The organism is Lignipirellula cremea (assembly GCF_056501455.1).
Window position 1 is genome coordinate 1,733,771 of the sequence record NZ_CM151415.1, and the last position, 461,373, is coordinate 2,195,143.

Here is a 461,373-nt window from a genome sequence, read left to right on the forward strand (position 1 = left end):
GCGAGCGACTCCACTTGCGCGGCAGCGCCAGAACCTGATCGACCTCTGGAACGCACGTCAGCAGTTGATCGCTCGGCGGCTCGGTCGTCCAGCCGATCGTCGCGCGCGGAAACGCGTCACGAAGCGCGACCGCCAGCGGGATCGTCAGCAGGCAGTCGCCGATATGGCTGAGCCGGACGATCAGGATGCGAAGTGACGTCCATTCATCGGACATGCTCGGTCCCTCCCTGGAACGAGACGCAATCACGATCAGGCCGGAATGGTTCCGGCAGCTGGTTCCGGTCTCATTCCCATTCGCCGAGCACGACCTTGCGCTCGAACCGCTCGCCGTTCCGGAGCACGCCGAACTTAACTTCATGACCGGGCAGGAACTCGCCCACGTGCGTGAGCACGGTTTCGAAGTCAGCGACCGGCTTCTCGTCGATCATGACCAGAATGTCCCCGGGCCGCATGCCGGCGTCCGACGCGGCGCTTCCTTCGACGACGTCCGTGATCAGCGCCCCCTCCTGGATCGACGCGCCGCGCACGCCCAGGAAGGCGCCGCGACGAATGTCGAGCGTTCCCTGACCGTTCGCCCCGAACGTCCGCTCCAGCCGGGCGATTCCTTCGTCGGTCAACTTCGTCCCGTACAGTCGCAGCGTCCCCAGCGACTTGAGCTTCTCCAGCGTCGGGATCGCCTCGTCTCCGGAACAATAAAAGATCTGGAACTCCGAGAGCGTTTCGATCGGTTCGAGTTTCGCGAGGCCCTCCCGCGTCAGCTTGATCTTCTTCAGCGTCAGCCTCTGCAGATCTTTCAACTCGGCGACGATCGCGACGGCCGAATCGTCGAACCGGTCGCCGATCAGGCGCACTTCGCTCGCGCTGCCGAGCCTACGCACCAGTTCCAGATCTTTGGGTTCGCCTCGCCATTCTTCTCCGATCGAGAGCAGGGCGACGTTCTCCCGAATGATTCCGGCGGCGCTGACCACCTCGATTTCGACCTTGGCGCCGAGATCCCGCAGGCGTGCGACCGTCTCGGCCAGGATGCGCCCGTTCAAATCGTCGAGCGCGACGTCCGCCTGACGACCGAGGGGAGTCTCCGGATCAGCGGCGAACGTTTCGAGCGTCTGCCGCGCGCGGCCGGCGATCGCTTCGTCCCGCGATAGCGACAGGCGACTGAGGACGTACATCCCGCGCACGATCATCTCGCGGCTGCCGCCCGGAAGGCGCGCGGTCAGCGGATCGATCGCGGCGGCTCCCGCTTCGGCCAATTGGGTCGTCGCCCGTTCGCGTTCGTCGTAGGCGTCGGCGTCCAGTTGCTGCACCAGAGCCGCTGCGTCGACGGTCGCCTCCGTCGTCGCCGGAGCGGGATTTCCTTGAGCGGAAATCGGCTGAAGCGAGGCGCCCAGGATCAACGTCGCCAGAATCGTCGTCGCCCACCGCCTGGCCTTCGGCAAAAACGTCGAGAGCGCGGGCGCCCCGAGGGAGGGCGTCGCGGCGAACGGCGACTGCGAGTATCTTCGAAGCTGCGACGATGCCATGACCGACCTGACCGGCCGCCGCGACTCCTGAACGGAATGCGGCGGCGGAACGAGACTATCCGCGCAAGTCCCTTCGTTTTAATCGATCAGCGGATGCCAGCGAAAGCGGAAAACGACGAGCGGGCGGGGTACGAGTTGCTCGACTTCGGGGAGGGCCGCAAGCTGGAACGGTTCGGCGACCTGACGCTCGACCGACCCTCGCCCGCCGCGGAGCCCTTTCCGCGTCGTCAGCCGAAGCTGTGGGAGCGGGCCGATTTCCGGTTTCGGAAGCTCGGCGGCGAAACCGGGGAGTGGAAGGCGAATCGCCGCGGGGTGCCGGCGGAATGGACCCTGCGGTGGGAGGGACTGACCTTCCGAGTTCGTCCCAACCCGAGCGGCAACGTGGGCCTGTTTCCGGAGGCGGCGAACGTCTGGCGATCGCTGGAATCGACGCATTCCGGTCCGAGTCGCCCGCCGCGGATGCTCAACCTGTTCGCGTACACCGGCGGCGCGACGCTCGCCGCGGCGGCGATCGGCGCGCACGTGGTGCATGTCGATTCGTCTGCTGCGTCGGTCACCGTCGCCCGAGAGAATGCGAGCCTGTCGGGACTGACTGAGGCGCCGATCCGCTGGATCGTCGAAGACGCCCGAAAGTTCGTGCAGCGCGAAGTCCGCCGCGAACAGTCGTATGATCTGGTCCTGCTCGACCCGCCGACCTGGGGTCATGGACCGAAGGGCCAGGCCTGGCGCTTCGAGGAGGATCTGAACGCTCTGCTGGACGACGTCGCGGCGCTCGTTCGGCCCGCGGCGGGCAAGATCGTGCTGACGGGACATGCGCCCGGGTGGGACGCGGAACGAGCCCGGCGCCATCTGCGTGATCGCTTCCGCTCCGTTCGCACGACCGGTCGCGAACTATCGATCGCGACCGCGGACGAGCGGAGCCTGCCGGCCGGATGGATGGCGACTGCGACCTTCGCCGATGACCACGACACCTCTTCCGACCGAAACGACGGATGACGCAGCGCATCGAGAGCGTACAAAACCCGCGACTGAAGCGGACGATTCGTCTGCGCGAGCGGAAGCATCGACGCGCCGAGCGACGGTTTCTTATCGACGGACTTCGCGAGATCGACCGCGCCGACGCCGCGGGCGTGCGATTCACGGAGATCTTCTACGACGAACGACTGTCACGCGACCGCGACGTCGCTGCCGTGAATCTGCTCGAACGGCTCGTCGAGAGCCAGCCGCGGGCTGAGCGCTTCGAGCTCGCCGCGAACGCGATGGACAAGCTCAGCTTCGGCGATCGCAACGAAGGAATCGTGGCGACCGCCGAGTCGCGCGAGACGCGGTTGCAGGATCTTCGCCTGCCTGAAGGGCCGGCGATCGTCGTCGTGCTCGACCAGGTCGAGAAGCCGGGAAATCTGGGGGCGGTCTGTCGTTCCGCCGACGCAGCGGGCGCCGTCGCCGTGTTCGCGACGGGTAGCGCGGCGGACTTCTATCACGCCAACGCCATCCGCGCGAGCCTCGGAACGGTTTTCTCGCTCGCGACCGCCGAGACCCAGGCGGCGGAGCTTGCCGACTGGCTGACGGAGCAGGGCTTTCGCATCGTCGTCGCGCGCGTCGAAGGGGCGAGCGAGTTCGTTCGCTATCGCTTCGCCGAACGAACGGCCATCGTGCTGGGCAGCGAAGCGGACGGAGTCGAGCCGCTCTGGAAGCAGGACCGCTTCGACGCCGTGCGTCTGCCCATGCTGGGAATCGCCGACAGCCTGAACGTCTCGACCACCGCCGCGGTTCTGCTGTACGAGGCGCTGCGGCAGCGGAGCGTCTGATCGAGCGTTCGGTCGACGCGAGCCTACGAAAAAAGGGCGGACCGTTGAGGTCCGCCCTTCTTCGTTTCGTCGATCCCGAGCGATCGCGTCGGTTAGTTCAGAGGCCGACCGACCGCCTTCTCTTCTTCTTCTTCCTGGATGATGATCCGCGGGGTGACCATCATCATCAGGCTCTGCGACGTGCGACCGATGCCGACGTTGCGGAAGAGACGGTTGACGTAGGGGATCTTGTTCAGCATTGGGACGCCGCGTTCGGTGCGACCTTCCGACAGACGCTTGATACCGCCGAGGAGGACCGTACCGCCGTCCGGCACGCTGACGGTGGTAGTGACCGTCGTGAAGGAGAAGGACGGCAACTGCACCGTCGTACCTTCCGTTTCAAGCTCTACCGCTTCGCCGATCAGACCCTCGAGCCCCGGGATGTCCCCGATCGCAGCTTCGCGACGGCGAATCTTCTGCTGGAAGGTGAACTCCCGCACTTCGCCGATCCGGCTGAAGTAGGGCACCAGCGTCAGTCGGACGAAGCGACGGTCGTTGGACACCACCGCCTGCACCGAGAGGGACGTTCCTTCGCTCAGGACGCAGACGACCGGCTGCTGAGCCGCGGCGAAGTCGCCGACGACCGGGATGATGCTCGTCACGAACGGGGTCTGCGTCTGATCGCTGACCGTCGCAAGCTGTCCGTTGAAGAGCGTCACCTTCGGGGCCTGGAGCACGTTCGACCGCGTATCGCCCTGGGCCGCCTGCAGGAGCAGGAAGACCTCGATGTCGGAGATGATCGCGAAGCCGAAGTTCGCCGCCGAGCCCAGAGCGTCCGCCGGAGCGAACGGAGGAACCGTCGAAGCGAAGCTGTTCTGGCTGAAGATCAGGTCCTGATCCGGAGTGACGCCCGCCGGGGTGAGGGGCGGCGTGAAGCCGGTGTTCGTCGGGTTCAGGCCGACGATGCCGGATCCGTTGTCGTCGCCGGGCAGTCCCGTCAGGTTGTCGTCGATCGAGAAGTCGAAGTCGACGCCGATCCGTTCGAAGAAGTCATCCTGCAGGGTGATGAAGCGGACTTCGATCGTGACCTGGAGGTCCTGCAGACGGCGAAGCTGTTGCAGCAGTTCCGCGATCCGTTCGTGGTTTTCCTGCGTCTGGCTGACGACCAGGGTCAGGTTCGTCGGGAAGCCGCGGATGCTGGCGCTTCCGGTGCCGCCGAATTCCGGCCACGACTCGGGGTCGATGGTGCTGGTGATCAGGTCGATCAGCGTGGCGAAGTCAGCCATCGATCCGCCGCCCGAACCGCCCGGGGCCTGCTTCCAGTTGCCCCCCTGAGAGTCTCCGGACGAAATCCCGGGGATCTGAGCCAGAGCGGACGAATTGCCCGTTCCCGCATCGGCGATCGCCATCGGTCCGCTTCCGCTGGTCGGCGGAACGAGGCCCTGGCGGGTCATGTTGTGAGCGTCGCGAAGAGCGCCCGGCAGACCGATGTAGCTGCTCGGCTGGAAGTTCGGGATCGGAATCACCAGGTCGCCGACCTCGTACACCCGCTCCTCGACCTTTCCGCGGCTGAGGCTGTCGCTGGTGATCTTGAGCACTTCGTCCTCGACGACGTAGTCCATGTTCATCGGGTCGAGGATCAGGTGCAGGGCGCTGTCGAGCGAGATCTCCTGCGGCAGGTTGAGCGTCACCGGCGTATCGCTGGTGGCGCCGACTTCGGCCAGACCCTTCGGATCGAGGTGGATGTTCACCCCGGCCAGGTCGCTCAGGATGCCCGTCACTTCGGCGAGAGGACGATCGATGAACTTGACGTTCACCTGACGGCGGAGCGCCTGGTGGATCATCATGTTCTGCGGCGAGTTCTGCTTGATGGTGTTGGCCATCATGCGACGTCGGTTCTCGGTCATTTCGACCCAGTCGCGGGCGGGGCCGAACTGGATCGGGTTTTCGGTGTCGAAGGGAATCGAGGCCTTGTCGACGCCGGTCATGGCGTCCATGAAGCCCTGTTCCTTGTCCGACTGGATCTGGCGGTTGTTCTCGATTCGGCGAACGAAGCGGGCCTGCCACATCATCTGCTGGGTGACGCCCTCTTCCGGAGCGATCTCGAACGCCTGCTTGGCGATGACTTCCGCCTCGGCGTAGCGCTGCTCGTCCATCAGGTTGTTGAAGTCGTCGTTCAGACTCGCGAGCTGCTGCTGCATCTCGATCGTCGCCTTGCGGGACGCGTCGACGTTGCCCTGGACTTGAGCGTTCCGCTCATCCATCTCGATCTGCGAGAGGTTCTCCTGGATATACGCCTGCTTTTCCTTGATTCCCCGGTCGACGATCGCGACCAGCCGGTCGCGGGTCGCCTGGTCGACTTCCGACTGCGAGACTCGCTGACGCAGGGCCTCGAGCCGGGCGACGGCGCCTCGCGGATCGGTGACCAGGAGCCGGTCCGCGGCAGCCTGTTCGTTAGTGATCTCGCGGAGAACCTTCTGCTGCATGGCTTCGCGACGGGCCGCTTCCGCATCGAGCGGGGCGGACGACGGCGCCGGAACCTGCATCTGGTTGATCTGATTCAGCTGATCCTGGAGCGCCTGACGCATCCTCGGATCGAGCTGGTCCCGAAGGGCCCATGCCTGCTGGAAGGAGGTGCGAGCGGCGTCGCGATTCCCTTCCGCGATGGCACGCATGCCCCCTTCGAAGAGCTGACGAGCGTCGCCGTTCGCCGCCGGGGCAGGTCCGCCCACAGCCGGAGTGGGAGCTCCGAGCGTCGGACCCTGGCCGGCGACTTGCCGGTTCATGGTGCGATCGGATTCCGGAACGTAGAGAGAGTTCTGCACTCCCCCTGCCGGAGCGGCTCCCGAACGAGCGACCGCCTGATCCACCTTCAGCCGAAGCTGCCAGGGGCGGGCTTCCGTCGGGGCGAAGGCCGTGTCGGCGACGCGGTACGATTCGGCTTCCGCGACCGCTCGCTGAGCCGAAGCGAGATCGCCCCGGTCGAGCGCGAGCTGCGCGGTCGCCATCGCCCGGCGAGTCGCCTGGAGAGCCTGGGCCGGATCCGACGTCGCCGCCGCGGCGGAAGGTCCGCCGGCCGGCAGTCGCCGAACGCCCCCCTCGCCCGCTCCCTTCGCAGGAACCGCGAGTGCGAGGTCGCGTTGCGCCTCGGCCAGCGTGTAGCCGCAGGCCTGTCGCAGGGCGTCCTCAGACGCGCCCGCTTGATTGACTTGAGCGAGCCAGTAGCGGGCGAGATCGACGTCGCCGATCGCCATCGCTTTTCTGGCATTTTGCAGCGCTTCGACCGCTTTCGCGGTCTGGGCGGCGTTCGCCGAAGAAGTCCCGGTCTGCGCGAAGAGGATGCCGCTTAGGCACCCGCCTGTGGCCAGGGTGTGCGTCCCGGCATTCGCTGCGCTTCCGGCGAAGACCAGGCAGGCCGCCGCGCACCCTTTCAGCCAAAAGTCCGTCGCCTTCAAAACCGCGTCTCCTTACTCAGAATTGTCCGCCCCCTTCCATGGGGACGGCAGCCGAACTTCTGCGATCCGCGACGAGTATCCGACCTTGCCGGCGGCGAAGCCCTTCGCGACGAGAACGCCGCGAACGACCGCCTGGGACAAGTTCGTTTCGACCGCCGCGAACCGAACGGCCCGAAGTTCGGGCGCATGTGCGGCGCGCTTGCGATCCATTACGACGGCGGCGTCGATCCGTCAAGAGAAGTCCGGCGTTCGCACGCCCGCTCGACTCGACCGTCGACTCCGTAATCACGCGGCTGCGCAGTGCAGGCTGCGAGACTACGGGCCATCATCCTTGAACTATTTCGACCGCCCGACGGCGGATCTCGAAACAATCTGTGACGTTCGTAACGAGATTCCGGAAAGCGCCGTACGCACGCCTGGCGCCGGTCGCTCCGATCCTGCCTGCCGAAGGAGTGGTAACGGCGGCGACGGGCGCCCGACGCATCACGCACGATCTCGCCCTGAAACGACGAAAGCCGGAACGCTTCGGCGCCCCGGCTTTCGCTATGTAATGTCGAGCGTGCGAATCCTGCCGCCGCTCGATCGTTCGAGAGACGCCCCGGCTCGTCGCCGCTGCGTCCTGCACGACCTTCCTCGGTCGCGTTCGGATCGGCCCCTCCGCCTTCACGGAAGGGCCTCTATGAAAACGCCACGCCAGAGCATGCCGACGCGCTCGTTCAGAAGCCGATGCGGAGCTGAAACCGGTCGTTCCCCAGGCTGATCCCGCCGCCGTGGTAGACCGGAGGAGGGGTCACGATGACCGGAGGACGATGCACGATCGGAGGCGGAAGGGGTCGCACCGGGGGACGATGCACGACGACGGGTCGCAACACTTCCCGGGCCGTCTGCAGATGCGACGAGGCCAGTTCCAGGTCCCGGTCGGCGTTGCTATGCAGGAACAGTTCGAGATGCTCGTAAGCGTCCGACATCTCCCGCCTCGAGACCGGATTCCGCACGACCGAGTAGGCCGAGGAAATCTGATTCATCGCCATCAGAACGTGCGAGCGGCGATGCGAGAACGCGAAGTCGTGGTAGGCCAGGTCGATCTCGCTGATGGCCCGCGCGATCTGCCGATCCCCGCTGACGCTATGCGAGGGGTGACCGTGGAAGTGCGACCCGTGATGCTGGGCCTGAGCCGGAGCCGAAAGAACCGCGGTGCCGATCGCGGCCACGGCGAGCACGACAGGGATCGAAAGCGAGCGGAACATGGCGGCAGTCCTTCGTCAGTCAGGAGTGGGATGCGTTGGGTGACGAACTCCTCTAATGCCAAACCCGTGCCATCCAGTCGATCCGCCAAGGACCGCATCGCTCAAGCAATTGTTATCAAAAGAGTTACGCACAATCCGCCAGTTGCAACTGCCCGGCTACGGCACCTACAAGCGTCATCAGTTCGACACTTCGTTTAGTCCGTTTGACTGCGCATTGCGTCGGTAGGCTGCAAGTTCGAGCCCGTGATCGTTTGGCTCCGGGACGGCCCGATACCTTGACGTAGAATAGACGAGCCTCGGTCTCTCGCTCCGTTCCGCTCCGGCCTGCTCGATCGGCGATGGGTTTCTCAGCCATTCCGCAGACCTACCGCAACGTCAAGCGCGCGGGCGAGATCTTCGGCGTTCTTGCACGGAACGGCTTCGATGACTGGCTCACCCGGGCCGGCGCCTACATCGATTCGAAGATCCCCCGCCGTCAGATCGATGCTTCCGTCGTCGGAATGACGTTCGAGGCTCGCGTCCGGAAGACGCTGGTCGAACTCGGTCCGACGTTCGTCAAACTCGGCCAGATCGCCAGCACGCGTCCCGACGTCTTCGGAGTCTCCCTCGCGGAGGAACTGCGCGGGCTGCAGTCGAACGTTCCCGCCGATCCGTTTCCTGCCGTTCGCGCGCTGATCGAGCGCGAGCTGGGAGAGCCGCTGGAAGACGTCTTCCTGGACTTCGACGAAGAGCCGATCGCCTCCGCGTCGATCGGACAGGTCCACCGCGCCCGGCTGATGTCCGGCCAGGAAGTGGTCGTCAAAGTTCAGCACGTCGATATCGAAGCGACGGTCAACGCCGACCTGGAGATCCTCGCGGCGCTCGCGCGGCTGGCCGAACGCCTGGAAGATTTCGCGGCTTATCGACCGGTCGCGACCGCGGCGGAGATCGCCCGAACGATCCGGCGGGAACTCGACTTCGGTCGCGAGGAGCGGCAGTTACAGCAGTTCGGCGTGCTGTACGACAAGCTGCCGACCGTGCGCATCCCGACGGTCTACAGCGAGCTCTGCACCGGACGCGTCGTCACGATGGAGCGGCTCGACGGCATCTCGATCGCCGAACGGGAGAAGCTGATCGTCGCCGGCGCCAATCTGGACGAGGTCGCCCGTCGCATCGGCGCCGTCTACGTCCAGATGATCTTTCGGCATGGGTACTACCACGCCGATCCCCACCCGGGAAACGTCCTCGTCCTGCCCGGCAACGTCATCGGACTGCTCGACTTCGGCATGGTGGGCCGGATCGAGGAGCGGCTTCGCGAAGACATCCAGGAGATGCTCCTCGCGATCGCGCATCGCGACGTGCCGCTTCTGACGTCGATCCTGCGCCGGATCGGCGAGGTGCCGTTCGACGTCGACGTGACGGCCTTCTCGATCGACGTCACCGACTTCGTCGACAGCTACTCGACGGTCTCGCTGTCAGAGTTCGACGTCGCGGCGGCGCTCTCCGACATGGTCGAAATCATCCGCCGGCACCGCATCACGCTTCCCTCGCAAGTCGGCCTGCTGATCAAGACGCTGGTGACGCTCGAAGGAACGGTGAAGGCGCTCAGCCCCCGCTTCAGCCTGATGGAAGCGCTGGAACCGATGCAGCGGTCGCTGATGCTCGACCGGCTCTCGCCGAGGCGCCATCTGCGAAAGATGCGTCGCTTCATGTACGAGGCGGAGCAACTCGCCGAGTACCTGCCGCAGCGAATCATGGACATCCTGGAGCAGATCCAGCTCGGTCGCTTCGACGTCCATCTCGATCATCGCCGACTCGGCCCGACGGCCAATCGACTGGTCCTGGCCATGCTGACCAGTTCGCTGATCCTGGCGGGGTCGATCCTGCTGAGTCAGCAGGTTCCGCCCGTCCTCTTCCCGACGAACACCTACGTCGGCGGGATGCACAAGGTGTCGTTGTGGGGTATCGCGGCGATGGTCCTTTCGATGCTGCTCGGCATCCGCCTGTTCGTCGCGATGAACCGCTCCGGCAACCTCGACGAAGACGAGCTTCGCGAGCGAAAGCGCCGCCGTCAGCGATAGCCCGTTTACCCTCGCGGACGCCGTCGCACGGCGTAGCCGTAGGAGATCGGCCAGGGCGGATCGACCTCCGACTCGGTCATCGCCCGCACCGCCCAGTACGGCTCGCGCAGCAATTGGCGACCGACGAAGATTAGATCGGCGTCTCCGCGGCAGATGATGTCGTTCGCTTCCGAAGGCTCCGTAATCAAGCCGACCGCGCCGGTGCGAATGCCGGTCTCGTGCTTGATCGCCTTCGCGAACGGCACCTGATAGCCCTTCGCCACGGGAATCGAGGCGACCGGCGCCGTGCCGCCTGACGAAACGTCGATCAGGTCGACGCCGCGGGCTTTCAGTTCGCGGGCGAGCGCGATCGAATCCTCCAGTTCCCATCCGCCCTCGACCCAGTCGGTCGCGGAGATGCGGACCAGCAGCGGCATCGAGTCCGGCAGGATCGAACGGACTTGCTCCGTCGACTCCAGCAGCAGCCGCATGCGGTTCGTGCGGCTCCCGCCGTACTCGTCCGTCCGCCGGTTCGACAGCGGCGAGAGGAACGAGTGGAACAGGTAACCATGCGCGGAGTGAATCTCGACCGAGTCGAAACCGGCTTGAAGCGCACGGCGCGTGGCGTCCGCGAAGGCCTGCACGACCCGACTCAGTCCTGCGGCGTCGAGGGGCTCCGGATCGGGTTCGTCCTCGCGAAAGGGAACCGCGCTGGGACCGATCACCGGCCAGCCCCCTTCCGCTTCGGTGAGTCGGCCGCCTCCGTTCCACGGAACGGCGCAGCTTCCTTTCCTTCCGGCGTGCGCAAGCTGGATCGCGATCTTCGAGCCCTGGCTGTGAACGAAATCGACGATCCGCGCGAGCGGGGCGATCTGTTCGTCCTTCCAGAGTCCGGTACACCCGGGCGTGATCCGCCCCTCGGGCGCGACCGCCGTCGCTTCGACGACGATCAGCCCCGTTCCGCCTGACGCCCGGCTGCCGAGATGGACGAGGTGCCAGTCGCTCGCGAAGCCGTCCTGCGCCACGTACTGGCACATGGGGCTCATCGCGATCCGATTAGGCAGCCGCAACCCGCGCAGTTCCAGCGGCGTGAAGAGATCGACCTCCGGCAGTTCCCGGTCGTGCGCCGACTTCGCGTCGCAGTCCCCATGCCGACCCGCCCGACCCGCTTCGTCTCGCTTCTCCACGTCGTGCCTCAAGTTCTTTGCGGGCTGTTCGCTCAGGAGGCTGATTGCCTCGCCTCTATTGTTCCGGTTTCCGCCCCTATCCGCTCGCCGAACCGCCCTTCCGCGCACGAAAAAACCCGTCGATGGTTTTCATCGACGGGTTTCGGGGAAAGCGGAGGGCAAGGGAATTGAGCCACCCGCTTTTCGCAACCTCTTCGCCGACAGCGACTTCGGACTCAACGCCAGCCGCAGCCAGCAGTTGGATGCGTCCGGTTGTCTCGGCCCTGTTCCGGTCATTTCGGGTCATTCCGGCACCCGACAGGGACAAAACAGGGACAACCTCGTTCCACCCGCCGCGATCGACTTCGTCGCGATCGCCTGTCTCGCCTTCCTGCTCTTCGGAATGGTCGTCGCCAACGGTGGCGAGGATCCGAAGTACGGCCCGCTGCCCCGCGCGCCTCGTCGTCGGAATCGGAAAAGTGCTGAAAAGGGCCTTCCTGATGACGAGGAGTTGAAACGACTCGCGCAGGCCTATCTGGAGACCATGCGACGGCTTTGGCCCGAAATGACGAAACGAGGACTGTTTCCTCAACCGTCCTCGTCCCTCTGTCAGGAGATGGCAGACGACTTCAAACGACGGCACCGCGGCGGACCGATCGAACTGCCGCCAGAGTTCAAAGAAGTCTCGAAGACTGTGCCATTGGCCGGTAACTACGACCGCTACTCGTGCGAAAACAGCAGTCCGCTGTCCATCGTCGATCAGATGGTCAAATGCCTGGAGAAGGCAAAATCGAACGGTCACCTGATTCCCTGGTCGTACGTCTTCGCTGACTACTCGACGTCCGGACGCAGCGCCGCCAGGCGGGGCTACCAGTCGTATAAGGCACTGCTGAAAAGCGAGAACCGGAAGGACAAACGACGGCAAGATCGAACGGAATCCGGGCACGTCAGCGTCACCTACATCGACGACTTCACACGGGCGAGCCGCGACGAACTCGAATGGTGGAAGTTGGCGTTTCTCTCTCGATCACTCGGAAAGGGCCTACTCGGTGCGAGTGACAACTTCGACCTGGCCGACGATGACTGGGATGTGAAGATCGGCCTTTACGGCCTCCTTTCTCGGCTCTTTCTGGCTGGGCTGAGTCAGAAGGTTCGACGCGGTATGAAAGGGGCTGCGTCGAGAGGACGAACTCTCGGCAAGATCGCTATCGGACACACGCGCCGGGTTCGCGTCGATGGGTCTGGCAACGCTGTTCACGACAGCGACGGAAGCTACGTGTATGACATCTGCATCGATCCGGTTACCCAGCCTCTCGTCGTGTGGATGTTCGAGCAATACGCGATCCACAAGCGGTCGCTCACCTGGATTGCGCGCGAATGTAACCGCCGCGCAGTCGACGACTGGGTCGGGTGGACTGCGGGCACCGTAAAAATCCGCCTGGCCAACCCTTCGGCCATCGGGGTGTTTATCTGGAATCGAACTCGGACCGAGTACGACCCAGAAACGCAGACTTCCGCTAAGGTCAGGAATCCTCGGTCGGCCTGGTGCGTGAACTACCGGCCCGAACTTGCACTGGTTCCGAAAGAGCTGTGGCGGGCTGCCCGTCGCCGGGCAGCCGAAGGACGCCGGGGACATGCATGCACCGGCAAGAGTAGACCTACAGGCAAGTCCACGCCGGTCACGCTCTTCAGCAACACGCTCCTCTGCAGGTGCGGGAAGAATCTCACGCTGAGCCGCTCAGCCGGAAAGTACAAGTGCATGCAGTGCGTCAATGGTGCCGCTGGCACCCACGGCTGCACGCTGAACACGTCGAAGAGCGTCAGAATCATCGAGTCCAGCCTATTGGACTACCTTCAAGAAACGATCCTTTCGCAGGGAGCAATCGACGAAACGATCGCATTGGCCAACAGGCTTCTGGCAGACTACGCGACTCGCCCGAAGATCGAGGTTGGGCCGATGGAGAAGAGTCTGAAGAAACTCACTTCGCAGATCGAAACGCTCTTCAAACGGCTCATGAAGCACGGCGACGAGACGCTGCGCGAAGCGTACGACGCTCAAATCCGAAAGCTGCAGGCGGAGAAGAGCGAGGTGTTGCTGAGCCTTCACGAAGCGAAGGCAGCCAACTGCGAACCGCCCCCGCCGATCGATCCGGCCTGGGCGAAGAGTCAGTTGTCTGACCTGCGGTCGCTTCTCGGTCACGAGACTCCTGCTGCTGCCGAAGCACTTCGAGCCCTTACCGGCCCGATAACCGTCCGACAGGAGAAGGACCCGTCGCGGAAGCGAGGTGCTCGGTGGATCGCAGAATTCGAAACGGATCTCATCCGATTCATGCGCCAGCTATCGAAAGACCGCCAGTATCCAGATGCGTGCGCACTGGAGTTCCTTTGTGCACGGAACTGGACAACTCCCAAGAATGCCTCCGTCATGATCGACGAGGAGCCGAAGTACGCTGCGCTGGCCGAGCAGGTCGCCGACGCGGTTCAACGGGGCGTGAGCTTGAACGCTGTCGCCGCTTCGCTCGGAATCACTTGGCAATACGCCAAGTTCATGCTGACCTACGCGACGACGGGCCAGCGTCCCAAGTGGCCGAGCAAGAAGCCAGCGAGCGGTAAGGGCAGCCCTCCGGAAAAATATCGTCGTATCGCGGCAGACGTGGCCCGGATGCGAGACACCCTTCAGCTGAGTTGGCCGGCGATCACCCGGTCGCTAAAGGCAAAGGGCATCGACGTCGCCGAGGGAACGGTCCGGCGAGCGTATAACTACGCTCACTCCGAGGCCATCAAAACTTCAATCGCGGCCGGAAAGGCTCTTCACCGCGGCACCTGGCGACAACTTTCGCCGGAGAAGGTTCGTGAGATGCAGACCCTGATCCGCAAGGGCGAGCTGTCGGTCAAGGAAATCGCGGAGCGGGTGGGGGTCGGCCAGAATACCGTCCGCCGCGAGCGGGCGAAGATGCAGCAGGGCTAATCCGGCAAATCAATCGGCAGCGGGATAGCCCCAGTTGACGCTTGCTCCAACGCGTGGAGCAGGCGATCTGTCATGGATCGGTCGCCGAAGTCGTACAGTCGGCCTTTCTTCTCAGCCGGAGTGACCGGACGTGTCACTCCGGCTTTCAACGCTGGCTCTCAACCTGCGCTCGTTCCGCAGCTTACCGATCTTTGGTAATCTCGCGAGCGAACGGACCGGCGTCACCGGCGTCGGAACCAACAGCCGCCCGCCTCTTGAGAGCCCGCGCTCGCCATGGACTCTTCTCAGCTCAACTGGATCGCCGGCTACATCTGGGGCATTGCCGACGACGTCCTGCGGGACCTCTACGTCCGCGGGAAGTACCGCGACGTCATCCTGCCGATGACAGTCCTACGACGGCTCGACGCGGTCCTGGAACCAACCAAAAAGGCTGTCTTGGACATGAAGGCAAGCCTCGATAAGGCGGGCATCGCGAATCAGGACGCCGCCCTGCGTCAGGCGAGCGGTCAGGCGTTCTACAACACGTCAAAGTTCACGCTTCGCGACCTTCGTGCGCGGGCCAGCCAGGCGCAGCTCAAGGCCGACTTCGAGGATTACCTCGACGGCTTCTCGTCCAGCGTTCAGGACATCCTGGAGAACTTCGAGTTCCGCAACCAGATTCCACGCCTGTCGAAAGCGGACGCTCTAGGCACCCTGATCGAAAAGTTGCTTTCGCCGGAGATCAACGTCAGCCCGAACCCGGTGCTCAACGGCGATGGCTCGATCAAGCATCCGGGCCTCGACAACCATGCGATGGGAACGATCTTTGAAGAACTGGTCCGTCGATTCAACGAAGAGAACAACGAGGAAGCCGGCGAACACTGGACGCCTCGCGATGCAGTCAAGCTGATGGCCAAGCTGATCTTCCTGCCGATCGCCGATCAGATCGAATCGGGCACCTACTTGCTGTACGACGGGGCCTGCGGAACGGGCGGAATGCTAACTGTCGCGGAAGAGACGCTGACGGAACTCGCCGCATCGCAAGGCAAGCAAGTCGCGACGCACCTTTACGGCCAGGAAATCAACGCCGAGACCTACGCCATCTGTAAGGCGGACCTGCTGCTCAAAGGCGACGGCGAGGCGGCAGACAACATTATGGGCGGGCCGGAATACTCTACCCTGTCAAACGACGCGTTCCGCTCGCGGGAGTTCGACTTCATGCTCTCCAATCCGCCCTACGGCAAGAGTTGGAAGAGCGACCAGGAACGGATGGGCGGGAAGGCGGGCATGAAGGACGCTCGGTTCGTCATCGAACATGCCGGCGATCCGGAGTTCTCGCTTGTCACCCGTTCCAGCGACGGACAGATGCTCTTCTTGGCCAATATGGTCTCGAAGATGAAGCACGACACTCCGATGGGCAGTCGCATTGCCGAGGTCCATAACGGCTCGTCTCTGTTCACGGGAGACGCCGGCCAGGGCGAAAGCAATATTCGCCGCTGGATCATCGAGAACGACTGGCTTGAGGCCATCGTCGCGCTGCCGCTGAACTTGTTCTACAACACCGGCATCGCGACCTACGTCTGGGTCCTGACCAACCGTAAGCCCGAACATCGACGCGGCAAGGTCCAGCTGATCGATGCGACGCAGTGGTTCAAGCCGCTCCGCAAGAATCTTGGCAAGAAGAACTGCGAACTGAACGACGGCGACCTCCGGTGCATCTGCGATGCATTCCTGGCGTTCGAGGAGACGGAACAGTCGAAGATCTTTCCGAACGAGGCGTTCGGCTACTGGAAGGTCACGGTCGAACGCCCCCTACGTCTCGCTGTCGACCTTTCGCCAGAACTGCGCAAGCAGTTCAGGCTCGCGTGCATAGACGCCAAGGAGGAGCCTCTTGCCGAACTCGCCGACCGCCTCGCCGAGTCGCTCGGACCGGGCCCGCATCGGAATTTTGGCACGTTCATGGGCGCCGTTGAGCAAGACGCGAACGAACATGGCCTTAAGCTGACCGCACACCGAAGAAAGCTGATTCAGAGCCAACTTGCTGAACGAACCGAGACCGCCGACCCAGTTGTGAGGAAGATCCATAAGAAGAGCAAGGCTAAGGTCGATCCGCTCCGCGGTCGCTTCGCCAACCCAGTCGTCGATCGCGATCTTGTGCTGGAGTACGAGCCGGACAGCGAGCTTCGCGATACAGAACAGGTTCCGCTGCTGGAGGAGGGTGGAATCGAGGCCTTCATTCGTCGCGAAGTCCTACCGCATGCAGAAGACGCCTGGATTGACGTTTCATCCATCCGCGTCGGCTACGAGATCAACTTCAATCGCCACTTCTACAGGCCCACGCCACTGCGGTCTCTGGAAGAGATTCGCGCTGACATTTTCGCTTTGGAGAGCGAAACAGAAGGGCTGCTCGTTGAGATCTTGGGAAAGCTAGATTGATCAACTAGCTTGCACGAAGACAAACTCGCACTGCTGTGGGTCCATACGATTCAAACCACTACCGAGGACTGAGAGATGCCGCTAACGCCTGACGTAATCAATGGAGCGATTGATCGATACTGGCGCGAGTTCGACCGCTACGCCAAGCTCTCGGAGTTCGTAGGTGAGGCTAGTCGTCAACTACTCGATCGGGATGTCATACGAGGCTCGGTCCAATGGAGAGCAAAGAACCCGGAGCGACTTCGTGGAAAGTTGGAGAAGTGGATGAAGAACGGGGAACACGCGGAGATCAGCTCCATCGATGACGTGTTCCATACCCTCAAAGACCTGGCCGGCGCGCGGATCACTACCTACGTCGAATCAGAACGCGAAAAAGTCGTCGCGAGTGTTAGCAAGCGCTTTGACGGGTTGGACGGAGGGTTGGTCGCTCCGGATGTGAAAGATACGGCTGGGGGGTTCTATCGCGCGACGCATTGTATCGTCACGCTCCAAGAAGAGGATCTGGTTGGTGGATATGCGAACCTACAGGGCGTGGGGTGCGAAGTTCAGGTATGCAGTCTGCTGGCTCACGTCTACAACGAGATTGAACATGACCTGCGCTACAAGCCGCTTTCGGGAGCATTGTCGAAAGACGAGCAAGGCTTGCTCGACGGCCTCGGGCATCTCGTGGCGTCCGGCGACCTGCTGGTCAATCAGACGTTGAATGCGGTCGCTACACGACAACGCAAGAACACAGACCGGTTCGAGGACGAGTACGACTTTGTTACACGGATGCGGGCACTTTTTCCGAAGGCATCGGATTTCGCGTCCAACGCAGGCCAGCTCTACGAGGCATGCGTCAAGCTCGAACTCGATTCGCCCGAGAAGATCAAGAAGGCAATTAAATACGACGAGAATGTCACGCCAGATGCAGCACAACAGGCAGCTGCTGACCTTGCAACGAAGGTTGCTGCTGGCGGCGGGCAGCTCGAAGTCGAGAGCGATAGCTCTGACCAACTCCTGATCTTCCTTCTTCAGGATCAGAATCTTGTTCAGAAGCTCAAAGAGCTTTATCCATCAGGGCGCGGAATCGGTCGGGCTCCTCGATTCCTTTCGATTGCAAAGCGAATGAACAAGGAGCCAGACGCGACGTGATCACCGAGCTGAAGTCTTACAGCGTGTACAAAGACTCGGAAGTTCCGTGGCTCGGGCGGATCCCTTCGCATTGGGACATTCGACGCAATGGCCGACTGTTTCAGCAACGCAACGAGACCGGCTTCCCCAACCTGCCGATTCTCGAAGTGTCGCTGAGAACGGGCGTTCGTGTCCGCGACTTCGACAACTCGAATCGCAAACAGGTGATTTTAGACCGCGACAAGTACAAGCGGGCTCGAAAGGGCGACATCGCCTACAACATGATGCGGATGTGGCAGGGTGCAGTCGGAGTGGCTCCAGTAGACGGACTGATCAGCCCAGCTTACGTCGTCGCAGGTCCGCTGCCGGAGACGCTTCCGGAATACTACGAATACGTCTTCCGACTCGGCACTTACAAGAACGAGATCAACAAGTTCTCCCGCGGCATCGTTTCTGATCGGAATCGGCTGTATTGGGTAGACTTCAAGCAGGTCCCCTCACCGTTCCCGCCCCCAGACGAGCAAGCTGTCATCGTCCGCTTTCTCGACCATTTCGATCGTCGCGTTGGGCGGCTCATTCGGGCGAAGCGGCAGCTCATTACGCTTCTAAACGAGCAGAAGCAGGCCGTCATTCATCGCGCCGTTACCCGCGGGCTCGACCCTAACGTCACGCTCAGGTCGTCCGGCGTTGAGTGGCTGGGAGAGATCCCTGAACACTGGAAGGTTCTGCCAGTACGACAGTTCGGACGGGTTCAGGGAGGGAAGTCCCTTGCGGCGACGGCCCCCGGTTCCCACCGGCCATATCTGCGTGTTGCCAACGTGTTCGATGGAAGCATCGATGCTTCGCAAGTCAACACGATGCCGTTTGAAAACGAAGAGTTCGATCGCTTCTTGCTCTACGAGGGAGATCTGCTCCTCAACGAAGGACAGAGTCTTGCGCTAATCGGACGAACCGCTATGTACCGTGGGGAGCCACCGGCGTGCGCATTTCAAAACTCGTTGATCCGGGTGCAGGCTGGTGAACGGGTTGATCCCCAGTACCTTGAGTTCCTGTTTCGCCAGGCGCAGCGCAACCGGATCTTCGCCATCATCGCCACGCAAACTACAAACATCGCTCACCTCGGGGTGTCGCGATTGGCCAATCTTCTCTTCGCGGTGCCTCCACTTGTTGAGCAGCAGAACATCGTCAGACATGTCAACGCGATCGTTCCAGAAATCGACATTTCGATCGATCGAACTTATCGAGCTATCGATCTGCTCCGGGAATATCGCGCCTGTATGATCGCCAACGTGATCACTGGCAAGGTCGACGTGCGCGATGCAGCGGCAAGCCTGGGGGACGAGCGCGACGAATCCGACGCTGCCCTCGACGTGCTTGCCGACGACGAGGAACTGACGGACGACGCGGAACCCGATTCAGAACTGGATGAGGTCGACGCGTGACGCCCGACGAATTCGCCGCTTTGGTGCGACGCCTGGCTGCGCTCGACCACGAAACGGAATGGGTCGAGTTCAAGACGAATAACGAAGCTCCCGAGACGCTCGGCGAGAACCTATCCGCCGTGTCAAACGGCGCGGCTCTGCGCGAGAAGCCCGTCGGCTACCTCGTCTGGGGCGTTCGAGACGACACGCACGAAATCGTCGGCACGACGTTTCAGCCGAAGAGGGCAAAGAAGGGAAACGAGGACCTGGAGGCCTGGCTGCAGCAGTCGCTCAATCCGAGGCTGGATATTCGTATTCATGAAGGCGAGGTCGACGGTAAGCGAGTCGTTCTGATCGAGATCCCAGCCGCTACCCAGCAGCCGACCAGCTTCTCCGGTCGCGAAAGCGTCCGCGTCGGCTCGTATACGAAGCCGCTCCGCGGGTATCCCGAGAAGGAAAGGGCCCTGTGGCGGCTGTTCGCCAGCGCTCCCTTCGAGAAGGGGACTGCGGCAAGAAGCCTGGCTCCTGAAGAGATTGCCGATCTTCTCGACCACGCCGCTTACTTCCGAACGCTAAATCTGCCGGTGCCGGCGGATCTCAAGGTGGCTTTCGACGCCATGAGCGCGGACGAGATGCTCGCTCCGACCGTCGACGGACGGTGGGACGTCACCAATCTCGGTGCCGCGTTGTTCGCGAAGGACCTGGGCAATTTTCCGACGCTTCGTCGCAAGAGGGTCCGGGTTGTCGTGTACGCCGGAAACGACAAGGTCCGGACGAAGCGAGAGCACGAAGAACCCCGCGGTTACGCTGCGGGGTTCGAGGACCTGATGCAGTTCGTCAACTCACAGTTGCCGTCGAACGAGGTGATCGAGACGGCCATCCGGAAGGTCGTGCCCGTCTTTCCGGAACTCGCCGTTCGCGAACTCGTCGCGAACGCGCTGATCCATCAAGACTTCTCCGTGACTGGAGCTGGTCCGATGCTGGAGATCTTCGACGACCGCATGGAGATCACGAATCCGGGTGCGCCATTGGTTAGCACGGAACGCTTTCTGGATTCCCCGCCTCGGTCCCGTAACGAGACCTTGGCCGCGTTCACGCGGCGAATCGGGGTCTGCGAGGAGCGGGGGAGCGGCATCGACAAGGTCGTCTTTCAGACCGAGGTCTACCAGCTGCCGCCGCCGGTGTTCGAGCAGATCGGCGAGAACACGCGGACGGTACTATTCGCTCCTCAGAAGCTGTCCCGGATGGACAAAGCGGACCGTGTCCGCGCTTGCTATCTGCACGCCTGCCTGAAGTACGTAAATCGCGGATTTTTGACGAATACGTCGGTCCGCGAGCGATTCGGCATCGATCAAAAGAACAGTGCCACGGCGTCGCGGATTATCGCTGACGCGGTCGCCGCGGGCAGAATTCGGTTGCACGACGAAGACGCGGCAAAGAAGCTCAGGAAGTACGTCCCGTTCTGGGCGTAGCCTTGGAGACTAGGAGTATTTGACGAGGAAGTTCCCGCGCCTCGGCAATGCCTCCCGAAACTCTTATCCTCTAAGACTTTGTGATTTCTTTGCGTATTTGATGGCCATTTGATTCGGCTAAAGGACAGGCATGGCGACGGACACGACCGAGGGGGGCCTGGAAACCCTGATCGTTAGCCAGCTGACGGCGTCGGGCTGGGTGCCGTCGAGAACGGCCGATTACGACCGTGCTTACGCAGTCGACACTGTCCAACTCCGTGCGTTCCTGGCCGCCACCCAGCCCCCCCTCCTGGAGGCCCTAAACCTCGACGCCGACGGGCCGTCCCGGCGAAAGTTCCTCGCCCGCCTACAGGGCGAGGTGACGAAGCGAGGCACCATTGACGTGCTCCGGCGAGGTATCCAGCACGGCCCGCACCATGTCGACCTGTTCTACGGGACGCCGACGCCGGGCAACGCGAAGGCTGCTGAGCGATTCGCCGCTAATCGCTTCAGCGTTACGCGTCAGCTGCGATACAGCCTCGACGAGACGAAACTCTCGCTCGACCTCTGTCTGTTCATCAACGGACTGCCGATCGCGACGTTCGAGCTGAAGAACAGCCTGACGAAGCAGACGGTCGAGGACGCCGTCTGGCAGTACAAGGGCGACCGCGACCCGCGGGAACTGCTGTTCGAGTTCGGACGATGCGTCGTTCACCTGGCGGTCGACGACCAAGAAGTGCGGTTCTGTTCCCACCTGAAGGGCAAGGCCTCCTGGTTCCTTCCGTTCAACAAAGGCTTCAACGACGGCGCGGGCAACCCGACGAACTCCGCGGGCTTAAAGACTGACTATCTGTGGAAACGGATCCTGACGCCCGCAGGTCTGACGAACATCCTGGAGAACTATGCCCAGGTCGTCGAGGAGAAGGACGAAAAAAGCGGGCGAAAGAAGCGGGTTCAGATCTGGCCTCGCTTCCATCAGCTTGACGTCGTGCGGAAGCTGCTTGCCGATGCAGGTTCGCACGGCGCAGGTCGGCGATACCTTATTCAGCACTCTGCAGGCAGCGGCAAGTCAAACTCGATCGCTTGGCTCGCTCATCAGCTCATCGGGCTCAAGAAGAACGACGCTGAGGTATTCGACTCGATCATCGTCGTTACCGACCGCCGCATCCTCGACCAGCAGATCCGGGACACGATCAAGCAGTTCGCCCAGGTGGGCTCGACGATCGGCCATGCAGTGCATTCGAGCGACCTTCGCCGATTCATCACGGGCGGCAAGAAGATCATCATCTCGACCGTTCAGATGTTTCCGTTCATCCTTGGCGAGATCGGCTCGGAGCACCGAAACCGAAGATTTGCGATCATCATCGACGAGGCGCATTCCAGCCAGAGCGGCCGGACCGCCGCGGCGATGAACGTCGCGCTCTCCGAAACGGGACACCCGGACGAGGAGGAGAGCGTCGAGGACAAAATCAATCGGGCGATCGAAGCGAAGAAGATGCTGCCGAACGCGAGCTACTTCGCGTTCACCGCCACGCCTAAGAACAAGACGCTAGAGATCTTCGGCGAGCCGTTCGAGGAAGACGGCGAGACGAAGCGACGCCCGTTTCATACCTACACGATGAAGCAGGCGATCCAGGAGGGCTTCATCCTCGATGTGCTGAAAAGCTACACGCCGATCCACAGCTACTACAAGCTCATCAAGGCTGTCGAGGACGACCCCCAGTACGACACGAAGAAGGCGAAGAAGAAGCTGCGCCGATACGTCGAGAGCAACGATCACGCGATCCGGCTCAAAGCCGAGATCATGGTCGACCACTTCATGGAGCAGGTGATAGCCCTGAAGAAGATCGGCGGCCAGGCACGGGCAATGGTCGTCACGAGCGGGATCGAGCGAGCGATTCAGTACTTCTTCGCGATTCGCGAGTACCTGGGGGAACGTAAAAGCCAGTTCAAGGCGATCGTCGCGTTCTCAGGAGAGTTCGAATACGGAGGCAAGAAGGAAACGGAAGCGTCGCTCAACGGGTTCCCCAGCGGCAAGATCGCCGACTACATCCAAGAGGACCCGTACCGGTTTCTGATCTGCGCCGACAAGTTCCAGACCGGATACGACGAACCCCTCCTGCACACGATGTACGTCGACAAGCCGCTGTCGAGCATTAAGGCGGTGCAGACGCTGTCGCGGCTGAACCGGGCGCACCCGCAGAAACATGACGTGTTCGTTCTTGATTTCATGAACGACACGGACACCATCCAGGAAGCGTTCGAGCGTTACTACCGCACGACGATCCTGAGCAAGGAAACCGATCCCGACAAACTACACGACCTGAAGAACTTGCTCGACGGCTACCAAGTCTATGGGCCCGAGCACGTCGACGGGCTAGTCGCCCTGTACCTGAACGGAGCGGAACGCGACCAGCTGGATCCTATCCTGGACGCATGCGTCGCGACGTACAACGCCAGCCTGGACGAGGACGATCAGGTCGCGTTCAAGGGGAATGCGAAAGCATTCTGCCGCACGTACGGCTTCCTCGGATCGATTCTTCCGGCGAGCTACAAAGTTCCTGCCTGGGAGAAGCTGTCGATCTTTCTCAACTTCCTGGTGCCGAAGCTGCCGGCACCGAAGGAAGAGGATCTCTCGAAGGGGATTCTCGAATCGATCGACATGGACAGCTACCGCGTCGAGAAGCGAGCGGCGATGCAAATTCAGCTCGCCGACGAAGACGCAGAAATTGACCCCGTACCGAATGGCGGTGGCGGACGGAAGCCGGAACCGGAACTCGACGCCCTCTCGAACATCCTTAAGGCGTTCAACGACCAGTTCGGAAACATTCCCTGGACCGATGCGGACAGGGTACACAAGCTGATCACCGAAGAGATCCCCGCGAAAGTCGCAGCAGACTCGGCGTATCAAAACGCCAAGAAGCAAGGCGACAAGGGGAAGGCCCGCATCGAACACGATGCCGCTCTCGTGCGGGTCATGGTCAGCCTGCTCAAGGACGACACCGAACTTTTTAAGCAGTTCAGCGACAACGCCGGATTCAAACGCTGGCTCGCGGATACTGTCTTCGGACTGACCTACGAAGACGCGGCGTAAGGGCTACCAAGGCGTCGATCAGCTCGACAGCTTTTCGTCCAGCCGGGCCGCGAATAACGTCAAATTCGTGCCCAAGGCTTCACAGATTTCGCGAAGCTCAAGCACGTCGACGCGTCGCTCGCCAGACTCGAACTTGCTAACGAAGGACTGGGGACGACCGAGACGCTGAGCGAGATCGTCCTGACGCAGGCCAGCTCGCTTGCGAGTAGCGCGCAGCAGATCGCAGAGGATCTGTTGCTTCTTCGAGAAGATGCTCTTTTCCATCCACCCGCACGCTCCGAGTGCGGGGGAAGGTAAATTCGATTCCGGAATATCCCAAAACAGGATATCCTGGAAGTGCCTTTGATGGCTTGCGCTGCGGGGATCAGCTGCGACTTCGCGGTACCGAACACAATCCGAAGGGGAACCCGATGCTCAGTCGACTACTGATCTTCAACGTAATCCTCTTGGGATTAGGGGGAGTTCTCGCCGCAGAAGAGCTGGATCTCTCCGGCGCATGGCACCTCCATACCGGTACCGTCTATGAGACCGGGAAGGAAGAGAAGATGCTTCCTCGTGTAGCGAGCAAGATGGCGATGCGGTGTCGCAGAACGGACGAGGGATACGAGGTAACTGTTTTCAACCTCGTGAAGGGTCCGACAACCGCGTCGCTCAGCGACATCAAGCCGCTCGGCCTAGGGACAGGACACCCTCGCTATACGGCAATGGTCGAAAGCGAAGGCAAGCGAATCCCGCTCTTGCTCGAAGCCGAAGGGGCGGAACTGCGCGTGGCGATGCTCGAAGCCGGGGGACCGCCGACGGACTTCGGTGCTGCAAAGGCCTCGGACAGTAACGGCGCGGATCTGACGTTTCGTCGGTCAGTCATCCCAGAGGACGACAAGCGGTTGTTGGGCGAATGGGACTGCACCGGGGTGATCGTCATCGCAAAGGCGGGAAACTCGCTATCTCCTTACAGCCCCCAGAAGAACACACCTCCGTTCCTAATCACTTCAAAGGACGGCTTCTACTTCCTCGACGTCAAGGATGATCAGAGTGGGCTATTCCCTTGCTACCTCTCTCTGTTCAAGCGTAGCGATCTAGATGGGCTAAAGGCTTACGAACTGCAAATCAGCGGGGCACCTGACTTTGCTTGGCACCTCCTTGTCGCAGTCGAGGAGAACAAGATCCTGGCGTGCACGGAGTTCGGCGCGTCTGAAGCTCCCGAACATTTCGACGCGCCCGAATCTGAAAACTCAGCTAAGTACGCGTTGGAACTGGTGAAGCGAATGCCGGCGACGATTGCCGTAACCGGCCCCCCAGGTGCGAAAGTTACGATCGGCGAACGAACCTACGAGCTTGGGTCGAAGCCAGTCGCTGCCTTGACCGATCCTTTTTCGGCGGGTGAGGAATCGCAGATCGACGTCCGCATCAGCGGATCGTCCGAAGGACGCGAGGTGCAGGACCGGGTACGGGTCTGGGCCAAGGCCGGCGATGAAGTGAAGGTTGACGTTCGTGATTTCTACGCCCCGGATCCGTCGGTACGCACGTTTCGCTACTGGACCTGTTGCGTCAAGCACTTCCACCAAGGAATGACGCTCGCGACCGACGCAGCGAAATCAACGCGAGAGAAGACGCTGAGCGACATGATCAACTCGATTCGTTCAGTTCCGGTCCGTGGTGTGGATGAGCAAGCAGTTCAACAGTGGGGCGAGATGGTTCTTCAACTCGAACGTGCGATACAAGTCCAAGACGCGGCGTTCGGCCTCGACTACCTCGTCGAATCGTTCGCTCGTGGAACTCAGGGAGATCCATTCGGGGCGGCGGCTGAGCGAACGAAGGCTGTCAAGAACGAGCAGACGGCATGGCGGGAGTCAATCGTGCGGCTCAAGAGCCTCGCAGCGGCGATGACCGCGAAATATGACACCGAGTTTCCCAATCCCTGATGCTCGGGAAGAACGAAGGCTCTCCAAAACGCGCCCCGTAGGGCAGAAGAATTGATCGCAGTCGATGCCGTCACCAATCCTGGTGGCGGCATTTTTCGTTGAGTAACGCCGCTAATCCTCTTCAATCACCCCGTGGCGATTCCCGCCGAGTGCCGGATCGCCGCCTTTCTCCTGCCGCGGCAGGTGTAGAGGTCTCGGCGTACCTCACATCCTCCTAAACCTTCGCAGGGGCTGTCGCACATCGCGACAGCCCTTTTTCGTTTCCTCGCTTCCGTAGGAGAACAGAATGTCCGATGACATCCCTTCCATCGCGCGTCAGATCGAGCGATTGCGCGACCTCAATATCGAGATCCGTCGCCAACTCGAACTGGCGGAGTCGCAGATCCCGCTCATCAACGCAACGCTCAATCGCCTGGAGCCGCTTCGGCTTTATCCCTGCAACGTCTTCATGGGACACATCATCCACACGCAGCCTTACGAAGACGACAACCGTCAGGACTCGTGTCTGGTCATTGTCGCGACCTTCGTCTATGGGCAGGGCTTCGGGGCGACGTTCTGGGACTCCGAGGAGTACCAGGAGTTTCGGTCCCGTCTCGTGCAGGCTCGTGGCGACGTGCTTCTCAAGTTCGCTCAGTTCGATGAACTCGAGCCGGGCATCAAGGCACTGCTGATGCCGCATGTCGGTGGGCTGCTCGCCCGGATCTGCAACGAGGTCATTCCGCGTCAGCTCTACGACCCGTCGAACGGCACGAACAGCTAATCAAAACCATCCGTCCCCTTCCTTGCCGGCCGCCGACTGGGCGGCCGGCCGATGGACGTTCCGACGAGGACCACATGCGACATCAACCTCGCTCCACGACCTCCACTACGGAAACCCAGCGTCGGGTGCAGGCCGTGAAGGATCTACAGACGCTACTGGCAAGGATTCTCGCACGTCGCTGGCAGGCTTCGGCGAATGAGTGCTCAAGGCGAAGCCCGGACAGTCGCCGCAGGTCCTGAGGGCGAGCAAGGTCGTTAAATCGTGTAGGCCTTAGGTAGACTGACGATTGAATCACCTCTTGTCGTTCGTCTCGCGGGGCCACACGAAAATGGCGGGAACACGAACCCCTCCACGATTGCCCAAGAGCCCCATCGTTCTTGGTGAACTCCTGAGATGCGCCCGCGAACTCACGGGGTTCTACGAACGAGGCTACCTGATGACGCAGGCCTGGATCGATGACGTTCGGCTTGTCGCTAGTAGCGGTGAGACCTCGTGCGCCGACTTGGCGAGCTTGACCGGGCGATGGATCGTCAGGCGACGTGATCAAGTGCTTGCTGATGCCCCCGCCGCATCGACCATAGGCAGCTTCCTCGATCGCGTCACGTTCGATCGGGAAACAACTGCATTGAACTCTGCGTTCGGGCATGTCCTAACGGCCCGAAGCATGTGCGAGCAAGTGTCGGCACTTGAACGCGCGGCATCGGCGCAGCTGACGCTGGTGCGATCATGCGAGATCCTCCAAATGCGGATCGTGACCGCCTTGGAAGAGGCCGAACAGCGGACTCGACCGGACACCAAACCGGACGCAAAGAAGAAAATTCGCAGATATCCCGAAGGCGACGCTGGTACTCTCGCGAGACGAATTTTGAACAACCCGAATGGACTCACGCGAACGCAGATCGCTCGGGAAATCGCCAATCAGGACGAGAAGAGGGCACAAAGCCTTCTTCGCCAGGTACGTAGATACCCGGAGCTCTTCAAAGACCTGTAACTACGGCGGACAACCGGACAGGTCGTTTTTCAGATATTGCGTTTTTTGCTCAGTTGGTCGCGGTCGTTCACCACACTTCCGCGGAGCCAACGATGCACGAAAAGCCCGTCCTCGCTCATTCCGTCCCGATCGGTCCGCTTTGCGGATCGAGAAGTCATAGGGGACAGGTCGAATGAGCACTGCTCGCCGAAAGCTCACGCAACGGGAGATCGACGCCGCATTTTCTGCGCGCGACCTCCCTCTCGCCATCTCTCCCGCCCAGTTCGCCAAGCTCCTGGGGAGGAGTCGCTCCACGATTTACGAGTGGATCGACAAGGGGCGGCTGGAGGGTGCTTATCGCAAACGCGGCAAGCACCTGCTGATCGAGCCCCGTCGCGCTTACGAAGCGATCTTCAACGGCGAGGAGTGGACGAGTTCCGACGGCTGATCTGATTTCGGTCATTCGCGACCGGTTTTCTCGGGAGAGTGTCTGCACTAGTTCAGGCACTCGCCGCTTCGTCGATACGGGCGTCAAAGCGGCATGCCGGCGTGGGTCGTAATTCCCTCGCCCGGCTAAAGCATGGTTTCCTCACTCGATATAGGGAATGCCGCAAGAGAAGAGCAACGGCGAGACCGTCCGGCAGGAAGTGGGCGGTGCCGTCAAGATTTACCAACGCGGGAAGAAGCGAATATGGACAGCTGATTTCCACCACCAGGGTCAACACCGTCGCAGGTCTTTGAAGACTCGCAACCGCCGATTGGCGGCCCAGAGAGCGGCGTTGATCGACGCAGATCTCACCAACGGCACCTACGCCGCTGTCGTGAGCGAGAACACGCGGAACGAATCGATCTCAGTCGCCGAAGCCTGGGAGGAGTTCGTCACATTTCTCAAAACCGAGAAGCGGGCAACTAAGACAATTAGCGGTTACCGCAGCAAGATGGACCGGTTTAGGGAATTCCTAACCGACGAAGGCAAGGGCGATCTCCATCAGGTGACTCTTCGACTCTACGAAAGGTACCGATCCGTCCGCAGCGCGGAGGTCGAAGACAAGACGCTCGCCGACGACGGAATCTTCATGAAGCGTTTCCTCGAATGGTGCTCCGACCAAGGGTTCATCCGCGAGAACCCGCTCGAACGACGGAAGTTCAAGAGGCCCGAACCGGAGGCGTGCGCTGGTCCAAGCCTTCAGCAAATCAATCAGATCCTTCGGATCGCAGACGCCTATCGTTTGCCGATCTACGCGATCCTCGCATTCACCGGAATGCGGAGCGGCGAAGCGAAACAACTCCGTCCTCAGGACGTCGACTTCAAGGGGAACTGGATCCACATCATCGACCGTCCGGATGCGCGAACGAAGACGCGAAAGAGCCGCAAGGTTCCGATTCACCCGAGGCTGCTGCGGATCCTGAAGAAGGTCCGCCCCGGCAAGACGTGGTTCTTTACAGCCCCGCCGAGCAATCGGTATCCCGACGGCGAGCACCACTACAACCCGAAGAAGTTGAACGAGGACTTCCTCGAACTGCTCAGGAGTTTGGGTATGGACGCCGGGCGCGGGGCTGACGGCTTTACCCTTCACAGCCTTCGGCACAGTTTCAAGACGATCTGCGTCAACGCCAAGATCCCGCGCGAGGCCGTCGACGCGTGGCAAGGGCACGTGCCGGATAAGCGAAACCCGAGCAACGTCTACTACAAGCTGACCGACGAGGACAGTCGACGTTTCATGCTCGAAGTTCCCTTCGGCGACGGACCGGAGTCCGACGCCTGATTCCTTAACGACTGGAGATCAGAACGATGAACGGTATCGGAACCGCCGTCGCCGCGATTGCGGCGACGGTCGCGTTCGGGCTCGCGAGCCCGGTCCCTCAGCAGAGGGCCGACGTCCCGGAGAGCAACCGGGACAAAAGCGGGACAACTCGGCTCGCCCCCGAAGGGGCCGCGCCGGAAGTCCTTCAGCAGAAGCCCGTTACGACGAGCTTCGTTTCGTTAGCGGAGGGCAAGGGACTCGAACCCTCAACCGGTTACCCGGCAACTGATTTCGAATCAGTCTCCTAGCCATTCGGATACCCTCCGGACGCCCGCGCTCGAATCGCTCCGAGCGCTCGCGAAATCATAAGTCAGGAGCGTCCGAACCGACAAGGCGTTCGCCTGATTTTTCCGCCGCGTCGCGAGGAGGGATACGACGACGGAAGCGCTTTCCTGTTCCGAACTTACCCGTTCTTGCGGACAGATCGGAGCGAGGTCAGACAAAGGTTCGGCCTTCCGCCGATTGCGAAACGGTCGAGGCGCACGCAGCGCCGGAGCAACTACGGAACCTGCGAATCGCCCAGATCCCGTTGCGCCGACGGCGCCGAAAGCGCGAAAAGAGCCGTGCGGGCTGGCTTTGCCGGTCGCGGAAGCTGCTCGATTTCCGTAAGGGATTCGATCCGCAGCCGACCGATCCTGTTTCTTACCGCGTGCTGCCTCCGCGTCGCATCGGGGAAGTTCGAGCGTACTCGAAGAAGCGAGCGCTCGTCCGTTCCTCCGAAGTATCCGATTTCCGCGTCGCTCGTCCGCCGGCCTCAGCGCCATGTCGAGCCGTCGAATCCGATCCTGCGCGGCGCCCTGCGCGAGCTGACTTCTGCGTCACGCCATCGCGGCGTTTTGCAGCAGCCTGCAACGGCTTGTCGCCCTATCCCGCCTGCCGGTCCGTTTCACCCGCCCAGGGGCAACGATTGTCCATGTCGAAGAAAGACACGTTTCGCGTTGTCGTCACCGTCGGCGAAGGCAACCTGATTTTGAAGGACTTCACGTCCGTCGATCCGCTGCTGCGCTTGTACGAGCAAATCGGCATCGACGATTGCAGCACGGACCTCAACCTGCGCGGGATGCCGGTCTTCCGCGGACTGGTCGGACCGATGCCGGAAGGAAAGACGACGGTGCGCTACGAGACGCCCGAGGTCTTCGAGCGGCTGACCAAGGAGTGGAGCCAGGCCAAGCCCAAGCGCCGTCGTCGCCGCACGGCGAAGCCGGAAGGGCTGGAGAACGCCCCGGTAGAGACGCCCGCGGTTCAGGCGTAAGCGTTCGCGCAGTCCTCAGCGCAGTCCGCCGGGGGCGCCGAGGCCGCCCGTCGGAAGGTCGCCGTCGATCTGTTGCAGTCCGCCCCATTGCGGGGTCGGGCCGACGGTCCCGGCCGTCCAGGGCGTAGGCGACGGGACCGGTTGCAGCGGCGTGACCCAGGGATTCGCGCCGAACGGCGAACTCGGGAACGCGCTCGACCCTCCGACGGGAAAAGGTCCCGCGGGCGGGAGCGGCGCCGGACTTTGTCCCGGCACGGCGCCTGGCGGAATCGTCGTGCTCGGGATGGTCGTGTTCGGCGCGGAGGCGACGCGGGGAGAGTCGGCGCCGGCGATGACGTTCGCGCCTGGGATCGGCTGCACGGGCGCGGATCGGGCGAGCGCTTTCGCGCCCGGCTCGAACGCCAGCATCCGGACCTCCTTCTGTACCGTTCGCGTCTCCGGCACGATGCGGGAAGTCGTGACCGGGGTGCGGACCTTCTCCTCCACCAGTTTCCATTCGACGGTCGGCACGTTCACCAGCCAGGGCGCGGTACCCGTCACCGGATGGGGCGCCGCGGGCAACTGCATCGACGTTATCTGTTTCGGCACGGCGACCCATCGCCGGACGGGCGTTTCGACCATCTCGGTCGACCACTCCTGGCGATAGACGGTTTCCTGCGTCTGCACGGTACGGACCGTCGACGTCGGCAGCCGATCGTCTTGCAGGTCCGTGAGATACGCCGCCGGCTGTGCGGTCGCGACGAGCGGCGACGAAATGATCAGCAGACAGAGAACGGCGTCGAGCCGAACAGACCGACATCGGACCAGAGTCCGCCCGATCGCCCGGAGCGATCTCAGTGACGTTAAGTTGACGGTCGAGGGCATCGCGAACGAACGCAGCGGGCGGCAGAAAGGGCACGGTCCGCCTGATCGTTTCGTCCGTCGCATCCCTATTCTTGAGCGAAGTCCGACGGTTTCTTACGATCGGGCTCCTGTCAGGCTCCTCGAACGCCCTGCGACCCACCGTGCCTTCACCCTGCGGAGCGGCGATGATTTCCGACGCATTTCTGCGACTGCTCCAATGTCCCGAGACGCGGACGCCCCTGACGAACGCTGACGAAGCGCTCGTGACCAGCCTGCGCGAGCGGATTCGCGAAGGATCGATTCAGTACGCTGACGGGGCGAAGCCGGAGAGCGAACTGGCCGAACGACTCGGCGGGGCGCTCGTGAACGAGGGGCGAACGCTCGCCTACGCCGTCGTGGACAACATCCCCAATCTGATCCGGGAAGAAGCGCTGCCGATCGAGCCGCCGGCCGGCTGAGTCCGAATCGGTCGGCGCCTGGGGACCGAAGCAAGCAAGTAAAGCGAAGGGGTCGACGTGGCAGGGAAGACGATATTTCAGCGGATCATCGACCGCGAGATCCCCGCACAGATCCTGTTCGAGGACGATCGGTCCCTCGCCTTCCGGGACGTCAGCCCGCAGGCGCCGACCCATATCCTGGTCATTCCGAAGAAGCCGATCGTGAGTTTGGCATCCGCCGAAGCGTCGGACGCCGAACTATTGGGCCACCTGCTGAACGTGGTCCGCCTCGTCGCCGCCCAGGAGGGACTCGACAGCGGATACCGCGTCGTCCTCAACAGCGGACCGGACGGCGGCCAGTCGGTGGATCACCTACACTTCCACCTGCTCGGCGGGCGAAGCCTCGCCTGGCCGCCCGGCTGAGTCGAACGCGTCGCGCGCTGCCCGACAAGTCCTACCTTTACCCGATCGGCGCGAACTCGCCGCGGCAGAGGTAGCGGTCGTGCGGGTCGTGACGAAGCTGACGGCGACGGGAGCGTTCTGCGCGTCCGAATCGCGATTCTCCGCTGGGGGGATGCGCGCAATTCCATGGAGGGGCGGACCAGGATTTAGACGGCGCTGAGGAGTGACCTAGGGTTAACCAGCGTGAACCCTCAGGCGCTTTGCAGTTCCGATGTCCGTCTTCGCTCCGAACCGACTTACGACGCTGACGCAGGCTGCCGCACCGGCAGTTCCTGACGAGCGGATCGTTCGCGCGCCCCGGGCCGTTCACTGGACCTGGAACGAACGGGTCGTGGCTCTGGCCTTTCTCGGCGTCGGCGCCGCGACCGGAGCGGTCGTCTACCGCGCCCTGACGGTCGAGCCCCCCCCGCTCTGGCAACTGATCGCGCTAGGAGGCGGGTGGGTCGTCGTCTCGGCCATGTCGCTCATCGTGTCCGTGAGCAGTCGCTTACGGGCGGGCCGACTTCTCGTCCAGGCGAACGAGGCGCTGGAGCGCTTCATTCGCGATCCGCATGAGGCCAATTGCGACCTGCTGCGGCAGTGGCGCCCCGACGAACCGGCGTGGCGGATGCACTTCGACCGCCTCGCCGACGCGCTCGACGCCTCGCAGCGACAACTTCTCGACGGCGAACGCCGCGCTACGGGTCAAAACGTGCGCGTGCATCAACTGGAAGAAGAAGTCGAGGAGTTCCGCGAGTTCCTGCAACGCCTCGACACGCCGCTCGCGGCGATCGACGCTTACGGCGAAGTCCGTTTCGCGAACGAAGCCTTCCGCGCGACGCTGCTGCCGACCGGGGATGCCGGACATACGCCGCGACTCGAATCGATCGCCAGCCCCGCGCTGATGCAGTTCCTCGCGGAGATCCTGCAGCATCACCGCGTGCAACATCGCACCCGCGAACTGCTCGTTCAGGGACCCGACGGCTCCGAACGCTGGTATCGCGTCTCCTGCCAGCGCCTGCGCGAGCGCAGCCCGGGCGGCGATTCGATCCTGCTGGTCGCCCTCGCCAGCATCGACGAGCAGAAGTCCGTTCATCGCCGCAACGCGGAGTTCGTCTCGAACGTCGCGCACGAAATGAAGACGCCGCTCGCCGGGATCAAGGCGTACGTCGAACTCCTCGGGGACGGCGACCTCGATATCGAGACGCGCGACAGCTTCCTGGAAACGATCGACGTCCAGACCGATCGCCTGAGGCGGCTGATCGACAACCTGCTCAATATGGCTCGCATCGAAGCGGGCGTCGTCCACGTCGCGAAGGAGCCGATCTCGCTCAACGCCTGCCTGGAAGAGGCCGTGCGGATCGTACGGCCCTCGGCGACGGCGAAGCGGATCGACTTCAAGATCGAACGGACCAGTCTCTACGTCAATCTCTACGCCGACCGCGACCTGCTGATGCAGGCCGCGCTGAACCTGCTATCGAACGCCGTGAAGTACACGCCCGACGGCGGCACCGTCACGCTCCGCAGCATGGGCGCCGAGGGCGAGGCGATCTTCGAAGTGATCGACACGGGCGTCGGTCTCGACGAGGTCGATCGCGAACGCGTGTTCGAGAAGTTCTACCGCGTTCGCAAAGACTCTCACATGGCGCCGGGCACCGGGCTGGGCCTCGCGCTGGTGAAGTTGATCGTCGAAGACGTACATGGCGGACGCCTGACCGTCGACAGCGAACTCGGCAAGGGGAGCGCCTTCCGCGCGACCTTCCGCACCGCCTGATCCTCCCTTCCGACTGATACGACCGAACATCCGCGCAGGGACTGACAGATGAGCGCCAGAATCGTGGTTTGCGACGACTCGCCGGTGATCCTCAAGCCGATCGAGTTCAAGCTCAAGGGAGCGGGCTACGAAGTCTTCGCCGCCGACGACGGCGAACAGGGCTGGGATTTCGTATCGCGCTATAGCCCCGACCTGGTCATCACCGATCTGCAGATGCCGCGGATGGACGGGCTCGACCTGACGCGACGCATCCGCGAGTCGGCGGAGCATGGCGACCTGCCGATCATGCTGCTCACCGCCAAGGGATTCGAACTCGATTGCGATCCGCGTTTCCAGCCGCGCGATTTCTCCGCGATCATCCGCAAGCCGTTCAGCCCGCGCGAAGTGCTCGCCGTCGTCGAGTCGACGCTCGCGGCGCGCATTCGCGCCCTGAGCGATACCGTTTCGCTGACGTAGAGTTGGCGTGATCGAGTTCCCGAGCCGACAGCGAGACGACGATGCAACTATCGACTGAGGTCTTCGGGGAAGTCGCCGTCGCGCATGCGCCGCAGGAGATCGGCGAAGCGCACGTCGACGCGCTGAAGCTGGCGTTTCAGGCGGTTCCCCGCGCGTCGATCGTGCTCGACCTGGAAGGGACCGAACTGCTCGACAGCGCCGGCCTGGAATTGCTCCTCGATCTGCAGGACGCCCTCCGCGATCGGGGCGGCGAACTGAAACTCGCCACCAGCAATCACGTCAACCGCAAGATTCTCGAGGTCACGCGACTCGATCGCGAGTTCGAGGTCTTCGACGCCGTCATCGACGCCGTCAAAAGTTTCCACCGCTAGTCCGCACGCTCGCACGCCGCGATTCCTCGCGCATCGCCTGCCCTCCCGCCTGGTCCTACCGTGTCCGTCATCGCCGCCACCCTGCCCCGCGTAGGCGACCTGCTCGTCTCGAAGGGCTATTGCTCCGGAGAAGATCTCGGGCACGCGCTGAAGGTCCAGAAGGACTCGCAGAACCAGCGGCTGCTCGGCGAGATCCTGGTCGATCTCGAAATCTGCACCGAAGAGCAGGTGATGGAGTGCCTGGCGATGAGCCACGGCATTCCCTACGCCAAGCTCGATCCCCGGCTGCACGATCCGCAGACGATCGACCTGCTGCCGCGCGAGATGATCGAGCGCGACCTGACGTTTCCGCTGTTCTGCGTTCGCAACACGCTGACGATCGCCGTGTGCGAACCGTCGAACCCGTTCCTCGTCGACGAGCTGCGAATCCGCTCGGGCAAGGAAGTGCAGATCGTCGCTTCGTCCGCCCGAGATATCCGGCGGATGATCACGACGCTGCCGGATTCGAACGCGTTCGTCATCGACGACATCATCGAGTCGGACGAACAGACCGAAGTCGCGCTCATCGAAGAGGCGACCGAGGATCTGGGCGACGTCGAAGACCTCGCGGGCAAGTCCCCGGTCATCCGACTGGTCAACTACATCATCTCGATGGCCGTCAAGGAAGGCGCCAGCGACGTCCACGTCGAACCGGGCGAGAAGTCGCTGCGGATCCGGCATCGCATCGACGGTCGGCTCTACCGCGCGCTGGAGGTGCCGCTGCACCTGCTGCCTGCCGTGTCGAGCCGCATCAAGATCATGGCCGGCATGGACATCAGCGAGCGCCGTCTGCCGCAGGACGGTCGCGTCAACGTCCTGCTCAACAAGCGGAAGGTCGATCTTCGCGTCAGCTCGTTCCCGGGCGCCCGCGGCGAGAAGACCGTCATCCGCGTCCTCGATACGCGGAGCGTCTCGCTCAACCTGCACGACCTGGGCTTCACCGAGCAGACGCTGACGAAGTTCCAGCGTCAGATCCACGCCCCGAACGGCATCGCCCTCGTCACCGGCCCCACGGGCAGCGGCAAGTCGACCACGTTGTACGCCGCGCTCAACGAGATCGCGACGATGCACAACAACGTCTGCACCGTCGAAGATCCGATCGAATACAACCTCCCCCTGATCAACCAGTTTCAGGTGCAGGAGAAGATCGGCATGACGTTCCCGAAGGCCCTGCGCACGCTGCTGCGTCAGGACCCGGACGTCATCATGGTCGGCGAAATCCGCGACGAGGAAACCGCCCGCACCGCGGTTCAGGCGGCGCTGACGGGGCATCTGGTGCTCTCGACGCTGCACACGAATGACGCGACGAGCGCGCTGACGCGACTGATGAACATGGGCATCGAGCCATATCTCATCAGCGCCGCGCTGAATATGGCGCTGGCCCAGCGGCTGGTCCGCCGGATCTGTCCGCGATGCAAAGGCGAATACGAGCCGCCGCGCGGGGTGAAGAAGACGCTCGAGACGCTGAAGATCAACCTCGACAAGCTGCACCGCGGCGCCGGCTGCCGGCAGTGTCGCAACACGGGGCATTCAGGACGGCTGGCAGTACACGAACTGTTCGTCATCAACGACGAAGTCCGCGACGCCGTGGTCCGCGGCGCGTCGATGATCGAAATCCGCAAGATGGCGATCGAAGCCGGAATGACGACGCTGTTGCAGGACGGATTCAAGAAGGTGGCCGAAGGGTTGACCACCGTCGAAGAGACGCTGCAACTCAGCGGCGAGTTCTTCGGCCTCTCCGACGACCCCGCCCGCTAAGCCGCCGATCGCGAGCGCTCGCTCGCCTGGTAAGAGACGACCGCGTCATGACCGTAAGCTCGAACTGGTGGGAACAGGCCGTCGCCGACGCCGGGATGCGGCGTACGGACGATCGCGCCTACGCCGCGGCGATGTCGCCAGGCGCGAAGGACGACTACTCGCTCGGTCGCGACGACGAAACTCCCGGCAGCGCGCCGAGCGACGATCCCGGGCTCTTTCCCCGGCGGGTCAAGAAGCGCGAGATCCTCGATCTCACGACGCAGCTTTCGCTGATGCTCGACACGGGGATCACGCTTTCGCACGCGCTCGAAGGGATCGCAGTGCAGTGCGAGAACCCGACGCTGCGGAAGATCCTCCACGAACTGAAGAACGTCGTACAGGGCGGCGATTCGTTCTCGGCAGGTCTCGCCAAGTTTCCCAAGCAGTTTCCCCCCACGTACATCGCCCTCGTTCAGTCCAGCGAACAAACCGGTACGCTGCCGGAGACGTTGCAACGACTGGCCGAATCGATGGGGCGGCAGATGGACCACGCGGCGAAGCTCAAGGCGGCGCTCGCGTACCCGGTCATCATGTCGGGACTCGCCTTCGGGGAGACGCTCTTCCTGCTGACGTATGTCCTGCCGCAGTTCAAGCCGCTGTTCGAACGCCGCGGTGACAAGCTTCCGATGGTGACGCGGATCCTGTCGGCGATGTCCGATTCGCTGATCAACTACTGGTGGGCGTGGCTGCTGGGCATCGTCGCGAGCGTCATTCTGTTCCTGTGGTGGCGCAAGACGCCGCACGGAACGCGGTCGCTCGCGTGGCTCGCGATCAACGGCCCCTTGTGGGGACCGATCTGCCGGAAGACCGTACTCAGTCGCTCGATCTCGACGCTCGGCACGATGCTGGCGAGCGGCTGTTCGATGCTCGACGCGCTCCGCATGACGAGCCAGGTCTCCGGCAACGCGCTCTTCGCCGAGGCATGGCTCGCGACGCTCGATCAGATCACGGGCGGCTCGTCCATGCAGCGGGCCATGCGGCGGGAGAAGCTCTTCCCTTCGACGCTGGTGCAGATGGTCGACGCGGGCGAAGAGACCGGCAAGCTGGACTCCGTGCTGCTCCGCGTCAGTCACGAATATGACAAGGACGTCGAACAGCAGCTCAAGGCGATCTCCTCCATCCTCGAGCCGCTCCTGATCACGGGGATGGGCATCGTCATCGGCGTCATCGCCATGGCCCTGATGCTCCCCATCTTCAGCCTGTCGCGCCCGAACTGAGCCAGCGATACGCTCAGTCGTACTCCTTCCCGAGCGACGTCTTCAACTCGTCGGGGCGATCGGTCGCACGCAGTAGCGCGCTCGCGATCGAGACCAGGAGTTGCAGCACGAGATAGGCGCCGACGATCCCGATGCCCCAGGGCATGAACTCGACGAACGCTGCGTCGTTCACGCGGGCGGGGCCCATCGGCTCGTCAGGAGCGCCCGCGAGATAGCGGACGTCGACCTTATCTCCGACGGCTCGCGTCATGTAGACGTCGGCCACGCCGAAGACGGTCTGATATTCCTTGCCGTCGACCTGATACGCGACGGTGATCTCGTCGGGAAAGGGATCGGGCGGCGGCGGCTGGACGGCCACGACTTCGCCTTCCGCGATCGGAGCCGCGGTCCATTTCCGCTGGTACTCGATGGCCATCCACACGACCCAGCCCAGCGAGACGACCATCGCGAGCGTCAAAAGCTGCTGCAACCGGTTGGGCGGCCGCTTCGGCGCCGAAGCTTCGTTCGTCAGACTCTCGAAGAGATCCGGCTTCGCCATCAGCGTCCGTTGAGCCGGCGTCAGCGGTCCGGCGCCATGTCGCGGTACGTCCGAGGGCGACCGCAGCCGCACGCAGAGGATCTCTCCCTGAAAGAGCTCGATTCCCAGGCCGAGCCGCGGGATCCAGAGCGTCCCGTCACTGATCAGTTCCTCGTCCGTCGGCTGTTCAACCGGGGCAGAATCGAGGTCTTCCTCGTCTTCAGGCTCGGGCGTCCAGAGCGTCTCCGCGTCGCTCACGCCGAGCCGGTCGACGACCTCGTGCAGGCGCGCGCCGATGACCGCATGGCCGGCCAGGAGCAGCCGCTCGCTCTCGGCCGAGATCTCGCATAGCCGCTGCGACTTGTCGAACTTCAGTTCGACTTCGAGATCGTCGACGATCAACAGATCGCCGTCGTCGGCTGCCGATTCGCTATGCACGCCGCGCTCCGCCAGCCGTCGGAGCACGTCTTCTCGAGCGGAGCCGAGTCGCAAATCGCCGAGGCCCTGACCAGGTTCGATCGCCCAGGGGTTCTGCATCGGTAAACGCCGTCTCCGGCCCCTACGCCGCCCGCGACTTCTTGTAGAGATAGGTCGCGATCGCGGCGAGCGCGCCGGCCGCGAGGCCTCCGCCGTGGGCCCACGTCCCGACGTTGGCGACCGAATCGCCGAACATCCGATCGTTGCCGGGCATCGACGTCAGGATATGCCAGCCGATGATCAGGAAGACGGCGAGTATCGACAGACGATAGCCGGCGTCCGGTTCTAGGATGGTCTTGAGCCAGACATACCCGAAGCACCCGTAGACGACGCCCGACATGCCGCCGAAGCCGATCCCCTCGTTCATGCTCGAGGGAGAGAGCGCCTGCGCGAGATTCCCGGCCAGGGCGAAGAACAGTACCAGCCCCACGTAGCGCAGAGGTCGTACGCGATCTTCGATCTGGCCGCCCAACTGGTAGAGCCAGAGCATGTTGAAGAGGATGTGCGCAATGCTGAAGTGGAAGAAGATCGGGGTGATCAGCCGCCAGACCTGTCCCTTCAGGATCTGCCCGAAGAGAAGTTCCGGCGGGACGCTTTCCGCCGGTGCGCCTTCGAGCAACGCCGCCGCCTGATACCTCGCGACGTCCGCCTCCGACCAGAACTGGCCCCACTGCCATGCCCAGTTGGTCGGGTCGGGATTGCTCGCCCCGATCAACACCGTGCAGACGATCGATGCGCCGATCAATGCCCAGGTAACGGTCAGTCGCCGCGAGGGAGGACCGCCGACCGACGTCCAGATATCCTTCCCCGTCACGACCCGGGCGCGGCGCTGCGCCCGCTCGGCCTGCTCCGACTTCGCGAGTTCCCGCGATTGCTTCTCCGCCGCGAGATACTTCGAGGCGGCGGGATCCTCGCGGAACTTCTCCATCTCCCCGCGAGCGCGCTCGACCGCATCCTCTTCGCGGACCCAGATCTGACGACCTGCCGCGGCGGCTTCTTCCGAAGACTCGATGCCGACGGTGTGCAGGTACGCGACGAAGCGTCGCGCCTGGGCCGTATCAGGAAGCGTTCCGATGAGTCGCATGCGGTCGGCGGCGCAAGTTCGGGCGGGAAAATCGAGGCGCCGCGGAAGCGGTTCCGGCGGCGACGCTTGCCCGTTTTAGTCCATTTCGCCGCAATCGGAAACGGCGCCGAGCCGCCGGCCGCAGGACCGTCCCGCGAACGCGGCGGCTTTTTCGCCCTTGCAGCGCCGGCGACGTTCTCGGTATCTACCGCCGCAAGGGTTTCCGAGTCCGACTGAAGGGTAAGAGCCATGCGCACGATCGCGGTTATCAATCAGAAGGGCGGCGTCGGGAAAACGACCACCGCCGTGAATCTGAGCGCGGCTTTGGCTCGACAGGGGAAAAAGGTCTGCATCATCGACCTCGACCCGCAGGCGCACGCCTCGCTGCACCTGGGCGTCACCGTCGGATCGAGCGAGAAGAGCGTCTACTCGGTGTTGACCGAAGAGACGCCGCTCTCCGAGGTTCGGCTTCAGGTGGGCGAGAATCTCTGGCTCGTCCCGGCTCACATCGATCTGGCCGCGGCGGAGATGGAACTCTCCGGCGAAGTCGGTCGGGAGATCATCCTTCGCGATCAGATGCAGGAAGACCTGTCCCGCCCGGACACGCCTGCGTTCGACTTCGTGATCATGGACTGCCCCCCCTCGCTGGGCGTGCTGACGCTGAACGCGCTGACCACGGCCCGCGAAGTCTTCCTGCCGCTGCAGCCCCACTTCCTGGCGCTGCACGGTCTGTCGAAGCTGCTCCGTACGATCCAGATGGTCGCCCGGCGACTGAACAAGCACCTTCGTCTGACCGGGGTCGTCCTCTGCATGTACGAGTCGGGGACGCGACTCGCCGCGGAAGTCAGCAGCGACGTCGAAGAATTCTTCACCGCCCAGAAGACGCCCGACAGCGTCTGGTCGGAGGCGCGCTGCTTCACGACGACGATCCGCCGGAACGTGCGGTTGGCCGAGGCGCCGAGCTTCGGACAGTCGATCTTCGAGTACTCGCCGTCGTCGAACGGCGCCGAAGATTACGCCCGGCTGGCCGTCGAACTCGTCGAGTCCGATCCCGCGGCCGCGAAGTCGCCGGTCGCGACCGCCGCAGCGGTCGTTCGCGCCGCGTAAGCGACGATTCGCAAAGCTGGCGAACCGACGTCAACTGTCGTACCCAGGTGTGCCATGCCCACGTCGCGATAGCAGCGTGGGCATGTTCCGTTCAACCGGCCTCCGACAAGCCCGACCGTCACGCCGGTGACCGCCTCCTCAGGCCGTGCGGATCGTTCCGACGCGTCCGGATTTAACGACGGCGGGAACGTTTCCTTGCGAGAAGTCGCTGCGGCCTCGCTTGACCGCGCCCTCGCAACTTTCGTTTGACTCGCGTGCGCCGCGTGCTATGTTGCGCCGCGCTGAAGCTCTCCTGCGACGCGCCGCTCGCCGTCGCTTCTCGCCCGCTTGCTGCGGTGCGGTAGTCCCTTTCGTAACGTTCGCGCCGATCGTTCGTGCTGCGCCCCGCCGCTTTCCGGGGGCCGGACATGCACGCGATGCGGGTTAATCCTGCGGCGCCGATTCGCTCTTCGAACTTGAGCGAAAAACCCTTGCGCGTCCTGAGTTCGGCGACGAAACCGAGCCTTCGCTCGTCGATCACTTAGGTGCCGCACGGATCGGCTCTGGGGACGACGGCAGACGCCGTTCGACCCTCGGCACGAGGAACGGATTCCCTCGAACGGGTTCGCACGCATTCGCGAGCGATCCCTACTTCGCCAAACCATGCTCGCGATCGGACCCGTCGCCTTCGACGGGCCGTGCCGAGCTTTTTCCGACAACGTCACCCCTGCCGTGGGCGCGTCACGCCGACACGTCGGGAACGGAGTCTTGCGTTCGAAAGGAGTTCGTACATGAAGACGTTCCTCTGGCGCGGCGTGTTCGCCTCGCTCATCGCTGCGGGAGCCGTTCCCGCTGCGGCACAACAGGGCAGCTACGGTTCGATGCTGCCGATGGCGAGCGCTCCCCAGCGCAGCGCCGCAACTCAGTACGGCGGCCACCCGCAGTACCTCGCGGCGCAGAACCAGGATCAGCTCATTCCGCCGGCGGAACCGCTCCCCGGTACGCAGGGCGTCGTGGGTACCGGCGCGATGCCTGCCGGCAACGGTCGCAGCGTGATGGAGCCGACCCCGGCCCGCAGCCCGAGCGACCTGGCCACGCCCGACTACTCGCGATTTCCTGCGCCTCCGGCCGGCGGCCAGGGGGGATACACGAGCGCCGGCGCCGACTGCTACGGTTCCGGAGCGAGCGCCGGATACGGGGCGGGCGGCGGCTACGCGTCCGGCAGCGGCTACGGCCAAGGCACCTTCGTCGACTCCAGCTCCGGATCCGGCTGGGGCGACGACGTCTACTGCGAACCCGCCTGCGGCCCGACGGTCTTCGCCGGCGCTTACGCGCTGATGCTGACCCGCGACCGCGCGAATCCGACCTGGCTCTCGTACCAGACGGACAACATCGCCAACCAGATGATGAAGACCGAAGACGCGTCGTTCGGATACGGCGGCGGCTTCGAAGTCTTCGCCGGCATCTGCTGCGGCGGCGGCTGGGCGATCGAAGGTCGTTACTGGGGCTGGTATCCCGGCATGGCCGAAGCGAACGCCTACGATCCGAGCGGCGTCCTCGCGGACGGCTCCGACCTCGGCGTCGTGATCCCGAACCTCGATATGCTCAACTACGACGACGGCGGCGGACCCTCCAGCGTCGACAGCTACTACCAGAACGCCGCTCGCCATCGCATCCGGATGGAGAACCAGCTGCACAACGTCGAGCTGAACCTGTTCAACTCGCCGATCTCGGGAGGCGGCTGCGACGCGGGCTGCTACGGCGCCGGCTACGCCTACGGCGGTTGCCAGGCTCCCACGGTCGCGATGAACATCCTCGGCGGAGCCCGGTATATCCGCTTCGACGAAGACTTCCTCTTCTCGACGGATCCGACGAACGGAACCTTCAACGGGGCCGCTGACGAGGTCAACTACCACATCGAGACTCAAAACAACCTGATCGGCTTGCAGATCGGCGGCAACGCGTCGTGGTTCGCGACGCAACGCTTCAGCGTCAACACTGGCGCCAAGGTCGGTCTGTTCGCCAACCAGATGAACTCCAACCAGTCGATCTACGGGTCCAACGGTTTCGCCACCGTCGGCGCCGTCGGTCCCTGGGCAGGCCAGGCCTACAACGTCTCGTCCAGCGACACCCGCATCAGCATGCTGGGCGAACTCGACATGGGCGCCTCGTACCAGGTCTGCAGCTGGATGAAGGTGACCGGCGGTTACCGCGTCGTCGCGGTCTCCGGCGTCGCTCTGACGGAGAACCAGATCCCGACCTACTTCGCCGGACTGGATGACGTCTCGGAGATCGACTCGAACGGCGACCTGCTCCTGCACGGCGCCTACGCCGGCGTCGAGTTCTGCTGGTAAGCGCTCGACGGCTGGTTACGAAGCAAGACCCTCGCGTGACGGAAACGGAAGGACCCGCAGGACGCCCTGCGGGTCTTTTCGTTTTTATGCGATGAGCTCGGGTCACGTTCTGTTCGCGGGCCGCGCCTCCCGCTTCGAAAGAAAGTCGAGAGTAGAAAGTAGACCGAGGAGAGCGGTCCGGCGCCCGTTCTCCACTTTCCGCTTTCTTCGCTCTCCTCTCTGCGATCAGCGAAGCTAATCGCTAGCCCATGCATCCGCGGGCGCAGGCCGACCGACCGCACGCTCCCGCGTCAGATTCTCCGACGCCGGCGCTATGGCTGCCCGACGGCGCCGCCGTCACGCTCAGGAGCTGCGACAGGTTCGCGCTTTCGCACTTCGGGCAGCGCGGGTGCTCGGCGCCGCGCACCAGGGCTTCGAACGTTTCGCCGCAGGCGCGGCAGGCGTACTCGTACAGGGGCATCGGCGGCGTCCTCAGAAATCCCAGGCCGATCGGACAGGATCGACTCGCGGTAGACTTGTCGCTGCGTTCGAACCAAAGCTTCGATCGAGCTCTTCGCACATTTTACGCGGACGATGCCATGCGCGAACTAACGCTCCCCTGCGAAAGAATTCGCGAGGCGGATCGGCTGGCCGTCGAGCGCTTCGCGATGCCCAGCCTGCTGCTGATGGAGAACGCCGCGCGGAACGCGGCGAACGTGCTGGAATCGTTCGGCGTTCCGGAACGCGTCGTCGTCTGCTGCGGACGGGGGGCCAACGGAGGCGACGGCTTCTGCATGGCGCGGCATCTGCAAAGAATGGGGAGCGAGACGTCGATCCTGCTCGCCGCCGACGAAGCGACCGTCCAGGGCGACGCGGCGATCAACCTCGCCATCGCGAAAGCCGCGGGAATTTCCGTTCTGGACGGGCGATCGGAAAGCGAACTGTCTCGTCTCGACCGACTCGCGAATTCTGACTGGATCGTCGATGCGCTGCTGGGAACCGGAACGAAGGGTTCGCCCCGCGCGCCCTACGACGCGATGATCCGCCGGATGAACGCTTCCTCCGCGAAGCGCCTGGCGGTCGATCTTCCCAGCGGTCTCGACGCGGACCTCGGCGTACCGGGAAACCCGACAATCCGGGCCGACGTCACGGTGACCTTCTTCGCGAAGAAACTCGGATTCGACCGTGATGAGGCGCTTGCCGTGCTCGGTCGACTGTTCGTCGTGGACATCGGCGAACCCGCTGCGCTTCGGGCGCTCTTCGAAGACGAAGGTTGAAGCGCCTCGCGGACGATGGCGCTACCCTCAGGATCGTCGTGACGCGAAGCCCTTCGCACGCATCGAAAGGAGTCGAGCCGGACGAAGCGTTCGGCTCCTGCTTCGAAACTCGACTCGCTTCTATAATGAAAACGCCGCGGAACACCGACGCGAACAGCGGAACGTCTCGGAGTCGTTTCGAACTCGACGAGAAAACGTTCATGAAAGAGCCCAACCACATCGACCGCATCCTGAGGAAGTGGTCCTACGACCCGGACAAGGTTCGCGTGCGCCTCGTGCGCGGCGACGACGGTCGGCAGGTCATTCAGATGCGCGTCGACCTCGGTCTGCTTCAACTCGAAACAACGGGTCGTCCCGACGGCCAGTCGTTCGAGGGGAAGCGCTCGTTCCTGGAATTCCTGCGTCACAAGTACGGCGAACTGCCGCCGGACTTGGAAGCCGAATCGCGTATCGACGAATTCGACGCCTCGCCCGTTCTTTCGGACGACGAAGCGGCGGACGTCGAAGCGATGGACGAGGACGAATGCGCCGAGACCGATCGCGAATTCATGCAGTTCTATCATCGACGGATCTGCTGGCTGCAGCTCCGCCAGTACGACAAGGCGGTGCGTGACGCCGACCATACGCTCGAACTGATGGACTTCTGCCGGGAGCATTCGCCCGACGAGCAGTGGACGCTGTCGCACGAACAGTACCGACCGTTCGTGCTCTACCAGCGGACGCAGGCCGCGGCGATGGCCCACCTCGAACAGGGCGAGCAGGGCGCCGAGGCGGCGATCATGCGGATCAACGAAGGTCTCGATTCCGTGCGAGACTTCTTCGAAGACTTCGACGTGGCCGAGCAGTACGACGAGAACGAGTTCGTCCAGCGGCTCACCGCACTTCGGGAAGAGCTGCGTCAGGAGTATAGCCTGGGGATGACCCTCCAGGAGCAGCTCGACCAGGCGGTGGCGTCGGAGGATTACGAACTCGCCGCCCAGCTTCGCGACGAAATCGCGAAGCGCCGGGAGTTTTCAGCCTGACGCATCGAAGCGACTTAGGCTATCTCTGCCAAGGCGTCACGCCCGGTACGGACGTTCTTTCAAAAGAATTGTCAAAGTTGCCGGGCGGAGGGGCCGAACAACCGCGGAAACTGAATCAAGCCTCGCGTCGCAGGACGCGGGGCTTTTTTCGTAAGCCTCTGTTCTGAAGGCAGTTGAATCGCATTCCGATGGCCTCGGCACGCCTGAGTCGGGGCTTGCTCAAGCGCTTTGGCACGGCCTTCGCATTTAAGTCTCTCCGTCGAAGTGAACGCCTCACGGATGTCGAAGCAGCCGACCAAAGGAGTGACTCATGCTCGTCCTGACTCGCAAAGCCCAGGAAGAGATTCTGATCGGGGACTCGATTCGGATTTCGATCGTTCGCATCAAGGGAAACACGGTTCGCCTGGGGATCGAGGCGCCGCGAGACGTTCGCGTCGTGCGAGCCGAGCTGCCTCCTCATGAGGGCGACGGCGCCGGCGTCGATCGCACGGAAATCTTCTTCACCGACGAGTCGGGAGAAGCGGGCGACGATGACGGGAGCGGCGAAGTCGAGCGCGCTCCGCGTTCGCAGGCGATGAAGAACCCCCGCGTTCAGGCCGTCCTGCGATCGATGATCGCGGGCAGCCGCCCCGCCTGAGAAATCATTCCCGAAAAATCTTCCGCCGCGAACGAACCGTCCGACCGCTTCTGCGTAAAGAGATGTGCGAGACGCCTGCACGCCTCGCACGATCCGATCTCCTGAAGACCGATTCGATCCCTCTCCGACGACGCGCGGCTCGCCGCCCCGAGCTTCGCGTTCCTTGCGAAAAAGACCGGTCGCTTCCGTAATCGCCGACGGAGGCGCCCGGTCTTTTTTCGTGTCGCGATCGCGCATGCATCAACCGTGCTTGCCGATCGTCCACCCGCTGCCGGCCAGGTGTTTTTCGGCCAGCGCCTTCGGTTCGCTTTCCAACTGCGTCGCGAACGTTTCGTTCCAGCGATTCAGAAAGCCGAAGAGCGCGATGACGGCCCCGAGTTCGACGATCTGTTCGTCCGTGAAATGCTGTTTGAGTTCGGCGAAGCTTTCGGGGGTCACCGCGTTCGGCGAACTCCCGGCAGCGATCGCGAACCTCAACGCGGCCTTCTCCGCCGGATCGAAGTGATCGCTCGATTCGAAATCCCACAAAGCTTCCACCTTGTCGGCCGGGACGCCCTGCAGCAGCGCTTCGCCGACGGTGTGCGCCTGACAGTATCGACACCCTGCGGCGGAGCTGGTCGCGTGAGCGACCAGACTCTTGAGCGACAGCGGAATCGACGGTTTCGCGCGCATTTTGCGAAGCGTCCAAAGGGCGTTTCGCACCGCCAGGCGAAGCCCCAGCCAGAGCGACGCGTCCGAACGTTCGCCCAACACGTTCGCGACCAGCAGCGTAAAGCTCGAAAGGATCGCTGGTTGCCGCGCCATCGTCCGCGTCGAATTGGGAACGTATCCCAAATGCCTTCGCATCATGCGAAAGACCAGCTCGCACTTGCCGGCCTCGACGTCCGAAAGGGGAGGCAGAGGCGCGGGCATGCGAAAGCGCTCCTTCTCGCGGGCTGCCGACGCGTTTCGCCGAACGACGCCGACGCCCGCTGCTGGTTCGATACGAGGCGCCCAGGCGGTCAGTCGAACCGCGTCACTTGCCGCAGTAGTCGATCGTGCGGGCGATCTCGGTCTTCAGCTTCGACCGATCGACGATGCGATCGATGAAGCCGTGCTGCAGCAGGAACTCGCTCGTCTGGAAGCCGGCAGGAAGTTCGATCCGGATCGTCGCCTTGATCGTGCGCGGACCTGCGAAGCCGATCAGCGCCTTCGGTTCGGCGAAAACGACGTCGCCCAGCGAGGCGAAGCTGGCCGCGACGCCGCCCATCGTCGGATTGGTGAGCACCGAGATGAACAGGCCGCCCGCCGAGTCGTAACGGGCGAGCGCAGCAGAGACCTTCGCCATCTGCATCAGCGACAGAATGCCCTCGTGCATCCGGGCGCCGCCGCCCGAACCGCTGACGACGATCAGCGGCAGTTCGGCCTTCGTCGCGTGCTCGATCAGACGCGTCAGCCGCTCGCCGACGACGGAGCCCATGCTCCCCATGATGAAGGCGCTGTCGGTCACGCCGAACGCGACGCGACGGGCGCGGATCATCCCGGTGCCGGTCAGAATCGCGTCACGCAGGCCGGTGTGACGCTGCGCTTCGACGATCTTCTCGACGTAGGTCTTGTTGTCCTTGAACGTGAATTCGAGGGGATCGCCGCTCGTCAGGTCGGCGTCGAGTTCCTCGAACGTCCCTTCGTCCAGGACCTGCTCGATGCGATCCCGGGCCGACAGGTAGAAGTGGTAGCTGCAGTTGTCGCAGACCCACAGCCGGCGGTGGAGTTCCTTCCGGAAGTGGGCCGTGTTGCAGTCCGGGCACCGGGTCCAGAGTCCTTCCGGAATGCTGCGACGGGAACGCTTGGCGATGCCGCCGTCGGCGCCCGTTCCGGGGCCGCTTTCGGCAGGAAGCTTCGCGCCGGCATCGGCGACCGTTTCGGGCGGCATATCAGGCTCCACAGGCCGAGCGTCTCGCGTGAAAGCGGACAGGGGCGAAGCGAAGGCGGCGACCGGCGTCATCCCCGGCCGAGAGCCGCAACGACGGGAAACGGTCCCGTTCGCCCCGTCAGACGATTCGGTCTACGGTATCCGCGACGGTTTTTCCGTGCAAGCCGAAGGAAGCGATCTAAGGCGAGCGGAGGGCGTCAGCCCTCCGTGTCTGAGCTGATCGATACTTCGAAAAGCACGGAGGGCTCACACCCTCCGCTCGCCTGGATCCTGCTTACACCCGGAACAACTCGGGCGAGATTTCGACGACCTCGAAGCGGCAGGCGTCGCATTCGGAGTTCCACAGATCGCGGAACGCTTTTCCTTCGAGGTAGCTGCGGACGATCGTCGCGAGCGGGTCCGAGGCGACGATCGCGACGTTCCCCGCATGGCGCTTCCGGACGACCTTGTTGATTCCGTCACGCACGCGCAGCAGCGCGTCGTCGACGGTCTCGCCGCCGGGGGCGCAGACGAGTTCCGGGTGTTCCTGCCCCAGCTTGTAGAGCGACGGGAACATCTGCCGGACCTCTTCGACGAGCTTCCCTTCCCACAGGCCCTGATCGAGATTCATCAGGGTCTGGAGGCAGACGGGCTTCAACTTTCGCGGCGTTGCGAGAGCCTTCCCGGTCTGTTTGGAGCTTTCGCCCGGGCCGGTGTAGATGGCGTCCAGCCGCTCGTTCGCCAGTTCGGCGACGACGCGATCGACCTGCTCCTGACCCTCGGCGGTCAGGGGCATGTCCATGCTTCCCTTGATTCGGCGTTCCTGATCCCAGCTCGTCGAACCGGGACGGACCACGAAGATGCGTAGCATCGGAGTTTACAGCTTATGCAGTCTCGGATCGGGCGAGAGCGTTGAGCTCGGCCACGACCGTCGGATAGTGAGGATGTCGAAAAATGGCGGAGCCGACGACCAGCCCGCCCGCGCCCGCCTGGGCACAGCGACCGATCGTTTCGCGGTTGATTCCGCCATCCATTTCGATGAACAGCCGATCGCCGTATTTCGCGTGCAGCGCGCGTGTCTTCTCCAGAGCCGCGGCGTCGAAGGCCTGGCCTCCGAAGCCGGCGGGAACGCTCATCACGAGCGCGACGTCGCAGGCGGACCAGTAGGGCGCGTCGACGTCAGTCGGCGACGCCGGATTGATCGCAAGCCCGGCCCAGACGCCAAGCTCTTGGATGCCAGAGAGCACGTCCAAAGGATCAGAAATCGCTTCCCGATGGACGGTCACCACGTCGGCGCCCGCCTCGACGAAGCGTTTGGCCCAGCTCTGCGGCTCTTCGACCATCAGGTGGACGTCGAGCGGGAGCTGCGTGACGCGGCGGAAGGCCTCCACGATCGGCAGGCCGTACGTCATGTTCGGGACGAACCGTCCGTCCATGACGTCCAGATGCAGGCCCAGAACGCCCGCCTCTTCCAGCCGGGCGACCTCGCCTTTGAGGTCGGAGAAGTCGCACAACAGCAACGACGGCAGAATCAGGGGGGCCTGGCGCTGCCACGTAGCGTGAAACTGCGGACGCTGCATTTCCGTCGAAGGGAATTCCCGCAGGCGCGGTCCGCCGAAGTTCGGCAGTCCTGCGTGATCTGCGAGAGGTGATCAGCGAACCCCGGAGAGACGACCGGGCCGCCCATGGCAGTCCGGCATCCGGCGGTTCGCCGATTCGCGACGCACTGCCATTGTAGTTCGCGGTTCTCCTAAGGACGGAGAAGCGAACGCAGTGACCGGTGCGTCGGACTCGTTTCCCGGTACGGACGGCGTGCCGGGAAGTTCTTCCTTCGGCGTCGACGTCCTACTTGAGGAAAGTTGAAGGTAAGTGTGTATTTCCAGGGAAGAACCTCGTCAAGAGCCGCCGGTCGAACGGAAGACGCAAGAGAGTCCGCCCGATCGAGAAAGACGCGACTCAAACGAAGTCGCTTGAGCAGGTTGCGACCGATTAGGAAATTCCCTGGCTGCTAGAGCCACTTGGAAAGAATGCCGCCGCCGGCAGCGATGGCATCCACGCGACTCGATACGTCCAGGTCCTCGACCAGCGGCGGAGCCTGTCGCGGCTTGAGCCGCGCGTCGATCACGAGCGGTCCGGAACAGCCCCAATGCTTCCGCTCGGAAAAGCCGCCGACGCCCAGGACATCCTGGGAAGGCTGGCTCCGCGTGAAGACGGTCCAGAGCCAGTTGTTCAGCGTCGCGGCGGCGAAGCGGCTGTCATCGACGAGCGTGACCAGCGCGATGGAAGACCCCGCGGCGCTGAACGACGATGCCTCGCAGAACCGTCGCAGGTCGGGGTCGTACTCCTCGCCCCGATGGTCGTGGACAGGAGGGGCCTGCACCGCCAGAACGCCCGGCAGCGCCAGGCGCGGCTCGCTGAATCCGTCCGGCAGCCGTAAGTCAGAGGGGACTTCAGTCGCGAGCTCTCTCCGCACCGGTCCCCGCGCGGCGATGATCAGCTTGGAGCCTTCGTTGACCGCGTCGCCGGTATAGTCGAGCGTGTCGATCGTGGTCCGCGTCTGGAAGTGCAGATCGCGAGACCAGTCGACGCGGGCGAGCAGATGTCGAAAGAAGCGCCCGATGTCGTGCAGGTCCAGTTCGGGGTCGTCGAAGCCGTTCACGATGAACAAATACTTCGCCAGCGACATCTGACCCTGACCCAGGATGGCGTTCGCCTGGGTGAGCAGTTCCGCCGGGCGGTTCGACGACCGATAGGGCACGTACCGCTCGCTTCCGATCGCGAGCAGCAGCGGATGGACGCCTGCCGCGTCGACGGCGTTCACCTCCTTCACGCCCGGGAGAACGGTCGGAATGATCGGGCCCGTCAGCTCGTGAATCAGTTGTCCGAACGTCGTATCTTCCTGGGGCGGTCGACCGACGACTGTGAAGGGCCAGATCGCGTCCTTCCGCGCGAAGACCTGCTCGACCCGCAGCACGGGATAAGGATGCTGCAGGCTGTAGTAGCCGAGGTGATCGCCGAAGGGCCCCTCCGGAAGTTCGCGATCCGGTTCGATCGTGCCGCAGATGCAGAAATCGGCGTCGGCGTAGAGCGCGGGCCTGCCGTCGCGTTCTCCGTCCACGACGCTCCCGTCGAGCAGCGGTATCCGATGACCCGCCAGCGCGCCGGCGAACGTCAGCTCCGACAGGCCCTCGGGCAACGGCATCACCGCCGCGAGCGTCATCGCGGGATGGCCGCCGACGAAGACGTTCACGCGAAGCGGCTTGCCCGCGCGCAGCGCCGCCTGATGATGGACGCCGATGCCGCGATGAATCTGGTAGTGCAGCCCGATCTCGCGGTCCTTCGCGTACTCGTTGCCGGCGAGCTGCACGCGGTACATGCCGAGGTTGCTCTTCCGCCAGCCGGGCGCATTCACGTCTTCCGTATAGACCTGCGGCAGCGTGATGAAGGGACCGCCGTCGAGGGGCCAACTCCGTAGCTGCGGCAGCTCGCTGAGTTTGATTCGCTCATGCAGGATCGGACCGCGACTGACTCGCCGCGGCTGCATGGCGAGCGCGGTGAAGGGCGCGCTCCAGTACCGCGTCGGCCGTCGGAAGAACGCCTGCGGATCGATCTTCAGTTCGATCGCCCGGCGGACGGATTCGTAGGTACCGCGGAAGACGTACCGCGCCCGATCGATCGTCCCGAACAGGTTCGCCAGCATCGGGAACCGGCAACCCTTCACGTTCGTGAACAGGACCGCCGGCGCCTGCGACAGGTAGAGCCGTCGCTGGATCTCGGCCAGTTCCAGATCGGGATCGACCGGCTCGTCGCAGACGAGCGCATGCCCCGCCCGACGAAGATCCTCCACGATCGATTTCAGACTCGGTCGACTCATACAGCGTTCGGTTTTCCTGGGGTGGCGCCGGTTGTCTCAACCGGCGCGGGCGCAGGCCGTCGGAGGCCTTGGCTCGCGCTCGGCGCCTGATCGTCGCGTGCTATCAGGAGTCGCCTCGATGGACAGCGGAACCTTTCGTTCCGAGGCGTTTCCGAGGCCTCCGATCCGCTTCGCGGACGCTGGTTGAGACAACCGGCGCCACCCAACTCAATGCCGCTTCGGCATCGTGCGACGACAGTCGCGATGCGGAATGGTAACCGCGAAGCGCGGCGAAACTTATCTGATACGCTGAAGCCTGCGACGACGAGTCCCCCTCCTCTGGAGCGAATCGTGCGAAGATCGGCGATCGTCGCGACCTCCCTGATGATCGTCTGCCTGGGCTGCAACGATGGTCAGGCAGAACTCGATCGGATGCGCGACGAGTGGATCGCCGACGAGAAGGCTCGCATCGACGCAGGCGAAAATCACGTCGCGTTCTATTCGAGCGTCAACACGAACGCGATGCTCGACGAGTTGTCCGGACACCCGAGAGTTCAGCGGATCAGCTTTCGGGAGACCCAGGATCTCGACGACAGCGGGTTCGAAGAACTCGCGAGATTCCCGAACCTGCGCGAGCTGACTTTCTCCTCCGAACCTTCTCTCGATTCGAGAACGATCGGTTTCGTCGCCGCTTGCAGCGGACTTGAGGAACTAACCGTCGACGTAACGAACCTCGACGGCGCCGGAGTGAAGACGATCGCGTCGATCGAATCGCTCAAAAGCCTGACCCTGCGTCCGAACGCCGTCGAGTCGTTCACGGACGAAGATGTCGCATCGCTTGCGGCTCTGGAGAATCTCGAATACCTGTACCTGGGAGGCGCGTCGCCCGAGGCGATCGAAGCGCTACGAGAGGCGCTTCCCGACTGCGAGATCGTCGACGCCGATGAATCGAATCGCACGACCGGAGAGAACAGGTTCTATGAACAGGAAGGCGTCAACCCATGAGCGATGCTTCGATCGCGGATGAGGCGAGGCGATCGCGCCTCGGCCTGCCGCTCGGCCTGCAGTTCTCGCTGGCGGAGTTGTTCGTCGTCGCGCTCTATCTCTGCGTCGCGGTTGCGGCGGCGAAAGCCGGCGGGCTGCTCGCCTGGCTGACGGCGGAAGCGACGCTTGTGCTCTTTTTCGCCTTCGTGGTCGCGGCGATCTTCGCCCGCGGCGTCGCACGGGCGTTCGCCGTCGGCTTCGTCATCGGCGCCACGGCGCACGGTCTCTGCCTGATCTACTTCGGCGAAAGCGAGTTCGATCCGGAAAAGGCGAAGCTTCCCTACTCGAAGATCGTCGGACCCTTATGGGCAGCTATGGAATCGACTTCGTTCATCTCGTATTCCACGGGCAAGGACGTAAGACCGGAGGACGTGCAGAGCGCGTGGCTGGATGGCCAACCGGGGGAGTTTTTCCTGATGCGGGACGGCACACAGGTCAAGCGCGTCGAACGACCGGCACGCGAGGACTTCATGCTGGTCGCGCACTCGCTCGGCGCCGCGGCGGCAGGTTACCTTCTGGGCAAGCTCGCAGCGCTTCTGTACCGGCGCCCTGAGCGGACGGAGCGCTCCGCCGCAGCCGCCTCCTGAGGAGTTTCGCTCGATGGAGACCGACCGACGCAATGAGACGCTTCGTGCGATTCGACGGCACGGCTTTCCGCTCGTCGTGCAGTTCTCGCTCTTCGAACTCCTCGCGATCCTGCTCTTCGCCGGCGTCGGCGCCGCGGCGCTGCGAGGCGGCGGAAACGTCGCCTTGATCCTCGTGCAGGCCGCGCTGTGGCTCTTCGTCGGCGTCGCCCTTCTGGCCCTGATCGCTCGCGGAGCCTGGCAGGCCTTCGCGATCGGCTTCGTGCTCGGCGTCGCGGGCTTTGGAATCCCGCCGCTCTACGTCGGCCAGTGCGAGCTCGACCCGTACGAGGCCAGGCTGCCGCTGTCGAAGGTTCTCAAGCCCGTGTGGGAAGCGCTCGCGGGAACCATTTACCGCGAGCCGCACACAGGCGAAGAATTCGAGGCGAGCGAAGTGACGCTGATGCAGGCAGACGGCACGGGGGACATCGCGCCCGCGTTCAGTCCCGCTGCTCAGAACATGGGCCCGTACGTTATGACGAGGTACGTGACCGCCGACGGTCGCGAGGTCGATCAGTACGAGAAGCCGCCCCGGCACGAGTTCATGCTCGTCGCGCACCTCCTGCTCGCCGTCGCGATCGGGTACGTCTTCGGCAAGTTAGCGACGGTCCTCTACTATCGACGCTCGATCCGACCGCACCAACCCGCAGCGAGCGAATCCTCCTGATTCGCCCGTTTCGCTCTCTCCCTGCGACGATTCATGGCGAAGCTTCCCTCGGGTCTGCAGTTCTCGCTCGTCGAGCTGTTCGCGCTGATCCTGGTCGCAGGGCTCGGCGCCGCCGCGCTGAAAACAGGCGGCGTCATGTTCGCCGTTCTATTGCAGTCGGCGTTCTGGCTGTTCGCAGGAGCCGCGGCGCTCGCGATCTTTTCGCGAGGGTCCGAGCGTGCGTTCGCGGTCGGCGCATTGATCGGCATGACGATCTACGTCGTCCCGGTTCTGTATGCGGGCGAGAGCGAGCTCGACCCGCACGAAACGAAGCTTCCGCTGACGCAACCGCTGCTCTCGCTGTTCGCCGCGATGAAGGCGGAGGCCTGGGTCTACGAACCTACCGGGGAGCGATTCAGCGTCTGGACGACCGAAGTGACGCAATCGACGGACCTTCTTGCTGGAGGTTTCTCGCAGACGCACACCATGCTGCCCGACGGGCGATTCGTGACGCTGATTGAGGATCCGCCGCGGTTAGAGTTCATGCTCTCCGCTCATTCCCTGCTGGCGATCGCCAGCGGGTACCTCTTCGGTAAGTTCGCGGCGGTCATCGATCGCCGGCGCCGCAGTTCTCGCGAAGAAGCTTCGACGGAACCTCAGCCGTAGCTTTGCGCTCAGGCTTCTTAGCGGTCGCTTCGACGGGCACGCTTGCGGGTGCGTGCCGACTTGGCGTTCGGAGCGGGGCGAGAGCGAGGCGGCTCGTGCGCGGGCGAAGCCGAGCGCTTCGTCCGCGGGATCTCCGCCGCTCGCGAATCGTCGCGTTGGATGCAGACCCCCGCGACGAGGTTCCGCGCGATCTCGCGGTAGTGGTCCGCCGCTTCGCGGATCCGCTGGGTCAGGGCCTCGTCGACCGGGCGGATCAGCTTCGCAGGCGAACCCCACACGAGCCAGCCGGGCGGAACGTCCATATCTTCCGGGACCAGCGACCCCGCGGCGACGAAGCTGCCCGAGCCGATCCGGGCGTGATTCAGCACGACCGCCCGCATCCCGATCAGCACGTCGTCCTCGACGATGGCGCCGTGAACGATGGCGCCGTGCCCGATCGTGACCCGGTCGCCCAGGCGGCAGGGAACGCCGGCGTTCGTGTGCAGCAGCGACAGATCCTGCACGTTGGTTCCGTCGCCGATCTCGATCAACTCCAGGTCGCCCCGCACGACCGCGCCGTACCAGATCGACGATTCCGTTCCGACGCGGACGCGACCGACGACGTCGGCGCTCGGCGCGATCCAGGCCTCGGGCGAGATCAGTTCCGGATGCGGAGAGAGATCGAACTCGAACACGGCAGCGCCTTCGTCCGCGAGGTTCTGATTCGTCTTGTAGGGCTGGCGCCCTCGCCTGCCATCGCAGCGGCAATCAGCCCTCCCGGCAGGCGAGGGCGCCCGCCCTACAGCCCAGGAGAATCGGAGCGTTCCGCCGACGCTCCGTCTCCTCATCTTCCGGCGCTCGCACGTCGGATGCGACCCAAAAATCGACGTCGCCGCTCGTCTTCCTGAAAAGCCCGGATGGGATTCGTCCGTCAGAACCGATCCGCTCGGCACAGAGCGCCCGACCCCGTCGCTTTTCCTGAACGTTCACGTTCGCTTTTCGCCACGTAGCCAGTACCCGGGTGCTAGGTTTGCCCCGGACGGCAGATTCTGCCTGGTCGCAAGCTTCGTCGATCGACGACGGAGCGTCACGACGCTTTTCAGGGACGACCGCGGAACGAGAAACCTTCCGCGCGTCGCAGGAACGGATCGATGGATCGCTCGTTCGCATTCAGACAGCTTCGCGGTCGGCTCGTCCGATTCGCTGCGCTGTCGGTCTGCGGACTCTTCTCGCTCGCCGGCTGCGCGAATCTCTCGGTGCCCCAGATCGATCCGTCGGGTCAGCGGATCTTCACGGGCAACAGCACTCCGCTCTCCGGCTGTCTTTTCCCGACGCCCAACCCCGCCTTTCAGCCCGCCCCGGAACTCCCCTACTGCCCCGACCCGAACGCGCCGATGGTCGCGACGACGACCATTCCGCCGGCGACCTCTTCGGGCCACGTCGATCCGCGTTCGAATCAGACCGTCCTCCTGGATCCGGCGCAGGTCGTCGCGCCGGTCGGTACCGAGGTCGTCCTGAAGGCCGGACTGTGCGGCGCGGACGGACGCCTGGCCAGTCGCGAACGACTGGAATGGATCCTCGAACCGACGAGCGTCGGGCACTTCGTCGAGGTCGGCGACGACGCGTGCGACGTGTTCGACTTCTTCTCGTCGGAACGGCGCAGCCGGAAGGTCGACGCGGACTACGCCTTGGGTCGCACGACCGGCGCCCAGGACGTGCTCACCCGCGGCACTGCCAACGTCGCCGACGACATCGCGCTCAAGAACGGCGAAGGCTGGATCAGCGTCAGTTCGCCGATCGAGGGCGTCAGCCGCGTAACCGTCCTCGCTCCCGAATCGGAGCAGATGGGCCAGCGTCAGCAGACGGCGTCGATCTACTGGGTCGATGCCGCCTGGACGTTTCCGTCTCCCGGCGGAAGCTCCGCGGGTCAGCCTTTTCCGCTCACCACGGCGCTGCGACGTGCGTCGACCGGGACGCCGCTGGCCGGATGGATCGTGCGGTACGAGGTGGTCGGCGGAGCGCCTGCCGGATTCGGCCCGCAGCGCCAGCAGGGCGCCCAGGTCATCAGCGACGCGAACGGCATCGCGACCGCGGAGCTTGTTCCGGCGGACGCGACGAGCGGCGCGACGCAGGTGCTGGTCTCGATCGTGCGGCCCCCCTCTCCGGACGGAACCGTCGCGGAGATCAGCGTCGCGCAGGCGGTTACCACCGTCTCGTGGTCGGCGCCCAATCTCACCATCGGCGTCACAGGTCCGGGGGAAGTGCAGGCCGGAGCGCCGTTCGATATGAACGTGACCGTCGGCAACCCGGGCGACGTGGCGGCGCGAGGCGTCTCGCTCGCTTACGCCATCCCCGCCGGCGTCGAGATCGTCAGCAGCGAACCTGCCGCGAGGCCGTTCGGCGAGCGTGCCGAGTGGGCGCTGGGCGACGTTCCCGCCGGCGGATCGCAGACGATTCGCGTCAGCGCCCGGGCGACCGTCGGCGGCGAACTCCGAAGCTGCTTCGTCGCGACCAGCCAGGACGGCCTGAGAGCCGAACAATGCCTCGCCACGCGGGTGCAGGTCCAGGCTCTTCAGGTGCGAATCACCAGCCCCGGATCGGTCGCGGTCGGCAGCGACGCGATCTTCCAGATCTCCGTCACCAACGCGTCCGATGCGCCGGTGCAGAACGTCGAACTGGTCGACCAGTTCGGCCCCGGCCTGCGAAACGAGCGGGGCACGCCCCTGCGAGCGTCGATCGGAACGTTAGAGCCGCGAGCGACGAAGCAGATCCCGCTGACGTTCACGGTCCTCGCGGAAGGCGAGCAGTGCCACGAAGTGCAGGTCTCCGGAGCCGGCGGCCAGTTCGCCTCCGCCCGAGGCTGCGTCGTGGGAACGCCTGCCCCGATCCAGGTCGCGCCGCGCATGTCGATCGACGTGGCGGGTCCCGCGACCGCCCGCGTCGGAGAGGACGCCGACTTTACCTTCGCCGTCTACAACACGGGCGGCGTGCCGCTGACCGACGTGAGGATCGTGGTCACGATCGATCCGTCGTTGCAGCCGACCGATGCGACGCCTGGCCAGCAACGGCTCGAGAGCGGCGCGGGCTACTACTGGATCATTCCGCGCATCGAACCGCAGGCGAACGCCGCCGTGGCCATCCGCTCCCGATGCGTCAGCGTCGATGCCGACGCCCGACAATCGGTCGAGGTAACGACCCGCGAAGGAACGTCCGACCGACGCGAACTCGTCACCGTCATCTCCCCGGCCGCCCCGGCGGCGCCCCCTGCATCGACCTTTCCGCTGCAACCACAGACCGGGGGACTCGTTCCCTCGGCCAATCAGGGGTCGGGCATCGCGGCGACGTTCACCGACCAGTCCGATCCGATCCGCGTCGGCGAGGTCCAGACCTTCCTGCTGACTCTGCGCAACGAAGGCAGCGTGGACGAGGAAGGGGTCGTCGTGCGAATCGAGTTTCCGCCTGGACTGCGTTACGAGCGGACCTCTTCGTCGCCCGTGCAGCCGACCGTCGTCGCGCAGAACGGGATCGAGTACGCGGCGTTCCGCATGCCTGCGGGAGACTCGCCTCCGCCGTTCCGCATCCAAGCGACCGCCGTCTCTTCCGGTATGCACGAAGTCCGCGTCACGGTCTTCACGCAGACCGATCGCGCCGGCAAGGTCTTCACCGAAACCACCACGGTCTCGCAATAGCGCGAACCTGCGGCTGGCAAGCGCTATCTTCTCCGTCGATGAGCGCTCGCCCGTCAGGTTGCCGGATCATCGATTCCTCGGCCGATCCCGAGGCCGGCGCGGCCCTCGTGAAGAAGTGGCTGCGCGAGTTCAACCTGACGGCGAACGGGCCGTTCATTGAGAAGATCGCCCAGCCGGAGTTCGCCGTGCAGGATCTGGCGCTGACCGCGCAGACAGGATCGGCGATCGTGGGCGGTCTGCTCGGCGAGACGCAACTCGCGTGGCTGCGGATCTCGATCATGGCCGTCGATCCCGGCTACCGATCCTGCGGCATCGGCTCGGCGTTGCTCGATCGGGCTGAGCGGGTCGCCGTCGAACGAGGGTGTCGCTATGCCTTCGTCGACACGATGGAGTATCAGGCGCCCGACTTCTACCGCCGCTGCGGATACTCCGTCGCGGGGCGGATCTCCGACTGGGACTCGCACGGGCACGCGAAGTTCTACTTCACGAAGCGGCTCGCCTCATCGGACGCGCTGCCCGCGGCCTGAACGATTCACTCGGGCCGTTCGAGCGCCTTCAGGAGATCCGCAACGTCTCCTTCGGGATCCTCTCCGGCCAACTCTTCGCCGTACAGATCGTCCCAGTCGATGCGGGCGAGCAGCTTCTGCGTAACGGGTTGATCGGCCTGAGGCGAACCGTCGCGAGCGAGAGGCTGCGTCAACCAGTAGAGGTCGAGCGAAAAAATCTGCTCCTCGTCGCCGTGCGTCTCGTTCCAGCGACGCGCCATCGCGAGAGCCGCCTCGGGAGCGTGCCTGTCGTCCGGCGGGTTGCCGATGTTATTGAAGAATTTCCGCCAGCGATCGGTCGGGAACATGCCGCGGAGATTCTCAGGGCGCGAGAAGTCAGGCGGCCCTTCGCGAAACAGGATGTTCCGCTTCTCCCCGTTCATCAGCGTGGCGTGCGCTGCGGCCCAACCTTCGTACCGCGGCCCGAACTGAAACATGTTCCAGCGCTGATGGAGCCCGAACAGAAAGCCGAAGCCGTCCAACTGCGAAGGCAGCACGACGGCGAAGCCTTCGTAGCCCCGTTCGTCCCTCACGTTGCGAACGTTCCACAGCAGCACGTAAACCAGGAACACCCCGGCCGCGACGCCGCGGATCGATTCGCTCACGACGAACGATCGAGTCCAGGGCGCGTTCGAAACGCTCGCCTTCAGCGCCGGAATGAGCTTCGCCGCACGCTCCCACGCCGCCGTCGGGAGCAGCGCGATGAGCCCGCTCCAGCAGATGTACGAAAAGTAGCCGATCCACATCAGGATCTCGATCGGAAGATGAAAGCCGGCGAACACGGCGACGATGCCGAAGCGCACGAGCGTCTGCACGGTCGGCAGAGACGCCGCCAGGCGCGACCTGATCCCGAACGCCCGCTCGCACGGCCACAGGAGCAGGCGAGCGACTCCCGGCGCGAACCAGAGGAGCGGCAGATACGTTTCGACGAGCGGCGTCGCCAGCGTGCCGGCCCAGGTGAGGCCCGTGAACCGGACGAACCATTCGCCGGCAGGTCGGTTATAGGTCTCGAGGCGCAACGCCCAGTCGAGCGCCTCGCCCGAGAGCCAGTCCTGGTTCCACTTGAAGAAGCCGGCGAAGAAGTACAGCACCAGCATCTGCAGGACGAGCGCCGCCGTCGCGGGCGAAACGACCGTCGTACGTCGGGGGGGAGACTTTCGCAGCTTCGCGTCGAGCGACCATGTCTCTCCGATAGGGAGAAACATGCTCCAGAACAGGAGCGAACGAATCAGCGCGTCGCCGCCGTTCAGCACCAGCGGTGCGCGGTTGTGCAGCGACAGCAGAAGGACCCAGACCAGGAAGGCGCTGGTCCGGGATCGATACCCGAAGATCAGCGTCGCAGTGACGAACAGATGCACGACCATCACGAAGGTCGCCCACTCGCTCGATCCGTCCAGGAAGTAGAGCGAATAGTTGACCGGCAAGCGGACCGACGTCCTCGCCGTCTCGCTGGAGAGCAGTCCGCCCCCGGCGTAGAAGACGGGGACGTCCTGGATCCGCCAGGCGATGTCGACGAAGTTGATCAGCCCCAGCCCGATCCGCAGCAGGGCGAGCGAACGAACGTCCAGGCCGAACCAACCCGTGAGGGTTTCGCTAAGCGCGCTGGCGAACGTCGGGACGCGAGAGTCCCGCGAGGACGTCGAGATCGAGATCGTCGTATCGGCCATGCTTCCAGCGTTCGATCGCGACGGCTCCCATCGCCGCGTTGTCCGTGCACCAGTCGGGCGGCGCGACCACGAGGTCGATGCCGCGCGTGGCGCACGCCTCCGTAAGGTTAGCACGCAGCTTACGATTCGCCGCGACTCCTCCGCCGACGCAAAGCCGCTTCAGTCCCGTCCTTTCCGTCGCCTGCACCGATTTCGCCACCAGGCAGTCGATCACCGCGGCCTCGAAACTGGCCGCGACGTCGGCCTTCCGCTGCTCGGGAATCACGAGTTGCCCGAAATCGACGTGACCCGGGCCGGCGATCTCGTAGCGAACCGCCGTCTTCACGCCGGAGAAGCTGAAATCGAGGCGTTCCTCGTGCAGGAACGACCGCGGAAAGCGGTAAGCCTTCGGATCGCCGGTCTCGGCAAGTCGCGACAGCGCCGGTCCGCCCGGGAACGGCAGGCCCAGCATGCTGGCGACCTTGTCGAACGCCTCCCCCGCGGCGTCGTCGATCGTTCCGCCCAGCGGGACGAAATTCAGCGGATCGTCGCAGCGGTACAGATGCGTATGTCCGCCCGAAACGACCAGTCCGACGCACGGAAAAACGTCGCGTCCCGCCGCCATGCGGCAGGCATAGATGTGGGCATGCAGATGATCGACGCCGATCAGCGGTACGCCCAGTCCGAGAGCGAGCCCCTTCGCCACCGACACGCCGACCAGCAGCGACCCGGCGAGTCCCGGTCCGTTCGCGACCGCCACAGCCGACAAGTCCCGCTTCTGGATCCCCGCGTTACGCAACGCTTCGTCGATGACCGGAAGCGCTCGCTCCAGATGGGCCCGCGCGGCGATCTCCGGGACGACCCCCTGAAACTTCGCGTGCAAGTCGGTCTGCGTCGCGACGACCGACGAAAGGACGCGCCGATCGGCGTCGATCACCGCCGCCGCGGTTTCGTCGCATGTCGATTCGATCGCGAGAAGGTAGGTCGTCATGCCGCCGCCGTTACGCACCGATGGGGAGCCGAGTTGCCGTCCGGATTGTACGCGTTAAGCAGAAACGCGGACGGATCGACGAAGGAGCGATCAGCGCACGAAAAAACCGGCGTCGAACAAGTCGATGCCGGTTTACAAGATCGAGTCGCGACAGGCTGCGTTCGAAGAACGCGGCCCGCATCGAAACTAGAGGGCCGGAGCTTCCGCGGGGGCTTCTTCAGCCGGGGCTTCGGGAGCGGCTTCCGGAGCCGGAGCGGGCGCATCCGAAGCTTCGGGGGCCGGGGCCGGAGCTTCCGGGGCGGCTTCAGGAGCCGGAGCCTCGGGAGCGGCTTCCGGGGCCGGAGCTTCCGGAGCGGCGGGCGCTTCCGGAGCGGCCGGGGGTTCCGGAGCGGCGGGCGCTTCCGGAGCGGGCGGCATCGGCTCGGTCGCGGGGACCGGAACTTCAGCCGGGGTCGGCTCCGTGCTGGCGGGCGGGGGAGGAACCGAATCGTCGCCGGCCGGGGTCGGCTCGGAAACGGCGGCGCCTTCCGAAACCACCGCGCCGCCGCTGCAGCTCGCGCAACCGGTCGAAACCGGAGCCGAATCGCAGCAACCCGTCGAGACGGGGGCCGAATCGCAGCAGCCGGCGGCAACCGGAGCCGAGTCGCAGCAACCGGTCACGACCGGAGCCGAATCGCAGCAGGACGAGGCGCGATGACCGTGGTGGCCGCCGAACAGGCCGCCGCCGTGATGGCTGCCGCAGCAGCTATGTCCGCGATGGCCGCCGAACAGGCCGTGACGAGCCTGCGCTTCTTGCTGCGGTCCGACCAGCAAGGCGACGGCAGCGAGCGCCGCGACGGCCAGGCCGCCACGAATCAGGGAAGTAACCATTACCGTCAATCTCCGAGACAGGACGAGAGCGATCGCTCCAACGTGGAAGATCGCTGACCAGAACGCGCAGTGCGCGAAACTAGGTAGAGTGTACCGGCTACGAAGCTCGTGGCAACTGCGTCGGATGCAAAGAAATTTCTCGCTTCCGGAGTGGCCGACGCCGCTCTCGCAACCGTGAAAAAGGATCGAAAAGTCCGGTTCCGCAGGCTTCGCCGCCTTGCAGTCTTCCGAACCATAGTCCGATTTCACCCCTTGGGCAGCCTCGGGACGGCATTTTTCCGCGCTTCCCCTCCTGCTGCGGGAGGCGGTCGCGGATGGCGCGAACGTAGAGGACGAACCTGTTTTGTCATTCGGGCTCCTCGGGTCGGTGTGCCATCCCCACATCTCCGAAGGAAGGGTGGGCATGCTTCAGGGCTGCCCGAACCTTGCATGGCCGCCCTGCTGGCGCGATGTGGGCATGGCACGCATGACAGCGGAGCCTGCTCGCACCAGTCGAAGCGCCGGCGTTGGATAAGCCCCGAACCAAATCGAAAAAGCCGCTCCGCCAAAAATTGGCTGAGCGGCTTTCGTCGTTTGAATGGCTCGTAGCGTCGCGCGAGTTCCGCTTAGCGAAGCGATCCGCCGACGGCGCCTGTTTCCGTCTGCGGGCCGGCGCCTGCGGGCGTCGACGAATCGAACTGCAGCGACGAACCGCCCAGTGCGTTGGCGGAGTCCGCCGGCGCCGTCGCCGGGGGGAGCGTCGCGCCGAAGTTCGCCGAAGCGCTGGCTCCCGCGGGAGCCGTGCCGGCGCCCGGAGCGGTTCCGTTCGCGGAAGCCATCGTCGCCTGCTGAGCCGAGACGGCCGCCTGGGCCAGCGCAGCTTCCGCTTCCGTGATCGTCTTGATCATCGCTTCGATGTCTTCGAAGCTCAGCATCAGATCGCTGTCGGCGCCGAACTCCGTGATCATTCCGCTGATCCGCCACTCGCCGGCGTCGGGCTTCAGCATCCAGATGATGTTGTACGTGGCCGCTTCCGTCTCGCTGACCGGTTCGGTCCAGTCGCTGGAGACGAACGCTTCGCCGTTCTGAAAGGCGGTCTCGACGATCGTGAACTTCGCGTTCGGCGATCCGGGCGGCTGGACCTTCCAGTCGTGAGCCGCCGTTTCCTTCCGCGACTTGTCGGTCAGCAGGGCCTCGGCGCCGGCGCTGTCGCCTGCCTGCAGGGCCTTGAGAAAGCGCTCGACCACGACGGTCGGCTCTTCCGCGTTCGCGGCCACCTTCCCCGTCGCAGCCGATCCAGAGCCGCCCGCGGCAGCGCCGCCGGTCGTGGAATCGCCTGCCGTGGTCGCAGCGGGCTGACCGCCGCAACCGATCGTTCCCGCGAGCACGCACACCGAAAGACCCAGCAGCCAACGCTTCATGATCGGGAACTCCCTTTCCGCGAATCTGATCTCGCGCGGGGGTCCCGGAACGGCTGCCGTGCCGTCGCGCTGCGAACGCCCGCGAATCGACGGGCAATGTCCCTGAAGCGGGGCGAACCGGTCAAGAGCGAATCGACCGTCTCCAGGCTCGGGAGCGCACCTTGCGTTTCGCGACCGGCATCGGCGGTCGCGAACAGTACAGAGTCATTTCACGACGCGTCGTCAGTTTCGGCGAACTGCATGACCCGGGTGGCCCGGGTTGCTCGTCAATCCGGGCCTTGCCGGTAGATTAGGGGCCAGCCGCAAGAGGCCGTCAGCGGCGGACGGAATCAAGCTCCGCGGCCGGCCTTGGATCCTCTTGTCGAACTTCGTTCGACCGGGATTGCAAGCAATCCGGGCCACCCAGACTCATGCGTGCAAACCGCATGGTGCGCTCCGGACTCGGCTTATCCGCCCACCGAAGGTCCGCTCCGCGGCGACGTCAGCCTGTCCGCCGCTCCGATCTCGCGCCCCGCCGTCCTCAGTACTTCGCGACGTCGATGTCGCCCAGGTCGTGTTCTTCCTTATCCGCCGGAATCGTCACGCGGATGGGCGAGGACCCCTTCGCGAACTTTCCTTTGAAGTACTCGGTGGTCTCCTCGCGTTTGAACAGGACGACCTCGTACTCGCCGGGAGCGATGCCCGACCCGGGACCGACGATCAGAAACTTTCCGTCGCCGGTCGCGGCCGTCGACTCGACGCTCCGACCCGCCGGATCGCCGACCGGATGCAGTTCCACCTCGACGATACCGACTCCGATATCCGCTCGCGGCGCCGGAATCGGCTCGCCGTTCTCGACGATCCGCCCCGTCACCATCGTGCCGGGAGGATCGGTCGGACCGCAGCCGACGAGCAGGGCAGAAATCGCGAGAACGACGGCGGAGAGCGTAACGTGGCGGAGAGTCATAGGAGTCGTGCGATAGGTCGGGCGACGGGAGGACGGACGAATCAGGGAATCGCTTCGCAGGTTGCGACGCTATTACGGCGCCTGGGCCGCGATCCCGTCGTTGCGTCCGCCGATCGCCTGGAACGTGGCCAGATCGATCACGAACGACACGGAACGGACGCTTCCGTCTCCGAACATGGCCTGAAAAATGCCCGGGTGCGAGGAGCCGAAACGCTGCTGTCCGTCGCCGGAGGGGGCCGAGTAATCGCGGGCCGGGATCGCGTTGCAATGGCGAATGACGTCGTGGTCCCAGCCGGAAGAGTAGCCTTCGTTGTCGTCGCTCTGGTACTGGCCGAGGTTCCTGATGTTCATGCGCTTCTCTCCGATGAACATCGTGTTCGACAGGCCGTCGATCACGCCCGCGAATCCGATGACGTTGCCCGTCTGGTCGTTGTTCGTCTGCACGATCGCGCCGTTCGAACCCGTCCCCTGGCAGGCGGCATAGTCCGTCTGGCCATGAGCGAACGTTCCGCTGATGCCGGCGTACCAGCTAGCCGTCGGGGCATGCGCCTTCGCGCCGCGACGGGACGGGCAATAGAGCCCGGGAATCGCCGCGGCGATGATGGCCCGCTGCTTGTCCGCGAGAACCGTCTGGCCTGCCCCCTCCCACACGGCGTTCTGTTCCATGAACGGCAGGATCTGATACCCCCAGCCGCAACGCTGCCGCGGAGCGATCTCGGGCGAGCCGCTGGCCGTGAAATCGGGCGGGAAGTCCCAGTGCGGTCCGCCGCTGGGAATGATCTTGAACGTGTCGTGGTGGTTGTGAACCGCGATCCCGATCTGCTTCAGATTGTTGGAGCAGCTCGAGCGATTCGCCGCTTCGCGTGCGGCCTGCACGGCGGGAAGCAGCAGGGCCACCAGCACGCCGATGATCGCGATGACCACCAGCAATTCCACGAGCGTGAATGCGGAGCGTTTCATGGGAGGAATCCGTGAAAAGAGGGCGGACGCGGACGTCGCCTGTCAAAAGGCGCGCGGCAGCGTCGGCGAAACGAAGAGTCGCGAGAAAATCAGATAAGTCAGAAGAGATCGTCGGCAGGATCGTAGTCCGACGGCGCGGATTCATGACCCGTCCCGCCGAAAATTTCGGGTTCTCCACGAGAAACGCCGCAACTTTCGGGCGAATGCAGAATCTGCCGCTCACCCCCTACTTTATCCCGATGAAGGGCGCCTGCGAAGATGCAATCTGCGGAAAGACGAGCCTGGCGATCGGAACGGTGGATGGATTCGAATCTTGCGGATTATCTTCAGGGGATCCTCACCGCCCGCGTCTATGACGTGGCCATCGAATCGCCGCTGGAACTGGCGCCGAAGCTCTCGGGCCGGCTGGGGAATCGCATCTGGCTCAAGCGCGAGGACGTGCAGCCCGTCTTCAGCTTCAAGCTTCGCGGCGCCTACAACCGGATGGCCCGCCTTCCGGCGGAGGTCCTCGCCCGCGGAGTGATCTGCGCCTCCGCTGGCAACCATGCCCAGGGGGTCGCCCTGGCCGCCGACCGCCTGGGATGCCGGGCCGTGATCGTGATGCCGGTCACGACGCCGCGCTTGAAGCTGGAGGCCGTGCGAGCGCGGGGGGGCGAGGTTCTGCTCCACGGCGAGAGCTATTCCGACGCTTACCAGCACGCGCTCGAACTGGCCCAGCGACACGGCTACGCGTTCGTCCACCCCTTCGACGATCCCGACGTGATCGCCGGCCAGGGGACCGTCGCCATGGAGATTCTTCGCCAGCGACAGCGTTCGATCGACGCGATCTTCGTCGCCGTCGGCGGCGGAGGTTTGATCTCCGGCGTGGCCGCGTACGTAAAAGCGGTGCGACCCGAGATCAAGATCGTCGGCGTGCAGATGACCGACTCCGACGCCATGCTGCGCTCCGTTCGCGCGGGCGAACGCATTCGCCTCGACGACGTCGGACTCTTCTCCGACGGCACCGCGGTCAAGCAGGTGGGCGAAGAGACGTTTCGCCTGGCGCAGAAGTACGTGGACGACTTCGTCGTGGTCGACGCCGACGCCGTCTGCGCCGCGATCAAGGACGTCTTCGAAGACACCCGCAGCATCCTCGAACCGGCCGGCGCGATGGGCGTCGCCGGACTGAAGGCCTATGCGAACGATCACGGAATCGAGGATCAGGATCTGATCGCGATCACGTGCGGCGCGAACATGAACTTCGACCGCCTGCGCTTCGTCGCCGAGCGGGCCGAAGTGGGCGAGGACCGCGAGGCGCTCTTCGCCGTCACGATCCCCGAAGAACGAGGCAGCTTCGTCCGCCTGTGCCAGCTCTTCGGCCAGCGGAGCGTGACCGAGTTCAGCTATCGCATCTCGGACGAACGCGATGCGCATGTCTTCGTCGGCCTGGCCGTCGCCGATCGCGGAGAAGCGAACGCCGTCCGCGACTCGCTGGCGGAGCGCGGCTTCGCCGCCGTCGATCTGGTCGACGACGAACTGTCGAAGCAGCACATCCGCTACATGGTCGGCGGAAGAACTCGCCTGGCCAGGGACGAGCGGCTCTACCGGTTCCAGTTTCCCGAACGGCCCGGCGCCCTGATGCGGTTCCTGTCTACCATGTCGCCGAGCTGGAACATCAGCCTGTTCCACTATCGCAATCAGGGCGCCGACTACGGCAGCATCCTCGTCGGTCTGCAGACGCCCGCGAGCGAGCGTCGCGCCTTTCAGGCGTTTCTCGACGCGCTCGCCTACCCCTACGTCGACGAGACGGAAAACCCTGTCTACCGGCTGTTCTTGAGATAGCGCCGGCCTGTACGTCGTAGGGCGGGTCAAGACCCACCCTACGGAGGAGATCACCGATACTCGAGCGTCGCCGTCGCGGTGCAGTCGGACTTCGGGATCAGTCGCACCCAGTAGGCCTGAAAACCTTTCGGGAACGCGTGCGTCGCTTCGGCGCCGGCGGGAACGGCGAGCGTCGCGTAAGTCTTCCATAGCCCCGTCCCCGCGATGTCGACCTGCACGTCGAACGCGACCGGCTGCGGCGAGTCGTGCGAGAGCGTCATCCGCTTCGAGTCGTAGCCCGCCATCAGATAGGGGTCGGACGGTTCGCCGGCTTTTACGGCCGAATTCGACCAGGGCCCGCCGACGCCGGTCGGCTGGCCGAGCTTCCACAGGTCGTCGATCGCGCCGAGCCAGACGGCCGCCTCGCCGTCGACGGAACGAACGAGGTGCGGGTCAGCGGTCGCGTCCTTCGCGACGTCGGAGCGCACGCCGGTCATCGCCAGCAATCCGCGCCAGGAGCAATAGTCCTGGATGAAGTACGGATGCGTCGCGATCGGCATGATCTTCGCCATGCCCCCGGCGTTCCGGGCCGGCAGCTCGAAGAATGTCCCCGCCGCCTGGAACAGGTCGCGTTCGGTCGTTGCCTCGCGGCTCGTCCGCTGCAGATCGAACAGTTTCGGATTCTTGCGATAGGCTTCGTTCCCGATCGGGAGGCGATAGCGCTTGCCGTCATCGTCGACGTACAGGACCGAGTTTCCGTCGATCGTCAGGACGTTCTGCGGGAAGGCGACCTTCTCCTCCATGAACTGTTTCTTCGCCTGCGAGTCGACGGCGACGAGATCGAGGTTCGGCTTCAGCTCGTAATAGCCCGTCGCTTCGCTGCCGTCCGCGGAAACTCGCGTCGCGAGAACCTGCATACCGGTCATCGGATCGCCGGCTCGCACGCGGCCGCCGACGGCGCGAAGGTCGCCGAGGGCGTGAAGCTCGTCGACCCGCGCCAGCGATCGGAACGCTTCGTCATCGGTCGCCTGATTCTCATCGCCGCGATACTCGAACCACGCCGTCGCCTGGCATGCGGCGTCGGACGTGACGCGGATCCACTCGCCTGGCTCGCTCGCATCGAACGCGACCCAGGCATAACCGGTCGCAGAGACCGTCTCTTCGCGAAGCGGCTTCCAGTTTCCGTCGCCCTGCGCGTCGATCTCGAAGCGGAACGTCACCGGCCGCTTCGCATCGTGCGAGAGATGCACGCCGCGTCGGTCGAAGCCGGCGAAGAGGTAGGCATCGGACGGATCGTTCGCCTCGACCGGTTCTTCGAGCCAGACGGCTCCGCGGCCACGGACCGGGCCGAGCGAATCGAGCTGCGCCGGCTTCAGGAACCAGAGGTTCGACTGCGAATTCGCGGGACCGGCGACTTCGCCCTTGGCTCGCCGGGTGTTGAGAAACTCCGCCTTCGCGGCGTCGTCGCAGCCGAGCACGATCCGGTCCTGCCAGCGGCAGAAGTCGCCCACGATCTTGAGATAGCTCGAACGCGGACGAATGCCGGCGGTCGAGCTTTCGCCGAAGCGCTTCGGAAAGCGCCAGAACTGGCCATGCATCGTCATCAGCAGGTCGTCCTCGCCGATGTCGCGAATGCGCGGCCACTCCGTGTTCCAGCCATGAGCGCCGTCGTACGAGTGACTGCTCTTGGGCAGACGCCGGCTCGTCCATTCGCCGTCGAGTAGCGTCATCAGAATCAGCGAACGGTGGTCCCAGCCGATCGACCAGATCGGGTCGTTCGACGGGTCGGGGTTCCCTTCGATCCCGCCCGGACCGGTCACTTCGGTGAACTGATTCCGGCGGACGACGGTCCAGGCGTCGGCTTCGCCGTCCCAGGTCGCGAGCGCTCCGCTCGGTACGTCGGGTCGCGACTGCGCGGCCGAACCATGCTCGCCGTTGTTCGCGTAGACGATGCGCCCCTGCCCGGAATAAAGCCCCTTCCCGTGGTAGCCGGGGAGGTTCGATTTGCGCCCTTCCGTCAGTTGTTCGTCGCGCCAGAGTTCCGTCGGGGCGAGCGTCTTCACGTCGATCTCGTACAGCCCCTCCTCCATCGTGGCGAGATAGATCTTGCCTGCCGGGTCGGTCAGATGCCGGGCGTTGCCGGTGGGACGACCGTACATCTTCGAATAGGGAATGACACGCACGACGCCGGCGTCATCGATCGCGTAAGGGCCGATGAAGAGCTGCTTCGACTCGGGATGAATCATCCGGTTGGCCGGCGTTCCGCCGACGCTCTCGGGGCGGATCGTCATCGTCAGGTCGTCGGCGATCTCGTAAAGCTTGTCGCTCGATCCCTTCGGCATGTGCGGCGCGTAGGTGACGACCCACAACCGCCCTGCCCACGGCACGACGGCGCCCGTGCCGCACTCGCCTTCGTTATTGAATGCCGCGAGATGCGGATAGATGCCGCTGATCTCCCGACTGCCGGAGGTCTCCGCCGGACGAAGGGGAACGATCGTCGGCGATGATTCCTGAGCGTTAAGTAAAGAGACCGCGCACGCCGCGGCGAGAAGCGAGAAGGCGAAGCGACGGGCGAGCGTGCGCATCGGCGAAGTTCCGGCGACGGAGGAATCGGGAACGGCGGGCGAAGACCCGCCATGATAGTCGCCGACTTCGTCATTCGGCGGTCAACTCGGTAGCGCGACGCCGCGGCATCGCCGCTTCGACGACCGTCGGGTTACTTCGCGGCGACGGCTCGGAATAAGATAACCGCGTGGAGAGACGTCCCTCGCGGAGCAGGTCGTGCGACGAACGCTGATCGGAATTCTGGGTCTTGTCGGCGTCGTCTTCGGACTCGCGACGGGGACGTTCGGCCTTGCCGGCGAATCCGTCGCCTTCTTCGGCAACTCCTGCCTGCGCGTCGGCGTCGTCCTGCTCTGCTGGTCTGCGGCATATCACCAGTTGCAGAGGATCGGCAATACGCTGCCCCTGTGGATCGGCGGCGGAATCGCGTTCCTGGTCTTCGTGCTGGCCGCGTTCAAGAACTCGGTCTACTTCGTGGCGCCGCTGATCGCCCTGCTGGCGGCGATCGGGTGCTTCTGGTGGATGGCCAAGGCGCCGTTCAAGAAGAGGAAGAAGAAGCCCCCCAAGACCGTGACGGGGAAGGTTACGGCACGCGCTGGGCGACGCGAGAAGGTCGCTCCCGACGAACCGGCGTCGTGAGGCGCCTTTCGTTCGCTCGAGCGCCTCGCGGTTTGCAGTCGGCGACGGTTTCCGGGTGGCGCCGGTTGGCTCAACCGGCGCGGGCGCAGCCCGTCGGAGGCCTAGGAGCGAATTCAGCGCAAGGTCGCCGGCCTGCTTCGAGAAGTCGCTTCGAAGGACCCCGGCGGCGAGGATTCCAAGGCGCGACTGAGGCCTCCGATCCGCTGCGCGGACGCCGGTTGAGACAACCAGCGCCACCCACTCGCGACGCAACTCTCAACACCTAGCCGCTCTCCACGGCGCACGAAAAAAGCCGGCGGGGTTTCCGCCGGCTTTCGTGATTCGCGTACTTAGCCGCGTTCGCCTCAGACAGGCTTGACGTTCTCGGCGCGAGCGCCCTTGGGTCCGCGACCCTCGGTGAAGCTCACCCGCTGACCTTCGCGGAGGTCCTCGTAGGCGCAGTCTTCGAGGTTCGAAGCGTGGAAGAAGATATCGCTACCCTTCCCCGTTTCGATGAATCCGAAGCCCTTGTCCGTCAAACGCTTGATCGTACCTTCAGCCATTCCAGCACTCTTCTTTGAAGCGAACGCGCTTCTCTCTTGCTTCGACCGGGAATTCGCTGCCCTACTCAAAAACTGTGCGGGCGGGGTCGACGCGTAGATCGCAATCTTAGCGCCATCGCCCCCCTGAGATAACGGCAAATCGATCGCTTCCTGAAAAAAGTTCGCTCGGCAGTTCCGGTTCGCCCTTCGAATCGCCTGGCGGAATCGGCGGATACGCGGGCCCACGCCTTCGCAGTTCGAACCTCCGCGATAGAATCGGACGGCCCGCCGGCCACTCCGTCCGGATCGCCCGCTGGACCTTCGCTCCCTCGTTTTCGCAGCATGATCGTCACGATCGACGGACCGGCAGGCGCCGGAAAAAGCACGGTCGCCAGGGCGCTCGCCCAGCGTCTCGACTTCGCCGTGCTCGATACGGGAGCGATGTACCGCGCCGTGACCCTGGCGGCGATCCGGCGACATATCGACTTCCTGCTGGCCGATCGGCTGCTCGAAGCGGCTCGCGAAGCGAACGTGGAACTGACGGGCGACCGAACTTTTCTCGACGGCGAAGACGTCAGCGACGCCATCCGCCTGCCGGAGATTTCGCGAGCGATCCGCTTCGTCGCGGACGAACCGCGCGTGCGGGCGATTCTGGTCGAGCGCCAGCGCCGCATCGCCGAAGCGGGCGATTACGTCGCCGAAGGACGTGACCAGGGAACCGTCGTCTTCCCGCACGCTCCCTGCAAAATCTTCCTGACTGCCGGCGTCGAGGAGCGGGCGCGACGCCGCTTCGAAGAACTACTCGCCCGGGGGCAGTCCCCTACGCTGGAGGAGACCGCGCACGAGGTCCGGCTGCGCGACGCCGCCGATCGTGCGCGTCCCCTGGGCGCTCTTCGGAAAGCGCCCGATGCCGTCGAGATCTGGACCGACGGCAAATCCCTGGAGGACGTCGTAGCCGAACTGGAGCGACTCGTCCGCTCGAAGGCGGCTTCATGAGCGATCCGAATACGAAGACCGCGGCGCCCGATTCCTACGAAGAGGGCCTTTCCCTCGAAGGAGCCGACGGCGATTCGTCGCCGGAGGACACGTCTCCGGAAGGCGCTCCCCGGCATCGCGGCAAGCGTGAACGGGCGAAGGAGGTTACGCGGTCGTTCGCCCAGCGGGTCGTCTACGACTCGTTCAAGCTGCTGATCCGCGTCATCGCCGGCGCCCTGTTTCAGTTTCGCGTCTTCGGCGCCGAACGGACGCCGCAGGGCATTCCGGTCGTCATCTGCTGCAACCACCAGAGCACCATCGACCCCACGCTGGTGGCGGCATCGATTCCGCGGCGACTCAGCTTTCTTGCGCGGAAGGAGCTCTTCGCGAGCTTCGCGACGCGAAAGTTCGTCGAGTTCTTCGACGCCATCCCGCTCGACCGGACCGGGTTCTCGCGCGAGGGCCTGACCGCGGCGATCGACCGCCTGAAGCAGGGTCGGGCGGTCCTGATCTTTCCCGAGGGTTCGCGATCGTCGGACGGCACGCTGCAACCGTTGCGGTCGGGCTTCCTGCTGCTCGCGCGGCGCTCCAAGGCGTCGCTCCTTCCGATCGCGATCGCCGGCACCTACGAAATGTGGCCGCGGCAGCGTCGCTTCCCCTGGCCGACGACCACGCATCTCTTCGTGGGGGAGCCGATCCCCTACGAAGTCTATTCGGGCTGGAAGGAAGAGAAGGCGCTGGCCGAACTGCAGCGTCAGATGCAGGCGCTCCTCGACGAGGCGACGGCGTCCCGGCGGCGAGCCCTGGGGTTCGATGACGACGGTCCGGCGACGGGCGACGAAGGCGCTTCGAAGGAAGCCCCGTCCGCAGAACGCAGAGATTAAGAGATCAAGGGAGAACGTGCGGTGCTGTCGACCTTCAGCGAACAGGGCTACTCCTTCGTCTATCCGGCGAACTGGGAACTGGTCGATCCGCAGTTCGAGGAGCTGCCCTACTCCGTCGGCGTGCAGTCGCCGGAGGGAGCCTTCTGGACGCTGACCGTCTATCCGGTGTCGCGCGACCCGGAGGCCCTCGTCGAAGAGGCGGTCGAAGCGATGCGCAGCGACTACGAACAGTTCGAATACGAACAGTTCGAACCTCGCCTGCCGCCCGATCTGGAGCCGGTCGGACGCGAGATGACGTTCATCTTTCTCGATTTCGTCATCACCAGCCAGGCGGTCGCGTTCCGCCGGGGACGCGCGACGGTCCTCGTCCAGGGCCAGGCCGAGTCGCGCGATTACGAACGACTCGACACGGTCTTCGAGGCCATGACCGCCAGCTTCCTCCGCGACGCCGACATGGACGACGTGGAATAAAGACTGGGCCAGTACCTCCCGTGTGCCATGGCTGGCTTGCCCAGCCGTGCAGGAAGCGGGAATTCATTCGTCCATGCAGAGTACGCATGCTAGCTTCGGGCGGCCCCTTGCATGCCCACCCTGCCTTCGGCGATGTGGGCATGGCACACAGAAGATTCGAAGCCTGACGTCGAACGATCGACCGTCCGCTACTCCGCTTTCTTCAGCCGCTCCGTGACGCGCGTGATGCGGCCGCTCTTGTCGATGACGAAGGCCTCGACGCCCTGGCTTTTCTTCTTTTCGTCGACGCGAACGTCGAGTTCGACTTCGACCGTCGCCTCGGCGCCCTGCAGCTCCTGGCCCTGGATGACGTTGCCGTTGATCGTATCGCAGAAGAGCATCGAAGCGAGCTCGCGATCGTCGGACATGATCGCCTTCACCGCGACCTTGCCGTTCTCGGCCGGCGACAGCGAAAGTTCGACTTTCGGAGCCGTGCGGTCCTCGCGATCCCAGTCGGGGTTGAGATGCCGCGACTGCTTCAGGAGCCGGGCGTTGTCGTCGGAGAAGCGCACGCGTCGCTCCAGCGGCAGCGACTCGTCCAGGTTCAATCGCAGGTTGCGAAAGCCGTTCCCCATGATGTAGCGATCGTCGCGGCGCTGATCGTGAGGCAGGCCGAGCGCGTGGCCGACTTCATGGATCACGGCGCCGAAGCCGTCCTCGATGAATTCGAACCGGGGAGAGTCGATCCGAGGGTGGCCATGCGCCTTGCGTCCCTCGATCGGCGTCGCGTCGGTCAGCAGCTTCAGTTGCTCCTCCCGGGACGTCGCGCAGAACTCGTCGCGAAGGATCCAGGCGGAGAAGGCGCCCATGCCGCCGTCGACGCCGCGCTGACCGCCGAGGGCCAGACCGCCCGGCCACTCGAAGGGAGCGTCGCCCGGGTCGTAGGTCTCCAGGAACGACACGACCAGTTGTCGCCGCTGGTCGCCGATTTTCGGCGGGATCTCGGACAGGCACCGATCAAGATGGCGATAGACGTCGTACTCCGGCGCCCCGTTGTACTCGACCGCCGTTCGATCGCCGCGAACGAGGTGAACGATCGGCGTCCCCTGTTCGTCGGTCTCGAAAACGAGGCCGCGATCGTTCCAGCCGCGTCGGCGGAAGTCGTCCTTGTAGAAGTCGTTCACGAACGTCATCAGCATGACGATCTTCTCCCGCCACTTCGCCGTAGGCTCGCGATCCTTCGGCACGAAGTAGACGAGCCGCACGCGATGATCGACCGGCGCCAGGTAAGCCCACTCCGGCAGATCCGTCGCGTCGATCCAGTCGCCGGCGAGCCAGTCGAACCAGTCCCGGTCGCCGATCTTCATCCGCGACCTCTCGGCGCCGAGACGGATGCGGATCGCGCGTCCCGCATCGAACAGCTCGACGTACTCGTCGTTCGCGTCCGACTGCTCGAAGGCGACCGATCCTCCGTTGGGCTTCAGTTCGAGCCAGCCGCCCGACGCCTGCTTGCGAAAGACGCTCCGATCGCCGGGCGAGGTGGAATTCCAGTCGACCCGTTCGGGCGGCTCCGCTCCGTCAGCCCCGAAACAGGCTCCTGCGAACGACGTCAGGAACACGAAACCGAGCAGCGCAATTCGATTCGTCATGCAGTCTTCGTCACGGGGTAAGCGTCGCGGCGGAGGGACCGGCCCGTCGATCCTGCTTCGAACGGGAGGGCAGGTCAATCTCCCCCGGAGGCGATCGGTCGACCGTCGGAGGGATCGCGCTTGAGAATTCCGAACGCGAAGGGGAAGTTCCAGTTTTCGTTGATCGCCAGGTGGATGTAGAGCATGGCCAGCGGTTCGAGATACCGCGCGCTCCGCAGCGGCCCGGCGTCGTGGGCCTCGAACCCCAGGTCGACGGCCAGCAGGTCGACGCGACCCTTGGCGCCGGCGTCGTCGCCGCAATAGAAGACGGAGGCCTTCCCTTCCGGGAACCGCGAATTCTCCATCGTCGCGACGCTGACCGTATTAAACGCCTTAACGACGAACGCTCGGGGCAGGCGCCGCGCGATGCGTTCGGCCGCGGAGTCGTCGTAGCCGAGCGCGAGCCCGTTGAACCGTTCGTTCAGCGGATTGCAGCAGTCGATGACGACCTTGCCGGACAACTCTCCCAGGCCTTCGGCGATCTCAACGCACGCGGGATAGGGGAGCGCGAGCACGATCGTTTCGGCGGCGCTCGCGGCGTCCGCGTACGACAGCGTCGGCAGTTCGATGCCCATCGCGTCCAGCTTCGCTTGCGCGGCGCCGGGGTCGCGGGAGCCGATCGCGACGCTGCGTCCCGCGCGGGACCAGCCGCGTGCGAGGGCCGTGCCGACTCGACCGGCACCGAGAACCGCAATCTCCATCCGTTCAGGCTTTCCGAAGTCGATAGTCCAGTTTGGCGGGAAGTCTGTTGTAAGGAGGCCCCGCCGTCGCGGAAAGATGAGGCGTCCCGCGAAGGAACCGCAAGCCGCTCGGAACGGTCACGACGGGACGCCCAGCCGGCGAATTGTTCTCGGCGCTCGCGCAGGCTATCGTGACGGTCGTTCGCCCCCGCGCGAATCCTCTCTTCTTTCGGCCTCGTTCGGAGTCCGCCCCGCCATGTCTCCCCTTCGCCGCGCACGCTCCGCGCTCGTCATCTGCCTCGGCGTCGCCGTCGCCTGGTCCTCGACCGCCGTCGGTCAGACGCGCGAAGAAAAGGTCCGCGCGGATAAACAGGCGTTCGAGAAGCTCGACTTCTGGATTTACGGCGACCTGGAAGCGGGCTACGCGAAAGCTCGCGAAACGGGCAAGCCGATGCTCGTCGTGCTCCGCTGCATCCCATGCGAAGAGTGCGTCAAGCTCGACGACGAACTGGTTCACCAAAACCCGACCATCCGGCGCCTGCTGGACGAGTTCGTTTGCGTCCGGATCGTTTCGACCAATGGCCTCGACCTGGCGACGTTTCAGTTCGACTACGACCAGTCGTTCGCGGCGTTCTTCCTGAACGCCGAGGGGGGCATCTACGGTCGATACGGCACGCGTTCGCACCGGACGTACTGGTCCGACGACGTCTCCGTGGAAGGAATGGCCGCGGCCATGGAGGGCGCTCTGAAGCTGCATCGCCAGTGGCCGAAGAACCGCGAAGCGCTGACTGCGAAACGCGGTCCCGCCCCGGCCTTCTCCACTCCGGAGCAGTTTCCGAAGTTCGACGGCAAGTACGGCGCGCAGATCGACTACCAGGGCGACGTCGTGAAAAGCTGCATCCACTGCCACCAGGTCGGCGACGCGATCAAGACGCTCGCCCGCGACTCAGAGGAACCCCTCTCGGAGAAGATCCTGTTCGGCTATCCCCATCCGAAGAGCCTGGGGCTGATCCTCGATCCGAAGACGCGTCCATTGGTGAAGGAGGTCGTGCCCGACTCTCCAGCGGCGAAGGCCGGGTTTCAGGAAGGCGACGAAATCCTGACGCTGGCGGGGCAGCCGCTCCTCTCGATCGCCGACGTGCAGTGGGTTCTGCATCAGACCGCGCCGGAGGGAGCCGACCTGACCGCGAGCGTGCGCCGGGACGGGGAACTGGCGACGGTCACTCTTCCGCTCGGAGAAGGCTGGCGGCGGGCGGACGATATCTCCTGGCGCGCCAGTTCCTGGGAACTCCGGCGGATGATCTTCGGCGGGTTCGTGCTCGAACCGCTGGAAGCTTCGGCCCGGGCCGATCTGAAACTGTCGGAAGACACGACGGCCCTGCGGGTCAAGCATGTCGGTCAGTACGGCAATCATGCGGTCGCGAAGCAGGCGGGCGTCCAGGTGGGCGACATTCTCGTCGCCATGAACGGACGCACCGATCTGCTCCGCGAAACGGACCTCCTCGCCTACGGCCTGGAACATCATCGCCCCGGCGATAACGTGGAGTTCGTCTTCCTCCGCGGCGGCAAGCGCGTCCCCATCGGGATCCGCCAGCAGGAATAGTTTCTTCTGCGGTCGGTTCGAATCGCGATTCGTTTCGCTCCGGAACCCTCCCACCCACGCGACTACCGCCCGTGACGCACGACCAACTTTTTTCCGTCCGTGATCAGGTCGTGCTCGTCTCGGGAGGGAGCCGGGGCATCGGGCGAGCCATCGCGCTCGGCTTCGCCAGCCGCGGCGCCGTCACGATCGCCACCGGGACGAACAGGGAGGCGCTGAGCGAGCTCGAAGGTCTCGCGAACGCTCCCGACCAGCGACTGGAAACCGCGGTTTGCGACGTACGAGACCTCAAAGCGATTCAGCGCATGGTCGCCGAAATTCTCGAACGGTACGGGCGGATCGATACGCTGATCAACGTCGCCGGAATCAATCGTCGCAAGTCGGCGCTCGAGGTGAGCGAAGAGGACTGGGACGCCGTCGTGGACGTCAACCTCAAGGGCGCGTTCTGGGTGGCGAAGACCGTCGGCCAGTCGATGGTCGAGCGCCGGAGCGGATCGCAGGTGCACGTGCTCTCGCTGAACGTCGACCGACCGCTTCGTAACGTCGGCCCCTACGCTGCCAGCAAAGCGGGTCTCGGGGCGCTGACGAAAGGGCTGGCCGAAGAGTGGGGACCGTTCGGCGTCCGCGTGAACGGCCTGGCGCCCGGCTTCATCCTGACCGATCTGACGCAGAAGCTCTGGTCCGACCGGACGATGGCCGACTGGGCGAAGGCGAACACGCCGCTCAAGCGACTCGGCGTTCCGGAAGACATGGTCGGCACGACGGTCTTCCTCGCCTCCCAGGCCGCCGCGTTCATGACCGGTCAGATCCTGTACGTCGACGGCGGCTTCACCAGCGCCTTCAGTTGGCCGATCCCCGGATTCCTCGAACCCGACGCGGGTCCGAACTAGGCTAAGTTCGCCTGGCGCAAGCGGCTTCTGCGGGCGCTCTAATGAGCGTCCTCGCCAGGTCGTTCCCCTTCCGCCTGCCTGCCTCCGGTTCCGCTATGCGCCTCGAAGCTCGACCGACCTCTGGTTCGAACTGGTTCCCGATCGCCGCCCTGCTTTTCGCGTTCGCGTCGCTGACGACGTCGTTGACTCCGTCGCTCAGAGCGGACGAGAACTGGCCGCAGTTCCGCGGTCCGACCGGCCAGGGGCACACGACTCTGACGCCGCTGCCCCTCGAGTGGAACGCCACGCCGGAAGAAGCGTCGAACGTCGTCTGGCGGACCGCGATCCCCGGCCTCGGCTGGTCGTCGCCCAGTTGGAAGGAGGGTCGCGTCTGGATCACCAGCGCGAACGCCGAGGACGCCACGCTGCATGTGTTCGCCGTCGATCTGGCGACGGGCGAACTTCAGCTCGACCGGACGGTCTTCGACAAGGAAACGCTCGGTCAGGTGCATGGCAAGAACAGTCACGCCTCGCCGAGCTGCGTTCTGGAGGACGACCGCGTTTACGTCCACTTCGGCGCCCACGGCACCGCCTGCCTGACCGATCAGGGCGAGGTCGTCTGGTCGAAGGTTCTGGAGCACGATCATTCGCACGGACCGGGCAACTCGCCCGTACTGTTCGAGGACCTGCTGATCGTCAACTGCGACGGTCGCGACGCCCAGTTTCTCGTCGGGCTCGATAAGTTGACTGGCGACGAACGCTGGCGGACGACCCGCAAGCATGTCGCCTCCGACCGGGGCAAGGAACGCATCGCCGGCATCGGCTTCTCCACCCCCCTGATCGCGACCATCGACGGCAAGCCGCAGGTCGTCAGCGTCGGCGCCGACCATGTCGCCGGCTACGACCCGCGGACGGGCGAAGAGATCTGGTGGGTCACGTACGACGGCTATTCCCTGGTCCCCCGTCCGGTCGTCGGCAACGGCCTGCTCTATATCGCGACCGGCTACAACGAACCGAAGATTCTCGCGATTCGACTCGGCGGGACGGGCGATCTGACGGAGCAGGTCGTCTGGACGATGGATCGCGACGCGCCCCTGAATCCTTCGCCGATCCTGGTCGACGACCTGCTCTACACGGTCAGCGACCGCGGCATCGCCAAGTGCGTCGATGCCGCGACCGGCGAAGAACTCTGGAAGGAACGCCTCGGCGGAGAGTTCTCCGCCTCGTTCGTGTACGGCGACGGCAAGCTGTTCGTCACCGACGAGAACGGCGTGACGTACGTCCTGAAGCCGGGCCGCGAGTTCCAACTGCTGGCGGAGAATCCGTCCGGCGCACGATCGCTCGCGACGCCTTCGCCCCTGCCGGGCGGCTGGCTCCTCCGCACCGAGACCGAACTGATCCGCGTCGGCGCGAAACCCTGATCTTCTCCGCGAGTCCGCCCGCCATGCCTGCGTATCGCCTCTCCCTCGCCGCCTGGCTCTTCGCCCTCGGCATCGCGTCCGGCGCCTTCCTCGCTGACGACGTCCGCGCGGAAGAAAGCGTCTCCGGCGGCGTCGATCGCCCGAACGTTCTCCTCGCGATCTCGGACGACCAGTCGTTCGCGCATACGACGATCGGCGGAACGGCCGCGGTGAAGACGCCCGCGTTCGACGCGGTGGCGAAGCGGGGCATGCTGTTTCGCCAGGCGTTCTGTCTGTCGCCCGGCTGCGCTCCGTCGCGGGCCGGCCTGCTGACGGGCCGCTACCCCTGGGAACTTCGCGAGGCGGGAACGCATGCCAGTTCCTTCCCCGCCGACCTCGTGGTCTTCCCCGACCTGCTCGACGAGGCGGGCTACTTCGTCGGCATGACGGGCAAGGGCTGGGGCCCCGGCAACTGGCAGATCACCGGACGAACGCGCAACCCCGCCGGCCCGGGCTGGAACGAAAAGAAGCATTCCGAGCGCATCCCGGGCGAAAGCGCCAACGACTACGCCGGCAACTTCGAAGCCTTCCTCTCCGAGAAGCCGGAAGGGAAGCCCTTCTTCTTCTGGTTCGGCGCGACCGAGCCGCACCGCGACTACGACGAAGGCGCCCATGAACGCCGCGGCATCGATCCGCAGGAAGTTACCGTTCCTCCCTTCCTGCCCGACTCGCCCGAGGTGCGGAAGGATCTCGCGAACTACCTGGCGGAAGTCGAACGGTTCGACGAGGAATTGGGGCGGATGCTCGACTTGCTCGCCGCACGGGGCGAACTCGAGCGGACGCTCGTGATCGTCACCGCGGACAACGGCATGCCGTTTCCCGGCGCCAAGGCGAACGGCTACGACTACGGCTTCCGCGTTCCCCTCGCGATCTCCTGGCCGCAGGCCATGCCCAAGCCGGACGATCAAGCATCGGCACGTGTCACCAACGTCGTCACCAGCCATATCGACTTCGCGCCGACGATCCTCGCCGCAGCCGGCGTCGAGATCCCGACCGCGATGCGGGGGAAGAGTCTTTTGCCGGTCCTGCATGCGGGCCGCGACGAACGCGACGCGGGCGAGGCCTACGCCTTCACGTCGCGGGAACGCCATTCGTCTTCGCGATACGAGAACTGGGGCTATCCCATGCGGGCGATCCGCGGCGAGCGCTACCTGCTGGTAAAGAACGATCATCCCGAGCGCTGGCCCGCAGGCGATCCGACGCTGCTCGTCTCGTCCGGCAAGCTCGGCCCCGAGCATGGCGCGTACACCGACATCGACGACGGGCCGACCAAGCGCTTCATGATCGCGCATCGCGACGAACCGGAAATGCAGGCCCTCTTTCAGGCGAGCTTCGGCAAACGGCCGCAGTGGGAACTGTTCGACGTCGCCGCCGATCCGGGCTGCCTGACGAACCGGTTCGAGGATCCCGATCTCTCGGAGGTTCAGTCGCAGCTGGTCGCAAAGCTGGAAGAGACGCTCGCCGCGACCGGCGATCCCCGCGCCAGCGCCGACGGAGGGGAGATTTTCGAAACGTATCCGCGATTCAGTCCGATCCGCTCGTTTCCGCCTCCCGCGGAATCTGCGGTCGATTCGCCGACTCGCTAGAAGGCGCTCCAGGGTCGACCATGCAGTTTTCGAGAAGATCGATCCGGCGCGGATCGCGAGCGGCGGCCGACCTTCTAGAATGGATCGTCGCGCCCTTCTTCTCTCGCTCGCGGAACGAAGTCCACGATGGGCCTGTTCGATCGCTTTAGCGCCCTCTTCGCCCGGGGCAAAGGCTCCGGCGCCGGCAAGGCCGCGGACTCCGGCAAGACGAAGAAGTTCAAGAAGCTCGACGTCGGCGCACGGTTCGAGTTCTCGAAGGAGGCTTCGACCGGCACGATGTCGAAGTTTCAGCGCGTGCGCGACATCACGAACGGCCAGACCGTCGGACTGAAGATTCTCGACCCCGAAAAGTACGAGGCCTTCGAGAGCCGCTGGCGTCCCATCGGGAAACCTTGGGAGGGCCAGATCGCGATGAAGTTCCACCATCCCCGGATCGTGGAAACGCTGGAGGCGGGCGACACGATCAAGGGCGAGCGGTATCTCCTGATGGAGTATCTCGACGGCCCCAACCTGAGTTCGCTGGTCAACAGCGACGATCCGCTGCTCGACGGCAACCGGGTCGAACTGATGCGGCAGATGACCGAGGCGGTCGCCGCCGTTCACAACGCGGGGTTCATCCATCGCGACGTTTGCCCGCGAAACTTCATCTGTTCGCCCGACGCGACGTCGCTGAAGCTGATCGACTTCGGCCTGACGCTGCCCGACCTGCCCCCCTACAAGCAGCCGGGGAACCGGACCGGCACGCCGCTCTACATGGCGCCCGAGATCGTGCGTCGTCGCACGACGGACCGGCGGGTCGACATCTTCGCGCTCGGCGTCAGCTTCTATCGCCTGTTTTCGCGGGCTTATCCCTGGGGCGGTCAGGACGCCACGGGCACCGGCGCGCTCGCGCACGACACGAACCCGGCGCAGCCGATCCTCGAACTTGCCCCCGATCTGCGCCCGGAACTGGCCGCGTTGATCATGAAGTGCATCGACCCCGATCCGGAGAAGCGTCCGCCCACGTGCGAGGCCATTCTGAACGCGATTCGGCCGCTGAAGGGCGACGGCAAGCGGGGGTGAAGAGCGACGAGATTCGCATCGTCGGCACGCCGGCTTTGAGCGCTCCGCCCGTGTGCCATGGCTGGCTTGTCCAGCCGTGCTTGCAGCGGGAATCGGTCGCCCGACGCGCCTCTAGCGTTTCCCGCTCGAACAGCGTCGCGCCAGACGTTTCGCGAGGGACGAGCGAAACGAGGGGCCGGCACGGCTGGACAAGCCAGCCATGGCACACGGATCGTACGTTGCGAGATCTTTCTCCTCACGTCCTTCTCCCCGACTTCGCGATTGTCCGATCCGCGGCCTGCCTGACATAATGCGGGGACGGTCCGAGGGCAGTCGGTCGCTGCCCTGCTCTCGCTCAGAGGAAGATCGACCCTCGTGAGCCGCCCCCTCCCCCGCGACGGCGTCGCGACGAACCCGCGCGAGCCCCTCCCGATGCGATTCAAGCTGATCGGCGCCGTCGTCATCCTCCTCGCGGCGATCCTCGTGACGTACGGGATCGGGACGTACGTCGCCAGCGGCGTGGACCGGACGCGCCCCGCCTACTACGTCGCGGAGATCATCAAGGAGTTTCCGCACGATCAGGCGTCGTTCACGCAGGGCCTGGAGTGGCTCGGCGACGGAACGTTCGTCGAAGGGACGGGTCAGGAAGGAAAGTCCAAGCTCCGCATCGTACGGCTGGAGGACGGCGTCGCGACGCAGGAGGTCGACCTGGACCCCCGACTGTTCGGGGAAGGAACGACCGTCTGGAAGGATCGCATCTACCAGCTCACGTGGCGAAACGAGACCGCGATCGTCTACGACCGCCAGACCCTGCAGGAGGTGAAGCGATTCGCCTACAAGGGCGAGGGCTGGGGCCTGACGCACGACGACAAACATCTGATCATGAGCGACGGCAGCTCGACGCTGCAGTTTCGCGATCCGGAGACGTTCGAGGTCGTCCGCACGCTGAAGGTCTTCGGCAACGGTCGCCGGATCGCCAAGCTGAACGAACTCGAATACGTCGCCGGCGAGATCTTCGCGAACGTCTGGGGGGAGGACGTGATCGTCCGCATCTCGCCCGAGAACGGCCAGGTGACCGGCTGGATCGATCTCTCCGGCCTGCCCCGGAACGTGCGACCCCACAACGAAGCGGTGCTGAACGGCATCGCTTACGACGCCGAAGGAGATCGGCTGTTCGTCACGGGGAAGAACTGGACGCGCCTGTACCAGATTCGCATCGCGCCCCGCCCGTCGCGGTGAGGCTCCTCGCCGATCGCCTCGGGAAACGAAACGAGCCCGCTGCCGACGATCGTCGTGGACAGCGGGCTCGACGAGGTTTTCGACGCTTCGCGCCTGCTTACGGCGCCGTAATCGTCGGCGTGACGCCTGCGGCGTTTTCGGTCATCCAGGCGACGACGTAGTCCTGATCGGCGACCGACAGATTGACGAGTGGCACTGCCGTCGCCGGCTTGTCGAACGTCTGGAGCTTCGCGACGGCACCGTTCGCCTGCGGAGCGGCGCTCACCAACTTCGCCTGAAACGTCGTTCCGTCGGCCATGGTCCAGGTCCGGCTCGTTTCGAGGAAGTTGCGGTAGCCGAGATAGGCGCCGCGCAGATCGCTGACGGCCTTTCTCGCTCCGACGGCGACGCGGTCGGCTTCCGGCTGACGATCGACGTAGACCAGGGCCGGTCGGTCGCCTGCGGGAATCGCGGAGACCAGCTCTCGCTCGATCGCGATTTCGCCGTTCACCCGCAGGAAGGCGAGTTGCCAGGCGCCGTCGGCGAACGCCCATTCGGCGCGAAACGGCACGATCTGAATCAGGCCCTGCGCGTCGCGCATCTCGACGACGTCGTCGAAGACGTAACGACTGACGGTCGCGTCGAACGTCCCGTCCCATTCCGCGGGAAAAGCCGCGTCGTTGGGGCGCGTCAGTTCCGCCGAGACGGCCTCGATGGTCTTCGTCTTCAGCGGAACTTCGGTCGGCACGACGACTGCCGTCTCCGCAGGCGACGCGGTCGCGGTCGCTGCCGGAAGTTCGTCGATCGCGGCCTGAAGCTCCGCCGACGTCACGACGTCCTTGTCCCACACCCCAATCGCCGGTTCGTACGCGGCGCGATCGTTCTCCGGCAGCAGGGCCGTCCGGTCGGTCGCGTCTTTCCAGTTCTTGCGAACCTGCAGCAACGCGCGCTGACGCAATTGCGTGGCATTCGGAGGAACGGGCGTCGACTCGTCGAGCGCTTCCACTTCCTGGGCCAGCCGGGCCAGTTCGACCAGCGTGGCGCGAATCTCCGTCCGCACCGTCGCGGGGTCGTCATTGGCCTTCGCTGCGTCCACAGGCGGTCCGGAAAAGACCCGGGGAAGCGGAACGGGCTGCGGTGCGGGGGCTTCGACGGCGGACGGAGCGGGAGGCGGGGGCGGAGCGTCCGAAGGCGGATCCTGTTGCCCCCACGCGCTCGCGACGAGCGAAAGCGAAAGTCCGGTCGAACTGGCGAGAGCGGTAAACGATCGGCGACGCATGGCGGTTAACTCCCGGGAGACTTGCGGGCTGCGGCGAGTTCAATGAACGCGCACGCAGCACGACATTCCCCCTGAAAGGAGCAAACGCCATGCCGGCTCTGGTTTAGAGGGAGCCGAACGTCGCTCACGCTCGCGCCAAGGTCAGCCGGCCTTTCGCACGGTCGGCCGCTCGCTCCCGACCCGGGAAATTGCCGGTCGCGGAACGGCGTGCGGTCCGGTCGGTCCGCCGAACTCGTCGCTCCAGCGATGATCCGCGATCGCGTCGAGGATCCGTTCCGCGGTCTCGACCGCCCGCAGTCCGTGTTCGCCGGTGACGCGCGGGTCGCGCTTCGACCGGATGCTGGTGACGAAATCCTGCTGCTCGTCCAGAATCGCGTTCACCGGCTCCAGGGTCAGCGCCTCCATCGGCAGCCAGTCCTGGAACAGCCGATCGCGGCAGGCGGCCTTCTCTTCCGCGGAGAAGGCATGGATGTCCACCTCCCGGCGGAGGAGCGTCTCGACCGGACGAACGAGCGTCGCGGCGGGAGCGGCGAAGTCGAGATTCGCGTAACCGCGTTCGCAGAAGCACTGCATGGTTCGCGCTGCGTGAAAGCTCGTGCGCGAGGCGCTCAGGTTGGCGACGCAGCCGTTCGCGAATTCGAGCCGCGCCTGCGCCATGTCCTCGTGCGGACCGAACAGGGCCATGCCGATCGCCTTGACGTCCACGACGGGCGAATCGGCCAGCGTCAGGACCAGGTCCAGATCGTGAATCATCAGGTCGTGCACGACGCCGACGTCGACCGACCGGAACGTGTACCCGCTCGACCTGAGCGACTCGATGTACCGCGGCTGCGACAGATGCGGCTCCGCGGCGGCGAACGCGGCGTTGAAGCGCTCGACGTGACCCACCTGCAGGACGCATTGCTGACGTCGCGCCAGGTCGACCAGATCGCGGGCTTCGCGGGAACTGAGCGTGATCGGCTTCTCGACGAAGACGTGAATCCCCTGCTTCAGCGCCTCGGACGCGATCTCGTGATGCGTCACCGTCGGCGTCGCGACGATCGCGGCATCGACGAGCGGCAGCACGTCTCGCCAGTTTTCGTACGTCGAAACGCCGTACTTCTCGGCGACTTCGCGACGGTTCGCCTCGCTCGGATCCGCGGCGGCGACGAGGGCGACGTCGTCGATCGAGCGCGCCAGGCGAACGTGAATCTTTCCCAGATGGCCCGTGCCGATCACGGCGAGACGTAGCGGCTTCACGCGGAATTCCTTTTCCGGCATCGGCGACGAGCGACGGCGCCTTCGTTCCATGACGGCGCGTACGGATTTGATACCGCCCCCCTCTCGATCGTGTCAACGCGGAATCGGAGGGGATCGGAACAGCGGAACAGGGTTTGCACCTCTCCCCCTCCGCAACGGGTGGTTCAGCGCCCTGAGTATCCCGACGCTGACGAACGCCGCCGATCTGTTACCGCGATAAACGAAAGGACTCTGACCATGACGCGTTTCGCTTCTTCCGACTTTCGCCGCCTGCTCGATGCATCCGCGGCGTCCGCCACGTCCGCCGGGGACTGCGTCTCGATCTACATGCCGACTGTACGAGCCGGTCGCGAGATCGATCAAAACCGAATTCGCCTTGCGAACGTCGTCGATGAGGCGGAGCGACGGCTGTCCGGTCTCGGTCGGTCGCCTGACGAAATCCGCCGCACCTTCGGCGGCAGCCTCCGCGAACGAGTGATCGCCGACAGTTCGTGGAGTCACCCCCAGGAAGGACTCGCGATCTTCGCCGCGAACGGGGAGGTGGAGGTCTTCAACTCTTCGCGTCCGTTCCAGGAACGCCTCGTCGTCGGCAAGCGTTTCCATCTGCGACCGATGCTGCAATCGACGGAACGCGAGGGACGCTTCTACATCCTCGCCGTGAGCATGAACTCCGTACGGCTGTTCGACGCCGACGAAGCCGAAGCACGGGAACTTCATCCCGAAGGCCTTCCGACGGATCTCGTCACCGCGCTGAACATCGACGAGTACCGCCAGCATCTGGACTTTCACCAGTCGCAATCGACAGGCCAGCGGGCCGGCATCTTCAACGGCCAGGGCGGGTCGGATCTCGACGTGCGGAAGGAAAACGAAATCGTGGAGTTCTTCCGCGAGATCGATCGCCGGCTGTCGGACTACTTCGGCGTCGAACGCTTTCCCCTCGTCTTCGCAGGGGTCGAATATCTCTTCCCGATCTTCAAGGAGACCTCCCACTACGCGGCTCTCGTGGGCGAATGCGTCCCCGGCAATCCAGACCTGCTGAACGCCAGCCAGTTGCACGCGGCGGCCTGGGAACTGGTCGAACCCATCTTCGACGAGGACCGACGCGCCGCGGGCGAACGGTATCTCGACCGCATCGCCACCGATCTCACGACGGACGATCCCGAGACGATGCTGGCGGCGGCGGAGCGAGGTCAGATCGACGTGCTGCTGCTGCGTGACGACGCAGAACGCTGGGGTCGCTTCGACGGCGAACGGTTCGAGGACTCGGCGCCCGACGATGCCCAGGCGGAAGATCTCTACGATTTGCTCGCGTCGCGAACGCTGCTCAACGGCGGTCGCGTCTTCACCGTCGACGGCGAGATTCTGGAGGACGACCGCCCTGCGGGAGCGCTGCTTCGCTACTCGCTGTCGAGCGTCATGGCGGGAGCGCCAGGTTCGGATCGCTCGCGCAAGAGTTGAACGTGCGAGCGAGCAGGCGGCGTTACGCCGAGAGACGAACGCCGCAGCGGCGCTCCTGCTGGACCGCGCTGGCACGCAGAAGTTCCGTCGCGAGCGCGGCGTTCAGACGGTGACCGCTGCGATAGGCGACGATCGAGCCGCAGATCGGACGACCGCACAGCGCCAGGTCGCCGATCAGGTCGAGCGTCTTGTGACGGACGCACTCGTCTTCGTAACGCAGACGGTTCTCGATCGGACCGTTCGGACCGTACACGAGCAGATCGCTCGTCGAGACGTGACGCGCGACCCCGGCGGCGTGCAGTTGCCGCGCCTCGTCTTCCGTCACGAACGTCCTTGCTGCGGCCAGACGCAAAGCGAACCGGTGCGGCGTCAGGCGGATGGAGAACGACTGGTCCGGGATGGGATGTCCTGGCTCGAACTCCAGCATGTAGTCGAGCGCGAACTGATCGTCGTCGCAGGGGCGGGCTTCGACCCACGCGTCGCCGTCGCCGACCCGAACCGTCTCTTGAACGACCAGCGGGCGAACGAACGATCGCTGCAGCGTCACGCCGGCGTCGAGGATCGCCTGGACGTAAGCTGCCGAAGAGCCGTCGAGTCCGGGAAGCTCCGCGGAGGTCGCTTCCACGCGGCAGTTGTCGATGCCGAGTCCCGCGAGCGCCGCGAGGACATGCTCCACCATCTGGATCTCGGCGCCGCCGAAGCGGAGGTTGCTTCGCCTGAGCGCTTCGATCCGGTGTTCCACGAGCGCCGGGATCTCCGGTCGACCAGGCAGGTCGGTCCGGACGAAGCGAATGCCGGTATTCTCGGCAGCGGGACACAGGGTCACGCGAACCGGCGCCCCGGTCCAGTAACCGACCCCCTCGACGCATGCGGGGGCGGCGATCGTCTGCTGTCTGCGAGGCGGATCAAGCACGGAAGTCCGCTTTCTGGCAAGCCGGAACCTGAATCGGACGTCGAACGCCAACCCGCTTGCGTTCCGACTTCGATGCGATCGACGAGAGCCCGCGGCGAGCGGGGGCGTCGTTCGGAGGAACGACTGCGATCGCACCAGGGACCCGGCATCGCTCAGCAAGCGACGCCGCGGTCCTAGTTCCTGTCAGGCGATCGGAAAGTCTCCGATCGCCGCCGAGAGCCGAAGGCTACTCGTTCAGCGAGGAACGCCGCCCGGAATGACGGTGCCCTGCGCGGTCGACGCCGGGGTCTGCGGGTTCAGCGTCTTGATCACGAAGTTCGTGATGTCGCAGGAACGCTGGAACACGATCGCGTTGTTGACGCCCTGCTGAATCGACTGGCGGTTCAGCGGATCGATCGGTTCGCTGTTGTACCGCAGCACCAGCGTGATGCCGTTGCGGGCAGCGAAATCGTCGATCGTGCGGAGGATGATCAGGTAGTGGGAGTAGTAGATCTGCGCCTCCTTCTCCATGAACTCCTTCCGCTTGGTGGTCGCTTCGACCGAGGTCTGCGACTGGATCTGCAGGATCTGCTGATCCTTCGCCTTGTACTCGTCCGAGTTCGCGGTGAACTTGCCCCGCTCCTCGACGAGGGCCTGCAGCTCGACCTGCTTGCCCTTGAGGTATTCCTCATAAGCGTCGACCTCGGCCTTCATCGACTCCATCTGGCCGTTGAACGCCTTGAACTCTTTGAAGACCTTGGCGATGTCGATGACGACGACCTGCTTCGGCGCGGCGGGCGCGGCAGCAGCCGTCGCCGGGGCCTGAGCGCTGGCGGTCGAGAGCCCGCCGAACGTCGCACAACAAGCGGCCGCGACGCAGAACCAACCGGTACGCGAGAACTTCACTTTCGCACTCCTTTGCGACGTTCGGAAAGAGATCCAGCTCCTTGCGGATCCCTGCATTTCTCTTGGCGTTGGCCGTCGAGAGAAGGCCCCGGGTGCGAACGTTCGTTCGTCCCCGATCCGCTTCTCCCCTGCCGAAACGACCGCTGCTTCAGCGAATCGTTTCGACCGGATTTCGCACGTCAGACGCATTCTGGCCCGCGTCCGGCGGCGGCGTAAAGATCAGTTTCTTGTCAGGGGTCCCCGCGCGAGCGGCGGAGCCTCGGATCTGGCCGCCGTGAGGCTGCCGATCGAGACGCGTACTTTCCTATCGGCTCTCGTCGTCCCCGCCTCGCGTCCGGAAGTAGCGATTCTTCCGATTTTTCCGGCGCGATCGAGGCAGCCTCGAACATCCCCAATCGAGCCTCTACGCGACGCGATGCAGGACGGTTCGGAAGAAGTTTTAGAAGAATCGGGCGCCCGGTTCGCCTGAGCGTCCGCGCGACGTCTTGCGGATATACTGACGGCGGTTCGCATCGGGACCCGCGATCATTGCGGTAAGCTCGGCCGATGCGATACGCGTTCGGAAAACGTGCCGCGAACGCGGGCGAGGCATCAAGGACGGAGAGATTCGGTGGGAACGGCGACGCTCTGGGTGGCGCGCGGCAACGACCAGGGAAAGATCTTCGAGCTTTCCCAAGACGTGACCACCATCGGTCGCGACGCGGGAAACCGCGTCCAGATCCACGACTCCGAAGTCTCCCGCCGACATGCGGAGGTCCGGCGTCAGGGAAGCGATTACGTCCTCGTCGACCTGGAAAGCGCGAACGGCTGCCTGGTCAATCAGAAGAAAACGACCAGGCGGGACCTGAAGAACGGCGATCACATCCAGCTCGGTCGCACGCTCCTGCTGTTCACGCATAACGTCGCCTCGGCCGGGCGAGCGCCTCTCCCCAAGGTCGACATCGTCGCCGCCGATCGCTCGAGCGCGGTCATCTCCGAACAAAGCGACGGCTCCCGCATCCTTCATTCGGTGACCCGCGACGAAGGCTCCCGCATCGTCTCCGCACGGGAAGTCGAAGCGTCGCGAAATCCGTTTCTCGCCCGACTGCGCGGCGACCTGCAGGTCATGTACCTCACCGCGATGGCGGTGAGTCACACGCTCGACGTCGACCAGTTGCTGGACAAGATCCTCGGACTGATCTTCGAATGGGTCGAATGCGACCGGGGCTGCATCCTGCTGCTCGATCCCGACGGCGAAGGGATCCGGCCCCGCGCCGTTCGCACCCGCCAGGGCGAAGGACGTCAGGACAAGTTCGAGATCAGTCGCACGATCCTCGATTACGTGCTCGAGAAGAAGGAGGGGATCCTCACCTCGGACGCGCAGGAAGATTCGCGCTGGGAGGCGGGGGCGAGCATCCTCCAGCAGGCCGTCCACGAGGCCATCTGCGTCCCCATGCAGGGGCGCTACGGCATCGTCGGCGTCATCTACATCGACACCTTCGTCTCGCCCGGGAAAATCCTCCAGCGCCCCTCGTCGAAGTTCTCCGAGGACCACCTGAAGCTGACCGTCGCGATCGGACATCAGGCCGCGCTCGCGGTCGAGGATTCCTCGTTCTACTCCGCGATGGTGCAGTCGGAGCGTCTCGCCGCGATCGGTCAGACCGTTGCCGTCCTGTCGCATCACGTCAAGAACATCCTCCAGGGAATCAGCGGCGGCAGCTACCTGATTCAGGAGGGCCTCAAGAGGCAGTCCTTCGACGAAATCCGCAAGGGCTGGGAGTTCGTCGAACGGAACCAGGATCGCATCTCCGGTCTCGTCCTCGACATGCTCTCCTACAGCAAGGAACGCGAGCCGGAACGGACCCCGGGCGACCTCAACCAGGCGGTCGCCGATGTCGTGGAGCTGATGCAGGCCCGGGCGAACGATTTCAACGTCGTCCTCACCTTCCAGCCCGCTCCCGGACTCGGAAAGCACCTCTTCGATGCCGAGGCCGTTCATCGGGCCATCCTGAACCTGGTCACCAACGCCATCGACGCCTGCCGCGAAAGCGACGGGGGTCGGGTCGATACGCTGGTCGAAAAGGTCGAAGACCCGCCGCGACTGCGCGTGATCGTGAAGGACGACGGCGAAGGCATCGCGCCCGAAGACATCAAGCGAATCTTCTCGATCTTCGAGTCGAACAAGGGCTCTCGCGGCACCGGGCTCGGCCTGCCGGTCAGCCAGAAGATCGCGCACGAGCATGGCGGGCGGATCGTCGTGCAGAGCGACGTCGGATCGGGCAGCTCCTTCATTTTCGAGATCCCCGCCGTCGTCGAAGCTCCCTCGACCTCGGGAGAGGTCGGAGAGACGCTCACCGGCCGGACGAACTGAACTGGCCTTGCGGGCCCGTTTTCAGTAGCTTTCCCATCAGCGCGCGGGATCGGTCGCGCCGATTGTTCCGATCGGATCGGGACAAGAACCGACCGGAATCGGGAACTCGGCTCAATTCGAGTCGCCGCCGAACGCGATAACGAAGAGAGCGGAGATGCCGCCGGCGCATGAAGCGTTCCGGCGCTCCCCACTTATCCGCGTGTGCCTTACGAAAGGAGTCCCAAGGCATGAAGGCGCTTTCATGCTATCGCTGGGCCGTCGTCGGTCTGGCTGCGTTCGGCTCGATCGCCGTCGCTCAGGAAAAGCTTCCCCGCACCGATCTGCAGGAGCCGGTCTTCCGGCTTTCCAAGTCGGATGCCGGCGCCGAAGCTCCGCCCGCGCATCCTCTCGATCCGGCGCTTCAGATCGCCTACGACGGTCTGAAGCAGGTCCGCGAGTCGATGAACGACTACACGGGCGTGATGGTCAAGCGGGAGCGCGTCGACGGCGCGCTCACCGAGCAGGAGTTCATGTCGTTCAAGATCCGCAATCGTCGGGTCCAGGAAGGCAAGATCACGACCCCCTTCAGCATCTACCTGAAGTTCCTGAAGCCTCAGGCAGTCGCCGGGCGGGAAGTGATCTACGTCGAGGGTCAGAACAACAACTACCTCGTCGCCCACGAAACCGGGTGGAAGGGCCTCGTGCGGGCCAACCTCGACCCGAACGGCTGGCTGGCGATGTCGGGCAACCGCTATCCCATCACCGACGCGGGCATCGAAAACCTGGTCGTCAAGCTGATCGAGAAGGGCGAACGCGACCGCAATCGCGACGAGTGCGAGGTCAAGTTCTTCAAGAACGCCAAGATCAACGACCGCGTCTGCACCGTTCTCCAGGTGACGCACCCAGTCGAGCGTCCTTACTTCGACTTCCACATCGCCCAGATCTTCATCGACGACGAGTATCGCGTCCCGATCCGGTACGCCGCCTATAGCTGGCCGAAGGAACAGGGCGGCAAGGCGCAGCTCGAAGAGGAGTACACCTACACCGATCTGAAGTTCAACGTCGGCCTCACCGACCAGGACTTCAATCCGGACAACGAGGCGTACGAGTACCCCTGAGCGAGTCTCCTCGCGGTACGACGGTCAGAAGAATTCGACAGCCGGCGCGTTACGACGCGACCGGCTGTTTTCGTATCTGCGCGAGCGTTTCGAACTTCCGCGGGACTACGTTCCCTGGCGAGCGGAGGGTGTCAGCCCTCCGTGTCCATCGGTCGACTTCGCCCAACGTCGAAGCGACACGCCCTATCTGTCGCAACCGGAGCGACGGGAAATGCGTGCGCCACACGATTTTGCGTCGCTCTTTTCGCACGTCGCGCGTTCGACGCGAGTTTCCTCGAATCGCCGTATCGGCGGTCGCTGTCGCTCCGTACTGGCTGGCGCTGGCGCCGATATCGAACGTCAGTGAGAGGTTGCCACCGCGTCGTTCAGCTTCGCGTGCCCGAAAAGAGTCGCCATGAAGATCCGCCTGAGGAAGTCCGCGTCCGTCGCGATTCTGACGCTCGCGTCGGCAGCGCCGCTGCTGGCTGACGGCGGACAGTGGTCGAATCGGTTCTGGGGCCTCGGCTGGGGAGACGGCTACCACGCTCCTCCGCGGACCGGCGGCCCGCATCTGCCCGGGTCGACCTCGCTCGGGTCGCAAGGCCATGGCGCGTCTGCACACGGACATCGCGGACACGCACTCGCACACGCCGGCGGACGGCCCGACGGGCTGATGCCGGGCGGCTATCCCGACCGGGGACAGTACGACGCGTCCTACGGCACGAATTCGCTTCCCGAATGGCTCTGGGATCCTTCCGACGAGACCGTCATCGTGGACACGGCTCAGCCGGCCCTGCCGGCGGATTCCGATCCTGTCCCGCCCCCGCCCCAGTCGTCGACGAAGAAGCCGGCGCGGGATCCTTCGCTGGGAATGCCGCCGGCGATCGAACCGACGGAACGGACCGATTCGCGAGCCATGATCCGCCGCGGTCCGATCCAGGCCCGCTCGGCCGGCTGGTCGCGCTGAAAGAGCCCCGTCGCCTGTCGAAGTCAGCCGTTTTCGCCCCCATCCCGGGTCCGGAATCGAATCGCCCGAACCTGTTCCGCTCCTGCCCTCTCCGAGTCTGGGCGGCTTTGCCCGGGGGCCGTCAGGGGGTATCCTTAACCGTTCGTCTGGAACTCGTCGGGCATGCCGCCATTCCGACAGGACGAGGGCCGGAACAGCGAGGGCGTAGCTCAGTCGGTAGAGCAACGGACTTTTAATCCGTGGGTCCCGGGTTCAAGCCCCGGCGCCCTCACTTGCGACGCGTTCCGATCCCCTTCCCCCCGGGCGATTCGGCTATTAAGATTTCGCTCCGCGAGCGACAGCTTCGCCTCCGTTTCCGCCTTCGGGCGCGACCCGTGGCGTGGCGAACCCCGTTCGCGAGCTGCCGTCGTTGCGCCGCTCCAAGAGCGTCGCGACCGCACGGTCAGGTAGCTCAGTTGGTAGAGCAATGGACTGAAAATCCATGTGTCGGCGGTTCGATCCCGCCCCTGACCACTTTCTGTAATTTCTGCTGAGAGCGTCGCTTACGCTCGACCGCGCCTCGCCGGCGCGGGATTGGAAAGAGTTCGGCATTCCGAACGGCCTGTCGCAGTTCGCCTGGGCCGAAATATCGCGGCTTCTTCCGTCGCGGCGATCGGCGGTCGCCCGCGATTGGCCATCGTCTGCGACAATGGGTCTTCCGCGGGACTCGGCGATCGAGAGAGTCTCCTCCTCTCTCCGACGCGACATCGTTCCATGAAAGACCCGCAACTCATCCCCCTGATGCAGGAGATGGCCGAAATGACGCGGCCCGAGTGCGGACGCTGCCGCGTCCCCTGGGCCTGCTGCCACTGGGAATACTGCGAGACGGCCCGGCACTACGCCAAGGAGGAATGGGGCGTCGACCTGGTCGACACGGGGCATGCGACGCTCCCCTTTCTGGGCGAGCATGGTTGCGTCGTCCCGCCCCATCTTCGTCCGCTCTGCACGCTCTACACGTGCCAGATCTACGGTATTGAGACCCCGGGCGTGAAATCAAGCGGCGACCCTGCCTGGGACAAGGCGTACCACGCCCTCCGTAATCGAATCGACGATATCGAGTTTCCGCACGAAGCGAAGACGCGAGACTAGGACCTGTGCGCGAGCGTCAACTTCGTAACTTACGCTCGGCCGAACAACGGTTGTGCGACTTTACTGGGCCGTGAACGCAATGGACGAATCGGACATCGAAATTATCGAAGCCGTCAACAGCGGCTTGTACGGACGTATCTATCGAGCACGTCAGAAGTCGGTAGACCGGATTGTCGCCGTCAAGATTATCAAACCGGACTGGCCGCGAGCCGCGGACGCCGTTGCTCATGCCAAAGCACTTGCTCGCGTAGCGGGGCATCCCAATATCGTGACGATCCATCTCGTCACGACCGTGTCCATAAAAGATGTCGGTGACAATCTTTCAGCAGCAGTGATGGAGTGGCTCGAAGGTGAGACGCTAGGCGCACGTATAGGCGGCGATCGGTTTAGCGAGCAAGAGGCGAGGCGGATCTGTGCCGGTGTTCTTGACGGACTCGAACACATGCACAAGAGAGGTCTAGCACATGGGGATCTACACGCCGGTAATATTATTCTCTTGTCGGATTGCACTCCGAAAATCATCGATATCGATGCAAACAAGGACGTCACCCTTGCGCGGCTCTCGACGATTTCGCGCGACGGCGCCATTAACAGCGACATCGACTTCTGTCGACGCGTGGCGGTTCTGGTGATGGGTCGCGCCGGACTGTCGGGCGTCCGGCTGAATTCAATGGACGCTTCGCTCCAAAACGCTGCTTCGCTCTCCGAAGTGCGGGAAATCGTCAGTGCCGCGTTGAATAGCCAATCGCCGCCACCTCTCGTCTCGTCGGCTGCTCGCCACGCTGACGTAGTGACTCCAGAGGCGATCGCTCAGGAAGTCCAGGACTACCTAGAGCAGTCGCGACCGGCGAGCTTGCGAAGTTTAGTCATGCGTCAGCTTCGCGGTGTTTGTGACGAGCTCCGCAGTGATCGCTTTCGCGTCCAAGGTCAGTTTACGGACGACGACTTCTTGAAGAGGGTGGCAGACTATGAAGAGACGATGACGCCAATCCTGCCTATGCTGTCTGTCTTGGGATTCTGGGGCACCGAGCAACAGCAGCAATTAATAAAAGAATGTATCGAGGGAATCTCGAACGTCTACGAGGAAGAAAAGAGCTGGAGCGGGAACAAGCTCTTCATCGACTTGCGTAACTATCCAAGCCTTCTCGCAATCTACTCGGTGGGAATCGCGGCATTTCACAACGCCGGATTCGTCACGCTGAGCACGCTTCTAAGGGATTGCGAGCGTACGGAAATGAATAATGCCTCGAGGCTCGCCAGCCATGTATATCGCTGGAAATCAAACAGCAGACAGGCCTGGAACAAATATGTAGTCGGTGGTGCAAGCGAGCGCTACACGCCTGTTTCTGATCGCGTGCTCGACGTCCTGACATCAAAGTTGACGGGGATTACACTGCTGCGGACTAGCTTTCAGAAGGAATTCGATCGCTTTGAATACTTCACTGGTCTTGTCGAAAGTTTTGGAGACGGTCGGCGAGAACGGGATCGAGCGTGGGGACCGGTAGGATCATTCATCTGGAGAGATCGCCAAGTCTCTGACGAAGAAGGCATTGGGAAGACTTTCCTTCGGTCGTTATCGCCTCACGTGATGGCGTCACTGACCGGCGCCGGTTTGTTCAATGGCCGAGACAGCGAGTTGCAACGGGCGGTCGAAGATTACGAACACTTCCTGGACTTAGTTCGGACTCAGTGGCACGTGTGGTAATCGGGCACCTGACCTCATCGCCGAAGAGTGCGCTGTCCTCAACAACCGCATGTACTCAGGCCGAAAGCAGTCCCGCGGCCTTTGAGTCGGTGTGCGATCGATAGATCAAGGGTAAAATCTCCGCTCTCGTCCGTTCCGACTGACAATCGGACCGGAGCGGGCGAAGCCTCGATTCGATGACGATCTCGCTCGGCGAAAGGACGCTGGCCTTGCGGAAGCCCCGACTGCTCAAGCCCCGCCGCGAACAGATTCCGGCCGGCGCCTGTCTGTGCGATTTCTGCACGGCCAAGTGCTGCCGGTACTTCGCGCTGCCGATCGATACGCCGGAGGAGCGGGGCGATTTCGACTATCTCCGCTGGTACCTGCTGCATGGCGAGACGACGCTCTTCGTCGACGACGGCGTCTGGTACCTGATGGTCCACACGGCCTGCAAGAAATTGCAATCCGACGGTCGCTGCGGCGTCTACGAGACGCGTCCGCAGATCTGCCGGGCGTACGCGACCGACGACTGCGAGTACGAAGACGACTGGACGTACGAGCAATACTTCGAGACCGCGGAGCAACTGGACGAGTTCGTCGACGCCCGCTTCTCGCTCGCCAGTTCCAACGCCATCCGCAGTCCGCGCCCGGTCGCGTTTCCGATTCTGAACTGACGCGAACGTTCGCAGCGCCGACGCGACGCGTACGCAAGAAGCGATGACGCGGACGGCTGACGCCCTCCGCTCGCCTGGAACTTCGAAGTTCGCAGAACCTACGACGGTTTTCTCCGCATGCTGATCGAACCGAGAACGCTCAAGGGCTTTCGCGACTTCCTGCCGGAGCAGATGATCCCGCGCGAGCGAATCATCGAAACGGCGAAGCGGGTCTATCGCTCGTTCGGCTTCGCCCCGATCGACACGCCGGCGCTGGAGTATCTGGAGATCCTGCAGGGCAAGGGGGGCGACGAATCCGATCGCCTGATGTACCGCTTTCAGGATCACGGCGGTCGCGACGTCGGCATGCGGTTCGACCTGACCGTACCCCTCGCGCGGTTCGCGGCCCAGCACATCGACGCGCTCGGGACGCCCTTCAAGCGCTACCACATGGCGACGGTCTGGAGGGGAGAAAACACCCACCGCGGACGTTATCGCGAGTTCATGCAGTGCGACTTCGACACGATCGGCACGAAAAGCGTCGCCGCCGACGCGGAGACCGTCGTCGTCATTCACGAACTGCTGCGTGCGATCGGCCTCGAACGATTCACGATCCGCATCAACCACCGCGGAGCCCTGAACGGCGTGCTGGCGAAGTTGGGCGTCGCCGACCGCGCGGCTGACGTCCTTCGCTGCATCGACAAGCTCGACAAGATGACCGTCGACGCCGTCGCGAACGAGCTTCAGGACAAGGTCGGCCTGTCGGGCGAGGACGCCGCGCGCGTCCTGCGGTTCTGCCTGCTGGAGAAGGCGGAACGCCTCGACGTCGAAAGTCGCCTGATGCTGGTCGCCAAAGAAGTCGCCGGCAGCGAAGTCGGCGAGGCGGGCGTCGCCAATCTGGAAGAGATCTTCAAGGTCGCACGGGCCGCCGGCGTCGCGCCGGAGCGGATGGAACTTGACGTCGCGATCGCCCGGGGACTCGACTACTACACCGGCGTGATCTTCGAAACTCGGCTCGACGACCTGCCGGCGATCGGCAGCATCTGCTCGGGCGGGCGCTACGACAATCTCGCCGAGCTCTACACCAAGCAGCAACTTCCCGGCATCGGCGCGTCGCTCGGTCTCGACCGACTGCTCGCGGCGCTGGAGGAACTCAAGCTCCTGGAGAAGGTCCAGACCACGGCGCCCGTGCTGATTACGCAGTTCGACGCCAGCCGGCTTTGCGATTACTTCGCGATGGCGACTGCCCTGCGGCATCACGGGGTCGGGTGCGAGGTCTATCCCGAGGCGAAAAAGGTCGGTCAGCAATTGAAATACGCCGACCGGAAGGGCTTCCGCTTGGCGCTGATCGCGGGCGGCAACGAATTCGCCGAAGGCGTCTGCCAAATCAAGGATCTGCTGACGGGCCAACAGGACAATGTCGCGTTCGGCGAGAATTACTCCGGCCTCGTCTCCGCGATCCTGACGGCGCTGCGGGAGACGTACGTCGCGTGATTTCTGTAGGGCAGGCGCCCTACAGGAACTTGCGAAATCATTGACCGATCGCAACCTCGCCGTCGGATGCTGCATCCAACGTAAAGCGCCGCAAGAGCCCCGGTAGGGGTACGCGGACGTAAGGAGGTTCTTCCATGGCTTTTCGCTTCGACAAACTGACGGAAAAGGCGCAGGCCGCCGTCGCGTCGGCACAGTCCGCCGCCCAGGACGCGGGCAATCCGCAGATCACGTCCGCTCACCTGCTGCTCGCCCTGCTCTCCGATTCGGAGGGCATCGCCCGGGCGATTCTCGACAAGCTGAACGTTCCCGCCGACAAGCTCAGGGCGCTGCTTGAAGGGGAGCTCGCGCGCCTGCCTAAGGCGTCCGGCGGGATCGGGTCGTCAGGCACGGCGCCGCAGCCCGACCGCGAGACGATGCAGATTCTCGAGCAGTCGGCCAAGGAGCTAGAACGCTTCAAGGACGAGTTCGTTTCGACGGAGCATCTGCTGCTCGCGCTCACCAAGATCGAGTCGCCCGCGAAACGCCTACTGGAAATGCACGGCGTCCGCGAGAATGACGTGCTCCAGACGCTGAAGACCATCCGCGGGAGTTCGCGTGTGACCGACCAGACCCCCGAAAACAAGCTTCAGGCGCTCGAGAAATTCGGCGTCGATCTGGTCGCCAAGGCCGAGAAGAAGAAGCTCGACCCGGTGATCGGCCGCGACGCCGAAATCCGCCGGGTCGTACAGGTGCTCTCGCGCAGGACCAAGAACAACCCCGTCCTCATCGGCGAACCGGGCGTCGGGAAGACGGCCATCGTCGAAGGGCTCGCCCAGCGGATCGTCCAGGGCGACGTGCCGCAGTCGCTGAAGAACAAGAAGGTGATCGCCCTCGACATGGGCGCCCTCATCGCCGGGACGAAGTTCCGCGGCGAGTTCGAGGAGCGCCTGAAGGCCGTGCTGCGCGAAGTGGAAGAGTCGAACGGCGGCATCATCCTGTTCATCGACGAGCTCCACACCGTCGTCGGCGCCGGCAAGACCGAGGGGAGCAGCGACGCGGCCCAGCTTCTCAAGCCCGCGCTCGCGCGTGGCGAGCTGCGCTGCATCGGGGCGACGACGCTCGACGAGTATCGCCAGCACATCGAGAAGGACGCCGCGCTCGAACGCCGCTTCCAGCCCGTCTTCGTCGGGGAACCGTCGGTCGAGGACACCGTCTCGATCCTCCGCGGGCTGAAGCCTCGCTACGAGGCCCACCACGGCGTGAAGATCAAGGATTCGGCGCTCGTCGCCGCCGCCGAGCTGTCGCATCGCTACATCGCCGACCGCTTCCTGCCCGACAAGGCGATCGACCTCGTCGACGAAGCGGCCAGCAAGATCGCGATGGAACGGGACAGCGTGCCCGAGGAAATCGACAAGGTTCAGCGGCGCCTGACGCAGCTTGAACTGGCCGCGCGGCAGCTGCGCGACGAGACGGAAGAGTCCGCCGTCGAGCGCCTGGAAGAAGTCCAGGACGAGATGGAGAAGCTCGAACGCGAGCTGGCTTCGCTGCGCGAGCAGTGGGATGCCGAGAAACTCGGCATGACCGACGTGCAGTCGCTGCGCAAAGACCTCGAAGCGGTCGTCGCCGACTACGAACGGCAGTACGACAAGATCCGCGAACGGGCTGCCTCGGGCGAGCGCGTCACGGAGTCGGAATACAGCCAGCTCTACGAACTCCAGCGGCAGCGCGAGGAAATCGAACAACGGATCGCTTCGTTCGAGAAGTCTTCCGAAGAGAAGGCTTCGCAGGACGGCGAGAAGAAGCGCCTGCTGTCCGAAGAAGTGACCGAGGACGAGATCGCCGAGGTCGTCAGCGCTTGGACCGGCATCCCGGTCTCGCGGATGCTCGAAACCGAACGGGCGAAGCTGCTCGTCATGGAGGAACGCCTGCACCAGCGTGTCGTCGGTCAGGACGAAGCGGTCGCCGCCGTCTCGAACGCGGTCCGTCGCAGTCGCAGCGGCCTGCAGGATCCGCACCGCCCGATGGGGTCGTTCCTGTTTCTGGGACCGACCGGCGTGGGCAAGACGGAGCTCTGCAAGGCGCTGGCCGAGGTCCTGTTCGACGACGATCAGGCGATGGTCCGCATCGACATGAGCGAGTACATGGAGCGCCACTCGGTCAGCCGGCTGATCGGCGCCCCGCCCGGCTACGTCGGGTACGAAGAAGGGGGTCGCCTGACCGAAGCGGTCCGTCGGCGCCCCTACTGCGTGATTCTGCTCGACGAGATGGAGAAGGCCCACCAGGATGTCTTCAACATCCTGCTGCAGGTTCTCGATGACGGTCGACTGACCGACAGTCAGGGCCGAACGGTCGACTTCTCCAACACGCTGGTCGTGATGACCAGCAACGTGGGAAGCCAGGCCATCCAGCAGGTGACCGAAGAGGGGGGCAGCGACGAAGAGATCCGGCAGGCTCTCCAGACGGCGCTCCGCGCACGGTTCCTGCCGGAGTTCCTGAACCGCATCGACGAGACGATCGTCTTCAAGCCTTTGAAGCGCGATCAGATCCGGCGGATCGTCGACCTGCAGATCGACAATCTGGCGAAGCGACTTCGAACCCAGGGCATCGACCTCATCGTGACGCCTGCCGCTCGCGACGCGATCGGACGCGAAGGGTACGACCCGACCTACGGCGCCCGGCCCCTCCGCCGGTCGATCCAGCAGCGGCTCGAAAACCCGCTCGCGACCGAACTCCTGCGTCAGCAGATGGACGCCGGCACGCGGCTGATCGTCGATCACGACGAGAGCGGGTTCACGTTCGAGCGGGAATCGGAAGTGTCGAGCGTACCGACGTGATCCGTAGCGAGGACGACAGCGAAATCCGCGAGTCGAATCCCTACGCCTCGTTCGGAAACGAACGAGGCAAGATCGATAGCGTCGGATCGCGTCCAGGAAGGGTCTTCGCCCCGCTCCTGATCAGCGCCGGATGGGGAGCGGCGTCGTTCGTCGCAATGTACCTGGCGTACCTCGGCGTCTTCATGGCGGTCGGAGCGCCATGGACCGAGGAAACGCCATGGATGGCAGGGGTGGCGGCGAGCGCTGTCGGAATCGCGTCGGCTCAGGCTGGCGTGCTGCGCGCGTGTTCGAACGGCGGCATCCGATGGATACGCTGCTGGATCGTCTCGGGCGTTTCGGTCCCTGTCGCGGCGTTCGCCGGAGCGTTTCTATCGAGGTCTCTGGTTCCGCCGCGAATGCGCTATGAACCTCCTGACCCGGCCGCGTGGAACACGTTCGTCATCGGAACGCTCGCGACGCAGTTGCTGCTCGGCGGCGCTCTCGCGTTCGCGTTCTGGCTCTACGTCCAGAGTCGGAAGCCCGCCGATGATACGGTACCGCTCGAATAGCGAATCCGTCCCGCGGAGGTACGGCGATTCCTGCGTCAGCGCGTCGGACCAGGAACTGCCGGCTCCCGGGGGTCGGTCGGAGCGCCGGGCGTCGCGGACGACGCGAGCAGAGCTCGGAGCTTTACGACCAGTTGCAGCGCGTTCTCGACGTCTTCGTCGGTCGGAAACGCTCGGCGCAGTTCGAGCGGAATGCGAACGACGTAGCGCGCCGTCGCCGGGTCGACGTGATGCTTGCCTCGTACGCCCGTCCCGAGAACGGCGTCGTCGTATTCGGGACGAAGATCGTCTTCGAGCGGTTCATTCATTTTCGTAGCGTCGTCTTTCACGGGGCGTCATCCGCCGCGCGCTGATGATCCGAATCGTTTCAGTTCGATGCACGTACGAGACGATCAGGTAGGCGCCCTGCGTCGAAGTTCCGAGTCGCAGAAAACGATCTTCGTCGCGCGAATGGTCCGGATCGTCGAACGTCACGGAAAGCGGATCGAAGAAGACGGTCGACGCTTCGTCGAACGTGACTCCATGCTTGGACGCGTTCGACGCCGCCTTACGTTCGTCCCACTCGAAATCCACTCGACGGTCTCCGCGCCGAAGCTTGTCGCTTCGTTCATTCTAACGCGGAGTGAATCGGATCTCGTCGATTTTCGTCGTCGTCAATAACGAGGGCGTTCCAGCAGCGAATCCGTCCCGCGAAAGAACGTCGATTCCTGCGACGCGACGGGCGATTCGAACTGCATTTCGGACTGCCGCTCCGCCGGCGGTTCGAGCGAGGCGTAAATCGCCGGCTTGCGCAGGGTGACGGTTTCCTGCGACTCGAACGAAACCGTTCCGAAGCGGGGGGCGTCGATCGACTTGACGTCGGCGCCGGAAAACAGCGTCATGGCCCAGATGAGTCCGCCCAGGCCCAGGCCCTCGGCAACGAGCGCTCGAAAGAGTCGAAGCATGCCTGCATTCCTCCTTGGCGGCACGTGATCGATCGGTATCGGAGGATCGAAGGTTCAGGCCTCCCCTGCTCTTCTCTACGCGGCTGTTCCCCGGTTGGATCGCGCGACGTCTTTTTCTGAGCGGGGGACGAAAGTCCCCCGGAGGTTCGGCGCGTTCGTTCGATTGACGCTCGGGGGACTCTCGCCCCCCGCTCAGGTGGGAGAACGACATCTACCGGGGCGCTCTCCCGGCAGCGCCGATAGAATCAGCGTTTCGCCGCTTTCGCCGCCGCCTGACCTGCTCATGTCCGATAAGCCTTCGCGAGGGGAAATCGCGCTCGAATACTTCGAGGCGCTCCCCTACGAGCCCTACCCCGTTCAGGAACGGGCGCTCCTCGAATGGTTCTCCGACAAGAACCAGGGCGTGCTCGTCACCGCGCCGACCGGCACGGGCAAGACCCTCATCGCCGAGGGGGCGATCTACGAGGCCCTTCGCCGCGGAACGAAGGCCTATTACACCACGCCGCTGATCGCGCTTACCGATCAGAAGTTCCGCGAACTGCGCGAGGCCGCCGTCCGCTGGGGCTTCTCCGAGGACAAGATCGGCCTGGTCACCGGCAACCGACGGATCAATCCCGACGCGCCGGTCCTGGTCGTCGTCGCGGAGATCCTGTTCAACCGCCTGTTGCATACCGAGGCCTTCGACTTCGCCGACGTCTCGTCCGTCGTGATGGACGAGTTCCACAGCTTCAACGATCTCGAACGGGGCATCGTCTGGGAACTGTCGCTGGGGCTGTTGCCCGCGCATGTGAGGACCATGCTGCTGTCGGCGACCGTCGGGAACAGCGCCGAGTTCGCCTACTGGCTCGACGCCCGGCAGGGTCGCAAGCTGACGCTGGTCGAGAGTACGGAGCGTCGCGTGCCGCTGACCTTCAAGTGGGTCGGCGACATGTACCTGTTCGAGTTGCTGGAGGAGATGGCGACCGGCGATGCCGCACTGCGGAAGACGCCCGCGCTGGTCTTCTGCTTCAACCGCGACATCTGCTGGAACGTCGCCGAACAGATGAAGGGGAAGGCCCTCCTCGCCCCCGGTCAGCAGGACCGCCTGATCGACGCCATCGAATCGCACGACTGGTCGCAGGGCGCCGGCCCCAAGATCAAGCAGATCCTCCTGCGCGGCGTCGGCATCCACCACGCCGGCGTGCTGCCGAAGTATCGCCTGATCGTGGAGGAACTGTTCCAGCAGAAGCTCCTCTCGGTCTGCATCTGTACGGAAACGCTGGCCGCGGGGATCAACCTGCCGGCGCGCAGCGTCGTGCTGCCGACGATCCTGCATGGACCGCCCGCGAAGAAGCGCCTGATCGAGCCGAGCCAGGCCCACCAGATGTTCGGCCGCGCGGGCAGACCGCAGTTCGACAAGGAAGGCTTCGTCTACGCGCTGGCCCACGAGGACGACGTCAAGATCCTCCGCTGGAGGGTGCAGTACGACCAGATCCCGGAGGATACCAAGGATCCCGGCCTGCTGAAGGCGAAGAAGGCGCTGAAGAAGAAGATGCCCAAGCGGCGCGAGGGCGAGGCGTACTGGAACGAGGACCAGTTCGCGAAGCTGGTCGCCGCGCCGGCCGCGTCGCTGGAGAGCAAGGGGCCGCTTCCCTGGAGGATGCTGGCGTACATGCTCGACGCGTCGCCCGAGCTCGACCGGATTCGCGAGTTCGTCTCGAAGCGCCTTCAACCCACGGGCAAGATCGAGCAGGGGCTCAAGGCGTTGCAGCGGATGCTGATGACGCTCTACCGCGCGGGTTACGTGACGCTGGAACCGCGACCTCCGCTGAAGGAGACGGCGGACGACGGAGAGAACGGCGAAGAGAACGCGCAGAAGAAGTCTGCCGAAGAAGCGGCGCCCGTTCTGACGTTCGGCAGCGCGAAGCAGCCGGCCTTTCTACCGCCAGCCGCGAAGGCCGCCGCGGAAAAGGCGAAGCAGAAGGAGGCCGCCGAACCCGCCTACAAGCCCGAGCGGGCGATCCCAACGGAGACGCTGTACGAGCTGTCGCGGCTGCGGGGCGTGAACCCGCTGTACGGTCGCTTCGTCATTCATCAGCTGGGGGGCGCCGACCGGGTCGAGCGGATTCAGGCACTCGAAAGCGTCCTTGAAATGCCGGGCAGCGTGGCGAAGTACGTCCGCGTTCCCTGGCCCGACGACATGCCGCCCGGGCCGCTGGCGACGAACCGGCTCGACCTGCTGCTACTGGATTACGGGATCGTCTCCGCCGAGCGGCTGGGGATGATGAACGCCGACAAGAAGGAAGAGGACCGCCGACCCGCCCCGGGCGAGGAACGCGTCTTCCCGCTCACCCTGGGCGAGAAGCTGCTGCTGTTGTTTCGGTACGAGTTCCCCGGCGTCGACGTCGCGGTCACGCCGGTCTGGTGCGCAGGCGAGTGCCTGGAGTTCAACGACTTCAACCGCTACATCGTCGCGAAGGGACTTCAGAAGCAGGAAGGCGTCATCTTCCGGCACCTGTTGCGTATGATCCTGATGTGCGACGAGTTCACGCAGATCGTTCCGCCCGAGGTCGCGGAGAACGAGTGGTACAGAGAACTCGACGAGATCGCCGATCGCCTGACCGTCATCTGCAACGCCGTCGATTCGACCAGCACGCAGGAGACGCTCGCCCAGATCGAGATGCGCCGGCAGGACGCGGCAGCGAAAGCGAAGTGAACCTTCTGTAGGTCAGGCATTGCCTGACGACGACACGCGGTCGGGCGGCGCTTTCTTGCCCTTCTGCGACCGAGATGTTGACCGCAACGAAGTAGCCGTCAGGCAATGCCTGACCTACGAAAGAAGCTGCTCGAAACCATGTCCCCCGTCACCTACGACTACGACGTTCTCGTCATCGGCGCCGGTCATGCCGGTACGGAAGCCGCGTCGGCGGCGGCACGCGCGGGCGCGAACGTGGCGCTGCTGACGGGCAATCTTGACACCGTCGGGCAGATGAGCTGCAACCCGGCGATCGGCGGCGTCGCGAAGGGGCATCTGGTTCGGGAGATCGACGCGCTCGGCGGCATCATGGGCCAGGCCATCGACGCGACCGGCATCCAGTTCCGGATGCTGAACCTGCGGAAGGGCCCGGCCATGCACAGTCCGCGCGCCCAAGCGGACAAGAAGCGCTACCAGTTCTGGGTCAAGCACTACCTCGAAGATCACGAGAACGTCACGCTGCGGCAGGAGACAGTCGAAGCTCTCGTGTGGGAAGGCGAGGGGGAAGAAAGACAGATCATCGGCGTGCGAGTTCGGGGCGACGCCGTCTATCGCGCGCCGCGGGTGGTGCTGACGACGGGGACGTTCCTCGCCGCGATCATGCATACGGGCGAGGCGAAGACCCCCGGCGGACGTGCGGGTGAAGGGACCACGACCGGCATCAGCGCGTCGCTGAAGGAACTCGGCTTCCGCGTCGATCGCTTCAAGACCGGGACTCCGCCGCGATTGAACGGGCGAACGATCGACTGGTCGCAAACCGCGATCCAGCCGGGCGACGACGTGCCGCAGCCCTTTTCGTTCCTGCACGACTCGCTCGACGTGGAACAGGTCCCCTGCTGGATCGCCCACACCAACGAGCAGGTCCACGATCTGATCCGCGCGAACCTCCACCGGGCGCCGATGTACTCGGGCCAGATCCAGTCGAGCGGGCCGCGGTACTGCCCCAGCATCGAGGACAAGGTGGTTCGCTTCGCGGAGAAGACCAGCCACCAGCTCTTCCTGGAACCGGAAGGTCGCGAGACGCGAGAGGTCTACGTCAACGGCGTCTCCACCAGCCTGCCCCGCGACGTGCAGGACGCCATGTTCAAGCTCATCCCCGGGCTGGAGCGGGCGTCGATCCTGCGGTACGGCTATGCGGTGGAATACGACTTCTGCCCGCCCGATCAGCTTCGCCCCACGCTCGAAACGAAGTCCGTTCACGGGCTCTACTTCGCCGGTCAGATCAACGGCACGACCGGCTACGAAGAGGCGGCGGGTCAGGGCCTGGTCGCCGGCGCGAACGCCGCGCTCTCGCTGGCGGGCAAGCCCGACCTGGTCGTCTCGCGGGAGCAGGCCTACCTCGGCGTGCTGATCGACGACCTGACGACGTGCAGCGTCGACGAGCCCTATCGCCTCTTCACCAGCCGGGCGGAGTATCGGCTGCTGCTGCGGCAGGATAACGCCGACCGCCGACTGACGCCGATCGGTCACGCGCTCGGGCTGGTCGACCAGCCGCGCATGGACCGGACGCTCGAAAAGGAACGCCAGATCGCGGAGGCGAAGGCGATCCTCGAAAGCGTCCGCATCGGAGCGCTGACGCTCACGAAGAAGTTTCACCAGCCCGACTTCGCCTGGGCGAACGCGGTCGAACTGGCTCCCGAGCTGGCGAAGTATCCGCCCCGGGTGATCGAGCAGGTGGAGAACGACGTCCGTTACGCGCCGTACGTCGAACGCCAGACGGACGATATCGCCCGGCAGAAGCGGATGGCCGACAAGCGAATTCCGGACCGCTTCGACTATGCCCGCATCGGGCAGCTACGCGCCGAAGCCCGGGAGAAGCTGACCCGCATTCGCCCGGTCAGCCTGGCCCAGGCGAGTCGCGTCCCCGGTATCACGCCGGCGGACATCGCCCTGCTCGCGATTCATCTCGAAGGACGCGGAAGCTGAAGAGGCAGCAGCCTGTCGTTCAGCCGGCGCTCCGCGCTGAGGCGGGTCGATCTTCCGCCTTGAGCGCGATGCCGGACTGCCGTTCGCGATCGAGCCATTCCTGTTGAATCTCCGCCGCGCGAGCGAGATCTCCGGCCGCGCAGAGGGCCGCGGTCAGCGTCTCGACGGCGTGCAGGTCGGAAGGATTCAGCTCGTAGGCGCGCTCGGCATGCAGGCACGCCCGATCGGGATCGCGATGCGCGGGGTTGTCCGGATTCAACAGGTAGTCGGCGTACTCGAGTTGGGCGACGTCATCCTGCGGACGCGCATCGGCGACGTACGAGTAGATCGCCGCGGCCCGCTCGGGGCGTCCGATCTCGCAGTAGAGCCGGGCAAGCTTCGACAGCGATTCGGCGATCACGTCGTTGAAATCGTCCGCCTGCGGATGCGTCGCGGGATAAAGGCGCGGCCACGTCGGTTCGGACGCTTCGGCGACGCTGAGCGAAACAGGGCCAGGCGAAACAGGGCCAGGCGAAAGGAGCGCGATCGGAGCGCCCGGAAGCGCGATCGTGTCGTCGCCCGGAACGCCGTCGAACGCGCTGCGGATGATCCGCACGCCTTCCGGGAAGTAAACCGTGCCGAGCGACGCCAGCGCTGCGGCGACGACGAGAGCGCCGGCGGCGCTTCCGAGCGAGACCGACGTTCGGGAGACGCGGCGCGAAAGCTCTTCCGGATCGAGGAATCGAAGTCGCGAAAGATCGAACCAACCGGCGCCCGACCGGCTCGATGCGAGTTGCACGTTCGCCGCCGCCGCTAGCGAGAGAGTCGCGACTGCATCCGCGGAAAATTGCGGCGCCGCCTCGGTCGGCTCCTCCGTCGGGATCGCGAACCGATTCTGCCATGCTTCGCGAAGCGGAGCCATCTCGCCCGAGCGGTTCAGTCGGTCCGTCCGGTCGGCGATCCGCTGGCTGGCGGCGGCGATCGAAGGCCGATCGAACGCGAGCTTTCCGCCGCCGAAACGGGATTCCGCATAGCTGCCCGCCAGAATCGCCAGATCCGCCGCCCAAGCAGGATCCAGTTCCGCGAGCGCCGAGAGGTAGGCGTCCGCGCTGAGCGAGCGTGGCCGGACGAAGCCTTCGGCTTCGAGCGCGGCAAGGCGCTGCAGGACCATCTCCGTCGCGGTTGGCGACGCCGATTCCGTTCGGACGTTCATCGAGAAATACGACTCGTTCACGGGACGCTCCAGGGACGGCGAACCTGCACCTGACGGTTCTGCCGGCTCCTATCAATTCGCCTGATTAAAGCCGATCTTGGATCTCTTCTCCAAGGCGTTATCCGCGAGCGCCCGTTCGCCGGGACCGCGACGCGTATAATCCCCGACTTTCGTCGCTCGCCGGCTTTCCGACTCGCTCGCCTGCCGACTCCGGCACGCCGGTTTTCGTTCCCGACGCGTCTCTTCGTCTCCAGAACATTCAGCGCCGGGCTTCTGTGCCTGTCGAAAAATCGCCGATGGGCGTTCTGCATCTCGAATCGCTGCCGCCCGATACGAATCGCAAGACGATCGTGCGTCTGCTCTTACAGGTCGGAAAGGTCGCCCGGCCGCAGATCGGAACGGTCGAAATCCTGGGCCGGAGCGCGCGCATCGAGCTGCCCGACGGAACGCTCGACCGCGTCGCCGCAGCCATCGACGGCAGCAAACTGGCCGACGCGAAGCTGCGAGCCTGGGGCATTAAACGCGAATCGGTCGACGAAGTTCCGCACGGAGGTCGACGTTTTGCTGAACGGGCGGTTCGTGATCACTTCGCCCGGCTGTCGCGCCTGCTCGATCTGGAAGGCGAAGCGGAGACGGCGCAGGTCCTCGCCCGCCGCACGGCCATGACCCGGGAAGATGCGGAGAAGACCGGTGCCTCGCTGGTCGGACTGCGATCGCTCGACGCGCAGATCGGGCTAGGTCAGCGCCTGCTCGTGATGCTCGCCAAGGGAGGCGCCAAGAACGCCTTCGTCGAGATTCCCAAGCTCCCTTGGAATCGCTTTTCCATCGGGTCTCCCGCGATCCTGTCGGCAGACGGACCCGACGATGGACGCGGCTGGCGCTGCGTCGTCAGCGCCCGCGACGAGAAGAGCGTGCAGGTCGCTCTGGACGAATACGAAGACGTCGACCTGTCGAAGGGTCGCTGGCGCATCGATCTGGCGGGCGACGAAACGGCGCGCCGGCGACAGCAGGTCGGTATGCGCACGATCGTCGAAGCGCAGGGGACGCGCGTCGCCGAACTCCGCGACCTGATGATCGTGGGGGGCGAGCCGCGCTTCGCCGAACCGATCGCGAACGGCTCCGCTCGCGAGAACGAACCGGTTCAACGCCCGATCCTTCCCTGGTCGAGGGAGAGCGGCGTGACCGGCGACGCGACCGCGCCCGTGCAAGTCACCGCGAGTCTGAACGAATCTCAGGAGGAGGCGATCGAGTTCGCGCTTCGCGCCCGGGACGTCGCGATCATCCATGGTCCGCCCGGCACGGGCAAAACGACGACGCTGGTCGAGCTGATCCGTCGTTCGATCGCACGAGGCGAGAAAGTTCTCGCCGTCGCGCCGAGCAACGTCGGCGCGGATAACCTGCTGGAAAAGTTGCTCGCCCGCGGGGTGCGTACGTTGCGGCTCGGCCACCCCGCGCGGGTGCTTCCGGAATTGCGCGGGGCGACGCTGGATCTCGCCATCGAGAAGCACCCGCTCATGCGCGACGCGCGGAAGTCGCTCGCCCGGGCGTCGCAACTTCGCGAGCGAGCCGGCCGCAAGGGAAACTGGGATCCGGCGTCGCGGCAGATGCGAGAAGAAGCGAAGGCGCTCTTCTATGACGCCCGGCAGTCGGAGCGCGACGCCGCGCGGCAGCTTCTTTCCGAAGCGGACGTCCTGTGCGCGACGCTGACCGGCATCGATCCCGAGATCCTGGGCGACCGGGCGTTCGATCTGGCCGTGGTCGACGAGGCCTGCCAGTCGACCGAGCCGGCGAGCTGGCTGGCGACGCTGCGGTGCAAGCGCATGGTCATGGCAGGCGATCCGTTTCAGCTTCCGCCGACCGTCCTGTCGAAGGACGCCGTGCGGGAGAACTTCCAGGTCAGCCTGTTGGAACGGCTGATGGAACGCTGGGGAACGAAAGCGGCGCGGCGCCTCGAAGTGCAGTACCGCATGCACGTCGACATCATGGACTTCTCGTCCGCGGAGTTCTACGAAGGGAGCCTGACGGCTGACCCCTCCGTCGCGTCGCATCTGCTGAGCGATCTGGAAGGCGTCATCGCCGATCCGCTGACGACGACCCCGGTCACGTTCTTCGACACTGCGGGCGCCGAGTTCCTCGAAGAGAAGGAGCCCGACGGGGAGAGCAAGCGCAATCCCCGCGAAGCCTTCGCGGCAGCCGAGATCGTCAGGCGATTGATCGAAGCGGGCGTGCCGGGCGAAGGGATCGCCGTGATCGCGCCCTACGCCGCGCAGGTCCGTCTGCTCCGCCGCTCGATTCCGTTCGAGGGGATCGAGATCGATACGGTCGACGGCTTCCAGGGTCGGGAGAAGGAGGCCGTCGTGCTGTCGCTCGTTCGGAGCAATCCGGAGGGAGAGATCGGCTTTCTCGGCGACGTCCGGCGGATGAACGTCGCGCTCACGCGAGCTCGCCGGAAGCTGATCGCGATCGGCGACAGCGCCACGCTGGGAGGCCATCCGTTCTACGCCCGCGCGCTGGCGTACTGGGAGAGCCGCGGCGCCTACCGCACGGTCTGGGACGAGGATCTCCTCGCGTATTGAACGCCGCCCGTCGGGGGTAGCGGCTCAGACCCCTGCCGGCGTTCCGAACATCTGGAACAGCAGGATCCGGACGATCATCGCCAGCACGAGCAGCAACAAGAGCCCGCCGATGACGCCGAGCGATCCAATGGCCCAGGTTCGCGCGGTACGAAGCTCGGTCGCGTAAGGCTCCTGCAGGTCTTCGCCGTACGTCAACAGGTCTTCGTTGACCATCTTGAGGGCGAACATAGAAATCGCGAAGGCGACGACCGACAGGAACGACCAGGCGCCGTTCATGATGAACGCCATCGCGACGGCGATGACGCCGACGCCGCCCCCTGCCGAAGCCACGGCCTGAATCAGCCGCGGGCGAAAGCCCTCGGGCGGTCCCTTGTGCAGGTCGACTCTCGCCTTCGCGGCCGGCGACTGGGCCTGCTCCTTGACCATGGGCTCGTCGGGCGACAATCCCATGCGGATGCGGTCGCGCTGCGAAAACTCGGAGTCCATCGTTCGACCCTCATCCGAGCTAAGTGACTGTCCGGAAATCGGCATCCTGCCTCTATCCGGACGCATCGACTTCACGATCTTCGATCTGCGAAGTCGTGACGACCCTCCATGGTCGTGTTCGAGGCTATCCGGAAAGCCTCGAAGATCTCGCGAAAGCGAAGTCAGTTCATCTCTTCGAGGATGGCCTGAAGAGCGGGGAGCCCGATCTGGAGTCCGCCGCAAAGGAACGCGAGCACGAAGGCGATCGCTCCTACGATGATACCTGCCAGGCCGAGACTCTTCGCCGTTTTCAGCTTGCTGAGCAGGACCGGATGGAGCTGGTGCGAAAACTGCGCCAAGTCGTGCTGAGCCATGTAAAACGCCGGGATCGCCAGGGCGAGCCCGATGATCCCGGGAATGCCGCACGTGCAGATGCCGGTCACCGCGCCGAGCACGGAGAGCACGAGCCCCGCGATCGCCAGGCCGTTGATCGTGTCGCCGCGCCAGCCGGGCGGCGGAACCATCGGTTGAAACGGCGACTCGACGTAGGTCGGCTTCTCGATCGTCGGAGGAACGTCGGCGAAGGGATTCGCTCCCCCCTGCCACGGCGTCGACGAGGGCTTCGGAGGATCCGCTTCCGGTTGATTCGGTTCGCTCATGAGGGCAGCAGGAAGGTGACGAGCCGTCGACGGCGCTTGCGAAAATAGGGCGAAGTCCTCGAAGCGGACCGGCGTTCGTTCAGGCGCCGTCCGTCAAACCGCAGTGTCGCAGAATCTGCGCGGCGTCGGCGCGATAGCTCGTATAGAAGGGGCCGAACTCCGCAAACTTCGCGCTCCCTTCGTCGAACCGCATCGCGTAGACGATCTCCTTCAGGAACTGCGGATTGCGGGCCCAGAGCGTGACGCCCCATTCCCAGTCGTCGAGCCCGATGGAGACGGTGATGAGCTGCATCACCTTGCCCGCGAACGCGCGACCCGACAGGGCGTGCTGCGCCATCATGCGATTGCGTTCGGAGTGGGGCGTCGTGAACCAGTTCGCCTGCGGGTGGCGAATCTTGTTCATCGGATAGAAGCAGCTCGCCGGCCACTCCGGAAAGTCGGGCGTCAGGCGCTGGCGGTTCATCATCGGCAGCCGGTCGGCGTACCCCTTCAGCTTCGCCTCGTAAGCGGGCGAGCCGGGGGCGTCTCCCTCCTGCGCCAGCTTCTCCCCGAACTGCTCGACGGTCGGCACGTACTCCGAGACCTCCGACACGGACACGAAGGAATATGTCGGCGTCAGCGCATGACCCAGCGGCGAGGCGAGCAGCCGTTGATGCACTCCGTCCAGCTTCAGCGGATCGGGGTCCATCATCATCAGCGAAAAATCGGCCTTATGCCCGGCGACGATGCCGAGTTGCAGACGCTCCGGCCATGAGCCCTGCTCCGCGTCGAAGATTTCCAGGAAGGCGTTCGTCGCCGCCTGACGTTCGCCCGGCGCCATCCGATGCAGGGTCGCGCGGTCGAAGGCGTAATAGAAATGATTGCAGTGCCAGCCCTGTTCGGGCGTGAGCGAAGCTTCTGGGGCGGAGGCCGTCGCGGCGGCAGGGTGAGCCATGAGGAGCGTTCTTTCGGCGAGGAAGGACCGGAGGAGCCGGCCGTCGATTCGCCTCATTATGGCCGTTCCGTCCCGGCTGTCAGCGGCGCCGGGCGATCTGACCGAACGACCGCGAACGCTGCGGACCAGGACTTTCTCCGGGACCCATCGGACGGGCGAGCGTTAATCCTTGACGCGTTTGCCGCCTATTCCCGACAGGTCGGGAGCGCCGGCTGATCGGAAGGTTTCGCGCCTGCGGCCGGCGACTGGTCGAAGAGAAGATAACGGCGGCTCGGGGCAGCGCCGGCGCTACTCGACGGAAGGGACGGGAACGAACGATGAAAAGTTTCTGGCGACTGGCGACGATCGTCGCTGCCCTGCATGCGTCCGTTTCGATCGCATCGGCCCAGGTTCCGCCCGGATATCGTTGGGACGCCCCGCCCGTTCCGCCGCCGTCGATGATGCACGCGAGGCCGACGACCCCGCCTCCGCGACAGACGCCGAGCGATCCGCCCCCCGTGCCGCGGGTCGAGTCGTCACGGCGCGACGCGGCGACGCGGCAGATCGATCGCCAGGCGCTCGTTCCGGCGAGCCCGACGCCCCCGGTCTCGGCGAACGTCGGCTCCGACGCTCCCGTCGCATCGCGACCGGGCGTTCCTGCTGGCCCTGATGTGCGCGTCGCCGAACGTCCCGCCGCCGTCGTACCGGTCGAACCGCGACGTCTCGACGCGAAGGCCTCTGCCGGGCTTCCGATCCTGGCGGTCGATGCCGTCGGCGACAGCGAAGCCGCGATCGGCCAGCGGACGACCTTTCGCATCGCCGTGCGTAACCTGGGGCAGAGCGTCGCACGGGACGTGACGGTCGACGTCGACGTTCCCGTGGGAATCGAAGTCGTCGCGACGCGTCCGGAACGTCGCACTTCGGGGGAAGGACGTCAATTCTTCGAAGCCGGATCGATCCCTGCCGGCGGCGAAACGGTCATCGAAATCGAGGCCATTCCCCAGCGGGCGGGCGCGTTCGACTTTCAACCCCGCGTGCGTTTCGCAGGGGGAACGAACGCGGCGAACGTCGCGGCGGCGCCCCTTCCCGCGGCCCTGACTCTCGAAGTTTACGCGCCCGATACCGCGGCGACCGGCGACCGCGTGACCTGCCGCATCGTCGTCCGAAATGCGGGCGGCACGCCGGCGCACGACGTCATGCTGCTCGCCGAATTCCCCTCGACGTTCGAGGCGGACGACCAGGGGAGAGGCGATCGAAAGTTGGGCGCGATCCCGCCGGGCGAGTCGCGCGAAGCGACGTTCACCGTCACCCCGCGAGATGCGGGCTCGATGCCCGTGACGTTTCGCACCGTCGCGGCGGACGACGTCGCTGCGGAGATCTCGGGAGAGATGAAGATCCTGCGCCGCGATCTGGAACTGGAGGTCGAAGGCCCCTCGGTCATGCACAGCGGGCATACGGGCGTCTATCGCGTCTCCGTCTCGAACGCGGGCGAGACGACGCTGCGGCAGGTCGTCGTGCGTTGCCAGATTCCGGAAGGCCTGGACATCCGCACGCTCGATCGCGCGGCCCGGTACGAGCCGCACGAACGCATCCTGACGCTGACGGTCCCGGAGATCGCGGTCGGAAAGACCGAGGTCCTGCAATTCGTCGCGGCGGCGGGTTCGGTCGGGGCGCAGTCGCTCGCGGCCTCGGCCCAGGCGGAGAGCCTGTCGGCGACGTCCGTCGTGCATGAGACCGAAATCGCCGCCTATGCGGACCTCGGGATGACCCTCGTCAACGAAGCCGGCGCCGTTTCGCTCGGCGAAGCGATGACGATCGCGGTCAAGCTTTCCAACCGCGGGAACGACGACGCGCGGAACGTGAAGATCCGCGTCCTGTTGCCGGAAGAGATCGACGCGGTCAGTTCCGCGGGCGAAACGTCGCAGGAAGTTCTGGTGCCCGCGTTCGACCTGGCAGCGGGCGAACAGCGAACCGTCCTCTTCACCGTTCAGGGCAAGACCGCGGGCGATCACCTGATCCAGGTGATCCTCAACAGCGAGACGCTCGACCGGGGCCTGCTGCAGGAGGCGAACGTTCACTTCTACGAAGCGCCTCGCAAGCGAGTCGCCTCTCGCCCCTGAAGGGGGCCGAGTGGCGCTAGCATGTGAGCAGCTAGCGCCGCACGGATAAGCGAGCCGAATCGAAGGCGAGGTCTGCGGACCTCGCCTCTTTTCGTTTCCTCGCGTCCCGCCGACGGGCGCCTCATCCGGCGGAAGCGGAAACGTGTCGGCATTTCAGGCGAAAGAATTCTGCGGCTAGGGCGTGCGCCGGCAGCAATCTCGCATTCCATGGCTCTTCTTGCATCGCTATTATCCGCGCAACGCTAAAGATCCTCGCAGTCGCTACCGATGTTCTGAAGAGATCGCACGAGATCCTCGTTCGGAAGCGACCGGCTTCTGAATAGATAACGGGCGACGGTTCAAGGAGTGAACCGTCCCGGCATCGCAGCGCGCACGGAAGCGAAGCTCCATGGCCGCCACGTCGAACCGAAATACGTCCGCGACAAAGCCGGCCGCCACGGCGACAGGCGGAACCGGCGCAAGCTTGACTCCGATCTGGATCCGCTTGCCGCGCCTCGGCGACGTCGATCTCGCGGACGATGAATCGCTCGACGGCGACGAAACGACTCGCTCGACGACGAAAAACCGCTCCGCCGGAACTGCCGATTCGTCCCGCGCGTCGGACAGCCGTCGCGAGCGTGGCGATTCGACCTCGAAAGGTTCTCGTACCGCGGCTCCGGAACTGGCCGAAGAAGACGAGTCGCTCGAAGAAGCGCCCGCCTATCTTCGCGAGATCGCCGAACGGCAACGGGCCGCAGCGTTCGAGTCGGACGAAGAACTCGAAGAAGACGCTCCGACGACGCGCTCGTCCAAAGAAAAGCGTCGAGGCGCCAGGCCCGAAGCGAAGTCCTCCGGAAACGCGAAGTCCTCCGGCAGCTTCGTCACCCACATCTTCCGGGCTCCCTACAACGTGCTGGCCGGCGTCGCGCTGGTCGCCGCCTTCGTGGGGCTCTATGCCTGCTTCAATCCTGGGTCGGATGCCGCCGACGACGTTCCCGATCTCGGCGCCGAGCCGTCGCTGACGCTCGACATGGGCGACCTGTCGTCGCCCTCCGAGCCGTACGTCTCCGCTCCGGAAGCCGTCGATCCGGCGACGCTTTACCCGGAACCGTCGCTCCCCAGCGACGGCGGATTCCAGCCTGCTTACGAAACTCCGTCGGTCTCGGGCATTGCCTCCGCCGACTACGGCTCGACCGCCGCGGCGATGCCGAACGACCCTGCAATGTCGCCCGCGCTCGGCGCCGCTGCTTCCGGAACGCCTGCGATCAACGCCTCCTCGTCCGCCAGCGTAAGCGTCGATCCGGCGCTTTCGGGGCTGCCGGTGGAGACCTATCCCGAAACCGATCCGGCGAAGTATCGCTATCCCGCTGACGCGAACTTCGACCTCCCGTCCAGCGCGATACGGACCGCCGAAGGCGCCTCCGCCGCTCCCCGCGCTGCCAGTCTGGGCGACACGCTCGAAAAGACCCCCGTTAGGTGATCAGGATGACTGCATTCGATCGAGCGCTGCGCAAGGCTTACCGCAGTCCGTCGGCGACGACGCAAGGCGGAGCTAATGCCACGTCCTCCGCTGCGGCGCAAGACGCCGAACGGGAATTCGCCTCCGGCGCCTGGTATCGCCTGGAAGGAGCGGCCGCCGTCGAAGAGCGCCCGGCGCCTTCGCTGCGACGCCGCGCCGTTTCCGCGAGACGACGCTCCTCCGTCGCCGAGCCGGTCGCTCCCACGACGTCGGACCTGCCGAACTCGGCCGCCTGGCGGACGCTCGAACGTCGCTCGCACGAGTTGCAGGGCGCGTACGACGAACTCTCGCGGCTGGAACAGCGCATCGCCGAGCGCGAGTCGGCGCTCGACGTCGCCGAAGCCGACCTGAATGCCACCTTCGCGCGTTATCAGGAGCGCGAAGAAGCCCTCGCGCAGCGCGAACGGCTGCTTCGCGATCGGGAAGGCTTTCTCTCCGCGAAGGAAGAAGAGCTCGCCCGGAGCTCGCATGAAGTCGCCGAACGGGCGTCGAAGCTGGAACGCGAGCGGACCGAACTGCAGACGCTGCAGACCGATCTGAAGCGACGGTCGGATGCGATCCGCGACGCTCAGGCGTCGATCGAAAGCGAACGCCTGTCGCTGAAGGCCCGTCAGGACGCGATCGCCGCCCAGCAGGCGACGCTCGAATCGCAGCGCGCCGAGCTCTCGCGCCAGAAGTCCGCCTTCGCCGAGCACGAACGCTCGATGGCGGATCATCAGCGCGGCCTGAACGACAGCCGCCTGCAGGTCGAACGCCAGCGTGCCGAACTGGCTTCGCAGAAGGAACTGCTCGATCGCCAGCAGGCCGAACTCGCGGCGAGCGTTCGCTCGTGGGAAGAGTCCGCGACCGAACGGAAGGATCGCGAGAAGCAGATCGTCGAGAAGGAGAACGGTCTCAAGACGCAGAAGGACGATCTCGCCGCGCAGCAGAGCCGCCTGAAGCAGCGCGAGGCCGAGCTCCGCCTGCGGCAGTCGGCGCTCTCCGATCGCGAAGCCGAACTGAAGTCCCAGGAAGCCCGGCTCCGGCTGCACCTCGAATCGTACAAGGATCACGAAGTCGCCTTCCGCGAAATGCGGGAACGCTTCGAAGAACAACAGGATCAACTCGTCGCACGGACCGAGGAACTGGCTCGGCGACAGGAACAGCTCGACCTCGAAACGGCGACGGTCGCGGCATCGACGCCGCACGCCGCCGCGACCGTCGATCCGCGAACCGCGCCCTCCCGCGGACCGGTCTTCGACGCCGGATCGGATATCGTCGAGAAGCTGCGAGCGACGGAGAGCCTCCGCGCTGCCGCGGCCCCGATCGCGCCGCCGCAGAAGCCTGCGGTCGGAACGTCTTATCGCATCGACGCGCCGTCGGCGAAGACGCTCCCCGGCCCGCATCTCGCCGCCAATGCAGATCCCTCGTTCGGCTCCGGCGGCGGAGCGGCGACGTACGACGGGCCTTCGACGTTCGCGTCGTCCCGTTCTTCGTTCGAGACCGAACTGCACGGAAGCCCGATCGCGCCGGCTCATGAGAGCCCGGTCGACGAGACGTTCCGTCCGATGTGGGAAGTCGACGAGTTCGACTGGCCGCCGATCTGCCGCGCCCTGATGCAAACGGAAGCCGATCAGTTCGCCGCGCTCGGTCAGGCGATCGTCGACTGCGCTCGCCAGGGCAAGAAGCTGTGGGGCGTGACCAGCCTCGTCGGCGGCGCGGGCAAGACGACGCTCTCGCTCTGCCTGGCCGCCTGGCTCGGACAGCAGCAGCACGACGTCCTGCTGATCGACGGCAACTTCACCCAGCCCGAGATCGCCGAACGCCTCGGGATCTCCGGTCAGACCTGCTGGCGCAAGACGGTCGACGGGACGCTCCCTTGGGGCGAAGTGACTGTCGCGTCGGTCAAGGATCATCTGGCGGTCGCCCCGCTCGCGCAGGAAGGGGGCGGTCCCGAAGTGACGCTCCTCGATCCGCGCGTGCAGCAAGTCCTGCAGGGCATCGCCGGCTCGTACGACGTCGTGCTGATCGATCTGCCCACCATGCCGACGCAGTCGCTGCGGCACCGCAAACTTCCCTTCGAGGCCTGCCTGATCGTCACGCAGGGGGACAAGACCCCCCGCGACGCGCTGCTGCGGGCCGCCGATCAACTGCGCAAGGCCGGCATCGACCCGGTCGCCGTCGCAGAGAACGGCTGAGCCGAACATGTACCTCGACTACTGGGCGCTTCAGGAACGACCGTTCGAGCCGAACGCCGGCCCCGATCGGTTCTTCGCCACCGAGTCGCTGCAAGGCGCCTCGCTGAAGCTCCGTTACGTGCTCGAGAATCGTCTGGGAGCCGCCGCGCTCGCGGGAGAGACCGGCGTCGGCAAGACGGCGTTGCTCGCCTCCGTTCTGGCCCAGCTTCCGCCGCAGTTCGACCCGATCGTACGGCTGCCCGTTCCGACGCTGTCGCCGACGGAACTGCTCTCGTTCCTCGTCGCCGAACTCTGCGGCGACGATCCGGCAGAAGCGCCGTCGAATTCGTTCGACCGCGATTTGCGGCGCCTGCGCAAGCGGCTCGCCGAACTGACGAGCGAGGGTCGCTCGGCGATCGTCGCCATCGACGACGCCCACCTGATCGACGACGGCCGGACGCTGGAACTGCTGCGATTGCTGCTGGGTTTCAACGAAGGGCCGCCCGCCCTGCAATGGATTCTGGCGGGGCAGACCGATCTGTTGTCGCGCCTGATCCGCATGCCCGATCTCGACCAGCGGCTGGGGGCGAAGTGCGTCATCCGGCCCTTCAATCCTGCCGAGACCGCGGACTACGTGCTATTTCGACTTTCCGCCGCCGGGGCGCGACGGGAGATCTTCACCGACGACGCGTTCCAGGCGCTCCCCGCGCTGACGGGCGGCGCGCCGCGGCGTATCGATCGCTTGTGCGACCTCGCGTTGCTCATCGGCTTCGCGGAGGAGCGAACGCTGGTCGACGCCGACCTGTTGCATGACGTCGCGGCAGAGCTGGCCCCCGTACCGGCCAGCGAAACGTTCCGCGACGCGGCGTAGCGTCGCTTGATACAAGCGATATCGTCTCTTCCGTGTGCCATGGTTGGCTTGTCCAGCCGTGCCGAATGGTGGACGTCGCGCTCACGGCTGAACAAGTCAGCCGTAGCACGCAATTGCCGCTCGCTGTTCCCGCTGCGTTACAGCCGCGGCGAATCGTCGATAAAATGCGGGTTCGGCGGAGAAGGTTCCGCCCTCTCGAACGGCGGCCCTGCTGCGTCGCCTGTCTGACCGATCGCCCGCCGTGAAGCCGCTCCCTGTCGCCGCCGATCGCCTGACGCAGCGGATTCGAGCGACCGGCGCCGCGCTCTTCTCGGTCGCCAGTCTTTGCCTGCTGCTTCAGGCGGACGACCCGCTCTGGCTGGACGAACTGCATACCGTCTGGACCGCCCGCGGCTCGTGGAGCCAGACGCTCGAACGGGGCGCGCTCGGCAATCAGTCGCCCCCCTTCTTTCTGATGGAAGCGCTGGTCGGACGAGCGTTCGGCTTCGATCCGCAAGCGATGCGGGCGCTCTCTGTCCTGGCGGGAGCCGCGGCGATCACGCTGATCTTTCGCTTCGTCGCGCGCGCGACCCGTTCGACGGCGACGGGACTCGCCCTGTCGGGCGCGCTGCTCTTCTGGCCGACGCTGGTCTTCTACTTCGTCGAGGCGCGTCCCTACGCACTGGTCTTCTTCGCGGCCATGATCGTGTGGACAAACCTCGCCGACGCGCTCTCGTTGACGGGAAGCGTCGAAGAAGAAGTTGTAACGCCACGACGAAGGTTCTTCCCAGCGAGAGCGTCATGGGTCGCGGGGCTCGCCGCCGCGGTCTGGCTCCATCCGACGGCGCTGCTGCTCGTCCCGGCGACGGCGCTCGCCCTGGCGATCAGCTCGCTGCGGACTCGCAGCCGGGAGCGATATTCCATCAAGGCCCGCCTTACGGACCTGGGCATCGTCGGGATTCTTTGCGTCGCGGGCGCTCCCTTCTGGATCGCGCTCTACGAGCGTCGCGGAGCGTGGAGCGCCTTCATTCGCAGTCCCGATCTCTGGAACTGGATCGTCGACTTCCAACTGCTCGCGTTCCTCGCCCTTCCCGCGGCCGCGCTGGCGCTCACCTTGCTTCTCGATCGTCTATCGAAGCGGGAGCCTGCGACCGCCGCGCGTGCATCGATCGCCGGCGCAGCCTTCTGCCTGCTCGCGTTCGCGATCCCGCTTCTGATTGCGAGCATCGGAACCTGGGCCGACCTGGCGCGCGTCTACCACTTCCGCTATCTCATCGGCGCGGTCGCCGCGCTGCCGCTCTTCGCCGCGACGACGGTCGCTGCCGCTTCACCCCCTTGGCTGCGCGGTACGACCGCGGCGCTCGTCGCGGGAACGCTGATCTGGTTCAGCGGCGGGGCGACGACGCTGCTGCAGACCGGACGCATCGCGCCCGCTTCCCGCAACGAAGACTGGGCGGGCCTGGCCGAGCGTCTGGACGAGTTGCCGGAAGGTCCGCTCGTCCTCGACGCCGACGTCATCGAATCGAAGCGCTGGTTCGATTCCGATGATCCGCGTCGCCGCGAGTATCTCGCCTTCCCGCTGCTCGCGTTTCCATCGATGCAGGATCGCACGATCCAGTCGATCTCGTACGACCGGCGGGACGAGATGACGCTCCGTCCCGAACTGCGTGCGGAAGCGCAAGCGTCGGGCAGGCTCTACGCGGTCGTTCGCGGCGGCGACGCGGCGCCGGAGAAGATGATCCGCCGACTCCGCGACCGGCTGCCCCCCGGCTTTAGCCAGCCGCGGACGATCGAATCGTTCGGACGCGTCTGGCTTCTCGTTTACGAGCGCGACGCCGTCGGTTCCTGATCGACCGATGCAGTCGCTGGCCCGGCGTTCTCAATCGTCGCTGCCGCCGTTCGCGTCGGAACCGGCGTCGCGATCGACGTTCGGAGGTTGGGGCGCGGGCGCATCGTCCGCCGGCAAGGGCGCCGGCGCCGCTTCGACCGGCGGCGCGGGAGGAAGTTCGGGCGCTTCGACGGGAAGATCCTTCGCCTGCAATTCCCGCTCGAGTTCGTCGATCTGTTCCTGAATCATCCGCTCCTGGCGGTGGACGTTGTCCAGCATCCGCTTGAGCATCTCGAGCCGCATCTCGTTCGCCGGCGCCGCGGCCGGCAACGGGAACGGCGGCGCCGCGGGCAGCGCGGGAGCGAATCCCGGAATGCCGCCCGGGAAACCGCCGGGAATCGCGTTGCCGACGACGATCTGCGCCTGCAGTCCGCCGTCGCCCGCGTACTTCTTGTAAAGCTCGTACGCCTTGGGCGAGTTCGCCTTGAGATCGGCTTCGTCCTTGGCCGCGAATTTCTCCGTCGCTTCCTTGCCCTCTTTCGTCTCGACGATCTCCACCTCGATCTTTCCGTCGGCGGTCTTCGCGATCCGCACCTTGCGATCGCCCTCCTCCGCTTCGATCGTCTCCTCGCCGTTGACGTTGCGGCGCTGGACTTTCAGACCGGCGTTTCGCACGACAATATTGCCGTTCGGCCCGATCGCCTGGATGCGAATGTTCGGACCCAGCCGAGCTTGCATCGGCAGAACCTGCACTCGCTGCGCAGCAGCGATCTGAGGAGCGTCCGCGCGTTCGACCGGCGGAGCGAGCGCCTCGGCCGCGCGCCGCGATGCGTAAGCGTCCGCCGACTTCGCCAGTCGTTCCAGCGCGGCCTTCGCGGCGCCCTTCGACTCGGCTTCGCCCTTCGACTCGGCTTCGCCCTTCGACTCGGCTTCGCCCTCTGTCTTGGCCTGGCCCTCGGCTTTCGCCTGGCCGATCAGCAGATCGATCGCCCGGGACTTCGCCTCCCGGGTCCCTTCGGTCGCCAGTTTCTCGAGCAGGGGCGTCGCTTCCGCGCCGCGCTTCGAGAGCGCCTCCGACGCGGCCTGACGTTCGTCGAACGAATCAGCGTCGAGCCGTCGGGCCAGTTCTTCCAGCGGCACTTCGGCAAGATCCAGCGTCGCCGCAGCTTCCGCGACGGCCGATTCCGCCTGAAGCGAATTCGGCTCATCCGCCGTCACCGGCGAAATCGCTGCGATCGCGGAAGCGACGACGCAGAACGTCGTCCTGCATAGGGTTCTAATTGAGCGGGACATCTCAGTTCTCTCGTTCGCGAGGCGCTCGGGCCCTGGAAGGCGAGGGCTGCGGCCGAAGCCGCTTCGCTCTCAACTATACCCGACGCCGACGCCTGGTCGAAAATGGTCTTTACGCCGCTGGCGGGACCGAGGTTCGCAGGGGCCGTGCGACGGACGCGGCCTGCGGATCTGCCGACTCGATGGGGCGACCGACGATGCGCAGCGCGACGATCAGCGCCGTCGCGAACGGATCGACCGGGGATAACCCTGGCAGGACGATCATCACGGCGAACGCCGCCAGACAGATCGCGACGCTCGCGAGAACGCGTCCGAGGACGACTTCGAGCAGGATCAGCGCCGCGTACGGGAGGAGCGCATGCTGAACGGCCAGTTCCGGAAGGCGCATCGACGGAGCGTTCCAGAAACCGGCGGCGTGCTGGCCGATCGCGACGTACGCCGAGAACGCGAAGAGCGCCGCGATCAGATCGCCCGTGCCGAGGGATCGTCGCTCTCCTTTCGCTCGGTCTCGCCCGAACATGGATAGTCCGGCGACAGCCGCTCCGCCGACGAACGCCGCCGTACTGACGAAGAACAGGCCGGACGTCGGGGCATCTATATTTCCCGACCCCAGCCACTGCTGGAGCGTCCAGAGCGAGCCGAGGTGGACGGCGACCCGCACGAGGAGCGGAAGCTTCGTTCCGCCGAGGATCGCGGAAAGCCCGGCGATCGCCGCGATCGTCGCCGGCCCGATGGCTCCCTCGCCAGCGATACGACCGGCGGCCCAGTCCTGAGCGCAGATCGCGAGCGTCGCCGTCGCCGCGGCCGCCAGCAACGGCGAAGCGACGGCCAACGCGGGGGAATCGTCCGTTTCGTTGGTTGCAGTCATGAACGATCGACCAGCGGGAGCGGTCGCTCTTCGGCCGCTTGCTTCTCATGCTAAACCCGATCTCCGCCGATTCGAGCGTCAGATGGTTCGACCTGAGCCGACTTTCCGGGTCGCGGCGGCACGACTGGAGACTTCGGCAGGATCGTCCGATTCCGTACGAAGCTTCCTATTCCAGAGCCCCTTCTTCCCGGTCAGCTACGTATGGCGGGCGGTCCCAGTTCTCTTCGCAAGGCGGCGATCGTCCTGGCCTCGATGCCGGCCGAAGACGCGGGCCGCATCATGAAGAAGCTGTCGGCGGGCGAAGTGCGGGCAGTCTCGCTCGAAATCGCGAGGCTCGGATCGCTCCGCACCGAGGAGCAGCAGTCGGCCCTGGCCGATTTCTTCGCCTCCGATCCCCACCGGCTCGGCGGTCCGCTGGGCGGGCTCGACCTGGCGAAGAACCTGATCGAACTCGCGCTCGGCGACGGGGCGAAGTCGACGCTGCAGCAGATCGAACATTCGATCGAGGCGACGCCGTTCAACTTTCTGAAGCAGGTCGATCCGCGGAACCTGCTGACCTACGTCTCCGACGAGCATCCGCAGACGCTGGCGCTGATCCTGTCGTATTTAGCTCCGCAGTACGCGGCGGAAATCCTGGCCGGCCTCGCTCCGGAGAAGCAGCTCTCGGTGATCCGCCGGATCGCCCGGATGGAACAGACGGCGCCGGAAACGGTCTCCGACGTGGAACGCGCGCTGCAGCATCGGATCGCCGCGGTGCTCGATCAGTCTCTCAAGCAGGCGGGCGGCGTCTCGTCGGCGGCGGAGATCCTGAACGTCATCGATCGCGCCGCGGGCCGCATCATCCTCGATTCGCTGGCGCACGAGGACGAGGAACTGGTCGAACAGATCCGCCGCCTGATGTTCGTCTTCGACGACATCGTCAAACTGGGCGACAAGGACATCCAGACGCTGCTCAAGCACATCGAAGCGTCGCAGTGGGCACTGGCCCTGAAGGGCTGCCGGCCCGAACTGAAGCAGAAGGTGCTCGGCAACATGTCGAAGCGGGCGTCCGAGATGCTGGCCGAGGAAATGGACATGCTCGGGCCCGTACGCAGTTCCGAAGTCGAACTGGCTCAGCAGACCATCGTCGACATGGTCCGCACCTGCGAGGACAACGGCGAGATCAGCACGCGCAGCGAATCGAACGGCGACGCCCTGATCGAGTAAGCGGCTTCGGCGTCAGTCGACGCGGCCAAACAGTCTGTGTGCCATGCCCACATCGCCGAAGGCAGGGTGGGCATGCAAAGGGCCGCTCGAACCCAACATGCCCACGCTGCTTCGCGACGTGGGCATGGCACCCATATCTGACATCGAGCGATAGACCAACCATTACCCGACTGTAGGCGTCAGCCGTCGACAGGTCGCTTGTTGGAAGGCCCTCGCGAAAGATCGTCGGTCGACGCTTTCCCGGCGTCGAACAGGTCGAGCGATTCGATCGACGCGGCGAGGTCGTCGCTCTGCCGCAAGGAGTCCAGACGACTGCGGTCGGCATCGTCCGTCGTCGAATCCTCGAACGTCGGCGAGCGCGGCTGCGTCGGCGTCGCCCGGACGGACGGAGTCGCGGCGCCCGCTGCCGCCAGGTCGGCCTCGCGCGCGGGAACGACGATCAACTGCCGCATCCGCACGGCGACGATCTTGATCCGATCGCCCTTCTCGATGGGCATCCCCTCCGAAACCGCGTCGTAGTAGACGCCGCCGATCGAGACGGTGCCGCTCGGCCGCATGGGGCTCTTCGCGACGCCGACGGTTCCGACAAGCGAGCGAAGCGCTACGGCCTCCGCGGGCAGAACATCGTCGGGCTTCTTGGGCAACTCGATCAGCAGCAGGCGTCCGAACGCTGAACGGGGCCACCATTCGACGGTCGCCCGCATCGTGACCGGCACGGCGACGAGAGCGACGAGCAGGACCACGCTCGCCCGCCACCAGCTCCCCTCTTCCGCGAAGAACGGAACGACCAGCGCGGCGACGATGCAGGCCGCGGAGGCGACAGCCAGCGCCCCGCCGGAGGGAAGAAAGAACTCGGCGATCAGAAGCACGATGCCGGCGGCGAGCAGCAGCAATCCCCACAGCAACGGATCCATCGGGCTCCTTGTCGCTTAAGCGTACTGGTCTTCGTCGAGAAACGATTCGTCGACCGTTTCGACGGAGATGCGCGAACCGGAGACTTGCGTCACCCGAACGGCGGCGCCCGCCTCGACGTAGCCGTCCCGCGAAACGACGGAGAACTCTCGCCCGCCGAAATCAGCTTTGCCCGACGGCACGAGCGGCGAGAGCGTCACGCCCGTTTCGCCGACGAGAAAAGCGAAGCGGGAGGCGCCGACCTCGCCGCCCTGCTCCGACCCGAAATCAGGCGGCACGAGGACCAGTCGGCGGAAGAAGGGCGTGTAGGGCAGAAAGAAGCGAAACGCCACGACGGCGGCCACGAGTCCCAGCATGCCGGAACCGAGGTACGACAGCGACTCCGGCACGCGTCCCCACTGGTACTCGTTGCCGGGGAGTACGAAGGTCTGGCTCGCCAGGATGATGGAGGCGACGGTCATGATGCCCCCTCCGATGCCGAACAACCCGACCCCGGGCGTCACGAATATCTCCACCAGGATGAAACTGACGCCTGCTCCGAACAGGAGCGCCTCGAGCCAGCCGGCCGTCCCGTTAAGGAACTGGCTCCAGAAGAAAGCGAGAAAACAGAGCGCCGACAGAAAAGCGGGCGCGCCCAGGCCCGGCGACGACAGTTCCGACATCAGCGCCATGAAGCCGATGAACAGAAGCAGGCGCGTGACCCACGGCGTGGAGAGAAATCGGGCGAAGCGTTCGACTCCCGTATGGGCCCAGTTCGGACGCAGGTCGAGCGGCTTGCCCGCGATGCCGTAACGGTCGGCGACGGCGGCGAAATCGACCGCTTCGCCCGAGATCCAGCCTCGCTCGATCCCTTCGGCCAGGGTCAATCCTTCGGTCAGAACCACCCGCTCGCCCGCCTGCCACAGGTCGGAGTCTTCCAGTTCGGCGTGCGCGGCATCCGTCAGATAACGGACGGCGGCAGTCCGGGAGTTCGTGAATCGTTTCAGTTCGACCTGCCCGTCGAGCAGCGCCTGCGCGACGCTCGGTTCGCGACCCTTCTTGGCCGCGAGTTCCCCGGCGGTCAGCAGAATCTGATCGCGGCGTCGTGGCGAGAGCGATTCGGCGCCCGGGCCTCCCAGCCTGGCCTCGGGATGCATCAGGATCTCGTCGCAGGCGAGCGCGATCAGCGCCGCGTCGCCGAGCGCTTCTTCGCGAACCCACGCGACGGTTCGCGTCTTCGCCGGATCGAGGGCGGCGAGCGTCTCGGCGATCTGCTGACTCATCGTGGCGTCGCCGCCGGGCGTGTCGAACTCCACCACGACCACGCGGAGCGACTCTCCCCCCGGCGCCGAGGCGAGAGCGGCGGCGACCCAGCCGGCCGATCGGGCGTGAATCGGACCCTCGATGACGACCCTCGCATCGACGCCCGTTTCGGGAGGACCCGCCGCTTCGAGGAACGCCTCGGGACTCACTTCCAGAGATGCGGCCAGCGACGCCAGATCGTCCGCCGGACTCGCTGCCAGGCCGTCGCGTCGCTGCAATTCGATCCCGCGCAATTCGACGACCGAGCCGGGCGCGGCCAGCAGTTCGCGACGCTCGACGAAGACCTCCTGCGCGCGACGATCGGCGTCGGCGACCGAGAGATGTTCCACGCCGTCCGCCAGTTCCAGTCGCACGAGACCGGGCGCCGGGTCGAGCATCGACCTCAGCATGGCCTCGGGGACCATCCGCCGGCGTTCGTTGATCCGGCGGTAGTTCTCCCAGATGAGCGGATCGAAGGGCTCTTCACCGGCTGCGGCCCGACCGATCGACGCCTCGTTTCCGAAGCGCCAGGTTTCGCAGGCGAGCGCGGGCAGGACAGCATGTCCGGAGACGCCCTGCGGCATCCATCCGACGATCCGCACCGAGCCGTAGCGAGGCGAAAGCAGCTCCCGTGCGATCGCCATGGAGCGCTCGAATTCCGAAAGCGCCGCCTCCTCGCCTTCGACCGGCTCGAACTTCAGCACGATGATCGGTCGGGCGACGCCGGACGTCTCCTCCAGATCCTCGACCGCGCGGGTCAAACTGCGGAGAACCTGAGCGTCCCGCTGATCCCGCAGCGGCAGGGGCACGCGAACGAGACGAACCGCAGCGGGCGCCTCCTCCGCGACGCGATCGCCTTCCGCGCCGGAGACCCGCGGCGTAGTCCCGAACGCCCCGCCGATCGCGAGGCAGAGAACGAGCCAGGGGCCGATCGCCGCGGAGAAAGCGTACCGCTTCCCATCGCACGTCGTCGCCGTCGAACGCGGTCGAGCGCTAAGAAGGGTCATGCGTCTCGTCCCGGACCGTCAGTCGATCCGTCCGCCAGGAGCCGAAAGGCTCGCCTGCGAACGATCCGAAGAATCGCGAACACGCCACTGCCGCTTACCGCGAACCGCGACGCAGGCTCCCCGACCGCTTCGGCCAGGGAAGCGCTGCGGGAACCGACGCGATCGCGATTCGCCCGGTCATTATAGGACCGTCAGGTAGGGGGACAAATTAATGCTTGACGGCGCGGCCTGCCCCGTTTGCGCCCGATGATCCGCCGCAATGACCGCGAGCGCCCGTCGCATACTGCCGGAACTCCGCAGGGCTTACTCCGCCGACAGAGCGCGAAGATTGTCGGGGAAAGCAGCGCGGCGCTATCGCGTAGGGGGCATCGCCCGGCAATGATCGTAATCCATTCGCGACCCGTTCGACCGACGACGCCTCGCGTTTCGCTACGCCCCCCTTTCGCCCCGGCGCTGCATGTCCAGGTTCTCCGAATTCCTGCGTCGAACGCTCCGCTGGGCGGAAAGTCACTGGAAGAGCTTCTCGTTCGTGGGGCTCGTGCTCGGGACGCTTTTCTTCGCGGGGTCGCTGACACCCACGCTGCTGCCGCGGCATTACGCCGTGCAGGGGGTTCTGTCCGGAATCGCGCTGGGGGTCGGCTATGCGCTCGGCGTCTGCTTCGTGCTGTTCTGGAAGTACCTGGAGATTCCCGACTTCGGACCGCGCGTCCAGCGGGTCGGCAAAGCGATTTCCAGCGTTGGGGTCGCCGTCGTCGCCGTCGTTTTCCTGTGGTACGCCGTCGTCTGGCAGAACTCCATCCGCACGCTGATGGATATGGAGCCGGTCGCGTCGGCCGATCCCTTTCGCGTCCTGCTGATCGCGATCGTCGTCGCGACGATCCTGGTGGGCGTCGCTCGGCTGCTGCGATACGTCTGGGAGGTCATCGATCGACAGATCCGAAAAGTCGCTCCCCGACGGGTTTCAACCGCGCTCAGCTTCGCGATCCTCGCGATCTGCCTGTTTCTACTGACCAATGACGTGGTCCTGAGGCTTGCGCTGGACGTCGCGGACGCGACGTTCCTGCAACTCGACGAAGCGGTCGAAGACGGAATCGAGCAGCCGAGCGACGCCGATTCGACCGGCAGCGCCGAGAGCGACGTCGAGTGGGACAGCATCGGCAGGCAAGGCAAAATCTTCCTCGCCGCCGGGCCCACCCAGGCCCAGATCGAGGCGTTCACCGGCGCCCCGGCCAAGAAGCCGCTACGCGTTTACGTCGGACTCCGCACGGAAGAGGACCTTCAGAAGCGGGCCAAACTCGCGCTCCAGGAACTGATACGCGTCGGCGGATTCGACCGCTCGGTCCTGATCGTCGCCACGCCGACGGGCACCGGCTGGCTCGACCCAGGCGCCGTCGACACGGTCGAGTACCTGCACGGCGGCGACACGGCGATCGTGAGCATGCAGTACTCCTACCTGCCGAGCTGGATCACGATCCTGATCGACCCGCCGCGCTCGCGCGAGTCGGCGCACGCGCTCTTCCAGGAGATCTACGGTCACTGGACCAAAATGGAGAAGGAGACCCGCCCGAAGCTCTACGTTCACGGCCTGAGCCTGGGGTCGCTCGGTTCGGAGTCGAGCGCCGACATCTTCACGATCTTCGAAGATCCGATCGACGGCGGACTCTGGAGCGGCCCCCCCTTTCCGAGTCCCCTCTGGAACGCGGCGACGCAGCGGCGGGATCCCGGTTCGCCGATGTGGCTACCGCGGGTCGGCGACGGTTCGATGTTGCGATTCACCGGCCAGAAGAACGCGCTCGATCTGGACGGCGCGCGCTGGGGCTCGATGCGATTCGTCTACCTGCAACACGCCAGCGACCCGATGGTCTTTTTCTCGCCCGAGCTCGCCTACCGCGAGCCCGAGTGGCTCGAAGGGGGGCGCGGCCCGGACGTTTCGCCCTATTTTCGCTGGTATCCGCTGGTGACGTTCCTGCAGACGGGATTCGACATCCCGATGGCGACCGCGGTGCCGACCGGCTACGGGCACAACTACGCGCCGGCGAACTATATCGACGGCTGGGTCGCGGTCACCGATCCGCCCGACTGGGACGACGAGCGAACCGAGCGGCTGAAAACGCTGTTCACGCCGCCGAAGAAACCTTGACCTCGACGCTCATTCGGCGGGAGCGTCGGGACCTGCCGCTTTCGGCGCCGCCTTCTCGTAGGGCGCCGGCTCGACTCGGCGTTCCCATCCGGGCGGAGTCGCAGGATCGAAGGCGGTTTCCCAAGGGCCGTCCTTCTTCGGTTCGACCAGCCAGTTCGCGGAGCGGTTCGTGAACTCGTAGATCGTCTCGACGCCGTTCCGCTCGTAGATCTTGATCGAGCTCAGGAGAAAGTCGCCGCCGGCGATGACGAGTTCGATCTTGCTGTGATTGACCGCGTCGTGGCTGAACTTCGGATAGGCCTCGAAACAGTACTCGCCCTTTTTCTGCGCTTGATTGTTTCCCGCGGCGCGGAGCCAGTACCGGGACTGGATCGTCTCCTTGTTCGCGCCGAAGACGAACAGCAGCGGACCGGAGTCCATCGGCAACAGGCCGTAGGCGATCGGCTCGCCGTCTTTCTCGCGGGGAAGCTGACGCTTCACGAGTATCTTGTGAACGTAGTTGAACTCGAAAAGCGCGCTGCCGTTCCAGACCCACTGTTCCTTGCCCGCGTCGCCCATGTCAGGGTAGGTCGGATTGCCGCCTGCAGCGTCAGGCGGCGCCCATTGCCCTGTGGCGTCGACGCGGAACAGGCCCTTGTTCGGCAAGTCGTAGCGAAGCTCGCCCGTGCTGAAGGTCTTGAACGTGTCGGCCGGTCCGAAGACGGGATCGATGACCCAGCGGCTGATATCCGAGCGGTAGCTCTGGATCTTGTCCGACTGCTGTTCCCAGTAGGTCAGAACCTGCTCGATATAGACGAGTTCCTTTTCCGACTGCGGCGGAAAGGGCTGCCGCAGCGCCCGGGGCGTGCCGAGCTTCGGCGCCCAGTCCAGCCACACGCCGAAGAAGCGCGACGTTTGAGCCGGGAAAAGACGCGGGTCGACCGCAGGTTTTTCCGGAGCGTCCGCTGCCGGCGGATCGTTCCCGCATCGACATCGCTCGAAACGGCTGGCCCGTCGGGGGCGCCATCGCCCTGAGCGAAGGCCGCATCCGACAAAGCCAGGCCCGCGGAGGCGAGCCCGAACAGCAGCGCCGAGCGAAAGATGAGCGTCGTGATCATCGCGACCGACCTCGTTCCCGCGAAGGAGATAGCCAGGCGACGACCGGACTTCTCGGCGACCCTATCGCGGCGAAGCGCCCGGGCGCTGGGCCATCGGACCCGCCGACGGATCGCCGGGAGCCGCTTCGACCATGCGTTCCCACCCGGCAGGCGTCGCGGGGTTGAAGGCGCTCCGCCAGAGACCGACCTTCTCCAGGGTGGAGTTCCAGTTCGACGAGCGGTTCGTGAACTGGTAGATGGTCTCGACGTTGTTCCGTTCGTAGATCTTGATCGCGCTGGGCAGGAAGTCGGCGCCGGCGATGATGATCTCGATCTTGGTGTAGTTGACCGCGTCGTCGCGGGACTTGGGATAGGCTTCGAGCCAGTACTCGCCCTTCTCCTGCGCTTCCTTGTTCGTCGTCACGCGGAGCCAGTAGCGGGACTGGATCGTCTCCTTCTTGGCGCCGAAGACGAAGGGGAGCGGACCGTCGGCGATCGCCTTGCCGTGCATCTCGGGAGGCAACTGGCGCTCGACGAGCTTCTTCTGGGCGTAGTTGAATTCGAACAGCGACTTGCCGTCGCAGATCCACTGCTCCTTGCCCGCGTCGCCCATGTCGGGATACGTCGGCTTGCCGCCTGCCTCGGCGGCGGGGGTCCACTGGCCGGTCATGTCGACGCGGAACAGGCCCTTGTCGGGCGATTCGTAGCGGATCTCGCCCTTGCTGAAGGTCTTGAACGTTTCCGCCGGTCCGAACACGGGGTCGGTCACCCAGCGGCTGAACTCGGTGCGATAGCGCTGGATCTTGCCCGACTGCTGCTCCCAGAAGGTCAGCAACTGTTCGATGTAGGCCAGTTCCTTGTCCGTCTGCGGCGGAAAGGGCTGGGGCAGCGTCAGCGGCATCCCGGGTTGAGGGCCGCCAGGCCCGAAGGCGTTCGGCGCGGCGCCGGGAAGTTGTGCGGGAGGAAGCCGCTGATCGACTGCCGGTCCGCCCTGCCGCAGCGGATCGATGCCGGCGTCGATGCCGCCGACCGGAGCGCCGCCGGCGGGTCCCGCTCCGACAGGAGCGAAGTCGCCCTGGGCGAAACCGACATGCACGACGAGGCCCGCCGAGGCGAAACTCAGCCACAGCGCCGTTCGAAGGACGCGCGTCGTCAACATCGCGATCAGCCTCATTCCGTTGAGGGAGCCGTCCGAAAAAATGCGATCGCCGGGTGGGGCTCTTCGCCGTCGCCCTCCGTTCCGTCGGAAGGGGCGCAGAGAATAGCGAACGCGAACGTAAGTAAAACAGACTTCGCGTTCGTCAGTAAATAGAGGTTTCGCACGGACGAACGCCGTTCGCGCGACCACGACTCGGCGACTGTCTCGGCGATGCGCCCGAAACTTGGTGGCGCCGACAGCTGGGTGGCCGCGATTGCTGTGCAATCGGGGCGGCGTCAGCCGCAAGAGGAATGCGGCCGGACGTCGCTGACGTCACGTTCACTTGATCGTCGCGTCGTTTCCTCTCGTCGCCTTCGGCGACCCCGATTGCGAAGCAATCGCGGAAAACCGGAGAAGGCTCGCCCGTCGCAAGGTGCGCTCGCGGGCCGGCCGAATCGAGGCGCGTCTGTCACAACTCAGTTCAAGGTCACGATCTCGTTCGGGTGGTCGAAAAAGGCCGACGTCGGCTGGCGGGGGGCGCAATAGGGATAACGGTCGTCGTGGGCAAGTCGAGGGTCGAGTATCTAGAATTTCGACCGCGACACCTGGGCCGGCGCTTATCCCCGCCAACTGAACGATACGCGCTGTCCAGCTCAGAAGGCGACACTTTTCTTACGCGGCGAACTCCTGAGCGGGGGGCGTCAGCCCTCCGAGTCCGAAGCGCCGGCGATCGATCCGGAGACTAAAGGCTTACGCCGCCCGCTCGCCAGGAAGAAGCGCCAGCGGTCGAGTTCGACGACTCCGTAGTCTCATCAGGCCGGCGATCGTCCACGCGACGGTCGCGCCGACGGTCGCGCCGGCGGCGTCCGCGTACCAGTCCATAAGGTCGGCGGTCCGTCCCGGCACGAAGCCCTGAATGACCTCGTCGATCACGCCGTACAGGCAGGCCGCTCCGACGGCCGCCAGCAGACCGAAAACGCTTCGGCGCCAGACGCTCGGCATGACGCAGATCATTCCGGCGCCGAGTCCCGCGTACGCGAGAAAGTGGACGACCTTGTCGAAATGCTGCGCAGGACTCCGGACCGGGACCGGCACGTGCATCAGCACGAACAGCGTCGCCCAGTACAGAGCGAACAGGAGGAGCGCGCCGCGGACGATTCGTCGCATCGAAGTCGGTACGCGCGGCGGCGGGCGGTAGGAGGAAGGCGCGAGGGCGGAGCGAACGGCGCGGCGGTTCCGGTCGCGGAGCGGCGCTTGCCGGCGAGAGCTCAAGGTCCCTCGATCACTATACCCGCGCGCTCGGCGCGGACCGGCTTGCGTTCGCGCTTCGACCGATCGGACGACGTTCGGAATGCGGATCGGGCGTGCGGGATCGATTATAGTGATCGCGACGCCCGCCCCCTCCTGAATCGAGGACCGACGCATGCCCCGCCTCGCGTTCGTTTCGTTCGCCCTGCTCCTTGCGATTCCATTCTTCGCACATGTATCGCCCCGTTCGTTCGCCGAAGAAAAGGCGCCGGCGGAAGCGGGATGGAAGTCGCTCTTCGACGGCAAGGCGCTGGGCGACTGGAAGAGCGTCGAATTCGGCGGCGAAGGCGAAGTCGTCGTCAAAGAGGGAGCGATCCAGTTGCCGGCGGGCAACGACCTGACCGGCGTCGTCTGGACGAAGGAGTTCCCCAAGACGAACTACGAACTGCGCTGGGAGGCGACGAAGATCAGCGGCACCGACTTCTTCGCCGCGGCGACGTTCCCGGTCGCCGAGAAGCATTGCACGTTCGTCAACGGCGGATGGGGCGGCGCGCTGATCGGCCTGTCCAGCATCGACGGGTTCGACGCGTCGGAGAATCAGACCAGCGAAGTCTTCAGCTTCGAGAAGGGGAAGACTTATCGCTTCCGCGTCCGGGTCACGCCCGACCGCATCGGGGTCTGGATCGACGACAAGCAGGTCATCGACGAAGACATCGCTGGCAAGGCGATCGGCGTCCGGTGGGAGATGGAAGCCTGCCGTCCCCTCGGCTTCGCCTCCTACGCCACGCACGGCGCCGTGAAGAAGATCGAGTACCGGGAGGTAATGCCGAACGCTGAAGCGGAGAAAGCGGCGGAGAAGTAGGGGACGCAAGCTGTCGGACCGAGTCTCAGACGACTCCACGTCGCTACAGAACTGTGTGCCACGGCTGGCTTGTCCAGCCGTGCCGCCCCTCATACAGGTTCGCCATCGACGACTTTTCGCGGAGAAGCTACCGACTCCTGGCAGACGCGCGCGTCTGGACGACCGATATCAAGCTCTCCGCACGGCTGGGCAAGCCAGCCGTGGCACACGAGCCGACCTGCACTGTCGACCTCGTTCTTGACGTCGAGGAACACGCTTGAACGACGAACCAGACCCCTCGACCGACGAACGCTGGATGCGGCGGGCGTTGCAGCTTGCCGAGAAGGCGGTCGCGGCGGACGAGGCCCCGATCGGTTGCGTGATCGTGCAGGGCGACCGCCTGATCGGCGAAGGCTACAACCTGCGCGAGGGCCTGAAGGATCCGACGGCGCATGCCGAGATGATCGCGATCACGCAGGCGGCCCAGTCGCTGGAGGACTGGCGACTGGAGGATTGCACGCTCTACGTCACGCTGGAACCCTGCCCCATGTGCGCCGGCGCCATCCTGCAGGCTCGCGTGCCGCGCGTCGTCTTCGGCGCGAGTGATCCCAAGGCGGGCGCCGTGGAGTCGATGTTTCGCCTGCTCTCCGACCCGCGGCTGAACCACCGCTGCCGGATCGTCGCCGGCGTGCTGGCCGAGCCCTGCGGCGCGATCCTGACCGAGTTCTTCGCCTCGAAGCGCCGGCTGGGGAAGAAGTAAGCGGCCAACGAAAAAGCCCGCGTCGGAGCGACGCGGGCTGCAGGATCGATTCGCGGCACGCTGCCGGGATCAGTTGATGTCTTCCCAGGGGATCGGCGTGTTGCCGGTGCCCGACGGCATGTTCGAATTTCCGCCGTCCGGCGTCATGAGCTGCTGGTAGACGAGGTAGTCGATGTTCGCCGGCATGAACTGCACGTGGCCGTCGACGAAGCCCATGTTCACGCCGCCGGCATGCTGGCTCGACGGGCGAGCCGCTTCCTGAGGCGGATAGGCCGTCATGTCGGGATTCGTCGCCAGGACGGGATTCTTGAAGTCGCCGTTGATCTTCGCCCGGTTCAACTGCGCCGGCGTGGGCGCGGGATACCACTGGAATCCGGCGGCCAGGCGGAAGCGTTCTTCATCGGCGAGCGTCGTCGGATCGTACGCGGCGGGAAGTCCGTAGGTCACCGCCTGAAGATTCTCGGAGAACGCGACCGTCTGGCCGGCGCCGTCCTTGATGCCTGAAAGGCTAAGCGTGATCTTCGGCAGAATGACGTTCGCCGGCAGGGGCCCGGTCCGCTTCTCTTCGGCGTTCTGAAAGACCCCGTTCGCCTTGTAGGCCGGCTGAACGGCGGCGGTCGGATCGCGGTTCGCGACGAACATGCCGACGTTGGCGACGTAGCTCATCTGCGCGCCCGACTGGCTTCCCTTTTCGCCGTCGGCAGCGCAGACGAACGTGGGAACGAACACGCCGCTCGTGCCCGAGGCTCCGATCGCCTGGGCGAGCGTGGCGCTGCGGAACTGATCGTAGAGCTGCTGTTGTTCCATGTAGGGCATCAGCGCGACGGGCCACGGCATCCGCTTCGGAACCGTGTTGGAACCGATGGTCATCGTCCCGACCGGCTCGGCGTAACCCGGCAGGCGCATCTGCTTCGCCGACGACCAGTTGGTCATGGCGGTCGTCAGTTGCTTGATGTTGTTGGAACACTCCGCCTTCCACATCGCCGCCCGGGCTGCGTTGACCGCGGGAAGGAGCAACGCCATGAGCACGCCGATGATCGAGATGACCACCAGCAACTCGACGAGCGTGAACGCGGACGGCCGAAGCGCACGCGTCTGCCGAACGACCATGAGCGGAACCCCTTGCGATCGAATGAAAAGCGGTCCGAGAGAGATCCTCTCGAAGCGGATGAGCCTCTGTATCATCCCACACCGGGCCCCGGGGGTAAAGAATTCGCCGCGGGTTTTCATACGAGAGAAACGGCGAGCGGAGGGTGTCAGCCCTCCGTGCTTTCGGCGCAATCCAGAGATTCGGACACGGAGGGCTAACACCCTCCGCTCGCCGGGAAGCTGCAAAGCGTCGCCTCCCCTCGCGAAGGCGGCGGCCGCGTGGGAAAACGTCGCAGACGCATTCTTGCGACCGGTTCCTCCCGCGATCAGTCCTCCGCCGATGCGCAGAGTCTACCTCGACTTCAATTCGACCTCGCCGCTCGATTCCCGCGTGCTGGAGGCGATGATGCCCTTCCACACGGAGTTTTTCGCCCTCCCCTCCAGCGTTTCGGCCTGGGGTCGCGCGTGCGAGGAAGCGGTCGAGGACGCCCGGGGACTCGTCGCGCAGCTTCTGCAGGCGGAATCGGACGAGATCGTCTTCACCTCGGGCGGGACTGAAAGCTGCAACCTGGCCCTGTTCGGCGCGACGCTGGGGCGGTTCGCTTCGTTCCCGACCGAAGGGCACATCGTGCTGACGGCGATGGAACACGCCGCCGTCTGGGAGGCGGCGACCCTGCTGCAGAAGATGGGAACCCAGGCGACGGTCGTCCCCGCCGACCGGAACGGCCTGGTCGATCCGGATGCCGTTCGCCGGGCGATCCGGCCCGATACGTTCCTGGTCAGCGTCACCCATGCCAGTCACGAGACGGGAACGCTGCAACCGGTCCGGGAGATCGGCCAGATCTGCCGGGAGCGGGACCTGCTCTTTCACATCGACGCCTGCCAGACCGTCGGTCGCCTGGCGACGCACGTCGAAACGCTGGAGGTCGATCTGCTGTCGCTTTCCGGGCACAAGATTCACGGACCCAAGGGAATCGGCGCGCTCTTCATCCGCCGAGGCGTTCCGATGAACCCCTGGATCTGCGGCTCGCCGACGGAATCGGGCGTCCGCCCCGGGATGGAGAACGTCCCCGGCATCATCGGCCTGGGCCAGGCGGCGGCGATCGCGACCCACGAACGGGAACGCATCGGCGCCTACCAGCAGGAGCTTCGCGGACGGCTCGAGAACGAGTTGCTGCGCTCCCTCGGCGAAGACCTGACGATCTACGGCGCCGACGTCGATCGCATCCCGAATACGTCCTATCTGACGTTCGGCTCGGTGCGGGCGATGGATTTCGTGCAGCGTCTGCCGGAGGTCGCGATGGCGACCGGCCTGGGCTGCGGGGTGATGCAGGACGGACTCACCATTGCGCAGAAGGCGCTCGGCATGGATCGCGAACAGGCGAAGTGCGCGATCCGCCTCTCCGTCGGCCCCGATACGACGTCCGAGGAGATCGATTTCGCCGTCGAGCGACTGCTCGGAGCGTTCGAAAGCCTGCGCCGCTGACGCCGGCGCTGGTCAGCGAAGGAGCGATTCGTGAAAATGGGTTGCAAGTAGCCGATCTTGTAGCTCGTCGTTCCTGTAGGGTGGGTCATTGACCCACGTCCCTCAGGGATTCAGTTGCAGCACGAGAGTCGTGGTTTGACCCGCGTTCACCTTGGCGAAGTCTTCCAGGGGAAGGTGGGTCAATGACCCGCCCTACGAGAAGGGCTCGTTCGCGCGAGCGACGTCTGCCGTTCGAAGAACAGAGGGCCGGAATGGCCGCGATGCTGTCGCTGGAGAATCTGAAGAAGGCGTACCGCCATCCGACGGGCGAGCCGCTGCCGATCCTCGACGTCCCGTCGTTTCAGGCGGAGAAGGGGGAGCAGGTCGCCCTCATCGGCGCGAGCGGCTGCGGGAAGACGACGCTGCTGCATTGCATCGCCGGCATCACGAAGCCTGACTCGGGACGGGTCGTCATCGACGGCATCGACATCGCCCCGCGCAGCGAGCCGTGGCGCGATCGGTTCCGGGCTCGCAACGTCGGGTACGTCTTCCAGACGTTCCACCTGATGCAGGCCTTCTCGGCGTTGGAGAACGTCCGCCTGGGGATGATCTTCGCGGGCCGAGGCGACGGGACGGCCCGTGCGAAGGAACTGCTCGATCGCGTCGGACTGGCTCACCGTGCGGGGAACAAGCCCCGGCAACTCTCCGTCGGCGAACAGCAGCGCGTCGCCGTCGCGCGGGCCCTGGCGAACCGGCCCAAGATCCTCCTGGCGGACGAACCGACCGCGAACGTCGACCCGGCCAACCAGCAGGCGATCATCGACCTGATCCGGGAACAGTGCCGGATCGAGAACGTCACCCTCCTGATCGTCACGCACGCGATGGAGGTCGCCCAGCAGTTTCCCCGCACGGTGCGACTGCCCGAGATCAACCTCGTCGCCGCGGATCGTCGTGCGGCAGCGGTTTAGTCCTGTACGTAAGAAGCGAACCGACGACAGCACGTAGATACCGTCCGGACGCGGAGCCTCATGTCGATCCTGTACTACTTCTACATCGCCTGGACGAACCTCCGCGACCGGACGGTGGCGAGCGTCCTGACGTCGCTGTCGATCGCGCTCGGCGTAATGTTGATCGTGGTGGTGCTCTGCATTCAGGGCGTCTTCACCGAATCGATGAAGCGGGGGCAGTCGCTCGGCTTCAACATGATCGCCGGCGCCAAGGGAGACAAACTGCAGCTCACGCTCAACACGGTCTTCTATCTGAGCCAGCCGGTCGAGAACGTCCCGTACCGCTATTACCTCCAGATGAAGCCGAAAGGGGTCCGCGAAGAGGAGTGGAAGAACTCGCTGGAGTACGAAGCGTTTCAACTCGAAAAGCTGGGGGCCAGCGCCCTGCTGGGCGGAGCGGGCGGGGGCGGCAGCGTCGCTGCGGCGCTCGCGCCGGTCGGGCGGGACGCGGCGTTCGACACGGTAGAGTCCTTTCGTCCCTGGCGGACGCCCAGCCGGCTGGAGCCCTATATCGAACTCGCGGTACCGGTCTTCCTGGGGGACTACTTCAAGACCTACCGCGTGGTCGGCACGACGCCTGAGTTCTTCGACACGATGCAGCGGTACGAGGGCGAGCCCCTCCCGTTCGCCCAGGGGAGAAACTTCGTTCATCGCGACGAAGAACATGGCTTCTACGAAGCGGTCGTCGGGGGAATCGTCGCGCGCGAAGAGAATATCAAGCTCGGGGACAAGCTGGCGCTCGCGCACGGCAACCCGGACGGTCGCGGCCACAACGAGCTCTACACGGTCGTCGGCATCGTCGATCTGACGGGAACGCCGGTCGACCGGGCGGTCTTCGTCAACGCCGAAGGCTTCCTGCTGATGGACAATCACGCGAAGCCGATCCTGCCCCCCGCAGCGTTCGACGAAGAGAGCCAGGCGCTGCCCGAGTTCGGCGAAACCTTCGTGCCGTTGAACGACGCCGCCGAGGTTCTCGACGATCCGGCGGTCGGGCGACCTCTGCCGATCGAACAGCGGGAAACGACGGCCGTGCTGCTGCGCACCGATCCGTTCGGACCCGAGGCCGTGCGCGTTCAGATCAATGAGGGCGCCTTCGCCCAGGCGGTCTATCCGCTGCTGGAGGTGACGCTCCTGATGGAGAACTTCGTCAATCCGTTTCGTGTGATCCTGCTGGGGCTGTCGCTGCTGATCTGCCTGGTCTCGGGCATGAGCGTGATCGTCAGCATCTATAACTCGATGAACGATCGGAAGCGGGATATCGCCATCCTGAGAGCGCTGGGCGCACGGCGGGTGACGGTCCTCGCGCTGATCCTGATCGAAACGACCTACATCGCGCTCGCGGGCGGAGCGGTCGGGTGGGTCGCCGGCCATGCGATCAACGCGGCGGCCTCGCCGATCGTCGAACGAAGAGTCGGGGTCGAAATCGGCTTTTTCGACCTGGCGCCGCCGGTGAAGGCGTTCGGATTCGTCGAGGAGAGCCTGCAATCGCTCGACGGCCTGCTCTCCGGCACCGGAGAGTCCAACCCGGCGATCGCCTTTCTGATCGAGCAGGTTTCGGTCGCCGAAGACGACGATTTCTCCATTTATCCGGAACTTGCGCTCATTCCGGGGCTGCTGATTCTGGCCATCCTGACCGGGATTATCCCGGCGATCGCCGCCTATCGAGTCGACGTCTCGCGAATCCTGAACGCCTGAAGCGGTTAGGGGGTTCTCGCGTCGCAAGAACGCGGGAAATTGCGGTGGCGGGCGTTGCCGGCAATGGTATAACTTGCGAAGAATTCGCCGGAGGTCGTGGATTCGACTCAAGTTCCGGCGATTTCACGAACTCCGCGTCCGTTTTCCGCGTTCAAGGAAAACGAGAAGCTGTCGCAGGAGTGCGACCGTTCGTTGGCCGTTTCCCGCGAAGACGCATCGAGGCGTCGTTCGTCAGGCGATCCATGCTTAAGATCATTCGCACGAAGCTTTTCGCGACGAAACTTTACGCGATGCTCTGCATCGCCGGGCTGAGCCTGCTGGCCGGTCGACCTGCCCTGGCGTGCCCCTTCTGCACCGCCGTTTCGCAGACGCTGACCGAGCAGTTCGCCTCGGTCGACGCCGCCGTGATCGTGCGACTGGAGAAGTTGCCCGATCCGGAACTCGCGCAGGATCCGAACGGCGATCTGCCGCTGGCGACGTTCTCCCTGGTGACGCCCCTCACGGGCGAAGAGTACTTCCAGAGAGAGGCCGCCAAGCAGCCGATCGAGGCCATCTTCTTCGGCGACGGCAAGATCGGCGACAAGTACCTGCTGACGGGCGTCGAGCCGGTTCGCTGGAACTGGTCCAGCCCGGTGAAGATCACCGAGATCGGCGAGAGCTACCTGAAGACCGTCGGCAATGCGGCGGAGAAGGGACCCGAGCGGGTCGCGTTCTTCCTGCCGTACCTGAATCACGCCGACCCGATGCTCGCCCAGGACGCTTACGAAGAATTCGCCCGGGCGCCTTACGAAGACATCGTCGGCATTAAGGAGAAGCTGGAACCCGAGAAGCTCGTCGGCTGGATCGAGTCGCCCGAAGTGACCTCTTCGGGGCGGCGGCTCTATCTGACGCTGCTCGGCGTCTGCGGCGGCGAGAAGCAGTTCGATCTGCTCAAGCGTCTGATGACTACCGAGGATCGCAAGCTTCGCGCGGCGCTCGATGCGGCGATCGCCTGCTGGCTCACGCTTCGCGGGCCCGAAGGCTGCGACCTGGTGGACGAGCTGTTCATCGAGAACCAGAAGTCCGAATACGCCGACACCTACTCGGCGATCATGGCGCTGCGGTTCCATGGAACCGAGTCGGACATCGTTCCGCGGGAGCGGATCCTGGTGTCGTTTCGCAAGATGCTCGATCGTCCCCCGCTAGCCGATCTGGTGATCCCGGATCTGGCGCGTTGGAAGGACTGGTCGGTCAAGGAGAAGCTGGTCGACGTCTATCGCAAGGCCGACAGCGAATCGAAGAACGTCTGGGTCCGCATGCCGATCGTCGCCTACTTCCGGGCGTGTCCGGACGCAGACGCGAAAGACGTTCTGAAGGAACTCGAAAAGATCGATCCGGACGCCATTCGCCGCGCCAACGCGACCTACTTCATTCCGGAACCGGCGGCGGAAACGCCCGCCGCGGCGGATGCGGCTCCGAAGGAAGACGTCCAGCCGGACGACGCCAGCTACTTTCCGGGCTCTGGAAGCCGAGTCGGCGGCGAGGTGATTCTGGCGAAGGCGCCGGCGGAGTTCGTCTCCACCGTCAGCCAGGCCTCCGCGACGGAGCCTGTTTCTCCGACCGTCGTTCCCGCCCCTGCCGCGACCTCCTCCGACGCCCCCTTGGCGAAGGCTGCGACGCCCCGATCGGACATGGCGTTCAACGCCTCGGACCTGTCTCGCGACGACGGCCCCGCTTCCCCGGCGCCTCGATGGTGGATGGCGCTCGGCGCGTTCGCTCTCGCGATTTCGGTTTGCGGCGCCGTGCAGTGGTCGCTCCTTCGCGGCTGATCCGCAGAATCGTCGCCGACGATGCGCGAGTCGCCCCTTGAAGGGCCGACTCGCGAAGAAGAACCGCGCAGGATCTGGAATCTGGAGGCGAGACGCGTAGAATAAGGAAGCGTTCTGCAATACGATTGCAATCCGCTTTCATCGATTCGCCGTTCCAGTTCTGGTTGAACTCCCATGTCGACTCTCTCTGCCGAACGACCGCTCGCGAGCGCTTCCGTGTCCGACGCAGCGATCGACGAACTGCAGCAGTACCGCCGGGTGAGCCTCGCCGCGATGGCGAGCGTCGGCCTGGGCCTGGTCGGACTGTTCGCGTTCATCCTTCCCGGGATGCTGATCTTCCCGGCGATCGGGCTGCTCTGCGCGATCATGGCCTTCGTGAACATTCGACGTTACGAAGGCGAACTGAGCGGCACGGGCCTGGCCGCAGTGGGCGCCGTCGCGAGCCTGCTCGTATTGGTCGGCGGGACGTCCTACCACGCGTACGTCTACGCGACCGAGGTGCCGGACGGGTACCAGCGGATCACCTTCTACGAGTTCGAGCCCCCCTCGGATGCGGCCCCCAAGCAACTGATTTCGGACGCCGCGATCGCGCTGGACGGGAAGAAGGTCTTCATCAAGGGCTACGTCCACCCCAGCGTCGACAGTCACGATCGGGTGAAGCGCTTCGTCCTCGTCCCCGACATGGGGACCTGCTGCTTCGGCGGTCAGCCGAAGCTGACCGACATGGTCGCCGTCGAATTGGCCGAGGGCGAATCGACGAAGTACAACATGCGCCTCCGCAAGCTCGCCGGGACGTTCCACGTCAATCCGGTGATCGAACCGGTGCCGGGGATCACCGAAATCGGTCCCGGCGTCGCGTTCGAACTCTCTACCGCCGAGTTGAAATAAGCCGATGGATCGGTCGATCGCGAAGTACGTCGTCGCCGCGTCGCTGGCCTTTTCGCTCGCGGCAGCGCCGGCGGTCTTCGCGGCCGACAAGCCGAAGGTCGTCTCCTTCGACGATCTCGCGTTCGATATGGAGAAAGGCGGCAAGTTCGAGCGTTCGATGCTCCCGCCGAAGATCGAAGCGCTCGACGGCGAACGGATCTCGATTCAGGGCTACATGCTTCCGTCGTTCCAGGAAGACGGAATCAAGAACTTCATCTTCGTGCGGGACAACCTGGAGTGCTGCTACGGTCCCGGCGCGGCGCTGTTCGACTGCACGCTCGTCCGGATGCAAGGCGACGCTACGGCGAAGTTCTCGATTCGACCGATGACCGTCGAGGGCGTCTTCCGGATCGACGAGTACCTCGGTCCTGACGGGGTGCATCTCGCCATCTTCCGCATCGACGCCGACAAGGCGAAGTAAGCGTCCGTGGCGAGCGGCCTTCGCTTCTTCTGTCGCGGGGTCGCAGCGAACGGAGCCCTCTGGGCGCTCGGCTCGGGTCTCGCCAGCGGGACGGTCGTCAACTACCTGGCGATGGACTACGGCGCAGCAGGGCTCGCGCTGGCGCTGGCCATCGCCGCGCCGAAGCTGACGAGCTTGGTGCAACTCGTTCAGCCATGGTTCGTGGGGCGGATCGCTTCGCGAAAGACGATCTGCGTCACGTCGCTGCTGGTCAGCGCGCTCGTCCTGACGACGTTGCCCGTCGCGGTCGAACTCGGCGCGGCCGAAGGAGATTTCGGCGCGCTCGTCGCGCTGATCGCCGGCTGGTCGCTCTACCACCTGCTGGAGTACGTCGGCGCCGCGGCCCTGTGGTCCTGGATGCGCGACGAAGTTCCCGGTCGCGTTCGCGGTCGCGTCTGGGGCGTACGCGAAAGCCGCATGGCGATCGGTCGCTGGATCGGTCTGTTCGTCGGGGTCGGACTGGCCGAAGCGGCACAGGTCGACTGGAGCTTCGCCGCCGACTCGTCATGGCTCGCGAGCGTGCTTCAGGATCGGACGTTCCTGGGGCGTCATCTGCTGCTCGCGATCGGCGGCGCGATTCTCTGCGCCTCGGTCGTTCCCCTGTTCTGGCTTCGCGATCGACGGACCGCGCCCGAACCGTTTCCCGCCGCCCAGTATGCGGCAGCGTTTCGTTCGAGCGAGTTCTGGAAGCTGATCGCGTTCGCCATTCTGCTCGCCGCGGCGAACGGATTCGCGCAGGCGCCGCAGGGACTGTTTCCTTACCGCATCCTGGGCCTGTCGCTGACGACGATGCTCGTCCTGCGGGGGATCCTGTTCGCCGGTCAGGGAGCGGTCGCGACCTGGTTCGGCAGGCGTTTCGACGAGGGCCGTCATCGCCAGTGGATGCTGATCTGCCAGTTCGTCGTCGCTGCCGGAGGTGCGCTCTTTCTCTTCGCGACGCCCGAGTTCCCCTGGCCGTTCCATGCGGCGTGGATCCTGTGGATCGCCTACGCCGGTCTCAACGTGGCGATTCCCGACCTCACCGTCCGCTTCGCGCCGCAGGGATCCGCCGGACCCTGGATCGGGCTGTCGTTCAGTCTGGCTGCGGTCTCGTTCGGCGTCGCCACCGTCGCGGGCGGATGGGCTTTCGACCATCTTCCGGTCGCGAATTGGCTCGGCTTCGCGAGCTCGGGCCGAAGTCAGTACGACGCCTTCTTCGTGATCGCGACCGCGCTGCGTCTGCTCGCGGCGGGATGCCTGTTTCTGCTTCCCGGGTCGCTGGCGAATAAGAAACCTGCTACGACGTGAAAGAAGTGCGGCCAGCACGGTTCTCTCACGCTTCGACACTGGCGGAGCCAGTGCCACCCGAGGGAGTGAAGCAGAAGAGTCTTGGTTGAGGCGTTCAGGACCTGCTTGATCCGCCGTCAGGCCGCACGCCGCAGCGGCGGCTGCTCGCGCGCGTCGACGAGATCTCGCTCAGCCATCAGCGTCCGCGGCGAGTAGGCTCGCAGCCAGTCGCCGGCGGCGCGCTCGGCGCCGGGGCCGACATGCTTACGCCAGATGCTGGCGAGTTCGAGCGCCGCTTTGCCGAAGTCGCCCGATTTCAGCTTCGACCCCGCGACCTCGTGCCAGGCGTCGAGCGGCTGTTCGAAGATTCGCTCCTCGATCGGCGACTCGCCCAGGAACGTTCGCAACTGGCGCCACCGCGCGACGATCTCCACGTCGAAGATCCAGCGGGCGAGGAAGGGTCTTTCAAGGACGTGATAGAGTTCGCCCGACGCGCGGAAGAGCTTCGCCCCGCATTGCGTGTCGACGAAACGTCCGCCCAGGCAGAGCGACGCCGCGCAGGAAAAGACGCCGCCGAGCATTTGCCGGATTTTGCGCCGGCGGATTTGGCGCCCCTTGAGAGGCAATCGGGCGCCGAAGACGGCCTCGACGTCGGCTCTTCGATCGAGCGTTCGCTCGAATTCTTCGATCTCGCCCAGCGGCGTCGCCAGATCGGCGTCCCAGAAGCCGACGAATTCGACCTCGGGTCGCGCACAGGCGTGACGCATCCCCTGTCGCACGGCTTCAGCCTTGCCGCCGTTGCGTTCGAGGTGCAGGGCCTCGGCACGGACATGACGCCGTGCGATGCCGTTCAAGATTGCGGCCGTGGCGTCGCGACTGCCGTCGTTGACGAACAGAAACGTCAGGTCGGGTCGCCGGTCGAGTTCGGCCTCGAACGCCGCCGCAGCGAGGCGATCCGCCTCGTTATAGCAAGGGACGACGATCCAGGTCCGTGACATGAGGGGCGTCCGCGCGATCCTTCGCTCAGCCGATCGATCCGTCGGATCGAAGGCCGGCCGAGTTCGATCTGTTCGATCCAGGCGGGATCGTACGCGAGCGTTCCCCCGAAGGGGTAGGGCAGTTCGCTCGACCGCTTTAGGCGCCCCGTTTTCAGCGCTGGATAGTCAGCGCCGCATTATCAGGTTCTGGCGGCGGCGGCGTAGCATCGAAACGCCGTCACGACGTCGAACAGGTCGGGCGAGACCTCGACCGACTCGTCGCCGAAGTCTTCCGCCCAGGCCAGACCGCGGCGCTCGGCTTCCTGAAAAACCGCCAGGAGCGTGCGAAGCGAGACGGTGCGGTCGTCGAGGCGCAGTTCGCCGACGAGTTCTTCGAACGAAAGCGAGGTTCCGAACGTGGCGCTCACGCGGACTTCCTTGTCGGCGGGAATCGAACAGTACGAGCCGGAGGTCGCGGCACGACTTCTTCGGCGAAGGCCCCTATCGGTCGCCGGCGCCTCTCCCTTGAGCCCTTTCGCTCGCAGTTCGTGATTTGTTCAGCGATCGAATTTCGCCTGCGCGAGCGAACGGACCCTGGGCGTCCCGATTGCGACCGAAATTGAACGCCGGTAAGATGTTCCCTCTCCGTAGCGACCGACTGCCCGTCGGCCGCTCGATCGCTTCGCGCGGCGCCTGCCCCGCCGTCAGCCCATCGGACCCGTTCGTCATGGCAGATCCTGCCGGCGTCGAATCGCTTGCGCGCACGCTTCGTCTCGCTCCTGAACAAGTCGCTGCGTTTCTCGACGCCTTGAAGTCGGGCAAGTCGCCTTACTACGTGCAACGGTACGAGAAGGCGAGCGTCGGCGTCATCGACGACGAACAGGTCGCGGCGCTGCTGCGCGCCTGGCGGGAAGAGAACCGCCTCGCCGAGCGCAAGGCGCAGCACCTGAAGAGCCTTCCGACCGAAGGCGAAGAAGGCGCCGACCTGCGGCGTCAGATCGAGGAGGCGCCCGATTACGCGTCGCTCGAAAGCGTCGTCGCGCCGTTCAAGTCCCGCCGGCATACTCCCTTCTCCCGGCAGCAGGGCGAGCGTCTGAAACCGATCGCCGACGCCGTCGCGAACGGCTCGATCGATCAGGCGGAACTCGCCTCGCAGCTCGCTGCCGTGAAGAGCGAACTGGGCGTCGAGTCGGACGACGATGCCCGCCGGCTGCTCGTCGAGGTACTGGCGCAGCGAATCGGGGCCGACCGTCGCGTGCGCGGAGCGGTCCTGCAGGTCATGCGTCGGACCGGCGGTCTGCACTCTCGCCTGCTCGACGAAGCCGAAGAGATCCTGCATCCGGAGCGCCCGGACGCTCGCGTCGGAGCCGAGGCTCGCAGCGAACAAGATGCCGCCGGCTCCGTTTCGGAAGAGACGTCGGAACCCTCCGACGCCGCGAACTCGAACGTAGACTCCGCCGAAGCTTCGGACGAAGCGACCGACTATCGCGGCATGCCGATCACGCCGGCAGTCGACGAAGAAGCGCCGAAGCCGATCGTGCTTCCTCTCGAATCGTCCGCCGCGGTTCCTTCGGCTGACGCGACGTCGTCCGCTGACGAGACTTCGCCGGCCGCCGCGCCTGATGACGCGATCCGCGGGGCGAACTCCGATCCGCCGAGCCAGGAGACGCTGCCCGAGTCGACGACGATGACCGGAGTCGCTGCCAGCGTCGGCGCGGATGACGCCTTCGTTCCGCCGGAAGCGATCTCCGACCCGAACGTCTCCCATACCCAGGGAAGCGAATCGGGTCCGGTCGGCGCCGGCGAGCAAGAGCCGCGCACTCCGTCCGCCGGCAAGCCGAACGCCGAGGAAGCGCGCGCCGCGCTGCTGAAGGGAACCGCTCGCTCGACGCCTGCACCTGGCGCGGGAAAGAAGAAGCCGACCGAAGCGGAGAATCAGGCGACGCTCGCGGAGCGCCGCAAGCAGGGGCGACGCCTCCGCCGTCAACGGGCGATCGAATCGTACCGCCCCTTCTTCGAGTTCCGCGAACGGCTCGACCGGCTCAGCGACTTCCGCGTGCTCGCGCTCAACCGCGGCCACCGCGCGAACGTTCTGCAGGTCGATCTGGAATTCGATCGCGAACGGGCCGTCGGCGAAGCTTCGGCCGCGTACATGGCTTCCGGCGGTCCGCACGAGGGACTCCTGGCCGAAGCGCTTCGCATCGCGGTCGAACGCTACGCCGCGCCGGAGGCGGAGAAGGAACTGCGCCGCGAGATGGGCGAACGGGCCGAGCGCTATGCCCTCGCCTTTCAAACCGCGTCGCTCCGCGAGTACCTGCTCGAAAAGCCGAGGACGAACGTTCGCGTGCTGGCGCTCGAACCTGGCTTCCGCGCCGGGTGGAAGGCTGCCGCGCTCGATGAAAAGGGACGCGTGCTGGAAGCGACGCTGGTCCACATGATCGGTCGCGAGGATCAGGTTCGGCAGAGCAAGACGAAGCTGCGCGAGATGCTGGAGAAGCATCGCCTCGACACGGTCGTCCTCGGCAAGGGCCACGCCTGGCGCGAGTGCGAGCGGGCCGTGCAGTCCCTGCTGCGGCACGAATGGAAGAGCCTCAATCTCTCGACCCTCTTCGTTCATCCGGCAGGTATCGCCGAGTACGGCGGCGGAGCGATCGCACGCGACGAACTTTCGCAGGTCGACCGCGACTATCGCAGCGTCGTCGCGCTCGGTCGCCGCGCGCAGCGACCCCTCGAAGAGTGGGTCAAGGTCGGCGCCGATCAGGTCGCCGTGGGCCTTCACTTCGACGATCTGGCTGCCAGCCCGCTTCGTAGCGAGTTGAACGAAGAGCCGGTGCGCTGCGTTCACCATGTCGGGCTCGAACTGAACAGCGCGTCGCCCCAGGCGCTGCGGCTGGTCGCGGGACTCGATCAGATTCTGGCCCGGCGGATCGCCGAGCGTCGCGAATCGACCGGGCCGTTTCGGTCGCGTGAGGAGCTGCGTCAGATCCCCGGCTTGTCCGAGGAAGCCTGGAAGCAGGCGGTCGGCTTCCTGCGGATCGAAGGGTCCGACCAGCCCTTCGACCGGACGCGGATCCATCCGAAGGATTACGAACTGGCGCGACAGCTGCTGGCCGAAGCGGAGATTCCGCTGGAGCAGTGGGCCCCGCCGGTTCGGGCGCCGCAGCAGGAGAAGCGGTCGTTCGCCCAGGAGCTTCTGAGCGAAGGCGATTCTTCCGCGACGCCTGCCGAGGTCGATGCGCCTGCGACGGCGGAGGTTTCCGCGGCGGCGGATGCTCCTGCAGACGCGACCCCCTCGGAAATCACGGACGTCGAAACGCCCGTCGTCGAATCGTCGACGGAGGTCGTCGCGGCAGTCGAAGCCGCCGCCGCCGCGCCCGTCGATGCGGTCGAACCGGTCGTCGCGACTCCGGTCGCCGAAGAAGCGCCCGTCGCGGGACCGGATCGGGCGGAGATGGCTCGCAAGCTGGCGAAGCTCGATCTGCCGGCTCTGGCCGAGCGACTGGGCGTCGACTACGCGACGCTGGACGACATCGTCGAAGAGCTGATCGAGCCGGGCCGCGATCCGCGGGTGCGGGAATCGTTCGCCTTCCGCGGCGGATCGAGCGACGTCGCCAAGGCGCCTCCGGGGACGATGTTCACCGCGACGGTGCAGCGCGTCGCCGATTTCGGCGTCTTCGCTGATGTCGGTTTCGAGCAGCGAGGCCTGGTCCACGTCAGCAAGCTTTCCGCCGGGTACGTCGAGAACCCGCACGAGGTCCTCTCGGGCGGCGCCGTCTTCCCGGTCTGGATGCTGAAGAAAGACGAAGGGGGCGGACGCTTCTCGCTGAGCGCGATTCCCCCTTCGCTGTTCATTCCGCCCCCCGTGCTCGCCGACGCTCCGCCGCGACGCGAAGAGAGTCCTCGACCTGCTCGCGGCCCCGCCCGGCAGGGGGGCGGTCCGCGCCCCGTCGCTCCGCAGCGCGGAGGCCAGGGAGGCGGCCAGGGAACGCCCTCCGGATCGCGACCCGCGCGGGGGGGACGTCCTCCCTCCCACGGCAGCGGACCTCCGCAGCGGAAGGGCGCGGCCCGCGTTCACGAACGACCGTCGTCCCGCCCTGCCCCGCCGCCGATCAGCCAGGACATGGTCGAAGGGAAGCAGCCGCTCCGGTCGTTCTCGGACCTGAAGCAGCTCTTCGAGCAAAAGAAAGACGACAAGAAGAAAAAGCCCTGAACCGTCGTGAAGTCAGCGCCGTACTCCTGAAGCGGCGCTATCCGTCTGCCGAAACTGGGCAGACGGGCGACTCTGCGGTAAATATTGACAGTCGGGGCTGGGTAAGCCACACTCATACCGTTCGGTCGAAGCGGAATCAGTCGTCGGAGCGTCGGAAAAGTCCGCCCGTCGGCTCCCCTTCGAGCGAGCTAAATGCGGTCGATCGGGCCGCCGGATCGGTCGCCTCCCGGCGCCGGACCGGCGCACGAACCGCTTCCTGCCGAAGATCGCCCACCCATCGTCCCTCGGCGGCTTACCGCGTTGCCGCTCGGCGGCTTTTCGAATTCGATCCCTACAGCTCTCGGAGTTTTCGTCGCATGAAGAAGACGTTCTGGACGCTCGCCTGCGGCGCCGTCGCGCTGGCGCTGACCGCCGCCCCGGCGTTCGCCCTGCCCGATTTCAAGAAGATCTTCGACGAAGAGGTCGTCAAGAAGAACGAGAAGCTCGTCGAGCCGATGAAGACGGAAGAGGGGGGCTGCAACGCCTGCCACGTTCCGAAGGAAAAGAAGGACGTCAACAACGCCTTCGGCCAGCAGCTCGATGCCCTGATCGAGGGCGAAGCCGCCGCTCGCATCAAGGATGCCCCTGCCGCCGAGAAGCCGGCCGTCAAGGAAAAGATCAACGAGGAATTCAAGGAAGCGCTGAAGAAGGTCCTGGAAATGAAGCCCGAAGGGGGCGACAAGACCTACCAGCAGATGTTCGAAGAGGGCACGCTGCCGGGCAGCGGCAAGTGATCCGACGTCGAACCTGAGACGATCCCGAAGCCCCGGCCGAACCAGCCGGGGCTTTTTTCGTAGACGCTCGGCAGCCCGCCTATGAGCCCGCTCTAGGCGGGGTTCGTCCGGCGCGCCAGCCGCACGTTCGGATCGACGCCGAGCCAGCAGAGCCCGCACAGGAACAGGCTCACGGCGCTGATGGCGAAGACGACGCCCCAGGCGCGGGACTCGGCGAGGTAGCCGATCTGCCAGACGCAGGCCGCGGCTCCGAGGTTGCCGCACATGTTGACCCACCCCAGCATCGAGGCGGTCAGCTTTCCTCCGACGTCCTGATACGTGGCCCAGAGCGCGCCGACGGAGAGGTCCGCCAGGAAGTAAACCAGCGCCATCGCCGCCACGAAAACGAGCGGCGTCCCGATGAACGGGGCGAGGGCATACAGCCCTGCGGCTCCGATCGCCGAACAGAGACCGGGCAGGCGACGTGCCCAGACGGTTCCCAGTCGCGGCAGCAGGAAGTCGGCCAGGAACCCGCCTCCCAGATTGCCCGCCATGCCGGCGATCGCCGTGAACGCGGTCAGCGCTCCGGACGCGACGTCGCGGGAGCCGAACGTCCCGACCAGTTCGTCCGGGAAGCGGTCGTTGAGATACGTCGGCATCCAGGTGACCAGAAAGATCCACCCGACGTTCAGCAGGAAGTTGATCGCCGCGAGCAGCCAGATGTTTCGATTGGTCAGCAGAGCGACCCACGTGATACGCGAGGTCTGCGCTTCGTCGCGGCCCGCCAGGATTCGCTTCGCTTCCGCCGGTCCGCAGAAGGGATGCCGCTCCGGCGAGTCGCGATACCACAGCATGAACGCGATCGCCCAGAAGATCCCGAGCACGGCGTAGAGCGCGAAGGCGATCCGCCAGCCGCCCAGCAGCGCCATCAGGACCGGCGTGAGCGCCAGCGCGATGAGTCCCCCCGCGCGGCCGCCCGTCGCGACGGAAGAGTTCGCCCGCGCGCGTTCTTCCTTCGGAAACCAGCGGCCGATCGCGGCCGCCGCGGCGGGATAGGCTCCGGCTTGCGTGACGCCCAGCGCGATGCGGCAGAGGACGATGCCCGTGAGCCCGTCGACGAGCGTCATCAGTCCCGTCGCGATCGACCAGCCCAGGACGAAGATCGCGAGCGGCCAGCGCACGCTCCAGAAGTCGAGCAGCAGCCCCGCCGGGATCTGCAGCAGTGCATAGGCGAAAAAGAACGACGCGATCGCTCTGCCGAATTGTTCCCGCGTGACGCCCAGGTCCTGCGTCATCTGATCGGTCGCCGGACTCGGCGCGAAACGCGTCAGATAGAGCAGGACCGCCATCCCGACCAGCAGTCCCAGCGTCACCAGCCGGCTGTACGTGCGCCCGCTCTCGGCTTTCAACGGCGGCGGTTCGTACGGCGAGGGGACGTCGGACATGGGGTCGTCAGCGCTCGAAGAGTTGAAGCGTTTCTGTAGGGCTGGCGCCCTCGCCTGCCACGAGGCGTGTATCCGCTTCAATGGCAGGCGAGGGCGCCAGCCCTACGAAGGGAGAAGCCCTAACTCGACAGGAACTGCCGCATCTTCCTCAGCCAGTTGCCGTGGAAGTAGGCGGCGACGTCGTCGTCGGAGAAGCCGCGCCGCGACAGCAGATCGGCCAGTCGATGAAGATCGCCGTAGGAGCGAAGCTCCCGGGCAGTCTGTTCGTTGCCGTATCCGCCGTCGAGATCGGAGCCCAGGCCGACATGCCTCGCGTCGCCGGCGAGCTGGCAGACGTGATCGACATGGTCGACCGCCGCAGAGAGCGACAGTTCGGACGGGTTCGTGACCTGGCGGATCCACTTGGGATGCAGCATCCAGGCGTCCATCGCGGTTCCGATCACGGCGTCGCGGTCGAGAAGCTTGCGGATCTGCGCGTCGGTCAGTTGCCGGTCCGCCGGCACGAGTGCGCGGCAGTTGTGATGCGAGGCCCAGATCGTGCCGCCGAAGGTCGCGAACGCCTGCGCCATCGCCGCGTCGGCGAGATGCGTGACGTCGAGCGCGATCTGCTGCTCCTCCATCGCGGCGAGGAGTTCGATTCCCGCCGGCGTCAGGCCGCCGTCGACGCCCGTTCCGGCGGCGTAATGACTATGGCCGTAATGAGCGGGTCCGATCGCCCGCAGCCCCTGCTCCCGCCACCACGCCAGATCAGCGGGCGAATGGACGGCGTCGGCGCCCTCCATCGTCAGGATTACTCCGATCGGCAGACGTGCATGGTCGCTGGTAGCGGCCCACCGCGACCAGTGAGCGTCAAGCTGCTCGGCGGTCGTCAGGATCGTCAGCTCGCCGCGACGCTCCATCAGGCGGTACCACGCGAGCTGCGCCATGCAACTGCAGTAGGCGCCGTCGCGAGTGGGATAGTCCAGATCGAACCGGCGATACGACGGCTGGCGCTTGTGCGCCGGACCGCTCCGCGCGAGCAGCGTCGCCAGGCAGACCGCCGCGCCCGCGCGACGTAGTTCCGGCAGCGACAGCGTGGCTCTTCCGCGGAAGGGAAGATCGGTCAGGCCCTGCTCGTCGGCGTTCAGCTTCGCGACGGGCTGCGTCAGATCCCGGTCGTAATAGACCAGGTTCATCGCCAGATCGAGGTGGGCGTCGAAGATCAGCGGCGGCATACGGCAGGCATCGGACGGAGGTGCGTGACGAGACAAGTCTACCGAAGCGGCAGGCTCTCCGCGGCAGCGAATCGTTGCATCTGCGAAGGCGGCGTCGCAGAATGCCGTTACCCGCTACCGCGCGCCCGCCTGCTCTTCCCTTCCCTGCCCTCCTGCCGAGGCCTCCTCGCATGACCGAACGTCGAACCGGCATTCCGCGTCGGGAGTTCCTCGCCGGCGCCGCGGCAGCCTCTTCTCTGGCACTGGGAGGGGGCGCTCTGAGGGCGGAGGAGCACGTTAGCCAGAGCGCGTCCCCTTCCTTCGGCAACGCAGAGAGTCCGACCGCGCGGGAGAACGCGAAGCCGGGCGCCGACGACTGGCAACTGACTCGCGTACGCGTCGACGGCTCGGGCATTCGCTGCCCCTGGATCGAAGGCTACTGCACGAAGCAGTCGGTCCTGCCCGGCGAATCGATCGACCTCTGCGTAAGCCTTGACCCTGCGGGCGAGTTCCGCTGCGAGATCTTTCGCCTGGGCTACTACGGCGGCAAAGGCGCGCGGCTGATGACCACGCTCGGGCCGATCGCGGCTGCGACGCAACCCGATCCAGACGTTGGTCCCAAGCGGCTGCGGGAGTGCAAGTGGCAGCCGACGCTCACGCTGCCTATTCCCGACGACTGGCCCAGCGGGGTCTACCTGGGACGCCTGACGCGCGAGAGCGCCGGACCGACCGACGTTCCGTGGCAGAGCTACGTCGTGTTCATCGTGAGGTCGAACCGACCCGCCGACATCCTGGTGGAGTGCAGCGACAACACCTGGCAGGCGTACAACCGCTGGCCCGATACGTTCTCGCTGTACGACACCGAGAACGCCGCCTGGGCGCTGGAATCGGGCGTCGACATCAGCTTCGACCGGCCTTACGGCAAGTATCGGCAGATCTACGACAACCCGCAGTCGCTCGGCTCGGGCGAGTTTCTCTGCTGGGAGTTTCCGCTGGCGTACTTCCTGGAGAGTCACGGCTACGACGTCGCGTATTGCTCCAACAGCGACTTGCTGACGCCTGCCGCGGGAATGCGGCACAAGGTCTTCATCAGCGTCGGGCATGACGAATACTGGGACGTCAGGCAGTATGAATCGGTCCGCCGGATGATCGACGAAGGGGTGAACGCCTTCTTCCTGTGCGGCAATTCGGTCTGCTTCGTCAGTCCCTTTCGCGATTCGCATGACGGTCGCCCGAATCGCATCCTCACCCGCGCCGGATGCTTCGGCGAGATGACGGAGCAGGAGCGGCAAGCCATTCCCGGCCTCGAAATCGCGGGTCCCGACGAAGCCCTGCTGATCGGCGCGAAGACCGTGATCCCCTTCAACGGCGGCGGCGACTGGATCGTCACGAAGCCCGATCACTGGCTGTTCGAGGGGACCGGCATGCAGCAGGGCGACGCGATCCCCGGCCTCGTCGGCTGGGAACATCACGGAGCGCCGGCGGACATTCCGGGACTGGAAGTCATCGCCGCAGGAACCGTCGTCACGGGCGGCGGCGAGCCCTCGGACTGGACCGCGACGATCTATCCGGGGCCGAAGGGGAACTTCGTCTTCAACGCGGCGACCATCTTCTGGTCGCAGGGACTCTCCAGCCCGCCGGGACACATGCTCCCCTGGTCGCACAACACGCGTCCGCACGGACCCGACGCGCGGGTACAACGCATCATGCACAACGCGCTCGCCCGGGCGCTGAAGGGGAACGGCTCATGACGCGTCGAATGATTCCTGAGGTCGCTCTCTCCGTGACTTCGCTTCTTCTCGGCGCGTCGTCGCTCGCGGCCGAGCCGCCGCTCGATCCGTCGGCGAAGAAGCTGGTCGCCGCGGAGGGCTGGACGGTGGAGTGCGTCGCCGGGCCCGATCTCGTCGCGCATCCGCTCATGGCGGACTTCGACGACAAGGGACGCCTCTACGTCGCGGCGAGCTGCGGCGAGAATCTGCCGCGGGAGGAACTCGAACAGCGGCTGCCCAATTTCGTCGTGCGGTTGGAAGACGTCGACGGCGACGGCGTCTTCGACACGTCGACGATGTTCGCCGACAAGATGACCTTTCCGCAGGGCTGCCTGTGGCATGACGGGTCGCTCTTCGTCGCGTCGAGCGGCGCGATCTGGAAGCTGACCGACGCCGACGACGACGGCGTCGCGGAGAAGCGCGAGAAGCTGGTCGGCGACTTCGGCTACACCGGCAACGCCGCCGACGTGCATGGCTGCTTCCTCGGTCCCGAAGGCCGCATCTGGTGGTGCGAAGGGAGGCACGGCCATGAGATCAAGGACGCGAACGGCAAGCTGATCAGTCGCGGTCGCGCGGCGAGGATCTTCAACTGCCTGCCCGACGGATCGGACGTGCGAACGCACTGCACCGGCGGGATGGACAACCCGGTCGAGATCGTCTTTTCGACCGACGGCGACGTCCTGGGCACCGTCAACCTGATGTACTCGCAGCCGCGGGGCGACTGCCTGGTCCACTGGCTGCAGGACGGCGTCTACCCCCGCGAGGACTTCGCCGCCTCGTTCGGAGAAGAGATGGTCCGCACCGGCGAGCTCTTGCCCGAGGTGCATAACTTCGGGCATGTCGCGCTGTCGGGACTGTGTCGGACGCGCGGCGATGTCGGTACGGAGATGATGGATGCTCAGGGCCGAGTTACCCTCGCGATAGCAGTCTTCAACACGCATCGCGTCATCCAGACTGTTCTCGCGAAGGAGGGATCGACCTATCGCGTGAAAGACATGCGCGACTTGCTGATCTCCGACGATGAGGACTTTCATCCCACGGACGTACTGCAAGACGCCGATCGTTCGCTGCTCGTCATCGACACGGGCGGCTGGTTCCGCATCGGCTGTCCGCAGTCTCAGGTAGCGAAGGCCCATATCCAGGGCGGCATCTGGCGGCTTCGGAACGGAGCGGAGAACGATCGCGATCCCCGCGGAACGCAGATCGACTGGAACGCCCTCGATCCCGAAGCGACGATCTCGCAGATGGCGAACGAGAGCCAGGCCGTCCGCGACGCAGCCAGAGAGGCGTTCTCGCGAAAGCTGAAGGACGCTGCGACCGCGAGCGCCGCGAGCGTTGCGGCGATCTCGAAGCTGAAGGCGGATTCTCCAGGGGAAGGCGTCTTCTCCCGCCGATCGATCATCCAGGCTGCCGGCAGACCCGGCGTCGCGAATGCGGACGAGATTCTGAAGGTCGCGCTCGATTCGCCGGAACGTCAGGCCGCCTGCCGAGCGATTCGCTATGCACGACGCACTGATTCGCAGGATCCGCTGCCGCACTTGGACCGCCTCATCGAATTGCCTCAGGACGACGATCTCGCTGTTCAACGCGAAGCGGCGACGACGCTCGGCTATGCGACCGGCGATCAAACAGCCAAAGCGACGGCGGCGCTGCTCGCGCTCGCGGCCTCGACGAAAGATCGCGCGATCGATCATGCGGCGCTCGCCTCGATGATTCGCATGGGCGATCGCGAAGCGACGTCGCAGGCGCTGCTCGACGCGAACGAAAAAGTGCGAACTGCCGCGGCGCTCGCGCTCGAACAGATGCGCCGCGGAATCAGTCCGATTGGCGACGCTCCGGCGATTCAGATCCCGGCGCCGTTCGTTCCGGAACCGCTGCCGGACGAGGCGGTCGAGAAAGTCGCGGCTGCGGAAGCAGTCGGCGGAGGCGACGCGAAGCGCGGGCGGGAACTCTTCTTCTCCGAGAAGGGGCTCTGCGGCAAGTGCCACCGGGTGGGAAGCGAAGGGGGACAGCTTGGTCCCGACCTGACCACGATCGGGGCGATCCGCTCGCGGCGGGACCTGGCCGAGGCGATGCTCTACCCCAGCGCCAGCTTCGCCCGGGGGTTCGAGCCGTACAACCTGCTGACCGACGACGGGCGCACCTTCTCCGGCATTCTGCTGGGCGAGAGCGCAACGGAGCTGCGCGTCGGCATCGACGAGAAGCGGACCGAGGCCGTCGCGATCGACAGCGTCGAGTCGATTCGCCCCTCCGCCACGTCGATCATGCCCAGCGGCTTCGACCAGCGACTGTCGGCTGAAGAAGTCGCCGATCTGCTGGCCTATCTACAGACGCTGAAGAAGACTGCAGCACAGGCCTCTGAGGAGTAGCCCTCCCACCAGAAATGGTCCTCTTCTCCTTCGGGCGGCGCTGGCTCTGCCAGTGTTGTTGCCCTCGGAAAAGGCTAGCCATCATGGACGGCTCTCCTCGCGCTTCGACCACACTGACAAAGCCAGTGCCACCCGAGAAGAGCGGGACCCGATAGCGATGTTCGACTGAAGCTGCGACCCCCCCTACCCCCGCGTCGGAAGCAGCTTCGCCACGGCTGCCGCGTCGTGGGCGTACGATTCCATGTGTTTGTCGAACCGATCGGCGAGCTGCGCGGCGGCACGATCGTAGGGTTCCGGATCGGGCCAGCAACTGCGCGGGTCGCACGTGTGCGCCGGGAAGCCGGGGATCTGCGTGACGCGCGACATCCGGAACCGTTCGAGCGGTTCGGTCGGCGCGTCGACGAGAGCGCCGGAATAGATCGCGTGCAGCATGGCCCGCGACTCGGCGAGCGTGAAGCGACGACCCTTGCCGACCGGACCGCCGAACCAGCCCGTGTTCAGCATCCAGACTTCGCAGTCGTGGGCGGCGATTTTCTCCGCGAACAGCGTCGCGTAGTTCTTCGGCGGCAGCAGCAGGAACGGCGCGCCGAAGCAGGGCGAAAACGTCGCCGCCGGAATCGTGACGCCGTCCTCGGTGCCGCCCACCTTCGCCGTATATCCGGCGAGGAAGTGATAGATCGCCTCCTCGTGCGTCAGCTTCGCGACGGGGGGCAGCACGCCGTACGCGTCGCACGTCAGGAAGATGATCTGCTTCGGATGCGAGCCCCGGCAAGGCAGCTTCGCCGTCGACAGGAAGTCGATCGGGAACGCGCCGCGGGTGTTGACCGTGATCGACGTGTTCTGCCAGTCGACGCGGCGGGTGCGCGGTTCGAACAGGACGTTCTCCAGCAGCGCCCCGAAGCGGAGCGACGCGGCGATCTCCGGCTCCTCCGCGACCGAGAGTTTTCCCGTCGCGGCGTAGCATCCCCCTTCGATGTTGAAGACGCCGTCCTCGGTCCAGACGATCTCGTCGTCGCCGATCGTCAGGCGAGTCGATTCGATGCCGAGGCTCGTCTTGCCGGTGCCCGACAGGCCGAACAGGATCGCGACCGAACCGCTCTTCGGATCTTCGGTCGCCGCGGCATGCATCGAGAGCGCTCCCCGCGCCGGCATGAGCCAGTTCATCAGCGTGAAGACGGCCTTCTTCATCTCCCCGGCGTACTCGGTGCCGAGGATCACGAACTCCCGGGTCTCCAGGTTCAGGTCCAGGCTCGTCTTCGACGTCATGCCGGTCGTATGACGATTCGCCGGGAAGGCGCCGGCGTTGAAAACGGTCCAGGTCGGCTCGCCGAACGTGCGGAGACCCTCCTCGCTGGGCCGGATCAGCATGTTCGTCATGAACAGCGCGTGGTAAGGCCGCGACGCGACGATGCGGACCTTCAGGCGATAGGCCGGATCCCACCCCGCGAACCCGTCGACCACGTAGAGCCGCGGACGCGTGTTGAGATAGTCGAGCGCCCGTTCCCGGTTGACCAGGAACGCATGCGGGTCGAGCGGGACGTTGACCGAGCCCCACCAGACCTCTTCTTCGGAATCGGGGTTCTTCACGACCCGTTTGTCGAGCGGCGAACGGCCCGTCTTTCTCCCGGAATAAGAGGCCAGCGCGCCCGAGTCGGCGATGGCGGTCCCCGGATCGTACAGAATCGCTTCCTCGTACAGCATCGCCGGCGGCAGGTTGCGATAGACCTTGGGCCCGGTCAGGCCGTACGCTTCCAGCGAGTACTCGAATTCCTGCATCGTTCGTCCTGCGACCTCAAGTCAAGCCCGACGTCCTGCGCGACGCCCTGAGAGACCAGTTTACGCGACGTCCGCGTTCTTCGCCGAGACGACGTCGAGCGCCGCGAGCGCTTCCCGGATGTCGAATCTCGCGGCGGCCTCGGGTTGCAGGCAGCCCGCGAGAAACGCACGCAGCGGTTCGGCGATTTCCGCCAGAGCCTGTTCCGGCGCGAACGCCCGAATTTCGCGGACCGCCGAGGGGAGCGTTTTGGCCTGAAACAGGCGCTGCCGGCGTTCGAGTTCGTACGCGATCAGACCGAGCGCGAAGACGTCGCTCGCCGGCGTGGGGGACTGACCGTACGTCAGTTCGGGCGCCAGGTAGTGAGGCGAGCCGACGATGCGGGCGCCTTCCGCGGGGACGTCGACGGTGACGTCCGAAACGAGCGGGTCGGAATCGGACGACGCGGGGTCGGCGCCCGCGATGCGTGCGACGGCCGCTCCGTCTTCGGCCGTCCTGCGGGCGAGGCCGAAGTCGAGGATCTTCGCCCGGTCCCCCTCGGCGATCATCACGTTCGCCGGCTTCAGATCGCCGTGCACGATCCCGGCGTCATGCGCGGCGGCGAGAGCCTCGGCGATCTGCCGGATCACGGAAGTCGCGTCGAATTCGGACGGCAATCCGCCCTTCAACAGATCGGCCAGCGTCGAACCGGCGACGTACTCCATCACGATCACCGGCAGGCCGTCGGAATCGTCGACGGCGTGGATCGTGCAGACGTTCGGATGATTGAGCGACGCGGCCAGGCGAGCCTCTTCCAGCAGTGTCCTCGCCCGCTGGCGATCCTGAGCGCGCAGCACCTTCAACGCGACGGTCCGGTGGAGCTGCAGGTCGGTCGCCTCGAACACGTAGGCGAAGCCTCCCTTGCCGATCGCCCGTTCGATGCGGAAATGCGACAGCACGCGTCCCGGCCCGAGCGCCTCCAGAAGGTCGATCGTCGGATCGGCGGCGCTCCACCCCTCCGCACAGAGGCCGCCCGTCTGCAACGCGTCGAGCACGCGGAGAATCTCTTCGCTCTTGCGACCGACGTTCTGGTTATGGACGACGTACCACTGCACGATCCCATCGGGATCGATCAGGAACAGCCCCCGCGCGGCGACGCCCTCTTGCTCGAGCAAGACACGATACGCGCGAGCGACAACGCCGTCCGGATCGGCGGCGAGCGGAAATGCGAGACCGGGCAGACCCCCTTCGCTGCGCGGCGTCGCGAGCCAGCGGGCGTGCGTCTCCGCGTCATCCACGCTGACGCCGAGGATCTCCGTGTTCCGTTCGCGGAAGTCTTCGATCCGGACCGAAAGCGCGGAGAGTTCCGTGGGGCAGACGAACGAGAAGTCGCGAGGATAGAAGACCAGCGCGAGCCACTTGCCGCGGTAGTCGTCCCGTCGGATCTCCAGCGGCAGCGCTCGACCGGCGACGGCGGCGAACATGCGGAAGTCGGGGGCCAGTTCGCCGATCATGGAAGCGTGATCCCCGGGCCGACGATCTCGAACGGATCTCCCACGGCGATCCGCCGCTCCTCCGCATCGGGAAGGGGCCGCGTGTTCAAGGCGAGCCGATACCAGTTGCCGTCGAACCGCTCGCGGGCGACTCCTTCGCCTAGCGTCGCTTCACGCCAGGTCGAAAGCTGTTTGGCGAAGCCGGGATGGGTCACGCCCGACCAGGAATCGCGGCCCGGAACGGCGCAGCGTCGACAGGGATTGACGCCGAAAAGACTCGCCGCGCCGATCCGCAGCGGGACGACCGTTCCCGCCGGTCCGAACGCCCGGTCTTCGAAGAAGGCTCCTCCGCCGAACAGTTCCACGTTCGCGCGGAACCGTCGCCGCAGTTCGTCGAGCGGCACGACGATCAGCTCGCCCAGCTCGAGGAGCGTCTCCCGCGAAAGGATCGTCGGACCGCTGGCTTCCCTGTCGTCGGGAAAGCCGCTCGTCGCGTTCTCGACCAGCGAGACGCGATAGCCCAGATGCGCGGAGATCCGCTCGGCAAAAGCCGTCGGATCGGCGAGCAGATCGAACTCGACCGCGTCCACTTCAGGCTCAGGCGAACTGCCGAACCAGAGCAGGCCGCTCGTCGCGGAATCGTCGTACCGCGTTCTGATCGTGTGGATCAGGCGCTCGCGCTTGCCGTTGACGACATCGCCCGCGTCGTCGACGAGGGCGAAGCGTCGATCGCCGGCCAAAGCGCCGGACGGTAGCAGCGTCGCCGCCTCGACCGTCAGGGGATCGAGCGACTTGATCGGATAGATCGCGAGACTGGCGACGGCGACCGAACTCATCCGAGGAAGCCGTTCTCCAGGCGCGTCCTGACGTACCGCAGCGTCGCGGCGGCGAAGAACTTCTGCCGGATCGGGCGCCGCGCTTCTTCGGGACAACGGACCGAGACCACCTCGGAGAAGCACTCTTCCGAATCGAAGTCGGACAGGTCGCTCCGATCGCCTCGTCGGGCGAGACCGATGAAGGCCAGGCCGTCCAGTTCCGCCGGCGCTTCGGGGCCGAGATGACCGGTGATGGAGACCGCGATCCGCGCCTCCGGGGTACGACGCAAGGCGCCTTCGGCCATGAAGCGTGCGACGGCGACGCTGACGGCGCCTTCGTTCTTCAGGTCGAGCTCGGGCACGCCCAGCATCTCCCGCTTCGCCGAATCGCGATAAGTGACGAACGCGCCGCAGAGTCGCTTCGAGATTCCCGGCACCATCGCGAGCGTCGCGCAGGCCAGGCCCGCGGTGCAGCTTTCGGCGAAGACGATCCGGCAGCGTCGCTCTTCGAGCACGCGAGCCAGTTCGACCGCTTCGTCGTATTCCTTCATCGTCCGCTCGCGTTCGTCAGGTTGTCTTGTAGGGCTGGCGCCCTCGCCTGCCATCGCAGCGGAAACCAGCTTCGGCAGGCGAGGGCGCCAGCCCTACTTACGATCGCCGCTCCCCCGGCAGGTAGCCGGCGCTCGACTGGTACACGCGCTGACGGCGGACCGTCACCTCGCGCTTCGATTCGCGTTCCTTCTGCTTCAGGTCGTGCAGGTTGGCCTTGCAGAGCCGGCAGCCGACGACCTCCAGATGGAAGCGGACGTAATCCTCTTCTTCCGAGCCGAGCGAATCGAGAAGCCAGGTGCCGAGTTCTTCCCGCGTCGGGCAGGAGACGCGGTGCCGACGCCAGATATCGCCCAGCGAGTGCAGGCCCGCGTCGCGCTTGGAGATGATTCGCTTCAGCCGCGCGGCAAGCTCGGCATCGGCGCGCAGGGCCGCCTCGACGGCGCCCATTTCCTCGGGCGGAAGGCTCTCTTCGAGGTAGGCCTCGAGTTCGGCGTCGGTCGGGCGGTCGTGCATCCGGTGGCGATCGTCAGAGGAGCGACGTCAGATTCTCCGCCCATTATGATCGCGACGCGACGAAAACCGCAACGAAGCGCAGGCGCCTCGTCACGATTCGTCGTAAAGCTCCGGAAACACGTCCTCCGGCAGGCGCTGTTTCTTGAGCGCCGTTTTCATCTTGGCGAGGAACTCGAATTTGAAGTTCGCGACCTGCTGTTCCGACAGGTCAAGCTGTTCCGCGGCCTTCTTGTTGGCCCAGCCTCGCACGATCAGTAGTTCGACGCACTTGATCTTGGCCCAGTCGCCCCGGCTGCGCCAGTACTGAATCTGCTCCTGCAGAGCCTGGACGACGGCGTCCTCTTCAATTCGGCGGCGTTCGACGCTGCGGACGATCGAGCTGGCCGGGCGACGCTTGTCGGGAACGTCCCAGTCGCCCGACGAAGGCCCGCCGGAGGAGAGCGGTACGGAGGGCCTGCGTCCCTCGCGCCGCAGATGATCGGTCAGCTTGTAGGCGCAGATCGAGAAGAGATAGCCTTCGAGCGGACGCTTGCCGTCGTAGTTCGGCAGACTGGTCAGGAAGCCGATGAAGGCCTCCTGCACGATGTCCTCGCTCTGCGAGCGGTTCTGCAGGCGGCTTTCCACGAAGGCGAACAGGCGCCCTTCGTACCGCTCGATCAGATCCTTCCATCCCGCCTGATCGCCGGAGCGAATGCGTTCGACGAGCAATCGGTCGACGTCGTGCGATTCGGACATAGAACAGCGTCACGGGGGAGGCGGAATCGCCGAAGGGACGAGAGTGGGAACGGTCGGCTGTCCCCGATATGTTAGTCGCCCGCGCGACAGGGCGTCGACCCGCGGAGGGCTCTCCGCTCGCTGGCGAGATGCAGCCGGAGGCGTCAGATCCAGGGGATCCAATAGGCGACGAAGCCGGTGACGCAGGCGACGATCGCACAGGCGACGACGGCCCAGGTCTGCAGGCGGCCCGTGTAGAGTCCGCGGGTCGCCCGATCGAGGCGCAGAAACGCGAACGCCACGATCAGCAGGGCGATCGCCGTTCCGCCCGCGGCGACGATCTGCATCGAGCGGCTGGCGACTCTCACGGCACGCAGGCGCCGCTCGAACGCCTGGTCGAACGCGATCAGCGCATGCCCGACGTACATCCCTTCGGAATCCCGGCGAAACTGTTCGCCGTCGGTCAGGAGCAGTTCGCTCCGGACGTAGGCCAGATCGAGCGGGAACCAGAACGTCACCCGCGGCGAATGCACGGCCGCCTGATAGCGCTCGTCCGCCGCGGCGAGCATGAGCCGATCGAGTTCGTTCTTCGCCTGGAGCCGCGTGAAATGGGGCTTCGTCGTCACCAGCACGAAGGAGCCTTCGTCGCTGTCGAACGCGATCGGGCCGACCTCCTTGCCCTCCCCTTCGGCGAGCTTCTCTTCGAGCAGGTTGCGCTTCGCGGCGGGCTCTGCCGGCGGAGCTGCTTCCGCAACGTCGGATCCAGACTCAGAGGCAGATTCAGGGACAGGATCGGAGTCGGCAGCGACCGGCGGCTTGGCATCGTTCGGTTCGAGCGACGCCGGATCGTGCAGCGTCTGCTGGTCGTCGTCGGCGGAGGGGCCGTCGACGGGCTCGCTGGCCGGCTGCTGCGCCCGCGCTGTCGATACGAACGGATCGACGCCCAAGCCCATCAACAGCGACAGGACGATGACCAGGCTCGTAGCGGTTCCGGCGCGAGACCGGCGATTCCTTCGCGACATCGGTCTCTCCCTTAGACCGTCGGGTGTCGACGCAGCACGGCGGTCTTCGCCTTGGCCCGGATCCGCGTTCGCGCGGCGGGGCTGATCCAGGGAGCGGCGAGTTGCACCGCGATCGCGACGATGCCGACCGCGAGCAGTCCCCACGGCTGAGCGAACGGAACGAGCAGGTGCAGCAGCGCGGTCCACAGGACGCATCCGACGACCGACATCAGCGCGAGCCGCGTCTTCCTTTGCGGATCGACCTGGCGCCACCAGTGGGGAACCAGGAACGCTCCGCAGAAGAAGGCCAGAAACGAAGAGATCCCGAACGCGCTCGCCCCCACGCCAGGCGTCGTTTCGCCGAGCAGGGTCGGCGCGAGCGCGGTGCGCAGTTCGTCGGTCAGCGGGACGTCCAGATACATCGCCGTCGCGAAGGAGACCGCTCCCGTCGCCGTACCGATGAGCGCCGAGGCGATCCGGCGGACCATCGGTTCCTCCGGGCGCGTTTCCCAGAGCTTGCCGAGCGCGACGAGCGCCCAGGAGGCGAAGCCCGCCGTGATGGTCAGCCAGAGATAGAACGCGGCGGTATCGACGTCGCGAATCGTCGCCCTGCCCCCCAGGGCGAGCGCCAGCAGACTGAGCGCGGCGACGACCGCCGAGGCCATGATCAGCGAAGCGAACAGTTCGGACACGCGCGCGCTGGCCGGAAGCCGATCCAGATGCTGGCGAACGTATCGCGACTGCGGCAGCGCCGAGAACCCGAGCGAAACGAGCGCCCAGGAGCCGAGACTCCTGGCCGCTTCCTTCTTTCCAGCCGGCTTTTGCGTAACGCCCTTCGCCCCGCCCTTGCCGTCGGCAGGCCGCGACGATCGGCGGAGACTCGCCGGCGAACCGGCGGGCGCGTCGACCCCGATGACGGAGAAGCCTTCGTCGATCGGCGGCTCCGACGCGTCCGACTCGCGAACGTCCAGGCGATCGTAGTTGCCGCTGACGGCGAGCCAGACCGCTCGGCCGGCGTAATAGGGGAAGTAGACGATGCCGACGCAAACCAGCAGCGGCACGAGCCACTGCGAATTCAGCAGGACCACCGTGACGGCCGCGATCAGGAGCAGCACCTTCGCCGGCGCGCTCATTCGCGAACTGATCCACCAGTCCGCCAGGCGGCGCCATTGCTTGCGCACGGCAGCGGCGATCGGCTCCTGCGGATCGTGCCGTTCGATGACCAGCGATGCCGGCGCGAGCGCGCCCTGACCCGCCTTCGCGAGGCTCTTTCCCGCCTGCGAAGTCGGCTGGGGAATCTCGCCGAGCGACGACCATCCGTCGCGAAACGGGTTGCCCGGACGGTGATCCTTGCCCGGCGCCACGAGACCGGCGGCCGGTTTCTCCGACGCTTCATGCACGTCGCCCAGGGCGATGCCGTCGTCGACTTCCCGAAAGACCTCCGCGACGCGACTGGTAGCGCGAACGAACGGTTCGTCGCGCGCCGCGTCGGCGAGCGCCGAGCCCTGACCGCGATCGGTCGGACGATCGTCCGATTCGTCCGTATCGCGACGCCGGATCCACGAAAAGGCCGCGACCCCCGGTCCGCTGGGGAGACCGAGCGAATCGAGCAGTTCTTCGACGCGACCGAAGCGCTCGGCAGGATCCTTTCGCAGGCACCGCTCGACCGTCGGGCGATAACGGTCCGGCACCGGCGACAGGTCCGCCGTCGCGGTCATGTGCTTGAGCGCGATCTCCTGACTCGTCTCGCCTAGGAACGGCAGCGTGCCGGTCGTCATCTCGAACAGCATCACGCCCAGGGCGTAGATGTCGACCTCGCGACCGTATTCTCCCTTGGCGATTTCGGGCGCCATGTAGTGGAACGTGCCGACGCTCTGCGTCTGGTCCACGCGCTGCGACCGGGCGATGAACTTCGACAGGCCATAGTCGCCGATCTTCACGACCCCTTCGTCGAGGAAGATGTTCCCCGGCTTCAGGTCGCGATGGACGATGCCGCGGTCATGCAGGTAGGCCGTGCCGAGACCGATGCCGAGCGCCCAGAAATCGACCTCGTCCTGCGGCAGACCGTGCGGATTGCGGTCGAGCTTGTCCTTCAGGCACTCGCCCGCGACATGCTCCATGACGACCCAGGTCTGGCCATGCTGGTCCTGGCGGATATCGAACAGCGAAACGAGATGGACGTGCTTGAGATTCAAGCACTGCTTCACGCCGCGAAGTTCGATGTCGACGTTGCGCAGGATCCGCTTGAGCGCGACCTCCTTCCCCGCTTCGCTGACGGCGAAGTAGACCTCGCCGAAGCCGCCGACGCCGATGCCCCGTTTGATCGTATAACCGTCGAGCGGCGCCGAACCCGACGGATAGCCGAAGTAGCAGCCGCGCGACGTCGGAAGCGGCGTCGGGGAAGGAACCGCGCCCGGCGACTCGTCCGGCCGCCGCGCACGCGGAAGGGGGACGACGTAATCAGAGTCGCTGATCGCGACCTGTGCGGGCCGGGACGGCAACGCCCTTCCCGGAACGGAGCCCCTGTCCGGCACGGCGCGGCGGTCGTCGAACGCCGGGTCGGTCATGGAGGGCTCCAGAAGAAGAAAGTTGCGAAGAAAGTCGAAATGAAGGGTCTCAGTCGTCCCGCTGGTTCGCGATGGGCGCGGGTCTCCCGACTTTGCCCCCGCAGGAAAGAAAGTGGAGAGTAGAAAGTAGACCGAGGAGAGCCGTCCGTCCGCTTTCTCTACTTTCCACTTTCTCCGCTCTCCTCTCTGCGATCAGCTTCGCGGATCGCAAGTCTCCAGGCTCATCGAGAAACCTTCGCCGGTGACCCGGCAGTCGCCGTTCAGTTCGCATACGTCTTCGAAGCGCTGCCGATCGCGATAGATCGGACCGCTACCGCGCAGTCGAAGGGAACCTCCCCGCGCGATCAACACCAGCTTGTCCGCGAAGCGACGACAGACGATGTGCGAATTCCAGTCAGGTCCCAGGACCGCCGTCTCCGCCAGCAGCAACAGCCCGTCGGTGTGCGGCGACGTGCGATGCCGGCTGACGATCTCCACCGTGGCCGAAGCGCTGTAGGGATGCGGTTGTCGGAATCGAAGGAGAGTCGACTCGCCCAGCAACAGTTCGTCGCCGTCGCCGAGATGCACCGGCGCATCGATCTTCCGCCCTTCGACGAAGATCGGCGCCGGTCCCGACGCGTTCTGAACCGGCTCGACGAACCAGTCGCCGTCGCGCCGAAAGATGCGAGCGTGACGAGGTCTCAGGTCGGCCTGAATCGGGTAGTCGATGCCCGTCGATCCGTGAGCCTGACCCAGGATGGCCTCGTTCCGCGTCGTGACGAAGTAGCCCCCCACGGCGTCGATCCAGAGGAGGAATCGTTCCAGCCGGCGCGGCGGGACAGACTCTCCGGCAGCCGGGTCGGTCGCGGAAGAATCGTCCACGGTTCGTATTCGCGAGCGAAGAGGATCTTGCACCGATCGTTCCGTCGATCCGCCGCGAACGAACGCGCAGGTCAAAGTCGAATTCGGCGTCAGCCGAGGAGCGCCGGCAATCTCCGCCGAACGCACGAAACGATCGTCCGCGGAGAATCTTCCGACGACGAATCGGTCGTTCGAAGCGGCATCGCGCATCGGCTTCATCGGTCCACGCAGCCTTGCGGGATGGGGTCGGGAAGGAGACCAGGCCGAAGGACCGACCGGTTCCCGCACGTTCAGCCCGATCCCCTTCAGGGTAGGAGAGTCAGCCGCCGCTTGCAAACGCTCGGCGGCGTTTCTATCGATGACATGGCGTCGGGGCATTCTTCCCCGTAGTTCGGCGAACGACGACGAATATTGGGTCGGGACGTGTAACGCCTGTCGCGTTTCGCCCCGCGCTTCCTAACCCGTTCGTCTTCTAGACGCGCCGTCGGTCGGTTCCGGCGCGCAGGATCGGGCAGAAAAACGAAAAAAGCCCGGAATCGTTTCCGGGCTTCGCTGCGGATTCTCTGTGCTACCGTCAACCCGCGAGGACCGAACTCGGTCAATCGAGCTGAATCACGACTCCGTCGGCCGGAGCGCTCTTGTCGAAGTGACGGGTCACCTGTTCGACGATGTCGCCCGCGGGCGCCGGTTCGTCGAGCTGGATCTCGCCCTCGATCTTGGATTCGGCCTCGACCATCTTCTCGCCCAGACGGAGGCGGGCCTCGATCTGGTCGCGAAGTTCCTTCGCACGGGAGAGAGCGCTGTCGTCGACGGCGATCTCGGTCGCGCTCTGCTTGGCCTTCAGGGTTTCCAGCCGAGCCTTGACCTGCTCCAGGTCGACTTCGAGCTGCTTCTTCTGGGTCTCCATGGCGCCGAGCTTCTTCCGCGCTGCTTCGACGCTCGTCTCGCGAGCCTTGACGATTTCGCGAAGCTGTTCCGCGGTCGTTTCCTGGCTCTTGAAGAGTTCGAAGCGTCGTTCCAAATCCTCTTCGACCTGAGCGCGAGCGTAGCTCTTGCCCACGTAGACGAAGACTTCGTCGCTGGTCTTCAGGTCCTCGGTCAGGCGCATGATGTCGGTCCGGGCCTTGGTCAGCCGGTCGTCGACGTTCGCCAGCCGATCCTGAAGCCCTTCGACCTGCACCTCTTCCTTGGCGATCTGGTGCTCGACCGTGTGGATCGCCGGGTCGAGATCTTCGATCGTCGTCTGCAGACGCTCGATCATGAACTCGGTCGATTCGAGCTCGCTGAGCTGCTCGGTCGCCTGTCGCCAGGCGGTCTTCACATAGGACGAGGTCGTGCCGCCGAGCGCCAGCAGTCCGGCGAGCAGCGCGACTCCGCCTCCGATGATCGCAATTCGTTTCATTCCCCTAGCCTCCTTCGAGAGTTGTCGCTGTCGCCGCGTCCGATACGTTCCGGTCGTCGCGAGCCCCTGGTTCGAGTTCGGCGCCGCCGGGACGACGCCTTGGTTTTACACCTCGTTATTCGCGCCCGTCGTCCCTTTATTTTCGGAACTTAGAGCTTTTTTTCAATTCTCGCCGCGAAGGCTCAAGTCGCCGCTGCCGCCGGGCAAGTTCGCCGCTGCCGCCAGGCGAGTCGAAGCAAGGAACGACGCATGACGCCGAAGCATCCTAGGAGGCAGGACCCCGCAAGCGAGTCGCGACTTCGCGGATCTTGAGAATCCGCGAACCGCAGCGGAAGCTCGGGGCTCTGTGACGGCATGGGAAACAGTCCCGACAAACGCGTTTCGTTAGCCCGGCTTGTCGATAGCGGTTATTCGAGTGAGACTGGCGGAAAGACGAACAATTCGGCGCTAAATCGACGATTAGGGGAGAACCTTTTGCGTAGTGTCCGAATCTAATGAGGAGAGGACGCCAGCCGGCGATCTGAGGATCGGTTGGCCGCGAAACGTCCAGATTCCGATCGCACAGATGCCAGCGCTAGCACGCAGTTAACGACACCGCGCGTTTTCGCGACACCGCATGCTGCTTTTTTACGACACGCCGTCGCCGATTTTGGCGGCCCTGCGGACAGAAGCGAGGGAAAACGCGTCAACGGCACAAAATCGAGGCTCTCGACGACTGTGGCGCACCCTTTGCTCTTGAAACGATCGCCTGACAGTCACGCTCACATCGAGCAGAGGATAGAACGATGAACGCTCCCGCTCCTTCGAACCCCCTGTTCGATTACGGCGCTTTCCTGCGACCGGACGGGTTCCTGCCGGAATCCGCTCTGGAAACGCAGGCTTTCCTCGAACTGGACGCCGAGTTCGAGGCCGAGCTGAATCGCCTCCAGACGCTGTACGCCGACTGGACGACCGCCAACGCGGCGAAGGTTCGCCGGTAGTCGATCCGTTCTACGCAGCCAGCGAACCGCCAGGGCGGTCGCGATTACCGATTTCAAGCGAGCGATGACTCAGGTCGTCGCTCGCTTTTTTCGTGCACCTGTCGGCGACCGGGCCTGGCCTCGCTCGGCATGCGGTGAAGTCAGGGCGCGATCGCGTTCGCGGCCTCGTCCTGCCGTTTCGGCGGCTTTCCGGGCGGACGAAGCATCAGGAACCCGACAGCCGTTAGTCCGATGCCGGCGAACAGATACGGCGTCAGCGGCTCGGCGAACAGAATCACGCCTGCCACAGCGGCAGAGGCGCTTTGCGATGCGTTGACCGCGTTCACGATGACGACCGGCGCCAGCTGCAGCGACCGGATCAGCGCGAAGAACGCGACGGCGTTGAACAGGCCGGCGAGGAGCAACCACAGCCACTTCGACGGCTCGATCGATGCGATATCGGCCGGCGTAACGCGCAGCGAAGCGCCGATGCCCAGGACGATCGCCCCGGTCAGGCCCGTCACCCAGAGGGTTCCGATCACGGAAGTTTCCCCAGTCACCCCTTTGCGGATCAGCGTACCCAGCACGGTGTAGGCGATCCCTGCCGCGAAGGCGGCGCCCGTCCCCGCGGCAGCCCAGAACCAGGGATGAAGCGCCTCTTGGGCCGCGTAGGTTCCGACCGCGAGCGGCGCCGCGCGCGCCCCCAGAAAGAGGACGCCTACCGCCGTCACAATGACGACGAGTGCGATTCGCGTGCGGGGCGAAACGCTTTCTCCGAGGAAGATTTTCCCGAGAACCGCGGCAGAAACGGTCATCGACGCGAGACAGACCGCCACCGACAGCGCCAGACCGACGACCCCCAGCGACCACTGGAACAGGACGTTGCCGCCCAGTTGTCCGATCATGCCCGCGATCACCAGCACGCCGATCGCCCGCAGCGACGGAACGCGATCCGTCCCGCGGCGGACCCGCAGGCACCACCAGGGGAGGTAGATCGCGACCAGCGGCAGCGCCTTGACCCAGGAGACGAAGAGCGGATCGAGGTCCGCACAGGCCCGCAGGCAGGAATTCGACGCGGTGTAGATGAGCGACGCGGTCAGGCCCAGCAGCATCGCGAACAGGACCGGGTCGCGGGCGGAAAGCGACATCGCGCGCGGAGGGGCCTCCGTCGTCGCCGGTGAAGCTTCCGTAGATGCCAACGCCTGTCTGCTCCGGACTACTCGTGTTTTCGAACGACCGAGAACGCCCGGTCCTGCTCTTCGGCCTCGAACGACTCCCAGGCGTCCTCCGGACCCGTCGCTCGGGGCCTGACGATCGCGTCGCGCGATTCGCCTGCGACTTCCTCGCCGGTCATCGGATCATACGCGGTAACGCGATAGAGCCCAGCCGGCAGGTGCACCGTCGCCCGCTCTCCCTCGCGGACGTAGACGAGATACGCCGTTCCGGGATCCGCCAGGCACCAGGCATTCTTCGTCGTGACGAGTTCGTCGTGCGACGCCATCGTATCGAAGGGAACCTGTCGCAGGATCTTCAGCGAGGCAGCGGTCTGACGCCACATGGCTTCGCGACTGCGGAAGTCCTCCAGGTTCAGGTCGTGGTGCGCGTGCTTGTAGCCGAAGTACCACTCCACGCCGCCGCCTCCGGCCAGCAGATTTCCCCAGAGCGCTTCCCGGCGGACCGCATTATGTGCGGGGTCGACGGCATCCGGAGCGACGCCCGTGTCCGCCGGACCGATCTCGTCCAGGTTCACGACCCACTGCCGACCCGCCTCGGCGGAGCGCTCGATCCACTTCTTCGTCTCGGCGTGGACCTGCTTCACGTTGCCGATCTGCAGGGAGGCGCCGTCGAGGCTTTCGCTCCCCAGGAGCGGTTCGTAGACCGCGTCGTACATGCCCGGGTAGGTGTGGACGACGACGGGCCGATCCCACGGGTCGACCAGCTTCAGGTAGGCGCCCCAGGCCGTGCGCTGCGCGTCGGTCGTGCGGCGTCCGACCCCTTCGCCGGGGGATTCGTCACGCTTGTGCGCGCCGTTCTCTTCGCCCAGATTCCAAACGACGCCGCGGTGATGGGCGAACCGGGCGACCATCTCCCGGTAGTAGAGCTTCCGCGTCCAGGGGAACTCCCCGTCGCCCGTCTCGTGCTCGAACATGCCCTGGTTTTCGGTCTCGCTCAGGATCACGTGCAGCGAGATGCCGAGGCGATCCATATGCTCGAAGACGCGTTCCCACTGGGCGAGTCGGGAGCAGTCGAACCGATCGCGGCTCTTGCGATCGACGTACGGAAAGACATCGTCGCCGTCGCCGTAGAGGTTGTTCGTCAGGAAATAGACCGAGTTCACGCCCTGCGACGCTAGGTAATTCAGCGCGCCGATCATGCCGCGTCCCCTGCCCTCGCCCCAGGTCGGGTCTCCGTCGCGAAAGTCCGCGACATGCGGCTCGTAGCGATGCAGTTCGAGAGCGCGAGCGTTCTTCCGCCGTGACTTCGCTCCCTCCTGCATCCCGTCGAAGTCGGCGTAGGCGAGAAAGTTCTCCGGACTGTCGGCGCCCGCTTTGAGCCACGCTTCTCCCGTCGCCGCGTCGCGAAAGTACCGGTCGCCGACGTACTGGATCAGGCCGCGCGGGTTCGGGTTCTCGGCCACTTCGAAGGTGCCGGCCAGGCTTGCCGCGCCGGGGTTGCCTGCCAGGGGATCGTCCGCGACGGCGACGCCTTTGCCCTCGCGACTTTGGAACATCCAGGTCCACTTCCCCGCGTGCGGCGGAACGAAGTGAGCCCGCCAGATCGAACCTTCCGCGGCGCCGCTATCCGCTGCATCGCCGTCCGCCGCGAAGTAGGCGGGAACTTCGAACCGTTCGTCGCCTGATTCGAACGTCGCCCAGGCGACGACGTCGGTGAACGGGTTCGGGTCCCCGGTTTCCGAATAGATCTGCTCGACGTCGACGTCGAGGGTGACGACTTCCCAGGCCTTCGCGTTCTCCGCAATGCGGGCGGAAGGCGCTGCGTCTGCGGCCGCGATGAACGACGTCATGAACGCGACGACGATCGCAGCGGATCCGACGCGCTTTCGACGGGTCGCCTTGCGAGCGGCGGGGGCCCGACCTACAACCGTGACGATCGTGAGGAACATAGCTGCGTCCCGGCGGAGAAGGGGCGAGGGGAACGACGGCGCCAGATTATGATCCCGGCCAAACCGCCCGGCAATCGATGCCCTCATGACGCCGACCGCGAGTCGTGCGCGCTCCGCTGCAAGTACAACCGCTTCGAGCAGGGCGACCTCGCCATCCACTCCTGGGAACTTCGCTGTCTCGACTGCGGCTACCGGCAGACGATCGCTTACCGGTCCGACGACGAAGACGAGGACCAGCCGGAAAACCCGCAGAAGTGCCCCTTCTGCGGGCTCTGCGAGCTCCCAACCGGCATCGATCCCTGCCGGCGATAGGTCCCTGAGTTAGCGAATCGCCCTTGCGGCGTCCTGGCCGGATGAGGTATCAGGCCGGCCGATTTCGCAGGCGCCGCCTCGGGCGCCGAGCCGATCGCAGGGACGCTACGCCATGTTGAAACGCATCTTCACTCGTCGCCGCACGCTCGCCTTCATCGCGCTCAGCCTGTTCGCAGGCGGAGGCGGCGCAGGCCTCTCGCTCCTGTGGCCCGGTACGGCCCTGGAGGGGGACGCGGCGATCGAGTCGCCGGAAGAGACGGCGTCCCTCTGGAGCCAGATCTTCAACGGCGCGGTCATCCGGGGCAACGACGAAGAACTCGAAGCCGAAAAAGCCGAGGGAAGCGCCGCCGCGCTGCCGCCCCCGATCGAACCGTTCGATCCGGGGTTCGTTCCTTCCCCGCCCGATACCGGGGCGAACGACTTCGTCCCGACGCCCGGCCCGCCGAAATTCGGCGACGCTCAGCAACCCAGTTTCGACCCCGATCGCGTTCCCGATCCGAACGGTACGGCGAGCCGCACGGCCATCCCGGAAGCCCCCTCGTTCGACCCCGGCGAACCGACGTCGCTGGAACCAGAGGCGCCGGAATCGGCGCTGACGGATAACGGCCTCCGCGCTGGCGGAGCCGCGCGACTTCCTCCGCTGAACGAAGCGTTCGACCGATCCGCCGGCGAAGCGAATCCGCTTGCTGGAATGCAGCAGCCGCCAAGCTACGGCTCGCTTCCGCAGGAGATCCCGCAGGATCCCTATGCGGACGACGCGAACGCCGCAGGATCAGTCGTCAACGACTACGCCGGACCGCCGTCGAACGCGGCCGTCGCGGACTACGGCACGCCCAATCCTTACGCCGCTTCGAGTTCGGCGAGCGGGGCCGGAAGCGCCTACGGAACGTCCGGACCCTCCGCCGGTCGCCTCGACCCGAGCTATTCCGCCGAACCGCTGCCTGGTTCGACCGCTTCCGCAGGCGGCGTTCCGGGCGCCCGGTCGCTGGAAGGAATTCAAAGCGCCGACGTCAAGCTCGTGAAGAATGCGCCTGCCGAGATTCAGGTCGGCATCCCCGCGACGTTCGAACTGAAGGTGTTCAACGCGTCGGACAAGGAAGTGCGGAACGTCGTGGTCCGCGACCAGACGCCGAAGGGGACGAAGTTCATCGAGGGTTCCCCGCAGCCCGCCGCGCTGGCCGACGGAACGCTGACATGGAACGTCGGTTCGCTCAAGCCGCAGGAAGAACTGACGATCACGATGCGAGTGCTTCCGATGGAAGAGGGTGAAATCGGCAGCGTCGCCACGGTGATGTTCGCGACCGAGGCTTCAGCCCGAACGGTCTGCACCAAGCCCAAGCTCGCGATTCGCGTGGTCGGTCCGCCGAGCGTCTTGATCGGTCAGCCCGCCGAATGCGAATTGATCGTCACGAACGAAGGGACGGGCGCCGCCACCGCGGTCGCGATCGAAGCCGATCTGCCCGCGCAGTTCCGTCATCCCGCCGGCGCGCAGCTTGAATACGAGATCGGCGCGCTGCAGCCGGGCGAAACCAAGACCCTGCCGCTGACGCTCGTCGCCGCCGAAGCCGGGACGACCAGGTGCGCTCTTCGCGTCCGTGCCGAAGGCGTTCCGGGAGCGGAGGACTATCTCACGACCGAGGTCGTCGCGCCGCAACTGGCGGTCGCCGCGAAGGGTCCGACGCGCCGCTACCTGCAGCGTCAAGCCGTGTACGACGTCTTCGTGCAGAACGCCGGTACGGCGCCCGCCCAAGAGGTCGATCTGGCCGCCTACCTGCCGCGCGGCATGCAGTTCGTCGGCGCCAACAATCAGGGTCAGTACGATCCCGAGCGTCACGCCGTCTTCTGGTCGCTCGTCGAACTGCCGAAGCAGGAACGGGGCGCCGTCCAGGTCGCCGTCATGCCGATCGAGGAAGGCGAACAGAAGCTTCGAATCGAAGCGAACGCCGCGCTGGAACTTCAGGCCGAAAGCGAACTGGGGATCGTGGTCGAGGCCCAGGTCGAACTCGACTTCCAGATCGAAAACCCGAACGATCCGATCGAAGTCGGAGCCGACGCGCTCTACGAGATCCGCGTCACGAACCTGGGCGCCAAGGCCGCGACCGGCGTCGTCGTCGCCGCGACCTTCCCGCCCGGCCTGCAACCGCTGCCCGATCAGGCGGGAAGCTATCGCGTCGAGGGACAGCGCGTCGTCTTCAGCAACGTCTCGCGACTGGAGCCGGGCGACGAGATCTTCGTCAAGGCTGCCGCTCGCGGCGCCGCCGAAGGCGATCACCGCGTTCGCGTCGAAGTCGCCAGCGCCGAAGTCACGACGCCGATCCTGAAAGAAGCCCGCACCCGGGTCTATCGCGATCAGTAGTCGCGCGACCTAGTCGTTCGCCTTCTTCAGTCCGAACGGTTCGCTCTCCCAGCCCCACGCGGGATCGATGTCGATCCCGAGGAAGCGAAAGACCGTCGGCGCGACGGCGATGTGACCGGGGCCGGGAGAGATCTCGCCCCGCGAGGCGGCGTCGCCGCTCACGATGAAGAAGATCTGCCGCTCGATCGGTCGCTGGCCGCCGTGGCTCTTCTGGAAGCCGCCGTGATCGGTCGTGACGATCACGAGCCAGTTCTCTTCCGCGAATTTCGGTCGGCTCTCGATCGTCTCCAGCACGCTGCCCAGCAGGGCATCGACCTTCTCGATCGCGCCGAGGTACTCCGGGTTCGTCGGACTGAATCCGCTGGCGTGGCCCGTGTGGTCGACGTCGCCGAAGTAGAGGAACGTGACGTCGGGGTCGCTGGCCCGGAGGAGGCGAATGGCTTCGTCCGCGCATTCCTGATCGGTCTTCGCGGTCAGGGAGAACGTGGCGCCGTCGAGGATCTTCTCGTGAATCGGCGCCCAGTCGACGATCGACGCCAGCGACGCGGCGGGAACCTTCTCCGCCAGCCGAACGAAGAAGTGCGGGAAGCTGGCCAGGTCGTTCTCGGCGAACTGGTTGTCGGCGATCTTGTGCTTGTCGTCCCACACGCCGGTCAGCACGCTCGCCCAGCCGGGACCGCTGACGGTGATCTGATTCTTCGGGCCGGTCGGTTCGCCGCCCGCGAAGGCGTCGTAAGAAACCGCTCCCTCCGCGATCAGCCGATCGAGATTCGGCGTCTCCGCCTTCGTCAGGCAGTCAGGCCGAGTCCCGTCGATGCCCACGACCAGGACATGCTTGCCCCCGAACGGCGAAGCCGCTTCGTCCGCATGAAGCGGCAGCGCGCCCGCCAAGAGGATCGACGCGATCAAGTAAACGGCGAAGCGACTCATGCAGCGATCTCCGAAGCGGGGGAAACAGCGTCGGCGATTATGAGCCGCCCGCGCCTCGCCCGCAATGAATCGCCGCTCAGGACTCTTCGGTCCCAGGCGCTTCCGGCGCCGCCGCGTCAGCCGGCGCCGCTTCGTCGGTCGCTGGATCCGTCGGCGCTGGCGCTTCCGAATTAGGCGCCGGCGTCTCGTCGCTTTCCGGCGCGGGCCGTTCGTCTCCCGCGGCTTCTTCGGCAGGCGCGTCGACTGCGGGCGCCTCTGCGGCGGCAAGACCGGCCCGCTCGGTCAACGTCGCCGCGCGAAGCGTCGACATCGGTCGCTGCACCGACTTATCCTGCCGATAGAGCGCCGCGGCTGCGGGATATCGGCCCTGCGCCTCGAGACTTCGTCCCAGGTTGTAGTACGACCCGACCCGCCAGATCCCATCGTCCGACTGTTCCGCCGCGCGTTCGAACCAGATCGTCGCCTGATCGAAGTCGGCGATCTGATACTGGGCGAAACCGGTGTAGTACCGCGCCAGCTTCTTGATCACGCCGAACTGCTGGCGAGCCTGTTGCAGATAGATTCGCTTCTGCTGCGGATCGGGAATCTGGGCGAGCACGCGGTCGTAGCCCAGCAGCTTCTGCACCTCGCGCGACGTCTCGATCTCGTCGAGCTGCGCCTCGGTCAGCGACGAGCCCATCAGCGTTTGGATCGCCGTCACGGTCTCTCCGTTCACGGTCTCCGGCCCGACGAGGTATCGCTTCCGCGCGTAAAAGATCGGCGTCGGCGGCGAGAAGATCTGACGCACGCGGAGGTAGTCCTGCACGCCCGGATCGCCTCGCCGCGCGAACTCCGCGATTGACGCTTCGAAGAGCAGCGACTCGAACGGCTGGTTCCAGATCTCCGTGCGTTCGATGCCGGCGACCTCTTTCAACCGCGCGGCGATCGCCGAGGGTTGAACGTGCAGGCGGACGCGACCCGCGCCGCTCCATTCCTGTTCGAGCACAGCCATCCGCCTCGAGAGCGACGAAGGATCCGCCGCCACGTAAGCGACCATCTTGGCCGGGTCGACGAAGGCGGCTTCGCGCGGCCGGGGTTCGCCCTCGAACGCGGTCTCGATCGCCCCCTTCCAGACTGACGGATCCTCCTTCAGTTTCGTGAACGACGCGATGCCTCCTTCTCCGTCGGGGACGGGGAAGCCGAGAGCCACGTCGAACACGCGCAGCTCGTCGCCGATCAGAACGCCCGCCAGTCGCGGCGACTGGGGTTCGGCCCGATTGCCGGTCGGCGCCCCCAGCGCGACGGCCCGCAGTCCCTGCTGTTCGCACAACTCGACGAAAACGCGCAGCCGCATCCAGGCGTCGCCCTGCCCGCGGATGAGAACCTGATCGAGAGAAAGCGTGAATCCCGAACCGGGCGCGCGGGTCAGCACGGCGAGTCCCGAGCCCGAAGGGTCGCCCGCCGGCGCCTGCGGAGCGGGCAACATCGGCTGGAGCACGATATTGCGGATCGTCCAGTCGAACAGCAGCGTCGCCTTCTCGAGCGGCGTCCGTTCCAGCCGTCCCCCGGAAGCGACGGAACGCTCTTCGCGCGCCAGCGGCCCGTCGGTCAGGAACAGGTCGCTTCCGACGCTGACGCCGTCGGCAACGATCTTGTCGCTCGTCGCATGGACCAGCCGGCGCTCGACCAGGAACTGCACGTCGCCCGGTTGAAAGGCGTCGCCTGCGACGTGCCGCATCGGCTCGAGCTTCTGGAACTCCGCCGGCAACTCGCCGATCAGCGGATCGGGTTCCCATTCCGCGACCGGACGGGCCGAGCGGATCCACTCGTTCAGTTCGGTGACGATGCTCTCGCTGCCGGCGGCGCGATTCCATTCGTCGATCTGTTCGAGCTTCGACTCGACGCCGGCCAGGTTCGTGCCGCCGCCTCCGCCGCTCTGAACGCGAGCGCGACCGGCGTTCTGGCGGAAGTTCGCTTCCCGCGGACAGCCGGTCAGCGAAAGAGCGACGATCGCGAACGCGGCGACGGGCGCCAGGGTCCGTATATAGCGAGAAAGGGAATTCGTCTTCACGCGAGGGACTCCACGGTCTCGCGGATCGCGAGAAGTCGGCGAAGGAGCCGGGGAAACTCGGCCAGCGGAATCATATTCGGCCCGTCGCTCGGCGACTTGTCCGGATCGGGGTGGGTCTCGAAAAACAGGCCGTCGACTCCGACCGCGATCGCCGCCCTCGCGAGCGGTTCCGCCATCGCGCGGTTCCCGCCCGTCGCCGATCCCAGGCCGCCCGGTTCCTGGACGCTGTGCGTCGCGTCGAACACGACCGGCACGCCCAGCTCCCGCATCTGCGGCAGGCTTCGGAAGTCGTTCACCAGCCGCCCGTAGCCGAAGAAGGTCCCCCGCTCGCAAAGGAGCACGCCCGAGGCGCCTGCTTCGCGGAGCTTCCCGACGACATGCTTCATGTCCCAGGGGGCCATGAACTGGCCCTTCTTCACGTGGACCGGCTTCCCGGTCTTCGCCGCCGCGACGAGCAGGTCCGTCTGGCGAGCGAGAAACGCCGGTATCTGCAGCAGATCGACCACCTCCCCCGCGGCCGTCGCCTGATCCGTCTCATGGACGTCGGTCGTCACCGGCAGGCCGGTCGCGTCGCGAATCTTCGCCAGGAGCGCGAGCCCCTTGTCGACGCCCATTCCGCGGAACGCGGCGCCGCTGGTGCGATTGGCCTTGTCGAACGAGGCCTTGAAGACCAGCGACACGGGCAGACCCGCCGTCTCCCGCACCAGGGTCTCGGCGATCGAGAGGGCGAGCGACTCGCTCTCCAGCACGCAGGGACCGGCGATCAGAAGGAGCGGCTGCCCCGGTCCGACCGTGTAGGGACCGACGACGGCGGGAACGACGGCAGGAGGAGCGGACAAATCGGACACCTTCGGTAACGAACCGCCCCGCCCAAACGCGATCGTGCAGGGTCGGTGCATCATCGGTCGGCCCGGTCCGGCCGGTCAATCGGGCGGCGGCGCTCAGGTCTGTGGGACATCCTTTCGGCTGACGGAACTGGCGATGATGACGGTCGCAGCGCCCTGCGTGTATCGAAGCGCTACATGCGTATCGTTTCGCAGCGTGAAGATCCAGACGGACGATTCGTCGAAGCGGCGAATCCCGCCAGGCACTTCAAGGAACTCGGAAAAAACTTGCGTCGATTAGGGAAGTTAGGACGGGCGATGGACGAAGCGTCGACCGACGGGATCAGTTCCTCTTTGCCGCAACGGGGCCGGGCTGGATCCGCGGGAAAGAGCGGGGCAAAGGGCCACGTTTCGTTTCGGCCGGCCGCCCTTGAAGAGCGCCGTCGGCAGCTCGTCTGTCGCGCGGTCCTGTGCTTGGCGTTCGACCGCCGCGAGGCGAAAGGCCCCGCGCTTCGCCCCTGCGGCACGCCGTTTGAGATAGAGGGGACGCGGGATCGGACACTCAACATCTGGCGGAGTTCGTGCCCCTGATCCGCCAGGTACCAGATCGGTCGGCGCCGATCGTCCGATCCCAGTCATCATCCGAACGGCGAGACGGATTTCTCCCGACCAGGCCGCGACGCCCATTCGATTTTTCGCAGAACGACTCTCGGCAGTAGCGGGCCGAGGGAAGTCTTTGCGGGGAACGACGAGGCGTCGCGGCCTTTTTTCGTTTCGACGCATCAGTTTCCTCTTCCATCGAAATCCGCTGAAGGAGTAAGAAAGGCGGCGATCCGAGCGCTTCGCGAATTGCACCGCGATTCCTGGGACCCTTGGGCAAGGACCGGCCGATGAATCTCGTCCGTCGAATTCGCTTCCTGCACAGCGCCTGGCGCTACCGCCTGAGGACCGAGCGGTTCCCCCTTTCGTTTCTGCTGGGTCAGGCACTGGAGGGAGCGACTGCCGTCGACATCGGAGCGAACCGCGGGATTTACTCCTATTGGCTGCATCGCCGCGTCGGCGCGACCGGACGCGTGATTGCGTTCGAGCCGCAGCCCGAGTTGCAGACGCATCTCGCGGAACTTCGCGACAGCTTCGGCCTCTCCCGTCTGGAAATCGCGGGCGTGGGGCTCTCGTCCGCAGGGGGTTCGATGACGCTCCGTCGCCGCCGGTCGCACTGGGGCGGAGCGAGCTTCGACCTGCACCAGGACGACCGGGACGATCTGGAGTCGATCCCCGTGCGGGTGACGACGCTCGACGATTACCTGGCCAGCCGCAGGCTCGACAGCCCCGTCCGCTTCATCAAGTGCGACATCGAAGGGCATGAGCTTCCGGCGCTTCGCGGCAGCGCCCGGACGCTCGCCGAAGATCGCCCTGACCTCCTGTTCGAGTGCCACGACGCCGCGAACCCCGACTGCGAGGTCTTTTCGTTCCTGCGAAGCCTGGACTACGAAGGCTTCTGCTTCGTCGGAGAGGGGCTCGCTCCCGTCTCGGAATACGCAGCGCTTCGCAGCCGCATCCACCCCAAGGCGCTGGCTGACTTCGTCTTCGTGCCGCGGGAACGGACGCTCGCCTCCGCGGGACGGACGAGTCGTTCCCGCAACGTGAAGTCGGCCGCCGCCTGATGAGAAGCGGCGAGAATTCGGTCACCGCTTCGCCTGATCACGCGATGTCGTGCGCGACGGTCGCTTCTCGCTGGGCTTCGCGAGGTTCCGCCCGGCGCTTGCTGCGGGCCTCCAGCAGGTTGATGACGAGCGCCGTCCAGCCCGTCTGATGCGAGGCGCCGAGTCCCTTGCCCGTCTCGGCGTCGAAGTACTCGAAGAACTCGTGCATCGTCTCGCCCGCCGCGTTCACCGCAGTCGGTCGTTCGCCCAGATAGGGAATCCTGCCGTCGGCGTCGGGTTCGAACAGCGACAGCAGGCGTTCCTCCAAGTCGTCGGCGATCTCCCTCAGACAGCGTTCTTCGCCCGAACCGGTCGGATACTCGATCCGGAATTTCTCCTGATAGAAGGCGTCGTACGTCCGCAGCGATTCGATCAGCAGGTAATTCAGCGGGAACCAGATCGGCCCCCGCCAGTTGGAGTTGCCGCCGAACATGCCGCTCTGAGATTCGGCAGGTTCGTAGCCGACGCGATACTCGGATCCGTCGACGTGAAAGACGTAGGGGTTCGCCTCGTGGTACTTCGACAGCGAACGAATGCCGAACGGCGACAGAAACTCGTTCTCGTCGAAGACGTACTTCAGCGCCCGGCGGAGACGATCTTTCGAAGGGAGCGCGAGCAACCTCGCGGTCGGCGGATCGACCTCGTCTTCGATCTCCAGATAGCTCATGTCCCGCGACAGGTCCTGGCGGTATTTCAGGAACCACTCCATCCGCCGCCGAAACCCGGGCAGCTTGTCGACCGTCTCCTGCGACAGAATCATCGCCGAGCAGAGCGGCATCAGTCCGGCGATCGATCGGACGCGGAGGACCGTCGACTGATCTCCGACGCGCATCCGGTCGTAATAAAACCCGTCACGCTCATCCCACAGACCCGTTCCGCCCAGATGGTTGATGGCGTCGGCGATGTGGATGAAGTGCTCGAAGAACTTCGACGCCGTGTCGGCGTACTCCCGCTGCACCAGAGCCAGTCGCAGTCCCATCCGCAGCATGATCACGCAGTAGAAGCCCATCCACGCGGTGCCGTCCGCCTGCTCCAGCGTGCCGCCGGTCGGCAGCGGCTTCGACCGGTCGAAGACCCCGATGTTATCGAGACCGAGAAAGCCGCCTGAGAAGAGATGCTCGCCGAAGGCGTCCTTGCGATTCACCCACCAGGTGAAGTTCATCAGGAGTTTCTGGAACGCTCCGGCGAGAAACGGATAGTCCTCGCGTCCCTGCTCGCGCTCCTGCAGGAAGACGTCGAGCACGGCCCAGGCGTGGACGGGCGGATTGACGTCAGACAGGTTGAATTCGTACGCCGGGATCTGCCCGTTGGGGTGCATGTACCATTCGCGCAGGAACGTCCCGAGCTGGTTCTTGGCGAAGTCGGGGTCGAGCTTCGCCATCGGCAGCATGTGGAACGCCAGATCCCACGCGGCGTACCAGGGGTACTCCCACTTGTCCGGCATCGAGATCACGTCCCGATTGAACAGGTGCTCCCAGTCGGCGTTGCGGATCCGCCGGCGCGAGGGAGGCGGCACGGGCATCGCCGGATCGCCCTGCAGCCATTCTTCGACGACGTAGTGATAGAACTGCTTCGTCCAGAGCAGTCCGCCCGAGGCCTGCCGCATCAGCGACCGCTCGTCCGCTTTCAGATTGCCCGGCAGAAGCGCATCGTAGTAGGCGTTCGATTCCGCGATGCGCGCGTCGAAGACGTCGTCGAAGGACTTGCCGAAGCGCTCGCCCGCGTCTTCGCTCTTGGGGCGATACCGCAGCCGCACGACCGCCTCTTCTCCCGGCGCGAGCGTGAACTTCTTCCACGCGGCGGTCTTCGTGCCGTAGCGCCTCGGGTTGATCGCGTTTTCTTCGCCGTCGATCAGCCAGCGATGGAAGGCGTCCTTCGCGAACGGAGGCCCCTCCGGCTTGCCGTAGAGCCGCTGTTCGTTCGTTTCGTTATCGGTAAAGAGCCATTTCCATTCCTTGCGCGGGTCGTCGTTCGCGACTACGAACTCGCCGAGCGTTTCGTGCGAGAACGTGACCGTGCGATCCTTCGCCTGCCGCATGTCGGGCCGCAGGACGCAGTCGTCGTACTTGCACCCCCAGACCCAGGTGTTCCGGAACCAGAAGGTCGGAAGCAGATGCAGCGTCGCCGGGCTCGGTCCGCGATTGACCGCGCGAATGCGGATCAGCACGTCGTCGGGCGACGCCTTGGCGTACTCGATCTGCACGTCGAAGAACCGGTCGCTGTCGAACAGGCCGGCGTCCTCGAGCTCGAATTCCGTTTCCGTGCGAGAGCGGGTCTGGTTCTGAGCCACCAGCGCGGCGTAGGGAAACTCCCGCTGCGGATAGCGATAGACGGCCCGGGCGTACGTGTGGCAGGGGGTCGAATCCAGATACCAGTAGCGTTCCTTGACGTCCTCGCCGTGGTTCCCTTCGGGACCCGTCAGGCCGAACAGACGCTCCTTCAGGATCGGATCCTTGCCGTTCCAGAGCGCGACCGAGAAACAGAACCGGCACTCGCGGTCGGTCCAGCCCAACAGGCCGTCTTCGCCCCAGCGGTAGGTGCGGCTTCGCGCATGATCGTGCGGGAAGTGAACCCACGGATTCCCGTCGGCGGAATAGTCCTCGCGCACGGTGCCCCACTGCCGCTCCGGCAGATAAGGCCCCCAGCGTTTCCAGTTCCCCTCGCGAGTCCTCGATTGTTCCAGTCGGACGAATTCGGCGCGCGGATCGACTTCCATAAGCTCATCGAACGACGGCGGCGATCCGGGGAGAGAACGGCGCCGGAGGAACGACGCCCCTGCTCAGCTTTCGTCAGCGAACCGCTGCCGAACGCCGAAGGCGCCGCGTAATCGGAACAGGCCGTATCCTCTGCCGGGGGGCGCCGGGGAGCAAGAGGGAGGGCGCTTCGATCGGACGTTGGCCGCTCCCGTGTGCCACGGCTGGCTTGCCCAGCCGTGCGGGCGACAGACAGTCACCGATCGGGCCGTCGTTTACCGAATGAAACCGTCGGATTTCGAAACGCACGTTCGTGGCGACGTTCATTCGAAGTCCGCATCGAATCTCGCGGCACCGCACGGCTGGACAAGCCAGCCGTGGCACACAGGCACATTCAGGCGTCTGGTTTTTCCGGAACTTTCCATCCCTTCGCTGCGTCGGAAGCAGAACGGGAGCGGTTCGGGCGGTCGGCGCCTGGTCGTCGTTCAGCGGTTTCGTCGGCAGAGAGACGCTGTCCCGAGCGAATCCTCCCCGAGTAAGCTCTATCGCAGCGCTTTCCGCCGCGGCCGCTCGGTCGCGGAATTGCGTTCTCGTCTACGACGTCCGATCGTCGCCAGAGCGGTCGGATCGTCGATCGATCGCGTCTGAACTCTTCCGAAGGGTTTCCGGCATGCTCTCCGTTCTTCGCACGCCTGTGTCGGATTCGCGAACGCTGGAACAGCGGCGTCTCCCGAAGCGTCGCTACCGAGGGATCTTGCTCGCCCTCGCCTTCGTCGCGACGGCGCTTGGCCTCGGAGGCGCCGGAAGGACGGCCTCCGCCGGGGAGATCGGCTTCCTGGAGACGTTCGCCCTCGCGGAGAGCCGGGACGACGCGCTCAAGCAGCTCGTCCCCGGAACGCAGGAGTTCTACTACTTTCACGCGCTGCACTACCAGCAGCAGGAACGCTACGCCGACGTCGAGGCGATGCTCGAACCCTGGATCGCGCGCCACGGCTACTCGGCCCTGGTCCACGAGATCCTGCATCGGCAGGCCCTTCTGAAGTACCCGCAGCAGCCGAAGGAAAGCCTGGAGTACGTCCGGAACCAGCTCGGCCTGCACTTCCAGCATCAGCGGGAGACTCTTCGCGAGAAGCCGAACTTTCCCACCGGCCTCGACCAGAGCCTGATCGCGATCGAGCGTCTCGCGGATCTGGCGCTCGCGAACCGGCAGGACGTCAGCGGATTTCGCCCGTTCGCGTTCGACTGGCTGGCGGCGAACGCGACGAAGATGGACGCGGGCGAACGCCGTGCGCTGCTGGCATCGCTCGAACGGCCGACTCTGCCGAATCTCGTCGACCTGATCGTCGCCGATCTGAAGGTTCCCACGCACGGAAGCTTCGGCGCGCTGCCGATTCATTCCAAGCTGACGAAGGAACAGCTCGACGATTTGCTGACGAAGCTCCCCCACGTTCGCGGCGTGCGGGAGTTCGTTCACGTCTACCTGCAGCGGCTGGTCGCGAACGACGACGTGGACGTGATCGACGACGCGCAGGCGTTCCTCGCGCAGATCGACCGGCAGTACGACTTCGCGAAAACGCTCGCGCCGTCGTTCAATTCGCTCAAGGCCCACCTGCTCTATCAGCGGCTGGAGTTCGATCGGTCGCAGGGGATCTACGACCGCGAACGCTTCATGGAATACGTGAAGCTGCCGCGGTTCATGCCCTACGTGAACGGCAAGTGGATGGAGATCCAGACGAATCGCGACCATGCGGTGAACGTGAATGAGGACTATCGCTTCATCACCGGCTGCGAGCCGATCGGCAGCGACGTGCAACTGGTGCAGGACTACCTCAGCCACTTCTTCCTGACGCAGAACGACTTCGCGGAATTCGCCCCCTTCATGCGCGAGGAGTTCCTGAAGCAGGTCCTGGCCGAGACGAAGATCGTGCATGGCCTGGGCGAGCAGGAGCGCTGGGCGTCGGTCCTGTCGCCCGAGCAGTTTAAGGCATTGAAGGAGCGGGTCGACATCGACTTCGCCTACGTCAATCCGGAGCGCTACGCGCCGGAGGCGCCCGTCGCGCTGGACGTCTTCGTGAAGAACGTCCCGACGCTGATCGTGAAGGTCTTCGAGATCGACGAACGGAACTGGTACGCCGACCGTCTGAGCGAGATCGACACGTCGATCGAACTCGACGGCCTGACGCCGAACTTCGAACAGACCTACCAGTACGAAGAATCGCCCCTGCTGCGCGTGCAGCGGCATTTCGAGTTCCCGATGCTGACCGGGCGCGGGATCTACGTGATTGACTTCATCGGCGCCGGCCAGGCCAGCCGCGCGCTGATCCGCAAGGGACGCCTCCGCTACGTCTCGCACACGACGCCCGCGGGCCAGGTCTTCCAGGTTCTCGACGAGAAGAACCAGTTGCTGCCGGACGCCTCGATCCTGATGGGCGGCGTCGAATACGGTGCCAAGGGAGACGCGGGGCGGATCCTGGTTCCCTTCTCGACCAACCCGGGCGACGTGCCGATCGTGCTGCTGCATGGCGACTTCGCGACGCTGGAGCACTTCCGCCACGACGCGGAAAACTACGAGCTGCACGCGGGCATCTACATCGATCGCGAGTCGCTGATCAAGCAGAAGACGGCCAAGGTCGTCGTGCGACCGCAGCTGACGCTCAACGGCGAACCGATATCGCTCAAGCTGCTGGAAGAAATCAAGCTGACCGTCGCGACGCAGGACGCCTCGGGCACGTCGGCGGCGATGGAGGCGAAGGACTTCGCCCTGTTCGAGGATCGCGAGTCCGTCTACGAATTCCGCGTTCCGGCCGACCTGCGAAACGTGACCGTCCGGCTGGAAGCGAAGGTGCCGCATCTGCAACGTGGCGACAAGATCGCATTGGGCGATCAGCAGGTATTCCAGGTCAACCAGGTCAGCGATACGTCGCAGATCGCCGTCTCGCATCTGACCAGGCTTCCGAGCGGCTACGTGCTGTTCGTGCTCGGCAAGACGGGCGAAGCGATCGTCGATCATCCGGTCCAACTGACGATCGAGCATCGCTGGTTCACCGACCCGATCCAGACGACGCTGAAGACCGATGACCGGGGCGCCGTGGCGCTCGGTCAGCTTCCGGGCATCCTTCGTCTCACCGCCTCGCAGTCGGAAAGCTCGCGGTCGTGGGATCTGCCGGTCGATCGCGTCGATCGGCGGATGCTTTATCATCTGACGACGCAGGACGTGCTGCGCCTGCCCTACCTCGGCGCCGCTTCCGACATCGAATCCGGGCACTTCAGTCTTCTGGAGATCCGGCAGGGCAACTACGTCCGCGACGCGTCGGAGAATCTCTCGCTGACTCCGGGCTACCTGGTCGTCACGAAGCTGGCGCCGGGCGACTACGAACTCTTCCTGAAGGAGACGCAGGAACGGATTCAGCTTCGCGTGACGCAGGGCTCCGCCGGACAGGGTTTCCTGCTGGGCGAGCGCCGTCTGCTCAAGGCGACGGGCCTTGATGGATTGCAGCTCATCTCCGTCGAGCGGGGCGAGATCGAAGTCTCCAAGCTCGTCGAACCTGCCGAAGCAGAACCGGCCGAAAACGGCGGGGAAGAAGGGAAGCCGGCGCCGGAAGCCGACGTCGACGAGAAGCCCGCTGCCGACGCGGCCGCCGAGATGGCGACGGTTCTCAAGCTGAAGGTCGGCGGCGCGTCGAAGTTCGCTCGCGTCCATATCATCGCCGATCGCTTCCTGCCGGCCTTTTCCGCGTTCGACATCCTGCGCGAAGTGCGCTCGCCGGAGGCGACGGCGACGACGCTTCCCGACCCGCGATCGTTCTATCTCGTCGGTCGCAACATCGGCGACGAGTATCGCTACATCATCGATCGCAAGTACGCGCGGAAGTTCGCGGGCAACATGCTGGAGCGTCCGTCCCTGCTGCTCAACCCCTGGGCCATTCGCAGCACGGCGACCGACGTGCAGCTTGCCGCCGAGGGGGGAGAGTTCGCGAAGAATGCGGACCCCCGCCTGTCGGCCACCGATGCGACGCCTGGCGAAGCGCAAGGCATCGCGGGCGGACTTGTCGATCCGACGGATCTCGATTTCCTCGCGTCGACCTCGGTCCACCTGCTGAACCTGGTTCCCGACGAAGAAGGGTTCGTCTACGTGCCGGTCGATCTTCTCGAAGGCTGCGGCTTCGTGCAGGCCATCGCCGTCGATCCGACGCAGACGGTCTATCGCACGCTCGTCGCGCCGGAGGGTTCGTTCGATTTCCGCGATCTGCGGCTGCGCGACGGGCTCGATCCGAAGCGCCATTTCGCGCAAACGCGAAAGATCGAAGTCCTGAAGGAAGGCGATTCGCTCGTTCTGCCGGACGTCGCGGTCGCGGAACTGGAAACCTACGATTCGCTCGCGAGCGTCTTCGAACTGTTGCTTTCCGCCAGCGGCAATCCGACGCTTGCGGAGTTCGGCTTCCTTCCGCGGTGGAACTCGCTCCCGGCGGCGGAGAAGCAGACGCTCTACTCCAAGTACGCCTGCCACGAACTGCACTTCTTCCTGGCGGAGAAGGATCCGGCGTTCTTCGAGCAGGTCGTGCGACCCTACCTGGCGAACAAGAAGGAGAAAACCTTCTTCGACCGGTTCCTGCTGGGCGAGGATCTGGAGGAGTTCGCCAACCCCTGGCAGTATCAGCGACTGAACGTCGTCGAGAAGGTTCTGCTTTCCCGGCGCATCGAAGGCGATCCGCAGCACGTTCTAAGCTGGATTCAGAATCGGCTCGACGTGATGCCCCCGAACGCGGACCAGGAGAAGGCGCTGTTCGAGCAGGCTCTCGGCGCCCGCGGCCTGCGCGCTGGATCGGCATCGCTGGGCGAGCGACTGGCGGCCGTGCAACTGGCCCGTTCGGAAGCGGAAGGCCTGGCGATGAACGGGCAGGCCAACGGCATCGCGGACGCCACGATGCAGATGAACTGGGCAATTCCCGACAACGGTCCGACGAGCGGCGTCGCGTACGGAAGCATAGGCGGGGGAATGGGAGGCATGGGAGGCGGGTTCGGCGGAGGCGGATTCGCGATGCCGGCCGCCGCGGCTCCGCCGGCGCCGGCTGCAGAACCGATGGCCGAAGAGGCGGAATACGCCGCCGCGGCAGACGAACTGAAGAAAGCGGAGAAACAGAATCGCTTCGCCGAAAGCGAAGAGAGTGACGGAAAGGATCGCGCGCGGCGACTGAACGAACTGCGCGGCGCGATGCGCGACAAATCCAGTCTCGGGATCGACGACTCGGTAGATGCCTTCTACGACGTCGAGAGCGCACGGGCCGATCGGAAGATGGTGCGCCAGCTCTATCGACCCATCGATCAGACGATGGAGTACGTCGAAAGCAATTACTGGCGTCTGGCCAGGGAGAGCATGACGCAGGAGCTGATCGGGCCGAGCGAGTTCTGGCGCGACTTCGCGGCAGCCGACCCGGCCCAGCCGTTTCGCTCCACGCAGATCGCGCGGCCGACCCGCAACATCCACGAGATGCTGCTGGCCCTGGCGACGATCGACCTCCCGTTCGAGGCCGCCGAACACGAAACGAAGTTCGACGAAGCCCGGATGGAACTCCTCCCGAAGAGCCCCACGATCGCCTTCTATCGCCAGATCGAAGCGGTCGAGCCGGTCGAGAACGGGCCGGAGATCCTGCTCTCCCAGAACTTCTTCCAGGCGAATGATCGCTATCGAATGGAAGGGGGCGAACGGCTCGAGAAATTCATCTACGAGGAATTCGTCGCCAAGACGGTCTACGGCTGCCAGTTGGTTCTGACCAACCCGACGTCGAGCCCGCAGCGACTGGAAGCCCTGCTGCAGATCCCCGAGGGCGCGATGCCGCTCGCCGGAACGAAGCGCACGGAGACGCGCCCCATCGACCTGGGCGCCTATTCCACGACCACGCTGGAGTACTACTTCTACTTCCCGACGGCGGGGCGTTTCGAGCAGTTCCCGGTTCACGTCTCCCGACGCGGCGACCTGATCGCGTTCGCCGAGGCGTTCGAGTTCAACGTCCTCGACGAACCGTCGAAGATCGACACCCAATCGTGGGCGTACGTCTCGCAGTACGGCACCGACGCCGAAGTCATCGCCTACCTGCAGTCGGCGAACCTGGCCGAGACCGACCTGTCGAAGATCGCCTTTCGGATGAAGGAGAAGGCCTTCTTCGAGCCGACGCTCGCCCTGCTCGAAGCCCGTCACGCCTACGAGCGGACGCTCTGGTCGTACTCGATCCTGCACGACGTGCCGGAGCGGGTGCGGCAGTTCCTGGCGTTCGAGGAGGGCTTCATCGGCCAGGTCGGCCTGGTTCTCGATAGCCCGCTGCTGGTCGTCGACCCGATCGAGCGGAACTTCTACGAACACCGCGAGTACAAGCCGCTGGTCAACGCCCGGCAGCACAAGCTGGGACCGCATTGGACGATCCTGAACGATCGTTTTTACGAGCACTACACCAGCCTGATGAAGCGCCTGAGCTACGTTTCGGAGATGAGCGATCTGGAGCGGCTGGAGGTGACGTACTACCTCGTGCTGCAGGACCGCGTCGCCGAGGCGCTGGACCATTTCGCGAAGGTCGATGTTCGAAACGTGGACGCGAAGATTCAGTACGACTACTGTCTGGCCTATCTGGAGATCTCGCAGGAACGACCTGACGAGGCGGGCGAGATCGCCGCGCAGTATCGCGAATACCCTGTCGAGCGCTGGCGGAACCTGTTCGCCTCGATCGAGCGTCAGATCGAAGAGATCGGCGGCAAGCCGGGCGAACTGGTCGACGAAAGGGACCGTAACCAGCAGATGGCGCAGCTCGCGGCATCGCAGCCGACGTTCGACCTGCGCGTCGAAGGGGGCAAGATGCGATTCAACTATCAGGCGCTCGACCGAATTCAGGTGAGCTACTACCTGATGGATCTGGAGTTGCTCTTCAGCCGGAATCCGTTCGTGAAGGAGTTCTCAGGCGAGTTCTCCTACATCAAGCCGAACCTGGAGCAGACGGTCGAGCTGCCCCCCGGTCAGAAGACGGCGGAGATTCCGCTCCCCGCGGCGCTGGCGAATCAGAACGTGCTGGTCCTGGCCAGCGCGGCAGGACGCGATCAGGCCGTGCCCTATTACTCCAACTCGCTCGACGTCCAGACGTTCGACGCCTACGGCCAGATCCGCGTGCTGGCCGCGGGGACGGACCAGCCGCTGGCGAAGGCGTACGTCAAGGTCTACTCGCGCCGGACCGACGGCTCGATCCGCTTCTACAAGGACGGCTACACCGACCTGCGGGGGCGCTTCGACTATGCCTCGCTCAGCACGAACGATCTCGACAGCGTGGAACGGTTCGCGATCCTCGTCATGTCGGACGAGCACGGAGCGGTCGTCCGGGAAGTCGAACCGCCGAAGCGCTGACGCATCGCCTCCGGCGTGCAGCGATCGCGTTCCGCGGCTGGCTCTTGCAGCCGCGGAACGCCGTATTGGTCGAAGCGCATGTTCTCAGCGAGTAAACGCCGGACCTTCGCTTAACCTCGCCAGTTCCAAGTAGAGGACCGCGAACCAGCGCTGCGGGTCCTGCCACTGACGCCGCAGATTCCAGCCGACTTCGGCGGCGCGCTTCGCGAACTCCGCGGGCCGGAACTTGTGCGAGTGCTCGGTGCAGATCGTCTCGCCGAGGCGGAGAGAGAAGCGCTTTCCCGCGACGCTGATCTGTTGGTCGCGACGGCTCGCCAGGTGCATTTCGATCCGGTCGCGTTCCTGGTCGTACCTGGCCTGATGGGCGAACGCGGAGAGATCGAAGTCGCCGTCGAACTCGCGATTCAGTCGCTGAAGCAGGTTGAGGTTGAACGCGGCCGTGACGCCTTCCGCGTCGTCGTACGCCCGTTCGAGAACGTCGGTCGGCTTCACGCAGTCGAGGCCGAGAAGCAGTCCGCCGCCGGGTCCCGCTTCTTCCGCCATATTCGCGAGCAGTCGCTTCGCCTCGGGCGGCTCGAAGTTTCCCAACGTCGAGCCGGGGAAGTAAACGACCGTCTTGTTCGGAGTCCGCTTCGATCGCGGCACGGCGAAGGGACGCGTGAAGTCGGCGCAGACCGGCAAGATCTCCAGCGCGGGAAACTCTCGCCTCAGTCGCCGCGTGGAAAGTTCCAGGAACTCCGGTGCGATCTCCACCGGCGCATAGCCGACCGGGTCGGACAGCGCCGCGAGCAATCGACGCGTCTTCGTTCCGCTGCCGCTGCCGTACTCGACGATCAGCGCCTCGGGACCGATCGCACGGGCCATCTCGGGCAGCGACTGGTCCATGATCGCCAGTTCGGTCCGCGTCGGGTAATACTCCTCCAACTCGCAAATCCGATCGAACAACCGGCATCCTGCGGCGTCGTAAAAAAGCTTCGCCGGCAGCGACTTCTGCGACCGCGACAGGCCGGTCCAGATCTCGCAGAGTTGCGGGTCGGATTGGGTTGACTTAATCATGGTTGCGAAATCATGGGTCGAGCGACGTAGAAATCGTCCGGGGCGAGCGGAGGGCGTAAGCCCTCCGTGCGAAGCGAACAGCGGACTTGGAGATCCTCAACCGTCGAAAGCGATTCGCGCGCCGGAAAACTGCCAGCGTGCGTCGGGCGGAAAGAAGTTGCGGTAGGTCGCCCGAATGTGGTCCGCAGGGGTCGCACACGAACCGCCGCGAAGAACGTACTGGTTGCACATGAACTTGCCGTTGTATTCGCCGACCGCGCCGGGCCAGGCGCGATAGCCCGGATAGGGCGCGTAGGCGCTGCCGGTCCATTGCCAGACCTGACCGAACCAGTCCTTCGCGCCTTCCGCGGTCGGTCGGAGCGCGCCGGACTCCACGAAGCCGCGAGACGCTTCAGAGATTCGCTCGACGGCGAGCGTCTCCCATTCGGCCTCGGTCGGCAGCCGGGCGCTGCGCCAGCGGGCGTAGGCGTCGGCCTCGAAGTAGCTGAGGTGCGTCGCCGGGGCGTCGGGATCAAGCGGCAGCAGCCCGTCGAGCGTGAACTCGTACCGTTCGCCTTCGCGTTCATGCCAGTAGAGCGGCGCGGTCCACCCCTGCTCGCGCACCGTCGCCCAGCCGAGGCTGAGCCAGAGTTCGGGCCGGCGATAGCCGTCGTCAAGCAGGAACGCCAGGAACTCTCCGTTCGTGACGAGACTCGCGGCGACCTCGAAAGGCCGCAGCAGAACCTGATGCCGCGGCGATTCGTTGTCGAAACAGAACGCTCCCTGACGATCCCGCCCGATCGAGACGATGCCGCCTTCGTGCGCGATAACCCCGCCCTGGGCGATGCGCTCATTCGATCGGTCGGGCACGTTCGTCGCGGATTCAGCGACGTGCGTCGGAGCCTTCGAGGAGGAGTTCTTCGCCTCGCCGGACCGCAGCGTCGGGAAGCGGTCCGCGGTGCGATAGGCCGGAAAGAGCGGATTGAGCGAAAGGAGATGCTTGACGTCGGTCAGCATCAGTTCCTGATGCTGCTGTTCGTGCTGCAGGCCGATCTCGACGACGGACGCGATCTCTTCCGCGTCCTCAGACGCACCCGCGGCAGCCGAGTCGAGAAGATCGATTACCGCGGCATCGATCGCCTGCCGGTAGGCGTCGACTTCTTCCGCCGTGGGGCGGGAAAGGAGTCCCCGCTGCGCCCTCGGGAACTGGTCGCCGACCGCTTCGTAGTAGCTGTTGAAAAGATACTCCGATCGATCGACCGTTCGGACCAGCTTCTCGACGCGAGGCTTCAGGAGGAAGGTCTCGAAGAACCAAGTCGTGTGCGCGAGATGCCATTTGAGCGGGCTGGCGTCAGGCATCGACTGCACGACGAGGTCCTCGACGGGCAGGTGCCGACAGAGCGCCTCCGATCTTCCGCGGACGGCCCGAAAGCGGATCGCCAGGTGCGAAAGGCGGTTCGCGCCTTCGGTCTCCGTCTTCGCGTCGATGGTGATCGCCATAGTTCCCCTGCATCCGCATCGCCGTCGACGGGCTTAACCATTCCCGAAACGCCTTCGCGAAAGGACGACGAGCGGGCGTGCCGTTCCTTACACAGGCAGGGTAGGCGTCGCGGGAGCCGGGTGAAGTCCGCTCTCGCGCCCGATCAGAAGCGGCGCCAGTCGTCGGCACACTCGAAAGTGCGCACCACCCGGGCAGGCGCCCCGGCGACAACCGACCGCGGCGGAACGTCGGAAGAGACGATCGCGCCGGCGCCGACGACCGCGTGGTCCCCGATCGTCACCCCCGGCAGAATCACCGCCCTGGCGCCGATCCAGACGTTCCGTCCCAGCATCACCGGCGCCGTCTTGGCAGGTCGATCGGGCGCAATGTCGTGAAAGGTCGTGTCGAAAATGATCGCTTCATCCGCGATCAGCGATTCGATTCCGATCACGACCTTCTGCGCGGCGTAGACGTTCACTCCGTCGTTGAGAAACGCCCTCGCGCCGATTTCCAGCCGACCCTTCGGCCCCGTCGACAGCGACGTCCGGAGGCGGTGCGAACGGAACACGACCTCCTCCGCCAACCCCATCGAACCGAGATTGTCGAACTGGGGATCGTGCGGGCCGTGAAACAACGGGATGCCCGCCGCTTCCACGCGATGCTCGGCGAGGACGCGCAGCGTCTGCGCCTTCCGGCGGGCCGCAGGATCCCGCCAGATCGACCACCAGGATGGAGGCGCCGGAAGCGTCATAACCTGTCGATTCGTGAGCCAGAAAATTTGCCGTCAGGGCGCCGAAGCGCTCCGGAGGCCGGCGAGCGGCGCGTTCACGACGAACGGAAGCCGACAGCGAGGCGTCCCCTCGCACGAAGCGCGGGCGTTTCGACCGGACCGGGGGCCTCCGGCAAGCATACGTCGCCGTTCCGGATCGGGGGAAGCTTCCTGAGACGAGGGGCGGTCGCGGATCGCCCGGGTCTCTCAGAAAAAGCCGTCCCGACGCGGGAAAAAGGCCGGGTAGAAAATTGAAAAGAAGGCGCGGGGTCGTGTACCTTAATAGAATAACGACGGCAGCTTGCGCCCCGGCGTCCTCAAAGGCACGACCCTCTGACGGACCCTTTCGCGCGTCTCTTCTCTCCGCCTGTTCGCTTCCCCTCGTACGAAGTAGTTTCGGACATGATCGTTCAACCGCTGGATGCGTTGAAGGAACGACTGCGCGAATCGCGACTCTTCAGCGAAGAGAAGCTCGAAGCGGTCTGTGCGGGACCGAAGTGGGAAGCGGCTCAGGATATCCCGCAGGGGCTGCGCGCGCTCGTCGCTGGCAAGGCGCTGACCGCGTGGCAGGCCCAGATGCTCTACGCGGGCAAGACGACGCTGCGGTTCGGCAACTACATCCTGCTCGATCGGCTCAGCCAGGATCCGCAGAACCGGACCTTCCTGGCGGAACACGACTCGATGGGGCGCAAGGTCGCCCTGCGACAACTCTCCCGCCAGAACACGCAGAACGAGAAAGTCTCGAAGGTCTTCCTGAACAAGGTTCGGGCCTTCGCCGGCGTCAATCACCCGCGGATCGTGCATCTGTTCGATGTGGCGCAGGATCACGACCGATTCTATGTCGTGAAGGAACTGATCGAGGGGGAGAACCTCGCCGCCGCGGTCGCCGAACAGGGGACGTCGAATCAGGCACGGGCCTGCCGCTGGATCGTGGAAATCGCGGAAGGCGTTCAGGCGCTGCACGACAATGGGCTGGCCCATCTCGATCTGCACCCCGGCACGATCGTGGTCCAGAAGGATCAGTCGATCAAGATTCTGGAGCCCGGCACGTACGAGACCGGCCGCGAGCCGGCGCACGCCGCCTACCTCGCCCCGGAGGGCTATGGCGATCCAGGTTCGCCCGACGCGGATCTCTACTCGCTCGGCATGCTGGCCCACTTCGTTCTGACCGGGAAACCGCGGGGGGCGAGTCCCTCTCCCTTGTTCGAGAACGAGATCGCGACGCTGACCGGCAAGGACCCCGCCGGACGCGCTGCCGCTGCGGCGAAGCTGCGCAGCGCCGCGCTGCCGCTGGCGGAAGTCTCCGCCGCTGCGTCCGGCGCTTACGCCGCCTCGGAGATCGTCGAAGCGGAAGAGATTGTCGAGGCCGAACCTTACGACGCGGTCGATCCGCTGGATGCTCCGTTCGCGCCGCTGGATGCGTCGTTCGATCCGTTATCCGCTCCGTTCGATCCGCTGGGCGCGGCGCCCGCGGCAGGCGGGGATTTCTTCGCGAATCTGGACGCCGCGGCAGCGATGGCGACTTCGTCGCAGCCGCTCGCTCTGCCGACGCCCGGAACCGCTGCCGCTGCGGCGGCAGGCATCGGCGCTCCGACGGGAGGCTTTCCCAACATCGCGATCGGCGGCGAACGGGTCGGCGCGGCCGCCTCGCTGCGACCGTCGAGGCCAGCGGCGAAGAAAGACGAGTCCGCCGAGCCTGCCGAGAAAAAGAAAGCCAGCGTCGGAATGCTGATCGGCCTGGCCGCCGGAGGGGGAGCTCTGGCCGTGCTCCTGCTGGTCGGCGTCGCCACGGCGATCGCGATGTTCGCGCTCGGCGGCGACGGGACGGAAGTAGCGCAGTCCGGCGGACCCGACGTCACGCAGACCAGAGCAGGTTCGGCAAAATCCGGCGTGGAGGCGGTCGATTCCGCTGCCGCGGCCGACGACGCTACTGCCGTGACGAGCGAAACCGCGCCTGCCGAAGCGGCGGCGGAAGAGGACGACGGACCGAAACTCGTGTTCGAGGTCCCGACGGAGGGGGCTGATCCCGAAGCTGCCGCGCCGACGCCTGCTGCCGATATGCCGGCGCCCGCCCCGGCGCCAGGCGCTGGGGAAGTCGCGGCCGCTCCGACCGATACCGCAGCGCCGATGCCTCCGCCTGCGACGACGCCCGATCCGGCGACGGCTCCCCAACCGACTCCGCCGGCGACGCCCGTCACGACGCCTGCCGCTCCGGCGGATCCGCCTGCACCTGCGGCTGCCACGCCGCCGGCCTCAGGAGGCGATCTCAAGAACCCGTTCCGGGAAGTTCCCGCCAGCGTCAGCCTGGCGTCCGGCATCGGCGAAGAGGCGAAACTCGATCCGCAGACCCTCGCGCAGATTCACCTCAACGCGGGCGACCTGCTCACGATCGTTCTAGAACGGGGCGACGTCGCGATGAAGGGGAACCAGAAGTTCGCCATCCAGCCCGCGCGCGGCGGTCTGGCACAGAACGAATGGGAGATCGTGCTTACCGGTTCCTCGGCGCTGAAAGACGACGACGTCGTCGCCAAGGTGCAACTGTTGCAGACGGAACTGCAATTCCAGTGGACCGACCGCGCGGCCAAGGAGCCGAACTCGGCCTACCTCAAGAACTGTTCGCTCACGCTCAGCACCGGGACGCACGCCAAGACCGTCGACCTGCGTTCGCCGGAAAAGAAGGAGCCGGCGATGATCGCGGAGATGACGTCGGACCTAATCGAGATCGATATTTCGGAAGTCGCCTATCCCGATTCGCTGACGCTCCAAGGCATCGGACTGACCGTTCCCTTCGAATACAACCTCAAGACGCCGAAGCTTACCGCGAAGGAACCTTCGACCGTCATTCAGTTCGGCACGTCCGGCGACGTGCCGGCCTATCTCGGCATCGAGGCGAACTTCCGAAAGAACCGGGTCACGATCGCTCTCAAGCCGGTCCTGCTCTTCAAGGACGACCCCACCCAGAAGGTCATTCCGCTCACGCCGAAGGCGTTCGAGGAAATGACGGATCGTCTGGCCTATCAGCACAGCGAGGCGATCAAGGAAAAGAACTTCATCGACGTTCAAATCGGCGAGTACGGGAAGCTCGAACAGAAGATCAAGGATCTGCCCGCCGTGAAAGGACCGTATGAGGCGCTCACGCGCCGTAGGCCGGTGAACGCCGCGCTCATCGAGAGCTACGACAAGATGATCAAGCAGTGGGCAGCCGTGAAGGATAAGGTCGGTCAGTTCGGGACGGGCGCCACGTTCCACTACAAGCTGACCGTCGGATCCGACGAATCGTCGCCCGTTCTCGCTTTCACCGATCCCGCGGTTTCCAAGACGCAGGTCACCGCCCCGGTATCGGATCGCAAGAAGAAGTAGACGATCCGCCTCGCGTCCATGCATTCCGCGAAGGCGGCGATCGCAGGACCAGCCGGCCGTGCCTCGACGGATCGTCGGGCCTGAATCCGGTTAAACGAAAAGAGCCGCGTTCGAAACGCGGCTCTTTTTCTGCGCTATCGATCGATCGAGAGTCCCGCGTTCCCTACGCGTTGAGCGTGGGGGCGAAGCGGTCCTGCAGCGAGAGGATGTCCATCTCCTCGGTTCGCAAGGCCTCCATCGCCTTCACCGCGGCCTGCATCGCCTGAATCGTGGTGATGCACGGAACGCCGTGCTGCACGGCGCTGGCGCGAACCTTCCCTTCGTCCCGCCGTGCGCCTTTGCCGCTGGGCGTGTTGAAGATCAGATCGACCTTTCCGTCGATCAGCGAGTCCAGAACGTTCGGGTGCCCTTCGGCCAGCTTCTTCAAGCGCGTCACCGGGATGCCGGCCTGCTCGAAGACCGACGCCGTGCCCGCGGTCGCGAGCAGTCGGAAGCCCATCGCCGCGAGCCGCCGGGCGAGTCCGACCGACTCCTCCTTATGGCGCTGCGAGACGCTGATGAAGATCGTGCCGGACTTGGGTAGCACGACGCCGGCGCCGAGTTGGCTCTTGGCGAAGGCGATGGAGAATGCCTCGCTGATGCCCATCACTTCGCCCGTGCTCCGCATCTCGGGGCCGAGGACGATGTCGACGCCCACGAACTTGCGAAAGGGGAAAACGCTCTCCTTCACGGAGACGTGGTAAGGGACGGGATCGCGCGTGACGCCCAGTTCCCGCAGCGTCTTGCCCGCCATCACCTGGGCCGCGATCTTCGCGAGTTGCATGCCCGTCGCCTTGGAGACGAACGGCACCGTACGACTCGCGCGGGGGTTCACTTCCAGGACGTAAACCTTCGGCTGCCCCTCCTCGTCCTTGACCGCGAACTGAATGTTCATCAGCCCGACGACGTTCAGGGCCTTCGCGAGCTTTCGCGTCGCGGTCTTGATCGTCTCGATCACCGGACCGGGCAGCGAGTAGGGCGGAATCGCGCAGGCGGAGTCGCCCGAGTGGACGCCCGCCTCTTCGATATGCTCCATCACGCCCGCGACGATGACGTCGGTTCCGTCGGCGATCGCGTCGACGTCGACCTCGGTCGCGTCTTCCAGGAAGCGGTCGATCAGAACCGGTTGCCCTTCCGCGGCGATGAAGGCTTCCCGCGCGAACTCGACGAACTGCGTCTGGTCGTAGCAGATCTCCATCGCGCGTCCCCCCAGGACGAAGCTGGGCCGCACGAGGACGGGATAGCCGATGTTCTCGACGATCGCCTGCGCTTCGTCGAGCGCGGTCACCGCGGCGTTCGCCGGCTGCGCGAGCCCGAGCCGGTCGAGCAGATCGCCGAACTCGCCGCGGTCTTCGGCCATCTCGATCATGTCGACCGAAGTGCCGATGATCGGCACGCCCGCTTCGCTCAGCGCCCTGGCCAGATTCAGCGGCGTCTGCCCGCCGAACTGGACGATCACGCCGTCGGGCTGCGTCCGGTCGAAGATGTTCAGCACGTCTTCGGTCGTCAGCGGCTCGAAGAAGAGCAGGTCGCTGGTGTCGTAGTCGGTGCTGACCGTTTCGGGATTCGAATTGACCATGATGGTCTCGATCCCCATGTCGCGGAGCGCGAAGCTCGCGTGACAGCAGCAGTAATCGAACTCGATCCCCTGGCCGATCCGGTTGGGGCCGCCCCCCAGGATCATGATCCGCTTCTTCGCCCCCTTAGGCGGCGTTTCGTCTTCCTGTTCGTACGTCGAATAGAAGTAGGGGGTATAGGCTTCGAATTCCGCGGCGCAGGTGTCGACCGACTTGAACACGGCGAGAATCCCGCGTTCCTTGCGCAGCGCGCGAACGTCCCGGTCGCTGGCGTTCCACATCGTGGCGAGCTGGCGGTCGGAGAAGCCCATCCGCTTCGCCTCCCGGAGCAAGCCGCTGTCGACGGAGCGCCAGTCGGAGACCGCCCGAAGCGTCTCTTCGAGTTCGACGATCTCCTGAAGCTGATCGAGGAACCAGGGGTCGATATGGGTGAGCGAGTGGATTTCCTCCAGGCTCATCCCCGATTTCATCGCGTACCGCAGGTAGAACACCCGGCGGTCGTTCGGCTTGGAGAGCTTCTCGATAATCTCGTCCCGGCTGGGGCGAGGCTCGCCGTTGGTCCAGAGATCCTTCGAGTCGCTGCCGAATCCGAAGGCGCCGACTTCGAGACCGCGGAGCGCCTTCTGGAAGGACTCCTTGAACGTCCGCCCGATGGCCATGGTCTCCCCGACGCTTTTCATCTGCGTCGTCAGGCCGGGGTCGGCTTCGGGGAACTTCTCGAACGTGAACCGCGGGATCTTCGTCACGACGTAGTCGATCGTCGGCTCGAAGCAGGCGGGGGTGACGCGGGTGATGTCGTTCTTCAGTTCGTGCAGGCGATAGCCGATCGCCAGCTTGGCGGCGATCTTGGCGATCGGGAACCCGGTCGCCTTCGAGGCGAGGGCGCTCGACCGGCTGACGCGAGGATTCATCTCGATCACGATCATCCGCCCGGTCGACGGCTCGATCGCGAACTGGATGTTGGAGCCCCCCGTCTCGACGCCGATTTCGCGGATGACCGCGATGCTGGCGTCGCGCATCCGCTGGTATTCCTTGTCCGACAGCGTCTGTGCGGGCGCGACGGTGATCGAGTCGCCCGTGTGGACGCCCATCGCGTCGAAGTTCTCGATCGCGCAGACGATGACGACGTTGTCGTCGACGTCGCGCATGACCTCCATCTCGTACTCTTTCCAGCCGACGATCGACTCCTCGATCAGCACTTCGCTGACCGGCGACTGATCGAGACCGTACCGCACGAGGTTGACGAAGTCCTCGCGGTTGTAGGCGATGGCCGAGCCGCTGCCGCCGAGCGTGAAGCTGGGACGCACGACGCAGGGGACGCCGATCTCCTGCAGCGCCTCGCGGGCCTGGTCCATATTGCGGACGGTCCGTCCGCGGCAGACCTCCAGGCCGATCTTCTCCATGGCGGCCTTGAACTGTTCGCGCTCTTCGGCCTTGGCGATTACGTCGGGCCGGGCGCCGATCATCTCGACGCCGTACTTTTCGAGAACCCCGTGCTTATGGAGTTCCATCGCCAAGTTCAGGCCGGTCTGCCCCCCCAGCGTGGGAAGCAGCACGTCGGGACGCTCGCGGGCGATGATCTTCTCGACGATCTCCCAGGTGAGCGGCTCGATGTAGGTAACGTCGGCCGTGTCGGGATCGGTCATGATCGTCGCCGGGTTCGAGTTGACGAGGACGACCTCGTAACCCTCTTCCCGCAACGCCTTGCACGCCTGCGTGCCCGAGTAATCGAATTCGCAAGCCTGACCGATCACGATGGGACCGGAACCGATCAGCAGAACCTTCTTGATGTCGTCTCGCTTGGGCACGCGAACTTCCTGGTCGTCTCGCGGTGCGAAAGCTCGTCGGAAGGCGCTGGCGTGCTTCCGGCTTTCGCGTGAATCCCCTAGGGCGGGGCGTGTGCAAAATCTCTAGAACTTAGCAAGGTTTTCGAACTCCGGGCAAGCGGCCGGAGCAAAAACGCCAGCCCTCGCCATCGCTTCGCTGCATGACTTGGCGAGCGGAGGGCGTCAGGAGCATAATCCGATCGACGAATCGTCGTAGCGCCCAGAAACTAGGCGCCGCGAAGGCGCCCTTTCGTTGACGCTCTCAGGCTGCACGACTAGGATGGCCGCCGTTCCTGCCCTTCGGGCGCTGGCGACGCCGGGGGAGCTGGCGACGCCGGCGCCGTCTGACTTTAGGTCGATCGTGTCGAAGCCTTCGGCAAGCGGCGTATTCACCGAGCGAACGGACCCTCGCGTCGAGAGGTTTACGGAGAGCGTCAGCTTCGACGCCCGGCTCCTGCGGCACGACGTCGCCGGCTCTCAGGCGCATGCCCGGATGTTGAGCGCCGTCGGCCTGCTCACGAACGAAGAAGCCGAATCGATTGCCGTCACGCTCGACCAAATCGCGGGCGAGATCGAATCGGGCGAACTTCCGCTCCGGCAGGACTTCGAAGACATTCACATGAATGTCGAGCACGCCCTGACCGAGCGCCTCGGCGACGCAGGGCGCAAGCTGCACACCGCCCGCAGCCGGAACGACCAGATCAACACGGACTTCCGGCTCTGGATCCGGTCGGCCATCGATCGGCTAGACGGACTGCTCCTCGACCTGCAGAAAGCGTTCGTCAGTCGGTGCGACCGCGACCGGGACGTGATTCTCCCGGCGTATACGCATCTGCAGCGGGCGCAACCGGTTCTGGCGCCCCACTACTGGCTGGCGTACTGCGAGAAGTTCGAACGAGACCGGGCGAGGCTGGCCGATTGCCGCCGCCGCGTGAACGTCAGCGGCCTCGGTTCCGCGGCGCTCGCGGGGACTTCGCTGCCGATCGACCGGGACATGACGGCCGAGGCGCTCGGCTTCGAGGGGGTCGCGGCGAACAGCCTGGACGTCTCGAGCGACCGGGACTTCGTGTTCGAGTTCGTCTTTTGCCTGTCGACGGTCGCCATTCACCTGAGCGGGCTGGCGGAGGAGTGGATCCTCTGGACGACGACGGAGTTCGGCTTCATCAAGCTGCCGCAGACGTTCTGCACCGGCTCGTCCATCATGCCGCAGAAGATCAATCCGGACGTACTGGAACTGATTCGCGGCAAGACGGCGCGAACCATCGGCGCCCTGCAGACGCTGGCCGTGCTGACCAAGGGACTGCCGCTGGCGTACAACCGCGACCTGCAGGAAGACAAGCCGCCCGCGTTCGACGCCTACGATACGGTCGCCAGTTGCCTGGAACTGGCCGCGCCGCTCGTGGCAGGCGCCGAATTGCGAAGGGAATCGATCGCCCGGCGGCTGAACGAGGGATATCTGGATGCGACGACGTTGATGGAAGCCCTGATGCTCCGCGGGATGCCGCAGCGCCGGGCGCATGAACTGGTCGGAACGATCGTGCGGCGTGCGCTGGACCGCGGGGTTCCGCTGGCCGATCTTCCCTTGGAGGAATTTCAGCAAATCGATTCGACGCTGGACGCCTCCATTTATGATGTCTTGGGCGTCGAGAATGCGATTCGGGCGTTTAAGAGCTACGGTTCGACGGCGCCTTCCGAGGTAGACCGCCAGATCGCACGCTGGCAGGCCCGCGTCGGCACATGACCGCCGTGCGTTTTCGTCCGTCGATTCCTTTCCGGAACGACCGTCCCGATAACGCCTCTATTCTCTCGCGGGTTTTCCCGATGACCGGCTTCGACCGACAGCCAGGAAACTGCACGCGAGGGATCGCCGGCGCATTCGTACTTCGACTCGCCCGCAAAATTCTTGCGGCTGCGCCGGTCGCCCTCGCGATCCTGGCTACGAGCGAAGCCTGGGCTCAACCGGCCGATCCGTTCGCCGATCCTTTCGGCGGCGCGCCGACGACGCCCGCTCCTACCGGGGGAACGCCCGCTGCCGGGACGCCTGCCGCAGGAACTCCCTCAGGGCCCGTGATCGAGGAGCCGGCGGTTCTCGCGATCCTGGAATCGAATCCGCAGACGCCGGCCGCGAAGCTGCGTGCGGCCCAGGCGCTCCTCTCGCTGCGACGACCCGAACTGGCGAAACGCTTCCTGGGCGAAATCACCGCGTCGCTTGACCCGCCGACGGCGTTCGATCTGCTCGCTACGTACGGCAGCGAGTTCTTCTGGGACCTGGCCAATCGCGAAGACCTGGACGAGGCGGGACGGGCCTTCGTCGATGCGGTCTACGAAAAGTATGACGAGCACGTCCGTAACCCGGCCAATATCAAGGCGGCCTTCGCGGAGATCGCCGGCGATCGACCCAACGCGAGGAATCGCGCTCTGCGGTTGATCGCGGGAGCAGGCGACCGTGCGATTCCGTCGCTGGCGGAGGTTCTGTCCGAGCCGGGCGATTCGGCGGCGGCCCGCGGCGCCATGCTCGCCTTCGGAGAGTTCCGCTGGCTGCCGCCCGTCATTCCGGCGCTGCTCGATTCGAACGATCCGGTGCGCGTCGCCCGCGCGATCGAACTGCTGACGACCTACGGCCCTGCCGAACGCGACCTGAGGGCCGTCGGATTCCTAAAGCATTCCGATCCGCAGGTCCGCGCTGCCGCGGAGGCTTACTTCCTTCAGCGTTTCGACGAACTGCCGGACGATCAGATCGCGGCGAACCTGGTCAAGATCGAGACCGAACGCTTCCTGGGCGGCATGACGCCCGCGTATGTCGCCAGCATTTCCAACGTCCCGCGACCGCGATCGAACTGGTGGATCTGGGACGAAGCGGCGAAATCTCCTGTTCTCGTGACGGGTCAGCCGATCGGGCCGTCGCTGCTGGCCGCGCGACAGTTGGCGGAATCATCGCTGGCGCTGGATCCTGACGACGAGGCGGTCAAAGTCGATTACCTGGTCGCCCAGTTCGCCTCCCGGGCGGAACTCTTCGGCGCCGACGATTTGCCCGAGGACGTTCTCGCCGATTGGGAAGCGGCGGTTCCATTCACCTCTGAGCGGCTGCATGCCGTCGCACGCCGCGCGCTGGAATACGACCTTCCCGGGGCGCTCGCGACGACGATGACGCTGTTCGGCCTGCGGAACGACCAGTCGTCGCTGCACGCGGTCGCCCTGGAACGCCCGATCGTGGCCGAGGCTCTGCGACATTCGTCGGAAGACGTTCGCTTCGCGGCAGCCCTCGCCGTGGTGCGCATGGCTCCCGATTTTCCGTTTCGCGAGGCGAGCCGCGTTCCGGAGATTCTGGGGCGCGTCGCCCGCCCCGCTCAGGCTCCGGTGATCACGCTCGGACATCCGCGTTCCGCGCTGGCCGCCTCGTACGCCGCGATGCTCGAGCAGTCCGGGTTCGAGGTCCACGTGGGGCTGACGCCCGACGATCTTTTCAAGGCGAGTCGTCAGCGGTCGCCGAACCTGTACGCGATCGTCGTGCATGAACGGCTGCCGAAGACGAAGGTGATCGAGTACGTCAGCCAGCTACGCAAGGATCCCGCGACGGCGGACGTGCCGGTGATCGTCATGGCCATTTCGACCGAGGATCCGTCGCTCCGCTTCGTAGCGCAGGATTTCGAGAAGGTCCGCCTGATCGGTCAGAACATGACGGCGGGCGAGTTCCGGCAACTGGCGGAAGAATTCGAGCCCGGCGTCGACGAGGCGGTCGGGAAACTCCGTCGTCCGCGAACGGCCCTCGCGCTGGAGGGCATTCAGAAGCTGCTCGATATGCCGGGCAACCCGATGGGTCTCGTGTTCGAGCGGCTCGAAGCGCCGGCGATCGAGGCGCTGGGCGATCCGGAATTCTCCGCCGCCGCGGCCGGCATCCTGGCAAGGCTGGCGACGCCGCAGGCGGAACTGGCGCTGATCGAAGCGGCGTCGCAGACCTACCTGCCCACGCAAGCTCGCGACGCCGCGCTCGCCGCCTTCGCCGACTCGGTGAAGCGCCGCGGAATTCTTCTGACGCAGGATCAAATCGTGCAGCAGTACGATCGCTATAACCAGAGTCGCACGCTCGACGCCGAGACGCAGCGGATCCGGTCGGCAATCCTGGACGTGCTGGAGTCGCGCGTGGCGACGAAGGCCGCGGCCGCTGAAACGGTCGAAACGCCCGCTCCGAGTTCCCCGACGGCAGTCCCGAGTTCCCGAGCGGCCGTTCCTTCGCCGTGATTCCCGCCCCCTGACCGGTCGCGCATGGCGAGCTATCGAGCGAACCGACCTGCCGAGTTCGGCCCGCCGATTCCGGGGCTGATCGGTTCCGGTCCGGCCATGGAGCAGGTCTATCGGACGACTCGCAAGGTCGCTCGCAGCGCCGCGTCGGTGCTGATCCTGGGCGAAACCGGGACCGGAAAGGAACTGATCGCCACGGCCCTGCATCGCCTGAGCGGTCGCAGTACCGGACCGCTGGTGAAGGTGAACTGCGGCGCGCTGTCCGAGAGCCTGCTGGAAAGCGAACTATTCGGTCACGTCCGCGGAGCGTTCACCGGGGCCGTGAATAACCGCACAGGGCGGTTCGAGGCGGCGCATACCGGGTCGATCTTTCTGGACGAAATCAACAGCACGTCCCTGCTGCTGCAGGTGAAGCTTCTCCGCGTGCTGCAGGAGCGGGAATTCGAACGGGTCGGAGATACGGAGACGGTTCGCGTCGACACCCGCGTGATCGCCGCCAGCAATCGCGACCTGTCCGACGAGGTCGCGGCGAATCGTTTCCGCGAGGATCTTTACTGGCGGCTGAACGTCGTGTCGATCGTGCTTCCCCCGCTGCGCGAGCGGCGAGAGGACATTCCGGCGCTGGTCGCCCACTTCCTGAATTACTACAGCGAAGCGAACGACCGGTACGTGATCCATATCCAGCCGGCCGCGATGGAGGCCCTGCAGGATTACCACTGGCCGGGCAACGTCCGCGAACTTCAAAACTACGTCGAACGGGCGGTCGTCACTGCGGAGGATGACGAACTGACGCTGGACGTTCTGCCCGATCCGGTCAAACGAGGACGGGGCGCTTCGGGCGCCGGCCTGTCGAAGTCGTTCGCCTCGCATTCCGGCAGCACGGAGTTCGATCCCTACTCGATCCTCTACCACCAGCGGCAGACGTCGTCCGCCGATTCGTCGTCCCTGGCCTCGCAGCTTGTCCGGCAGGGGCTGAAGGAAGCGGGGGAAGAGGCGGAAAACGTTCACGAACGCATTGTGAACAAGGTAGAGAAGGAACTGATCCTGCAGGTCATGCAGGAGACGTCGAACGTGCAGACCAGGGCGGCGACGCGCCTGGGCATCAATCGAAACACGCTGCACAAGAAGCTCAAAGACTACGGAATCGAGGAATAGGCCCCGCTATCGACGCCGCTCGATACGTCGCGGCCGCGGACCGGCTCCTATAATTGCCGGACTACGCTTGCGGGAGGCTTCGGCTCGAAACGAACGCCCCCCGACCTCGCCCCACCGGCGGCGATCCCCTCCCCTCTTCACGCCCTCGCCGTTTTGCTGACCGGCATCTCGATCGTCTGTTTCTTCACGTCGTACGCGGTCTCCCTGCTGCTGGAGATCTCGCGGCTCTTCTTTCGTGCGCCCATCCGATACGTCGTCTCGCTCGGCTTCGCCGGGATCGGCGTCCTGCTGCAGGGCGTCTACTTCGCGAATCGCTTCGTGTTTCGTGCGGGGATCGAATCGGCGGACGTCGGTACGCCGGGACTCGGCAGTTGGTACGACTGGTGCCTGGCGGCGGCGTGGATCGTCGCGGCGGCCTATTTGATTCTGGCGATCCGCGATCCGCAAAAGAATTACGGACTCTTTCTGCTTCCGATCGCGCTGGCGCTGCTCGCCATCGGCTGGGCCGTGCGGAGCGGCACGTCCTTCACTGCGCAGACCGTCTCGTGGGGCACGATCCATGGCCTGATGCTGCTGGCGGGGACGGTGGTCGTCGTGTTCGGCTTCGCCGCCGGGGCGATGTACCTGGTGCAGTCGTACCGCCTTAAGCAAGGGATTCGGAGCCAGCGGGGCCTGCGTCTGCCGAGCCTCGAGCGCCTGCATCGCGCGATCGAGCCGACCTTCTTCATCTCGACCGCTCTGTTCGGGCTCGGACTGCTCTCCGGCATGGCGCACAGCCTGGCGAAGTACGGCGCCATCCGCTGGGCCGATCCGGTCGTCTGGACTTCGTCGGCGCTCTTCCTGTGGCTATTCGCGGCGTCGGCGATCGGACTGCTCTATCGACCCGCGCGCGAGGGGCGGAAGGTCGCGTACGTCGTCGTCGCCAGCTTTCTGTTTCTGTTCCTGGAAGTGACGCTCGCCGTCCTGTCGGGCCATGGGTCCGAGCAGCCGGAGCGTACGAGTCTTCCGGCGGAGGAGCGCACATCCGTCGTGTCCGATTCGGCAAGCGCCGAAATCGGAGCGAATGCCGACGCCGTCGCGGAGAACCCGCGATGAAACTGCAAGTCGTCGGCTGCAGTCACCACACTTCGTCGGTCGCGATCCGGGAACGGCTGGCGTTCGACAAGGATCAGGCCCGCGAGGCCCTGAAGGCGTTCTCCGATCGCTTTCCGGCCGCCTCGGGGGTCATTCTGTCGACCTGCAATCGGGTGGAACTCTATTCCGCCTGCGAGGCCGCCGATAAGGCGCCGACCCACCAGGAGCTGGTCGAATTCCTCGCCGGCTTCCATGGCCTGAACTCGATCGAGATCTTCAGCGAACTCTTCGAGCGTACCGGCGAAGATGCGGTGCGACACCTGTTCGCCGTGGCGTCAGGCCTCGACAGCATGGTGATCGGCGAGGCTCAGATCCTCGCGCAGGTGAAGCAGGCTCATCATCTGGCACGCGAGGTGGACCAGATCGGTCCGCTCGACCTCGTCTTCCAGAACGCGCTGCGCGTCGCGAAGCGGATCGCGACCGAAACCGCCATTCAGCAGGGGCGCGTCTCGATTCCGAGCGTCGCCGTCAGCGAGTTCGCGCGGAGCGTGTTCGAATCGTTCGCCGACAAGGTGACGCTCGTCATCGGGGCGGGGGAAATGGCCGAGGAGACGCTGATCTATCTGCAGCAGGAAGGCGTGCAGGATCTTCGCGTCGTCAATCGCAACCTCGAACGGGCCGAGGATCTGGCCAAGCGGTTCAACGGCCTGGCATGCCCCTGGGAACGGCTCGACGAGCTGCTCGTCGAGTGCGATCTGGTCGTGACCGCCACCGGCGCCGCCCAACCGATCGTGACCGTCGACCGCTTCCGGCGGATCGAAGCGGAGCGTCGCGAGCGCCCGATCTTCGTGCTGGACTTGGCGGTGCCTCGCGATTTCGAGCCGCGGATCGCCCAGCTCCAGAACGTCTATCTCTACTCGATCGACGACCTGAAGCAGGTCTGCGAGGAGAATCGCCGGCAGCGCGAGAAGGAATGGCCCAAGGCGGAGCGAATTCTCGAAGAGGAGACGCGGAAGTTCGTCCACGAACTTCACCGCCGCGAAACGGGCTCGACCATCCAGCGCTTCAAGTCGCAGGCCGAAGAGACCAAGCAGCGCGAACTGGAACGCCTGCTGGCGAAGCTCGATCGGCTCGACGACGAATCGAAGGCGGAAGTGCGGAAGGCGTTCGACCGGCTGGTGAACAAGATCCTGCATCCGCCCCTCCAGTCGCTGAAGGAAGAGGCGGAATCGGGAACGCCGCACATGCTCCTCGCGGCGCTGCGGCGCTTGTTCCAGATCAAGGATTGATCCCGGCGTCGCTCCTGGCGCCGCGCTGACTCTACGAGGGCGCCTCGCAGCTTCCGCTGCGCGATTCTTGCTGGGTGGCGCCGGTTGACTCAACCGGCGCGGGCGCAGCACGTCGGAGGCCTCGGAACGAATTCGGCGCAAGCTCGCCGGCCAACTTCGAGAACACGCTTCGAGGAACTCGGCAGCGAAGATTCCGACGCGCCTCTGAGGCCTCCGATCCGCTGCGCGGACGCTGGATGAGACAACCAGCGCCATCCAAGCGCAATGTTCCCCGCACCGGTTAGGCGAACTTTCGCGCCAGGCGCGAACCGCAAGGTGCGCTCGCGTCAGAGCACGAAAAACGGCGTCCGGAAAGAATCCTGACGCCGCGGCGGATCGATTCACGAGAAGCCCAAAAGGGGTCGAGAGCGAGCGCAGGGCTCAGCCCCACTCCTCTTCTTCTTCCTCTTCTAGCTCTTCTTCGTCGTCGAGGTCATCGTCGTCGTCGTCGTCCTCGTCATCCCAGTCTTCGTCCTCGTCGTCCTCTTCGTCGTCCCATTCTTCCTCGTCGTCCTCGAGGTCTTCTTCCTCTTCCTCGAGTTCGTCGTCCTCTTCGTCGTCGAGGTCGTCTTCCTCGTCGTCGAGGTCGTCGTCTTCGTCCTCTTCGTCGTCCCAGTCATCGTCTTCGTCGTCGTCGTCATCGACGAGGTCGTCCTCCTCATCGAGGTCGTCATCGTCCTTCGCGAGAAGGAGCGACTGCACCTGCGCGACGAAGGAGCCGCGTCGAGTCGTTTCCGGAACGCCCGCCGCATCGGCGTTCAATTCTTCGTCCAGCCACAGGGTTCTCACGCCGACTTCCTCCGCAAGGACACAGTTCCAGGACGTTCCGAAGGTGACGATGTTCCTCGCCGTACCCGCTATCGGGAACGAGCGAAGATAATCTTGAGGAATTCGAACGCCCTCGCAAGCCGAGTCGGGCTCATCTTGCGAGCAGGGTTCTTCCGAATCGCGACGCTCCGTCGTTACCTGTCGAACCTGAGAAACGATCGGGCCATGAGAAAGGACCCGTTCGTCATTCGGATTCAAGGGCGACTCCAGGGGCCGCAAAGGTCGCAGTAGTTTACTCATCCGTTGCTTCGCGGGAACGGACGGGAAGCTCATTTCCAGAGGTTTCCGAGACTTTTTCGGGCCGGCGGATCGAGGGCAAATCGTCGATCTTGCGAAGGCCGAACGTCTCCAGGAATCTCGACGTGGTGGAATAGAGATAGGGTCGCCCCAGTTCCTGACTGCGACCTTCGATGCGCACGAGGTTCTTGTCCAGAAGCTGCCGCAGGATCTCGCCGCAGTTCACGCCGCGAATGGCTTCGATCTCCGCACGCGGGGCAGGCTGCAGGTAAGCGATCACCGCCAGCGTTTCGAGCATGGGGGAACTGATGCGATCCGGCGTCGCCGTCGCCGCGTCAAGTCGCCGCAGCCAGGGCAGGAACCGCGGGCGCGTCATCAGGCGAAATCCGCCCGCGATCGATTCCACGCTGAACGCGCGACCTTCCTGCTCGTAACGCTTGTTGAGCGCCCGGACGAGCGCCCGGGCCTCGGTGCCGTCTTCCAGTTGGGCATGCTGCGCCAGCTTGCGGCTGGTGAGCGGTTCCTTCGCGAGAAACAGCGTCGCTTCCAGTCGCCGCAACCCTTCGTCGCGCATCCCTTCCGCCATGCGGCGTCGCGACGCAGGCGACTTAGTCCGAAGTTTTCGCTCGGCGGGCGAAAGTAGCGGCTGCGTGTGTGTCCTTCTCGATCCCGGGCGGCGGGCCTGCGCAAAGTAACCGATCAGCGAACCGACGGAGGGGCGTCGCTCCGCCGGCGATGGAACGCGCGAAAGTCGTGAACCGCTTCGCTGAAACTTCGCGTTCATGCGGAAATGCCGTCGCCGATCCCGTCCGTGTCGAAGGCTCGATTGTCCGCGTCCGGAGCGACGACGGCAAGCGTCGGCAGGCAGAGGCGGAATCGCTGCGAGAATACCCTCGCTAACCCGCGAATCAGCGGAGCGTCGTCTCGCCGGGCGCCGCCGCCCAGTTTCGGATGCGGGAGAGTGCGTGGCGGGCAGCGCTCGGCGGATCAGGCCCTTCGCCGACGAACGATGCGGCGCCGTCGCCGGTCGGCACTTCGCACGAAAAGACGAAGCGGAGGCGCCCCCGGTCTTCGACGGCGAGGACCTGCACGCTATCGAAGTCGACGTCGTAGGGGGCCATCGCCCTGACGATCGCGTCGATCTCCTCCGCCGCCTGCGGCGAATTCGGATCCAGCGTCGTGTCGGGCGGGTCGATAATCGCGATCGCCGACGCTTCCTCCGTCGCAGGCAAGGCGGGGGGAACGTTCCAGTCGTTGAATTCAGCGGCGCCAGGTTCCGGCGCCATCCATACTCGCGGCGCTTGCGCGAGATGCGAATCGTCCGGCTCCTCTCGCTCGGCGAGGAGGCCCTCCGCGGGTCGATTCTTCGCACGAAATCGCATGCCGCTGCCGATCGCGATCGTCAGACCGATCGCGAGGAAGCCGAACCAGCGGACGATGTGCCAGGGGCGCGAAGTCATCGGCGATAGGCCGTACGGAGCAGGCTGTCCGTCGAATCGCGAGCGGATGGGCCGAGGACGCAGTCGACGCGGCTTGGACCGAACCAGTCGAAGACCGCCGCGCGCGGCGTTGTAGGGCAGGAACCGACTTCGACGCCAGATCAGTTCCCCGGAGGCGTCGGGCGCGGCTCGACGACGGGAACGCGAAGCGGCAGAACGAACCCGGGCCGGTCGAGAGGCGCCATGCGATCCTGAATCGCCTTGAGCACGAGGTACTCTGAGCCGAAGTTCGCCGACGTCTCGACTGTGTAGACGTACGTCCCCTGCTGCACGAGGAACAACGTCCGGCCGTCGCGGGTCGCGATGATCGGCAGCGTCGCCTGTCCGCCGGACGGGGTCGTGCCGTACGCTACGACCGGCGCGACGTCCTGCGGAACGCCGCCGAACGCGATACGACGGTCGGTCGCCTCCTGCCGGGCCTGATCTTCGCTCGACCGTTCGATCAGGCGAGTTTTTACGCGGACCCCCGTTTCCCCGGCGTCGAAGACGTACTCCAAGACAGCGCGGTCGCCCCCTTCGATACGTTTTTCGATCCGCTCTTCGAAGTTCGACGCGCCGAGATCGACCGAGGGATCGGCGACGTCGCCGGCCTTCAGCAGCCACAGGCTTTCGGTCGGCGTTACCGGATAGACTCCGACCGACGTTCGTTCCCACGCTGCCAGAACGGCGAGGACGACGACCGAGCCGGCGATCGCGATCGCCGGCGCCGCGAAGAAAGCGGAACCGATTCGGCTCTTAGGCATAAACGTGCGACGGAACGTCGTTTCCCGGCTTCGAAGGCAGGAAGAGGGCCGCCGAACCGTTTCGAGAGGGCGGCGTAAAACCTGCCGGAATCGGAGACTCCGATTCCTTGTCAGAGTCGCCCGCAGGGCTAGAATTAGCGTCATTTATCGCGGCGAAGCTGCGTCAATCATCGAGGCGGAACTGCGCGATCAATTTTCCGCGCAGTCCGACGCTTGAGCTTTCGTCATCATCTCTCGCGAGTTTTCGCGTCAGGACGCGTGCATGTCGTTCTTGGATTGGGTCAGCGGTCGCGTCTTCTCCGTCGTCCACCGCAATAACCTCGTCTACAACACCTGCTGGGAAGATCCCCGGCTCGATCGCGTCGCGCTGGAGATCAGGCCGACCGATTCCATTCTCGTGATCACCTCGGCAGGCTGCAACGCGCTCGACTACGCGCTCGCCGGTCCGGCGGAGGTGCATGCCGTCGATATGAATCCGCGGCAGAACGCGCTGCTGGAACTGAAGAAGTCGGGCATTCGCCGCCTGGAGTACGACGACTTCTTTAAGATGTTCGGCAAGGGGCGGCTCCCCGGCGCGCGGGAAATCTATCGCGACAAGCTGCGGCCCGATCTTTCCGACTTCGCCCAGCGGTACTGGGACAAACGGATCCGCTACTTCGATCATCCGCGGGTCTCGTTCTACTTTCGCGGAACCTCGGGCGCGTTCGCCCGCGCGGCGAAGAAGTACGTCGACACGGCGCTGAAGCTGCGCCCGCACTATCACGCGCTGCTCGAGTCGAAGACCGTCGAAGAGCAGAAGGAGATCTACGACCGGGCGATCCGCGAGAAGCTCTGGTCGGGCCCGCTGCGATTCGCGATGAACCGCGATTCGACGTTGTCGCTGCTCGGCGTGCCGAAGGCCCAGCGTCGCCAGGTCGAAAAGCACTACGACGGCAGCATCGTCAAGTTCATGCAGGACAGCGTGGAGGCCGTCTTCACGAAGCTTCCGATCGCGGACAACTACTTCTGGCGCGTCTACATGACGGGCTCGTACACGCCCGACTGCTGCCCGGAGTATCTGGTCGAGGAGAACTTCGCGAAGCTGAAGGGGGGCATGGTCGATCGCGTAAAGACGCACACCGATTCGGTGCAGGCGTTCTTGGAGAAGCACGACCGCCCGATCACGCGATTCGTGCTGCTGGATCACATGGACTGGCTCAGCGATCGGTTCTTCCCGCTGCTCGAATCGGAGTGGCAGGCGATCCTGAACCGGGCCAGCGACGACGCCCGGATCATCTGGCGCAGCGGCGGTCTGCACACCGACTTCCTCGAACGGGTCGAAGTCCGCGTGAACGGCGCGTCGCGAAAGCTGCCTGAACTGCTCAAGCATCACGAGGACCTGGCCGCGACCCTGCACGAGAAGGATCGCGTCCACACGTACGGCAGCTTCTATATCGCCGACCTCGCGAAAGCCTGACGAAGGTTCGGTTTTTGACCGATCGTGAGCGATCGCATGCATGCGATCGCTCGGATGGTTCGATCCTTCGGCCGCTTGCCGATCTCCTTCCGACGGGCAGACCCTCTTGGCGTTCTTCCAGGATCTGAAAATCCTTTACCACATGGCTCTCAAGCCGATTCGCGGCAAGAGCCATGCGGATCGCCTGGAGAGTTTCTACGGCGGTCAGGCGGAAGCGTACGACGACTTCCGCAAGCGTCTGCTGCAAGGTCGCGAAGAACTGGTGAAGGCGATCGACCCGCCCGCGAACGGCGTCTGGCTCGACATGGGGGGCGGCACCGGCAGCAACCTGGAGTTCTTCGGCGACACGCTGCCGAAGCTCAAAAAGGTTTACGTCGTCGACCTCGCGCCGTCGCTGCTCGCGATGGCGCGGAAGCGCGTCGCCGATCGCGGCTGGTCCAACGTGCAGGCGGTCGAAGCGGACGCGACGACCTTCGTGCCGGAAGAGGGGACCGTCGACGTCGTGACGTTCTCCTACTCGCTGACGATGATCCCCGACTGGTTCGCGGCCATCGACCACGCGCTACGGCTGCTGAAGCCGGGCGGCGTGATCGGCGTCGTCGATTTCTACGTTTCGCGGAAGTATCCGCCCGACGGATTGAAGGGCCACGGCTGGTTCACGCGGTCGTTCTGGCCCGTCTGGTTCAGCTCGGACAACGTCTATCCGTCGGCCGATCACGTGCCTTACCTGCACCGTCGGTTCGAGCCCGTTTATTTCGAGGAACGACTCGCCAAGGTTCCGTACATCCCCGTCATCCGAACGCCTTACTACGTTTTCGTCGGACGGAAGGCGGCCGCGACTACGGCAGAGACGCAGCTCGCCCGCAGCGAAGCCAGCACGTAGCCGCTCACTCCCCGCGCAGCTTGTTCGCGACTTCGGGCAGGGGATAGTCGAGGACGGAAATCTCCTCGCCCTGCAGGCGCTCGAAGAGTTCCTGCAAGCGGCGCCAGCCCCGGGTGACGAAGGCTTCCCGCTCGGCGACGAAGGCTGGGTCGAGATCCCGCTTGGAAACGCCGCTCGTGCGCTCGATCGGCGGAAAAGCGGGATCGACGACGAACTGCGCGAGCGCCTCGTCGCAGCGGAGATGTCGATCGGGCGTCGCGTGCAGCGTCTCGGGGTCGATCATCCCCAGCACGTAGCGAAGGTAGAGCGAACTCTCGCGAATGTCTTCGACGTCTCCGCCGCAGACCGAGCAGCGATAACCTTCTTCGCACTTCGCCATCGGTCGCTACAGCCCCAGCACGTCGTTCATCGAATAAAGCCCGGGCGGTTTCGACGCGACGAACTTCGCGGCCTGCAGGGCTCCGATGGCGTAACAGTCGCGGTTCGAGGCGCGGACAGTGATTTCGATCGTCTCGCCGAGCATGCCGAACAGGATGGTGTGCTCGCCCGGGTTGTCGCCCGTGCGGATCGCGTGGAAGCCGATCTCGCCGTGGGGTCGCTTGCCGACGAATCCTTCGCGGCCATGGACGTGCTTTTCGATGCCCATGGCCTGGCCGACGATCTCGCCGAACTTCAGCGCCGTGCCGCTGGGCGAGTCTTCCTTGAAGCGATGATGGCGCTCGAGGATTTCGACGTCGGCGCCGCCCGGATGATCCTTCAGGTGCCTGCCCGCGATCTCGACCAGCTTCATGGTCAGATTGACCGCGGCGCTCATGCTGGGCGACCAGACGACGGGAACCGTTTTCGCCAGCTCGCGGATCGCGTCCTTCTCGGCGTCCGGCAGGCCGGTCGTCGCCATCACGAGCGGCAGCGAGCGCTCCTGCGAGATCCGGATCGCTGCCTGGGCTCCGGCAGGCGTCGAGAAGTCGATCAGCGCCTGCGCGTTCGCGGGCACTTCCGACCCCACGGCGAGATCGATCGCGCCGATGCCGGCCACGATTCCGGCGTCTTCGCCCAGCAGCGAGTGCCCCGGATGCTCGACCGCGGCGACGAGATCCAATTCAGGCGACTCCCCCGCGAGCGCGACGAGCCGGCGACCCATTCGCCCGCAGGCTCCGTTGATGGCGAGCTTGATTCGTTCCATGAAACCTATCGAAGTTCTTGCGAGCAGAATCAGCAGAGCGTTCTGAGCGGAGGGCGCGAGCCCTCCGAGTTTCAGCGCTATGAACGATCCGGACCTCGGAGGGCTCACGCCCTCCGCTCAGGGAAAGTGACGCCAGTGACGCGATTCGATCAGAGTTCCCAGCCCTTGCGCGGCGCCGGGTCGGTCAGTGCGGCCGCGTCGGGATGGCTGGTGACCTGGCCCTTCGCGCCGTCGTAGTCGATCGCTTCGCCCAGCCGGACAGCGACGTTGCCGAGCAGCATGGCCTCGGTCAGAACTGAAGCGTAATCGAAATTGGAGAGCGGCTTCGACCCGCCCTGAATGGCGCGGAGCCATTCGCGCTTCTGATTCTCGTCCGGTCCGCGATCGAGCCCGAGCCGTTCGAGCGTTTGTTCGGGCGTCTTCGTCTGCCCCGACACCTCGAGGACCTGCTGATCGCCCGAATCGCCGGGCGAGTAGAGGCGGCCCTTCTCGCCGATGAAGAGCGAGCCGCTGTCGGTCGGTTCCTTCGTGCCCGGGAACTCCAGCTTGGGCAGGTTCCGCTTGCCGTCCTCCGAGCCTTCGTACCAGACGAGCTTCACCGGCGGCTGATCGCCGCGGGCGGGAAACTCGTACGTGATCGTCGCCCAGGCGGGATAGGTCTCGGGGTTGACCTCGCTGCTGACGGCGGAGACTCGCGTCGGCAGGCCCAGGCCGAGAGCCATGAAGGGCAGGTTCGCCGTGTGGCAGGCCATGTCGCCGAGGGCGCCGGTGCCGAAGTCCCACCAGCCGCGCCAATCGTGCGGATGATAAGCCGGATTGTAGGGTCGCTCCGGGGCGGGCCCGACCCACAGATCCCACGACAGGTAATCGGGAACGGGCGGCGTCTCTTTCGGTCGAGCGGTGATCTGCGGCGCCTGCTTCCAGTACATCTTGCCCGCCGCCCAGTCGGAGTAGGGGCGGTTGGTCCAGACGTGGACTTCGCGAATCGCGCCGATAGCGCCGCTCTGGATCAGTTCGACGCCCGCGCGGAAACCGTCGTGCGCCGTCCCCTGGTTGCCCATCTGCGTGACGACGCCGTGCTTCCGCGCGGTCTCCCGCATTAGCCGCGCTTCGGCGACGGTGTGCGTGAGCGGCTTCTGGCAGTAGACGTGCTTGCCCAGACGCATGGCGCGAACGGCAGCGGCAGCGTGGGTGTGATCCGCCGTGCTGACGGTCACGGCGTCGACCTTGTCGCCCATGAAGCTGAGCAGTTCGCGGAAGTCGTGGAACAGCTTCGCGTCGGGATACTGCTTCGCCTTCTGCTGCAAGCGCTGATCGTCGACGTCGCAGAGCGCCACGATCTGGCCGTACTTCGCGGCATCGTCGGTGTCGCTCGAACCTTTCCCGCCGACGCCGATGCAGGCGACGCTGACCTTCTGATTCGGCGACTGGGCGAGCGCGAGACGGGGCTGCGACGCAAGCCAGTATCCGGCGCCTGCCGCGGCGACCGCGCCGCCGACGAACTGCCTGCGATCGATTCGACGAGCCATGAGGAGGTTCCTGCAGCGTTCGACGAGAAGAGGAGGGCGCCGAAGTCGCGAAAGCGCGCGGCGGCATACAGCCGACGAGTATAAGCCGCTGCCGCTGAGCGGGGGACGAAGGTTCCCCGAGCTTTCTGAGCGCCCGGATCGATCGGGACTCGGGGGGTTCACACCCCCCGCTCAGGAACGGAACATCAAACCTCAGCCGTACATCTGCAGCACGCGGACGATGTCGTCGAGGTTGTTCGAGACGGAGACCGCCCGGTTCGCGTACGACGCGCGGGAGACGCCCCGGCTGCGGAGCACCTTATTGAACTGCTCCTGGTCGGTCGTGTGGTAGGCGACCGTCGCGGTGGGGTCCTTGAGTTGATGGCCCGTCAGGATGCAGACGACGCGCTCGCTCGGGGAGATGACGCCCTGCTCGCGGAGCAGCTTCGCGCCCGCGACGCTGGCGGCGGAGGCCGGTTCGCAGCCGTAACCTCCAGCGCCGACCTGGGCTTTCGCGTCGAGGATCTCCTGGTCGGTCACCTGTCGCACGACGCCGTCGCAAACGTCGAGCGCCCTCAGGCACTTCTGCAGGTTGACCGGTCGATTGATTTCGATCGCGCTGGCGATCGTGTCGGCCTTCGACTTCGACTTGTCGAGTTCGACGTAGTAGTCCGCCGCGATGGAGAGATCGGGCTTGCCGCCGTTCCAGCGCAGCTTGCGGTGGTTGTAAAGCTCGTCCAGCGTGCAGGCGCCCGAGGCGTTGATCACGGCCAGTCGCGGCGCCCGATCGATCAGCCCCAGGTGGAGCAGTTCCTTGAACGCCTTGCCGAACGCGCTGCTGTTGCCGAGGTTGCCGCCCGGGACGACGATCCAGTCGGGGATCTCCCAGCGGAGAGCCTCCAGCACGCGGTACATGACCGACTTCTGACCTTCCAATCGGAAGGGATTGATGCTGTTGACCAGGTAGATACCGAGCTGCTGGCTGACTTCCTGAACGCGGAGCATGGCGTCGTCGAAGTCGCCCGCGATCTGCATCGTCAGGGCGCCGTACTCCAGCGCCTGCGAAAGCTTGCCGTAGGAGATCTTGCCCGTGCCGATGAAGATCACTGCCCGCATCAGGCGGGTGACCGAGCAGTACATCGCCAGCGAGGCGCTCGTGTTGCCGGTCGACGCACACGCGGCCCGCTGCGCCCCGATCGCCCGCGCGTGGGTGAACGCGGCGGACATGCCGTTATCTTTGAAACTGCCCGAGGGGTTCATCCCCTCGTACTGCAGGAAGAGGTTTCCCTCCTGCATGCCGACGTAGCCGGCGACCGGGTCGGAACGCTGCAGCAGCGTCTGCCCCTCGCCGACGGTGACGATGCCGTCCTTCGACGAGAAGGGAAGCAACTCCTGAAAGCGCCAGATGCCGCTGAATCGAGTGGGGTCGCTTCGCTCGGACCAGAAGGCCTCGAAGTCCTTCATCTTCTTCGGGACCGGGACGCGCTCCCATTCATACTCGATGTCCAGCAGCGAGCCGCACTTACGGCAGGCATTGACGACCTCTCCCGGGTCGTACTGGGCGCCGCACGCCGGAGAGACGCACTTCTGATACGCGAAGTCGTTGAGCGGCACGGAGCGACCGGGAAACGCGGAGGGAGACGAGCGGGGCAGCTCGAAGGATCAAATGTAGGTCGCGCCCGAAGCCCCATCAAGGCGGCGAAACCGACGCCCCCCGGCAGGTGGATCCGAGCGAAGTTCTGCCCCCACCATCGGAGGATTTCCGGTATTCGACTTTTTCAACGCTTTTCGGCTGAAATCAGCGCCTGAAACAGTTACTTATGAGTGCGATCCTGGTTTGACGTTCAGGCGAGCGATCGGTAGAACCCCGGTCGATTTCGCCGCCGGCGATTTCCGTTCCGTTCGCAGGTACGCGAAACGAGACTGCGCCGATGTCCGAGGCTGATGCCCTTCCTCTCCCGACTGCGATCGGTTCGCAAGACGCGACCGGCGTTCCCTGGTCGCGGTTCGCGCTCTTCCTGGGGATCGCCCTCGCGGGCCTGCTGCTCGATCTCGAAACGAAGCGTCAGATCTTCGACTGGCTCGGCATGCCCGGTCAGGGAACGATTCATTGGATCGTCGAAGGCTACGTCGGGATCGAAACCGCGACCAATCCCGGGGCCCTCTTCGGCTTCGGGAGAGGCTACGCCTACGTCTTCGCCGCGATCAGCGTCGTCGCGGTGGGCGGCATCGCCTACTGGCTCTTCGTTCGCCGGGCGGCGCGGGACCGGTTTCTGACGATCGTGCTGGCTGCGATCGTCGCCGGCATCGTCGGCAATCTGTACGACCGGCTGGGACTTTGGTCGCCGCCGGGCCTGCCCGGGGAATCGATTCCCGAGGTGCGCGACTGGATTCGTTTTTCCTACGGACGCCATGTCTGGCCGAACTTCAACCTCGCCGACACTTTTCTCGTGTGCGGCGCCGCCGCTCTCTTCTTGAAGACCTTGTTCACCGGGCCCGAAAACGATCCTGCGAAACCTTCCGGCGACGCAGACCCTGATCGTTCCGGGCCGAAGTCCGACTGATCGCCGCGACGAAATCGCAGGCGCGTCTCCCGATCGGGAGGGCGAGCCGTTCGTCTCGGCGGAAGCGAGGCGAACGCTCTTTTCTGTTCGTCTCGCAAGGGTTCCTTCCCCCCTCCTCGCCCGACGGACGTATCGATGAAGCCGCCGAAGACTGCGATCTACGCGATTAAAGCGATGATCTACCTTGCCGAGCGCGATGACACGCGAGGCCGCATCATGGCGCCTTGCCATCAGATCGCCGAAGCGGGCGAGATGCCGGAACGCTTTTTACTGCAGATCCTTCGATCGCTGGCGGGCGCCGGGTTGCTGAGGTCGAGCCGCGGCATCGAGGGGGGATTCGGTCTGGCGCGACGACCCGACGAGGTGACGCTTCTGGAAATACTGGAAGCGGTCGAAGGCCCTGCGGACTTCACGCCGGCACTCCGTCCGTACTTCGCGGGCGCGGGTCGGGAACGTACGATGGCCAACCTGGAAGAGACTTGCCGCGAGTTGACCGAGGCGCTGGGCCGGAGGTCGCTCGCCGATCTCTGTGCTGACGATTCCTGCGCCGCGAACGCCCTGACTCACGAACGATGAATTCAGACGCCGACGTCGCCGCCCGTCTCGACCTGGCCCGCGCAATCGCACACGAAGCGGGCGAACTGACGCTCCGGCGGTTCGACGATCCGGCGCTCTCGTTCGATCGCAAGAGCGACCTCTCTCCGGTCACCATCGCCGATCAGGAGGCGGAGACCTTCCTTCGCGAGCGGATCGCCGATCGCTTCCCTGCCGATACGATCGTCGGCGAAGAGTACGGCGTCACCGAAGGAACCAGCCCCTTCACCTGGGCGCTCGATCCGATCGACGGGACGAAGGCCTTCATCACGGGCGTCCCGCTTTATACGACCCTGGTCGGGCTGCTGCGGGAGGACGAACCCGTGGCCGGCGTGATCGCGATGCCGGCGGCCGGACGGCTGGCATTCGCTCAGCAGGGCGGCGGCTCCTGGCTGGTCGTCGGGGCGAACGAACCGCGAAGGATGCAGGTCTCTCGCTGTGCATCGCTGGCGGACGCGAAATTCGTCACGTCGCAGGTCAGCACGTTCGCCGAACGGGGCGCCGGGGAAGCCTATCAGACGCTGGAGCGGCAGGCCTACGTCACCCGCACCTGGGGCGACGCCTTCGGATACTATCTGATCGCCTGCGGCAAAGCCGATCTGATGATCGATCCGGAACTGAATCTGTGGGATGCCGCTGCCGTCGTTCCGGTCGTGACGGAAGCAGGCGGCGTCTTCCTGGACTGGAGCGGCGCACCGACCGCTCACGGCGGCGACGGCTTCGCCTGCAACCCGGCGCTGAGAGAGTCCGTCTTCGCGATTCTGTCGCCGCATGCCAGGACGAAGCGCGCCTGACGGCGCGTCTCGCTCGCGTCCGGAAACTCGGGGGACTTTCGTCCCCCGCTCAGAGTAAGTCCTCGCAAAGCGCCAGCCGCATGCATCTCAACCGCCGCGCCGCACGCATCGCTTCGCGGCTGATCCGTGATCCCGGCTTCTTCGGCGTCTCGCCGTCGAAGACCTCCTCCGGCGCGACTGTCGTCGATTGCGGCATCGAAGCGCCAGGCGGTTTCGGGGCAGGGCTCGCGCTTGCGCGTATTTGCCTGGGAGGGCTCGGGTCCGCGGCGCTCGTACCGAATCCCTTCCCGGATCTGCCCGGTCCGGCGATCCGCGTCGCGACCGATCGACCGCTGGAAGCCTGCATGGCGTCGCAGTACGCCGGCTGGAAGCTGCAGGCGCCGGGCTTCTTCGCGATGGGGTCGGGCCCCATGCGGGCGCTCGGCTCGAACGAGAAGCTGCTCGACGAATATGACCTGCGCGAAACTTCGAACGTCGCGATCGGCGTCCTCGAAGCTCGCAAGCTGCCGAGCGACGACGTCGTCGACCAGATCGCCAAGGCCTGCAAGATCGCGGCGAAGGAAGTGACGCTGCTCGTCGCTCCCACCGCCAGTCTCGCCGGCGCCATTCAGGTGGTTGCCCGATCGGTCGAGACGACGATGCACAAGCTGGAAACGCTCGGCGTCGATCTGCGGATCGTGATGCATGGCTTCGGCGTCGCGCCGATGCCGGCGGTCGGCACGAACGATCTGGTCGCGCTCGGTCGCACGAACGACGCCATTCTGTACGGCGGCGACGTGACGCTGTGGGTCGATTGCGAAGATGCCTTGGTCGCCGACTTCGGCCCGCGCGTGCCGAGCGAATCGTCCCGCGATTACGGCGAGCCGTTCGGAAAGCTCTTCGACCGGTACGATCGCGACTTCTATAAGATCGACCCTCTCCTCTTCAGTCCCGCGGTCGCTCGCTTCGTCAATCTTCGGTCGGGCAACTCGTTTCGCTTCGGAACGCTTCGGCCCGACCTGCTCGCTCCCGCCTGACGGGGTTTCGCATGCGACTCGGCATCGTCGGCGATCCGGACGGCTATTACGTTCGCGAGCTGCTGCGCGCTTCGGGCGGCGCCGCGAAGGTCATCGCCTGGAACGATCTGGGGGGACATGAGATCGGCGGGAGTTCGCCTCGCTTTCAAGTCGGCGATGCAGCGCTGGACGACTTCGACGCGCTGATCATCCGCAGCATGCCCGCGGGCAGTCTGGAGCAGGTGATCTTCCGCATGGACGTGCTCGGACGGCTAGATGCGGCGGGGGTCGTCGTCCTCAATCCGCCACGCAGCCTCGAAACGGCGATCGACAAATACCTGACGACCGCGCGGCTGGCCGAGGCCGGCATTCCGACGCCGCGTACGATCGTCGTCCAGACCGTCGACGCCGCGATGCAGGCGTTCGAGACGCTCGGTCGCGACGTGATCCTCAAGCCTCTGTTCGGCAGCGAAGGAAAGGGCATCGGGCGCCTGACCGATCCCGACGTCGCCTTTCGGACGTTCCGCCTGCTCGAACGACTCGGCTCGGCGCTCTATGTTCAGGAGTACGTCGATCATCCCGGCTTCGACCTGCGGATCCTGATCGTAGGAGACGAAGCGTTCGCGGTCCGTCGGCGACACGACAGCGACTGGAGGACGAACCTCAGCCGCGGCGCCGTCGCCGAAGCGATCGAACCTACGCCCGAGGAACTGGACCTCGCGCGCAGGTCGGCCCGGATCGTCGGGGCGCCGCTGGCCGGGATCGATCTCCTGCAGGATCGCGAGGGGCGCCGATTTGTGCTGGAAGCCAACGCCGTGCCTGGATGGAAGGGCGTCGCGACCGCCTACGGCATCGACGTCGCCGCCCGGACGATCGCCCTCGCCGAACGGCTGGTCGCGGAACGACGAAGGGAGTTGCCTGAAGAGAATCCCGCGATCTGACGGAGCCTTGCCCGCGAAGTTCGATTCTTCCCTCCCTTTCTCGCCGCACGCCGAGTCCCTCTCATGTCCTCGCGACGAACTTCCGCAGCGTTCGGCACGCCGCGCGATCCGTCGCGAACGCCCTCCTTCGCGCATCTCGGCGAGCGGCTGAAGCATTACGCGAAGGAGATGCCGGACGCCGTCGCGATCGCGGTGCAGTTGCGGCGCGATCGTCGCGGCAACGCGATCTATCGCACGCGGACGTTCCGCGAACTCGACTCCCGCACCGATCAACTCGCCGCCGGACTGCTCGCATCGGGCGCCGAGCCCGGCATGCGCGTCGCGATGCTCGTGCCGTTCGGACTCGACTTCATCGAGATCGTGTTCGCCAGTCTCAAGGCGGGCATCGTTTCGATCCTGATCGACCCCGGCATGGGACGGGGCAACGTCCTGGCCTGTCTCGAAGAGTCGGAGCCGGAAGGCTTCGTCGCCGTTCCTTTCGCACAGGCGGTCCGCGCCCTCTTCGGCGGACGCTTTCCGAAAACGAAGTTCCTGGTCACGGTCGGTCGCCGCTGGTTCTGGGGCGGCGTGACGCTCGAACAGGCGATGCTGGCGGGGGATGGATCTCCGCCGCCGACGGGACCGACGGCCTCCGATCCTGCGGCGATCATCTTCACGACCGGCAGCACGGGGCCGCCGAAGGGCGTGCTGTACGAGCACCGCCAGTTCGTCCGCCAGACCGAACTGATTCAGGAACGCTTCGACATTCGCCCCGGCACGGCGGAGGTCGCCGGCTTCCCCCTGTTCGCGTTGTTCGACCCCGGCATGGGCGTGACCTGCGTCCTGCCGAAGATGGACTTCACGCGGCCCGCCTCGGTCGATCCGGAAAACTTCCTCGCAGCCGCGAAGGACTTCAGCGCGGCGCAGTCGTTCGGGTCGCCGGCGCTCTGGAACGCGGTCAGTCGCTACTGCGAGACGAGGAAGAAGACGATTCCGTCGCTGGAACAGGCCTTCAGCGCCGGAGCTCCCGTTCCCGCGCATGTGCTGGTTCGATTGTTAGCGGCGATGCGTCCCGGCGCGGAGATCTGGACGCCCTACGGCGCGACCGAGGCGTTGCCAGTGGCGACGATCTCCTCGAAGGAGGTGCTCGGCGAAACGGCTGCGCGGTCGCGCGAAGGCGCGGGCACCTGCATCGGCTCGCGATTTCCCGGGATCGAATGGCGGGTGATCCGCATCGACGACGGACCGCTGCCCGACGTTTCGCAGACGGAAGAGCTGCCCCGCGGCGAGATCGGCGAACTGATGGTCCGGGGCGACGTCGTGACCCGCCAGTACGTCACCCGGACCGCGGCCAACGCCCTGCACAAGGTGGCCGACGGCGAAACGTTCTGGCACCGCATGGGCGATGTCGGGTGGCTCGACGAAGAGGACCGGTTCTGGTTCTGCGGACGCAAGTCGCATCGCGTGAAGACGAAGGCCGGAACCCGCTTCACGATCCCGTGCGAAGCGATCGCGAATGGCCATCCGCATGTCTATCGTTCGGCGCTGGTCGGCATCGGGCCGGAGGACGATCGGACGCCGGTCATCGTCATCGAGCCCTGGCCCGAGCATCGCCCCCGAACGATCGCCTCCGCCGAGGCGCTGATCGCGGCGGTCGGCCTGCGTCTGGCTTCGCACGCTCTGACCCGGTCCGTTCGCTACGTGCTGATCAAGCACGAACTGCCGGTCGACATCCGGCACAACTCCAAGATCTTCCGCGAGCGGCTGGCGGTCTGGGCCGATCGCGAACTGCGAAGCGCTAAAATGCAGGAACGCTGCGCTGTGCCTGTCGTCGCCCCGGCAGAGCAGGCGACGCCGATCCGCTGACCGGAAAGGCGTCGCGAACTGCGCAGCTTCATCTGCCGAACGAAGGGCCGTGCCCGCCCGACTGGCCCGTCGGAACGACCGCCCTGCTCGAAAAAGCCGCTGCTGCATGACTGACGGATCGCGACCGGAAGACGACGCTTCGTACGACGCGGGAGGGTTCGACGACCAGCCGCTCGAAGAAGACCTCGGCGCGTACGAGCCGGCCGGCTTCGACGACGAACCGCTGGACGAAGATCCGTACGCTGCGTCGAGCCAGGGTCCTGCCCCGATCTTCGCTACCGGGAACGAGTACGACGCCGACGAATCCCGGGCGCTTCGCACCGAATCGCTGCGGCGGGTCCGTCAAGGCTCGGGCGGCTCCATGTTCGTCGGCATCCTCGTCATGGCGATGCTCGCCGGCATTCCGGTCCTCGGCGTCGCCATCTTTCTCATGTCTCAAAAGGAAGAGGCAGGAAGCGAAGGAGAGCAGATCGATCTGGGCGACGGGCGGGTCGTCGTCCGCCAGAGCGGGCCGCCGCAGGAAATCGTCTGGACCGACGTCAGTACGAACGCCATGCAGACCATCGGCGGAATCGGCGTCAAAGTCGTGCAGGTGTCGGTCGGCAAGGCACGCGCTCGCGACGCGGGCAATCGCGTCGTCTTCACCGGCAACGACTACCTGCGAATCGGCATCGAGGTCGAGAGCTACAAGAATTCGTCGCACGAATACGTCTCCTGGTACGGTCGGGAAGTCGAGCAGTTCTCCGGCCCCGATCGCGTCCGCCTGTACGACGGGGTGGACGACGAACTGACCCCGCACGTGTTCGCCGACGTACGCAGCCTCGAAGGTCACACGCCGCGGAAGACGCTGGAAGCGCGTGACAGCCTGCGCGATTCGCTCTACTTCGATCTTCCGAAAGAAAAGACCGTCGACGAACTCGGGGAGCTGCGGCTCGTGATTCCGCACGACAGCAAAAAGGGGAACGCCCGGTACGGCTTCAAGATTCCGAACGGGATGATCGTCCGGGAGAACGACCCGTCGAATGCGGTCGGTCCCGATGCGCCGCTGTCGGACGAAGACCTGAGAGCGCTCACCGACGACGCCGAGATGGAGCCGTGAGAGCGCTCGTCACCGGCGGCGGCGGCTTCCTGGGCAAGGCGATCGTCGAGCGACTGCTCGCCCGCGGCGTCGAAGTCGCCAGCTACTCCCGTAAGTGCTATGCGGCGCTCGACTCGCTCGGCGTCGAATCGATCGAGGGGGACCTTCGCGATCGCGAAGCGGTCGTTCGCGCGTGCGCCGGTCGCGACCTCGTCTTCCATGTCGCGGCGCTCCCCGGCATCTGGGGCTCCTGGGACGACTACTACGAGACCAATACGCTCGGCACGCAGTACATCATCGAAGGTAGCCGTCGAGGCGGCGTGCGGAAGCTCGTCTACACCAGCAGTCCCAGCGTCACCTTCGACGGAACGCCGCAGTCGGGCGTCAACGAGGGGGCGCCGTACCCCCGACGCTGGCTCGCTCATTACCCGCATTCGAAGGCGTTGGCCGAGCAGGAGGTGTTGCGTGCCAGCGACGACGAACTGCTGACCTGCGCCCTGCGTCCCCATCTGATCTGGGGACCGGAAGACCCCCACCTGATTCCGCGGCTGCTGGAACGGGCCAGCAAGAATCAGCTCATTCAGGTCGGCAAGGGGACCAACCTGATCGATACGACCTACGTCGACAACGGCGCGGACGCGCATCTTCAGGCCGCCGACTCGCTCGCGCCAGGTTCGCCTGTCGCGGGACAGGCCTACTTCCTCAGCGACGCCGAGCCCGTCGGCTGCTGGCAATGGATCAGCGAGCTGCTGGCGCTCGCCGGATTGCCCCCCCTGCGTCGCCGCATTTCGTTCCCCGTCGCCTGGGGCGCGGGCCATCTGCTGGAGTGGAAGCATCGGCTGCTCAACGACCCGCGGGAGCCGCGGATGACGCGGTTCCTCGCCGCGCAGCTCGCGCTCGACCATTGGTTCGACGTCTCGAAAGCGCAGCGCGACTTCGGCTACGTTCCCGCCGTCACGCGCGAAGAAGGCATGCGACGGCTGGCGGAGAGCTGGACGACGAACCCGCCGACAACTTAGTCGCGTCTCTTCTTGTAGGGCAGGCGCCCCGCCTGCCAGGAATCCTATCAGCGCTTCGATGGCAGGCGGGGCGCCTGCCCTACAGGAGGAGGTCCTTCAGCTTCCCTTCTCGCGAAGCTGTTTCAGCCCGCGGTGGATCAGGCCGGCGATGGAGCCGGGGGTCTTGTCGAGCAGGACGGCGACCTCGGCGAGGGTCTTCTCTTCCAGGTAGTGCAGCTCGATCGCCTGGCGCTGCACCTCGGGCAGCTCGTCCAGCATCGCGAGCAGGCGCAGGCGTTCTTCGTCGAACCGCGCGGCGAAGCTGGGGGAGGGCTCGGAGCCGGCGAGGAAACGCTCCAGGTTCATCGAGGAGCGGTCCATCCGCTCCGCCATCTCGCGTTCCCGGGCGACGTCGCGCTTGCCGCTCTTGTAGCGCCGGAACTCGTGCAGCAGCGTGCGGAGCAGGATCTGCCTCAGCCAGCCTTTGAACTCCGCTTCGTCGGCGCCGCGGAAGTCGCCGAGCGCTTCGTACGCCTGGATCATCGTCTGCTGCACGACGTCGGAGGCGTCGACCTTCGCCTGGTACTGGGGGCCGATCTGCGTCCGCGCGAGCACGCGAAGATAGTGGCGATACTGCGGAAGATCGTCCGCCGTGAAAGCGGGCGTCGGCTCGTTCATGCAGGGAACGCCATTCGCGAAGGAGATCAGTCGGAAGTCGCGACCCGGACGAGCGGAAAGATCTCGACGGTCACGCCGGGGGAGTAGTGAAAGAGCGTGAACGGCGGATCGGGCGACGGGAACCCGGCGGCGTCGGCCAGCGAATCCTCGATCGATTCGACCGTCGTTTCCCGCAGCGGGTAGGGGACATGATGGACCTGCCCCCGGAGGATCGATCGCCCGCGACGGACGAAGAGATAATACCTCTCGATCAGGAACTGTTCCAGCGAACCCTCCTCCGCCGGCGGCGACGGCGCTTCGCCGATCCGATACCGGACCTCCAGGCTCGGAACTCCGTCGCGAATCGCAGTCAGATCGTTCGTCTTGCGGTCGGACTTCCGGCGACGTTTGCGGACGCTGACGTATCGCGTCGCGTCGCCTTCGACGACCGAACTCATCTGTGCATTGAAGTAGGGGAGTCCCCAGAAGGTTCGGGCCGCGAAGACCGCGACGGGGGAGTTCGCTTCCAGCGAATAGAAGTAGACGCCCGGCTCGCCGTTGCACAGGACATACGTTCGGACGTTCGTTTCCAGGAAGTCGAACGCGACGGCCTGCGGCGCCCACCAGGGCCGAACGCCGCGCATACGGAAGGGGACGACGCCGACGTACGCCCTTCCTTCGTACAAATCAGGCTCGAGTCCGGGCGGCAGCGTCGCGGCGACCGCTTCGACGGGAACCTCGCGATGCAGGAAGAGCAGCTCCGACCAGTTCTGAAAACCGATCGGCTTGCCGGCGGGCCTGCGCGACGGAGCGACGCGATCGACGGGAGCGTTCAAGGTTCCGGTCCGGCTCCCCAGGGTTGGATTTACCGCGGCGTGATCGTCGCAGGCTGCTGCGCGACGGGCGGCTGCATCGCGACTTGCCAGTAGCCGAGTCCCTGCCTCTCGCGGGCGAGGAGGTAGGGGCGAGCCGCGGCGGCCTTGTTCTCGAAAATCAGCGTCTTGAGATCGTCCACCACATGCACGACGTCGCCGTAGTAACTGTGCCCGAGCAGCGACAGATCGATGCCGCTGACGTCGATCGTCTCCAGCCCTTCGGCCAAGACCAGCCCCTCGCCCGATTCGCCGGCCCGGGGGTAACCGTGCAGCGTCTTCGACACGATCAGCGCCCGATCGTACGACGACGCGTACAACGTGACGCGTTCGGCGCTCGCCTGCATCGCCGGAAGCAGATCCCGGCGGAAGACTTCCGCGTCGACGTCAGGCGCCGCGAGGACGATCTGACCGAGCGGGGCGTCGGTCATCTTACCTTCCAGCGCCAGTTCTCGCACCGCAGCGGTCAGCGCCCGGTTGCCCATGCTGTGGGCGACGACATGCACGGCGTCGGCCCCGGTCTGGCGCTGCAACGTCTGCAGCACGTCCTTCAGATGGGGCACCGTCCAGGCGACGTTGTTCTCGTCGACCGGATATCCGGCGGTCGTCCCCTGCGAAGGCCAGCTATAGAGCATCGCCGGCCCGGGGAAGTCGAGATCGTGCGCAAGTTGCCCGGTGCGACGCGCGGCGTCTTCGAACGTGACGTTGTAACCATGGATGAAGACGAATATCTCCTGTCGATCGGACTTCGCGAGATCCTCTTTCACCTTGGCGAGGCACTCTTCGCGGTCGAGTTCGATCGTTTCCAGCAGAGCGACGTGCTTCTTCGGATCGGGTCGCCACTCCAGGTGCAGGAACGACGGCGACTCCATCGTGCCCCGTTCATGACCGGGGGGGAGGCTGACCTGGCAGACGCCGAAGCGGAGCTGATCGCGACCGGCGCCGTACTCGACGGTACGCTGCGAGTCGGACCCGAACCAGCCGAGGCGACTCCCCTGCGTACCGAAGACGATCGCGGCGATGACCGTGCCGCTGAGCAGCATGACCGTGCCGGCCTTCCTATAGGAGAACATATACGCGAAGCCGGCGGCGACGACCGTGCCGACGATGCAGAACAGCACCGGCAGATGCTGCTGCCAGGGAGACCGTGCGTCGTCCGCGCTCGCCACGGAGGACCCTGACGACCCGAGCCCGTCCGATCCGAGCGAGTCCGAATCGGACGCGATCGCGGAGAAGGTCGCGCTCCGGTCGGTCGCATAGAAGATCTTGACCCACTTCGATCCGTCGGGACGAACCTGGATGGCGGCGTTGCCCGCCCCGAGGTGTTCCTCGGGCACGTCTGCCTCCATACGCCGCAGATCGACCGGTCCGGTCTCCTGTGACATTGCGCCCGAAGAATCCTGAGGGGGCGCGGCGGAGTCCGCCGTCATCGCCATCGGCATCGATCGGGCTTCGGCAGGAGCCTCCGGGGAAGGTGCATAGGCCGACTCCATCGACTGCATGCTCATCGGAGCTGCGCTGCCGCCGGCAGGTTCGGCATGACGCTGGATCCTCGACTGCATGCCTGAGGAGGGCGCGGTTTGATAGGTCTGCGGAGCGAAGCTCATCGGCGGGGCCGCGGCGGTCGCATCCATCGAACGCGCGATTCGCGGTTCGCGGGAACCGGGCGCGGGAGCGAGGTTCTCGCCGGTCGCGGGCGGGTCGAACGTGAGGGGCCCGAAGCCTGAATCCGCGGATCGGAGGTCGGTCGGACCGAGCTCCGACGGCGAGGAAGAAAAAGGCGAACCCTCGTCGACCCGCGGCATCTGCCCGACATCGTCGATTGGCGGAGCCGAATCGAGCGGCTGCTCGATCGCCGGGTCGTGCTGCGGAGCGGACGCCGTCTGCTGACCCTCGTCCTTGGCGCTGCAACCCGCCGCCAGGAGGATCGCCGCGAAAGCGAAGGCCAGCGCCTGTCGGCCCGCGAACTGAATCAGGCCCCGCCCGGTCGTGCTGCCGAGGTCGCTGAACGAATCTTCGATCGCTTCCGTACGCATAGTCGCCTTCCCCCATCGTCGCCGCCTCGCGATCGCCCTGCTGAGCGACCCGTCTTCGCTGCGCGAAGAGATACCGAAAGGGCTCCTCCCGCGGCAAGAGGAAACGGATCCGGCCAGACCGATCCTTCCGTGCGTGCGGCCTGGCGAAAATTTTCTGAAGGCGGGGCGAGTGCGCGGCGACAACCGCCGATAGAAGAGGCGGACCTATACCTTCTGGCTTGGACGGAGGCGCTAGCGATGCTGCTGACTCGTGCGGAATTCATCCGCGGGGCGATCGCCATGGGAGCGCTGCTGGCGCTCAAGAAGACGGCGCTGGCCCAGGAATCGAGCGAAAGCCTGCTTCCCCCCCGAACCCTGGGCGGCGCCAACGCTCTTGGCGAGAAAGGGGCTCCCGGAGAGAAGGGCGCGGTCGTCACCGCCCTCGCGATGCATCCGACGGAGAAGCGTCTCGCCAGCGCGGGCGACGATCACGAAGTGAGGCTATGGGATCTCGATCAGGGGTCGGTGCTCCGCAGCCTCGCCGGCCACACCGACTGGGTTCGGGCGGTCGCGTACTCTCCCGACGGACTGACGCTCGTTTCGGCCGGCAACGACCGGAAGCTGATCGCCTGGGAAGCGGACAGCGGCGATCGTCAGCGCACGATCGAGCTGCCGCTGACCGGGATCGCCGGCATGGAGTTCCATCCGGGCGGAGGAACGCTGGCCATCGTCGGCTTCCAGGCGGAGGCGCTGCTGCTCGACGCCCAGACGATGGAGGTCGCCGCGAAACTGCCCGCCCCTTCGACGGACGTCCGGACGGTGCGATTCTCACGCGAGGGACGCTTCCTCGCCGTCGGCGGGCGGGACGGCGTCATTCGTACCTGGAATCTGACCGAGGAGAGCGCCCCGGTCGACATTTCGGGCCATACCGGTCGCGTCCGCGGACTCGCCTTCGCCCACGACAGTTCGGCGCTCTTCTCCGTCGGGGAAGATGGTTCGCTCCGCATGGCGAAGACGGGCGTCGCCGGCCCCTCGGAGCTTTTCGCGTCGGTCGGCTGCAAGTTGCAGTCGCTCTGCCGCGTCGGCGATCGTTTCCTGGCCGCCGGCGGATCGGACAATCTGATCCGCTTGTGGGACATGGGGACGCGTCAGGAGATCGAACCGCTGGTCGGCCATACGGGATCGGTCGCGGCGCTCTGCTGCGGCGCGACGACCCTCGCCTCGGGCGGTTTCGACGCGGCGGTCCGACTGTGGGATCTGGCCGACGTGCTGCCCGCGGGCGCGGCGAACGCGGTGGCCGTTCCCGGCATCGGCGTCGGACCGGCGTTCTCGACGTCTTCCGCTCCGGCGGAGTTCGGGAAGTAAGACGACCGCTAGAAACGGCAGCGTCTCAAGAGCGTGCGGCGGCGGGTCGATCCCTGCGTCGTTCGTTAACGCCTGATACAGCTTCGGAACCCTATCGCAGAGCACGGAGGCTCGCGATGAACGTCTTCAGTCGCATCCTGACTTTCGGTCGTATCCAGCGCAAGGACGTGGGCGGGCGCGACCGCTCCCCTTCGGCGCTCCTCAAGTACGAGGCGAAGTTCGAAACGGTCGAACGCCGGCGGATGCTGGACGGCGATCCGATCGACGTGGGCATCGTCTACTTCGAACAGGATACCGGCGGCGACGATCACGGCGACCATTTCGAACTGACCTTCCAGGGCGGCGCCGACGGGACGCAACTGACCGAGATCGTCATCGACGGCGACCAGAACCAGAACGGCGTCGTCGACGAAGGAGACATGATCTTCGACATCGCGGCCGGCGGGCTGGGCGTCGACGGCGCCCACGCCTTCCAGATCGTCGCCAACTCCGGCGTCGGGAAAGTCTCTTATGAAGTCGTCGACGGCGGCACGAAGCTGGTCCTAAAGTTCGAGGGCTTCGAGGCAGGCGACAGGCTCGTCTTCTCTATCGACGTCGACGAAGTCGACAAGTGGTACGGCGGCTCGGTCGAGAACATCAACTCCGGCATCGACCCGATCGCGTCCGGCGTCGAGTTCCAGGACACGATCTTCCAGACGACCTTCGCGGCGCCTGGTCATTACGACGCCACCGGCGAAACGACGTTCAGGAACGCGTACGACGCCGCGCTGCAACAGTCGGGGCTCAACCTGCCTCCCGACAATCACCTCGGGATGCGCGACCGGTCCGACGGCGCCTTCGACGAGCTGATTCAGGAGGCGCTGCCGATCCGGATCTCCGGCACGGTCTATCACGACCGCGACCACGACGTCCGTCAGGACGCGGGCGAAGAAGGGATCAGCGACGTCACGCTGACGCTTCAGAAGTTCAATACGCAGACCGGTCAGTGGGAGAACATCCCCTCGAACGGTCAGGCGACGACGACCACACGGACGAACGCGAACGGCGATTACGAGTTCGGGTACAACCTCGACCTGAAGCCGGGGCGCTACCGGATCATCGAGACCCAGCCGACGAACTTCGAGATCAGCACCGGCGCGTCGCCCGGTTCGATCGGCGGCGTCCGCTCGGGCGTCACCGACGGGCCGAACGTCATCCGCGACATCAACATCACGATGGGCGGCACGGAGTCGGTCGATAACGACTTCGGCGAAGCCAGACTGGCCACGATCTCCGGCCACGTCTACCACGACCGCGACAACGACGGCGTGCGCGACGCGGGCGAACAGCCGATCGCGGGCGTGATGATTCGCATTATCCCGGTCAACACGATCACGCCGCAGCAGGAAGTGGTCGTCTATACTGACGCCAACGGCTTCTACCAGGCGACGGGACTCTCGCCCGGAACGTATCGCATCATCGAAGTGCAGCCCAGCGGCTGGATCGACGGCAAGGATACGCTCGGCACGGTCAACGGAGCCGGCAGCGGTGCGAAGGACGGAAACGACAAGTTCAAGGACATCGTCCTCACGAGCGGCGCGGCGGGCGTCAACTACGACTTCGGCGAACTGAAGGCGGCGGAGATCCACGGCAACGTCTCCGCCGCGGATCGCGACGGGGACTGCTTCTCCGAGGGTTACCAGAACCGTCCGATCGCCGGGGTGCTGATCGAACTCTACGACGGCCAGGGCAACCTGATCGCGAGCACGCGAACGGACGCCAACGGCGACTATTCGTTCATCGGCCTGACGCCCGGCAAGTACTCGATCGTCGAGCATACGCCGAAGGGGTACATCGACAGCGGCGAACGAGCCGGAACCGTCAACGGCGACCGGAACGGAACGGTCTCGAACGATCGCATCTCCGACATCGTGCTGGCCTCAGGCGACGTCGGCGTCCGGTACGACTTCTGCGAGAAAGAGCCGGCGAAGCTCTCGGGACACGTCTACGTCGATAACAACCTGTCGAAAGACCTGGACTCCGGCGACAAGATGCTGGCCGGCGTGAAGGTCGACCTGTTCGATCAGAGCGGGAATCTCGTCGCCAGCACGGTCACCGACGCGAACGGCTACTACGAATTCACCGGCCTGGTCAAAGGCGTCTACACCGTCGTCGAACACCAGCCGAAGCAGTACCTCGACTGGTACGATCAGGCCGGCACGATCGACGGCAAGGTCGTCGGCGTCGCCGTGAACCCGAACGGCGACACGATCAAGCAGGTCAATCTGGGTTACGGCGAGGAGAGCGTCGACAACGACTTCGGCGAGATTCCGCCCTCGAGCATCGCGGGTCGCGTGCATGCCGATCGCGACGGCGACTGCGAGTACGAACCGGAAGAGGGGGACATCCTGCTCGCCGGCGTGAAGATCGAACTGCTCGACGCGCAAGGGAACGTCATCGCGACGACCTATACCGACGCGAAGGGCGAATACAAGTTCGACGACCTGTATCCGGGCCAGTACCAGATCCGCGAGACGCAGCCTGTCGGCTACCTGCAGGGCGGCGTCGACGCAGGATCGCTGGGCGGCGTCGAAGGCAAGGACCTCGTCAGCGAGATCGTCGTCGGCGTCGGTCAGGACGGCGTGCGGTACGACTTCTGCGAACGCTTCCCCGCCTCCATCGACGGCTGGGTCTGGCTCGATCTCGATCGCGGCTGCGACTGGGACTCGGGCGAGCCGGCCATCGCGGGCGTGCAGATCAACCTGTACGACGCGGACGGAAACCTCGTCGCGACGACCGTTACGGACGCCTCGGGCTACTACAAGTTCTCTGGCCTCGTGCCGGGGACCTACACCCTGGTCGAACGCCAGCCCGAGCAGTACCTGCAAGGGTGCCACAGCGCGGGCTCGCACGGCGGCGACGACTCCGTAACGGACGTGATCTCGCAGGTCACGCTCAACTACGGCGACGACGCGGTGCAGTACAACTTCGCGGAGCGGATCGGAAGCTTCATTCCGCCCAACGATCCGCCTCCGGCGCCGGAACCCCCCGCTCCGATCGCTCCGACGTACGAGCGTGAGGAAGTCTCGGTTCCGAATCCGCAGTTGACCCCCGAGCTCCCGCCGATCGATCCGTACATCCCGGTCAGCCCGTATACCTGGCATCTAAGCCTGGTCGACGCCGGCGATCCCCGCGGCGAAGAGGGCGGGCCCGACACCGTCTTCAGCAACGTTTCCGCCCGCGGATCCGACATGTGGTCGACCCGCCGGACGAACATCGGACGCTGGTCGCTGCAATCGGGCGAAGGTCCCGAAGCCGCCGATGCGGCGAGCCGTCAGATTCTGTTCGGGGTCGACGAAGGGATTCCGGTCGTCGGCGACTTCGACGGCGACGGCAAGGACGAGATCGGCGTCTTCTCCAAGGGCGAGTGGTTCCTCGACCTGGACGGCGACGGCCAGTGGACCCCTGCTGACGTCTACGCCACCCTCGGCAAGGACGGCGATCTTCCGGTCGTCGGCGACTGGGACGGAGACGGCAAGGACGACATCGGCATCTACGGACCGCAGTGGGAAGGCGACAGCCGGGCGATCCGCGTCGAACCGGGTCTCCCCGATGCGGAGAACGGGTTCGCGACCGTGCGGGCGAAGAACCTTCCGCCGACGGTGGAGCAGGCGACCGACGGACGCCGCGAACTGCAGGCGACCGAAGGGGGCCGCGTGCGGGCCGACCTGATCGACCACGTCTTCGCGTTCGGAAGCAAGGGCGAAGTTCCGCTCGCCGCCGACTGGAACGGCGACGGCGTCGGCAACATCGGATCGTTCGTCGACGGCAAGTGGACGCTCGACACCGACGGCGACGGACGCCTCACCAGCCGCGACGCCGTCCATCAGTTCGGTCAGGCGGGCGATCTGCCCGCGGTCGGCGACTGGAATGGCGACGGCGTCCCGCAGCTCGGCGTCTATCGCGGAGGTCAGTGGATCCTGGACTCCAACGGCAACAACGAGATCGACGCGTTCGACCGCGTCTTCGAAGCGGGCGGTCCGGACGAAATCCCGGTGGTCGGGGACTGGAACGGCGACGGCATCGACGAAGTGGGCACCTACCGCCCCGACTCGATCCGCACGGCTTCGGAAGCTGGCCGACCTCAAGCGTAAAGACCTGACCTGGGTTCAATGACGCAACGAAAAACGGCTCCTCGGTTTCGAGGAGCCGTTTCGCGTTTCAGAGTCGACGATCGCGAGATCAGACGATCTTGTTCGTGTCGACGCCGGGGGTCGGGATGGCGTAGAAGCCTTCCTCGTTCGCCTTGACCGGCGGATCCTGCTCGAAGCTGGTCAGCGAGTCGACGTCGCACAGGACGACGTTCGAGTTGAGCGCCTGATCCCAGGTCAGCATCTTGCCCGTGTAGGTCGCCATGCGGCCGAAGATGGCGGTCATGGTGCTCTTCGCGCCGAACTCGCCTTCGTTCGGACGTTCGCCCGCACGCAGGGCGTGGAACAGGTCGTGGTGCTCCTGCTGCCAGCCGTCGTGATTGTGGTCGTCCGACTCCCAGGCGAGCTGCCCCTTCACGTCGTAGATCTTGCCGCCCGAGAGGTCGGCGTGACCCTTCGACCCGTGCGCGAACTCGGAGACGCTGCTCCAGGTGTTGCGCTGATGGCGGCACTGGCTGAGAAGCTTCGCCCCCGACTTGTACGTGAATTCGACGAAGTGGTGATCGTAGATTTCGCCGTACTGCTTCTCGGTCCGAACCTGACGACCGCCCTGACCCTGGGCTTCGACCGGGTAGTCGTTCATCAGCCAGTTAATGACGTCGATATTGTGGATATGCTGCTCGTTGATGTGGTCGCCGCACAGCCAGTTGAAGTAGTACCAGTTACGGCACTGATACTCGAGTTCCGTCTGCTTCGGATCGCGGGGGCGAACCCAGACGCCGTCGTTGTTCCAGTACGCGCGGGCGAGCACGATGTCGCCGATCGCCCCGTCCTGGCACTGCTTGATGATCTGCTGGTAGCAGGGTTCGTGGTGACGTTGCAGACCGACCTGTACGGCCAGGCCCGCCGCCTTGGCCTTCTCGTTCGCGGCCAGGAAGCGTCGCACGCCGGGAGCGTCGACGGCGACCGGCTTCTCGGCGAAGACGTGCTTGCCGGCGTCGATCGCGGCTTCGAAGTGCAGCGGGCGGAAGCCGGGCGGCGTCGCCAGGATGACCAGGTCCAGATCCTGAGCCAGAACGCCCTTGTAGGCGTCGAAGCCGACGAACTGCGTCTCCTTGGTGACCTTGAACTTGTCGCCGTGCTCGCTCTTGATGCCGCGAACGGCGCCCTGCAGACGGTCGGCGAACAGGTCGCCCATCGCGACCAGTTCGACCGGGCCGCTGGTCGTGTTCAGCGCCTGCGTCGCGGCGCCGATGCCGCGACCGCCGCAACCGATCAGGCCGATCTTGATCACGTCCGAACCGTAGGCGTGATAGCCCGGCTGGGCGGCGCCGTCGGCGGCGATCAGGTTCGTGCCGACCGTGGCGGCGCCGGCCGTCATCAGCAGCGTCGACCCGGTCTTCATGAAATCTCGGCGGGACGAACCAGCGGGCTGCTGAGCTTTTTTGGACATCTAGCGACTCCAGAATGAGACGACGCGGACGCTGCCCTCAGGCGAGCGCCAGGGCGACGGGTGCGACCGAAGCGGGTGGGATGCGACCCACGGGAGCCGCGAATCACGCAGGCTTCTGGTAAGGGTCGGTCCTCTAGCTTAACGGCCCGCCGACAGCCGGGCAATGTTTCGCAGGCGGAATCCGTCGATCCGTTCGCACAGGGAGCGGCGCATTCCGTCGCCCAGGAATCGGTCCGCGAAATCGACTCCTTCGATAGAATGCGGCGTTTCCGCCCGATCCACCCTGACGCCCGTCGCGATGCCGGACGAAAACCTCGACGATTTCCGCCGACTGCGCGGTCTGTCCCGGAGACTGCTGCTGCTGGCGTTCGCATGTTTCGCGCTCGCGGCGATGGCGATCCTCTCCGACCTGACGGTCGTCGGCTGGTTTCCCAAGGGAGACGCCCAGAGCCCCTTTCCGGGCGACGTCCGGCGGATCGTCCGACTGGCGGAGGCGTACGCACACGGATCCGGGATCCTGCTGGTCGGAACGGCGATTCTGGTCGCCGATCGCAGGCGAATTTCTCCCGTCCTCGCCGGATGGGTCTTTTCTTTCGGCGCCGGCGCCGTCGCGAACGTCGTGAAGTTCGCAGTCGCGAGGAAGCGTCCGCTCGCGCTCGACGGCGCCGAGACGATCTGGGAAACGTTCGTCGGCCCCGGCAGATGGCTCGGCTGGGTCGAGACGGACCTCGTCGGTCATCCGATCCAGTCGTTTCCTTCGGGACATGCCGCCGCGGCAGCGGGATGGACCGTCGCGCTTACCCTGATGTTTCCGCGGGCGAAGTGGATCTTCATCGCGATCGCAGCGCTCGCAAGCGCCCAGCGGATCGAGTGCGGCGCGCACTTTCTCAGCGACGTGCTGTTCGGCAGCGGCATCGGTCTCGCGTTTACGGGACTCCTGCTGATGCTGCCCGCGTTTCGGCGTGCCTTTCGTCGACCCGGCTTCGAAGGCTCGTGATCGGGTCGAAAACCTCGGCTGCTTTCGGTCTCCCTATACTTGGAACGTCTGCATCGAAATGCTTCGCAGCGCCTCGGGCTGACGCCCCGCTCGCCGAGAAACCACGCTGCACGCGAACGAAGGCCCCGCTTGATTCAGTATGGAACAAATCGTTTTCGAGAAACCGTACAAGTTCATCCCGCCGATCCGCACGCGGTTCTTCAGCCAGATGGTGCAGCGGTTGCGGCTGCACCAGTGGCATCTCCGCAGGGCCGAGGGGGTCGAATCGTACGAAGTACGGCATAAGGAACGCCTGCGCGAATCGATCGATCGGGGCGACGCGATCGTCATCGCCCCCAACCACTGTCGCAACGCCGATCCGATGGCCGTCGGCTGGCTGACCGTGGAGACGAACAGCGACTTCTACGCGATCGGCAACTGGCATCTGTTCCAGAGGAACTTCTTCGAGGCGTGGGCCATCCGCCTGATGGGGGGCTACAGCATCTACCGGGAGGGCATGGACCGGCAGAGCCTGGAGACGTCGCTGCAGATTCTGGAAGACGCCGAGCGCCCGCTGATGATCTTTCCCGAAGGATCGATGACGCGGAACAACGACTGGCTGCATCCCTTGCTCGAAGGGGTCGCCTTCATCGCACGCACCGCGGCGAAACGGATCGAGAAGAAGGGTCTGAACCGCCGGGTCGTCATTCACCCGGTCGGCGTGAAGTATCAATTCCGCGGCGGCGATCTGAGGAAGCGACTCGAACCGACGATCCGAAGCCTGGAGAAGCGACTCGGCTACCTGAGCGATCCCGAGACTCCGCTGCTGGAGCGGGTCGCTCGACTGGGCATGGGAATCCTGGCGGCGAAGGAGGTCGAGTTCCTCGGCTGCCCGCAGACAGGATCGTTTCGCGAACGTCGCGACCGGCTGATCGACGGCATGCTCGCGCCGCTTGAAAAGAAGTGGGGCATCGCGACCCCTGCGGTCGGCGTCGTCGCCAGAACGAAGGACCTCCGCTCGCGCATGATCCCGGTGATCCAAAATTCCGATTCGTCGCGCGTGGAGATGTCCGTCGTCGATCGCGAAATGGAGCGGGCCTACGTCGAGCGCGATATGGAGCGGGCCTACTACGCCCAGCAGATCGCGTGCTATCCCGATGCGTACTTCGAGCCGATTCCCTATCAGGAGCGGCTGTTCGAAACGGTCGAACGCCTGGAAGAAGACGTGACCGACCACGTCACGAAGCACGGCGGCCTGCACGTCATCCTCGACGTCGACGAACCGATCGTCGTCTCGCCCCAGCGCGTGCGGGGCGTCGATCCGCTGATGGAGGAACTTGCGACGCGACTGCGGACCAAGCTGGCCGAGTTGGCCCTGGAGAATCACCCCCTTCCGCCGGAGGAGATCGGCGACTTCCGCAAATATTGCCGCGGCGCCGGCGAGGGGAGATGATGGTCGGCTGCGAGGACGTTTACCTTCCTTAATGCGTTAATAATCGATGACCCTCCTGCTCACGAAGCTCTGCGATCTCAAGGACGGCGAAGAGGGTGATTTCTTCGCACAGCTTACGGGCAAGGACGAACTGCTCACCAAGAACGGAAAGCCCTACTTTCGAGTGACGTTTCGCGACGCGAAGCGGGAAGTGGCGTTTCCGATCTGGGCCGACTCCTCGTTCGCCGGCGACTGCAAGGAGCAGTGGAAACGCGGGACGTTCTATAAGATCCGCGCGCTGTACCGGATGACGCAGTTCGGTCCGCAACTCGATTTGCGACGCATTCGCGAGACCAACGCCGACGACGAGGCGGCAGGCTTCGATCCGGCGGATTGCCTTCCGCGGGCGGACCTCGACGGGGAGGCGCTCTTCGCCCGGCTGCGGGGACTAGTCGAAGCGGAGGTCGAATCGCCCGACCTGAAGGCGCTCTGCCTGCACCTGCTCGACGAGTGGCGAACGCCCATGGTGATCGCGCCGGCCGCGGCGTCGAACCATCACGCCTACGTCTGCGGCTACCTGGAACACGTCGACAGCGTCGTCCGCAACGCGCGGATGATCGCCGACAAGTACCTTCAGGACGCTCAGCCCGATGTGCCGTTTCGACGCGAACTGGTTCTCGCTGGCGCGTTGCTGCATGACATCGGCAAACTGCTCGAACTCCGCCTGGACGAGACGAATCCGGGCTATACCCCGGCAGGCGAGCTGATCGGGCATGTGCTGCTGGGCCGCGACATGCTTCGCGACGCGATGCGGGTCTGTCCGCTGGACGACGAGACGGCCCTGCGGCTGGAGCACGTCATCGTCTCGCATCAGCGGCTGGCGGAGTGGGGATCGCCGAAGCCGCCGATGACGCTGGAGGCGCTGATCGTTCACTTCGCCGACGACCTGGACGCGAAGTACCACATGATGCACGCGGCGCTCCGCGACGACGAGTTGCCCGGGCCGATGACGGGGAATCGCAACTCGCTCCGCCAGCGACTCTTCCGCGGCCTGAGCGGATTCGCTCCCGCGGAGTAGTTTCGACTATCGCTGGGGACGTCAGGCGTCGCATGTTTACCATGCCCACATCGCGCCAGCAGGGTGGGCATGTTGGGTTCGGCCGGCCCTGAGCATGCCCACCCTTCCTTCGGAGATGTGGGCATGGCACACAGAGCCGTCGAGCCTGACGAACGGAGTCGGGCCGACTCGCAGTTCGAACGTAGTTAGGCGCGTCAGGTCGTAACGAAATTAGCGACTGCGACTGTCGGCGACGTTCGTCCGCCGCGATTCGAACGCCGCCGGGGGGGAAGTCTCACGTAACGCGGACGTAGAGTTGCGGCGGTCGAGGGAAAGCGCCGGAAGGCGACTCCCGACGGCCGGCGTCGTTTGGCGGGGCACGATCGCATGTGGCTGCAATTCTTTCTGATCATGAACGGCGGGCTGCTTGCGGGCGCGAGTTTCGCCGCCGCGATGCGATTCGCTCTGAACTGGGCGATCGCGCTCGATCGGAAGGCGGCGATCGCGGAGCAGCCGACCGCCCGTCCGCATTCCGTCCGCCATGCGCCCGCGACGGTCGCCCCTGCCCCTTCGCCGGCGGCGGCGGCCGAAGTTCCCAGCGTCTCGCCGGTAAGCGAAACTCCTGCCGATCCGCCGACCGCGACACCGAGGGAAGCTGCTGAGTTTCCGGAATTGGAGCCGCCGGATCTCGATCTGCCTGAGGAGTGGCTCGAGACGCTGGCCGCCCAGGGGATCGTCGCCAGGTCCTGCTTCGAGGCGGTCGTTCATATTCTGCGCCTGGAAGTCGGCGCCTATCGCGACGCGCTCTGCACGATCGAAGACCGCCTCCGCACGACGCGGGCGAACGACGCCCCCAAGTTGCGGTCGACCTTCGACGACGCGGTCAGCGTGGTCGGAATCTGGCACGAGCGACAGGAAACGGCGCTCGCCATCCTGAAGCGTGCCGGTTCTGAAGAGGTCGAGTCCCCGAAGTATGGCGCCGTGGTTCGCATGCTGCAGTTCCAGGTCGATCGTCACGCCGAAATCCTGCAGCAACTGGGCAGCGGCGCTTCCCGCCGCGAAGGCGCCGAGATGCGCGAACTCGGTTCCGCCAGCGTGCGCGAATGCCTGTCGATGGTGCACCGTCTGCGCGACTGGGTGATGAGCGAACTGGCGGATCTGGTACGCGATCAAGGACGCCTCGCCAGTCTTCCGGAACGAGCCGCCCTCGACGGAGCGACGTCGATCCTGAACCGCGTCGGCGTCGAACGAGCGTTCGCCGAATGGCAGGGGGTCAATCCGAACGGCGATCGGCCGGCGTCGCTCGCGATCGTGCATGTCGACGAGTTCGACCGGGTCAATTCCCTGCTCGGCACGCGATCGGCGGAACTCGCGCTGCGAGCGTTCGCGGAACTCGGCAAGTCGCTGCTCCGACGGAATCGCGGCTTCGACTGCGTCGGACGAGCGGGCGGCGTCGACCTGGTCGTCCTCCTGGGAGACACGCCTCCCCAACAGGCGGTCGCCGTCGTGGAACGGATGCGGCAGACGATCGAAGAGTCCGAATTCTGCGCGGGGCCGCTGGCCTTCGCCTTGACGGTCAGCGCCTGCGTCGGGGAGTGCGACGTGACGCAGCCTCTCGGCGTTCAGATCGAACGGGTGTCGAAGAACGTCCGCACGGCCGCGCTTCGCTTCGGCAGAAACCGCACGTTTATCGAAGGGGAGCGCGGCGTCGAAGAAATCGAAGCGCCTCCCATGGCGATCAAGCCGAAGTCCGTCCTCCTCGGCGCCGAGATCGAGATCAAGGACCGGGGCGTCGAATCGACGTAGCTGACGATTCCGGCGCTCTCTGACCGACCCGCGTCTCGCGGAATCAATCGGGCCTCTGTTCGTCGATCGCGATGTCCCCCTCGGGCAGCGTCTCTTCGTAGTTTTTGTCGCCGACGAAGTAATCGATCAGCGGCGCGAAGAACGCGGCCGCGCGGCGCCAGCGGGAGCCGACGACCCGGAACGTCGCGGGCGGAAGCCCCTCTTCCTCGAACGCGGGGACGACGAGGGTTAGGTCCTCCCGCAGCGTGAACCGTTCGCGCTCGACGTCGACCGCATGCCGTCGTTCGAACGGCCAGACCAGAGGAGCGCCTTCGTTCGAGATCCAGAGCCACTGCCGCGACGCGCCGAGCAGCCACCCGGGGCGACTTTCTTCCCGGCCCTCGACGACGACGATTCGGTCGACCGAACTGTACGCCCAGAGCAGGACCTCTCCCCCTGTCAGCAGCGCGAGAGCGAGGCGCTGCACTTCGTCCGGAGCCGCGGAGAGCGTCGTCGCCGCTTCGCCGAGCGCGCTCAGACGCTCGCCCCGAAGCTTCCGCAGCCGGCGCTTGAGTTTGGCAGGGGCGACCTTGAAGCTCTCCGCCGCTTCCTCGACGCGCTCTTCGTCATCCGGACGGTACGGAAGTTCGAACGCCGCGCTCGCGAAGTCCTCGATGAACGCCGCGGCCAGCGGTCCGTCGGGATCGAGCAGCGGAAACTCCCACGCCAGTCCGTTCGCCTCCGCGGCGTCTTCGCCGAACGTCTGCACGGCGGAATCGAACACCTCCGGCGCAGTAGCCCGGCACGCACGGTCCGGCGCGGCGAGGAATTTCGCGATCGCCTCGTCGCCTGCGCCTTTGTCGGACCGCAGGAAGCTCGCGAGGAACCGCGCCGCTCCGACCGCCTGCTCACGGGCGGAACCGAAAGATCGATCCTGTCGCAGGCGGACCGCCATGCCGTAGCGGCTCTCCAGCTTTTCCTTCCAGCTTCGCACCGCAGCGAGCGGCAGTTCGTCGTACGAACGATGGACGAACTCCTCCAGCCGCGCGAGCATCCGCCGCCGGTCTGCTTCGTCGAGGGAAATCGCCTGGACGTAGCGCTCGGGCTTCGCGCTCTTTTTCTCGGCGATCACTCGCAGCACGAAGAAGCGGTCGTACTCGCTCCGCAGCGGCAAGGCGCTGACTTCGCGGAAAGCGTTGCGAATCGCGAGGGAACTCTCCGGAAAAAGCTGCACCGTCTCCGAAAGCTCTGCCGCGTACAGCCAGTCAGGGTCGCGATAGCGGAAGTCGGTCCCGTAGACCGCCGCCGCCTCGTGGGCCACGATCCGCAGACTCTGATCGAGCCAGAGGAGCGCCTGCTGCTGCAGAAGCTGCGAAGCGATCTTCACCGCGCCCCGTTTGCCGAGTTCGCCGATCCCCCACCAGACCGCGAGGCTGACAGGGTTGGCGCCCATCGCCATGCGGCCGAGGTACCAGGCGCCGGTCATGGCAGGGAAGTAGGGCTCCGCGCTGCGGTACGCGCGATAGGCCTGCGCCGCACGCCGGGCCCAGGCGTAAAGCTGCGACAGGTTCGCGTCCTTCAGGTTGACCGGCAACTGGTCGAGCAGCACCAGCAGATGCAGACTGATCCGGCTCGTCGCGCGGCAGAGATGGGCCACGCTCGTTTCGAGCAGCGGTTCCTTCGCGTCGGGCTGGTAAACGTGAACGACCCGCTGCAAAAACCGCGAGAAGTCTTCCCGGACGAGATGGGCGTCGATCGTCCCGGTAGGCGCGAAGTAATTCGCCGTGAGCTTGTCCAGCAGCATGCGGGATTCTTCTTCCAGCAGCCGCTCCAGTTCGGCGTCTTTGGCGATCGCGAGCGGGTCTTCGACGAGAACGGCGGCATCCGCGTCGGGAAGCGGAAACTCCGTCCACTCGTGATACGTCATCAGCCGCTCGGCAAGCTGCTTCTCGCGCTTCTCCAGACGCGTGGTCCAGGCCTCGAGCTGCTTGCGGATCTGACGTTCCTGGCGGCGAACGTCGCGGCGTTCCCGATCCAGTTCGCCGCGGCCCTGCTCGATTTCCGATTCGGAGAGCGGGCGCCGGCGGAGCGCCTGGACGAGCGAGGCGCCGGACACGATGAGTCCCGCGACGACGCAGCCTGCCTGCACGAGAAGTTGGTCGGCGAAGACCAGGACGCCGGCGATGGCGATGGCGGCGCCGATCGCGAACACGACGCCGACGACCGTCGCCTGCGAACTCCAGCGCGGCTCGACAGGAGCAGGGGCGGAGTTCATGGTCGGACCGGGTCGTGACGCAGGAGCGAAGATGGAACGCGAGCGGGCGTTCCCATCTTACGTCGGACGAGCCGTTCGCCGAGGGCGCGAACGGCGCTCGCGTCGATCAAGATTCGCTAGAACGCGTCTCGCGAATCTGTGGCGGCCTGTGCGCCGATTACGCGGCGAGTCAGATCGCCGGGAACGCTACATGTGAGTGCGACACGCACTAGCCCGTCAGCCCTTCGAAAAGCGGGGTCGAGAGATACCGCTCGCCGAGGCTGCACATTATCGTGACGATCCGCTTGCCTCGCCATTCGGGACGCGCGGCCAATTGCGCCGCGGCCCACAGGTTCGCTCCCGACGAAATGCCGGCCATGATCCCTTCTTCCTTCGCCAGGCGGCGGGCCCAGTCGAAGGCATCCTGATCGTCGACCTGAATCACTTCGTCGACGATCGACATGTCCAGATTCTTCGGAATGAACCCGGCGCCGATCCCCTGAATGCGATGGCGTCCCGGCTGACCGCCGCTGATGACGGGGGAATGCTTGGGCTCGACGGCGATCGCCTTAAAATCCGGGTTCAGTCGCTTGATGTAGCGAGCGACGCCGGTGATCGTTCCGCCCGTTCCGACGCCGGAGACGATGGCGTCGATCCGTTCGCCCGAATCAGCCCAGATCTCGGGGCCCGTGGTCGCTTCGTGAACGGCCGGATTGGCCGGGTTCTCGAACTGCTGCGGCATCCAGCCGTTCGGGTCTTGGCTGACCAGTTCGCCCGCCTTGGCGATGGCGCCCTTCATTCCTTCGGCGGCTGGCGTCAGAACCAGGTTCGCGCCCATGCCGCGGAGGAGCGCGCGACGCTCGACGGACATCGATTCCGGCATCGTCAGCGTCAGCTTGTAACCCTTCGCGGCGCAAACGAACGCGAGCGCGATGCCGGTGTTTCCGCTCGTCGGTTCGATGACGTGCGAGTCGGGGTTCAGGATGCCGTCGCGTTCGGCCGCCTCGATCATCGCCACGCCGATGCGGTCCTTCACGCTGTTGAGCGGCTGAAAGAACTCGCACTTGGCGAAGACCTCCGCATGATCCGCAGGGATGATGCGGTTGATCTTGATCATCGGCGTATCGCCGATCGTCTGCGTGACGTTATCGAACGCGCGGTTGCGGGGCATGCAGGCCCTCCTGGCGAGAGAGGCTTCTCGGCGCTCCGACTTCCGAACGAGGCTTAGCGACCGGCGATCGTGCGGAAGCGAGCCGCTGCCGAACGTCCTTCGCCTAAGTCCGAGCGCTCGAAGCGCAGAGCGAGGTTACCGCACGTTTATACCGCTTTAGAAGGCGGACGCCAGACGGGAGGCGGGCTCCCCTCCGGCGACGCTTCGCCTGGCGAGACGCGGTCCAAAGCTCCGCGATCGCCACGTGTGCGTGTCGAGTCGTCGCGTGATAGGGCGAGTCGGCGGGAAGCCCCTCGGTCAGCCTGCGATGGGCCTCGGGAAACGCGTGATACGGCATCTTCGGGAACAGGTGATGCAGCGTGTGGTAGCGAGTTCCCACCGGCGCGAGCAGTTCGTAGAAAACGCCGCCCCGAGGGTCCAGGTTCACCGAGTCCCGCATCTGGTCGGCGAACGTCATCGACTCGCCGTCGCTGGCATAGCGATGGGCGGCGATCGTTCTCACATGATTCACCAGCAGCGCCGCGACCCCCACCAGATAGGCCGTCGCGAAGTAGGGGCAAGGGAAACGATCCTTCACGATCAGACCGGCGGCGATGACTCCCCAGACGAAGAGGAAGCAGCCGAGTTCCTGGAAGAAGATCTCCCGGCGATCGGATTCCTTTCGCAGATCGCGCACGTAGAGCGGGTTCATCACCAGCGACGAGGCGTGCCGCTGCACCCAGCGCCAGAGCGGAGGACAGGTCCAGCGAATCGGCGCGAGGATCCCCCAGCGAACCCACAGCAGGACCGGAATGAACAGAACCTGCGCCAGGTACAGACCGATCGCCCACGGTCCCCGCGTCGCCAGCGGAAGGTACTCGCCGTCCCGATCCGTGCCATAATCGTCCGCCCGGTGATGATCGAGGTGGGTCTTGTACGTGAATGAGGGAACCAGCATCGGAATGCCGGCCAGCAGGTTCCACGCGATGCGAAAGGCGCGAAACTGATTCGACGGCAGGTGCACGATTTCATGGACGAAGATCGAGGCCCGGAACAGCGCGAAGACGCAGGGCACGAATGCGAGCAACCCCAGTCCGATCCGTAACCCGAGCGACCCCTCCAACTCCCACCAGCAGTACCGCACCGCCGCGAAGCAGGCGTAGCCGATCGTCAGGCTGACGAGGAAGTCGGTCCAGTAGATCCAGGGGCGCGGCACGAACAGATCGCGAACCAGCGCTCTCGCCTCGGAGATGTTCCATGCTCCCGGACCGGCCTCGGGAATCCGGGAAACCTGGTGGCTCCGATTCAGTCGTCCAGTCGAAACCGTCGAATCGGACTCGCGAGCGAAGTCGCTCGATTCAGGCAGGATCATGGCTCGGCGTCTCCAGTTCCAAGGGGAGGCGACGGAATCGAGGGGGCGGAAGGTCCGGCGGAATCGGATTCGAATCCCGGAACGGCGGCGCCTGTTCCATCCTATTGCGACAAGCGCCGAGGAAAACTAGGCGAAATCCCGGGCTTCAGGCAGGCTGGATGAGGTGCGTCAGCCGATCGCCGACGCATCCGAGGCCGGCCGTTCCGTGGGAAAGTCGCCGGATCGTTCCGGTCGTTCCGGGAGGCGGATCCGACTCGTGAGGGAACGGAGGGAATCCCGGCGCTCCAACTCGTCGCAACCCCCATCGCAGCGACTATGATGGGCGGGACTTTTGCGCAGCCCGCCGACCGCCTCAGAAGGGGCGCCGTCCAACCTCCGTTACGTCGCGTTGCAGGAATCGCCACCCGATGCCCGGTGAACGAAAGGTAGTGCTCACCGGCCTGGGCGTCGTCAGTCCCATCGGGATCGGCAAGCAGGAGTTCTGGTCGTCGCTCACTTCGGGCAAGTCCGGAATCACTCGCATCGACCGTCTCGATTTCGACGGCTCGCCCTTCGCCGTCGGCGCCGAGATCCCCTGCTTCGACCCCGGAGAGTACGGCCTGCCGAAGAAGTCGCTGAAGCTCCTCTGCGACGAAACGCAGTGGGCCTACGCAGCGGCGAACCTGGCGCTCGCCGACGCGGGCCTGGACGCGAAGACGCTTCCCTCGGAGCGGACGGGCGTGACGCTCGGCTCCGAACTCCTCTATTCGCAGCTCCCCGAACTCGAAGGCGCCTATCGCGCGTCGATCATTGACGGCGGATTCGACTTCGCCGAGTGGGGAGAAGCGTTCCAGAAGCGACTGATTCCGCTCTGGATGCTGAAGTACCTGCCCAATATGGCTGCCGGGCACATCGCCATCGGCGTCAACGCCCAGGGGCCCTGCAACACGATCGTGCTGGGCGAGGTCTCGGCGCTCAACGCGATCATCGAATCGGCACAGCATATCGTGCGCGGCACCGCGGACATCATGCTCGCCGGCGGCGTCGGAGCGCAGCGGAACGTCATCACCATGGCGTTTCGCGGGAGTTGGAACGTCGCTCATTTCGACGGCGAAGCGCCCGAAACGTGGAGCCGTCCCTTCGATCAGACGCGCAACGGATTCGTCCGCGGCGAAGCCGCCGCGCTGATCGTGCTGGAAGAGGAGTCGCACGCCCTCGCGCGGGGCGCGAAGATTCTGGCACGGCTGACGGGGACGGCGTTGCGATACGTCCTACCCGGCGAGGAGAAAGCGCCGGCCGCGCTGGAGCGACTCGTACGCCACGCCATCTCCTCGGGCGGTCTCGCGCCGAAGCAGATCGGCCTCGCCGTGCCGGACGGAATGAGTCTGCGGAACGAAGATCGCTGGGAAGCGCTGGCGCTCTCGCCCGTCATTCCACATGCCAGCGTACTGGCGCTGAAGAGCTTCCTGGGAATGACCGGCGCTGCGTCGAAAGCCCTCGACGTGGCCGCAGCCGCGCTGACTCTGTCGGAACGGACGCTGCCCGGGACGCTCAACGTCCGACAGCCCGACGAGGCGCTCGCTCTTACCGTGCCGAGCGAACCTGCGCCGTTCGAAGAGGGCCGCTCGGTCCTCGTGATGGGCCGCTCGCTCTCGGGATCCGCGGCGGCCGTGACGCTCTCGCCTTACGAACCGTAACAGCGACGACGTTCGGTCCGGAAACGAAGCGACGGTCGCTTCCCCATCGGAGAAGGACCGTCGCGAGCGTTTTTCGCTTGTCGAACGAGGCGGGAGAGTCCGCCCCGATTCGTTAGAAGCGGTTGAACACGATGCCGAAGGTGACGCCGGCGCTGGTCAGGTCCTGATCGTTCTGCAGTTGGTTCGTGCCGCGGGCGATACCGGTGCCGTAGTGCTGCACCTGGAAGCCGGCGGAGAGCCCGATGTCACGGGTCAGCACGAAGGTCGCTTCGCCGCGGATTTCGCCCGCCATCACGAATTCGTCCTTGCTGTCGTTGACGTACTGCTGGAAGTTAGGACCGCCGAACAGGCGGGCTTCCGTCGAAAGGAGCCAGCGGCCCTTCCGCTTCTGATACCGCATGCCGCCCTGACCCATGAGCATCACGTTGCGGACCTTGGCCTGCGGATCGAAGCTGTCTGTGAACCCGACATACTTCGGACCGGCGAAGACCTCGATGATGCCTCCGTTGTAGAGCGGTTCCAGGCGGAACGTCTTGTTCAGTTCGACGCTCCAGAACTCGGCGTTGTTGACGAACGGCTTCGTCGGGCCGTCCACATGGACGAACTCGAAGAGCCAGCCGTTGTCTTCTTCGAGCATGTAACCGATGTCGTATCGGTTACCCCAGGCGCCGTTCATGTCGGTGTTCTGGAACGCCTGCTCGGGGCGCGAGAACTGCAGCGCCATCCGGTCGTAGTCGACGAACCAGCCGACCGACGGTTCGGGGAAGCCCCCGAATTCGTCCACGTCCGCCGGAGCGAAGAACTGGAAGTCGTGATTGAAGTAGAACGGCTCCACGAACGGCGTCGTTTCGTTGAACGGCGTGTGGAAGTCCTGCGGCGTCACGACTTCGCCGGGCAACTGTGCCAGCGCGGCCGATCCGAAGCCGAGAAGCAGGCCGGCCGCGGCGAAAGCTGAAAGGAATCGCTTCATAGTCGTCTCTGCTTCCCTAGAACCGGGCGTGAACGCAGGAAGTCGCCGGCGAACTGCACCGACCTCTCGCGCCATGGGACGCCATCTGCCGGTACTATCGGTTTACCGGAAAGAGAAGCTTGAACCTGAAATTCCGGTCGTATCGGAAATAGCCGGCCCTCCTCGCATAGGGGCAGCGCCGCAATTCCGGCTCGCAGCAGTTCTTAGGGCGCTGAAGCGGTGCGTTGCCCGCGAAACTATCTCTGCGGTCGGACCTGAATCGGGGATCGAAACGCCGCCCGGAACAGCAGAATCCGCGACTTCCTTCCCTTTCGCGAAGCATGCGGTCGCTATTCGGTTGCTCCTGACGCGCCCCGCGCCTAGATTTTCTCGTAGCGGTCGCAAGGCGGGCGACGGCGACGCGAAGTTCCTTCGCGGCAGGACTGGCTTCGTGCTCGCGAAGCCCTACCTGCCGTCCGCTGGTCCCGCAGCCCGGAGAGCCCCTCGATGCGTTGTTTCCCGTTCTGCTCGCCCCTGGCGAGTCTTCCACTCGGTCTGCTGCTGGCGACCGTCGCCGTCACGGGCCCGTCGTTCGTGCATGCGAACGAACCCGCTCCCAAAGCAGAAACCGCGAAAGCCCCCGCGGAGTCGGCTTCCGAAACCGAATTCATCCGCCTGACCAAGACCGAACAGGGCGGCCCGTCCGCCATGGAAACGGCGATCGTGCGGTACGTCCGCGGCGAAGGAGACCAGAAGACGGTCGTCGACCTGATCGGCGCCGTCCACATCGGCGAGGCGTCTTACTACAAGCGCCTCAACGAAACGTTCGAAGGCTACGAGACGGTGCTTTACGAACTGGTCGCTCATCCCGACGACAACAAGCCTCAGCAGCGCGAAGACGCGGGTCCGACGCTGAGCGTCATCGGCGGCGGCCAGAAGGCGATGCAGAACCTGCTCGGCCTGGAATTCCAGCTCCAGGGGATCGACTACGGCAAGGAGAACTTCGTCCACGCCGACATGTCGCCCGAGGAGTTCGCGCAGAGCATGAAGGAACGGGACGAGAGCTGGACCAAGATGTACTTCCGCTCGATCGGCTTCAGCGCCGTGCAGCCGGGACAGAACGAGTCGGGCATGGCACTGCTGGGGGCGCTGTTCTCGGAGAACCGCGAACTGCAGCTTAAGCGGGCGTTCGCGTCGCAGATCGGCGACATGCGGATGGCGGTCGGGGCCCTCAGCGGCAAGGAGGGCTCGACCATCCTGACCGAACGGAACCGCGTCGCCCTCGAAAAGCTCGACGAGATCCTGAAGCAGGGCAAACGGACGGTCGGCGTCTTTTACGGCGCCGCTCACCTGCCCGACATGGAGGAGCGACTCCTCGATCGCGGCTTCACGCGAGGCGAGACCACGTGGCTCGAAGCCTGGAATCTCCGCGATGCGTCAGCCAAGCCGAAGTCGAAAGACGCCGAGGAAGCGCCGGCTGCCAAGCGGCAGTAGGCTCTCCAACAAGGTCCTGTAACGAAAGAAAGCCCGGCCGCATCGGCCGGGCTTTCTTCGTTTACTTCGACTGCCGCCTGCGAGTCGAAAGCGCTTCGCCGATCGGACGTTAGAGCGCCTCGGCGCCGGTCTCGCCCGTGCGGATGCGGATCGTCTCCGTAATGTCGGAGATGAAGATCTTTCCGTCGCCGATCTGCCCGGTCTGGGCGGCGGCGGCGATCGTACGAGCGGCGGCTTCGTACGACTCGACGCCGACGACGAGTTCGATCTTCAGCTTGGGGATGAAGTCGACTTCGTACTCGGCGCCGCGATACATCTCGGTCTTGCCCTTCTGGCGACCGAATCCGCGCACCTCGGTCACGGTCATGCCTCCGTAACCTGCCTCGACCAACGCCGCCTTCACGTCGTCGAGTTTGTGGTGCCGAATGATCGCCTCAATCTTCTTCATCTTCCGCTCCTGTACCTGTGAATCGGACACTTGCCTGTGCGAAGGATGTCGCTGCCGGCGAGCGAATGGCGTGCCGCCTGAATCCCCAGGCACGCATCATAAGACGCAAAGCTTTTGGCAGCCGTTCGTTAAGATTTCGACGCGGGACTTCCGCGATCGCCAGCGGAGCGGCGGCGCCCAATCGCTAAGCTTCGGGCGCCGCTTGCTCAGGCGATTCTGAAGGAAATCCGGACCGTTCTCTACTCCCTGCCGGGCGGCCGATGTGCGAGATTTCGGTCGGCCGACGACTCTGACGATCTGACGGGGCACTGCATGCGCGTCCTTCTGACTAACGACGACGGGATCTACGCGCCCGGGCTGGCGGCGATGGAGCGGGCGCTTCGTAAAGAGGCGGACGTCACCGTCGCTTCGCCGCAGATCGAACAAAGCGGCGTCGGCCACTCGATCACGTTCCTGAAGCCCCTCGTTTGCCACGAAATCTACGAGCGGCAACCGGACGGAACCGAGCGCCGTCGCGGATGGTCCGTCGAAGGGAGCCCCGCCGACTGCGTGAAGCTGACCGTCGCGGAGTTGCTCGATCAGCGTCCCGACCTGGTCGTGAGCGGCATCAACAGCGGGCTGAACGCGGGAATTAATGTCCTCTACTCCGGCACTGTCGCCGCCGCGATCGAGGGCGCCTTCTTCGGCATCCCCAGCGTCGCCGTTTCGCTCGAATACGACGAGCACGCCCGCTACGACGAAGCCGCGGCGCTCGCCATGCAGGTGCTGCGTCCGCTTTTCTGGCGAAAGCCGATGTACGGCGGCCTGGTTAATCTGAACATCCCGCTCGCGGCGCTCTCCCGCAAACCGGAGATCCGCGTCGTGCCGATGGGGGTCGCGCGATACGGCGACGCCTTCATCAAGCGGACCGATCCGCGTGGACGGACGTACTACTGGGCCAGCAACGATCCGCCGCCGCAGCCGACCGAACAGGAGACCGACCTGACAGCCCTGTTCAAGGGATTCGTCACGCTCACGCCGCTGCGGTTCGACCTGACGAACACGCCCCGGATGGACGAACTGGCGGCGCATGCATGGGATTTGGAAGCAGGTCCGTCAAACAAGTCGGCATGAGAACGCCGCTTTCCGCTCGCTTCGAGGGCGGCACGACCGTCAGGAGCGTCGCAGGCAGAACCTTTTTCGAGCCGCATCGGGAGCGGCGGCGTTCCAGGCGGTGGAATGCGCGGGCAGTCCGACTAGCGTGAAAGATGCCGGAGACGTCGAAACGTCGCCGATCCTTTTCGTGCTTTCGGGACAATGTTCCTTGCCGAAAGGCCGCACGCCTTCGCGATGACGGTCGCCTGCTTCCTCTTCCCGATCGGCGCCTCGAACGCTGCCGACTGGATCGCGGCCCCCTCCTTCTACACGCACTCGCCGAAGAACGGCGAGCGGATCGATCAGTTCCAGCCGACGCCCCTGGTCGCTGCTCCGTTCGAAGATCCGAACTCGCGCGGCGTCTATCGCCACTTCCGCAGCAGCATCCGCGTTCCCGGATACGTCGACCACCTGCACGTCGTCGATCGCGGGGGCTTCGACGTCAGACCGTATGGCGAGTGGCAGTTCCCGTTCCGTCCCTACTCGGTTCCGTATGGCATGTGGGGTCCGCAGTTGCCGCTGGTCGTCGGGAACGGCAACGGGTGGGGCTGGGGCGGCGGCGGCTGGGGAAACAACGCCGGGCCGGGACCGTGGGCGCCCGGAGCGCCGGGCGGACCAGGCTCGGGCTGGAACCCCTGGAATCCCGGCGGACCGGGCGGCCCAGGCTTCCCAGGCGCCGGCATGCCGGGCGGACCTGGTTTCCCCGGACCTGGTTTCCCCGGACCTGGTTTCCCCGGAGCGGGCTTTCCGGGCGGACCCGGCGTCCCGGCAGCGCCGGGCTATCCGGTAGGTCAAGGCTGGCCGAGCAAGCCGGCCCTTCCGTTCGGCGGCGAAGATTTCGAGCCGTAAGGGAGACGGACTTCCGCCATTACTCGGAGGGCTTCTTCTTGAAGCCCTTCATGGCGTCATCGTGGGAATAACGGGCGATCTTCCACGCGCCGCCTTCTTCGACGAAGTCGACTTCCACATACCGCGGGACCGTCTGCGATCCGACGCCCGCGGATTTGAGATCCCCCGTCACGACGACGTTGAACGTCGCGTGCGCCTGCTTCTCGCCGGTCGGCGATTCTTCGATCTCGATCTCCAGCAGTTGCCATTTGATCTCGACGGTTTCGAAGCGATACCGCGGAAACTCCGCCTCGGCCTCGGACCGGATCGACGTCGCCTGCGAAGCGACATGACCCAGCACGCGATTCAGGTCGTTGGACTCCACGTCCGCCGCGATCTGAGCCAGCGTCCGCTTCACGGCCTCGCGGTCGGTCTCGACCGCCATTCCCGCGACGACGAGCGCCCCCGTGAGAGCCAGGACGACCAGCGCTCCCATGCCGACTTCCCGGCGAGCCGAATAGGCCCAGGCGACGACCAGCCCCACCGTCAGAACCATGCCCAGGAAACCGACCCAGAACGGTTGCTCGTAGATGAAATTCATGATGGTTCCTGGTTAGCGGCCGCTCGATCGTCCGCTTCTGCGGCACGCGAACGGAAATACCGTGCGAAGGTCATGCCTCCTGTCACCATCGCAGCGACCGCCAGTCCGACGTAGAGGGGCCAGAACGGGACTCGCTGCGGAGCTTGCTCAGCCGCGGCGGCAGAAATCGCGTCGCCTCGGGCCACGGCGTCGCGTTTGATGGCGGCGCCTTCGATGGCACGCTGGCGACTTTCCAGTTTCGGCTGAACGATCGAAAGCCCCACGAGCGCCGCGACGCTGAAGAGGTAGACCCAGAACGGGGGATAACGCGTCAGGCTCGATTCGGCCATGCAATCGGCGGAGAAGAGAAAGCGAGAAGCGAGCGATCCGACCGACCGACTCTGTAGCTAGGTACTCTGCCCCTGGTTCGGCGGATTCGCCCATTCTCCTGTCGGCCGGGACTCGGGCGGTCGTCGAACTTCCGTGCGACGGCGACGATCGAGGGGCCGTTACGAATTGTAGGGGTCGAAGGGCGCGGCAGTTCGGCCCAATGCTCACGGGAGGTCGGAGGACCTGCCGCATTGGATTATGTTTGAACTGCCGAGCATCGTTCCGACCGACTCCGGGAGCCGTCCCATCTCTCCCCTTCCCTCTTCGATTGCATCTCCGACGGAGGCTGCCGATCCGTCGGCCTCGGCGGACGGTCTGACCGTTGCGTCGGCGGATTCGTCTGCGCCCTCGTTCGGCGCATCCGATCGCGAGCGGGCGGCCCGGCCCTGGGTCGTGTTCGTGTCGGATCTTCCGTTTCTGCCGCCCGTGCATGGCAACCGGGCTCGCATTCTGCAGATGGTCCGCGCGATCCGGGCGGCGGGATATCAGATCGGGTACATCTACTGGGAGCGCTACCAGTTCGCCGAAGGGCATCAGATCGCGGCGATGATCCCGGAGGTCGACGAACTGATGGTCCTCTCCGAACGCAAAAGCGCCGGCACGCCTGGCCTCATGCGGAAGGGATACGCCGAGTACGTTCGCTCGCTGACCGGGACCTTCGGCAGAGAACGCAAGAAGCAGTTCGAGAAGTCCCTGCCCGGCAAACTCTTCACGCGGCTCACGCAGTGGTGGGGCATCGAGGACGCCGATCCGCGCCCCTGGTGTCCGTCGATCGTGCGCGACGCCGTGGAGTTCTTCGCCCGCACTCGCAAGGTCAGCGCCGTCGTCGGGGAGTATGCCTACTCCGCTCAGGCGCTCCCGGTCGTGCAGAAGTACGGCATCCTCGGCGTGGTCGATACGCACGACTGCTGGCACCGCTGGCAGCAGAACCTCCGCCGAAAGAACATGCCGCCGGCCTGGTTCATCGCGGGGCGCGAACTCGAAACGCGGCTGCTCTCGATCGCGGACTGCGTCCTGGCGATCCAGCGGAACGAACAGGACGTCTTCCGCGAAATGGTCGGCAGCGACAAGGTGATCCTCTGCGAGCACGGCATGAGCATGCCGGACTCGAGCATCGTGCGGCCCGTCGATAGCAAATCGCTCTGCCTCGTCGCGTCGAACAACCCGTTCAACGTCGAAGGGCTGGTCTGGTTCCTGAAGGGCGTCTGGCCGCTGGTGCTGGCCCGGGAACCCGACGCGACGCTGCATTGCTACGGCATGATCTGCGACATGCCCCCCTGCGACGGCCCGAATCTGGTGAAGCACGGCTACGTCGGCGACCTGACCGAGGCCTACGATCCGCACCGCCTCGTCATCAATCCGGTTCGCACGGGGACAGGCCTCAAGATCAAGACGGTCGAGGGTCTGCTGCACGGTCGAGCGACCGTCTCGACCGCGACCGGCGCCGACGGCGTCGAGGATGCCGAAGGCCAGGGACTGCTCGTTCGGGACGACGAGGCCGGATTCGCCGACGCCGTCGTGACGCTGCTCCGCGACCAGAAACTCGCTTTCGAGGCGGGCAAACGCGGCTACGAATATGCCGAGAGACGCTTCGCCTCGCATAACGTCTATCGCCCGCTGATCGATCGCATCCGGGCCCGGGAACCGAACTGGGACCCGCAGCGCACCGCGGCAGTCGCCGAAGGCGCCGGGAATCAGGGATCCCTGCGCACCCCGGCAGAGCCGCTGCCGGCGCTTGAGCCGTCGATCGCTGCGCTCTGGGAAGGAGCGGCCACGCTCGACGAATCGCGGTTCGCCGCGGATCTTTCGGCCATCCAGCGGCGCTTCGACGATGGCGGCATCGTGTGGCGCGGGGTCGAGTTCCGCTGCGGATCGACCGGCTTCGGCGGCGCCGAACTCCAGGCCCTGCGCGTGGCCGAGGGATTGCGGCGTTACGGGTACTCGGTCCGCTTCCGACTTCCTACGGGAGCCGATGCGCTGGCCGAGCGACTGACCGACGCCGGGATTCCGCACGAGTCGTTCGTTTCCAGGGAAGCGCTCGCGAACGAGCCGCCGCGCGAGGGCGCCGTGGCCCATCTCGTCTGCACTCACCTGCTCGACTGGTTCGACGAACTGGAAGGGCTCATCGATCGCGAAGTCCCCTGGGTCGCGAATTACCAGCTCACCGGGCCCTGGCGTCCGCGGTGGCTGCCCAACGATCTGGAATGGTTCCCGGAGAAGGCCTGCCTGCGCCTGCGCGAGGCGTGGAAGGCTTCGCTCCGGGTCAATTTCGTCTCGGAGTTGAATCGCCGGGCGGCCGACCTGGTCGTCAGCCTCGACGACGTCGCGCATTCGGCCATCTTGAACGGCGTTCCCGCTCCCGATGCGGAACCGACGCTGGAAGCGCGCGTTCCGACCGAGGATCGCCCCTTCGTCTGGCTCTGGATCGGACGTTTTCACGTCAATCAGAAGAACCCGGCAATGGCGCTCGACGCGTTCGAGGAGGCCCTGCGTCGCGCTCCCGGCGTCCCGCAGGAACTCTGGTTCGTCGGCTCGGGTCCCGATGAAGACGCGGCGAAGCGGCGCGTCGCAGAACGGGGCATCGCGGACCGCGTCCGGTTCTGGGGCTGGCAACAGGATCCGTCGAAGTTTCTGGCCAAGGCGGACGGTTACCTTACGACCAGCGATTTCGAGGGAAGCTCGCTCGCTCTCGCCGAGGCTATGCATGCCGGTTTGGCTGTCGTCGCGACGGCGGTCGAGGGGAACGCCGAAGAGATCGCCCACGGAATCACCGGTCGCATGTGCCAGCGCGACGACGCGCTCGGCATGGGAGCGGAAATGGCCGCATGCCTCGCCGACGCGGCCGGAACGCTGGCGATGCGAAAGCAGGCGATCGCCTCCGCCCGACAGTCGCTGACGCTGCTCGAAACCCAGCGGCGTTACGCTCTGCTCCACCTGGACGCTGCCTGGCGTGTAGCCGAGCGGGTTCGCACGGGCTGGAAACCGAAACGCCGGCAACCGGGCCCCGTCGCCTGACCGATTACCGCCCGTCAGATCGACGTCGCTCGATACGATGCAGGTTTTGTCGCCGTTTCGCTGAACCGAAAGGAACGTCCCGGCGAAATCGGCGCCGGGCAAGGTCGTCCGCCTGCCGATGATCTAGAGTCGGTCCGGCCGCGAAATAGGCCGCCTCGTCCGGCGCGAGTGTCGCCGCAAGCCTACGCGGCGCCGAAACTTGACCAAGGTGTAGCGCCCACGTAGGATCGATCTTGCGAAGCCTGACGGGCGAACTAAGATTCGTTGAACAGCACCCTAGATTTCGCATTCCGCTCATCTTCGCGACGGGTTCGCCAGCGTTTTCTTCTTTAGATCGCCCGGTCGAAGCGTTAAAACGTGCCTGAGGAATTAGGCCGTTCCGCCGTTTCGACTGATCGAGTCGAGAACGCTTGACGAATCTTCGCCGGTTCGACCGCCGATCCTGCTTCCAACGCAAGCGACGCAGCTCATGGAACTCGTGGTCCTCATCGGCGGAGCGTTAGGCGTCCTGCTTTTCCTGGTCGCGACCGTTCTTTCGTTCTCATCGTGGCGCTGGTTCCAGCCGATCGCGATGGCGCTCGTGCTGTTCGCGACGCTTCCGTTTCTCTACTACGGCGCCGCCGTTACGAAGACCCGTCTCGCCTGGCTGAAGGTTCACGACCAGTTCGAGACGAATCTCGCCAACGCGAAACAGCGGGTCGAGCAGCTCGAACTCGGCACCGACGCCAGCGGCGCGAAGGTGAATCCGACGCTCGCCGAACTGGAAACCGAAATCGTCGGCCTGTCGTACGATCGCGGACGCATCTGGTCGGGCGCGGTTCCTCAGGGAGTCGCCCTGCCCGCGGTCCGTTTGCAGTTGACGAGCGCTCCCGCCCCCGCGGCGCCGGCTGATCCGCTCGCTGCGCCTGCCGATCCGGCTGCTGCGCCCGCCGCGGCTGCCGCTCCGGCGGCGGCGATCGGAACGCTTCCGCAGAACATGATCGTCTACCTCTTCAAGGAGACGACGACGCCGCAGGGTTGGAAGCTCCCCTACTTCTACCTCGGCGAATGGCGGGTCACGGAATCGGCCGGAGCCAACATCACGCTGGAGACGACCGGTCCGCTCGACGGCGCTCAGGTTCGCCAACTGAACGAGGCGACGGACGCCAACGGACAGCCTTCGACGTGGGCCGTCTTCGAGATGATGCCGGTCGACAACCGCGAACTGCTCGCGGATCCGGAGTATCTGGCCGGACCGCTGCAGCAGCAGTTCCCGCTCTCCGAAGACGCGCTTCGCCGCGTCCTGCCGAAGGCGCTCTACGGTCCGACGCTGACCGATGCCCAGTACAACGAGACGATCGCGCGGCTCTCGCAGCAGCTCACGATCGACTACCTGCACGACGGCAAGCCGGTCGCGGACATCAAGCAGACCTATCCCGACTTCGATCCCGATCCCAGCGCGCTCTACGTCAACGTCAAGTTCCTCAAGGAGAAGACGTTCGAGGTCGATGCCGAGGAAGGGACCAACCCCGTCGATCGTCCCGCGTACAACGTGGAAGGTCAGGCGGTCGTCCCGAACCTGAGCCAGGGCCCGGTGACGTTCAAGGTGGGCGATACGGCCGTGTTCCCGCAGGCTCTCGCGCAGGAGCTCGCCGACAGCGGCGACGTGCAGATCGACGCTGCCGCCTCGGCGATCACGTATCGTCGACCCCTTCGCGACTACGGCTTCCTGTTCAGCGACACGCTCTTCTTCCTCGATCAGCTCGAGGAATCGATCGCGCAGACGCAGCAGAAGAAGATCGAACTGCAGAACGCGCTCACCAGCCTCGTCGGCGACCCGGCCGCGGGCGGGGCGGGGGGCCAGATCGCACTGCGCACCGCCGAGCGGACGCGCCTGCAGCAGGACCTGGCCGCGGTGACGAAAGAACTGGAAATCATCACTGCCCGGCGGGACGAGCTTAAGGCGGCTGTGGCGGAGCAACGTGCCCTGATGAGCACGCTCTACCGCTCCAACAATCAACTCGTCGAAGAACTCCGCAGAATGCAGCAGGAACAGGCCGAGCGGATCGAATCCCGCACGGTCTCGCTGCCTCAGGGCGAGTAACGCTCTCGCAGGCGAATAAGCTCCGAGGCCGGCGCTTTCCGGCCTCGTGTGCGAGGGTCTCGGGCCGCGTTCGAGGCCCGCTGCTACGAATCGAGGCGGCCTCGAAAGCGCCGCGCCCCGCGCGTGCCCGCCTCCGTTCGCCTTCGCTTCCCGAACCCTGCTTCGACCGCCAGCCTCGTACGAAGGTTGAATGCCTTCGTATACTGAAGGGACCGGGTCGCCCCTCGGCCCCGCCGCTTCCGCTCCGCGCTGGTTGGTCTGGATGTCTTCCGAAGTCGTCGCCCGCTCTGCCGTCAAGCCGATTCGCATCGGCGATCTGGTCGTCGATCCGCCGATTTTGCAGGCGCCGATGGCGGGCTTCACGAACTACGCCTTCCGGCAGATCGTCCGCGAGTACGGCGGCTCCGGCCTGCAGGCGACGGAGATGGTCAGCGCCCGCTCGTTCGCCTGGATGGACGAGGGCGACCGCGAACATCCCGACCGACTCTGGGGCGTGCAGGACGAAGCTCGCCCGCTCGCGGTGCAGATTTGGGACAACGATCCCGAAACGATGGCCCGCGTCGGCGCCTGCCTGGCCCGGGAGTACCAGGTCAGCGTCGTCGACATCAATTTCGGCTGCCCCGTCCGCCAGGTAAGCGAGAAGGCCCACTCCGGCTCCTACCTGCTTAAAGAGCCGCGACGGATGGCGGCGATCATCTCCCGCCTGGTCGAGGCCTGCGCGCCGACGCCGGTCACGGCGAAGATCCGCCTGGGTTGCACGCGGGACCAGATCAATGCCAACGAAATCGCCCGCGTGGTGGAGGAGTCCGGCGCCGCAGCTCTGACGGTTCACGGTCGCGTGGCCGCTGACTTTTTCAAAGGCCAGGCAGACTGGGATCGCATTTCCGAAATCAAAGGCCACCTGAAGTCCATTCCGCTGATCGGCAACGGCGATCTCGATTCGGCGGAGAAGGTCGTCGCGGCGTTCGATCGGTACGACGTCGACGGCGTCATGATCGCGCGGGCCTGCCTGGGTCGCCCCTGGCTCTTCGCGCAGGCGGCGGCGGCTCTCCGCGGGGAGCCGATTCCTCCCGAACCGTCGCTCGACGAACAGCGCGCCTGCATGCTGCGGCACTACGACCTGGTCGTGCGACGCTTCGGCGTGCAGCGGGGCACCATGCTGATGCGGAAGTTCGCCTGCTGCTACGCCCAGGGGAAGTTCGGCGCCCGTCATTTTCGCACGCACGTCGCGCACGTGGAGACGCCCGAGCAGTTCTATTCCGTCGTGGAAGAGTGGTTCCCTCGCGACGTTCCGACACGAGGCGGCGAGGCCGGCGAGATTTCCGAGACGGACGAGGTCGCTTCTTGCGATCCCTGCTGCGAATAGACGCGCCGCGCGCTGTCGTTGCACCTGCAACTCGACCGCGGTTTTATTTCGCAAAGATGCGAGCGAAGTATCTCGCCTGCATCGAAGGAGCAGGCAGAACGGTAACCGCCGGATCGGGCGACCGGAACGTCAGCGAATAGGATGGGTTTCAGCGTGACGGAAAAAACCTTGCCCCGCGTGGTCATCGTCGGCGGCGGGTTCGCTGGAATGAACGCGGCCAAGGGTCTGCGTCGTGCGGCCGTCCGCGTGACGCTGCTCGATCGACGCAATTTTCACCTGTTTCAGCCGCTGCTGTACCAGGTCGCGTCAGGCGGCCTGTCGCCTGCGAATATCGCGACGCCGCTGCGTCACCTCTTCAGCCGTCAGCGGAATCTGGAGGTCCTGCTCGGCGAGGTACGGTCGATCGACGTCGCCGACCGCGTCGTCCACCTGGAAGACGAAGAGGTTGGGTACGACCTGCTGATCGTCGCCACGGGTTCGACGCACAGCTACTTCGGCCACGACGAATGGGAGGCGAACGCGCCCGGTCTGAAGACGCTGGAGGACGCGACGCTCATCCGGCGGAAGACGCTCTATTCGTTCGAACGGGCGGAGCGGACGACCGATCCGATCGAGCGGGCGCCGTGGCTCAACTTCGTCGTGGTGGGCGGCGGACCGACCGGCGTGGAGATGGCGGGCGCGCTCGCGGAGATCGCCAATCACACGCTCAAGCACGACTTCCGGCGGATGAAACCCTCCGACGCGAAGATCTATCTAATCGAAGCCGGACCTCGCGTGCTCTCGGCCTATCCCGAAGATCTTTCGCGAAAGGCGGAGCAAGCGCTGGAAACGCTGGGCGTGACGCCCATCCTCGGCGCCCACGTCACGCACGTCGACGCCGATCGCGTCGTCTATGCGAAAGAGGGTCAGACGCACGAGATCGCGACGAAGACCTGCATCTGGGGCGCGGGCGTGAAGGCGTCGCCCTTGGCGAAGATGCTGGCCGAGCAGACCGGCGTCACGGTCGATCGCGCGGGCAGAATCCCGATCGAACCCGACCTGACGCTCCCGGGTCATCCGGAGGTCTTCGTCCTCGGGGATATGGCCGCCGTGCAGGGAGAATCCGGGAAGCTGCTGCCCGGCGTCGCGCCCGTCGCCATCCAGCAAGGCATTCATGTCGCGAATACGATTCGCAGGCGACTACACGGAAATACCGCCCCGTCGCCCTTCCGCTATCGCGATCGCGGCAGCCTGGCCACGATCGGCAGAAAGTCGGCGGTCGGGCTCGTCTTCGGGAAGAAGTTCAGCGGGTTCATCGCCTGGATCCTTTGGCTTGGCATCCACCTGATGTATCTGGTCGCGTTCGAGAACCGGATGCTCGCCTTCATCCAGTGGGGCTGGTCGTACGTCACCCACAATCGCCCCGCGAGGCTGATCACCGGCTTCACGCCGGACGAGTGGCAGATGGAGGTCGCGCCCGCGTCGAAAGCCGTCGAGGAAGAGGCTGCCGGCTCCGGACGGTAGTCGTCGCCGTCGTGGAGGGCTATCATCGGGCTCGCGCTTTCGCGGCATTTCGTTCTCCGCCGCGGGCGTCTGCTTCTCCCCTCTGAATTCGGAACTTCCGCATGCCCGTCGCTCGGGTTCGCTCCGCCTCCGGCGAAGTCTTCTGGGCCGCCGTCTCGCACGATCGCGTGACGCCCCTCCGCAGCCTCGACGGCGGAGACCTGTCGCTCGTCGAACTGCTCCGCGAGGAGTCGCTCGCGAAGGCGATCGAACGCCGCAAGACGGAATCTTCCTTCGACCTCGCCGACTGCACGCTGCTCGCCCCGATCGATCGGCAGGAAGTCTGGGCCGCGGGCGTCACCTACAAGCGGAGCAAGACCGCCCGGATGGAAGAATCGGACGCCGCCGCGTCCTGCTATGACCGGGTCTACGAAGCGCCGCGACCGGAGATCTTCTTCAAGGCCACGCCGCATCGCGTGTCGGGGCCGCTCGGGCCGCTGCGGATTCGGTCCGACGCGACCTGGAATGTGCCGGAGCCCGAACTGGCGCTGGTCATTTCGCCTGACGGTCGGATCGTGGGCTACACGATCGGGAACGACATGAGTTCCCGCGATATCGAGGGCGAGAATCCGCTCTACCTGCCGCAGGCGAAGGTCTACGATCAGTGCTGCGGCCTCGGGCCCTGGATCGTCCCGGCTGAAGAGATCGCCGATCCGAAGAGCCTCGGCATCCGTCTCCGGATCGAGCGTCAGGGGCAAACGGCCTTCTCGGGGGAGACGTCCGTCTCGCAGATGGCGCGGGAGCTTCCCGATCTGGCCGCGTGGCTCTGCAAGGAGAACTCTTTCCCTGACGGGACGTTCCTTCTGACCGGCACGGGCGTGGTGCCCGACTCGTCGTTCACGCTTCAGACCGACGACGTCATGCGGATCGAGATCGACGGCATCGGCGAACTCTCGAATCACGTCGTTCAGGCGACGGTCTGAACGTCTGAGCGGAAGGCGTGAGCCCTCCGAGTTCTCGAGCCGGAACGACATTCTGCATTCCTCGGAGGGCTCACGCCCTCCGCTCAGGTAGAAGCCAACATGGAACCTGTACTGATCGCCGGAATCTGGCGTGCCGCGGAAGCGGCGGGATCGTTTCGCGCCGTCGACCCCATGACGCGCAAGACGGCGGACGCGGAGTTTCCCGTCAGCGCGTGGTCCGACGTCGATGCCGCGCTCGAGGCCGCGCAGCAGGCGTTCGAGAAGCTTGCTGTGCTGCCCGGCGAGAAGATCGCCGAGTTCCTCGAAACGTACGCGACCGAGATCGAAAAGGAGAAGGATCGGCTCGTCGAAGCCGCTCACGCGGAGACCGGCTATCCCAAGTCGCCGCGGCTGGCGGACGTCGAACTGCCGCGCACGACGAATCAGCTTCGCCTCGCCGCCCAGGCCGCCAGGACGGAGAACTGGCGCACGCCGATCCTCGACACGAAGGCCAACATCCGCAGCGCCCGCTCGGGCATCGGACCGGTCGTCGTCATGGGGCCGAACAACTTCCCGTTCGCCTTCGGCAGCGTCTCGGGCGGCGACTTCGCCGCGGCGATCGCGGCCCATTGCCCGGTCATCGCGAAGGCTCATCCCAGCCATCCGCGCACGACGCAGCTTTTCGCGGAAGCGGCCCATCGCGCGTTGCACGCCACGGGGTTGCCGCTTTCGACGGTGCAGGTTCTGTACGGGATGGATCCCGCCGACGGCCTTCGCATGGTCGCCGATCCCCGCGTCGGCGCGACCGCCTTCACCGGAAGTCGGCGGGGCGGGCTCGCTCTGAAGGAGGCCGCCGACCGCGCAGGCAAACCGATCTATCTGGAACTTTCGAGCGTCAACCCCGTCGCCATCCTGCCGGGAGCTCTGAAGGAACGAGGCGCGGAACTGGCCGACGAATTCGTCGGCAGCGTCCTGATGGGCGCCGGTCAGTTCTGCACCAATCCAGGCGTCGTGCTGCTCGTGGAGTGCGAAGAAGCCCAGGCTTTCGTCGATGCGGTCGCGAAGAAGTTCGACGCGGCCCCGGGCGGATGCCTGTTGAACGAAGGCGTGCTCGACGGACTCTCCCGCAGCGTCGAAGCGATCTCCGCCAGCGGTGCCAAGGCGCTCACGACCGGCGGAGCGCCCCATCCGACCGCCTTCTCGATGCCCAACGTTCTGCTGGAAGTCGACGGTCAGGCCTTCCTGCAGCAGCCCGACAAGTTTCAGCGGGAGGCCTTCGGCAACGCGGCGCTGATCGTGCGCGTCGCAGATCCGGACCAGCTCTCGGAGATCTGCGCTAGCGTAGAGGGCTCGCTGACCGCGTGCGTCTATTCGGCGAAGGACGGCGCCGACGACGCGACGTACGACGCGATCGAGCCCCTCCTCCGCCGGCGTTGCGGGCGACTGCTCAACGACAAGATGCCGACCGGCGTCGCGGTCTCGCCCGCGATGAATCACGGCGGACCCTACCCCTCCACGGGACACCCCGGCTTCACCGCCGTCGGCATTCCGACTTCGATCGTCCGCTTCACGACGCTCGACTGCTACGACGCCGTGAGATCCCACCGCCTGCCCGCGTGGCTGACCGACGAGCCCCGCATCGACGGCCTCTGGCGACTCGTCGACGGGGAATGGAAGCGGTCTTAGTTGCCTCTACCGCCAGATCAGCAATTCGGGAAACTCGTACTGCAGGTTCTGCACGCCGAGCGCGGTGACCTGCGTGTCGCGGACGACGAGGAACTTCAGGTTCTTGTAGAACCGCAGAATGGCGATCCCCTGGTCCGTCACCGACGAGCCCTCCAGGTCGAGCACGTCGGTCGTTTCGAGCTCCGGCATGTGATCGAGCGCCGCGTCGTCGAAGTCTCGCGTTCTGCGTTCGATCACGCCCAGCGGGATCGTCGACTTGTGGAAGAACTTCCACCCGGAGAGCCGCTGGATCTGAAGCATGGCCCACCAGGGATTGAACGGGTCCGAGCCGCGGGGGCCGGGGATCAGGCAGGCCGCCGTCAGCACGACGACCGCCATCCCGACAGGCACGACCAGGCAGAACGCGAAGAGCCCGATCACGGACCACAGGATCGTGATAGCCGCCAGCGTGCCGATCGGAACCAGCACCCAGAAAAGCACCTTCAGGCCGGCGACGGTCGCGTGTTCGTGAAGATGCTGCTTGAGCCAGAAGTCGAAGCCCCCGACCTGCTCCTTCGGCTCCTTGTAGTTCTTCACCACCCTTTTGAGTCGCAGGTGGTACCCGCACCGGTCGCACAGTTCCACATCGCGCTGCAGCGGTGCGCGGCACTGTGGGCAGGCGACCTCCTGCGCGGCCAAAATTCGGTGACGCGGAACCCACTCCGTCTTCGCCGGCGCGAGCACGCGCGAGGCGTCCGTCAGGTGGCCTGATCCAGTCACGGAAGCAGCGAGCGGCGCCGTGTCGAAGCCCGCCGGCACCGGCCCCACTCCTGGAAGCGGCGCGGAGAGCCAGTCGTCCGCCGGTCCCTGGGGCCGAGTATCGTCGACCGCGAAGTTGCCGAGGTCGATCCCCGCCCCTGCGCCGCCTGTTCCCGTCGAAGCCGCAGTTTCTTCGTCGGAGCCCGCGGCGGAGCCAGCGACGTATTCGTCATAGGCGTCCCCCTGATAGACGGGCGCATGGGCTCGGGATGACGTCGCCGACGTCGGAGCCGATGGCGGGACCGCCGCCGCGGAAACCCGGTAGTCCTCCGCGTCGTCGTCATCCATCAGCGCTTTGACGCGAGTGTTGATCGGCGGCGGATCATCGTCCTTCGCGAACGTCAGCCAGGGATCTTGCTCCGCTTGTCGGATTGGCGTCGGGGCGCCGCCTTCGTCGTCATCGCCTGCCGACAGATCGCCGACGCTGAGGGGCTCGTCCTCCGGCGACTTCTTCGCCTGATCAGGGGCCTTGGAAGGAACCGCCTGGGCGGGAGCCTTCGCGGCCTCATTCGCCGGGGTCGGCGAGGCCTGCGTCGGAGTCGCAGTCGCCTGAGCCGCTTTGACGCTCGCGATCGTCCCCTTCGCCCCCTGGCCGGCAGTTCGAGGAGCCGACGCGGAAGGAACGCCGTGCGTTCGCGGGACGAGCGGCGCCAGTTGAAACTCGTCGTCGAGACCTGGCGCCGGCGCATCAGGTTCCTGCCGCGGAGCCAGGTCCTCGAAGAATGCCGCGGAGGGGACGTCGATCGGCGCGTCGCAGACCGGACAATCGAGTTTGCGACCCGCCTGGTCGACGGTCGCCTCGATCCGTCCGGGGCAGAGTTCGTACTTCTGCGTTTCCGGATCGAACCAGGCCGGAGCTTTGCACTTCAGAACCAGCGTTCGCATCGAGACTCGCGATCCCGTAACAGCCCGTTGATATTCGCCGTCGTGGCGACAATCACGCTCGGCAAGTTCGAAACAAGTTTCTCTCGCCTCGCAGAACAGCGGAAAAGCCGCTGTTCTGGCGCCGCATCCGTTCGGCGAACGCAGCCCATTGAGATAATCAACGGGCTGCTAAGAAGAGAGTGGCACCAGGATTATATTCGTCGAAGGGAGCCGACCTCGGACGCATTCGCCCCGAGCGAACCGATTAGCCCGCGCCGTTCCGGCCCGCAGAATCGGACTTTTCGCCGACGACCGGCAGAGTTCGCCGCGCTTCGCCCGATGAAACGTTCGTCGCCGCGGGAGGGAATGCGGCGACCGACAACGGGGGGGACGTCGTACCGCGTCACGGCGGCTTCGCGTCTCCAGCGTCCCGACTTCCTCAGCGCTGCCGACCGGACGCCCCAGCGGTCGTGCGAATAGCGAGGAAGCGGGTCTGCGATATTCTCGGTTGCGTCCGATTCGCCGCGGGGGGAGCCCGCGCCTGATCGAATCGCGAGCCGAAACGTCCGCCGCGCGGGAGCCTCGCGGACGAGATGCGTGCCAACGCCTCGCACGGAAGGAGAGGTCGAAGCCTTCCGTCGCGCGTGCGTCGGTGACGTTCCCCCCTGCCCCGGCAGTCGCCGGTCAGTCATGCCTGCCCGATGAACCAGCCGGTATCGCCGATTCCTGCCGCGTCCGCCGGATCGCCGCCGCAGCGCCGGCTGTTTCTTATCCACGGGCTCTCGGCCGGCGGTAGCGAGAAGGTCGCCGTCGAGTTGACCGCGCACTGGGCCGCCTGCGGCTATCCGACGGCGCTCGTGACGCTGGCTTCCGCGAAGGACGACCGCTTTAGCGTCGGACCGGGCGTCGAGCGGATCGGTCTGGACTGCCTGGGTCACTCGCGCGGTCCGCTCGCCGCGATCGGCGCCAATCGGCAACGCGTCCGCCGGATTCGTGAATCGGTCGCTGCGTTCGCCCCCGACGCGGTCGTCAGTTTCAACGACCGGACGAACGTGCTCGCCGCGCTCGCGCTTCGCCGGCGGAACTTTCCGCTCATCGTTTCGGAACGGAGCGATCCTCGGTCCCGCGCCCGGGAGCCGATCTGGTCCGCCTTGCGACGCTGGACCTATCCGACGACCGACGCGGTCGTAATTCCCAGCCAGGGATTTCTCGCATGGGCGGAGAGCGTCGCGAACAAGGCGCCGGTGTTCGTCGTCCCGAACGCCTGCTGGTCCGCCGCCGGCGATGGGGGAGAAGCGCCGCACGATTCAGAGCGCGAGACGATCGTGCTCGGGATGGGGCGCTTCGACCGTCCGAAGGGGTTCGACCTGCTGATCGAGGCGTTCGCCCAGATTGCGCCGCGATGGCCCGAGTGGCGCCTGCGCCTGGTGGGCGAGGGTCCGGAACGGGAGGCTCTGCTCCGTCAGGCGACCGACGCGGGACTCGGCAGCCAGTTCGAGATGCTCCCGTGGGCCAGCGACCCCGCCCAACGATTCCGCGCGGCGAAGATCTTCGTACTTCCGTCACGGGGAGAAGGTTTTCCGAACGTGCTGGTCGAAGCGATGGCGGCGGGTCTGGCGACGATCTCGTTCGATTGCCGCAGCGGTCCGTCCGACGTCATTCGCCCCGGACATGACGGCCTGCTGATCGAGACCGGCGACACGTTCGCGCTCGCGGCAGCGCTGCATCGCATGATCGGTGACGACGCCTTCCGCATCGCCTGCGCCCGGCGAGCGCAGGACGTTCGCGACCGCTTCTCGCCCGCCTCCGTCTTCGCGAAGTGGGAAGAAGTTCTCACGGCAGTTAAATGCAATCGTATGGGCGAGCGCACGGAAAAACGCCGCCCGGAATGAACCGGACGGCGTCGTGCAGCGACGGCGAAGATCAGGAAGTCGAACTTAGGAGTCGCGCCGTTCGGTCGTGAGTGAGCGAGGGGCGAAGCTCGCGTTCACGATCGCTTCGCAGACCTTACTTCACCGAGTACCACTTGCTGCGGCTCGAGGAAACGTCCGCTCCGCCAGCCGGGACGTCCGAAGGCGAAGGAGCGGGAGGCACGTCCTCGATCGCCGGGGCCAGCGTCGGCTCCGGTTCGATCGTCGGCATCGGCATCGTGGCCGGAGCCGACATCGGTTCCGCATAAGCCGGCGACGCATAACCGGGCGAGGCGTAGTTCACGCCGCAGTTCGGCTCGACGCCGCAGGCCGGGGCCGCACAAGCGACTTCGGCACAGCAGCCCGAGTGACCATGGCCGCCGCAGCGGTGCAGGCCGAGCAGCGACAGGATCGGGCGGTGGCAGCAATGCTTCCGTCCGCCGTAGCTTCCGCTGCAGCTATCCGCACAAGCCGGAGCCGCCGCACAAGTCGGTTCGCAGCCGCAGGCCGCTTCCACTTCGCAACCGCACGCCGGCTCTTCGCAGCACGAGGGAGCCGAGCAGCAACCCTTTTGCTTGCACGAGAAGAGGACGTCCAGCAGGCTGCGACGGTGACCGCAGTGACGGGCGCCCGAGCACGACGACGCACACGAGGTCGCGACGCCGCAGGTCGGTTCGCAACCGCACGCCGGAGCCGCACAGGCGGGAGCCGGAGCGGCACAGGTCGGTTCGCAGCCGCAGGCCGCTTCGACCTCGCAACCGCAAGCCGGTTCCGCCGCACACGACGGCGTCGAGCAGCAGGTCTGCTTGTGGCCGCAGTTATGCAGCCCCAGCAGGTTCAGGATGCCGAGGTGCTTCCGGTGACCGCAGTGGCCCCCGGCACACGACGACGGAGCCGCACAGGTCGGCTCGCAACCGCAGGCGGGAGCGGTGGCGAGGTCGCAGCCGCAAGCCGGGCTCGTGTCGCAACCGCAGGCAGCCGCATGATGTCCGACCTGGGCGATGACGCCCGGCTCGTACGTCTCGGACTGCGCGACGCTGACCGTTTCGTCCGCGACGAAACGGATGACGCCGCCCGGTTCGCTCGCGAAGACCGGGACGCAGAGCGCCGCGGATGCGAGAACCGAGAAGAACGCCTTCAAGGGAAACTTCATGTTTCCTCCTCCATGATGGGGCGGGAATGACTGGGGAATTCGAGAAGCGGCCCGGCATGCGTTCAGAAATGCATTCGTCCGGACGCTGCGACGCACGCTGCATCGCCTCGACGAGGTGCTTATCGGAGCGCCGGCGAGCGAGAAATCGCGATTCCCGAGGGCGCTCTCGCGACCCGCTTCCCGCGTGCGACAGGGGTTTCGGGAAGAGTCTCGCCCGTACGAAGATCGAGCGCTTCCGGCGTTCCGCGATCTTGCGGAGTCCTTTGCCCACTCCGCACAGCTTCCGCGAGTAGAGGCCGTATGCGGAGGAGAATCGTCACGCTCTCGCGTCCCGATCCGGCGAAACCGGTCGTCGCCGGTCTCTGCAGGCAGAGTCCCCTGATTCCCCGCGACAGGAACGGCCCCTACGCGTACGATGAAAGGCTTTACCGGAACCGCCCGGAACCGGCGCCGACGATCCAGCGAACGAGTGCGCGGGGATCGATCGAGCGAGCCGTCCGCCCCTTCGCGTCGCCATGTCGAAGAAGCTTTACATCGAAACCGTCGGCTGCCAGATGAACATGCTGGACAGCGAGATGGTGGTCGCCAGTCTCCGCCGGCAGGGATACGAACTGACCGCCGAAGTCGAAGGCGCCGACGTCATCCTGTTCAACACCTGCTCCGTACGCGAGCAGTCGGAGAACAAGACCTACAGCGCGCTCGGGCGCCTGCGCGACCTGAAGAAGCGTCGCCCGGAGACCGTGCTCGGCGTGCTGGGCTGCATGGCACAGAAAGATCAGAAGCTGATCTTCGAGCGGGCGCCCTTCGTCGATTTGATCGTCGGACCGGGGCAGTTGCACCAGACGCCCGAGCTGATCGAGAAGTATCAGATCCAGCCCGGCCGCTACGAAGCGCTCAGCCGGAAGCGAAACGACGGAACGCTCGAACAGATCAAACGGAGTCACGAGACGTTCGATCCGCTTCGCGATCCCTCGATGCGGCCCAGCCCCGCGCAGGCGTTCCTGCGGATTCAGATCGGCTGCGACAAGTTCTGCACCTACTGCATCGTGCCGATGACCCGAGGTCCCGAACAGGGTCGACCGCCCGCGCAGATCGTCGAAGAGGCACGGATCCTCGTCGAGCAGGGGACGCTGGAGATCACCCTGCTCGGGCAGACGGTCAATTCGTATCGCTATCGCGACGGCGGCGTCACGACGCGGCTCTCCGATCTGCTCGAGCAGCTCTCCGCCATCGACGGACTGAAGCGGATCAAGTTCGTCACGAACTATCCGAAAGACATGACCGACGACCTGCTCACGGCGATTCGCGAGCTGCCGAAGGTTTCGCCCTACCTGCATGTCCCGGCCCAGAGCGGATCGAATGACGTGCTGAAGCGGATGAAGCGCGGCTACACGGTCGAAGAGTACCGCGACATGATGCAGCGGATTCGCGAGAGCGTGCCGGGCTACGCCGTGTCGAGCGATTTCATCGTCGGCTTCTCGGGCGAAACCGAGGCGGAGTTCCAGGCGACGGTCGACCTGCTCCGCGAATGCCGCTTCAAGAACAGCTTCATCTTCAAGTACAGCGAACGCCCCGGCACGAAGGCCGAGGAGCGCCTGACCGACGACGTCCCGTTCGAGGTCAAGCAGCGCCGGAACAACGAACTGCTGGCGATTCAGAACGAGATCAGCGAGGAGATGAACGTCCCCTTCATCGGACAGACCGTCGAGATCCTCGTCGAAGGCCCCAGCAAGCGACAAGCCCGCGAAACGGAGGACCCGATCTTCGACGCCCGCGACGAAGCCGACGCCCTCGCCCGCTTCGACGGCCCGATCCAGCTTACCGGACGCACGAAGTGCGACCGGATCGTGGTCTTCGACGGCCAGCCCCGCCTGATCGGGAACCTGATCGACGTCGCCATCTACGACGTCAGCCCCTTCACGATGTTCGGCGCCGTGAAGACCGCCCACGCCGGCGCCGGCGAGCTGATGCAGTTGCAGTAGGCGTTCGATCTGCTTCCGAGCGGGGGACGAAAGTCCCCCGAGGCCGTCTGCGAAGCGGAGCACGATGTCTCGCCGCGTTTCGATCCGCTTCACGAATGAGGACGAAGCGCTGACCGGCGTGCATGAGTACGAAGTCGAGAGACCCTCCCGTTACTTTCTCGACCAGATTCGCGATCGCTTGATCAGTCGCGGGGTCGATTGCACTGAGACGTACGAACGCAGCTTCTACGGCTGGGAGATGCATGCGACGCTGCACGGTCGTCGCTTCCAGATCGTGATGCAGGTCGGCGAAGAGTGGTATGTCGACATCGAGCAGTACGGGCTCTTCAACTGGCTGACCGGACGCCGCCCGCATGACGAGTGCCTGGACCTTCTCGGCGCCTACGTGCTGGAGTGGGCTCGGTCCGAAACGTCGGGCGTCACCGATGCTCGCATCGCCGACTGACAGCGAGCTTTCCTAATCTGTTTATGCCTGACGAACTTCGCGACTGTCTGCTGCGTCAACTCGATATCGCGTGGGCGCTGACGAGCTACCACCTCGAAGGCCTCTCCACCGAAGAATGTCTCTGGCGACCTGCGGCGAAAGGCCTACAAGTTCAGCAGGGCACTGACGGCGTCTGGCGAGCCGAGTGGCCCGACCATGAGGGCTACGACCTCGGCCCGCCCAGCATCGCCTGGCTGACGTGGCACATCGGCTTCTGGTGGTCGACGGCGCTCGACCATGCCTTCGACGACGGGAAGCTCAAACGCGAAGACGTCGTGTGGCCAGGCTCTGCCGATGCCGTCCGGTCGTGGATCGGCGAACTGCACGATCGCTGGCGGTCGGAGCTTGAACGCCTCTCCGACGACGACCTGCGTTCGACCGATCGAACGCGCTGGCCCTTCCAGGATCGCCCCTTCGCCGATGCGGTCGCGTGGGTCAACGTCGAACTGATGAAGAACGCCGCCGAGATCGGCTACGCGCGATTCCTTTATGCCGTGCGATCGACGTAGGCTTGCAGGACGCGGCTGAACGGTTCCGGTCGTAGGGGTCGGCGGGAAGGCGCGTGAAAGTCGCGGTGCGACGATCGCGCGAGTCGCGTGCATGCTGCCCGCCGCGACGATCGTGCCTGAAGCGACAGCCCGGCCAGAAGAACGGCGCCGCCGGCACGATCCGCTCGATCCTTTCGCTAGACGCTGAGAGGCACGCCGAACGGACTGCGTGTCGACGCGACGGGCGAAACGGATTCGCTCGCGGCGACTCGGCGAATGGACGCCGCGGCAAGCGATCGTCAGGCATCGATTCTTCGTTCGGAAAACGAGAGCGAGCCTGCCGCGCTGCCGGCGCAAGATCGACGGAGCGATGCTGCATGGATGTGCCTCTCTCGCGCGGAACCGCGTTCGCGGTCCGTCGCGCTCTGTTTTCGTTCGTCGCCGGACCCGCGATCGGCGGAGCGGCGACGTTCGCGTTCGCTCCTGACGCGCAGGCTCAGCCGCCGGTCGTACCGCCCATCGTGGTCGAGGACGCGAACGGCGAAGAGACGGTCGAGTCTCCCCCCGTCGCTGCGCCGGAGCCCCCCCCTGCGCCGCCGATGACCGGCGACCTGCCGCTGCTGCCGGAGACTCGCGTCGTCGGCGAACGAGCTCCCGCGGCGGAACCGTCGACTGCCCTGTCGTCCGGTCCCGAGGCCGTCGGTTCGGCCGGCTCTGCGACCGGCGGATCGCCCGATCGCTTTCCGGCAGAACCGCTGACCCGCGGCGATCTTGTCTCGCCCGGCGGAGCGCCGATCGCCGCGGTCCGGACGGGAACTTCCGTCACGGTCATCACCGAGGAACAGATCCGCCAGTCGCGATATCCGACGGTCGTTGAGATTCTGCGTCACGCGCCTGGCGTCAACGTCGTGCAGAGCGGCGGACCGGGTCGCGCGGCCAGCGTCTTCATCCGCGGCGCCAACTCGGAACATACGAAGGTGCTGCTCGACGGCATCCCGATGAACGACGCCAGCAATCCGACGCGGGCGTTCGACTTCGGCAACCTGGCCGTCGACAACATTGAACGGATCGAGATCCTGAGGGGCCCCCAGAGCGCGGGCTTCGGCTCCGACGCGATCGGCGGCGTGATCAACATCATCACCAAGCGCGGCAACGGTCCCGCGACCGCTCGCGTCGAAGCGCAGGGGGGCTACTTCGGGACGCATCGCGAAGCGGTCAACGTCTCGGGCGGCAACGAGCGCTTCTACTACTCGTTCGGCGGATCGTACTACGGCACGGACGGCTTCTCCCAGGTCGACGGCGGAACCGAGGCCGACGGCTTCGGCCTCGGCACGCTTTCGGGACGCCTGGGCTGGAACCTCGGGAACGACCTGAATCTCGATTACGTGATGCGGTACATCGACGGCGATACGGAGATCGACGACTTCGGCGTCGACAACCCCATCCGCCGGAATCTGTCGAAGCAGTTCTTTCAGCGCGTGCAACTTCAGCACGACGGCCTCGGCGGGGCGTTCGTCCAGCGGGTCGGTTTCGACGTCGCCGATCAGGATCGCCAGGACACCGATCCGGGTGCGTTCGGCGTGCCCCTGTTCCATGGGCGAACGCAGACCTTCGATTACACGTTCGAGGCGGAGTTGCTGCCTGAGAACACGCTCGTCGGCGGCGTCGACTACGCGCACGAAGAGGCGTTTTCCACGTTCGATCCGACCGCGCGTCAGTTCGACACGGGCATCTTCCTGGAAGATCGCTTCGCCTGGGGCGAGCGGCTCTTCTTCACCGCGGCGGTTCGTCGGGACGAGCACAGCGTCGCCGGCTCCGCCACGACCTATCGCGTGACGGGCGCCTACCTCGCGCCTGAGGTGGGAGGTCGTCTGCACGCGAGCTCCGGGACCGGCTTTCGCGCCCCGTCGCTGGCGCAGTCGCTCTTCACGCTCAGCCCCGGATTGCGACCCGAGTTCAGCAAGGGCTGGGACGTCGGGTACGAGACGACGTTCGCGGACGGAGTGGCGGTCTGGGACGTGACGTACTTCAACAACCGCTTCCGCGACCTGATCGTGTACGACTTCGCCACGAACGCGAACGTCAACCTCGCGAACTCGCAGGCCCACGGCGTGGAGACCAGCCTGTTCGTGCAGTTGACCGACGTCTGGTCGATGACGGGGAACTATACCTACACCGACTCGCTCGATCTGGACAACAACGAGATCCTGCCCCGGCGACCCCGACACCAGACGTCCGTCACGCTGCAGCGGCCCTGGCTGGATAACCGCCTGGATACGTCCTTCACGACGCTCTACGTCAGCGAGCGGCTGGACTTTCCGACCGCGTTCGGCGGGCTCTACCTGAAGGACTACATCGTCTGCTACGCCAACGCGAACTATCGCATGAGCGAAAGGACGACACTGTTCGGACGGATCGACAACGTCTTCGGCGAGAACTATCAGGAAGCAGGCGGATTCGCGACCGCCGGCTTCTCGATCTTCGGCGGAGCGGAGATGCGGTTCTAGAACGGCGTCTTCCGTAGGTCAGGTCGAAGGCTCTGTGTGGCATGCCCACATCTCCGAAGGAAGGGTGGGCATGTTTAAGGCCGGCCGAACCTTACATGCCCACCCTGCTGGCGCGATGTGGGCATGCCACAAGTGACAGGGAAGACTGGTCGAACCGCTACAAGAACGACCGCCGTCGGCACGATGCAGCGACGCGGGGTAAACTGGAGCGGACAAGTTCCTTCGCTACTTCGATCGGGAGATCCCGATGACCCGCCTGCTGTTCGCTTTCCTGATCGCGCTGTCGCTCGGCGTCGCGAGTCCGGCGCTGGCCGGGAAGTACAACGACGTGCTGAGCGTCGGTGACAAGGCGCCCGAGTTCGAGCCGCTGCCCGCGGTCGACGGGACGAAGAAGTCGCTCGCCGACTTCGACGCCAAGGTTCTGGTCGTCGTCTTCACCTGCAACAGTTGCCCGATCGCCCAGGACTACGAGGATCGGATCGTCGCCCTCGCCGAGAAGCACAAGGGCGATGTCGCGGTCGTGGCGATCAACCCGAACAAGGTCCCTGCCGACAGTCTGGAAAAGATGAAGGAGCGGGCCGAGGAGAAGAAGTTCCCCTTCGCGTATTTGCAGGACGAAACGCAGGTCGTCGCGAAGTCGTTCGGGGCCTACGCCACTCCGGAGTTCTATGTCCTCTCGCCCGAACGCACGATTCTTTACATGGGCGCGATGGACGATTCCAGCGCCGCTTCGAAGGTGAAGAAGACGTATCTGGAAGACGCCGTCGCCGCCGCCCTCGCCGGCAAGGCGTCGGAGACGACCGAGACCTTCGCCCACGGATGCAAGATTCGGTACGAGAAGGTAAGACGGACGGAGGATTAGCTCCTCCTGTAGGGCTGGCGCCCTCGCCTGCCACGAAGCTCGTACCAGCCGCATGGCAGGCGAGGGCGCCAGCCCTACGAAACGAGACGCGTTCAGAATTACCTTGCCCCTGACCTGAACCAGGCGCAGAATGCGCCCTGGTCGCCTGAGAAGAGACGGATTCGCCTGATGCATATCTGGCCGGCAATCGACCTGCGACACGGGAAAGCCGTTCGTCTTCGCCAAGGCGATTACGACCGGATGACGACCTTCTCGGACGACCCCGCTGCCGTCGCCGAATCTTTCATCGCGAAGGGCGCGCGGCACCTGCACGTCGTCGATCTCGACGCCGCGAAAGACGGCAGCTCCGCCAACGGCGACGCCATTCGCCGCATCGTCGCCGCGGTCAAACGCATTCACCCCGACGTTCAGGTGCAGCTCGGCGGCGGCGTCCGCGACGAGGCGACGATCGCTCGCCTGCTCGACCTGGGAATCTGCCGCCTGGTCGTCGGCACCAAGGCGATGACCGATCCCGCCTGGCTCGAAGAGATGGCGACGAAGTACCCGCGCAAGATCGTCGTCGGACTCGACGCGAAGGACGGCTTCGTCGCGACGCACGGCTGGATCGAATCGTCGGGCCGCGACGTGCTGGAAGCCGCCCGGGCGGTCGACCATCTGCCGCTCGCGGGCATCGTCTATACCGACATCGCGCGCGACGGAATGATGCAGGGCGCGAATGTCGAGGCGATGCGCGCCATGTGCGAAGCGGTCCAGACCCCCGTGGTCGCCTCGGGCGGCGTGACCGCGTTGAACGATCTTCATGCGCTCGCCGGCGTCGGCCTCGACGGCTGCATCGTCGGACGCGCTCTTTACGAAGGAGCCATCGAACTGGAAGACGCCCTCGCCATCGGTCGAGGGGAAGGACACCTTTTGCGACAGGCCAGCCCGCCCAGCGCCTGACTTTCCCTCGACCGCCTCCCGGCGTTCGAGGGTCTCCTGCTGAGAACGAGCGAGTCTCGCCTGCCGCCCGCCGACCGGTGCACGAAGCGCCTGCCGGGATTGGGAAGCAGGGAAGCGAACTCCTCTTCTTATCTCAGGAGACGCCTCATGGCTGTCCACGCGTCCGACTATCGGAATCTGGTTCTGTGCGGTCACGGCTCGTGCGGAAAGACGACGCTCGCCGACCGGATGCTCTTCGAGACGGGCGCCGTCTCGGCTGAACCCTCCGTCGATCGCGAAACGAGCGTCTGCGACTTCGACCCCGAAGAGAAGGCGCACCATCATTCGGTCGAGGCGACGCTCGTCCATTTCCCGTTCGAGGGCAAGCGCTTTCAGGTTCTCGACGCCCCCGGCCGGGTCGACTTCGTCGGGCAACTGATCGAGTCGCTCTACGCGGTCGAGAACGCCGTCGTCGTAATCGACGCCCACGCGGGGGTCGAGGTCAACACCCGCCGCGCGCAGCAGCATGCGGAACGGCTGGGCCTGTCGCGGTTCATCGTCATCGACAAGATCGACCGCACGGACATCGACGTCGAGGGCCTGCTGGACCAGGTCCGCGGCCTCTGGGGCAAGCGCTGCGTCGTCGTCAACGTGCCCGACGCGCTGGGCGAAGCCTGCTCCTGCACGATCGACCTGATCGACGACGAAGGCGCCTCGTCGCAGGTCGCCGACGTCGAGGCCCTGCGCGCGGAGCTGATCGAAACCCTCGTCGAACGGGACGAATCCGTACTGGAGAAGTATCTCGACGGGGAAATGCCGTCGCAGGAGACTCTCCGCACGCTGCTGCATGACGCCGTCCACTCGGGCGAAGTCGTGCCCTTGGCGTTCGCCTGCGGCAGGACGGGCTGCGGCGTGAAGAGCTTCCTGAAGCTGATCGCCGATCATGGTCGTTCGCCCGAGGACTTCCCCCTGAAGGCGACCCGCGGCGAAGAGACGGTCGAACTGCATCCTGAACCGCAGGGCGAGATCGTCGCGCGGGTCTTCAAGACGCGCATCGATCCGTATCTGGGCAAGCTCAGCTTCGTGCGGGTCTACTCCGGCACGCTGAAGAAGGACGAAGGCGTACATGCCTCCGGCGTGCGGAAGAACGTCCGCCTGCACGCGATGTACGACATCCAGGGCGAACAGGCGACGCCGGTCGAATCGGCCGGCCCGGGCGCAATGATCGCCATCGCGAAGCTGGACGATCTGCACACCGGCACTCTGCTCGGCGAAGTGGAACTCGAACCGATGGTCTTCCCGACGCCGATGGTCGGACTGGCCGTGCTGCCCAAGAGTCGCGGGGACGAGGCGAAGCTCTCCGTCGCGCTGCACAAGATCCTGGAGGAGGACCCCACGTTCCGGCTGGATCGCGATCCGCAGACCAAGGAACTGGTCATGAACGGGATGTCCGAGCGGCATCTCACGCTGATCCAGGAACGCCTCCACCGTCGCGATAAGCTGGACGTGGAGACCCACGCGCCGAAAATCCCCTATCGCGAAACCATTCAGTCCGAAGGGGAAGGCTCCTATCGCCACCGCAAACAGACCGGCGGTCGGGGGCAGTTCGGCGAGGTCCACATCCGCATGTATCCCTTCCCGACGGGTCAGACGCCGGAACAGTTCTTCGAAGAGAACCATCTGGCGCAGATGAAGTCCTGGAAGTACGACGAGGCGAATCACTTCTTGTTCGTCGATTCGATCGTCGGCGGCTCGATCCCGCATAACTTCTTGCCGGCGATCGAGAAGGGCTTCCACGAACGCCTGGAGACGGGCGTCATCGCCGGCTGCCGCGTGCAGGACATCTGCGTCGAGGTCTTCTACGGCAAGCACCACCCGGTCGACAGTTCCGAGCAGGCGTTCAAGACCGCCGCGCGAATGGCGTTCAAGCACGTCTTCGAGCAATGCTCGCCGACGCTGCTGGAACCGATCGTGAAGCTGGAGGTGACCGTGCCGGAGCAGTACGTCGGCGACATTTACGGCGACATCTCCGCCCGCGGCGGGCGCGTGCTCGGCAGCGAATCGCTCGGCGCCGGCGTGCAGGTGGTCAACTGCGAAGCGCCGCTGCGGGAACTCTCCGGCTACGCCCGAACGCTGACCGGCATGACCGCCGGACAGGGGACCTTCTCGATGGACTTCTGCCGGTACGAGGCCATGCCTCATAACTACCGCCAGGAGGTCGTCGGATCGGCTCTCGTCACCGCGGACGACGACGCGTAGGGAAGGGCTCACTCGCAGAGTGCGCTGTCGCGAAGAACGCGGCCGGACGAACCGGTCGCGTTTCCGAATTCCGCATTCGACGTCGAAGCAGTTGGTCGAAGCAGAAAACTCGATTGCTTGGCGGATCAGGCGAGCGAGGAGGGCCGTAACGTGCCCCATCGCCCCCTTGCGGGGAGATAGTGCAAAAAACGGTTGATCGGCGGGGACGGATGCAGTAGGATTCGGTTTGCGGCGGCCCGTTCGGAGTTTGCTTCCGGAAGGACTTTCCGCACCCGCCTGCCGACGCTCTCGGCTACCGCGACCTCGATGGGTCGACGGATCGGCGTAGACACGTATCCCGGCGCTTCTTCGTCGCGAAATGGTTCGCGCGGGTCGCCTGACGCGTCTCCGATCGCGAACCGGCTCTGCCGACGTTCGAAACCGCCACGGCGTTCGCATGACGAACGGTCGCGTGCGAAGGCTCGATTCAGGTTCGAAAGGCGCTACCCGTCACGGCCGTGAGAACGGTGCGTGAGGTTCGGCGCTGACGGCATGCCCGCGCTGCTTCGCGACGCGGGCATGGCACAAGTAAGCCCTCAAGATCAGCAATCGACGCGTGACGTGTCGGTCTCCACGGAGGGCTCACGCCCTCCGCTCGCCAGGGACCGACGACGCACGCGAACAAGAAGCTCTCCCTCCCCGACATCCCGCCCGCATAGTAACCCCGCCTCGACGGTTCGCGACTCGCTCGCGGACGGACGACGCGCGATTCAGGCAGCGATCGATATGACGTTCATGCACGCTTTTCGCCGGTCGTCGCTAGCGCTTCTCGCGGCGCTCCTTCCTGGCGCTTTTCTTGCCGCCGAGGAAGCGGCCCCGGCCTCGAACGGGGTGAGCTACTTCCGCGACGTGCGACCGATCCTGCAGGCGTCGTGCCAGGGCTGCCATCAGCCGTCGAAAGCCGAAGGCGAGTACGACATGACCTCGTTCGCCGCGCTCCTGGCGCCGGGCGAGTCGACCGAGACGCCGATCGTGCCGGGCAAGCCGGAGGAGAGCTATCTGCTGTCGCAGATCGCGATTCATGACGGCAAGGCAGCGATGCCCAAGGACAAGGATCCGCTCCGTCCCGATCAGATCGACCTGGTGAAGAACTGGATCGCGCAGGGCGCCCAGGACGATACGCCTGCCGACGCCCAGCGGAAGTTCGACGCCGAGCATCCGCCCGTCTATACGCGGCCGATGGCGCTGGTCGCGCTCGACGCGTCCCCGACGGAGAACCTCCTGGCGGTGGGCGGGCTGAACGAGGTCTTCCTGTTCGACACGACCAACGGCGATCGCGTCGCCCGGCTGATCGGCCTGTCGGAGCGGATTCAATCCGTCGCCTTTTCTCCCGACGGCAAGCACCTGGCCGCGGCAGGCGGCGACCCGGGTCGTCGGGGCGAGATTCAAATCTGGAACGTCGCCGATCGCAAGCTGGAGCGGGCGATCCCCGTCACGTTCGATACGCTCTTCGGCGCGAGCTGGTCGTCAGACAACAAGACGGTCGCCGTCGGCTGCACCGACAACACCGTCCGCGCGTTCGATATCACGACCGGCGAGCAGACGCTCTATCAGGGGGCGCATGCCGACTGGGCGCTCGATACGACGTTCTCGCCGGACGGGTCGCACCTGATCTCGGTCGGTCGCGACATGACGGCCAAGCTGACCGAGGTGGCGACCGAGCGCTTCATCGACAACGTGACGTCGATCACGCCCGGCGCTCTCAAGGGGGGCGTCCACTCGGTCATCATGCATCCGACGCGGAACGAAATCGTCGTCGGCGGGTCGGACGGCGTTCCGCAGGTCTATCGCATCTTCCGGGAAACCGCCCGGCAGATCGGCGACAACGCCAACCTGATCAAGGCGCTCCCCGCGATGAAGGGCCGCATCTGGTCGGTCGACGTGAGCCCCAGCGCCCGGTACATCGCCGCGGGGAGCAGTCTGGACGGGTCGGGCGAGGTCAGCGTCTTCTCCTACGACTTCGACGGCACGGTGCCGCCCGCGATCAAGAAGATTCTTGGCAAGCGGACCAACAAGCAGACCGATGCGGAGAAGAAGAAGCTGGCCGCCTACGTCAAGGCGGGCAGCGAGAAGCTCTATCAGATCGACCTGCCCACGGCGGTCTACGCCGTGCGATTCTCCGGCGACGGCTCCAAGCTCTTCGTCGGCTGCTCGGATGGGCTCGTACGGGTGTACGACGCGGAGTACGGCTCGCTGGTCGGAATGCTTTCGCCCGCCCCGGTCGAGGCCCAGCAGATCGCCGCCGCGCCGGCCGCCACCGAGAACGCCGCGGCTGATGGCTTCTTCCCCGGCACGTCCTTCGTCTCCACGAACGCGGAAGCCAAGACCGACGCCGCGGCTGCCGATGGGCAACTGCCGATCCCGGCGCTGAAGGCGCTGACGGTCGAGCCGGCGCAAGCGAAGCTCTCGGGGCCGTTCGCCTATGCACAACTACTGGTCACCGGCCGAACGACCGACGACCGCGACGTCGACCTAACGCACCTGGCTACCTATGAGATCCAGGGCGAAGGCCCGACCGTCGAGCCGGGCGGACTGATTCGCGCGTCCAAGCCGGGCGAGCAGTCGATCGTCGTGAAGGTCGGCGATCAGACGGCGACCGTGAAGGTCGTTACGACCGATTTCCCTGCCGAGGGTCAGCTTCCCGCGATCGACTACCTGCAGGACGTGACGCCGGTCATGTCGAAGATGGGATGCAACGCCGGGACGTGCCACGGCAGCCTGGCGGGGAAGAACGGCTTCAAGCTCTCGCTTCGCGGTTACGACGCGGAGTACGACGTGCGGGCGCTGACCGACGACCTGATGGGACGCCGGGTGAACCTCGCGTTTCCCGAGAAGAGCCTGATGCTGCTCAAGGCGACGGGCCAGACGCCGCACGTCGGCGGTCAACTCTGTCAGCCGGGCGATCCCTACTATCGCGTGCTGCACCAGTGGATTTCGCAGGGGGCCAAGCTGAAACGCGAAGCGCCCCGCATCAAGTCGATCGTCGTGCAGCCCTCTTCGCCGGTCATCGACGCCATCGGGTCGCAGCAGCAGTTCCGGGTCGTCGCGACGTTCACCGACGGCATCGAACGCGACGTCACGCGGGAGGCCTTCCTCTCCAGCGGCAACACGGAGGTCGCGACCGTCGACGACAAGGGCCTGGTCACGACGGTTCGTCGCGGCGAGGCGGCGATCCTCGTTCGCTACGAAGGCGCGTACGCCGCGGCGACGCTGACCGTGATGGGCGATCGCTCGGGCTTCGTCTGGGAAGATCAGCTGGCGAACAGCGAGATCGACAAGCTCGTCGCCGACAAGTGGCGGGTGATGAAGATCCTGCCGTCGAATCTCTGCACCGACGCGGAGTTCGTTCGCAGGGTCTACTTCGATCTGACCGGTCTGCCGCCCTCTTCGGAAGAAGCGGGAGCCTTCATCGACGATCCGCGTCCGACGCAGGTCAAACGCGACGAGCTGATCGACAAGCTGGCGGCAAGCCCTGCTTTCGTCGATCACTGGACCAACAAGTGGGCCGACCTGCTTCAGGTGAACGGCAAGTTCCTGGGCGGCGAAGGGGCCAACGCCTTCCACGCCTGGATCCGGTCGCAGGTCGAAAAGAACGTCCCCTACGACCAGTTCGTGCGGGAGATCCTGACCGCGAAGGGCTCCAACAAGGAGAATCCCGCGGCGTCGTATTACAAGATCCTCCGCGAACCGGCGGAGACGATGGAGAACACGACGCACCTCTTCCTGGGCGTGCGGTTCAACTGCAACAAGTGCCACGATCATCCGTTCGAACGCTGGACCCAGGACCAGTACTACGAGACGGCGGCTTACTTCGCCCGCGTCGGCCTGGAGAAGGATCCGGCCAGCGCGGACAAGACCATCGGCGGCACCGCCGTCGAGGGCGCCAAGCCGCTGTACGAGATCGTCGTCGACAAGGGCGACGGGGAGATGAAGCACGACCGGACCGGTCAGCCGGCGCCGCCGAAGTTCCCGTACCACGTCTCGGTCGACGTCCCGGCGGAAGCGACGCGGCGGGAACAGCTCGCCGCGTGGATGACCTCGCCGGAGAATCCCTACTTCGCGAAGTCGTACGCCAACCGCATCTGGGGCTACCTGCTCGGCACCGGGATCATCGAACCGCTCGACGATATCCGCGCGGGCAACCCGCCCAGCAATCCGGAACTGCTCGATCACCTGACGAACCAGTTCGTCGAATCGAACTTCGACGTCCGGAAGCTGATCACGACGATCTGCAAGTCGCGAACGTATCAGCTTTCGATCGAGACGAACCAATGGAACGACGGGGACAGCGTCAACTACTCGCATGCGAAGCCCCGCCGGCTTCCTGCCGAGGCGCTGTACGACGCGATCTATGCGGTCACCGGATCGAAGCCCAGCATCCCCGGCGGCAAGGCGACGAACGTCGCCGACGGCGCCTACAAGCTGGAGAGCGGCTTCCTGGCCAACCTCGGCAAGCCGGCTCGCGAGAGCGCCTGCGAATGCGAGCGGTCGAGCGAACTGCAACTCGGTCCCGTCATGGCGCTCGTCAGCGGACCCGACGTCGCCCAGGCGATCGGCGCGTCCGATAACGCCATCGCGAAGCTCGTCGCGGAGACTCCGGACGACGGGGCGCTGGTCGACGCGCTGACGATGCGGGTCTTCTCTCGCCATGCGAAGGAAAGCGAAATCGCCGCGTTCAAGAACGCCATGCTGGAAATGGATGCCGATCACGCGTCGCTGCTCTCCGCTCGCGACGCACGCAAGGCGGAGGTCGAAACGCTGAAGGCCGTCTGGGCCAAGGAACGCGAAGACGCCATCGCCTCCGCCACGAAGGAGCGCGACGATCACGCAGCCGCTATCAAGCCCGACCGGGATAAGCGGGAGGCCGATCGGCTCGCCCTGGTCGCGAAGCTCGAAGGCGAGATGACGGCGCTCGACAGCCAAGCCGAAGCGAAGATCGCCGAATGGTCCGCCGCAGCGGGGAACGATCCCTGGACTGTGCTCACGCCCACGTCGATGGACTTCGGCGCCGAGACCGTCGGCACGATTCAGGAGGACGGTTCGGTCCTGCTGAGCGGCAAGCGGCAGAAGGCGACCTACAAGCTGACGCTGCCGATGAACCTGGAGGGGGCGACGGCCATTCGCTTCGAAGCGCTGGCGGACGACTCGCTTCCGGCGAAGGGACCGGGCCGGGCGGATAACGGCAACTTCGTGCTGCAGGAATTCGTGCTCCGCTGGGTCTCGAAGAGCGATCCGGCGAAGAAGACCGACGTGAAGTTGAAGAACCCGTACGCCGACTTCGCGCAGGGGAACTTCAGCGCCGCCGCGACGATCGACGGCAACAAGGACGCCGCCGGCAACGGCTGGGCGGTCTCGCCCTCGTTCGGACAGACGCACTGGCTGACGTTCGACGCCGAGGCGCCGTTCGGCGACGGCGAAGGGGCGTCGCTGGAGATCGAGCTGCCGCAGGTCTACGACGATACGCACCAGATCGGTCGCTTCCGGATTTCGGTCGCGAAGCTCGATACGCCGGTCGGACCGTCTTACTCGGGGCAGACGTTCGCCCTGCTGAAGACGCCTGCCGATCAGCGGACCGACGCGCAGAAGGCGGAACTCATCGCGCTCTATAAGACTCGCGACGAGGCCTACAACAAGAAGTCGGCGGAACTGGCCGAGGCGCGAAAGCCTTTGCCTCCCGACGCGAAACTCGTCATGCTCGAAGAGAAGATCAAGGCGGTCAGCGCTCCCGTGCAGGACGATCCGCGACTGGCCCAACTCGAAGCCGACGTCCTCGTCAGCGAGAGCCAACTGACGAACAAACGTCTCACCGCGGCCCAGGATTTCGTCTGGGCGCTGATCAACCACCCGTCGTTTTTGTTCAACCGGTAAGACTTGAAGCAAGCAGCGCATTCCGGAGCGGGGGGTGTACCCCCCCCCGAGTCTTCGGCGCTGTAAACGATCCGACACCTCGGGGGACTTTCGTCCCCCGCTCAGACCTAACGACTGAACTACCCGCAAGCTTCTCTTCCCCAACGGAGTTCCCGCCATGCTCATCCGAGTTCCCGGTCAACCGGGCAAAGACGTCTGCGATCGGGGCGCCGGGGTCACGCGGCGGGACGTCCTCCGAGTGGGCGGATCGGGCATCCTCGGCCTGTCGCTCTCGGGTATGCTGAACCTCCAGGCGCGGGCGAGCGAAACGCCTTCGCAGGGGCCTGGCTGGAACAAGGCCAAGTCGATCGTGATGGTCTACCTGCAAGGGGGACCGAGCCACATCGACCTATGGGATCCCAAGGAGAACGTCCCGGAGAACGTGCAGTCGGCGTTCTCGAACATCTCCACCAAGCTGCCCGGCGTGCAGTTCACGGAGATCCTGCCGAAGCTGGCGGAGATCATCGACAAGACGACGCTCATCCGCTCGATGAGCTACACGCCCAACGGCCTGTTCAATCACACGGCGGCCATCTACCAGATGATGACGGGCTACACGACCGACAAGGTCAGCCCGTCGGGCCAGCTCGAACCGCCTTCGCCGAAGGACTTCCCCAACTTCGGATCGAACATCATCCGCCTGCGGCCGATGGACGACCCGATGCTGCCGTTCGTGATGCTCCCGCGACCGCTGCAGGAGAGCAACGTCGTCGGCAAGGGTGGCACCGCCGGGTTCCTCGGGAAGGCGTTCGACCCGTACACGCTGTATCCCGACGGCGATGACATGAAGATGGACAAGATGGCCGCCGTCCGGGTGGACGACCTCAAGCTTCGTCCGGACGTCTTCGCCACGCGGCTGGAACGCCGGGCGCGACTCCGCGACGCGATCGACGAAGGGATGCCCGTCATCGACAAGGCGGTCGCCGAGTACAAGCTGGACGAGTACTACGACCAGGCGCTGAACCTGGTCCTGTCGGGCCGCGCGCGGGAGGCGTTCGACCTGCAACGCGAGTCGCCGCTGACTCGCGAAATGTACGGCCGTAACACCTTCGGACAGAGCCTGCTGCTCGCCCGGCGCCTGGTCGAGGCCGGCACGCGAGTCGTCGAGGTGATCTGGCCCAAGGTGGCGAATTCCGACAACCATTCGTGGGATCAGCACAGCGGTCTGACCCAGCGAATGAAGGACCAGTCGGGCCCCATGTTCGACACGGGCCTCGCCTCGTTCATTCAGGACATGGACGATCGGGGACTGCTGGAAGAGACGCTGGTCGTCGCGGTCGGCGAGTTCGGTCGCGCTCCGCAGCGGGGGGTTTCGACCTCCGGCAACGGCAACAGCGCCGACGGTCGCGATCACTGGCCCTATTGCTATACGGCCATGCTCGCGGGCGCCGGGATCAAGCGGGGCTACGTCCACGGCAAGTCGGACAAGACGGCTTCCGCTCCGCTGGAAGATCCCGTTCATCCGGGCGAGCTGCTGGCGACGATCTACCACGCCTTCGGAATCGATCCGGAGACGATCGTCTACAACCACCTCAACCAGCCCCGCGAACTGGTGAAGGCGAAGGCGGTCGGCAAGCTGTTCGCGTAGTTCCGCATGGGCGAGCGGAGGGTGTGAGCCCTCCGTGTCTTCTTCGGCGAGATCGAACGCGATGTCCACGGGGGAGTTCCGTCCCCCGCTCGCCAGGAAGAAAGTCGCATATAAACGAGGAGTTCGACATGCGTCGCCGAGTCGCGAAACTGGTCGTGCTCATGCTCTTCTTTCTCGCGTCGACCGCGATCGCCGACGACGTGACGCCGGCGACGATTCCCGGTACGGCGGACCTGGCCGTGCTGGAGCGGACGCCGCCGAGCGAGGAGCGGGATCTGGTCGCGGTTCGAATGAGGTTGCCGAAGCTGGACGACCGGACGCCGCTCGACGCGACGATTCTGGTCGTCGAGAACGATCGCGTCGTCGCGGTTCGCCAGATGATCCTCGTCGCGTCGAAAGTCGAGGGCGAGATCGCGTTCGCCCGCGCCTGCAACGCCGCGTCGATGATCCCCCACGGAATCGTCCGCCTGCGGGAACGGAACCACGTCACCGGCAGGATCGAGACGATCGACTTTCCGCTCGTCGAAGCGGTCGAGATCGAGAAGATGTAGTTGCGCTTTTGTGTCCGCAGCAGATCCGAATGTCTTCTCGCAAGAAGCGACAGAGCCGACGAATGACGCCGGAGCCGCCGCGAACTCCGAGCGACGAGGATTTCGCGCGGGCCGCCGCCTCCTTGAAGGTGCGCGAGCGCGGTTGCGACGAAGTGAAAGCACGAGTGATATCGCGGTTCAGACGATCGTGGTTCCGACGATCATGTCCGTTGCACGACTTCTGGATCTTCAACGCCCGTGACAAGGGAAGCGGAAAGTCGGCGTTCTATGTTCTGGCGTTCTACGAAACCGATGTCGACATCGAAGCGACCGCCGCGAACGGAAAGTCGAAGCGAATGGAAAACTTCGTCTTCGCCCAACCGGAGCAAGTCGGACGTGGGCGCCGCGATGAGATTGAAGTCGCGTTCGAGTACGACTCCGACGAGAACGTAAAGAAGAACTTCGGCGGCAGTTACTACAATCGACATTCACTGACGCTTAATTCTTGCGTCCAAGGCGTCGTAGAGCTTGTGCCGTAAGACACGGAGGGCTTACACCCTCCGCTCGCCAATAGAAGAGAAGCGAAGAGTAACCAATGCTCGCACTGAACGGTCGGGGAAAAGCGCAGACCTGCGACGGGGTCACTCGGCGGGACTTTCTCCGCGTGGGGGCGCTCGGTACAGGCATCCTGTCGCTGCCGCAGTGGTACGCGGCGAAGGCCGCCGGCGCGACGAAGCCGGGCGCGGACGACCGGGCCTGCATCATGATCTTCAACCTGGGAGCGCCCAGTCAGCTCGACACGTTCGACATGAAGCCGAACGCGCCGGCGGAGATCCGCGGACCGTTCAGCCCCCTCTCGACCAAGGGCGACTTCCAGGTCTCGGAGATCCTGCCCGAGCATGCGAAGATCGCGGACAAGTTCTCGATCGTTCGCTCCTGCCGCCACGCGGGCGCGGCGGTGCATGACGCCGGCTGGCAGGTGATGCAGACGGGTCGCGTTTTCCAGGGCGGGGTGGAAACGCCGCACGCCGGGTCGGTGGTGAGCTATCTCAAGGGTCGCAAGACCGACCTGCCCCCGTTCGTGGTGCTGCCGGAAACCATGGGTCGCGGGGGCGGCAATCTGCCGAACGGTCAGGCCGGCGGATTCCTGGGGAAGAAGCACGACCCCTTCGCGCTGATGGCCGACCCGTCGAAGCCCGACTTCAAGGCGCCCGACCTGCTCCCGCCGCCCGAGATCGACGCCGATCGGCTGGCTCGCCGGCGGAAGATGCGCGAGACCATCGAGGAGACGCTCTCCGTCTTCGAGAAGTCCGAAGCGGCCCGGCAGATGGACGATGACTTCCAGGCCGCCTACCGCGTGATGACCAGTAGCCAGGCGCGGGCCGCCTTCGACCTGTCCGAGGAGCCGACGGCGGTCCGCGAACGGTACGGCATGAACCGCTTCGGGCAGTGCTGCCTGCTCGCGCGGCGACTGGTCGAGGCGGGCGTCCGGTTCGTGACGATCAACACGTTCCTGACCGTCTTCGACGAGATCACCTGGGATATTCACGGCTCGAAGCCCTTCACCTCGATCGAAGGGATGAAGAACATCGTCGCGCCGCTGTATGACCGGGGCTATTCGGCGCTGATCACCGATCTCGACGAGCGGGGGATGCTCGACTCGACGCTGGTCTGCAACCTGGCCGAGTTCGGTCGCACGCCGAAGGTCAATCCTGCGGGCGGACGCGACCACTGGCCCAATTGCTTCACCTGCGGCTTCGCGGGGGGCGGCGTGCAGGGCGGGCGCGCCGTGGGAGCCAGCGATCCGATCGGGGCGCTCCCTGCCGAGCGACCGACCGACCCGGGCGACGTCGTCGCGACGATCTTCCACAGCCTCGGTCTGGATCTGGAGACCGATCTGCCGGGGCCCGCTGGCCGGCCCTTCCCGCTGGTGGACTTCGGCTCGCGCGAGATTCGCGAGCTGTTCTAGGCCTAAGGCGTCTTACGACGGTCGGCCTTAGCATGCCGACGAGAGACGACCGCAGGAGCTTCGTCGAAACGCCTCGTGACGAAGAGTTCGGCCGCCATCGCGGCTTTCTAAACGATCTTTAGCGCCGACGCTTTCGGCGCTAGTCGCCCTCTGCGGCCTCGCGAAGGCGGCTTCGCTGCCGACGACGAAAAGCTGAGGCATTTCCCTACGTTGCCTCTCGCGATGGTCGTTAGTAGCCTAAAGATGAGTTCTCTGTTCAGCGGTCGCAAGCTGCGACTGCCGCGCGGCCGTCAACCGCACACGCATCGAATATAGCCGATTTATCGGCCTTTCGATCGCGATTCGTGCCCTTGACGCTCTGCCGCCCGACGACGCTTATCACTTCCGTCCGTTCAGGCATATTTCTCATGCGATTTCGTCCCTTCAGCCGTCAGGCTCGTCTCGGGTTTACCCTCGTCGAGCTTCTGGTCGTCATCGCCATCATCGGCGTCCTGGTCGCTCTCCTGCTTCCGGCCGTTCAGGCGGCTCGCGAAGCGGCCAATCGGATGAGCTGCGGCAATAACCTGAAGCAGTGGACGCTCGCCACGCATAACTTCGCGGACACCCGGCAGGGCGCGTTTCCGATCGGCGGCATGCATGCCAACCCGGGCGGGCCGGTCGAAGACGGCAACATCTACTACCGGATCTCCTGGCCAGTGATGCTGTGGCCGTTCATCGAAGAGAGCGCTCTCTGGGACCAGTACAACATCAAGGAGCCGTTCCACCAACTGGCTCCGTCGAAGAACAACGAACTGCTTCGCGTGAAGCTGGACGCGTACTACTGTCCGTCCGATCGCGTCGGCTCGCAGCAGGCGACGAGCGACCAGCATTGGCGCGTGCTGGGGAACTACGTCGCGAACATGGGGAACACGCATCTCCATCAGAACGCCGCGGACCAGGCGATTTACTCCGGTTCGCCGTTCGGCATCAATCACGTTTACCGCATGGCCGAGGTTACCGACGGCCTGTCGAATACGGCCTGCTTCTCGGAACTGAACATCGCAGCCCCGGGCGAACTGACCGACGTCCGCGGCGACATCCTGAACGACGACGGTTCGCCGGGCTTCATGTCGATCCTGACGCCGAACTCGATCCAGCCGGATCAGTGCCAGCGATGCAAAGACACGTCGGAGAATCAGTCGCACGGCGACTGGAGGTCGATTCCGTGTCAGGAAGTCGGCGCGAATAACGCGCTCGTGCAGGTCGCCGCTCGCAGTCGTCATCCCGGCGGAGTCCAGGTGAGCCTGTGCGACGGGTCGGTCCGCTTCGTTTCCGATACCGTCGCCCCTCTGGTCTGGACCGCCGCGGTGTCCAGCCGCGGCGGTGAGACGGCGCAGTTGCCGTAGGCTATGCGGCGGCCTGCCAGGTTCGCTCCGAAACGTCGGTCTTCGCCGCTCCGAACTCGCGAGCGGCGAAGCTCTTTTTCGACTCTGCTCCTTCCCGCGATCTCTCGATGAACGTCAAACCCTCTCCCTTTCTGCGCCTGGCCGCCTGCTCGGTCGTCGGAGTGTCGCTGACGCTCGTCGGCTGCGGCGAATCGCTCGAAACCATGACGGTGAAGGGAAACGTCACGGTCGACGGCGAGCCGGTGCCCAAGGGGACGATCTCGTTCATCTCGAAGGACGGCTCGGCAGTCGCGGGCGGCGGAACGATTGTGGACGGAGCGTACGAGGCTCAAACGCCCCCCGGCGACAAATGGGTGATGGTGCTGGCGACCAAGGTCGTCAAGCAGGAGCCGATGTACGAAGGCGACCCGAACAGCCCGATGCAGGACGTGACGGAGCAGATCACTTCGCCGGTCTATAATGCCGCCCATCAGACGCCGCTCGAGGCCAACATCGACGGCCCGAAGGAAGGGCTGAACTTCGAACTGACGAAGGACGTAAAGCCGAGGACGTAATTCGCGCGCCTTCGTCTTCAGATTCGCGAACGGCGAGGGTCTTCGGACCGTCGCCGTTTTTCGTTCGATTGGAGGCCATTCGAGATAGATCCCGCGGGACAGCCCCGGTCATTAGTAGGCGAACGACGCTTACCGGGATCATGGGGAAGCGATCGACTTCTGAAACGGTTAAGGTTCGTTAACGCGCTCTTCGGGGCCGCAACGGCGTCATGATCGTCGGAGACGTCGCCATCCTTGCAATCGAATGCGGTTCGGGTAGGCTGATTTGTCCTGCCCGAGGCGTCGCGACCGGTTCCCGCCTGTTCCCGCCTTGGGACGGATCGCCCCTTCGACTTTGACGATCCCCCGCTACCTTGCAACGGCAAGCATTGCGACGTCTGAGGCACTCTTGCCGAGTCCATCGCGATCCTGCTGCGAAATCACGCGTTACCGATCCTTGAGGAGATGCGCATGAGACGGCTTTCGACGTTCGTGGCCGCTGCCGGTTTTAAACTGGCGGCGATCGCCGCGACCGTACTCTTCGCGAGTCCGTCGTTCGCCGGCGACTGGGCCAATTGGCGCGGTCCCGAGATGAACGGCGTCTCGCGCGAAACGAATTTGCCCGAGACCTGGAATCCGGAGACCGGCGAGAACGTCGTCTGGAAGTCCGACATCGGCGGTCGCGCGGCGCCGGTGATCCTGAACGGCAAGGTCTATCTGAACTGCCGCACGCATCACGACATCAACGATCCGAAGGAGCGGGACCACGCCCAGGAACAGGTCATCTGCTGGGATCTGGAAACGGGCGAGGAACTCTGGAGGGACGTCTTCAACGTCTTTCAGACCGACATCCCCGCGCCGCGCATCGGCTGGTCGAGCATGGCGGCGGATCCCGAAACCGGGAACGTCTACGTCCATTCGGTCAGCGGGCTCTTCATCTGCTACAGCGCCGGCGGCGAACGCCTGTGGCAGCATTCGTTCTTCGAAGAGTACGGACGCATCTCCGGGTACGGCGGTCGTAACCAGACCCCGATCATCGACGAAGATCGCGTCGTCGTCAGCTTCCTCTGCCGGAACTGGGGCGAGACCGGCCCTCCGCCGCCGAAGCATCGCTACTACGCCTTCGACAAGAAGACGGGCGAAATCATGTGGGTCGCCGCGCCGGGCGGACCGCCGCAGGATACGAACTACTCCGTGCCGATCGTGACCGTCATCGACGGCGAGCGCCTGCTGATCGGCGGCAACGGCGACGGCGGCTTCTACGCGATCAACGCCCGGACCGGCAAGACCCGCTGGGGTCAGAAGATGTCGAAGCGGGCGACGAACGTCTCGCCCGTCGTGGAAGAGAATCGCGTCTACATCGCGCACGGCGAAGACAACATCGACACGATCGACTTCGGTCGCATCCAGTGCATCGACGGTTCGGCGAAGGGCCAGATCGGACCGGAGCAGACGATCTGGCGGGTCGACGGCATCAAGATGGGGTACGCCTCGCTGCTGGTCCACGACGGCGTTCTCTACTGCGTCGCCGACACGGGCGTGCTGTACGCCTTCGACAGCAAGACGGGCGAAGAACTCTGGCAGTACTCGCTGGGCACCGTCGGCAAGGGCTCGCCCGTTTGGGGAGACGGCAAGCTTTACGTGATGGAAGTGAACGGCAACGTCCATATTCTGAAGCCGAGCCGCGAAGGGGTCGAATCGCTGAGCCATGTCGAGCTGCCCGCCCGCGAAGGGGCAGGCACCGACGAGATTTACGCCTCGCCCGCCATCTCGAACGGCAAGGTCGTTCTCGTTACGCGCGACCGCACGATCTGCATCGCGAAGAAGGGCGCCGAACCCGCATCGGGCGAGATCCCGCCGATGGCTGAGGAGAAGCCGGTCGGCGACAAGGTCGCGACCGTGCATGTGATTCCTTACGAGATCTCGCTGAACGCGGGCGAGAATCACTCGTACCGCCTGCAGTCGTTCGACGAGAACGGCGGCTTCATCGAGGAAACGACGAACTTCACGTTCTCAGGCTCGGAAGGGCTCGACGGCGTCAAGGTCGAGGGGACGAAGGTCTCCGTGCCCGACGACCTCGCCGCCCATCGCGGCGGGACGGTCAAGACGGAGCACGAAGGAGTCGCCGCGACCGCTCGCGTGCGGGCCTTCCCGAAGCTTCCCTGGAAGTGGACGTTCGACGAGTTCAAGGAGAAGCAGGTTCCGCCGACGTGGATCAACGCGATCGCCGCGGTCGGACCGCTCTCCCAGGACGGCGAGACGTTCATGCAGAAGACGTCCGGCGAGGGTCGGCCCAGCGCCTATATCTGGTGCGGACCGCCCGAACTGACGGGCTACACCGTGCAGTCCGACGTGATGAGTTCCGAGGACCCCAAGCGCCGCCAGATGGCGAACGTCGGCGTGACGTGCCAGCGCTACAATCTGACGCTGAAGGGGAACGTGCAGAAGCTGGAGGTTCTTTCGTGGGTGCCGCACCGCCGGGCCGCGAAGGAGGTTTCCTTCCGCTGGGATCCCGACAAGTGGTACACGATGAAGGTCCGCGTCACCCCGACCGAAGGCGGCTGCAACGTGCAGGGCAAGGTCTGGGAACGGGGCAAGCCCGAACCGGAGAAGTGGACGATCGAGGCGTTCGACCCGCATCCCAACGAAGCGGGCAGCCCGGGCATCTACTTCTATGCCCAGACGGCGTGCTTCTTCGACAACTATCAGGTTTACCCGTCGGACTCCGCTCCCGCGCCTGCCGAGGGCGAAGCTGCCGCGGCTGACGCCGCCGCGAGCGAGTGATTCGCTCGTCCCGCCGAGGTCGTCCTTCGCAAGCAGGGCGACCTTTTCCTTTCGATCATTCCACTGCAACTCCGGGGCTTCCCATGAAGCGTTCTTTCTCTCGATATCTCGCCGCGCTCGGTTGTGCGGCGGGTCTGGCGGTGTGGGCCGGATGCCCGAAGCCAGCCGAGCCTGTCGCCTCGACGACGACCTCGGCAGCCGATCACGATCATGACCATGACCATGAAGGTCACGATCATGAGCATGGCGATCACGATCACGACCACGATCACGACCACGCCGAAGAGTCGAAGCTGCCGACGACGCCGGAAGCTGGCGAAGAATCCGCGGCCGCTGCCGACGATGCGTCGTCTGCCGCTCCGGCGGTCGAGGTGACGGAAGCGACCGAAGAGCCGATGGTAGAGGAGGCGCCGCAAGCCCTCCTTCCCGCCGGAGAGGCGACCCCTGCAGAGACTGAACCGGCGAATCCCGATCCGCTGCCGCCCGCTCCGGGCGAAGACGCGCCCGCCGAAGCGATGCCGGCCGAGGAGAACGCCGCGGCCGCTCCGGCGGCTGCCGCGAACGGCGAGCAGAACCTGACCGGCGACTGGCACATGTGGGGCGGTTCGCCCAGCCGCAACATGATCAGCGCTTCGACCGGGCTCGACTTCGAAGTCGAACCGGGCCTGGAAGCGGGCGAGGGTCAGAAGATGATCTTCGTCTCCCCGCTCGGGTCGCAAACCTACGGCAATCCCACCGTCGCGTCGGGAAAGGTGCTCGTCGGCACCAACAACGGCGGCGAGTATCGTCCGCAGCACAAGGGCGACCGCGGCGTCCTCCTCTGCTTCGACGCGGAGACCGGCAAGTTCGTCTGGCAGCTCACTCGCGAAAAGCTGCCCGAGGGTCGCGTCTCCGACTGGCCCGAACAGGGGATCTGCTCCGCTCCGTTCGTGGAAGGCGATCGCCTGTGGGTCGTCACCAATCGCGCGGAACTGATGTGCCTCGACCTAGAAGGCTTTCACGACGGCGAGAACGACGGCCAGACCGACGAAGTCGACAGCGAACCGGAGGATGCCGACATCATCTGGACGCTCGACATGATCAACGAGCTGGGCGTCTTCGTGCATAACCTCGCCACGAGCTCGCCGCTCGTCGTGGGCGACACGGTCTTCATCGTCACGTCCAACGGCGTCGACGAAGGCCACATCGAAATCCCCTCGCCCCGCGCTCCTTCGTTCATCGCCGTGAATAAGAACACGGGCGAAGTGCTCTGGGAACAGAACTATCCGTTCGACCAGATCCTGCACGGCCAGTGGAGCTCGCCCGCCCTCGGCGAAGTCAACGGCGAGGCCCAGATCTACTACCCGGGCGGCGACGGCTGGCTCTACGCTCTTTCGCCCGAGACGGGCGACATCCTCTGGAAGTTCGACCTGAACCCGAAGGATTCCAAGTGGGAACTGGGCGGTCGCGGCACGCGGAACAACATCATCGCGACGCCGGTCTTTTACGAGAACGACGTCTACGTCGGCGTCGGCCAGGACCCTGAGCACGGCGAAGGGATCGGGCACTTCTATCGCATCGACGCGACGAAGAAGCCGACGAACGAAGCGATGGACGTCAGCCCCGTGATCGCCGGCGAGAACGAAGGCGAATTCGTTCCCAACCCTGATTCGGCCCAGATCTGGCACTACGGCGGAGAAGACGAATCCGGGGAGATCACCGGCAAGGAAGGCGCCGACGTCTTCCGCCGGACCCTTTCGACCGCCAGCGTGACGCCCGAGCTGGTCTACGTCGCGGACCTCTCGGGCCGCATTCACTGCATCGAGCGCGAGACGGGCAAACGCGTCTGGGAAGGGGACATCCTCTCGGGCGTCTGGGGCTCCACCATGGCGGTCGACGGAAAGCTGCTCCTCGGCGACGAGAACGGCTACCTGCATGTCATGCCGCAGGGCCGTGAGTGGGTGAAGAAGCATCCGAAGATCGAGTTCGAATCTTCGATCTACACCACTCCGACGATCGCCGACGGCAAAATGTACGTGAGCGACCGCTCGCGGCTCTACTGCTTCGACGTCGCCGGCAAGGGAACCGCTCCGCAGGAAGGCGCCGCCGAACAGGCGGGCAATGACGAAGCCGGAACGGGCGAACCTGCTGCCGGCGATGCCGCTGTCGAGGAATCCGCCGCGCCTGCGGAAGGCTCGGGACTCGACAACTGATCGCGGACCTTCGCGACGGAAGATCACGAAGCCCGGCGCCTCGCCCCTGAGTCGCCGGGCTTTCTTCGTTCAGAGCTCGAAGCGCCGGCGTTCCCGTCGCAAGCGGCGCCGAACGCTTCTTCATCTCCAGGCGAGCGGAGGGCGTCAGCACTCCGTGTTTGCCTTCGCGCCGCATCAGGAGCGACCTTGTCGAACGCCGCAGCCGACCTTTTGCTCGAACCGCGCGACGGCGGCGTCGCGCTCTCTGTCAAAGCTCAGCCGGGGGCGAAACGCAACGCTCTGACCGGCATCCACGCCGGCGCGCTCAAAGTGGCGGTCTCCGTCGCGCCGGAGCAGGGAAAGGCGAATCAGGCCATCGCCGCCCTGCTCGCCGAGATCCTGGGCCTCAAGAAGTCCGACGTCGAACTGCTGTCGGGCCAGACGTCGCGAGCGAAGAAGTTCCTCGTCCGCGGCCTGTCGGTCGACGAGCTTCGGGCTCGGCTGGCGATCGCCCTGAGTCCGCGCTGAGCGGTACCGGCGAACGAGAACTCCGGCCCGCTGAAAGCAGGCCCGACTGGTCCCCACGACGCGAGCTTACTCTTCCAACTTGAACCGCCCCGTCACCGTGCCGGCCTGCTGCTGCTGGCGGGGGGTGAGCTTCTCCCATTCGACCTTGGGGACCCGGACGATGGCGGCTTCGGCTTCGGTCTCGGTCAGTTCCATGTCCTCGTCGGGTCGCAGCGCCGTCCGCTGATAGCCGGCGATGCCGAAGTAGTTGAGATCCCGGAACTCGACCTCGAACTCGCCTTCCTGCTTCGGCAACGCGGCCTCGAAGTGCAGTTCCAGGATGAAGTGATCCTTCGGCGCGATGATCGCCTTCGTACAGGCCAGCGGCGTCGCCTCGCCGTCGATCGAAAGCTGCATCCGGTCGATCAGCCGGTCGCCCACCGCCTGACGGTAGAGCTCCAGTTGAGCGTTCTCGTCCGTCGGCATCGTCTCGCCTGGGGGAAGCATCTGCCGCAGGTCGACCTCCAAAGTCTTCGGCGACATGCCGACCCAGTAGATCACTTCGACCTTCTCGTTCGCGACGATGGTCTGCGACCCGCGATCGACCGCCCCTTCGGGCAGCGGATGCGCGATCGAGAGCGCCGCGATCAGGGCAAAGGCGGTTCCGGTCGTCATCGTCCTTCTCCCGTTGCGAGCCCGTCCAGAGCCTGCGAGGCTCCTTCGTCCGCCGCCGTCGTTCGCCCGTCGAGTTGCAGCCAGGGGGGAAGCTTCCTGGGCCTGCCGGTCGCGTCGACGCAGGCGACGACGCTGCTTCCTTCGACGAGCAGCTCTTCGCCCCGATAGATGCGGTAGCTGTGCTCCACCCGGACGCCCCGGCTGCGGACGGTTTCCGTCTCGATCGTCAGCAGGTCGTCATAGAACGCCCGGCCGTAATACTTGCAACCGATCTCGCTGACGACCAGCATCAGGCCCTGCGATTCGAAGTCGCGATAGTTCACGCCGCACGCACGGAGCAGTTCGACGCGACCCATCTCGAAGTAGGTGAAGTAGACCGCGTGATGAACATGCCCTTGGGCGTCGGTTTCGGCATATCGCACCCGGACCGCCGTGCGGTGCTTTCGGAGCATGATCCGCTCGGCAGGCGCCTGCGACTCCTCGGGCGTCAGCGCCGGGGCATCGAGCTCTGGGGATAAGTCGTTCATGAAGCGGCAGGCGATCGCGGGGCAGTTCGGGCGGGGCAGTTATCAACTTCCTTATTCTAACCCGCAGGTCCAGCGGGACTGGTTCGTCGGCCGAATCGGACCGACCTCCGTCGAGGGACACTGTTCGAAAAACCTCCCCTCGCGTGTCGATTCGCGGCGGGCTCGTTCGACGCGTATGCAGAGGCGGGAAATCGCCTGTCCCCGACAGTCAGTCTACGAACACTCGAACAGGGAGAACTCCGATGCGTTTCATGGTGATCGTGAAGGCGAATGCGGACAGCGAAGCGGGCGTGATGCCGCCTGCCGAGTGCCTCACGAAGATGGGCGCCTACAACGAGGAACTGGCGAAGGCCGGCATCCTGCTGGCGGGCGAGGGGCTGCACCCCAGTTCGAAGGGCTATCGCGTCCGTTTCGACGGGGAGAGCCGCACCGTCACCGACGGCCCCTTCGCGGAGACGAAGGAACTGATTGCCGGGTTCTGGCTGATCGAGACCCGCAGCGAAGAAGAGGCGATCGAGTGGGTCAAGCGCGCCCCCATGGACGGCGGAACCGAGCTGGAGATCCGCAAGGTATTCGAGACCTCCGACTTCCCGACCGACGTCTTTCCGCCCGAAGAGCAGGCCAAGGAAGAGAAGCTCCGCCAGGACCTGGCGAAGAAGGCCGCCGGGGTGACGTGAGTTCTGTTCCGTAGGGCAGGCGCCCCGCCTGCCATCGCAGCGAAAGCGAGCTTCCGTGGCAGGCGGGGCGCCTGCCCTGCAAGAACGACACCTTCAATTCCTCAAGGATCACGCACCATGGCAATCGTTCCGTACCTGTTCTTCGAAGGGCGCTGCCAGGAAGCGCTCGACTTCTATCGCGACAAGCTGGGCGCCGAGATCGTCATGATCATGCGGTACAAGGAAAGCCCGGAGTCGCTCACGATGGTTCCGCCCGGCAACGAAGAGAAGATCCTGCACGCCACGTTCCGCTTCGGCGACGCCGAGGTCATGGCCTCGGACGGCATGTGTGCGGGGGAAGCCGCGTTCAAGGGATTCTCCCTTTCCATCCCGGTCGCGGACGCTGCCGCGGCGAAGCGAACGTTCGACACGCTCGCCGACGGAGGAAGCGTGCAGATGCCCCTGTCGGAGACGTTCTTTTCCCCCAGCTTCGGCATGGTCACCGACAAGTTCGGCGTCCAATGGATGGTCTCCGTTCCAGGGCCGATGCCGCAGGGGGCGTAGGCGACGCGCGGCGGTGAATACCCCGCCCTGCGAAGATCTCTTCGTCGCTGACTACACTCCTACTCATGCCGGAATCCGGAGATGAAAAAGATGCTCGTCAATATCCTGCTCGCCGCGGGCGGACTGCTGGTCGTCGGCGTGGCGGTCGTGCTGATCCTGGCGTCTCTGAAGCCGGACACGTTCCGCGTTTCGCGTTCGATCGCGATCGGGGCGCCGCCTGAGGCGATCTATCCGCTGATCGCCGACTTCCGCGAAATGCAGAAGTGGTCCCCCTTCGAGAAGTCGGACCCCGACATGCGGCGAACGCTCAGCGGGCCCGATCGGGGCGTCGGCGCCGTCTATGAATGGAAGGGGAACAGCATGGCCGGCGAGGGGCGGATCGAAATTACGGACGCCGTGCCCGCTTCCTCGGTCACGATGGATCTGCACATGATCAAGCCCTTCAACTGCCGGAACGTCGTGCTCTACTCGATCGAACCGGAAGGCGACCTGACCCGCGTCACTTGGGACATGCAGGGCCCCAGCCTGTTTATGGGGAAGGTCATGCAGGTCTTCATGGACATGGACGGCGTTTGCGGCAAGCAGTTCGAAGAGGGACTCGCGAGCCTGAAGACGCTGGCAGAGAATCGGACTTCCGGGAAGGCTGACGCTGGCGCAGCCGTCGCCGCCCGCTGAGACATCGTTTCTTCGATTCCCAGAATCCTGACTGCCATGCGTTACATGCTGATGTTCAAGACGGTCGGCGACGCCGAACCGGGCGTGCCGCCCTGCAAGGACGATCTGCCCGAGATGGCGAAGCTGATCGAGGAGGGGAAGCGGTCCGGCGTGATCCTCTCCACGGAAGGACTTCATCCGAGCTGGACCGGAACCCGCGTCGCCTACGACGGCGGCAAGCTCTCCGTCATGGACGGGCCGTTCGCGGAAGCGAAGGAGGTGGTCGCCGGGTTCGCGATCGTCGACGTGCCGTCCCGGGATGAGGCCGTCGAATGGGCGAAGAAGTTCCTCGCCGTCGCAGGGCAGGGGGAATCGGAGATCCGCCCCGTCTTCGAAGCCGGGCAGATTCCGACGAAAAACTGAGGCGAGCGATTTCCACGCCGCGAGGCGATCCTACGAACGCACACCGAGAAGCGAGCGACTGCGATGACGAGGGGCGAAACGATCCTGATGTGGGCCGGACGGGTCCTGACCGTGCTGATCGGGCTGCTATTGATCGCGAGCGGTATCGCGAAGTTCGTGATGAGCGGCCCCGAGTTCGAAGCCGAACTCGCGGAGTCGGGCATGCCGAAGGACCTGCTGCCGATCATCGGCGCGATCGAGATCGTCGTCGCGCTGATCTATCTCTTTCCGCCGACGTCGCTGCTGGGAGCGATCCTGGCGGTGGGCTACATGGGAGGCGCGATCTTCGCGCATCTGCGGATCGGGGATCCGCCCATCGCGCAGGCGATCATCGCCCTGCTCGCGGGCCTGGGAATCTATCTCCGCGAACCGCGGCTGTGGAAGCTCCTTCCGGTCCGCACGTTCTGCAAGCCGGATGAGAACTGCGACGTGAAACCGTGACCGAACGGCGAGCGAAACGTGTAAGCACGTCGCTCGCTCCAGGCGCTCGAAATCAGACGTTACGAGGAACGACTGCCATGCGATTCATGATGTTGATGATTCCGAAAGGCTATGAAACGGCGCCGCCGGAGATCGATCTCGATCCGCAGCGGGTCGAGGCGATGATGAAGTACAACGAAGACCTGCAGAAGGCGGGCGTGCTGCTCGCGCTCGACGGCCTGCATCCCCCTTCGTCGGGCGCCCGAATCACCTTCGAGGGCGGCCAGCCGAAGGTCACCGACGGACCGTTCGCCGAGGCGAAGGAAGTGCTCGGCGGCTACTGGATGATCAACGTCGCTTCCCGCGAAGAGGCGATCGCCTGGGCCACGCGCTGCCCCGCCTCGGAGAACGAGATCATCGAAGTCCGGCGGGTCCAGGAGATGGAAGACTATTCGCCCGAGGTGCAGACCCTCGCCGCCCCCATGGCCGACATGCAGCGGGACATCGGCCAGCGAAGCTGAGGGTTCCGAAGGCCTGAACGAGCGGAGGGTGTAAGCCCTCCGTGCCTGGATGAGTCGATCGCGTCGAAGACACGGAGGGCTCACACCCTCCGCTTGCCCACACGCAGTCGAACTCCCTTTCGAAATCGCTCAGGAAGATGGCGGCGACGGCGCGACGTTCTCGGGCGGAGTTGCATGCTCCGCTGCGGCGGCGCTTTCCGCCGGCTGGTAGTCCTTCAACTCCTCGAGCGCACGCTGCGGGAAGCGTTCGAGCAGATCGCTGCGGGCCATCTCGCGCTCGGCGGTCCAGCCGAGGGAGTCGTAGATTTCAAACCGCTTCCACGCGGGCCAGAAGCCGGCTGCTTCGGTCGCGCCTTGCTCCGGCAGCTTGGCCTGAAGCAGGCTCGCCGCGGCGCCGAACTTCTGATCGCGCCTCAGATCGCGAAGCTTGAGCAGGTAGACGGCCTCCGTTTCCAGGTTCGTCCAGCGACCGAGTTCGGCGAGGTTCTCGCGGAAAGCCTTGTCGAGCGCCGCGGGATCGTCGATCGGACGTGCGGCGACGACCTCCGGCAGTTCGCGATAGCCGATCGCACGGCCCTTACGATACAGGGCATCGATCACGGCGGCCTTCTGCCAGTCGGTCTGCTCGCGGTTCTCGTTGCCCGCCTGCGTACCGAGCGCCCGATCGGCCAGCCGTTCCCGCAGCGCCGGCTGATCGATCGCGGCCAGCAGCGCATCCGCCGCGGCGACGATCTCGTCCAGGCGGTCCTTGCGGACCTCCTCCTGATCGAGCCAATGCAGCTGAAGTTGCAAGAGGAAGGGCTCCTCCGGGTACTCCGCGATCAGCGCGTCGTAGGTCCGGTCGAACGCGTCCCGTTTGTCGGTCTGCACGTCCTCCAGCCAGCGGATCAACGCCTCCGCCCGGTCGCGTTCGGGCTGGTCAGGCGCCTTCTTCCAGGCGATCTTCGTGCGATCGCCATCGTCCCTCGTACCGTCCGACGGTCCGACAAAGGGACGGACCAACCGCGTGGATTCCGTCCACTCGGCGAGCGAGCCTTCGCGTTCCACCTCGAAGGTCCATTCGATCTTCCCTTCGACCGCCACGGCGCCTTCGAGCGGCGGACGATCCTTCGCGTCGCGGGTCGCCAGTTCGAAACGCCGGCTCGTATGCGGATCGATCGATTGCGTCCCGCTCGGATCGAGGTCGACGTTCTTCGATCCACCGAACGGCGCCTCCCAGTGCAGGGCGACGCTCTTCAGTTCTTCGAGATCCTCTTCGGACGTCGAGTAGCCCGCGACCTCCACGCGATACGAACCGGGCAGCGCCTCGAACGAGCCGGGGCGATAGTCGCCGCGATAGACCGCGAGGCCGTTCTGATCGAAGACGTCGTACGTCCAGCCGCCGGCAGGATGGTCGTAGAGCGTTCGAAACTCCTGAGCGAACGCGATCGAAACGCTCCGCTTGTCGGCGACGTCGAATTCGTATGTCAGCCGCAGACGATGCAGGTTCGGGCGCGACGTTTTGCCGTTCGCGAATTCCTGCACCGGCGAGCGGTCGATCTCCGCCTTGGTCGGCGCCCAGGCGCCGAGCCACTTCTCCAGCCTCGCGGTTCCGCGGACGGACAACTTCTCCGCGCCCGCGATGACGTCGACCAGCGTTTCCTGCTTCGTCGTCGGCAGCACGATCTCTGCCGGTATCGAGGCGACAGGAGCCGCCTCGATCGCGATATCGACTTGGAGAGGTTGTCCGTTCGGAGACATGGCTGCCAGGACCAGTTCCGCCGTCTCGCCTTTTCGCAGGGGGACGAAACGGCGGTCCGACGGCGCGTCGTCCAGCGCCTTGCCCCAGCGTTCGACATGCACGCTCTCGCCGTAGCGCGTCGGCCGCTGGATGATCTCGGCGATCAGGCGGCTTCCCTGCGGAGCGTTCTTGGCCGTGAGCGTGATCCAGGCGCCGTGCGACGCGGCCTCGACGGTGAAGAAGGTGCGCTCGGGCAGTCCCGCTTCCATGGTCGCGCTCTTCGCGAAGCTCTCTCCCGCGAGCAGCGTCGCGTCGGGAACGATGATCGTCACCGGCAGGACCGCCAGGGGAAGCGGCGCGTCGGTCGCCGCGTCGAAGATATCGACCGACGCTGCATGCACGCCGGGCTTGAGTTCGCCCGATTTCACGTCGACCTCGAACGTGAAGCCTTCGTTCGTGGCGATGCCCGCGGGAGTCACGGCGATCCAATCCTCGCTCGGTTCGATTCGCAGCGGAACGGCGAAGTCGTCGCCGACCTTGCCCACGGGCGCGATCGCGTAGCGTTCGCGGTGGACGGGGTTCGCCTGAGCGAGATTACGCAGGTAGATGCCGACCTTCTCCTCGTCGGAGGCGTTCCGAACGCTCCAGCCGCGCTGCAGTTCCGGCACGCTGGACCACTTCGAGAGCATGTCCCACGCGGCAGGAATATCGAGCAGGCCGGCGTTGGTCGGTTCGAAGACGCTCCGCTTGTCGACGGCGGAGGCCTTGAGCGCCCGTTCGACGAATGCGGGCGACCAGGGAAGCTTCTCCCCCTTCATACCGGAGATCAGCAGCGCGACGGCGCCGCTGGCGTGGGGCGTCGCCATCGACGTGCCATGCATGACCTGCAGATCCTGATCCTCGTCGAGCGGGACGGACGTTCTCGCCGCGCCGGGCGCCAGGATGTCGACGCCGACGTCGCCGCTGAACGCGGGACCGCGGGAACTGAAACTGAAGAGAATCTCGCCCGTGCGTTTGGCCCAGCCGTCGAGCCACGACCGCATCTCGGGGGTGACGTACGCCCCCACGGCGAGGATCCCCTGCGTCGTTCCGCCCGGGGCGCCGACGGTGGAGAGACCTGGCCCCTCGTTGCCTGCTGCGGCGACGAACAGGATCCCCTTCTCCTCCGCCAAGCGGCGCGCCTCGGCGACCAGCCAGCCGCGATTGGGATACTGGACGGGTTCGCCGTAGCTCATGCTCACCACATCGACGCCGTAAGCAACCGCGGCGTCGAACGCCCGCGACAGAGCGAGGGGCGTCTCCATCCCGTCCAACGTCGAGTCGCCGATCTTGCAGGAAAGGATGCGCGCGCCTGGGGCGACGCCGTCGAGTTCGGGACGATCGGGCACGTATGCCGAAGCGATCCCGGCGCAATGCGTGCCATGCGAGCCTTCGACGGTGACCAGAGTCATCGAACTGCCGTCGCGGGCGATCTGAACCGCCATGGTCAGGTCGGCGGGCGGCGGCAGGACGACGTAGTCGCCCGCGACGGCGAAGGGCGCCAGCGACTTTTCCTCCGCAAGGTCGCCGTCCTCGTCCGTATCGACGAGCGCGATCCAGGCGTCGTCGATCTTGAGCGCGACGCAGTCGTAGACCGGGCCCGCATCGACCGCCTGCTCTTCGGCCTTCTCGCGCGCCTCTTCCCGAGCCTTCTTTTCCTTGTCGTCAGCCGGTTCGGGTCGCGGATCGTCGGCAGGCCGTTCCGTCGGAACGTCGACCGAATCCTCTCCCACGGCCAAAGCTTCCTCGCGAGCCTCGACGTCGAGGCGCTCCTTGCGATCCTGCATCACGCGGGCGAACGTTCCGCCCGGGAAGAACTTCTCGGCGTGGCGATAGCCGAGGCGAAGCTCCGTCGCCTTCGAGAAGAGTTCGGGCGGAAGCGTCAGCGTGCGACCCGTCAGCCCAAGCAGCTTGGGCTCTGCAGGTTTATCGACCAAGGTAAGGGCCAGGTCGCCTGCCCCGGTGCAGTCGAGGACGTCGACGACTTTCCGTTCGCCCTGCGGCGTGGTCTGCATGCCGATCGCCGCGGGATCGACTCCTGTATCGAAGATGGCGATCGTGACGCCGCGGCCGTCGTATTCCGGATGTTCCGCCCGAAACGCCGGGGCGCCGATCAGTTCCTCCTGCACGAAGCCCAGGGACGCCTCGCTCGGCGCCGGCGGAACGGGTTCCTGCCCAGCGGATATCGCGGCGAACGCGAACGCGGCGACGTGCCATCCGAGGAGCAGCGTCCCCGTCCGACGCAGAGATTTCGACTTTAGATTCATGATGCAGGGCCAGGCGGAAGCGACGGCGGGAGCGGAGGCGTTCCGCAAGCCTACTTTCGGGCGGAGCGCCAGCAAAGAACCCGCAGCCGAAAGAGTCGCCGCCCACGGGGTCGGCCCAGGCGGAAAAATCGGAGCATTCAGCCTCGACCGTCACGGCCGCCAGGACCGCTTGTTCAACGGATCGCGCAACTGAAAGCAGCGTCTGTCGAGCCGTTCTGCTTCTCAGTCCCCGACGTTCAATCCGACTTCGCACGCGGTTCGGACAGAAACCACGCTCCCACGGCGCCCGCTCCGATCAGCAGCGAGGCGAAGGCGAACACGGCTTCGAAGCCGATCGGTTCCAGCGCCATCCCGATGGGTGCGGACAGCAAAAGCGGTATCGCCTGGCTAATCGAGAGCGCGCCGACGTACCGCGGGTGCTGCTCCCGCGGGCAAAGCTCCAGGACGTAGTTCGTCAGCGTCCGGAGCGTCACGGGCGTCAGGCCGAGCAGGAAGAACGCGACCCAGTACGCGTCGCCGCCGAACACGTTCTCGTTCGCCAGCACGAGACCGATCCAGGGCGTCGTGACGGCGATCATCCCCTGCCAGCGCAGCGACCAGGCGTTGCCGAAGCGGTCCGCGACCCAGCCGAAGATCGATCCGAAGACGCCGGCCCCGGCGTTCTGCGCCACGAGCCAGGTCATCATCGAGAAGCCCCCCGCGTCGAGCCGATCGCGACCGAGAAACTGATAATGAGGAAAGATGTTCTGAGTACACATCAGCAGCATGGCCACGATGGCGAGCCGTCGGAATCGGACGTCGTCCCGGAAGACGTCGGCCAGTTCCGTGAACGTCTTGCGGGAGAGCCTGAGCTTCCGCGCTTCGTCGGGCGGCTCGACCAGAAACAGCGACGCCAGCGCGGCCAGCAGGAAGCCGACGCCCGCGATCAGAAAGATCCATCCGAAGCCATGTCGCGGCAGATCGAGCAGCGCGGGTATGGCGAACCAGGCGACGGCGATGGCCAGGACCGATCCCGCTGCCGTGGAAGCGCTCATCAGGCGCCCTCGCTTGGCTGCGGGGATCAGCTTTCCCTGCACCGTACCGAATGCCAGCAGGTTGGCGCCCGTCGCCGAGAAGAAGACGAAGTAAATCCCCAGGAAGATGTACGGGAACCAGGCCGGATAGGTGCCGTCGAGGACGAACGCGAATGCGGAGAGCAGGCAGAACGACAGGCCCATCGCGGCGGTCGTCTGCAGGAAGAATCGCGACTTGACCGCCGTCCCGCGGAGGCGGTCGGAGAAGAGCGCCGGCACGACGCTCTGTCCCGTCCGATTCAGGAGCGGCAGCATGCTGCGAAAGATCGGACTTCCCGACACCAGGTCGAGGAACGCGGGCATGATGACGCTCTCGGTCTTGAAGATCCAACTGATCCTCAGGACGACCGAGAACGCGACGAGGGCCCAGAAGTTGCGCGGGAGCGCGGCCTCGATGCGGCGCTCCATCTCGACGGCCTTCGCGGCCTGGCTCTCCGAAGCTGTCGCATCGGCCGCGTCGCTCGCGTCAGTTCCGGCGGCGACGAGCGAAGCGCCTTCGTCGGTCTCTCCTCCCGGCGTCGCATACGCCGCAGCCTCGGCGGATGCGAAACGTTCGGCGGAGCGATCGGGCGACTTCATGCCGGAGGGAAACCCGATGCAGGCGGAAGGTTCGGTCGCAGCATACCCGCTCGGTCGAGTCGCACAATCGGCGGCGTCCGGTCAGGCTCTCCTCTCGGTCGATACGACCGCTATGAATGGTCGCGCAAACCGCAGATTGAATTAGCTTGCCGTCGCCAGGGGGCGGCGATACCATGCAAAGGTAAAACTAATCTGGCGGTTCGGCGCTCGCGGTTCCTCGGCGTCCGATCATCCGCATTTCACGCAGTTCGCCGAAAGGAAGATGGACGATGCGGTCGTACCCCGAACACGTCGTGCCCGCTGTACCGGTCGCCGGCGCCGTCACGACGCCGGTCGAGACGCCTCAGCTTCCGCTCGATCGCGTGCTGGCGATGATCTACGCCGACGCGTCGATCGCTCCGCGGCGCTATCTCTCCGAAACGGAAGTTCCCGAAGGCGGTGAGTGAGCGATTCCGGAAGGGCCGGTCGCAAAAAGGCTGCTGGTAGCCGATCGTCCGGCAGACCAGCCGAAGGCACGGTTGCAAGGTCGTCGAAGGCGGTGAACGCTTCCGTGTTTCGCCGCTTCTGCGGACTAGAGACTGAATACGCGATTCGTCATCCGGAGGATTCCGTCTGGGATGCTCCGGATGTTTCTTTGGATGGCGGGCCCAGTTTCGCCGACGGGCCGAATGACTACCGCTGCTATCGCGGTTTCCTCGCCAGCCTTCGCCGTCGCATCCCCTTCGTCAAAGCGTACAGCTTCAAGGAAGGGGTCTTCCTCGCCAACGGCGGGGCGCTATGGTTCGAGACGATCAACCCCTCGTCCGATCGGGGTCTGATCGAAGGCGCCACGCCCGAGTGCCGCGGACCGAGGCAGCTTCTCGCCCATCAGCGGGCGCAGGATCGTCTCTTTCGCGAAGCAGCCCGCGACACGTCGTTCGACGGCAACCTGCGACCCTTGCAGTTTCGCCTGATCAAGAACGACTGCGACGGCTTCGGCAACGTCTACGGCGCGCAGGAGAATTACGAGGCGACGCTCGCGACCGGCTGGCGTCTGTTTCTGTGGCGACTCGGCGTTTCGGCTCTCGCGCCCGCGCTGCTGCTGACGTGGGTGTTCATGATCGCGCTGATCGCGGGCATGTTCGTCTACCTCGTTGGCGCATCGCTGATCTGGATGGCCAGCCTCCTGCTTCCCTTCGCCGGCAAGGGACTGCATCGCACGCTGTTCGGCCAAGGGCTGTTCTACGGCGACGAACGTCTGTGGAAGCCGCCTCGCTGGTTGTCGTCGTTCATGTGGTTCGCCGAGCGGGCGTTGACGTTTCCGCTGGCCGCGGGGCTCTACCTGCTCTGCCGGTCGCTCGCGTTTCAGCCGACCCGTTCGCGGATGACGGCCTTCCTGCTGACGCGTCCGATCCTCGGCGGCGCCGGCTGGCTAGCGCCCGACGGAAGGTTTCAGCTCTCCGACAAGGCCCACGCGATCAACTGCCTGTACGGCTACAGCGGCTACTTCTACGACCGGCCCGCGTTCAACTTCGGGCACTTCTTCAAGCTGCTCTACACCGATACTTGCACATCGCCGCGTTCGTTCTTCCGACTGCTGCATCCCCGGCAGCGGATGCAGCTCAGCCTGGGCGATTCGAACCGCTGCGAAACGTCGGAGTATCTCCGCATCGGGACGACGCTGCTCGTGCTCGATGCGGGCGAGGCCGGCTACCTGGACGACGCACCGCGATTCCGAAGAGCGTTTCGCTCGCATCGCGACGTGCTGACGGATCCTGAACTGAAGAAGACCCATCGCGTGCGCGGCGGCGAATCGCTGACCGCCATCGAGATTCAGCGACGCTATCTGGAGGGTTGCCGACGCTTCGTTACGGATCAGGAAGTTCCGAACGAAGAAGCCCTGCGACTGCTCGACCTGTGGGAGCGGACGCTGCGCGATCTGGAGGCCGACCCGACGCGGCTGGTCGGCACCCTCGACTGGGTGACGAAGAAGTACCTGCTCGACCGGGCGGAAGAAGACCTGTCGTGGGAAGCGCGGAAAAAGATCGATATCCGCTACCACGAACTCTCGGAGGAGAGCTACTTCGACCGGCTCGACCAGGCAGGCCTCGTCGCGACGATCCTTCAGCCGGAGGAGATCGAACGGGCGATGCGGGTTCCGCCGCCGGACTCTCCCGCGACGCTGCGCAGCCACTACATTCGCGAGTTCGCCGACGACAGCCAGTCGCTGCTGGCGAACTGGACCACGGTCTACCTCGGCCGCGGTCGCAGCCAGCGCGTCGTCGACCTCGATCGCCGCCGGGCCCTCTCCTCCGCCGCGACGCCGGATCTGTCGGAGAACGACGAGTAAAGGTCGTTTCCGGCGGGGAGGCGACCCCGGGGTGGCCTCGGCTGCGCCGAGAGCCTAGCGTATGGGCAACGACTCTCTCTCGAACGGAGCATCTACCATGCGCACTGAAAAGCGTGTCGCGAAATCGATCGCGTTTCTGCTGACCGCCTTCGCTTTGATGACGACGACTTCGCTTGCGCGGGGCGAAGAGCAACGTCGCACCATCGACGTCGCCGGCGAAGGCAAGGTCTCGGCCGCGCCCGATCTGGCGGTCGTCACCGCCGGAGTGACGACTCAGTCAACCGAAGCGCAGGAGGCGCTTCGGCAGAACAGCGAAGCGATGGCGGAGGTCGTCGCGACGCTGAAAGATCGCCGGGTCGCCGCGAAGGACATCCAGACTTCGCAGTTCAACGTCAGCCCGGTCTACGAACAGAACCGCGAGCGGCAGGACGCGCCGAAGCTCGTCGCGTATCGCGTCACGAATCAGGTGACCGTCAAGGTTCGACAGATCGGCGAGGTGGGCGAGATCCTCGACGCTCTGGTCCAGGCGGGAGGTAATCAGATCTCCGGCATCGACTTTCAGGTCGACGATCCGACGAAGCTGCTCGAACTGGCCCGCGCGAAGGCGGTGCAGGAAGCCCGGCGGCGCGCCGAGACGCTGGCGCAGGCCGCCGACGTTCCGCTGGGACGGGTCCTTCGCATTCAGGAAACCGGCTCGGGGTTCCCGCAGCCGGCACAGTTTCGCGGCCGACAGATGGCCTTCGCCGCAGCCGGTAGCGTACCGATCGAAAGCGGCGAACAAGACTTCACGGTCAACGTGAACGTGACGTTCGAGATCGCGGAGGCCGGCGGCGAACGCGGAGAATAGCGAAGAGAACGGCGACGGCGTCGAGCTAGGCAGCAGGCTGCGTCCGCTCGCGGAGGTTCGATAGCAGTTCGAGCACGGCGACCTCCTTCGCCTTGGCTTCGACTTCCACGGTCAGACGTCGGTCGAGCCAGCAGGCGGGGAAGTCGGCGGCGTCGATGAAGTCGTGATGGCGCCGGGGGCGATCGCCGTCCCAGCCGTCGAGGGGGCTGGAGATGTGGAACAGGGGCTCGCGGTTCCAGGTCGCGATCGCGAGCTCGGTCGCCTCCTCCACGGACAGGCCGTCGGGCAGGCAGCGGTGGTGATGCACGTCGTACACCAGCGGCAGGCGCTCGGCACGACAGAGCGGCAGCAGATCGGTCGGCGCATAGACCACGTCATCGTTCTCGACGACGAGACGACTTCTTGCCCGATCCGACAGCCGGCCTAGATTCTTGGCGAAGCGTTCGAGCGCGGCGGTCTTGTCGCCGAAGGCTCCGCCGCCATGCACGATCAGGACGTCGGCTCCGATCCACTCGGCGACTTCGGCCTGGTATTCCAGCTCGGCCAGCGACGCGGCCACGACCTCCTCCCGCGGCGAGTTCAGCACGACGAACTGGTCCGGATGAAACAGGGTCCGGACGTTTCGGCGCTTCGCCCGTTCGCCGCAGGCCTCGAACGCGGCGACGATCGCTTCCCCCTGCGGCAGTTCGCGAACGTCGTAGCCCTGCTCCGGGTGCGTCTTGAGGGGCAGGATCTGGCTCATCGCGCGGAAGCAGCCGATGCCGTGGTCCGCGCACCAGTCGATCGCCTCGTGCAAAGCCTGGGCATTGGACAGGCAAAGCTCCGACAGCCGCGCGAGCGCGGCGTCGCGGTCGAGCCGACTCATCGCGCGCACGGTCGTGTCGCGGAACTTGATCGCCTGGTCGCGGAACTTGCAGCAGAGGCCCAGGCGCAAGCCTGGCTTCGATCCCTGTCTCTTCGCCTTGTGCATCGGGGCAATATCGGAGCGTCGCGGGGCAGGAACAGGTTCTCCGTTGGGCGCATCATTCGCACGCTGCTCTGCCCAACGTCTCCCTCCACATCAGATCGGAGCCGATCGTGAACACGAACGAACGAAACGCCACGTCGACCCGCCGAGGATTCATCGCCTCGGGCGCCGGACTGGCCGCGAGCGCGGTCGCCGGGACGGCGCTGGGACAATCAAGGCAAGCCAGCGAAGGGAAGGAAGTTTCCGTGCGTCCGAACATGCAGAATCCGCTCAAGCAGTACCCGCAGCCGCCGTTCAAGAATCAACCGCAGGAGTGGCCCGGCCTGTCGTCGAAGATGGAACCTGTCCCGGATTACGGCGAAGAGTCGTACCAGGGTTCGGGCAGACTTCAGGGGCGTAGGGCGCTGATCACGGGAGGCGACTCCGGCATCGGACGCGCGGCGGCGATCGCGTTCGCTCGCGAAGGCGCCGACGTGGCGATCAACTACCTCCCCGAGGAAGAATCCGACGCGAAGGAGGCGGTGGCGCAGATCGAGCAGGCGGGTCGCAAGGCGGTCGCGCTGCCGGGCGACATTCGCGACGAGGCGTTCTGCCAGAAGCTGGTCGCCGACGCGGTCAAGCAGCTCGGCGGGCTCGACATTCTCGTGAACAACGCGGCCTACCAGATGGCGGTCGAATCGATCGCCGACCTGACGACGGAGCAGTTCGACCGGGTCTTCAAGACCAACGTCTACGCGATGTTCTGGATCACGAAGGCCGCTGTCCCGCACTTGCCTCCCGGCGCGGCGATCGTCAACACGGCCTCGATCCAGGCGTACGATCCGTCGCCGATGCTTGTCGACTACGCCCAGACGAAGGCCTGCATCGTCTCGTTCACCAAGTCGATGGCGAAGCAGCTCGCCGAGAAGGGGATTCGCGTCAATGCGGTCGCGCCGGGTCCGTTCTGGACGCCGCTGATCCCGTCGACCATGCCCGAGAAACAGGTGCAGCAGTTCGGATCGGATAATCCGCTGAAGCGACCGGGTCAGCCGGCGGAGCTTGCTCCCACGTTCGTCCTCCTGGCGTCGCAGGAGGCGAGCTACGTCACGGGCGAAGTCTTCGGCAACGTCGGCGGAGACAAGCCGTTCTAGGCTCGAACGATGTGCGGGACATGGAGAGTTGACGCCCTCCGTTCCTCTGGGAGTCAGCCGGCGCTCTGCTTCACCTGGGCCAGGAGCGTCCGGATCTCCGTCGGTTCGGCGGGTTTGACCAAATGATAGTCGAACCCGGCTTCGGCGGTCCGGCGGCGGTCTTCGTCCTGGCCCCAGCCGGTGAGAGCGGCGAGCGCCATCGATTCGCCCCAGGGCTGCGAGCGGATGTGCTGGGCAGCTTCGTAGCCGTTCATTCGCGGCATGCCGAGATCCATCAATACGAGACGGGGACGGAACTCCGCTGCCGCTTCGATCGCTTCAACGCCGTCGTACGCGACGCGAACTTCGTCGCCGAGCCGGCGAATGAGCATCCCCAGCATGTCCGCGGCCGCGCGGTTGTCGTCGACGACGAGTACCCGCAGCTTCGCCGCCGAGTCGCTCGCGCCTTCGGACGCTTGCCCCCCCGCCGGTTCCGCCGGAGCGTCCGAGGCGACCGGAAGCGTAATGACGAATTCCGTTCCGCGCCCGACGCCCGCGCTTCGGACGTCGATCGAGCCGTCGTGCATCTCGACGAGTTTCTTGACGAGGGTCAGTCCGATACCGAGCCCCTTGGAGCCCCGTTCGAGCGCGCCATCGAGCTGCGCGAACATCTCGAAGATTCGCTCGCGCATCTCTTCCGGGATGCCGATGCCGTCGTCGCGGACGGTCAGCGACACGAACTTCGCGCGGCCGTTCGTCGGACGAGGCGAATCGAGAGCGAGTTCGATGCGCCCGCCGTCGGGCGTGAACTTCACGGCGTTGTTCAGCAAGTTCGACACGACCTGTGCCAGCCTCGCCGGGTCGGCGTTCACGAAGATCGGGTCCGGCGGGAGCGAAATCGACAGCCGGTGCCCCGCCTCTTCGACGAGCGGCTGGATCGATTCGACCGCGCTTCGCACGACGTCCGCGAGCCCGACGCGCGACCGGCGGAGTTCGAGCTTTCCCTGCGTGATGCGCGAAATTTCGAGCAGGTCGTCGATCAGCCGGACCATCTGAAGCGTCTGGCGCTCCATCACGTCGCGGAGTTCGTCGACCTCCGCCGGGTCGTCCTTGAGGAGTTTCAGCAGTTCGAGCCCCGACCGGATGGGGGCGAGCGGATTTCGCAGCTCATGCGCGAGCGTCGCCAGGAATTCGTTCTTGCGACGATCGGCCTCGGACAGATCGGCCGCGATCTTGCGCAGTTCGTTCTGCGTCCGCTTGCTCTCGGTCACGTCGACGGTCACGCCGTCGAAGCGCCGAGGCGATCCATCAGCCGCGTAGAACGTGCGACCGATCGCGCGGATCCAGAACTCGGCGCCGCTCTCGGCGTGGACCGTGCGATAGTCGATGTCGTACGGCGTTCGGCCGGCTATGCTCCGCTCGATCGCCGCGCGGGTCATCTCACGGTCTTCGGGATGAATGCGTTCGTAGAACGTTTCGATCGTGACCCGGGCATCCGCTGCGAGGTGAAAGTGCGACTTGGTCGTCTCGTCCCATTCCAGGACGTCGAACGGAAGATCGCAGTACCAGAAGCCGACGCCGCTCGAACGCCGCACGAAGTCGAAACGCTCTTCCGCGTCGCGAAGTTTGGCCGCCGCCTCGTTGCGCTCTGTCAGGTCGAGCATGGCGCCCACCATGCGGGAGGCCTTGCCGGCGGCGTCCCGAACCACGTGCCCTCGATCGAACACGGCGACGTATCCCCCCTCGGCGTGCCGAAAGCGATACTCGCTCGCCCAGTTATCCGAGTTAGCCGTTCCGTCGATGACGGCATGAATGTCATGCGAGATGCGGTCGCGATCGTCCGGATGAATTCGCTCGAGCCACCAGTCTCCGGCGGGGCCGACCTGGTCCTCCGAATAACCGAATAGCTTGCAGACGCCGGGATTCCAGACGACCTCGTTCGTGCGGAGATTCCAGTCCCAGATGGCGTCGTGCGACGCTTCGCCGATCAGACGATATCGCTCTTCGCTCTCGCGCAGACGGGCTTCGGAGCGCTTTTTCTCCGTCATGTCCCGCGTGACGGCGAGATGGGCGGTCGTGCCGTCGGGCATATGCACAGGCACGGCGTGCGTCTCCATATGCCGGCGACTGCCTTTGAGCCCGATGACGTCGAACTCGAAGCGCTCGGAGGCGCCGGCGCAAATGCGTGCGTTGAAGTCCGTCCAGGCCTGGCGATGTTCCGGCGAGATGACGTCGTAGACGCAGGCGCCCGATACGGCTTCGAAATCGTCGGCCTCGATCATTCGCAGCCCGGCGTCGTTCATCAGGAGCAGGCTTCCGTCGGCGCTGACGACCTTCACGCATTCAGGCGTGGCCTGAACGATCGCGCGCAGGCGCTCCTCGCTGCGACGCAGTTCCTCCCTCGCCTGCTTTTGTTCCGTCACGTCGCGGAAGACCAGGACCGCTCCGCGAGGCGCTCCCTCGCCGTTCCGGATCGGGGCGGCGCTGTCGTCGATCGGGCGGACGGAGCCGTCTTTCGAGATCAGCAGCGTGTGGTTCGCCAGGCCGACGATCGTTCCTTCGCGGAGCGCCCGGATCGCGGGGTTTTCCACGACGGCGCCGGTCTGTTCGTTGACGATATTGAAGACCGTCGTGAGCGGCACGCCCCGGGCGTCGCCGTCGGACCATCCGGTGAGCTTTTCGGCGACAGGGTTGAGGAACGTCACGTTGCCTTCGGCGTCCGTGGCGATCATCCCGTCGCCGACGCTGGTCAGCGTCGTCTGAAGCAGTTCCTTCTGGGCCTTGAGTTCCTCCTCCGAGCGGCGGCGTTCGGCGACCTCCGTTTCGAGCCAGCGACGCTTTCGCCGGATACGTTCGAACAGCCAGGAGAAGAGCAGGCCCTCGGCGACGAACAGGACGATCCGCGCCCAGTCGCCCGGATGGTTGATCAGGAGCGACCGTTCCGGCGTCAGGAAGAAGTAGGCGCCGATGACGACACAGATCGCCGTGGCGAGCATGCCCGGGCGAAACCCGCCGACCCAGGCGGCCGCGATCACCGCGGGAGTGAGCAGCATCAGCGGCGCGACGTCCCCCAATACGGGCGACATCGCGAATCGTACGAGCAGGGCCAGCAACGACGCGCCGACGGCGACCGCGTATCCCATCCCGGGGGCTTCGAACTGCTTCATCGGGTCGGCGGGAACGCGAAGGGACGAAAGGTCGTGGCCGGACGGAAATTGTATTCGCCCGTCCAGAGATTCCTAAGCGCCGGCTTCGCCGATTCGCCCGGACGCGAGGGCATCGAGGGTATTCCACCGGGAACCATCTGCTGTCAACGCTATCCTCTCGGTGACCCGTCCTCGAGCATTTCGCGAAAGATACGATCGATTCGGCGCCGGACGCCACGTTCCAGCCCCTCGCGCGTGCGGCTCCCTTCCGGCAGGCAAATCCAGCAGAGCTGCACGCTGCCGAAGGTCGACATCCGCCGTTCCAGGGCCGAGCAGCCTTCGCGTCTGGTCGCCCGAGGCCGGGTCCTCGTCAGGCAGTAGCAGAGAAATTCGCTCCCTGGGATCTACGGCCGGCAGGTTCGCTTCGCCAACCCTTTACGATAACGTCCGCTACGTCGACGGTTTCGTCCTTCCGGCGCCCGACGTCGACGTGAAACGAATGGCCTGCGGCGGCTTCCGGATCGCTTCGAGCGCGACGGATCGATCGCGCGCCGTCGCGACGCTGCCGCCTATTTCTGAATGAGACGACGATGACGTTCTGTACGGGAATCCTGGTTCGGGACGGACTGCTCGCGCTCGCGGATACGAAAATCGTCAAGGGCGAAGAGCATCTCACGAGGGGCAAACTCTCCTCGAGCGTCACCGACGACGGGCAATGGTGGCTCATGACCTCCGGCCTGCGGTCGGTACGGGACAAGGCCGTCACGTATCTCGATCGCGAGTTGGCGGAACTCGATTCGCCGCCGATCTTCCTGTACGAACTCGCCAACCGCTTCGGCGCCCAGCTACGGCGAGTCCGGGACGAGGACGGTCCGTCGCTCGCGGCGAGCAATTTCACGTTCAACCTCCACGCCATACTCGGCGGACAGATGTCGGGCGATGCCAAGCCCCGGATGTATTACATCTATCCGGAGGGGAACTGGATCGAGTCGACCGACGACAGCCCCTATTTCATCATCGGACGCACGCATTACGCCAAGCCGATCCTCGATCGGCTGCTGACGGTCGACACGCCCCTGCGTCAGGCGGTGGCCCTGGCGTTTTTGGCGTTCGACGCGACCAAGGCGAGCGTCACGGACGTGGGCTATCCGATCGACCTGCTCGTCTGCGAAGCTATGAGTCGACGCTTCAATCAGCGTCGGTTCGAGGAACAGGACCTGGGGCAGATCAGCGCGTGGTGGCGGCAAGCGCTGGTGACGGCCCTGGCGGACTTTCCCTTCGAACGGTTCGACCGGTTACTCGATTTCTCGCAGTTCGAGAAAGGGTTCGATTCGTGAGAGAAATTGCCGTCGGGTGCGACCTCCAGTACGAAGTGACTGCACCGACCACGTTTCTGTTCGACGTGAGCGTCGCCCAGACGAGTCGCCAGAGCGTGGTGCAGGAGAACCTGACCTTCACGCCGAACGTCGATGCACAGGCGTTCGAGATCGGCCTGATGCAGAATCGCGTCCATCGCGTGCGGGTGGAACCCGGCCCGTTCACGCTGCACTACGAGGCCCTCGTACAGATGGCAGGGGACGTCGATTCGGCCGATTCGCTGGGCGAGCAGCCCTATCGCGATCTACCGCCCGACGTGCTGCCGTTTCTGAATCCGAGCCGCTACTGCGAATCGGACGAACTGGCGAACTTCGCGATGAGCGAGTTCGGTTCCCTGCCGCAGGGATACGCTCGCGTGAAAGCGATCTGCGACTGGACCTTCAACCATCTGGCGTACGTCTCCGGGTCGACGGACGGCACGACCTCCGCGTCGGACGTCCTGCTCGCCCGGCAGGGCGTCTGTCGGGACTTCGCCCACCTGTCCATCGCGCTCTGCCGCGGACTCAGCATCCCGGCCCGGTACGTCAGCGGGTACGCGATCGACCTGCAGCCGCCGGACTTTCACGGCTTCTTCGAGGCCTACCTGGGCGAACGGTGGTACCTGTTCGACGCGACCCGGCTGGCGCCTGTCGGCGGGCTGGTCCGCATCGCCGCCGGCCACGATGCCGCGGACGTCCCCTTCGCGACGCTGATGGGCTCGGCGAACCTGCTGTCGAAGTCCGTCTGGGCCAACCCCGCCGGCCAGCAGCCGATTCCGCAGACGGACTCGCAGGGCGATGCCATTTCGACGGCGTAAGCCTGGAACGCGATGAACGATCCTGCGCGATCGTCGGCGGACAAGGCGCTGACGACATCCGTCGGGAGCCTTAGACGCGCGGGCCGTTAAAGGCGGCTGGCGACGATCGCGAACGTCGTTGCGGCGATAGCGAGCAAGGAAGCGATCAGCCAGTATCCAGCGCCGGCGATCACTGCCGATATGACCCCCGCGACTGTCCAAGCCATCAGGACAGAGGGCTCTCGAAACGCCATGTCAGTTTCGACCCGAGCGAAGCGACCTCACTCCTCGACCCCCGCAGGCTTCGCGTCGGGCTTGTAGTACGTTTCGTGCCAGGTCCAGCCGCACTTGGGACACGGAAGGTAGCGATAGGGCTTTCCGGCAGCTTTCCAGCGAATCCCGCCGGAATCCCAGACGGAAACCTCGCGTCCGCAGGGACACCGCATCATCCAGCGTCGCGACTCGGCTTCCATCGAGTCGCTCCAACTCTTCGGCAGCACGGCCTGGAACAGTTTCTGAACGGCGCTCATTGAGTGGCCCCGACATAGGAACGCGAGCGGCCGAAGAGGACGGCAGAGCTACAGCATAACCCCCGTCGCGACTCGCTTCGTCGCGAAGCGGCGCCCGATCTCAGCCGCCCGATCAGCGCAGCGGACTCGCCGTCGGCGCGGTGACGTCGTCGGTCCAGACCTTGAACGATTGCAGACGATTGACGCCGAACGTGGTCGTGAGCGCGACGTCCGCCGCGTCGCGCCCGCGGGCCATCAGCACCCGCCCGATGCGAGGCGTGTTGTTCCGCGCATCGAACGCGTACCACTGGCCGCCGAGGTAGGCTTCGAACCAGGCGCTGAAGTCCATCGGATCCGCCGCCCGGGGCACGCCGATATCGCCGAGGTAGCCCGTGCAGTAGCGGGCGGGAACGTTCAGGCACCGGCAGAACGTGATCGCCAGATGCATGTAATCCCGGCAGACGCCGACTCGCTCGCGATAAACCTCCAGCGCCGAACGGTTAGCCCGCGCCTGCTGGTAGTCGAAGCGAATATGGCGATGGACGAAGTCGCAGACCGCCTGCACGCGAGCCCAGCCGGGAGTCGTCTGCGAGAAGAGCGACCAGCCGATATCCTTCAGTTCGCTGTCGACCTCGCAGTAGCGACTGGCCAGCAGAAACTGCAGCGTCTCCTGCGGCAGATCCTGCACGTTGATTTGCGGCGCCGACGGAACCTGCAGATCAGGCAAGCCGCAGTCGTCGACGATCGCGTCGTTGCGGAATCGCACGCGGCCGGCAGGCACGACCGCCCTGCCGCAGCGATTGCCGTAGTTATCGAAGTACTGCTGCACCGGCGTAGGCGGATCGATCGTGAGCGCCTCCGCCTTGCGGACGGTCGGATCGCGCAGCGGATGCAGATTCAGCATCAGCAGCAGCGCGGTCGGCTCCGGGAACTCGAAATCGATCTCGCATCCGACATGAATTAGCAAAGCGACCTGCTCGGTGACGACGGGCGTGGTGAAGACGCCATCGTAACGTTCCTGTCCGCGTAGGGCCGGACCAAATCCGAAACGAGAAATTCTGGAATAGGCAGCGAACGGTACAATCGACGCCCGTCAGGCAGGAGGAGACGCGATTCGGCGCATCGAATCCGCTTCTTCGTCGCCGACCGCTCTTCGAACGGAATCGCGATGAACGACGAACCGGCTGCGCACGCCTCGGATCCAGCGGCGGCGAATCGTCAGTCCCTGGAAGTCCCGTTCCGGATGAGCCTGCGGGATTACTTCGCCGGACAGGCGCTGGCGGGTCTCTGCGCGTCGTCGAACGAGCCCGCGACCGGACTGGCGCTCCAGCGGAGAATGGCGGAGACCGCCTATCAGATCGCCGACGCGATGGTCGCCCGCAGCGCCGAGTAGGATCCGCCGCGCAGCCGGACGACGTTCGCGTGCCATGCCCGCCTCTTCGAAGGAGGCGGGGTTTGCAGTCAGTCGACTCTGACCGGTCCTACGCCGTATTGCGCTTCTTCGCCACGGCTTCGGCGGTCGGCAGCTTCAGGTTCCAGGCGAGCCCGAAAACTTCGAGCGTCTTGATGAACCAGTAGCTGGCGTCGATCTCCCACCACCTCAGGCCATGGCGGGCCGACGTCGGGAAGGCGTGGTGCGTGTTGTGCCAGCCTTCGCCCAGCGCGAGGATGCCGACGAGGACGTTGTTGCGGCTTTCGTCGCCGCTCTTGAAGGGCTGCTCGCCCCACAGATGGCAGATGGAGTTCACGCTCCAGGTCACATGGTGGACGAGAAACACGCGAACCAGGCCGCCCCAGATCAGACCGGTCAACGCGCCGGTCCAGCTCTGCGTGACGATCCCCCCGAAGGCGGCGGGCAGGACGAAGCCCAGCACGGCCCACAGGGGGAACAGAACGCTCGCCGTGCAGAGCGTTCTGCTGGCGCGGAGGTCCTTGATGTAGCGATAGAGATCGGGCGGATCCATGCGGAAGAACCAGCCCATGTGCGAGTACCAGAAACCCTTCAGCACGCCCCACGCTCCGCCGCCGTGGTGATGGGGCGTGTGGGGATCTTCGGGCTTGTCGCTGTGCTGGTGGTGGATCCGGTGCTGGCCCGCCCACTGAAACAGCGGCCCCTGCACGGCCATCGAACCCGCGACGGCGAACAGGAACTTCACCCATCCGTACGTCTCGAACGAGCGATGGACGAACAGTCGGTGAAACCCGACCGTGATACCGCCCGCCGTCACGACGTACATGAACAGCAGCAGGGCCAGATCGGCCCAGCCGAAACCCCATCCCCACACGAAGAAGGGGGCGGACGCCGCGACGACCAGGGGGATGATGATCACGGCGAGCGTCGTCAGACGTACGCTCAGCGACACGCTTTCAGGGTGCGAAGCGTGCTCGGCGTGATCGTCGGACGCGACGGCAGCCGCGGAAAGTTGCGTTTCAGACAAGGTCGAACTCTTTAAACCGCTGGTCTTTTCAGGGGAGGCGAAGACAGGGGATTCTACGAAAGTCGAAGCTCTTTAAGCATAGAAATTCGGGGGTAATTCGCCTCGCACGCCAGCATTCGATCGCTACGGCCGTCGAATCGCACGCTACGAACTCCCTAAAGCGCCTCCGAGGAACGCTGTGCTCGGACCGATCCGGGCAGGCGAGAGCCGTTCGCCCTAAGACAGGAGCCGCTTCGACGGGCTCGCGAGCGCGGGAACAAGCCTTTCCCGACAAAGGCGAGCCGCTTCGGCTGCGTCTACCGGATCAGAACGCTATCCAGATACCGGACCAGGCCTTCGACTGTCGCCGGGTGACCGCGGTAGGCGACGTAACCGTCAGGCCGGACCAGCAATAGCGTTCGGTCGCCCGAGAAACCGAGCTCTCGACCGAGCCGATGGTCGACTTCCTGCCAGATCGACGCTCCGGAACTCTCCGGCGTTGCCCCGTCCCACGGACCGTCTCCGGCCAGAAGTACGTGTATCGCGATGACTTCCGGAAACGGTCGTACCGCCTCGCGAAACGGTTCGATCAAGGCCGAAAGAGTCTCTCGCTCCGCCGCGCCTGGTATCAGGAACAACGCGAATCGGTCGCCGCGAAGCGTCTTTAACAGGGTCGTCGCTCCGCCGGTTCGCGCGCAGGCGATCGCGGCGTCGGGGAATCGATCGCCGGATCGGATTCCGCTCGCCATCCACGGAGCGTCGGACTTCGACAGCGGACTGTCGCGATAGGCGATCGACAGTTCGGTGATCGCGTTCTTGATCCGGTCCTGCACGAAATCGAACGACGTCGCGAGACTGGCGACGTGATTGCGGAAGAACTGGGCGACCGGGTTTCGCAGCGTCGCGACGGTCGTCATCGCGGCGGCAGCGTGCAGAACCTGATCCCCGACTTCGCTTCGTTCGTGCGTATAGCTGTCGAGCAGGATTTCGTGACGACCCTGCCCTCGCTGCACGAGGGCCAGCTTCCACGCCAGGTTGAACGCGTCCTGCATGCCCGTGTTCATGCCCTGGCCTCCAGCCGGGCTATGGATGTGGGCCGCATCGCCCGCGAGGAAGACTCTGCCTTCGCGATAGTTCGCGACCTTGCGTTCGTTGATGCGGAAGCCAGCGAGCCAGATCGGATCATGCAGCGAGATGCCGCCCGGACCTCGTTCGTCCACCTTTGCCTGGACCTCGGCCAGCGTCGGGTCGGGCGGACGGTCCACGCTCCTGGTCATGCCCAAGTCGGCGATCACCCGGAATCGACTGTGCGGATCGATCGGAAAGAAGACCAAGGCGCCCTTCTCGTGCCAGAAGACGCTGACCTCGTCCCGCGCGAGCGGCCCCTCCAGACGCACGTCGGCCAGCAGCCAGTCGTTGGGGTCGGCGCTTCCGGCGAACTCCATTCCGAGCGCGTGCCGCACCGTGCTGTGCGCTCCGTCGCATCCGACGAGCCAGCCGGCTTCGACCGTCTCCAGGGTTCCGTCGGGATGGCGCAGCGAGCAGGCGACGCCGTTCGGAGCCTGTTTGAACGCCAGCAATTCGACGCTCCGCTCGACCTGGATGCCCTTCTGGGCCAGGTATTCGGACAGCAGTCGTTCGGTTTCGTTCTGCGGCAGCATCAGCGGATAGCCGAAGGGGCTCTCGACGCCGGCGATCGACAGGTGGACCAGACGCTTGCCGTCGCCATAGACGCTGACGCCGGTCGCCTGCATGCCGGCATCGACGAAGGTTGTCGCGAGTCCGAGATCGTCCAGCAGTTCGAGCGTACGACTCCAGACGACGAGAGCCTTCGACTTGTCGCTCGGCGCGGACGCCTTGTCGACGATACGGCAGGTTAACCCCTGACGCTCGATGGCCGCCGCGGCGGTCAGTCCGACCGGCCCCGCCCCGACGACGAGAACGTCTGTTCGCGATCCGCTCATGCGATCGTTTCTATGAAAGAAGCCGCTTTCGCTCCCAGGCAAGCGCGTCGCGAAGCGTCATCTCGAGCGGAGTCGCTGCCGACCAGCCGAGTTCGCCGGCGATCAGGCTCACCTCGCCGATCGGCTGACGGCTGACGCCGGGCCGAAGTTCGCGGATCTCGCGAGGCGGAGGCGACAGACGCTGAAAGGCGGCCAGCAACTCCCGTCCGGACGTCCGGCGGCCGCTGGCGACGTTGACGATGCGTGCAGGACGGTCATGCGTCGCGAGAAGTTCGTACGCGCGGACCACGTCGCGGATATCGGACAAGTCGAGTTCCGCGTCGAGCGAGAAGACCTCGACGACGGGAGCCTCCGTCGCGAACTGCGCTGCCCAGTCGGGAACGATTCGCGGACGCTTCTGCCGGGGGCCGGCGTGTTGAAACGAACGCGCGATTCGCAGATCGAGACCCGACGTCGATGCCAGTTCGGCGAGGCGCTCTTCGGCCTCCAGCTTCGTCCGACCGTAAGCCGTATTCGGGCGAGCGGGGCATCGCTCGGAGACGGGACGTCCGTTGGCCGCCGAGTCGCCGTAGACCAGGCAACTGCTGACGAAGACGAAGCGTGCCGTCGGCGCCGCGGCCAGCACGATCTCGGCCGCTCGGATGGGACCGACGGCGTTCACCGCGATCGCTTCCGGCGAAGGGGAGTACCGCCCGCACAGCGACGGCGTGCTGATTCCGGCGAGATGAAAGAAGACGTCGGGAGGATCGACGGCGAGAGCGTTTCGTACGTCGCTCGGCGCCGGTTCGCTGACGTCCCAGCGAAACAGGGGGAAGCGTTCCGGTCGGTCGGGTGCGTAGTCGCGGGGCCACGTTCCATGCAGCGACGATCCGGCCACCGACCAGCCTTGCGCCGCCAGACGCTCCGCCAGGTGCCCGCCCGAGAAGCCCGTGATACCGGTGACGAACGCTTTCAAGATCGGGCTCGGGAAGCGGTCCAAAAAGACGATGGCGAGCGGGGGATGCGAATCCCCCGAGGCGGAGAGCGGATCTACTCGGGGAGGTCGTCGCTCACCGATTGAGGCCGTAGCATGCGGGATCCGGGCGCCGCTTCGAGCGACGGCCTCGGGGGACTTGCGTCCCCCGCTCGCCGATTCGCGTAGCGAACCGTCACTCGGTCGCTTCCCCGTCGCCGGCGTCGGGAGAGACTTCGGATCCTTCGTCGAACGGATCGCCCTCCGCGGAGACTTCCAGTCGGGGGACGCCCTGGCCGGCGAGAATCTCCGCGGCTTCGCTGATTTCGGGCGATTCTTCGCTAGGGACGAACACGACGCCGACGATCGAATCGCCTTCGTCGAGCGACATGATCCGCACGCCCTGGGTGTTGCGACCGATGACGCTGATCTCGGCGACGCGAAGGCGCTGGATCTTGCCCTGCGCGGTCATGACGATCACCTCGTCGTCATCGTCGACCTTGCAGACGCCGACGACCTTGCCGTTTCGCGCGGTCGTCTTGATGTCGATGATCCCCATCCCGCCGCGGGTCTGGGTGCGATAGCGATTGGAGGAGTTGTTTCCTTCCTCGCCGCCTTCTTCCTCCGCGCTGTCGGCCGCGGCGTCGACGGGCGCTTCGTCGACCGCGACTGCCTCGTCGCCCTCTTCGCCGTTAGTTTCGTACTCGCCGATTTCTGCATCGTCCGAAGGACGTACAGGAGCATTGGGACCGAAGTAGGTTCGCTTGCCGTAACCCCGTTCGCAGACTGTCAGCAGCGTCGCGTCAGGATCGGTGATGACCATGCCGACGACATAGTCGTTCTTCTTGAGCTTGATTCCGCGAACGCCGGAGGTGTTGCGCCCCATCGCGCGAGCGTCCCCTTCGCGGAATCGGATCGCGCGTCCCGACGCCGTTTCGATCAGCACCTCTTCGTGCTTGCGAACGACTTCGACGTCGATCAGTTCGTCCCCTTCGCGGAGCTTGATCGCGATGATGCCGCCCCGCTTGGGCCGGCTGTACTGGGCGAGGTCCGTCTTCTTGACCAGGCCTTCGCGCGTGAGCATCAGCAGGAAGCGGTCGGCCTCCGAGAAGTCGCGAACCGCGCGGCAGCTCGCGATCTTCTCCCCTTCGGCGAGCGACAGCACGTTGGAGATGAACTTCCCCTTGCCGTCGCGCTTGCCGAGCGGAGCCTCGTACACCTTGAGCCAGTAGACCTTGCCGACGTTGGTGAAAATCAGCAGGTAGGCGTGCGTGCTGGCGACGAAGAGATGCTCGACCGGATCCTCTTCTTCGACCTTGGCGCCCTTGATTCCCTTGCCGCCGCGGCGCTGTGCCTGGTAGGTGTTCGACGGCGTGCGCTTGATGTACCCGCGATGAGAGATGGTGACCACCATGCTCTCTTCGGGGATCAGCGCGTCGAGATCGAAGTCGCCGATCTCTTCGTGGTCGATGACCGTCCGGCGGGCATCGGCGTGCTTGCGTTTGATCTCCAGCAGGTCCTCGCGAATGATCGCGCGGATGTTGTCGTCGTCCGACAGGATCCGGAGCAGTTCGCGGATCTTCGCCAGAAGCTCCGCATGCTCGCCGGCGAGCTGTTCCTGGGCCAGGTTGACGAGCTGCCCCAGCGTCATGCGAAGAATGGCTTCGGCCTGTACGGCGGTCAGGCCATAGGTCGCCGCGACGCCGCGCTCGTCCTGGAAAATGGCGAAGCCTTCGGCGCCGAGCGCCCGCTCCATCATGGAGGCCGGCACCTCGACGCCCATCAGGCGGACCTTGGCCTCCGCCTGCGTCCGCGAACTGCGGATGATGCGGATGATCTCGTCGATGTCGGCGAGCGCGAGAAGCTGACCCTCGATGACGTGCTTGCGGCGCCGGGCTTCGTTCAGGCGATACTGCGTCCGCCGGCGGATGACCGTCACGCGATGCCGCAGGAACTCTTCCAGCAGCCCGATGATCGACATCACCCGCGGCTTGCCGTCGACGAGCGCGAGCAGGATGATCGAGAACGTGTCCTGCAGCGGCGAGAACTGGTAAAGCTGGTTGAGGACGACCTCCGGGTCGGCGTCCCGTTTCAGGTCGATCACCAGGCGGACCGGCTCTTTCAGGTCGCCGTGGTTGGTGATGTCGACGATCCCCTCGATCTTCTTGTCGTTGATCAGCTTCACGATCCGGTCGCGCAGCGGATCGATCGTCTGCTGATAGGGGAGCTCGTTGACGACCAGTCGCTTCCGCGGCGTCTCCTCGATAGTGACCTTCGCGCGAACGCTGATCGTGGAGCGACCGGTCAGATAGCCCTGAACGATCGAGGCGCGTCCGCAAATGGTGCCGCCCGTGGGGAAGTCGGGACCGGGAAGCAGTTCCAGAATTTCTGCTAGCGTGGCGTCGGGATCGTCGATCAGCTTGACGAGGGCGTCGACCGTCTCGCCCAGATTATGCGGCGGGATGCTGGTCGCCATGCCGACGGCGATGCCGCCCGCGCCGTTGACGACGAGGTTCGGGAATTTCGACGGCAGGACGGTCGGCTCGGTCCGGCGTTCGTCGTAGTTCGGGACGAAGTCGACCGTGTCTTCGCCGAGATCTTCGAGCATCAGCGCGGCGATCGGCGACAGGCGAGCTTCCGTATATCGCATCGCCGCCGCGGGGAGGCCGGTGACCGAACCGAAGTTCCCCTGCTTGTCGATCAGGATGTGCCGCATGTTCCATTCCTGGGCCATGCGGACGAGCGTCGGGTAGATGACGCTTTCGCCGTGCGGGTGGTAGTTGCCGCTGGTGTCGCCCGAGATCTTGGCGCACTTCACGCGGGCGGCGCCCGGGCGCAGATTCAGGTCGTTCATCGCGACCAGGATGCGGCGCTGCGACGGCTTGAGTCCGTCACGAACGTCCGGCAGCGCCCGGCTGACGATGACGCTCATCGAGTAGGTGAGATACGACGTCCTGAGCTCTTGCTCGATCGAACGCTCGATCAGGCCGTTACCGGCGCCTTCGCCGCGGCCTTCGTCCTCCAGCGGGAGGCCGATGTCGTCCGAACCGGGGGGGAGATCGTTAGACAACGAACAGGTCCTTCCGAGAAACCGACGCCCCTGGAACTTAGCCGACGCAGCGCGCACGGCGCCCGCGAACGGGGACCGGAGCGGCGGTCTGACGCCTCGCCGACGGGCGAAGCGAGTCGCGAACGAAAATCGCGACGAGGCAAGCGTTTAGGGCCGAATGAGCGACTGGCTCAATCTACCCGATTCCAGCGGCCTCGACAATCGGGGAGCGGCCGTCGACGACTGGCGCAAGTGCCGCTTTGGAAATGACTTACGCCGCGATCTTCGCAGGCGGGAGGATTAGCGAGGCGAGCGAGAGGGGAAAGGCCCGGAAAGATGGCGCCTGGACGCGTGCGGAGTCAGAGCGAGCCGCACGCTCAGGCCGTTCCTTCGGCCTCCGAAGAAGCGTCGGAGGACGCCTGCCTGGCGAACGGATTCACGTCCGTAACCGTGCCGTCGGGAAGCTCCCAGAGCTTGCGTCCATCGCGGACGAAGACCAGCGGCACGCCCTTTCGTCGATGGGCATCTCGTGCCGCATGAAACGCCGCCTCGGAGATCGCGTCGAGCTCTTCGAGCGAAACCTGCCCTTTCTGCGGATCGTGGAGCACTTAACTCTCCTCGGCGAATGATGAAAGGAAGAGGCGAAGCAGATGATCGTTGAGCGTGACGAAGTTTTCAGGCTGACCCTGCGCCACTGGAACCCGCGTCTCCAGTGCATTGTAGACAAGTAGAAACACGTCGGCCAAAGGTCGATACAGTTCCCAGAAGTTCCGCAGGCTTCTCGAGTAACGACGGCGAATGTCTGCAGGCGGAACGAAGTGACCGCCCATTGCGATTCGCGTTTCGACTCGACTTACAGCAGATTCTGCCGAATCGAGAAAGCAGAACACTATTTCGACCCGGTAGCCTGCGGCTTTCGCTGCTTGAATCTCGTGTCGAAACGTGCGGCCGGAGAGCGTCGACTCCACGATGAACGACTCGCGCCGCACGACGCAGTCATAGAACCGCTCGATGAAGAGCCGGCCCGCCTCCATCCGCACGGCATACGGATCGTCCGGCGAAAGCTCGTAGGCGATCTCGTCGGCGCCGAGATAGGTGAAGTCGCGTTGCGCCTGGAACTGGCGCACGAACGTCGTCTTACCCGCGCCGTTCGGTCCGCCGACGAGGATCAACTGCGACGCTGAATCGTTCGGTTCCGGCATTTCGCGAACTCTCCCTTCAGCCAGGAGCCGAAGCGAAAGCTCGCCTCGCGCGGAGGCCGATCCTACTCCATCCCTTCGGGCGCGGGGGTGTCGTCAGCGAGGCCGATCCACTCGCCGGAGAGGTAGGCGTCGTGAAAGAGCAACCAGGAACTGACGCCGATGCAGGAGCCTGCGACGGCCTGACGTCCCCACGCCTGGATCTTCCGCGTCGCCGCCGGAAGATTGACCAACGCGACGTCGAGATAGCCGAAGCGTTCGCCAGCTCCGACGGAGATGACGCAGCCGAGCGAGTCGGCTTTGAGCGCCGAATCAAGCTCTCGACCGACACGGTCGAGTTCGATTTCCCGCGTCAGAGCGCAAGGAGAAAGCTTCAGCCGGCAGAACGTCTCGCCCGCCCGCGACCAGCTTGCAGAAAAGAACAGCGGCTCCTGGAAGGCGTTCCAGAGTTCCAGGTCGAGCGTCCGCGCGGCGAGCAGATCGATCGCCTCGATCGGTTCCGCATCCTCCTCGGACAGGAACGCCGCGAGGGCGTGGCCGTTCGTCGGCAGGTCGACGTCGTTCCAGACGAGCGACGGCGTGCGACGGAAGAAGGGCTCGTCAGGCGACTTGTCGCGCAGCGCCTGGGCCGCTTGCCAGCAGGCCTCGCGCAGTTCGTCCGGCGACAGGCCTTCCTGCGGCATGGGTCGTCCGAACAGGATTTCGAAGGCGCTGCATTCCGTCGGATCAACCGGTTCGACGCCGACGAAGGCGATCCACTGGTCGACGAATTCCTCGCCCAGCAGAGTCTCGGCCGCGACGAAGGCGGCCGCGCAGTCGGTCTCCGCCGGTTCTTCGTCCTCCGTCTCCGAAAAATCGGCGCTGACGAAGCGAACCGAGAGCTTGCGGGGACCCGCGACCTCGACGAAGGCCCTCAGGTCGCGGGGTACGCGGCCCACGCGATGCTCGAGCGTATAGGGCAGCATCTCCACGCTTTCGGCCAGCCGGTGCGAGTAAAACTCCCATCCCGGAAGATCGGGCGCCCGTTCCAGCAGCGTCTGTGTCAGCGGACGGAGTTCCATGTCCGTCTCGGGCGTGATCACCAGACGGTGGGGCTTCCCGGCGGCGCCCGGGCCGATCTCCCAGCAGAGACGCGAATCGATCTGGGCCAGCCGTTCCTGCAGGCGCTCGGCGAAGAGCTGCGACTCAGGGCCGTCGATCGACGCGATCAGCGACTTCGACTCGTCCGCGAAGACCCGCCACCAGCGATCGATCAGGCGCACGTACCGCTCGCGACGGGCAACGTCGGATCGGCGCTCCGGTTCCAGGAACAGCCAGCGCATGAAAAGGCGGGAGGGAGGCGGGCGGGAGAAGGCACACGCGAAGCGAGGCGGAATAATTGTAAACGGCCTCGCCCTGCTTCGTCGCGAAATTTTTCCGCGACGGGCAGCTTCATAGCCGACGCTTACGGCTTATAGCGGCTTGACGGGAAACAAGCCGCCCCAGTTCGCGTTTCGACAAGGCACGATCGGCCGTCGAGAGCGGCAGAAAATCTTCGCCGAATCCCGGAGATTCTTCCGGCGACACATTCCCCAAGGCGGCCGCGACGTTTGCGTCGGCCTCCCAATTTCGATCCGTCGAACGCGCACGCTAATCGCGACAGGTGCGCTCTCGCCGGAGCCGCGAAGCCCGTCATTCGAACTTGACTTGCGCCAGGTGCCCGCAGTACTCACGCCGGAAGTTGGCTCTCGCCCGCCGTTGCGGAGTCTCGAAATGCTTGACCGGTCGCGACTCGCCCTGATCGCGAAGATGACCATCGCGGTGGCGGCCGCCTGCGCGCTGGGCCTGCGTGAGAGAGGCGTCATCGCCGAAGACGGAACGCTGGGCGAGATGAGAAACGCCGCGCGAGTAGATGACTCCCAGGATCAGCCTCCCCCGCGTTCTTCGAACGACGACGACAGCCGCTGCGACTGCGACGACGACTGCGCGAACCCCTTCAACGAGCTCATCGGAACGGGGTGCCTGTTCCTCGTGACGTCTCCGTTCTGGGGTCCGGTGGTGGCGATGAGCGACGACGGCGGCCGGAACGACGTATTCGTGCCGCACCCGTACTTCGACGGACGCATCGGCGGAGAGATCGCTAGCGACGTCGATCCGCCCGTCCGCAGCAAGTCGTGGGGCGGACGCTTTCTCGCAGACTACGCCGACGACTTCCAGGGAGTCCAGGGAGTCGGCGGGCGACTGCTCCTGCAGAACGCCTACCGCTTCGGCCTCGACTCGGAGTTCGTCTACCGCGCTGAAAGCCTCGGCGCCTCGCGGTCGGACGAGTTTTGGAACGGCGACGCGAACGCCACGTTCCGCTTCGCTCAGTGCGACTGGGGACAGATGCGGACCGGCCTGGGCATCAACTGGCTGGCCGATCCGGGCGGGACCGACCTCGGCGTCAACTTCACCTACGGCGGCGACTTCTACCCAGTGCGGCCGTTCGTGCTGTCAGCCGATCTCGACCTGGGGACGCTGGGAGAAGCGTGGCTCGTTCATTTCCGCGCGACCGGCGGCGTCGAGTGGCGCGGCATGGAGGTCTTCGCCGGTCTCGACCACTACCGACTCGACGACGTCGGCCTGACCGGCCTGGTCAGCGGCGTCCGCGTCTGGTTCTGACAGACGCCGACCCACCCTTCTGCACCGAAACGCTCGGCGAACATTCTCGCCGCCAGATGAAGCGAGCGCTCAGTTCCGCTCGTCCAGTTCCCAACCGTACTGTCGCCGCATGGCCTCGAGCACCAGATCGAACATCACGCGGAAGCCGAACGGCTTCGACAGGGCGGCGAACGCCTGTTCCTCGCGGGCCTGATGGGCGATCAGGTCGGTCAATGCCGCGGTCATCAGGATGCAGGGAAACGGCGCGATCTCCAGCGTGCGGAGACGATGCAGCGTTTCCAGCCCCGTCAGCCGGGGCATGTGCATGTCGAACAGCGCGACGTGAATCGGCTGGGACCTGACGATCTCCAGCGCTTCCTCGCCGTCTGCTGCATACAGCGTGCGGAACCCCCGGTCGGCGAACGCTTCCCCGAGAGATTCTCGGAAGGAGCGGTCGTCGTCGGTGATCAACAGCGACGGCGAAGGATGGGGAAGCATGAACTCGTTCTCGAAGCGACGACGACCGTTCCCGGCGTCGCACCTCCGAAGGTCAATTGGTAGCGGAAGTCCGCGGGCAGCAGGAAATCATCGCGTCGAAGACTGCCCAATCGCGATTCCCTGTCGAATCGGCAGGGTTGAACGCGATTTCGGCACGCGAGTTCTTCGGATGCAAATCCAGCGCCTGAACGCTTCTATTGTATCTCGGCCCTGCGCATTGGTTTTGATAACCGATCGCCGATCCGTGCTGAAAGAGGAAAATGCGCAGCAGCCGGCGGCGCCGCGTCGATGGCCTTCCCAGTCAGACGCGTGCTGCAATGCCCCCGGGTGCGTCCCGTTGAGGGCCGTCGAAGACCGCGTATACTTGACGAGGCGCCAAGGCGACTCTGCCTGATCGCGCCGCTTCGCGACGGCGCGCTCGTGATCTGCCCGCCTCTCCCTTCGGTTTTCCAGAAGGATCAGCCCCCCAGGCGGCGGGTCTCGCTCTACGACCGCTCGCGGCTCGTTCGCTCCCCTCGCGAGACGGCGACGTTCGCTTCGCCGCGCTCGAACAGGATTTTCACGCGTGGCTCAGCCCTCGTTCTTCGTCCGGCATGACTTCCTGATCCGGCGCCTCCATTCGCTGGCGGGCCTCGTTCCGGTCGGCGTCTACGTGATCGTCCACCTGGTCACGAACTCGCTGATCCTCAACAGCGTCGCGGCCTTCCAGGGACAGGTCTACACGATCCACAGCCTGGGCCCGGCCCTGTGGATCGTGGAGTGGACGTTCATCTTCATCCCCCTGCTGTTCCACGCGATCCTGGGGGTCTGGCTCGCTTTTCAGGGACGTCCGAACGCGACGCGATACACGTACGTCAATAACTGGCGCTACGTCCTGCAGCGGGTGACGGGCATCCTCGCCTTCTTCTTCATTTTCGCCCATGTGTTTCACATGCACGGCTGGTTTCATAGCGAGCTGTGGCATGACTACGTCAGCGGACCGCTCGGCGGCGCCACGTTCAAGCCTTACAACGCCGGCTCGACCGCCGCGCTGTCGCTGCAGGGGAACCCCGCGATTCCGGCGTTTTACGCGATCGGCGTCCTCGCGACGGTCTTCCATCTGTTCAACGGCATCTGGACGATGGGAATCACGTGGGGAGTCTGGACGACGCCTGCGGCGCAGCGAAAGGCGAACTGGGTCTGCCTGATCGGCGGACTGCTCCTCGCCGCGGTCGGCCTCTCGGCGCTGTTCGGTTTCATGACGCTCGACGTCGAGAAGGCGAAGAAGGTCGAGGACGCCATGTACGAATCGCGGCTGGAAGACCTGTCCGCGCCGGAGAGTCCGGAGAAACGGACGCAGCCCGATCCGGTCGTCGATCCCGCCTCGGCCAGCGAGGCCGACGCGCGAAACGAAACGAACGCCGGGATGCGGATGGCAGAGTGAATCCGTACGTCACAGCGTCGGTAAACTGAGAAGCAAGAATCGCCTCGGAATAGCGCCGAGTCCCAACGGAATCGAAAATCGCGATGGCTGAACGACGCGTGATGATTGTCGGCGGGGGACTGGCAGGCCTCGCCGCGGCGATGAAGCTGGCCGAACTGGGCGTCGCCGTCGACCTGATGAGCCTGACCCCGGTCAAACGCTCGCACAGCGTCTGCGCCCAGGGAGGCATCAACAGCGTCAGCGATCAGACGCGGCAGCTCGGCGATTCGGAGTGGCTCCACTTCGACGACACGGCTTACGGCGGAGACTTCCTGAACCATCAGCCGCCGATCAAGGAGATGTCCTACTGGGCGCCGAAGGTCATCGACCTGATGGATCGCCTGGGCGTCACCTTCAATCGCACGACCGAGGGCTTCCTCGATCGCCGGCGCTTCGGCGGAACGCTCTTCAAGCGAACGGCCTTCGCCGGCGCGACGACGGGGCAGCAACTCCTCTACGCCCTCGACGAACAGGTCCGCCGCTGCACCGCCGACGGCAAGGTGACGAAGTACGAATTCTGGGACTTCCTGGGTCCCATCCTCGACGACGACGGTCGCTGCGTCGGCGCCATGGGGCAGGACCTGGTCTCGATGACGGTCCGGGCCTTTCCGGCGGACGCCGTCATCGTCGCGTCGGGCGGACCGGGCCTGATCTACGGGCGCTCGACCATGTCGATGGCCTGCAACGGCAGCGCGGCCAGCCGCTGCTTCCAGGCCGGCGCGAAGTTCGGGAACGCCGAATTCATTCAGGTCCATCCGACCGCCATCCCGGGCTCGGACAAGCTCCGCCTGATGAGCGAATCGGCCCGCGGCGAAGGGGGCCGCGTCTGGGTGCCGCGTACGCCGCACGATGCCCGACCCCCGAAGCAGATCCCGGAGGCAGAGCGCTATTACTTCCTGGAAGAGCGCTTTCCCAAGTACGGGAACCTCGTTCCCCGCGACATCGCCACGCGGCAGATCTTCGACATCTGCGTGAACGAGGGGCTCTCCGTCGATGCGGATCGTCAGTCGGTCTATCTGGACCTGACGCACATCCCCCGCGACGAACTGAACCGCAAGCTGGGGGGCATCCTGGAGATCTATGAGAAGTTCCAGGGCGTCGATCCCCGCGCGAACCCGATGAAGATTTTCCCTGCCGTCCATTACTCGATGGGCGGACTGTGGGTCGACTATCAGAAGAACGCGGAAGGGGGCCTGACCCCCGGATCGCCGCGGAACCAGCAGACGACCATTCCGGGTCTCTACGCGATCGGCGAGTGCGACTACCAGTACCACGGCGCCAACCGCCTGGGGGCGAACAGCCTGCTGTCGTGCATCTTCTCCGGTCTGTTCGTCGCGCCGGGAATCGTGAACTACTTGAGCGGTCGCAAGGGAGCGTCGGCAGGCGAAGAGAGCCGCAAGGCCTTCTACGCCAAGGCCGAGGCAGACGCCTCGAAGCGCTTCGACGATCTGCTGACGCAGCCCGGGGGCGGCGAGAACCCCTACCTGCTCCACCAGGAGCTCGGCGACGTGATGACGAAAACGGCGACCGTCGTTCGGGATAACGAGCAACTGCAGGGCGCGATCGAAACGGTCACCGAGCTGGCCGAGCGTGCGAAGCGATGTTCCCTGTCCGACACCGGCCGCTGGACCAACCAGAACGTCGTGTTCACGCGCGCGCTGCAGGACATGTTCCCGCTGGCGCTCGCCATCCTGAAGGGCGCCCAGCTTCGCGACGAGTGCCGCGGAGCTCACTACAAGCCGAAGTTCGAAATGCCCGGCATCGCGGCCACCGATCCCGCCGGCAAGCGCCGCGAGGCGGAGGCCTGGTGCGACCAGTTCGAAGAGAACGTCCGCAAGTGGGTCAAGAGCTCGATCGCGACCTGCAAGGGCGATCGCGTCGAGATCAGCTACGAACCGGTCGACGTCTCGCTGATTCCGCCCCGTCCGCGGCTGTACGGTCTCGTCGGCGCCGAGGCGATCGAGGAAGTCTGGAAGGAACGGCAGACCCAGCGCAAAGCCAGCGGCGAGCCGGCGATCCCTGACTTCGACCCGGTCCACGGCGCTCAGAAGAATCGGCCGCTGGCGACAGCCGCGGCGGGCGACTGACGAAGAAGAAATCAGGCGAGCGGAGGGCATCAGCGCTCCGTGTCGCAGCGACGCAAGATTCGAAAACACGGAGGGCTCACGCCCTCGGCTCGCCCGAACGTCATCAGCAAGCGACCCAACCGATGATCGCTCCGAATAACGACCACGCTCCGCCGGAAGTTCCCGCGGGCGAGATGTTCTACGTCCGCGTCCTGCGACAGGATGCGCCGGGCCAGCCCGAACGATGGGAACGGTTCCAGCTCGCGTACGAACCGGGCATGAACGTCATCAGCGTGCTGCAGCAGATCGCTGCCCAGCCCGTCACCAGCGAAGGGTCGGGCACGACGCCCGTCGCGTGGGACTGCAACTGCCTGGAAGAGGTCTGCGGCGCCTGCACGATGGTCATCAACGATCGCGTGCGGCAATCCTGCTCTGCGAACGTGGCCAGGTTGCTGGCCGAGAAGCCGGGCGAGATCGAACTCCGCCCGATGGAGAAGTTTCCCGTCGTGCGGGACCTGGTCGTCGATCGGTCGCGGCTCTTCCGAGCGCTGACCAAGATCAAGGCCTGGGTCCCGGTCGAAGGTTATTACGAGATGGGCGCCGGGCCGAAGATCGGTCGCGAGCAACAGGAGCGAATGTACCCGATCTCGGAATGCATGAGCTGCGGGTGCTGCCTGGACGCCTGTCCGCAGTACGCGAAGATCGAACTGACGCGCGAGCCCGGCGAATCGGACGCCGACTTCGAGCGGCGCAAGAACGAGACGTACGACGTCGCCTTCGTCGGCCCCCACGCGATCGCCCAGACGGAACTGCACAACAGCCATCCGACCGGCGCGATGATGAAGAACGAGCGAATCGACGTCATGATGCAGCCGGGCGGCATTCAGGACTGCGGCAACGCACAGAACTGCGTCGCCGTCTGCCCGAAGCACATTCCGCTGACGACCTCGATCGGTCGCATCGGTCGCGCCGCCACGATCCGCGCCTTCGCCCGGATCTTCGGTTCCTGAGCTGGGAGCCCCATGTCGCTTCTCTGAGCGGGGGACGTGAGTCCCCCGAGGGCGTCGGCTTCGTTCCAGCGTTCGGAACTGGGGGGATTCATATCCCCCGCTGAGAAAAACTCGCGTTCGATTCGCCGGTAAGCTGCATCGGCGCACAAAAAAACGGGAGGCGGTAACCTCCCGTCGTTTCGCGTCGCTCGACCGATCGGGTTTAGGGGCCCATCGGCTGCGACTGCATATCGTTCGCCCGTGCCGCAGCGTCCTGCTGGGCTTTCAGCATCGCGGCGGCCTTCTTCTCCGGCGTAGGGTCGATGAAGAGGGTGTCGCGGTAGCCCTCGGCGTCCTCGACTTCGGAGGAGAACTCCAGGTTGCCGAACCGGTCGACGATCAGCGCCAGGGTCGGCGAGTTCAACGGGTTGCGAGGATCGCCGCCGGGCAGCTTCTCGCCGCCGCGGATGTCGAGCACGAGCGAGTCCGTCCGAAAGTTGTATCCTTCCAGGCGCCGGATCGGCGTCATCGGACCTGCCGCCGCCATGCCCGCCTGCGAATAAGGGTCGATCGGATTGGCGTACGGATCGATCTCCGCTCCGCCGCCGGCGACCTCACCATAGGGGCTGCCGCCCCCGCCCATGGCCATCCCGCCCATTCCGGCGCCGGCGAGTAGCAGCGGGTGGAGAACGTCGACGTCGCCGACCTTGTTGAGCACCGTCCCGCGACGGGCGTCGATTTCCGTCGGAACGTCGACCGCCCTGGCGTTATCCCATCGCGAGACCGCGATCTTGGCTTGCGGCTCTGAAAGCGCGATCGGGAAGTCGCCCCCGCCCGGAAGCGGGAAACGTCGGGCCGCTTCGCCTGCGCCCGCGAAGCGCTTCTCCGGCGCGAACGGCACGACGACGTCTTCGCTGGGAAGGCTCCATTCGGTGGTCCGGTAATAGACTTCCTCGGCGCCCCCGTCCGCTTCCGGAACGCTGTTCAGTCGGGTCAGAACTTCAGGCGTGAGCATGTATTCCTTCAGCGGGCCGCCCGTGCCGCCCATGCCGGAACCGTAGCCCGAACTGGCGTACGACGACGAGCCTTCGTATCCCGACGATTCGCCGCTGACGGCTCCGTACCCGGCGCCCGCAGCCCCGGCCGCAGCCGTCCCGGCGCCGGAACGCATCGCGAACAGGTTGTTCGGATCGCGGTAGAAGAGCCGCACGCGATAGCGATAGGTCTTTCCGGGCTGAGCGTCGAAGTCGAAGAAGCGGACGAGCTTGTAATCGACCCCGGCCATCGGGTTACCGTAGCCGCTGCCGGTCGACCCGTACGGCGAACTGCCGTACATGTCGCCGCCCGATTCGCCGTACATTTCGCCGCCCATCATCGACGGGTCGCCGTAAGGCGAGCCGCCCATCATCGAGGGATCTTCGTACATCGACGAATCGCCGTAGGGAGAGCTTTCGCCGTAGGGCGAGCCCCCTCCGTACATGGCGCCGGCTCCGCCCATGCCCGGTCCGCCCATGCCCGGTCCACGAGGCAGACTTCGGGGTCCGCGAGCGGGCGCTTCGTCTTCTTTTCCGGTCTCCTCGCCCTCGACCGCTTCGCCGTTCGGGCCGCGCTTCGCGTTGCGTTCGGCCCGTGCGGAGGCAAGCGTCTTGCGTGCCGGAATCAGCGAGTGAAGGCCCAGGTCCTTCAGCTTCACCATCACCATCGGAGGGATAGGAAAGGTGGTCATGCCCGGGAGCAAGTATCGCGGATCCGCCGGTTCTTGCGGCTGCGAAGCGGCCATGCGTGCCTGCTCGAGCGCCTTGTCCGTATCGGAGATCAGCGTCCACTTGAGCTGGTCCTCGGTCATCCCAGGGGCGACTTCCGCGCGCTCCGCTTCGAACCAGACGACTTCCGGTCGATCACGCATCGGGTCGAAGCCGGTGGCGTCCTTGAAGGTCCGCTCGAACTCGTCGTTCTGCCGCTTCAGGGGGACGACCGCCTTCACGGCGACGACGTAAGCGCCCTTCAGGTTGGCTTTCGCCGAGATCGTGTAGTAGTCCTTCTGAAACTTCTGCTGCAGGTAGGGCGTGAGCTGCTTGACCGTCGGCTTGTTCGGATCGGTTCCATAGGGCGAACCCGAACCGTAGGGCGCGCCTTCCATTCCCATTCCCATTTCGCCGCCGGGACCGTAGGGGCTTCCCGCGGCGCCGCGGGGCGTGCGCGACTTCGGCTGCTTCGGCGCCTCGATCTCCGGATCGACGGCATCCTCGAGCGTGTCGACGACTTTTCCGCCGCGAGGGGTGCGCTGCGCGACGGCGCCGATGCTGACCGCCACTTCGATCTGCTCGGGCGGGTAGATGTCCGGGTCGGTCCGCTTCACCAGTTCCTTGAAGATCGGCGTGTCGAGTACGGGGCTCTGGTAGAGCTGCTCGCTGAGCGGATTGCGAGCGACCTTCGCGCGACGGGCATGGTTGGTGGGCGCGACGCGGTCAGGGGACTCCGCGACGTTCGGCCAGGTGTCCTGCTGGAGCTTCACCTTGACCTGCTCGACCTGCGTTTTCAGCGAATCGGGCGTCCTGGAGGAATCGAACGATTCCCCTCCGTACCCGAGGGCGAAAAACGCCGCGAGCGCGACGAACGCCAGGACGAGGAGAACCTTCTCCGAATGGAACAGGAAGAAGCCCTTGAGCCCTGTCCGCTTCGCTTTGTAATTCAGACTCATCTGGATCTCCTGACGGACCTAACGAAAGTCAGACGGATGCGTCGCTTTCGCGAGGCCCATGGTTCCGCGCCGGAGCGGCCCTGAACGCTCTGTGCGCGGCGATTCTCGATTTCGAACCCTGCGTTCGTGCTCGACCTGGTCAGTTCACGCTCGTGAGCGTCTCGCCGGCGGGAGCCGCCGGAGTCGCTTCGCCCTCTCCCGTCGCCTCGACTTCGAGCGGCCCGCCGTCCGACGGGGGAGGATTATAGATGTAGACGATTCCGTAAATTTCGACCACGGCGTCGAACGACGTACCGGGGCCGCCCATGCCGGGGCCCGCGCCCGATCCCGAACCGTAAGGCGAGGAAGCGGACTCGCCGCCGCTCGCGCCGCTGCTGGCCGTGCCGAAGCCGCCCGATCCGCCGTAGGGGCTGGCGCCGCCAGCTCCGCCGCCGCCGTAAGCGCCCATCGACGCTGCGCCGGAGGTGCCCGGGTTGATCCGGACCTGCCGGACTTCGAGGGTGAGCGGCGCGTTGGCGCACTCGATCAGCAGTCGATTCAGGTATCGCTGATCCATCCGCACCCGCATCCGGACCGGCATCCGCTTGGCGACCGCGAGATAGGCTTTCGCCGGGTCCGTGGTCGTGAGCGAACCGCGAAGCTCCTCCGCGGTGAGCGGCTTGTACGCGTTGTCGACGTAGCGTCCCGCCGCCGGGTCGATTTCGACGGCCGGCCCCATCCCCGAACCGGGAGTCATCATCATGTCGCCGCCCGGCATCCCCTCGGAACCGTATCCGGCGACTCCGGCCTCGCCGTACGGATCGCCGGAGGCGCTGCCTTCCACCGGCATCCCCATTTCCGTCATCGTGCCGGTTCCGGCCGCGGCGGTTACGAGGGGCGTAATCATCGCGTCGCTGCGAACCGCGGCGGCGCCGATGCGGATGAACTGTATTTCCTTGACCAGCGCTTCGTAATAGGCGTCCGCGTCGCCGTTCGTGCGGCGGATGATCTCCATGAGCGACTGCAGCGTCCAGAAATCTTCCTGGGCGTAGAGCATCTGCAGAGTCGTCGGGACCGAGTTCGGACGGGCCGACCAGTTGAACCGCAGGTTGTAGATCTCAGCCTGATTGGCCGCGTTCCAGTCGACAACGGGACGTTCCTCTTCGACCGCGCCAGGCATGCCGCTACCGTCAGCCATCGAAGAAGACGAGCCGGAGTAGGGCGAGTAACCCGCCCCGGCGCCGCTATAGCCCTCCATTCCGCCGGCGCCCGCGCCCTTCATGGCGTCCGGATCGACGGTCCATTTCGCGCCGATCGTCTCCGCCAGCTTGGGAAGCTCGTCCGCGATGTAATTGCTGTAGACGACGCGCCAGTCCTGGAGCAGTTCCTTATTCGGAGGCGTCGGAAACTCAGGGAAGTGAGTTTCGATCGGGCGCAGACGGGACAGATCCCGGCGCATCTTGTTGGTGAACGTCGACGGCCAGGTAAAGATCTTTTCCTGCTCCAGGTACTGCTCCTGCCAGGCGCTCTTGACGCTGAGCTTCAAGTCCTTGATCCGCTGATCCATTGCGGCGTGGGTGATCTCGTTGGGGTGGTCCGGAATGCCGTTGACCCCGTTCACCAGCGAGAAGCCCGACTCGATCTTCGCCTTGTCCGCGGCGTAGCGCGCGCTCATGTCCATGGTCGTCCAGACCCAGGCGCCGAGCGCGACGGCCGTCAGGACGCCGCAGAAGATCCAGAAGTAATGCTTTTTGACGAAGTCCATCGAACTCGATCCTAATTGAATTGCGTGCCCCGCTCCTGAACCGTCGCGACCCGAGAAAACTCGCGTCAGGGGTTCGGAGGAGCCGGCGTCTCGCCCGGCGCTGCGGCTTCAGGAGTCGCCGCGGCAGGGTCGGGCGTCACTTCCGTCACAGGTTCCGTCGCCGGCGGTCCGGCCGGGTCGGATGCGACAGGATCGACGCCGGCCGGCGGCACGACCTCCGGAGTCGCCGTACCGGGCGGAATCGCCGTCGCCGGATCGCCATCCGCCGGATCGACAACTGCAGGGTCGGTCGCAGCCGGGTCGACGACCGCGGGATCCGTCGTGACGGGGTCGGTCGCAGTCGGATCGAACACCGACGGGACGACGGGTTCCGCCGAGGGATCGACTTCGTCCATCGGCGCTTCAGCCGGTTGCGCGGCGGCGGCCGCTTCCGCAGCTTCCTTCCGTGCCTGGAGCCGCTTCGTCAGGGGAGTTTCCTTCCAGACGAACTGAACTTTGAACTCGTACCTCGGGGCCGTGTAGAACTCCGGCTCCGGTTCGGGCGCTTCCTCTTCTTCCGCGCCTGCGGCAGCGCCGTTACGACCTCCGGTCCGGCCGGCCCCGCCTTGCCGACGCCCGGTTCCGGCTCCGACTCCCGCTCCCGGGGCCTGAGCGCCAGGCATCATCGACCCCGATCCGTACGGCGAGCCTTCCATTCCCATCGCCGGATCGGCGTTGGGATTGGGGATCTTGAAACTGTTGTTGATGTTGCCGGTCGCCGAAATGATCGGGAACTGGATGCCGAGTTCCTTGAAGGTGAACGTAATCATCTGCGGCGGCACGCTCGGGTCGTCCGACGGCACCGGCAGAGCGACTTCCCCATCCCGGAGTTGTCGAATCAGCGTACGACGCAAGTAGTTCTCGCCCGAGTCGAGAATCTGCGTGCGACTGTTGTGGAAGTGATGACCGCGAAGCTCGATGACCCAGCCCTGCTCGGTCGGACCAGCGACCTGGCCCCCTTCGCCCGCCTCGCCCTCGGTCGCGGCAGCCGGATCGGTCGCGGCAATTTCCGCGGCGGGTTCCGTCGCGGCGGGGTCAACCGCTGCGGGGTCGACAGCAGCAGGATCTACAGCTGCGGGGTCGGCCGAGGCGGGATCGACGTCGGCAGCGGCCGGATCTACAGCAGCGGGATCGACGAGCGCCTCGTCGTCGCCGTCTGCATTCGCTCCGCGGTTACGGCGGTTTCCCATCCCCTTGAACACCCGGTCGTCAGCGGCATAGCGCTTCTGCACCGGCTCGGTCCACCAGACGGCGAGGTCCGGAAAGAACTGTGCCTCCATCGACGCGATATAAAGCTCGGTCCGCTGATCGAAGGGGTAAGTCTTCGGATCGGGAACCTGGCCACGCGCGACCTTCGCAGAGCTGTCCGGCAGCGCGACTTCCAGCGCGGAAAGCAGCTCCAGCCAGACGAGTTTGCGGTCGGCATTGCCCACCACTTCGTCCCCGAGCGCCCGGACGTGCGCGAGCTGAGCGATCTGTTCGGCGTCTTTGCCTGTCTTGGCGTCGCTCTCCGACTTGACCGGGGTGGCCATCGCGATGGCGGAGTCCCAGGTCGTTCCGTCCGAGCCTGCCTGCTGCGGGTTCACTTCCCAGGTCCGCCAGACCTGGAACGCCGCGTTGGCGGCGAATCCGAGCAGCACGAGCGCGACCGCCGCCACCGCCCAGGGCTTTTTCTCCCGGACGATGCGGTCGGTGATGATCTCGGGCGGGAGCAGGCTGGTCTTCAGCTTCGCCGCGCCGCAGCCCTGCAGGCAGAGACCGTACGCGCCGGCGAAACCCGCGGCGTTCGAATGGAACGTCTCGGCGTTGACGACTTCAGAGCCTTCCAGCTTCTCGAACTTCTTCAGGCGAGAGACGGGCAGGCCCAGATTCTGTTCGACGTACTGCGACAGACCGCGAAGCTTGCTGGAGTTGCCGATCAGCAGGACCTTCTCGATCTTCGCCTTTCGGTCGATCGTCTGGTAATGGCGGATCGAACGCTGCAGTTCGTTCACCAGGTCATTGAAGACCGGACGCATCACCTGGAAGACGGCCTTGGGATCCTCGGCCTCCATGACGTGCCGCTTGAGCTGCTCCGCCTTGGCGTGCGTGAGCTTCAGCTCCTTCGACAGGATCTTCGTGAAGTGGTTGCCGCCGATCGGGATGCTGCGCAGCCAGAGCGTGTGGCCGTTGGTGAAGATGAGGTCGGTCGTTTCCGTCCCCATCGACAGCACGAGCGTGTGCGGCGGCGGATTGTCCGGATCGTAATCGCCCTGGTCCGAGTCCTTGAGCTGTTCCTGCGAGACAGTGTTGAAAACCGTCAGCGGCGAAAGCTGAACCGTCGACGGCTCCAGCTTCTTGTCCAGGAACGGCTTGATCGCGCGGGCGACGTGCTCCCGCTTCATCGCGAAGATGCCGACCTCATTGTCGAGCTGGAAACCCTCGACCTCATGCCCGCCCAGCGACTGCCAGTCCCAGATGACTTCGTCGAGGGGGAAGGGGATCTGCTGCTTGGCCTCGAATTCCACCAGTTGCGGCAGAACCTTCGCCTCGACCGGGGGCGGCTTGAAAAAACGAGCAAGGCCCGTGTTTCCGGGCACCGAGATGGCGATTTCGTCGCCGCGGGTCTCGTTGCGGGAGAGGAACTGTTCCAGCGCGTCGCTGATCAGTTCCGCCGGGTTCGCCTCGGGGGAGGAGAGGAGCTTGGGATATTCGACGTAGTCGAACGATTCCGCGACCACCCCTTGGCCGTCATCGGAGATCCGGCATTTCAGCGCTTTGAGCGCCGACTGGCCGATATCGATGCCCCAGACCGAGCGTTTCGCCGCCATAAGAACGAGTCTTCCTGCTCTAACGAACGAAGCGAACGCCGTCGTGCCACGGCGGAAACGCTTCCTGCGAATGCGGTTACCATCGGTCGCCCGTCATCGCGGCGCAAGCGATAGCCTGTGCCCATCCATGTCGCCTCGGCATCAGCCGAAGAAACCGGATTCTGCGACGTTCTTCGCTGAATCGGCTCTCAATCATGCCGTCGCCGATGCGGTCGAAGCCCCCGATTCGACAGCGAAGCGACCGGCCGAAGCCGTTCCCGCGAAAGGTTTACGAGCGAACTGCGGAGAGAAAAGATCCCTGCCGGCGCATGAAAAGAGACGGATCCCTGCGACGACAGACTGCACTAATTTAGTCCCGCTTTTCTCCCAAAGTCAATGATTTTCCAGACGATGTGACTCGCCCGTTACGCGGATTCCCGCCATGAACGGAGTTCCGGACCGCGAACGGGAGAATCATGGTTCGATCGACATTTACCTGCGGATCGAGCCGAGGTCAGCACACCAGTCGCCGCTGACTCAGCATTGCCGCCCGTCCGAGCGGCAGGTCGGTGAAAAACCGCTCTGGCGACCGCGGCGAGAGACTCGCTACAGTCCCGCCGCGACGAATGCGCCTCGATGGCGCGATGCCTGCGGATTTTCACGATCGTCGCGAAAAAATCGAATGGGATGCCACGGTGTTCCGGCGAGCGCTCCTTTCAGTCATCGGCCTGAGTCTCCTGGCGACGGCTCCCGTCGTTCGCGGAGAGCATTTCGGCGTCGAACGGCCCAATAGCCGCGGCGAGATATATCAGGTTCCTGGATCGACTCCGTATGATCCCGGGTGGCATCCGGGCCAGTTCCCGCTGACGATCATCGACGAACGCCGGGGCGAGTTATTCGAGATCGCCGACTATCTGCCTGAAACGGTCGGACCGGGCGAGATCGTCGTGCGGGGCCAGTCGCCGGCGGATTTGCCTCCCACGTTCGCGAGCGATCAGGCCGACGCGGCGACGGAACTGATCCCCGCCTCCGCTTTCTTCGGATATCCCGCCGCCGAGTCGCTCGTCGAGAGCGACGCAAACCGGGCGTGGGAGTCGCAGGCGGAGTACGACCGCCCCTCGATCGAAGATCGCCACACCGTCCGGCGAACTGACGCGGACGACGTCTGGCGCTTCGTGCTGCTGCCGGAGGACCTGATCTACCGCTCGTATCTGGCGGGAGCGAAGGAATCCCGCATGAGCACGCAGATCGTCTGGGACAACGACGAACTGAATCCGAACACGTACTTGTGGGAAGCGACGCTCGGCGGCCGAATCGGCCTGATCCGGTTCGGCAGCGTGGACGGCCTGTACCCGCAAGGATTTCAGCTCGACGTCGAGGGCTCGGCCCAGGTCCGGCTGGACATTCTGGAAGACGTCGACGTCCGCTCGGTCGACTTCCGCGGCGGCATCCCCCTGACCTACGGCTTCGGTCGCTGGCAGGCGAAGCTGGCGTATTACCACCTCAGCTCGCATCTGGGGGACGAGTTCGTCATCAAGAACCCGGGGTACAACCGCCTGAACTTCGCCCGGGACGCGTTCGTGCTGGGTCTCGCCTACAACGTCACCGACGATCTGCGGGTGTACAGCGAAGTCGCCTGGGCGTTTTACGACATCGTCAGCGAGCCGTGGGAGACGCAGTTCGGCTTCGACTTCGCACCGGCGAAACCGACCGGCTTCGCGGGAGCGCCATTCGTCGCGGCGAACGTCCACCTCCGCGAAGAACTCGACTTCAGCGGAAACTTCACGGCCCAGGCCGGCTGGGCCTGGCGGAGCGACCGGGGACGCAAGCTTCTGCGTTTCGGCGTCACCTACTACAACGGCCTGAGCTCGCAGAACTCTTTCTACCACCGCCACGAGCAGCAGATCGGCATCGGGGCGTTCTACGACTTCTAAGCTCGCCGTCCGGTTCGGTTGAGCCGGTCGCTGCAAACTATCCGCTCGTCAAAAAATCTCCTCCCGATCGCGCTTTGCCGCGAAACGCTGTAGGAGACGAGGGGGCGCTTTCATAAAATCGCGGACATTCGCTGCCTTGCGCTAAAGTTTTCGCAGGCAGTCACGTCCGCGCGGAATGGTCTCCGCGCTTTCGAGTAGGCAGGGAGGCTTTCCATGGCTCCGCGATCCGTGCGGGCGCTGCATGCGTCCGATTTCGCGCTCGATCAGCCGCTGGCAGGATTCACCGACGTTCCCGAACATCTGGAGGACGTCCTGCTCGACCTCCCGTACCAGGCCGTCGCGCGCGTCGTCGACGCCGCGATCGCCGAGCGGGTCGATATGGCCCTGCTCTCGGGCAACCTGCTCGATCCCATGATGGCCGGTCCGCGGGGAGTGACCTTCCTGGCGGAACAGTTCGACCGCCTGGCCCAGGCCGACGTCGACGTCTTCTGGGCGGGCGGCGAAAACGATACGCCCGACCGCTGGCCCTCGGCGGCCAAGCTGCCCCCCTGCGTGCAGCGCTTTCCGGCGGATCGGGTAACGACGCTCGTCTGGCGCCGCGAAGGGGTCGAAACGATCTCCATCACCGGCAGGAGCGGCAAGTTCGCGACGCTGCTGCCCGATGCCTTTCGCACGACCGAAACCGGCATCCCAGTCGTCCTCGCCTGCGGCGAAGTCGACGCCGAAGCGGCGAAAAAGCACAACGCCCGGTACTGGGCGCTCGGCGGAAAGCGGGAGCGGCGAACCGTGCCCGCGGGCCAGGCGGTATTGCATCATCCCGGCAGCCCGCTCGGCATGTCGCCCGAAGAGCGTTCGCCCCGCGGCTGTTCGATCGTGGAGATTCCGCTGGTCGGGGCGCCCCGGGTGAAGACCATCGATCTCGATCCGGTCCGCTGGCGCGACGAAACGCTGGAGGTGGACACCGACGCGTCGAAGGACGACCTGCTGCGGGAACTCCGCGAGGTCATGCGTAACATCGCCAAGGCGAACGTCGACCGGCTGGCGGTCGTTCGCTGGCGGATCGAAGGCGCCAAGTACCTCGGCAGCCAGGCCCGTCGCGGCGGTCTGGCCGAGGAACTTCTGACCATCCTGCGGGACGAGTTCGGTTCCCGTTCGGCTTCGCCCCACTCGCCCGGCGTCTGGACGGCTTCGCTGCGGCTGGAAGCCGATGCCGACTATCCCGACGACTGGTACGAAGAGGACACGATCCTCGGCGACTACCTCCGCTCGGTGAAGAAGCGGAAGGGGATTCGTGTGCCGTTCGACTGGAGTCGCTATTTGCCGGTCGAAGGCACGCCCGATCTGCTGGCGAATCTTCCGCCGCTGCCTGACGAAGCGACGCGGCAGGAGATTCTGGACGAGGCGACCGCGCTGGCCGTCGATCTGCTCCGCGGCGATAAGCCCTACGTCGTGGCGAAGAAGGAACTGAAGGCCAAGCCGGTCGCGACCGCCGCGAAGCCCGTGACGGTCAAGAACGAAGAAGCCGAGTTCGTCGGTCCGCCCGTCGCGAGCGGGGCGAGTACGTAGCGACGGGGGTAGGGTGGGTCGTTGACCCACCCTACCCAACGACCCACCCTACGACAGAAAAAACACTGGCAGAGCCAGTGCCACCCGGCAAACGGGCCGGACGCCTACGAAGGAACGTAGCGATGCGAATCGAAGCGATCGAAGTCGACGGGTTCGGCGTCTGGAGCGACCTCACCGTTCCCGAACTGTCGCCCCAGATCACCGTCGTCTACGGACGAAACGAAGCGGGCAAGACGACGCTGATGCAGTTCGTCCGGGCCATGCTGTACGGCTTCTCGGCCGACCGGACCGATCGCTACCTCCCGCCCGTCCGCGGCGGCAAAGGCGGGGGTCGTCTGCGTCTGACCTCGTCGACGGGCGACTACACGCTTCAGCGTCAGTCAGAAGCTCACGGGGAAGTCACGACCCGGGGGCAGTTCTCGCTGCACGACAGCCACGGCACGCGTCAGCCCGAGTCGCTGCTCGACAGCCTCATGGCCGGCGTCGACGAATCGATCTATCAGAACGTCTTCGCCGTCGGCCTGCGCGAACTGCAGGAACTGGCCACGCTCTCGGCGACCGATGCGGCGGATCATCTCTACAAGCTGACGAGCGGCCTCGACCGCGTTTCGCTGGTCGACGTCGTCCGCGAAGTGCAGGGCGCCCGAACCGAACTCTACGACGGCGGCACCGGCCGGGGAGCCATCCGCGATCTGCTGCGGCAGCGGGAGCGCCTGAACGCGGAGATCAACGACCTCGCGACCTCGGGCGGGCGCTGGTCGTCGCTCGCGGGGCAGCGTGATCTGCTCGTGCGCGACGCCGAACTGGTCCAGAAGCGAATCGACGAACACGAAGCGCGGGTCAAGCTGCTCGAAGCCTGCCTGAACGTTCGCGATCACTGGCTCGCCCGGAAGATGGTCGACGAGCAGCTGCGCCTGCTCGCCCCGATCCCGGACGTCGATCCGAAGTCGCTGGAACGACTCGACGAGCTGAACGGCCTGTCCGTGCAGCGGGAACAGCGGATCGACTCGCTCCTCGCGCAGCGGCAGGGCCTCCGCGCGGACGCGGACAAGATGCCGCTCAACCGCCGCGTGCTGGAACGCGCGCCGCGGCTGGAAGCGCTGGGCGAACACGCGCCGTGGCTCGAATCGCTCGAAAGCCAGATCGAACGCCTCCGTGCGGACATCCACGTTCTCGAGAGCGAGAACGATTCGCAGAAGGACCAGTTCATGCTGCCGGGAGGCATCCGCCTCTCCAGCATCCCGGACCTGTCGCAGAAGACGATGGCGATCCTGAAGGGACCGGCGTCGGGGCTGCGCGAATACTCCGGCAAGCTCGGCCAGCTCGAAAGCGAACTGAAGGTCGCTCACGGCGAACTGGAAGAGACGACGCTCGAACTGGAAGCGGCGCTCTCCGAGATCGGCAAGCACGATCTGAACGAATCGCTCGAAGAGCAGGGCGAACGGGCGACGCAGCTTCGCCGGCGGATCCAGCTCGAAGAGCGGATCGGCAAGATGGCCCGCGACCGCGAAGCCCTGGAACGCGAGTGCCAGGAACTGCTCGACGAGCAGGTCATGCCGTTCTGGAAGTTCGTCGCGCTCGGCGTGCCGTTCTGCCTCGGCGTGCTGATGATCCTGGGCGGCATCGCCTGGTCGGCGCTGACCGTGTCGGGACTGGGCGTGATCGTGACGCTCCTCGGCGTCGCCGGCATGGGCGCCGCGGTCGCGATGAAGATCACCGTCGAGCGCAGCGCCGCGCGGGAATTCGAGGCCTGCAACCGTCAGCTCGAACAGGTCACGACCCAGCTTCGTCTGGGGCGACGCGAGGTCGAGGAACTCGATCACCTCCTGCCGGCGAGCCAGGTTCCGTTCACCGCGCAGCTCAAGGAAGCCGAGCAGGAGATCGCCCTGCTCGAAACCCATCTGCCGCTGGAGCAGAAGCGCCGGGCCGCGCAGCAGCGTCGCGAAGCGGCGGAAGAGCGCTACCGCGACTGCAAGGACCGGATGGACGAGGCTCAGCGCCGCTGGGACAAGGCGGTCGCCAACTGCGGCCTGCCGGACGGCGTCTCGCCCCGGCACGTCAAGCTGCTCAGCAATCGCAGCGAGCACATGCTCCAGCTTCAGCGTCGGCTGGAGCAGCGTTACGACGATATGAAGAACGCCGAGCGGGAACTGAAGTCGCTCCGCGCCCGAATCGACCAGCACTTCGTCGAAAGCGGACTCGAAAAGCAGACCGACGACGCCCAGCTTCAGCTTCGCCAACTGCTTACCGCGCTCCAGACGCAGAAGGATCTGGTCGACCGCCGACGAGGCCTGAAGAAGCAGTTCGGAGAACTGACTCGCGACCTGAAGAAAGAACGCCGGGCGCTCGACCGCCTGAACCGGAAGCGCGACATGCTGTTCGCCTCGGCGGGGGCCGACGACGAATCTCGCTTCCGCCAGCTTGTCGCCAAGCGGAAGCAGGCCGACCGGTTGTTCGAGGAGCGCGAAGAGATCTCGTCCCGCATTCGTGCCGCCGTCGGGATGCACTATCCGGAAGAGACGATCGCTGCCGAGTTGGAAGCCGAGACGTCGAACCAGATTCCGCAGATCCGCGCGAGCGTCCTGGCCGACGAACGCGAACTGGAAAAGAAGCTCTCCGAACTGCACGGCAAACGGGGTGAACTGACGCAGGAGATGAAATCGCTCGCCGGCGATCGGCGTCTCGCCAAGGCGAGGCTGGAGCTGCAATGCGTCGAGGCGAAGCTCGACGAAAAGAGCTGGAACTGGCGCGTCCTGTCGGTGACCGGCGGCCTGCTCGAATCGATTCGAGAGATCTACGAGAACGAACGTCAGCCGCAGACCCTGGCCGAGGCGTCGGAGTACCTGGCCAAGATCACCCGCGGCCAGTACGTCCGAATCTGGACGCCGATGGGCGACGACGTCCTTCGCGTCGACGACGGCGACGGCAAGCACTATCGCCTGGACGTGCTCAGCCAGGGAACGCGGGAGGCGATCTTCCTCTGCCTGCGGCTGGCTCTCGCGGCGGCATACGCCAAGCGGGGCGCCCATCTGCCGCTGGTGCTCGACGACGTGCTGGTCAACTTCGACAACGCCCGGGCGATGCACGCGGCGGAGGTCTTCCGCGACTTCGCCAGCCGCGGCTACCAGATGCTGCTCTTCACCTGCCACGAGCACATCTTCGACATTTTCCGCCGGATGGAGGTCGACGTCCGCACGCTACCGACCAATCGCGAACGCGGACAGGTCCTGTCTCGATCGCTGTTCGAGCCGACGCCCTACATCGAGCCGATCGCGATCGAAGAAGAAGAGCCGGAGATCCCTGAGCCCGAATTCGGAGCGATCGAATCGTTCGAGCCGGAAGCCGCGCCGGAACCGGAGCCTGAACCGGAAGTCGTTCTCGAAGAAGAACCTGAATTCAAGCGGAAGCACCCGTTCCACGCTCGATCGATTCGGAAGAAGCGTCGGGACCTGCTCTTCGGCCCGCCCGCTCCCGAGCCGGAGAAGGCGCCCGAACCTGAATTGACGCTCGAACCGGAGCCGGTCGTCGAGCTTCCCGTCCTCGAAGCGCCTCCCGAACCGGTGGTCGTGCGAGAGATCCCGCGCCCCCGCGGTTTCCGCCTGGTGCCCGCCGACTGGGCCATTCGTGCGAACAAGACGATCGTCGAACGGGATATCCGACTGGCCGACCTGGCGCTGGAATCGGATTCGCCGATGGCTGCGACCGCGGATGCACCTGCCGCGGATGGTCCGCTCGTGGGAACCGACAAGGCGGAAACGGAAGCGTCTTTCGACGCCTTCGCGGACGCGGAACTCGACGAACCGGTCGTGGAGATCGACGAAGATCCGTTCGAGGCGTTCCCTGCCGCGACGCTGACCTGGGGTCAGCCGAGCGAAACGTGGAATGACCAGTCCGACGACCTCCCCTGAGAGCGCAGTCCGGCGGATAATTCGGCGGGCGCCGCGTCGATCGACGCGGCGTCGCCGCCGCCAGCTCTTCGGACCACTCGTCGCTTGGCCCTTTCGCCGCTTGCCTTTCGCGATCCGCCGAGGTCGCTGTACGTCCACGTGCCGTTCTGCCGCCGGCGGTGCGGATACTGCAACTTCACGCTCGTCGCGGGTCGGGACGACCTGCAGGAAGCCTACCTTCAAGCGATCCAGGCAGAGTTCGCCACCGTCGAGCCGGGGCTGGAACTCGACACGATCTTCTTCGGCGGCGGCACGCCCACGCAGCTTACGCCGCCGCGATTCGAACGGCTCGTCGAGTCGATCTTCGCCCGCTTTCGACCGTCGAGCGATCTGGAGTTCTCGATCGAAGGGAACCCGGAGGATCTGGACGACGCTTACGAAGCGACGCTCTCACGATCGCCCGTGAACCGCATCAGCCTGGGCGTGCAGTCGTTTCGCGAGGAGAAGCTGAAGACGCTCGAACGCGAGCATTCGCCCGAGCGTGCGATCGAAGCGGTCGGCAGGTCCCGGCGGGCCGCAGGGAATGTCTCCGTCGATCTGATCTTCGGCACGCCGAGAGAAACGATCGAGAACTGGGCGAGCGACCTGCAGCAGGCGATCGATCTCTCGCCCGATCACGTTTCGACGTATGGCCTGACCTGGGAGAAGGGGACGCGGTATTGGAGCCGCCTGCTCTCCGGAGACCTGTCGCAGGTCGAGGAGGATATCGAAGCGGAAATGTATCTGGCGGCGAGGCGTACGCTGCTCGCCGCGGGCTTCGAACACTACGAGGTTTCGAACTTCGCCCGGCCCGGCAGGCGCTGCCGTCACAACGAAGCGTACTGGACCGGAAAGCCTTTCTTCGGCTTCGGCCCCGGCGCAGCCCGCTACATCGACGGGCGGCGAGAGACGAATCACCGCAGCGTCACGACCTGGCTGAAGAAGGTCCTCGCCGGCGAGTCGGCGATCGCGGAGAGCGAGCGCCTGCTTCCCCGCGATGCGGCTCGCGAACGGCTGGTTTTCAGCTTGCGACGCCTGGAAGGGATCTCGCTCTCCGACTTCGAGACCGCGACCGGCTTCTCGGTCGCAGAACTGGTCGAGCCCCATCTTTCCCGCTTCGTCGACGCCGGCCTGTTCGATCTCTCCGTCGAACGCCTGCGGCTGACCGAGCGCGGCCTGCTCGTCAGCGACGCGATCTGGCCGTACTTCCTGGAGGCCAAGCGGGGGGAGCGAACGGCGTGACGAGCGGGCCGCTTAACTCTCGTCGTCAGTCGGAAGGTGCAGTTCGAAGTCCATGTGCTCATGCAGGATTCGCACGATCTCGACGGCTTCGTCGGTCCGATGGCGAAATACCAGAACGTGACGCGGACGCTTCACGATTCCGGCAGCGGACCTCGCTCGAATTCGACTGAAGTACAGACGATACGTTCTGAGTTCCTTTCGCAGATCGCTACGAAGGACCACGCCAGTTCGAGTCGGATCCTCGGCGACATCCAGCATCGCCTGGATCAGGAGCGATTCGTACCGTCGACGCGCGGCGTCGCCGAACGTCTCCTGAGACCAATCAAGAATCGACTGAAGATCGCCGGCAGCGATCGGAGCGACGACAAGACGAGGCACGTCAGGCGCTTTCCTGGCGTCGGTACTTCTCCGCCGTCTTCTGGCCGATCGCGGCGATGTACTCTTGAAGTTCCTCTGCGCTTTCGATCACGTCGCCTTCGCCTCGATCGAGTTGGGCGATTCCTACGTCTACCAGCGCCCGCAATCGCTCCAACTTCGCTTCCTCGTCCCGCGTCTGCCGTTCGAGGAGGCGGAGCGCGGCGTTCACGACTTCGCTCTCGTCAGCGTAGCGGCCCGCAGCGACCTCGGAAGCGATGAAGCCGCGAAAGCGGTCAGTCAGCCGAAGCTCGTGCAGGTTCATGGCAAAATGCATTTCGTAGTCGAAGCGGGAAGCCGTCGTTCGCCTTCAGCCTAACACGAACGTCAGTCGCTCCGAAGAGATTCGCCGCGAGACGAATCGGCGTCGCCCCTATCGCCTCCGAAGCGATCAGTTCCTACTCCAGCCGCTTCCAGGCGTCCATCTGACGCTTGATCTCGGCGAGCGTGAGCATCTCGACCCGGAGCACGGTCCGCGCTTCGTAGCGCTCCTTGGAACGGAGCGGCTGGCGGACCTTTTCCGTCTCTTCTTCCAGCGCGAGCAGCCACCGCGGGAGGTCCAGGCCGACCCCGGACGGCGACTGGACGAACCTTTCGGCGATATCGCGGAGCTTGGAGAACTCCGCGGCGGCGAGCGTCGAATCTTCGATCGTCATCGCGGGCCGAACCAGCGCGCGAAGCTGGTCGATTTCGAGCGGTCGCATGAAGCGCTCCGACAGCCGGTCGCTGACCGTCGGGATCCGCATCGCGTACTTCTTCTGCAACTCGCCGAGTTGCGTCAGGTAGGTCTTCGCTTCGTCGTCGATCCGCCGGCGGAGCGATTCCCGCCAGGCGTGTGCGGCCTCGTCCAGCTTGGCCCGCACGAGGATCTCGTGCGTCCAGACGACCGGCTTCAGATTCCAAGCCAGCCGGTCGTACCGCGTCCTCAGCCGCAGAAAGTCGAGCAGCGTGAAGAGCATCTCGCCGCGATCGGACTGCGTCGTGGTCGAGTTGTAGTCGCGGTACTCCGGATAGTTTTCCAGAATCGTCTCGAGGACCATCGTCATCGAGTCGATCGCCGATTCGTCGAGCGTTCCGTCCTCGTAATCCCGCAGCAGCTTGAAGGGCGCCTCGGCGCCGGGCATCTCCTTCAGCTTGTCGAGCCAGTTCTTCACGCCCTGATGCAGGATCGCGCGAAGGTTCGGCTGGTGGAAGAACTTCTGCGTGAACAGGTCCTTGCCGTAGGCCTGGATGAACTGGACCGTCCGCTCCCAGACGCGGGGATCGGAGATCCGTTCGAGGACGGACAGCCGAAGCGTGCGGCTATGCTGGAGCCAGCACATCAGGAGCGGTTCGAGCGCGCGTTGCAGCGCTTCCACGAGCGGCTGTTCGTCCAGCTTCGCCGAAACGTTGGGATCAAGGAACGAGCGATTCGCTTCGGCCTCCGCGTCCGCCTTCGCCGACTGCTTGCTCTTCTTTCCCTCCGCCGGCTCTTCTTCTTCGTCCGGCTCGGCGCCTAGAACGCTCGCCCTCGCTTCTTCTTCGATCTGTCGCAGGAAGGCCTGCGAATCTTCGGGCGTCCAGCTTCGGGAGCAGCGAACCAGCGTCTGGACGAGCGCGAGGTAACCGCTGCGGAAGAGTTCGTCGTATTCGGTGACCGCGCCGGGGCCGACGGGGTTGTTTCGCTCCATCTCCCGCGCGGTTTCGAGCAGTTCGCACGTCTCCGTGAGCAGGCCCAGCCGGGGGAGCCACGAGAGGAGGTCGATGACGGTCCGATGCCAGATCCGCGCATTGACGATCTGGCGGATGTCGCCCCCTTTCCCGACCGGTACGTAGAGGAGCGACTTGGTGCGGAGCGTCTCGATCAGTTCCGCCCAGAGTTCCCGAATGCGCGTCACGTCGCGTCCGAGCGAGGCGCTCAGCACGCGAATGGCGAGACGTTCGTCGGCATCCAGAAAGTCCGCCGTTCGCTCCCAGGCGTCCCGCTGGCGCGCATCGCCCGCGGACGAGAGAGCGCCGTTCGCGGCCAGGAACAGACGACTCGCGTCGGCTGCTTCGATGGCGGCGTGAATCGCCTGTTCGAGCGCCGATTCCTTGTAATAGCGCCGGCGGTCGTAATCGACCATCGACTCCTGTTCCGGACCGGGCGCCGGAAGACGATACGAGTGGATCTCGTCGGCGAGCGCGAGCAGGCGCTTCCGCTGCTGGATCGCGATGTCGAGCCAGCGTTGCAGCGGTTCGCGAAACTGCTCCAGCGTGGGAACGTCGTCGCTGCCGGCCAGACCGTCCTGAAGCGCGGCGGCGGGGGTCATCACCGCCAGCTTCCAGAGCGACGCCAGCGTATTCAGAAACGACAGGCGTTTCTGAATCTCGCGGGCTTCCCGTTCGAGCCCGTCGTCGGACGAGGGGCCCGATTCGTAGATCGCCCCCTCCATGCCGTCGTCCGCGCTGTCGCGGAAGGTGACCTCATCCCAAGCCGCGCTGAAGGGCGAATCGTCGTCGCGATCTCCTTCGTCATCGTCGTCGTTGGAATGCCAGTCGACGTCGTGCGACTGCTTCCGACTGGCTTCGCCGCCCGGGTTGAACCGCGGGGCTTTCCAGTAGTCCCCCGCGTTCGGTTCCAGATAGTCGAAAAACCGGACCGTCAGGCGCCAGACTTCGCTCAGCGTCAGGCGCTTCGCCTGCGAGTCTGCGGGCGCATGTCCGTCTCCGGCATCGCCGGAATCGTCCGCGGCGTCGAAGTCGGCGAGCGGCCCCGCTTCGCGGCGAAGACGATGCAGCCAGATCGCCGCCTGCTCGTGGAAGGCCGCGTCGCCCCGTTCGAGACCGACGTCGGACGCCCGGCTGAGCCAGTGCATCAGCAGGGCCTGCGAGGCGACGAAGTCCCGCTTCTCCAGCAGGACGTCGATCACCATCGCGTACGCGCGGGGAGAATCGAACAGTTCGACGAACGGGGCCCAGAATCCGACGTCGCCCGTCGCGGCGCCCCCTTCATGCCAGACTCGCAGCGCCTCCGCGACGTGCCGCGCGGCCTGGTACGCCTCTTCGGGATCGGCGGACTCGACCGACGCCACTTCATGCGCGGCGTACTGGCGCCACCAGGCGGTCGCGTCGTGGAACTCCCGATCGGCCTGCTTAGCGACCTTCTCGTCGCCGCGAGCCGTCGCCTCGTTCAGGATTCGCGAGTAAGCCTGATAAGTCAGCTCCATCAGGGAGACGATCTCCTGCACCCGATGGTCGTGAACGCTGCCGTCGGCGTTGGAGAACAACGGGAACTGACCGTCGAAGCCGAGGATGTTCCACGGGTCGACGAGCGCTCCGCATTCGATGCCCCGGACGAGCGTGTAACGCAGCTCCTGAAGTTGCCCCAGCGCCTCGGAAAGCCTGCCCTGCCGGACGGAGCGCTGCGACGCGAACAGGATGCAGTCCATCGCGCAGTTCATTCGCGCTGACGGCGTCTGCACGTGACGGAGCGTCTCGCGGGCCTCGACTTCGTAACCCATGCGCGAATAGATCCGCGCGAGATGGGCCCGTTCCAGTTGCGAAGCGCGACGTGCCGCGAGTTCCGCGTTCAGATGCTGTCGCGCACCGGCGAACGGCTGCTTGAGCTGCTTCGCCTCCTGATCGAGCCGGGCGAGATGACTGCCCGAGATTTGGGTGATCAGGTGGCGATAGAAGTCGTCGCGAAAGCCGGCGATGCGGGGGAGCAGATCGGCGACGCTGGTCTGCGAATCGATCGAGCCGGGACCGGCTCCCGAGATGCCGGAGGCCATCAGCACGATGCCGGCGAGCACCGATGCGGCCTCGAACACCGTCTCCGAACGCTCCAGATCCTGGCGCTGACGGATGCGCCCGGCGAGAGCGTCCATCGTTACCTGCTGGACGATGAAACGCGAGAAGTACCCGTCGGGGCTGACCTTCGTCGGATCCCACAGTCCGAAGTGGTAGTTCGGGCGCTTGTTGACCGGATGGTCGAAGTCGTAAGCGCGTGGATCGAGCGCGAGCGTCTCGATCCGCTCAGGCGAGAACTGCGCCTGGCGGAGAATGCCGATCGGCGCATTGCGAAGAATCTCCAGCGCCTTCTCGACGACCTCGCGATAAGGTCCGGCGACCGCGCCGGCGCCGCGGACGTAAAGCGGCAGCGGCGCGACCCACTCATGGGCGTAGGGCTCGATCTTTTGCGATTCGAGCGCCGCGACCGGGCGAAAACCGATGTAGTCGTTCAGGCTCGAGAGCGCGCCTTCGACGATGCGCGACGTTTCCTGCCACGAAGGCCCCTGATCGAGCAGGCGGCCCATCGCCTTGCCGACGAAGAATGCCTGGAAGAGACCTTCGTCCGGCTGATGAAACAGCAGATCGCGATGGAAGGAGCGATACGCGGGCAGCAGGTCCTCGTACAACAGGGCGAGCACCGCCTCCGCCTGTTCGCATCGCGTGAAGGCGGGCGAAGACTGCGTCAGTTGTGCGAGGCCCGCACGGAGGTCGTCCCGGACCGCCTCCCACGGAAGCGCCCCGCACTCGCCCGCTCGCTGCTCGGCATCGAGGTAGAGCCGATTGACCGCCGCCAGGAGCGGGGCGCCCGGATCGCTCGACGCGAAGTTGAGAATGCCGAGGACCGGTTCGACGAGGCCGAGCCGTTCGGGCGGAAGCGAAAGTGTCAATGTCCTGTCGGTCTGTGCGCGAAGCCGACGCTGCGTGACGTCCGGCCAGGAGGAGATTCCATGCGAAGCGCCGTCCCGGCGCTTCGATGCCACGTAACAGCCGCAGTTTATGCGAAGTGCCCGAGGGAGCGCCGCTCGTCGTTGCCCGAAAGGATGCGACCCTGACGGTCGGCGACGTAACCTCAGGACACCGCGACGGTTATGCAACTCGCTGACCGGCGGCGACCCGTGAAAGGTTCATCGTAAGAGGGCCCTGCCGATCGGTCTAGCGGGTCGCGAGCCGGAACGGGCGGACATGCGTCGCTGGCGCAGTCGCCGGCGCTGACGTCCGCTGCCCGCGGTCGAAAGCAGGAAGGAGCGACGAAAAACGCGGCGTACCGTGTCGGCGACACCCGGCGTCGCTCTCCCTGAAGAGGACTCCGCCGGGAAAAAAGAGGCCTCGCTAAGGCAAGGCCGGACTATACTTATCGTGCCCTCGGCGCTCTCGTTTTCGGGTTTCTTGTCGCTTGTCGCACGGTGGTCCGAATGACCGTCACGCTTCGTTCGTCGCTTGTCCTGCTCCTGCTGCTGGCAGGCGGTTCTTCGACGTTCGCCCAGGTCGAGGGGCCTGGATCGCTGCGGAACCTGAGCGAATTCACGCTGAAGCAATACGATTTGGCGCGGATGTGGAGCGTGCAGGTCGAGACCGACGTCCGGTTCGGCGGCTTGGCCGCGATCACCGCATACGTCAGCCCCTCCCGCTCGACGACGCTCTATCACGTCGCCAGCGGCGACGAGTTGCTCGTCACGGTGAGCGAGCTCCAGCTTGACGCGTTCGGTCGGAAGCTCGGTCCCGAAGGCGCCAAGGCGAAAGCCGAAAAGGAACTCGCCCGGCTGCAGGCGGAGAACCCCGAGCTCAAGGCCGAAGTGCAGAAGCGCGTCGTCCCGCAGGTCACGCTCTACTGCATGGCGGAGAGCGGTCTGGTTCACGCTCTCGACGGGGAGACCGGAGCGACGCTCTGGATCAACCAGTTCGGATCGCAGAACAACCCGCCCTACGAACCGGGCGTGAACGACAAGTACATCGCGATCGCCAACGGCACGAAAGTCTTCGTCGCCGATTCGCAGAAGGGAAACATCCTCTACGAAAGCTCCCTGGCGAGCTTTCCGGGCGCCGGCCCCGCCGTGTCTGACGAGGTCGTCCATATCCCGCTGGCGGACGGATTCCTCGAAAGTCACTACCTCCGCGAGCCGGAAGAGCGAATTTCCCGGTCGACGTATCGCTTTCGTTCGATCGGGAACCTCGACGTGCAGCCCATCATCCAGGGTTCCACGATCACCTGGCCGTCGTCGCGGGGTTACCTCTACGTGGGCGACGCGAACACGAACGCGGTTCGCTATCGCCTGGAATGTCGCGACGAAATCCGCTCGAAGCCGGCGTTCGGGGCGGGGAATCGCATCCTCGCGGGATCCGTCGACGGAAACCTTTACTGCCTGCAGGAACGCTCCGGCAATCTCGACTGGCGCTTCACGACCGGCCAGCCGATCATCGAGACGCCGTTCGTGGTCGACCAGGACGTCTACGCCGTCAACGAATACGGCGGCATCTACTCGATCGACCTGGCTTCCGGCGAGCAGCGCTGGTGGGCGCCCAGCGTGACGCGAGTCATCGCCGCCTCGCCGACCCGCGTCTACGGCCTCGGGGATCAGGGGAGCGTCTATGTCCTCGATCGCGCGACGGGGGGCCTGGTCGGAACGATTCCTTTGCACGGCGACAAAATCTCCTTCGTGAATACGTTCACGGACCGGATCTATCTCGCCACTGAGCGTGGCCGCGTCGTCTGCCTTCGCGAAACTTCGGCGATCTACCCGACGCTTCATGCCGCCGATGCGGTCGCCGCTTCCGGCGCGCCGGCGACGCGGCCCGGCCAGAACGGACAAGGTCCGGCGGCGACCCCCGGCGCTGCGCCTCCGGCGACGACCGATCCGTTCGCGACCCCGTCCGGTAACGACCCCTTCGCCGCGCCAGGCGGCGCAGACCCCTTCGCGACTCCCGGCGCCGGCGCAGCCGATCCGTTCGGAAGCGCTCCGCCCGCGGGAGGCGCCATGCCGGCTGACCCGTTCGGCGCCGCGCCCGCTGCTGGCGGCTCTGCGCCCGCCGATCCTTTCGGGACTCCGCCTGCCGCGGGCGCCGCTCCGGGCGCCGGCTCGATTCCTAACGATCCGTTCGCGAACTGACGGCACGCTTTCGCGCGTCTCCGTCACGAAGCCTCGCCGCTTTCCGGAATCGGGAAGCGGATCGTGAAAGTCGTCGTCGCCTGCTCTCTCGCGACGGCGATCGACGCGCCATGATCCTCCGCGATCCGACGCGCGACGGTCAGGCCCAGACCCGCGCCGTCTGCCTTCGAAGTGACGAGCGGCTCGAAGATCGACTCGTCCAGCGGTCGCACGGGCTCCGGCCCGTTGTCGCGGACGATCAGGCGAACGCCGTTCGCATCGGACGCTCCCAGGAGTTCCACGCTCGGCGCCCGCTCTTCGGCTTCCCCGTTATGAACGACGATCCGTTCGGAACGGCTCGCGTCCGCAGCGACACGATCGCCCGCTGCTTCCAGGGCGTTCGTCGCGACGTTCAGCAGCATCTGCTCGATCTCGACGAAGTCGCCTGCCGCCCATAAGGGCGAGGCTCCGGCGTCCAAGGTCAATTCGATGCGTCGATGCTCGGCCGTCGGCGCGAGGGTCTCGCGCACGCGTGCGAGCACGTCGCGCAGGTCGATCCGGTCGCGACGACGGACATCCGAATGTCCGCGATCGAGAAACCGACCCAGATAGGCCTCCATCCCGGCGAGCTGACGACGGGCGATCTCGAGCGGTTCGTCGGTTCGCGCAGTTGAACTTGCCGACTTGCACGCCCGGCGATGAAGATCGATAGCGAGCAGCGCCCCCGTGAGGGCGTTGCGCATCTGGTGCGCGACGCCGGCGCCCATCTCGCCGATCGCGGCCAGGCGTTCCTGCCGTCGGACCTGGGACTCGTACTCTTCCAGCCGCCTGCCGAGCGCGTGCGCCGCCCGCAACGTATCGCCGATCTCGTCCGCGCGGGTCGAATCGGTCGCTGCCGCGTAATCCCCCTCGGCCAACCGGTCGAGACGCTCCCGCAGCCGCGACAGGGGCGAGGTCAATCGCCGGGCGAAGAACCACGCGGCGATGAATCCCAGCGGCACGAAGAGACCGGCGACTCCCCAAGCCGTCAGCAGGCTCTCCCGTCGAGCCGCTTCCCAGCTCGCGACCGGAAAGAGCAGATCGATCGACAGCAGCTCGCCTCCCAGGCGACGACGATCGAGGGGCGTCCTCCAGCGAAACCAGCGTCGTCCGGAGATCGTCGTCCGTTCGGCCGCGTCGAGTTCGAGCGCGCCGGATTCGGCTTCCCGGTCGCTCGTTCCCGCTTCCGAAGCGAGGGTCGGCGAACTTGCCGCGACGACTTCTCCCGCCTCGTCGCGCACGACCAACTCGAAACCCGACAGATCCCGGATGCGGGAGGCCGTGCCGTCATCGAGCGGGATGCGGTCCCGATGCAGCAGACCCAGCGTCCGCTCCAGGCGCTCTTCGATCTGTCGTCGATCGCGGTTCTGCGACAGCCAGGTCTGCAGCGACCCCCAGCCGACGACCGTCAGGCCGAACGCCGCGAGCAGCAACGCGAAGACCTGCAATCGAAGGGAGACTCGCATGGGGCCAGTCTAATTCGAAGGCCCTTTGCGCTGAGCGACGCAGTTCGGTTCCCGACTGCCTCTCCAGAGATTCGAGGCGTCGAAAGATTGGGCGCGGCGTCGGTTTCTTCGACATCGGCCATCGCTCGGGCGAACGATCGCAGGCCGATTCCTTCGCCGTTCCGTCGTTAGGCGACGCGGCGACAGCGGGACGAGCGATCGGTCGACGGGAGCGATGCTCTCCGCGGCATGAAAGCTGCAAAGGGAGGGGAACAGTCACGCATTCGTCTCTCGCCTTCGGATGGGCTGTTCAATGTCGATCGCGCTTCCTTCCGTCGAACGCGCTGCCGCTTCGGATCGCACGGCGCCGCTCGGTTCCCGCGTGGCGAAGCTGACCCTGCAGGAGCGTCCGACCTTCGAATCGGGCGAGCTGCTTCAAGGCAAGAGCGAAGCCCTGATCGAACACCGCGGCGAGATGTATCGCCTGCGTTTAACGGGCAGCGGCAAGCTCTACCTGACGAAGTAACGCGAGCGTCGGCTTCTAGGCCAGGCGAATCGGCGAGGGGAGCGTCGCCAGTTGCTGGAGGGTCCTGACGGCGGCTTCGTCGTGGCTGGGAACCAGGCCGGGCGGAACGACGCGACGTTCCGCGAGCAGTCGCGAGAGCGCCGCGGACCAGACGGTCTCCTCCAGCGAGTCGATCTGAATCGCTCCTTCGCCGAGCGCCTCGTAGGCGTCGCTCTTCGCCACGAGCGCGGGCGTGCCGGCATGCACGGCCGCGAGCGCCGCGTAGGAGAAGGGCTCCGCGGTCGAGGGGACGACGACGACGTCGGCCGCCGCGGCGACGTCGTCCCAGGCGTCGAACTCTCCCAACAGTTCGATCGAGTCCGAGATGCCCGCGCGATCGGCCGCCCGGCGGATCGCGGCGCCATGCGGGCCGTCGCCGACGATCCAGAAGCGGAGCGAAGGATACTCGTCGACCTGTCGCGCGACGATGCGGACGAATTCGGCGATCCGATGCGGATCGTAGAGCGATCCCAGGTAGGCGACCGCCTTCCCCGGATGACCCAGTCGCAGCGCATGCTGCCCCTCGGCGAGCGACTCCCGCGCGGCAGCGCGACGGTTCGTCGGCGCCGCGGCCCGTCCGCCCTGCGTCGCTTCGGGCGCGGATCGCATCTCTCCGGCGACGGCAGGCCCGCCGGCGGCGAAGGGAATGCTGCGGATGCGCGACGGTTCCACTCCCGCGGCCAGCGCCTCCCGGTACGAAGCGGCGTTCGTGACGAGCGCCTTCGCGACGCGTTCCGACCGTTCGCGCTTCCGCTTCGCCATTCGCCAGCGGCCGGCTGGAACGCCGTCGCCCAGCGGGCCGGGACGATCGAAGCAGAGAACCAGCGGCACGCGAACCTCCGGTTCGACGCGCAGGGCGACCTCCCCGTCGCGACCCGCGCCGGCCGCGAGAAGCACGTCGTACTTCCGCGCCTCGGCCCGGAGCTTCTCCGCCAGGATGCGATCGAAACGATCGTGCGACTGCCGTCCGATCGCGGCGTCGCCGAGCCGCCGGACGAAGATGCCGTCGACGATGGCCTCTTCGTTCCAGGAAGCGTCCCACCGCGCGGCGAAGACGGTCACCTCCACGCCCAACCGCGCGAGCGCGGCCAGGCGATCGCGCAGCAGTACCGCGCCGGGGGGGGCCAGCGGCCAGAACGATCGACTGACGCAGAGTAGTCGCATTCCGTCACGCTCCGTGCGGAGCGGGGACGTGCAGCGAAGCTGGCTCGCGCAGATCGTCCTCTTCCAGAACCGCGACGAAGGGGAGGTTGCGATACCGATCGCGGAAGTCGAGGCCGTAGCCGACGACGAACTCGTCCGGAATCTCGAACGCGACGAAGTCGGGCCGCTCCTGCACGACCTGGCATCCCTGCTTGATGAGCAGGGCCGCGGTCTTCACTTCCAGCGGTCCGCGGGCGAGCAGCGACTGCTTCACGGCCGAGAGCGTCTTCCCCGAATCGAAGATGTCGTCCACGACCAGAACGTGGCGACCCGTCAGATCGGGCAGGTCGTCCAGCTTCAGCGAAAGGTCGCCCGACGCGGTCGATCCGCGGTAGCTGGAGGCGGTGACGAAGCCGATCTCGACCGGCATTTCGAGATGCCGCACGAGGTCCGCGACCAGCATCACGCAACCGGTCAGCACGCCGACGACGGTGATCGGTCGATCGCCGAATTCGGCGGTCACTTCGCGTGCGAGCGCGGCGACTCCCCGTTCGATCTCCTCGCGATCCAGCAGCCTCTTCAAGATCCTCTCCTTCGCCGATCGTGCCGAAGAGTCCCATTGTAGCGGCCTCCGCCCGCTGCGCTGGCGAACCGATCGACGCCCGATTTGACCGCCCGCCGAACGTGACCAACCGTTGAGGGACGCGCCGCCCTGCGCGAATCGCTGGGCTGAGCCTTCGCGCCCAACTGAGGTAGGTCCCTTGTCGCACGTCTCGAAACGAGCCCGGAAATCGTCCCTGCGGGGAGCGATCATCGTCTGGGCCGCGCTCCTGATGGTCGTCCTGCTGGGGATGATCGCGTTCGCGGTCGACGTCGGCTACATGTACGTGGTGAGGACCGAACTTCAGGCGGCCAGCGATTCCGCGGCGCTCGCCGGGGGATCGGTCCTGGGCAAAACGGATTCGGAAGTCCGTCAAACGGCGAAGGCTTTCGCCGCGGAGAATCATGCCGGTTCGCAAGCGGTGACGCTGGCGGACGCCGACGTCGAAATCGGGACCTGGGACGAAGGGACGCGAAAGTTCACGCCCGGGACGGGTCGCAACGCCGTTCGCGTCACGGCGCGGCGCAACGGGGGGAGCCTCTTCTTCGGGCGCGTCTTCAAGAAGAGCAGCTTCGACGCCGACACGCAGTCGGTCGTCTCCGCGAACCCTCGCGACATCTGCTTCACGATCGACCTTTCGGGGTCGATGAACGATGATTCCGAACCTTGCTGGGCGACGGAGCCGATCGACGCGAAATACGCCGGCGGTCCCTATGCGGGGATCGGTACGTCGCTGATGCAGAACCTCTACACCGATCTCGGTTTCGGGACCTATCCCGGGGTCAGCGAATGGGTCGGCGCGCCCGCCGGCGTCGCCGCCAACGATTTCGCCTACGCCGAACTGACCAAGAACGGCAGCCTGCTGACGACCTCGGCCGTACCGGCTAAGTACCGCATCGGCAGCAGCGACAACGAGGCGACGCGTAAGCTCAAGGCCTATCGCGCGATCATCGACTTCCAGATCGCTCCGCTGATGCCGAAGGCGAAGCCCGCCCCGAACAGCGCGACCAGCTACAACCACTGGGCCCGCTATCTCGACTATCTGCTGACGCCGGTCTACATCCATTCGCCGCCGCCCCCGAAGCCTCCCAGCGGAGGCGGCGGCGGCGGCGGCGGCGGTGGTGGAGGGGGCGGCGGAGGCGGAGGCCCGACCGGGCCGAGTCCCCCGATGGGCCAGCTCGAGATCGATAACCCGTTCCGTTACGCGACGAACGAGCGCGAAGGCGCCTATCGGTTCGAGCGCGTCCTGCTCGCCTCCGCGTCGGATCTGCCCCTGGCCCTGATTCTGGGCGGGTCGTCGCTCGGCGCGGCGGCTCCCGGTTCGCCGCCCATCGATCGCGGCTGGATTCCGCCGAGTCAGTCCTCGCCGCGGATCAACAACTACAACAATCCCAACGGCGAAACCTATCCCGGCGCCCAGGTGCCCTGGGCCTGGCGGAACCGGATCGGCTATCGCACCTACGTGCAGTTCCTGCTCGACGTCGGTCGCGACGAGAAGGTCGGCGGCGCCGCGACGATGCTTTGCGCCGACTCTCCGCTCTGCCCGATGCATACGGAGACCACGATCGCGGGCCCGTTCTCGTTCCCGCCTCGGGAAGAGCCGATGCACTCAGTCCGACGGTCGATCATCGCCGGGCTGTACGAGATCGAGCAGTACAACCTGAAGATCCCGACCGCGGCACAGCGCGACCGGGTCTCGATCGTCACATTCGACAAGCAGAACTCGACGAGCCCCCGGATCGCGCTCCCGCTGACGACCGACTACCGCGCTGCCATGCAGACGGTCGCCCGGTTGCAGGCGTGCAGCGATCAGGGACAGACGACCGCCACCGAGGCGGGCCTGAACCTGACCGAGTCGCACATCAAGCCGGCCAGCCAGGGGGGCGCCGGTCGCGACCGCGCCAACAAGATCGTCGTCCTGATGACGGACGGCGTGCCCAACCTGTACGAATCGTCGACGACGAAGATCGGCGCCTACGTCTCGTCCAATACCTCGTCCGACTGGAAGGGGGGCGGCTACCACTGGATCGACGCCGCACTCATGGCTTCGCATCGGATGCAGGCGAAGGGCTGGCAGGTCTTCCCCGTCGGCGTCGGTCTCGGAGCCGATCGAGACTTCCTCGACCGGATGAGCCGCATGGGAGGAACTGCCGACGACGACGGCGAAGCGCCGCAGCCTGCCGGCAATCCGGCTCAATACGAAACCATGCTGCAGCAGATCTTCGAAGAAATCGTCAACAGCCCCCAGGTCCGGCTGGTGAACTGACGGCGGATCGCTCCCGTTCGTCGGGAGCGAGATCGATTGGCGATTCACGCCGTCGTGAGCCTCCCCGGCGCACCGATTGCGTACGGATCTACCCGAGCGAAGGCAGACGACATTCGTCGGCTTCGCCAGGCATCCAGGCAATCTGGGCGAGGCAGGACGATGAACGTATTCGAAAAGCGATTCGCGAGCGCGGCGCTGATTCTCTCTCTGGCGTCAGGCGGAGCGTTGCTCGCGCAGGACGACAGCCAGCAATCGGGCGGCGAGGGCGCCATTCCGCCGGTCGTCGTCGTTCCCGTCGTGCCGGACAGCGGCAACGGTCTTTCCCGCAATGGTTCCCCGCGGGACTGGCGGGGCGACATCGAAGCCGACCGCGAAGCGAAGGGCTGGGGGACGAGTCGCCCCAGGACGATGAACGAGTCGCGTCAGAACTGGATCCGCGAATATCAGAACGATGCCTATCGCGGCGGGGACCAGCGCTGGGATCGGTTTCGCGACCCTCAGGATCGCTCCGACCGCATCGGCCAGAACCGCAGCAGCTTCACCCCGCGGCGTCCGGACGCTCGCTCCGACGCCGAGACTCAGGCGCAGGCCTACGCCGCGATGTACTGGATGATGAAAGCGCAGGCCGAACGGGAAGAAGCGCAGAACGAGCGATAAGCGCCGCTCACTTCGCCCAGTTCGCCAATGCCTTGGGAGAGGGATCCTTCAACTCGACCGCCTTTCCGCCGCGTGCGAGGAAGAGGAGATAGAGTTGGTAGGAGAGGTGGATCGACGTCGGGTAGAGGACGCCCATCACGAAGAAAACCCCGACGCAGAAGAGCGCCATGCCGACGAACAGGTAGGCCATGCTGAGGAACGAGACCACGAGCGTCACGACCAGCGATTCGGCCCACGTTTTGGCCAGAAAGCTCCACTGCCAGGAGAAGTCGAGCGCGTCGTTCAGGTTCTGCGACAGCGCTACGCGGATGAACATCGGCGTCAGCAAGAAACCGACCGCCGCCATCATGGCGAAGTAGACCAGGTGGCCTGCCCCGATCAGGAGCGTGCCGGCCAGAATCATCTCTTCGCCCTGTGCGAACAGGGCGACCGCGGCGATGTGCGAAACGACCAGGATCATCAGACTGGGCGTCACGAAGACGAAGCCGACGACCATCTGCAGCACGAACAGCCAGGCTCCGCGAATCAGGTACTCGGAGAGGCGTTCGATCTCCATCGGCGGCGCGTAGGTTGTTCTGGCGAAACAGGGCCTCCATCGTGTCGAAGATGTAACCCAGTCCGACGATCGGTCCCACGACCGGGACCATGTTCGACGCGCTGAGCAGCAGGATGTTCGTCCAGGCGTACGGTCCGACGAACGGGAACCGGATCGCCTCCATGTAGCTGATGGAGACCTCCGACGAGACGCCGCTCGGCTCGTCGGCAGGAGGCAGAACGGTCTCTTCGACGGTCGCGCTCATGGTGGCCCTTCGGGTGAACGCGACGGCTTCCTTCAGCGATCTACCTCGCCCAGACGGCGAGGGCCTTGGGCGACGGTTCCTTCAGTTCGACCGGCTTGCCGCCTCGCCCGAGAAAGACCAGATAGAGCTGGTACTGCAGGTACATCGACGTCGGGAACAGGATCCCGGCGAGGAAGAAGATGCCGACGCAGAACAGCGCGAAGCCGATGAAGACGTACCCGATGCTGAGGAACGTCAGGACCAGCGTCACGACGATCATCTCGACCCACATCTTGCCGAGGAAGCTGCGGAACCAGGCGAAGTCGAAGCCCTTGGCGAAGTCCTGCGCGAGACCCACGCGAATTACGAGCGGGATCATCAGAAAGCCCATCAGGGCCATCATCGCCATGTGAAAAAGATGCCCGGCGCCCATGATGACGATCCCGACCGGCGCCGCGTCTCCGCCTTGATCCAGCATGGCCATGGCCGCGAACTGGGCGATCATCAGGACGAACATGCTGGGCATGATGAACAGAAAACTCACGATCATCTGCACCAGGAACAGCCAGACGCCGCGCATCAGGTATTCCGACAGCCGGTCGAAATCGAACGGCGGGGCGTACGTCCGCTTCTGGCGGAACAGGGCTTCGAACGTGTCGTAGATGAAGCCCGAGACGACGATCGGGCCGATCACGGGGACGAAATTCGCCACGCTGATCAGCAGGATGTTCATCCAGGCGTGCGGTCCCTGGAACGGGAAGCGGATCGCTTCCATATAGCCGATCGAGACGTCGGACGACGGCGGCGCCTCCGCAGCAGGCGGCTTGGGCGACGCGTACGGATCGGCGGTTGCGCTCACGGTCGAGTCCTTCGAGGGTCTTCGCGCCAGTCGTTCATGCGGCGCGCTACAGGGGTTTCGTCTTACAGCGCAGCATCTTGGCCGCTGTTACCAAAGTCGCACGCGTCATTCGAATTCGTGCGAGGCTCCGTCCAGGGACGCTCAACTCGACGGACTCAGGTCTCCGGCCGAGAGTTCTGCGAAAGGAATCGCCAGAACTGCCAGCGAGAGAATGAGCGTCACCACGCCGCAGAGAAGAAGGACGGCGAAGGAGCCGAGCCAAAAGCTCGTTTCCCACTTGCAATACTGCCAGCGCATGATGCCGTAAATCGGTGCGTACACGTACGTCAGCATCGCCAGGAGCCCCTGCAGCTTCCCCTCCGAGAACGCCAGCACGGAAAGCCGCATCCAGTAGACGTAGTTGACTACGAACGCCGCATATCCGAGCAGAAAGGGCGCAAGATAGATGAGCGAAAACATGCCCGCGATCCGGTACAGCCAGAACTGAACTGCGCACACGATCGCGAACGCCATCATATTGATCCCGACGGCATACAGCATCATGTTGAAACGAGTGTCTTTCCAGAACGGCAAGCCGAAGTAGGGCGTGAGGAAGCCGAGCGTGCCGAGGCTCGCGATGCCTAGCCAGACATTGACGCGAATGCAGTGAAAGCTGATGTTCCACCACGATCCGTAAAAGAGCAACGACGCGACGGTGAAGACCAGTACGGGGAAGAACATCTCGTACCAGCCGGCCTCGAAGGCGAGTCCCAGCAGGCCGAGGATGAATGCACCGCCTCGAAGGCTCCAGTAGAGCACCACCCCGACAGAGAAAACGAGCAGGAACGGAAGCGCGAACGGCATCAGCCAGGCCCAGATCGACCCGGCGTCGCCGAAGCTGTCGCTGTTGTTCTGGATCTCCGACTGGTTGATGTTCTTCGCCGCTTTCGCGACGCGGCGTTCGGCGTCGGACTTGAGCGAAAGGTTATCGGCGATCGAGCCGACGCTGCGGCGCATCTCTCCCGAGCGAAAGTCGAACCCGCAATTCACGCACAGGACCGCGTTCGGCTGAACCGCGGCTTTGCAACTGGGACAGGTCGGTACGCGGTCTTTCGCCGACTTCAGCCCGATGTCGTCGAACAGGTCGTCGAGTCCGCCCCCCAGCGCCTGCCCCCCGCCGGCGGCGGCGCCCGCCGCCTGAGGCTGCGGAACGCGCAGCGCCGTCTGGCACTTCGGGCACTTGACCATCTTCCCGGCGAACTCCTCCTTCACGCCGAGAACCTGGCCGCACTGGCACTGCATCCGGATGGGCATATTGCGATCGATTCGACGAGAAGCGGGTCTAGCGGGCGGGGCCTAAGCCTTGATGGCACGGGGCCGAAGCCCGATCTGCCGGCAGAGACGGACGATAGGGAACGTCCGCGGGACCGGTTGCGACAGCGGGAAGAGAGCGATTCCGCCATTCTGCTACAGTCACGACGCCGGGACAAGGATTTCATGAGCCCGGGCGCCAATCTGGCAGGCGATCAGCTTCTTTCCGTCGAGGCCGAGGCCCTGTTCGTCCGCAAGTCCATGCGGAGCGGGCGCTTGCGGCGCGAAGAAAGCCATTGGCGCACACTTTGCATCGGAAGACGAAATCTCCAAGGACGGAGTCCATTCTGACAGCCCGGTCGGCGGCAGCGTCACGCGTCTGCGGCGCCGACTGCGACGGCAGTCAGCCCGCCGAGACCCGGCTGCCGAGCGCCGGCGTCGGGCTTCGCGACCCGTCCCTTCCGCATTCCCGCAGTTTTCCGTCGCACGAACGCCTCGCCGGTTGCGTAGGTTCGAGAGCGACAGAACGAGTTCCCAGGAGTTACTTCAGGCATGGCGACCGCTACCAAGAAGAAGGATTCGACCTCCGTCAAGCTGCAGCCCCTCGGCGACCGCGTCGTCGTGGAACGCGAGGAGCTGGAATCGACCACCGCCGGCGGCATCTTCCTGCCGGACTCGGCGAAGGGCCGTCCCTCCCGCGGACGCGTCATCAGCGTCGGCGACGGACGCCTTCTGAAGGACGGCAGCCGCTCGCCCCTGCAGGTCAAGCCGGGCGACCGGGTCCTCTTCACCGTCTACGGCCCCGAAGAAATCAAGGTCGGCGAAGAAGAGATGCTGCTGATGCGCGAAGACGACATCCTCGCGATCATCGGCTGATCGCGGTTCGCGATCGACTGATCGGTTCTCGCAGGGTGGGTCATCGACCCGCCGTTTCCGAGCCCGAAACGGTACGGTCGCGATGTTCGTCGGTCGGCACTCGACGGACGCAGAAGGCGGGTCAATGACCCACCCTACAAATCAAACTCGGCGGCGACTCGCTTCGCCGCAGTTCACCAGACACCTATCGCACTTTAGAGGAACCTACGCATGGCGAAGATGATCGCTTTCGATCAGGAAGCTCGCGACGCGATTCGTCGCGGCGTCAGCAAGCTGGCTCGCGCGGTGAAGGTGACGCTCGGTCCGAAGGGCCGCAACGTCATCCTCCAGAAGAGCTTCGGCTCCCCCACGGTCACCAAGGACGGCGTCACCGTCGCCAAGGAGATCGAGCTGGAAGACGTCTATGAAAACATGGGCGCCCAGATGGTTCGCGAGGTCGCCAGCAAGACCAGCGACGTCGCCGGCGACGGCACCACCACCGCCACCGTCATGGCTGAGGCGATCTTCAACGCCGGGCTCAAGGCGGTCGTCGCGGGCGTGAACCCGGTCCACCTGAAGCAGGGCATGGAGAAGGCCGTCGAGGACATCACGGCTCAACTCAAGAGCATGTCCATCTCGGTCAAGGACAAGAAGGAAGAGATCGCCAACGTCGCGAGCATCGCGGCCAACAACGATCGCGAAATCGGCAAGCTCCTCGCCGACGCGATGGCCAAGGTCGGCAAGGACGGCGTCATTACCGTCGATGAAGGCAAGTCCCTGCAGACCGAAGTCGAATGGGTCGAAGGGATGCAGTTCGACCGCGGCTACCTGTCGCCCTACTTCGTCAACGATCCGGCGACGATGCAGGCGACGCTCGAGGACTGCTACGTCCTCGTCTACGAGAAGAAGATCGGCAACATCAAGGAGATGGTGCCCCTGCTCGAACAGGTCGTGCAGCAGAACAAGCCCCTGCTGATCGTCGCCGAAGACGTCGAAGGCGAAGCCCTGGCCACGCTGGTCATCAACAGCATGCGGGGAACGTTCCGCTGCGTCGCGGTGAAGGCCCCCGGCTACGGCGATCGTCGCAAGGCGATGATGGAAGACATCGCCATCCTGACCGGCGGTCAGGCGATCTTCGAAGCGCTCGGTCGCAAGCTCGACGCGCTCACGCTGGCTGACCTCGGTCGCGCCAAGAAGGTCATCGTCGACAAGGAAAACACGACGATCATCGAAGGCTCGGGCAAGACCGACAACATCAAGGGTCGCATCGACCAGCTCCGTCGCGAGATCGAGAACTCGACCAGCGACTACGATCGCGAAAAGCTCGAAGAGCGCCTCGCCAAGCTGGCCGGCGGCGTCGCCAAGGTCAACGTCGGCGCGGCGACCGAGAGCGAGATGAAGGAGAAGAAGGCTCGCGTCGAGGACGCGCTGCACGCCACCCGCGCGGCCATCGAAGAAGGCATCCTGCCGGGCGGCGGCGTCGCGCTGCTGCGTGCCAGCTCGAAGGTCAAGCCGGAAGGCCTCTCCGACGATCAGCGCACCGGCTACAACATCATCCTCGAAGCCTGTCGGGCTCCGCTGACGATGATCGCCGAGAACGCCGGCAAGGACGGCGGCATCGTCTGCGAGAAGGTCGTCGAGAAGAGCGGCAACTTCGGTTACAACGCCCTGACCGACGTCTACGAAGACATGGTCAAGGCCGGCGTCATCGACCCGACGAAGGTCACCCGGACCGCCCTCGCGAACGCGGCCAGCGTCGCGACCCTCCTGCTCACCAGCGACGCTCTCGTCGCGGAAATCCCGAAGGACGGGAAGGGCAAGAAGGGCGGCCACGGCGGCGACCACGACATGTACTAAACCGACTCGCCACGAGCGAAACGGTTAGTTCCTGAAAAGCCCCCGGCGCTGACCCGCCGGGGGCTTTTTTCGTGGTGTGTCTCGCCCTGCGGGTTGTTCAGGGGGCGCTACCGAAATACGACTTCAACAGCGGTGCGACACGGTAGAACCCGGACTGTCGAGGCGACTGAAGCGGGATTGTGCCCAAGTGCAATGCGCAGAATGCTCGTTCCCGCAGAGCGTTCCGTTCGCAGTTTCGCCACTGGCATTTCTCAGCGGAGAGGCCAAGGTTCGCTTCGAACTCGCGAACCGTGTTCTCGATATAGTCGGCCTGCTCAATCGCGGCGAGAGTGTCGGCTTCCGCCTTCGCATCTCGAAGCGCGACGACGAATCCGGCATCTCGGACGATCATGCACCATTCTCGCCAGTATTCGTCATCGCCGCAGTCATTCCGATCGAAGCCCGGGAGTTCTGACGGCATCTCGTGCGAGAGTGCGTGATCGACGAACTCGGGGGGCAGCCCCACCGAATGGTCCCGGACATAGTGCCCCAGGTCCGAAGGCCAGGACCAGACCCCGTCGCACAGATCGCGCTGTGACTGCGACGCGTCGCAATCGAAACAGCATTGGGTCGTGCAGCGATAGGAAGCGATCTCGACGCCAGAATCGAGGTAGTCCGCCAAGGCTTGCCGTATCGTCGGATCGTAGACGATGACCAGTTCCTGGGGCGCGGGATCCTGGTCGTCCCGGAGCGACGTGATCCAGTCGCCGATGCGTCGGATGTACAAGGATCGCGTAGCTCCGCATTAAAACGGGTCGCCGAATTTCAGGAACGCCCAATAGTGTCGCCGATCCACGGCCAGCTTTCAGGGAGTTCAGAGATGCTTTGCCCACCGCGTCCTTTCGCGACGACAGCTTTCGCGGCGAGTTTCGCCTTTTCCGCCACTTTGCTTCTCGCCCAGGAAAATCCGGAGGCGCAGGCTATCCGGCTTCCTGACGTGCAGACGAAGGCGTTCGAGCCGGAGCCGATCAGGATCGACGTCGCCGATCTGCCGGCGCCGAACGAGAAGGAGAGCGTGAGCAAGCATCCGGAGGTCGTGAAGCCGCCGGAAATGCCGACGCTGGAGGCGCCTGAGGGATTCAAGGTCGAGTGCTTCGCGCCGGTCGATCAGGCCCGCTGGCTGACCGTCGGACCGCGGGGCGAAGTGATCTGCGTCAGTTCGAAGAACGACACCGTCTGGGCGCTGGAAGATAAGGACGGCGACGGCGTCGCGGAGATCCAGTACAGCCTGCTGGACTCGTCGAACGGCGCTCATCTGCCCTTCGGCGTCGCCTTCGATGACGAACACTTCTATCTCGGCAACACCGACGCGGTCCTGAAGTATCCCTATACCTACGGCAAGGCCGACGATCGGGAGTTCCTCGCGCTCGGCGAACCGGAGAAGATCGCCGACCTGCCGGGCCAGGGCTACAACCAGCACTGGACGCGGAACGTGATCCTGTCGAAGGACGGGGAGAAGCTGTTCGTCTCCGTCGGATCGGAATCCAACGCCGACATCGAAGAAGCGCCTCGAGCGACCGTCCTGATCATGAACAAGGACGGCAGCGACCGGAAGGTCTACGCCAGCGGCCTGCGAAACCCGGTCGGGCTGGCCGTCCATCCGCAGACGGGCGAACTGTTCACTGCCGTCAACGAGCGCGACAAGCTGGGCGACGAACTGGTGCCCGACTACTTCACCAGCGTCAAGGAAGGGGGCTTCTACGGCTGGCCCTACGCCTACTTCGAACCGTCGCTGCTTGATCCCCGGCACGTGCAGGACGGCAAGAGCGTCCGCCCCGATCTGGTCGATAAGACGATCAAGCCCGACGTCCTGTTCGAGGCCCACTCCGCGGCGCTGGGCGTGACCTTCTACCAGGGCGACGCCTTTCCCGAGCCCTACCGCGACGGCGCCTTCGTCGCGATGCGGGGATCCTGGAACCGCAGCCAGGGGACCGGCTACAAGATCGTGTACGTTCCCTTCGAGAACGATAAGCCGGTCGGTCATTACCAGGACTTCGTCCGCGGCTTCCTGATCGAGCCGGAGGTTCCGAAGACCTGGGGTCGCCCCGTCGGCGTCGCCGTCGGCAAGGACGGATCGCTCTACTTCACCGAGGAAGGCAACGGCTACGTCTACCGGGTGAGCTACAAGAAGTAGCGAAGGCGCAGCAGCAGCCTCCTATCAGGCAAGTTTCAAGATCGCGTCGCCCTGGCGAACGATCCCTGCCTGCACCACCTTGGCATAAACGCCGCGGAGGCGGTGGGCCTTGCCGTCGGGAGAGTTGACGAACTTCACGGCTTCGACGCCGAAACGCCGGGCGAACTTCTTGCAGCCGTTGTGCGGCGTGGCGGAAATTTCGATGACCGCTTCGCCGACCGCCAGCCGGGTTCCGGTCGGAAGGTTCTCCCGCGAGAGGTCGAGATCGACGAAAAGCTGATCCCCGGCGAGCGCCCAGCGTTCGCGGAAGCCGGGCAGCGCGGCGCCGGCCAGCAGATCGATCGCCCGGCTGTTCATCAGCGTGAGTTGCGTGTCGGGCGGCAGGTGGCCCGAGTCGTCGCGGCGATAGGCCAGCGCCCGCCAGTCGTCCCCGACGACGCCCCACTCCGGGTCGAGCGTCGCCTGCTCCAGAATCTCCCGCGCGTCGACCTTCGGTCGCCGGACGATCAGTTCCACCGTGCCGGCGTCCTTCGGAGAACGAAGAACCTCCGGCAGCCCTGCGAGCAAGGCTTGGGGGGACGGGTGGAGCGAATCGTCGATCGTTTCGGACATGCGGAGTTCACCACGAAGGCCGGGACGCCATCCTTCCGACTCGCTGCCGTGATTCCGGGTTCGCGTCGGCGGTTCTAGAATCTTTGCCGATCAGTTGACGCTAGAGCCATCGCATCCGAGGAATCATGCGCGTCGAAGTCATCTCCGTCGGCGACGAAATCGTCACGGGCCAGCGGCTGGATACGAATACGCAGTGGCTCTCCCAGCGACTGTCGGAAATCGGCCTGCGACCCGCCTTTCATTCGACCGTCGGCGACGACCTCGAAGATAACGCACGCGTCTTTCGCGAGGCGGCGGAGCGGGCCGATTTGATCGTCTGCTCGGGCGGACTCGGTCCGACGGACGACGATCTCGTGCGACAGGCGCTCGCCGCGGCGGCAGGTGTGGAACTCGTGCTGGACGAAGCGTCGCTCGCCCACATCGAGGGACTGTTCGCGAAGCGCTACCGCACGATGCCCCCCAAGAATCGCGTGCAGGCCATGTTCCCGCGGGGGGCGGAGGCGCTGTTCAACGCGCATGGCTCGGCGCCCGGCATCTGGATGGAGATGCCGCGAGCGGGAGGCCGCAAGCCTGCCTTCGCCTGCCTGCCTGGCGTTCCCGCCGAGATGAAGGAGATGTGGAGAACGGGCGTCCTGCCGCGGATCGGACAGATCTCGGGCGAGGGGCGAACCTACCTGGGGATGCGACGGGTAAAGTGCTTCGGCGTCGGCGAAAGCGATCTGGAAGCGAAGATCCCCGACCTGATCCGACGGGGTCGCGATCCGCTGGTCGGCATCACCGTCCACGAGGCGACGATCAGCCTGCGGATCGTCGCGGAAGGGAAGTCCGAAAGCGAAGTCGCGACCAAGATCGCCGATACGGTTCAGCAGATCGACCGGCAACTCGGCACGCTCGTCTTCGGCCAGGAGGACGAAGAGTTGCAGGACGTCGTCATCGCCCGCCTGAAGGCCCGGGGGGAGACGCTCGCCATCGTCGAATGGGGAACGGGCGGCCTCGCGACGGAGTGGCTGTGCGACGTCGATCCGACGCAGGCGACCTTCCGCGGCAGCCAGCTCTTCCGGCGCCGGCGTCCGCTCGCCCGCGTCTTTTCCGCAGCGTTCGGGGGGGGCGCCACCTTCGACGGCGAGGACGAACTCCGCCTGGAGGATCCGATCGATCTGCCTCGCGACGCGCGGCGTGCGGCGGAGGCTTGCCGGGAAGCGTACGACGTCGACTGGGTTCTGCTGCTGGGGCCGATCCTGAACGACAAGGCGCCGGCGTCAGGCTTCTACGATTCGGACGACGATCTGCTGCAGGCTCAGGCGCTGGAGGATCTTTCGACGGCTCGCGAAGGGCTTGCCGTGCTGTGCGGAAAGAAGGGGACGGAGCTGAAATCGTTTCCGGCCGGCGGGCACCCCGCGATCGTGCAGCCCCGCTTCGCGAAGACCTGCCTCAACTGGCTCCGCCTGCGTCTGATCGAGGAGGACGCGATGGCGGAATTGAAGCTGGATCTGGAGTAGTCCCGGTAGGGTGGGTCTTGACCCACCTGTCGCTCGCACAAATCTGCCGCCCGGGGTCTCCGGTTGAGGCGGCCTCTGTGTTGTGCGCGAAGAGGTCGAATCGTCCGCGGGGCGACGGCGACGGTTTGCTTGCGCATCGAGCGAGGTGTCAACGACAGGTGGGTCGAGACCCACCCTACGACAAGCTTTCCCTCCGCCTGAATTGAACTTCGCGCCCGCTACGGCGCACCTATTCCTCGAAGCGGCGAGGTCCGTGGGAAGGGTCGCATCGGTGCGATCGGCCCCCGGATCGCGCAAGCGACGACTGTTTCGTGACTTAGCGTTTGAAGTCCGCTCCCGCCGCCGATACGATCGAAGGCGGGCGTCCTCTCCTGGCGTCCGACGGGTATGGCCAGAGGAGGCTGGAATGGGGCGAACAAGCGCGTCGCGAAGCGATTCCCCGCGGAACGTTTCGCCGGCGCCGAACGAGAGTCCGACAGGGAGCGCCGTCGAACCGCGGTTCGACGTTCAGGCCCTGACGGCGGAGCATTTCGAGCGGATTCACCGGGCGGCCCTCGTGCTGTGCGGCGATCCCTGGGATGCGGACGATCTGGCGCAGGAGACGTTTCTGGTTCTGTCGCGGCAGGCCTCGGCGGAACACGACGGCAAACGGTTCGAGGGACGCAGCCAGGTCTACACGTGGCTCTACGGAATCCTGCTCAACCTGGAGCGTCGCGAACGTCGACGCTACGGGATGAGAAAACGAAAACTTCAAACCGTCGGCGAACGGCTCGAGAGCGAAGCCCCGGCGCAACCGGTCGAGACGCCGCTGGAAGCGGAAGAGTGGCGAAAAAGTCTGTGGGCGGTCGTCGCCCGATTGCCTGACGGACAGCGGCAGGCGCTGGTGTTGCGGTTCAGCGAGGGGCTCGCCTACGAACAGATCGCCGAGACCCTGCAGTGCCCGCTGGGGACGGTGAAGTCCCGGATCTTCCACGGACTGTCGAACCTGAAACGAAGTTTGAGCGCGGATCGCGGAGCGATCGAACGGCTTCCTCCCTTTCCGATGGCCGAACTGGCTTCCGATGACTGAGCGATCCGAACTTTTTCCCTCCTCTGACGACGCCGCGCGGCTGCGCCTCTTCGACGAGCCGCTGGCCGAAGCTGAAGCGGCGACGGAGGCGCATGTCGACGGCCTCGACTGCGAAGGCCCTCTGCCGGAGAGCGACGAGCCGTTCGAGGGCGAACTGGCCCACGATCTGCTCGAACTGGCGGAGCGTCTGGCGGGCGAGGCGCAAGCGCTGGCGAGCACGTACCCCGCTGGATCGGCGGATCGCCTCCCCTGCGGCGAGCACGAGATCGTGAACGCGACGCCGGTCGAAACCATGGCTCCGCAATCGCATAAGGCCGAGGAACGAAGCGGAAATTCGCGTCCCGCGCGTCGCTCGTTCGGCGTGGGCGCCGCCGCGGCGATCGGGTTCGCGGCCATCGTCGGCACGGCGATCTACTCCGCCGCGACCGATCGATCACGGGATACAGTCGCCGAAATCGACGTGCTCGGAAACGACTCGCTCGGAGCAGAGGCGTCGCCGAGCGCGGGCGGGACGATTGGCAGCCTGGATTCGACGAAGCCGAGGGGCGTGCCCGTCCGCACGGTCAGTCTGTCGCTGGCGAACGACCGCGACTATCGTCGGCTGGAGAGCCTGCTGCGGGATCGATCCGAGCCCGAACGCGAAGCGATGTTCGACCTGCTCGACGAACGAGACGGCGACGAAGAGACCGCGGTCCGGATCTCGTTCTGATTTCCGGGGTCGCGACCGATCGGCGTTAGCGAACGAACCCTCGTCCTCATGATCTCCCCCCTGTCGATCGCGGAAAGCAGCGTCTCGCCGCGACGGCGAAGGAGGGGGGCGTGGACGCTCGCGTTCACCTTCGCCCTGACGACGCTTTCCCATTCCACGTTCGCCACGGAGCCGGTTCCCTTCGAGGCCGCCGCCGCGAGTCTGATGGGGAACGTCTGCACCGTTCGGGCGGCGATCCGCACGTCGGAGGACGCGGCGAAGACGAAATCGACGAAGGGCTCTGACGAAATCCGCGTCTACTCGGCCATCTGTCTGGCGGACGGCCTGCTGATTTGTCCGCTCGAAGCGGCGCAGGCGACTTCCCTGCGGGTCACGTTTCCAGGGGGCGCTCAGGACGATGCGGCGCTGAAGGCGTTCGACGAGCACTCGGGGCTGGCTCTGCTGCGTCTCAAGGAGGCGAAGCGGACGGGTCTCGTTCCGGCCAAGGAATCGCCGGCGCCGGGTCAGTGGGTGCTGGGAGCCGCCGGCTGGGGAGCGGAGTCGCCCGTCGTGTCGGTCGGCCTGGTGTCGGGCGTCGACCGGACGTATGTCGGATCGAGCTATCCGCCGCTGCTTCAGGCCGACGTGCGTGCCGCGGAGACGTCCGCCGGCGGGCCGATCGTCGATACGAAGGGCAACCTGCTCGGGGTGATCGTGCAGGACGGCAAAGCGCTGGGGGGCGGCTGGACCTACGCCGTGCCCGTCTCGCACGTCGAGCGTCTGGTGCGTGCCTACGCCCAATCGCGCAAGGACGAAGAAGGCGCCGCGACCGACGATTCGGTCATCGTGCTGCAGCGGCGCCGGCCGACGGTCGGCATGATCCTGGAAGGGAAGAACGAACTGGTCGTCGTCGCCGAGGTCGAAAACGACGGGCCCGCGCACCGGGCCGGCCTCGCGAAGGGAGACGTCGTCGTCGCGGCCGAAGGCGTGCAGATCCGCAGCGTCTACCAGGCGATTCGCCCCACGCTGTTCAAGCAGCCGGGCGACGAGATGTCGTTTCGCGTTCTCCGAGGCGGCGTCGCGCTTTCGTTCAACGTCGTGCTGGGAGGCGGCGTACCGCTGGACCCGGAGCAGAGCGTGAAGTTCCTCGAACGCTCCGCGCCGAAGGTGGTCGTGAAACGCGACGATCTGGCCCGGTACTTCGAAGAAGCGACTGCGGAACGACCCGATGCGTCCTCGGATACGGATGCCGATCCGCCGGCTCTCGCCGAAGCTCCCGCCCGGGATATCGCTGACGACGAAGCGCGAAAGCTGCTCGAAAAGGCGCTGGAGCGATACCGCAAGGTGATCGAACTGCAACGCGAAGAGATCGAACTTCGTCGCGAGGAGAACGAACTTCTGGCGCGCGAGCTGGAGCGGCTGTCGAAGCGTATCGACGCGCTCAAGCAACCAGGCGACCAAGACGAGAAGTCGACGGCTCCCTCGCCCGAGAATCCCCCTGCTGCGGAAATGCCCGGGAGCGACGACCGATGATGGGGGAGCCGGAGACAGGCCGGACGATCGGCGTCGGAACGCATATCGTGGAGTGCCTGCGGATCAACAACCTGATCGAACGGCACGGCGAAGGCTTTCTCGCCCGCGTCTTCTCCGCAGGGGAGATTCGCTACTGCTCCAGCCGCACGCAGGCGACGCAGCAGTACGCCGCGTTCTGGGCCGCGAAGGAGGCGACCGTCAGGGCGCTTCAGATCGAGCCGCCGCGGGGCATGTCGTGGAAGACGGTCGAACTGCAGATTCGCGGCTCGGGAAACACCGTGCCGCTGTTGCACGGGCCCCTTCGCCTGCGGGCTGAGCAGCTCGGCATTCGCTCCGTGCGGATCAGCCTGTCCCACTGCCGCACGCACGCCGTCGCGTTCGCGGTCGCGCTGGGCTGAACCCGGTCTGATGCTCTGCCTCCAGCGAGCGTAGCACGTAAATCTCTCTCGCAGCTCGTCCAAGGTTTCAGCGCCACGTGGCGCCCTCATGGCGCAAGCCCGGGCGACTGCGGAATTGCGACCTTTCGGAACTGCCGAATCGGATCGGAGCCGTCCGTCGGCATCTCGGACAGATACGGAATCGCTTCTTCCGGCCAGTCGAACTCGACATAAGCGACGCCGTCGTCCCGTTTCAGCGTCATCGCGTCGCCCGTCCAGAGATTCGTCGGCGGTTCGGCGATCTGAAACGCGACCAGATCGGACCAGTCGTCCGGCAGGTCGCCGCGTTCGATCGAGTGTCGGCGGCAGGCAATGCCGGCGATCGTGGCCCGGCGGCGGAGTTCCGTCACGTGCTGGTAAAGCTCGAACTCCAAGAATCCGTCGCACACGAAAGTCGGATAGGTTCGGCTGCGGCGAACGAACTCGGCCGTCGCCTCGTTCTCGAGAGGTCCGGGGTGCGCGTCCATACGGTCCTCTTCCAGGTCGAGAAGCCGTGCCGCTTCGAGCCGTTCCAGCGGAGGCAAGGCCTGCGCCCGACGATGTCGGTCAGCAAGGTCGAGCCGACGGACCAACGCATGCCGGGCGACGCGTTCGTCGATCGGCCCGAGACCTGCCCACACGAGCGACGACGCCATCGCCGTATCGCGAACGAAGAGGAGTTCGTGGAGCGTCGCCGACGCGGCTCCCTCCTGAACGTCGCACCGTTCCAGCGACTGCTGCAATTCGGCCCAACGATCCGGCGAGAGCTCGCTTTCTTCGAGAAGCTTTTCGATCTGCTGACAGATCATGGACAGGGAATAGACCTTGCCCCATCGCATGAACGGTTCGTAGCGGCCGTTCTTCGATACGGCCAACGCAAGCGCGAGCGAATCGGCCGCCTCGTCGGCGTCGCCGATCTCGCGAAGATGCTTAGCCCTGGTCGTCAGAAAGTTGCACAGGTTAAGCTCCACGGCGGCCGCGTCATTGTGATAGAGGTGGTCGTAGCGACGCAGCCAGTTCCGATCGTAAGCGGTCAGCCGATAGGTCCCCGTGTCGGCCAGTTTTCGGAGGTCGGTCCGCCACGCCTGAGATTCTGCCTCCGCCTCTGCGAAGCGCGAATCGACGGACGGCTTTCCTGGCCCGAGTTCAATCAGAGAAAGATGTGGGATGTAGGGATACTTCGACGCGAACGCCTCCCACTCGACGGTTCCGTCGAGTTCATCAGGCGGCCGGAGCGCCGCCGCGCGTACGCCCTCCCAAGAGGTCGGCAGACCTTCGTCGATCAGTCGCCCGTTCATCTCGTCGACGGGGCGATAAAGGGCCCGGTTCTCGAGGACGAAGGCGACGACGCAGATCGAAACCGCAAGAACGAGCGCGACCCCTGCGATAATCCAGTACGCTCGACGCCGACGGATGCCTTCAATTCTCGCACGTCCGGCCGCGTCGGATGCCTCCGCATCAAGTGACGCGTCGCAGGCGATATCCAGCGGAGGCGCAGCCGGAGCATGCATCGGATGACCGCTCAACGAGATGAACGAAAAGAAAGCATCCCAGGATGCTATCCTCCGTCATCGTAAAGTTGACCGGCCAGGCATGGAAGCGCGAGCGCCCCGTATCGCAGCGAGGGATTTAACCCGCCCCGTCAATGCTCGCGACGCGACCGCAAACGTCGGCGGGTCGATGTCAAACATCCTACCGGCGCCGTCGTCGCATGCACCGCGCGAGTCGGGCGTTCGAGCCGAAGATGCTCGATTAAGCCTTCTTCGTCGGCATCAGGCGGTCGAACCAGCCGCCCCCCTTCTTGCTGCCGCTCTTCGCGTCTTTGCCGTCGCCCTTGTCGTCGGAATGTCCCGCGGCGGAAAGCTCCTGCGCCATCGCGATGAGCGACTGCGTCACGCCCGCCTTCGGCGCCGACACGATCAGCGGCGTGCCGTTGTTCCGCATCTCGCTCATCACGCGGTAGTCGTTGGGGATCTGCCAGAAGATCTCTCCGCCGATCGTCTCCTGGGCTTTCTTCAGGCTGATCTGCCCGGAGTCGAGGCCGGCCCGGTTCACGACGATCTTGACCTTCTCCTTGAGCCCTTCTTCCTCTTCGAACGACATCATCAGTCGCACGACGTTCCGCAGGCAGGGGAGGTCGAGCTGCGTGACGAGCAGGATCTGATTCGCGGCCTTGAGCGCCGCGAGGTCGACGTCGGTATACGACTTCGACAGATCGAGAATCAAATGCGAGAACGTCGCCTTGAGCAGGCCGAAGACCCGCGCCAGGTCGGTCGGCGTGATGAGCGCCGTATCCTGCAACCGCACGGGTCGCGGCAGCAGGTAAAGCCCCGACGAATGCTTCGTCAGCGAGCGCTTCAGCAGCGTGAAGTCGAGCCGGCTGACGTTCTGGGCTACGTCGACCAGCGTGAAGTCGGGGATCGCGTCGAGAAAGACGTCCGCGTCGCCGAGCGCGAGATCGAGATCGATCAGCGCCGCGGAATTCGCCGGATCTTTCGCGAGGATCGCGCCGAGGTTGACGGCGATGCTGGTGGCGCCGACGCCGCCCATGGAACCGGCGACCGCGATGACGGTGCAGGAGCGGCTCTTCCCGCCTGTCTGGCCGAGCTTCTGCGAACTGACGTGTTCGAGCGCGGTGACCAGGTCCTCGGTCTTCACCGGCGCGGGAACGAATTCGCGCGCCCCGGCCCGCATCGCCCGGAGAATCACCTGTCCGTCGCTCGCGCTGCTGACGACGACGATGGCGACGTCCGGGTTCTGGCGGCGGACTTCCTCGACCAGCTTCAGCGCCTTCTCGACGTTGCTGTCGAGAGCGACGACTCCGATGTCCGGCTTAGTCTGGCCGACGACGTCGAGGAAGAATTCGAACCGCGAACACTCCGCTTCGAGCCAGACCTGATCCATTCCGAGGAGCAGGTTCTTGAGACCCTCTCGCGTTTTGTCGTTCGGGTCGACGACGGCAATTCGAAGGACGTGCGACATGGCGTGCGATCAATCGATTCGCGAAAGGTTCGTGGCGGACGGCTGCGTTCGCGAAAGGATCAGTGAAGCGGATCGTAACCCGCCGGACCGATCAGGCCCGGAGGCTGAGGGGCGCCGGATGCCATCCTCGAAGGGGCGGTGCGTGCCGCCGACAGCGGCGGCGCCGTCTGCTGGCCCTGAGCGTGCGTCGTGCGGGGACGTGCCTGGGTCCGGTGCGCGGCGTTCGGATCGTTCCCGGCCGGTTCGACCGTCGGCGACGCGGGCATCGGCGAGCCGTGCGGCATCATCTCGGGATGCATCGTCGGCGGAGCGCCTTGCGGCAAGAGCTGCGGCTGACCGGGTGCATAGTGACCTTCGCCGTAGCCGTACGCCACGCCGGGGGCGGGGCAGCCGCCCGGGCCGCACTGAGAGGGCGGCAACTGGGCGCTGAAGTTGTCCGTTCGCGGCACTTCGATATAACCCCGCCAGTACAGATCGACGTCGCCGGGGCTGGTCGTGAACTGGCCCGGGCCGCAGGCAGGGACTTCGTGCGGGTCGAGCGGAGCGACCAGTTCGGGCGTCACCAGCACGAGCAGTTCGACTTCGTTGTTCTCTTCCTGCACGGTGCGGAACGCGGCGCCGACCCACGGAAGATCCGAGAGCCACGGAATGCCCTGGCGGCTCGACGAAGTTCGCGTCTGCAACAGACCGGCGAGCGCGAGCGTCTGACCCGGCATCAGTTCCACCGCCGTATCGACCTGACGCGTACGGAAACCGGGCACGCCCGTGACGGGGTCGGCGAGGCTGCGATCGACTTCCCGCACTACGGGGCGAACTTCCAGGCGGATCTTGCCGTTGCCGAGCACGATCGGAACGAAGTCGAGCCCCGTACCGAAGGGGCGGTACTCGACCGTGGTGCTGCCGAGGCCGGCGCTCGTGGGGATCGGGATTTCGCCGCCCGAGTTGAAGCTCGCCGCGCGACCGGAGACGGTCGTCAGCGTCGGCTCGGCCATCAACTTGGCGAGGTTGTTCCGCTGCAGCAGTTGCAGGATGCCGTTGACCTCGGTCGAGGCGCTGATGATGCCCAGGCCGACGTTCCCGCCGCCCGTGCTGGCGATCGTGGAAGTGATCAGGGTCGTATCGCCGAAGACGAGATCCCAGTCGACGCCCGCCTGGCGCAGTTTCGTGCGGGAGACTTCCAGCACCTTGACCTTGAGCGCGACCTGCTGCGTGCCGCCGACTTCGATGTTGTTGATGACGCTCGGATAGAAGTCGCGTGCGACTTCGAGAATCCGCGGGATCGACTGCCGGTCGGCGACGTACCCGGTGACGATCACGCTCCCCTGGGTCGAGCCGGCGGTCGGCAGCACCTTAAGCTGCGCATCGGGGAAGACCGTCCCGAGAATGTTCTGCAGCTCGCGAGCGTCGGCGAAGACGATGACGTCGACCGTCGAAACTTCGCCGGCCTCGTTCCAGAGATTGACCTGCGTCACGCCCGGGCGGCGGGCGGAGACCTGGATCTGGTTCGCGGCCAGCGGGGTGATCGTCGCGATGTCGCGGTTGTTGACCAGGTACCGCGGGATGTTGAATTCGACCGTGAGGATCCGGCTCGAATTGACGATCATCTCCAGCTTCTGCTGGGGAGCGTCGACCCGGAAGTAGACCGAATCCTGGCCTGGGACGCCGGGGCCGGAGAGCGGCGCGGCGCCTGAACCCGACGGCGCGGAGGCTGCCTCGAACGGCGCTTGCGCGGAAGCGAACGAGCCGCCGCAGCATGCCGCCGCGAGGGCGAGTCGGGCCGTCCAGCGGCTGAGAGGCGATCGAACCATCCGTGTTCGTCCTTGCTAACTGCCTGTCGATCTTCGTCGTCCGGACGAAAATCCATCCCGCCCCCTACGGAGCGAGGCCTCGCATCTCCGGAGCCGAGGCTCCCATTCGCGGAGCTGAAGCTCCCGTCAGCGGCGAACCCGCCGAGTCGTCGCAGTTCCGCTGCCGTCGCCGTCATCCTGCGGCGAACGTCGTTCCGTCATGGATTGCGTTCCTGCGTATCGTTCGCTGTCTCAGTTTTCGGAGCGGAGCGCCCTCGATCTTCGGCGCTCCCTCGGCCGGCATCGCTACCGGCATGACCCTCAGGACCGATTCGGGATCGAACCGGACCATTCTTCGCATCGCTTACGATCGGTCGTCCGCCGAGAGAGCCGTCGATTCGACCCCCTCCGGCAGTTCGCCCTGCTTGCGCAGGTAGTCCAGAAGATTCGGATCCGACGCCAGTTCGCGATCCGAAACCGCCTTGGCCTCCGACGCTTCGGGCCCGGCAGGCGTTTGCACGGGAGAGACCGGCGAAACGCTGCCGTCGGCGCCGACGTTGCTCTTCCGCACCGCCGGCTTGTTCGGATCGCCGATTTCGTATTCGACCGGACCTTCCGGCGTCAGTTCGACCATGGTCCAGATCGGCTTCGCCGGTTCGGGTTCGACCGCCGCGAGCGAAGTTTCCGCCGGGGCATCCGGTCGCTTGTTCATTTCGTCCAGCCAGTTGCGGAACTGCTCGCCCGGCTCCGCGTTCTCGGCCTCGACGGAGGCTTCGCGAACTTCGGTCGAACGTTCCTGCTTGAGCCCCATCAGGGTCGACATGGCCGTGCCGTCCGACTTCGTAACGGTCGGATCGTCCGGACGACGCAGCGAGAGCGAGATGCTTCCCATCTCCGCCGCCAGGGTCAGGACTTCGCTCTGTTCGGGATTGCACAGCACGTCGACGAAGCGGGCGAGTTCTTCTTCCTTGTCGTCGACGGCCCGTTCGACCTTCGCGTTGACCGAGAAGACGCGGACGTCGGCGAGAATCGTCTTGACGACCGATTCGAAACCTTCGCGAGGCGGGACGTACAGCATCACGTCGACGCGGTCGCCCGGCTTGATCAGCTTGGACATGTGGCTCGCGTCGACCTGCAGCGGCATGACGCGATAGCCTTCCGGAATGACGAAGTTGTCGCCCCGGACGTTGGTGAGCTTTTTCTCCAGAATGAGCTCGCCCTGGTAGACCCAGGACCGTGCGTACTGGCCTTCCAGCTTCTTGATGTCCGTCACGGCGCCTTCGGGGATCTTGTCCTTGGGCCAGACGGCCAGCGTGACGTTGTTGGCGTCGAGCGGGTCGTTGATGTTGATATCCGCCGAGGCGACGTAGACCTCGGCCGTCTCCGGACCTGAGCCGCCGGCGTCGGCGCGCTGCGTCAGGACCTGGCTGACGCCGATCGACGCCACCAGCCCGCACCCGAGGGCCACCACGATCAGCATCATCGACTTGCCGCGCATGCCAGCGTTTCCTTCGATCGTTCGGTCCCTGCGGGAGGCGTCGCTGCGACGGCTCTCCGGGGAACGAAGGTTTCTCGTGTCGAAATCAGGTCGCGAACAGGCGACTCTGAAAACGTAGGTCGCGAAATGCGACCTGTTCCCGAAAACGGCGGCTCAGTTGACGCTTTCGCGCCGCATCGTCGTTTCGGCCTTGAGCTGCTGCGAACCGAGAAACCACTGTCCCGGCAGCCAACTAACGTCCTTGAACGGCATCTCCAATCGCACGGTGACGGGGTCGCCCGACTTCGCGGAACTGGGCGGGTTGGGGGTGACGACGACGGAGAGATTCGTCGTCGTCATCGCGCCGCCCTGCAGGTAGTCCTTCACCAGGGTCTGAATCTCGGTCGTCGTGGCGCCGTCGACGATCGCCCTGCGGGCTCCCTCGCGGGAGGCGTTGGTGATCACCTGCTGCACCATGACCATCCGCCCGTACTCGATCATTCCGAAGACGAGCATGATGAAAACGGGCGCGACGATCGCGAATTCCACGACGGACGCGCCGCGTCTCTGTCTTAATCGGTAAGGTCGTTCCATTTTCGCTGTCAAAATCTGCCGGTTGGGGGAGTTTTTCGAGAGCGAACGGCTCCGACGGCCGAAGCGCGGTTTCCTAAGTTGCCCTCATCGCCGTCACGCGCGACGAATGGCCATAGCTGGGGGGACGCGCACTAGCCGCCGAAGTAGAGCCCGGCCCAGGCGAAGTAGAGCAGCGTGCCGATGCACATCGGGATGCCGTACGGCAGGAGCATCATCCGCGGCTTCCGCTCGGCGGCGATCTCCGACAGCGTCTCGGCGTCGCGGATCGTGAAGATCTCGTTGAGGATCAACTGGAACTGCGCCGCGTGCTTCTTGAACGCCCCGCGGTACAGAACCATGGCGACCGCCATGATCGCTCCCACGATGACCGTCGCGCAGAACGCGTAGAACGTGTGCGTGCTTAGCGTCCAGGCGCCGATGCCGGCGAGGAGCTTCACGTCGCCGGCGCCCATGCCGCCGATCGCGTAGGCGGGCAGCAGCAGGGCCAGGCCGACCACGGTGCCGAGCATGCTCCAGCCCAGGCCGACGTACCACGGTTCGCCGGCGAGGGCGAACGATACGGCGGAAAAGGCCCAGCCGGCGACGATCATCGGGAACGTCAGCCAGTTCGGAACCTTGAGCTGGATCCCGTCGATCACCGCGGCCACGATCAGCACGACGGAGACGAACCAGATGTGCCAGGTATGGGCCAGCGTCTCGAGAGCGGATGCGAAGGTCATGGCTTGATATCGCTGCTTGGAAGTCGGCGTCGGAGTCCGATCCAGGGACGGGTCCGACAAGAACGGGTGATGGTTGAAACGCGTCGCTCGTCTACAGCCTCAGTCCGACCAGCGTCGTGCCGATCGCCGTCAATAACGTGAAGGCGAACAGCACGAGTTCGATCGTGCCGGCGAGACTCTCGACAGGGAGTACGGGCAACATGCTTCATCTCTCCTGACCGCGACGAAACCCGCAGACGGATTCCATGACGCGGAAACTGCACAAGCGTAGGACGCGTTTCGGACACGTGCCGGATCTTCTGACTCAGAACGGCGATCTCTGCCGCGAATCGCCGCTTCGCTCCACGAAAAAGGGCCTCCGGATCGCTCCGCAGGCCCTTTCGCGAACTTTACCCGAGCGATCGAGGATCAGCTCGTGGTCGTCTTCATGGCGTTGGCGACGCCGTTGAACGTGTTCGAGGCGTTGGTGCCGATCGCCTGGATCGCCGTGAGGCAGACGATGACGATCAGCGCCAGCATGACCGCGTACTCGACCGCGGTGGGGCCATCTTCCGACTTCAGGAACCGCTCGACCTTCGAAACGAACTTAACCATGACTCGTACCTCTTTTGTGCGGACAGCGAAGACACCGAATACGAAGCGACTCGGACTTTCGCGAACGGCGTTTCTCGACTGCTGCGCCGCGAACGTGCCAGGGCGACCGGCCTTACCCGGTACGACGGAAATCCGTCGGAACTCCTGAATCGTTCGAGTTGCAGCGGTCGTTGACGCCGCCGGTCCTCGCCTCGACTGCGAAAACCTAGGTCGCGAAATTCGCGATACCGAAGCGCGGTGCAAAATTCTTCGCGAAGGAATCGTCCCGGCCCGTCCGCCGGTTTCGACCCTTCGTGGTCGCAGTCTCAGGGGTCGCGAGAGACGTGCGAGCGAATCAGGCCCCGCCGTCGCCGGCGACGTATCGAAGAGTTCCGGCTTCCTTCCGGGCTCTGTCGGTCGCAGGTGACGATCGGCATCGAAAAGCTAGGTCGCGGGCGACCCCGGTCAAACTTCCGACGCCTTCGCCTGCTGATAAACCTTGAGCATTTTGCGGGCGGACCCGGCGCATCCCCTACGCGCGTTATGCGCGGAACGCTTCCGCCATTCTGGGGAGGCGAGATGAGGCAGCGATTCTCAAGCAGGGGTCCGCCAACGAAAAACGGCGGCTGTTTCCAGCCGCCGTTTCCGTCAGGTTTTCGTCCCGCGAGAACTTCTCGCAGCGTGGGCTGCGATTCGTCAGGCGGGACCAGTGCGGATGAGAGGAGTTGAACCTCCACGTCCTTTCGGACACAAGAACCTGAATCTTGCGCGTCTGCCGATTTCGCCACATCCGCGTAGGTCGGGAATTATTGCCGCTGACCCGCCTCGATGCAAGGCGGTTCCGACAGGTCGGCGGCATTCTCAGAGAGCATGCTCCACCCGGTCCGGTTCGCGCCGCTGGACGCTCCGAACCCCGTATTTCCCGCGGCCGTCTTAATAGCGGGGCACGGAGGGATCGATTTCGAGGGACCAGGCGTCGATTCCGCCCGCCAGATTCTGGGCCTGCGGATACCCGTTCGCCCGAAGCCAGTTCGCCACGCGAGCGCTCCGGCCGCCGTGATGGCACTGGACGACGATCGGGCGATTCTTATGCGGCTCGAGCTCGCCCGCCCGCTGCACCAGTTCGCCCATTGGAAGCAGCTGGGCGCCGGCGATCCGGGCCGTCTTCCACTCGTCCGGATTCCGACAGTCGAGCAGCAGCAGATCTTCCTTGGCGTCGAGCCGGGCTTTCAGCTCGGCCACCGAAACGTCGAACGGGGGAGATTCGTCGGTCATCGTCGGGTCGTTCCTCGCAACGGGATGGGGTCGGCATTTTACCCGCCCCTTCCGCGTCGCATACCGTCGCCGCTCCCGTTCGGGTACAGTCGGACGAGCCTTTCTAACGCTTAGATGAACCTGTCTCGCCTCCCTGCGTCATGTCCCGTATCGATCCGGAAGCCGCTCGCGAATTCGCTCGGGACGTCGCGCTTCGACTACAAGTTGCCGGGTACGAGGCGCTCTGGGCGGGGGGCTGCGTGCGGGACGATCTGCTGAAACGGACGCCGAAGGACTACGACGTCGCCACCAGCGCCCGTCCGGAAGAGGTCCAGCACGTCTTCCGCGACCGCAAGACGCTGGCCATGGGCGCCCAGTTCGGGGTGATCGCCGTCCTCGCCCCGCGCCGCGAGGCGGGCCAGGTCGAGGTCGCCACCTTTCGCAAGGACTTCGACTACCGCGACGGTCGCCGGCCCGACCGCGTCGCCTTTTCGACTTCGCGGGAAGATGCGCTCCGGCGGGACTTCACCATCAACGGCATGTTCATGGACCCGCGCGACGAGTCCGTGATCGACTACGTCGGCGGACGCGACGATCTGGAATCGGGACTCATCCGCGCGATCGGCGACCCGCACGCCCGGATCGAAGAAGACAAGCTCCGCATGCTCCGCGGCATCCGCTTCGCCGCGACGTACGAATTCGGCATCGAGAGCGCCACGTTCGAGGCCATCCAGCGCCACGCGACGCAGCTCGCCGTCGTCAGCGCCGAGCGTATCGCCGAGGAACTTCGCCGCATCGCGGCGCAGCCCGGTCGGGCGCGGGGAATCGAACTGCTGGCCGACTCGGGCCTCTTCAGCCAGATCATCCCCGCGATCGAGCCGGCGCTCCGAACCGAACCGATCCGGGCCGATTTGCGGGAAGGGCTCGACCGGATGGAGCAGCCTTCGTTCGGCCTGTTCCTCGCCTGGATCCTCCGGGCGGCTCATTCCGGAACGTGCGGCGCCTGGGATCCGCTCCGCCCGCCGTCGCCCGAAGAGGGAGAGCTATGCCAGCAAACCGCCCAGCGGCTGAAGCTTTCCCGGGAAGAACGGGACGAGGCGGCGTTTCTGCTCGCGTCGTCGCAGGCCGTGCATCTCGCCGCGACCCGTCGGTGGAGCGAGGTGCAGCGAATCCTCGTCGATCCCCGGCGGGAACGGTTGCTCGACTTCTGCCGGCTGGAACGTGACGTCGCGGGCGCTCCGCCGGAAGGAGTCGCCCGGTGCGAAGCCCGACTGGCCGAAGGCGAAACGGCCTGGAACCCGCCCCCCTTGCTCGACGGCGCCGATCTGAAGCGTCTGAAGATCGCGCAAGGTCCCGAGTTTCGCCGCGTGCTCGAGGCCGTGCGAGACGCGCAGCTCGACGGCCAGATCGCCAAACGCGAAGAAGCCGAACGGCTCGCCGCGACGATCGGTCGCCCTGCCGGGGACTAGGAGCGCCGCCTGTAGCAGTTACATTGCGTGACGCTTGGCCCAAGCTGCTGATGCCGACTCTTTAGAAGAACCGAAGCCCATGATCTGGCTCGAACTCGCCCTCCGCTGGCTGCATATCCTTTCCGCCTGCATCCTCGTCGGCGGATCCTTCTTCATGTACTTCGCCTGGTTCCCGGGCCTGGCCCAGGTGAGCGAAACGACCCGAAGCGAGACGCTCGCGAAGGTCCGCCGCGGCTGGGCGATGTGGGTCGGCATCGCCTCGGGGCTGATTCTGATCTCGGGCTTCTACAGCGTCGCGATGGCGTCGATCCGCTACGACGTCGGCCCCGTCTACAACGGCCTGGTCGCGCTCAAGATCCTGCTCGGCCTGGCGCTGATGTTCCTCGCCAGCGTGCTCTCCGGACGGAGCGCTTCCGCCGAACGGTATCAGGCGAAGGGCAAGCTCTGGTCGGGCGTCGCCGTGCTGCTCTCGGTCGCGCTCGTCGTCGCCGGCGGCGCCATGCGGTTCCAGGATAAGGAATCGCGACCCAAGAACCGCGGCGGGGCGACGCAGGTCGACGAGCCCGGCCCCGAACTGAATATCGACATGGGCATCGAAGGCGAGAGCGACGAACCCGCTCCCTTCGATCCCGGCGCCGAAGCGATCGAAACCCCGACGCCGTCGGAAGGCTGACGCGAGTCGAACAGCGAATCCCCGGTTACGAAACGAGGCGTCACCCGCGAAGGGCGACGCCTCGTTTCGTAACCGGAGACCTGACTGCATCCGAAAGCGGGCGAAGGGAATCGAACCCTCGTCATCGGCTTGGGAAGCCGACGCTCTACCATTGAGCTACGCCCGCGACAGACGCCCGGCGGAAACCGCCGAGCCCTCGTAAAGCTACCGCCCGGTTTTCCGATTGGCAAGAGAGCGCCCGGCGCGAAGCGGTTCGCGCCTTCGCAGCCCTGGAACGGAGCCGCACGATGGCGAGGGGCGTCCGCCGAGCGCCCTTCCCGGGCATGCCTGCTGGGCTGAGCGTCGGTCGTCGCGGGGCCCTAGACGAGATCACGCTCCCGGCTCAAGCGTCCGGGAGCGAGGATCGGCGGGCTTACTGGAATCCGCCGGCGCCGAAACGTCCGCCGCCGCTGCGAAGCGGGCCTGCTCCTCCGGCGGGAACGGCCGGGCTGCCTGCTCCCTCCGCAGTCGTCTGGGGCTCCGCAGCGCCGCTTCCTTCGGCGCCGTCGGAAGAGCCATCCACCGCTTCGCCTGAACCTTCGGCGCCTGGGCCTGATCCGAATCCTTCGACTCCGGATCCCAGACTTCCTCCGCCCAGGGAAGCTTCGGGGTCGCGTGCCGTGCCGAAGACGCCTCGCATGGGTTGAGCAGGATCGGCGTAGGGAGAGCCGCCGCCGTACAAGCCTTCTCCCATTCCGGGCGGCATTCCGGGCATCCCCATACCCATCATTCCCGGGCCGGGATCTTCGGCGGGCTCGTACTTCGAGAGCAGGCGACCGTACTGGGCGAGGAAGTCCTCGACCTGGTCGAGCGTCCTTTGGTCGTTCGTCACGATCAGCACGCCTGGAAGCAGCGAGACGCTCCCGCCCGTTCCGGCGTACACGGCCCAGGAGTCGGGCCCGACGTGACCGATGATGGCGTTGACCAGGGCGTTGCCGTCGGCGCTTCGCAGCAGCGGGTGATCGGCGACGGCGTACATGCGAGTCTCCATCATCTCGCGTGCCCGGCTCTTCGTCGTAATCAGGAGGAAACGCTCCTTCGCGACATAGGCGAGGTTCCTCGCCGGCAGGATCGCGTCCAGCGCATCGGCCAGCGTCATCGACTCCGATTCCAGGGTCACCAGGTCGTCCGTCCCGACGTACTCCTCCTCCAGCGCCAGGCGATCGATCTGAATTTCCAGGCCGACCTGTTCCGCGAGCGCCCCGACGGCATCCGTGACCTGGACGTCTTGGAAATTGGCGACCGCCAAATGGGACAGCAGTTCCTTCGTCTTCGGCGGTTCCGACAGCGGCGAGAAGAACTTCGACTCGTCCGGTCGTTCGGCGGGCTGCTCTCCCGCCAGGCGAACGGTGACGACGGGCCCGGCATCAGGCCTCCCTTCGTCGAAGGATCCGCCGAAACCGCCGCCTCCCATGCCCCCGTATTGCGCCTGGGCGACGCCGGGCCCGACGGAGGCTCCCCAGAAGATGCCGATCAGCCCGCAACCTGCGAGGGCGGCGCCCCCTGCGAGGAGAACGCCTTTACCCCAACTAACTGCCATCATGCTCGCTTCCTCCGCGAAAAGCCCCTGCGCGTCAGACGAGATCGACGACGCGCTCGCGTCGCCGTCGAATCGATCGAAAAGAGTCGCCGTCCCGGCGCCTGCTTCGGCAGTCGCGACGGCGGCCTGTGCCTTCTGCCAACACGCTCCCAGATAGATCAGCGCCGAAGCGAGACCCACGCCCCGGGCCAGCAGTCGCGTCCGCAGTCGTTGCCTCGCCCGCTTGAGACGACCGTCGACGGCCGAGGCCGAAATCCCCAGCGACTGACCGATCTCCTGATGCGACAGACCCATCAGGTAATGCATCGCGAGCGGCAGGCGATCCCGCGTCGGCAGCGCCTGCATCTCTGCGTCGAGAACTTCGCTCAGGTGTTTACGGTCGATCTGAACCCAGACTTCCTGCATGTCCGCCGGCGGATCGAAGACAGCCTCGGTCCGTTCGAGTTTGCGTTTCCGACGAAGCCGCGTCGCGATGCGATACGAAACGCCGTACAGCCAGCAGGCGACGCTGCTCCGTTTGCGGATCGTCCGCGCTCGCAGAAAGAGCGTCAGAAACGTCGCCTGGTAAACGTCCTCCCGATCTTCGGCGCCGGCTAGCGCCCGGGCGCAGACGCCGCGGACGAGGGCTCCGTATCGTCGCTCCAGTTCTTCGAACGCCTGCTCGTCCCGCGAACGCACGAAGCGCCGGATCAATCCCGCGTCGGTGTCCGCACGGGAGCGCTTCCACGCTTCGACGTCATATTCGGCGACTGAGGTCGTCCCTCCGTCGCGTTCCAGCAGATCGCTCATCGGAGGAGTAGTGCCGCGCCCCCCGTCCGTCGGGCGCGGAAAGTCAGGAAAAGAAGAGAAAAGGAGAAGACCGGAACCGAGAGAGGGCGTCTCTCGCCTTGGTTCTATCTTCCGCCCGCCGCGGACGGGGCGAAAGGATCAGGAGCGGAATCTCCGAATGGGTCGGCAAGCGGCTTCCCGAACGGATCGCCGCCTGACGGCTCGGCGAACGGATCCATCCCGGGACGAATCGGATAAGGATTCCGGTCGGGCGGCGGAGCAGCAACGACCCGCCGCGGCGGCAACCGAAACTTCAAGGGCGGCTTCGACGGCGCCGGTCGCTCCGGCGAATATTCCGCGGGCGCGAGACCGTATGTTCGCAGGCGTTCTTCCGCCCATTCCAGCGCATGACGATCACCCGTGACGATCAACGTTCCTGGCAGGAGGTCAAGCAGGATCCCGTCGTTGCGAGTTTCGTCGTCGCCGACATGGTCGCGGATGGCGCCTACGAGAGTTTGTAACTCCTTGCCTCGCAGTCGCGGATGATCGTGGATCGCGTAAAGCCGAGTCTCGATTTCCTGATCCGCGGCGTCCTGCGAAGTGATCATCACGTAGTGGTCCGTCGCGACGAAGGCGAGCTCGAGACCGGCCAGCATCTGCGTCAGCGCCGCGGCGTAGGTCATGCCGCTGGCCTGGAACGTCACCTCGACGTCGGTGGTCAACGCCACCTCTTCGAATCCCGACTCGTCCAACTCGAACGCGATCCCGAGCTTGCGTTCCAGATCCGCGAAGAACGAGTCGAGCGGAACCTCCCGCACATCGATCGTCGCCGGCTGCTCCAGCGCGCGAAGCGTCCTCGGGCGGCGCCAGAGCGGGCGAAAGCAAACGTCGCCGCCAGTCCCGCGAGCGGACCGCGCTCCCTGTACTTCGCCGGGAGGCGAAGCGTTCCGATCGACGGCGTCGTACTCCGCGAGCAAGCGTCCGTACTGTTTCACGTAGGATTCCGCATGCTCCAGCATCGCATCGTCGGCGGACAGGATCAGCTTCCCCTGGCGTACGCCGATGCCGTATTCCTCGGGATACTCCATGCCTTCATGAGCGATCTGACGTCGTAGCGATTCGAGAAAGGCCCTTCCCCCGTCTTGCGCCAGAAGCGGATGGCCGGCGACGTCATATGTTCGCGTCGCCACCTGGTAGCGTTCGTCGTCGACCGACGTAACGACGACGTAGTCGTCGCGGGGCACGAGTTTCAGATCGAAATCCCGAAGCATGAGCGATAGAGCCGCTTCGTGACTGAGCCCTTTCGCGCGGAAGGAGACCGGATCGTCCGGCTCGATCAGAGACGCCCGCAGGCCGACGGCGTCGAGTCGAAAGGGAATGCCGAGAATTCGCTCGCGACCGATGAAGAACTGGTCGAGCGGCAGATCCTCGATCTCGAAGTCTGCCGGCTTCGCGAGAGTGAGCGCCGCCTTCGTGCGATCATGCGCCGCATGAAAATATCGCGACGCATCGCGCGCGATCGGCGCGCGGCGGACGGCGACGATCGGGGAGGGACGCTCTATCGGCGAACCGGCGCTTGAAGCAGGAGCGGGCGCCGCGTCGTACTCCGCCAGCAATCGGGCGTACTGCCGCAGGAATTGCTCCGCCCACGCGACCGCATCGCGTTCCCCCGAGATCGCGATCGCTCCCGGAGGCAGGTCGACCTTCAGGCTGTACCACCACCCGCCCCAGCGATCGCGGGTCGCGTGCTGTCGAATAATCGCGGCCAGCGATGCAGCGCCGGCGTCCTGAAGCAGCGGATGATCGGCGAGCGCGAACAGACGCGCCCGCGGGACCAGGTCGGCCGAGTCGCGCGATGTGACCAGGACGTATTCGTCATGCACGACATAGGCGAGGTAGAGGTCGCGCATGATCAAGTCCAGCGTGATGTGCAACGGCATCCCTGCCGAGCGGCAGGTGATCTCCGCGTCGGAGGTGATCGCCGCCTCTTCGAGTCCCGTCTCATCGAGGAAGAAGGGAATGCCCGTCGTCGCTTCGAGGCCGGCGAAGAACTGCTCCATCGGCATATCGACGACGTCGAACTCGACCACCTGTTCCAGCGCGACCTGCGTCTTCGGCGGCTGATAGAGCGGGCGAAAGTAGCCGCCATCCTCCACGTTCCTCGGAATGGGCGCCGGGCGGACGGTCCGGAACGAGGATCGATCCGCCGCCGAATCCCCCGCCGCAGCGTCGATCGACGGAGGAACGGAATAAGCGTCCGGATTAAAGCCCGGAGGGAACTGCGCGATGGCGGTCCGCAGGCAAAAGCCGGCGGGCGAGCAGACTCCGCCGAGGAATGCGCCTAGCGCAGCGGTCAGCGACGCCGCTAAACGCGGCATGCTTCGTCGAATCGTCAAGATTCCGATTCCTGCATCATGCGCCCCGCTCCGCATTGTCGCTGCGTTCGGAACGAGCGGCAAGTTTTTGTCAGCCTGTCGAGAGCGCGCACGGGGCCGTGACGTATGGTTGCCCAGAAGCGTCGTTCTAGCTTCGCCGCGTTGCATAACCGCTTCGTTCTCCGCGAAACGGCGAGCCGACGCACGAATCTTCGAGCGAACGCAGGCAGGCGATCGCTTAGCGATCCAGGAAGTTACGGGCGCCGAAGAAGGCGCCGGTCGATCATCGAAGAAGGACAGGCATCGTGGCAGGCATTCGAGGATCAGCGCCGGGTCAACGCAGCGCCGAAGCGGTCAAGGCCGACGAATTCGACAAGCTCAAGCGGAAGATTCACGGCAAACTCGTCGACAAGCTCGACCTGACCCGGGTCAGCGAGCTCGAAGGGGACGTCCTCCGCCGCGAGATCCGCCTGGTCGTCGAGCATCTGTGCGATACCGAGGAGACGTTCCTCAACCGCAACGAGCGCGAACGCCTGATCGAAGAGGTGCTGGACGAGACCTTCGGACTCGGTCCCCTCGAACTGATCCTCAAGGACGCCTCGATCAGCGACATCCTGATCAACGGTCCCAAGAACATCTATGTCGAACGTCGCGGCAAGATGGAGAAGTGCCCGGTCGAGTTCCGGGACAACGCCCACCTGCTGCAGATCATCGACCGGATCGTGAGCCGGGTCGGTCGTCGCGTCGACGAACTGAACCCGATGGTCGACGCCCGTCTGCCGGACGGTTCCCGCGTCAACGCGATCATTCCGCCTTTGGCGCTCGACGGCGCCGCGGTTTCGATTCGTCGCTTCGGTTCGAATCCGCTGCGGCTGGAAGACCTGCTGAACTACAAGGCCTTCACGCCGGAAATGGTGATGCTCCTCGAAGGAGCGATGAAGGCGCGCCTGAACATCGTCATCTCGGGCGGTACGGGCTCCGGCAAGACGACGCTGCTCAACACGTTGTCGAGCTTCATCCCGAACACGGACCGCATCGTCACGATCGAAGACGCCGCCGAAATTCAGTTGCAGCAGGACCACATCGTCCGGCTGGAGACGCGGCCGCCGAATCTCGACGGCAAGGGCGCCATCACCGCGACGGACCTGGTTCGCAACGCGCTGCGTATGCGTCCCGAACGAATCATCATCGGCGAGTGCCGCGGACCGGAAACGCTGGACATGCTCCAGGCGATGAACACGGGTCACGACGGATCGATGACCACGCTCCACGCGAACGCCCCGCGCGACGCGCTGGCTCGTATGGAGACCATGATCATGATGTCGGGCTTCGAATTGCCCATCAAGGCGATGCGTCAGCAGATCGCCAGCGCGGTCAACCTGGTCGTGCAGGTGAACCGTCTGCAGGGGGGTATTCGCCGGGTCACGCACATCACCGAGGTCGTCGGTATGGAGCAGGACACGGTCGTCATGCAGGACATCTTCCGCTATGAGCAGCGGGGCGTCGACGAGACGGGCCGTACGCTCGGAGAGTTCGTCTCGACCGGCGTTCGCCCCAAGTGCATGGAGCGTCTCGAAGCGTGCGGCGTGCGGCTCCCTGCCAGCGCCTTCCGTCAACGCGTGATGATGGTCGATCGTTAAGCCCGCTCGACCGCTCGATAGATAGGGATTCGTCATGTTCGTCATCCTGATCGCCGCTGCGTCGTTCATCGGCGTCGCCTGCCTCGTCGCGGGCGTCTGGTCGATGTTCGGCAGTTCGCAGACCACCGCCGCGGAGGCGCGCCTCGAGGCGTTCGCCACAGGCCGCGACGCCTCCGCCGTGGCGAACGGTCCGTCGAGCAAAGGCCTGCTCACTTCGCCGTTGGAAGACGCCACCGGCCTGCTCGAACGCTTCGCGAAGAAGTTCAATCTCCGGAAGTTTCTCGACCAGGCCGACATGCGGATCGCGCCGGCGAAGCTCCTGCTGATCATCGGCGGGCTCGGCTTCGGCGGAGCGCTGCTGTGGGCGACCGTCGCTCCGATGAAGTTCCTCGCGCCGCTGGTCGGCATCGCGCTGGCGATCATCCCGATCTTCTTCGTCTTCTTCAAGCGCAAGCGCCGGCTGAACAAGTTCACCAAGCAGCTTCCCGACGCCCTCGACCTTATCGGACGCGCCTTGCGTGCCGGTCACGCCCTGGGGAGCGGCATGAAAATGGTCGCCGACGAATCGCCCGATCCGATCTGCACCGAATTCAAGCGCTGCTTCGACGAGCAGAACTTCGGCGTGCCGCTGGAAGAGTCGCTGCAGAGCCTGTGCGATCGCATTCCGACGCTGGACGTCCGGTTCTTCGTCACCGCGGTCATCCTGCAACGTCAGACCGGCGGCGACCTGGCCGAGATCCTCGACAAGATCGGACACCTCGTCCGCGAGCGATTCAAGATCTGGGGCGCCATCCAGGCGCTGACCGGCGAAGGGCGACTCTCGGGCATCGTGCTGCTCGCGCTGCCGCCCGTGCTGTTCGTCGTGATGTGGCGGCTGAACCCCGGCTACGTGATGGTGCTGTTCGACGACCCCTTAGGCAACAAGATGCTCGCCGTGGGCCTCGTGATGCAGCTTCTGGGCGCGATCGTCATCAAGAAGATCATCGATATCAAGGTCTGATTCGCGACGAAGCTGGCGAGCGGAGGGCGTCAGCCCACCGTCTCCTGAAACGAACGAAACCGACGCCGATCGGCGACACGAACGGGTAACGAAATGGGTCAATACTTCGACTGGTCGATCGTGCTGCCTGTCGCAGTCTTCCTCGCCTTCGCCGCCGGCGTCTGGGCGCTGATGGAGATGCTGTCGGGCCCGAAGAAGGGTCGTTCGACCGAAGAGCGGCTCGACGACTATCGCGAACCCAAGCGTCGCCAGAAGCGCGCCGACGAGAAGGGCTTTACGACCGGGATGGCCGTCCAGAAGATGCTGGAAAAGGCCGAACCGCTCACCAAGTCGCTCTCCCCCAAGAACGATTCGGACAAGAGCAAGCTCAAGCTGAAGCTCTCCTACGCGGGCCTGCGCGGCGACGGAGCAGCCTCGGCGTTCGTGGCGCTCAAGGGCATCGGCCTGGTCTGCGGCCTGTTCTTCAGCGGCGGCTTCGCCCTGTTCAGCGGCAACTTCAGCCAGACGACGCTGATCGTCGTCGGCGCCGTGATGGGCGGATGCTTCTTCGCGCCCGATATCGTCGTCTGGTTTCTCGGGCGCAAGCGAAAAGAATCGATCTTCCTCGGTCTGCCCGACGTGCTCGACCTGCTGGTCGTCTGCGTCGAGGCCGGACAGGGACTCGATCAGGCGATGCGGAAAGTCGCCGAGGAAATGGCGTCGTCCTACCCGATCCTGTCGTACGAGTTCGGCATGTGCAACATGCACCTGCAAGTCGGCAAGAGCCGCAGCGAAGCGATGCACGACCTCGGCGAACGCAACGGCGTCGAAGACCTCCGGACGCTCTCCTCGATCGTTATCCAGGCCGACAAGTTCGGTTCCAGCATCGCTCAGGCCCTCCGCGTGCAGAGCGAGGCCATGCGTACCCGCCGGAAGCAGTTGGCCGAAGAAAAGGCCGCCAAGACCGCGGTGAAGCTGATCTTCCCGCTGGTCATCTTCATCTTCCCGGGCATCTTCGTCGTGCTCGTCGGCCCTGCCGCGATCACGATGGTCCGCGAGATGTTCCCGATGATGCAGGCCTCGAACGGCCAGTAGTCGCCGAGCGTCCCGTTCGAAAGATCGGCTATCTCGCACGGCGAGCGGAGGGTGTGAGCCCTCCGTGGAATCCATGGCCGCGTCTGACAGCAGAGACACGGAGGGCTCACACCCTCCGCTCGCCTCGGAAGAATCGCTGCACTTCGCCCGAGCGATACGACCTGCGAAAGCGGAGAAACCAGGCAAACTCTGCCGCGAACGGAATCGAAACTTTTGCTTGCGGATTCTTCGACCGCCGCGGCCGATAACCAGAGAGAACGGCTTCGTACGGAACGAGCCGGCGGCTGAGTGGTCGCGTGTGCCACGGCTGGCTTGTCCAGCCGTGCTGGCGCCGAGACCGACGGTACATGCGAACCGAGGAGAATCGACGCTCGCTTGAGAGACGCATGTCTTCTTCCGCCACGGCACGGCTGGGTAAGCCAGCCGTGGCACACGGGTCGAAGCGAACGTCCTGGCGAAACGTGGATTCGCAATCTATTCCCCCCGCGGACGGATCGTCCGCCTCCTGCGACGGATCGATACGCAGATGAAGAGACGATTCTTCGCCGCCGCGATGGCCCTCTCGACCCTGTCGGCCGCAGGCGCCGTTCGCGCGGACTGGCACTCGTTCTGGCATCGGGTCGAACTCGACATCCATCGCAACAACTCCTGGCCGGAGCCCTTCCCCGCTCCCGATCGTGCCGCGACGCGTGCGCCGTTCGGGCTGATGGCGGCGAAGGGGTGGCAGCTCAACTGCACGCTCAGCGACCACGATTTCGACCCGGAAACGAACGTCGTCAATCGCACCGGCGCGGCGAAGATCCAGACCGTGCTGCGAAATACGTCGCACGATCGCCGGGCGGTCTACGTCCTGGTCGGCAGGGATAAGGAAGCGACCTCCGCCCGAGTCGACTCGGTCCAGCGCGAAATCGCAGGCAAAATCCTCGACGGACCGATGCCGCCCGTGCTGATCACGGATCTGCGTCCGGAGACGACGCCGGCCGAAGACGTCGCCGGCGTGATGGAGCGCTACCAGGCGAATCAGCGTCCGCCCGTGCTGCCTGCCGCTTCCGGCGGACAAGGTGCACAGGGCGGCGGAACCGGCGGAACGCCGTAGTTCCGGCTTGATCAGAGACATCGCCCGACGCTCATGGAGGAGCGAGCATGAAACGACTCTTCCTTGTCGTAACGAGTTTCAGCCTGATCGGCGCCGCCGCGGGCTGCGCGGGGAGCGGAGCGCAGTCGTCCGGCCTCGATTCGGCCGCCGCGTTCGAGGCTCCTTCGGGCGGCCTGGGACAGCGGGCGACCGCAGGAAGCCAACCGTCAGGCTTCACCGGCTGGCTCTCTTCGACGGGCGAAGCGATCTCCGACGCGCTGACGATCGACGAAACCGTGCTTCCGGCGGAAGACGGCGTCGACCTCAACAGCAAAGCGAAGATCACGCCGGAGTTGCACTTCGCCCAGGCGAAGATCCTGGAACGCAAAGGCGAACTCGGCGCCGCGGTCGCGCAGTACGAAACGGCTCTGAAGCTCGACCCGAAGCACGTTCCGTCCAAGCTGGCGCTCGCCCGGGCGCTCGATCGCCAGGGACATACAGCGGATGCGGAGCGGCTCTACCGCGAGGCGGCGACTGACGAGCCGCAGAACCCCGTCCCGTTCAACGACCTTGGCCTGTTCCTTGCGAGCGCCAGCCGACTGGACGAGGCGCGCGACGCGCTGGAGACCGCGGTTCGGCTCGAACCGAAGAGTCCGCTCTATCGCAACAATCTGGCCGCCGTGCATGTCGAAGCGGCCGAGCCGATCAAGGCTGCGGAAACGCTGGAGCCCGTCTTCGGCAAGGCGGTCGCCAGTTACAACGTCGCCTACCTGCTGAAGGAGCGGAACCAGATCGGTCCCGCCCGCGAGTGGTCGCTGCATGCGACGAAGCTCGACCCGACGATGGCGCCCGCTCACGCATTAGCCGCCGAAACCGACCGCCTGCTCCGCGTCGCCGCGGGACCGGGTCCGGCAGGCGTGGCGCCGCAGCGGTAGCAGTTAAGCGGGCCGACTCTTCGACGGGACCTCACCTCCCGCTCTTCTCGGGCGGCGCTGGCTCTGCCAGTGCGAAGCGGGAAAGAGTGGTCCTCGAAGGAGAGCTGTTCGAGTGGGCGACACTGGCAGAGCCGAGCCAGTTGTCGTAGGGTGGGTCATTGACCCACCTTCTCCTGCCGATCGTGGCCGCTCGACGGTGGGTCAATGACCCACCCTACCGGAATCTGAATCGATCGGTCCCTCAAGGATTCGGATTCGGCCTCGGACCGAAGAGACCCGGAATCGCGGACTCCAGCCTGTCGAGTCCCTTGTTCAACTGCTTGTCGAGTTGACCCTGGAGCGCGCCCTGCGCCGCGCTGCCGAGAAGCTGGGTCGCGCTGGCGCTCAGCGCGCCGGAGTCGATCTGCGGCTGCGAGACGCTTCCGCGAACGGGGATCTTGAGCGTCTGACCGCGGAGGACGGCCAGGCTCGGATCGCGGGCGATCCATTCGTCGCGAATCGGCGCCTCGACGACCAGTTGCAGCGACTGGTCGATCCCGACCGAGCCCTGCGTCGACAGGTCGACGTCGCCGACTCGGAACTGCATCCGTTCGTGGTAGATCCGCCCCGCGTGCATTTGCAGGTTGACCGCCTGCTCGGGCAGCGTGACCCAGACCTGACCGACCGGCTGCGCGGCGTTGAAGGGCTGCTTCTTGACGAGCGCCTCGACCTGACGGGCGATCGAGACGAGTTGCCGGCCGAGCGGCCCGGGTCCGATCGTCGCCTGATGGATCTGCATCACGCCGACCGATTCGGTCGACGTCGGATCGGCCAGCGGAATGGACGTCTCCTGGATCGCGACGGAGAACTTCCCTTCCGCCTCGGTCGCATCCGCCAGCAGCGGCGCGGCGTACTTCATCCAGCCCCGGCACATCTCGGGCGAGATCGTGACCTGCTCCAGAATCGTTCCCCGCTCGATGACGAGTGCAGGCCGTTCGGCGTTGAGATCGATCCGCGGGAAAGCTCGCAGACGGCCCTCGTTGACCGGAATATCCAGTCCTTCGGCGGAGACGATCCCTTGACGCAGCGTGAGCTTCGCCATGCCGGCGCCGGTCTGGAATCCGAACAGACGCAGGCCGGTCCAGTCGACGCTCGACTCGCCGCCGAGATCGAGCGGAACCACGCCGCCGCGCCCGCCGGGAATCGTGCTGCCGACGAACGTGCGGTTCCGCAACGGCCCCTTGAGCGTGAACGGCTTGGCCGATCCGCCCGTGATGGCGAAGTCGCTGGAGACGAAGGGCCGCAAGCGCTCGCTGAGCAGCGGCAGATTCAGTTCGGTCTGACCGTTCAAATCGAGCAGCAGGCGCTGGGAAACCTCATCCGCCTTGCCGCTGACGGTAAACGCGACGGTCTCCGTCGTGACGAAGCAGGAGCCGATGGCGAGCGAGTCGGTCTTGGGGTTCCAGATCGCCTCGCCCTTCAGCTTGGCGGTCGGCTCGCTCCAGATCGGTTCCCACGCTTCGCCGGCCGAGGCGGGCGTCAGCGTTCCGGTCAACGGCGAGCGACTGCGCGTCGCCCAGGCGAACTGCTCCGCGTCCCCCGCCCAGACGAACTTTGTCCCCTCGGGACCCGCATCGACGTCCAGATTCCCGGCCGCCATACCGAACAGGCGAGAATTCGCCGGCTGCTGCGGGTCGTCGAGCCAGCTTGAAATCCGCGACAGGTCTCCCCGCCAGGCCAGTTCGCCTTGGATGCCGGCCTCGGGTCCCGACATCTGCACGGCGATCTTTTGGCCGCGGAAGGCGAGCGACGACGACGCGAGTGTCGCGTTCTCTACGACCAGCTTGCCCGTCGCCGGCGAGTAATCGCCGATCAACTCGGCCTGGATCTGCGGCTCGGCGACGTTTAGACCTTCGCCGCGAATGGCGAGGTTCGTGACCGTCGTTTTGCTCTGCGACAGGGCGATCTTTTCGCGGCCGAACTCGCCGGCGAAGGTCGACGTCGCGTCCCCTTCGATCGCGTAGGCGAAGCTCGGAAGAAAGGCCTGAAGCCTGGGGACCCACGACGCGAGCGATCCGTCCAGCGTTCCCTTGACCGGAAAAGCCCCGGTAGTCATCGGTCGATCGACGGGATTCGCCAGCGTCAGAACCATCGAATCGTCGCCGGCCGTGACCTCCAGGCTTCCGCCCGCGAGGGTCGTCAGGCCGCTCGCGTCGCCCGTGCCGTTGGCGTCGGCGGAGACTTCCAGCTTCGATTCTTTCCAGGAATGAATGCCCGGCGCGGCGAACTCGAAGTTCTCGATCAGGCTGTCGGCGTTCGCCGCGAAGCGACCGTCCGAGCCGAGGTTCCAGGCGCCGCCCGCCTTCAGCGTTCCGGCCAGGCGAATGTCCTTCAGATCGGCGAGTTGCGTCAGCCGTTCGCGAAGCTTGTCGAGGTTGCCCGTCGCGTCGAACTCGCCGTTCGACCACATGCCCCGTCCGCGGATCGTCAGGAAGTCGCTGTCGACGCGGACCTCTTCGACGGCGATCTGACCCTGCTCGGCGCCGAACAGGGCGGTCGCCTTGACCGGGGCGTCCCACGTGACGACCTTGCCGTCCGTGACGGAGGTCCATTTATCCGCGTTCGCGGTGAACTGCCAGCGCTTGGCGTCGCCGACGATGCGATTCTCCAGGCTGAAGGTCGCCTTGCCTGAGGCGATCGTTCCGTTCGCTTCCAGTCCCAGCGACTTCGGCAGCGCGCGGACGATCTTCGCCAGGTCGATCTCGCCCGACACCCGGACGTCGTCTTCCTGCAGCGCTGAGAGCAGATTCGACGAGCTGAGACTCGCCAGCCGGGTGGTTCCCACGGCCTCGGCGACGACAAGATCCGATTCGACGGAAAGCTCGCGGAATTCGACCCGGTCGCCTTCGACCAGCACGCGCCCCCTGGCCGACAGGTCGGTCAGGTCGATCGGTTCGCTCACGACGAGACCCGTGGTGACGATGCTGGCCTGCCCCGTCCGCAGTTCGCGGATATCCAGGTCCTGGCGCTGCCCCCCCTTTTCCCAGGCGTACCGTACGTCAGCCGTCAGTTCGCCGGCGGGACGCAGATTGATCTCCAGTCGGCGCAGAATGGGTTGAGCCAGTTCCAGCGGCGCCTTCTCGCACCGCAGGGCGGCTTGTCCTTCGCCCAGGCTTTCGCCCGCGCGATCCCGCTGCCAGAGGAACTCGCCTTCGACGATGCCCGCGGGCTTGCCGCCGACGAAGCCGCTCCCCTGCACGACGTTCGCGGCGAACTTCGCGGCCAGCGGTTCCGTCGCGTCGCCGGACAGCGAGGCGTCGAGCTTCACGCCGTCGAGTCGATACTCGGCGCCCGTCTCCTGCTCGACGACGTAGAGCTTGCCTTCGACGACCTGGATCCGCAGGTTCGGCCCCGGTTCGGCGCCGCTTTCCATCGCGGCGAGCACGTCTTCCAGGTTGCTGCCGTCCTTGCGGAGGGACAGAAACAGTTCGGGGTTCGTGAACGTGACGCTGCCGACGTCGGTCGAATTCCACGCGAGCGTCCAGAGCCAGCGTTCGGTCGCGATTTCGTCCGCGGCGAAGAGCAGAGCGCCCTTCTCGTCGAGCGCCTTGACGTTCTTCAGCGAGACCGGGCCGAACCAGTTGAACGAGACCGCCGTCGTCTCGATCGTTCCGGGGAAGTCGGCGAAGACGTAGTTGACCGCCGTATTCCGCCAGGAAGTGCCTGCGACGATGAACGGAGCGGCCGCGAACAGAGCGGTCGCGATCATCGTCGCGCCGACGCCCCAGCCGAAGTACTTCGATCCGGCGCTACGCCGGGCCCTGCCTGTCCCTTCGCGCATCGGTCGCCTCCCTGCCCGTTTCGCTTCTTTCAGATGCGCGCTCCCTGCGCGCAGCCTCTCCCGCGAAAATCCTAGACAATCAGGGGAGCTTTCTCCCAGAGGGAAAACGCGGCGACGCTTGCCCAATCTTCGTAGGGTGGGTCATTGACCCACCTTTCTCGGCGGTCGATTCTCCCGAGCGGCAGGCGCCGACCGTATTTCGCCGACCTGACGTCTGAACGCCGAAACGATGGTGGGTCAATGACCCACCCTACGAACAACCCATGCCCGAATACCCCAAAATCTTCGCCGTCCGTCAGCGTTTCGAATCGCCGCGTATCGACGACGTCCCCGCCGCCGTCGACGAGGCGCTGCGGAATCTGAACCTCGCGGCGATGGTTCGACCGCATGAAACGGTCGCCATCACCGCGGGCAGCCGGGGGATCGCGAACATCCCGGTCATCCTCCGGCAGATCGTCCGCCATCTCACCGCGATGGGGGCGAGACCCTTCATCGTCCCGGCCATGGGCAGCCACGGCGGCGGCACGGCGGAAGGCCAGGTCGACGTCCTCGCTCAACTCGGCATCACGCGAGAAACCGTCGAAGCGCCGATTCATGCCAGCATGGAGACGATGGAGGTCTGCCAGGCGCCGGAAGGATTTCCCGTCCATTTCGACCGCGTCGCGTCGCAGGCCCATCACGTGCTGGTGGTGGGACGCGTCAAGCCGCACACGCTCTTCACCGGCGACCTCGAAAGCGGGCTGATGAAGATGCTGCTCATCGGCCTGGGCAAGCACGAGGGGGCGAAGATCTACCACCGGGCGATCCTCGACTGGTCGTTCGACCGCATCGTCCGCAGCGTCGCCGGCGAGGTCCTCTCGCGGATGCCCGTCGTCGGCGGCATCGCCATCGTCGAGAACGGCTACGACGAAACGGCCCTGATCGAGGGCGTCCCGCCGCAGAACTTCGCCGAACGGGAGAAGGCGCTGCTGATCCTGGCGAAGAAGTGGCTCCCGCGGATTCCGTTCGACCGGCTCGACATCGCACTGATCGACGAGATCGGGAAGAACGTCTCGGGCGCCGGCATGGATACCAACGTCATCGGGCGAAAGTTCACCGACCACATGGCGGGCGAGCACGAGACGCCGAAGATCAAGCGAATCGCCGTCCGCTCGCTCACGCCCGAGAGCGGCGGCAACGGCACCGGCATCGGCATCGCCGAGTTCTGCCGATCGCGAGTCCTTCAGCAGATGGACGTCAAGAAGACCCGCGTCAACTGTCTCACCGGGCTGCACCCCACCGCAGCCATGCTGCCGCTCGACTACGCCACCGACGCCGAGATCCTTGACGCCGCCCTTCCCACCATCGGTCTCACCGCCCCCGCCGACGCACGGCTGGTGTGGTTCAGGAACACGCTCCGCCTCGCGGAGTTCGCGTGTTCGGAAGCGCTGCTGAAAGAGGTCGAGGCGAACCCGCTGCTGGAGCGAATCAGCGAGATCGTGGCGTTGCCGCTGGATGGCTCGGGGAATCTACCGGACTTCGTCGACAAGTGGATCGCGTTAGCGTCAGGCATTCCTCGTACGGTGGGTCATTGACCCACCTGTCCTCGACACTTGATGAAGATTCTGCACAATCCACCAGCCCGTTCGTCCCTCGTCATCTTGTCTCAACGCCTCGGCACCCAGCTAAGTGAACGCGAAAACCGCACGCGCAGCCAATCCGACCAAGAGCTCGCCGATCCTTTGGTGGATCCGAGAGATCCTTACGTTTGTGTTCTGGACGCTGCTACTCACAAAATTGTTCATCTTCGATTACGACTTGTTCATTGCAGAACGGTATTTTCCCACACATGAATGGATACTGCACATCAAGTTTTTCGTATTCGTTGCTCTCCTCGGAATCATAGCGCTTCTGTTCCGCAGGCGATGGCTTTGGTCTGGAGTGCTCTTCGTTGCATTCTACCCGCTGATTCTCATCCTTTGGAGGCTGCCTCTTCTCCTACTTTGGCACTGGCCGCTCGTCGTTGCATTCTTCCCGATGCTCCACTCATTCGCCCTTCAGATACGGCGATACGTCGCGGCGGGATGCCTCTTTGTGCTCTCCGCCTTCTTTATAATTGTCTTGGACACGCCATTCGTTATCGTGCCCGCGATGCTCATCCTTGCAGCCTGCCTCGCTTGGCGATACTGGCTAATCTGTAGACTCGCTTTCGCGCCTTCTAGTACGTTCCAGAATCTCGCGGAGCTCATCAAAACCCTGCGATCCGACCTTTACGACACGTTCTACTACAAGGCGAGAAAGGAACTCGAGGGACTCGAAGAGGGCAGCGACGAGTACAGCCTGCGATACAAGAAGGCTCTACTCGACGTGTACACTCACCACTCTTTGCTACAGTACGTTGCGAACAAGTTCAAGGGCGTAGCCAGCGCACGCCTCACTGACCTATACGCCATTCTTAGCTTCGCTTACACAGTCATCCTTACCGTCATCGTTTTTGCATTTGAGTATACCGCTCTCGATAGCCTGGACCATTCGTCATTCGAGCCGGAAGGACCTCATGGATTTCTGGTGTTGCTTGGCTACAGCATTTGCGCTCAGGTGGGCGGTAGCCTTTCTACTGTAGTCGCCAACAGCGCACTGGCGACGATGTTCGCGTACACGCAACTCTGCACTTCGTTTGCCATTGCATTGGTATTCGCCTTCTTAATACTAAGCGTGATGCGAGACCGGCACCACAACGACCTGCTGAGCGTCGTGCGGGAGATCAACACCACGGCGGAGGGACTTTCCAAACTTGTGAAGTCCGGATACGAGCTGACAGAAATTGAGATTGAGCGGATGCTGCTCAGCGATCACCTGAAACGAGTGAACGGACTCCGTGCGTTGAACGGATTGCCTCCGCTTCAGCTGCCCAAGGAAGTCGGAGGCGAGCAACCGTCTTCCAAGCTCCCGCTAGACGACGGGAGTCAGGCGGAGCGACAGGATAACTAGCATAGTTTTATCCGGATATTGCATCAGCGACTGCGCAGAGACGACTGTCGCTGGATGCCTTGTGAGAACGGCAGGTGCGGCAAGCCGCACCCTACGAAACTCGCTCCTACTTCTTCTCCTTCAGCCCCACCATCGCTTGCCCCATCGCTTCGCCGATGAGGTAGTACGTCTCGGCGTTCTCGTTCCAGTGGTAGGCCTGGCCGGAGGGGGATTCTTCCTTGGGGCGGAAGAAGTCGCGGGTGCCGACGAAGGCGACGTTGCCGCGGAACTCTTCGTACTCGGCGACGGCGGCCTGGGCCTTCATCAGCGACAGCGCCCTCGGGTGAGTCTCTTCGCGGCCGCTCATGCCAGTCTCGGCGACGACGAAGGGCAGGGCCGGCGCGTCGAGATCCTTGCGAACGTCGCGAATCAGGTTGGCCAGGTTCGCTTCGTACTCGTCGTTGAACGCCTGATTGACGCGGTCGTTCCAGCCCTGGTGCCAGCCGAACCCGGCCAGCTCGAACCGCTTGCCCGCCAGTTCGGGAAAGAGCTTCGGCGCCTCGGCCAGCGTCCGCTTGGTTCCTTCGATCACCTCCTTATAGAACGGGCCGACTTCGCCGCCTGACGAGGGGGGGCGAAAGTCCTGCCCCAGGCTCTTGCCGCCCCAGGCGAGCTTGATCAGCAGGACCGGCTGGTCGCACGCGTCGCCGACGACCTGCCCGAAGCCGAGTTCCGGGCCGATGCGATCCTCCCGCACGCCGAAGCCGGGGCGCAGGTCGCCCGTGCGACCGAGATACCAGATCTTCACGTCGTCGCGCGCGATCCATTCGCCGCTCGCGTCGACCAGGCCGGCGAACTTCGGATTTGCGTCAGGGCCCTTGGCCAGTCGTTCGAGCGAGCCCCGCCCTTCGTTCGCTTCGGCGACGACGCGACCGTGCCCCTCCATGTTCGACTGGCCGGCCAGGATGAAGACCTTCACGGCCGCTTCGTCGGCGACCGCCGTCGCGGCGAAGGCGAAACAGAGCACGGCGAACGAAATCGAACGCGACGCAGTCATCGGCGCTTCTCCTGGGAGGGGTTCTGACAGCGAGACCAGTTTACCTCGACGTCGGCCGATCCGTCGTCGTCCGCGTCTGCCCAGGTCGCGGCCGTTCGCTATCGTGGATGAGGAACGGAACGCCGATCGTCGAACAGTTGGAGGCGTAGGCTTCCCGTGACGTTTCCCGTCTCTCCCGATCGCAGTTGCAAACGATGGAATACCGACGACTCGGCCAATCAGGCCTCATGGTTCCGGTTCTCAGCCTGGGGACGGGCACCTTCGGCGGCGGCGGCGAAGTCTTCAAGGCCTGGGGGACGACCGACGTCGCGGAGGCGACGAAGCTGGTCGATATCTGCCTGGAAGCCGGCCTGAACATGTTCGACTCGGCGAACACCTACTCGCAGGGCGCCGCGGAGGAGATCCTGGGCCAGGCGATCAAGGGCCGCCGCGATCAGGTTCTGATCTCGACGAAGGGAACCTTCCCCGTCGGCGAAGCGCCCAACGATCTCGGATCGTCGCGGTGGCACATCCTCCGCGAGGTCGATCGCAGCCTGAAGCGACTGCAGACCGACCGTATCGATCTCTACCAGTTGCACGGCTTCGACGCCCTCACGCCGGTCGAGGAGATCCTCTCGACGCTCGACCAGCTCGTTCGCGCGGGCAAGATCCGCTACATCGGCTGCTCGAACTTCTCGGGCTGGCACCTGATGAAGTCGCTCGCCGCATCGGATCGCTACGGCTGGCCGCGGCACGTCGCCCATCAGGCGTACTACTCGCTGGTCGGGCGCGACTTCGAGTGGGAGCTGATGCCGCTGGCGCTCGATCAGGGCGTCGGCACCGTCGTCTGGAGCCCGCTCGGGTGGGGCCTGCTGACCGGGAAGATTCGTCGCGGCCAACCGACGCCCGAGACCAGCCGGCGGAACAGCGAGAAATCCAACTCGCTCGGACCGCCCGTGTCGGACGAATTCGTCTACCAGGTCGTCGACGCGATCGACGAAGTCGCGCAGGAGACCGGCAAGAGCGTGCCGCAGATCGCGCTCAACTGGCTGTTGCAGCGACCGACCGTCTCGACCGTCATCATCGGCGCCCGAAACGAGCAGCAGCTTCGCGAGAACCTCGGCGCCGTCGGCTGGAACCTGACGCCCGAGCAGGTCGCGAAGCTCGACGCCGCCAGCGCCGTCACGAAGGCATATCCCTACTGGCATCAAGCGGGGTATGCGAAGCGCAATCCGTCGCCGGTGTGAGACGAGGTTCTCTTCATTCTGAGCGGGGGGTGTGAACCCCCCGAGTCTTCGCACGCATCGCCTACAGACACGAAGACGAAAACGTTTCATGGGTTTCGGCATTCCAGAAGACGAGCTCCCTGCAACCTACGAGGCGCTGATCGCGATCGCGGGCAAGCTGCCGAAAGCCGCGTTTAAGTGCCACCGTGCGATACGTATTCCCGCCCGACAGAACCGCTCGCTTCGCTACCACCTGCAAATACAATTCATTCGAGGCCTCGACCGATTCTCGGATGGTCAGGTTTTCTCGATCGCTGGACGCCCGGAGAGGACGGTCCGCTACCTGACGGCGTTCGTACCGCATGGGCCATCGGATCCGTCCGAACTGCTCTGCTGGGGCAACGTCGAACCGATCGAGTGCGACTGCGAGGATCTTACGAACGTCTTCCTGATTGCACTTGAAGAGCAGACGTGAATAAGCGTCGTGCCGAAACCTCGGGGGGTTTACACCCCCCGCTCAGACGGAAGCGGCGATGCCCGAACTCAACCCGTCCCTGCCGGATTGAAATACTCCGGCTCGTTGCCGGGCATCCACTTGATGTTGCAGCCGAGGCTGGGGATCTGGGGCTTGTTCGCGGGCGTGTCGCCGTGCAGGACCAGATCGACGGCGGCACGCAAATCCTTGCCCGTCACGGGAATGTCCGACTTGGGTCGGCTGTCGTCGAACTGTCCGCGATAGACCAGCTTACGGTTGGAATCGAAGACGTAAAAGTCGGGCGTGCAGGCGGCGCGGTATTCCTGCGCGACCTCCTGCGTCTCGTCGAACAGGTAGGGGAAGACGTAGCCGCGGGCTTCGGCCTCGTGCACCATCTGCTCAGGCGAATCGCTGGGATGGGCGCCGACGTCGTTGGAGTTGATCGCGACGATCGCGACCCCCTTCGCCTGGTACTCGCTACCGAACCGGGCGAACTCGTCGGCGATGTGCTTCACGAAGGGGCAGTGGTTGCAGATGAACGCCACGACCAGGCAGGAAGCGCTCCGGAAATCCGACAGCGACATCGACCGACCGTCGACGTTAACGAGCGTGAAATCGGGAGCGGAGGTGCCCAGCGGAAGCATCGTGCTGGCGGTTTTGACCATGAATCGTCTCTTTCGTGATGGCTTCGTTCGAGGCAGGAACGCCTCGAGCGATAGTTATTGCCCGTGTGCCATGGCTGGCTTGCCCAGCCGTGCGGAAATTGATCTCGACCGACGATCGATACCGATCTGCCCAGGGGGCTTCGAGAGCGTGCATCCCGTCGATGGACGACTTCCTCCGTGATTCGGCACGGCTGGACAAGCCAGCCATGGCACACGGACTCCCTTACTTTTGACCGCAATCATCGAAGTCAGGGCGCCGGAACTCCGTCGCATCCACGCGGTCGATGGGCAGCCCAGCCGTCGTCAGGCGCGTGTCTCGACTTCCCGACGGGAGTATAGTGAACGGTCCCGCACGCGGCGACCGTTCGTCCCGTCCGACTCCGTTCCCCAGCGCCTCGCCCGATGTATTTCCGTCTCGCCAAGCGAATGCTTCTCGAAGCCGACAAACGGCTCGTCTGGAAGCTCTTCTGGAACGCCGGGGTCAAAGGGCTCAACAGCGTCCGCCTGCACAAGGCCCGGCTGAAGCGGGGAGAGTTCTTTCCCCCCTTCCTGTACATCTCCGCGATCAACACCTGCAACCTGCGCTGCCAGGGATGCTGGGTGGACGTTTCGGCGAAGCAGGGACGCATCGAGGCGGACGCTTTCCACCGCATGCTGAACGAAGCCAAGGCGATGGGAAATTCGTTCTTCGGCGTCCTCGGCGGCGAGCCCTTCCTGCACAAGGAACTGCTCGACATCCTGGAGCAGCACCCCGACGCCTACTTCCAGATCTTCACCAACGGCCACTTCATCGACGAGGAAGCCGCAAAGCGGATGCGGCGGATGGGGAACGTCACCCCGCTCATCTCGATCGAAGGATCCGAGATCGTCAGCGACACCCGTCGCGGCAAGAAGCAGGTCTATTCCGACTCGATGCGCGGGATCGAGAACTGCCTGAAGCACAAGGTGCTGACCGGCGTCTGCACGAGCCTGTGCCAGACGAACATCGACGATCTGCTCCGCGACGAATGGGTCGACCGGCTGATCGAGATGGGCGTCTTCTACACCTGGTTCCACATCTATCGCGTCGTCGGCCCCGACGCGTCGCCTGACCTGGCCCTGACGCCCGAACAGCAACGCCGGGCGCGGGAGTTCGTGGTCGACATCCGCTGCCGGAAGCCGATCATCGTGGTAGACGCTTACTACGACGCCGACGGCAACGCGCTGTGTCCCGCCGCGACCGGCTTCACCCATCACGTGAGCCCGTGGGGCGCGATCGAGCCCTGCCCCGTAATTCAGTTCGCGAAGGAGTCGATCCACGACGAGCGACCGCTCCGGGAAGTCTTCAACGAGTCGGACTTCCTACGCGACTTCCGCCAACTCGCCGCGACGAACACGCGGGGCTGCATCGCGCTCGAACGGCCCGATCTGCTTAAGGCCTTGAAGGACAAGCACGGCGCCGCCGATTCGACCGCGCGGCAGACGATCGACGCGGAGCTTATGGCCACCGAGTCCCGCCCCTCCCAATACGCTCCCGGCGACGAGATCCCCGAGCGCAGCTGGGCCTACCGCATCGCCAAGAAGATCGCCTTCCACGACTACGGCGTCTACGGCAAGCATTTCAATCTTGCCAACTGGGCCGACCCGCGGAAGAAGGGGGCGACGAACGTCGCGGCGAACGGGTCGAACGGCACGGGCAAGCCGAGCGGCGACCTGGTGCAAATCGACGGGTGAGGTTCTTGATTTCGGAGTGAGCGATGTTGGAAGCTCTGCTCGTCGGAAAACTTTCGCGCGAGCAGGAGAACCTGGAAGATGTTCTCACGTCAGCTGTGTTCGGTAACCTCCGGTACGCTCCACCGTCGCAAGGGCTTTATCGCTTCCTCGCCCATGCTCGACTCTTCGGTGTTCCCGAAGAATCTGCGTACCCGCTGAGGAACTTGCTCGTTGACGGATTCCTCCGGTGCAACAACGCCGAGACTCGTTTTTGGCCCCGCTGGATGACCCGTGGCGGACGACGTTGCGAACCAGATGTCGTAGTCGATTCGCGCTCCGACGATGGGTCTCGATTGATGATCGCAATCGAAGCCAAGTACCGTAGCGGGAAGTCGTCCGAAGCACAGGACGAAGAAGATGAAACGACCGCTCTCGACCTGAAAGATCAACTCGCGGTTGAGTGGCATTGTCTATCTCAAGAAGCGGCGAAGGCTGGCGCCACTCCTTACCTGATCTACCTGACCGCCGACATTGGCGTCCCTCATGCGGAGCTTCAGGACTCACTCGCCGAGTTCGCGCGGCGATATCCTCAAGAGCCGCCGCCGGAACTGCTCAGTCTGTCGTGGCGAGTCCTTTCGAAGGAATTCGTGAACGCCGAGGCGCCGGCTCTCCGAGATGTTGGACTCCTTGCTCGACGGCTGGGTCTCGTCTACTTCAGCGGATTCGCCGACCTTTCGGACATCGAGGCGTTCCAATGGCGGTTCAACATTTTCCCGGATCGATGGTCCGCCGCTTCTTCGGATGGCCCGATCGCTTGGAGCTTTCGAAATGGGTGAAGACGCACGACGAATCGCCTTGCGATTCGGAGAGCTTCGGCGTTTCTGCGGCGACGTGGCCCTACTTCTTCGGACATCAGAATCCTTGTTCGTAGAGCGAGGTTGGACGGCGGCGCAAACGGATTCATATGCACTCGGAGCGACCTCAGGAAGTCTTGGTACTCCGGAGCGGTGGATCCCACTGCGGTTCTTGCGTGCAATCAAACACCCTCAGCATCCTAAAACACTTGCATTCGTCGCAGTTCTGATCGATCTGCCTATCCAGGACGTCGAGACGACCGCTACGACTGTCGTTACCGCAGGGGCGCTGAACTACCAGCAAGCAAATGGATGGAAGGGTGCAGGCTGGGGAACCACATCAGCCCTCTTCAGATGGCACCTGCATCGACAGGATCGTGTTGATGACGGGTCGTTGACTTGGCATGCGTCTCCCTTCGCTTGGCTTGGGAATAAGCCGCCCAGACCGATCGAGAAGGGAAGCCGAAAAATAACGAACGCAGCTACGCTCGCGATTCCGATCGACGAGATCACCGATCCGCACGTACTCGAGACGCGACTGGTAATTCCCGTTGACCGAATTGCACGCCAGCCAGCTTGAGTGCTTCGATTCGCACGGGACACCTTCCCGCCCAATCCATCCATAGATCGCAGTTCGGCGAAACGTCTCGTCGCGTCGGACGGGAAGCCCTTACTCGAACTTCAACTGCTGGGCGAACCAGTAGAGCGCCTGCTTCCACTCGGCGGCGTCGTGGGCGCCGTCGGTGACGTGCCAGACGTGCGGGACGGAATGCTCCTTCAGGTAGCCGTGGAAGCCCTGGCTGATGCCGAACAGGCCGTCCTTCGTGCCGCACGATAGCCAGATCAGGGAGAACTTCTCGGCGGCTTTCGGGTCGGCGAGCAGATCCGCCGGCTTCATCGTGTTGGGCGCCGAGGAGAACCCGCCGACCCAGGCGAAGACGTCGGGATTGCCGAGGCCGAAGTTCAGCGACTGGCCGCCCCCCATCGATAGCCCGGCGAGCGCGCGATGCTCGCGGTCGGCCTGGACGCTGTAACGTTCTTCGATCGTCGGGATGACGCTTTCGAGCAGATCCTGCTCGAAAGCGGCGAAGGCCGGCGCCGACTTGAAGACGTCGCCCTCCGCCCGGTCGTTCTTCTGCGCCCGACCGTTCGGCATGACGACGATCATGGGAACCGCCTTGCCGTCGGCGATCAGATTGTCGAGCAGGTTCCCCGGATCGGCGAAGCGCCGCCACTCGGTCTCGTCGCCGCCGATGCCGTGGAGCAGATAGAGGACCGGGTACTTCTTGTCGGTCGAGTAACCGGGCGGCGTGTAGACCTGCATCTTGCGAGTCGTGCCGACCGATTTCGAGTCGTACTCGATCGTCTCCGTCTTCCCGTGCGGGATGTCGTCGCGCCGTGCGTCGAAACCCTTCGGCGGAACGTCGAACGCCCGGACGTCGTCCGGCTGGACGGCGACTTCTCTTCCGAATCCGCGTCGAGGTTCGCGCGGAGCGTCAGGTTCCTGCGCGACCGCAGGGACCACGATCGAAAGGGCGATCAGAGCCAGAAAAGCACGCATGGACGTTCGCCGCGGAATGCGACGCTCGAAAGGGAAAGGGACGGTCGGCGGTCTACTCCGGAATTAACTCCACGCACAGCAGCCGATCCTGCCCGCGGACATACATCAGGCCGTGCGAGACGATCGGCGCGGACCACGCGGGCGTGCGGAGAAGGGAACGACCGGTGTCGGGATCGGTCGGCGTCCACCGGGCGACGAGATCGAACTTCGCGGGGTCAGGACGGAAAAGCAGCAGCTCGCCGATCTCCGTCAGGCAGACGAAGTGATCGTCGATGAGGAGCAGCGACGAACGGGTAAGGCCCGGCTCACTCCACTTGACCTCCCGCGTCTTCCAGTCGACGCACCGCAGTTCGGCGTTCGATTCGTGGCGACCGCTCGAACCGTAGACGTAGCCGTCGAGATAGACCGGCGTATTCCAGTGGCACTGCAGCGACTTCTCCCGGCTGTCGGGATCGTCCTGCCGAACGATCTCGCCGAAGCGATCGCTCTCGTCGAGGCTGATCCAGGCGCTTCCGGGGCCGTAGGTCTCCGTGATCAGAACTTCGTCGCCGACGACGACCGGGTTCGCCGCGTTGACGCTTTCGAGGATCCGCGCCCGCCAGGGAACGTGAAAGTCCTCGTCGCCCGTCGCGGGATCGAACGCGAGCAGCCCTTCCCGGCAGAACGCCAGGCCATAATCGCGGTCGCCGACCTTCGCCCAGGTCATTGACGCGTACGAGGCCAGATCGTCGCCGACGCGATAGACTTCCTCGCCCGTCTTCAGATCGAAGGCGACGACGGCCGAGCCGTTCGACTTCACGCGATCGATGGCGCCGGGCGGCAACTGCGACGATTCTTCCGGGCTGCCGCCGACCATGACCAGCAGCAGCTCGCCGTAGACGACCGGCGTGCTGCCGACGCCGAAGAAGTTCTGCACGACGCCGTACTTTTCGTTGACGTCGACCCGCCAGATCTTCTCCCCCGTCGCCGCGTCCAGGCAGTGCAGTTCTCCCGTGACGCCGTAGATGAAAACGCGTCCGTCATGGATCACGGGAGAGCATCGCGGCCCCGCGTCGTAGCCGAGCATGTCGCGATACTGGAAGTCGTACGAGAACTTCCAGAACTCCTTGCCCGACCGCGGGTCGAGGCAGTAAAGCGTCATCGCGCCCCGCTCCGCGTCTAGCTGGTAGTACCTGCCGTCCGCGACCGATCCGATGCCGTAGCCTTCGTGCAGCGGGAACTGCCAGAGGATCTTCGGCGGCGACTCGTTCCAGTTCGTGACGATGCCTGTCTCGATCGACGTGCTGTCGCGCCGCGGACCTAGGAAGGTCGGCCAGTCCTCGCCTTTCGTCGCTGCCGTCGTCGGTCGTGCCGCCTCGCCGGCGGCCGGCTCGGACTGCGTCGTCAGGCCTTCCTGCTTCGGCTTCTGAAGGGACAGCACGTCGTCGGCGCCCTTCTGACACCCGAGGGCGGCGAGGAGAGTCGCAACGAGGACGAGAGCGAATAGTTCATTGACGCGAGACATCGGCGCTGATCTGGAGAGTGAAGCGGACCAGTGTGCCATGGCTGGCTTGTCCAGCCGTGCGGGCACCGCGATCGGCCTCGGCGTCTGGAACTTCGTCATGGGGCCAGACGTTCCTTCGTGCCGGACCTTCGGCGGGGTCGTCATCCGACGAACAGGGAGCACGGCTGGGCCAGCCAGCCGTGGCACACGAGTCGTTCGTCGGTCGGGACCGAGATATGCTACCCCATAGCCGATCGCGGCGTTAAACGTCCCTTCACCGCCTCTTCCTCGATGACCGACCTTCCCATTCCTCTGCCCGAGGACGAATTCACCTGGTCGTTCGTGCGCTCGCAGGGGCCGGGGGGACAGAACGTCAACAAGGTGAACTCGAAGGCCGTGCTGCGGTGGAACGTCCGCGACAGCGCCGCGATTCCGCCCGGACCGAAGATGCGGTTCACGGAGAAGTTCGCCAACCGCATCGCCCACTCGGGCGACCTGATTCTGACCAGCGACCGCTACCGCGATCAGCCGAAGAACGTCGAGGACTGCCGGACCAAGCTGCGGGAGATGCTGGTTTCCGTCTGGGCCGCCCCGAAGTTCCGCCGACCCATTCGGATCAGCAAGGGGGCGAAAGAGCGCCGCTTGCGTGCGAAAAAGGAACGTTCCGACAAGAAGGCCAGCCGGAAGAATCCGCTCGACTGAACGGAGTCACGCCGGAACAATTCCGGTAGCCGTTCCCAAGATCGAGGGGGGCGACTACGAATAACGTCAGGCGGGAGTACCACGCTTCGGCGGCGGCGCCCCTGCCTGCGATCGTTGACATGCGTTTATCCGCGGAGGAGCTTCGCCGCGATGTTCGGAAATTCGGAATGGTTCACGACGACGCCCTGCGGCTGCGTCGCCAAGCCCGCCAGCAAGCAGGGCTGGCTCTATCTGCTCGCCTGGGCGGGCGTTCTGTTCGTCCCCGCGGCGCTGATCTACGCCGTGAATCAGGACGTTCTGGCGGCCTTCTTCTGGCTCGTGCCGGCCTTCCTGACGTTCGTCTTCGATCAACGGACCCACGCCAGGGCTCTTCTGGCCAAGCGACGCCGGGAGCAGGACGTCTTCTTCATCGGCCTCGACGACGCTCCGGCGAACGAAGCCGCCACGCCGCACTATGAATTGCGGCTGCGGAAGTAGGTTTCCTGGGGCGAGCGGGGGACGTCAGTCCCCCGAGTTGGACGAATCGACCGCAAGGCGATTCGTACGCTGGAAGCTACGGCGAGCGAAACCTGCACTCACCAGACGAAGATCGTTCGACGAGATTTCGTCGAACCGGACTCGGGGGACTGACGTCCCCCGCTCGCCATCGACGCGAACGAAAACAGCCCGCGTCGAAACTGACGCGGGCTGTTCGTATTTCGCCGAGCTGACTGAGCCGGAAGCGGCTCAGAAGCCGAACCCGATCCCGATGTGGGTGCGGGGGTGGTGATGGTGGTGATGATACGGGTGGTGCCAGTACGGGGGCGGAGCGTAGTAGACCGGTCGATAAGCCGGGTAAACACGCTCTTCCACGATCACCGTCGTCGGCGGCGCCGGCGCGACCGCGACGCGGACGCTTCCCTGCATCGCGCGGATCACGTCGGGCGCGACGCCGCTCTGGCTCATGTAGATGATCTCGTCCGTGGTCAGCGCCCGGGCGACCCCTGCCGAACGGATCTGGCCGACGATCACGTCCGGATGGGTGCCAGCCGCGTGGAGCGCGACGACGTCCTGGACGCTCATCGTCGAACGGACGTAGGCCTGCTGCTGCTGAGCGCGGTAGGCGTTCTCTCGGTCGGCCGTGCTGCCGAGCGCTCCGCCGGCGAGGGCTCCGGCGCCGGCGCCGATCGCGGCCCCGAGCAGCGGGTTATCGTTGTTCTCGCCGATTACCGCTCCGAGAGCGGCTCCGCCGAGACCGCCCAGCAGGGCTCCCCGTTCGGTGTTGTACGCCGGCTGCGCGGCGCATCCCGACGAAGCGAGAGCCGCCGCGAACGCTCCGCCCAAAAGCGCGAGAGCCAGGGTCCACGATTTGACCGACATCCGTGTCATCCCGGTTAGGGAGCCGTGCGAAGGGCAGCGCAGATCCGTCGCGCCTGCCTGAGATTCCGTCGTTTTTGCCGACTGGGGAAAGCGGGTCAAGGCGGATTCGCCGCCGACGACTCCGGCCTCTCCCCCGAAGCGGGAGGAACCGAAGACTGGGCAGCGTATCGGCCAGAATCCTCGCTCGAAGCGGTCCGTCGACGTTTCCGCGACCGGATCTCGCCTCCTCCAGTATCGACCGCCATCGCTTGAATTTGCAGACTCGCCGCCGGGAATCGGGTTTCGCGGACCGACTTCCCGCGCCAGCGACGCTGTCACGGGCGCTGCGGCTTCTCGATGACGAAGGTCAGCGGACCGTCGTCGAATTCGAGGTTCTTGTACCTGTCGTCGAGCTGGCCGACTGAGTGCAGGGCGAGTCGATCGCCCCGGGACTCGAACCGGATCAACTGCCCGTCGTAAACGTCGACAGGAACTTCTGCCAGAAACTCCGAAACGAGCGCCTCCAGGCTCACCGGCCAGACGCCGTGCTTCAGGCGATAACGTTCGCAGGCGATGCCGGCTCGTATGAGCGTCTGCTGAGCGCGCATGATTGAGGCCCGCGCGACGTGCGACGGAATCTCCGCCGTCTTGATGATCATCGTTCCGTGCGGAAGCAACGTGACCGCCCAGTCGTCTTCGTACTCGGAGAGAATCGCCTCAAGGCGATCGTTCTCGCGGCGAGCGCCGTCGAAATCCGTTTTCGCCCCGTCGAGAAAGTCCTGAAAGCGTTCGAGGGCGATCGCTTCGTCCGCGCCGCGATGGGGCAGCCTGCGGAGGACGTCGAGCGTTTCATCGTACGTCGGCTCCTCGGTCTCGAGCGCCCTGACGACCCGGTACTGGTCCGCCTGAACGAGACCGATGAGGCGCGCGTGAAAATCGGGCCGTGCGAAGGCCGCGTCGAGCCGCCGAAGCTGATCGTCGGAGAGGTCAGCCCAGCGGAGCAATCTCCGGAGGTTTTTGTGTGCGAGGCCGTAGAGGGCCAACTGAACCGCGCAGCCGAGCGCCGTCGGATCTTGGGAACAGGCCTCGCTGGCGGCCGCCTGCGAGAGCGAAATCTCGACCGCGGCTTCCCATTCTCCGCGTGCCGCGCGACGTTCGAGATCTAGCTCCAGCAGATTGGAGACGTGCCGCAACGACTGCAGCGAGTCGCCGGCGAACCATGGATAGTCTTCCGTACCGCCGAGGACGACGCCCTGCGGTTCGAGATCGCTGGCGAAGCGAGCGACGGCGCCGGCTCGCCGCGCGGCATGAGCCGACTCGATCGCCTCCTCGCCGTGTCCGGCCATGTATTCGTCGATGATCTGCAGCGTCGGCTCCGTGAAGAATCCGCGGTCGTCGCGCTCGAACAGATAGCTGGGAGCCATAAGAAGCGGAACGTCCTTGAACCGCGGCCCCTCGTCCGCCTCGTTTCTCGCCTCGGCAGCGCGCCGCCAATGCTCGGTCGCAAGATCGACCTCGCCGGACGGCGGATAGAAAGCGTTCTGAATCTCTTCCTTCGTCAGCGGATCGCCGGCAGCGACGGCTCGCTGGCGCATCTCCGCAGCGCGCGAGCTTCCGATCCAGTCGAAGACGAGGTAGATGACGACAAGCGTCACGAGAGGCAGAAGTACCGCGACCGCGGCGTAGAGCGAACAACCCCAGCGACGGCGGCGCTTCTCGACACGCTGTGCGGACTGTGCGGCAGCTTCGGCGTCCGGATCGACGATGACCTCGGATGCTTCGGCGCGTGTCGTCATCGATTCTCTTTTCACCGAAGAGACTGCCGCTCGACCGTCCGCTGCCAGCACCAGGTTATTCGCCGGAAGGAGTCGATTCTGACTTCCTGGCTTCAGCGACTCGGTCCTTCGCGAACACGACCACCCGCGCCTTCAGCGTCGAATCGAGCTTTTCCAGTTCCTCCACGAGAATCGCTTTCGCCTTCTCCGCCGGGAAGCCGCCTGACCCGGCGCCGATCAGCGGGAAGGCGAGGGAGGCGAAGCCGCGGTCCTCGGCCAGACGCACGGCGTTGCGGGCGCTGTCGCGGATGGCCCGTTCGGAGGGGCGCCAGAGCAGGTTGATCCCCGCGACGTGGATGATGCCGCGATGGGGGAGCCTGCCGGCGGAAGTGAAGACGGCAGAGCCCAGCGGGATCGGTCCGTGGCGACCGACCTCGCGGAAGGGGGCGTAGCCGGCGCGGCGCTTGATGGCGCCGGAGACTCCCTGCGGCAGCAGCAGCCACCACGGAATGGCGTTGCGGTTCCAGGCGTTGACGATCACGTCCACGTCCTGATCGAGCAGATCGCCGTGAACGATTTCGACGTGCATGGAACGCCCTCGCGCACGAACATGCCCACGCGGCAGGTGCGGCGTGGGCATGTGAAAAATATTCGAACGCCGACGATCAGACGCCCGACTCGGGGGACTTTCGTCCCCCGCTCAGAACGTGCGATCTGGCTCAGCTCGCCGCCGCAGCGGCGGGGGGAGGCGTCATCTTCTCGATGACCTTGTCGATCAGGCCGTACTCGACCGATTCCGCCGCGGACATGAAGCGGTCGCGGTCGGTGTCCTTCTCGATCCGGTCGATCGTGTGGCCCGTGTGGTACAGCAGGATCTCGTTCATCCGCTTCTTGATCCGGCGAACCTCGGCGAGGTGGATCGAGATCTCTTCCGCGGTTCCTTCCATGCCGGCCAGCGGCTGGTGGATCATGATCCGGGCGTTGGGCAGGGCGTAACGCTTCCCCTTGGCGCCTGCGGTCAGCAGCACGGCGCCCATCGACGCGGCCTGGCCGACGCAGTAGGTCGCCACGTCGCAGGTGATGAACTGCATCGTGTCGTAGATCGCCATGCCCGCGGTGATGCTTCCGCCCGGCGAGTTGACGTACAGATGGACGTCCGCCTTGGGATCTTCCGACTGCAGGTAGAGGAGCTGGGCGACGATGGTGTTGGCCATCGCGTCGTTGACCTGCTCCCCGAGGAAAATGATGCGGTCCTTCAGGAGCCGGCTGTAGATGTCGTAGACGCGTTCTTCGCGTCCGCTCTTTTCGACGACGTAGGGGATCATCGGCATGAGACGGGTCCTGGTTGCGGGTCCGCGAATGCGCGGCGAGATGTTCGGTCAGCGAGCGTCAGCGAATCGACGAATCAATCCTCGTCGTCGTCGACGGTCTGCTTCTTGAGGATGTCGTCGACGAGGCCGTACTCGACCGCGTCCTTGGCGCCCAGGTAGAAGTCGCGGTCGGTATCCTTGGCGATCTTGTCGATCGGCTTGCCCGTGTGATGGGCCAGGATCTCGTTGAGCTGTTCCCGCATGTGCAGGATCTCTTTGGCCTGGATCTCGATATCGCTGATCTGGCCGCCGACGCCGCCGTGCGGCTGGTGAATCATGACCCGGCTGTTCGGGAGGGCGAAGCGCTTCCCCTTGGCGCCCCCCGCGAGGAGCACCGCCGCGCCGCTGGCCGCCATGCCGACGCAGTACGTCGCGACGGGGCAGGACAGCATCTGCATCGTGTCGTACATCGCCAGCGTGGCGTCGACCTCGCCGCCCGGCGAGTTGATGTAGAGGTGGATGTCCTTGCGACGATTCTCGCTCTGCAGGTAGAGCAGCTTCATCACGATTTCGTTGGCGTTGCCCGAGTAGATCGGTCCCTGCAGGAACACGATCCGGTTCTCGAGCAGCAGGTCGCCCAGCGTGAGCTGCCGCTGGCGCTGATACGACTGGTAGCCGTGCGCGGCGTACGTCTGGTACTCCTGCGCGGCGGCGGGGAGTCGATCGCCGGCAGGGCGAAAGCCGCCTGCCTTGAAGCGCGCGAGGTCGTCGCGGGTCGCGTCGAACGAGTCGAAACTCATCGTCCGGGTCGTCCTGATGGAGACGGGAAAGGGGCGGCCGGCAGACTCTGCCCGAACCGCGTGCGTCGCCGGGGCGTCCGGCGACGAAGCGCCGCTACCAGCAGCCGCATCGCGTCGTCTCGACAGGCCGGCGCAAGCGGGCGACCGGCGTCTTCGAGCGCGACGCATCGGCTTCAGGGAGCGACGGTCAAGCTCATTGTTACGGTCCCTCCCAGCACGGGAAAGGGGACTTGACCGCGCGCTAAAATGGGCGGCTTCGACGAAGCGATGTAATCCCTGATCGGAGGGCGCGAGCCCTCCGAGTCTTCCGGCTGTTCGAGTGGATGCGCTCGGAGGGCTTACGCCCTCCGCTCAGAAATCAGCTGGTCCGTCGGTCGCCGCGTCACTCTACGATCCAGGCCCAGGCGCCCTGCTTGTCATGCTGGTCGAAGTACTTCACCTTCGCCATCGTGAACGGCATGCAGATCGCCGCCATCCACTTCTCCCACGTTTTGTCGCCGACGAGCGCGATCTTCTCGATCTCGGTGCAGTGCGTCGTCGCGAACTTGGTGTCGTCCCACACGGCTTCCATGTCCCAGCCGTGAAAGTCGTCCAGTTCGGCGAGGATGCGGACCTTGCCGTGATCGCGGATCGCCTGATCGACGGCAGGCACGAACGTCTTGTAGTCCTCGTCGTGTAGCTTCCCGCTCATGCGAAACGCGAGAACCGTCACGTCCGGCGATTCGAGTCGTTCAATCACGGCGCATCTCCCCAGGCTGGTCGGCTTCGTCATGCGTCCGTCGCGTGCGCGACGATCGCTTCTCTGCGAAGTTTAGCAGGCTGCTGCTATGGGCAGCCAGCCTGCGCTCGCCGCACGGATGCGGCGACGAAAGGGGAGTTTAGCGACCCTTTCGCGAGCCGTGAGGAGTTTGCTCCGAACTTGGCGAGCCTGCATGGCGCCACGATGGCGTTTTGCAGCAGCCTGCTGGACCCCGACCGGCAGGGGATGAAACCAGGGAATGGCGGGCGTCGCGGATTCTTCGCCCGCCGAGCCCCGTCGAGCGCCTCGCATCCGGAAAATCTCTCTCCGACGACGACCTGACGGATCGCAAAGGCGCCCGTTCTCCTTGCATCGGGGCCGATCGGGCGAACAATGAAGGCTTCCAGCGGCTCTACTTTCCAGTCGCCTGCGTTTCCTACCGTCGCCGCAAGTTCCAGCGTGGCCGAGAAAACCGTCCTCTTTCAGCAGCACGACCGCCGGTTCGACCAGAACCGGTTCGTTTATCCCGTGCTGAGTCGACGGTCGGGCGGCATCTCGATCGGCGTGAACCTGAACCCGGACAAGGTCTGCAACTTCGACTGCGTCTATTGCCAGGTCGATCGCCGCGAAGGGAGCGAGACGAAGTTCGTCGAGCAGGAACGCCTCTTCGACGAGCTCGAATCGACGCTGAAGCTCTGCGCCTCGGGCGAAATCTTTCGAACGCCCAAGTTCGCCCAGACGCCCCCCGCCATGCGACGTCTGAACGACATCGCCTTTTCCGGCGACGGCGAGCCGACGACCTATCGCAACTTCGACGAACTGGTGGAGACTTCTGCGGAAATCAAGCGTCGGCTCGGTCTCGACGACGTGAAGATGGTTCTGATCACCAACGCCAGCCGGTTCCATCGCCCCCACGTTCAGCGCGGCCTGGCCCTGCTGGACGCGAACCAGGGCGAGATCTGGGCGAAGCTGGACGCCGGGACGGAAGCTTATTTCAAGCTCGTCGATCGGACGCCGATCCGCTTCCGCCTGATCCTGGACAATCTGCTCGACGCGGCGAAGGTTCGCCCGATCGTGATCCAGTCGCTCTTCATGCGGCTGGCCGACGAGCCCCCTTCGGCGGAAGAGCGGGCGGCCTACTGCGACCGCCTGAACGAAATCGTCGCAGGCGGCGGACGGATCGATCGGGTGCAGGTCTACACCGTCGCCCGGCGTCCGGCGGAGTCGTACGTCGCGCCGCTGACGGATGAAGAAGTCGACTCGATCGTGGCCGAAGTCTGCGCGAAGACGGGACTGGCCGCGGAGCCCTTTTACGGAATGTCGACGTGAAGACAGACGCCCGGAAAACGGAGGTTCGCGATCTGCCGCAGGGTTCGCAGCGGGAGAAGCCCGCGCCGACGCACCTGCATCAGGCGTTCGACGCGGGGCGCCTCGATAACGAGATCGAACCGCCGAAGATCCTGCTGGATATCGTGCACGCGGGGGTCGCGGTCTGGGGCCTGACCCTCGCGGCGGGGGTCTTCTTCTTCGGCGGGCAGGACTGGCGCGAGTCGCTGCTGGTTCTGGGCGTGTTCGCGTTCTTCCTCGGAGCCTGGCGGATCGCGATGTTCTTCGGCGCCCGGCGGAAGAAGCGAGCCGCGGAAGCCCCCACGACGGCGAATCCCTACCTGGAACGCGCGACGCCGACCGAACGCGGCGAGACCGAGACAGTTCCCATCGATCCGACCGCGGAAACGCGTCCCCTCGATCGCTCCGCCGAATCGACGGCAGCAGACCGCGAATACGTCTCGCGATCGTCGTAGAGGAAGTTCAACGACTCGCTTTAAAACGTGAGCCTCAAGGGGGTGCCACTCAACGCCGTGCGGAAGAGGGCTCGGGGCGGGTCGGTAAGGCATTGCTCTAGGAAGAGTTGGGGCCTCCGGTCATCATCGGTTCCGCTTAAAGTTCCGATCCGATCGAGAGGCCCCAACATGATTGCATCGTATCCCGAGCGACTGGCCGCGGCGATGCGCGAGGTCCTGCCTGTGCGGCTTTTTCGTCCCTGATCGTCCATGGCGGCTCGGTCTGGACGCCGCATCGTCTGGTCTGGTCGGGCCTGTTCATGGCCTGGGCCGAGCCGAAGGAAGCGGTCGAGCGCTTTCGCGTCGTCGAAACGTTTCTGCGCACGATCCGTCCCGCCTGGCGAAAGGCGAACTCGTACAACGCCTGGATGGACGCCCTGGCTCGTGAAAGGGAGCGTCTCGTGCCTCGCGTCGTCGCCCGCTTGCGCGAGGTCATGCTCGGGATTTCGGACGAAGCAGGCGCTTCGCGAGCCGGTCGTCGGCAGAAACGCTGGGAGCCTTTCGCGGTCGACGGCAGTCGACTCGCCTGTCCTCGCACGCCGGCCAACCAGCGGGCGCTGGGCGACGTCGGAAAGCCCGACGGCATGCCGCAGATGTCGCTGACGGTTCTTTATCATCTGCGGCTGGGACTTCCCTGGGCGTTTCGCACGGGACCGGGGACGGCGGGCGAACGGACGCATCTGCTCGACATGGTCGACGAACTCCCCGGCGATGCGCTCGTCGTCGCCGACGCCGGCTTCGTCGGCTACGACCTCTGCGCCGCGCTGCTGGCGAAGGGACGCCATTTCCTGATGCGGGTCGGCGGCAACGTGCGACTGATCGACGGCCTACGTTATCCGGGCGACGTTCCCGGTCGCACGGTCTATCTCTGGCCTGCCGACAAGCAGGACGCCGGCCTGCCGCCGATCGAGTTGCGTCTGATCGTCGTTCGGAAGCCGGGCAAGCTTCCGATTTATCTCGTGACGAGCGTGCCGGACGACGACCGGGTGTCGGACGCCGAGGCCGAAGCGTTCTACGACCGGCGCTGGGGCGTGGAGGTCTTCTATCGCACGACGAAGCAGACGCTCGAGCGTCGCACGCTGCGCAGCCGCACGCCGTCGCGATGCGAACTGGAACTGACGTGGTGCGTGCTGGGGGTCTGGCTGCTGGGGCTGATGGCGGCCCGCGATCTGTCCGCTGCCGGCGACGATCCCGCGGAAGTCTCTTACGCCGCGGCGATGCAGGTCGTGCGACGCACGTTTCGGGCAGGCTCGCCGCCGAGGAAGCACAAGGCCGCTCCGCCTCGAAGAGCCTGTCGCGATCGCCGAAGCTGCGCGGGCGTCTTCGCCGACTGCAAGAAGGACCGGTACGTCCGGCTGCGCCCGAAAGCGACGCGACCCTACCCGCGAAAGAAACGTCACCGTCCACCTCAGCCGCCTGGAATCCAGCCGCCCAGCGCGAGACAACTTCAACTGGCCACGCGACTAAAGCCGCTCCGCCTACGCATCTGACGCACGGCGTTGGGTGCCACTGGCTTTGCCAGTGGCGCCCGAAACTCTTCGTTCAACCGTACACAGACCGAACCACGGACCCGTGAGATCAGCGGATCGCCTTCAGAAGGCGGATGGGATCAGCAGGCGGTGGGTCAATGACCCACCCTACGGAGAGAGACGAAGCTCCGTCTTCATCTACCGGAACTCGTAATCGCCGGACGCTGGCGGAGCTCCGCTAGGCGCGGGTGAGGGCTCGAAGTCCGAAGGCGCGGGCTCGAACGAGCCGCCGCCCGGAACCTGGCCGGGACCGGCTTTCTGCCCCGCTTCGGGCTTCCCGGAGGACGACCCGCCGGATTCGCGCTTCAGGCTCTCGTTCTTCCCCATCAGGTAGAGCGGCGCCGAAGAGCCTTCCTCGTGCAGTTCGCGGCGACGCTCGGCCAGCGACTGCACCGCGTCGTGCTCGAACGAATTCCAGACGTGCGTTCGTTCGTAGAGGCTCAGGATGTATTCCTCCTGCGCCTTGCTGATTTTTTCCTGCTTGATCTCGTCGCGGAGGTCTTCCTGCACTTCCTCGAACGGCGTGTAGCGCTCGTCTTCGCGTTCCTGCACGCGAACGATATATAACGCGTCGCCGTCCTCGATGATCTGGCTCAGTTTGCCGATCGGGATCGTGAAGAGCGCCTCTTCGACCTTGGTCGTCACGAGGCTCCCCTTGCCGGTCCAGCCCGACTGTCCGCCCGACGTTGCGGCGCCGACGCCTTGCGACCGGCGCTTCGCGACGGCCCACAGAGGCGCCCCGAAGTAGACTTCGCTCCCCATGTCGGCCAGTTCGTCCCACGCCTCGCGCTTGCCCGGAAACTTGGCGAACTTCACGACCAGTTCTTCGTACTTGACGCGCGCGGGTCGGAAGTAGGAATCCTTCTTCGACTCGTACCGGTCGAGCAGTTCCTGGTGACTGACCTTCGGGTCGTCTTCGACCTTTTGCTTCAGCAGGATCATGCCGAGCGTTTTCTCGGTATAGAGCTTCCGCGCCTTCTTCAGCGAGGAGCCGAACGACCGCAGTTTGGCGTCGAGCGCCTCCTCGCTGTCGACCTCGAACGACTCCATCATCCGCGGCTGTTCGTGTTCCTGGAACGAGGCCCCGATCTTGTTGCTCAGCTCGAGTTGCCGCTCGGGCGGAACCAGACGCAGGAAATCGAAGTAGAGCAGCTTCATCTCGATCGAAAGCTGCGTGAGCTGCGCCATCCGGCTGAGGCGGTACTGCTCCGCCTGCTTTCGGAATTCGGGAAGCTGTTCTTTCGGGACCGTCTTCTCGGCGGCCTGGATCTGCTGGTTCACCATCCCCAGGATGTCGCCCGCCAGGATCGTTTCCCGACCGACGCGAGCGACGACCTTCGCCGACTCGAACAGTTCGCCTTCCGCGACAGGCGTCTCGTCGACGGCAACGCCGGACGGTCTGGACGCCTCAGTCGCGGAATCCGTCGGAGGCAGCTCAGGGGGCAGATTCTGCGGTTGGCCGAGACCTGGCACGGGTCCCATCGCAGCAGACCCGGACGGGGCCGGACCGTAGGGCGAACCGAGCGGAACGGAGGGGACCTGTTGCGGGGGGGCGTATCCGCCCGGCGGCGTCTGGCCCGGGTATCCGACCGACGGCTGACCGGCCGGCGGCGCTTGCATCGCATAGGGCGGAGTCGCAAGCGGAAGGGCCTGCACGGCGGGCTGGCCGCCGTATCCGTCCTGGGGGTCGTAGCTGCCCGGCGGACCGTAACTGCCGGGAGATTCCGAAAACTGACCCGGCGCCTGGGCGAGCAGCGTCGCCGACAACGGAATCAGCGCGAGACCCGCGAAGACCGCGACGAACCCGCCCGCGCCGGAAGGGGCGCGGCGAACGAATCGGGATTCGGGCGTTCGATCGAGCGGCATCGGCTTCCTTGCCATGCAGCGGGGATCTGGAAATCCGTGCGATCCATGCGCACGGGGCGATTCTTTTACGTAGAGGTCGCCGCGAATCGCAAGAGCGCTTTTGCATACGCGAGGTAACCCTCTTCGGTTCGCGCCCCTTCGGGAACGTTCGCGAAGCTGGTTCGGTCGTCAGCTGTCCGGATGCGGCGCTTGCTGCGCTGCGACAGCGCCTCTTTCCGTTCTTTCGAGTCGATCTTCAACATCAATCGTCCATCTTCGACGAACATCTTGGAAATTCCCCAGACAGCTCCCTCCAGACGGACCTCGATCACGTCCAGAAATCGCTCCGCCTGCGTCGGCAGCGGGCCGAAACGGTCGATCATCTCCTCCCGCATCGACGAAAGTTCGTCGAACCGATCGATCCGGTTAAGGCGCCGGTAGAGATCGATCTTCGCCCGGCGATCGCCGATGTAATCGTCCGGCAGGTAGGCCGTCCCGGGCAGATCGACTTCGACCTCGATCCGCAGGGGGGGAGCCTCCTTCTTCTTACGGCGAATGGCCTCCTCCAGGAGCCGGCAGTAGAGCTCGTATCCGACCGCCGCGATGTGGCCGCTCTGCTGGGAGCCCAGCAGATTGCCCGCGCCGCGAATTTCCAGGTCGCGCATCGCGATCTGAAACCCGGCGCCCATCTCGGAATACTCCTCGATCGCCGTCAGCCGCCGGGCGGCCGTCGAGTTGAGGAGCTTGCCCGGGTCGACCAGGAAGTAGGCGTAGGCGTCGCGGCCTGCCCGTCCGACGCGACCGCGAAGCTGGTGCAGATCGGCGAGCCCGTACTTGTCCGCCTCGTCGATGAAGATCGTGTTGGCGTTCGGAATGTCGAGACCGCTCTCCACGATCGTCGTCGCCAGGAGCATGTCGAACTTGTCCTGGACGAAGTCGACCATCACCTTTTCGAGCGCCGTCTCCGCCATCTGGCCATGGCCGACGCGCATCTTCGCCTCAGGGACGATCCGCTTCAGGCGCTCGCGCAGCTCCTCGATATCGTGCACGCGGTTGTGGACGAAGTAGATCTGCCCGCCCCGATCGAGTTCGCGAATGACCGCCTCGCGGATCATGTCGGGATCGAATCGGCTGACCTTCGTTTCGATCGCCTGCCGCGCCCGGGGAGGCGTTTCCAGGTTCGAGATGTCGCGGATGCCGACCAGCGACATATGCAGCGTGCGCGGAATCGGCGTCGCCGAAAGCGTGAGGACGTCGACCTCGGGATACGTCCGCTTCAGGCGCTCCTTCACCTCGACGCCGAAGCGTTGTTCCTCGTCGATGACGACCAGGCCCAGCTTGAAGAAGCTGATATCTTTCGAAGCCAGGCGATGCGTCCCGATGACGATGTCGACGTCGCCGGCGGCGATTCCTTTGACGTTCAGCTTCTCTTCGTCGCGTGAACAGAACCGGCTGAGCCGCGCGATCCGCAGGGGGAACGCCGCCATGCGCGCGCGAAAGCTCTGGAAGTGCTGTTCCACGAGGACCGTCGTGGGGGCGAGGATCGCTACCTGATAGCCGTTTTCCACCGCACGGAACGCGGCTCGCATCGCGACCTCGGTCTTGCCGAAGCCGACGTCGCCGCAGATCAGGCGGTCCATCGGCTTGGGGAGCGCCATGTCGACGCCGACGGCGTGAATCGCCCGCTCCTGGTCGGGCGTCTCTTCATAGGGGAACGTTCGCTCGAACTCCTCCAGCCATTCCGTCTGGCGGTTGAACGCGATCCCGAGTCGCAGCGATCGCTCGGCCTGGACCTCCAGCATCTCCTGCGCGAGATCCTCCACCGCCTCGCGCGCGGCTTCGGTTTGTTTCTGCCAGGTCTTGCTTCCCAGCGTCGCCAGCGTGGGACGGAGCTTGCTGCTTCCGATGTAACGCTGGATCAGGTCGATCCGCGACGCGGGGACGTAGACCTTCACGCCGCCGCGGAATTCGATCTCCAGATGCTCCTCGACGGAGCCTCCTTTGGAGAGCATGTTCATCCCGCGGAAGCGCCCGATCCCGTGCGACAGATGGACGACCAGATCGCCGTCGCGGAGATCGGTGAAGGAGTCGATCGCCTTCGTGCGATGGGCCTTCGGCAGCGGACGCTGGCGACCCCGTTCCAGAATCTCGTTGGAGCTGACGACGATCGTCCGCTCGCGACGCAGGCGAAAGCCCTCGCTGATCCAGCCGACGAGGAACTTCAGATGCGTCGCGTTGCGATCGACCAGTTCCTTGAGCGACTGTCGCAGGCGATCGGCCTCGCCGTCGGTCGGACAGACGACGTAGACGCGGTTGTCCGGCAGCAGGCGGTCGAGCTCTTCCTGCGCCCGGTCAAGCCCGACCTGCAGCCGCTGGACCGTGTCGACGCCGAGCGCGAAGACCCGGTCGGTCGCGCCCGTCGGCAACTGCGACGCGAGCAGCTTTCCGAAGGGTTGAGCCTGCTTCAGCAGATCGGGCAGCGTCCGCAAATCGGGAAGCTCGCCGTGCCGCTCCTTCATCGCGCGGGCCTGGCGATCGATCTTGTCGAGTTCGACCAGCACGAGCCACGAGCCCTGCGGCAGATGCTCCAGCAGCGTCTGATTCGGCGTCTCGTCGTCAAGTTCCAGCAGCAGATCGCAGGAGTCTTTCGGGCCGAGGCTGCGCTGCGACTGGGCGTCGTACTCGCGGATCGAGTCGAGCACGTCGTCGAAGAACTCCAGCCGGAAAGGCTTTTCGACCCCCAGCGGATAGACGTCCAGGATGCCGCCGCGGCGCGCGAAATCCCCCGGCTGCTCCGCCTGCGGGACATGCTTCAGTCCGCCATGGAAAAGCCGTTCCTGCAGTTCGTCGACGTCGAGCGTTTCGCCCTTCTTCAGCGAGATCCGCCCCCGCGCCAGGCTCTCGGCGCTGGGAACGGTCTGCAGCAGGGCGTTCGTCGTCGCCAGCACCAGCGGCGACGCCTTCGATTTCGAGCGACTCGCCGCGCTCCGCGCCAATTCCGTCAGCACGTTCAGCCGCTGGCCCTCGCGCTCGGTCCAGACGGGCGAGCCGCGCTCCTGAGAAATGGAACTGGCGAATTCGATGCCGGGCGACTCGAAGAACTCCAGATCCGCGGCCAGCGCGTCGAGATCGTCGTCCGTCGGCAGGACGACCGCGATCGGACCGGGAGCGATCTTCCTCAGCGTGGCCAGAAACAGGGCCAGGCTCGATCCGCCGATCTGTTCCCAGGAAACCTTCTCCCCCCGGGCGAGCCGTTCGGCGGTCTCGCGAACGTCGTCGCGCGCCGCCAGCATGCCCGGCAGTTCTGCCAGCGTCGGCGCGGACGTTTCAGTCGCCATCGAGACTCCGTTCGAGCTGTTTCATTAGCGAGCGGAGGGTGTCAGCCCTCCGTGGTCCGGACCTGTCTTCGCGCAGAAGACACGGAGGGCTGACACCCTCCGCTCGCCTATTTGACGTCCCGGTCGCCCGTGCAAATGCGCACGCTCTACCGCAGTCGCAGCCCCATGAGGAGGATGATCCCCAGGGCCGAGGCGGCTTCGCGCAGGTTGATTTTGGAAGATCCCCGCGTCCGGTCGACGAAGGTGATCGGCGTTTCCGCGAATCGGGCGCCGATCCGCTGCAGCCGGGCGAGAATCTCTTCCAGGTAAGAATATCCCTGGCTGCGGATCGAGTCGAGGTCGAGGCGACGAAGCACGCTCGCCCGATACGCCCGGAAAGCGCCGCTGCAATCGCGGATCGGGAGCCTGAGCAACGTCCTGGCGTAGGCGTTCACCGCCAGACTGGCGATCCGGCGCTTCAGCGGCCAGCCGTCGATGCCTCCCCCCGCGACGTAGCGACTGCCGATCGCGACGTCGATTTCGGGGCGTTCCCGAAGGATTCGCACCAGCTCGGGCAGCACGACGGGCGGATGGCTGAAATCGGCGTCCATCGTGACGACGACGTCGTAATTCCGCTCCAGCGCCCAGCGGAAGCCGGCGACCGTCGCCGATCCGAGCCCCAGCTTGCCCAAGCGATGGATGGCGAAGAGCCGCGGCTCGGTCTTCGCCCGCTCGTCGACGTACTGTCCCGTCCCGTCGGGCGAGCCGTCGTCGATGATCAGGACGTCCGCCTGCGGCAGGTTCGCGAAGATCGCGTCCAGCAGATCGGCGACGTTCTCCCGCTCGTTGTAAGTCGCGACCGCGACGACGGTACGCGGTTCGGGCGATCCGCTCGACATCGACGACGTATCAGACGGAGCGGTCAACGCGAAAGACCTGACGTAGCGGAGCTGCGAAAGCGTCGCATCTTACTTGACGTCGGACGCATCTCTGTAGGGCTGGCGCCCTCGCCTGCCGGAAACCTGGTACTCGCTGCGATGGCAGGCAAGCTTTTGTAGGTCAGGCCGTGCCTGACGGCTACTTCGATCGATTCCGATCTAGATGCAGGCCGGCTTCGTGCGGTCGTCAGGCACGGCCTGACCTACGAGTCCGGCAAGCCTTATACGTCAGGTTGATCGAAGAGTTTCGGGTGCCACTGGCTCCGCCAGTGCTGCATCTTGAAGGGTCGTCCAACCCGAGCGATCCGGCCTCCGGAAAAGCACTGGCGGAGCCAGTGGCACCCGGAGGAGAAGATGAGATTTAAGGCTCGTCTGACTACTACCAGACTCCTTTACGCGCCCGCCGTAAGCGCCCCGCGAAACGATTCGATGGTTCGTTCGAGGCCGTCGCGGAAGGGGACGCTCGGCTCGAAGCCGAGGACGCTCCTCGCGAGGGTGATATCCGCCTGCGAGAACTTCACGTCGCCTGCGCGGACGGGGCCGAAGATGGGCTCGATCTCGGCGCCGAGAAATTCGTTGATCGTCGCGACGAGATCCAGCAGCGAGTACGACTTGCCCGATGCGAGGTTGAACGTGCCGGTCGGAAACGATCCCTTCGCGGCCAGCAGGTTGCCCTGCACGACGTTGGCGACGTAGGTGAAGTCGCGGGATTGCAAGCCGTCGCCGTTGATCTTCGGCGCCTGACCGGCCAGCATCCGCTCGATGAAGATGGGGATGACCGCCGCGTAAGGGCCCGACGGATCCTGCCGGGGTCCGAAGACGTTGAAGTACCGCAGGACGACGGTCTGCAAGCCGTACGTCTCGTGAAACGCGCGGCAGTAGTACTCTCCCGCCAGCTTCGCCGCGGCATAGGGCGACAGGGGCGCCGGGAGGTCGCTTTCGCGATTCGAGGCGAAGGGCTGGTTGCCGTAGCAACTGCTCGAGCCGGCGAACACGACGCGTTTTACGCCGCTGCGACGCGAGGCATCTAGCACCGTCAGCGCGCCCGTGGCGGTCGCAGCGTGACTATCGAGCGGGCGATCGACGCTCTTGGGCACCGACGCCATCGCGGCCTGGTGGAAGACCCACTCCACGCCGTCGGTCAGCGACTGGACGAGATCGGCGTCGAGGACGCTCCCTTGAACGAATTCGACGTCGCTCTGAACGGTCGCGAGGTTCTTCGCGAAGCCGGTCGACAGGTCGTCGAGCACGCGCACGCGATGCCCTTCGGCGACCAGCGCTTCGACCAGGTGCGAACCGATGAACCCGGCGCCGCCGGTGACGAGACAGGAGGTCAACGGTCTATTCCCTAAGCGAATCGAAACGAATCCCAGGCGAACGGAGGGTCTCAGCCCTCAGTCCTTCAGCCCCGCGCGTCATCGTCGCGGCGCCGTCAATTTCAAGTCTACCGGAGCGCTGTTCGATCGTTTCGCTCGAGCAGGACACGGAGGGCTGACGCCCTCCGCTCGCCTTGGAGACGAATTAGCGAACGAGCGCGACGCCGATCGTCCGCGCGTTCGACGAGCGAAGGCGCTCCGCGGCGGCTTCGATCCGCGACGGTCGATCCCGATCGACGACCGCCAGCAGCAGCGACGCATCGGCCGCGCGGCAGAGTCTCCGCGCGATCTCCCCTTCGCCGGCGCCGACCCAGACGAGAATCAAACCGAATTCCTGCTTCGCCTTCGCGATCCAGGCGGAAACGCAGGCGCGCGCGTCCGATGCTTCGGGGAGCGCGTCGCCAGCCGGCAGCAGGCTGAGGTTTTCTCGCCCGACCGGATGCGCGAGATTGCGTCCTATCGCCGGCTGTCCCAGCGCTTCCGCGAAACCGGGCGACGCGGCGTGGTCGCACGCGGCGCTGATCTCGCGATTCGCGAAGTCGCCGTCGACGACCAGCGTGGAGACGCCCGTCGCGTCCGCGACCGCGGCGGCGATTGCGAGCGAAGCCGCGGAGCCGGGACCCGTCGCTTCGCAGCCGACGAGCGCCACGACGGTCGACACGCCCGGCGTGAAGCGATCGAGCAGGAACGCTGCCAGCTCGCGAAGTTCGTGCGTCGGTTCCGGGAAGGGGGCCGGTACATTCGCGACGGCGGGAGCTTCCTCCGGCGCGAGATGCGGTTGCGACGCCAGCGCCGCCGCGACGGAAGCCTGCTCCGCTCCTGCGACTTCGAGCACGTCGAACGCGCCGGAATCAAGCGCCGGCGATTCCGGCGAAACGGGCATCACGGGCTGGGCAGCGGACGCCGCGTCAAGGATCGGCGAAGGGCTTTCGACCGTCGCGAACGATGACTGCGCGATCTCAGGGGCAGGCTTCCGCAACTCGGCCTGCCAGGGAAGCTCGTCCATCTCGGAGAGCAGCATCGTCGTGAACTGACGATCCGACTCGACTGCCGCCTCCCACCGCGCGTCGGTCGTACGACGCGGCGCCCCCTCGAAGAACGCGGCCAGGTTCGAGGCGACCGGCGCCTCCGGGGCGAGTTCGACGATCGGCTGCGTGACGAAGGTTTCCGCAGCGCTCGCGACGGGCGGCGCGGGCACGTGAAACGCTCCGGTCATATCGCCGACCGACAGCGGCATGTGCTGCGTCAGTCCCGAAAGATCCGTCGCGTCGCTGTCCGCTGGCGACCCGAAGCCCGTTTCGGGCACGCTCGACTTCTTCGGATCGACGACCGCGGGGATCGTGGCCGAGGCGTCGAGATAGTCGTGCAGGTGACCGGTGAAAGCCTGCGTCGGTTCGCTGGCCGAGCGGCGCACCACCGACAGGTCGATCGTCGGCTGCGGCGTCGACTTGTAGAGCTGCGTCTCTTCGAGCGATGACTTGCGAACGTTCGCATGCGGCTGCGTCAGCGCCGACAGTCGCGCGTTCGCGGGCGAAACGAGTTCGGTCGGCGCCGAAACGTCGGAAATCCGGGCAACCGGCATCGTCGCGTGCGACGTCTCCGCCGGCGGTATCGCGACGGGCATCGTCGCAGCAGGAACCGGCGCGGGGGCGGCGGCCTGGGGGGCCGGCGGTGCATCCGCTTCGAGGGACAACTCGTCATCCAGCAGCGACGACAGACTGTCGAGCGAGAACTCGCTCATGGTCTGACGCATCGCCGACAGGCCCCCCAGTTCGGCGGCCTTGGGCGAGAGCTGCGGCTTAAAGGCGGCGGGCGATTCGGGGCGTGCAGACATTCGATTCTCAGACCGCGACGGGTCTGCCGGAAGTCGCGGCCGAGATCGCGAATCCGGCGAGGGCGAAGTCTTCCCGTGAATCAGGGAGGCGCTTCACCGCTCGGCTGCTCGAATTCGACGTCGCTCTGAAAGCCGCACGGAGTTTCCCTCCGCACGGCGAGCGACCTGGCGCTGACCGATCCGTCAGCGCGGCCCCCGTTACAGCGGAGAGATCAATGAGTCTGGCGGAGCCGTGCGAAAAGCTGCCGGGAATCGACGACGGCTCCCGACTCTGCCCGGGGAGCCTCTTCGCGCACGTCTTCCTCTACCAAAATTAGGTCACGATCATCCGCCGGGGCGAATCGCAGGGGCGAAATCTGCAACGTCGCATCCAGCAGATCCTGCTCGAGTGACCCGCGCAATTCCTGACGCGGCGCCTCGATACGATCGTTACGATCCCGCTCGGCCGATTCGACCCGAATCGTGCGAGCGCGATCCTCCCGCGACTTCGCGTCGGCCTTCGGCGTCTCTCGGACCGCAGGAGCCGTGCGAGCGGGATCCTTGCGCATGGAGCCGGGCGAAGCCGAGCGGGCCTCGAACGATGCCGCCGGCGAAGGAGCGATGCGGGAGACCCGATCCTCGACCAGCGCCTCCTCGTCGAACGACTCGGCGAACGGATCCCAGCCGACCGGCTCTTCGTACGCGTCGGCTTCTTCGTCGACCTGCGGAATGGCGAGGTCGACCTGCGGAATGGCGAGCCAAGTCTCCCGATCGCGGAGGGAATTCGATTCGAAACCGAAGTCGTAGACGCCCGGCTCGACTGCGTCGGCGTCCTCTTCCTCCGTCACCGAAACGAAGGCGGTCGTCGAACGCGCAGGCTCGTCGGCCAGGGCGCCGAACTCCACGATGCCTGAGCGACCGGCGAACGTGGCGGGCTCCTTCGTCGGCAGAGGAAGCTGCTGCAGGTCGGCCCACGCCGTTTCGATGCGATGGGCGTCGATGCGCGTCGCGCCCGCTTCCGCCGCCAGAACCAGCGCATGATCGCAGAGCTGATTCACCGCGCGAGGGAACCCGGTCGTCGCGTGATAGATCGCGACGTACGCGTTTTCGTCGAAGACCGCTTCGGGCGACCCGCCGACCCGACGCCACTGCGACTGGATGTAGTTCCGCGTCTCTTCGCGGTTCCAGGGATGCAGATAGCGACGCATGCCGAGCCGCTGCTGGAACGCCTCCATCCGCGGATGCGACAGCTTCTCGTCCAGCGACGGACCGCCCGCGAGCACCAGGCGGATCCGGGGCTCGCCCCCCTGCACGACGTTGGCGAGCAGCCGCAACTCTTCCAGGACGCGGAGGGGCAGCAGATCGGCTTCGTCGATGACGAGCAGCATTCCGCGGGGCGAGGCCTTCTCGTCATTCGCGCTGGCGAGGACGTCCAGACGGAAGTCGTTCTCTTCGCCCCCGCGATGAGGCAGCCCCAGACCGAACAGCAGGTTCTGCAGCAGGGCCTTCCGCGTCGCCAGACGCACGCCCTGCAGCGAGACGATCCGGAAGTCGCCCGCGAAAGCTTCTTCGATCATCCGGCAGAGCAACGTCTTGCCCGTGCCGGGAGGGCCGATCACCACGGTGACGCCTTCGCCGCGGGAAATCGAACGCAGGGCGCTGGAGCGGGCCTGTTCGATTTCCGTCGACGGAAAGAAACGATCCGTGCGGGGGTAGGGCGAGAAGGGGCGCGAGCTCAGTCGGAAGAGCGCCTCGTACATGAATCCGTTCGCCTGGGTACGAGTGGGAGTTGCGTTCGGTCGACCGTCGGGAATCGATCGCGAACGATCAGCGGAAGCGGCGGCGCCGTGCCGCGCGACGAATCGAAACGACGAAAGAAGTTCGCCGTCGTTCGTTCGGGCGCAGCGTGCAGGGGATCAGCGCGTGCCGGAGGCGCCGCTCGATCGACTACGACCGAAACGACGCCTGTACCTTTTTCGGCTCGCGAGAGACGCGACTTGCGGAGGAACGGCGCCAGCCGGTCTTGCCGGTCGATTCGGTCGCGCCGCGAAGCATCCGACGCGCGAACAGAACGCCCGCGGGCCGGCAAAGTCGCCGCGACCTGCCGAGCTTCGCTTCAGCGTCTGCAAGCCCGTCGATCAAGCTGACGGTTTTGCCGCTGACGAAACTACTGGCTCGTCTAGCGTTCGACGTCAGGTTCCGACACTTCCGTGTGCCATGCCCACATCGCGCCAGCAGGGTGGGCATGCTGAGGGCCGCCCGAACCTAACATGCCCACGCTGCTCCGCGACGTGGGCATGGCACACAGAGCCTTCGATCCTGATGACCGAAAATGGCCCCTCTTCTACGTCAGGCTTTGAAGCGCCTGCCACGCGATGGCGAGCGGCTGGCGGAGGATCTGTTCGCAGCGAGGGTTCTCCGCCGCGAGCGCCGCGACGCAGAACACGGCTGTCGCGAACGCAGCGCCTTCGACCAGCTTCAGGCTGCTCGAGACGGCGACCGAGGCGACGTTCCGCTTCGGCTTGCGATCGAGCAGACCTGCCGTCGATTGACCGACGACCGGCAGACCCGACGCCAGGCGGACCTCTTCGGCCGATCCGATCGCCCGTTCGCGACCGACCAGCCAGGCGAGGGAAGTCATCACTCCGGAGAACAGCAGCGATCCGACCAGCAGGAGCGCGAAACGCATCTGCACGCTCCCGGTCTCTTCCAGATCGACGATCTCGGCACGTAGTACCGACGAACTCGCCGCAGCCGGGACGACTGACTTTGCGGGCGTTCCCTGCGATTCGGCCGCCCCTTCCGCGGACAGCGCCTGCGCTGCTTCCGAGAGCGAACGGAGTTCTTCCTTCATTATCTCTTCCGAGCGAATCGCCCGTTCGAGCGCTGCGGCGACTGCTTGCTTGCTGGCTGCGATTTCCGCGGCAGCCGCCTGCTTCGCGGCCTCGTCATCGTGTTTCTCCTCGACCGTCGGAGAAGCCTTCAGTTCGGGCGCGACCTTTTCAGGCGCCGGAGCGGGCCGCGATTCCGGAGGCGTCGAATTCGATTGCGGAGCAACGGGCTGTGACACGATCGACTGCGGAGCGATCTGGTTGGGAACGACCGGCTGCGGAGCGACCGGCTCCGGCACGACGGGTGGGGGGACGAACGACTGCGCGGGAGGCGTCGGGACGGGATCGTTCGACGGCGCGAAAAGCTTCGCGAGTTCGCGTCGATCGCGCTCCAGCCGTTCGATGGCGACGCCGAGCGCGGTTGCGACCGGGTGATGCGCCGTGAACTTGCTGAGCAGTTCTTTCTGCGCCGCCTTCTTCGCCGCGATATCGGCGTCGAGATCCGCGAGTCGACGCTCGATGTCGGCCTGCGGCAGACTGGGCGAGACTTGCCACAGGACGTTCTTCAGCGTCGACGCGTTGAACGACGTCGGCTGAGCATTGACGCCGCCCAGATCGCTAACGCCCGGCGCCGCCGCGGAGTCGGCAGTCGACTGCTTCTCCCTGACGCTCTTCTGACTGGAACCGGTTTCGTCCGCGAGTTCCGAACGCAAGGAGCGCAGTTCTTCGAAGTGTTCGTCCAAAGCTTTCCGCAACCGGTCCTGCTCGCGACGAATCGATGCGAGCGCCTGTTCCCGTTCGGCGACCTTCGCCGAGTCGGAAGCTTGCGGAACGGCGACTGACGTCGCGGCAGGATCAGCGATAACGGATGCTTCGTCGAAGCTCCGCACGATCGCCTGAGCGAACCGCTCGGCTCGCAGGCTGTCGGAATCGGAAAGAGCGATCTCGACGCCGACCAGTTCGCCGTCGCTTTTGAGTGGCGACGCGACCAGCGTCGATTCCGCGCGGACCGACGTCGGCAGGAACGAAGCCAACTTCGCGAAGACGAACGCTTTCGGCTTCCCCGTCTGGTCAGCTTCCGCCGCCCACAGCGCCCGTTCGCTGGCGTCGGCGACCGTGGCTTCGACTTCCGCCAGTTTCGCCTGGCGATCGGTTTCCGAAAGGTTTTCGGCGAACGTCATGCGAACGGCCAGACGACGCTGCACCGCGTCGGGCGGCCAGAACGCGGCGCCCAGCACGATCGCGCCGAGCCCGCTCATCAGGAAGACTCGCGACAGCCGGCAGTAGCGCCCGCGACAGTTCGAGGCGCCGGCGATCGGTCGGTTGGATGCAGACATACGCGTCGAATCGAAGAAAGGTGCGTCGGCGGGGCCGCGAGCTCCGCAATGCGGACTTCGGGCGCCTATCATCTATCTCCATATAGGTCACGTTCCCGGCGCAAGCGGGCGACTCGTCCGCGACGTCCCCTCGGAATAGGATGACCGGCTGCCCCTGATTCCGTGCCCTGAGCCTCGCGTGCCCGACCCTTCCCCTCCGATTCGCATCAAAATCTGCGGCTGTACCGATCCTGCCGACTTCGCCGGCTGGGAGGGAAGCGCCGTCGATGCGGTCGGGCTCAACTTTTTCCCGGGCAGCAAGCGCTTCCTGGCTCCCGAGCGACGATCGGCCGTGGCGGACGCGATCCCGACGCATCTGGTCCGCGTCGGCGTGTTCGTCAACGAATCGCCCAAGGCGATCCGTCGCGCGGCAGAGGAATGCGACCTCGACTGCGTTCAGCTCCATGGCGACGAGCCGCCTGACGTCGAAGCCGCTCTCACCGACTTGAAAATCATCCGCGCGATTCGATGCGTCAATTCGCCGCAGGCAGCGGTGGAGGCGTACTTTCGGCGGATGGAGGCTGCGGGAATCCGGGCAGCGGAGACCCTTCTCCTCGACGCGTACCGTCCGGGGGCGTGGGGCGGGACAGGGGCGACCCTCCCCTGGGCCGACCTCGAAACCGTCTTCGCCGACTGGCCCGGCGTGCGCTGGCTGCTGGCCGGGGGACTCACCCCGGAGAACGTCGCCGGGGCGATCGAGCAGGCGAAACCGTTCGGCGTCGACGTCGCCGGCGGCGTGGAAGTCTCTCCCGGCCGGAAAGAGTCTGCCGCGGTGCGACGTTTCGCCGAACGCGCCGACGCGGCGCTGCGTAAGCAGGATCGGTAACTCGAATGGGGCGAGCGGAGAGCGTCAGCCCTCCGTGTTCCGGTCCGGTCGTACCCGCGAGAAAGACACGGAGGGCTGACGCCCTCCGCTCGCCGGAAAGATGTCGTATCCGGCGCCAGGGGTTTGGAAAAAATCGGCAATTGCAGTTAGATTGTTAAACTTAAGCGTTCGTCTCGGTTGACCGAACGGAGTCGTCTCGGCCCGCCCAGATGCTTCGCCCGGAACCATCGGGCTTCGCTCGGGGCGTCCGCCGATCGCTTTCGGACGCCTGATTGCCTTCGCCCTCAAGGAAAGTCGCTCGTGTCGCAAACGGAAACCCGTCTGCCTTATAAGGTCAAGAACATGGCCCTGGCCGGCCTCGGCCGCCGGGAGATCATGCTCGCGGAAAACGAGATGCCGGGCCTGATGGCTCTGCGGGAAAAATACGGCAAAGAGAAGCCGCTGGCCGGCGCCCGCATCGCCGGCTGCCTGCACATGACCATCCAGACGGCGGTCCTGATCGAGACGCTGACCGCGCTCGGCGCCGAGGTCACCTGGAGCAGCTGCAACATCTTCTCGACCCAGGATCAGGCCGCCGCCGCGATCGCGGAAACGGGCGTCCCGGTCTACGCCTGGAAGGGAATGAACAACGAGGAGTTCGACTGGTGCATCGAACAGACCCTGTTCATGCCCAGCGGCGAACCGCTGAACATGATCCTCGATGACGGCGGCGACCTGACCGCGATGGTCTACGACAAGTACCCCGAAATGCTCGCGAACATCCGCGGCATCTCGGAGGAGACCACCACAGGCGTTCACCGCCTGTACCAGATGCACAAGAAGGGGACGCTCAAGACCCCCTGCATCAACGTCAACGACTCGGTCACCAAGAGCAAGTTCGACAACCTGTACGGCTGTCGCGAATCGCTGGCTGACGGCATCAAGCGCGCGACCGACGTGATGGTCGCCGGCAAGGTGGTCGTCATCTGCGGTTACGGCGACGTCGGCAAGGGCTGCGCTCACTCCATGCAGCGCTACGGCGCTCGCGTGATCGTGACCGAGATCGATCCCATCAACGCCCTGCAGGCGGCGATGGAAGGTTTCGAGGTCACGACCATCGACGAGGCCTGCACCGAGGGCGACATCTTCGTCACCACGACGGGCAACCGCGACATCATCATGGCGTCGCACATGGAGCAGATGAAGAACGACTCCATCGTCTGCAACATCGGCCACTTCGACCTGGAAGTCGACGTCGCCGGCCTGCAGGCGACCAAGGGCGTCAAGCGTCTCCGGATCAAGGACGACCAGGACGTCGGCGGCCCGGTCGATCGCTATACCTTCACGCACGGTCGCTCGATCCTGCTGCTGGCCGAAGGTCGCCTGGTCAACCTCGGCTGCGCGACGGGTCACCCCTCGTTCGTGATGAGCGCCTCGTTCACGAACCAGGTGCTCGCCCAGATGGAACTGTTCAACTCGGCGGAGAAGTACCCGATCGGCGTCCACGTCCTGCCCAAGCGGCTGGACGAAGAGGTCGCCCGGCTGCACCTCGGCAAGCTCGGCGTGAAGCTGACGAAGCTCTCCGCGGAGCAGGCCGACTACATCGGCGTTCCCGTCGAAGGCCCCTTCAAGCCCGATCACTACCGCTACTAAGCGGCAGCGATCCGACGCTGACTGGAAATCCGAAACGCCCGGCGAACCCATCGCCGGGCGTTTTTCTTTGTCCGGGGCGAGCGGGGGGTGTGAGCCCTCCGTGGTCGGAAAGCGGTTCACGCGTCGAGTAGACACGGAGGGCTTACACCCTCCGCTCGCCAAGGCGACGCCTCGCGGCGCGCCATTTCCGAATCCTGCTAGAATCGGCCCCTTTCCGGTTCGACCCGAAGCTGACGCAGGAACGACTCTCCATGGCGGATGTACACGCCTTTCGCGGCATTCGATACGACGCTGGCCAGATCGGCGCATTGAGCGACGTGATCGCTCCGCCGTACGACGTGATCTCGCCCGATCTGCAGGACCAGCTCTACAAGAAGCATCCCTGCAACGTCGTGCGCCTGATCCTCAACCGCGACGAGCCGGGCGACGACGACCAGAACAACCGCTACTCCCGCGCGGCCCAGTTCTTCCGCAACTGGAAGCGGGACGGCGTGCTGTCGACCGAGCCCGATCCCTGCCTGTACGTCTACCACCAGGTCTTCACGTACGGCGGCGTCGAGTATTGCCGGCGGGGCTTCATGGGCCGCGTGCGGCTGGAACCGTTCGGAGAGGGGCGGATCTATCCCCACGAAGAAACGCACGCCAGCGCCAAGGAAGACCGCCTGAAGCTGACCAAGGCCTGCAAGGCGAATCTGAGCCAGATCTTCGGCATCTATCCCGACGCCGAGAACGTCGTTCAGAACCTGCTCGAAGAGAAGATCGTCGGCGCCAATCCGCTCGAGGCGACCGATCACCTGGGCGTCGTGCATCGCGTCTGGCCCGTGAGCGACGTCCGGACGATCGGCGACGTCTCCAAGCTGCTGGGACCCAAGCCGGTCTTCGTCGCCGACGGCCATCATCGATACGAGACGGCCTGCAACTATCGCAACTGGCTCAAGGAGCAGAACGGCGGCCAGCTCGATAGCGAGCACCCGGCGAACTTCGTCCTGATGATGTTCATCTCGATGCAGGACCCGGGGATGATCGTGCTTCCCACGCATCGCCTCCTGACGGGCCTGCCCGGCCTGACGCAGCAGTCGCTGATCGAGAAACTGGGCGGCTCGTTCCTGGTCGAACCGGCGGGCGAAGGGATCGAGCAGGCGGGCCCGCTGTGGGACGAGATCGAAACCGAAGGGGGTCAGGACGCCTTCGCGATCATGACTCAGGCCGACAAGAAATGGTCGCTGGTCCACCTGACCGATCAGGGCCGCGAGGAACTGAAGGCGCTCGCCGCCGAGCATTCGGACGTCTGGCGCACGCTGGGCGTGGCGATACTCCACACGCTGCTGCTGGAGAAGAAGCTGGGCCGCGATCCCCACATCAAGCCGAAGTACGTCCACCTCGTGGAAGAGGTCGTCGACGGCATGACCAACGGCGATCCTGCCTGGGGCCCGTTCGACGCCGGCATCCTGGTCATGCCCGCCACGCTGGGCCACATCGAATCGGTCAGCCAGTTCGGCGAGCGGATGCCGGCCAAGAGCACCTACTTCTATCCCAAGCTCCTCAGCGGGCTGGTGATCAACCCGGTGGAGTGAGCGAGAGCCACCGCTCTTCATCAGGCGAGCGGAGGGTGTCAGCCCTCCGAGTCCGATAGGTCAGGCATCGCCTGACGGCTACTTTGAAACGTACGGCGGCCGATTACCCGGCCGCCGTTTTTCGTTTTGGCGACCTGAGCAGACGCGACCCAGCGGCTTGTCGTCTTCAGGCGATACCTGACCTCCCCATGGGACCAGGCTCATTCCTCAGGCTCGACGGTTCCGTGTGCCATGCCCACATCTCCGAAGGAAGGGTGGGCATGCTTAAGGGCCGGCCGAACCTTGCATGCCCACCCTGCTGACGCGATGCGGGCATCGCACACACGCAGCCTTCTGTCGTCAGGCGATGGCTCACTGTGAAGAGCGGATCGTTTCACGTGAAACCGCGGCGGCTTTGCCGGTCGCGGGCGAGTCTGCCGGGAATGCGTTTCCCGTGAAACATGCGGGCTGCGATCAGCGCGCCGCTGGGCGCTCCGCCCGGGGAGATCGCAGCCTCCGAGGTCGTCCAAAGAAAAGTGTCGCCTTCTCGGGTGGACAGCGCGTATCGTTCCTTTGGCGGGGATAAGCGCCGGCCCAGGCGTCGCGGTCGAAATTCTAGATACTCGACCCTCGACTGGCCCACGACGACCGCGCGCCCCCGCCAGCCGACGTCGGCCTTTTTCGACCACCCCAGCGAGATCGTGACCCTGAACTGACTTGTAGCAGACGCCTTTCGATTCGACCCGCCCGCGAGCGCACCTCGCGGCGGGCGCGTCTTCTCCGGGTGGCCGCGATCGCTTCGCAATCGGGGTCGCCGAAGGCGACAAGAGGAATCGATCCGGCGTTCAAGTGAACGTGACGTAAGCGACGTCCGGCCGCACTCCTCTTGCGGCTGACGCCGGCCGGGCGGCTTGCGATTCGGGCCGCTCCTTAATCGCTCGTCGAACGCAACTCTCCCTGTTCGCCGCTCGGACGCTTCGCTTCGCGTTCCGGGCTTCACCTTCGCCTGCGCTTCCTTCGCCGCTCAGCCTGCCCGCTGCGCGAAACTGGCGTTTCCCCGAATTCGCGCTCCGCGGTATCCTTCCGACCGCGACCTGACGGATCGGGTCGCGACTCGGGATCGCTCGTCGAACGGGTTCGGCGGCAGCGGAAGCGGTACGCTCACGGAAGAGCGGGGGCGGACTTGGCTCGCATCGTCTGCGTCGCCAATCAGAAAGGCGGGGTCGGCAAGACCACGACGGCGGTCAATCTGGCTGCTGCGCTGGCCATGGCGGGCAAGGAATGCCTGCTCATCGACCTCGACCCGCAGTGCAACGCGACGACCGGCCTGGGCCTGCCGCCGACCGAGCGCCATCCCCTGCTCCAGCGCGAACCGCTTCGCGAGCACTGGCGCGACACCTATCTGCCCCGGCTGAAGATGCTGCCCGGCAGCCGCAACTTTCAGGATGCCGAGCTGCTGGCGAAGGGCCCCGCGACGCAGGCCGAGCGAATCCGCGAGCACCTGTCGAGCTCCGTCGCGTCGTTCGACTGGGCGTTGATCGACTGTCCGCCGTCGATGGGGACGTTGACGCAGACCGCCCTCGCGGCGTCGACCGAAGTGCTCATGCCCATCCAGTGCGAGTACTTCGCCATGGAGGGGCTGACCCAGATGATCAAGGTCATCCGCAACGTCATGCAGGCCCGCGCGGGCAAGCTGCAGTTCTGCGGCATCCTGCTGACGATGTACGACCCCGCGCTGGAGCTGACCGGCGAGGTCGACGAGGAGGTCCGGGACTTCTTCGGCGAGATCGTCTTCGAGACCGTGATCCCCCGCGACGTCGCGGTGACCGAGGCGCCGAGCCACGCTCGCGCCGTACTGAACTACGCACCCCGTTCGCGCGGCACCCGCGCGTACCTGGAACTTTGCATGGAGGTGATGGACCGTGACGACTAAAAAACCGAAGCGCCTGGGACGAGGGATCGAGGCGCTGCTCGGCGGCTTCGACGAAGAGACGAACGACGGCGCCGCTTCCGATACGGCTTCGGGCGCCGAGTGGTTCGATGCTCCGACTACGCCGGGTTCTCACGTCGAAAGCACGGAGGGCTACCACCCTCCGCTCATCGGGCAAGCACAGGCTGCCGAGCATGGCGCCCCGTCGGAACTCCTGCCGATCGACCTGATCGACAAGAACCCGTTCCAGCCGCGGCGGACCTTCGGCGAGTCGGAGATCGCCTCGCTTTCGGAAAGCCTCAAGACGCATGAGATGCTGCAACCGCTGCTCGTCCGCGTGCGGGGCGACCGGTACGAACTGATCTCGGGCGAGCGGCGGCTCCGCGCGGCGACGCTGGCGGGCTGGACGCACGTCCCGGTCCGTATCCGCGAGGCCGACGATCGACTGGTCGCCGAACTGGCGATCGTCGAGAACCTGCAGCGCAAGGATCTCGATCCGATCGAGAAGGCGCTTTCGTTTCGGCGCTACCTCGACGAACACGACGCCACCCAGGAGGAACTGGCCGGACGCCTGAAGATCGACCGGGCGACGATCGCCAACCTGATGCGGCTGCTCGATCTGCCCGAGTCGGTGCAGAACGCCGTCCGACAGAACGACATCAGCGCCGGTCACGCGAGGGCGCTGCTTCGTCTGGGCGACGACGACCTGCAGATCCACTGGGCCGACCGGATCAAGGCGGAAGGCCTCTCCGTCCGGGCGATCGAAAAGCTCGTTCAGGAAGAGCTCGATCGCGAGGACGGGACCGATCGCCCCATCGCCGGCACGATCGGCAAAAAGGCGTCCGGTCCGGCGAAACCTGAGCAGATCGCCGAATTGGAACGCCGCTTGCACTTCGCGATCGGGTGCAAGGCCACGATCAAGTCGAACGGCAAGGGACGGGGTCGTCTGACCCTCAGCTTCAAGAACCACGCGGAATTCGAAGCCCTGCTCGAACGGTTGACCGGCCAGAGTCGCCAGTCGATGGCCGGGTAGGCCGGCAACTGGGCAGCTTCAAGCTGGGCGATTCCGTAAGGTGAGACTGACGAACCCGATCGTGCCGACGCCACGTCGCGGAACTCGGGCTACAGCGATACGAACGCCATTGTCCGAATTACGCAGTCTAACTAGACTTACGACGCCGGATGAACGTCCGGCATCGTTCAACGGGGCGTAGCGCAGTCTGGCTAGCGCATCTGCTTTGGGAGCAGAGGGTCGCAGGTTCGAATCCTGTCGCCCCGATTTTTCGAGCGAAGCTCGAAAAATAGAGAGGAGAGCGGAGAGAGTCGTAAGTAGACGGGTAGGGGTCGGAATCGCTCGACTCGGTCTACTCTCAACTCACTACTTTCTTGGAATCGAGAGTGCGGCGAATTCACGAATATTCAGCGACTTGCCCTGCTCTTCCTACTAGCAAGCGATGACATTCGCCTTCGAGAAGCTCCTCGTCTATCAGAAGGCGGTCGACTTCGCGGACGCGACCTGCTCGCTAACCGAGACCTTTCCTCGCGGGTATGGGTTTCTCGTCGATCAACTGAACCGGGCGTCGCTTTCGATCGCCGCGAACATAGCGGAAGGGAACGGACGATTCACGACGCCCGATCGCCGGAACTTCTTCGGAATCGCCCGCGGATCGGTGCAGGAATGCGTCCCGCTGCTCGAACTGGCCCGGCGTCGAAACCTGGTCGCTTCGGAGCGTCATTCGGAACTGAAATTGCATCTGGAAGAGATCGCTCGCATGCTCTCAGGCCTGATCTCAGGCCTCGAGAAGCGTGACGCGACGAAGTCGAACCTGGCGCCCTCACGGCGCGCTCGTCAGAACGACGGAAGCTCTCAACCCTGATTCAGCAGAGCGGAAGCGGGATGGAAACCGCAGGCGTGACCTCCGCTCCGAAGGAAACTCGATGACCGATCTCCTGTTCTTCGATCAGCTTCAAGTCGGAGACCGTTGGGTCAGCGGCGCGCGAACGATCACCGAGACCGACGTCACGAACTTCGCCTGCCTGACAGGCGATTTCGATCCGCTCCATATCGACCACGAGTACGCGAAGACGACCCCCTTCGGGAAACCGATCGCGCATGGGCTGCTGGGCCTGTCGTTCGTCGCCGGATTGAGCCTTAACTCGCCGCGGGTGAAGACCGAAGCGTTCGTCGGCATCCGAAGCTGGCGCTTCACTAAGCCGATTTACTTCGGCGACACGGTCCACGTCGTGACCGAGATCCTGGAACTGCACGCCATGGGACGGACCCGGGGCGAGGTCGTCTGGCGCCGCCGGCTTTACAACCAGCGGACCGAGATCGTGCAGGAAGGGATTCTGGAGACGCTGGTCGCCGTCTCGCCCGCCGCGCGCGAGAGCGGACGCTACCGGCAGGTCAAGGCGTCGTGACCTCAGGCCCAGATTTTGCCGAACCGGACTTCGGCGATCCGAGCGCCTCGACCGCGCTGCCGCTGCTGGTCACGGGCGTCGCCGGCGTCCCCGGCTACAACGCTTTTCGCTACTTCGCCGACCGCTATCCCGGCCATGTCGTCGGCCTGCGGCGCGAGAAGAACTGGCCCCTCTCAGGCGACGGCATCTTCGGCGTCGATTTGGAAGATCGCGAAGCCGTCGCGCGGCTGTTCGAGCGTTACCGCTTTCGCACGGTCCTGGATGCCGAAGGGACCTGCGCGCTCAAGTCGTGCGAGCTCGATCCGCAGATGGCCTGGCGCGCGAATGTGCTGGGGGCGAAGCACATCGCCGAGTTCGCGCGAGCGTTCGGCTGCCGACTGGTACGTTTGTCGATCGATCTCGTTTTCGCCGGTCGCGAAAGCGCCCCGTATTTAGAAGCGGATTCCGTCGACCCCGTAACCGTCTACGGCAAGACAATGGCGGAGAGCGAAACCGTCGTCGCCGAGATCGATCCGCAGGTCTGCCTGCTCCGCATCTCGCTGCCGATGGGCGTCAGCTTCAACGGCCATGCGGGCGCGATCGACTGGATCCAGTCACGGTTCAAGAAGGGTCGCCCCGCGACGCTCTATTACGATGAGGTCCGCACGCCGACCTACGTCGACTGCATGAACGGGCTCTACCGCCGGCTGCTGTTCGGCGAGCCGCTGCCGGGGCTCTTTCACGCCGGCGGACCGCGGCGGCTGTCGCTTTACGAGATCGCGCAGATCGTGAACCGCGTCGGCGGCTACGATCCCGACCTGTTGATGGGCTGCCTTCGGCATGATGCCGGTCCGGTTCCGCCTCGGGCAGGCGACGTGACGCTCGATTCGTCGAAGCTGAAGCAGGCGCTGGGATACGATCCCTTCGACGGCTGGCCCTTCTTCGATCGGCATGTGCCGACGGATCGGTCCTGGCACTTCGACCGCCCCGCGGACGACCCCGGTTCGCCGCAGCGTCTGGCGGCGGTTCTGTACGGGAACCCGAACCCCGACCGCTCGTTCCCGCCGCCGCCGATCAGGCCTCGGTCCGCGCGAGAAAAAGCGTGACGCCGATCAGCGTCTTGGCGTCTTCGATCGTCCCGGTCGCGAGCGCCTCGCGCAGTTCGCCGGGCGTCTTCGGCCGAAGCTCGATGACCTCGTCCGGCTCGAGCTTCTGTTCGCCCCGCTGCAGATCCGAGGCGAGGAACAGATACATTTTCTCGTCCATCACGCCGGGCGAGACGTAGAACTCCGTAAGCAGTTCCCAAGTCGCCGCTTCGTAGCCCGTCTCTTCGAGAAACTCCCGCTTCGCGGTCGCCAGCGGCTCTTCGCCCTCGGACCGCGTTCCCGCAGGAAGCTCCAGCAGCATGCGATCGATCGAGGGGCGATAGTTCTCGATCAGCAGCAGCCGCCCGTCGTTCAGCCGGCCGGCGATGACGACGGCGCCGTTGTGGCGGATGACCTCTTTCGCGACGGCTTTGCCGCGGACTTCGTACTCCAGTCGCACGACGTCGAACCGATCGCCTTCGAGCAGGAGCGTTTCGCGAAGCTTCATCTCGGAATCGTCGCAATCGAACGAGCGGGCGGATTTCACCGAAGACGCTGATTGTAGCGGCCGCTCTCGATCTGCGGCCGCGCGACCGCATCGTGCAGGCGCCGCTTGCGCCGACGCTGCCGATCGTTCCGGCGCGTGATTGCGACCATCCGCCGGCGATCGTCCCCCGGTTTTGCATTCCAGCGATCGGGTCCTAGGTTTTCGCTGACGCTGGACGACCATGCGCGACGAACGCATGCCTCGAACGCCGTCCCGCGCGAACGATCTTGCTCCCGGCAGAGGCGGGCGATCCTTCGCGGGAACTTGCGTTTCCCGAGAACCAAGCGATGAAGGTCGAAACCGGGCAGGGAATTTTGACCGTGGAACAGGATCTGGCTGAACGCGCCGTCGTCGGCGAACGGACCGATGCCGCGACGCTGCGCGCGCTGGACGACTTTCGACGTCGCTTCGGAGCGCCGTTCGAACTCCGCGACGGCGTGACCGGCGAACTGTGCGAACGTCCTCAGGGCGTTCCCGCTGGCGACGAAGGCTTTCGCGAAATCGTCGCCCGGGTCGTGGCCGAACGGGGAACCGTCGAGATCGCGCTGGAAGAACACGGCCTGGCGCTGCTGGCCGCGCCGATCGAACGCGAACAGGGAGACCGGTGCGTCGCCTTCGCTCCGTTCGTGATCGAGCCGAACCCGGCCCGCGGCCGCGAAGCGATCTGGTCGAGCATTCTCGGCGCGCCGCTGGGACAGATGCGTGCCTGGATCGATCGCCAGCGGATCTGGGATCCGTTCCCGCTCGTGAACATGGCCGAGCTCGTCCTCGAAGGGCAGCAGGCCGCACGGCGGGAGATCCGGCACGGACAGGAAATGGATCAGCTTTCCGGCCAGGTGGTCAAAACGTTCGAAGAGATCTCGCTGATCTACGGCATCACGCAGAACCTGCGGATCTCCAGCAGCGCGGAGGATCTCTCGGCACGTGCGATGGACTGGCTGGCCGATTGCGTGAACGCGCAGGGCGTCAGCGTGCGCCTCGATCAGCAACGCTGCGCGGAATCGATCTACGGCGGCGTCTGCGAACCGGCCTGGCTCGAATCGGGCGAGGTTCCGTCCCGCTGGCGGGAAGCTGAGCGGCTGATCGCGGAGCGGTCGCTGCTCGAACGGAACCAGCCGTTCGTCGCGAACTCGAATCAGACCTCCTCGTCCGACTGGCCCCTCGAAGGGGTCGAGCGGATGATCCTCGTGCCGATCCGCGAAGGGGCGAACTGCTTCGGCTGGATGGCGGCCTGGAACCGCAAGAACGAAGAAGAATTCGGCTCGGTCGAAGCCAACCTGATGCAGTCGATCGCGTCGATCCTCGGCATTCACGCCGGGAACCACGATCTCTACCGTAAGCAGGCCGAGCTGATCGCTGCGGTCGTGCGCACGCTGTCGGCGGCGATCGACGCCAAGGATCCCTACACCTGCGGCCACTCCGATCGCGTGTCGCGGATCTGCGTTCGGCTGGCTCAGCAGATGCGTCTTCCGCAGGAGCAGCTCGACGTTCTCTACATGGGCGGCCTGCTGCATGACGTCGGCAAGATCGGGATCGACGACAGCATCCTGCGCAAGCCCTCCGGCCTGACCGACGAGGAGTACGCCCACATCCGCCTCCATCCGGAGATGGGCTACCGCATCATCAAGGACATCAAACCCTTCGAACCCTGCCTGGGCGTCGTGCTGCACCATCACGAAGCGTGGAACGGCACGGGCTATCCCCACAAGCTGGCGGGCGAAGAGATCCCGCTGCTCGCCCGCATCGCGGCGGTGGCGGATTCCTACGACGCGATGACCAGCGACCGGCCCTATCGCAAGGGGATGCCGCGCGAGAAGGTCGAACGGATCCTGCGCGAAGAGCGGGGCGCGATGTGGGACCCCGTCGTCGTCGACGCCTACTTCGCCTGCGCCGACGACATCGCACGGATCTTCCACGATCCGACGACGACCGTTCCCGTCGAGATGGCCGACGGGACGCACAAGCGGCTGGCATAGGAGGGAGCGTCGACCAACCGTTGCGCGACAGGCGCCCTTTTGTTCTATGGCTGGCTTGTCCAGCCGTGCCCGCCTCTCGAACGACGCAACCACCCAGGTCGTTCGGCGCGAACGAACGCTGAGGTTCGCGACGTCTGCAACAATGGACAATCTCGCGGGCGACCGCACGGCTGGACAAGCCAGCCATGGCACGCTGGCGAGTCCACAGACTCGGAACGCTGCCGATGGCTCGTCAGGAACGTCCCAAGGAAGACCTCGTCCGCGACGCGACCGCGTTCGCGATTCGAGCGGAACTGCGCCGAACGCCGGACGATGCCGACTGGATCTTCGTCGGCTTGCGTCCCGAAGGCGGCGGGGCGATCTACTTCGGCGACGACGAGTTCTACGCTTTCAACGACCGCGGCGAACTTCGCCGGGCCTTTCGCGACGGACGACTCTTCAAAGCCGAAGGCAGCCGCCTGATCGCGATGCGCCGCGAACGCACCGACGACGCGTCGGTCCTCGCGAGCGAAGAGCTTTCCGAGGAGCGACACGACGCGCTGCTCGTTTCGCTGTCTCAGCGGATCCGAGAACTGGCGACTTCGCTCGAACGGGGCGACGTGGCGCTCGCTCGCTCGGCAGGCGACACGGCGAGCGATGCAGCCGCGATCCGTGCGTGGCTTTCGCATCAGGCGGCGGCGCCGATCGTCGTCGCCCAGCGCCCGCATGCGAACGGGTAAGGACGGCGATCGTTACAACGCAGGCGTGGCGCCGTCGCTCGCTCCGGCCACACGAACGACCCGGAACGTCCCGACATCGGTCTCCAGTTCCGCGCCCGCCTGGGCCCGTTCGCGGCGGATGAATGCGAGGGCGCTCGCCGAATCCTGCTGCTCGACGACGGTGCCGAAGCGGGCGACGGGCTTGCCCGCGATGGTCAGATCCGCAGGCGGCTCGCCGGCGGGAACCGGTCCTTCGATCAGCGACAGCTTCCAGTTGACGTGCCCCATCATGTCGAGTCGGGCGACGGTCTCCTGGCCGAGATAGCAGCCCTTCGTATAGCTGATGGCCGACGCGTCCCGCCCCGCTTCCTGGGGCAGGTTCTTCTCCGACAGGTCGGGACCGACCAGCGGCGACAGGTTCAGCGCCCGCAGCCGATGCCACTCGTTCAGCGTCGCTTCCGCGAAGCCGTGCGAGGTCAGGCGATCGATGACCGCGCTCGCTTGAGCCGCCGGCACGAACAGCGTCCAGCCGACGCGCCCCAGCCACTCCACCCGGCGGATCAGCAGTTCGGCGCCGTCGAACGTCGCCAGTCGGGCCGAGTAGGCGCGAGCGCCGTCCCCGTCCGCTTCGATGCCGAGCGCCTCGAACGCCGATTCGTCGGAGACGTACAGGCTGAGCATGTCGCTGCCCGCGTTCGGCCAGACGACTTTCTCCGTGAAACGATAGCGGTCGAAGTGGGCGTTCCAGATCTCGTGCCGGTCGCCGAACGCGTCGATCCAGAGCGTCTCGCCCAGCGGCGTGAAGTGGACGAAGTCCAGGATTCGACCCTGGCTGGTCAGCACGAAGCCCTCGCACCCTTCGCCGGCGGCGCGCTTCTTCAATTCCGCAGTGCAGAAGTTGTGGAAGAACGCCAGTCGGTCGGCGCCCGTGACGCGCCAGATCGTCCAGGGCGCCAGCTTCACGAACGCTCGTCCCGAAGCGAGCGCTTCCAGTCGCAGTCGTCCGGCTTCGTCAGCAGGATAGGGAACTCGCATCAGTGGCTATGTCGGCAAGAGACGGGCGGCGGAAGGCCAGGCGATCGGAACGACGCTCACGACTTCCGCTTGCGACGGGGCTTCGCAGTCACGGGCGCCGGTTCGTCGACGGCCCAGGTCACGTACTGGCCGTCGCGAATCCAGACGCACTCGCCGAAGCGATTCACCAGCGTCTGCAGGTCCGACGGATCGGTCAGGGCGACCATTCCCAGCTCCTCGACCGCCTCGTCCGGCAGGCGGCTCGAGAAATAGACCGTGCGGCGCTCGACGATCTCGGCCAGAACTTTCCGCCAGGGGGGCACCTCGCGTTCCGTTTCACGTGCCTCTCGCTCGGCGGCGTAGAGATCTTCCCCGAAGCCCTCCTCGTCGTCGCCATCCATCGATCGAGCGGTTTGTTCCTGCTCGACAGGCTCCGCTCGCTCTGCCGGCGGCCGTTCGATCGAGGTGAGAATCACGACGGCGCCCTCCTCGTTCGCACAGGCGTCCGCTGCGGCCAGAGCCCTCCCGAAGTTCTCCCAGTTCTGCTGCGCTTCGGGACCGGAGACGCACGCGACGACCAGTTCGACCGATTCAGGTCGTTCGAGCGACCAGTCGACCGACGCGGCCGCTTCGGACCGGTCCAGCACCGCGTTCACGTCGCCTGCGACAATTTGTCCCGCCTCCTCTCCCGACGCCGGCGCGACGGACACGGCGAACAGCGCTCCGAGCAGCCAGTTGATCTCGCGAGCCTCTTTTTTTGCCGCGACTCCGCCGTCCTGACGTCGGAGATCGGCGAAGCGGCTCATCGCCTCGCGGTCGGAAAACGTGGGGTAGAGACCGCCGTAGGCGCTGTCGTCGGCGAAGGCGCCCGGCGCCCGGGCGACGCTGATCGTGACGATCACGTCCGCGTCCAGAAGCTCGCGTCGCACGTAGATCGGATTCGCGTCTTTATCCGCGGCCAGGTAACCGAGCTGCTTGCGGTCGTCCGGATCGTGACGCAAGACCGTCATCGATTCGCCAGCCTGGGCGGAAGCGGCTGCGCGAAGTCGATCGGCGAACTCCGCCGAAGCGCTCGCCGTGAGGAGCAGCGTGATATCGCCCGGCACGACTCCGGAAGCGCGGAGCGTCCTCAGGATCTCCAGCGCAATGCCTTCTGCCTGCGGCGTTTCGGGATCGAGCGAGAGCACGACCCGGTCGCCCGGGAAAGCGGCGTCGCTCAGCGGCGGCAATCCGAGCGGAAGCTTCAGCCGATCGCGAAGCTGCTGCAGCCAGCCCTCGGCGCCGCCTGAGCCGACGGGCTCCGTCTCGGCGTGTTCGGCGCTGCCTCCGGCGGCCGGTCGGGGCGAGATCCAGGTCTCCGCAGGCACCTCGATCGCCGCGTTCTCTCCCAGCAGACTCCCCAGCAATACGCGCATGCGGCGATCCGTTCCCGAGGCAGTGAGCGAAGCGGGCGACCGATCGATCGTCGCAGTCCGGATTACCGGCGAGGAACGCTGCCTCCGCGTCGCCGTCACGGGCATCTTACGGAGCCTGATTTTGGTCGGTCAAGCGACCCAGCGGGGCCCGTTCGCGGAACGTCCCCTCCGCACGGGCGGGCATGCCGCGGGAAGAAAAACCTAAAAACTTTCTGGTTAGCCTCTTCCCACCGCTGTGCGGCGATGTGGTACAAGTCCGCACGTCACATTTTACGTAATCGCTACTCTCGAAACGTCAACACGGGCAATTCCTGCTGCTTGGGGGAAATGAAAGCGTGGGGTCGCGTTTCAGGATCGATATGAAGTTGTGAAAAGCTGTGGCTTGGAGGGGCTGAGGTGTAGTCGCAACCTGCGTAGGTTGGGCCGCCCGTCCGGCTGCGAGAGGTCTTCCGTTTCGTTCGAGGAGCTTTGGAAATGAACCTGCGAATCTTCGGTCTCGGCATTGCGGCTAGCCTCCTGCTGGCCTCCCAGGTCTTCGCGTTCGGACCGTCCTGCGGTTGCGAACCGGTCGTCGCCCCGGCCTGCTGCGCTCCGTCGCACGGCTGCGGTCATCATCACGTCGGTCTGTTCGCGAAGCTGAAGGCGCACTGCGCCGCCAAGCACAGCTGCTGCGAGCCGACCTGCGGCTGCGAAATCGAGCCCGCTTGCGGCTGCGAAGTCGCTCCGGCCCCCTGCTGCGAGCCGGCCCCGGCTTGCTGCGAACCGGCTTGCGGCCACCACCACGTCGGCCTGCTGGCCCGTCTGAAGGCGCGTTGCGCCGCCAAGCACTCGTGCTGCGAGCCGACCTGCGGCTGCGAAGTCGTCGAGCCCGCTTGCGGCTGCGAAGTCGCTCCCGAGCCCTGCTGCACCCCGGCCCCGGTCTGCTGCGAGCCGGTCGCCTGCTGCGGCGGTCGTCATCACGTCGGCCTGTTCGCCAAGATCAAGGCGCACTGCGCCGCGAAGCACTCGTGCTGCGCTGAGCCGACCTGCGGCTGCGAAGTCGTCGAGCCGACCTGCGGCGTCGAGCCGGCCTGCTGCAACTGAATCGATTCCGTTCGGCCTCGGATCGAGGCCTGAACCGATCGCAATCGTCAGACCCCGCGAGTCATCCTCGCGGGGTCTTGGCGTTTCAGGGCCGAACGAACTCGGCGCCTTTCGCTTGCTTCCGCGACGTCCCTGCGGTTCAATCAACAGATTGAGGGGGCGCTTTTGCAAGCGAGAATGCCATGAAGTCGTTCGGGCTACGGCCCATCTGCTGTCTGCGATTCGCTCTCGCGGTCGTCGCTACGACCGGATTCGCGACCGCGCCGGGCGCACTCTGCTCGTCAGCTCTCGCCCAGGTAACGCCCCAGAACGCTAAGTTCGGAGCGAAGCTCGACGCCTATCTCGCAAGCGGCGAGTACCCGCTCGCCCTGAACGTCGCTGCGACCCTCGATGACCCGGCGGAGCGCGACGCAGCCCTCGTGACGATCGCCCGCAGTCAGGCACGCGCAGGCATGTCCGAGCAGGCGGCACGCACGCTCGCCCAGGTCCAGTCGGCGGCGTCGCTCTCCGCGCTCTCCGCTTCCGCACAACAGCCCTCCGACAGCGCGCCGACCGGCGAACCGTCGCCCCCCAGCGCCGCGGGCGGCGGGTCGATGGCCGACTTCGCGACTCTGATCGACCTGATCACGAGCACCATCGATCCCGAAAGCTGGCCCGAGTTCGGCGGAACGGGTTCCGCGTCGATTCGCGGTTTTCCGACCGGCGTGTACGTCGATGCCGCCGGCGCTCTGAAGCGAATCGAAGCGTCCGCCGGGGAGGATCTCGAAGCGCTGCGCCTCGCTTCCAGCAAGTCGGACGACGTCTTCGGCCCGGGCGAAGAATCGCGCCTGCGGAAGATCTCGCTCAAGGCGCTCGAACGGGCGCTGGCCCTGGACGCCGTTCGCGGCCAGACGCCGTCGGACGAGGCCATGAGCCTGGGCGGTCTCTATCGCGTCGACTACGTCTTCCTCTATCCCGAGTCGGGCGACGTCGTGATCGCCGGGCCCGCGGGTCCGCTGACGCGCGACGCGGAGGATCGTCTGGTGCATGCCGCGACGGGCACGCCGGCGCTCCGGCTGGACGATCTGGTCGTCTGCCTGCGTCACGCCTACTCGGGAGAGGCGGACTTCGGCTGTGCGATCACGCCGACCGAGGCCAGCCTCGTCCGTGCGCAGGAATACCTGGCCGCGAACTCGAAGCGGTCGCTCGGCTCCGACGCGGCGCGCCGGCGCTGGCTGAGCGGTCTGCGGGAGTCGCTCGGCCCGCAGGAGATCTCCGTCTTCGGCATCGATCCCCGCACGCACGCGGGCCGAACGATGGTCGTCGCCGACTGGCACATGAAGCGGATCGGCGTCGGACTCGAACCGGGCGTCACGAACGTGACCAGCTACCTCGACCTGCTGGCCGAGACAGGCAAGGCGCCCCCGTCGATCCAGACGCTGCGGTGGTGGTTCGCCGTGCGGGAGGATGCGGTCCGCACCAACGCCGCCCGGGACGCCTTCGCATTCGACGGGATCGGCGTGCATGTGCTGAGCGAGAATCAACTGCTCGCACGCACCGGCGAGCGAACGCCGACCGGCGAAAGCGATCTGCTGAACTCGCAGTTCGCCGAGAGCTTCACGAAGGAGTACGCGGCGCTGGCGACGAAGTATCCCGTCTACGCCGAACTGAAGAACGTCTTCGACCTGGCGCTTGTCGCGGCGATCGCCCGCCACGCAGACGAGGACGGCACGGCGCCGAGCCGTCTGCCTTACCTGCTGGGGACCGACGACAGCCGCTCGTATCGCGTTCCTCTCAACGCGGCGCCGGCGACGGTCGAATCGATCGTGAACGACCGGAAGCTCAAGAACGGCACGGTGCTGGCCGCGGTCTCCGGCGGCGTCAGCGTGCGTCCGCAGGACCGTCTCTCCGCCTCCCTCGTCGTCGCCCGGGCCGACGCCGCCGCCGCGCCCGTCGAACGGGCGGAAGCCGATCAGTCGCTGTCCGCCGAACGCTGGTGGTGGGACTGAGCGAGCGGACGCATCGATTCGTCACGGATCATCGATCGCTCGACGTCCGGGATCGCTGCACCGACTTTGCCTCGAATAGGCTAGCGGGGGACGGAAGTCCGCCGAGTCTGGATCGCGGTCGAAGACTGCGATCGCCCGACGCTCGGCGGCAGATCGCTCGACCATCGCTCTGCTCGGTCGACGAACTCGGGGGACTTCCGTCCCCCGCTAGCCAATGCCATTGCCGTTCGCTCGTCTTCGGCGCTGAACGATAGACGAACCGCCACGAACAGGCCGCCTACCGGATCGAGCCGCGATCCTGCTGGCAGAGATCGCGGGTCCGGCGGACGGAGACTTCGTCGACGAGGGACGACTCCGCACGGGCGTCGACCGACTCGCCGGTCAACGCTTCGATCCGCTGAGCGGCGAGCTGCCGCACTCGCTCCTCGTCGTGCGAGAGCAGTTCGAACCAGAGCCACGGATCTTCGGCGAGCCATGCGGCCAGACGGTCCGGACGGTCGTTCGAAGAGGCTTCGAGGCGAGCGACCAGTTCGCGCAGGCGATCGCACTGCTCGCGATCGAGGTTCTCGACCGGGAACAGCCGCACCCATGCGACCAGCGAGGGGCCCATCTTGCGGAGGCGATCGACGGCCGCGCGCCGCACCTTGAACGAAGGATCGGACAGGTCATGGATCGAGCCCAGCGTCTCCTCGCGCGTCGGCGGCTCGACCTCGTCCGCACGAGCGATCGCCAGTTCCGTCAGTCGCTCGCCGATCGCTTCGTAGTCGATCGCGATCCCGAGCTCCCGCAGCGTCGGAGCGATGCGAGTGCGGCAGGTCTTCGGATCCGCCAGGTAGAGGTGCCACAGCGAAGGCGCCCGCAGCGTCCGCGATTCCCCGGATGCGTGATGCGTCAGGGTCATCCAGCCATGCTCGGGCTGAACCAGTTCGACGCGCGACTCGCCCGAGCCGGCGAGACATTCCTTCGTCAGAGTGAAGGCTCCGCACGGAGAGCAGGCGAGCGCCACGCGATCGAGGCCGGGGCGAGTCCGTTCGTACTGCGCTTCGACGCCGCCGTCGGCAGGCCGCACGAAGTAGGACTCCGTCGAGCCGTCGGCGTATTCGACCGCCTGCCGCTGCTGATCGCGTCCGCTCAGACGATCGAAATGGATCCGACCGAAGGCGATGCGAAAGCGAACGACGCCCTGCTCGACCGGCAGGTAGGGTCGCGGCTTCGCAGGAAGGGCGGGCGACTCCTGAGCTGCCTCGCTCCCCGACGAAGCGGAGGTTCCGAGCGTTTCCGCGGCAGCGCCGT

349 protein-coding genes and 6 tRNA genes (2 of these 355 only partly in view) are annotated in these 461,373 nt (G+C 65.2%); 198 read left to right on the top strand and 157 right to left on the bottom strand.

Going from position 1 to position 461,373, the window contains the following annotated elements:
- On the bottom strand, positions 1-214 hold the 5' portion of the coding sequence (locus SH602x_RS06730) for a glycosyltransferase family 9 protein (protein WP_479476053.1). 839 nt of this gene lie to the left of the window's left edge; 214 of the gene's 1,053 nt are visible here — the first part of the coding sequence; its start codon is at positions 212-214; its stop codon lies off the left edge, out of view.
- A 70-nt stretch (positions 215-284) separates the two neighbouring features.
- On the bottom strand, positions 285-1,520 hold the full coding sequence (locus SH602x_RS06735) for a PDZ domain-containing protein (protein WP_479476054.1): 1,236 nt from the start codon (positions 1,518-1,520) through the stop codon (positions 285-287).
- Between the two features lie 93 nt (positions 1,521-1,613).
- On the opposite strand from SH602x_RS06735, the gene SH602x_RS06740 reads away from it, so the two are divergent.
- On the top strand, positions 1,614-2,516 hold the full coding sequence (locus SH602x_RS06740) for a class I SAM-dependent methyltransferase (RefSeq protein ID WP_479476055.1): 903 nt from the start codon (positions 1,614-1,616) through the stop codon (positions 2,514-2,516).
- Positions 2,513-3,328, top strand: coding sequence for a TrmH family RNA methyltransferase (locus SH602x_RS06745; RefSeq protein ID WP_479476056.1), 816 nt, complete (start codon positions 2,513-2,515; stop codon positions 3,326-3,328). Before SH602x_RS06740 ends, SH602x_RS06745 begins: the two co-directional genes overlap by 4 nt.
- 92 nt (positions 3,329-3,420) lie before the next feature.
- Here the strand turns inward: SH602x_RS06745 and SH602x_RS06750 are convergent, their stop codons facing one another.
- The 3 genes from SH602x_RS06750 to SH602x_RS06760 form a co-directional block, all read right to left on the bottom strand.
- Positions 3,421-6,561, bottom strand: coding sequence for a hypothetical protein (locus SH602x_RS06750; RefSeq protein WP_479476057.1), 3,141 nt, complete (start codon positions 6,559-6,561; stop codon positions 3,421-3,423).
- A 213-nt stretch (positions 6,562-6,774) separates the two neighbouring features.
- A complete protein-coding gene (locus SH602x_RS06755; RefSeq protein WP_479476058.1) occupies positions 6,775-6,972 on the bottom strand; it encodes a hypothetical protein in 198 nt (65 codons plus the stop codon).
- A 506-nt stretch (positions 6,973-7,478) separates the two neighbouring features.
- On the bottom strand, positions 7,479-8,009 hold the full coding sequence (locus SH602x_RS06760; RefSeq protein ID WP_479476059.1) for a hypothetical protein: 531 nt from the start codon (positions 8,007-8,009) through the stop codon (positions 7,479-7,481).
- A gap of 338 nt (positions 8,010-8,347) precedes the next feature.
- Between SH602x_RS06760 and SH602x_RS06765 the strand changes: the two genes are divergently transcribed.
- Entirely contained in the window at positions 8,348-10,069 is a 1,722-nt protein-coding gene (locus SH602x_RS06765; protein WP_479476060.1) for an ABC1 kinase family protein, read from the top strand.
- A gap of 5 nt (positions 10,070-10,074) precedes the next feature.
- On the opposite strand, the gene SH602x_RS06770 is transcribed toward SH602x_RS06765, so the two are convergent.
- The gene (locus SH602x_RS06770; protein ID WP_479476061.1) at positions 10,075-11,235 is read right to left on the bottom strand and encodes an NADH:flavin oxidoreductase/NADH oxidase; all 1,161 of its coding nucleotides are present in this window, start codon (positions 11,233-11,235) and stop codon (positions 10,075-10,077) included.
- Positions 11,236-11,293: 58 nt separating this feature from the next.
- Between SH602x_RS06770 and SH602x_RS06775 the strand changes: the two genes are divergently transcribed.
- The 6 genes from SH602x_RS06775 to SH602x_RS06800 all read left to right on the top strand — a co-directional run bounded on the left by SH602x_RS06775 (position 11,294) and on the right by SH602x_RS06800 (position 23,676).
- Positions 11,294-14,182, top strand: a complete 2,889-nt coding sequence (locus tag SH602x_RS06775) for a recombinase family protein (RefSeq protein ID WP_479476062.1) — start codon at positions 11,294-11,296, stop codon at positions 14,180-14,182.
- 273 nt (positions 14,183-14,455) lie between these two features.
- The gene (locus SH602x_RS06780; RefSeq protein ID WP_479476063.1) at positions 14,456-16,597 is read left to right on the top strand and encodes a type I restriction-modification system subunit M; all 2,142 of its coding nucleotides are present in this window, start codon (positions 14,456-14,458) and stop codon (positions 16,595-16,597) included.
- 75 nt (positions 16,598-16,672) lie between these two features.
- A complete protein-coding gene (locus SH602x_RS06785) occupies positions 16,673-17,731 on the top strand; it encodes a hypothetical protein (RefSeq protein ID WP_479476064.1) in 1,059 nt (352 codons plus the stop codon).
- Positions 17,728-19,152, top strand: a complete 1,425-nt coding sequence (locus tag SH602x_RS06790; RefSeq protein WP_479476065.1) for a restriction endonuclease subunit S — start codon at positions 17,728-17,730, stop codon at positions 19,150-19,152. The genes SH602x_RS06785 and SH602x_RS06790 overlap by 4 nt, the downstream gene beginning before the upstream one ends.
- Positions 19,149-20,603, top strand: coding sequence for an ATP-binding protein (locus tag SH602x_RS06795; RefSeq protein ID WP_479476066.1), 1,455 nt, complete (start codon positions 19,149-19,151; stop codon positions 20,601-20,603). The genes SH602x_RS06790 and SH602x_RS06795 overlap by 4 nt, the downstream gene beginning before the upstream one ends.
- 130 nt (positions 20,604-20,733) lie before the next feature.
- The gene (locus tag SH602x_RS06800; protein ID WP_479476067.1) at positions 20,734-23,676 is read left to right on the top strand and encodes a type I restriction endonuclease subunit R; all 2,943 of its coding nucleotides are present in this window, start codon (positions 20,734-20,736) and stop codon (positions 23,674-23,676) included.
- An 18-nt stretch (positions 23,677-23,694) separates the two neighbouring features.
- Here SH602x_RS06800 and SH602x_RS06805 read toward each other — a convergent pair whose 3' ends face one another.
- On the bottom strand, positions 23,695-23,940 hold the full coding sequence (locus SH602x_RS06805; RefSeq protein ID WP_479476068.1) for a helix-turn-helix domain-containing protein: 246 nt from the start codon (positions 23,938-23,940) through the stop codon (positions 23,695-23,697).
- A 146-nt stretch (positions 23,941-24,086) separates the two neighbouring features.
- Here SH602x_RS06805 and SH602x_RS06810 point away from each other — a divergent pair, with 146 nt between their 5' ends.
- The 5 genes from SH602x_RS06810 to SH602x_RS06830 all read left to right on the top strand — a co-directional run bounded on the left by SH602x_RS06810 (position 24,087) and on the right by SH602x_RS06830 (position 29,094).
- The gene (locus SH602x_RS06810) at positions 24,087-25,598 is read left to right on the top strand and encodes a hypothetical protein (protein ID WP_479476069.1); all 1,512 of its coding nucleotides are present in this window, start codon (positions 24,087-24,089) and stop codon (positions 25,596-25,598) included.
- 286 nt (positions 25,599-25,884) lie between these two features.
- Complete coding sequence (locus tag SH602x_RS06815) at positions 25,885-26,358, top strand: hypothetical protein (RefSeq protein ID WP_479476070.1); 474 nt, start codon at positions 25,885-25,887, stop codon at positions 26,356-26,358.
- 436 nt (positions 26,359-26,794) lie between these two features.
- Positions 26,795-27,349, top strand: coding sequence for a hypothetical protein (locus SH602x_RS06820; protein ID WP_479476071.1), 555 nt, complete (start codon positions 26,795-26,797; stop codon positions 27,347-27,349).
- Between the two features lie 172 nt (positions 27,350-27,521).
- Entirely contained in the window at positions 27,522-27,776 is a 255-nt protein-coding gene (locus SH602x_RS06825; RefSeq protein ID WP_479476072.1) for a helix-turn-helix domain-containing protein, read from the top strand.
- A gap of 157 nt (positions 27,777-27,933) precedes the next feature.
- On the top strand, positions 27,934-29,094 hold the full coding sequence (locus SH602x_RS06830) for a tyrosine-type recombinase/integrase (RefSeq protein ID WP_479476073.1): 1,161 nt from the start codon (positions 27,934-27,936) through the stop codon (positions 29,092-29,094).
- 222 nt (positions 29,095-29,316) lie between these two features.
- Here SH602x_RS06830 and SH602x_RS06835 read toward each other — a convergent pair.
- Positions 29,317-29,398: transfer RNA gene (locus tag SH602x_RS06835), tRNA-Ser, on the bottom strand.
- Between the two features lie 648 nt (positions 29,399-30,046).
- Here SH602x_RS06835 and SH602x_RS06840 point away from each other — a divergent pair.
- A complete protein-coding gene (locus SH602x_RS06840; RefSeq protein WP_479476074.1) occupies positions 30,047-30,385 on the top strand; it encodes a hypothetical protein in 339 nt (112 codons plus the stop codon).
- A gap of 15 nt (positions 30,386-30,400) precedes the next feature.
- Here the strand turns inward: SH602x_RS06840 and SH602x_RS06845 are convergent, their stop codons facing one another.
- Entirely contained in the window at positions 30,401-31,051 is a 651-nt protein-coding gene (locus SH602x_RS06845; RefSeq protein ID WP_479476075.1) for a hypothetical protein, read from the bottom strand.
- A 362-nt stretch (positions 31,052-31,413) separates the two neighbouring features.
- Here SH602x_RS06845 and SH602x_RS06850 point away from each other — a divergent pair, with 362 nt between their 5' ends.
- The 7 genes from SH602x_RS06850 to SH602x_RS06880 all read left to right on the top strand — a co-directional run bounded on the left by SH602x_RS06850 (position 31,414) and on the right by SH602x_RS06880 (position 37,760).
- Positions 31,414-31,686 carry a Trm112 family protein gene (locus tag SH602x_RS06850; RefSeq protein ID WP_479476076.1) on the top strand — a complete coding sequence of 91 codons (273 nt, stop codon included), beginning with the start codon at positions 31,414-31,416 and terminating at the stop codon, positions 31,684-31,686.
- Between the two features lie 57 nt (positions 31,687-31,743).
- Positions 31,744-32,088 carry a histidine triad nucleotide-binding protein gene (locus tag SH602x_RS06855; protein ID WP_479476077.1) on the top strand — a complete coding sequence of 115 codons (345 nt, stop codon included), beginning with the start codon at positions 31,744-31,746 and terminating at the stop codon, positions 32,086-32,088.
- 250 nt (positions 32,089-32,338) lie between these two features.
- A complete protein-coding gene (locus SH602x_RS06860; RefSeq protein ID WP_479476078.1) occupies positions 32,339-33,880 on the top strand; it encodes a sensor histidine kinase in 1,542 nt (513 codons plus the stop codon).
- Between the two features lie 48 nt (positions 33,881-33,928).
- A complete protein-coding gene (locus SH602x_RS06865) occupies positions 33,929-34,336 on the top strand; it encodes a response regulator (protein ID WP_479476079.1) in 408 nt (135 codons plus the stop codon).
- 41 nt (positions 34,337-34,377) lie between these two features.
- Positions 34,378-34,707, top strand: a complete 330-nt coding sequence (locus SH602x_RS06870) for an STAS domain-containing protein (protein ID WP_479469214.1) — start codon at positions 34,378-34,380, stop codon at positions 34,705-34,707.
- Positions 34,708-34,767: 60 nt separating this feature from the next.
- The gene (locus SH602x_RS06875) at positions 34,768-36,504 is read left to right on the top strand and encodes a GspE/PulE family protein (RefSeq protein ID WP_479476080.1); all 1,737 of its coding nucleotides are present in this window, start codon (positions 34,768-34,770) and stop codon (positions 36,502-36,504) included.
- Between the two features lie 47 nt (positions 36,505-36,551).
- Positions 36,552-37,760, top strand: a complete 1,209-nt coding sequence (locus SH602x_RS06880; RefSeq protein ID WP_479476081.1) for a type II secretion system F family protein — start codon at positions 36,552-36,554, stop codon at positions 37,758-37,760.
- Between the two features lie 13 nt (positions 37,761-37,773).
- Here the strand turns inward: SH602x_RS06880 and SH602x_RS06885 are convergent, their stop codons facing one another.
- Positions 37,774-38,814 carry a DUF3592 domain-containing protein gene (locus SH602x_RS06885; RefSeq protein WP_479476082.1) on the bottom strand — a complete coding sequence of 347 codons (1,041 nt, stop codon included), beginning with the start codon at positions 38,812-38,814 and terminating at the stop codon, positions 37,774-37,776.
- 22 nt (positions 38,815-38,836) lie between these two features.
- Positions 38,837-39,838 carry a rhomboid family intramembrane serine protease gene (locus SH602x_RS06890; RefSeq protein ID WP_479476083.1) on the bottom strand — a complete coding sequence of 334 codons (1,002 nt, stop codon included), beginning with the start codon at positions 39,836-39,838 and terminating at the stop codon, positions 38,837-38,839.
- A gap of 228 nt (positions 39,839-40,066) precedes the next feature.
- On the opposite strand from SH602x_RS06890, the gene SH602x_RS06895 reads away from it, so the two are divergent.
- Positions 40,067-40,924, top strand: coding sequence for a ParA family protein (locus tag SH602x_RS06895; protein WP_479476084.1), 858 nt, complete (start codon positions 40,067-40,069; stop codon positions 40,922-40,924).
- 770 nt (positions 40,925-41,694) lie between these two features.
- Positions 41,695-43,257, top strand: a complete 1,563-nt coding sequence (locus SH602x_RS06900; protein ID WP_479476085.1) for a BBP7 family outer membrane beta-barrel protein — start codon at positions 41,695-41,697, stop codon at positions 43,255-43,257.
- 241 nt (positions 43,258-43,498) lie between these two features.
- On the opposite strand, the gene SH602x_RS06905 is transcribed toward SH602x_RS06900, so the two are convergent.
- A complete protein-coding gene (locus SH602x_RS06905) occupies positions 43,499-43,717 on the bottom strand; it encodes an FmdB family zinc ribbon protein (protein WP_479476086.1) in 219 nt (72 codons plus the stop codon).
- Positions 43,718-43,835: 118 nt separating this feature from the next.
- Between SH602x_RS06905 and SH602x_RS06910 the strand changes: the two genes are divergently transcribed.
- The 3 genes from SH602x_RS06910 to SH602x_RS06920 all read left to right on the top strand — a co-directional run bounded on the left by SH602x_RS06910 (position 43,836) and on the right by SH602x_RS06920 (position 46,172).
- Positions 43,836-44,513: an NAD(P)H-hydrate epimerase gene (locus tag SH602x_RS06910; RefSeq protein ID WP_479476087.1), complete on the top strand. Its 678-nt coding sequence runs from the start codon at positions 43,836-43,838 to the stop codon at positions 44,511-44,513.
- Positions 44,510-45,535, top strand: a complete 1,026-nt coding sequence (locus tag SH602x_RS06915; protein ID WP_479476088.1) for a UvrB/UvrC motif-containing protein — start codon at positions 44,510-44,512, stop codon at positions 45,533-45,535. Before SH602x_RS06910 ends, SH602x_RS06915 begins: the two co-directional genes overlap by 4 nt.
- Before the next feature lie 310 nt (positions 45,536-45,845).
- Positions 45,846-46,172, top strand: coding sequence for a carbon storage regulator (locus SH602x_RS06920; RefSeq protein WP_479476089.1), 327 nt, complete (start codon positions 45,846-45,848; stop codon positions 46,170-46,172).
- 240 nt (positions 46,173-46,412) lie between these two features.
- Here SH602x_RS06920 and SH602x_RS06925 read toward each other — a convergent pair whose 3' ends face one another.
- The 5 genes from SH602x_RS06925 to SH602x_RS06945 all read right to left on the bottom strand — a co-directional run bounded on the left by SH602x_RS06925 (position 46,413) and on the right by SH602x_RS06945 (position 51,937).
- Positions 46,413-47,084 (bottom strand): carboxymuconolactone decarboxylase family protein, encoded by a 672-nt coding sequence (locus tag SH602x_RS06925; RefSeq protein ID WP_479476090.1) that lies wholly within the window; start codon positions 47,082-47,084, stop codon positions 46,413-46,415.
- Positions 47,085-47,187: 103 nt separating this feature from the next.
- Positions 47,188-48,084, bottom strand: a complete 897-nt coding sequence (gene accD, locus SH602x_RS06930; protein ID WP_479476091.1) for an acetyl-CoA carboxylase, carboxyltransferase subunit beta — start codon at positions 48,082-48,084, stop codon at positions 47,188-47,190.
- Between the two features lie 274 nt (positions 48,085-48,358).
- A complete protein-coding gene (locus SH602x_RS06935) occupies positions 48,359-48,934 on the bottom strand; it encodes a histidine phosphatase family protein (RefSeq protein WP_479469256.1) in 576 nt (191 codons plus the stop codon).
- 13 nt (positions 48,935-48,947) lie between these two features.
- Positions 48,948-49,643: a ribulose-phosphate 3-epimerase gene (locus tag SH602x_RS06940; protein ID WP_479476092.1), complete on the bottom strand. Its 696-nt coding sequence runs from the start codon at positions 49,641-49,643 to the stop codon at positions 48,948-48,950.
- Between the two features lie 428 nt (positions 49,644-50,071).
- Positions 50,072-51,937, bottom strand: a complete 1,866-nt coding sequence (locus tag SH602x_RS06945; RefSeq protein WP_479476093.1) for a UbiD family decarboxylase — start codon at positions 51,935-51,937, stop codon at positions 50,072-50,074.
- A 330-nt stretch (positions 51,938-52,267) separates the two neighbouring features.
- Between SH602x_RS06945 and SH602x_RS06950 the strand changes: the two genes are divergently transcribed.
- The 4 genes from SH602x_RS06950 to SH602x_RS06965 are packed head-to-tail and all read left to right on the top strand — an operon-like array spanning position 52,268 to position 54,895.
- Complete coding sequence (locus SH602x_RS06950; protein ID WP_479476094.1) at positions 52,268-52,921, top strand: leucine-rich repeat domain-containing protein; 654 nt, start codon at positions 52,268-52,270, stop codon at positions 52,919-52,921.
- The gene (locus SH602x_RS06955) at positions 52,918-53,547 is read left to right on the top strand and encodes a hypothetical protein (protein ID WP_479476095.1); all 630 of its coding nucleotides are present in this window, start codon (positions 52,918-52,920) and stop codon (positions 53,545-53,547) included. The genes SH602x_RS06950 and SH602x_RS06955 overlap by 4 nt, the downstream gene beginning before the upstream one ends.
- Positions 53,548-53,560: 13 nt before the next feature.
- Positions 53,561-54,250: a hypothetical protein gene (locus tag SH602x_RS06960; RefSeq protein WP_479476096.1), complete on the top strand. Its 690-nt coding sequence runs from the start codon at positions 53,561-53,563 to the stop codon at positions 54,248-54,250.
- A 33-nt stretch (positions 54,251-54,283) separates the two neighbouring features.
- Positions 54,284-54,895, top strand: coding sequence for a hypothetical protein (locus tag SH602x_RS06965; RefSeq protein ID WP_479476097.1), 612 nt, complete (start codon positions 54,284-54,286; stop codon positions 54,893-54,895).
- A gap of 17 nt (positions 54,896-54,912) precedes the next feature.
- Here the strand turns inward: SH602x_RS06965 and SH602x_RS06970 are convergent, their stop codons facing one another.
- A complete protein-coding gene (locus tag SH602x_RS06970; protein ID WP_479476098.1) occupies positions 54,913-55,569 on the bottom strand; it encodes a gamma carbonic anhydrase family protein in 657 nt (218 codons plus the stop codon).
- 456 nt (positions 55,570-56,025) lie between these two features.
- Between SH602x_RS06970 and SH602x_RS06975 the strand changes: the two genes are divergently transcribed.
- Positions 56,026-58,563 carry a COG1361 family protein gene (locus tag SH602x_RS06975; RefSeq protein ID WP_479476099.1) on the top strand — a complete coding sequence of 846 codons (2,538 nt, stop codon included), beginning with the start codon at positions 56,026-56,028 and terminating at the stop codon, positions 58,561-58,563.
- Positions 58,564-58,601: 38 nt separating this feature from the next.
- Positions 58,602-59,090: a GNAT family N-acetyltransferase gene (locus tag SH602x_RS06980; protein ID WP_479476100.1), complete on the top strand. Its 489-nt coding sequence runs from the start codon at positions 58,602-58,604 to the stop codon at positions 59,088-59,090.
- A gap of 5 nt (positions 59,091-59,095) precedes the next feature.
- Here SH602x_RS06980 and SH602x_RS06985 read toward each other — a convergent pair whose 3' ends face one another.
- The 6 genes from SH602x_RS06985 to SH602x_RS07010 all read right to left on the bottom strand — a co-directional run bounded on the left by SH602x_RS06985 (position 59,096) and on the right by SH602x_RS07010 (position 65,921).
- Entirely contained in the window at positions 59,096-60,775 is a 1,680-nt protein-coding gene (locus tag SH602x_RS06985; RefSeq protein ID WP_479476101.1) for an HTTM domain-containing protein, read from the bottom strand.
- Positions 60,702-61,745, bottom strand: a complete 1,044-nt coding sequence (tsaD, locus tag SH602x_RS06990; protein ID WP_479476102.1) for a tRNA (adenosine(37)-N6)-threonylcarbamoyltransferase complex transferase subunit TsaD — start codon at positions 61,743-61,745, stop codon at positions 60,702-60,704. Before tsaD ends, SH602x_RS06985 begins: the two co-directional genes overlap by 74 nt.
- Positions 61,746-61,931: 186 nt before the next feature.
- On the bottom strand, positions 61,932-62,615 hold the full coding sequence (locus SH602x_RS06995) for a hypothetical protein (protein ID WP_479476103.1): 684 nt from the start codon (positions 62,613-62,615) through the stop codon (positions 61,932-61,934).
- A gap of 605 nt (positions 62,616-63,220) precedes the next feature.
- Positions 63,221-64,015, bottom strand: coding sequence for a hypothetical protein (locus tag SH602x_RS07000; RefSeq protein ID WP_479476104.1), 795 nt, complete (start codon positions 64,013-64,015; stop codon positions 63,221-63,223).
- A gap of 520 nt (positions 64,016-64,535) precedes the next feature.
- Complete coding sequence (locus SH602x_RS07005) at positions 64,536-64,961, bottom strand: hypothetical protein (protein WP_479476105.1); 426 nt, start codon at positions 64,959-64,961, stop codon at positions 64,536-64,538.
- A gap of 72 nt (positions 64,962-65,033) precedes the next feature.
- Positions 65,034-65,921, bottom strand: coding sequence for a DUF1559 family PulG-like putative transporter (locus SH602x_RS07010; protein ID WP_479469270.1), 888 nt, complete (start codon positions 65,919-65,921; stop codon positions 65,034-65,036).
- Positions 65,922-66,221: 300 nt separating this feature from the next.
- On the opposite strand from SH602x_RS07010, the gene ilvA reads away from it, so the two are divergent.
- On the top strand, positions 66,222-67,742 hold the full coding sequence (gene ilvA, locus SH602x_RS07015) for a threonine ammonia-lyase, biosynthetic (protein WP_479476106.1): 1,521 nt from the start codon (positions 66,222-66,224) through the stop codon (positions 67,740-67,742).
- A 50-nt stretch (positions 67,743-67,792) separates the two neighbouring features.
- On the opposite strand, the gene SH602x_RS07020 is transcribed toward ilvA, so the two are convergent.
- Positions 67,793-70,306 carry a hypothetical protein gene (locus SH602x_RS07020; protein WP_479476107.1) on the bottom strand — a complete coding sequence of 838 codons (2,514 nt, stop codon included), beginning with the start codon at positions 70,304-70,306 and terminating at the stop codon, positions 67,793-67,795.
- A gap of 196 nt (positions 70,307-70,502) precedes the next feature.
- On the opposite strand from SH602x_RS07020, the gene SH602x_RS07025 reads away from it, so the two are divergent.
- Positions 70,503-70,922 carry a hypothetical protein gene (locus tag SH602x_RS07025; RefSeq protein ID WP_479476108.1) on the top strand — a complete coding sequence of 140 codons (420 nt, stop codon included), beginning with the start codon at positions 70,503-70,505 and terminating at the stop codon, positions 70,920-70,922.
- A 344-nt stretch (positions 70,923-71,266) separates the two neighbouring features.
- Here SH602x_RS07025 and SH602x_RS07030 read toward each other — a convergent pair whose 3' ends face one another.
- A complete protein-coding gene (locus SH602x_RS07030; RefSeq protein ID WP_479469274.1) occupies positions 71,267-71,464 on the bottom strand; it encodes a cold-shock protein in 198 nt (65 codons plus the stop codon).
- 321 nt (positions 71,465-71,785) lie between these two features.
- Here SH602x_RS07030 and cmk point away from each other — a divergent pair, with 321 nt between their 5' ends.
- The 3 genes from cmk to SH602x_RS07045 are packed head-to-tail and all read left to right on the top strand — an operon-like array spanning position 71,786 to position 73,773.
- Positions 71,786-72,439, top strand: coding sequence for a (d)CMP kinase (gene cmk / locus SH602x_RS07035; protein WP_479476109.1), 654 nt, complete (start codon positions 71,786-71,788; stop codon positions 72,437-72,439).
- Entirely contained in the window at positions 72,436-73,302 is an 867-nt protein-coding gene (locus tag SH602x_RS07040; RefSeq protein WP_479476110.1) for a lysophospholipid acyltransferase family protein, read from the top strand. Before cmk ends, SH602x_RS07040 begins: the two co-directional genes overlap by 4 nt.
- A 21-nt stretch (positions 73,303-73,323) precedes the next feature.
- Entirely contained in the window at positions 73,324-73,773 is a 450-nt protein-coding gene (locus tag SH602x_RS07045) for a hypothetical protein (protein ID WP_479476111.1), read from the top strand.
- A gap of 188 nt (positions 73,774-73,961) precedes the next feature.
- Here SH602x_RS07045 and SH602x_RS07050 read toward each other — a convergent pair whose 3' ends face one another.
- Together SH602x_RS07050 and SH602x_RS07055 are read right to left on the bottom strand one after the other, a co-directional pair.
- On the bottom strand, positions 73,962-75,401 hold the full coding sequence (locus SH602x_RS07050) for a hypothetical protein (RefSeq protein ID WP_479476112.1): 1,440 nt from the start codon (positions 75,399-75,401) through the stop codon (positions 73,962-73,964).
- A gap of 74 nt (positions 75,402-75,475) precedes the next feature.
- Positions 75,476-76,141: an NADPH-dependent F420 reductase gene (locus SH602x_RS07055; RefSeq protein ID WP_479476113.1), complete on the bottom strand. Its 666-nt coding sequence runs from the start codon at positions 76,139-76,141 to the stop codon at positions 75,476-75,478.
- Between the two features lie 235 nt (positions 76,142-76,376).
- Here SH602x_RS07055 and SH602x_RS07060 point away from each other — a divergent pair, with 235 nt between their 5' ends.
- The 6 genes from SH602x_RS07060 to SH602x_RS07085 all read left to right on the top strand — a co-directional run bounded on the left by SH602x_RS07060 (position 76,377) and on the right by SH602x_RS07085 (position 83,915).
- Positions 76,377-77,723 carry a Trx7/PDZ domain-containing (seleno)protein gene (locus SH602x_RS07060; RefSeq protein WP_479476114.1) on the top strand — a complete coding sequence of 449 codons (1,347 nt, stop codon included), beginning with the start codon at positions 76,377-76,379 and terminating at the stop codon, positions 77,721-77,723.
- A 71-nt stretch (positions 77,724-77,794) separates the two neighbouring features.
- Positions 77,795-78,610, top strand: a complete 816-nt coding sequence (locus SH602x_RS07065; protein WP_479476115.1) for an SDR family NAD(P)-dependent oxidoreductase — start codon at positions 77,795-77,797, stop codon at positions 78,608-78,610.
- 95 nt (positions 78,611-78,705) lie between these two features.
- Positions 78,706-80,010 carry an outer membrane protein assembly factor BamB family protein gene (locus SH602x_RS07070; protein ID WP_479476116.1) on the top strand — a complete coding sequence of 435 codons (1,305 nt, stop codon included), beginning with the start codon at positions 78,706-78,708 and terminating at the stop codon, positions 80,008-80,010.
- Between the two features lie 23 nt (positions 80,011-80,033).
- Entirely contained in the window at positions 80,034-81,635 is a 1,602-nt protein-coding gene (locus SH602x_RS07075; RefSeq protein ID WP_479476117.1) for a sulfatase family protein, read from the top strand.
- A gap of 126 nt (positions 81,636-81,761) precedes the next feature.
- A complete protein-coding gene (locus SH602x_RS07080) occupies positions 81,762-82,697 on the top strand; it encodes a serine/threonine protein kinase (RefSeq protein WP_479476118.1) in 936 nt (311 codons plus the stop codon).
- Between the two features lie 354 nt (positions 82,698-83,051).
- Positions 83,052-83,915 carry a glutaminyl-peptide cyclotransferase gene (locus SH602x_RS07085; protein WP_479476119.1) on the top strand — a complete coding sequence of 288 codons (864 nt, stop codon included), beginning with the start codon at positions 83,052-83,054 and terminating at the stop codon, positions 83,913-83,915.
- A gap of 97 nt (positions 83,916-84,012) precedes the next feature.
- On the opposite strand, the gene SH602x_RS07090 is transcribed toward SH602x_RS07085, so the two are convergent.
- Together SH602x_RS07090 and SH602x_RS07095 are read right to left on the bottom strand one after the other, a co-directional pair.
- On the bottom strand, positions 84,013-85,173 hold the full coding sequence (locus SH602x_RS07090; protein WP_479476120.1) for a hypothetical protein: 1,161 nt from the start codon (positions 85,171-85,173) through the stop codon (positions 84,013-84,015).
- Between the two features lie 141 nt (positions 85,174-85,314).
- Positions 85,315-86,412: a Gfo/Idh/MocA family protein gene (locus SH602x_RS07095; RefSeq protein ID WP_479476121.1), complete on the bottom strand. Its 1,098-nt coding sequence runs from the start codon at positions 86,410-86,412 to the stop codon at positions 85,315-85,317.
- Positions 86,413-86,649: 237 nt separating this feature from the next.
- Between SH602x_RS07095 and SH602x_RS07100 the strand changes: the two genes are divergently transcribed.
- The gene (locus SH602x_RS07100) at positions 86,650-87,870 is read left to right on the top strand and encodes a baeRF7 domain-containing protein (RefSeq protein ID WP_479476122.1); all 1,221 of its coding nucleotides are present in this window, start codon (positions 86,650-86,652) and stop codon (positions 87,868-87,870) included.
- A gap of 22 nt (positions 87,871-87,892) precedes the next feature.
- On the opposite strand, the gene lpxC is transcribed toward SH602x_RS07100, so the two are convergent.
- Both lpxC and SH602x_RS07110 read right to left on the bottom strand, forming a co-directional pair.
- Positions 87,893-88,783, bottom strand: a complete 891-nt coding sequence (lpxC, locus tag SH602x_RS07105; RefSeq protein ID WP_479476123.1) for a UDP-3-O-acyl-N-acetylglucosamine deacetylase — start codon at positions 88,781-88,783, stop codon at positions 87,893-87,895.
- A 234-nt stretch (positions 88,784-89,017) separates the two neighbouring features.
- The gene (locus SH602x_RS07110; RefSeq protein ID WP_479476124.1) at positions 89,018-89,668 is read right to left on the bottom strand and encodes an OmpH/Skp family outer membrane protein; all 651 of its coding nucleotides are present in this window, start codon (positions 89,666-89,668) and stop codon (positions 89,018-89,020) included.
- Positions 89,669-90,278: 610 nt separating this feature from the next.
- Between SH602x_RS07110 and SH602x_RS07115 the strand changes: the two genes are divergently transcribed.
- From SH602x_RS07115 to SH602x_RS07165, 11 genes are all read left to right on the top strand, one after another.
- Positions 90,279-92,018, top strand: a complete 1,740-nt coding sequence (locus SH602x_RS07115; protein ID WP_479476125.1) for an ATP-binding protein — start codon at positions 90,279-90,281, stop codon at positions 92,016-92,018.
- Between the two features lie 227 nt (positions 92,019-92,245).
- Positions 92,246-93,115, top strand: a complete 870-nt coding sequence (locus SH602x_RS07120) for a DUF1571 domain-containing protein (RefSeq protein WP_479476126.1) — start codon at positions 92,246-92,248, stop codon at positions 93,113-93,115.
- A gap of 394 nt (positions 93,116-93,509) precedes the next feature.
- Positions 93,510-94,061, top strand: coding sequence for a hypothetical protein (locus SH602x_RS07125; protein ID WP_479476127.1), 552 nt, complete (start codon positions 93,510-93,512; stop codon positions 94,059-94,061).
- Positions 94,062-94,259: 198 nt separating this feature from the next.
- Positions 94,260-94,332 (top strand) — tRNA-Lys (locus SH602x_RS07130).
- 169 nt (positions 94,333-94,501) lie between these two features.
- Positions 94,502-94,574, top strand: a tRNA-Phe gene (locus SH602x_RS07135).
- A 240-nt stretch (positions 94,575-94,814) separates the two neighbouring features.
- Complete coding sequence (locus SH602x_RS07140) at positions 94,815-95,189, top strand: hypothetical protein (RefSeq protein WP_479476128.1); 375 nt, start codon at positions 94,815-94,817, stop codon at positions 95,187-95,189.
- A gap of 79 nt (positions 95,190-95,268) precedes the next feature.
- Positions 95,269-96,894 carry a serine/threonine protein kinase gene (locus tag SH602x_RS07145; protein WP_479476129.1) on the top strand — a complete coding sequence of 542 codons (1,626 nt, stop codon included), beginning with the start codon at positions 95,269-95,271 and terminating at the stop codon, positions 96,892-96,894.
- Positions 96,895-97,070: 176 nt separating this feature from the next.
- On the top strand, positions 97,071-97,547 hold the full coding sequence (locus tag SH602x_RS07150) for a YkgJ family cysteine cluster protein (RefSeq protein WP_479476130.1): 477 nt from the start codon (positions 97,071-97,073) through the stop codon (positions 97,545-97,547).
- A 120-nt stretch (positions 97,548-97,667) separates the two neighbouring features.
- Positions 97,668-99,020 carry a histidine--tRNA ligase gene (gene hisS / locus SH602x_RS07155; protein WP_479477098.1) on the top strand — a complete coding sequence of 451 codons (1,353 nt, stop codon included), beginning with the start codon at positions 97,668-97,670 and terminating at the stop codon, positions 99,018-99,020.
- A 134-nt stretch (positions 99,021-99,154) separates the two neighbouring features.
- Positions 99,155-101,833: an ATP-dependent chaperone ClpB gene (clpB, locus tag SH602x_RS07160; RefSeq protein WP_479476131.1), complete on the top strand. Its 2,679-nt coding sequence runs from the start codon at positions 99,155-99,157 to the stop codon at positions 101,831-101,833.
- The gene (locus SH602x_RS07165; RefSeq protein WP_479476132.1) at positions 101,830-102,381 is read left to right on the top strand and encodes a hypothetical protein; all 552 of its coding nucleotides are present in this window, start codon (positions 101,830-101,832) and stop codon (positions 102,379-102,381) included. The genes clpB and SH602x_RS07165 overlap by 4 nt, the downstream gene beginning before the upstream one ends.
- 35 nt (positions 102,382-102,416) lie before the next feature.
- Here the strand turns inward: SH602x_RS07165 and SH602x_RS07170 are convergent, their stop codons facing one another.
- The 3 genes from SH602x_RS07170 to SH602x_RS07180 form a co-directional block, all read right to left on the bottom strand.
- Positions 102,417-102,686: a hypothetical protein gene (locus SH602x_RS07170; protein ID WP_479476133.1), complete on the bottom strand. Its 270-nt coding sequence runs from the start codon at positions 102,684-102,686 to the stop codon at positions 102,417-102,419.
- Positions 102,679-102,951, bottom strand: coding sequence for a BrnT family toxin (locus SH602x_RS07175; protein ID WP_479476134.1), 273 nt, complete (start codon positions 102,949-102,951; stop codon positions 102,679-102,681). The genes SH602x_RS07170 and SH602x_RS07175 overlap by 8 nt, the downstream gene beginning before the upstream one ends.
- Positions 102,952-103,031: 80 nt before the next feature.
- Complete coding sequence (locus SH602x_RS07180) at positions 103,032-103,322, bottom strand: hypothetical protein (RefSeq protein WP_479476135.1); 291 nt, start codon at positions 103,320-103,322, stop codon at positions 103,032-103,034.
- A 283-nt stretch (positions 103,323-103,605) separates the two neighbouring features.
- Here SH602x_RS07180 and SH602x_RS07185 point away from each other — a divergent pair, with 283 nt between their 5' ends.
- Together SH602x_RS07185 and mnmG are read left to right on the top strand one after the other, a co-directional pair.
- Positions 103,606-106,017, top strand: a complete 2,412-nt coding sequence (locus tag SH602x_RS07185) for a DEAD/DEAH box helicase (protein ID WP_479476136.1) — start codon at positions 103,606-103,608, stop codon at positions 106,015-106,017.
- Positions 106,018-106,122: 105 nt separating this feature from the next.
- Positions 106,123-107,982 (top strand): tRNA uridine-5-carboxymethylaminomethyl(34) synthesis enzyme MnmG, encoded by a 1,860-nt coding sequence (mnmG, locus tag SH602x_RS07190; protein WP_479476137.1) that lies wholly within the window; start codon positions 106,123-106,125, stop codon positions 107,980-107,982.
- A gap of 19 nt (positions 107,983-108,001) precedes the next feature.
- Here the strand turns inward: mnmG and SH602x_RS07195 are convergent, their stop codons facing one another.
- A complete protein-coding gene (locus SH602x_RS07195; protein ID WP_479476138.1) occupies positions 108,002-109,174 on the bottom strand; it encodes a tetratricopeptide repeat protein in 1,173 nt (390 codons plus the stop codon).
- A 296-nt stretch (positions 109,175-109,470) separates the two neighbouring features.
- Between SH602x_RS07195 and SH602x_RS07200 the strand changes: the two genes are divergently transcribed.
- On the top strand, positions 109,471-111,750 hold the full coding sequence (locus SH602x_RS07200; RefSeq protein ID WP_479476139.1) for an AAA domain-containing protein: 2,280 nt from the start codon (positions 109,471-109,473) through the stop codon (positions 111,748-111,750).
- Between the two features lie 24 nt (positions 111,751-111,774).
- Here SH602x_RS07200 and SH602x_RS07205 read toward each other — a convergent pair whose 3' ends face one another.
- The 3 genes from SH602x_RS07205 to hemQ form a co-directional block, all read right to left on the bottom strand.
- On the bottom strand, positions 111,775-112,236 hold the full coding sequence (locus SH602x_RS07205; RefSeq protein ID WP_479476140.1) for a hypothetical protein: 462 nt from the start codon (positions 112,234-112,236) through the stop codon (positions 111,775-111,777).
- A gap of 161 nt (positions 112,237-112,397) precedes the next feature.
- Entirely contained in the window at positions 112,398-112,874 is a 477-nt protein-coding gene (locus SH602x_RS07210) for a hypothetical protein (RefSeq protein ID WP_479476141.1), read from the bottom strand.
- Positions 112,875-112,953: 79 nt separating this feature from the next.
- Positions 112,954-113,808: a hydrogen peroxide-dependent heme synthase gene (gene hemQ, locus SH602x_RS07215; RefSeq protein WP_479476142.1), complete on the bottom strand. Its 855-nt coding sequence runs from the start codon at positions 113,806-113,808 to the stop codon at positions 112,954-112,956.
- A gap of 317 nt (positions 113,809-114,125) precedes the next feature.
- Between hemQ and SH602x_RS07220 the strand changes: the two genes are divergently transcribed.
- The 5 genes from SH602x_RS07220 to SH602x_RS07240 all read left to right on the top strand — a co-directional run bounded on the left by SH602x_RS07220 (position 114,126) and on the right by SH602x_RS07240 (position 122,260).
- Complete coding sequence (locus tag SH602x_RS07220; RefSeq protein WP_479476143.1) at positions 114,126-115,907, top strand: NEW3 domain-containing protein; 1,782 nt, start codon at positions 114,126-114,128, stop codon at positions 115,905-115,907.
- Between the two features lie 463 nt (positions 115,908-116,370).
- Positions 116,371-117,366 carry a leucine-rich repeat flightless-interacting protein gene (locus tag SH602x_RS07225; protein WP_479476144.1) on the top strand — a complete coding sequence of 332 codons (996 nt, stop codon included), beginning with the start codon at positions 116,371-116,373 and terminating at the stop codon, positions 117,364-117,366.
- Positions 117,367-117,371: 5 nt separating this feature from the next.
- A complete protein-coding gene (locus tag SH602x_RS07230; RefSeq protein ID WP_479476145.1) occupies positions 117,372-119,582 on the top strand; it encodes a tyrosine-protein kinase family protein in 2,211 nt (736 codons plus the stop codon).
- A gap of 7 nt (positions 119,583-119,589) precedes the next feature.
- Complete coding sequence (locus SH602x_RS07235) at positions 119,590-120,432, top strand: ExeA family protein (RefSeq protein ID WP_479469314.1); 843 nt, start codon at positions 119,590-119,592, stop codon at positions 120,430-120,432.
- A 241-nt stretch (positions 120,433-120,673) separates the two neighbouring features.
- The gene (locus SH602x_RS07240) at positions 120,674-122,260 is read left to right on the top strand and encodes a hypothetical protein (protein WP_479476146.1); all 1,587 of its coding nucleotides are present in this window, start codon (positions 120,674-120,676) and stop codon (positions 122,258-122,260) included.
- A 30-nt stretch (positions 122,261-122,290) separates the two neighbouring features.
- On the opposite strand, the gene SH602x_RS07245 is transcribed toward SH602x_RS07240, so the two are convergent.
- Positions 122,291-123,532, bottom strand: coding sequence for a cell envelope integrity TolA family protein (locus SH602x_RS07245; protein ID WP_479476147.1), 1,242 nt, complete (start codon positions 123,530-123,532; stop codon positions 122,291-122,293).
- Between the two features lie 109 nt (positions 123,533-123,641).
- Complete coding sequence (locus SH602x_RS07250; protein ID WP_479476148.1) at positions 123,642-124,397, bottom strand: hypothetical protein; 756 nt, start codon at positions 124,395-124,397, stop codon at positions 123,642-123,644.
- A 201-nt stretch (positions 124,398-124,598) separates the two neighbouring features.
- Here SH602x_RS07250 and fliG point away from each other — a divergent pair, with 201 nt between their 5' ends.
- Positions 124,599-125,603, top strand: a complete 1,005-nt coding sequence (gene fliG / locus SH602x_RS07255; RefSeq protein WP_479476149.1) for a flagellar motor switch protein FliG — start codon at positions 124,599-124,601, stop codon at positions 125,601-125,603.
- A 179-nt stretch (positions 125,604-125,782) separates the two neighbouring features.
- On the opposite strand, the gene SH602x_RS07260 is transcribed toward fliG, so the two are convergent.
- Together SH602x_RS07260 and SH602x_RS07265 are read right to left on the bottom strand one after the other, a co-directional pair.
- Positions 125,783-126,517 (bottom strand): NfeD family protein, encoded by a 735-nt coding sequence (locus SH602x_RS07260; RefSeq protein WP_479476150.1) that lies wholly within the window; start codon positions 126,515-126,517, stop codon positions 125,783-125,785.
- A gap of 15 nt (positions 126,518-126,532) precedes the next feature.
- Entirely contained in the window at positions 126,533-128,803 is a 2,271-nt protein-coding gene (locus tag SH602x_RS07265; protein WP_479476151.1) for an NfeD family protein, read from the bottom strand.
- 457 nt (positions 128,804-129,260) lie between these two features.
- Here SH602x_RS07265 and SH602x_RS07270 point away from each other — a divergent pair, with 457 nt between their 5' ends.
- The gene (locus tag SH602x_RS07270) at positions 129,261-130,943 is read left to right on the top strand and encodes an alpha/beta hydrolase (protein WP_479476152.1); all 1,683 of its coding nucleotides are present in this window, start codon (positions 129,261-129,263) and stop codon (positions 130,941-130,943) included.
- A gap of 9 nt (positions 130,944-130,952) precedes the next feature.
- Here the strand turns inward: SH602x_RS07270 and SH602x_RS07275 are convergent, their stop codons facing one another.
- From SH602x_RS07275 to SH602x_RS07285, 3 genes are all read right to left on the bottom strand, one after another.
- Positions 130,953-131,819 carry a hypothetical protein gene (locus tag SH602x_RS07275; RefSeq protein WP_479476153.1) on the bottom strand — a complete coding sequence of 289 codons (867 nt, stop codon included), beginning with the start codon at positions 131,817-131,819 and terminating at the stop codon, positions 130,953-130,955.
- 282 nt (positions 131,820-132,101) lie between these two features.
- Positions 132,102-133,178: a TIGR03009 domain-containing protein gene (locus SH602x_RS07280; protein WP_479476154.1), complete on the bottom strand. Its 1,077-nt coding sequence runs from the start codon at positions 133,176-133,178 to the stop codon at positions 132,102-132,104.
- A gap of 729 nt (positions 133,179-133,907) precedes the next feature.
- Entirely contained in the window at positions 133,908-134,324 is a 417-nt protein-coding gene (locus SH602x_RS07285) for a VanZ family protein (RefSeq protein WP_479476155.1), read from the bottom strand.
- 256 nt (positions 134,325-134,580) lie between these two features.
- On the opposite strand from SH602x_RS07285, the gene SH602x_RS07290 reads away from it, so the two are divergent.
- Both SH602x_RS07290 and tadA read left to right on the top strand, forming a co-directional pair.
- The gene (locus tag SH602x_RS07290) at positions 134,581-135,267 is read left to right on the top strand and encodes a 3-keto-disaccharide hydrolase (RefSeq protein WP_479476156.1); all 687 of its coding nucleotides are present in this window, start codon (positions 134,581-134,583) and stop codon (positions 135,265-135,267) included.
- A gap of 256 nt (positions 135,268-135,523) precedes the next feature.
- Entirely contained in the window at positions 135,524-136,006 is a 483-nt protein-coding gene (tadA, locus tag SH602x_RS07295; RefSeq protein ID WP_479476157.1) for a tRNA adenosine(34) deaminase TadA, read from the top strand.
- 69 nt (positions 136,007-136,075) lie between these two features.
- Here tadA and SH602x_RS07300 read toward each other — a convergent pair whose 3' ends face one another.
- A complete protein-coding gene (locus tag SH602x_RS07300; RefSeq protein WP_479476158.1) occupies positions 136,076-137,116 on the bottom strand; it encodes a DUF1559 family PulG-like putative transporter in 1,041 nt (346 codons plus the stop codon).
- Between the two features lie 319 nt (positions 137,117-137,435).
- Between SH602x_RS07300 and SH602x_RS07305 the strand changes: the two genes are divergently transcribed.
- The 7 genes from SH602x_RS07305 (at position 137,436) to SH602x_RS07335 (ending at position 145,744) form a co-directional block, all read left to right on the top strand.
- Positions 137,436-138,581 (top strand): cysteine desulfurase family protein, encoded by a 1,146-nt coding sequence (locus SH602x_RS07305; protein WP_479476159.1) that lies wholly within the window; start codon positions 137,436-137,438, stop codon positions 138,579-138,581.
- 260 nt (positions 138,582-138,841) lie between these two features.
- Positions 138,842-139,528, top strand: coding sequence for an ABC transporter ATP-binding protein (locus SH602x_RS07310; RefSeq protein ID WP_479472350.1), 687 nt, complete (start codon positions 138,842-138,844; stop codon positions 139,526-139,528).
- A gap of 60 nt (positions 139,529-139,588) precedes the next feature.
- The gene (locus SH602x_RS07315; protein ID WP_479476160.1) at positions 139,589-141,262 is read left to right on the top strand and encodes an ABC transporter permease; all 1,674 of its coding nucleotides are present in this window, start codon (positions 139,589-139,591) and stop codon (positions 141,260-141,262) included.
- 242 nt (positions 141,263-141,504) lie between these two features.
- Positions 141,505-143,070, top strand: a complete 1,566-nt coding sequence (locus tag SH602x_RS07320) for a hypothetical protein (protein ID WP_479476161.1) — start codon at positions 141,505-141,507, stop codon at positions 143,068-143,070.
- Between the two features lie 174 nt (positions 143,071-143,244).
- Positions 143,245-143,958, top strand: coding sequence for a DUF3299 domain-containing protein (locus SH602x_RS07325; protein WP_479476162.1), 714 nt, complete (start codon positions 143,245-143,247; stop codon positions 143,956-143,958).
- A gap of 4 nt (positions 143,959-143,962) precedes the next feature.
- Positions 143,963-144,418, top strand: a complete 456-nt coding sequence (locus tag SH602x_RS07330; RefSeq protein ID WP_479476163.1) for a hypothetical protein — start codon at positions 143,963-143,965, stop codon at positions 144,416-144,418.
- A gap of 6 nt (positions 144,419-144,424) precedes the next feature.
- Entirely contained in the window at positions 144,425-145,744 is a 1,320-nt protein-coding gene (locus SH602x_RS07335) for an MFS transporter (RefSeq protein WP_479476164.1), read from the top strand.
- Positions 145,745-145,860: 116 nt separating this feature from the next.
- Here the strand turns inward: SH602x_RS07335 and SH602x_RS07340 are convergent, their stop codons facing one another.
- Positions 145,861-146,721 (bottom strand): glycosyltransferase, encoded by an 861-nt coding sequence (locus SH602x_RS07340; RefSeq protein WP_479476165.1) that lies wholly within the window; start codon positions 146,719-146,721, stop codon positions 145,861-145,863.
- 179 nt (positions 146,722-146,900) lie between these two features.
- The gene (locus tag SH602x_RS07345) at positions 146,901-147,128 is read right to left on the bottom strand and encodes a hypothetical protein (protein ID WP_479476166.1); all 228 of its coding nucleotides are present in this window, start codon (positions 147,126-147,128) and stop codon (positions 146,901-146,903) included.
- Positions 147,129-147,427: 299 nt separating this feature from the next.
- Between SH602x_RS07345 and SH602x_RS07350 the strand changes: the two genes are divergently transcribed.
- Positions 147,428-150,910: a helix-hairpin-helix domain-containing protein gene (locus SH602x_RS07350; protein ID WP_479476167.1), complete on the top strand. Its 3,483-nt coding sequence runs from the start codon at positions 147,428-147,430 to the stop codon at positions 150,908-150,910.
- Positions 150,911-151,266: 356 nt separating this feature from the next.
- Positions 151,267-151,683: a hypothetical protein gene (locus SH602x_RS07355; RefSeq protein WP_479476168.1), complete on the top strand. Its 417-nt coding sequence runs from the start codon at positions 151,267-151,269 to the stop codon at positions 151,681-151,683.
- A 92-nt stretch (positions 151,684-151,775) separates the two neighbouring features.
- On the opposite strand, the gene SH602x_RS07360 is transcribed toward SH602x_RS07355, so the two are convergent.
- Positions 151,776-153,107, bottom strand: coding sequence for an MFS transporter (locus tag SH602x_RS07360; protein ID WP_479476169.1), 1,332 nt, complete (start codon positions 153,105-153,107; stop codon positions 151,776-151,778).
- 119 nt (positions 153,108-153,226) lie between these two features.
- Positions 153,227-154,321, bottom strand: a complete 1,095-nt coding sequence (locus SH602x_RS07365; protein ID WP_479476170.1) for a dipeptidase — start codon at positions 154,319-154,321, stop codon at positions 153,227-153,229.
- A gap of 170 nt (positions 154,322-154,491) precedes the next feature.
- On the opposite strand from SH602x_RS07365, the gene SH602x_RS07370 reads away from it, so the two are divergent.
- Together SH602x_RS07370 and SH602x_RS07375 are read left to right on the top strand one after the other, a co-directional pair.
- Complete coding sequence (locus SH602x_RS07370; RefSeq protein ID WP_479476171.1) at positions 154,492-156,051, top strand: N,N-dimethylformamidase beta subunit family domain-containing protein; 1,560 nt, start codon at positions 154,492-154,494, stop codon at positions 156,049-156,051.
- A complete protein-coding gene (locus SH602x_RS07375) occupies positions 156,048-158,438 on the top strand; it encodes a DUF7133 domain-containing protein (protein WP_479476172.1) in 2,391 nt (796 codons plus the stop codon). Before SH602x_RS07370 ends, SH602x_RS07375 begins: the two co-directional genes overlap by 4 nt.
- Before the next feature lie 183 nt (positions 158,439-158,621).
- On the opposite strand, the gene pckA is transcribed toward SH602x_RS07375, so the two are convergent.
- The 10 genes from pckA to SH602x_RS07425 form a co-directional block, all read right to left on the bottom strand.
- Positions 158,622-160,214, bottom strand: coding sequence for a phosphoenolpyruvate carboxykinase (ATP) (gene pckA, locus SH602x_RS07380; protein WP_479476173.1), 1,593 nt, complete (start codon positions 160,212-160,214; stop codon positions 158,622-158,624).
- A 60-nt stretch (positions 160,215-160,274) separates the two neighbouring features.
- Positions 160,275-161,705: a protein kinase domain-containing protein gene (locus SH602x_RS07385; protein WP_479476174.1), complete on the bottom strand. Its 1,431-nt coding sequence runs from the start codon at positions 161,703-161,705 to the stop codon at positions 160,275-160,277.
- Complete coding sequence (locus tag SH602x_RS07390) at positions 161,702-162,520, bottom strand: MOSC domain-containing protein (RefSeq protein ID WP_479476175.1); 819 nt, start codon at positions 162,518-162,520, stop codon at positions 161,702-161,704. Before SH602x_RS07390 ends, SH602x_RS07385 begins: the two co-directional genes overlap by 4 nt.
- On the bottom strand, positions 162,517-163,050 hold the full coding sequence (locus SH602x_RS07395; protein WP_479469187.1) for a CinA family protein: 534 nt from the start codon (positions 163,048-163,050) through the stop codon (positions 162,517-162,519). Before SH602x_RS07395 ends, SH602x_RS07390 begins: the two co-directional genes overlap by 4 nt.
- Positions 163,051-163,147: 97 nt before the next feature.
- On the bottom strand, positions 163,148-163,564 hold the full coding sequence (locus SH602x_RS07400; protein ID WP_479476176.1) for an anti-sigma factor: 417 nt from the start codon (positions 163,562-163,564) through the stop codon (positions 163,148-163,150).
- 90 nt (positions 163,565-163,654) lie between these two features.
- Positions 163,655-164,299: an RNA polymerase sigma factor gene (locus SH602x_RS07405; protein WP_479469185.1), complete on the bottom strand. Its 645-nt coding sequence runs from the start codon at positions 164,297-164,299 to the stop codon at positions 163,655-163,657.
- Between the two features lie 143 nt (positions 164,300-164,442).
- Entirely contained in the window at positions 164,443-165,300 is an 858-nt protein-coding gene (locus tag SH602x_RS07410) for a hypothetical protein (protein WP_479476177.1), read from the bottom strand.
- 11 nt (positions 165,301-165,311) lie between these two features.
- Positions 165,312-167,846, bottom strand: a complete 2,535-nt coding sequence (locus tag SH602x_RS07415; RefSeq protein WP_479476178.1) for a serine/threonine-protein kinase — start codon at positions 167,844-167,846, stop codon at positions 165,312-165,314.
- A gap of 192 nt (positions 167,847-168,038) precedes the next feature.
- Positions 168,039-168,707: an FHA domain-containing protein gene (locus SH602x_RS07420; RefSeq protein WP_479476179.1), complete on the bottom strand. Its 669-nt coding sequence runs from the start codon at positions 168,705-168,707 to the stop codon at positions 168,039-168,041.
- A 577-nt stretch (positions 168,708-169,284) separates the two neighbouring features.
- Positions 169,285-170,088: a hypothetical protein gene (locus SH602x_RS07425; RefSeq protein WP_479476180.1), complete on the bottom strand. Its 804-nt coding sequence runs from the start codon at positions 170,086-170,088 to the stop codon at positions 169,285-169,287.
- 785 nt (positions 170,089-170,873) lie between these two features.
- Here SH602x_RS07425 and SH602x_RS07430 point away from each other — a divergent pair.
- Positions 170,874-171,068: a hypothetical protein gene (locus SH602x_RS07430; RefSeq protein WP_479476181.1), complete on the top strand. Its 195-nt coding sequence runs from the start codon at positions 170,874-170,876 to the stop codon at positions 171,066-171,068.
- A gap of 140 nt (positions 171,069-171,208) precedes the next feature.
- Here the strand turns inward: SH602x_RS07430 and SH602x_RS07435 are convergent, their stop codons facing one another.
- Positions 171,209-172,195 (bottom strand): EamA family transporter, encoded by a 987-nt coding sequence (locus SH602x_RS07435; protein WP_479476182.1) that lies wholly within the window; start codon positions 172,193-172,195, stop codon positions 171,209-171,211.
- A gap of 68 nt (positions 172,196-172,263) precedes the next feature.
- Entirely contained in the window at positions 172,264-174,171 is a 1,908-nt protein-coding gene (locus SH602x_RS07440) for a DUF5060 domain-containing protein (RefSeq protein ID WP_479476183.1), read from the bottom strand.
- 48 nt (positions 174,172-174,219) lie between these two features.
- Here SH602x_RS07440 and SH602x_RS07445 point away from each other — a divergent pair, with 48 nt between their 5' ends.
- Together SH602x_RS07445 and SH602x_RS07450 are read left to right on the top strand one after the other, a co-directional pair.
- Positions 174,220-174,483 carry a hypothetical protein gene (locus tag SH602x_RS07445; RefSeq protein ID WP_479469177.1) on the top strand — a complete coding sequence of 88 codons (264 nt, stop codon included), beginning with the start codon at positions 174,220-174,222 and terminating at the stop codon, positions 174,481-174,483.
- 112 nt (positions 174,484-174,595) lie between these two features.
- Positions 174,596-176,839 carry a hypothetical protein gene (locus tag SH602x_RS07450; protein WP_479476184.1) on the top strand — a complete coding sequence of 748 codons (2,244 nt, stop codon included), beginning with the start codon at positions 174,596-174,598 and terminating at the stop codon, positions 176,837-176,839.
- A gap of 9 nt (positions 176,840-176,848) precedes the next feature.
- On the opposite strand, the gene SH602x_RS07455 is transcribed toward SH602x_RS07450, so the two are convergent.
- The 3 genes from SH602x_RS07455 to kdsA form a co-directional block, all read right to left on the bottom strand.
- The gene (locus tag SH602x_RS07455) at positions 176,849-177,769 is read right to left on the bottom strand and encodes an alkaline phosphatase family protein (RefSeq protein ID WP_479476185.1); all 921 of its coding nucleotides are present in this window, start codon (positions 177,767-177,769) and stop codon (positions 176,849-176,851) included.
- 76 nt (positions 177,770-177,845) lie between these two features.
- Positions 177,846-179,819: a tetratricopeptide repeat protein gene (locus tag SH602x_RS07460; RefSeq protein WP_479476186.1), complete on the bottom strand. Its 1,974-nt coding sequence runs from the start codon at positions 179,817-179,819 to the stop codon at positions 177,846-177,848.
- On the bottom strand, positions 179,816-180,658 hold the full coding sequence (gene kdsA, locus SH602x_RS07465) for a 3-deoxy-8-phosphooctulonate synthase (RefSeq protein ID WP_479476187.1): 843 nt from the start codon (positions 180,656-180,658) through the stop codon (positions 179,816-179,818). The genes SH602x_RS07460 and kdsA overlap by 4 nt, the downstream gene beginning before the upstream one ends.
- Positions 180,659-181,533: 875 nt before the next feature.
- Here kdsA and SH602x_RS07470 point away from each other — a divergent pair.
- Positions 181,534-182,307, top strand: coding sequence for an FkbM family methyltransferase (locus SH602x_RS07470; RefSeq protein ID WP_479476188.1), 774 nt, complete (start codon positions 181,534-181,536; stop codon positions 182,305-182,307).
- Between the two features lie 37 nt (positions 182,308-182,344).
- Here the strand turns inward: SH602x_RS07470 and SH602x_RS07475 are convergent, their stop codons facing one another.
- The gene (locus tag SH602x_RS07475; protein WP_479476189.1) at positions 182,345-185,062 is read right to left on the bottom strand and encodes an MGH1-like glycoside hydrolase domain-containing protein; all 2,718 of its coding nucleotides are present in this window, start codon (positions 185,060-185,062) and stop codon (positions 182,345-182,347) included.
- Positions 185,063-185,709: 647 nt separating this feature from the next.
- On the opposite strand from SH602x_RS07475, the gene SH602x_RS07480 reads away from it, so the two are divergent.
- A complete protein-coding gene (locus SH602x_RS07480) occupies positions 185,710-192,423 on the top strand; it encodes a hypothetical protein (protein ID WP_479476190.1) in 6,714 nt (2,237 codons plus the stop codon).
- Positions 192,424-192,507: 84 nt separating this feature from the next.
- Here the strand turns inward: SH602x_RS07480 and egtD are convergent, their stop codons facing one another.
- The 3 genes from egtD to SH602x_RS07495 all read right to left on the bottom strand — a co-directional run bounded on the left by egtD (position 192,508) and on the right by SH602x_RS07495 (position 195,689).
- On the bottom strand, positions 192,508-193,479 hold the full coding sequence (gene egtD / locus SH602x_RS07485; RefSeq protein ID WP_479476191.1) for an L-histidine N(alpha)-methyltransferase: 972 nt from the start codon (positions 193,477-193,479) through the stop codon (positions 192,508-192,510).
- 96 nt (positions 193,480-193,575) lie between these two features.
- Entirely contained in the window at positions 193,576-194,958 is a 1,383-nt protein-coding gene (gene egtB, locus SH602x_RS07490; protein WP_479476192.1) for an ergothioneine biosynthesis protein EgtB, read from the bottom strand.
- A gap of 143 nt (positions 194,959-195,101) precedes the next feature.
- The gene (locus SH602x_RS07495; protein WP_479476193.1) at positions 195,102-195,689 is read right to left on the bottom strand and encodes an acyltransferase; all 588 of its coding nucleotides are present in this window, start codon (positions 195,687-195,689) and stop codon (positions 195,102-195,104) included.
- Between the two features lie 420 nt (positions 195,690-196,109).
- On the opposite strand from SH602x_RS07495, the gene SH602x_RS07500 reads away from it, so the two are divergent.
- Positions 196,110-199,067, top strand: a complete 2,958-nt coding sequence (locus SH602x_RS07500; protein ID WP_479476194.1) for a serine/threonine protein kinase — start codon at positions 196,110-196,112, stop codon at positions 199,065-199,067.
- A gap of 163 nt (positions 199,068-199,230) precedes the next feature.
- Here SH602x_RS07500 and carB read toward each other — a convergent pair whose 3' ends face one another.
- A complete protein-coding gene (gene carB, locus SH602x_RS07505; RefSeq protein WP_479476195.1) occupies positions 199,231-202,491 on the bottom strand; it encodes a carbamoyl-phosphate synthase large subunit in 3,261 nt (1,086 codons plus the stop codon).
- 379 nt (positions 202,492-202,870) lie between these two features.
- On the opposite strand from carB, the gene argH reads away from it, so the two are divergent.
- The 5 genes from argH to hemA all read left to right on the top strand — a co-directional run bounded on the left by argH (position 202,871) and on the right by hemA (position 210,266).
- On the top strand, positions 202,871-204,250 hold the full coding sequence (gene argH, locus SH602x_RS07510; RefSeq protein ID WP_479477099.1) for an argininosuccinate lyase: 1,380 nt from the start codon (positions 202,871-202,873) through the stop codon (positions 204,248-204,250).
- 80 nt (positions 204,251-204,330) lie between these two features.
- Positions 204,331-206,748 carry a response regulator gene (locus SH602x_RS07515; RefSeq protein ID WP_479476196.1) on the top strand — a complete coding sequence of 806 codons (2,418 nt, stop codon included), beginning with the start codon at positions 204,331-204,333 and terminating at the stop codon, positions 206,746-206,748.
- Between the two features lie 99 nt (positions 206,749-206,847).
- Positions 206,848-207,903, top strand: coding sequence for a sigma-54 interaction domain-containing protein (locus SH602x_RS07520; RefSeq protein WP_479477100.1), 1,056 nt, complete (start codon positions 206,848-206,850; stop codon positions 207,901-207,903).
- 153 nt (positions 207,904-208,056) lie between these two features.
- Complete coding sequence (locus SH602x_RS07525; protein WP_479476197.1) at positions 208,057-208,998, top strand: cytochrome C assembly family protein; 942 nt, start codon at positions 208,057-208,059, stop codon at positions 208,996-208,998.
- A complete protein-coding gene (gene hemA / locus SH602x_RS07530) occupies positions 208,995-210,266 on the top strand; it encodes a glutamyl-tRNA reductase (protein WP_479469160.1) in 1,272 nt (423 codons plus the stop codon). Before SH602x_RS07525 ends, hemA begins: the two co-directional genes overlap by 4 nt.
- Positions 210,267-210,686: 420 nt before the next feature.
- Here the strand turns inward: hemA and SH602x_RS07535 are convergent, their stop codons facing one another.
- From SH602x_RS07535 to SH602x_RS07550, 4 genes are all read right to left on the bottom strand, one after another.
- Entirely contained in the window at positions 210,687-211,094 is a 408-nt protein-coding gene (locus SH602x_RS07535) for a hypothetical protein (RefSeq protein ID WP_479476198.1), read from the bottom strand.
- Positions 211,095-211,365: 271 nt separating this feature from the next.
- Positions 211,366-211,956 (bottom strand): SMC-Scp complex subunit ScpB, encoded by a 591-nt coding sequence (gene scpB, locus SH602x_RS07540; RefSeq protein WP_479476199.1) that lies wholly within the window; start codon positions 211,954-211,956, stop codon positions 211,366-211,368.
- A gap of 322 nt (positions 211,957-212,278) precedes the next feature.
- The gene (locus SH602x_RS07545; protein ID WP_479476200.1) at positions 212,279-212,830 is read right to left on the bottom strand and encodes a hypothetical protein; all 552 of its coding nucleotides are present in this window, start codon (positions 212,828-212,830) and stop codon (positions 212,279-212,281) included.
- Positions 212,831-212,970: 140 nt separating this feature from the next.
- Complete coding sequence (locus SH602x_RS07550; RefSeq protein WP_479476201.1) at positions 212,971-213,612, bottom strand: hypothetical protein; 642 nt, start codon at positions 213,610-213,612, stop codon at positions 212,971-212,973.
- A 262-nt stretch (positions 213,613-213,874) separates the two neighbouring features.
- On the opposite strand from SH602x_RS07550, the gene SH602x_RS07555 reads away from it, so the two are divergent.
- Together SH602x_RS07555 and SH602x_RS07560 are read left to right on the top strand one after the other, a co-directional pair.
- Entirely contained in the window at positions 213,875-215,068 is a 1,194-nt protein-coding gene (locus SH602x_RS07555; protein ID WP_479476202.1) for a BtaA family protein, read from the top strand.
- Between the two features lie 106 nt (positions 215,069-215,174).
- On the top strand, positions 215,175-215,951 hold the full coding sequence (locus SH602x_RS07560; RefSeq protein ID WP_479476203.1) for a class I SAM-dependent methyltransferase: 777 nt from the start codon (positions 215,175-215,177) through the stop codon (positions 215,949-215,951).
- Between the two features lie 4 nt (positions 215,952-215,955).
- On the opposite strand, the gene SH602x_RS07565 is transcribed toward SH602x_RS07560, so the two are convergent.
- From SH602x_RS07565 to thrC, 4 genes are all read right to left on the bottom strand, one after another.
- Positions 215,956-216,330 carry a hypothetical protein gene (locus SH602x_RS07565; RefSeq protein WP_479476204.1) on the bottom strand — a complete coding sequence of 125 codons (375 nt, stop codon included), beginning with the start codon at positions 216,328-216,330 and terminating at the stop codon, positions 215,956-215,958.
- 6 nt (positions 216,331-216,336) lie between these two features.
- Positions 216,337-217,134, bottom strand: a complete 798-nt coding sequence (gene dapB, locus SH602x_RS07570) for a 4-hydroxy-tetrahydrodipicolinate reductase (protein WP_479476205.1) — start codon at positions 217,132-217,134, stop codon at positions 216,337-216,339.
- A gap of 149 nt (positions 217,135-217,283) precedes the next feature.
- Positions 217,284-218,663, bottom strand: coding sequence for a Gfo/Idh/MocA family protein (locus SH602x_RS07575; RefSeq protein ID WP_479476206.1), 1,380 nt, complete (start codon positions 218,661-218,663; stop codon positions 217,284-217,286).
- Positions 218,664-218,855: 192 nt separating this feature from the next.
- Positions 218,856-220,256: a threonine synthase gene (gene thrC / locus SH602x_RS07580; protein WP_479476207.1), complete on the bottom strand. Its 1,401-nt coding sequence runs from the start codon at positions 220,254-220,256 to the stop codon at positions 218,856-218,858.
- A gap of 317 nt (positions 220,257-220,573) precedes the next feature.
- Between thrC and SH602x_RS07585 the strand changes: the two genes are divergently transcribed.
- The 8 genes from SH602x_RS07585 (at position 220,574) to SH602x_RS07620 (ending at position 228,472) form a co-directional block, all read left to right on the top strand.
- Positions 220,574-221,206 (top strand): signal peptidase II, encoded by a 633-nt coding sequence (locus SH602x_RS07585; protein ID WP_479476208.1) that lies wholly within the window; start codon positions 220,574-220,576, stop codon positions 221,204-221,206.
- A 135-nt stretch (positions 221,207-221,341) separates the two neighbouring features.
- Entirely contained in the window at positions 221,342-221,782 is a 441-nt protein-coding gene (locus SH602x_RS07590; RefSeq protein WP_479476209.1) for an RrF2 family transcriptional regulator, read from the top strand.
- A complete protein-coding gene (hisN, locus tag SH602x_RS07595) occupies positions 221,779-222,594 on the top strand; it encodes a histidinol-phosphatase (protein WP_479476210.1) in 816 nt (271 codons plus the stop codon). Before SH602x_RS07590 ends, hisN begins: the two co-directional genes overlap by 4 nt.
- A gap of 80 nt (positions 222,595-222,674) precedes the next feature.
- Positions 222,675-223,610 (top strand): methenyltetrahydromethanopterin cyclohydrolase, encoded by a 936-nt coding sequence (gene mch, locus SH602x_RS07600; RefSeq protein WP_479476211.1) that lies wholly within the window; start codon positions 222,675-222,677, stop codon positions 223,608-223,610.
- 11 nt (positions 223,611-223,621) lie between these two features.
- Positions 223,622-224,530, top strand: coding sequence for an ATP-grasp domain-containing protein (locus SH602x_RS07605; protein WP_479476212.1), 909 nt, complete (start codon positions 223,622-223,624; stop codon positions 224,528-224,530).
- 63 nt (positions 224,531-224,593) lie between these two features.
- Positions 224,594-226,375, top strand: a complete 1,782-nt coding sequence (locus tag SH602x_RS07610; RefSeq protein ID WP_479476213.1) for a fatty acid CoA ligase family protein — start codon at positions 224,594-224,596, stop codon at positions 226,373-226,375.
- Positions 226,376-226,481: 106 nt separating this feature from the next.
- Positions 226,482-227,474, top strand: a complete 993-nt coding sequence (locus tag SH602x_RS07615) for a hypothetical protein (protein ID WP_479476214.1) — start codon at positions 226,482-226,484, stop codon at positions 227,472-227,474.
- Positions 227,471-228,472, top strand: coding sequence for an NAD-dependent epimerase/dehydratase family protein (locus SH602x_RS07620; protein ID WP_479476215.1), 1,002 nt, complete (start codon positions 227,471-227,473; stop codon positions 228,470-228,472). Before SH602x_RS07615 ends, SH602x_RS07620 begins: the two co-directional genes overlap by 4 nt.
- 96 nt (positions 228,473-228,568) lie before the next feature.
- On the opposite strand, the gene SH602x_RS07625 is transcribed toward SH602x_RS07620, so the two are convergent.
- The 3 genes from SH602x_RS07625 to SH602x_RS07635 are packed head-to-tail and all read right to left on the bottom strand — an operon-like array spanning position 228,569 to position 232,016.
- Positions 228,569-229,129, bottom strand: a complete 561-nt coding sequence (locus SH602x_RS07625) for a sigma-70 family RNA polymerase sigma factor (RefSeq protein WP_479469141.1) — start codon at positions 229,127-229,129, stop codon at positions 228,569-228,571.
- A gap of 26 nt (positions 229,130-229,155) precedes the next feature.
- On the bottom strand, positions 229,156-229,944 hold the full coding sequence (locus SH602x_RS07630; RefSeq protein WP_479476216.1) for a YqjF family protein: 789 nt from the start codon (positions 229,942-229,944) through the stop codon (positions 229,156-229,158).
- Positions 229,945-229,973: 29 nt separating this feature from the next.
- The gene (locus tag SH602x_RS07635) at positions 229,974-232,016 is read right to left on the bottom strand and encodes an alpha/beta hydrolase (RefSeq protein ID WP_479476217.1); all 2,043 of its coding nucleotides are present in this window, start codon (positions 232,014-232,016) and stop codon (positions 229,974-229,976) included.
- Between the two features lie 237 nt (positions 232,017-232,253).
- On the opposite strand from SH602x_RS07635, the gene SH602x_RS07640 reads away from it, so the two are divergent.
- Both SH602x_RS07640 and SH602x_RS07645 read left to right on the top strand, forming a co-directional pair.
- Positions 232,254-233,360, top strand: coding sequence for a WD40 repeat domain-containing protein (locus SH602x_RS07640; protein ID WP_479476218.1), 1,107 nt, complete (start codon positions 232,254-232,256; stop codon positions 233,358-233,360).
- Between the two features lie 116 nt (positions 233,361-233,476).
- Positions 233,477-237,493, top strand: coding sequence for an SdrD B-like domain-containing protein (locus SH602x_RS07645; RefSeq protein ID WP_479476219.1), 4,017 nt, complete (start codon positions 233,477-233,479; stop codon positions 237,491-237,493).
- An 88-nt stretch (positions 237,494-237,581) separates the two neighbouring features.
- Here SH602x_RS07645 and SH602x_RS07650 read toward each other — a convergent pair whose 3' ends face one another.
- Positions 237,582-238,895, bottom strand: coding sequence for a Gfo/Idh/MocA family protein (locus SH602x_RS07650; protein WP_479476220.1), 1,314 nt, complete (start codon positions 238,893-238,895; stop codon positions 237,582-237,584).
- A 346-nt stretch (positions 238,896-239,241) separates the two neighbouring features.
- Between SH602x_RS07650 and SH602x_RS07655 the strand changes: the two genes are divergently transcribed.
- From SH602x_RS07655 to SH602x_RS07670, 4 genes are all read left to right on the top strand, one after another.
- Entirely contained in the window at positions 239,242-239,940 is a 699-nt protein-coding gene (locus tag SH602x_RS07655; RefSeq protein WP_479476221.1) for a phosphatase PAP2 family protein, read from the top strand.
- 139 nt (positions 239,941-240,079) lie between these two features.
- Positions 240,080-241,372 (top strand): lysophospholipid acyltransferase family protein, encoded by a 1,293-nt coding sequence (locus SH602x_RS07660; protein ID WP_479476222.1) that lies wholly within the window; start codon positions 240,080-240,082, stop codon positions 241,370-241,372.
- A 46-nt stretch (positions 241,373-241,418) separates the two neighbouring features.
- The gene (locus tag SH602x_RS07665) at positions 241,419-242,429 is read left to right on the top strand and encodes a 3'-5' exoribonuclease YhaM family protein (RefSeq protein ID WP_479476223.1); all 1,011 of its coding nucleotides are present in this window, start codon (positions 241,419-241,421) and stop codon (positions 242,427-242,429) included.
- Between the two features lie 366 nt (positions 242,430-242,795).
- The gene (locus tag SH602x_RS07670) at positions 242,796-244,214 is read left to right on the top strand and encodes a GGDEF domain-containing protein (RefSeq protein ID WP_479476224.1); all 1,419 of its coding nucleotides are present in this window, start codon (positions 242,796-242,798) and stop codon (positions 244,212-244,214) included.
- A gap of 43 nt (positions 244,215-244,257) precedes the next feature.
- On the opposite strand, the gene SH602x_RS07675 is transcribed toward SH602x_RS07670, so the two are convergent.
- From SH602x_RS07675 to SH602x_RS07685, 3 genes are all read right to left on the bottom strand, one after another.
- Positions 244,258-246,468 (bottom strand): hypothetical protein, encoded by a 2,211-nt coding sequence (locus SH602x_RS07675; protein ID WP_479476225.1) that lies wholly within the window; start codon positions 246,466-246,468, stop codon positions 244,258-244,260.
- A 208-nt stretch (positions 246,469-246,676) separates the two neighbouring features.
- Entirely contained in the window at positions 246,677-247,618 is a 942-nt protein-coding gene (cysK, locus tag SH602x_RS07680; RefSeq protein WP_479476226.1) for a cysteine synthase A, read from the bottom strand.
- Positions 247,619-247,721: 103 nt separating this feature from the next.
- Positions 247,722-248,969, bottom strand: a complete 1,248-nt coding sequence (locus tag SH602x_RS07685; RefSeq protein ID WP_479476227.1) for a fatty acid desaturase family protein — start codon at positions 248,967-248,969, stop codon at positions 247,722-247,724.
- 407 nt (positions 248,970-249,376) lie between these two features.
- Here SH602x_RS07685 and SH602x_RS07690 point away from each other — a divergent pair, with 407 nt between their 5' ends.
- Complete coding sequence (locus SH602x_RS07690) at positions 249,377-250,645, top strand: beta-ketoacyl-[acyl-carrier-protein] synthase family protein (protein WP_479476228.1); 1,269 nt, start codon at positions 249,377-249,379, stop codon at positions 250,643-250,645.
- Between the two features lie 112 nt (positions 250,646-250,757).
- On the opposite strand, the gene SH602x_RS07695 is transcribed toward SH602x_RS07690, so the two are convergent.
- The gene (locus tag SH602x_RS07695; protein ID WP_479476229.1) at positions 250,758-251,615 is read right to left on the bottom strand and encodes a hypothetical protein; all 858 of its coding nucleotides are present in this window, start codon (positions 251,613-251,615) and stop codon (positions 250,758-250,760) included.
- 486 nt (positions 251,616-252,101) lie between these two features.
- Here SH602x_RS07695 and SH602x_RS07700 point away from each other — a divergent pair, with 486 nt between their 5' ends.
- A complete protein-coding gene (locus tag SH602x_RS07700) occupies positions 252,102-253,088 on the top strand; it encodes a TraB/GumN family protein (RefSeq protein WP_479476230.1) in 987 nt (328 codons plus the stop codon).
- Positions 253,089-253,197: 109 nt separating this feature from the next.
- Here the strand turns inward: SH602x_RS07700 and SH602x_RS07705 are convergent, their stop codons facing one another.
- Positions 253,198-253,536 carry a P-II family nitrogen regulator gene (locus SH602x_RS07705; protein WP_479469124.1) on the bottom strand — a complete coding sequence of 113 codons (339 nt, stop codon included), beginning with the start codon at positions 253,534-253,536 and terminating at the stop codon, positions 253,198-253,200.
- Between the two features lie 312 nt (positions 253,537-253,848).
- On the opposite strand from SH602x_RS07705, the gene surE reads away from it, so the two are divergent.
- Both surE and SH602x_RS07715 read left to right on the top strand, forming a co-directional pair.
- Positions 253,849-254,649: a 5'/3'-nucleotidase SurE gene (surE, locus tag SH602x_RS07710; protein ID WP_479476231.1), complete on the top strand. Its 801-nt coding sequence runs from the start codon at positions 253,849-253,851 to the stop codon at positions 254,647-254,649.
- A 216-nt stretch (positions 254,650-254,865) separates the two neighbouring features.
- Positions 254,866-255,519, top strand: a complete 654-nt coding sequence (locus SH602x_RS07715) for a hypothetical protein (RefSeq protein ID WP_479476232.1) — start codon at positions 254,866-254,868, stop codon at positions 255,517-255,519.
- Between the two features lie 19 nt (positions 255,520-255,538).
- On the opposite strand, the gene SH602x_RS07720 is transcribed toward SH602x_RS07715, so the two are convergent.
- Positions 255,539-256,099: a hypothetical protein gene (locus SH602x_RS07720; protein WP_479476233.1), complete on the bottom strand. Its 561-nt coding sequence runs from the start codon at positions 256,097-256,099 to the stop codon at positions 255,539-255,541.
- On the bottom strand, positions 256,096-256,428 hold the full coding sequence (locus tag SH602x_RS07725; protein WP_479476234.1) for a hypothetical protein: 333 nt from the start codon (positions 256,426-256,428) through the stop codon (positions 256,096-256,098). The genes SH602x_RS07720 and SH602x_RS07725 overlap by 4 nt, the downstream gene beginning before the upstream one ends.
- Before the next feature lie 439 nt (positions 256,429-256,867).
- Between SH602x_RS07725 and SH602x_RS07730 the strand changes: the two genes are divergently transcribed.
- From SH602x_RS07730 to SH602x_RS07755, 6 genes are all read left to right on the top strand, one after another.
- The gene (locus tag SH602x_RS07730) at positions 256,868-259,483 is read left to right on the top strand and encodes a glycosyltransferase (protein WP_479476235.1); all 2,616 of its coding nucleotides are present in this window, start codon (positions 256,868-256,870) and stop codon (positions 259,481-259,483) included.
- A 469-nt stretch (positions 259,484-259,952) separates the two neighbouring features.
- Positions 259,953-261,566, top strand: coding sequence for a hypothetical protein (locus SH602x_RS07735; RefSeq protein ID WP_479476236.1), 1,614 nt, complete (start codon positions 259,953-259,955; stop codon positions 261,564-261,566).
- A 262-nt stretch (positions 261,567-261,828) separates the two neighbouring features.
- Positions 261,829-262,932, top strand: coding sequence for a tRNA dihydrouridine synthase DusB (gene dusB, locus SH602x_RS07740; RefSeq protein ID WP_479477101.1), 1,104 nt, complete (start codon positions 261,829-261,831; stop codon positions 262,930-262,932).
- A 153-nt stretch (positions 262,933-263,085) separates the two neighbouring features.
- Positions 263,086-264,435: an NAD(P)/FAD-dependent oxidoreductase gene (locus SH602x_RS07745; RefSeq protein ID WP_479476237.1), complete on the top strand. Its 1,350-nt coding sequence runs from the start codon at positions 263,086-263,088 to the stop codon at positions 264,433-264,435.
- 101 nt (positions 264,436-264,536) lie between these two features.
- A complete protein-coding gene (locus tag SH602x_RS07750; protein ID WP_479476238.1) occupies positions 264,537-265,397 on the top strand; it encodes a fumarylacetoacetate hydrolase family protein in 861 nt (286 codons plus the stop codon).
- A 99-nt stretch (positions 265,398-265,496) separates the two neighbouring features.
- Positions 265,497-267,062: an aldehyde dehydrogenase (NADP(+)) gene (locus SH602x_RS07755; protein ID WP_479476239.1), complete on the top strand. Its 1,566-nt coding sequence runs from the start codon at positions 265,497-265,499 to the stop codon at positions 267,060-267,062.
- 6 nt (positions 267,063-267,068) lie between these two features.
- Here SH602x_RS07755 and SH602x_RS07760 read toward each other — a convergent pair whose 3' ends face one another.
- Complete coding sequence (locus SH602x_RS07760; RefSeq protein ID WP_479476240.1) at positions 267,069-268,745, bottom strand: zinc ribbon domain-containing protein; 1,677 nt, start codon at positions 268,743-268,745, stop codon at positions 267,069-267,071.
- Positions 268,746-269,425: 680 nt separating this feature from the next.
- Between SH602x_RS07760 and SH602x_RS07765 the strand changes: the two genes are divergently transcribed.
- Positions 269,426-270,616, top strand: coding sequence for a glycosyltransferase family 4 protein (locus SH602x_RS07765; protein WP_479476241.1), 1,191 nt, complete (start codon positions 269,426-269,428; stop codon positions 270,614-270,616).
- Positions 270,617-270,731: 115 nt separating this feature from the next.
- On the opposite strand, the gene SH602x_RS07770 is transcribed toward SH602x_RS07765, so the two are convergent.
- A complete protein-coding gene (locus SH602x_RS07770; protein WP_479476242.1) occupies positions 270,732-271,787 on the bottom strand; it encodes a hypothetical protein in 1,056 nt (351 codons plus the stop codon).
- 515 nt (positions 271,788-272,302) lie between these two features.
- Here SH602x_RS07770 and miaB point away from each other — a divergent pair.
- The 17 genes from miaB (at position 272,303) to SH602x_RS07855 (ending at position 298,721) form a co-directional block, all read left to right on the top strand.
- The gene (gene miaB / locus SH602x_RS07775; RefSeq protein ID WP_479476243.1) at positions 272,303-273,769 is read left to right on the top strand and encodes a tRNA (N6-isopentenyl adenosine(37)-C2)-methylthiotransferase MiaB; all 1,467 of its coding nucleotides are present in this window, start codon (positions 272,303-272,305) and stop codon (positions 273,767-273,769) included.
- Positions 273,770-273,833: 64 nt separating this feature from the next.
- Positions 273,834-274,214 carry a hypothetical protein gene (locus tag SH602x_RS07780; protein ID WP_479476244.1) on the top strand — a complete coding sequence of 127 codons (381 nt, stop codon included), beginning with the start codon at positions 273,834-273,836 and terminating at the stop codon, positions 274,212-274,214.
- Positions 274,215-274,237: 23 nt separating this feature from the next.
- The gene (locus tag SH602x_RS07785) at positions 274,238-274,762 is read left to right on the top strand and encodes a DinB family protein (RefSeq protein WP_479476245.1); all 525 of its coding nucleotides are present in this window, start codon (positions 274,238-274,240) and stop codon (positions 274,760-274,762) included.
- Positions 274,763-275,118: 356 nt separating this feature from the next.
- Positions 275,119-277,248, top strand: a complete 2,130-nt coding sequence (locus SH602x_RS07790; RefSeq protein ID WP_479476246.1) for a TonB-dependent receptor plug domain-containing protein — start codon at positions 275,119-275,121, stop codon at positions 277,246-277,248.
- 247 nt (positions 277,249-277,495) lie between these two features.
- Positions 277,496-278,110: a thioredoxin family protein gene (locus SH602x_RS07795; protein WP_479476247.1), complete on the top strand. Its 615-nt coding sequence runs from the start codon at positions 277,496-277,498 to the stop codon at positions 278,108-278,110.
- A gap of 168 nt (positions 278,111-278,278) precedes the next feature.
- Positions 278,279-279,049 carry a 1-(5-phosphoribosyl)-5-[(5-phosphoribosylamino)methylideneamino]imidazole-4-carboxamide isomerase gene (hisA, locus tag SH602x_RS07800; protein WP_479476248.1) on the top strand — a complete coding sequence of 257 codons (771 nt, stop codon included), beginning with the start codon at positions 278,279-278,281 and terminating at the stop codon, positions 279,047-279,049.
- A gap of 147 nt (positions 279,050-279,196) precedes the next feature.
- Positions 279,197-281,287, top strand: a complete 2,091-nt coding sequence (locus SH602x_RS07805; protein WP_479476249.1) for an elongation factor G — start codon at positions 279,197-279,199, stop codon at positions 281,285-281,287.
- A 774-nt stretch (positions 281,288-282,061) separates the two neighbouring features.
- Positions 282,062-287,194, top strand: a complete 5,133-nt coding sequence (locus tag SH602x_RS07810; protein WP_479476250.1) for a DUF1549 domain-containing protein — start codon at positions 282,062-282,064, stop codon at positions 287,192-287,194.
- A 157-nt stretch (positions 287,195-287,351) separates the two neighbouring features.
- Positions 287,352-288,821, top strand: coding sequence for a DUF1501 domain-containing protein (locus SH602x_RS07815; RefSeq protein ID WP_479476251.1), 1,470 nt, complete (start codon positions 287,352-287,354; stop codon positions 288,819-288,821).
- A 128-nt stretch (positions 288,822-288,949) separates the two neighbouring features.
- Entirely contained in the window at positions 288,950-289,372 is a 423-nt protein-coding gene (locus tag SH602x_RS07820; RefSeq protein WP_479476252.1) for a hypothetical protein, read from the top strand.
- Positions 289,373-289,401: 29 nt separating this feature from the next.
- Positions 289,402-289,890: a hypothetical protein gene (locus SH602x_RS07825; protein ID WP_479476253.1), complete on the top strand. Its 489-nt coding sequence runs from the start codon at positions 289,402-289,404 to the stop codon at positions 289,888-289,890.
- A gap of 56 nt (positions 289,891-289,946) precedes the next feature.
- Entirely contained in the window at positions 289,947-291,320 is a 1,374-nt protein-coding gene (locus SH602x_RS07830) for a DUF1501 domain-containing protein (protein ID WP_479476254.1), read from the top strand.
- 407 nt (positions 291,321-291,727) lie between these two features.
- Positions 291,728-292,705 carry a DUF1559 family PulG-like putative transporter gene (locus tag SH602x_RS07835; protein WP_479476255.1) on the top strand — a complete coding sequence of 326 codons (978 nt, stop codon included), beginning with the start codon at positions 291,728-291,730 and terminating at the stop codon, positions 292,703-292,705.
- 107 nt (positions 292,706-292,812) lie between these two features.
- The gene (locus SH602x_RS07840; protein WP_479476256.1) at positions 292,813-293,259 is read left to right on the top strand and encodes a hypothetical protein; all 447 of its coding nucleotides are present in this window, start codon (positions 292,813-292,815) and stop codon (positions 293,257-293,259) included.
- A gap of 450 nt (positions 293,260-293,709) precedes the next feature.
- Positions 293,710-296,022, top strand: coding sequence for a PQQ-binding-like beta-propeller repeat protein (locus SH602x_RS07845; protein WP_479476257.1), 2,313 nt, complete (start codon positions 293,710-293,712; stop codon positions 296,020-296,022).
- 83 nt (positions 296,023-296,105) lie between these two features.
- Positions 296,106-298,214, top strand: a complete 2,109-nt coding sequence (locus SH602x_RS07850) for a PQQ-binding-like beta-propeller repeat protein (protein ID WP_479476258.1) — start codon at positions 296,106-296,108, stop codon at positions 298,212-298,214.
- Between the two features lie 186 nt (positions 298,215-298,400).
- A complete protein-coding gene (locus tag SH602x_RS07855; RefSeq protein WP_479476259.1) occupies positions 298,401-298,721 on the top strand; it encodes a DUF167 domain-containing protein in 321 nt (106 codons plus the stop codon).
- A gap of 66 nt (positions 298,722-298,787) precedes the next feature.
- Here the strand turns inward: SH602x_RS07855 and SH602x_RS07860 are convergent, their stop codons facing one another.
- Both SH602x_RS07860 and SH602x_RS07865 read right to left on the bottom strand, forming a co-directional pair.
- Positions 298,788-299,375 (bottom strand): hypothetical protein, encoded by a 588-nt coding sequence (locus SH602x_RS07860; RefSeq protein WP_479476260.1) that lies wholly within the window; start codon positions 299,373-299,375, stop codon positions 298,788-298,790.
- Positions 299,372-299,902 carry an acyl-CoA thioesterase gene (locus SH602x_RS07865; protein WP_479476261.1) on the bottom strand — a complete coding sequence of 177 codons (531 nt, stop codon included), beginning with the start codon at positions 299,900-299,902 and terminating at the stop codon, positions 299,372-299,374. Before SH602x_RS07865 ends, SH602x_RS07860 begins: the two co-directional genes overlap by 4 nt.
- 242 nt (positions 299,903-300,144) lie before the next feature.
- Here SH602x_RS07865 and SH602x_RS07870 point away from each other — a divergent pair, with 242 nt between their 5' ends.
- The 6 genes from SH602x_RS07870 to SH602x_RS07895 all read left to right on the top strand — a co-directional run bounded on the left by SH602x_RS07870 (position 300,145) and on the right by SH602x_RS07895 (position 303,179).
- Entirely contained in the window at positions 300,145-300,579 is a 435-nt protein-coding gene (locus tag SH602x_RS07870) for a YciI family protein (RefSeq protein WP_479476262.1), read from the top strand.
- 117 nt (positions 300,580-300,696) lie between these two features.
- Positions 300,697-301,122 carry a VOC family protein gene (locus SH602x_RS07875; protein ID WP_479476263.1) on the top strand — a complete coding sequence of 142 codons (426 nt, stop codon included), beginning with the start codon at positions 300,697-300,699 and terminating at the stop codon, positions 301,120-301,122.
- Between the two features lie 81 nt (positions 301,123-301,203).
- Positions 301,204-301,797, top strand: coding sequence for an SRPBCC family protein (locus tag SH602x_RS07880; protein WP_479476264.1), 594 nt, complete (start codon positions 301,204-301,206; stop codon positions 301,795-301,797).
- A gap of 36 nt (positions 301,798-301,833) precedes the next feature.
- Positions 301,834-302,199: a YciI family protein gene (locus tag SH602x_RS07885; protein WP_479476265.1), complete on the top strand. Its 366-nt coding sequence runs from the start codon at positions 301,834-301,836 to the stop codon at positions 302,197-302,199.
- Between the two features lie 63 nt (positions 302,200-302,262).
- Complete coding sequence (locus SH602x_RS07890) at positions 302,263-302,679, top strand: DoxX family protein (RefSeq protein ID WP_479468862.1); 417 nt, start codon at positions 302,263-302,265, stop codon at positions 302,677-302,679.
- Positions 302,680-302,756: 77 nt separating this feature from the next.
- Complete coding sequence (locus SH602x_RS07895; protein WP_479476266.1) at positions 302,757-303,179, top strand: YciI family protein; 423 nt, start codon at positions 302,757-302,759, stop codon at positions 303,177-303,179.
- A gap of 129 nt (positions 303,180-303,308) precedes the next feature.
- On the opposite strand, the gene SH602x_RS07900 is transcribed toward SH602x_RS07895, so the two are convergent.
- Together SH602x_RS07900 and SH602x_RS07905 are read right to left on the bottom strand one after the other, a co-directional pair.
- On the bottom strand, positions 303,309-307,205 hold the full coding sequence (locus SH602x_RS07900) for a S8 family serine peptidase (RefSeq protein ID WP_479476267.1): 3,897 nt from the start codon (positions 307,203-307,205) through the stop codon (positions 303,309-303,311).
- 236 nt (positions 307,206-307,441) lie between these two features.
- Positions 307,442-308,857, bottom strand: coding sequence for an MFS transporter (locus SH602x_RS07905; protein WP_479476268.1), 1,416 nt, complete (start codon positions 308,855-308,857; stop codon positions 307,442-307,444).
- A gap of 269 nt (positions 308,858-309,126) precedes the next feature.
- On the opposite strand from SH602x_RS07905, the gene SH602x_RS07910 reads away from it, so the two are divergent.
- From SH602x_RS07910 to SH602x_RS07920, 3 genes are all read left to right on the top strand, one after another.
- Positions 309,127-309,303, top strand: coding sequence for a hypothetical protein (locus SH602x_RS07910; protein ID WP_479476269.1), 177 nt, complete (start codon positions 309,127-309,129; stop codon positions 309,301-309,303).
- 104 nt (positions 309,304-309,407) lie between these two features.
- Positions 309,408-311,186: a proteasome accessory factor PafA2 family protein gene (locus SH602x_RS07915; protein WP_479476270.1), complete on the top strand. Its 1,779-nt coding sequence runs from the start codon at positions 309,408-309,410 to the stop codon at positions 311,184-311,186.
- Between the two features lie 97 nt (positions 311,187-311,283).
- Positions 311,284-312,033 (top strand): SIMPL domain-containing protein, encoded by a 750-nt coding sequence (locus SH602x_RS07920; RefSeq protein ID WP_479476271.1) that lies wholly within the window; start codon positions 311,284-311,286, stop codon positions 312,031-312,033.
- 25 nt (positions 312,034-312,058) lie between these two features.
- Here SH602x_RS07920 and uvsE read toward each other — a convergent pair whose 3' ends face one another.
- Positions 312,059-312,967, bottom strand: a complete 909-nt coding sequence (gene uvsE / locus SH602x_RS07925) for a UV DNA damage repair endonuclease UvsE (protein ID WP_479476272.1) — start codon at positions 312,965-312,967, stop codon at positions 312,059-312,061.
- Between the two features lie 143 nt (positions 312,968-313,110).
- On the opposite strand from uvsE, the gene SH602x_RS07930 reads away from it, so the two are divergent.
- Complete coding sequence (locus tag SH602x_RS07930; protein WP_479476273.1) at positions 313,111-314,130, top strand: SDR family oxidoreductase; 1,020 nt, start codon at positions 313,111-313,113, stop codon at positions 314,128-314,130.
- A gap of 53 nt (positions 314,131-314,183) precedes the next feature.
- Here the strand turns inward: SH602x_RS07930 and SH602x_RS07935 are convergent, their stop codons facing one another.
- Positions 314,184-317,276, bottom strand: coding sequence for a hybrid sensor histidine kinase/response regulator (locus tag SH602x_RS07935; RefSeq protein WP_479476274.1), 3,093 nt, complete (start codon positions 317,274-317,276; stop codon positions 314,184-314,186).
- A 569-nt stretch (positions 317,277-317,845) separates the two neighbouring features.
- Between SH602x_RS07935 and SH602x_RS07940 the strand changes: the two genes are divergently transcribed.
- Together SH602x_RS07940 and SH602x_RS07945 are read left to right on the top strand one after the other, a co-directional pair.
- Entirely contained in the window at positions 317,846-318,592 is a 747-nt protein-coding gene (locus SH602x_RS07940; protein ID WP_479476275.1) for a proteasome-type protease, read from the top strand.
- Positions 318,589-319,428 carry a transglutaminase-like domain-containing protein gene (locus tag SH602x_RS07945; RefSeq protein ID WP_479476276.1) on the top strand — a complete coding sequence of 280 codons (840 nt, stop codon included), beginning with the start codon at positions 318,589-318,591 and terminating at the stop codon, positions 319,426-319,428. Before SH602x_RS07940 ends, SH602x_RS07945 begins: the two co-directional genes overlap by 4 nt.
- A gap of 260 nt (positions 319,429-319,688) precedes the next feature.
- Here the strand turns inward: SH602x_RS07945 and SH602x_RS07950 are convergent, their stop codons facing one another.
- Together SH602x_RS07950 and SH602x_RS07955 are read right to left on the bottom strand one after the other, a co-directional pair.
- Positions 319,689-319,937 carry a hypothetical protein gene (locus SH602x_RS07950; RefSeq protein ID WP_479476277.1) on the bottom strand — a complete coding sequence of 83 codons (249 nt, stop codon included), beginning with the start codon at positions 319,935-319,937 and terminating at the stop codon, positions 319,689-319,691.
- A 112-nt stretch (positions 319,938-320,049) separates the two neighbouring features.
- Positions 320,050-320,883 (bottom strand): transglutaminase-like domain-containing protein, encoded by an 834-nt coding sequence (locus tag SH602x_RS07955; RefSeq protein WP_479476278.1) that lies wholly within the window; start codon positions 320,881-320,883, stop codon positions 320,050-320,052.
- Between the two features lie 201 nt (positions 320,884-321,084).
- On the opposite strand from SH602x_RS07955, the gene SH602x_RS07960 reads away from it, so the two are divergent.
- A complete protein-coding gene (locus SH602x_RS07960) occupies positions 321,085-321,309 on the top strand; it encodes a hypothetical protein (protein ID WP_479476279.1) in 225 nt (74 codons plus the stop codon).
- A gap of 88 nt (positions 321,310-321,397) precedes the next feature.
- On the opposite strand, the gene SH602x_RS07965 is transcribed toward SH602x_RS07960, so the two are convergent.
- From SH602x_RS07965 to SH602x_RS07995, 7 genes are all read right to left on the bottom strand, one after another.
- On the bottom strand, positions 321,398-322,354 hold the full coding sequence (locus tag SH602x_RS07965) for an acyl-CoA desaturase (protein ID WP_479476280.1): 957 nt from the start codon (positions 322,352-322,354) through the stop codon (positions 321,398-321,400).
- Positions 322,355-322,650: 296 nt separating this feature from the next.
- Entirely contained in the window at positions 322,651-324,297 is a 1,647-nt protein-coding gene (locus tag SH602x_RS07970) for an FAD-dependent monooxygenase (RefSeq protein WP_479476281.1), read from the bottom strand.
- Positions 324,298-324,307: 10 nt separating this feature from the next.
- Entirely contained in the window at positions 324,308-325,252 is a 945-nt protein-coding gene (locus tag SH602x_RS07975) for an NAD-dependent epimerase/dehydratase family protein (protein ID WP_479476282.1), read from the bottom strand.
- 193 nt (positions 325,253-325,445) lie between these two features.
- Positions 325,446-328,319 (bottom strand): DNA gyrase subunit A, encoded by a 2,874-nt coding sequence (gyrA, locus tag SH602x_RS07980; protein WP_479476283.1) that lies wholly within the window; start codon positions 328,317-328,319, stop codon positions 325,446-325,448.
- A 356-nt stretch (positions 328,320-328,675) separates the two neighbouring features.
- Positions 328,676-328,906 carry a hypothetical protein gene (locus SH602x_RS07985; RefSeq protein WP_479476284.1) on the bottom strand — a complete coding sequence of 77 codons (231 nt, stop codon included), beginning with the start codon at positions 328,904-328,906 and terminating at the stop codon, positions 328,676-328,678.
- Positions 328,907-329,500 (bottom strand): ATPase, encoded by a 594-nt coding sequence (locus SH602x_RS07990; RefSeq protein WP_479476285.1) that lies wholly within the window; start codon positions 329,498-329,500, stop codon positions 328,907-328,909.
- A gap of 62 nt (positions 329,501-329,562) precedes the next feature.
- Positions 329,563-330,819: a hypothetical protein gene (locus SH602x_RS07995; protein WP_479476286.1), complete on the bottom strand. Its 1,257-nt coding sequence runs from the start codon at positions 330,817-330,819 to the stop codon at positions 329,563-329,565.
- A 430-nt stretch (positions 330,820-331,249) separates the two neighbouring features.
- On the opposite strand from SH602x_RS07995, the gene SH602x_RS08000 reads away from it, so the two are divergent.
- Complete coding sequence (locus SH602x_RS08000; protein WP_479476287.1) at positions 331,250-332,137, top strand: hypothetical protein; 888 nt, start codon at positions 331,250-331,252, stop codon at positions 332,135-332,137.
- Positions 332,138-332,206: 69 nt separating this feature from the next.
- Here the strand turns inward: SH602x_RS08000 and SH602x_RS08005 are convergent, their stop codons facing one another.
- The gene (locus SH602x_RS08005; RefSeq protein WP_479476288.1) at positions 332,207-332,614 is read right to left on the bottom strand and encodes a response regulator; all 408 of its coding nucleotides are present in this window, start codon (positions 332,612-332,614) and stop codon (positions 332,207-332,209) included.
- Positions 332,615-333,179: 565 nt separating this feature from the next.
- Here SH602x_RS08005 and SH602x_RS08010 point away from each other — a divergent pair.
- From SH602x_RS08010 to sdhB, 3 genes are all read left to right on the top strand, one after another.
- On the top strand, positions 333,180-334,037 hold the full coding sequence (locus tag SH602x_RS08010) for a succinate dehydrogenase cytochrome b558 subunit (protein ID WP_479476289.1): 858 nt from the start codon (positions 333,180-333,182) through the stop codon (positions 334,035-334,037).
- Positions 334,038-334,120: 83 nt separating this feature from the next.
- Entirely contained in the window at positions 334,121-336,163 is a 2,043-nt protein-coding gene (gene sdhA, locus SH602x_RS08015; RefSeq protein ID WP_479476290.1) for a succinate dehydrogenase flavoprotein subunit, read from the top strand.
- A 122-nt stretch (positions 336,164-336,285) separates the two neighbouring features.
- Positions 336,286-337,152 carry a succinate dehydrogenase iron-sulfur subunit gene (gene sdhB / locus SH602x_RS08020; RefSeq protein WP_479476291.1) on the top strand — a complete coding sequence of 289 codons (867 nt, stop codon included), beginning with the start codon at positions 336,286-336,288 and terminating at the stop codon, positions 337,150-337,152.
- A gap of 202 nt (positions 337,153-337,354) precedes the next feature.
- On the opposite strand, the gene SH602x_RS08025 is transcribed toward sdhB, so the two are convergent.
- From SH602x_RS08025 to pilM, 3 genes are all read right to left on the bottom strand, one after another.
- The gene (locus SH602x_RS08025) at positions 337,355-339,832 is read right to left on the bottom strand and encodes a hypothetical protein (RefSeq protein ID WP_479476292.1); all 2,478 of its coding nucleotides are present in this window, start codon (positions 339,830-339,832) and stop codon (positions 337,355-337,357) included.
- A gap of 139 nt (positions 339,833-339,971) precedes the next feature.
- On the bottom strand, positions 339,972-341,576 hold the full coding sequence (locus SH602x_RS08030; RefSeq protein ID WP_479476293.1) for a hypothetical protein: 1,605 nt from the start codon (positions 341,574-341,576) through the stop codon (positions 339,972-339,974).
- 65 nt (positions 341,577-341,641) lie between these two features.
- Positions 341,642-344,425: a type IV pilus assembly protein PilM gene (pilM, locus tag SH602x_RS08035; protein ID WP_479476294.1), complete on the bottom strand. Its 2,784-nt coding sequence runs from the start codon at positions 344,423-344,425 to the stop codon at positions 341,642-341,644.
- Positions 344,426-345,048: 623 nt separating this feature from the next.
- Here pilM and SH602x_RS08040 point away from each other — a divergent pair.
- The 4 genes from SH602x_RS08040 to hemW all read left to right on the top strand — a co-directional run bounded on the left by SH602x_RS08040 (position 345,049) and on the right by hemW (position 353,072).
- On the top strand, positions 345,049-346,338 hold the full coding sequence (locus SH602x_RS08040) for a DUF1207 domain-containing protein (RefSeq protein ID WP_479476295.1): 1,290 nt from the start codon (positions 345,049-345,051) through the stop codon (positions 346,336-346,338).
- A gap of 213 nt (positions 346,339-346,551) precedes the next feature.
- On the top strand, positions 346,552-347,904 hold the full coding sequence (locus tag SH602x_RS08045; protein ID WP_479476296.1) for a metallophosphoesterase family protein: 1,353 nt from the start codon (positions 346,552-346,554) through the stop codon (positions 347,902-347,904).
- 122 nt (positions 347,905-348,026) lie between these two features.
- Positions 348,027-351,812, top strand: a complete 3,786-nt coding sequence (locus tag SH602x_RS08050; protein ID WP_479476297.1) for an AAA family ATPase — start codon at positions 348,027-348,029, stop codon at positions 351,810-351,812.
- Positions 351,813-351,896: 84 nt separating this feature from the next.
- Positions 351,897-353,072, top strand: coding sequence for a radical SAM family heme chaperone HemW (hemW, locus tag SH602x_RS08055; RefSeq protein WP_479476298.1), 1,176 nt, complete (start codon positions 351,897-351,899; stop codon positions 353,070-353,072).
- A 12-nt stretch (positions 353,073-353,084) separates the two neighbouring features.
- On the opposite strand, the gene SH602x_RS08060 is transcribed toward hemW, so the two are convergent.
- The 3 genes from SH602x_RS08060 to SH602x_RS08070 form a co-directional block, all read right to left on the bottom strand.
- Positions 353,085-353,450 carry a type II toxin-antitoxin system RelE/ParE family toxin gene (locus tag SH602x_RS08060; protein WP_479476299.1) on the bottom strand — a complete coding sequence of 122 codons (366 nt, stop codon included), beginning with the start codon at positions 353,448-353,450 and terminating at the stop codon, positions 353,085-353,087.
- A 1-nt stretch (position 353,451) separates the two neighbouring features.
- Positions 353,452-353,751 carry a type II toxin-antitoxin system ParD family antitoxin gene (locus tag SH602x_RS08065; RefSeq protein ID WP_479476300.1) on the bottom strand — a complete coding sequence of 100 codons (300 nt, stop codon included), beginning with the start codon at positions 353,749-353,751 and terminating at the stop codon, positions 353,452-353,454.
- A 133-nt stretch (positions 353,752-353,884) separates the two neighbouring features.
- Positions 353,885-358,126, bottom strand: a complete 4,242-nt coding sequence (locus SH602x_RS08070; protein ID WP_479476301.1) for a hypothetical protein — start codon at positions 358,124-358,126, stop codon at positions 353,885-353,887.
- 525 nt (positions 358,127-358,651) lie between these two features.
- On the opposite strand from SH602x_RS08070, the gene SH602x_RS08075 reads away from it, so the two are divergent.
- On the top strand, positions 358,652-360,343 hold the full coding sequence (locus tag SH602x_RS08075; protein ID WP_479476302.1) for a PQQ-binding-like beta-propeller repeat protein: 1,692 nt from the start codon (positions 358,652-358,654) through the stop codon (positions 360,341-360,343).
- A gap of 23 nt (positions 360,344-360,366) precedes the next feature.
- Here SH602x_RS08075 and SH602x_RS08080 read toward each other — a convergent pair whose 3' ends face one another.
- Positions 360,367-361,827: a sensor histidine kinase gene (locus tag SH602x_RS08080; RefSeq protein ID WP_479476303.1), complete on the bottom strand. Its 1,461-nt coding sequence runs from the start codon at positions 361,825-361,827 to the stop codon at positions 360,367-360,369.
- 292 nt (positions 361,828-362,119) lie between these two features.
- Between SH602x_RS08080 and hemP the strand changes: the two genes are divergently transcribed.
- Positions 362,120-362,332, top strand: a complete 213-nt coding sequence (hemP, locus tag SH602x_RS08085) for a hemin uptake protein HemP (RefSeq protein ID WP_479476304.1) — start codon at positions 362,120-362,122, stop codon at positions 362,330-362,332.
- 15 nt (positions 362,333-362,347) lie between these two features.
- Here the strand turns inward: hemP and SH602x_RS08090 are convergent, their stop codons facing one another.
- Together SH602x_RS08090 and hpt are read right to left on the bottom strand one after the other, a co-directional pair.
- Positions 362,348-363,535, bottom strand: a complete 1,188-nt coding sequence (locus SH602x_RS08090; RefSeq protein WP_479476305.1) for a glycosyltransferase — start codon at positions 363,533-363,535, stop codon at positions 362,348-362,350.
- Between the two features lie 4 nt (positions 363,536-363,539).
- A complete protein-coding gene (gene hpt / locus SH602x_RS08095) occupies positions 363,540-364,097 on the bottom strand; it encodes a hypoxanthine phosphoribosyltransferase (RefSeq protein WP_479476306.1) in 558 nt (185 codons plus the stop codon).
- A 178-nt stretch (positions 364,098-364,275) separates the two neighbouring features.
- Here hpt and SH602x_RS08100 point away from each other — a divergent pair, with 178 nt between their 5' ends.
- Positions 364,276-366,381 carry a vWA domain-containing protein gene (locus SH602x_RS08100; protein ID WP_479476307.1) on the top strand — a complete coding sequence of 702 codons (2,106 nt, stop codon included), beginning with the start codon at positions 364,276-364,278 and terminating at the stop codon, positions 366,379-366,381.
- Between the two features lie 159 nt (positions 366,382-366,540).
- Positions 366,541-367,038 (top strand): hypothetical protein, encoded by a 498-nt coding sequence (locus SH602x_RS08105; RefSeq protein WP_479476308.1) that lies wholly within the window; start codon positions 366,541-366,543, stop codon positions 367,036-367,038.
- A gap of 7 nt (positions 367,039-367,045) precedes the next feature.
- Here SH602x_RS08105 and SH602x_RS08110 read toward each other — a convergent pair whose 3' ends face one another.
- The 3 genes from SH602x_RS08110 to SH602x_RS08120 form a co-directional block, all read right to left on the bottom strand.
- Positions 367,046-367,594 (bottom strand): DUF4013 domain-containing protein, encoded by a 549-nt coding sequence (locus tag SH602x_RS08110; protein WP_479476309.1) that lies wholly within the window; start codon positions 367,592-367,594, stop codon positions 367,046-367,048.
- A 284-nt stretch (positions 367,595-367,878) separates the two neighbouring features.
- Complete coding sequence (locus SH602x_RS08115) at positions 367,879-368,676, bottom strand: DUF4013 domain-containing protein (protein ID WP_479476310.1); 798 nt, start codon at positions 368,674-368,676, stop codon at positions 367,879-367,881.
- 141 nt (positions 368,677-368,817) lie between these two features.
- Positions 368,818-369,969: a hypothetical protein gene (locus tag SH602x_RS08120; protein ID WP_479476311.1), complete on the bottom strand. Its 1,152-nt coding sequence runs from the start codon at positions 369,967-369,969 to the stop codon at positions 368,818-368,820.
- Positions 369,970-370,518: 549 nt separating this feature from the next.
- On the opposite strand from SH602x_RS08120, the gene SH602x_RS08125 reads away from it, so the two are divergent.
- Both SH602x_RS08125 and groL read left to right on the top strand, forming a co-directional pair.
- Positions 370,519-370,842, top strand: a complete 324-nt coding sequence (locus tag SH602x_RS08125; RefSeq protein WP_479468913.1) for a co-chaperone GroES — start codon at positions 370,519-370,521, stop codon at positions 370,840-370,842.
- Between the two features lie 210 nt (positions 370,843-371,052).
- Complete coding sequence (gene groL / locus SH602x_RS08130) at positions 371,053-372,678, top strand: chaperonin GroEL (protein ID WP_479468914.1); 1,626 nt, start codon at positions 371,053-371,055, stop codon at positions 372,676-372,678.
- Between the two features lie 97 nt (positions 372,679-372,775).
- On the opposite strand, the gene SH602x_RS08135 is transcribed toward groL, so the two are convergent.
- Both SH602x_RS08135 and SH602x_RS08140 read right to left on the bottom strand, forming a co-directional pair.
- Complete coding sequence (locus SH602x_RS08135; protein WP_479476312.1) at positions 372,776-373,444, bottom strand: hypothetical protein; 669 nt, start codon at positions 373,442-373,444, stop codon at positions 372,776-372,778.
- 38 nt (positions 373,445-373,482) lie between these two features.
- The gene (locus tag SH602x_RS08140; RefSeq protein ID WP_479476313.1) at positions 373,483-373,740 is read right to left on the bottom strand and encodes a hypothetical protein; all 258 of its coding nucleotides are present in this window, start codon (positions 373,738-373,740) and stop codon (positions 373,483-373,485) included.
- On the opposite strand from SH602x_RS08140, the gene SH602x_RS08145 reads away from it, so the two are divergent.
- On the top strand, positions 373,733-374,851 hold the full coding sequence (locus SH602x_RS08145; protein WP_479476314.1) for a PQQ-dependent sugar dehydrogenase: 1,119 nt from the start codon (positions 373,733-373,735) through the stop codon (positions 374,849-374,851). The two genes, SH602x_RS08140 and SH602x_RS08145, sit on opposite strands and share 8 nt — an antisense overlap.
- Before the next feature lie 24 nt (positions 374,852-374,875).
- Here the strand turns inward: SH602x_RS08145 and SH602x_RS08150 are convergent, their stop codons facing one another.
- On the bottom strand, positions 374,876-375,463 hold the full coding sequence (locus tag SH602x_RS08150; RefSeq protein ID WP_479476315.1) for an MOSC domain-containing protein: 588 nt from the start codon (positions 375,461-375,463) through the stop codon (positions 374,876-374,878).
- A gap of 125 nt (positions 375,464-375,588) precedes the next feature.
- Here SH602x_RS08150 and SH602x_RS08155 point away from each other — a divergent pair, with 125 nt between their 5' ends.
- The 5 genes from SH602x_RS08155 to acpS all read left to right on the top strand — a co-directional run bounded on the left by SH602x_RS08155 (position 375,589) and on the right by acpS (position 380,650).
- The gene (locus tag SH602x_RS08155; protein ID WP_479476316.1) at positions 375,589-376,962 is read left to right on the top strand and encodes a competence/damage-inducible protein A; all 1,374 of its coding nucleotides are present in this window, start codon (positions 375,589-375,591) and stop codon (positions 376,960-376,962) included.
- A gap of 406 nt (positions 376,963-377,368) precedes the next feature.
- Positions 377,369-378,031: an RNA polymerase sigma factor gene (locus SH602x_RS08160; protein WP_479476317.1), complete on the top strand. Its 663-nt coding sequence runs from the start codon at positions 377,369-377,371 to the stop codon at positions 378,029-378,031.
- Positions 378,024-378,740 (top strand): hypothetical protein, encoded by a 717-nt coding sequence (locus SH602x_RS08165; RefSeq protein ID WP_479476318.1) that lies wholly within the window; start codon positions 378,024-378,026, stop codon positions 378,738-378,740. Before SH602x_RS08160 ends, SH602x_RS08165 begins: the two co-directional genes overlap by 8 nt.
- A gap of 48 nt (positions 378,741-378,788) precedes the next feature.
- On the top strand, positions 378,789-380,252 hold the full coding sequence (locus SH602x_RS08170) for a S1C family serine protease (RefSeq protein ID WP_479476319.1): 1,464 nt from the start codon (positions 378,789-378,791) through the stop codon (positions 380,250-380,252).
- Positions 380,249-380,650 carry a holo-ACP synthase gene (gene acpS, locus SH602x_RS08175; RefSeq protein WP_479476320.1) on the top strand — a complete coding sequence of 134 codons (402 nt, stop codon included), beginning with the start codon at positions 380,249-380,251 and terminating at the stop codon, positions 380,648-380,650. Before SH602x_RS08170 ends, acpS begins: the two co-directional genes overlap by 4 nt.
- A gap of 86 nt (positions 380,651-380,736) precedes the next feature.
- Here acpS and SH602x_RS08180 read toward each other — a convergent pair whose 3' ends face one another.
- From SH602x_RS08180 to SH602x_RS08220, 9 genes are all read right to left on the bottom strand, one after another.
- A complete protein-coding gene (locus tag SH602x_RS08180) occupies positions 380,737-382,179 on the bottom strand; it encodes a hypothetical protein (RefSeq protein ID WP_479476321.1) in 1,443 nt (480 codons plus the stop codon).
- 241 nt (positions 382,180-382,420) lie between these two features.
- Positions 382,421-383,650, bottom strand: a complete 1,230-nt coding sequence (locus SH602x_RS08185) for a CpaE/TadZ family protein (protein WP_479476322.1) — start codon at positions 383,648-383,650, stop codon at positions 382,421-382,423.
- Between the two features lie 59 nt (positions 383,651-383,709).
- The gene (locus SH602x_RS08190) at positions 383,710-385,458 is read right to left on the bottom strand and encodes a type II and III secretion system protein family protein (protein WP_479476323.1); all 1,749 of its coding nucleotides are present in this window, start codon (positions 385,456-385,458) and stop codon (positions 383,710-383,712) included.
- 343 nt (positions 385,459-385,801) lie between these two features.
- Positions 385,802-386,935, bottom strand: coding sequence for a Flp pilus assembly protein CpaB (gene cpaB, locus SH602x_RS08195; protein WP_479476324.1), 1,134 nt, complete (start codon positions 386,933-386,935; stop codon positions 385,802-385,804).
- A gap of 153 nt (positions 386,936-387,088) precedes the next feature.
- Positions 387,089-387,463: a TadE/TadG family type IV pilus assembly protein gene (locus SH602x_RS08200; RefSeq protein ID WP_479476325.1), complete on the bottom strand. Its 375-nt coding sequence runs from the start codon at positions 387,461-387,463 to the stop codon at positions 387,089-387,091.
- A gap of 176 nt (positions 387,464-387,639) precedes the next feature.
- Complete coding sequence (locus SH602x_RS08205; RefSeq protein ID WP_479476326.1) at positions 387,640-388,227, bottom strand: A24 family peptidase; 588 nt, start codon at positions 388,225-388,227, stop codon at positions 387,640-387,642.
- A gap of 408 nt (positions 388,228-388,635) precedes the next feature.
- Positions 388,636-388,821: a Flp family type IVb pilin gene (locus SH602x_RS08210; protein ID WP_479468928.1), complete on the bottom strand. Its 186-nt coding sequence runs from the start codon at positions 388,819-388,821 to the stop codon at positions 388,636-388,638.
- A 689-nt stretch (positions 388,822-389,510) separates the two neighbouring features.
- A tRNA-Leu gene (locus SH602x_RS08215) sits at positions 389,511-389,594 on the bottom strand.
- 139 nt (positions 389,595-389,733) lie between these two features.
- A complete protein-coding gene (locus SH602x_RS08220) occupies positions 389,734-390,075 on the bottom strand; it encodes a rhodanese-like domain-containing protein (RefSeq protein WP_479476327.1) in 342 nt (113 codons plus the stop codon).
- 140 nt (positions 390,076-390,215) lie between these two features.
- Between SH602x_RS08220 and SH602x_RS08225 the strand changes: the two genes are divergently transcribed.
- A complete protein-coding gene (locus tag SH602x_RS08225; protein ID WP_479476328.1) occupies positions 390,216-391,523 on the top strand; it encodes a CCA tRNA nucleotidyltransferase in 1,308 nt (435 codons plus the stop codon).
- A gap of 79 nt (positions 391,524-391,602) precedes the next feature.
- The gene (locus SH602x_RS08230; RefSeq protein ID WP_479476329.1) at positions 391,603-392,196 is read left to right on the top strand and encodes a hypothetical protein; all 594 of its coding nucleotides are present in this window, start codon (positions 391,603-391,605) and stop codon (positions 392,194-392,196) included.
- A 95-nt stretch (positions 392,197-392,291) separates the two neighbouring features.
- Here SH602x_RS08230 and SH602x_RS08235 read toward each other — a convergent pair.
- The 3 genes from SH602x_RS08235 to SH602x_RS08245 all read right to left on the bottom strand — a co-directional run bounded on the left by SH602x_RS08235 (position 392,292) and on the right by SH602x_RS08245 (position 396,921).
- Positions 392,292-392,362: transfer RNA gene (locus SH602x_RS08235), tRNA-Gly, on the bottom strand.
- Between the two features lie 246 nt (positions 392,363-392,608).
- Positions 392,609-394,564 (bottom strand): RNA polymerase sigma factor, encoded by a 1,956-nt coding sequence (locus tag SH602x_RS08240; protein WP_479476330.1) that lies wholly within the window; start codon positions 394,562-394,564, stop codon positions 392,609-392,611.
- A 104-nt stretch (positions 394,565-394,668) separates the two neighbouring features.
- Positions 394,669-396,921 carry a hypothetical protein gene (locus tag SH602x_RS08245; protein ID WP_479476331.1) on the bottom strand — a complete coding sequence of 751 codons (2,253 nt, stop codon included), beginning with the start codon at positions 396,919-396,921 and terminating at the stop codon, positions 394,669-394,671.
- Positions 396,922-397,232: 311 nt separating this feature from the next.
- Here SH602x_RS08245 and SH602x_RS08250 point away from each other — a divergent pair, with 311 nt between their 5' ends.
- From SH602x_RS08250 to SH602x_RS08270, 5 genes are all read left to right on the top strand, one after another.
- Positions 397,233-398,558 carry a TadA family conjugal transfer-associated ATPase gene (locus SH602x_RS08250; RefSeq protein WP_479477102.1) on the top strand — a complete coding sequence of 442 codons (1,326 nt, stop codon included), beginning with the start codon at positions 397,233-397,235 and terminating at the stop codon, positions 398,556-398,558.
- A 34-nt stretch (positions 398,559-398,592) separates the two neighbouring features.
- Positions 398,593-399,558 carry a type II secretion system F family protein gene (locus SH602x_RS08255; RefSeq protein ID WP_479476332.1) on the top strand — a complete coding sequence of 322 codons (966 nt, stop codon included), beginning with the start codon at positions 398,593-398,595 and terminating at the stop codon, positions 399,556-399,558.
- 93 nt (positions 399,559-399,651) lie between these two features.
- Positions 399,652-400,632 (top strand): type II secretion system F family protein, encoded by a 981-nt coding sequence (locus SH602x_RS08260; protein ID WP_479476333.1) that lies wholly within the window; start codon positions 399,652-399,654, stop codon positions 400,630-400,632.
- A 526-nt stretch (positions 400,633-401,158) separates the two neighbouring features.
- Positions 401,159-401,728 (top strand): hypothetical protein, encoded by a 570-nt coding sequence (locus tag SH602x_RS08265; protein WP_479476334.1) that lies wholly within the window; start codon positions 401,159-401,161, stop codon positions 401,726-401,728.
- Between the two features lie 47 nt (positions 401,729-401,775).
- On the top strand, positions 401,776-402,642 hold the full coding sequence (locus tag SH602x_RS08270; RefSeq protein WP_479476335.1) for a tetratricopeptide repeat protein: 867 nt from the start codon (positions 401,776-401,778) through the stop codon (positions 402,640-402,642).
- 241 nt (positions 402,643-402,883) lie between these two features.
- Here SH602x_RS08270 and SH602x_RS08275 read toward each other — a convergent pair whose 3' ends face one another.
- Positions 402,884-406,462, bottom strand: a complete 3,579-nt coding sequence (locus tag SH602x_RS08275) for a hypothetical protein (RefSeq protein WP_479476336.1) — start codon at positions 406,460-406,462, stop codon at positions 402,884-402,886.
- A gap of 263 nt (positions 406,463-406,725) precedes the next feature.
- On the opposite strand from SH602x_RS08275, the gene SH602x_RS08280 reads away from it, so the two are divergent.
- Both SH602x_RS08280 and SH602x_RS08285 read left to right on the top strand, forming a co-directional pair.
- Entirely contained in the window at positions 406,726-408,036 is a 1,311-nt protein-coding gene (locus tag SH602x_RS08280) for a nickel pincer cofactor-dependent isomerase, group 22 (protein ID WP_479476337.1), read from the top strand.
- A 175-nt stretch (positions 408,037-408,211) separates the two neighbouring features.
- Complete coding sequence (locus SH602x_RS08285) at positions 408,212-409,432, top strand: hypothetical protein (protein ID WP_479476338.1); 1,221 nt, start codon at positions 408,212-408,214, stop codon at positions 409,430-409,432.
- Between the two features lie 106 nt (positions 409,433-409,538).
- Here SH602x_RS08285 and SH602x_RS08290 read toward each other — a convergent pair whose 3' ends face one another.
- Complete coding sequence (locus SH602x_RS08290) at positions 409,539-410,468, bottom strand: sialate O-acetylesterase (RefSeq protein ID WP_479476339.1); 930 nt, start codon at positions 410,466-410,468, stop codon at positions 409,539-409,541.
- A gap of 194 nt (positions 410,469-410,662) precedes the next feature.
- On the opposite strand from SH602x_RS08290, the gene SH602x_RS08295 reads away from it, so the two are divergent.
- Together SH602x_RS08295 and SH602x_RS08300 are read left to right on the top strand one after the other, a co-directional pair.
- Positions 410,663-411,694 (top strand): aldo/keto reductase, encoded by a 1,032-nt coding sequence (locus tag SH602x_RS08295; protein ID WP_479476340.1) that lies wholly within the window; start codon positions 410,663-410,665, stop codon positions 411,692-411,694.
- Positions 411,695-411,782: 88 nt separating this feature from the next.
- Complete coding sequence (locus SH602x_RS08300) at positions 411,783-412,148, top strand: hypothetical protein (protein ID WP_479476341.1); 366 nt, start codon at positions 411,783-411,785, stop codon at positions 412,146-412,148.
- A 68-nt stretch (positions 412,149-412,216) separates the two neighbouring features.
- Here SH602x_RS08300 and SH602x_RS08305 read toward each other — a convergent pair whose 3' ends face one another.
- On the bottom strand, positions 412,217-412,813 hold the full coding sequence (locus SH602x_RS08305) for a thioredoxin family protein (RefSeq protein WP_479476342.1): 597 nt from the start codon (positions 412,811-412,813) through the stop codon (positions 412,217-412,219).
- Between the two features lie 402 nt (positions 412,814-413,215).
- Between SH602x_RS08305 and SH602x_RS08310 the strand changes: the two genes are divergently transcribed.
- Both SH602x_RS08310 and SH602x_RS08315 read left to right on the top strand, forming a co-directional pair.
- Positions 413,216-414,526, top strand: a complete 1,311-nt coding sequence (locus SH602x_RS08310; RefSeq protein WP_479476343.1) for a radical SAM protein — start codon at positions 413,216-413,218, stop codon at positions 414,524-414,526.
- A gap of 23 nt (positions 414,527-414,549) precedes the next feature.
- A complete protein-coding gene (locus tag SH602x_RS08315; RefSeq protein WP_479476344.1) occupies positions 414,550-415,341 on the top strand; it encodes a hypothetical protein in 792 nt (263 codons plus the stop codon).
- A gap of 688 nt (positions 415,342-416,029) precedes the next feature.
- Here the strand turns inward: SH602x_RS08315 and SH602x_RS08320 are convergent.
- Together SH602x_RS08320 and SH602x_RS08325 are read right to left on the bottom strand one after the other, a co-directional pair.
- Positions 416,030-416,920 (bottom strand): alpha/beta hydrolase, encoded by an 891-nt coding sequence (locus SH602x_RS08320; RefSeq protein ID WP_479476345.1) that lies wholly within the window; start codon positions 416,918-416,920, stop codon positions 416,030-416,032.
- Positions 416,921-416,972: 52 nt separating this feature from the next.
- Positions 416,973-418,424 (bottom strand): PQQ-binding-like beta-propeller repeat protein, encoded by a 1,452-nt coding sequence (locus SH602x_RS08325; protein WP_479476346.1) that lies wholly within the window; start codon positions 418,422-418,424, stop codon positions 416,973-416,975.
- Between the two features lie 270 nt (positions 418,425-418,694).
- On the opposite strand from SH602x_RS08325, the gene arfB reads away from it, so the two are divergent.
- Complete coding sequence (arfB, locus tag SH602x_RS08330) at positions 418,695-419,105, top strand: alternative ribosome rescue aminoacyl-tRNA hydrolase ArfB (RefSeq protein ID WP_479476347.1); 411 nt, start codon at positions 418,695-418,697, stop codon at positions 419,103-419,105.
- Between the two features lie 150 nt (positions 419,106-419,255).
- Positions 419,256-419,582, top strand: coding sequence for a hypothetical protein (locus tag SH602x_RS08335; protein ID WP_479476348.1), 327 nt, complete (start codon positions 419,256-419,258; stop codon positions 419,580-419,582).
- A 249-nt stretch (positions 419,583-419,831) separates the two neighbouring features.
- Here SH602x_RS08335 and SH602x_RS08340 read toward each other — a convergent pair whose 3' ends face one another.
- From SH602x_RS08340 to SH602x_RS08365, 6 genes are all read right to left on the bottom strand, one after another.
- Positions 419,832-420,464, bottom strand: coding sequence for a YMGG-like glycine zipper-containing protein (locus tag SH602x_RS08340; RefSeq protein ID WP_479476349.1), 633 nt, complete (start codon positions 420,462-420,464; stop codon positions 419,832-419,834).
- Between the two features lie 314 nt (positions 420,465-420,778).
- Positions 420,779-422,239 (bottom strand): hypothetical protein, encoded by a 1,461-nt coding sequence (locus tag SH602x_RS08345; RefSeq protein WP_479476350.1) that lies wholly within the window; start codon positions 422,237-422,239, stop codon positions 420,779-420,781.
- A 55-nt stretch (positions 422,240-422,294) separates the two neighbouring features.
- Complete coding sequence (locus SH602x_RS08350) at positions 422,295-422,807, bottom strand: macro domain-containing protein (RefSeq protein ID WP_479476351.1); 513 nt, start codon at positions 422,805-422,807, stop codon at positions 422,295-422,297.
- Positions 422,808-422,937: 130 nt separating this feature from the next.
- Positions 422,938-423,549 (bottom strand): ATP-dependent Clp endopeptidase proteolytic subunit ClpP, encoded by a 612-nt coding sequence (gene clpP / locus SH602x_RS08355; RefSeq protein WP_479476352.1) that lies wholly within the window; start codon positions 423,547-423,549, stop codon positions 422,938-422,940.
- Between the two features lie 74 nt (positions 423,550-423,623).
- On the bottom strand, positions 423,624-424,328 hold the full coding sequence (locus SH602x_RS08360; protein ID WP_479476353.1) for a ClpP family protease: 705 nt from the start codon (positions 424,326-424,328) through the stop codon (positions 423,624-423,626).
- Positions 424,329-424,710: 382 nt separating this feature from the next.
- Complete coding sequence (locus SH602x_RS08365) at positions 424,711-425,067, bottom strand: SpoIIAA family protein (RefSeq protein WP_479476354.1); 357 nt, start codon at positions 425,065-425,067, stop codon at positions 424,711-424,713.
- Between the two features lie 459 nt (positions 425,068-425,526).
- Here SH602x_RS08365 and SH602x_RS08370 point away from each other — a divergent pair, with 459 nt between their 5' ends.
- The 3 genes from SH602x_RS08370 (at position 425,527) to SH602x_RS08380 (ending at position 428,398) form a co-directional block, all read left to right on the top strand.
- Positions 425,527-426,396, top strand: coding sequence for a radical SAM protein (locus tag SH602x_RS08370; RefSeq protein WP_479476355.1), 870 nt, complete (start codon positions 425,527-425,529; stop codon positions 426,394-426,396).
- Positions 426,393-426,869 (top strand): hypothetical protein, encoded by a 477-nt coding sequence (locus SH602x_RS08375; RefSeq protein WP_479476356.1) that lies wholly within the window; start codon positions 426,393-426,395, stop codon positions 426,867-426,869. Before SH602x_RS08370 ends, SH602x_RS08375 begins: the two co-directional genes overlap by 4 nt.
- A gap of 299 nt (positions 426,870-427,168) precedes the next feature.
- The gene (locus SH602x_RS08380; protein ID WP_479476357.1) at positions 427,169-428,398 is read left to right on the top strand and encodes an IS4 family transposase; all 1,230 of its coding nucleotides are present in this window, start codon (positions 427,169-427,171) and stop codon (positions 428,396-428,398) included.
- Between the two features lie 177 nt (positions 428,399-428,575).
- On the opposite strand, the gene SH602x_RS08385 is transcribed toward SH602x_RS08380, so the two are convergent.
- The 7 genes from SH602x_RS08385 to SH602x_RS08415 all read right to left on the bottom strand — a co-directional run bounded on the left by SH602x_RS08385 (position 428,576) and on the right by SH602x_RS08415 (position 441,894).
- Positions 428,576-430,303: a peptidylprolyl isomerase gene (locus tag SH602x_RS08385; RefSeq protein WP_479476358.1), complete on the bottom strand. Its 1,728-nt coding sequence runs from the start codon at positions 430,301-430,303 to the stop codon at positions 428,576-428,578.
- A 65-nt stretch (positions 430,304-430,368) separates the two neighbouring features.
- Positions 430,369-433,620 (bottom strand): transcription-repair coupling factor, encoded by a 3,252-nt coding sequence (gene mfd, locus SH602x_RS08390; protein ID WP_479476359.1) that lies wholly within the window; start codon positions 433,618-433,620, stop codon positions 430,369-430,371.
- Between the two features lie 146 nt (positions 433,621-433,766).
- Positions 433,767-434,525 carry a polyprenol monophosphomannose synthase gene (locus SH602x_RS08395; RefSeq protein WP_479476360.1) on the bottom strand — a complete coding sequence of 253 codons (759 nt, stop codon included), beginning with the start codon at positions 434,523-434,525 and terminating at the stop codon, positions 433,767-433,769.
- Positions 434,526-434,929: 404 nt separating this feature from the next.
- Positions 434,930-435,874 carry an SDR family oxidoreductase gene (locus SH602x_RS08400; protein WP_479476361.1) on the bottom strand — a complete coding sequence of 315 codons (945 nt, stop codon included), beginning with the start codon at positions 435,872-435,874 and terminating at the stop codon, positions 434,930-434,932.
- 184 nt (positions 435,875-436,058) lie between these two features.
- Positions 436,059-437,747 carry a hypothetical protein gene (locus tag SH602x_RS08405; RefSeq protein WP_479476362.1) on the bottom strand — a complete coding sequence of 563 codons (1,689 nt, stop codon included), beginning with the start codon at positions 437,745-437,747 and terminating at the stop codon, positions 436,059-436,061.
- Between the two features lie 212 nt (positions 437,748-437,959).
- Complete coding sequence (locus SH602x_RS08410; protein ID WP_479476363.1) at positions 437,960-439,486, bottom strand: ExeA family protein; 1,527 nt, start codon at positions 439,484-439,486, stop codon at positions 437,960-437,962.
- A 584-nt stretch (positions 439,487-440,070) separates the two neighbouring features.
- The gene (locus SH602x_RS08415; protein WP_479476364.1) at positions 440,071-441,894 is read right to left on the bottom strand and encodes a hypothetical protein; all 1,824 of its coding nucleotides are present in this window, start codon (positions 441,892-441,894) and stop codon (positions 440,071-440,073) included.
- 178 nt (positions 441,895-442,072) lie between these two features.
- On the opposite strand from SH602x_RS08415, the gene SH602x_RS08420 reads away from it, so the two are divergent.
- The 9 genes from SH602x_RS08420 to SH602x_RS08460 all read left to right on the top strand — a co-directional run bounded on the left by SH602x_RS08420 (position 442,073) and on the right by SH602x_RS08460 (position 451,380).
- Positions 442,073-442,759 carry a phosphoribosylanthranilate isomerase gene (locus SH602x_RS08420; RefSeq protein WP_479476365.1) on the top strand — a complete coding sequence of 229 codons (687 nt, stop codon included), beginning with the start codon at positions 442,073-442,075 and terminating at the stop codon, positions 442,757-442,759.
- A 300-nt stretch (positions 442,760-443,059) separates the two neighbouring features.
- A complete protein-coding gene (ahcY, locus tag SH602x_RS08425) occupies positions 443,060-444,391 on the top strand; it encodes an adenosylhomocysteinase (protein ID WP_479476366.1) in 1,332 nt (443 codons plus the stop codon).
- Between the two features lie 251 nt (positions 444,392-444,642).
- Entirely contained in the window at positions 444,643-445,965 is a 1,323-nt protein-coding gene (locus tag SH602x_RS08430; RefSeq protein WP_479476367.1) for a DUF1015 domain-containing protein, read from the top strand.
- A 1,162-nt stretch (positions 445,966-447,127) separates the two neighbouring features.
- On the top strand, positions 447,128-447,877 hold the full coding sequence (locus SH602x_RS08435; RefSeq protein WP_479468968.1) for a ParA family protein: 750 nt from the start codon (positions 447,128-447,130) through the stop codon (positions 447,875-447,877).
- Positions 447,867-448,907: a ParB/RepB/Spo0J family partition protein gene (locus SH602x_RS08440; protein WP_479476368.1), complete on the top strand. Its 1,041-nt coding sequence runs from the start codon at positions 447,867-447,869 to the stop codon at positions 448,905-448,907. The genes SH602x_RS08435 and SH602x_RS08440 overlap by 11 nt, the downstream gene beginning before the upstream one ends.
- A gap of 171 nt (positions 448,908-449,078) precedes the next feature.
- Positions 449,079-449,153 (top strand) — tRNA-Pro (locus SH602x_RS08445).
- A 175-nt stretch (positions 449,154-449,328) separates the two neighbouring features.
- Positions 449,329-449,751 (top strand): four helix bundle protein, encoded by a 423-nt coding sequence (locus SH602x_RS08450; protein WP_479476369.1) that lies wholly within the window; start codon positions 449,329-449,331, stop codon positions 449,749-449,751.
- Between the two features lie 61 nt (positions 449,752-449,812).
- A complete protein-coding gene (locus SH602x_RS08455; RefSeq protein ID WP_479468970.1) occupies positions 449,813-450,295 on the top strand; it encodes a MaoC/PaaZ C-terminal domain-containing protein in 483 nt (160 codons plus the stop codon).
- Positions 450,292-451,380 (top strand): SDR family oxidoreductase, encoded by a 1,089-nt coding sequence (locus SH602x_RS08460; protein ID WP_479476370.1) that lies wholly within the window; start codon positions 450,292-450,294, stop codon positions 451,378-451,380. Before SH602x_RS08455 ends, SH602x_RS08460 begins: the two co-directional genes overlap by 4 nt.
- Here the strand turns inward: SH602x_RS08460 and SH602x_RS08465 are convergent.
- Positions 451,349-451,867 carry an NUDIX hydrolase gene (locus tag SH602x_RS08465; RefSeq protein ID WP_479476371.1) on the bottom strand — a complete coding sequence of 173 codons (519 nt, stop codon included), beginning with the start codon at positions 451,865-451,867 and terminating at the stop codon, positions 451,349-451,351. The two genes, SH602x_RS08460 and SH602x_RS08465, sit on opposite strands and share 32 nt — an antisense overlap.
- A gap of 326 nt (positions 451,868-452,193) precedes the next feature.
- On the opposite strand from SH602x_RS08465, the gene SH602x_RS08470 reads away from it, so the two are divergent.
- Together SH602x_RS08470 and SH602x_RS08475 are read left to right on the top strand one after the other, a co-directional pair.
- Positions 452,194-453,882, top strand: coding sequence for an HD-GYP domain-containing protein (locus SH602x_RS08470; protein ID WP_479476372.1), 1,689 nt, complete (start codon positions 452,194-452,196; stop codon positions 453,880-453,882).
- Between the two features lie 224 nt (positions 453,883-454,106).
- The gene (locus SH602x_RS08475; protein WP_479476373.1) at positions 454,107-454,601 is read left to right on the top strand and encodes a hypothetical protein; all 495 of its coding nucleotides are present in this window, start codon (positions 454,107-454,109) and stop codon (positions 454,599-454,601) included.
- A 12-nt stretch (positions 454,602-454,613) separates the two neighbouring features.
- Here the strand turns inward: SH602x_RS08475 and ygfZ are convergent, their stop codons facing one another.
- Complete coding sequence (gene ygfZ / locus SH602x_RS08480; RefSeq protein WP_479476374.1) at positions 454,614-455,615, bottom strand: CAF17-like 4Fe-4S cluster assembly/insertion protein YgfZ; 1,002 nt, start codon at positions 455,613-455,615, stop codon at positions 454,614-454,616.
- A 56-nt stretch (positions 455,616-455,671) separates the two neighbouring features.
- Entirely contained in the window at positions 455,672-457,009 is a 1,338-nt protein-coding gene (locus tag SH602x_RS08485; RefSeq protein ID WP_479476375.1) for a lactate racemase domain-containing protein, read from the bottom strand.
- Positions 457,010-457,483: 474 nt separating this feature from the next.
- Between SH602x_RS08485 and SH602x_RS08490 the strand changes: the two genes are divergently transcribed.
- Together SH602x_RS08490 and SH602x_RS08495 are read left to right on the top strand one after the other, a co-directional pair.
- On the top strand, positions 457,484-458,092 hold the full coding sequence (locus tag SH602x_RS08490; RefSeq protein WP_479468977.1) for a hypothetical protein: 609 nt from the start codon (positions 457,484-457,486) through the stop codon (positions 458,090-458,092).
- Positions 458,093-458,274: 182 nt separating this feature from the next.
- Positions 458,275-460,080, top strand: a complete 1,806-nt coding sequence (locus SH602x_RS08495) for a DUF1598 domain-containing protein (protein WP_479476376.1) — start codon at positions 458,275-458,277, stop codon at positions 460,078-460,080.
- Positions 460,081-460,357: 277 nt separating this feature from the next.
- Here SH602x_RS08495 and SH602x_RS08500 read toward each other — a convergent pair whose 3' ends face one another.
- A protein-coding gene (locus SH602x_RS08500; protein ID WP_479476377.1) for a hypothetical protein crosses the window boundary here: on the bottom strand, positions 460,358-461,373 show its 3' portion. It continues 70 nt past the right edge of the window; 1,016 of the gene's 1,086 nt are visible here — the last part of the coding sequence; the start codon falls outside the window, past its right edge; its stop codon occupies positions 460,358-460,360.

Excerpts from the sequence above, each read along its gene's own strand:
- SH602x_RS07390 (WP_479476175.1), bottom strand. The coding sequence starts at position 162,520 with ATGAGTTCGGTCGCCGTCGCCAGTCTCGCGATCTATCCGATCAAGTCG.
- SH602x_RS07565 (WP_479476204.1), bottom strand. The coding sequence starts at position 216,330 with ATGGCGAAGTGCGAAGAAGGTTATCGCTGCTCGGTCTGCGGCGGAGAC.
- SH602x_RS06920 (WP_479476089.1), top strand. The coding sequence starts at position 45,846 with ATGCTCGTCCTGACTCGCAAAGCCCAGGAAGAGATTCTGATCGGGGAC.
- SH602x_RS07545 (WP_479476200.1), bottom strand. The coding sequence starts at position 212,830 with ATGACTTCGCGCCCCTGGCACATCGTCCGCTGGTTCGGCTTCCTCGCG.
- SH602x_RS07280 (WP_479476154.1), bottom strand. The coding sequence starts at position 133,178 with ATGTTGACGACGCGCGTCCTTCGAACGGCGCTGTGGCTGAGTTTCGCC.
- SH602x_RS08160 (WP_479476317.1), top strand. The coding sequence starts at position 377,369 with ATGGGGCGAACAAGCGCGTCGCGAAGCGATTCCCCGCGGAACGTTTCG.
- SH602x_RS08345 (WP_479476350.1), bottom strand. The coding sequence starts at position 422,239 with ATGACGACACGCGCCGAAGCATCCGAGGTCATCGTCGATCCGGACGCC.
- SH602x_RS07555 (WP_479476202.1), top strand. The coding sequence starts at position 213,875 with ATGTCGTTCTTGGATTGGGTCAGCGGTCGCGTCTTCTCCGTCGTCCAC.
- SH602x_RS07920 (WP_479476271.1), top strand. The coding sequence starts at position 311,284 with ATGCGCACTGAAAAGCGTGTCGCGAAATCGATCGCGTTTCTGCTGACC.
- SH602x_RS07455 (WP_479476185.1), bottom strand. The coding sequence starts at position 177,769 with ATGAGTCGCTTCGCCGTTTACTTGATCGCGTCGATCCTCTTGGCGGGC.
- accD (WP_479476091.1), bottom strand. The coding sequence starts at position 48,084 with ATGCCGCCCGAAACGGTCGCCGATGCCGGCGCGAAGCTTCCTGCCGAA.
- SH602x_RS06860 (WP_479476078.1), top strand. The coding sequence starts at position 32,339 with ATGTCCGTCTTCGCTCCGAACCGACTTACGACGCTGACGCAGGCTGCC.
- SH602x_RS07895 (WP_479476266.1), top strand. The coding sequence starts at position 302,757 with ATGCGATTCATGATGTTGATGATTCCGAAAGGCTATGAAACGGCGCCG.
- SH602x_RS07650 (WP_479476220.1), bottom strand. The coding sequence starts at position 238,895 with ATGAAGACCGGGTCGACGCTGCTGATGACGGCCGGCGCCGCCACGGTC.
- egtB (WP_479476192.1), bottom strand. The coding sequence starts at position 194,958 with ATGGCGATCACCATCGACGCGAAGACGGAGACCGAAGGCGCGAACCGC.
- SH602x_RS08380 (WP_479476357.1), top strand. The coding sequence starts at position 427,169 with ATGGCCTGGGCCGAGCCGAAGGAAGCGGTCGAGCGCTTTCGCGTCGTC.
- SH602x_RS07285 (WP_479476155.1), bottom strand. The coding sequence starts at position 134,324 with ATGCGACGAATCGTCCGCGGCGCGCTCCTCCTGTTCGCTCTGTACTGG.
- SH602x_RS07610 (WP_479476213.1), top strand. The coding sequence starts at position 224,594 with ATGTCCTCGCGACGAACTTCCGCAGCGTTCGGCACGCCGCGCGATCCG.
- SH602x_RS07995 (WP_479476286.1), bottom strand. The coding sequence starts at position 330,819 with ATGCGCTGGCTGTTCCTGGAACCGGAGCGCCGATCCGACGTTGCCCGT.
- sdhB (WP_479476291.1), top strand. The coding sequence starts at position 336,286 with ATGATCGCTCCGAATAACGACCACGCTCCGCCGGAAGTTCCCGCGGGC.
- SH602x_RS07640 (WP_479476218.1), top strand. The coding sequence starts at position 232,254 with ATGCTGCTGACTCGTGCGGAATTCATCCGCGGGGCGATCGCCATGGGA.
- SH602x_RS07840 (WP_479476256.1), top strand. The coding sequence starts at position 292,813 with ATGAACGTCAAACCCTCTCCCTTTCTGCGCCTGGCCGCCTGCTCGGTC.
- SH602x_RS07695 (WP_479476229.1), bottom strand. The coding sequence starts at position 251,615 with ATGAAGCGATTCCTTTCAGCTTTCGCCGCGGCCGGCCTGCTTCTCGGC.
- SH602x_RS06780 (WP_479476063.1), top strand. The coding sequence starts at position 14,456 with ATGGACTCTTCTCAGCTCAACTGGATCGCCGGCTACATCTGGGGCATT.
- SH602x_RS07330 (WP_479476163.1), top strand. The coding sequence starts at position 143,963 with ATGGATCGGTCGATCGCGAAGTACGTCGTCGCCGCGTCGCTGGCCTTT.
- SH602x_RS07810 (WP_479476250.1), top strand. The coding sequence starts at position 282,062 with ATGCACGCTTTTCGCCGGTCGTCGCTAGCGCTTCTCGCGGCGCTCCTT.
- SH602x_RS08450 (WP_479476369.1), top strand. The coding sequence starts at position 449,329 with ATGACATTCGCCTTCGAGAAGCTCCTCGTCTATCAGAAGGCGGTCGAC.
- SH602x_RS07400 (WP_479476176.1), bottom strand. The coding sequence starts at position 163,564 with ATGCACGACCGCCCGACCGACGCCGAACTCGAGGCCTACCTCGAAGAG.
- SH602x_RS06870 (WP_479469214.1), top strand. The coding sequence starts at position 34,378 with ATGCAACTATCGACTGAGGTCTTCGGGGAAGTCGCCGTCGCGCATGCG.
- SH602x_RS06805 (WP_479476068.1), bottom strand. The coding sequence starts at position 23,940 with ATGGAAAAGAGCATCTTCTCGAAGAAGCAACAGATCCTCTGCGATCTG.
- SH602x_RS07870 (WP_479476262.1), top strand. The coding sequence starts at position 300,145 with ATGCGTTTCATGGTGATCGTGAAGGCGAATGCGGACAGCGAAGCGGGC.
- SH602x_RS07010 (WP_479469270.1), bottom strand. The coding sequence starts at position 65,921 with ATGAAACGCTCCGCATTCACGCTCGTGGAATTGCTGGTGGTCATCGCG.
- SH602x_RS07665 (WP_479476223.1), top strand. The coding sequence starts at position 241,419 with ATGACCCTCCTGCTCACGAAGCTCTGCGATCTCAAGGACGGCGAAGAG.
- SH602x_RS06800 (WP_479476067.1), top strand. The coding sequence starts at position 20,734 with ATGGCGACGGACACGACCGAGGGGGGCCTGGAAACCCTGATCGTTAGC.
- SH602x_RS06940 (WP_479476092.1), bottom strand. The coding sequence starts at position 49,643 with ATGCAGCGTCCGCAGTTTCACGCTACGTGGCAGCGCCAGGCCCCCCTG.
- SH602x_RS07300 (WP_479476158.1), bottom strand. The coding sequence starts at position 137,116 with ATGGTCGTTCGGCAGACGCGTGCGCTTCGGCCGTCCGCGTTCACGCTC.
- SH602x_RS08405 (WP_479476362.1), bottom strand. The coding sequence starts at position 437,747 with ATGTCTGCACGCCCCGAATCGCCCGCCGCCTTTAAGCCGCAGCTCTCG.
- SH602x_RS07100 (WP_479476122.1), top strand. The coding sequence starts at position 86,650 with ATGACGCGTTTCGCTTCTTCCGACTTTCGCCGCCTGCTCGATGCATCC.
- SH602x_RS08265 (WP_479476334.1), top strand. The coding sequence starts at position 401,159 with ATGAAGAGACGATTCTTCGCCGCCGCGATGGCCCTCTCGACCCTGTCG.
- SH602x_RS08205 (WP_479476326.1), bottom strand. The coding sequence starts at position 388,227 with ATGACCTTCGCATCCGCTCTCGAGACGCTGGCCCATACCTGGCACATC.
- SH602x_RS07700 (WP_479476230.1), top strand. The coding sequence starts at position 252,102 with ATGCGTTGTTTCCCGTTCTGCTCGCCCCTGGCGAGTCTTCCACTCGGT.
- SH602x_RS06945 (WP_479476093.1), bottom strand. The coding sequence starts at position 51,937 with ATGAGTCGACCGAGTCTGAAATCGATCGTGGAGGATCTTCGTCGGGCG.
- SH602x_RS07195 (WP_479476138.1), bottom strand. The coding sequence starts at position 109,174 with ATGAACGTCCGAACGGAATCGGCGTCGCCAACCGCGACGGAGATGGTC.
- SH602x_RS08225 (WP_479476328.1), top strand. The coding sequence starts at position 390,216 with ATGTCCCGTATCGATCCGGAAGCCGCTCGCGAATTCGCTCGGGACGTC.
- SH602x_RS07780 (WP_479476244.1), top strand. The coding sequence starts at position 273,834 with ATGTCTCGCCGCGTTTCGATCCGCTTCACGAATGAGGACGAAGCGCTG.
- SH602x_RS07220 (WP_479476143.1), top strand. The coding sequence starts at position 114,126 with ATGAAAAGTTTCTGGCGACTGGCGACGATCGTCGCTGCCCTGCATGCG.
- fliG (WP_479476149.1), top strand. The coding sequence starts at position 124,599 with ATGGCGGGCGGTCCCAGTTCTCTTCGCAAGGCGGCGATCGTCCTGGCC.
- SH602x_RS07270 (WP_479476152.1), top strand. The coding sequence starts at position 129,261 with ATGTCCAGGTTCTCCGAATTCCTGCGTCGAACGCTCCGCTGGGCGGAA.
- SH602x_RS07480 (WP_479476190.1), top strand. The coding sequence starts at position 185,710 with ATGCTCTCCGTTCTTCGCACGCCTGTGTCGGATTCGCGAACGCTGGAA.
- SH602x_RS07725 (WP_479476234.1), bottom strand. The coding sequence starts at position 256,428 with ATGGCCGAATCGAGCCTGACGCGTTATCCCCCGTTCTGGGTCTACCTC.
- dusB (WP_479477101.1), top strand. The coding sequence starts at position 261,829 with ATGTCTTCCGAAGTCGTCGCCCGCTCTGCCGTCAAGCCGATTCGCATC.
- SH602x_RS07860 (WP_479476260.1), bottom strand. The coding sequence starts at position 299,375 with ATGACGACCGGAACCGCCTTTGCCCTGATCGCGGCGCTCTCGATCGCG.
- SH602x_RS07830 (WP_479476254.1), top strand. The coding sequence starts at position 289,947 with ATGCTCGCACTGAACGGTCGGGGAAAAGCGCAGACCTGCGACGGGGTC.
- SH602x_RS08470 (WP_479476372.1), top strand. The coding sequence starts at position 452,194 with ATGAAGGTCGAAACCGGGCAGGGAATTTTGACCGTGGAACAGGATCTG.
- SH602x_RS07445 (WP_479469177.1), top strand. The coding sequence starts at position 174,220 with ATGATCCCGGCCAAACCGCCCGGCAATCGATGCCCTCATGACGCCGAC.
- SH602x_RS07415 (WP_479476178.1), bottom strand. The coding sequence starts at position 167,846 with ATGACCGACCCGGCGTTCGACGACCGCCGCGCCGTGCCGGACAGGGGC.
- SH602x_RS07360 (WP_479476169.1), bottom strand. The coding sequence starts at position 153,107 with ATGTCCGACGTCCCCTCGCCGTACGAACCGCCGCCGTTGAAAGCCGAG.
- SH602x_RS07365 (WP_479476170.1), bottom strand. The coding sequence starts at position 154,321 with ATGCCGCCGCTGATCTTCGACGCCCACCTCGATCTGGCGATGAACCTG.
- SH602x_RS07660 (WP_479476222.1), top strand. The coding sequence starts at position 240,080 with ATGGAACAAATCGTTTTCGAGAAACCGTACAAGTTCATCCCGCCGATC.
- SH602x_RS07040 (WP_479476110.1), top strand. The coding sequence starts at position 72,436 with ATGAGCGATCCGAATACGAAGACCGCGGCGCCCGATTCCTACGAAGAG.
- SH602x_RS07140 (WP_479476128.1), top strand. The coding sequence starts at position 94,815 with ATGAAAGACCCGCAACTCATCCCCCTGATGCAGGAGATGGCCGAAATG.
- SH602x_RS07425 (WP_479476180.1), bottom strand. The coding sequence starts at position 170,088 with ATGAAACGAATTGCGATCATCGGAGGCGGAGTCGCGCTGCTCGCCGGA.
- SH602x_RS07235 (WP_479469314.1), top strand. The coding sequence starts at position 119,590 with ATGTACCTCGACTACTGGGCGCTTCAGGAACGACCGTTCGAGCCGAAC.
- SH602x_RS07000 (WP_479476104.1), bottom strand. The coding sequence starts at position 64,015 with ATGAAGCGTTGGCTGCTGGGTCTTTCGGTGTGCGTGCTCGCGGGAACG.
- SH602x_RS08230 (WP_479476329.1), top strand. The coding sequence starts at position 391,603 with ATGATCTGGCTCGAACTCGCCCTCCGCTGGCTGCATATCCTTTCCGCC.
- SH602x_RS07170 (WP_479476133.1), bottom strand. The coding sequence starts at position 102,686 with ATGAATGAACCGCTCGAAGACGATCTTCGTCCCGAATACGACGACGCC.
- arfB (WP_479476347.1), top strand. The coding sequence starts at position 418,695 with ATGACCGACCTTCCCATTCCTCTGCCCGAGGACGAATTCACCTGGTCG.
- SH602x_RS07990 (WP_479476285.1), bottom strand. The coding sequence starts at position 329,500 with ATGCCGGAACCGAACGATTCAGCGTCGCAGTTGATCCTCGTCGGCGGA.
- SH602x_RS07865 (WP_479476261.1), bottom strand. The coding sequence starts at position 299,902 with ATGAACGACTTATCCCCAGAGCTCGATGCCCCGGCGCTGACGCCCGAG.
- SH602x_RS07590 (WP_479476209.1), top strand. The coding sequence starts at position 221,342 with ATGAAGCCGCCGAAGACTGCGATCTACGCGATTAAAGCGATGATCTAC.
- SH602x_RS07655 (WP_479476221.1), top strand. The coding sequence starts at position 239,242 with ATGCCGGACGAAAACCTCGACGATTTCCGCCGACTGCGCGGTCTGTCC.
- SH602x_RS07050 (WP_479476112.1), bottom strand. The coding sequence starts at position 75,401 with ATGACGAATCGAATTGCGCTGCTCGGTTTCGTGTTCCTGACGTCGTTC.
- SH602x_RS07310 (WP_479472350.1), top strand. The coding sequence starts at position 138,842 with ATGCTGTCGCTGGAGAATCTGAAGAAGGCGTACCGCCATCCGACGGGC.
- SH602x_RS07230 (WP_479476145.1), top strand. The coding sequence starts at position 117,372 with ATGACTGCATTCGATCGAGCGCTGCGCAAGGCTTACCGCAGTCCGTCG.
- SH602x_RS08165 (WP_479476318.1), top strand. The coding sequence starts at position 378,024 with ATGACTGAGCGATCCGAACTTTTTCCCTCCTCTGACGACGCCGCGCGG.
- tsaD (WP_479476102.1), bottom strand. The coding sequence starts at position 61,745 with ATGACGACCTACCTTCTCGCGATCGAATCGACATGCGACGAAACCGCG.
- hisN (WP_479476210.1), top strand. The coding sequence starts at position 221,779 with ATGAATTCAGACGCCGACGTCGCCGCCCGTCTCGACCTGGCCCGCGCA.
- SH602x_RS07125 (WP_479476127.1), top strand. The coding sequence starts at position 93,510 with ATGAAGATCCGCCTGAGGAAGTCCGCGTCCGTCGCGATTCTGACGCTC.
- SH602x_RS07260 (WP_479476150.1), bottom strand. The coding sequence starts at position 126,517 with ATGGATCCGTTGCTGTGGGGATTGCTGCTGCTCGCCGCCGGCATCGTG.
- SH602x_RS06980 (WP_479476100.1), top strand. The coding sequence starts at position 58,602 with ATGAGCGCTCGCCCGTCAGGTTGCCGGATCATCGATTCCTCGGCCGAT.
- SH602x_RS07550 (WP_479476201.1), bottom strand. The coding sequence starts at position 213,612 with ATGCCTAAGAGCCGAATCGGTTCCGCTTTCTTCGCGGCGCCGGCGATC.
- SH602x_RS08270 (WP_479476335.1), top strand. The coding sequence starts at position 401,776 with ATGAAACGACTCTTCCTTGTCGTAACGAGTTTCAGCCTGATCGGCGCC.
- SH602x_RS08245 (WP_479476331.1), bottom strand. The coding sequence starts at position 396,921 with ATGCCGCGTTTAGCGGCGTCGCTGACCGCTGCGCTAGGCGCATTCCTC.
- SH602x_RS08475 (WP_479476373.1), top strand. The coding sequence starts at position 454,107 with ATGGCTCGTCAGGAACGTCCCAAGGAAGACCTCGTCCGCGACGCGACC.
- SH602x_RS08170 (WP_479476319.1), top strand. The coding sequence starts at position 378,789 with ATGATCTCCCCCCTGTCGATCGCGGAAAGCAGCGTCTCGCCGCGACGG.
- SH602x_RS07320 (WP_479476161.1), top strand. The coding sequence starts at position 141,505 with ATGCTTAAGATCATTCGCACGAAGCTTTTCGCGACGAAACTTTACGCG.
- SH602x_RS08005 (WP_479476288.1), bottom strand. The coding sequence starts at position 332,614 with ATGCTTCCCCATCCTTCGCCGTCGCTGTTGATCACCGACGACGACCGC.
- SH602x_RS08180 (WP_479476321.1), bottom strand. The coding sequence starts at position 382,179 with ATGCATGCTCCGGCTGCGCCTCCGCTGGATATCGCCTGCGACGCGTCA.
- SH602x_RS07450 (WP_479476184.1), top strand. The coding sequence starts at position 174,596 with ATGTTGAAACGCATCTTCACTCGTCGCCGCACGCTCGCCTTCATCGCG.
- SH602x_RS08075 (WP_479476302.1), top strand. The coding sequence starts at position 358,652 with ATGACCGTCACGCTTCGTTCGTCGCTTGTCCTGCTCCTGCTGCTGGCA.
- SH602x_RS07900 (WP_479476267.1), bottom strand. The coding sequence starts at position 307,205 with ATGAATCTAAAGTCGAAATCTCTGCGTCGGACGGGGACGCTGCTCCTC.
- SH602x_RS07370 (WP_479476171.1), top strand. The coding sequence starts at position 154,492 with ATGACCGAACGTCGAACCGGCATTCCGCGTCGGGAGTTCCTCGCCGGC.
- SH602x_RS08430 (WP_479476367.1), top strand. The coding sequence starts at position 444,643 with ATGGCGGATGTACACGCCTTTCGCGGCATTCGATACGACGCTGGCCAG.
- SH602x_RS07520 (WP_479477100.1), top strand. The coding sequence starts at position 206,848 with ATGGAGCAGGTCTATCGGACGACTCGCAAGGTCGCTCGCAGCGCCGCG.
- SH602x_RS07375 (WP_479476172.1), top strand. The coding sequence starts at position 156,048 with ATGACGCGTCGAATGATTCCTGAGGTCGCTCTCTCCGTGACTTCGCTT.
- surE (WP_479476231.1), top strand. The coding sequence starts at position 253,849 with ATGCGCGTCCTTCTGACTAACGACGACGGGATCTACGCGCCCGGGCTG.
- SH602x_RS07635 (WP_479476217.1), bottom strand. The coding sequence starts at position 232,016 with ATGCGTACGGAAGCGATCGAAGATTCGTTCAGCGACCTCGGCAGCACG.
- SH602x_RS06810 (WP_479476069.1), top strand. The coding sequence starts at position 24,087 with ATGCTCAGTCGACTACTGATCTTCAACGTAATCCTCTTGGGATTAGGG.
- SH602x_RS08155 (WP_479476316.1), top strand. The coding sequence starts at position 375,589 with ATGCGCGTCGAAGTCATCTCCGTCGGCGACGAAATCGTCACGGGCCAG.
- SH602x_RS06985 (WP_479476101.1), bottom strand. The coding sequence starts at position 60,775 with ATGGCCGATACGACGATCTCGATCTCGACGTCCTCGCGGGACTCTCGC.
- SH602x_RS08105 (WP_479476308.1), top strand. The coding sequence starts at position 366,541 with ATGAACGTATTCGAAAAGCGATTCGCGAGCGCGGCGCTGATTCTCTCT.
- SH602x_RS07760 (WP_479476240.1), bottom strand. The coding sequence starts at position 268,745 with ATGCGAACGCTGGTTCTGAAGTGCAAAGCTCCGGCCTGGTTCGATCCG.
- SH602x_RS06840 (WP_479476074.1), top strand. The coding sequence starts at position 30,047 with ATGTCGAAGAAAGACACGTTTCGCGTTGTCGTCACCGTCGGCGAAGGC.
- SH602x_RS08320 (WP_479476345.1), bottom strand. The coding sequence starts at position 416,920 with ATGCGTGCTTTTCTGGCTCTGATCGCCCTTTCGATCGTGGTCCCTGCG.
- SH602x_RS08210 (WP_479468928.1), bottom strand. The coding sequence starts at position 388,821 with ATGGTTAAGTTCGTTTCGAAGGTCGAGCGGTTCCTGAAGTCGGAAGAT.
- SH602x_RS07385 (WP_479476174.1), bottom strand. The coding sequence starts at position 161,705 with ATGATCGGCGAACTGGCCCCCGACTTCCGCATGTTCGCCGCCGTCGCC.
- SH602x_RS07440 (WP_479476183.1), bottom strand. The coding sequence starts at position 174,171 with ATGTTCCTCACGATCGTCACGGTTGTAGGTCGGGCCCCCGCCGCTCGC.
- SH602x_RS07845 (WP_479476257.1), top strand. The coding sequence starts at position 293,710 with ATGAGACGGCTTTCGACGTTCGTGGCCGCTGCCGGTTTTAAACTGGCG.
- hemA (WP_479469160.1), top strand. The coding sequence starts at position 208,995 with ATGAAACTGCAAGTCGTCGGCTGCAGTCACCACACTTCGTCGGTCGCG.
- SH602x_RS07120 (WP_479476126.1), top strand. The coding sequence starts at position 92,246 with ATGAAGGCGCTTTCATGCTATCGCTGGGCCGTCGTCGGTCTGGCTGCG.
- SH602x_RS08310 (WP_479476343.1), top strand. The coding sequence starts at position 413,216 with ATGTATTTCCGTCTCGCCAAGCGAATGCTTCTCGAAGCCGACAAACGG.
- egtD (WP_479476191.1), bottom strand. The coding sequence starts at position 193,479 with ATGATTAAGTCAACCCAATCCGACCCGCAACTCTGCGAGATCTGGACC.
- SH602x_RS08045 (WP_479476296.1), top strand. The coding sequence starts at position 346,552 with ATGGCTCCGCGATCCGTGCGGGCGCTGCATGCGTCCGATTTCGCGCTC.
- SH602x_RS08220 (WP_479476327.1), bottom strand. The coding sequence starts at position 390,075 with ATGACCGACGAATCTCCCCCGTTCGACGTTTCGGTGGCCGAGCTGAAA.
- SH602x_RS07815 (WP_479476251.1), top strand. The coding sequence starts at position 287,352 with ATGCTCATCCGAGTTCCCGGTCAACCGGGCAAAGACGTCTGCGATCGG.
- SH602x_RS07405 (WP_479469185.1), bottom strand. The coding sequence starts at position 164,299 with ATGTCCGAATCGCACGACGTCGACCGATTGCTCGTCGAACGCATTCGC.
- SH602x_RS07790 (WP_479476246.1), top strand. The coding sequence starts at position 275,119 with ATGGATGTGCCTCTCTCGCGCGGAACCGCGTTCGCGGTCCGTCGCGCT.
- SH602x_RS08040 (WP_479476295.1), top strand. The coding sequence starts at position 345,049 with ATGCCTGCGGATTTTCACGATCGTCGCGAAAAAATCGAATGGGATGCC.
- SH602x_RS07615 (WP_479476214.1), top strand. The coding sequence starts at position 226,482 with ATGACTGACGGATCGCGACCGGAAGACGACGCTTCGTACGACGCGGGA.
- SH602x_RS07645 (WP_479476219.1), top strand. The coding sequence starts at position 233,477 with ATGAACGTCTTCAGTCGCATCCTGACTTTCGGTCGTATCCAGCGCAAG.
- SH602x_RS07145 (WP_479476129.1), top strand. The coding sequence starts at position 95,269 with ATGGACGAATCGGACATCGAAATTATCGAAGCCGTCAACAGCGGCTTG.
- SH602x_RS07890 (WP_479468862.1), top strand. The coding sequence starts at position 302,263 with ATGACGAGGGGCGAAACGATCCTGATGTGGGCCGGACGGGTCCTGACC.
- SH602x_RS07935 (WP_479476274.1), bottom strand. The coding sequence starts at position 317,276 with ATGAAGCAGTTCGAAGCCCCCGGGATGGGATACGCGGTCGCCGTCGGC.
- SH602x_RS06895 (WP_479476084.1), top strand. The coding sequence starts at position 40,067 with ATGCGCACGATCGCGGTTATCAATCAGAAGGGCGGCGTCGGGAAAACG.
- SH602x_RS07470 (WP_479476188.1), top strand. The coding sequence starts at position 181,534 with ATGAATCTCGTCCGTCGAATTCGCTTCCTGCACAGCGCCTGGCGCTAC.
- SH602x_RS07090 (WP_479476120.1), bottom strand. The coding sequence starts at position 85,173 with ATGCGTCGCCGATCGTTTACCGCTCTCGCCAGTTCGACCGGACTTTCG.
- miaB (WP_479476243.1), top strand. The coding sequence starts at position 272,303 with ATGTCGAAGAAGCTTTACATCGAAACCGTCGGCTGCCAGATGAACATG.
- SH602x_RS07575 (WP_479476206.1), bottom strand. The coding sequence starts at position 218,663 with ATGGCTCGTCGAATCGATCGCAGGCAGTTCGTCGGCGGCGCGGTCGCC.
- SH602x_RS07060 (WP_479476114.1), top strand. The coding sequence starts at position 76,377 with ATGTCTCCCCTTCGCCGCGCACGCTCCGCGCTCGTCATCTGCCTCGGC.
- SH602x_RS07805 (WP_479476249.1), top strand. The coding sequence starts at position 279,197 with ATGGCTGTCCACGCGTCCGACTATCGGAATCTGGTTCTGTGCGGTCAC.
- SH602x_RS08385 (WP_479476358.1), bottom strand. The coding sequence starts at position 430,303 with ATGCCGCTCGATCGAACGCCCGAATCCCGATTCGTTCGCCGCGCCCCT.
- SH602x_RS06900 (WP_479476085.1), top strand. The coding sequence starts at position 41,695 with ATGAAGACGTTCCTCTGGCGCGGCGTGTTCGCCTCGCTCATCGCTGCG.
- SH602x_RS08490 (WP_479468977.1), top strand. The coding sequence starts at position 457,484 with ATGAACCTGCGAATCTTCGGTCTCGGCATTGCGGCTAGCCTCCTGCTG.
- SH602x_RS08410 (WP_479476363.1), bottom strand. The coding sequence starts at position 439,486 with ATGTACGAGGCGCTCTTCCGACTGAGCTCGCGCCCCTTCTCGCCCTAC.
- SH602x_RS08120 (WP_479476311.1), bottom strand. The coding sequence starts at position 369,969 with ATGCCCATCCGGATGCAGTGCCAGTGCGGCCAGGTTCTCGGCGTGAAG.
- SH602x_RS08260 (WP_479476333.1), top strand. The coding sequence starts at position 399,652 with ATGGGTCAATACTTCGACTGGTCGATCGTGCTGCCTGTCGCAGTCTTC.
- SH602x_RS07340 (WP_479476165.1), bottom strand. The coding sequence starts at position 146,721 with ATGTCACGGACCTGGATCGTCGTCCCTTGCTATAACGAGGCGGATCGC.
- SH602x_RS07475 (WP_479476189.1), bottom strand. The coding sequence starts at position 185,062 with ATGGAAGTCGATCCGCGCGCCGAATTCGTCCGACTGGAACAATCGAGG.
- SH602x_RS06960 (WP_479476096.1), top strand. The coding sequence starts at position 53,561 with ATGGAGACCGACCGACGCAATGAGACGCTTCGTGCGATTCGACGGCAC.
- cmk (WP_479476109.1), top strand. The coding sequence starts at position 71,786 with ATGATCGTCACGATCGACGGACCGGCAGGCGCCGGAAAAAGCACGGTC.
- SH602x_RS06740 (WP_479476055.1), top strand. The coding sequence starts at position 1,614 with ATGCCAGCGAAAGCGGAAAACGACGAGCGGGCGGGGTACGAGTTGCTC.
- SH602x_RS06825 (WP_479476072.1), top strand. The coding sequence starts at position 27,522 with ATGAGCACTGCTCGCCGAAAGCTCACGCAACGGGAGATCGACGCCGCA.
- SH602x_RS07970 (WP_479476281.1), bottom strand. The coding sequence starts at position 324,297 with ATGAGCGGATCGCGAACAGACGTTCTCGTCGTCGGGGCGGGGCCGGTC.
- pilM (WP_479476294.1), bottom strand. The coding sequence starts at position 344,425 with ATGGCGGCGAAACGCTCGGTCTGGGGCATCGATATCGGCCAGTCGGCG.
- SH602x_RS07690 (WP_479476228.1), top strand. The coding sequence starts at position 249,377 with ATGCCCGGTGAACGAAAGGTAGTGCTCACCGGCCTGGGCGTCGTCAGT.
- SH602x_RS07075 (WP_479476117.1), top strand. The coding sequence starts at position 80,034 with ATGCCTGCGTATCGCCTCTCCCTCGCCGCCTGGCTCTTCGCCCTCGGC.
- SH602x_RS07030 (WP_479469274.1), bottom strand. The coding sequence starts at position 71,464 with ATGGCTGAAGGTACGATCAAGCGTTTGACGGACAAGGGCTTCGGATTC.
- SH602x_RS08185 (WP_479476322.1), bottom strand. The coding sequence starts at position 383,650 with ATGTCGCACGTCCTTCGAATTGCCGTCGTCGACCCGAACGACAAAACG.
- SH602x_RS07245 (WP_479476147.1), bottom strand. The coding sequence starts at position 123,532 with ATGTCCCGCTCAATTAGAACCCTATGCAGGACGACGTTCTGCGTCGTC.
- SH602x_RS07795 (WP_479476247.1), top strand. The coding sequence starts at position 277,496 with ATGACCCGCCTGCTGTTCGCTTTCCTGATCGCGCTGTCGCTCGGCGTC.
- SH602x_RS07515 (WP_479476196.1), top strand. The coding sequence starts at position 204,331 with ATGACCGGCTTCGACCGACAGCCAGGAAACTGCACGCGAGGGATCGCC.
- SH602x_RS06745 (WP_479476056.1), top strand. The coding sequence starts at position 2,513 with ATGACGCAGCGCATCGAGAGCGTACAAAACCCGCGACTGAAGCGGACG.
- SH602x_RS07070 (WP_479476116.1), top strand. The coding sequence starts at position 78,706 with ATGCGCCTCGAAGCTCGACCGACCTCTGGTTCGAACTGGTTCCCGATC.
- SH602x_RS08315 (WP_479476344.1), top strand. The coding sequence starts at position 414,550 with ATGTTGGAAGCTCTGCTCGTCGGAAAACTTTCGCGCGAGCAGGAGAAC.
- clpP (WP_479476352.1), bottom strand. The coding sequence starts at position 423,549 with ATGCCGATGATCCCCTACGTCGTCGAAAAGAGCGGACGCGAAGAACGC.
- SH602x_RS08275 (WP_479476336.1), bottom strand. The coding sequence starts at position 406,462 with ATGCGCGAAGGGACAGGCAGGGCCCGGCGTAGCGCCGGATCGAAGTAC.
- pckA (WP_479476173.1), bottom strand. The coding sequence starts at position 160,214 with ATGCAGGAATTCGAGTACTCGCTGGAAGCGTACGGCCTGACCGGGCCC.
- SH602x_RS07765 (WP_479476241.1), top strand. The coding sequence starts at position 269,426 with ATGAACCAGCCGGTATCGCCGATTCCTGCCGCGTCCGCCGGATCGCCG.
- SH602x_RS07150 (WP_479476130.1), top strand. The coding sequence starts at position 97,071 with ATGACGATCTCGCTCGGCGAAAGGACGCTGGCCTTGCGGAAGCCCCGA.
- hemQ (WP_479476142.1), bottom strand. The coding sequence starts at position 113,808 with ATGGCTCACCCTGCCGCCGCGACGGCCTCCGCCCCAGAAGCTTCGCTC.
- SH602x_RS08485 (WP_479476375.1), bottom strand. The coding sequence starts at position 457,009 with ATGCGCGTATTGCTGGGGAGTCTGCTGGGAGAGAACGCGGCGATCGAG.
- SH602x_RS07315 (WP_479476160.1), top strand. The coding sequence starts at position 139,589 with ATGTCGATCCTGTACTACTTCTACATCGCCTGGACGAACCTCCGCGAC.
- SH602x_RS06955 (WP_479476095.1), top strand. The coding sequence starts at position 52,918 with ATGAGCGATGCTTCGATCGCGGATGAGGCGAGGCGATCGCGCCTCGGC.
- scpB (WP_479476199.1), bottom strand. The coding sequence starts at position 211,956 with ATGGCGGAAGGGATGCGCGACGAAGGGTTGCGGCGACTGGAAGCGACG.
- SH602x_RS06815 (WP_479476070.1), top strand. The coding sequence starts at position 25,885 with ATGTCCGATGACATCCCTTCCATCGCGCGTCAGATCGAGCGATTGCGC.
- SH602x_RS08350 (WP_479476351.1), bottom strand. The coding sequence starts at position 422,807 with ATGCACGTCGAAATCGTTCACGGCGATCTGCTCGATCAGGACGTGGAC.
- SH602x_RS07715 (WP_479476232.1), top strand. The coding sequence starts at position 254,866 with ATGACGGTCGCCTGCTTCCTCTTCCCGATCGGCGCCTCGAACGCTGCC.
- SH602x_RS07435 (WP_479476182.1), bottom strand. The coding sequence starts at position 172,195 with ATGTCGCTTTCCGCCCGCGACCCGGTCCTGTTCGCGATGCTGCTGGGC.
- SH602x_RS07735 (WP_479476236.1), top strand. The coding sequence starts at position 259,953 with ATGGAACTCGTGGTCCTCATCGGCGGAGCGTTAGGCGTCCTGCTTTTC.
- SH602x_RS07325 (WP_479476162.1), top strand. The coding sequence starts at position 143,245 with ATGTCGACTCTCTCTGCCGAACGACCGCTCGCGAGCGCTTCCGTGTCC.
- SH602x_RS07755 (WP_479476239.1), top strand. The coding sequence starts at position 265,497 with ATGGAACCTGTACTGATCGCCGGAATCTGGCGTGCCGCGGAAGCGGCG.
- SH602x_RS07825 (WP_479476253.1), top strand. The coding sequence starts at position 289,402 with ATGTCTTCTCGCAAGAAGCGACAGAGCCGACGAATGACGCCGGAGCCG.
- SH602x_RS07205 (WP_479476140.1), bottom strand. The coding sequence starts at position 112,236 with ATGGACTCCGAGTTTTCGCAGCGCGACCGCATCCGCATGGGATTGTCG.
- hemP (WP_479476304.1), top strand. The coding sequence starts at position 362,120 with ATGTCGATCGCGCTTCCTTCCGTCGAACGCGCTGCCGCTTCGGATCGC.
- SH602x_RS06905 (WP_479476086.1), bottom strand. The coding sequence starts at position 43,717 with ATGCCCCTGTACGAGTACGCCTGCCGCGCCTGCGGCGAAACGTTCGAA.
- SH602x_RS07250 (WP_479476148.1), bottom strand. The coding sequence starts at position 124,397 with ATGACTGCAACCAACGAAACGGACGATTCCCCCGCGTTGGCCGTCGCT.
- SH602x_RS07675 (WP_479476225.1), bottom strand. The coding sequence starts at position 246,468 with ATGAACTCCGCCCCTGCTCCTGTCGAGCCGCGCTGGAGTTCGCAGGCG.
- mch (WP_479476211.1), top strand. The coding sequence starts at position 222,675 with ATGCATCTCAACCGCCGCGCCGCACGCATCGCTTCGCGGCTGATCCGT.
- sdhA (WP_479476290.1), top strand. The coding sequence starts at position 334,121 with ATGGCTGAACGACGCGTGATGATTGTCGGCGGGGGACTGGCAGGCCTC.
- SH602x_RS08290 (WP_479476339.1), bottom strand. The coding sequence starts at position 410,468 with ATGACTGCGTCGCGTTCGATTTCGTTCGCCGTGCTCTGTTTCGCCTTC.
- SH602x_RS08080 (WP_479476303.1), bottom strand. The coding sequence starts at position 361,827 with ATGCGAGTCTCCCTTCGATTGCAGGTCTTCGCGTTGCTGCTCGCGGCG.
- SH602x_RS06890 (WP_479476083.1), bottom strand. The coding sequence starts at position 39,838 with ATGCGACTCATCGGAACGCTTCCTGATACGGCCCAGGCGCGACGCTTC.
- SH602x_RS07835 (WP_479476255.1), top strand. The coding sequence starts at position 291,728 with ATGCGATTTCGTCCCTTCAGCCGTCAGGCTCGTCTCGGGTTTACCCTC.
- SH602x_RS07605 (WP_479476212.1), top strand. The coding sequence starts at position 223,622 with ATGCGACTCGGCATCGTCGGCGATCCGGACGGCTATTACGTTCGCGAG.
- SH602x_RS07625 (WP_479469141.1), bottom strand. The coding sequence starts at position 229,129 with ATGAACGAGCCGACGCCCGCTTTCACGGCGGACGATCTTCCGCAGTAT.
- SH602x_RS07265 (WP_479476151.1), bottom strand. The coding sequence starts at position 128,803 with ATGACCCTTCTTAGCGCTCGACCGCGTTCGACGGCGACGACGTGCGAT.
- SH602x_RS06760 (WP_479476059.1), bottom strand. The coding sequence starts at position 8,009 with ATGTTCCGCTCGCTTTCGATCCCTGTCGTGCTCGCCGTGGCCGCGATC.
- SH602x_RS06995 (WP_479476103.1), bottom strand. The coding sequence starts at position 62,615 with ATGGTTACTTCCCTGATTCGTGGCGGCCTGGCCGTCGCGGCGCTCGCT.
- SH602x_RS07940 (WP_479476275.1), top strand. The coding sequence starts at position 317,846 with ATGACGTTCTGTACGGGAATCCTGGTTCGGGACGGACTGCTCGCGCTC.
- ygfZ (WP_479476374.1), bottom strand. The coding sequence starts at position 455,615 with ATGCGAGTTCCCTATCCTGCTGACGAAGCCGGACGACTGCGACTGGAA.
- mfd (WP_479476359.1), bottom strand. The coding sequence starts at position 433,620 with ATGGCGACTGAAACGTCCGCGCCGACGCTGGCAGAACTGCCGGGCATG.
- SH602x_RS07785 (WP_479476245.1), top strand. The coding sequence starts at position 274,238 with ATGCCTGACGAACTTCGCGACTGTCTGCTGCGTCAACTCGATATCGCG.
- SH602x_RS07885 (WP_479476265.1), top strand. The coding sequence starts at position 301,834 with ATGCGTTACATGCTGATGTTCAAGACGGTCGGCGACGCCGAACCGGGC.
- SH602x_RS06820 (WP_479476071.1), top strand. The coding sequence starts at position 26,795 with ATGACGCAGGCCTGGATCGATGACGTTCGGCTTGTCGCTAGTAGCGGT.
- SH602x_RS06885 (WP_479476082.1), bottom strand. The coding sequence starts at position 38,814 with ATGCAGAACCCCTGGGCGATCGAACCTGGTCAGGGCCTCGGCGATTTG.
- SH602x_RS08335 (WP_479476348.1), top strand. The coding sequence starts at position 419,256 with ATGTTCGGAAATTCGGAATGGTTCACGACGACGCCCTGCGGCTGCGTC.
- SH602x_RS07685 (WP_479476227.1), bottom strand. The coding sequence starts at position 248,969 with ATGATCCTGCCTGAATCGAGCGACTTCGCTCGCGAGTCCGATTCGACG.
- SH602x_RS07750 (WP_479476238.1), top strand. The coding sequence starts at position 264,537 with ATGCCCGTCGCTCGGGTTCGCTCCGCCTCCGGCGAAGTCTTCTGGGCC.
- SH602x_RS07200 (WP_479476139.1), top strand. The coding sequence starts at position 109,471 with ATGGGCGTTCTGCATCTCGAATCGCTGCCGCCCGATACGAATCGCAAG.
- SH602x_RS07705 (WP_479469124.1), bottom strand. The coding sequence starts at position 253,536 with ATGAAGAAGATTGAGGCGATCATTCGGCACCACAAACTCGACGACGTG.
- SH602x_RS06735 (WP_479476054.1), bottom strand. The coding sequence starts at position 1,520 with ATGGCATCGTCGCAGCTTCGAAGATACTCGCAGTCGCCGTTCGCCGCG.
- SH602x_RS08465 (WP_479476371.1), bottom strand. The coding sequence starts at position 451,867 with ATGAAGCTTCGCGAAACGCTCCTGCTCGAAGGCGATCGGTTCGACGTC.
- dapB (WP_479476205.1), bottom strand. The coding sequence starts at position 217,134 with ATGGAACGAATCAAGCTCGCCATCAACGGAGCCTGCGGGCGAATGGGT.
- SH602x_RS06830 (WP_479476073.1), top strand. The coding sequence starts at position 27,934 with ATGCCGCAAGAGAAGAGCAACGGCGAGACCGTCCGGCAGGAAGTGGGC.
- SH602x_RS08025 (WP_479476292.1), bottom strand. The coding sequence starts at position 339,832 with ATGAGTCTGAATTACAAAGCGAAGCGGACAGGGCTCAAGGGCTTCTTC.
- SH602x_RS07960 (WP_479476279.1), top strand. The coding sequence starts at position 321,085 with ATGAACGACGAACCGGCTGCGCACGCCTCGGATCCAGCGGCGGCGAAT.
- SH602x_RS08090 (WP_479476305.1), bottom strand. The coding sequence starts at position 363,535 with ATGCGACTACTCTGCGTCAGTCGATCGTTCTGGCCGCTGGCCCCCCCC.
- SH602x_RS07500 (WP_479476194.1), top strand. The coding sequence starts at position 196,110 with ATGATCGTTCAACCGCTGGATGCGTTGAAGGAACGACTGCGCGAATCG.
- SH602x_RS07290 (WP_479476156.1), top strand. The coding sequence starts at position 134,581 with ATGCCCCGCCTCGCGTTCGTTTCGTTCGCCCTGCTCCTTGCGATTCCA.
- SH602x_RS07905 (WP_479476268.1), bottom strand. The coding sequence starts at position 308,857 with ATGAAGTCGCCCGATCGCTCCGCCGAACGTTTCGCATCCGCCGAGGCT.
- cpaB (WP_479476324.1), bottom strand. The coding sequence starts at position 386,935 with ATGCGCGGCAAGTCGATGATGCTGATCGTGGTGGCCCTCGGGTGCGGG.
- SH602x_RS06935 (WP_479469256.1), bottom strand. The coding sequence starts at position 48,934 with ATGCTACGCATCTTCGTGGTCCGTCCCGGTTCGACGAGCTGGGATCAG.
- SH602x_RS06910 (WP_479476087.1), top strand. The coding sequence starts at position 43,836 with ATGCGCGAACTAACGCTCCCCTGCGAAAGAATTCGCGAGGCGGATCGG.
- SH602x_RS07020 (WP_479476107.1), bottom strand. The coding sequence starts at position 70,306 with ATGCGCACGCTCGCCCGTCGCTTCGCCTTCTCGCTTCTCGCCGCGGCG.
- SH602x_RS07395 (WP_479469187.1), bottom strand. The coding sequence starts at position 163,050 with ATGAAGGAATACGACGAAGCGGTCGAACTGGCTCGCGTGCTCGAAGAG.
- SH602x_RS08190 (WP_479476323.1), bottom strand. The coding sequence starts at position 385,458 with ATGGTTCGATCGCCTCTCAGCCGCTGGACGGCCCGACTCGCCCTCGCG.
- SH602x_RS08280 (WP_479476337.1), top strand. The coding sequence starts at position 406,726 with ATGCCCGAATACCCCAAAATCTTCGCCGTCCGTCAGCGTTTCGAATCG.
- cysK (WP_479476226.1), bottom strand. The coding sequence starts at position 247,618 with ATGCCCCGCAACCGCGCGTTCGATAACGTCACGCAGACGATCGGCGAT.
- SH602x_RS06975 (WP_479476099.1), top strand. The coding sequence starts at position 56,026 with ATGGATCGCTCGTTCGCATTCAGACAGCTTCGCGGTCGGCTCGTCCGA.
- SH602x_RS08325 (WP_479476346.1), bottom strand. The coding sequence starts at position 418,424 with ATGTCTCGCGTCAATGAACTATTCGCTCTCGTCCTCGTTGCGACTCTC.
- SH602x_RS06850 (WP_479476076.1), top strand. The coding sequence starts at position 31,414 with ATGATTTCCGACGCATTTCTGCGACTGCTCCAATGTCCCGAGACGCGG.
- SH602x_RS06925 (WP_479476090.1), bottom strand. The coding sequence starts at position 47,084 with ATGCCCGCGCCTCTGCCTCCCCTTTCGGACGTCGAGGCCGGCAAGTGC.
- SH602x_RS07950 (WP_479476277.1), bottom strand. The coding sequence starts at position 319,937 with ATGAGCGCCGTTCAGAAACTGTTCCAGGCCGTGCTGCCGAAGAGTTGG.
- SH602x_RS07670 (WP_479476224.1), top strand. The coding sequence starts at position 242,796 with ATGTGGCTGCAATTCTTTCTGATCATGAACGGCGGGCTGCTTGCGGGC.
- mnmG (WP_479476137.1), top strand. The coding sequence starts at position 106,123 with ATGCCTGACCTACGAAAGAAGCTGCTCGAAACCATGTCCCCCGTCACC.
- SH602x_RS07410 (WP_479476177.1), bottom strand. The coding sequence starts at position 165,300 with ATGTCGCGAAGGAATCGCCGGTCTCGCGCCGGAACCGCTACGAGCCTG.
- SH602x_RS07770 (WP_479476242.1), bottom strand. The coding sequence starts at position 271,787 with ATGAAGTTTCCCTTGAAGGCGTTCTTCTCGGTTCTCGCATCCGCGGCG.
- SH602x_RS08495 (WP_479476376.1), top strand. The coding sequence starts at position 458,275 with ATGAAGTCGTTCGGGCTACGGCCCATCTGCTGTCTGCGATTCGCTCTC.
- SH602x_RS08340 (WP_479476349.1), bottom strand. The coding sequence starts at position 420,464 with ATGTCGGTCAAATCGTGGACCCTGGCTCTCGCGCTTTTGGGCGGAGCG.
- groL (WP_479468914.1), top strand. The coding sequence starts at position 371,053 with ATGGCGAAGATGATCGCTTTCGATCAGGAAGCTCGCGACGCGATTCGT.
- SH602x_RS07080 (WP_479476118.1), top strand. The coding sequence starts at position 81,762 with ATGGGCCTGTTCGATCGCTTTAGCGCCCTCTTCGCCCGGGGCAAAGGC.
- SH602x_RS07880 (WP_479476264.1), top strand. The coding sequence starts at position 301,204 with ATGAAAAAGATGCTCGTCAATATCCTGCTCGCCGCGGGCGGACTGCTG.
- SH602x_RS06965 (WP_479476097.1), top strand. The coding sequence starts at position 54,284 with ATGGCGAAGCTTCCCTCGGGTCTGCAGTTCTCGCTCGTCGAGCTGTTC.
- SH602x_RS08065 (WP_479476300.1), bottom strand. The coding sequence starts at position 353,751 with ATGAACCTGCACGAGCTTCGGCTGACTGACCGCTTTCGCGGCTTCATC.
- SH602x_RS07355 (WP_479476168.1), top strand. The coding sequence starts at position 151,267 with ATGAAGAAGACGTTCTGGACGCTCGCCTGCGGCGCCGTCGCGCTGGCG.
- SH602x_RS07005 (WP_479476105.1), bottom strand. The coding sequence starts at position 64,961 with ATGACTCTCCGCCACGTTACGCTCTCCGCCGTCGTTCTCGCGATTTCT.
- SH602x_RS06865 (WP_479476079.1), top strand. The coding sequence starts at position 33,929 with ATGAGCGCCAGAATCGTGGTTTGCGACGACTCGCCGGTGATCCTCAAG.
- SH602x_RS07210 (WP_479476141.1), bottom strand. The coding sequence starts at position 112,874 with ATGAGCGAACCGAATCAACCGGAAGCGGATCCTCCGAAGCCCTCGTCG.
- SH602x_RS08000 (WP_479476287.1), top strand. The coding sequence starts at position 331,250 with ATGCTTGACCGGTCGCGACTCGCCCTGATCGCGAAGATGACCATCGCG.
- SH602x_RS08050 (WP_479476297.1), top strand. The coding sequence starts at position 348,027 with ATGCGAATCGAAGCGATCGAAGTCGACGGGTTCGGCGTCTGGAGCGAC.
- SH602x_RS08415 (WP_479476364.1), bottom strand. The coding sequence starts at position 441,894 with ATGTCTGCATCCAACCGACCGATCGCCGGCGCCTCGAACTGTCGCGGG.
- SH602x_RS07430 (WP_479476181.1), top strand. The coding sequence starts at position 170,874 with ATGAACGCTCCCGCTCCTTCGAACCCCCTGTTCGATTACGGCGCTTTC.
- SH602x_RS08150 (WP_479476315.1), bottom strand. The coding sequence starts at position 375,463 with ATGTCCGAAACGATCGACGATTCGCTCCACCCGTCCCCCCAAGCCTTG.
- SH602x_RS07185 (WP_479476136.1), top strand. The coding sequence starts at position 103,606 with ATGTCCGATAAGCCTTCGCGAGGGGAAATCGCGCTCGAATACTTCGAG.
- SH602x_RS08110 (WP_479476309.1), bottom strand. The coding sequence starts at position 367,594 with ATGGAGATCGAACGCCTCTCCGAGTACCTGATTCGCGGAGCCTGGCTG.
- hisA (WP_479476248.1), top strand. The coding sequence starts at position 278,279 with ATGCATATCTGGCCGGCAATCGACCTGCGACACGGGAAAGCCGTTCGT.
- SH602x_RS06880 (WP_479476081.1), top strand. The coding sequence starts at position 36,552 with ATGACCGTAAGCTCGAACTGGTGGGAACAGGCCGTCGCCGACGCCGGG.
- SH602x_RS06765 (WP_479476060.1), top strand. The coding sequence starts at position 8,348 with ATGGGTTTCTCAGCCATTCCGCAGACCTACCGCAACGTCAAGCGCGCG.
- SH602x_RS06785 (WP_479476064.1), top strand. The coding sequence starts at position 16,673 with ATGCCGCTAACGCCTGACGTAATCAATGGAGCGATTGATCGATACTGG.
- SH602x_RS08240 (WP_479476330.1), bottom strand. The coding sequence starts at position 394,564 with ATGAGCGATCTGCTGGAACGCGACGGAGGGACGACCTCAGTCGCCGAA.
- SH602x_RS06750 (WP_479476057.1), bottom strand. The coding sequence starts at position 6,561 with ATGGCGATCGGCGACGTCGATCTCGCCCGCTACTGGCTCGCTCAAGTC.
- acpS (WP_479476320.1), top strand. The coding sequence starts at position 380,249 with ATGATGGGGGAGCCGGAGACAGGCCGGACGATCGGCGTCGGAACGCAT.
- SH602x_RS07055 (WP_479476113.1), bottom strand. The coding sequence starts at position 76,141 with ATGGAGATTGCGGTTCTCGGTGCCGGTCGAGTCGGCACGGCCCTCGCA.
- SH602x_RS07850 (WP_479476258.1), top strand. The coding sequence starts at position 296,106 with ATGAAGCGTTCTTTCTCTCGATATCTCGCCGCGCTCGGTTGTGCGGCG.
- SH602x_RS07875 (WP_479476263.1), top strand. The coding sequence starts at position 300,697 with ATGGCAATCGTTCCGTACCTGTTCTTCGAAGGGCGCTGCCAGGAAGCG.
- SH602x_RS07180 (WP_479476135.1), bottom strand. The coding sequence starts at position 103,322 with ATGCTTCGACTCTTTCGAGCGCTCGTTGCCGAGGGCCTGGGCCTGGGC.
- SH602x_RS07495 (WP_479476193.1), bottom strand. The coding sequence starts at position 195,689 with ATGACGCTTCCGGCGCCTCCATCCTGGTGGTCGATCTGGCGGGATCCT.
- SH602x_RS07350 (WP_479476167.1), top strand. The coding sequence starts at position 147,428 with ATGGCAGATCCTGCCGGCGTCGAATCGCTTGCGCGCACGCTTCGTCTC.
- SH602x_RS06755 (WP_479476058.1), bottom strand. The coding sequence starts at position 6,972 with ATGGATCGCAAGCGCGCCGCACATGCGCCCGAACTTCGGGCCGTTCGG.
- SH602x_RS07820 (WP_479476252.1), top strand. The coding sequence starts at position 288,950 with ATGCGTCGCCGAGTCGCGAAACTGGTCGTGCTCATGCTCTTCTTTCTC.
- SH602x_RS08030 (WP_479476293.1), bottom strand. The coding sequence starts at position 341,576 with ATGGACTTCGTCAAAAAGCATTACTTCTGGATCTTCTGCGGCGTCCTG.
- SH602x_RS08360 (WP_479476353.1), bottom strand. The coding sequence starts at position 424,328 with ATGAGTTTCGACTCGTTCGACGCGACCCGCGACGACCTCGCGCGCTTC.
- SH602x_RS08255 (WP_479476332.1), top strand. The coding sequence starts at position 398,593 with ATGTTCGTCATCCTGATCGCCGCTGCGTCGTTCATCGGCGTCGCCTGC.
- SH602x_RS07305 (WP_479476159.1), top strand. The coding sequence starts at position 137,436 with ATGCGCAGAGTCTACCTCGACTTCAATTCGACCTCGCCGCTCGATTCC.
- SH602x_RS08300 (WP_479476341.1), top strand. The coding sequence starts at position 411,783 with ATGGGTTTCGGCATTCCAGAAGACGAGCTCCCTGCAACCTACGAGGCG.
- SH602x_RS07720 (WP_479476233.1), bottom strand. The coding sequence starts at position 256,099 with ATGAATTTCATCTACGAGCAACCGTTCTGGGTCGGTTTCCTGGGCATG.
- SH602x_RS08125 (WP_479468913.1), top strand. The coding sequence starts at position 370,519 with ATGGCGACCGCTACCAAGAAGAAGGATTCGACCTCCGTCAAGCTGCAG.
- SH602x_RS07585 (WP_479476208.1), top strand. The coding sequence starts at position 220,574 with ATGTCCGAGGCTGATGCCCTTCCTCTCCCGACTGCGATCGGTTCGCAA.
- SH602x_RS08305 (WP_479476342.1), bottom strand. The coding sequence starts at position 412,813 with ATGGTCAAAACCGCCAGCACGATGCTTCCGCTGGGCACCTCCGCTCCC.
- SH602x_RS07910 (WP_479476269.1), top strand. The coding sequence starts at position 309,127 with ATGCGGTCGTACCCCGAACACGTCGTGCCCGCTGTACCGGTCGCCGGC.
- ilvA (WP_479476106.1), top strand. The coding sequence starts at position 66,222 with ATGGATTCGAATCTTGCGGATTATCTTCAGGGGATCCTCACCGCCCGC.
- SH602x_RS08295 (WP_479476340.1), top strand. The coding sequence starts at position 410,663 with ATGGAATACCGACGACTCGGCCAATCAGGCCTCATGGTTCCGGTTCTC.
- clpB (WP_479476131.1), top strand. The coding sequence starts at position 99,155 with ATGGCTTTTCGCTTCGACAAACTGACGGAAAAGGCGCAGGCCGCCGTC.
- SH602x_RS08455 (WP_479468970.1), top strand. The coding sequence starts at position 449,813 with ATGACCGATCTCCTGTTCTTCGATCAGCTTCAAGTCGGAGACCGTTGG.